The sequence below is a fragment of the Krasilnikovia sp. M28-CT-15 genome (genome assembly GCF_047159595.1).
Classification (GTDB): domain Bacteria; phylum Actinomycetota; class Actinomycetes; order Mycobacteriales; family Micromonosporaceae; genus Actinoplanes.
The window spans coordinates 1,982,672-2,438,586 of sequence record NZ_BAAGAK010000001.1; the positions used below are offsets into that span (position 1 = coordinate 1,982,672).

A 455,915-nucleotide genomic window follows, 5' to 3' on the forward strand; every position below is an offset into this window, starting at 1 on the left:
GGTCACCCCGGACTGGCCCGACCCGGCCGGTGGGCGGGCCGTGGTGACCCGCGCGGCCACCGCAGCCCACGCAGCGGTGCAGCCGATCACCCCCGGCTGGTCGTACGCCGCGGGCGACCTGCAGGTGACGGTGCTCGGCCCCGTGGCGCCCCTGCACGGGACGAACTCGGATCCCAACAACAACTCGCTCGTGCTGCTGGCCCGGGTGCGGGGGCACACGGTGCTGCTGCCCGGCGACGCGGAGACCGAGGAACAGGACGCCCTGCTGGCCCGCCTGGGGCCGGGTGCTCTGCAGGCCGACGTACTCAAAGTCGCGCACCATGGCAGCGCCTACCAGGAGCCACGATTCCTGGATGCCGTGAATCCGGCCGTGGCGCTCGTGTCCGTCGGTCCCGACAACGACTACGGCCATCCGAGCGCGCCGCTGCTGGCCCGGCTGACTCGCGCGGGCGCCCGGGTGATGCGCACGGATCTCGACGGCGACGTCGCGGCGGTGGCGAGCGCGACCGGCCTGGCCGTGGCAGCCCGCGGCGGCCCAGCCCGGTGAGCGGCCCAGCCCGGTGAGCGGCACGGCCGGTGAGCGGCACGGCCGGTGAGCGGCACGGCCGGTGAGCGGCACGGTACGTGGGGAATCGCGGCGCGGGGCGTTCCCGGTGCGGATCCGCGACGTGCGGGTGTCCGGCTGTCGCGTCGGTTGTGGGGCGACACGCCCGGCGGCGTGCTCCGGCATGGTTCGACGGCAGACGATCAGTGCGGGCTGTGTGCCAGGTCACGTCCATCGTGCAGCGGTCTCGCCGCGCCTGCTCGGCGGTCGGCGCGGTTGCCGCCGCATGTCCGACAGCCGATATGTCAGCTTTCGCGTTCGGGTGGTCGGCGGCTTGCGCGCGGGTGTGAGGCGGGCGGGCACGGGATGCCAGCGTGCGACGATGTGGGGCGTGAACGCCCCTGCCCCATCTGTCGAACTCCTGCTCGTTCTCGGCGACGAGGAACTGCTGGCCGCCCGCGCGGTCACGGCGGCCGTCGACGCGGCCCGCACCGCCGACCCGGGCGCGGACGTCCGCGAGTACGAGGCGTCCGCACTCGCCGCGGGCGAGGTCGCCGAGATGCTCAGCCCGTCGCTGTTCGGCGGCCGTCGGGTGCTGGTCGTCCGCGGTGGACAGGACGCCCGCAAGGACCTCGTGACCGCACTGCTGGCGTACGCGAAGAACCCCGACCCCGACGTCACGCTGATCGTGACCCACCTCGGCGCCGCCAAGGGCAAGGCGTTCGCGGACGGCCTGCGCGCCGCCGGTGCGACCGTGGTGGCCGCCGCCAGACTCAAGGGTGATCGCGAGCGGATCGCCTTCGTGCGCGACGAGTTCCGCCGCCACGGCGGCCGGTGCGACGAGGCCGCCGCCGCCGCGCTGCTGGCCGCGGTCGGCAACGACCTCCGCGAGATCGCCGCGGCGTGTTCCCAGCTGCTGGCGGACACCGACGGCCGGATCACCGAGGCGGTGGTCGCCCGGTACTACCGGGGCCGGGCGGAGGTCAGCGGCTTCACGGTCGCCGATGCCGCGATGGTGGGTGACGTGCCCGCGGCACTGGAGGCGCTGCGCTGGGCCCTGCACGTCGGCGTCGATCCGGTGCCGATCGCGGACGCGCTGGCGGACGGCGTCCGGACCGTGGCGCGGGTGGCCTCGGCCGGGCGGGGCAACCCGTATCAGCTGGCGAGCACGCTGGGGATGCCGGCCTGGAAGATCCAGAAGGCGCAGGAGCGCAGCCGTGGCTGGACCCCCGAAGGGCTGGTCGACGCGATGCGTGCCGCAGCCGACTGCAACGCCGCGGTCAAGGGCGGCGCAGAGGACCGCGGGTACGCCCTGGAGCAGGCCGTCGTCGCCGTTGCGGCGGCCCGCCGGTCAGGGGGCGGCCGATGACCCGCACGATCCGCTCGCGCCGGGCACCGGCCCGCCAGCAGTCCCCGCTGTACGCCCGCATGCTGCGGCTCAAACACCTCGCGCCCAGCGGATTCCTCTGCTTCCTGTTCCTCGAGGGCTCGGTCGCACTGGCCATCCTGCTGGCGCTGGCCGAACTGGTCAGCTGGTGGGGCGTGCTCGTGCTGCCCGTGGCCGTGGCGGCGATGGTGAAGTTCAACGACCTGATCGCGGGCGCGGTGAGCGACACCGCGACCGCGTTCGAGCCGGTCGGTGGCGCCCGTTCCGCCCGGAGCCGGCAGTCCGCCATCGGTGAACTGCGGGCGGGACCGACGCTGCGGTCGGCGGTAGCGCCGCCGCCCGCCGAGGGTCCGCTGATCTGGACGCCACCGCATGCCGAGATGCGCGCATTCGACGAGGCCGCCCCCGGCTATGACGAGCCCGACCACACGTACGGCGACGCCGGGCACCGGTTCGAGGACGAGGCCGGGTACGACGGTCAGGACCCCGCGCGCACGGAAGCCGGATTCGGGTACGAGCACGCCGAGTCCGGATACGAGGAGGCCGGGTTCACCTACGGCGACCCGGGAACGGGGAGCTACAGCGAGGTCGATCTGAGGGCGCGTGTCGATGCCGCACGTGCGGCGATGCAGGCGGCCCCGTCGCTCGACCCCGCCCCACTCGATGCCGCGCCCCATTTCTCCGGGGCCCCCCACGAGGCGCCGACGACGCGGCTGTGGACCGATCAACTCGAGGCGGAGCAGCGCACCCGGCAGGCGGCGGCCCGCCACTTCGAGTAGACAGCCATACGCGGGGCGCCCATGCCCTCAAGTGGCGCCGGACAGGCGGCCGTCCCGGGTCGTCGCTTCGGCATGACGATCGCCAGGGGAGGGGCCGGCGACGCCTCCGTTCAGGCCGGTGGCGGCGTCCTGGTCAGTGCGGCGTCCCGGCCTTCGGTGACGCAGTGCGTCCTGTTCATCCCGATCGTGCCTCGAACCTCTGGTTCGGGCTGCCCGGCATCGTCCGGGCGCTGGCGGGCACCGAGGTCGTCGTGTTAGTTGCGGTGGCTCGCTGCCCGCTGCGCGATCACCCGCGGCCTCGCCGAAGGGCAGCCCGGAACGCGCCGGACAGATGATCGAGCCGGCCTGACGACGCACCGACGCTGTCCGGGCTCCGGACACGACAACGGGCACCGCCACGGACCTTGCGGTCCCGGGGTGCCCGGAGTTGCCCCGCCGTGTTCAACCGGGCGGGACGCAGGCCGCCGACGGCGGCCCGGATGCCTCAGGCGGAGAGCGAAGCGACCCGCTTGGCGATGGCCGACTTGCGGTTCGCCGCCTGGTTCTTGTGGATGACGCCCTTGCTGACGGCCTTGTCGAGCTGGCGGGAGGCGTCACGCAGCAGCGCGGTCGCCGTCTCGGCGTTGCCGGCCTCGCTCGCCTCGTTCAGCTTGCGGATCACGGTCTTCAGCGACGACTTGACCGACTTGTTGCGCAGCCGGGCCTTCTCGTTCTGCCGGTTGCGCTTGATCTGGGACTTGATGTTCGCCACGCGACAGCCTTGTCCTGACTAGGTTCGGATGATGTCTCATGCGAGTGGTCACAGCAGCCGACAACGGCGCGTCACCACACGCGAGGAACCACGTTACCAGCACCGCCGCGGGGCGCAAAAACGGCCCGGGGTCGCCCGCCGCGGCCGGCCTACGCCCAGCCGCGCCGTGCCGCCAGCCAGGCCAGCGCCTGACCACCGCTGAACCGCTGATGCTGGCGGCTGTGCGGCGACGCGCTGCTGGGTCCGCCGGCCGCCCGGACCAGCCAGTATCCGGCCAGCGCGGCCAGCGCGCCGTCGATCCCGTCCGGGGGCGCTGCCCAGGGCGCCAGCAGGGCGTCCGCGTCGAGCCCGCTGGCGTACGCGCTGACCAGCAACGTCACGGTGTCGAACCACGGCGCGCCCAGGCACGGCCAGGTCCAGTCGCACAGCCACGCGGCCCCCGTACGGTCGATGAGCACGTTGTCGACCCGCAGGTCGCCGTGCACCATGCCGGTGCCCGACGCCAGCGGCGGCAGGGCTGCCTCGAGGGCCGCCAGCTCACCGAGCCGCGCGGGCACCCACGCGGGCACCGGGGGCATCGCCTCGTGTCCGGCGGCGATCGCGCGCCACCAGGAGTACTCCGCGTGCAGGATCCCGGCCAGCGGTGGCAGTCCCACGGCGGTCAGCTCCGCGGCCGGCGCGCGCAACGCCGCCGCCGCGGCAGACCAGGCGTGCAGCGCCGCTGCCAGGTCGGCCGGGTCCCACGGCAGCGTCGGCACGTGCCCGTCGACCGGGTCGAGGCAGAGCACGAACCAGCCGGCCGCGGCGAGGGTCCAGCGCGGGCGTGCGGCCGGTACGCCGGGCGGCAGGGCGGCCGTGATCGCGGCCTCGCGGGCGTACCAGTCGGCGGTGGGGTCGGTCGTGGCAGCGGCCTTGACGAAGCCACGCGCACCGGTCGTGGTGGTGACCACGGCCGCGAACGCGGTGGTGAAGCCGCCACGGGCGGTGACCGCGGTCGCGACCGGGCCGCCGAGGCGTGCGCTGATCGCGTCGCGCACGGCGGGCGGTAGCGCGGACCAGTCCGGGCGGACCGCGGTGGCTCCGTACGGGACGTCAGGTAGCGAGACGGCGCGCATGCGGACCATCCTGCCGTCCCCCGACCCGGCACACACGGACCGACAATGTCGCACCCGGCTGGCAGCATTCCCGGCATGAGAACGGACGACTTCTGGGCGGTCATCGGCCGGGCGACCGCCGACCGGCCGGGCCGGCCCGCGGAGGTGGCCGAGCGTGCCGTGGCCGAGCTGGCCGCTCGAGACCCGCAGGAGATCGTCGCCTGGGCCCGTCACCTCGACAAGGTGATGGCCGCCTCCGCGACGGAGGACCTGTGGGCGGCGGCATATCTGATCAACGGGGGCTGCTCCGACGACGGCTTCGACCACTTCCGCGGCTGGTTGATCGCGCACGGCAGGGACGCGGTGGCCCAGGCCGTCCGCGCACCGGATTCGCTGGCCGAGCTTCCTGCGGTGCGTGCCGCCGTGGACACCGGCGCCGTGTTCGAGGCGGAGGAGGTGCTGGTCGTCGCGGCGCGGGCGTATGAGCGGGCCACCGGCACCGGGTTGCCCCCGTCGCCGCCCCCGGGGCGCCCGGATCCTGACCAGCTGTGGGACTTCGACAACGAGGACGAGATGCGCCGCCGCCTGCCGCGACTGTCCGCCCTGTTCCTGGAGCCGCCCGAATAGGCGGCTACGACGCCAGGGCGCCGGCGTCCCGCCAGCGACGGCGCTTCGGGGCTGCGGCGTTCGGGGCCAGCTGGATCTGGTTCCGGCCACCCCGCTTGGCCCGGTACAGGGCTTCGTCGGCCTCGCCGAGCAGCGTGCGCTGGCTGCTGTCCGGGCCGGCTGTGGACATGCCGATGCTGATGGTGACCGGCAGTTCCCCGGTGATCGGCTGCCACGGGTGCTCGGCGATGGTCCGGCGCAGGTCCTCCAGCCGGGTCACCGCCCGGCTGGGGTCGGTGCCGCGGATCACCAGGAGGAACTCCTCGCCTCCGAGGCGGGCGGCGAAGCCGTCGGCGCCGACCTCGACCGTGTCGAGCAGCCCCGCGACCGCGGTGAGCACCTGATCTCCGGCCTCGTGCGAGAGGGTGTCGTTGATGCGCTTGAAGTGGTCGAGGTCGAGCAGCGCGATGGTGGCGGGGGAGCCGTCGGCGGCGGCGCGGTGCAGCAGAGCGGGCAGGTTCTCGTCGACGTAGCGGCGGTTACGCAGGCCGGTGAGGGCGTCCCGGAGTGCCTGCTCGCGGAACCATTCGGCCTGGCGGCGCGCTTCGGCGACCTCGAACATGACCTGCCGGTTGCGGGCCTGGACGTCACGTTCGGCGCTGCTGAGGCTCTCCTGGGCGGCGTTGAATTCGCTCAGCGCGAGGTACGCCTCCTTGTAGTCCCCGGCGGCGGCGTGGATCTCGGACAGCTCGAACAGGGCCTGGGCGGCGTTGTATGTCAGCGACAGCCGCGCGCTCTCCCGCTGCACCTGGGCGACCGTGCGCAGGGCCGCGTCCAGGTCGCCTTTGCGGCGTTGCACCAGGGCCAGGGTGAGCAGCAGGTCCGTCTCGGCGTCGGCGTCCTGGGTCAGGTCCTCGCTACGCAGGGCGTCGAGCGCGGCCAGCGCGGCCCGCTCCGCGGTGTCGTGGTCGCCGCAGAGCGTCTCCACCCGGGCGACCGTGTCCAGCACCGAGAAGCCCAGCGGTACCCCGTGCGCCTGCGCGACCTCGCGGAGCCGCGCGAGCACGCCCCGGGCCTGCTCTCCGTTGCCCTCCTCGTACTCCGCGTACGCGTAGTTGTTGAGGGCCATGATCCGCTTGTACACGTTGCCGGTGTCGACCGCGAGCCGGTCGGCCTCCTCGTACCGCTCGCGCGCGGCGTCGGGGGATCCGGTCCGGGCGAACGCGTCGCCGAGTTTGATCACGCAGGCAATCCGGATCGACACGGGGACGGTGTCGTCCTGCGCGTTCACGCACTGCAGGCTGTGATCCAGGGAGGCACCCATGTCACCCATCGCGCGGTGCAGCCGGGCCAGGACGCGGTGGGCGCTGGCCTGTACCCGGCGGCGGTCGTTCGCGTCGGCCCAGGCCAGGACGTCGGACAGGATCCGTGCCGACGCGGCGAGGTCGCCACGGTATTCGTGCATGGTCGCGCGCAGCAGCCGGGCGCGCCAGACCAGCTCGGTCTCACCGTACGTCTCGGCGGCGCCTTCGAGTTCGACCGCGATGCGCTCGGTCTCGGCGACGTCGAAGTCGCCCTCGTCCTCGAACCGGTCGAGCATCCGGGCAGCCGCGGCGGCGTCGAACGGCAGGATGGGTTCCGCCTGCGGCGCTGCTGTCATCTCGCCCCCTGTCGAGTCCGGTCACTTTTCCATCGACCGGGGCAAGGTCGACCTTACGAGGTGAGGCCGCGCTACGACGCCAGGCGGGGCGCGTCGCGCCAGCGCCGGCGCTTCGGCCCGGCGACCGCCTGGGCGACGCTGATCCGGTCCCGGCCGTCCCGTTTCGCCGTGTACAGCGCCGCGTCCGCCTCGCCGAGCAGCGTGCTCTGGGTGCTGTCCGCGGTGGCCGCGGCGACACCGATGCTGGTGGTGACCGGCAGGTCCCCGGTGATCGGCTGCCAGGGGTGACCGGCGATGGTGCGGCGCAGCGCCTCCAGCCGGGTCAGCGCCCCGTCCGCGTCCGTGCCGCGCACCACCACCAGGAACTCCTCGCCGCCGAGCCGCGCGGTGAACCCGTCGGGGCCGGTCTCGACCGCGTCGAGCAGACCCGCCACAGCGGTCAGCACCTGGTCGCCGGCCTCGTGGGACAGGGTGTCGTTGACGCGCTTGAAGTGGTCGAGGTCGAGCAGCGCGATCGTCACCCGGGAGCCGTCGGCGGCAGCGCGGCGCAGCAGCGGCGGCAGGTGCTCGTCGACGTAACGGCGGTTGTGCAGGCCGGTGAGTGCGTCGCGGTGCGCCTGCTCGCGGAACCATTCGGCCTGGCGGCGGGCCTCGGCGACCTCGAACATGACCTGCCGGTTGCGGGCCTGGATCTCGTGCTGCGCGGAGCTGAGCTGCTCCTGGGCGGCGTTGAACGCACGTACGGCGCGGTAGGCACGTTCGAAGTCGCCACCGGCGGCGTGGATCTCGGCCAGCTCGGACAGAGCCTGAGCGGCGTTGGTCACCAGCGGCAGCCGCTCGCACATGCCCTGCACCTCGGTGACGGTGCGCAGCGCAGCCGCCAGGTCACCGCCGCGCCGCTGCACCAGGGCGAGCGTGAGCAGCAGGTCCGTCTCGGCGTCCACCTCCCGCACGCGGTTCTCCCGCCGGAACGTGGCGAGCGCGTCGTGGGCCGCCCGCAGCGCCGCGGTGTGGTCGCCGCACAGCGTCTCCACCCGGGCGACCGTGTCCAGCACGTTGGAGTTGAGCGGCTCGCCGTGTGCGTGCGCGACCTCGCGCAGCCGCGCGAGCACCGCCCGGGCGCCGTCCCCGTCACCCGCCTCGTATTCGGTGTAGGCCCAGTTGTTGAGGGCGCCCATCTGCCGGGACACGATCCCGTGCTCGGTGGCCAGCCGCTCGGCCTGCGCGTAGCGTTCCCGCGCTTCCGGGATCGACCCGGTGATGGCGAACGCGTCGGCCAGCGCGATCAGGCAGCCGATCCGGCTGGAGATCGGGGTGGTGTCGTCGAGCGCGCTCACGCACTGCAGCGTGTGATCGAGGGTGGCGGCCAGGTCGCCCATCATCTTGTACAGCCGGGCCAGTACGCGGTGGGCGCGCGCCTGCACCCGGCGACAGTCGTGGATCTTCGCCCAGTCCAGGGCGTCCGAGAGGATGCGCACCGCTTCGGCGGGCTCACCGCGGCATTCCAGCATGTCGGCGCGCAGCAGCCGGGCGCGCCAGAGCAGCTCGGTCTCGCCGTTCGCGGCGGCGGTCACCTCGTACTGGGCCGCGAGCCGCTCGGCCTCGGCCATGTCGAAGTCGGAGCTGTCCTCGTATTCGTCGAATATCCGGTTCGCGGCGTCGCGGTCGAACGGTGCGCCGGTGCCGTCCTCGGGTGCCGGGGCCGCCACGTCCGTGGCCGGGTGCGCCTGTGGCGTGCCGTTCATGTCGCCCCCCGATCTCCGGTCCCGTCGTACCGATCGACCAGGGGCCGGCGGAACTGACCCGAGGATTGCTGACCGGGTGGAACAGGGGTGCTCGCTGGACGGCGGCCGGGCGCAGGGAGCCCGGGCCCGGGTGTGGACCGAGCGCCGACGCAGGCGTGGGACGATAGGTGGCGGTCGGCGTGTGCGCCGGCCGGCCCACACGCATCCAGCGCAGACGCATCCAGCTCGAGAAGAACGGACGATCGTGCCTGCACCGCTCGACCCCGTGAACGTCATCGGAGCGACCGACCCCGGCCGCATCCGTAACTTCTGCATCATCGCGCACATCGACCACGGCAAGTCGACACTGGCCGACCGCATGCTGCAGATCACCGGGGTGGTCGACCCACGCCAGATGCGCGCGCAGTACCTCGACCGGATGGACATCGAGCGCGAGCGCGGCATCACGATCAAGTCGCAGGCCGTGCGCATGCCGTGGGTGGTCCGGGAGGGCGAGCAACAGGGCCAGTCCGCGGTCCTCAACATGATCGACACCCCCGGCCACGTCGACTTCACGTACGAGGTGTCGCGCAGTCTCGCCGCCTGCGAGGGCGCGATCCTGCTGGTCGACGCCGCGCAGGGGATCGAGGCGCAGACGCTGGCCAACCTGTACCTGGCCATGGAGAACGACCTGCACGTCATCCCGGTGCTCAACAAGATCGACCTGCCCGCCGCCCAGCCGGAGAAGTACGCCGAGGAGCTGGCGAAGCTGATCGGCGTCGAGCCGAGCGACGTGCTGCGCGTCTCCGGCAAGACCGGGGTGGGTGTCGACCACCTGCTCGACGAGATCGTGCGCGAGTTCAAGCCCCCGGTGGGCGACGCGGCGGCACCGGCCCGGGCGATGATCTTCGACTCGGTGTACGACGTGTACCGCGGCGTGGTCACCTACGTCCGGGTGATCGACGGCAGGATCGAGGCCCGGGACCGGATCAAGATGATGTCGACGGGCGCGGTGCACGAGCTGCTCGAGATCGGGGTGGTCTCACCCGAGATGGAGAAGGCCGGTGCGCTGGGCGTCGGCGAGGTCGGCTACCTGATCACGGGCGTGAAGGACGTGCGCCAGTCCCGGGTCGGCGACACGGTCACCGGCAACGCGCGCCCGGCCGCCGAGCCGCTGGGCGGCTACAAGGACCCGAAGCCGATGGTGTATTCGGGGCTGTACCCGATCGACGGCTCGGACTACCCGGCGCTGCGCGACGCCCTGGACAAGCTCAAGCTCAACGACGCCGCGCTGACCTACGAGCCGGAGACCAGTGCGGCGCTGGGCTTCGGGTTCCGCTGCGGCTACCTGGGACTGCTGCACCTGGAGATCATCGGGGAACGCCTGGAGCGCGAGTTCAACCTCGACCTCATCTCCACCGCGCCGAACGTGGTGTACCGCGTCTACACCGAGGACGCCGTGGAGCACGTCGTCACGAACCCGAGCGAGTTCCCCGAGGGCAAGATCGCCGAGATCCACGAACCGGTCGTACGCGCGACGGTGCTGGTGCCCAACGAGTACGTCGGCGCGGTGATGGAGCTGTGCCAGAGCCGCCGTGGCCAGATGCTGGGCATGGAGTACCTGTCGTCGGAGCGGGTCGAGCTGCGCTACACGCTGCCGCTCGCGGAGATCATCTTCGACTTCTTCGACCAGCTGAAGAGCAAGACCAAGGGCTACGCGTCGCTGGACTACGAGCCCACGGGGGAGCAGGTCGCCGATCTGGTCAAGGTGGACATCCTGCTGCACGGCGAGCCGGTCGACGCGTTCAGCGCCATCGTGCACAAGGACAAGGCGTACAACTACGGGGTCACCATCGCCGCGAAGCTGCAGAAGCTGATCCCGCGGCAGCAGTTCGAGGTGCCGATCCAGGCGGCCATCGGCAGCCGCATCATCGCCCGCGAGACCATCCGGGCGATCCGCAAGGACGTGCTGGCTAAGTGCTACGGCGGCGACATCAGCCGCAAGCGCAAGCTGCTGGAGAAGCAGAAGGAAGGCAAGAAGCGGATGAAGATGGTCGGCCGCGTCGAGGTGCCCCAGGAAGCCTTCATCGCCGCGCTGTCGACCTCCGACTCGGTCGAGACCAAGGGCACCGGAAAGAAGTAGCCCGGGTTTGACGAGGGCGCGGACGGGAAATTGGAGGGGCCTGAACATAAGACCCCCCAAGGAGGTTTCCCATGACTGTCACCGGCATCCTCAGCGCCATCATCGTCGGCCTGATCATCGGCGCGCTGGGCCGCCTCGTGGTACCTGGTCGCCAGAGCATCCCGATCTGGCTGACCATGGTGATCGGTGTCGTCGCCGCGCTGCTGGGGACGGTGCTGGCCCGGGCGGTGGGCGTCGCGGACACCCAGGGCATGGACTGGACCGAGCTGCTCTTCCAGGTGGTGCTGGCGGCAGTCGGGGTCGCCCTGGTGGTCGGTGCCACCGCCCGCCGCGGCATCACCCGCTGAGCCGGTCGGCCGCCCTGCCCGCGAGTACCGGCGCGGCGCTCAGTACCGGAACTTGTGCTGGGCGCTGCGCCGGTTCACCCGGGCGGGCAGGTCGCCGACGTGGTCGAGCCGGGGGAGCCGTTCCCCCGGCTCATGGCCGTCGGTGACGTCGCGCATCGTCACCACGAAACCCTGAACCAGCCGGTCCTCGCGCAGATCCCGGTACGTGGCCTCGACGAACACCTGGGTGTGGTCGGGCCGCAGCAGCGCACAGAACACCACCCCGTCCCCTTCGGCCCGCAACGCCTGGCGCACCTGCTCCCGGTCGTCCGGGTGCACGAGGTCGTGCAGGGTGGCCAGCGGGGCCAGCTCCGCGACGCCGACGAGCCGGCGTACGGCGGGACTGGCGTAGCGGATGTGCTGGTCGGAGTCGATGACCAGCATGGCGTCGGCGGTGTTGCGGATGACCGCCCGCAGGTACAGGTCGCTGTCGCGGCGGCCCACCGCGTCGACCAGCGAGATGCGGTCCAGTGCGAGGGCCGCCTGCCCCGCCAGCACCTCCAGCGTGTCGCGGGTCGGGCCGAGCAGCTCCCGGGCGCCGGTGAGCACGAGCGCCCCACCGCTGGGCCGGGCCACCGCGAGGGGTTCCAGCCACAATGGGCAGACCAGGGTCGCCTCGCCGTCCGCGGTGGCCGGGTGGGGCAGCCACCAGCTGCGCTCGCGGTGGCCCGGGACGATGGAATCCGGCCGCGGCTCGGTTGCCCCGGGTGCGAACCGGCGGTCGTCCACGACGGGCGGTGCGGCGAGGGCGAGCTGGCGGTCGTCCGTGGCGAAGGTTATCCCGCGTACGCCGTCGGGCAGCAGTTGGTGCACGGCGGCGCGGACCGCCTCGTTCACGGCGGGCAGATCGGCGGCGGCCACCAGGGCCGCGCTGGCCTCACGGAGCCCCCGCTCACGGGTCAGTGCCGCACTGTGCTGGCTGAGTGAGTCGGCCAGCCGGGTGAACGTGAGCACCACAGTGATCATGCTTGCGGCGGCGATCACCACCCCGTCGGTGACCCCGGTGGTGACCGCCTCGACGAGCAGTACCACCGGAGGGGTCGCCACGGACACCGCCAGCAGGGCGGCCCACCGGCTGCGCCACGGGGTCGGGTGCGCCGGGTACGGCGCGGTCAGCCGGGCCATCGACGGGTGCAGCGCGGCGGCGCCCCACGTCACGTACAGGATCGTGTAGCCGGTCTCGGCGAGCGGGCCGGGGGACAGCGGATAGGTCAGGTCGGCGGCCAGCAGGCCGAGCGCGCCCGCGAGCAGCAGCAGCGCGGACCAGTTGCGCCATGCCGTCACGGTCAGGCGGGCCGCCACCGCGATCAGCAGCAGGTCGCCGAGCACGTCGGCGGCGGAGATGGCGCCGATGTCGCCGGTGCCACCCAGCACGAAGACCCAGACGACGAGCAGGACCGAGCAGGCGCAGGCCAGCAGATCGATGAGCCGGGCCCGGTCGACCAGGACGGCGCCGCCGCGGGTGAGCTGCAGCAGGCACAGTGCCAGGAGCGGAAACATGATCGCGTACGAGAGGTCGGCGGAGGTCGTCTCGCCGAGGGCGTAGCACACGTCGCCGACCGCGAGGCTGGTCAGCGCACCGGCCAGGAGCAGCCACGGCCCGACGCGGGCGGGTCTGTTCCGGTGGACGCCCACGAGGACGGCGGTGACGCTCGCGGCTCCGAGCGCGATCCATTCCACAGCCCCTGACACGCCCTTACTAGTACCAGGGCGGTAGCTGTCTGTCCATATCGATATATACGCAGCGCTATGACCTGCGATGATTCGTCACACCACGGAGAGCAATGTGAACGGAGGGCCGAGCCAGCCGGGATTATCCACTCACATCCGTTGATTTCCTGGTCAGTGGAACACTTCGGCCATCACGGCCCGCCCGCCCGCCGCCTCCGACGCGGTTACCGGCTGCCATTTCCCCGCCTCGGCTCGCCACTCAAGGTCAGCAAAACGTACCCGTTCGAGGCCGGTGGTCCGGGCGTGGGCGACCAGCCAGTGGGCATACCGCCAGCCGGTGTCGGCATCCGTCACGGCCAGGGTGAGACCGTTCGCCTGCCGGGCCCGCGCCGGGACCTTCGTGCCCCAGTCCTGGCGCAGCGCCTGGGTGAGCGCGTCGGCCGCCGCGGCCCCGCGCAGCGCGGGCTCACCGGCCATGGTGCAGGCCACCGCGCCGGTGGCGCGTCCCGTCAGCGCCCGGGCCAGCACCGCGGACTCGTCCGCCCACTTCTCGTACGCGTTCGGGAACGCCGAGCGCTGTACCTTCTGCGCGGCGTCGGTGACCCGCATCTTCTCCCACCCCTTGACCTTCTTCAGGGCGGAGTAGAACTTGTCCGCGGCGTACCGCGGGTCCTGGATGTTCTCGGGCGTGCCCCAGCCCTGGCTCGGCCGCTGCTGGAACAGCCCGACGGAGTCGCGGTCGCCGTCGCCGCGGTTCTCCAGTTTCGACTCCTGGAACGCGGTGGCCAGCGCGACGACCACGGCCCGCTCGGGCATCTTGTGGCGCACGCCGACCGCGGTGATCGTGGCGGCGTTGGCCATCTGCACCGCGTCCAGCGCCACCTGGCCGTCGGCCTCGACGATGCAATCCGGGCCGAGGTGGGGCAGCTTGCCACCCATGGAATTGACCGCGGTGACCACGGCCACCGCGGCCACGAGGACGAGCACCGCGATCAGGACGATCGGCCGTCTTCGCACGCGCACCCCCTCTTCGCTGGCACCCCAGCGTAGTCAACGGGTGCGCGTCACTCTCCGATCAGCCGTTCGCCGCGCTGGGTATCCAGGTGGCCGGGCGCTTCTCCCGGAAGGCCGCCACCCCCTCGACGCCCTCGTCCGAGCGGAAGTAGCCCGCCGACTGCTCGGACAGCTCGGCCAGTTCCTCCCGGATCGAGCCGGAGGGCGCCCGGCGCAGCAGTTGCTTCGCGCCCGCCAGGGCGAGCGGCCCGCCCCGCACCAGCGAGTCGCAGTACGCGGCGACCGTCTTGTCCAGCGCCTCGTCCTCGACCGCCCGGGTGACCAGGCCGATCTCGGCCGCCCGCACCCCGTCGAACACGTCGCCGGTGAGGTACAGCTCGGCCGCCGCCCGGGAGGACAGGCGCGGCAGCACCGTGGCGCTGATCACAGCCGGGATCACGCCGAGGCGTACCTCGGAGAACGCGAACGTCGCCGCGCGCGTGCAGACGGCGATGTCGGCGGCCGCGACCAGGCCGAGCCCGCCCGCGCGGGCCGGTCCGGCCAACCGGGCCACCACCGGCTTGGGGAACTCCCACAGCTCGGTCAGCACACCGGCCAGCAGCTCGGCGGGCACCTGGGCGCCCTCCTTCGCCCGCGCGGTCTCCTTCAGGTCGGCGCCCGAGCAGAAGACGGGGCCGGTGTGCGAGAGCACCACGGCCCGCACGGCGGGATCGTTCTGGGCTTCGGTAAGCGCGTCGAGCAGCTCTTCCATCAGGTGGCTGGACAGGGCATTGCGGTTGGCCGGGCTGTCCAGAGTCACGGTGGTGATCCCGGCGGCGGTGGCGGTACGGACCAGATCCATGCGCCCGACCTTATCGGCGGCCGTGCACACTTGAGAGATGCCCGGTCCCCTGCCCGACGGCGAGCCCGTCCCCGATGACGGCTCGCTGCCCGCCGCCGCCCTGACCGAGGTGGGTGCCCGGGGCTTCGGCGTCTACGTGCACGTGCCGTTCTGTGCCAGCCGGTGCGGGTACTGCGACTTCAACACGTACACGGCCAGTGAGCTGGGCGGTGGGGCGAGCCGGGAGGGCTACGCCGACGCGGTGCTGGCCGAGCTGGCCCTGGCCGCCCGGGTGCTGGACAACCCGCCACCGCGGGTGGACACGGTCTTCGTCGGCGGCGGCACCCCGACCCTGCTCGACCCGGACGACCTGGCCCGCATCCTGGAGGGCATCGACGCCGCCTGGGGTCTGGCCGCCGACGCGGAGGTCACCACCGAGGCCAACCCGGAGTCGGTCACCCCGCGCTCGCTGCAGCGGCTGCGCAAGGCCGGGTACACCCGGATCTCGCTGGGCATGCAGTCGGTCGCGCCCGGGGTTCTCCAGGTGCTGGAGCGACGGCACACCGCCGGCCGTGCGCCGCAGGCCGCGACCGAGGCCCGGGAGGCCGGGTTCGACCACGTGAACCTCGACCTGATCTACGGCACTCCGGGGGAGACCGCGGACGACTTCGCCGCGTCGCTGGCCGCCGCGACCGGCGCCGGGGTCGACCACGTCAGCGCGTACGCCCTGATCGTGGAGGACGGCACCCGGATGGCCGCGCGGATGCGCCGGGGCGAGCTGCCGTACCCGGATGACGACGTGGCCGCGGACCGCTACCTGGCCGCGGACGCCGCGCTCGGCGCGGCCGGTCTGTCCTGGTACGAGGTGAGCAACTGGGCGGCCACGCCCGCCGCCCGGTGCCGGCACAACCTGCTGTACTGGACCGGCGGGGACTGGTGGGGCCTGGGGCCCGGGGCGCACAGCCACGTCGGCGGGGTGCGCTGGTGGAACGTCAAGCATCCGACAACGTATGCGGCCCGGCTGGCCGGGGGCGTCTCGCCCGGGCAGGCCCGGGAGCTGCTCACCGACGCCGACCGGCACACCGAGGACGTCATGCTGCGGGTACGCCTGGCCGACGGGCTGCCGCTGGCCGCGCTGGACGCACCCGGGCTGGCCGGTGCCCGGCGGGCGCACGACGACGGACTCCTGGACCCGGCGGCGTACGCGGCCGGGCGGGTGGTGCTGACCCTGCGCGGGCGGCTGCTGGCCGACGCGGTCGTGCGCGACCTGCTGCCGTAGCGGGGTCGGGCGCCGGGGGCGACCCGGCGCCACGACCGGCGGTGCTACTTGATCATCGAGACGGCCATCGGGTACTGGTACGGCTCGTTGTTGTTGGCCTTGACGCCGGCGATGATGCCGAAGACCGTACCCATGATCACCGCGGCGATCAGCGGGAGGAAACCGATCAGGATGCAGGTCAGCGCGTAGCCGACCACCGCGATGATCGTCCACAGCAGCTGGAAGTTGAGCGCCGCCACCGCGTGCTGGCGCACGATCGGGGACTGGTTGCCGCGAGCCAGCAGCGCCACCAGCGGGCCGATCCAGCCCGCCGCGCCACCACCGAAGAACGCGCCCGCCGCGCCGCCGAAGTGGGCGACCAGGATCCAGGTCTTGTCCTCGTCGGTGCCGCCGGAGTTGTAGCCGTACTGCGGCGGGGTGCCCCCGGTCGGGTAGCCGCCGCCGGGCGGAGGCCCGTAGCCACCGGACGGCGGCGGAGCGTAACCGCCCGCGCCGGAGCTGGGCGGCGGGTAACCACCGGCACCGGAGCTGGGCGGCGGGGTGCCGTACGTGGGCGGCTGGGGTGCCCCCGGCGGAGGCGGCGGAGCCGACCCGGAGGTCGGCTCGTTGCCCGTGTATGGGTTGAACGGCGCGGTGGGGTCCGAAGGGTTCCCCTCACCGGGCGGGCGCGGCGGTTCAGTCATGCCAGAGAGGGTAGGGCCGCAGCTCAACACGGTCGAGGTCAACATGCGGACGGCGTCGAAGAATAGACAGTCGGCTAAGGGACCCCGGCCGGGTGGCGCGCGATCATCGCGCCATCGGCCGCGGCGACGTAGACTGGCACTCGCTCAAGCCGAGTGCCAGTCAGGTGCTGTCGACCAGACCGGGGGGAGGGGTCCGATGAGTCTCGATGACCGCAAGCTCGAGGTGCTGCGCGCCATCGTCGAGGACTACGTCGCCACTCAGGAACCCGTGGGCAGCAAAGCCCTGGTCGAGCGGCATCAGCTCGGTGTCTCCCCGGCGACCGTGCGCAACGACATGGCCGTGCTGGAGGAGGAGGGCTACATCCGCCAGCCGCACACCAGCGCGGGGCGGGTGCCGACCGACCTCGGCTACCGGCTGTTCGTCGACCGGCTGTCCCGGGTTAAGCCGCTGAGCCCGGCCGAGCGCCGGGCGATCGAGCGGTTCCTGGTCGGCGCGGTCGACCTCGACGACGTGGTGCACCGTACGGTGCGGCTGCTGGCCCAGCTCACCCGGCACGTCGCGGTGGTGCAGTACCCGAGCCTGTCCCGGTCCGCGGTACGCCATCTGGAACTGGTGCCGATCTCCACCACCCGGCTGCTGCTCGTGATGATCACGGACACCGGCCGGGTCGAGCAGCGCCTGGTCGAGCTGCCCGCCCCGGTGGGCCCCGACGACGTCACGGAGCTGCGCCGCCGGTGCAACGAGAAACTGGCCGGGCAGAAGCTCGCGGACACTCCGCCGCTGGTCCAGGGCCTGGTCGACGAGACCGCACCGGAACGCCGGACCACGATGGCGTGCCTGGCCACGGTGCTGCTGGAGACGCTGGTGGAGCGCGGCGAGGAGCGTGTGGCCCTGGCCGGCACGGCCAACCTGGCGCGCGCCAGCGTGCTGGATTTCCAGGGCACCCTGCGCCCCGTCCTGGAAGCCCTGGAGGAGGAGGTCATCCTCCTCAAGCTGATCGGCGAGGTGGAGCCGAGCACCACCCGGGTCCGCATCGGCGACGAAAACAAGATCGACAATCTGCGGTCGACGTCGGTGGTCAGCACGGGCTACGGCCCGGGTGCCACCATCGTCGGTGGGCTGGGCGTGCTCGGCCCCACCCGCATGGACTACCCCGGCACCATCGCTACCGTGCGTGCCGTGGCACGCTACATGGGCGACCTGCTGGCACAGAACTGACGGATTCGCGACGACGAGTGCCCGCACCGGGCGTAGGCAGACATGAGGACTCGAAACCCAGTGGCCAAGGACTACTACGGAATTCTCGGGATCAACCGGGATGCCACCGACGACGAGATCAAGCGCGCGTACCGCAAGCTCGCTCGCCAGTTCCACCCGGACGTGAACCCCGATCCGGAGGCGCACGAGAAGTTCAAGGACATCAACGCGGCGTACGAGGTCCTCTCCGACGACCAGAAGCGGCAGATCGTCGACCTCGGCGGCGACCCGCTGGCCCCCGGGGGCGGCGGCGGACCGGCCGGGCCCGGCGGCGCGGGGCCGTTCGTCGGCTTCCAGGACATCATGGACGCCTTCTTCGGCACGGCGGCCGGTGGCGGCGCCCGTGGCCCGCGCCCGCGTACCCGTCCGGGCGCCGACGCGATCCTGCGCCTCGAACTCGACCTGGTGGAGACCGCGTTCGGGGTGGAGGCGCCGATCACGGTCGACACCGCGGTGCTGTGCACCCAGTGCACCGGCGCGGGCACCGCACCCGGCACCCACCTGGCCACGTGCGAGACCTGCGGCGGGCGCGGCGAGGTGCAGTCCGTGCAGCGCACGTTCCTGGGCCAGGTGGTCTCGTCCCGGCCCTGCCAGGTCTGCCAGGGCCACGGCACGGTCATCCCGCACCCCTGCCCGACCTGCGCGGGCGACGGCCGCATCCGTACCCGCCGCTCCCTGACCGTCAAGATCCCGGCCGGGGTCGAGGACGGCATGCGGATCCGCCTCGCCCAGCAGGGCGAGGTCGGGCCGGGCGGCGGCACCGCCGGCGACCTGTACGTCGAGATCCACGAACGCCCGCACGACGTCTACTCCCGCAAGGGTGACGACCTGCACTGTCGCGTCACGCTGCCGATGACCGCGGCCGCGCTCGGCACCCGGCTGACCATCAAGACCCTCGACAGCGAGGAGGCGATCGAGGTCAAGCCCGGCACCCAGCCCGCCTCCACGCTGCGCATCCGCGGCAAGGGGGTGCCGCACCTGCGCGGCCAGGGGCGCGGCGACCTCTTCGTCCACCTCGACGTCAAGACCCCCACCAAGATCACCGCTGAGCAGGAGCGCCTGCTGCGGGAGTTCGCCAAGACCCGCGGGGAGGACGTGGCCGAGCTGAGCAAGCAGGGCGGCTTCTTCTCGCGGATGCGCGACGCCTTCAACGGACATTGATCTTCTTTCGATGATTTTTGTCCCAGGCCCGTCGGGGCCTGGGGCCGTCGCTCCCGCGGAGACCGGGCGCGGGCGCCCATTTCGCCTGACGGCTCATGACCGGGCACCCGCACCCTGCCAGGTCCGTGCGATCACAACCGGTACCGTGCGGGCATGTCCGCGCCGCTGTTTCTCGTCGATGAGCTGCCCGCGGGGCAGACCTTCACGCTTGCCGGTCCCGAGGGGCACCATGCTGCCGACGTGCAGCGGTTGCGGGCCGGTCAGGCGCTGATCCTGGCTGACGGGCGGGGCGGCGCGGTGGCCGCCTCGGTGTTGCGCGTCGGGCGCGGCAGCATCGATGTCGCACTCGGCGTGCGGACCGTGACCCCCGCGCCGGACCCGTGCCTGGTGGTGGTGCAGGGGATCGCCAAAGGGGACCGGGGTGAGCTGGCCGTGCAGGCGATGACCGAGGTCGGTGTGGACGAGATCGTTCCGTGGGCCGCCTCCCGGGCCATCGCCCAGTGGCGCGGCGAGCGGGGTGTCCGCGCCCGGGAGAAGTGGGTTTCCACCGCCCGGGAGGCCGCCAAGCAGGCCCGCCGCGCCTGGCTGCCCGCGGTCGGCGGCCAGCCGGACTGCTCCACCCCGCAGGTCGCGGCGCGGATCTCCACAGCGACGGCCGCGTTCGTGCTGCACGAGGAGGCGACCGACCGGCTCAGCGCGGCGAAACTTCCCGACTCCGGCGACATCGTGCTGGTCGTGGGGCCCGAGGGCGGCATCGCCGATACGGAGCTGGGCCGGTTCGTGGCCGCGGGCGCGGTGCCGGTGCGGCTGGGCGACTCCGTGCTGCGTACCTCGACTGCCGGGGTGGCCGCGCTGGCCGTGCTCGCCACCCGCCTGGGCCGCTGGTGAGCCGCGGGTCCCGGTGGCTGCTCAGTCGCCGTCCAGCAGCGCCTGGCCGCGTGGAGACAGCCGGTAGCCGACCTCCAGGCTCTCGGTCAGCCCCAGCTCCTTGAGGCGCCGCACGTCGCGCTTGAACGACGCCAGGTCCGGATAGCCTGCGTCGGCGAACAGGTCCGCGGCGCGGGTCGCCGGGCGCGCCGCGACCAGCTCCAGCACGGTGCGGGTCCACGGGCCGCGGCGGGCGCCGCGGTCCATCCGCTCCAGCGCCGCCGCGACCGCGGCCAGCCCCGACACGTCCGCGCGCAACGCGATCCGCGGATCCGCTCCGGCATACGCCACCTCGATGCGGTACAGCGGGTTCGCGGGATCGCCCGGGATGTCGGCGCGCAACGCGGTCACGTCGGAGTACCCGGCCGGCGCGGTGTCCTGCGGCGGCACGTCGGGCACGCGGGTGACCGCGCGCACCTCGATCAGGCCGATCATCGTGCGCAGCCGGGTGCCGGCGCGCACCCGGGCGGTACGCCAGCGCCGGAACACCACCGACACCCGGCCCGTACGGATGCGCTCGAGCGCGTCCTCGCGGAACAGCACCCGTCCAGCGTAGGGCGGGCCGGGGTTCGCGGTGGCGGCTACACCCGGCGGGCCGTGGCCAGCGCGGTGTGCACGACGAACTCGATCGTTCCGCCGTGGCATCGACCACCTCGACGACCGAGGGGAGGGCGGCGTCCCGCTCGCAGCCAAGCACACGCGAGCCGAACCCACCGGCGGCGCAGCCCCTGGTCTCTGCCGCAACCGGCTGGTCATTTCGGGGCAGTGCCGAGCAGGCGGCCGGGGGCGTCGTACGTGCGCGGCCGGAACACGACGTCCACCAGGCCCGCCCGTCCGAGGGCGGCGACGTACTCCTGCGGGGTGAACAGCTTGAGCACGTGCTCGTCGGAGAAGTGCCGAACGCCGGCGCCGACGTCGCCGACCAGGTAATGCATCGTCATGTGCGAGAAGCCGTCGTGGGCCGCCGAATGGGTGAGGCGTACGACGGTGCGGCCGGGCGACTCCACGACTGTCGGGCGGAGGCGGTCGACAGTCCATTGTTCGGGCGTCAACCACGGCTCGATCAGCAGGACGCCGCCAGGGTTGAGGTGGCCGGCCATGGCGGCGACCGACCGCTCGAGCTCGTCCACGGAGCACACGTACCCGATCACGGAGAACAGACACACGACCGCGTCGAACGTGCGGCCGAGCCCGAGCGTCCGCATGTCCGCCGCATGGATCGTGACGTCCGGCAGCTTGCCTTGCGCGACGTCCCGCATCGCCGGGGACAGCTCCGCGCCCTCGACGTCGCCGAAGCTGTCGCGCAGGTGCCGCAGATGCTCGCCGGTGCCGCAGCCGACGTCCAAGACGCTTGTTGCCGCGGGATTCCGGCGGTGCAGGTCCTCGACCACCTCGCGCGTCTCCGCGGCGTAGTCCTTGTCCTGACCGGCGATGTGCAGGTCGTCGTAGATGGCTGCGGCGTCCTTCTGATAATTCACCTGCGGTCCCCTCTATCCGAGCCAGAGCGCGTTCGTGTATCGCTCACCGTTGACGATCTCTTCGACGCCGTGCAGGATGCCGGCGCCCTCGAAGATCAGGAGTCGACCGGTCGCCGGATCCACCCGCTCGATCCGTTGCGGGATTTCGAGGAACGTCTGGCCACCGGCATAGTCGTCGTTGAGGTACAGGATCGCGGCGAACCTGGTATTCGGGAAGAATCGATCGAGGTGCGCGTCCTGCCGGGTCCCCTCCGGCCAGCTCACGACCTGGCTGGCCTGAATCGACGCGTCCTCGCCCCACTCCCGGGCGATGGAGTCGACCACCAGGCGTCCTATCGCGTTCAACGTAACTTTCGAGTCGGAACCGTCCGGCAGGTCGTGGGAGTTGATCAGCCGGAAGCTCCAGAAGCCGACCTTGTTCTTCCACCCGTACGTCTCGATGTTGCGCCGGTAGAAGTCCACCAGCGCGCCACACGTCGCCGCCGGGACGGCGTCGTCAATCACGGTCCATCGCATCGCGCTCGCCCTCCTACAGGGGTCGGTCAGTAAGTGCCGGTCGCATTCGTGAAGGAAAAGCCGATGCTGTAGCGCACCCCGGCGCGCACGTTGCTGACCGCATGAAACGACGCCGGCCCCATCGCCATCACCGATCCCGAGTTGAAGCTCGGAACGATCGTCCGCACCCGGTCCTCGGGAGCTTCGCCCGCGAAGATGCCCAACAGGCCGCCCGAGCCGGCGTCCACGCCGGGAGACAGGTACGCGATCAGGCGATGGGTGAAGAAGAAAGGGTGGGCGTCGGGGTCGGGGAAGTAGTCGTTGTGAATCTTGATGCCGTGACCCGCCGGGTACCGGTTCGCCGAGACCGAGAACTCCCGTTTGAACCGGGCGCGGAACAGGCCCTCGACGCGCTCCCGCAGCGATAGCATGAGGCCCGGCGTCAGCGTGCCGGCGATGGCGTCGGGCGCGCCGTCCGCATTCCAGTAGAACGCCCGCCGGGGCGGTGCCGCGCGGTCGCACTCCTGCCAGGTTCGCGTCGCGCGGATCCACTCGGCCAGCGACTTCGCCACCTCGGGGCTGAACACATCCTGCACCAGACCGTGCGGGAACGGCTGGTCGAACATCGACACGCACTTCATCGTCCTGCTCCTCCGCTCAGGATTTCCCACCAGTCCGGGCCGTGCATCGTTTCCAGGTCCGCTGTCGCCTCCGCCAGGCCGGCGAGTCGGGAAGCCGCGTGGCGCTCCCATTTCGCGGCCACCACGCGATCGCCGTCGAGCATCTCTGCGTCGCCGCCCACCGGAATGCGCAAGCGCATCGGTCCGGCGTTGCGCAGGTGGAGCTCGATGCGGACGAGACCGTCGTCGTCGCAGTCCGGGTCGTGGCTGACCGTGGCGGCGGACGTGAGCCGGGTGATCTCGGCGGAGCGCCGCAGTGACGCGAACCTCGACTCGAAGCCGTCGACCGGGTGGACGAGGCACACCGACAGCAGGAAGGCGAGCGCGAACCGGGCCTCGTCGACCGTGTCCGGCACACCGGGACGGCAGATCGCCGCCACCGTCCACGGCACGCGCGCGTGCACGGATTCGACCCCGCTCGGCACGCGGCCGCGAAGCCGGTTCGCGAAGCCGAGGACGGTGGTAATCAGGTACCCGCAGATCGCTAGCGGCTTGTGAAAGGTGGCCACGGACTCCACCCGCCACGGCTCGCCGAACGCCGCCGTCTCGCGCACGTCGAGGCACCCGGGCGTCCCATCGAGCACATCCCGGAGCAGGCGGGCGGAACCGGCCACGTCGAGAATCCCGTCGGCGACAGCGATCGCCGCGGAGTGCCCGTTGCGGGCGGCCACCGCGAGTTGAAATGCCTTGGCGGCCGACCCGAAGCTCGCAGCGTGCCCGCCGGTCGCCGTTGCCGCCAAGAACGCCGCTGCGCCCATCCGTTCCGCCGGCAGGCCGAGGATCCGGCCCACGCCGACCGCGACACCGATCGCGCCCAGCAGGCACGTGGGATGCCGGCGCGCGTTGCGCAGTGCCCGCCCGGCCACGTCGCCGAAGACGCACATGGCCTCGTGCCCCACGCCGTACGCGGTGACCAGGTCCGCACCGGAGCACCGGCCCGAGGCGAAGTACGGCAGCAGGGCGGGGAACAGCATGGCGGCGGGATGACCGTGCGACCGGGGGTGCACCGGGTCGAAGTCCCCGGCGTGCGCGCGCAGCGCGTTGTTCAGCGTGGACGTCACCGGGTCGGTCGTCGTCACGTCCCAGATGTCGTCGGGCGATGCCGCGGCGCAGCAGGCCAGTACGTCGAGCAGGCTGCGTTTGCAGTCCTCCCGTACCACCGTCGGGAGGTCCGAATAGCCGGCACCGACGGCGGCGTGGAAGACCGCCGCGACCTCGGGTGCGGAGCTCACGGCACGACCGCGCAGTACAGCGGGATCTCGTCGGTCTCCAACCCGTCGACGAGCCGGCGCGCGTCGATGTCACTGAACCCGCCGACCGCCGCGAACGGAAGGTCGAGTGCGGTGCTGGCCAGGTAGAGGTTCTGCATCACGTGGCCGGCCTCGATGAGCGCGTACCGGTAGCCTCGGTTGCCGTACTTGCAGGTCGTGCGCTTCATAGACGCCGACAGCAGGAGAACCACGCGGGGCGGCTCGTCCACGCCGAACCCGAGCAGCAGCTCGACATCCCGTTCACGTACCGGGTCTCCGAACGTCAGCAGGGCGTTGTCGAACGGTGAGTACACCGCGGCGCTGCGCGCGACGTCCGCGACGTTCAGGGGCAGTACGTGGCAGTCGAGGGGAAATCGTGCCCCGGCGGACGGGTAGTGGCGCCGGGATCCCGGGGGCGCTCCGGGTTGCTCGCGCAGACCGAGGCTCCAGCCGAGCAGGTCGGCGAGTTCCTGCACGGCCACCGGCTCACGGCGCGGCCGGCGGTCCGTACGGCGGCGGGTCAGGGCCTCGGTCAGGCTGATGCTCAGCGGCCGGGGCGGCGGCAGCGGCGTGAGCGGCAGCCGGCCGGGTTCGCGTACCGCGATCGCGGTCCATTCCGCGGGCCACGTGGCGGGATCGGCGAGCCGCAGACGGTCCACCTGCCAGCCTTGCAGGGAGCTGACCGCGTGGAACTCCTCGTACTCGACCATGGTGTGCTCCTAGAGGAAGGGGTGCGGCAGCGGGTTGAGGTCCTGCTCGCCGACCGGCCGGCCGTAGCTCAGCAGCCGGGTTGTCCATCGGCGGTCGGGTTCGCAGAGGTGCATGGGTTGCAGGCCGGGAACCAGAACCTTCACCACGATGGCGCCCATATCCGCGATGTCCGGCGTGGTGACGTCGCAGACCAGGATGTCGCCGCCCGCCTGGGCGATGCTCCGGACCACCACGTCGATGGCTGGCTCGCCGGCGCGGGGCTGGTTGGTCACGGTCTCGGCCTCGTCCAGGTAGCCGAGACGGCCGGCCATCTCCGGCTGGATCCACAGGAACGCCCGCTCCGCACCTGACGCGATCCGGCTCGGATCGTCCAGCAGGCCGGCCGCGACGCGGCGCGCGGTCTTGGCCCGTCCGCGGATCGGTCCGCGGAAAGTGGCCGCCTCCAGCAGCGCACCGACGGCCGCCTCGGCGACGTCGAACGCTGCCTTCGAGCCGAACGTCGCTGCGGGCATCCGGCCGCCGGGATCGCGCACGCGAGCCGCGATCACCGGCACCGGAAGGTCGAGTGCGTAGTCGAACAGCTCAACCTGCAGGTGGTAGCGCTCGCAGTCGGCCACCAGGCGGTCGACCTCGGACGAGCCGAGGCTCGCGGGTGTCAGCCGTCGGGGCGTCAACCCACGGTAGTGACGGATCATCGTGGCGTCGCGCTCGACCACCTCGAGCAGTCCCCGCAGCACCGCCGGGCCCGCCGCGGTTCCGGCCGCGCAGCCCGTGGTCAGCGGATCGCGCAGGACCGGCTCGCCCGGCAGGAACGCGTACGGCAGACGGACCAGCTGCGCCGGCACCAGGCGCGACGTGCCGTCCACCAGCGAACGCGCCGTGGTCCACGCCAGTCGGCTGGTCCGTACGCGAGCGCGGTCGGTGTCTCCCGAGTGATGACTCAGCGAGGCGGGGTCGAGCGCGGGGACGCCAGCCGAGCACAGCTCGTCGTAGCGGGCCACGGTGAGCTGCGCGGCGTCGTAGATGGACAGGCAATAGCGTTCGACCGCTTCGAACAGCGCGGACGCCGCCGCCGTGTCGTGGTCGAGGGACCGGCCGGCCTCCGCCGGGAACGTCCGGTACCCGCCGGAGGAGAACGCCGCGGTCGGCATCAGCTCGGCGCGGTACATGATTGTCTTCGGTTCGTCGTGAGGCCAGTCGTCGCGCTGCCGCACCGTGCGGACGACCCCCACCGCGGGATCGACGAGGGCACGAAAGTACGGAGCCGCCACGGTCACCGGTATCTCCGGGGCGAGCAGGTCCGCCACGGTCACCGGGGCGCTCACCGGGACACCGCGCAGGTCGGGCACGCGGGCACGGAGATCACTCGGTGCTTGACGATCTCCAGTGCACCCAGCTCGAGGCGTACCACCTGCCCGAGGGTGACGGGCGGCGCACCAGCCGCCGCCTTCCCGACTTCGCTCGCCAGCAGAGTCAGGGAGGCCTCAGCGGCGAGTGGCCGGGCGGCGCCCTGCGGGGCCGGTGTCGCCTCAGAGCCGAGGAGCGACTCCGGTGGCCGGGTCTCCCGACCTGCTTGCAGGCGCGCCCAGTAGCACTCGAAGCAGGGCGTGCGGCCGGGAACGGTCCACGGTCCGAGTTCGGCGTTGGCGCCGTAGACCCGTACCGTCAGCGATTGCCGTCGCAGGCTTGCCTGCCTGCGTGCAAACGCGAGCGCACCGGCGATGTCGAGCCGGTCGTCCAGCCGGACCGCAATGTCCGCGACGCTTTCCTCCACCAACTCGACGGTCGGTGTGGACGCCACCAGGGCAGCGAGTCTCGCCGCGTCTGCATCGCTCCCGTCGAGGTGCACGCGCATCCGCTCGGGCGCGGACACCGTGCCGCGTTGCCGCTCCCCCGAGATGAGGATGCCGCGGTTCGTCAGCGCGCTGAGTACGCGCCGCCACGTCTCGGGATCGCCGGACCGCCCGTCCTCGACGGCGTCGCGGACCGTGAAAGCTTCGGCCCCGAAGCGCCGGTAGAGGGACGAGAACATCAAGGCGGGTACGCCGCGGAGCATGCTTCCGCCGCCGAGGTCCGCCAGATAGACGGCGACCTCGCCGTCCCGATCCTCGACGGCGACCCCGTCGCGCAGCCGCAGCAGCGAGGTGGGCGGCGTGTCCTCCGTGGTGGTCATCAGGCGGGCTCCTTCTCGGTTTCCGGATCGGCTTGCGGTGCCGGGACCCGCCGGCCGAATGCCACGAACAGGACCGTGCAGACCGCCAGGAGCAGGCCGCTGAGCCAGAACGCGGAACGGACGCCGAGCGCCTGCGCGACGTAGCTGGCGACAATCGGCCCGGCGGCGCTGCCCAACTGCAGCGCCGTGTTGTTGAGCCCCATGGCCACGCCGCGCTGCTCCTCGGCGGTCAGGGCGATCAGGTACAGCACCAGCAGCGTGCTGATCTCGCACTGCACCGCCGAGTACACGAGGTAGGCGGCGGCGGTCTGCCAGAATCCGCGGGTCACCGCCATGACGGCGAGCAGTCCTGCGCTGGCCGTCAGCACGACCAACAGGATCCCGCGGTAGCCGAACCGGTCGGCGAGCGCGCCCCAGGGCACACCGAGCAGCAGGGCGAGAAGTCCACTGAGACTGGACAGCATACCGACCGAGGCGGCGACGCGTGAGCTGTCGTGGTCGGCCTGGAACAACAGCAGCGGCAGCGCCAGGCCGAGCATCGTCGTCGCCGTGACGGTCAGTACGGTCAGTAGCAGCGGCATGCGCATCGCGCCGGTCATGGGGCTGGGCCCCAGCGCGTGCAGCCGGTTCCGGACGTCGGCGGTGGTGGCCGTCGGCACGAAGTTGCGGACCGGCAGGATGAGCAGGCCTGCCAGCGCCATGCTCCCGGCGGCGGCGAAGAAGGCCGCATCGAAGCCGCCGAATGCCACGAGGAAGCCCCCGAGGGCAGGGCCCAGCAGCGCTCCAGCTGCCCGGCACACCGACAGCGACGACATCGCCTTGCCGAGGTGCGCCTGGGACGCGGTCCGGCTCACCAGCGAGAACGCCGCCGGCACGTAACCGGCCACCAGCCCGTTGAGCAGCCGTACAACGATCAACGCCGTGACGGTGTGTGCGAGCGGGAAGAGGGCGTATACCACCGCGAGCCCGACGGCGGAGCGGAGCATCATCGGCTTCGGGCCGTACCGATCGGCCAGCGCGCCCCAGACCGGGCTGGACACCGCGCTGACGAGGAACGACGTGCCCAGGACCACGCCGGCGGCGCCGATGTTCGCCTCGCCTCCGCTGAGGTGGATGAGGTACAGCGGAAGGATCGGCAGCATCAGGTAGAAGTTGGCCGAGCTGAACAGCACACCCGCCGACACCAGCAGCACACTCCTGGTGTCCCTCATCGCGCACCTCCGCCTGAGGTCTGGAGGAACTCGGTCACCCAGCTGATCAGTGCGGCCTGGCTGGACGCCCTACGGAACTGGTGGCCCTCACCGCGCATGATCTTGAGCTGTACGTCACCTCCGGCCGCCCGGACCAGCTCGGCCATGCGATTGGCCTGCCCGACCGGGACGATGGGGTCGAGCTCTCCATGGACCAGCAGCAACGGGACACGTACGGCGGCGGCGTTGCATGCCGGAGACACGCGTTGCAGGAACTCCCGGTCGTGGGCGAGGGAGCCGTAGGTGAGCTCGCGATGCGGACGCCGGTGCGGGGAAGTGGCTGCCAGGTAGCTGAGTGGATCACTCACTCCGGACACGACGACGGCGGCGGACCACGCGCTGCCGCCGCTGGTCAGGCCGAGTAGAGCCTGGTAGCCGCCGAAGGAGTAGCCCACCAGCGCCGCATTCGCCGGGTCCAGGCCGAGCCGCGCGAGGCTGCCGTGCACCGCGTCGAGGTCGAGCTGGGCGTCGACGTGCCGTACGCCGTCGTCGAGCCCGTAGTAGCGCTTGCCGAACCCGACAGACCCGCGCAGGTCGGGGGTCACCACGGTCACGCCGAGCCGGCGCAGGGCGCTTATCAGAGGATAGTGGTCCCACCGCCACTGCTCCTCCGGCCCGCCGTGCAGGATGACAACGGCGGCCCCGCCATGCGGTTTCCCGGGCCACACCAGCGCGGGAACCCTCACCAGGTCCGGCGCCACGACCGTGCTACGCCAGGGCTTGCCCAACTCTTCGGCGTGCCGTTCGGGCGTCAGCAGTTCCGGCGGCGCGTCCGTGCTCAGCCGCCATACCGCCGCGGGGCTGCGGGGTGAGCTGAACGTGCAGTACAGGCGTCCTTCCCTGTCGATCACCGGGCGGCGTGGTGTACGGACCACACCCTGTTCCGGGAGCCGGTACGCCGCACCGTCGAGGTCGGGACGCGTGATGCGGGACTGACCTTCGACGTTGTGCCACAGTAGAGGCGTGTCGTTCGCGAGCCGCACGTCCATGTCGTGCTCGGCGGCCCACAACTCTTTCCAGATCCCGGTCTGCACGTCCACCGACACGATCCGGGCGAACTCGCGGTCCACGTTGGTGCAGATCAGCAGTGTGCCGCCGTCGGGGCTCCAGCACGGAACGCCCATAGCGGCGGGCGCGGCGTGCGCGATCAGCTCGAGCGGCGCCTCCGGACTGCCGACGGCGCAGACCACTAGTTCGGTGTCGAGCTTGCCGTCGGCGACCCGCAGCAGCGCTGCGTTGGTGCCGTCCGGCGACAGGCTGCCGTTGAAGATCCAACCGCCGCCCCGATACACCTCCGTGCGGTTCGCGCCGTAGGCGTCGAACCGGAACACGTCGACAGCGCCGGCGTTCGTGCTCGCCACCGCGAGCAGGATTCCCGCGTCGATGTCGAGGTCGAGCACCGCGCCGCCGGGCAGCGGAAGGTCGCCGTCGGACCTCCACCACCCCCGATCGTCCCGTACGGCGCGCACCACCCGTTGGCCGCCCTTCGCGTCCTCGACCACCACGAATGCCCGGCCGCGGCGGTGACGCAGGGTGCCACCGCGTACCGTCTCGTCGGCGAAGGTGGCTATGCAGGCCGACCGGCGTCCAGCGCGGACGAACACCTGCGAACCGTTGTCGGCGTGCCGCACCGCCAGCAAAGCCGGCGCCGCACCGTCGGTGTCGGCGTCGAGCAGCTCCCAGCTCGGAGGCAGTACGTCGATCATGTTGGCCTTCCCGTTGCTGACGTCGCGGAGGCCCTGCGGGCGCCGGCCCTTCCCGGGCCGGCACCCGCAGGAGGGGGTCATTCCGTCACCGGGCGACTACTCGGCACCCCAGAAGCTGGCGCCGTTGTCGCTCGAGGGGTTCTCCACCGCATGGCCGGCGAGCGTCTCGCTGGTCGGCTGGGTGGTGATGACGAAGTCGGCGAAGTCCTGCTCGAACTCCGGGGTCTGGTCCTGCATCTCATGCTCCTCACTAGGTGGCCAGGAATGCGGCTCCGGAGACCTCCGAACCGCTGCCTCCCGAACGGATCGCGCGCTCCGCCGATCTGGCCCTTCCACAATCGCCGTTGAGCACCTCGTCGAGCCCTCACTTCCGCCCACCGCCCAAGTCCCGTACCCCTACTGCCATTCGTGCAGGTCACGGCGTTGCCCGAAGCTCGGGCACGGAAGTCGTTCCGGAGCTCCCGCACCGTGCGAGCGAAGATCCCGCACACCTCAGGCGGTTCCGGTAAGGAACGGTCAAATCAGCCTGCCCGGGTCTCAGATACCGTGGCAAGCCGGACAGGACCAGGGAGAGGGGGAGCGAATGTCCAACGTCGACGAGAACGCCATCGGACGCCTCGTTCGCGACCGGCGTCTCTCCCTGGGTCTGAGCCAGCGGGCCCTGGCCGGCGCCACCGGACTGAGCCTCGGCACGGTCCGAGACCTGGAACAGGGCCGGACTCGCCGGCCGTACCCGTCCACGCTCCGCCTGCTGTCCCGGTCCCTCGACCTGGAGTTCCCGCGTACCGCCGAGGCTCCGTCCGGCGATGAAGGTGCGGGTGGCGGCGCGGCGCGGGTGCTGATTCTGGGCACCATGGAACTGCACGTCGACGGAGCTCCGGTGCGGCTCGGCTCCGGCAGGTTGCGTACCCTCATCGCCTGTCTCGCCCTGAACATCGGGGAAGTCGTCAGCCGGGACACCCTGATCGACCTCCTCTGGCGCGAAACGCCCGCGGTCAACGCGGGGGAACGCGTCGCCGAGTACATCCGCAAAGCGCGGGAACTGCTGTCGCCGAAGGCGCCCGCAACCGGCCCCATCGATCGCGTCGGCCGCGGTTATGTACTGAAGCCCGACGGGTGTGACCGTGACGCCGACGACTTTCTGAGGTTGTGCCAGGACGGCCGCGCGGCATTGGCGGCCGGCCGGCACAGCCAGGCCGTCGACCTGATGGCCCGGGCACTGCGGCTGTGGCGCGGCGAGGTGCTGGCCGAGGTCGACGCGGTCAAGGATCGACCGGAGATCGTCATGCTGCGGCGGCGCCGCAGTGGCGCCGTGCACGACATCGCCGACGCCCTCGTCGCGCTGGACCGGCAGGACGAGGCGCTCGCATATCTCGAGGCGGCCACCGCACGTGACGCGTTCGACGAGGCCATGCAGGCCCACCTGTTGCTGACGCTGGCCCGCTGCGGCCGTCAGTCCGAGGCGCTCGTCCGGTACCAGCGCTTCAGCCACCTACTCAGCCGGGAGCTCGGCGTACGGCCGAGCCCGGAACTGGTCGAGGCCCACCGGCGCATACTGCACCAGGATCTGGGGCCTGCTCCCGCCACCCGGGCGCCGTCACTGGTGGCCCCGCGGCAGCTTCCGGCGATCAGCCCGTTCTTCACCGGACGGCACCGCGAACTCGGCACCGTGGTCGAACACGTCGAACACCACACCACCACCGGCCAAGACGTCGGCGCGGTTCCGGTTGTGGCCATCGACGGCATGGCCGGCGTCGGGAAGACCGCGTTCGCCGTACGGGCGGCGCACCACCTGGCCGCTCGGTTCCCCGACGGCCAACTGTTCGTGGACCTGCACGGGTACAGCGCGGACCGTCTTCCTCAGGACCCGTACCAGGTACTCGAGGAGTTCCTGCACGCGCTCGGCGTCGCCCGGTCGCTGATTCCGGCGGACGCCCAGGCCCGAACTTCCCTCTACCGCGACCGGCTCGCGGGCACCCGTACGCTGCTGGTCCTCGACAACGTCTCAGCGGTCGAGCAGATCCGCCCGCTGCTGCCGGGCGCCTCCGGCAGCCTGGTGCTGGTGACGAGCCGCCGACGGCTCACCTCCCTGGACGACGCGTTCCCGCTCACCCTGGACGCGCTCCCCGACGAGGAGGCCATTCGCCTGCTGGGCGAGATGGCGCCCCAGCGTCCGGACGGCGGCACGCACGACCTGGTGCACATCTGCGGCGGGCTGCCGCTGGCGTTGCGCATCGTCGGTGCGCTGCTGCGTCAACGGCAGTGGCTGACGCCGGACGAGGTGGCCGACCGCCTCCGCCGCAGCCTCGCGGGGCCGGATCCGCTGTCCGTCTTCGACGACGGCGACCGCAACCTGCGGTCCGTCTTCGAACTCTCGGTCGAGGCGTTGGGCGAACGGGAGCAGAACATGCTCGGTGCCCTGGCGCGCATACCCGGGCCCGACATCGACGCCCACGCGGCCGCGGCGTTGGCGGACACCGACGTACGCTCGGCGGAGAACCTGCTCGCCGCGCTTGTCGATCACAGCCTGCTGGTGGAGAACGCGCCCGGGCGCTTCACCCTGCACGACCTCATCCGCCTCTACGCGGCCGGGCCGGCCGCCGACGACGGCGCGACAGCTCGGCTGCTGGCGTACTTCGACGACGCCGCTCGGCGTGCGCATTGCGTCCTGACGCAGGCCACCGCGGCCGCCGAACCTCGGGATCGCGCCCGGTCCTGGATGAAACGGGAGGCCGCCAACCTCCTGGCGGTCACCCGGCTGGCCGCCACCGTGGGCGATCACCGCCGGGTCACGTCGCTGGCCGACTCCTGCTACGAGTTCCTGCGCGTACACGGCCCGTGGTCGGACGCCCTGGCAGTGCTCTCGGCGGCCGTCGACGCCGCCGACGAGCGCGGTGACCCGGTCACCGGCGCGGTCGCCCGGATCCGGCTTGGCGTCATCAAGCGGCTCGTCGGTGACTGGCCGGGTGCCGTGGCGGATCTGCGTGACGCGACGCGACGCCTGACGAGGATCGGCGATCCGCCGGAGCTCGTGACCGCGCTGCAGGAACTCGGGGAGACCTACCGGCTGCAGGGTGACTTCACGCGCTCCGAGCAGGCGCTGCGCGCGGCGCTCGCGCTGCCCGCGCCGGCCGGCGATCGGCTGGGCCGGGGCAGGACACTCACCAGTCTGGGATCGCTCGCGCTGACCTGCGACAGCGACCCGTACGCCGCGATCGGGCTCCTGGAGGAAGCCATCGACATCTATCGGGCAGGCGCCCATCTCGAGGACATGATCAATGCCTCGTGCTACCTCGGTGACCTGCACCGCGCACTGGGCAACTACGCCCAGGCCGAGCGGATCCTGGAATCGGCAATGGCCGACGCACGCGGCATCGACGACCACCTCGTCCAGGCCAACGTGCTCGTCCGGCTGGGCTACCTGCGCCACCTGCTCGCCGAGCCAGCCGCGGCCGATGCCACATTCCGGGAGGCACTCGATCTGTACCTGCTCCGCGGAAGCCGGGTCGGCGAGGCGAACACTCTGGTCTACATCGGCGTGAGCCAGGCGGCCAGAGGCGAACATGCCGACGCCGTGGAGATCCTGCGCCGGGCGTACGAGATCTACCGAGCTCTCGGCAACGACCGTGGCAAGGCGATAGCGCTGATGTACACGGCGCAGTCGACGCGTGAGGAAGGCGATCCGGCCGAGGCCGCAACCACCCTCGCCACCGCCATCGACCTGTTCCACAGGGCCGGCGACACCATCAACGAGGCGTATGCCCGCAGCATCGAAGGGTCATTCGCCCTCGCAGACGGCGAACTGGACGCAGCCCTGGTCAGCTACGGCCGAGCCCGGGAGCTGGCACACCGCAACGGCAGACGCGTACTGGAAGCGGCCGCCCTGCACCGGATGGGCAAGGCCGTGGCGGCGAAGGGGGACACCGCCGAAAGCGCCGCCTTACTAGAGTCCGCGCTCGTCATCTACCGAGAACTGAACTCCCCGGCCGTCAGCGCGGTCGAGGAGGATCTCAACCCGCGTTCAAGCCGGTTGATACCTCGACCATCGAAGGAGCTCACGGAGGCAAGCGTCGGCACCCGGCAGGCACCTCCAGTGCCGCACGTCGCGTCAGCGGCTCTTTGATCTGGATGGCCAATTCGTCAGTGTGAACGCGCTCAGGCCCGGGACCCCGCCGGTACCAGCGTAAGAGTGGCCGTCAGCCGTGGATCGTCCAGTGCGCGCGCGACGGTGACGTCGTAGTCGCCGAAGACGGTGCGCCAGCCGGACTCCCAGACCTGCCAGGTGCGTTCCGGCAGCGGGATGTGCACCGTGACCCGCTCGCCCGGGTGGGCGGCCACCGAGGCGAATCCGGCCAGCCAGCGCCGGGGGCGCTGCGGGTCGGGCTCGGTGGGCCCCGCGTACACCTGGACGACCTCCCGGCCGTACCGGGCGCCAGCGTTGAGCACGGTCACCACGGCCTCGTCCGGACCCACCTCCAGCGACTCGTACACCCAGGTGGTGTAGCCGAGGCCGTGCCCGAACGCGTACCGCGGGCGGCGGCCCGCGCGTAGCCAGCCCCGGTAGCCGACGAACACGCCCTCGTCGTACCAGACCACCCCGCCGGAGGTGTCGACGGCCAGCACGGGGCAGTCCTGCGCGCGGCGCGGCCAGGTCGTCGGCAGCCGCCCGCCGGGCTCGGCGACGCCGAGCAGCACGTCCGCCAGGGCCGCGCCCGCCGCCTGCCCGGGGAACCAGGTGAGCAGCACCGCGGCCACCTCGTCGGCCCACGGCAGCAGCACCGGCGCGCCCGCGTTGACCACCACGACCGTCCGCGGATTGGCCGCCGCGACCTGCGTCACCAGCTCGTCCTGCCGGCCGGGCAGCACCAGCGACGGACGGTCGAAGCCCTCCGACTCGACCTGCTCGGTGGTGCCGACCACGACCACGGCCACGTCCGACTCCGCCGCGATCTTCACCGCTTCAGCGATCATGCCGTCGTCGTCCGGGCCGGGGGGCCGGTGCCCGAGGGTGGTGGCGACCGTGTGCGCCAGTCCGGGCGCGATGCTCTGCCGCAACACCACGTCGACCGGCACCCCCGCCGCCAGCCGTACCGCGACCCGGTACTCGCGCGGCGACAGCAGCAGCTCGGCGCGGCCGGCCCCGGCCGGATGCAGGGTGCCGGCGAACCGGGACTGTCCGCCGACGGACAACTCGAACGTGCCGAAGCCGGAGACCGCGAACGTGTGCTCGCCGTCGTCGTCCGGGGTGAAGATGGCCCGCAGTTCCAGCGCGGTGACCTCGGCCGGGGCCAGCCCACCGGGAAGGTCGCCGATCCACCGCAGGGCCGCGCTGGGCAAGGCGAACACGTGCGCCCGGGAGCCGGTCAGGGTCACCGTGAACCCGTCGCCCCACTCCCTGCCGCGCGCGGCGGGCAGGAACGGGCGGGGGTCCGCCCCGACCGCGTACGCGACGTCCACTCCGGACAGTGCCCGGCCCAGCCCCTCCAGCGGCGACACCACGTGCGGGGGAGTCACCTGGGCGCTGCCGCCGCCGAGCACCCGGGCGTCCAGGGCGAGGGCGCCGATCACCGCCACGCGGGTCAGTGCGGCCGGTTCCAGGGGCAGGGTGAAGTTCTCGTTGCGCACCAGCACGAACGACCGCGTCGCGACCTCGTGGGCGACCGCGTCACCGTCCAGTTCCGCCGGTGGGGCGGAAACGGCGGGCGGCACTCCGTCCAGGATGCCGACGCGGGCGGCGAGGCGCAGCACCCGCCGTACCTTGTCGTCGATGACGTCCTCGGGCACGTGCCCGGCGCGGACCGCCGCGACCAGCCGCTCGCCCCACGGGTTCTCCATCGCGGGCATGGCGACGTCGAGGCCGCCGAGCGCGGCATCGACCGTGGACCGGGCGGCCCGCCAGTCCGAGACCACCACCCCGTCGAAGCCCCACTCCCGTTTCAGCACCTCGTCCTGTAGCGGCCCGTTGCTGGCCATGGGCACCCCGTTGACCGCGTTGTACGCGCTCATCACACCCCAGGAGCCCGCCGCCACCGCCCGCTCGAACGGCGCCAGATACAGCTCGCGCAGCGCCCGCTCGCCGATGCGCACATCCACGGTCATCCGGTCGGTCTCGAAGTCGTTGCCCACCAGGTGTTTGACCGTGGTGCCGACCCCGTGCGCCTGGACCCCGGCCACGAACCCCGCCCCGATCTCGCCACTGAGCAGCGGATCCTCCGAGTAGCACTCGAAGTGCCTGCCGCCCAGGGGAGTGCGTTGCAGGTTGACCGTCGGGCCGAGCAGCAGGTGTACGCCCTTGCGCCGCGACTCCTGGCCCAGCACCAGCCCGGCGGTGCGGGCCAGCTCCGGATCCCAGGTGGCCGCGAGCGCGGTGGGACTGGGCAGGGTGATCGACGGGTCGTCCGGGGCCCAGCCGGTGCCCCGGACCCCGACCGGACCGTCCGACATGATCAGCGGACGCAGGCCGATGCGGGGCAGGCCGGGCACCGACCAGAAATCCGCGCCGGTCAGCAGGGAGACCTTCTCGGACAGGTCCAGCTGGGCGAGCAGGGGCTCGATCACCTCGTCGTACTGGGCCATGAGAGCGCTCCCTCGATCGTCTCGGTCCACTCTAGTCAGCGGCGCGGACACCTCGCGTGGCGCGCGGGCCGACCGGTGTGCGGAACACCCGGCGCCGACCGGCAGGTTGCAGCCGACCTTCCGACATACCTAGACCCTAGGATCCTTGCGTGGACACCGACTGCCTGTTCTGCCGCATCGTCGCGGGCGAGATCCCCGCGACGGTCGTGCACGAGACCGACACCACCCTCGCCTTCCGCGACATCGGGCCCAAGGCCCCCGTGCACGTGCTGGTGATCCCCAAGGACCACCACCCCGACATCGCGGCGCTCGCCCTGGCCGACCCGGGCGTCGCCGCCGACGTGCTGGCCGCGGCAGCCGCCGTCGCCGAGGCCGAAGGGCTGCGCACGGAGGGCTTCCGGCTGATCGTCAACAACGGTCCGCACGCCGGACAGGAAGTCGCGCACGTGCACGTCCACGTGCTCGGCGGCGCCCCCCTCGGCCCGATGGTGTGCCGGTGAGCGCAGCCGAACGCCTCGAACGCGCCGTCCGCAAGGTCCAGGCCGACGGCCGCATCCCCGCACTCTCGGTCGCCCTGCACCGCGCCGACCGTGACCCGTGGAGCTTCGCCGTCGGCACCAGCGGCAACCCGGCGCACCCGCTGGACGCCGGCACCCGGTTCCGGATCGGCTCGGTCACCAAGACCTTCACCGCGGCGCTCGTGCTCCAGGCCCGCGACGACGGGCTGCTGGACCTCGACGACCCCGTCTCGGCCCACCTCGACGTCCCCGCCCACGGCGACGCCACCATCCGGCGGCTGCTGTCGCACACCGCCGGATATCAGCGTGAGCCGCACGGCGACGTCTGGGACACCCTGGTCGCGCCGGACGCCGCCGGGCTGGTGGCCGAGCTGGACCGCGCCGAGCGGGTGCTGCCCACCGGCCGCCGGTTCCACTACTCCAACCTCGGCCTGGCGGTGCTCGGCCAGCTCGTCGCCCGGCTGCGCGGCGGCACCTGGGAGTCGGTGCTCACCGAGCGCATCCTCACCCCCCTCGGGCTCACCTCGACCACGGTGGCGCCCACCGCCGAGGCGGCGCTCGGCTACCTCGTCGACGCGTACTCCGACGCGGCCCGGCCCGAGCCGCGGCTGGAGCTGGGCGGCGTGAGCCCGGCCGCGCAGCTGTGGAGCACCGCCGCCGACATGGCTCGCTGGGCGGCGTTCCTGACCAGCCCCGACATCGTCGACCCGGGCGGCGAGATCCTCGCCGCGGCCACCGTCGAGGAGATGCGCTGGCCGCTCACCACCACCGACGAGGCCCAGTGGGCGGCCGGGTTCGGCCTCGGCCTGCTGCTGGTGCCGCAGGGCAAGCGGGTCGTGCACGTCGGCCACGACGGTGCCATGCCAGGCTTCCTGGCCAGCGTGTACGGCCGCCGCGGCGGCGAGGGCAACCCGGGTGCGCTCGGCGCCGCCGTGCTGGCCTCCTCCGGCACGGGGATCGCGATGTTCGACCTCGTGCACGAGATGCTGGCGATCGCGGTCGAGGCGGACCCCGCCGAGATCCGGCCCTGGGCGCCGGGGGAGCCGGCGCCACCGGCGTACCGTTCCGTGCTCGGCCCGTGGTGGGGTGAGGGTTTCCCGCAGGTCTTCAGCTGGCATGACGGCACCCTGCAGGCGCGCGCCGCGGATGCTCCCGCGGGGTCCCCGCCCGCGGTGTTCCGCCCGTTGCCGGACAATCCGGACGTCCTGCGGACGGTCTCCGGACGCGAGGTCGGCGAGTTGCTCCGGCTGACCCGCGACGAGCGGGGCACCGTCGTCCGGCTGCACTGGGCGACCTACCGGTTCACCCGCGGCCTGGAGACCTTCGACGGGCACTCACCCGGCGACGGCTGAGCGCCCGCCCCGGGCGGCGGTGGCTGGGTGCCCCCCGGCCTGGGTGGCCGCTGGGGGCGCGGCCTGGGCAGCGGCGAGCCGCGAAGAATGGGATCGGCGACGGGCGGGCCGAGCGGATACGATGGCACGATCCACCGGAGGGCGCCGTCGGCCAGCGACGGCGACGAGAACGAAAGCAGGTGGCGTAGGCCGTACGGCCGCCCCCTATGACCGGCACCGAACACAGCAGCGCCGCCGCTCGGGTGCAGACCCGGATCGAGGTCTCCGACCCGAAGATCATGGTGAATCTGCTGGGCCCCAAGGACGAGATCCTCAAGCTCATCGAGCGGACGGTCGTCAGCGACGTCCACGTCCGCGGCAACGAGATCACCGTGACCGGCTCCCCGGCCGACAACGCCACCGCGGAGCGCCTCTTCTCCGAGCTCATCGAGCTGATCGAGAAGGGCGAGACGCTGACGGTCGACGCCGTGCGCAGGACGGCCGCGATGCTCGCGCAGAACATCGGCGAGCGCCCCGCCGACGTGCTCACCCTCAACATCCTCTCCCGGCGCGGGCGCACCATCCGCCCCAAGACGTTCGGGCAGAAGCGCTACGTCGACGCCATCGACTCCCACACGATCGTCTTCGGCATCGGGCCCGCGGGCACCGGCAAGACGTACCTGGCGATGGCCAAGGCCGTGCAGTCGTTGCAGGCCAAGCAGGTCAACCGGATCATCCTGACCCGGCCCGCGGTCGAGGCGGGGGAGCGGCTCGGCTTCCTGCCCGGCACCCTCAACGAGAAGATCGACCCCTACCTGCGGCCGCTGTACGACGCGCTGCACGACATGCTGGAGCCGGACTCGATCCCGCGGCTCATGCAGGCGGGCACGATCGAGGTCGCGCCCCTGGCGTACATGCGGGGAAGAACGCTCAACGACGCGTTCATCATTCTGGACGAGGCGCAGAACACCACGCCCGAGCAGATGAAGATGTTCCTCACCCGGCTCGGCTTCAGCTCCAAGATCGTGGTGACCGGCGACGTCACACAGGTGGACCTGCCCAACAGCACGGTCAGCGGCCTGCAGGTCGTCCGGCAGATCCTCGACGGCGTCGAGGACGTCCACTTCTCGGAGCTGAGCAGCAACGACGTCGTCCGGCACCGGCTGGTGTCCGAGATTGTCGACGCGTACGCGCGCTACGACGCCGACCAGGAGTCCACGCAATCCGTCCATGCCGTGCCCGGACGTACCGCCAGTGGCGGCCGCACCGGGCGGCGGCGCTGATCACGGGGGTAACCGCACCTGATGTCCATCGAGATCGCCAACGAGTCGGGAGTCGAGGTCGACACCGACGCGATCCTCGCGGTGGCCCGGCATGCCCTCGACGAGATGGGGGTCAACCCGCTCGCCGAGCTGTCGATCCTGCTCGTCGACATCGACTACATGGCGGAGCTGAACCATCGCTGGATGGGCAGCGACGGCCCCACCGACGTGCTCGCCTTCCCGATGGACGAGGGCAGCGTCGACCACGGTCCCGGTGAGGCGGGCACGGGTGAGCCGGCGCTGCTCGGTGACATCGTGCTGGCCCCCGAGGTGGCCGCCAAGCAAGCGGTCGCGGCGGGGCACACCGCGGCCGACGAACTGCACCTGCTGACCGTCCACGGCGCGCTGCACCTGCTGGGCTACGACCACGCCGAGCCGGACGAGGAGCGCGAGATGTTCGCGCTGCAGAACCGGCTCCTGCAGAGCTGGCACGCCGGGCGGGCCGGCTGACGCCGTGGACACGCCGCTGCTCGCCGCGGACGCCACGGGCGGCCTGCCGGACATCCAACTGCTCAGCTACGCGCTCGTGCTGGTGCTTCTCGCCGGCCTGGCCTCGATGACCGATGCCGCCCTGACCACGGTCTCCCCGGCTCGCGCCGCCGAGATGGCCCGCGAGGATCAGCGCGGCGCGGCGGCACTGGCCGCGGTGGCGAGCGACGTGGTGCGCCACGTCAACCTGCTGCTCCTGCTGCGGCTGCTGTGCGAGCTGACCGCGACCACGCTGGTCGCGCTGGTCGCGGTCGACACGTACGGGGCCGGGTGGCAGGCGGCGCTGATCACCGCGGGCGCGATGACCGTGGTCAGCTTCGTGGTGGTCGGGGTGGCGCCGCGCACGATCGGGCGCCAGCACGCGTACGCGATCGGCCGGGCCGCGGGGCCGCTCGTCCGCGGCCTGGGCCGGGTGCTGAACCCGCTGGCCTCGCTGCTGATCCTCATCGGTAACGCCGTGACCCCGGGCAAGGGCTTCCCGGAGGGTCCGTTCGGCAGCCAGGTGGAGCTGCGGGAGCTGGTCGACCTGGCCGAGCAGCGCGGAGTGGTGGAGCACGGCGAGCGCCAGATGATCCACTCGGTGTTCGCGCTCGGTGACACGATCGCCCGCGAGGTGATGGTGCCGCGTACCGAGATGGTGTGGATCGAGGCGCCCAAGACCCTGCAGCAGGCGCTCGTGCTGTTCCTGCGCTCGGGCTTCTCCCGGATCCCGGTGATCGGTGACAGCGTCGACGACGTGCTCGGCGTGCTGTACCTGAAGGACGTGGTGCGGCGCACCCAGAGCGGTGACCCGGCGGCCGGGGCTGAGCCGGTGGCCGAGGTCATGCGGGACGCGACGTTCGTGCCCGAGTCCAAGCCGGTCGACGACCTGCTCTCGGAGATGCAGGCCGCCCGCACCCACCTGGTCATCGTGGTGGACGAGTACGGCGGGACCGCCGGGCTGGTCACGATCGAGGACATCCTGGAGGAGATCGTCGGCGAGATCACCGACGAGTACGACGTCGAACGCCCGCCCGTGGATCACCTGGACGACGGCGCGGTGCGGGTCACCGCCCGGCTGCCGATCGAGGACCTGGGCGAGCTGTTCGGGGTCGAACTGCCCGCCGACGAGGTCGAGACGGTCGGCGGCCTGCTGGCCCAGACGCTGGGCCGGGTCCCGATCCCGGGGGCCAGTGTGGACGTGGGCGGGTTGCACCTGATCGCGGAGGGCACCACGGGGCGGCGTAACCGCATCGACTCGGTGCTCGTACGTCGCGTGCCCGCGCCCGCCGGGCACCCCGAATCCAGTCCGGACGCCGAGGAGAGACTGCACGCCGATGCCTGAGCCGACCATCGCCCCCGCCCCCGCTGACGCCGAGCTGAGCGCCGAGGACGCCAAACTCGTCACGCTCGCCCGCAGCGCCCGCGCCCGCGTCGGTGCCGTCGAGGGCGCCGCCGTCCGCGACCAGGACGGCCGTACGTACGCGGCGGCCAGTGTCGCGCTGCCCAGCCTGTCCGTCACGGCGCTGCAGCTGGCGGTGGCGTCCGCGGCCGCGGCGGGTGCCGCAAAGCTGGAGGCCGCCGCCGTGGTGACCGAGGCGTCGACCCTGGACGGCGCCGGTCACGCCGCGGTCCGCGATCTGGCCGCGGACGCACCGATCCACGTCGCGGCGCCCGACGGCACGCTGCTGGGCACGGTCACGGAATGAGTGGGGCACCGCAGCCGTCCTCCGGCCGCAGATCCGGCGACCGGCGCTCGGGCGGCCGGGCGGCCGCGCAGCCCGCGTCAGGCAATGGCGGGTCCGGTTCAGGGCGCGGTGGGTCCGGCTCGCGTGACGGGCGCGGCCGGGATTCGGGGGTGCCCGGCAGCCACCGGCACCGGGCGGCTGCCGCGCCGGCCACGGCTGGTGACGGCTCCTACCGGGCCGGGTTCGCGTGCTTCGTGGGGCGGCCGAACGCGGGCAAGTCCACGCTGACCAACGCGATCATCGGGCAGAAGATCGCGATCACCTCGAACAAGCCGCAGACGACCCGGCACATCATCCGGGGCGTGCTGCACCGCCCGGACGGGCAGCTCGTCCTCGTGGACACCCCGGGCCTGCACCGCCCGCGTACGTTGCTCGGCCAGCGCCTCAACGACCTGGTCCGCGACACGTGGAGCGAGGTCGACGTGATCGGGGTGTGCTTTCCCGCGGACGAGCCGGTCGGCGCCGGGGACCGGTTCATCTCGGCCGAGATCGCGGAGCTGAAGGCCACGGTGATCGCCGTGGTCACGAAGGTCGACCTGGTCGACCCGGCGACCCTGGCACAGCGGCTGATCGCCGTGAGCGAGCTGTACGACTTCGCGGAGATCGTGCCGGTCAGCGCGGTGTCCGGCCATCAGGTCGACACCCTGGTCGAGGTACTGGTCCGGCACCTTCCGGAGTCGCCGCAGCTCTACCCGGACGACGTGCTGACCGAGGAGCCGGAGCAGGTTCTCATCGCCGAGCTGGTGCGCGAGGCGGCGCTGGAGGGGGTGCGCGACGAGCTGCCCCATTCGATCGCCGTGCTGGTCCAGGAGATGCTCGTGGAGGGCAACCTGACCAAGATCTACGCCGATGTGTACGTGGAACGCGACAGCCAGAAGTCGATCGTGATCGGCAGCCGCGGCGCGCGGCTGCGGGACGTCGGCACCCGGGCACGCGCCCAGATCGAGGCGCTCCTGGGCACGAAGGTCTACCTGGATCTGCACGTGCGCGTGGCCAAGGAGTGGCAACGGGACCCGAAGCAGCTGCGCAGGCTGGGCTTCTAGGTAGCGGCGGCGGCCTGGGCGTTCCACATGCTGATGACGACACCCAGGACGAAGATCTGCACCGGCAGGGGTAGCCCCGGCAGGTCGACGGCGACCTCGTCTCCCCACAGGCTGGTACGCCGCACCGAGCCCACCGGGCCGTGTTCGGTGTGCAGCTCCTGGTCGGTGCTCCAGAACGATCTGCGCTGGAACCGGTAGGTCTGTCCGCCTGCCTGCACGGTCCACTGCTTGCGGCCCACCCGGTCCGCGGCGGCGACCGGCGTGCCGTCGGGGCCGGTCAGCGTGAACCGGGTGCCCCACGTGTTGGCGTCCACCTGGAACCGCTGCCCGTCCAGGACGAACTCGCCGCCGGAGGTCCAGAACGCGCCGTCCCACGTGGCGATCGGGTGTCCGTCGGCGCTGACCGTGTAGCGGCTGCGCCACACGCTGGCCCGCTTCGCTAGCAGCACGCGGGCATCCTAGTTCTCCGCCGCCCACGCCCGCACGGCGGTCTCGGCCTGCTCCCGGGTCAGCGGCCCGGCCTGAAGCTCGTACATGTCGTCCCCTGGACGGCGGTCTGCGGCCGACCCTACGTGGCCTGGACCGTGACGTTGCCGTTGTGGGTCTTCGCGGTGATCAGATTCGCCGACTTCGGGTCGTCGTGGATCTCCACCCGGGTGTCGCCGGAGCGGCTGTCGGCCTGGACGTGATAGCTGCCCTCCGGCACCCGTACCAGGACGTCTCCGCTGGTGGCCTCGGCGGTCACCGCGGCGGCGGCGGCCAGCTCGACGGTCACGTCGCCGCTGGTGGACTCGGCCTGAACGGGTCCGCTGACACGGTCGGCCAGCAGGTCGCCGGAGGTCGAGCGCAGCGTCGTCGGGCCCTTGCCGCCCTCGACCGAGATGTTGCCCGAGGTGGTGACCGCCTTCAGCTCGGCGGTCGCGTCGTGCACGAGGATGTCGCCCGAGGTGAGCGACACGTCCGTGGCGCCGACCCCGACGAGGCTGATGTCGCCGGAACGCAGCTCACCGCGGACCGCCACGCCGGTCGGGGCCTCCACGTCGTACGCCACGGTGCAGTCGGGGCCGCAGTTGGTGTCCAGGGTGAGCACGGTGCCGTCGAGGGAGTAGCCGCGGGCCGGGTCGCTGCCGCTGCGCACGATCCGGGTGATCCGCGTCTCGCCGATCGCGGAGGTGTGTACGGCCACGTCACCGACGGATCCGGTCAGCCGGATCTCGGTGACCTTCACCTTCTCGACGTCGTGGAACGTCAGCTGCGCGCCGATCCCACCGCAGCCCGCCAACGTGGCCGCCGCCGCAGCAACCATGGTGAATGCGCCCGCGCGTCGGAACAGGGTGGGATTCATGGTGCAGACGCTAGGACCCGCCGGGCGGCCGGACCATCGGTTCTCCCACCCAGCCGACCCGGATTCGACCCTGAGATGTGCCTCGGGGTTGTCGTACCGGCGCGGGGGCTGTCGTACCGGCGGGGCAGAATGGCCGGGTGCCCGCCGGATACCGCCGACAGCTCTACCGCGACGACGCGGTGGTGCTGCGCGTGCAGAAGCTGGGGGAAAGCGACCGGATCATCACGTTGCTGACCCGCCGGCACGGCCGGCTGCGCGCGGTGGCCCGGGGGGTGCGCCGCACGACGTCGCGGTTCGGTGCCCGGCTGGAGCCGTTCGGCCACGTGGATCTGCAGCTCGCGGGCTCTCCCGAGGGCGTGGGCAGCACGCTGCACTCGGTGAGCCAGGTGGAGGCCGTGACGCTGTACGGCAAGCGGTTCCTCGGCGACTACCCGCGCTACACGGCCGCCAGCGCGATCGCGGAGACCGCGGAGCGGCTCACCCCGGTCGAGCGGGAGCCCGCGCTGCGGTTGTTCCAGCTCACCCTGGGCGCGCTCAAGGCGCTCGCGGTCGGTGAGCACGACGGCAGTCTGGTCCTCGACGCCTACCTGCTGCGTGGCATGTCACTGGCGGGCTGGGCGCCCGCGCTGGCCGAGTGCGCGGTCTGCGGCGCGCCGGGGCGGCACGGGGCGTTCTCCGTACCGGCCGGGGGTTCGGTCTGCCCGGACTGCCGTCCGCCCGGCTCGGCGCATCCCGCGCCGGCCACCCTGGGGCTCATGCTGGCCCTGACCTCCGGCGACTGGGAGGTCGCCGATGCCGCCGAGCCGCCGGTGCGCCGCGAGTGCAGCGGTCTCGTGGCGGCTCACCTGCAGTGGCACATGGAACGCGCGATGCGTTCCCTGCCGCTCGTCGACCGACGGGAGAGCATGTCGTGACGCGTCCGCCCACCCCGCACCCCTCCGGCGCGACCCCGCCCGACCTGCCGCGGGACGCCCTGCCGAAGCACATCGCGATCGTGATGGACGGCAACGGCCGGTGGGCCAAGGAGCGCGGCCTGTCCCGCACCAAGGGCCACGAGCAGGGGGAGTATTCGCTGTTCGACGCGATCGAGGGCGCGATCGAGCTGGGTATTCCGTACCTGTCGTCCTACGCGTTCTCGACGGAGAACTGGAAGCGTTCGCCGGAGGAGGTGCGCTTCCTGATGGGCTTCAACCGTGACGTCATCCGCCGCCGCCGCGACCAGCTGGTCGACCTGGGGGTGCGGGTGGTCTGGTCCGGGCGCGCGGGCCGGTTGTGGAAGAGCGTGATCTCCGAGCTACAGACCGCGGAGGAGATGTCGCGGCACAACAAGACGCTGACGTTGCAGTTCTGCGTGAACTACGGCGGCCAGGCGGAGATCGCCGACGCCACCGCGGCGATCGCCCGGGATGTGGCCGCCGGGCGGCTGAAGGCCGACAAGGTCAACGAGCGCACCATCGCCAAGTACCTGTACCACCCCGAGGTCCCCGACGTGGACCTGTTCCTGCGCCCGTCGGGGGAGCAGCGGACGAGCAACTTCCTGCTCTGGCAGTCCGCGTACGCGGAGCTGGTCTTCCTCGACACCCTGTGGCCGGATTTCGACCGCCGCCACCTCTGGTACGCCTGCCAGCTGTACGCCCAGCGGGACCGCCGCTTCGGCGGGGCTGTCCCCAACCCGGTCGCCCCGAGCTGAGGTCACGGGTCCTGCCGCCCAGGATGGAACGCCCGTTTCCGTTCCGGACGTGGCGTCGCCCCTGCGCCGCCAGGGCGGCGCGACCCGTCAGAATTCCCGGTACATCACGTGCAGTCCGACCCGGCCCAGCGTCGGATGGGCGAATGCGCCGGGCACCGTGCCGATGATCTCGAAACCGTTCCGCAGATACAGCTCGACAGCCGTGCGGTTCGTGTCGACCACCGCGTTGAACTGCATACCGGCGTATCCCGCGCTGGTCGCCCAGTCCACGGCGTAGGTGAACAAGGCGGTCCCGACGCCCTGGCCGCGTGCGCTGGCGGCCACCATGAAGCTGGCCGTCGAGACGTGGGCGCCCGGGCCGGGCTTGTTCGGCCCCATCTTCGCCGTGCCGACGATGCGGCCGTCCTCGACCGCCACGACGGTGCGGCCCGGAGGCGCCTCGACCCACAGCGGGCGCGCCTGCTCCTCGGTCATCTCCGGGTCGTACGTGAAGGTGTCCCGGGCCTGGATGACCTCGCGGATGATGTCCCAGACCTGCGGCCAGTCGGCCTCATCGAACTCGCGTACCTGCACCAGCGCACCGTATCGGGGGCGTGTGGCTGCCCGCGACCGGCCCGGCGAAGCGCGGCCGGAGCTGAGCCTTTCCGTACGGATGTGAGATGTCTTCTTCATCGCCCGGTCCGCAGGCCTTCCGGTGGATCGTCGCCGATCTCGATGGCAGAGACCACTCGACGATGAGGACCCCGATGAGAAGCGCGCTGAAAACCAGGAAGATCACCGTCGGCTTCCGGCTGGGTGGCGCGTTCGCCCTGCTCGGGGTGTTCATCGCGGGGGCGCTCTTCGCCGGTCTTCGGGGTTCGCAGCAGCAGACCATGGCGCAGGCCCGGATCAGTCACCTCACCGCGGTCGCGGACCAGGTGCAACGGGTACGGCTGCTGGCCGCCGACATGGCGACGTACCAGGCCCGGCTCGTGGGCAGCGCCGGTGCGTACGGCAGTGCGGCCGTGGCCGGTGACAGCGCCGCAGCGCCGGACCGCAAGGCCATCCTCGCCGCCGTGGACGCCGTGCCCGCCGGCGTGCTGAGCCCCGCGGAGCAGGCGTCCTGGAAGAGCCTGAAGCCCGCCTGGACCGCGCTGTTCACCCGGATCGACGCGGTCGCCGGGCAGCTGGGCGCGGACGATTCGCCGGCGGCGCGCGCGGCCGCGATGGACAGCATCACCAAGGGCCAGGTCGCGCAGGCCTACGGCGACGTGGTGAAGGTGACCGACAACGTGCTGGCGTCGATCCAGGCCCGCGCGGCGGCGATGACCGCCCAGGCCGCCGCGGATCTGCGGACCAACCAGATCATCCGGCTGGGGGTGACCCTGGGCGTGCTGGTGCTGGCGGTGGTCCTGGCGACCGCGGCCACCCGGTCCGTCACCCGGCCGCTCCGCAAGGTCGGCAAGGCGCTGCAGCAGGCCGCGGACGGTGACCTGACCGTACGGGCCGAGCTGAACCGCTCCGACGAGCTGGGCCAGCTCAGCCGCGCGGTGGATCAGACCGTCGCGTCGTTGCGGCGCCTGGTGCAGCAGGTGGCCGGTGGCGCCGAGTCGATGTCGACCGCATCGGTGCAGCTGTCCGCGACCGCGACCCAGATCGCCTCGAACGCCGAGGAGACCAGCACGCAGGCCGGGCTGGCATCCGACGGCGCGGGCCAGATCTCCGGCAACGTGCAGACGCTGGCGGTCAGCAGCGAGGAGATGGTGGCGTCGATCCGGGAGATCGCCGAGAACGCGGTCCACGCCGTCGGCGTGGCGTCGCAGGCCGTGTCGGTCGCCGAGTCGACCATGTCCACGGTCACCCGCCTCGGTACCTCGTCGCAGGAGGTCGGCGAGGTCGTCAAGACCATCAACATGATCGCCGAGCAGACGAATCTGCTGGCCCTCAACGCCACGATCGAGGCGGCGCGGGCGGGTGACGCGGGCAAGGGCTTCGCGGTCGTCGCCGGTGAGGTCAAGGACCTCGCCCAGGAGACCGCCAAGGCCACCGAGGACATCTCCCGCCGGGTGCTGGCGATCCAGACCGACACCGCGGACGCGGTCGCGGCGATCGATCAGATCGCCTCCATCATCAACCAGGTCAACGACTACCAGACCGTCATCGCGACCGCGGTGGAGGAGCAGACCGCGACCACCGACGACATGACCCGCAACGTCTCCGCGGCAGCCGACGGCAGCACCGCCATCGCCGGCAACATCGCCGGGGTGGCCCACGCCGCCGCCTCGACCGCGGCGGGTGCCACCCAGTCCCAGCACGCCGCCTCGGAACTCGCCCGGATGAGCGCGGAACTGACCACCGCGATCAGCGCGTTCCGCGTCTGAGGCACCGCCGTCCGGCGTGGACCCGGGTCAGCCGGTGATGGCCGCGACCGCGGCGTCCACGTCGGACAGATCGGCCAGGACGACGTCCGCGCCGGCCCGGGCCAGGTCCGCCATGGTCGTGCCGCCGGTCGCCACACCCACGGCCAGGGCGCCGGTGGCGCGCGCCGCCGCCACGTCGTGGACGGTGTCGCCGATGACCACCGGGTGGATCGGGCCGCCGTACTTCGCGTGGGCCGACTCCAGGCAGCGGTGGACGAGCGCGGCACGGGCGAGGTCGTCGGCGCCGTACCCGCCGATCTCCATGTCGAACGCCGACGCCAGGTCGAACGCGCCGACCTTCGCCGCCGCGACAGCCGGGATGTTGCCGGTGACCAGGGTCTGCACGATCCCGGGCCGTCCGGCGAGCGCGTGCAGCACGTCGCGGACGCCGGGCAGCAGGCGGCCCTGCTCGGCGATGAGGTGCCGGGTGGCGTGCACCTCGTCGGCGTACCGGGTGAAGAAGCCGTCGAGGTGCGGCTCGCAGTCGGCGATGCCGTGCGCGGCGAAGATCTCGGCGGAGATGTCCCGGTCGGTGCGTCCGGCGGTGACCGCCATGGCGCGCCACGCGACACCGGTGACCGCGGTGAACGCGGTCGCGTACGCCTGGTGCGTGGCCTTGCCGGCGATCAGCAGCGTCCGGTCGATGTCCCACATGACCAGCCGGGTCACGGCTGAGCCAGCCGCCGTTCGATGTGCTGCACCTTCGCCTCCAGCGCGCCGGTGACACCGGGGCGCACGTCGGCCTTGAGGGTGACGCTGACCCGGGGGGCGTGCGCGGCGACCGCGTCGACCGCCTGCTTGACCACGGCCATCACCTCGTCCCACTCGCCCTCGATCGTGGTGAACATGGCGTCGGTGCGGTTGGGCAGGCCGGAGGCGCGGACCACGCGGACGGCCTCGGCGACCAGGTCGCCCACGGCATCGCCCGCGCCCAGCGGGGTGACGGAGAACGCGACAAGCATGCCCGCCATCATTGCAGCCCGGCGGTCAGCCGATGACCGGCCGGAACACCCCGGTCAGCACGCTGACGGCCAGGATGGCCCCGGCCAGCACGGCCGCGCCGGCCAGCAGCGCGGCGTCCGCGATGCCGAAGACCTGCCGGCGCGCGTACGTGCGGGGCACGCCCGAGTCGAAGCCGCGCGCGTCCATCGCCACGGCCAGCCGGGTGCCGCGCCGGATCGCGCCCACCAGCAGCGCGAACGCCGTCGCGGCGAACAGCCGCAGCCGGGTCACCGGGTTGCGGCCCGCGTCGACGCCGCGCGCCCGCCGGGCCAGCGTCAGCATCTGCCATTCCTGGCCCAGCAGCGGCAGTAGCCGGAACGTGGCCAGCGCGCCGATCGCGAACCGGGGCGATGCCTTCGCGTTCTGCACCAGGGCGTCCGCCAGGTCCGTCGGATCGGTGGTGGCGAACACGATCACCCCCGGCAGCGCCACCGCGAACACCCGCAGCACCAGCGCGAGGGCGGTGCCCAGCACGCCCGTGGTGACCTGGAAGGGGCCCACCGCGAACAGTGGCGTCCCGGCCCGCTCCGCGGCGAACAGCAGCATCGTCACCAGCACCCCGGCACCGGCCAGCGCCAGCGGCCAGGCGCGGCGGGCCAGCACCGGATACCGCATCCCGAACAGCGGCACCGTGGCCAGCTCCACCGTGAGGGCGAGGGCGGGGGTCAGCGGGTCCAGCGTGAGGATCAGCGGCAGGGAGAACGCCAGGGCGGCGCCGAGCTTGGCGACCGGGTTGCGGCGGGCCAGCGGCGCGGCCGGGTCGGCGATCGGGGTGAACGTGAGGCTCACGCGCGGTCCCGCACGGACAGGGCGTGCACCCGGTCGGCCAGGGCCGCGACGAACGCGTCGTCGTGGGTGACCGCCACGATCCCGTGCCCGTCGTCGCGCAACCGGGCCAGCAGGTCGACCAGCTCGATCCAGGTCCGCCGGTCCTGGCCGAACGTGGGCTCGTCCAGCACCAGCAGCCGCGGGGCGGTGGCCAGGGCGGTCGCCACGCTGAGGCGGCGCGCCTCGCCGCCGGAGAGGGTGTGCGGGTTCGCCCCGGCCAGGCGGGTCAGCCGCAGCCGGTCCAGCAGTTCGTCGACCGTGGCCGCCACCGCGGCGGCCGGGCGGCCCAGGCGGCGCGGGCCCAGTGCCAGCTCGTCGCGTACCCGGGACGTCACGAACTGGTGCTCCGGCTGCTGGAACACCGATCCGATCCGCTGGGTCAGCACGGGGGCCCGCCACCGGTGCGGGGGCCGGGGGTCGCCGAACGCCTCGACCGTCCCGGACGTGGGGGCCAGCAGGCCGCCCAGCAGCAGCGCCAGGGTGCTCTTCCCGGCGCCGTTCGGACCGGTCACGGCGAGGACCTCGCCGGCGTGGGCGGACAGGTCGACCCCGGCGAGGCGGCCGGGTACGGCGACCGCGCGTGCCCGTACCAGAGGATCGGCCGGTGGGGCGGCGGCCCGGCGCGGGGCGACCGGATGACCCGGCACCCAGACCCCCTCCTCGGCCAGCCGGTCGGCGTGCGCGGCGAAGACCGCCGCGGGCGGGCCGTCCGCGCGGACCCCGCCGCCCGGCTCCAGCACGACCACCCGGTCGACCAGCGGCAGCGCCTCGGCCACCCGGTGCTCGACCAGGACCAGGGTGGTGTCGGGGTCCCGGGCGCGGGTGATCGCGTCGCGGACCTGGGCGGCACCGGCGGGGTCCAGGTTGGCGGTCGGCTCGTCGAGCAGCAGCAGCCCGGGACGCAACGCCAGCACCCCGGCCAGCGCCAGCCGCTGCTGCTCGCCGCCGGACAGGGCCGCGGTGGGCCGCTCCCGCGGGTACGCGAAGCCGACCCGCGCCAGCGCCGCGTCGACCCGGGGCCAGATGTCTGCGGCCGGGATGCCGCGGTTCTCCAGCCCGAACGCCACATCGTCACCGCTGCGGGCCATGACGAGCTGGGTCTGCGGGTCCTGGAAGACGATGCCGACGCGTTCGCGGGCCTTGCGCGGGTCCAGGCCGTCGATCTCGATCTCGCCCTCGGCCTGCCCGGAGTCCTCCGGCAGCAGGGCGGCCAGCGCCGCCAGCAGGGTGCTCTTGCCCGCCCCGGAGGGGCCGAGCAGGAGCACCCGCTCGCCGTGGGCGATGCGCAGGTCGACACCGCGGACGGCCCAGGCGCGGCGCCCGGCATGGCGCCACCCGAACCCGCGCAGCACGACCTCCGCCATCGTTCAGACCAGGGCGCGGTCGCGGCCCGCACCGAAGCGGTCCAGCACGCCGGTGGGTGCCAGCGCCCGCACCAGCAGCCGGCCACCGGCCCCGGCGATCACCGTGCTGCTGACGACGGTCAGCAGCGCGTACGGGATGCGGTAGCTCCACACGTCCAGCCCGGCGTTCCAGTAGAAGAAGTCGAACAGCGCGGCGCCGACGCCGGTCAGCGCCCCCGCCAGCAGCGCCGCGGGCAGCCGGTACGAGCGGTAGCGCAGCGCCGCGAACGCCACCTCCGCGCCGAGGCCCTGCAGCAGCCCCTGCACGATGACGATGGCGCCCCACTGGTCGCCGAGCAGCGCCGAGATGATCGCGGCGAGCGTCTCGGTGTACAGCGACGCGCCCGGCTTGCGGATGATCAGGCCGCTGAGCACGGCGGGCAGCAGCCAGACCCCGTACAGGATGGTCTGGGCCGGGGGGAAGAACGCGAAGGCGCCCTGGGTGGCGGCCCACAGCAGGTTCCACGCCCAGAAGACGACACCGAACGCGACGGCGATCACCGACGCGATCACGATGTCGACCGTCCGCCAGCCGTTGGTGGTTTTCATGGTGCCTCCCGGGGTTCTATCGCGAACCGAGAGAGGGCGCACGTCAGCGACGCGGCTGGAGAGACCGAACTCCCTGCGCTGGCATTACCCAGATCAGGTTCGAGGGTCTGCGGGCCGGGGTGGCCCGCACTCTCAGCGCTGTGCGCTCCCCTGTCGGATTGCATGTGTTTCGATGACGCTAACACCAGGTCGCAGCGGGGGACAGCGAGGGAGGATCACGCATGGAGATCAAAGCCCGCGGGTTCAGCTTCGACGTGTACGCCGACGGCCCAGCGGACGGCGAGCCGGTGCTGCTGCTGCACGGCTTCCCCCAGGATCACCGCGAGTTCGACCTGATCCTGCCCCGGCTGCACGCGGCCGGGCTGCGCACGTACGCGCTGGATCAGCGCGGTTACAGCGCGGGCGCCCGGCCGGACGCAGTGGCTGCGTACCGCCTGCCCGAGGCGGCCGCGGACGCGGTGGCGGTGCTCGACGCGCTCGGCTGCGAGTCGGCGCACGTGGTGGGCCACGACTGGGGCGCCCAGGTGGGCTGGCTGCTGGCGGCCGGGCATCCGCAGCGGGTCCGCTCGTACACGGCGGTGTCGGTGCCGCATCCGCGGGCGCTGGCGAACGCGCTGCAACGGGAGCTGCGGCAGCGGCTGCGGTTCGCGTACATGGCGGTCTTCCGGGCCGGGTTCGCGGAGAGGCTGTTGCTGGCCCGCGACGGTGCGATGCTGCGCTCGATGCTGAAGCCGGTCGGTGCGCGCGCCGCCGGATACGCCGCGGCGATGCGGGAGCCGGGCCGGCTGACCGGCGCCCTGAACTGGTATCGGGCGCTGACCCGGGGCCAGCTGGCCGGAGTCGGGAAGATCACCGTGCCGACCACGTACGTGTGGGGCGAGGCCGACCCGGTGCTGGGCCGCACGGCGGCGCTGGCCACCGGCGACTGGGTGGAGGCCGACTACCGGCTGGTCGCGATGCGCGACGTCGGCCACTGGGTGCCCGAGGAGGCCCCGGAGACGCTGGCCGAGGCGGTGCTGGCCCGGGTGGGGGTTTGACCGTCCGCCGCGGGGGGAATGCCCCCCGGACCGCTGACCGTGGGGGGAGCCGATGGCCGCCGAGAGACCCGAGCTGCCGGGCGAGAGCGAGCGGCAGCGCTGGAACCGCAACTTCGGCGACCTGCTGCAGGAATTGCGGGTGGCGCAGACCGGGGTGCAGATCCTGTTCGCGTTCCTGTTGACGCTGCCGTTCAGCAATGGCTTCCCACACACGAATCAGTTCCAGCGCGCCGTCTACCTGGTCGCGTTGATCTCCGCGGCGTTCGCCGCCACGCACCTGATCGCGCCGGTGGCGTTCCACCGGGCGCTGTTCCGCCGGGGCCGCAAACCCGAGCTGGTCCGGTACGCGCACCGGATGGCCACCACCGGGCTGGCCTTCATGCTGATCTCGATGGTCAGCAGCGTTCTGCTCATCACCGACTACATGCTGGACCTCTGGGCCTCGTTGAGCCTCACGGTCTTCGTCGGCGCCTGGTTCCTGACGTACTGGGTGGTCGTGCCGTATGTGCGGCGTAGCTGGATCGACGCCGACGACGCGGAGGAGGACCGGGACTACGCCTCGGGCGAAGACCCGGTGGGTGAGGAGCGGTGACGGGGCGAGCCGCACCCCGTCCCGGACAGTCGATCGGCGACGCGGGTCAACTCCGGGCCGGGCGCAGCCCGAGGCTGCGTAGTTCGAGCGCGGCCAGCGCGTCCACCGCCTCGGGGTCACCGTCGCGCCAGGACTGGGCGATGTCCGGGCTCAGCCGGATCAGCTCGTCGAGTGGGCGGCCCGCCAGTGCGCGCAGTGCCAGCAGGTCGCGCCCGGCGGGCTGCTGACGGACCCGGATGGCCAGCCCGGCCCGGCGCATCCAGCGCAGCCGCAGCGGCAGCCAGCCGAACAGCACGAGGGTCAGCGGCAGGGCCACCACGACGAACGCCAGTACCCCGGCCACGGTGCCGACCAGTTCCTGCTGCTGGCGTCCCGCGTCAGCCAGGGTCCGGGCCGCGTCGGCGGCACCGGTGAACGGCCTGGTGAGCTGGTCACCGACCACGGGGACGCCGCCCACCTTGCTGCCCACGTCGGCGAGGTTGTCGGCGATGCTGGTGCCCGCACCCTCCAGCTTCGCGCCGGGGATGCCCAGTTTCAGGACGGTCTCGTGCACCCAGAGCGCGGCGCGGATCCACGCGTAGACCCACAGCGCGACGAGCAGGTCGGTGGCGATCTGGCGGAGGGCGACGGGGAGCCGGTCGGCGTACCACTTCACGCGCCACAGCGTCGCACGGGCGGGCCCGGCGCGCCGGGTGACGCGATCAGGCCCGGGCGCAATCGGGGCAGGTGCCGAAGATCTCGACCGTGTGGGAGACGTCCACGAAGCCGTGCTGGCCCGCGACCCGGTCCGCCCACGCCTCCACGGCCGGGCCCTCGACCTCCACCGCCCGGCCGCAGGAGCGGCACACCAGGTGGTGATGATGCCCCTGGCTGCACCGCCGGTAGAGATACTCGCCGCCGGGCGGGCGCATCACGTCGATCTCACCCGCGTCGGCCAGAACCTGCAACGTCCGGTACACCGTGGTGAGTCCGACCCGTTCCCCGCGGGCCTTCAGCATGGCGTGCAGGTCCTGGGCGCTGTGGAAGCCGTCCGCGGCGGCCAGCACCGCACTGACGGCGCTGCGCTGGCGGGTGTTGCGCACCGCGGTGGCGGTCTGCTCCCCGGTCACGGGGCGCCTTCCTTCGCGTGGCTGACCGCGTCCGCGACGATGTGGGCGACGTGCTCGTCCACAAGCGAGTAGGCGATCTCGCGCCCGCGGCGGGCGCCGCGCACCACCCCGGCCCCGCGCAGCACCCGCAGGTGCTGCGAGACCAGCGGCTGGGGCGCGCCCAGCTTCTCCACCAGCTCGTGCACGCACCGCTCGCCCGCGCCGAGCTCGGCCACGATGGCGACGCGGATCGGCGCGGAGAGCGCCCGCAGCAGCTCCCCGGCCGCCTCGTAGGCTTCGTAGCCGGTCGTCGTCGTCACCGCAGCCACGGTACCGCTCATTCGTGCAGCACCACGTCCGGCGGTTCGGCCACGACCCGCTCCGGCGCGACCGGGGCGGCGCGGCGGCGCAGCGCCCGCCACGTCGCGGCGCCCACGGTGAGCGCGACGAAGGCGGCGATCGCCAGGATCACGATGGTCGCGCCCGGCGCGGTGTCGATCTGCCCGGACAGCCACACCCCGCTGGCGGCGGCACCCATGCCGATGGCCATGGCCAGGATCATGGTGGCGCGGAAGCCGCGGGTGACCTGCTGGGCGGCGGCCACGGGCACCACCATGAGCGCGCTGACCAGCAGCAGTCCCACGGTGCGCATGGCGATCGTGACGGTCACGGCGGTGGTCACCGCCATCAGCAGGTTCAGGGTACGGACGGGCAGGCCGGACACCCGCGCGTACTCCTCGTCGGTGCAGACCGCGAACAGTGCGGGCCGCAACACCACCATGACGATGAGTACGGCCGCGCCGAGCCCCGCGATCACCGCGAGGTCCTGTGGCGAGGTGGTGACCAGCGAGCCGAACAGGTACTGCACCAGGTTGGCGCTGGTGCTGTCCGGCGACAGCCCGACCAGCACCACGCCGCCCGCGATGCCGCCGTAGAACAGCAGGGCCAGGGCCAGGTCACCGGAGGTGCCGCCGCGCTGGCGGACCAGCTCGACGCCGACCGCCCCGACCGCGGCCACCACCACGGCGGTGATCACCGGGGACTGGTGCAGCAGCAGCCCCACGCCGACGCCCGTCAGCGCGACGTGCCCGATGCCGTCGCCGATCAGCGACATCCGCCGCTGCACCAGGTAGACCCCGAGGGCCGGGGCGGCCAGGCCGATGACCAGCGCGGCGATCAGCGCGCGGACCATGAAGTCGTAGGCGTACAGGTCCATCAGTTCGCGGCCATCCGGTCGGTCGGCGCGACGCAGATCCCGCCGCGGGGTTCCTCGGCGTGCGGGTGCACATGATCGTGGCCCGGGTCGGCGTGGTGGCCCGCGGGATCCGGCGGGGCGCCCTCGTGCGCGATCCTGCCCTCGTGCACCACGACGGCCGTGTCGATCAGCGGCTGCAGCGGGCCGAGTTCGTGCGCCACCAGCAGCACCGTGCCGCCGCGCCCGGCGAAGCGGCGCAGGGTCTGCGCGAACGCCTCCTGGCTGGCCGCGTCCACCCCGGCGGTGGCCTCGTCGAGCACGAGCAGGTCGGGTTGCCCGGCCAGGGCCCGGGCGATGAGCACGCGCTGCTGCTGGCCGCCGGAAAGGGTCGTGACCGGGTCGCCGATCCGGTCGGCCAACTCCACGTCGGCCAGGGCGGCGTGCACGGCCTCACGGTCGGCGGCGCGCGGCGGGCGCAGGATGCCCCGGCGGGCCAGCCGCCCCGAGGCGACCACCTCGCCCACGGTGGCGGGGACCCCGCCGGTGACGCCGACCCGCTGGGGCACGTACCCGATCCGGGCCCACTGGCGGAACCGCCGCTGGGACACGCCGAACAGGTCGATCTCCCCGGCGGCCAGCGGCACCAGGCGCAGCACCGTACGGACCAGGGTCGACTTGCCGGAGCCGTTGGCGCCGAGGATGGCGACCACGCTGCCGGGCGCCACGGTCAGCGAGACGTCGCGCAGCACGGTGCGCCCGCCGTACGCGACCGCGGCGTGCCGTACCGAGACCACGGGGGCGCTCACGACGTGCACCCCAGGCCGGTACGCAGGGCGGTGAGGTTGCGGCGCATCACGGAAAAGTAGTCCTCTCCGGGCTCGGTCAGCCCCTCCAGCGGGTCGAGGACGGCGGTCCGGGCGCCGACCTCGCGGGCGACGGTCTCGGCGACCTTGGGGCTGACCAGCGTCTCGAAGAAGATCGTGGTGGTGCCGGTGCGTTCGGCCTCGGCGGCCACGGCGATGAGCCGCCGGGGCGACGGTTCACCCTCGGGGGTGACACCGGTGATGCCGACCTGGGCCAGCCCGTACCGCTGGGCCAGGTAGCCGAACGCGCTGTGGCCGGTCACGATCTCGCGCCGGGCGCAGGTGGCCAGGCGGGCCGCGTACTCGGTGTCGAGCGCGTCCAGTTCGCGGTGCAGCGTCGCGGCGCGCGCGGTGTAGCCGGCCGCGTGCGCCGGGTCGGCCTGGCCGAGCCGGGCGGCCAGCAGGTCGGCGATCGTCGCGAAGCGCCGCGGGTCGAGCCAGACGTGCGGGTCCATGCCCCCGGAGAGCCGGGCGGACTCCTCGCCGCCGGGTTCCGGGTCGGTGTCGCCGAGCGGCAGCAGCGGCACGGCCGTCGCGGCGTCGAAGGCCCGGTCGCGGGCCTCCAGCGCGACGGCCTGGTCGACCGCGGGCTGGAAGCCCTTCAGGTACGCGACCAGGTCGGCGTCGGCGACCCGGGCCACCTGTCGCGGGTTCAGCTCGACATCGTGCGGTTCGGCGCCCGGTTTGGTGAGGTTGGCGACCGTGGGAGCGTCCCCGGCGATCCGCTGGGCGAGGAACTGCAGCGGGTAGAACGCGGTGACGATGCGCAGCCGCCCGTCGGCGGCGCTGTCGGCCCGGGTGGTGCAGCCGGTGGCCGCACCGAGCAGGACGACGGCCGCGGCGGCGAGCAGGAGCCGGAAGCGCGTCACATCGTCAACTGTGGGTGATAATGACAATGATTGTCAAAAGCGCATGAGTGCACCCGTCACAGCGCCTTCGCCAGCGCGGCGACCAGCAGCACGACCAGCAGCAGCAGCCGGACCACCCGGGTCGCCGGGGCCTGCACCGGCCAGGTGGTGAACGTCAGCCCCGCCGCCCCGGCGGCCAGCACGATCAGCAGCGCCGCGCCCACGATGCCGGGCAGGAACAGCCCGGCCAGCAGCAGGACCAGCGCCACGAAGAACGCTGCCGTCGGGTTGACCCCGGCGAGCCGGCGGAGCAGCTTCTCGGACGGTGCCACGGTGACCTCATCTGCAGTGCGTACGCTGACGGCCATGCTGGTGCTCAACCGGTTCCTGATCCCGCCGGACACGCAGGACGCGTTCGTCGAGCGGGCCCACGCCGCCCTCGCGGCGCTGGCCGCCCGCCCCGGATACTCCTCCGGGCGGCTGACCCGCGCCCTGGACGACCCCGCCCACTGGACCTTGGTCACGGAGTGGGAGTCGGTCGGAGCCTACCGGCGCGCTCTGGGCGATTTCGACGTCAAAATGCGGACGATCCCGTTGCTCAGCGAGTCGGTCGACGAACCGTCCGCGTTCGAGACCCTGGCCGACGCCGCCCCCGGCGAGGCGGTGCGGGTCACGCCCAGCGACCGGGCCGCGCAGCCCTGGCGCTGAGCACTAGGCTGGGGCGCATGACCACGGCGCCCGCGGCCTACCCGCCACCACCGGTGGGCCCGCCACCACCGGCGGGCGCCGAGCCGCCGGTCGTGCCGGAGCCCCCGCCCGGCCCGGGGGTCTATCCGCCGTTCCCCGCGCCGCCCGTCGAGGGGCGCGGACGGCGCATCGGGCTCGGCCTGGGCATCGGGGCGGCAGTGGTGGTGCTCGTCTGCGGCGGAGCCTTCGCGGCGGCCGTCGGGCTCGGCGCGGTGATGACCCGGGCGATCAACGAGCAGGCCCACGTCGTCATCGGCAAGTATTTCGACGCGCTCGAACAGGGCAAATACACTGACGCGTACGGAATGCTCTGCGACAGCGAGAAACAACGCCAAACTCAGGCCGAGTTCACCGCGGAGCAGAGCGAGGCCGAGAAATTGACGTCGTACGAGGTGGGCGACGTCGACCTGACCGCGGTGGAGCTCACCGTGCCGGTCGACGCGACCTATCCCGACGGCAGCACGAACCGCCTCGAGGTCTACCTGGACCAGAGCCCCGACACGGGCAAATTCCAGGTCTGCGGGGTGGAGGAGTAATCTCCTGACTCGTCCAATTCACTGATTTCCCCGCCGACAATCCAGCCGGCGTAGGAGGAACATGCCCGCCGACCGTATCGACTCCGTCGTCAGCCTGGCCAAGCGCCGGGGCTTCGTCTTTCCCTCCAGCGAGATCTATGGAGGCACGCGCTCGGCATGGGACTACGGTCCGCTCGGCGTGGAGTTGAAGGAGAACGTCCGCCGGCAGTGGTGGCGCACCATGGTCCAGCAGCGCGACGACATCGTCGGCCTGGACTCCGCGGTCATCCTGTCCCGCGACGTGTGGGCCGCCTCCGGCCACCTCGAGGCGTTCGTCGACCCGCTGACCGAGTGCCAGTCCTGCCACAAGCGGTTCCGCGCGGACCACCTGGAGGAGGCGTACGAGGCCAAGCACGGCAAGGCGCCCGCCTCGCTGGCGGAGCTGAACTGCCCCAACTGCGGCAACAAGGGCACCTTCACCGAGCCGAAGATGTTCAACGGCCTGATGAAGACCTACCTGGGCCCGGTGGAGAGCGACGAGGGCCTGCACTACCTGCGCCCCGAGACCGCCCAGGGCATCTTCGTCAACTACAACAACGTGGCCACGGCCGCCCGCAAGAAGCCGCCGTTCGGCATCGCGCAGGTCGGCAAGAGCTTCCGCAACGAGATCACGCCGGGCAACTTCATCTTCCGTACGCGCGAGTTCGAGCAGATGGAGATGGAGTTCTTCGTCGAGCCCGGCACGGACGAGACGTGGCACGAGTACTGGCTCACCGAGCGCTGGAACTGGTACCGCGACCTCGGCCTGTCCGAGGCCAACATGCGCCTGTTCGAGCACCCCAAGGACAAGCTCTCGCACTACTCGAAGCGCACCGTCGACATCGAGTACAAATTCCAGTTCGGCGGCACCGAGTTCGCCGAGCTGGAAGGCATCGCCAACCGCACCGACTTCGACCTGTCCACGCACTCCAAGCACTCCGGCGTCGACCTGTCGTACTTCGACCAGGACAAGGGCGAGCGCTGGATGCCGTACGTGATCGAGCCCGCGGCGGGCCTGACCCGCGCGGTGCTGGCGTTCCTGCTCGAGGCGTACGACGAGGACGAGGCGCCCAACACCAAGGGCGGCGTCGACAAGCGTACGGTGATGCGCTTCGACCCCCGGCTCGCGCCGATCAAGGTCGCGGTGCTGCCGCTGTCGCGCAACCCGGAGCTGTCGCCGAAGGCCCGCGAGCTGGCCGCCACGCTGCGCAAGCGGTGGGTCGTGGAGTTCGACGACGCGCAGGCCATCGGCCGCCGCTACCGCCGCCAGGACGAGATCGGTACGCCGTTCTGCGTCACGGTCGACTTCGACACGCTCACCGACGACGCGGTGACCGTCCGGGACCGCGACACGATGAAGCAGGAGCGGGTGTCGCTCGACCAGATCGAGCGCTACCTGATCGACCGCCTGCCCGGCTGCTGACCACCGCTCCGGGTGGCCCGGCGAGGGCCGGGTCACCTGGGGCATGCCGGGTGCGGCGACGTTTGGGCGGGCCCGTTACCGTGTCGCCGTGATGATCCGCTCGCCGGGATCCGACCAGGAGTCGGAGGGCAGTCAGGTCCTGGGTGGCCGCTACCGCTTGCTGCGACGGATCGGCAGCGGGGGCATGGGCGTGGTCTGGCTGGCTCGCGACGAGATCCTGCACCGCGAGGTGGCCGTCAAGGAGCTGCACTACCGCGGTGGCATCTCGGACCCGGGCCAGGACGACGGATATCGGCGCAGCCTGCGGGAGGCGCGCGCGGCGGCCGCGCTGAACCACCCCAACATCGTCGCCGTGTACGACATCCTCGAGCACGACGACCGGCCGTGGATCGTCATGGAGTTCGTGTCCGGCCGGTCGCTGAAGGACATCGTGGCGCAGGACGGCCCGTTGCCGGTCGACCGGGCCGCCGACCTCGGCCGGCAACTGCTGTCAGCGCTGCGCAGTGCGCACGCCGCGGGCATCATCCACCGCGACGTGAAGCCGGCCAACGTGCTGGTCGACGACGGCGACGTGGTGCGGCTGACCGACTTCGGCCTGGCCACGATGCCGGACGCGGAGAGCATCACCGAGCCCGGCGCGGTGCTCGGCACGCCCGGATACCTGGCGCCGGAGCAGGTCAACGGGGGCTCCCCGGGGCCGCCGGCGGACGTGTTCGGCGCCGGCGCCACGATCTACCACGCGGTCGAGGGGGTCGGGCCGTTCCACCGCGACGGCCTGTTGCCCATGCTGGCCGCGTACGCCCGGCACGACCTGAGGCCGGCCGGAAACGCCGGTGCGCTGCAACCGGCCCTGCAGCGCATGCTCGCCGCCGACCCGGCCGATCGGCCCACCGCGGCGCAGGCTTGCGAGTTGCTGCAGAACCCGGCGGTGCGGCGGCCGCGGTGGCCGATCTTCACCCGTGCCACCGCGTGGCGTGAGGCGGCGCGGATATTCCAGGTCGCGGGGGCGATGTTCATGCTCGCCCTCGGCGTCCGCCGGATCGCGGGCCTGGGCCCGCTGGAGCTCCTGCTCAACCTGGTGGACCCGGCCGGCGGAATCGTGCTGACCGACCAGCTCGACGTGTTCCGGGCTCTGGGCTGGGCGCTGACGTTCCGGGCGGCGCTGAGCCGGCACCGCCGTACGGCCGCCGCACTCGCCGTGTTCGCCGCGGTCCTCGAACTGGCACGGGCAGCCAGCAGCAGCTATCCGGCGCCGTCGGTCCAGTTCCTGGGTTCCGCCTGGTGCATGACCGTGGCGGTGGTGGTCGCCGCCGTCTCGGTGTGGCTCGTCTCGGAAGATCCCGTCGCCCCCCGGCCCGCTTCGCTGCGGTGGTTCGTCGCAGCGCTGGCCGTCACGTTGGCTGCCGGCGTCTGCGACATCTGGCAGGGCCGCACCGGTCAATGGCTCGCGGCCAGCGTCAACGGCAAGCGCGTCGTCTACCTCGGCGTGCCGTTGTATCTGATCGCCGTGGGGCTCGCCGGGTGGGGAGTGTGGCAGGTGGGCGCTCCGGTCCGGCGTCGGCTCGTCGTGCTGACCGCACCGGCGTGGGGCGTGGGGGCCATGGTGAACTACGGATTCATCGGCGGCCTGGAATCCGTCCTGCAGTATCACCCACCGGCGATGCTCGCGCTGGCGCAGGCGGCGGTCCTCGCGGTGACATCGGTGCTGGCGTTCGTCGTGTCGGCGTTCGCCGTGAACCGCTGGGAACGGTTCCGTTCCGGATCGGCGCTCCTGCCGTTTGCTGCCTCGGAGCCCGGTCAGACCGAGACGACCTGACCGGCCTTCAGAGAGGTGACGTGCCGGATCCTCGGGCGGTTTTCGGGTAGCGTGCCCGGATGCTTGTCGATGAGAGCCTCGCGGCGCTTCGCCGACTCGATTGGCGGATCACGCCGGAGTCACGGGCGGCCCATCGTGCGCTGTTCACGCCCTTGCACGAGACCCACGGATACCGGGCACCGGTCGTGCACCGGGACCTCGCCTACGGCGACGATGCCCGGCAACGGCTCGACGTGCACACCGCCCCGGGCGCCGCGGGCAGGCCGGTGCTGGTCTTCCTCCACGGCGGCGGTTTCACGGCGGGCGACAAGACCTTGCCGGGCACGCCGTTCTACGACAACGTCGGCGGATGGGCCACCGGCAACGACGTGGTCGCGGTGACGATGACCTACCGGTTGGCGCCCGAGCACCCCTGGCCGTCGGGGGCGCAGGATGTCGCGGCCGCGGTGGCCTGGATCCGGGAACACATCGCGGGCCACGGCGGTGACCCGGACCGGATCGTCTTGATGGGGCACTCCGCGGGTGGCACGCACGTCGCCGGGTATCTCGCCGGGCAGGCGGGTACGGCGGCGACCGGTGTGATCGCCGCGGTGCTGCTGTCGGCGTTCTTCGACCCGGCACCGGTCCAGCATCAGGCGCCGATGCGTGCCTACTTCGGCGAGGACCCCGATCGGTACCCGATGCAGTCCGCTGTGGCCGGTCTGGTCGGCAGCGATGTGCCCCTGCTCGTCGCGGTCGCCGAACGGGACCTGCCCGACTGCCACGGGCAGGCCGTCGCGCTGCTCGACGCGATGCTGGCGCACCGGGCGAGTATGCCGCTGTTCGTGACCATTCCCGACCACACGCACCTGTCGGAGATCCAGTCGCTGGGCTTGGACGACGAGGCGTTCGGTGCGGCCCTCGCACGGTTCATCCGCCGCGCGTAGGTTCGTCAGCGCGATCAGGGAAACCGCCGACTCACCGGAACGGCGACCGCACCGTTCGCGTGTCGTGCAGCGCGGCGAGAATGGTGTCCCAGAAGTCGAAGGCCGTCGTGCCGTGTCCGGCTTCCGGGAATGTCACCAGCAACGCGTGGGGGATCCGCTCGGCCAGCCACCGGCCGTGCTCCGGCGGGACGAGCCGGTCCTGATCGCCGTAGTACAGGCGGACGGGACAACCCAGTGCGCTGATGTCGATGTCCCACTCGCCTCCCCAGGCGACGTTGTCGCGGGCGTACCCGTCCATGTTGTGCAGGGCTTCGCGCAGGTCCACCGCCCACAGCAACCGCTTGTGCCGGTCGAGCCACCGCAGGTCGTCCGGTGGCGCGCCATCGAGGTACGTCGCCATCATGGCTTCGTCGTCGAGCGAGAGCAGGTCGCCGGTCTCGGCGGCGAGCTCGGCACGGAAGCCCGCCAGGGCCTCCTCGATCTGTCCGGCGTCGGCGAGGCTGAGGAACTGCCGCTCCGGATCGTTCGGATCATCCGGGTTGATGATTCGCCACGGTCCGATCCCCGCGACGACGGTCACCTGGACCACCCGCTCCGGACCGGCCAGTGCCGTCGCGAGTGCGTACGGGCCGCCGCCGGAGATTCCGGCCGTCGCGAATCGCTCGATGCCGATCGCGTCGGCGATGCGGATCGTGTCGGCCCCGACCGAGGCGAGGCTGGGCGGGTTGGTCGGCACGTCGCCGTAGCCGGGGCGGTTGAAGGAGATCAGACGGATCCCGGCCCGATGTGCGGCCGCGTCGACCAGGGCGGCCGCATGTCGCGAAGCCGGCGTGCCGTGGTGGAACAGGACCGGCAGCCCGCCGAGGTCGCCGCCTTCGCGGACCGGCAGCCGTCGTTCCCCGGCCAACGTCACGATTCGTTCCACTACCCCTGCCCCCATGCGGAGATCGTGGCCCAGAGGCGCGCGGGTCCGCACCCGATTCGGCGACTTGCCGCCGGGCGGCACGGCATCATGACCTCGGCCGCCCGACGTGAACGGCCCGGTGACCTCGGTCACTGGGTCAGTCTTTCGCAGACAACATTCGAAACTCGCGTCCCCGTGATGCGCATGCGTCATCACGGCAGCCACCCTATGTGACGAGCTGACCACGCGCACTCGAAGGCGCCCCCACGAATATGGCGATGGCCGGTAATCTTCCCGGCTCGCGGCGGGAACGTCGTGGCTGTACAGAAATGTATTGACGCTGCAGAGAATGCACGCTGTCGAAGGACGGGGAATCCAATGAGAACAATGGTGGCATTGAGTGCTGCCGCAATGGCGGTCCTGGGCTTGGCCCCGGGAATCGCCAACGCTGCTGAGCCGAAAGGAAAGCCCGAGCCGAAGGTCACTGTCGTGACCAAGTTCGCGCGAGTCGCCGGCGAGAAGGCGACGGGCAAGGTCAAGGAACGAGTCCGCAAGCACGTCAACGACGCCATGCGCCGGTCGCAGCTGGTCGCCGACTCCGACCTGGAAGCGTTCACCGCTGACATTTCCGGCGGGCAGCTCACCGCGGTTGTGCCCAAGGGCGTCGAGCCCAAGAGCGCCGTTGTCGTCACCGAGGAAGGTTCCAACCAGGTTGGGCTGGGTGCGGTGTTCGAGACCCCGGAAGACTCCGCGGCGCCGCAGGCAGCGGGGCATTCGGCCGGCTCGGGCTTGGCGCGAGTGGGGTACAACTGCCGCACGATCTGGTTCGACAACCCCTCGAGGGGCGCCAGCGACGACCAGGTCTACGACTGTTACGAGAAGTTCAAGAAGTCGAGTACCGAGTACATCTACAACCGCTACTCGAAGGTCACGGTCGGCCAGACTTCCGCGGCGATCCGACGCGAGGTTCAGGAGTTCACGGTCCGCTTCCGTGAGGCGAAGGGCTACAACCGGATCACTGGTGGTCCGTACAACTACGGGCCCCGCCCGGGCAGCCTGGAGTGCAACAACGCCAAGTTCTCGTACGGCGGCCTGGACATCCCGCTGGTCTCGTGTGGCGGTATCGAGAACCTGGCTGGAGGTTCCTACTTCCAGACCGGGACGCGGTACACCGGGCACGAGACGAAGCAGAAGTACATCGACTCGTACGCCCGGTACACGTCCAACGGCAGCACGCCGATCTGGTCGGACTACGTCTGGGTGACGATGGGGAGCTGTGGCGACATCCCCTTCGTGCCCTGCGCCAACGGCCTGAACCGGTGGGACGAAACCTGGAACGACGGGCTGTGGTCCCGGTGATTTCCGGCCGGAGCCGCTCCTTCGGGGAGCGGCTCCGGCACCTTCCTCTTCTCGTCGTCGCCCTTGCCGGCGTGACGTTTGGCCTCGCGGGATGCCGCCCGGACACGGGCACGGCACCCGCAGCGGTAGCACCGCCGACCGCCGGGGACTCGCCCACCACAGCCGTTGCATCTCGCACTGCTTGCGGCGAACCGACTACGCGATACGACGAGCTGTGCCGTACGGTCACCGTGTCCGGCAGGACGTTCCGCTACCTGCTGTTCCGAGCTGCGCGTGGGACGTCCAAGACCGTGATCTTCGATGGCGGTGGACCGGGCTTCTCCAATCTCTCGAACATCAGCGTCACCTACGAGCAGGTGGCTGCGGATGCCCAGGCTCGCGGGTTCAACCTGCTTGTCCTGGATGAGCCGTGGGTGGTGGCGCCGGACGATCCGGCCTGCCGGTCGGCCATGGCGTCGTTCTACCGCGAATCCAAGCAGCGGTATCCCCGAGCGGCCACCGGCGGCGCCGTTACCTCGATGCGCCGAGCCTGCCTGTCAGGTGACAGCGCAACCAACACCGCCGACAACTACCGCGACGCGGTGGGCGCGATCGAGCGGACGGAGGGGGTGTCCGTCGTCCGGCTGGAGGGATATTCCTTCGCGTCGGTCCGCGCCGCCTATCTCGGAGCGGTGCGCCCGAACCTGATCGCTGCGGTCAGCTCGCCCTTCCCCGTGGGTGCAAAAGCGGCTGACTTCTTCACTGCGCAGGGAACCGCCGCCCGAACCCTCCGCGGCGCGGTCAAGGGCAGTGGCTGGGTGCCGGACTCGGCGCTGGCCTACTACACGATCACCGGAACGCTTCCGAAGGACATGGACCAGGCCACTGCGGCCCGGGGGTTGTGGCAGGTCGACAGTGCCGGCGACATGTCGTTGTCGCGAGTGGGCTACTACTCGGAAATCTGTGCCGCACTTACCGACTGGGCCGGTCTGGCCGGCGTCGGCCACCAAGCCGGTTCGGCCGTTGCGGCGCTGGCCTCCGTTCATGCGGCCTGCGCCACGGAGAATCAGCCAGCGACACTGAAACTGCCGGCGAAGACCTGCTTCGCCGTCCTGGCGAGCGATCCGAACTCTCCGTGGGTGCCGTCGCTTGTCACGCGCCGGGCTCATATCGAGACCGTCGCCAAAGGCGAACACGGAAAGGTGAAGATTCCCGGATGTCAGTAGATGACAGTAACCAGCGAACGGCCCTGGACCGCCCCCGGCTGTGGTGGCGTCTCGTTGTCGCCTGCACCGCTTTGTACGTGCTGGTGCTGGCCAGCAACTACGTCTTGCTCTGGTTCACGAGCACTGCGCTTGTCTGGGCCGTCGTGGAGGTAATGCTCGTCGCGCTCGCAGGGTTCGCGGCGGCGAAGGACCTTTCCGTAGTTCACCAACGCCACCCGTTGCGACGCATCGAACGCATCGCGTTGATCTCGGCCGCAGTGCTGGTGCTGCTGTGGCTGGTCGTGCTGGTGCTGCTGAATTGGGCCGCACCCGAAGGCGGGGCCGACGTCTTCCATCTGCTGACCGGGCTGATCGTCGCCATCCCCGTGCTTCCCCTGGCCGCATTGGCACTGCCCGGCACCATGGCCTTCCGCCATGCCCGCAAGCCTGAGCGGTCTGCGCTCAAGATCAGCTCTGCCTCCGGGCAAGGGTGATTGCTCCGGGCCAGCGGGTCCGAGACCCGTCTGGTCCGGCGGCGCGGTCGGGCAGCGCGGCGGGTGCGCCGTGCTGCTCCTGGCGGGGCGAGAGCTCGAAGTCTCTCGTTCCAGCCCCATGATCGTCGGTAATCGAGCTGGTCGGGGAGAATGGCGGGGTGACTCTTGCTGTGACATCGCCGCTGGCCCTCGGTCGGCATGAGGTCTGGCCGCCCGTCGTGCTCGCGCCGATGGCCGGCATCACCAATGTCGCGTTTCGCTCGCTCTGCCGCGAGCAGGGCGGCGGCGTCTACGTCTGCGAGATGATCACCACACGGGCGCTGGTCGAGCGCATCCCCAAGACGCTCAAGATGATCGCGTTCGCCCCGGACGAGGACTTCCGCAGCCTCCAGCTCTACGGCGTCGACCCGGAGGTGACCGCCGCCGCCGTGCGGATGGTCGCCGAGGAGGGCCTCGCGGACCACATCGACCTCAACTTCGGCTGCCCGGTTCCCAAGGTCACCCGCCGGGGCGGTGGCTCCGCGCTGCCCTGGCGGCGTCGGCTGTTCGGCCGCATCGTCCGCCAGGCCGTCGCGGCGGCCGCGCCGGCCGGCATCCCGGTCACGGTGAAGATGCGCAAGGGCATCGACGACGACCACCTGACGTACGTCGAGGCCGGGCTGATCGCCCAGGAGGCGGGCGTCGCCGCGGTCGCCCTGCATGCGCGTACGGCGCAGCAGCGCTACTCCGGCACCGCGGACTGGGATTCCATCGCCACCCTCAAGCAGGCGCTCGACGTGCCCGTCCTCGGCAACGGGGACATCTGGGAAGCGTCCGACGCGATGCGGATGGTGGCGCACACCGGGGCGGACGGGGTGGTGGTGGGCCGTGGTTGCCTGGGCCGCCCGTGGCTGTTCGCGGACCTGTCCGCCGCGTTCGCGGGCGCCCCGTCGCAGGCCCTGCCGACCCTCGGCGAGGTCGCCGCGATCATGGTCCGACATGCCCGGCTGCTCGTGCAGGCACTGGAGGACGAACGGCACGGCTGCGCCGACTTCCGCAAGCACATCGCGTGGTATCTGAAGGGCTTCCCGGTCGGCGGTGACCTGCGTCGCAGCCTAGCCATGATCTCGTCGGTGGCCGAACTGGAGGACCTGCTCGGAAAGCTCGATCCGCAGATCCCGTTCCCGCGGGAGTCGCTCGGTCAGCCGCGCGGCCGGATCAACGCCCCCGGCAAGGTGTCCCTGCCGTACGGCTGGCTCGACAGCCGCGACGATGACACCGTGCCCGACGGCGCCGAGCTGGACGACTCCGGCGGCTGACGTTCCGTTGGCGGTCGGGCACCCATTGTCGATCTTCTCCGTCGGTTGTCGTGAGCGGATACAGTTCGACGACTGTGAACGACCGTCACCGCCGTACCGTGGCCGCCCTGATCCTGACCGTGGCGCTCGCCGGCTGTCAGCCCGGCGCGGCGCCGCGGCCCGCTGCCAGCGCTGCGGGCCTGCCCTCGCCGCAGGTGACGGCGAGCGCGGCGCCCCCGCCGGCTGCCGCCGCAGCAGAGGAGATCGGCGTGGCCGACCCGAACGCCGGGCGGGCTGCCGGAGCCGAACTCGGCGAGGCGAGCCCGGTCCCGGGCGCGAGCATCGCCGCACTTCCCGCGCCGGTGGGCCGGGGCGCGGTGCCGCGGGGCACGCGCGGGCCGGTGGTCTTCCACGGGCCGCGCGACCGCAAACGCATCGCGCTCACCTTCGACTCCAACATGACCGACGCGATGCTGCGGCGGCTCGCCGACGGCAAGGTCAAGTCGTACGCCAACACCGCCGTCGTCGACGAGCTGCAACGGACCCGTACGCCCGCGACGTTCTTCCTGGCCGGCAAGTGGATCGAGGCGTACCCGGAGCTGACCCGGCGGATCGCCGCCGATCGGCGTTTCGAGCTGGCCAGCCACTCGTGGGCGCACGAGGGGTTCCGGCCCGGCTGCTACGGCCTCGGCACCATCGACCGCGACGCCATGGCGGCCGATGTGGAGCGTTCGTTCCAGGTGATCGGCCGGTTCACCGACCACCCCAGCAGGTACTTCCGGTTCCCGGGTGGCTGCTACGACAAGGCCGCGCTGACCGCGATCGCTCCGGTGGGCTGCACCGTGGTCGAGTACGACGACGTGTCCGGCGACGCGTTCGGCGCCGACCCGAAACGGATCGCGGCGGACACGGTGGCGCAGGCCCGACCCGGCTCGATCGTCGTGCTGCACATCACCGAGGCCAACGCCCCCAGGACCGCGGTCGCCCTTCCGTCGATCATCAAACAGTTGCGCGACAACGGCTATGAGCTGGTCACCCTCGGCGATCTGCTGGCCTGAGCCGTCCGCTGTGGCCGTATGGTTTCCGTCACGTGCGACGCAGAGACTGCGGCAGATATTCACCTAGGTCCCTTTTGCGCTCCCCGTCGACGGCCCCATGATCGTTATCGTGTCCCGGGCCGTCCTCAACCCCCTGGGAGTTCATCGTGACCTCGCGACTGTTCCTGCGCGCCGGGATCGCCGCCGTCCTCGCCGTGGCCGCTGCGGCGGCACCCGCGGCGGCGGCCGCCGCCGCACCGGTTTCCGACCCGACGACGCTGGTGGCCGTGACCGAGGTGGACGCGGCGACCCACCACAACCAGGTCTACCCGGTGGGGCGCGGCGCGGACGTGCCCGCCGCGCTCGGCGTCGCCAGCACCGGTGACACCGCCGTGCGGGGCCTGGTGCTCCACGTGCGCGCCGTGGACGACTTGGACCTGCCCAAGCGGTACGACAACTGCTGGTACTACGTGGACAGCAACCTCGACGGGGCGTACTGCGAATTCGACGACGAGCTGGCCGCCGGCGCGACCCTGGCGGTGGCCGGCCCGGTCGTGACGACCGCGGCGGACGCCCGGCCGGACAAGGTCAAGGTGATCATCTTCCGCTGGTTCACGAAGGCCGAAGCCGACGCCAAGGGCGGTGCGCAGAAGCTGGCGCAGGCGGAGGCCGACAAGGGTACGACGGTGCAGCGCGGCTCCGGCGCCACGGTGCGGCTCGAGGCGCGGTCGCTGCCGCTGCCCTCGCCCGGGGACCGGTACCGGGTGAACTTCGCGTACCCGAAGCTCGTCCTGCCGGCGACCGAGCCGACCCCGACCGCACGGCCGACCGAATCGGCTCAGGTCAGCGCTCCGTCGTCCACCTCCCCGGCCGCGACGCCGTCGTCCAGTTCCGTGGCCGCGACGCCTGCGACTCCCACCAGCACGTCCGCGGCGCCGGGGGCTGCCGGTGGCGCCGGGGGCGGCGGCTCGCTGCCGCTGACCGGTACCCCGATCGCCGTGATCGGCGTCGCGGGCGCGGTGCTGCTGCTGCTCGGCGGCGCCGGATATCTCGCCGCGCGTCGGCGGCGGACGCGCTTCGTCGCCTAGTTCGTCGCGGGGTCGGTGGCGGAAGCCACCGGCCCCGCGCTGTCCATCCGGGACAGTGCTGTCGGGCGCAGCTGGTGGGTCGGCAGCCATCGGGCTGCCATGAGCGCGGTGCCCAGCAACGGCACCGCGCAGCAGGCGACCAGGACGGGCATCGGTGCGATCGCGCCGCCCGCACCCACCCCGGCGTAGATCAGCACCGCGCACACCTCGGCCGCGAACCCGCTCACCGACAACACCGTCGCCCGCGTCCGGCTGCCGATGACCTCCTGCAGCCGCGTCTCGCTGACCACGATGGCGAACTGCAACGCGCCGAACGCCACCGCGATCGGCACCATGCCCGCCAGGTGACGGCTGAGCGCGCCCGCCGCCAGCAACCCCGCGGCCCCGGCCAGCATCGCCCCCAGGCGGCGCGGCGCGATCGCCGCCCACCGACCGGCCAGCGCGCTGCCCACCGCCATGCCCAGCGCGGGCAGCGCGAACAGCAGCGGCACCAGAGCGGTCGGGGCGCCTGCTGTCCGGGACAGCAGCGGCAGGTACTCGTCGAGCGCGGTGAACCCCGGCACCAGCGCGGCGAGGGCCACGGCGCGGGCGACGAACCGGCTGCCGTTTACCTCGCGCAGGCCCGCGGCCAGCGTGGTGGCGTATCCGCGCAGGCCGCCGAACTCGTCGGACGACTCGCGGTGCGGTGTCTCCGGGAATCCGAGCGCGAGGCATCCGCCCACCACCGGTACGGCGACGCTGAGCGCCCCGATCAGCGGGTAGCCGCCGAGGGCGTACGCCGGGGCGGCCAGGGTGGTGGCCGCGAGCATGGCCAGGATCCCGACCGTGCCGCTGCGCCCCGTGACACGGGCGTACGTGTCGGCGGCGCCGACCGCGGCCAACTCGTCGTAGACCAGCGCCTCCAGGGTGCCGGACTGCATCGCGCCGCCGACTCCCCACAACACGAAGCCCAGCGCGAAGCCGGGGTAGGCGGGCCACAGTATCCAGGTGGCGTACCCGGCGGCGATCAGGAAGGAGCCGAGCGCGTACAGGCGACGGCGCGACCAGGCATCCGCCCACGCGCCGGACGGGACCTCGCAGACGAACGACACGACCGACCAGATCACGAACAGCGACGAGATCTGGGCCGTGGACAGCCCGGCGTCGGCGAACAGCAGCGCGTACAGCGGGTAGAGGAGGATGCCCTCCTCGCATCCGCGGACCGCGTACAGGCGCCGGGTCAGGCGGTGGGCGGTGCGGCCGCCCTCAGGTCAATTCGGGTGTCGCGTGGCATCGGCCATGTCGCGACCATCGCACCGGCCGGGCGGCGCCGTCAACCACCATTTCGCCGGTCAGCGCGGTGTGGCGCGAGCGGGGTGGGCGGGAGTCACCGGTGTCCGCCCACCCCGGCCGGATCGTCGGCTCACACGTCGAGTTCCGCCTCGATGCGCCGGAGCTGGTGGCGGGCCATGGCCAGGTTGGAGCGGTCCCGGCGCAGGGCCACGTACAGGAACAGGCCCTTTCCGCCGGGGGCCGTCAGCGGCCGGATCATGTGGTACTGGGTGTCGAGCGTGATGAGGATGTCCTCGATCTTCTCGGAGAGGTTGAGCATCTCGATCGCGCGCAGCTTCGCGCGCACGACGTCCGTGTCGCCCGCGGCGGCGACCGTCAGGTCGAGATCCGTGCCGCCGCCGAGCGTGCCCAGGGCCATTCCGCTGGTGTGATCCACCAGGGCGACGCCGATGGTGCCGTCGATCTCCATGATCTCTTTGAGTGCGGTGTCCATGTCAGCCACGGGTTACCTCCGTCAGGGATGGAACGGCCCACCGGTCCTGGTGCCGGTGGTGCCCGGGTGGCGCGCGCGTCACCGCAGCGCCCTCAGCGCGCTGCGGATGCGTTTCAGCAGGACCTCGTCGGCGCCGGTGGGCTCCACCGCCGCCCGGCCGCCCAGCTCGGCGGGCAGCCGTGCGCCCGGCTCCCGGCGGGCCAGGCCGGGCGGCGGCAGTCGCGCGCCGTCCTCCGGCGGCGGGATCCCGCGTACGGCGGTGGCCGGGACGTACCCGGTCGGATGGTCGTCCGGTACGGCGGCACCCGATCCGGCCGGCGCGGCGATGACCGGACGGCTGACGTCCACGGCGGCACCACGGACCGGGGGCAGCCGGACGAACTCCGGTCGCCGGGCCGGGCGCTGCTGCGGCTCGGGCACCTCCAGCAGGCCGAGCGCACCGAGCCGGCGCAGCTCCTGGACGGTCGCGTACCCGGCCCGGCCGAGCAGTTGCGCCAGGTCCGCCGGGGTGCGCTGGCCGTCGGCGTGCACGATCAGCTCCCACTGCGGCGCGGTCAGCCAGACGCGTTCGACGCCGAGGCGGGCGGCCGGGATCACCGGGGCCGAGTCCAGCTGCGGGTACGGAAAGATCTCGTCGAGCAGCCGCTGCCGCCGCTGGGATTCGTGCTCCACCGCGCCCACGTCGATCCAGACCACCGCGCCCAGCCAATGTGCCTGCCCGGCCACCAGGTCGGCCCCGTCGGCCACCGGCCCCAGCGCGAAGTACGCGGCGTCGTACGTCGCGCCGTGCACGCACAGCTCCAGCTCGCCGCGGGTGAGATGGCCCTGGTCCAGCAGCAGCTGTCCGACCCGCGCCTGCGCGGCGCCGAGGTCGAGTGCGGCCTGCCAGGTGCGCGCCGCGAGCCGCCCCGACGAGGTCAGCAGCTCACCCACCCCGGGTGCGGCCGGCGACTCGGCGTAGGTGAGGAGCCCGTCGGTGAGGTAGAGGGTGCCGCCGGGGCGGCCCGTGACCACCAGCGCGCCGGTCCACCGCTCGGCGGCGGCCTGCCGCAGCAGCCGTCCGGGCGCTGCGGTCTCGGCCATCACGGTCACTCCTGTCCGGGGTCTCGTCGGGCTTCTCAGGTGCGACTGCCGTCGTCGTCACCGGGCTCAGGTGGCGACCAGGTCGAGCGCGAGCCGTTGCATCCGGTGCCGGGCCACCGCGAGGTTGCCGTGCAAGCGGTCGAGCCACACGTACAGCACCAGCCGGCTGTCGAAGTCGGTCTGCACCGGACGCAGCAGGTGGTATCCCACGGCGGTGGTGATGATCAGGTCCTCCAGCAGGTCGTGCGGTACGGCGGAGACGAACAGCGACCGGCTGTTCGCGGCCTGCAGCACCTCGGCCGTGCCCACCGCCGTGGCGTGATGATCGGAGTTGGGTGCGGCGCCGGTGGTGGCGACCGGAAACCCGGTGGTGTAGTCGACGATGCCGGCGCCGATCGCGCCCGGGATCGCCATGGCCTCCCGCAGACAGTTGTCGACGCCGGGCACATCTCTCCTCTGCGGCTCCCGCCGTTCCCCCTGCTCCGGCCGCCGGCGGGAGGTCCGGGCGTGGATGCGCGCCCTCGGCCGTGCTCCTGCGCGGGCCATCTTCTTGCCCCCCGCGGGCCGCCGGTCGCACTCGCTGTGCGTCACCGGCCGCGGCCGCCCGGACGACCACCGTTGCGACGTCTCCGCGGGCGCCACCGGGCCGTGACGCGTAGCATGATCTCGACCTTCGAGGCGGGAGGAGCCGCATGGCCAGCCGGTGGGAACAGGTCGTCGTGGACTCCGAGGATCCGGCGCGGCTGGCGCGCTGGTGGGCGGAGGCGCTCGGCTTCCAGATCGTCCACGAGGAACCGGACGAGGTGGAGATCCGCCGCACCCCGGACGCGCTGCCCGGCCTGCTGTTCCTCACCGTGCCGGACGCGAAGACGACCAAGAACCGGATCCATCTCGACCTGGTCCCCGACGACCAGGAGGCCGAGGTCGAGCGGCTGGTCGACATGGGTGCCCGCCCGGTCGACGTCGGCCAGGGCGAGGTGGGCTGGGTCGTGCTGGCCGACCCGGAGGGCAACGAGTTCTGCGTCCTGCGCGCCCGCACGCCCTAGTGTCGACGACGTGACCGCGGACGCCGAGCGGTGGGTGCCCGAGCCCGCCAAGGACAGCGGGTACGGGCGTACCCCGTTCGAGCGGGACCGCGCCCGGGTGTTGCACTCCGCCGCGTTCCGCCGGCTGGCCACCAAGACCCAGGTGCACACCGCGGGCTCCGACGACTTTCCGCGTACGCGGCTGACCCACTCGCTGGAGGTCGCCCAGATCTCCCGGGAGATGGGCGCCCGGCTGGGCTGCGACCCGGACGTCGTCGACGTCGCCGGGCTCGCCCACGATCTCGGGCACCCGCCGTTCGGCCACAACGGCGAGCAGGCCCTGGACGCGGTGGCCCAGCCGTGCGGCGGCTTCGAGGGCAACGCCCAGACGCTGCGGGTGCTCACCCGGCTGGAGGCCAAGGTCGTCGGTGCGGGCCTGAACCTCACCCGGGCCTCGCTGGACGCCACCGGCAAGTACCCGTGGCCCCGCAAGCCGGGCACCCGCAAGTTCGGGGTGTACGCCGACGACGCGGAGGTCTTCGCGTGGGTCCGCGCGGGCGCCCCGCCGGGCGAGCGCCGCTGCCTGGAGGCGCAGGTCATGGACTGGGCGGACGACGTCGCGTACTCCGTGCACGACGTGGAGGACGGCGTCCACGGCGGGTACGTGGCGCTGCGCCCGCTGCTGGACGACCCGGACGAGCGCGCCGCGCTGTGTGCGGACGCCGCCGCGGCGTACTCCGACGAGCCGGTGGACGCGCTGGCCGGCGCGCTCGATCAGCTGCTGGCCGACGAGGTGGTCCGCGCGGTTGCCGACTATGACGGCGGTTTCACCGCGCAGATCGCACTCAAGCGGATGACCAGCGTGCTCACCGGCCGGCTCGTGGCCTCCGCGGTCGGCGCCACCACCAGCCGGTACGGCACCGCTCCGGTACGCCGCTACGGCGCCGACCTGATCGTCCCCCGTACGGTGCGTAACCAGTGCGCCCTGCTCAAGGGCATGGCCCTGCGTTACGTGATGCGGGCCCGCGCCGCCGAGCAGTGGTATGCGCGGCAGCGGCAGATCCTGACGGAGCTGGTCGAGGTGCTGACCCGGCAGGCCCCGGACCATCTGGATCCGGTGTTCGCCCCGCTGTGGAAGGCCGCCGCCGACGACGCCGCGCGCCTGCGCGTGGTGATCGACCAGGTCGCGTCATTGACCGATCACGGCGCGGTGGCGTGGCACCGGACCCTCGTGGCGGATGCCGGGTAGCCCAGGGCAGGATGTACCGGTGGCCAGGGTCAAGGATGAGGACATCGCGCTGGTCCGCGACCGTACCTCGATCGCCGAGGTGATCAGTGAGACGGTGACGCTGCGCTCGGCGGGCGGCGGCAACCTCAAGGGCCTGTGCCCGTTCCACGACGAGAAGACCCCGTCGTTCACGGTCTCACCTGCCCGGAATGTCTATTTCTGTCACGGCTGCGGCGCCGGCGGCGACGCGATCAAGTTCCTCATGGACGCCGAGCACCTGACGTTCATCGAGTCGGTCGAACGCCTCGCCGGCAAGGCGGGCCTCCAGCTGCGCTACGAGGAGACCGGCCGTACCCCGGCGGGCCCGCGCCCCGCCGCGGGCCAGAAGCAGCGCCTGGTCGCGGCGCATGCCGCCGCGGCCGACTTCTACCGCGAGCAGCTCAGCACCCCCGCCGCGCGAGCGGCCCGCGAATTCCTCGCCCAGCGCGGCTTCGGCCGCGACGCCGCGCAGAGCTACGGCTGCGGCTTCGCGCCCGAGGGCTGGGACAACTTGACGAAGCACCTGCGCCAGCAGGGCTTCACCGCCGAGGAGCTGACCACCGCGGGGCTGGCCAAACCGGCCCGCTCCGGGTCGCTGATCGACCGGTTCCGGCGCCGCCTGATCTGGCCCATCCGTGATCTGACCAGTGACGTGATCGGCTTCGGCGCCCGCAAGCTGTTCGAGGATGACGACGGCCCGAAATACCTGAACACCCCCGAGACGCCGCTGTACAAGAAGTCCCATGTGCTCTACGGCATCGACCACGCGAAACGGGAGATCGCTCGGCAGGGCCGTGCCGTGATCGTGGAGGGTTACACCGACGTGATGGCCTGCCACGAGGCCGGGGTGCCGACCGCGGTGGCGACCTGCGGCACCGCGTTCGGCGCGGACCACATCGGGGTGCTGCGCCGGCTGCTGATGGACAGCGACAGCTTCGCCGGCGAGATCATCTTCACGTTCGACGGGGACGCGGCCGGGCAGAAGGCGGCGCTGCGGGCGTTCGAGGAGGATCAGCGCTTCGTCGGCCGTACCTTCATCGCCGTCAGCCCGGACAACATGGACCCGTGCGAGCTGCGCCTGGCCAAGGGCGACCTGGCCGTGCGCGACCTGGTCGCGCGCCGCGAGCCGCTGGTGGACTTCGCGCTGCGGCAGGTGCTGTCCCGCTTCGACCTGGACACCGTCGAGGGCCGGGTGGAGGCGATGCGGAAGGCCGCGCCGCTGGTCGCGAAGATCAAAGACCGGGAGAAGCGACCCGAGTACGCCCGCAAGCTCGCCGGCGATCTCGGCATGGACGTCGAGCCGGTGCAGCGGGCCGTGGCCGCCGCGGCCGGTGGCGAGTCGCCCGCCCCGTCGCCCCGGGTCCCGGCGCAGCCCACCGACAGCCCGCAGCGGCTGGTCGAGCGGGAGGCGCTGAAGCTGGCCCTGCAGGTGCCGGTGCTGGCCGGGCCGATGTTCGACGCCCTGGGCCCGGAGACCTACGGGCACCCGGTGTTGCAGGCCGTGCGGATCGCGATCGGGGAAGCGGGCGGCACGGCCGCGGCGACCGGCGGCGCGGTCTGGATCGAGGCGGTCCGGGACGCGTGCGCGGACCTGGGCGGCAAGGCCCTGGTCGGCGAGCTGGCGGTGGAGCCGTTGCACGTGGACGGCGAGCCCGACCCCCGGTACGTGCAGGTCACGCTGGCCCGGCTGCAGGTGGGCGCGGTGACCACCCGGATCCGGGATCTGAAGTCCAAGGTGCAGCGGGTCAACCCGGTGGCGCACAAGGACGAGTACCTGGCGCTGGCCGGGGAACTCTTCTCGCTGGAACAACACGCGCGCGCGCTGCGCGAGCAGGCGGCAGGTGGACTGTGAAGCTGCTACGACGACGTCCGAAGCTGCCCGCGGCTTCCCGGCCGGCCCTGCACCCCGAGGAGCGCGTGCTCGCCTGGGCGTACGTGGGCGAGCCGGGCGGCCCGGTGGTGGTGGCGACGAACCGGGGGCTGTGGCTGCCCGAGCGGGCCCGGATCGGCTGGCACGAGATCCACAAGGCGGCGTGGTCCGGGCGGGAGCTGCGGATCACCCCGGCCGAGGTGGCCGAGCAGCGCGACGGCTACACCGTCCTGGAGGACGGGCCGGTGGTGACGTGCCTGCTGCTGGAGCCGGGGGAGTTGCCCGATCAGGTGCGCGCCCGGGTGACCCGGTCGGTGGCGTACACCACGCATCACACGCTGACGTCCGGCGGGGTGCGGGTGGTGGGCCGTCGGGTCCCGGGCGCCGACGGCCTGAGCTGGGCGGTCCGCTACGACGCCGGAACCGAGGTGGACGCGGAATCGGTGGTGCAGGTGACCGACGAGCTGATCGAGACTGCGCGGGAGGCGATCGCCCCGCCTGCGTGAACCCGGCCCGCGATGTCGGACCCCCTCACTAGGGTGTGCCGGGTGAGCGACCAACCCCTCATCCACGCGCGCGGTCTGGTCAAACGGTTCGGTGATTTCACCGCGGTGGACGGCATCGACGTCGATGTGATGCGCGGGGAGTCGTTCGGCTTCCTCGGGCCCAACGGCGCGGGCAAGAGTTCCACCATGCGCATGATCGGCTGCGTGTCCCCGCCGACCGACGGGGTGCTGCGCATCCTCGGGCGGGATCCGCGCCGCGCCGGCCCGGCGATCCGCGCACGCCTGGGGGTGTGCCCGCAGCTGGACAACCTCGACCCCGAGCTGACCGTCCGGGAAAATCTGACGACCTACGCCCGGTTCTTCGGCATCCCCCGCCGGGTGGCCCGGGCGCGTGCCGCGGAGCTGCTGGAGTTCGTGCAGCTCAGCGAGCGGGCGACCAGCAAGGTGGAGCCGCTGTCCGGCGGCATGAAGCGGCGGCTCACGATCGCTCGCGCCCTGGTCAACGAGCCCGAGCTGATCCTGCTCGACGAGCCCACCACGGGCCTGGATCCGCAGGCCCGGCACCTGGTGTGGGAGCGGCTGTTCCGGCTCAAGCAGCAGGGCGTCACGCTCGTGCTCACCACCCACTACATGGACGAGGCCGAGCAGCTGTGCGACCGCCTCGTGGTGATGGACGGCGGCCGGATCGTCGCCGAGGGCTCGCCCCGGGCGCTGATCGAGCGGCATTCGACGCGCGAGGTGGTGGAGCTGCGGTTCAACGTGGAGTCGCAGGAGGCCTTCGCGGACAAGCTGGACGGTGTGGGGGAGCGGGTCGAGGTGCTGCCCGACCGGATCCTGCTCTACGTGGCGGATGGCGACGAGGCGGTGGCCGAGGTGCACCGGCGGGCGCTCGCCCCGGCCAGCGTGCTGGTGCGCCGCAGCAGCCTCGAGGACGTCTTCCTGCATCTCACCGGCCGGACGTTGGTGGACTGAGATGACCGCGACCCTCTCGGTGCTGGAGTATCACCTGGCCAGCTACCGCCGCATCTGGCGTTCCAGCGTGCTGTCGTCGTTCGTGCTGCCCCTGATGACCATGCTGGGCTTCGGGGTGGGCGTCGGGGCGTACGTCGCCGGTGGCGTCGACGGGGTGCCGTATCTGGACTGGATGGTGCCGGGGCTGATCGCCTCGACCGCCGCGCAGGTGGCGATCGGCGACTCGGCGTGGCCGGTGTTCGGCAACTTCGAGTGGACCAGGACGTATTTCGGTCAGGCCGCCGCCCCGCCGCGGGTCGCGGACATTCTCGCCGGGCACCTGGCGTTCGTCGTGTTCCGCGCGGTGACCGCGACGGGTGCCTTTCTGCTGATCGCCACCGCGTTCGGCACGATGCACTCGTGGTGGGCCCCGGTCACGGTGCTGGTGGGCGCGCTGCTCGGGCTCGCGGTGGCCACCCCGACGTTCGCGTACGCGGCCGCGGTGCGCAGCGACAGTTACCTGGCGATCCTGTTCCGGCTCGGGGTCCTGCCGATGTCGCTGTTCTCCGGGGTGTTCTTCCCGGTCGACTCGCTGCCCGACGTGCTGCGCTGGGTCGCGTACACGCTGCCGCTGTGGCATGCCGTGGATCTGAGCAGGGCCGCCACGCTCGGGGTCGCGCCGATGTGGTCGGTGACCGGGCATCTGGCGTATCTGGCGGTGTGGGCGGGTGCCGGATGGTGGCTGGCGTACCGGCGGTTCCACCGCCGGCTCGTGGTGTGAGGGGACGTGATGGTGACTCTGGTGCTGCCGCGGCTGGTGTCCTTCGAGGGCGCCGGGCGCCGCTCGGCGTCGGTGGTGGAGCGCAACGTCGCCGCGCTGCGCACCGCGTACTGGGTGGTGATGGTCTCCGGATTCCTGGAGCCGGTGCTCTACCTGTTCTCGATCGGGGTCGGCGTGGGCGCCCTGGTCGGCGACCTGACGCTGCCAGACGGCCGGGTGGTCGGATATGCCGCGTTCGTGGCCCCCGCGATGCTGGCGTCGTCGGCGATGAGCGGGGCGCTGTCCGAGACCACCTTCAACTTCTTCGGAAAGATGAAGTACATGCGGCTGTACGACGGGATGCTGGCCACCCCGGTCCGGCCGATCGAGGTGGCCTCCGGCGAGCTGGCCTGGGCCATGATCCGCGGCAACATGTACGCCGCGGCCTTCCTGGTGGTCATGGTGGTCATGGGTCTGACCTCGGCCGGGCTGGCCCCGGTGGCGTTCGCGGCCGCCGCGCTGGTGGGCTTCGCGTTCGGGGCGGCCGGGATGGCGCTGGCCACCTTCATGCGCAGCTGGCAGGACTTCGACCTGATGGTGGCGGTGCAGTTCGCGCTGTTCCTGTTCTCCGGGACGTTCGTGCCCGCGCAGGCGTACCCCGCGGTGCTGCGCTGGCTGGTGGAGGTGACCCCGCTGTACCGCTCGGTGCACCTGCTCCGGGGGATCACCACCGGGGTGTTCGCGCCGAGCCAGCTCGCCGACGTGGCCTACCTGCTGGTGCTGCTGGCGGTCGGGCTGACGGTGGCGGGGCGGCGGATGGAGCGCCTGCTGTGCAAGTGAGCGCAGCCCGCCGGCCCCGGGGCGGCTATCGCGACGGTCGGCGGCGGGATTAGACCCGACTGATGGCGGGAATCAGGGGGGCAGGTCGTACGCCGGTGCGCGGGCACCAGGCCCGGATCGTGCGGCGGCGGCCGGGCAGACGCACAGGTCCGGAGGGAAGCCCCGCCATGAAGCTCTTTCACAAGTCCGACGAGAGAACGGATGACGTGCGGGCCGCCGAGGCCGGCAAGCGCGACACCACCCGCAACGTCACGGGACTCGACCGCACCGATGCGGCGACCGACGACTCGCCGCCCGGCCCCGACGAGGGCCCGCGCGGCCCGTCGGACCTGCCCCGGGACAGCAAGGTGGCCGCCCTCAAGCGGACGTTCCAGCAGTTCTCGCAGGACAACATCTCTGACTGGGCCGCCGCGCTGACGTACTACGGCGTGTTGTCGATCTTCCCCGCGGCCCTGGTCCTGGTGTCGATCGTGGGCATGCTCGGCGCGGACGGCCAGCAGACCGTCCAGAACACGGTCCGGGAGATCGCCCCCAACGATCAGCTGCAGGGCCTCGTGAACACGGTGCTCGGGCAGGTGAAGGGCACGGGCACCGCAGGGCTGGCCGCGGTCATCGGTCTCGTGGTCGCGTTCTGGTCCGCGTCCGGATACATCGCCGCCTTCATGCGCGCCTCGAACGCCATCTACGACGTACCGGAGGGCCGCCCGATCTGGATGACCCTGCCGATCCGGGTCGGGGTCACCGCCGTCATCGGCATCATGCTCATGCTCTCCGCCGTCATCGTGGTCTTCACCGGTGATCTCGCCCGGGTCGTCGGCGACCAGCTGGGGCTGGGCGGCGCCGCCGTCACCACCTGGAACGTAGTCAAGTGGCCCGTGCTGGTGGTCCTGGTCAGCCTGATGTTCGCGATCCTGTACTGGGCCTCCCCGAACGCCAAGACGGGCGGCTTCCGGTGGGTCAGCCCCGGCGGCGTCTTCGCCGTGGTGCTGTGGATCGCCGCCTCGGCGGCGTTCGCGATCTACCTGGGCAACTTCGCCAACTACAACAAGACATACGGCACCCTGGGCGGTGTCATCGCCTTCCTGGTGTGGCTGTGGATCTCGAACATCGCGATCCTGCTCGGCGCCGAGCTGGACGCCGAGCTGGAGCGCGGTCGCGCGATCGCCGCCGGCCATTCGCCCGACGACGAGCCGTTCCTTCAGCTGCGTGACGACCGCAAGCTGAAGAAGGGCAGCGAGAAGGGCCTCAGCACGCGCAGCACCGCGGACGCGGGTACTCGATAGCGCAGGGTGTCTCGTCCGCCATTGACGTGATCGTGTCCGAACGTGCATTTGATGCACGACGGTCGTTGCTCTCCGTGGTGTGCCGACTTGTCCCCACGGCTTTCCTGAGCAGGTCACCGCAGGCAAGCTGACAGACGGGCGGCGATTCATGTCCGTCATCAAGGTCGCGTTCATGCCGGTCGCGGCGCCGTACCCCGCCCGCGCCGGTGATCCGGCGAGCCGTCCACCCGCGTATCCCGGGACGAGCAACCCATGGATGGAGGCGTCATGGCAACGCTGCGGTCCGCCACGCGTGAGTCGGAAGCCCACGATCAACCAGTCCATACTGGATTCCCGAGCGCGAGCCGATGCACGTGCATCTGCATCGGCGAACCCCTGGTTCCGGGAGGACACTGATGCGGTTGCGCCACCGTTCGGGTCGGATCGTCCACCTCGGCTGCGACCTCGACCTCCCGCCCGCCCGCGACCTCGGCACGCTCATCGCCCAGCTCGACACGTACGCGAACGCCGTGCGCGCCCGGCTCGACGTCGCCACCCTCGGCATCGGCCTCTGGCTACCCCCCGCCCTCGCGGCCCTCCTCGCCGGCAACGGCCGAGCCCGCATCCGGCTCCGTGCGGTGCTCGACGCCCACGGACTCGAGGTCGTCACCCTGAACGGCGTACGGTACGACGACAATCCAACTACTCAACGTGATCAGCCCGACTGGAGCGACCCGGCCCGGCTGGAGTACACCCTCGATCTCGCCCGCATCCTCGTCGACCTGCTGCCGGACGACACCGTCCGCGGCGCGGTCAGCACCCTCGGCCTGGGACGCCGCGACCAGTGGGACGCCGACCGGGAAAGATCCTGTGCCCGCATCCTCGGCCGGCTCTCCAGCGGACTCGCCGAGATCGCATGGCAGACCGGCCGCGCCGTCCGGGTCGGATTCCAGCCCGCGGCCGGGCACGTCCTCGACAGCGCCGGACAGACCCCAGCCGCGCTCGCGAACGCCGACAAGGATCGGCTCGGCGTCTGCCTCGACCTCGCCGACCTCGCCTGCAGCTGGCAGGACCCGGCCGATGCCATCACCCGGCTCGCCGATGCCGGACTGTCGGTCGTCCAGGCGAGGATCGCCGCCGCCCTGGAGGCCGCCGACCCCGACACGGCCGCCGACGCACTGTCGGCATACCTCGACGAGGGTCACCCGTACCCGGTCACGACGCCTGACGGCACCTACTTCGACGACCTGCCGCAGGCCCTCGCCGCTGCCCTGCCCGGCCCCTGGCGGATCCGATGTCCCGCACCGTTGCACACCGCGCCCGCGGCCGCGCTGGCCGCCACCACGGAGGTTTGGCGCACCGCGGTGCGCCAGCTGATGGCCGGGGACACCCCCGGCACCGAATTCCTCGACGTGGGCGCCGCCGGCACCTGGCCGCCGGGCCGATCGACCGACGTGACCGTGGACGCCGGCCAGCGGCACGGGTGGCCGACCGATCCGGTCACGCACGCTGACGCCATCGCGGCGGAGTATTCGTACGCCCACGCGGAGCTCACCGGCCGCGGCCTGTCGCCACCCACCACGGCCCGCGCCGCCTGAACCGCCGCGCCCACGCAACGGGGCCGCCCTGACAGGGCGGCCCCGTTCACGTGCGGCGGCTCAGTACGTCTTGCCGGCGCTGTTCGACCCGGACATCGAGTCGCTGGACGCCGTAACCTTCGCGGGGCGCGCGTTCGAGCCTCCTGAAGCCGGGGTCTCCGCCGAGTGCATCATCTCGCCGAGCTTCGACGAGTTGAGCTTGTCCTTGCCCTCGGCGTACAGCTTGTTGGCCTGCGCCTGGGCAACACCGGCGGCCTCCTGCACCGTCGGGTGCTCCCACACCTTCTTGGCGCTGGCCCGGATCTCCTCGTACTTCTCCCGGCCGGCCCGGCTGCCCAGGACGAAGCCCGCCGCGAGACCGCTGATGAACATGAGCTTTCCGCGCATGGCGGCTCCTTCCACTCGTGTGACGCCCGTGCGTCTGCGGTGGTACGTACCCATCCTGCCGGTCGGTCACACCCGCATTCCGCGTTTTGCCCATCCGGCGCGTCCCACCACCCGCCCGGCACAACACCCGCCGCATCCTGTACTGTGTATCGGGTCGCCACGACAACCGGACACCCGGCGCGTCGGCCGCGATCCCCTGTAGCTCAATTGGCAGAGCAGCCGGCTGTTAACCGGCAGGTTATTGGTTCGAGTCCAATCGGGGGAGCTTCTCTCCACGACCCGCCCACCAGGCGGGTTTTTGTTTGTCCTGCCCACGGCGGCACGCGACGTTAGGCTGGGTTCCGCGTCGAATGTCCGTTGGTGAGGTGCCCGTGTCCCAGCCCGCACAGGTCGACGTCGCCATCATCGGCGGCGGACTGGCCGGGCTGGCAGCTGCCCGCCGGCTCGACCGGGTCGGCGTCGACTGGCTGCTCGTCGAAGCGGCCGACCGGCTCGGCGGCCGGGTCGCCACCGACGTCGTGGACGGTTGGCGGCTCGACCGGGGCTTCCAGGTGCTCAACACCGCCTACCCCCGGCTGCCCGCACTGGTCGACCTCGGCGCGCTCGACCTGCGCTACTTCACGCCCGGAGTGCTGGTGCGCCGCGGCGGCACCCTGCACCGTCTCGAGAACCCGCTGCGCGACCCGCTCGCCGCGGCCCAGACGCTCGGCTCCGGCATCGGCAGCCTCGCCGATCGTCTCAAGTTCGCCGCGCTCGCCACCCGGTATGCCACCGCCGACCCGCGCAAGCTGCTCGAAGCGCCGGAGACCACCACCGAGGAGGCGCTGCGCCGCGCCGGACTGTCGTACCGGATCATCGAGGAGGTGCTGCGCCCGTTCCTGTCCGGCGTGTTCGCCGACCGGGCACTGGACACCTCCAGCCACGTCTTCGCCATGGTGCTGCGCTCGCTCGCCCGAGGACGGCTCGGGGTGCCCGCCGCCGGGATGGCGGCCGTGCCCGCGGCGGTCGCCGGGCCGCTGCCGTACCCACAACTGCTCGTCGGTGCCCGTGCGCTGTCGGTCAGCCCCGGCCGGGTGGTCACCGAACGCGGCGAGATCCACGCTCGCGCGATCATCGTCGCCACCGACCCGGTAACCGCGGCCACGCTGCTGCCCGCGCTGCCGCCACCGCGGATGCGCGGCCTGACCACCTACTACTTCGGTACGGCCGACCCGCCCATCGACGAAGCCACCCTCCTGATCGACGGCGACCGGCGCGAGATCATCGCGAACACGGTCGTCGTGAGCAACGCCGCCCCGGAATACGCCGCCGCCGGTCGTAGCCTGATCGCCGCCAGCGTCGTCGGGGTGTCGGCACCATCCGGAGCGTCCGAAGCCGTCGTCCGCACCGAACTGGCGCGGATGTACGGCGCTCCCACCGACGACTGGGAGCTGATCAGCATCGCCGCCGTCCCCGATGCCCTGCCGGTCGCCCCGGTGCCGCAGGGCCACCTGCGCAAGCCCGTCGACCTGGGCGATGGACTGTTCGTCGCGGGCGATCACCGTGACAGCCCTTCCATCCAGGGCGCCCTCGCGGGCGGCTGGCGCACGGCCGGTGCCGTGCTCGCGATGCTGGGGGCCACCCCGGCTGCGGTGTGACCTGCGCAGTCATCCGGACACGTGGGCGGGGGGCGCGTGGCTCGGTGGCCCGGAGTCGGACGTGCGGGATAGGATCGCCGCCGGTATGGGGGCGGTAGCTCAGTGGGTTAGAGCAGGGGACTCATAATCCCTCGGTCGCGGGTTCGAGTCCCGCCCGCCCCACCAGCGAAAGCGCGGTACGAACCCGCCTGATCGAGCGTCACATGACACGGTCCGTGACGCAAGCGGTGCTAGCGTCGGGCTCATGACGCGACAGGCGGCTCCCCGCCAGCGACAGCGCGGCACCATCGACACCCTGCCCAGCGGCGCGTTCCGCGTCCGCGTGTACGCCGGTGTTGATCCGCTGACGAAGCGGCGGCATGACCTCACCGAGGTCATCCCACCTGGCCCGAACGCGGCGCGTGAGGCGGAGAAGGCGCGGACCCGGCTCCTCAGTCAGGTGGACGAGCGGCGTAACCCGCGGACCCGGGCGACCATGAATCAGCTGCTGGATCGATGGCTCGAAGTGCTGCACGTCGAACCGTCCACGAGGCGTGGCTACGTCCTGAAGATCGAGAAGCACATCCGGCCGATGCTCGGCGGTGTCCAGGTGGCCAGGGTGGACGCCGAGCTGTTGGAGACCTTCTATGCCCGGCTGCGCAAGTGCCGGGATCACTGCGACGGGCGTCGGTACATCCAGCACCGGACGCAGCGGCCGCACGAGTGCGATGACCGGTGCCGCCGGCATGCCTGCGACGGGTTGTCCGCGTCCACGATTCGGCAGATCCACTGGATCCTCAGCGGTGCGCTGGATCGGGCGGTGCGGTGGAAGTGGATGGCGCTCAATCCGGCGGATCAGGCGGACAAGCCGGCGTTGCCGCATCCGGATCCGCAGCCGCCCAGCGTGGACGAGGCGGCGCGGATCGTGACCGAGGCGTGGCGGGACCCGGACTGGGGGACGTTCGTGTGGTGCGCCATGACGCTCGGGGCGCGCCGCGGCGAGCTGTGTGCGCTGCGCTGGCAGCACGTCGACCTGGACACCAACGTGGTGACCCTGCGCCGAGCGATCTCCGTGGGTGCCGACGGGGACCTGGTGGAGAAGGGCACGAAGACCCACCAGCAGCGGCGCACCGTCATTGACGTCGACACGGCGGAGGTGCTGGCCGAGCACAGGCGCCGGTGGGACGAACGGCTTCGGGCGCTCGGCCTGGAGTTGTCGCCCGCGGCGTACGTGTTCTCCCCGGCGCCGGACGGGAGTAGCTTCCCGGTGCCGGACACCATGACGCAGCGGTATGACCGGCTGGCCAAGCGCCTGGGGATCGCCAGTCACCTGCATGCGCTACGGCACTACTCGGCGACCGAGCTGATCGCTGCCGGCACCGATATCCGGACGGTGGCGGGCCGCCTGGGGCACGGCGGGGGAGGGGCAACGACGCTGCGCGTGTACGCCGCCTGGCTCAGCGAAGCCGACCAGCGGGCCGCGTCGGCTCTGTCTGGACGGATGCCGGCGCGGCCGACTGCCGACACGGGTGACGGCCCACGCTCGCCCACCTCAGGCTCTCGGCCGCCACGCCGGCCGCCGGCGCCGCGAGCGGCGAAAGAGGCGGCTCATGAGTGGTGGAAGCAGGAGGTAGCGGCTGGGAAGTCCCCGACCGGGGCGGATATTGCTCGCGTCGCCGACGTCGACCCGAGCGTGGGACGGCGCTGGCGCCGAGAGTGGACGTCGGGCGCCTGACCTGCGCGAAGGCGGCTAGCGCACGGCTCCTGCCCTGAACGGGCCGATCGCCACCACCCTCGTGCCCCAGATTGGCAGTCTCGTTGTCGCCAAACCGTCCTTACACTGTGGAAGGACGGCGGCCCGCGACCCGCGAAGTTGATCCCGCCTCCTACTCCCTACCGGGCTGGGCCAGGCCGTCGCCAAGCAAGCTCCACACGCTGGCCGCCAGCACCCCGATCAGGAGGATTGTGTCTGCCATCAGCCCAACCGGATTCACCTGGGACATCGACCCCTACGACTTCACCGACGGCGTGTACTACGTCCCCGCCGGGATGGAGTTGCAACCCCGTGAACCCGGCTGGGGGCATCCCGACCAGCCCGACCTGCGCGAGCGCGTGTCCGACGATCGGCCGCATGGCATTGGCGGCGGGAAACTGCTTTGCCTGCTGTGTATGCGGTTGCACGCCGATCGCGGCCTGCCGCCGACGCCTGTGTGGATGACGTTTGTCGACGGGCGCTACGGGCCGGTGTTCCGCCACGAAAATGGCCGCTCTCCGCGTGCGGAGCACACCCCCGAGAGCGACATCCACAAGGCCCTGAAGGAGCGCGAAGCCGGCACGTGGACTGCGGCCGGCGCGCAGGTCCGTCGCCGAGCAGGTGGTGCTTGCTGCCGGGTTTGCCGCGGTTGACCGGCGACGGGCCTGTCCCGGCGCCCCCCTTTTCGCGTCGATGTGGCTGCCGTCCATCGCCGCCCGCGACCAGTCGATGCGCCCGGCAGCGTTCAGCTCGGCCAGCAACAGCCGATGCAGCTGGTCGAACACGCCGGCGTCGGTCCATCGTTTCAGCCGTCGCCAGCACGTCATCCCGGAGCCGAACCCGAGTTCCTGAGGCAGGCCTTCCCAGCCAATGCCGGTTTAGAGCACGAACAGGATGCCTCGCAGACACAACCGATCCAGCACCGGCCGCGGCCCGGGAGGCTTGTCCGGCCACGCTGGCAGCAACGGCTCGATACGGTCCCACAGCTCGTCCTCGACGACCCACGGCTTGCTCACACCGGGCGAACGAGACTGATCTTCACATCGCCGCGCTGATCAACACCGATTTGTCAGATCGTGTTAGGAGCTCTAGGCAAAATTGCCAGACTCGGTGAAGTCGCCTGTAGCGCTCACGTGGGCAAGCCTCATACCCATCCCAAGCCCCAAATTCCATCGGAGCTCCGGATGGGCGATCGGCTGAGATGGACGATCCGGGTTCGCGGGGCATTCGATGGCTGGAGGAAGTGCATGGATTTCAGCCCTGACGACGACCACGCAGGCCGCGGAGTTGAGGTGCTCTGTGGTGGTTCACGCAGGCACGGAATTCCTTGCGAGCACCGCATCCACAACCCGCCGCACCTCAATGACTTGGTTATGTCATGGGCTGCGCTTCACGGAAGCATCCTGATGAGATCAGGATAGCGAGAGCATCGGGAGAAGTGGTGCTGGACAGCGTGAAATCGATGCCTGCCCGCGGATCTTTTGCCGAGAGTACCCCTTCGTTAAGTTCCTGCCTGAAACGGTCGTCAGTTATCTTCCAGCCGAGGTCCCGCCAGTGCTTCTGTACGAGTTTGAATGCGTTAGGGTGCCTGGCGCCAGGGAGGTCGATGTTGTAGAAGCCTAGAACGTATTTCACCTGGCCCGTTGCGTCGCCAACCCTATTGTCACATTCTGCCGAATGCACGTTCCGCCTTACAAGTTTTCCATTTCCGGCGATGTTAGCGACTGCGCTCGCGAGTTCGTTCACCTCAGCACTCACGCTCATCTCGGTGGCGGATCTCACATTTCCTTGATCTTGGTTAGCGTTTTGGCTGCAGCCACTCATGGCAAGCAGAACGGCCGACAACACTCGGCTGAGGCGCCGCGGTCTGCCGTTCTGACTGCCATGAATCTTCATTGTCTTCCCGTCAGGAGATGTCAGGTGGGGCCTCGCCGTGCACTAGGTCAACGAGGCTGTATTTGCCGGTAACCACTGCAGCCTGGTTATGAAGGCTCCTCGTGCTTTCTTTCCAGTAGGCACTATGCCCACTGGTGTCAACGACGTATTGGTTCGCCCCGAATTCTGGCTCATGTGGGCTGATCTCGTGGCCGTCTACATAGGCGGCGGTGATCCAGGTTCCGACAATCGGCACGAGATCGGCGTAGTCGCCGACAAGCTCGGGATGTGCGACTATATCGTCATCGGCTGCGCCCGCCCAAATATGCCTTGGATCCACCATCAAGTCCCCGATGTTTTCGGTGTCCATGCCAGGGCTGCCAGCCACGAGAAGGTCGTCTGCGTGGAGGTTTCCTGTGAGGGCAGCTTCGCCGACCACGGTTGAGCCGTAGGAATGGGCCGCAGCCGTGAGATGGTACGGGCCAGGGCCGTGGGTGATCCAGAGCGCGTCAACGAACCGGTTCAACGGCCCTGCTCCAGCTTTGGCGCGGTATTCCAGTGCGACGGACAGATCGACTTCCGGTGCATCGTAGCCGAGCCAATATATGGTCGAGACTTCAACCTCTCCATTCACAAGGGCGGATGCCATGCCCTGTAGGTTGTGGACCCGATCGACATTGCTATGGGTGCTGTCCAGTGTAGTGCCGAGGCCAGGAACCCATACTGCAGTGTGGCGCGCTCTGTCCGGGTTGTGGTCGGCGATGATGACCTTGCCGTCCCCAGCGAAGGCCACTCCGACGAGGAAGCCTACGCCGTCACCGAGCTTTTCCTCCAATGCCTTCTCGATCTGGGTGACTCGGTCCTGCTCATTGTCGATGGTCTTGAGTAGCTGCTTAAGGTCGTAGATCCTCGGATTTCCCTCAACAAGGGTGGCGAGTTCGTCCGTGTATTGCTTTTTCCAGCGGGGAAGGTCCTCTTTGCGCGACGCCAGTACCATGCGGTTGGCCTTGTCGCGGTCGGCGATAGGCACGCCGTCGATCCACCCAACGCGCTCAGGATGATCTTGGGTCATGTACTGACGCTGGGTGTCGGTCAGGCTCCGCCACCACCTGTTGCTGTCCTCGGCTGACCCGGAATTGACAGGTGCCTGGGGGCGGATGCGGCGCAGGGTGATGGCGCCGTAATAGTTGTCCAGTGTGTACAGGTCGGAACCGTCGTAGGTAAGGCCGAGAGCCGTGCCGTCCCACGGAAGGGCGAATGTGCCGTCCGTGCTCTCAGTCCAAACCCCGGTTTTGGATCCATCTGCCTTGTTGATGGCAGCAAGTTCCGGGGGCCGGGGGGTGCCGTAAGGCTGAGGTTCCGGCAGGTTGGGCCGGGGTGCCTTGATGTAGAGGTAGTCACCGACAGAGATCATCATTCCGTCGAGGGCGTAGGGAATCTGGGTGGCCACGGTGGTGACCTGACCCGCTGGGCCGTCGATGGGCAGCCCGGGCCGCGGTGATGGTGTGACTTTCAGCAGGGTTTGGTCGGAAGCAACCCAGACATGGGAGTCGTCGGCGGCGATCGCCCGATACGAGCCGGGGGTGATGTTGTCGGCCAGGGTGGTTGTCACGCCGGTTTGCAGGTCGTACTGGGTCAGTTTGTAGCTGTAGAGGGTGTAGAGCTGGTGTCCGGCGATGGCGTACCGGGTGAGGTACGGGTCGCCGGTGGGGGCGTTGATCAGGCGGGTGGTGGCGCCGTTGACCGGGTTGACGGCGCGGACGCGGTCGCAGGTGACGATGTAGACGACGGAGCCGTCGGCGCCGATGACCCGTGGTTCGTTGAACCGCGCTGCCGCGCCGGTGTCGGCGTCGGCGCAGCCGAGGGGGCCGTTGGCGGCGGTGGGGCCAGCCAGGACCGCGCTGTCACCGGTCTGAGTGTTGGTCTTGATGATCTGGTGACCTTCCGCGGCGAACACAAACTGTCCAATCGCGGCGATACCACGTGCGTCGGTGGTGGGGATGGTCGAGATCATGCTGATCGAAGCCGGGTCGATCTTCGGGCCGGTGAACGCGGGTTGCCACGTGCGGGTGGTGGCGGTGATGCGGGTCAGGCCATGGTTGTCGGCGGCGTAGAGGGCGTCGCCGTCGGTGGCTAGGCCGCTGGGTGCGGTCAGCACCAGCTGGTCGGTGCCGGTGTCGCCGGTGATCAGCTGGGTGGCGCCGTCGTCCTTTCTGATCCGCACGATCAGGTTGTCGAACGTGGTGGCGTAAAGGTAGTCACCCGCCGAGGTCATGCGGCCGACCGTGACCACGCCGATGGGCGAGGCAGCCCAGGACTTGGTTGCGAGGTCCAATCGCATGAGGGTGTTTTCGCTGGTTACCCAGACCGCATTGTCATCGGCGCCCATCGCCCTATTGGGGCTGGCGGTGACGTTGTCGGCCAGGGTGGTTGTCACGCCGGTCTGCAGGTCGTACTGGGTCAGTTTGTAGCTGTAGAGGGTGTAGAGCTGGTGTCCGGCGATGGCGTACCGGGTGAGGTACGGGTCGCCGGTGGGGGCGTTGATCAGGCGGGTGGTGGCGCCGTTGACCGGGTTGACGGCGCGGACGCGGTCGCAGGTGACGATGTAGACGACGGAGCCGTCGGCGCCGATGACCCGTGGTTCGTTGAACCGCGCTGCCGCGCCGGTGTCGGCGTCGGCGCAGCCGAGGGGGCCGTTGGCGGCGGTGGGGCCAGCCAGGACCGCGCTGTCACCGGTCTGAGTGTTGGTCTTGATGATCCGGTGATCCGCTGAGGTGAAGACGTAGTCACCGATGACCGCGGCGCCGTGGTGCGTCCCGGTAGGCATGTCTGAGCCCAGCCGTGCACCCTTACCCGCGCTCATCACCGGGCCCGACGCGGGCGCCGCATAGATCTTCCAGTCCAGGCTCTTGGTGTTCTTGCGTCCTGCCGCGTCGGTGACAGTGATGGTGGCGCGGTAGGAGCCGGCGGTCGTGGCGGTGCCGCTGATGGTGCCGGTTTCCGCAGCGATGCCGAGACCAGGTGGTAGGCCGATAGCGGTCCAAGCGTAGGGAGTGGTGCCGTCGGTTGCGATTACGGGCAGATGGTTCGTGCCTCCTTCGTCACCTGCCTGAGGGCTCAGCGCGGCAATGGTCGGCGAAGTCCGCACGTCCCAGACGAAACCGGTGGTCGCGGTGCGACCCTGGGCGTCGGTGGCCCGGACCGTGACCGCCCAAGTGGCGACTGTCGTGGGAGTGCCGGTGATGACACCGGTGCTGCTGTTGATCGTGAACCCGTCAGGCAGGCCGACCGCGGTCCAGGTGTATGGGGCCGTGCCGCCGTCGGCGGCGGCGGTAAGGGAGGCGGGTAGGCCCACGGTCCCGTTCTGATTCGCGATCGCGGCCACCATGATGGAGGCGCTGATGCTCCAGCTGAAGGTAATGGTGGCGGTGCGCTCGGCGGCGTCGGTGACGGTGATGGTCACGGCGAAGTCGCCGGCGGTGGTCGGGATGCCGGTGATTGCGCCGGTCGATGCGTTGATCGAGAGGCCTGTGGGCAGCCCGGTAGCGGTCCACGTATACGGACCGGTGCCGCCGCTTGGGGCGAGGGTGGTCGACACGGAGGTGCCCGCGGCGTCGTTCTGGGTGCCGGGGTTGGTCACGGCGACCGGGTCGGCGACCCTCATTGGGAAGGACACCGTGTTGGCGATCTTGAGATCGTCGGTGACGGTCACCGTGACCGTGGTGGTCGTGAGCATGGTGGGGGTGCCGGAGATGACACCGGTTGAGGTGTTGATTGACAGGCCGGACGGCAGCCAGGCGGCGGCCCAGGTATAGGGGGCTTTGCCGCCGGTGGCGGTGATGGGAAGGGACATGGGCACGCCGATGGTGCCGACCTTGGGGCCGGGGTCGGTCAGCTGTGCGGCGGGACCGATGTTCCAGGTGAAGCCCGTCGCGCCGGAGGTGCCGGCGGTGTCGGTGGCGGTGGCGATGACCGCGTAGGCGCCATCGGCGGTGGGGGTGCCGGCGATGACGCCAGTCGACGGGTTGATGGACAGCCCGGAGGGCAGGCCGGTGGCGGTCCAGGTGTACGAGGCGGTACCGCCCTTCGCCACCAGAGCGAGGTCGGCGATGGCGACGCCGTTGCCGTTGCCGCGGTTGCCGGGGTGCGGCACGATCACACCGGTGGCGAAGCCGAACGACGCGGTGCCGGGGATACCGGCGGCGTCGGTGGCAGTCACCCGCGTCGTGTAGTTGCCCGCCGTGGTTGGCGTTCCGGACAGAACACCCGTCGACGCATTGATCGTGATGCCCGGGGGAAGACCTGTGGCGGACCAGGTGTACGGGGCGGTGCCACCGCTGGCGGTGATGGTCTTCGAGTACGCGATCCCAGTCGGGGCCGCCAGGCCACCCGGGTTAGCCACGGTGACCGACCCGATCTTCCATGTCAGGGACAAGGTTCCGGTGCGTCCGGCGCTGTCGGTGGCGGTCACCGTGACCGCGTCGGTGCCCGTAGTCGTGGGGGTGCCGGTCACCGTACCGGTCGAGGCGTTGATGGACAGGCCGGCGGGCAGGCCGGTGGCGGTCCAGGTGTAGGGGTACTTGCCGCCGCCCGCGCTGAACGTGGTCGAAACCGGTGCACCGACGCCGTCGTTCTGGGTACCGGGATCGACCACCACGACGGCCGGAGCCACGGCGATCTGGAACGACACCGAGGTGGCGATATCGAGGTTGTCGGTAACGGTCACCTTGACCGCAGTCGTCGTCGCCGAGGTCGGCGTGCCGGAGATGACCCCGGTCGACGTGTTGATCGACAGACCTGACGGCAGAAACGAGGCCGCCCACGTGTACGGCGCCTGCCCACCAGACACGGTGATCGGCAGGGACAAGGGCACGCCGATGGTGCCCACCTTGGGGCCGGGGTCGGTCAGCTGCGGGGCGGGGCCGACGTTCCAGGTGAAGCCGGTCGCGCCGGAGACGCCGGCGGTGTCGGTGGCGGTGGCGATGACCGCGTAGGCGCCATCAGCGGTGGGGGTGCCGGAGATGACACCGGTCGAGGCGTTGATGGACAGTCCGGCGGGCAGGCCGGTGGCGGTCCAGGTGTAGGAGGCGGTGCCGCCGTTTGCGACCAGGGCGAGGTCGGGGATGGTGATGCCGTTGGCGTTGCCGCGGTTGCCGGGGTGCGGGACGATCACGCCGGTGGTGATGCTGAACGACGCGCTGCCAGCAACACTGGCGGTGTCGGTGGCGGTCACCGTCGTCGGGTAGGTGCCCTTCGTGGTGGGGGTACCGGAGATGACGCCGGTGGACGCGTTGACCGTCAGGCCGGGGGGCAGGCCGGTGCTCGACCACGTGTACGGGGCGGCGCCGCCCTGCGCGGTGATCGTCTTAGAGAAGGCGACGTTGGTCGGGCCCACCTGGTTGCCCGGGCTGGTCACGACGACGCCGGTGGCCCAGGTGAACGAGGCGTTCGCACTCGCTGTCGTCGCGTCCCGCACGTTCACGGTGACCGGGTAGCTGCCCGCCGTCGACGGCACACCCGAGACGGCGCCGGTGCCGGCGTTGATGGCCAGGCCGGGGGGCAGGCCGGTGGCGGACCACGTGTACGGCGCCGTGCCGCCCGCAGCTGCCATAGGCCGTGACACGGAGATCCCGGTCGGGCTGGATTGGGCTCCGGGGTTAGTCACCGTCAGCGCTGCGGCCCATGCCGGCGGCGAGACGAACCCTGCCAGCAATGCCGCCACACACGTGAACGCCAGCAGCACCATCGCGCGCGAACGCCCGCGGCTCCCACCCAGAGAACCCGGTGCCATACGCAGTCCGTGATCCGTCATGCCCAACCTTCCACGCCCAATGAGACAGAGGAAAGCTAGGGATTCGCGGCCTATGCCTGACACCGGCAACGGTCCAGCCAGGGGCTAACAGACGGTGTCGCACGCCTGCAGCACGGACTCGACTCGATGACCGAACGAACGAGATCCGTTCAGGAAACCCTCAAGATCGCGCATCGGGAAAGTGCAATGAAACCACCGGTCACGCCAGCAACAGCTTGCTGTGAGTTCGTTAGGAAGATCTCATAGAAAGGGCTAAGCCGCCTTAAGCGCATTAGCGCATCCAGACGCTGGTGCCGTGTAGAGGTTTGCCCTCAACACCATCGTCGCGATTCAGATCGACGCCGATCGGCCGGACGAGCTGTGAGCGATCGATGCAAGAGGCGAGCGACGATCGAGGCGGCGCGTCGCTCATGGAGGCATTGACGACGCAGGAATGGCGAGGCCGCGATGCGCATCGAAGTTGCCGCCGAACGCGACGTTGTGTGGCTGGTGCACTACCTGGACGAACACGGCGTGCCCTCGCCGCCTCTCCAGGAACTGACGGTCGCACGGCTGACCATCATCACTGCGCTGTGGACCGTAGTCCTATGATCTGATTCGTCGGTCGGCAACCACCACTGGCCGCGCCATGGCGTGCCGGTGAACGGCGGGGGCCGTGACGCGGTTCGTGACGCGAAACGGTGTCCAATGCTGAGATCGACGTCGTCCGAGGCGGTCGGTGCGCAAACAGAAGCCCAGGTAGATGCTGTGGTCGGTCCGGTCGGGCCGTCTCATAATCCCTCGGTCGCGGGTTCGAGTCCCGCCCGCCCCACCAGCTTGCCTGCTCAATGGCCCAATCTCCATCGTGATCTTGAAGTTGGCGTGCCGGAGAATCTGCATCGCCACCCGGGGGTGCACGTCCAGGTCGGCCAGCAGAGATCCCAGGTGCGCCGCGCGTCGTGCGCCGTGATCCGGCGCAGTCCGGCCAGCTCGCAGCGGCGATCCCAGAACCGAAGGAAGTTGCGCGGCTCGATCGGGGTGCCGAATCTGGTGGTGACCACGAGCCCGTCGTCGTGCCAGGCCGCCCCGGCCTGCTCCTTGGCGGCGATCTGTGCCTCGCGGTGCTCCTTGAGCGCCGTGATACAGATCGGCGGCAGCGGCAAGATCGAATCGGATGAGGCGGTGCAGTGTCCCCTACGGTCCGGCAGTTCGGTCTCAACCCGTCACCGGGCGCAAAGATCGGCGGGCACGGTGACACCGCATGGGCGCTCCACCTTGACAGGCAGGGGCACCCCGAGGGCCTGGCACCGGTGAGGGCGCCGCCCTCCGTCTGAGGCCAGCCCCAACAGCGTGTCGCGGCGCGCAGACCCTGAGCCTGCCCTTATGACTCTTGGCCTCCTTCGGCCGCGCCGCTCGTGGTCACCGGGGGAAGGTCCACCTCGATACGTGTCACCTTGAGGCCCCGGAGCTGATCGGTGGGATCGGGTTCGACCTCGCAGAGGAAGCCGACGCTTCGCCTCTGTTCCGGCGGGCCGACAACGAAGCCGGTGACACGGAAGCGTCCGTCGCCGAGGTCGGTCACCGTGATGTCGCGCTTCTCGGTCGGGTCATCGCCGAATCCGGCCTTCTCCCCGACCGGCAGAGAACACTTGGCAGCCGCAATGGCACTGGCATCAAGCCGGTCCGTGGAGCAGCCGGCGGCGATGCCACCCAAGATCGATACTGCGGCGCAGAGCGTGAGGGCGTTCCAACCCCAGGATCGGCGTAGTCCAGCTTTCACTGCCTCTGCCTCCATCGACGTCACCACCCCTGATCGAGGAGCAGAGGCTACAGAGCGTGATCGGTCTGGGGGAAGCAAAAGCGGAAAGAACCAACCGAAAGGGCAGACCGCCCAACCGGGCGGTAGCTGATCGCCGCGGGTACCGACGTCCGGACGGTGGCGGGCCGTCTCGGGCATGGCGGGGGAGGAGCAACGACGCTTCGGGTGTACGCAGCGTGGCTCAGCGAGGCCGACCAGCGAGCCGCCTCAGCTCTGTCCGGGCGGATGCCGGCGCGGCCGACCGCAGACACGGGCGGCGGCCCTTACTCGTCGCCGTCGCGTGCTCGTCCGCCACGTCGGCCGCCGGCACCGCGAGCGGCGAAAGAGGCGGCTCACGAGTGGTGGGAGCGGGAGGTAGCGGCGGGGAAGTCCCCGACCGGGGCGGACACCGCCCGCGCTGCCGACGTCGACCCGAGCGTTGGACGACGCTGGCGTCGAGAGTGGATCACCGGCAGCTGATTGGGTTGCGCGCCGAGCCACTCTCCGCGTAGACGTGCATGGTCGCTCCTGCAGGTGGGTGCACACATCTGCCGACGTGAGTGCGTTCGGAGGCCGGTACGCCGGTTTGTCAGGGCTTCCGCGAAACCACCTCTGGAGGACGGCCGGATCAACGCGGCTGTCGGTCCGCGCCGCGCATGCTCCGGTACACGGAGGTGATGCCGAGAAACAGTATGCCGATCAGTACGAGCGTGATCGCGGCGTTGATGGCCACCGGCCAGTCCTGCACGAAGTACTGCTTGACGTAGTTCGACCCTACGATGATCACGACGTAGAGCCACCAGGGCGCCCATCGGCCGTCCGGCTGCTTCTTCGTATCCATGCTGTTCGCCTTCGATGTAGGGTCGTGCTCCTTGCCCGTCCTGCCCACATCGTTTCCTGCATCGCCGAGCCTGCCGTCCGCCATCGGAGTGACGACGGCGTCATCAATTAGTCGTACGGCGGTTGGTGTCCTGGCGGTGGGTGAGCCGAGGTTGCCTTCCTGTTGGCGGGCAAGCGGTGGCGCGCGAGATTTCGCTGACCGCTTCGCCGGCGGAATGGGCCGCAGGCATGGCTACCGGAACGCACTGATCTGTCGCGATCCACGCGTCGAAGGCTTTCCGTGTGGTCGGCCGTGGCGCGGCCCGCGCGTTCGGCATTGCTGGCGCTGTCGTTACCGACTGGTCGGCGGTGCGGGTCACCGCGGAGCTGACGCGCCGGGTGGTGGCGTGGGGAGTCGACCACGGTTGGCGGGTGCGGCGTGAGGTGCCCAGCAACCCCCTCCGGCGACGACACCGTCACTCCCGACGAACCCACGCGAAGCGGGCCATTGACTAGCGCTGATGATTGGGGCGGCGAGGGGGTCGGATGCCTGTACCCTCGCGCAATGTCATTTCGTGAGGAGCTTCGGCGCCAGTTCGCGGCGGAGTCGGAGAGTGATGCTGTCGGGCGTATCCGGTTCTACGCCGCTTCACTGAACATCCTGGGTGGCATCTTCGCGTTTGCTCTGATTCTTCTGATGGTGGGCGGGCGCCTGTCGTGGGCGGCCGCGCCTGGATGCGTGCTCCTGATTGCCGGTGGGGCGTGGGGAGTCGTCGTCCAGCTGACCAGGGACGTCTTCGCGGGGCGACGGCGTCTCTGGTGGGCGTGGGGCTGCACCTTTCTGGGCGTTCTGGAAATCGTGGCGGTGGCGAATTTGGCGTCCTGACCAGGGCGTCTATGCAAGTCAGCGGGGAGGCAGCTTGTGACGCTCAGGGCGATCCCGAGGGTCTCGACGGGTACGCGAAACAGGTCGGAAGGGCTGGCGAGGACGCCCGCGCGATCGGCGGTTACCTGCACCGGTACCCGCCGCCGGACGGAACGTGGTCCAGCGGCGGGTCAATGAAACTCATGGGCGAGACCGGCCCTCGCGCGTTCGCCGCGGCGGAAGCGAACCTAGCCACAGCCGGCACATTGCCGGGGCGTCGCGGGTCTGCTGATCGGTGACCTGCGGGTAGATCTCCATTGTGATCTTGATGTTGGCGTGCCGAGGAGGGTGCATCGCCACCCGGGGGTGCACGCCGAGGTCGGCCAGCGAAGATCCGCAGGTGCGCGGGGCGCGGTGGGGGGGCTTCGGGTGTGCCGCCTGGCTCGGTGAGGTTTGTGGTGGCGTCGGCGTATGGCGTCGGGCGGCCCAGGTTGTCGAATGCCCGCACGATCTTGGCGGTGACGGTGCTGGACGAGTCCAGTTGCTCCGTCCGGATCGCACTCCGGTGGCCGGGTCGCAGATGGTGCGGCGGGTCTCCACCGAGGTACCGAGCGACGCGCTAGACAGCGAGAGCCACCGAATGCAAGCCCCGTCTGATCTACCGGTCGCAGGTTCGCATCGCGCGGCCCACCGTCAGAAGGGTGCGGGTCCGCGTCCTGCCAATGACATCAGCACCTGCGTGGCGAGTAGCTTGCGCATGCCTGTGACGGCCACTGTCCCCACCCGATCGTAGGGAAGTTCCAATTGGAGCCCGTCGGCTGCGTTGCGCAGGTCCGTGGTGACCTCGTCCGGACGGAACGTGCCACCCCAGCCGTTCTGCCCTCCGCGCTGGTTGGTACTGAGGGAGGCCATACCGGATATCGATGCGCCGTCCACCAGGATCAGCCTTGCAGGGCCCGAGTAGGTCGTCGTCATAGTCATGCCCTTCGGGGTGTCACGTCGTGTGCCCGCGGTTCCGGCCGTCTGACCGTCGTCAGGAGGACGAGGCATCGAGTCGATCGAGACCTTCACGGTGCGGTGGTTAGCGCGTGAAACGCCGAACGGCGGCCCACTGAACCAGTCGGAGCCGCCGTTCGCAATACGTGGATCAGAGCGGGCGGATGTTCTCCGCCTGCGGGCCCTTCTGGCCCTGAGTGATGTCGAACTCCACCTTCTGGTTCTCGTCGAGGCTGCGGAAGCCGCTCGTCGAGATCGCGGAGAAGTGGGCGAACACGTCGGCGCCGCCACCGTCCGGGGTGATGAAGCCAAAACCCTTGTCGGCGTTGAACCACTTCACGGTACCTGTAGCCATGTCTGCTCCTTCGCAGGCTGTTAAGAGACCGCACTGCGCGGACTCTAACGCTGCCGCGTTGATAACCCGCGCCAAAACGACACGAAAAACGAAAAGCGCCCGTATGGGTTCAGATACCCCATCAGGCGCCGGTAAACGTCTTCGGAAATCAAAACTGCAACCCGATGAGTGTAGCACACGGTCCGCCGCCAGTCCCCACGGCGGCGGCTGATGCCGTATCCCGCCTGCGCCACGCTGCGTGGACGGCACGGCCGACCCGGGGTGGGCTCGAGTCCCGGGTGGCCGAGAAGGAGACGTCAGCCGAGCGTGGCCGCCTTGCGCAGCAGCACTGAGCGTTCGCGCTGGTTGGTGCACAGCCGGGCCGCCAGCTCCAGCTCGGCGCGCGCTTCCGGTCGCCGTCCGAGCCGGGCCAGCAGCTCTCCGCGTACGGTCGGGACCAGGTGTGAACCGGGGAGCCGGTCCGAGGCGACCAGCTCGTCCACGATCGCCAGGGCTCGGGCCGGACCCGAGGCCATGGCGACGGCGACGGCCCGGTTGAGCTCGACCACCGGCGAGGGTGCGACCCGGCCGAGTGCCTCGTAGAGCACCACGATCCGGTCCCAGTCGGTTGCCTCGGCCGAGGGCGCCGATGCGTGCGTGGCGGCGATCGCGGCCTGCAGGCCGTAGGGGCCGAGCCCGCGAGTCGATGCTTTGGCCAGCGCGGCCAGTCCACGGCGGATCGCCGAGACGTCCCATTGCCGTCGATCCTGATCCTCGAGCAGGATCGGCGAACCGTCCGGGGCGGTCCGGGCCGGGAAGCGCGCGGCCGTCAGCTCGCACAACGCGAGCAGGCCGTGCACCTCCGGCTCGGCCGGTTGCAGCGCGGCCAGCGTGCGGGCCAGCCGGATCGCCTCGTACGCGACCTCGGGGCGCAGCAGCCGGTTGCCCGACGTCGCCGTCGAACCTTCAGTGAAGATCACGTAGATGACGCTGAGCACACCGCCGAGCCGGTTCCCGCGCTCGGCGGCCGGCGGCAGCTCGAACGGCACCCCGGCCGCCGCGATCGTCTTCTTGGCGCGGGTGATGCGGGCCTGCACGGTCGGCACGGGTACGAGGAACGCGCGGGCGATCTCCTCGCTCGACAGGCCGCCGACCACGCGCAGGGTCAGCGCTACCCGGGCCTCGGGGGAGAGCACCGGGTGGCAGCTCACGAACATCAGCGCCAGCACGTCGTCATCGATCTTGTCGGGATCGACCTCCCCGGCGCCTGCCGGGTCGGCCGCCAGGTCCGCCGCCAGCAGGGCGTAGCGGTCCTGCAGGGCGGTACGGCGGCGGATCGCGTCGATCGCCCGCCGCCGGGCGGTGGCCATCAGCCAGCCGGCCGGATTCGCCGGAGGGGTGAGCGGCCACGACACCAGTGCCTCGGCCACCGCCTCCTGGGCCGCGTCCTCGGCCAGCCCGAAGTCGCCGGTGAACCGGGTCAGCGCGGCGACGATCCGCGCCGACTCGATCCGCCACACGGCCTCGACATCGGCCGTACCCATCAGATCGGGCCGTTGCTGTCGCGCCCGGTCCGGTCTCTGACGATCATTTGTCGACCTGCGGGACTTCGTCGCTCCCGGGCACCCGCCGGACCTCGATCTTAGACCCGGGGGCCGCGGGCACCCGCTTGGCCCACTCGACCGCCTCCTGTTTCGAGGCGACGTCGAGCAGGAAGAAGCCCCCGAACAGTTCCTTGGTCTCGCCGTACGGCCCGTCCGTGACCACCGGGGCCTCGCCGCTGAAGTCGACGACCACGCCCTTGGCGGGATCGTCCAGCCCTTCGGCTGCGAGGAGAACGCCGGCCTTGATCGTCTCCTCGATGAACTGGCGGGTCGTGGCCATCATCTCGTCGATGTCGGCCATCATGGCCGCGTTGGACTCGTCGGTGCCCCGCATGATCAGCAGGTACTTCGGCATCGCGTTCTCCTCGTCCGGCGGGCCGCCTCTCGGCTCTCGCACCCTCACGTCGAACGAGTGGCCCGCGGATCGACACGGCCCCGGAGAAATCTCTCGCCGCGACGCAGCCGATCCCGCCGACCCGCGTTTCGCCCCTTCACAATAGGCCGCTACCGGTCAGACGAAGTCGGCCACGTGGTCGGCGGCCCACTGGGAGAACGTACGCGCGGGACGTCCCAGTACCGCCGCGACGTCGTCGGTCACCTGCTCGGGCTCGTCCACGAACGCTGCCCAGCCGGCCAATGCCGCGTCGGCGAATGCGGGGCTGCCCATCGCCGCGGCCAGCATCGGGCGTACGGCCTGGGCGGGCACGTCCTGCCACTGCAAATCGCGACCGATCGCCCCGCCGATGATGTGCACCTGCTCGGCCTGGCTGACCGTCTCGGGGCCGCTGAGCACGTACGTCTGCCTGTCGTGTCGGTCGGTGGTCAGCGCCTCGACCGCGACCGCCGCGATGTCGTCCTCGTGGACCACCGAGCGGGCCGCCGCGCCGTACGGCCAGCGCACCACGCCCTCGGCTCGGATCGACGGGGCCCAGCCGAGCGTGTTCGTGGCGATTCCGGTGGGACGCAGCATCGTCCACGGCAGCCCGGACGCGATGACGGCGCGTTCCACCACGGCCCAGAACGAGCCCGGGTCGGCCTCCGCGGAAGCGGCCGACACATACACGACCCGGGGTGAACCAGCCGCAGCGAGCACGTCGGCGACGCGCGGAGCGAGCTGTGACGTGGTGGCGGCGTCAACGAACGGCCAGATCAGGAACACGGCATCCACACCGTGCAGGTGCGGGCGCAGGGTCTCCGGATCGGCCAGGTCGGCGGCCACCACGTCGACCTCCGGCGCAAGGCCCGCGCGAGCGGGGTCGCGGGTGATGGCGCGTACGTCGTGACCCGCGGCGACCAGCCGCTGCACCACCCGCCGCCCGACGTTGCCGGTCGCGCCGGTTACCACGATCATGGTTTCCTCCACGGAGTTCGTGCCTGAGGACCCGACCGTAGAACCTCAATATTTGTTGAGGTCAACGTTTGGCCGCTGCTCCATGTCAACCATCGTCGGCCAGGACGGCGTCGAGGGTGTGTCGCCCGATCGCTGCCATCAGAGGATTGTCGGCGGAGTGACCGAGGAATGCGGCAGACAGCACGAGAGCCCAGCCGCGTGCGCGGATCCGCAGGGCGTCACCGGCCGGATGCCGGCCGGCCGCGGCGTACGTTTCCCAGAATGCGTGCCGGTCGTCGGCCGGCAGCAGCATCCAGGCCACCGACAGGTCGGTGGCCGGATCACCGGCGGTGATGTCGCCGAAGTCGATGACGGCGCTGACCCGGCCTCCGTCGACGAGGACGTTCGCGGGGTGCAGGTCGCCGTGTATCCAGACGGGAGTCCGGTCCCAGACGGTTGATTCGACCGCGGCCCGGAACATGCGCGTCATGGCGGTGGCGTCCACGGTGGTGCCGAGCTGGTCCAGGTTGTCGGCGAGCCGTGCGGCACGGTTCGCCAGGGGAATGCCACGTACGGGGTTTTGCGGCGCCTGCGCCGGCGCCGGGACGTGCATCGCCGCGAGGAACTCGGCCAGAGCGACGGCCGCCTGGCCGTAGTCGCCCGGTGGGGTACGGGCCGCGATGTCGCCGGGCAGATGCGACACCACGCTCCACGGCCACGGATAGCCGCACCCGGGCCGGCCGGCGCGGACCGGCGCGGGGATCGGCAGGGGAAGCCGCGGCGACAGGCGGGGCAGCCAGCGCAGCTCGTTCAGCAGCAGGCCAACGGCGACGGCTCGCCTCGGCAGTCGCGCTATGAGGTCGTCGCCGATCCGCACCATCACGTTGTCCCACCCGTGCGCCAGCATCCGGAGGTGACGGCCGGCCAGATCCGGCATCTGTTCGGCGATGAGCCGACGGACCAGGCCCAGGCTGACATCCACCTCCGCGGGCGGCATCGGGCTGGCGTTCATCGGCTGGTGTGGTCCTCATCTGTGCCGCGGTCGCGATAGGCGCGGCGTCGGGGCTCGGGTGCCGTTCCGGCCACGACCCGGTTGCGTCCGTCGTTCTTTGCCGCGTACAGGTTGCGGTCGGCGGTGGCCAGCGCCGCGGACTGGCTCCGCGGGGAGGTCTCGTTGACTCCGGCGACGCCGATGCTGACCGTGACGGGCAGGCCGTTCGTGGTGTCGTGCCAGGCGAAGTCGCTGATCGCGCGCCGGATCCCGTCGAGGTGCCGGGTCGCCCGGGCGACGGGGGTGGCGGGGAGCACGAGCAGGAACTCCTCGCCGCCGAGCCGGGCGGCGAACCCTTCCGGGGCCACCGTGGCCAGCTCGGTCGCCAGCACCTTGGCGACCTGCACCAGCACCTGGTCCCCGGTGTCGTGGGAGAGCTGGTCGTTGATCCGCTTGAAATGGTCGATGTCGACTATCGCCACAGTGAGGTCGGGATCTGCAGCGATCAGTGCGGTCAACTCTTCGTCGACGTAGCGGCGGTTCCACAGGCCGGTCAGCGGATCGCGGCGGGCCTGCTCCCGGAACTGCTGGGCTTCCTCGCGGGCCTCGGCGGTTTCGAACTGGGTCTGCCGCGTCAGCGCCTTCGCCTGTTCCTGGCGCGCGTGCAGGTTCTCCTTGGCCGCCACGAAAACCTTCTGCGCGGCGAACGCCTCGGCGAACTCCCCGCGGGCGGCGTGCAGTTCCGCCTGTTCCTGGTGCACGCGGACGAGAAGCCCGTGCAGCTCGCGTTCGGTGCACAGCTCGCGGGCGGAGTCCAGGCTCGCCTGGGCCCGATCGGTGGCGCCGGTCCCGCGCTGGGCGCGGGCCAGATTCAGCAGGTACTCGGCCAGATCATCGGCATTGTCGCTCTCCCCGGCGTCGCGCCGGGCGATGCAGACCAGCATCGTCTGCTCGGCCTGGGCGTACTCGCCGTTCTCGATCTGGATGGCGCCGATCGTGTCCAGCTGCGCGGGCTCGAGGTCGAAACCGTGCTCCGCGGCATGGTCCAGCATCCGGCGCGCGACCTCCCGGGCCCGCGGGAAGTCACCGTTCTCGTACTCGGAAACGGTCCAGTTGTTCAGCACCATGGTGAGCTGCTCCCACTGGTGCAACTCCCGGGCCAGCGCCTCCGCCTGGCGGAAACGCGGCCGTGCCGCGACCATGTCCCCGTTGTCGGCCAGCGCATCGGCCAGCGTGCACCGATACCACACCTGCATGTACGGGGTGGCGGTCTCGTCCAACAGTTCGACCGCGCTCAGCGCATGCTCGAGACGCTTGGCCGTGTCGCCGGTCAGCCGCTTGATGTACGCCCAGGACAGATGCGTGCGGGCCTGCAACCGGCGGTCGCCATGCCGCAGAGCCCATTCATGGATCTCGTGGACCTGCCGTGCGGCCTCGGCCACCTCGCCGGTCCGTCTGAGCATGTTGGCGTGCACGAGGCGGGCGCGGGCCATGAGAATCTCGTCGCCGAGCGCGGTGGCGCGCTGCTCGAGCTCGAGCGCGGCGGTGTAGCCGGCCTCCGCCTTCACGGTGACCTGTTCTTCCAGCGCCATCAGGGCGGCGGACAGTTCCTCAGCCTCTGTCGCAGCGCCATTCATCAGTCCACCCCCAGCCCCGTCTATCGCCTCATCGGCCCCGCTCGGCTCCGGCTAAGCATTCAGGGGTGTGGCGCGGGCTCATCATCGTCCGCGGCGCGACGGCCGACGACCGCATGATCCGCGACGGCTGCGCCGCAACGAAACCGCGTAGGGCGACATGGTCGGCACTTAAACGGCCAATCCCTGCTAAATCGCCATCGGCGGCCCGTGGCGGGTGAGGTCGGCCCGGTCCGGGATGTCTCGGCGTTGCGTGACAACCGGTTCAGGTGTGCCCGCGTCCTACTTTGGCCATCGACGCTCGGTGGGACCTGGGGAGGACGTGTGGACAAGGGCCTCGAGGAGGCGTTTCAGGGCTTCGTCGCGGCCCGGTCCGGTGCCCTGCTGCGTACGGCGTACCTGCTGGTGGGCGACCGGCACTGGGCCGAGGACCTGGTGCAGACGGCGTTGGTCAAGACGTTCGTCAAGTTCGCCGGCATCCGTGATCAAGGCGCCCTGGAGGGCTACGTACGACGGACCATGGTGACCACCGCGACGTCATGGTGGCGGGGTCGGCCGTACCGGGAACGGCCGGTGGATCGGTTTCCCGACCGCGCCCGGGACGACGGGCCGGACGGCGGCCCGGACGCCCGGCTCGAACAGGACGCGATGTGGACGCATCTGCAGACGCTGCCGGTCAAACAGCGTGCGGTGCTGGTGCTGCGCTACTACGAGGGTCTGGCGGAGGCCGAGATCGCCGAGGTACTCGGCATCTCCCGCGGCACGGTGAAGAGTCACGCCTCGCGTGGCCTCGCCACGCTGCGTCAGCGACTGGGTGAGGAACACGGCATGGCAGAGGCGGTGTCATCATGACCGACCAGGGGCGACCGATGCGGAACGAGACGGCGGATCCGCTCGCCGAACGGCTGGTGGCGACGCTGGAACGCCGTGCCGGGGCGGTCGACGACGGGCCCCGCTTCGGGGCGGCCGATGTGGTCCGGGCCGGAAACCGCCGGATCCGGCGGCGACGGGCCACGGTGGCCGCGACAGCCGCCGCGGTGGTCGCGGCGACGCTCACCGGGTCGCTGATCGCCCGGCCGTCGGCCTCGCCGCCGAGCCATCCCGCGACCAGCCCGGCGCCCTCGACGTCCGCGGTGCGCATGGACCTGCTGTCTCGCAACACGGTGTTCCGTGCTGATGGCAGCCGGGTCGCGCTCGGGCTGCCCGGCGGCCGGTCCGCGAAGGATGCCGTTCGCGTCCGGGCGGGATGGGTGGTGACGGCGCAGCCGGTGAGCGGCGGGAAGACAGAGGTGTGGTTCGTCCCCGACCACGGCACCGCCCGGTCGGCGGGCACGGTGTTCGGCGGTGTCGCCGTGTCTCCGGACAACCGGGTTCTCGTCGTCGCACACGACGCCTCCCATGTGGGTGCGTACGAGTTGCCGTCGTTGCGCGAGATCAGGCGGCAGACGTTCGAGGAAGGAATGGGGCCGGGCGTGCTGGGGGCCACCGACGACGTGGCTCTGCTCGACGGGGGATCGGGCGACGGCACCCCGATGCGGGGCGCGGTGTGGAACTTCCGGACGGGCTCGTTCACGACCACCCGCGCGGACATTCCGGCCTGGGGGATGTCGGACGACGGCCAGGTGCTGCGCCGGATCGGCGACTGTGTGGACGTCGTCCCGGTCACGGTCACCGTGCCGTCCATGCACCAGGGCTGGTGTCCCACGCACGGGCCGGTGGAAGGCCGGAGCGGGACCATCTCGCCGGACGGGCGCTGGGCGTCGCTCGACGTCAGATCCGCCGACGAACAGGCCGAACCGACGACGGTGCTGCTCCGCACGGCCGACCTGAAGGCCGGACGGTGGCGTCCGGTGCCGACCGGTGGTCCCGCCGACGCGCACCCGATCTGGCTGACCGGCGACGTGTTCGTCCTGGAGATGCCGCAGGGTGGTCGCCTGTGGTGCAGGGCGGGTGACCGTTGTCAGCCGGTGGTCGAGCCGCCCGGGCTTTCCGAGCCGACCCTGGTCATGCTCCGCGGCATCCGGTGAGCACGGATGGTTACTCCGTCGACGGGGGATACCCTCAGCGGTCGGCCTGCACCCGTTCGGCGTGCTTCTGCTGGTACATCCGGCGGTCCACGAGACTCATGGCTTCGCTCAGGTCGCTGGTCTCGTGCGGCAGTACCACCAGACCGTGCGAGGCCGTGACCGGAACGCGGTCGTGGTCTTCGCGTAGCGCCTCGCTCACGAGTGCGATCAGCGCGTCGGGGCTGTCGATGTCCGAGGCGCGGGCCACCACGCAGAACTCGTCCCCGCCGATCCGGTAGGCGCCGCCGCGCCCGTGCACCGCGTCCGACAGCCGCTTCCCGAGGCGGGTGAGCAGGGTGTCCCCGACGGGGTGGCCCAGGGTGTCGTTGTATGCCTTGAAGCCGTTGAGATCGCTGAGGGTGAGATACAGCGGATCGTCCTCGCTGCACCTGGGCAGCAGTACGGCCAGGTCGGCCTCGAGGCGGCGCCGGTTACGCAGGCCGGTGAGCGGGTCGGTGTTGGCCGCGTGGACCAGCGCGGACTGGCTCCTACGGAGCATGATCACCGCGTACACGATGATCAGTGCGGCGGTGAGCACGACGACGCCCTGCAGCACGCCGATCCCGGTGAACGGGCCGGGCGGGACGGGCGCGACGGTGACCACGTACCAGTGGTTGTCGTTGCCGACCTCCGAGGGCACCCGGCGGTAGGCGAGCTGGCGGCCGTCGACCTTCATCAGGCCCGCCTCCCGCCACTGACCCACCAGCGGGGTGAACTGGTGGTTCTCCGGGTCACCCAGCGGCTTGCCGTTCTCCTGCGGGCGGGCGCTGTCGATGACGACCGCGCCGGTGGTCGAGTCGACGACGAGCAGATGGCCATAGCCGCCGTCGAGTTCACGGCGGAAGCCCTCGACGGTGATCTCGAAGTGCACCATCGCGTGCTTGACGTGGTCGGGCATGAGCACCTGGGTGCCGCTGGAGATCACCCAGTCGCCGGCTGTGGGGGAGCGGTACGGCCGGGACTGGCGTACCACGCCGGGGGAGACGCGGAAGACCGGCTTGAAGTACGGCGCGGTCGCGCTGTTCTGCGGCAGCTTGTCCGCGACGACCGGCTCGCCGTGGATGACCGCGGCGTTGGTGACGCCGGTGACGTCGATGAAGGCGGCGGCGCCGATCCGGTCGGCGTACATCCGGCCCAGGTGGGCCAGGTCCTGGTTCACCCGCTCGACGATCTGGTCGGTCGGCTTGGCCTTGAGCGGCAGGTGGCTGCGGTCACCGTAGACGTTGTTGCCGTAGTAGTCGACAAAGGAGTAGTTGCGGCCGCCCAGCTCGATGATCGTGCTGGCGCGCTCGAAGAACTCGCTCATCTTGTGTGAGCCGACGGCGGACCGCTGGGCGAGTTCGGACTGCTCGGTCTTGAGCGCGTTGGCCCGGCCCGAGGCGGCGCTGCCGAGCGCGGCGATCAGGAAGATGAGCGCAGCCGTCAGCATCACGACGGTGGAACGTCTGACTGCACCCACTGCCAACCTCTTCGCGCTGTACCGGAGTCTGTTGGCTCCTGACCTCTCATATCGGTCGTACGTATTCCGATATGAGGGCATCCGGCTCATTCAGTGAGCGTCGGCGGAAAGGGAGCGCAGCGGTGCCCGGCACAATGGCAAAAAGATCGGTCCTTTTCGCGGCGGTCGCCCTGGTGACCCTGGCGGCGGCAGGGTGCGGGCAGGCCACCGCCGCTCAGTCGCCGCAGGCCTCTCCGAAGGCGGTCACCGTCGGCCTCGCCTACGACATCGGCGGACGAGGGGACAAGTCGTTCAACGACGCGGCGGCCGCGGGCCTGGAGCGGGCGAAGACCAGCCTCGACGTCCAGATCAAAGAGCTTGAGGCGCTGCAGGAGGAGAACGACGAGGCCCGGTACGACCGGCTGAAGCTGCTGTGTGACGCCGGCTACCAGGCCGTCGTCGCCGTGGGCTTCGTCTACGCCGGCGACGACCCGTCGGACGGCCCGCTGGCGCGCGCCGCCCGGGACTGCCCGAACACCAAGTTCGCCGCGGTCGACGTCGACACGGTCCGTGCCCCCAACCTCACCAACCTGGTCTTCGCCGACGATCAGGGCTCCTTCCTGATGGGTGCGGTGGCGGCGCTCAAGAGCAAGACGGGCCGGGTCGGGTTCGTCGGGGGCTGTGACCTGCCTCTCATCAGGCGTTTCGAGGTCGGGTACCGGGCCGGGGTGAAGGCCGTGCACGCCGACACCGCCGTGGACGCGCGGTACCTGTCGACTCCGGCGCAGGCATGTTCCGGGTTCATCAATCCCACTGCCGGCCAGGCCGCGGCGGCCCGGATGTACGGCGGTGGCGCCGACGTCGTCTACCACGCCGCCGGTGGATCCGGCCTCGGTGTCTTCAAGGCCGCGAAGGCCAGCGGCACGTGGGCCCTGGGGGTGGACTCCGACCAGTACCAGCTGGTCCCCGCGGAGCTGCGGGACGTGATCCTCACCTCCATGATCAAGCGGGTGGACACGGCGGTGTTCGAGTTCATCAAGTCGGTCAGCGAGGACAAGTTCACCGCCGGGACGGTGACGTTCGGCCTGCAGACCAAGGGCGTCGAGTACGCCACGTCGGGCGGCAAGGTCGACGACATCAAGTCCCAGCTCGAAGGGCTGAAGCAGCAGCTCAGCGAGGGGAAGATCGTGATTCCGGGCGCGGCCGCCAGCTGAGGGTGGCTGCAGTCCACTCGCGACTCCGGAGTGGTCCACTGTGCTCCGGAGTCAGGGAAGGGCTGTGCGCAAGGGAAAGTACTGCGGACGAAACTACTGCGGACACAGGAACGGCCGGGCATCCACGGGGGAAGATGTCCGGCCGCTCCGCTGTCTATGTAACCACGAACCGCGGTGCTCGTGCCACCCCGCTCACACGCGGCATTGCCAGCTCCGTGCGCTGTAGTAGTTGACGAACCGGTCGATCGTGGCCGGCTGCGAGGTCGTCCACCGGCAGACCGCCTGCACGTGGACGTGGAAGTAGGTCGGCCCGGCGCGGCTGTAGGAGACGCACCGCCAGTCGTACGCGGTCGAACCGAGCAGCACCGCCGCGCTGTGCCCGGTGGCGGTGCAGTAGTGCTCGGCCCGGTGGCGGTGCAGTAGTGCTCGAAGTCGGGAGTGGTGACCGTGGCCGCGACGCGCCAGCAGGTGACCGAGGCGGGGTCGCGGAAGTCGCCGACGCGGTCGACGGCGTCGCCCGTCGAGTACATCCAGCGGCAGGCCGCGTCGAAAGTCAGGTTGCCCCGCCGGCCGCCGGTGCCGACGCAGTGCCAGTCGTAGGCGGTGGAGCCGGTCAGGGCGGCGTCGGCGTAGCCGATCGAGCGGCAGTAGGCGCCGAGGTCCAGCCCGCCGAGCTGCTCGGGAGTCGGGGTCGACGCGCTGGCCGGGCCGACCGCCTATGGCGATCTTGCTTCACTGCAATGCTTTGCAACGAGAACGTAATGGCGTTCATTGGTTGAAAGAACTTTCATCGTCCAGGCAGTGGGATGGGCGGGAGTCGGGCCGAGGCTGCCATCACTGGCCTGGCCATATTCGCGGACATCAAGATACTTCAGACCGGTTTGCCACAAACGCCGGAAGGGTACGATTGCCGACGTGGCGAAGCCGGGCAGGAAGCCTTCCTCGGTCGACGCCTCGATCACTCCCGCGGTGCGGGGCGAGGCGTTGGCCGGTCTGAAGATGCATCCCGGCGGTCCGGTACAGACCACGGCCAACCGTCTGGCCGCCCTGACGGCGCGGGCGGCGTCCGCACCCTCGGCGATGATCCACGTGGCCGACGGCGGCTGGATCCGGCTGATGGGCGGCAGGGCGGTGCCCCGGGGATACCCCAGGTCGGAGCCGATACCCGCCTCGCACACCCTGTTCGGCTTGGTGATCCACTACGGATTTCCGCTGGTGATCGAGGATGTGCGCAACGACGCGCGGGTGCCCGCCGAGGCGCCGGCCCGGGTCATGGGCATCCGCGCCTATGCCGGGTTCCCGATCCGCGACCCCCACGGCGAGATCGTCGGCGTGTGCGCCGTGATGGACATGCACCCACGGCACTGGGAGGCCGGGGAACTCGCCGCGGTTGACGACGCCGCCCAGGCATGCACCGCCCTGGTCGGGCAGCGGTACGCGCGCCAGGAAGTCGAAACCCAGCGCATCTTCCTGGGCACGCTGCTCGACAGCCTGGACACCGGCGTGCTGGCCAGCGACGCCAAGGGCCACCTCGTGGTGGTGAACCGGTCGCTGCGCAACAGGCTGGGAATCGAACCGACCGATGACCCGCCCGAGCAATGGCTGCCCACCCTTCCGATCGCCCACCCGGACGGGCAGGCGTTCACCGCCGATCAGGTGCCCCTGCTGCGGGCCCTGCAGGGGCAGCACGTGCACGGAGTCGAGCACGTCGTCACCACCCCGGAAGGGGGGCGGCGGCTGTATTCGGTCAACGCCCACCCGATGACGCGCCCGGACGGCACCCGGCTCGGCGCGGTGTCGGTGTTCCACGACATCACCGACCGGCATCGCGCGGAACGGTTCCGCGGATGTGAATTGGCGGTCACCCTCGCTCTGAACGAGTCCCAGACCGTGGAGCAGGCCGCACCGCGGGTGCTGGCGGCGGTCGCCGGGACGCTCGGCTGGCCGTACGCCGAACTGTGGCTGGTCGAACCCACCCCGAGCGGCGAGGTGCTGCGCCACATCGACCGGTATCGCGCGCCCGGGCTGCCCGGTGACCTGGCCGCTCCGGCGCGGCTGGCGCCCGGTGAGGGACTGGCCGGCGCGGCCTGGCAGCGCGCCGAACCCGTCTGGCACACCGTCGTCGGCGCACCCGACAGTCCGCTGTCCGTCGAGGCCGCCGACCGGCTCGGGCTGCGTACCGCGCTGGCACTGCCGATCTCCTCCGGTGGCCGGACACTCGCGGTGATGACGTTGTTCGCCGACCAGGTCGAGGACCCGCAGGACGCGCTGGTCGCCCTGTTGTCAGGCATCGCCGCGCACCTCGGGCAGTTCATCGAGCGCCGCCGCGCCGAGGAACTCCAGCACGCCCTGACCGCCAGCAAGGACGAGTATCTGCACCTGGTCGGCCACGAGCTGCGTACCCCGTTGACCGTCATCGCCGCGTACATCGAGTTGATCGAGGAGGCCGACCCCGCGACCACCCTGGCCGAGGTCGCGCCGATGACGGCCGCGATCCGGCGCGGCAGCGACCGGTTGCGGCGCCTCGTCGAGTCCCTGCTGGATCTGTCCGAACTGGACTCCGGTCAGGCCGAGATCAAGCGCGCCCCGCTCGACTTCGTGGGCGTGGTCGCCGCCGCCGTCGACCAGGTGCGACCGGCCGCCGAGGCCAGGCGGGTGAGCATCAGCACGTCGCTGCCCGCCGACCTGCCGATCACCGGCGACCGTGACCGGCTCGGGCAGATGGTGACCGAGCTGCTCAACAACGCGATCACCTTCACCCCGGAGGGCGGCCGGATCGAGGTACGGCTTACCCGCGGCGAGGACTGGGCCGACCTGACCGTCGCCGACACCGGCGCCGGCATCCCGGAGGACGAACGGCCGCACGTCTTCCAGCGCTTCTACCGCGGCCAGATCACCACGGAGCAGGCCATCGCCGGTGCGGGCCTGGGCCTGTCCGTGGCGCAGATCATCGCGCAGCGGCACCACGGGGAGATCACGCAGCTGCCGAGCACCACGGGCACGACCATGCGCGTACGCCTGCCCGTGGATCCCGTGGCGGCGACACAACCGCCCCCGGCCCAGGTGGGCCCACCGGCCGCTGAACGCGCTCAGATCGTCGCGGCGCCGGCCGACTTCGAGGGATAACCAGCGGGTTCCGGTGAAGAGGGTCTTGGACGAACGGGTGGCAGACGTGCGGCAGCAGCCACAGGCCGGCGCGGTCAGCGGCCGTGTCCGGGGGCCGGGGGCGCCCGACACTCCACCCCGCGCGGGTGAGACGCAGCCCGTGGCCGGTGACCCCGGGGAACACGACGCGGAGCGGGCGGCGTTCCGGGCCAGCCCGGTCGCGATGGCGATCCTCGACGAGGACGACCGGCTCACCCAGGTCAACTCGGCCTTCTCCCGGCTCCTGGGACGGGACCCGGCGCAACTGCTCGGTCTCGGATGCCGGACCCTGACCCACCCCGACGATCTCGGTACACGGCAGCAGGCCCATGCGGCCGTCGCCGACGACCCCGGGGCCGTGATCAGCTATGAGCAGCGTTTCGTGCGCCCGGACGGCGCCAGCGTGCCATGCAAGATCACACTGGTCCCGATCGAAGGGTCGACGGGGCGGCGACTCAAGCTGGCCCAGGTGGAGGACCTCACCGGCCGCCACCAGGCCGTGGCCCGCGCCACCCGGCACAGCGAGATCCTGCTGGCCACGATCAACGTGCAGCGCGCGGTCACCGCCGCCGCCCACGACCGGGCCCAGGTGCTCGAGGTCGTCGCCGCGCAGGCGGTGCAGGCCTTCCCGGCCGCCGACGGCGCGGTGGTGGAGCTGGTCAACGGCGACAATCTCGACTATGTGGCGGCGGCCGGGACGCTGATCGTGCACCTGGGGATACGGCTGCCGATCGCGGGCTCGCTGTCCGGCGTGGCCATGTCCGAGCGCACCACGGTGCAGTGCCGCGACAGCGAGATCGACCCGCGGGTCAACCGGCAGGCATGCCGCGAGGTGGGGCTGCGCTCGATGTGCGTCGCCCCACTGTTCAGCGCCGACCGGCCGATCGGCGTACTGAAGATCTCCAGTGCCGAGGTGGACGCGTTCGACGAGGGCGATGTCTACCAGCTGGAGCTGCTGGCCGGCAGCCTCAGCGCCGCGTTGCGCCACGCCGAGGACTACCAGCGCAACGCGACTCTGCTCAGCGAGCGCACCGTCGCGCTGACCGCACTGGAGGCCAGCGAGCGGCGCTTCCGGGTGGCCTTCGACAACTCGCCGCTCGGCATGGTGCTGACCAGCCTGCAACCCGACAACCTGGGCGCGTTCCTGCAGGCCAATCCCGCCATGGCCGCGATCACCGGCTATCCAGTCGAGCAGCTTGTCCGGATGCGCGTGTCCGACCTGCAACACCCCGACGACCTCGAGGTGACCATGCGCGTGCTGGCGCGCCTGGCCGCCGGGGAATCCGAGACGGCGAACCTGGAGGTCCGCTACCGCCATGCCGACGGCCATGACCTGTGGGTGCGCATCCGCACCGCGGTCGCCCACGACGAACGGATCCGGCCGCGCTACCTGGTGAGCCAGATCGAGGACGTCACCGCCGCCCGCGCCGCCCAGGCCCAGTTGCACCGGCAGGCCCGCCTGCTCGAGCTGATCCCGGCGGCGGTCATCGTGCGCGACCTGGACGGCACGATCCGGTGGTGGAACGCCGGTGCCGAGGCCACGTACGGCTGGCCGGCCCGGGCCGCCACCGGCAAGATCACCCATCGGTTGCTGGCCACCGCGTTCCCCGACGGCGGCGGTGTGCCGGAGCAGACCGACACCCTGCGCCGCGACCGGGTGTGGAACGGCGAACTCGAGCACCTGTCGGCCGACGGCCGCAAGATCACGGTGCTCAGCCGTCAGGTCCTGCAGGACGCCGTCGACGACGTCGACATCGTGCTGGAGATCAACACCGACATCACCGCGGTACGCGACGCGCAGCGCGCCATGCACCAGAGCGAACAGCGGTTCCGCGCCCAGTTCACGCATTCCGCGGTCGGGCAGATCGTCCGCGCCCTCGACGGCACCCTGCTGGACGTCAATCCCGCCTTCGCCGCCATGCTCGGCCGCACCACCAGCGAGTTGATCGGCAGCCCGACCGACCTGCTGCTGCACCCCGGCACGGCCGCCGACATGCGCCACAAGATCGCGGATCTGTTCGGCGGGGAGCACGACGCCTACAGCCATGAAGGCCGGGTCCGCCACGCCGACGGCAGCTGGGTCGACGTCGAGGCCACCGTCTCCCTGGTCCGGGACACCGACGGCCGCCCGCTGCACCTCATCGGGGTGTTCGTCGACATCTCCACCCGCAAGGCCGCGGAACGTGCCCGCGACGCCGCCTCCGCCGAACTCGCCTGCCGCAACACCGAACTCGAGTCGGCCAACCAGCTCAAACTCGACCTCATCGGCATGCTCGGCCACGAGATCGGTACCCCGCTGACCTCGATCCTCGGCTACTCCGAGGTCGCCACGGAGGGTTGGAGCGACCTGCCCGACGAGCGGAAACACCGACTCGTCGAGAGCATCGACCGCAACGCCCGGCGGCTGCACACCATCGTCCGGGAGGTGCTGGCCCTCGTGACCGTCGAGGCCGGGCGCCTCACCGCCCATCCCACGCGGGTCGACGTCCGCGAGCACCTGCGGGCGGCGATCCTGAACGTCCCCGGCGCCCGGAAGCCGGACATCGACTGCCCGGAGCGGCTCACCGCGACGGTCCAGCCCGGTCACCTCGACCAGATCCTCGCGAACCTGCTCTCCAACGCCGACAAGTACGGCGGCGGCGCCACCCGGATCACCGCCCGGCGGCTCGACGGCCACGTCGAGATCCGGGTCGAGGACCGCGGGCCCGGCGTCCCGGAGCAGTTCCGGCCGCACCTGTTCGACCGCTTCTCGCGCGCCGACACGACCGCGGGCACCATCAAGGGCACCGGCCTCGGCCTGTACATCGTGCGCGAACTCGCCCGGGCCAACGGCGGCGACATCGAGTACGAACCCGGCGCCGACGGCGGGTCGGTCTTCCTCGTCTGCCTACCCGCCGACTCCTGACATCGGTCGCGGATCTATGCCGCCCATCGGATCGCGGCCGCGCCCGCGAAGTCGCCCGCGTGCGCGAAACCGCCGAGCACCACCAGATCCCCGTCGCGCAGCCGGTCCTGCCGGACCACCCGGTCCAGCGTGATGGGGATGGCCGCGCCGAACAGGTTCCCACACTCGTCGAACGTGTCGGGATGGCGTTCGGCGCTCAGCCCGAGCTCCTCGTGCCAGTTGCGCAGGAACAACCGGTTGGGCTGGTTGGTCACCAGCATGTCCACATCGGCCGGTGCCGTACCGAGCCCGGCGCACAGCTGCCGCACCACGTCCGGGACCAGGCGGTTGCCCCGCTCCAGCACCTGAGTCACGCCGTCCTGCGTGAACCCGATGCGGATCTCGGACTCGCCGGGCTGCCAGTACTTGCGGCCGTCGTCGAGGTGGTGGCGCATCTGCCCGCCGTACTCGCCGAGGTGCCGGGTGGCCACGTCCAGCACGGGGCGCGCCGCCGAGGTGGTCAGGTATCCCACGCCGCACCCGTCGCCCGGGATCGCGGCCTGCGCCAGCCGCCGTACCCGCGGCTGGGTGAACCACTGCCCGGCCAGGTTCTGAGCGTTGCAGATCAGGGCGCGGCGGGCCGTCGTGGTGGTGAGGATCTGGCGGGCCACCTTCAGCATGTACACGAACGACGCACAGCCCGCGTTGGCGACGTCGATGAGCCACTCCGGGCGCAGGCCCAGCCGGTGCGCCACCTCCGTACCCGCGCCCACGAACGGCACGTCCGGCAGCTGGCTGTGCACCAGCAGCACATCGACGGCGCGGATCTCGGCGGCGCCGTGGCGCTCGACCAGCGGCTGCACCGCCCGTTCGATCATGTCCACGTTGGATTCGTCGGCGCCCGCGTGATGGCGCCACCGGGGCACGCGGAACATCGCGTTGTTCCGCAGCTTGTCCTCCGCGTCGGGCAGGTCGGTGTAGTACTCGGCGGGCACCGGCGCGCCGGGCAGGTAACCGGCGACGTCCGTCAGGCTGACCGTGCCGGTCACCGCGCCACCACCGCGGCCGGTGCCACCGTGACCGGGCGCCCGCCACGGTGCCGGTGCTCCAGGATCGCCTTGAGGTTGGCCATCTCCACGGTGTGACCCGCGTAGAACAGGTCCCAGAGGCCGCCGACCCACGGCCGTTCCGGCGCGGGCGCCAGCTCGGGGTGCGGGTTGCTGTCGTAGTACGGGTGCCGGCAGTTCGTCCAGGTCACCACGGATCCCGGCCGGTCGAGGACCAGCTCGGCCGGCACCACCCGCATCAGGTAGATCATCCACAGCTTGTCGCCCTGATCCCACGCGCAGTGGTAGTCGACCGTCATGGCCTGCTCGTTCGCCACCACCCGGCAGTAGATGCGGGTGTCCGGCGCCAGCCGGTCGTCACCCATCCAGAGACCGGGCGTCCCGGCCGGGCCGAAATTGCGCAGGCTGTACGTCCACTCCTCCAGATGGTGGCCCTGCCGCAGGTACGCGAAGACCTGCCCGGGAGGGCAGTCGATGTACTGCTCGATGGTGCAGTACCGCCCGTACACCTGCTCGTGCGGGTACGCCGGGCGGGTCAGCGCCGCGCACCGGGCGATCACCTCGTCCCGGTCGGTGTTCTCCACCCGGATCAGGCCCGGGATGTCAGCCAGCGTGGACTCGTTCGTACTCATCGGTGTGCTCCTCGGCGTCGGCCGGATACCGGCCGTCAGCGGTCAGGAAGGGATGGAACGGGGGTACCTCGTGCGGGTCCACGTCCAGGGCCACGAACGCGGGCCCCAGATCGGGATCGTTGCCGTGTCGCAGCGCGGCACGCAGCCCCGCCGCGTCGCCGGGCCGGGCCACCGGCAGGCTCGGGAACGCCGCGGCGACCCCGGCGCCGATGTCGGTCGGCTGGAACAGGTTGAAGCTGTACGTGTCGCCGTAGTACAGCCGCTCCCGGGTCACGCACATGCCGTGCGCGTTGTTGTTGAAGATCACGAAGGTGACGGGCGCGCGGTACTCGATCGCGGTGTGCACCTCCATGCCGTGCATGAAGAACGCCCCGTCGCCCGCCAGCACGTACGTCCGTTGGCCGGTGGCCAGCGCCGCGCCGATACCGGCGCCGAACGCGTACCCCATGCCGCCCATGCCGACCGCGACCACGAAGCGGCCGCGGCGCGGCGCCGGGAGCAGGTGGATCGCCGCCGCGCCGGTGTTGCCCGCGTCCACGAAGACGTGCCCGTGTTCCGGCAGCGCCGAGGCCACGGCCGACACCGCCGCGACCGTCGACAGCCGGTCCGGCGCGGCGTCCTGAACGCCGGCGGTGATCGGCAGCGGGACGGGGCCGTCGTGCGGCGGGCACGGGCGGCTGCCGGCCGGCAGCCGGCCGGTGACGTCGCGCAGCACGGTACGCGGGTCGCCGCGCAGCGCCAGGCCCGACACGTACGGCGGCTCCGGGTCGATGCACACCACGAGCGCGCAGCCCAGCGCCGCGTCGAGCCCGCCGCGTGCCATCACCGGCCACCGCGTGCCGACCAGCAGGCACACCTCGGCCTTCCGCAGGCAGTCCGCCACGTTCTGGTGTCCCATCACCCCGGCCACCCCGGCGAAGCGGGGGTCGGCGTTGTCGAACACGTCCTTGGCATCCGGGGTGACCGCCACCCACGCGCCGAGCCGCCCGGCCAGCTCGGCCAGCTCGGCCCGGGCATGCCCGGCGGCCACCCCCTCCCCGGCGATCACCAGGATCCGCCGGGCGCCGCGCAGCGCCCGCACGGCGCGGTCGCGCACGGCCCGGTCGGCCGCCGGGGCCGGCAACGGCACGGCCGCGGGCGACGGCGCCGCCTGGATCAGGGTCTGCTGCACGTCCTTGGGCAGCAGCAGGACCGCGGGGCCGCGCGGCGGGGACAGCGCCGCCGCGATCGCCTGCGGCAGCAGATCGGACAGCTGCCCGGCGTCGTCGACGCGGGCACACAGCCGGGAGACCGGCGCGAACAGCTGCCGCGCGTCCAGCGAACCGGCCCGGCCGCTGGAGTCCTGGAACGCGCCGCGGCCGTGCTGCGCCCGCGGCGGCTGGCCGACCAGCGCCAGCACCGGCACCCGGGACGCGTACGCCTCGGCCAGGCCCGGCACCAGGTTCATGGCGCCGCCGCCGGAGGTGGCCACGACCACCCCGAGACGGCCGGTCGCCCGGGCGTACCCGTCGGCCATCGTCGCCGCGGAGAACTCGTGCTTGGCGACGACCGCCCGGATTCCGGGGCCGGCGGCGTGCAGGGCGTCGTAGAGGTCCTCGATGTTCGCCCCGCCCACGCCGAAGACGTGGTCGACACCGGATCGGGCGAGTTCGCGGACGAGATGGTCGACAAGACGCATCCGCATGGCCGCCTACCCGGCCGGTGCGGGCTCGGGGACCAGACCGCTGCTCTGGAAGCGGTGCCGGTACTCGCTCGGGGTGACCTCCAGGGCCCGCCCGAACCTGCGGAAGAACGTCTCCGGGGCGGTGAATCCGCAGCGGCGGGCCACCTGCCGGATCGGCAGGTCGGTGGTCTCCAGCAGCTTGCGGGCCTGGGCGATGCGCATGCGTTCGACGTACTGGCCGGGGGTGATCCCCACCTCGCGCCGGAACACCCGGGCGAAGTTGCGGGCGCTCATGTTGGCGTGCTCGGCGATCTGCGACACCGAGACCGGGCGGTCCAGGTTGTCCATGATCCACTCCTGCGCGCCGCGGATCGGGCTGGAGTCGGCGAGCTGGGCGTCCAGGATGGAGCTGACCTGCGACTCGCCGCCGTGACGGCGGAAGAACAACACCAGGAAGCGGGCCAGCTCCAGCGTGAACGCCGCGCCGTGGTCCTCCTCCACCAGGGCCAGCGTCATGTCGATGCCGGTGGACACCCCGGCGGAGGTGACGTACGGGCCGTCCCACACGAAGATCGAGTCGGACTCGACCGTCACCTCGGGATAGCGCCGCGCCAGATCGTCGGTGTACGCCCAGTGCGTCGTCGCCCGGCGGCCGCCGAGCAGACCCGCCTCGGCCAGCAGGAACGAGCCGCCGCACACCGAGGTCACCCGCCTGGAGCGCCCGGCCGCCCGCCCGATCCAGGTCACCAGCCCCCGGTCGGCCAGCGTGTCGTGCAGGCCCCACCCGCCGGGCACCAGCAGGGTGTCGATCGGGCCCAGGCCTGCCTCCAGTGGATCCGCCGCGATGACCACACCGGAGCAGGTCCGCACCAGCGGGGCCGCGGGGGAGACGAACTCGATCTGATATCCGGACTCGGGGTCACCCAGCAGCCGGTTCGCGGTGTCCAGCACCTCGACCGGTCCGGTGACATCGAGTGCCTGGCAGCCCGCATAGGTAACAATCACAACCCGTCGTCGCGTCACGACACCAGCCTGTCGCGCCGGGCGTATCGGCAGCAATGCCAAGGAATTGCCGATTCCTGCCACCGGTCGTGGGCGGGGCCGCGACGAGGGCGGCCCGGCTCGCGCGGGACAGTGATCCGGTCAGGCTCCGCGGTAGCCCGGGATCTGGCGGCGCTGGGTGGCGCTGGCCGCCCAGTGGCTGATGTCCAGCAGGCCGGCGAAGACGACCCAGAACCAGCCCCATCCCGTCAGGCCGACGCCCGGGGTGTACAGCACCACGTAGATCAGGGTGGCGAACGGCAGGAAGACGATCCCGAGCAGCGGGAAGATCCACGTGTCGAACGCGGTGTTGACCAGCACCGGGCGGGCGATCCAGATGATGAACAGGGCCAACCGCGGGAAGATCCCCGCGAACAGCGCGAACAGGCATCCCATGCGCGTCACCTCCGACGGTCCGGATCGCTCCGGCGATCATCACCCTCCGGCGGTGGCCGGGCTTCACCCGCGGCGGATGATTGCGTACGCGCGGCGCGCGCTCGGTGGGGAGTCGCCGTGGTCCCGGAAGGTGCGCTCCGCGGCCACGATCGGGGTGTGGCTCGGCGAATCGAAATACGTGTCCGAGGCCGCCGGTAACGTCGGCTGCCATGACAGCCTTGTCTCGCAACCGCCGGTCGGCCAACGGGCTGACCCTCCTGGTGGCGTTCGGCGCCGCCGCCGTCCTGGGCGTCACCGCCACCCCCGCGGCTGCCGCGGGCCCGCCACCGAGACCCGGCGCGCCCGGCCTCGGCGACCGGTTGTATCCGCTGCTCGGCAACGGCGGCTACGACGTCCGGGACTACGACCTGCGCCTGCGGTATCCGAAGAAGGATCCTCGGCAGACGATCACCGGGGACGTGACCATCACCGCGGTCGCGACCCAGCTCCTGTCCCGGTTCGATCTGGACTTCGGCGGCGGCTCGGTCGCCGGGGTGTCGGTCAACGGGCGCCGGGCCACGTTCACGCGCTCCGGCGACGAGCTGGTCATCACGCCGAAGTCCCCGCTGCCCAAGCGCAAGCCGTTCCGGGTGACGGTCACCGGCTTCACCGCCACCCCCGTGGTGCCGGACGCCGACGCTCCGGTCGGCTTCGTCACCACCCCGGACGGCACCGTGCTGGCCGGTCAGCCCGCCTCGTCGCACCTGCTGTTCCCCAGCAACGACCACCCGCGTGACAAGGCGACGTACACCATCCGGCTGACGGCGCCGACCGGCTGGACCGCTACCGCCAACGGCACCCCGCTCGGCGTCCGGCGGCACACCGGATACGCGGTCTCCACCTTCCGCGAGTCCCGGCCGATGGCCAGCGAGCTGGTGCAGCTCGCGGTCGGCGACTTCCTGGTGCACCAGCGGCCCGCGGTGCATGGCGTGCGGATCCGCGACGTCGTGCCGCGCCGGCTCGCCAGCACCCTGCTGCCGAAGGCGGCGATCGAGCGCGACCAGCTCGCCTGGATGGAGCGTCAGGTCGGGCCGTACCCGTTCGAGAACTACGGCTCGCTGGTCATCGACGGTGACCTCGGCTTCGCCCTGGAGACCCAGACGCTGTCGCTGTACGACACGTCGCTGTTCGGCGCGCCCACGTTCGTGCTCAATCCGGTGATGGCCCACGAGCTGGCCCACCAGTGGTTCGGCGACAGCGTGGCGCCGCGGTCCTGGAGCGACGTCTGGCAGAACGAAGGCCACGCCACCTGGTACGAGCTGCTCTATGCCGAGCAGACCGGGGTCTTCAAGCAGTACACCGACTTCGACAACCGCGAGGCCCTGTTCAAGGCGGTGTACGCGCTCGGCGACCAGTGGCGTGACCGCTACGGCCCGGTGGCCCGGCCCGCGGGCTCGGCGTCGATCTGGGACGTCTTCAACCCCAACGTCTACCACGGCGGGGCGCTGGCCCTGTACGCGCTCGAGCAGAAGATCGGGGCTGACCGGTTCCGGCAGCTCGAGCGGGAGTGGGTGCGGGCGTACCAGGGCAGGTCCGTGTCGACGGACGACTTCATCGCGCTGGCTTCCCGGATCGCCCACCGCGACCTGAGCACGTTCCTGATCGCCTGGCTGTACGGGTCGAAGACGCCACCGATGCCGGGGCACCCGGACTGGGTGGTCAAGCCCGTGCCCGCCGCCGCCCAGGAACGCGCCGCCGCCCGTGCCCAGGTCGGCACGGACGCGGTGACCCGCCGTCTGCGGGGTCTGATACACACGGGCCGCTGACCCGGGCCGCCTGGACATGGGCCGCCCTGGACGGGCAACACGCGGCCCCGGTAAGTGCGAACGCCCGCTGCGGCGCGGGTGACGTCCGGTCCGGCCCGCCCGGCACAACGCCGGGCGGGCCGGTACCGGCGGGTCAGTAGCGGAACACCGAGGCGAGGTCGTGCAGCCGCCCGGCCGTGCCGGTCAGGCTCTCCGCGGCCCGCCGCGTCTCGTCCGCCGCGCCGTGCACCTCCGTGGCCGCGGAGCTGACCATGCTGATCGCCCGGCTGATCTGCTCCGCCCCGGCGCTCACCGTGGCGGCACCGTCCACCATCGAGCCGGTCGTGGCGGTCTGCTCCTCGACCGCCGCCGCGATGGTGACCTGGTGCTGCGCGATGGAGCCGATGACGCCGGTGAACTCGCCGACCGCGGTGACGGCCTCGCCGGTGTCGCGCTGGATCTCCTCGATCCGGCGGGCGATCTCCTCGGTGGCGCCCGCGGTGGCCTGCGCCAGCTCCTTCACCTCGCCCGCGACGATGGCGAATCCGCGGCCCGCCTCGCCGGCCCGGGCCGCCTCGATCGTGGCGTTCAGGGCGAGCAGGTTGGTCTGCGCGGCGATCGCGCTGATCGTCTGCAGCACATCACTGATCTGCTGGCTGGACTCGTGCAGCTTGGTGACGTTGCCGGTCGCCCGGGCGGCCCCCGCGACCGCCTCGTCGGCCGTCCGGGAGACCTCGCTGGCGTTGCTGCTGATCTCCGCGATGGCCTGGCGCATCTGCTGGGTGCCGTCCGCGATCGCCTCGACCTCGGTACTGGTCCGGCGGGCCGAGTACGCGACCGTCTCGAGCTCGTTGGCCGTGGCCGCGGCGGCCTCGGTCATCGTGATGCTGGTCTGCTCCAGGGATCCGGCCGACGTGGTGACCTCCGCGACGGCCTGCCGGATGCCGTCCACGGTCGCCTGGAACCGGTCCATCATCGCGTTGAACGCGACGGCCATCTGGCCCATCTCGTCCTTGCCGACGATCGGCATCCGGGGGCTGAGGTCGCCCTCGGCGGCGATCCTGATGATCTGCGCGTCGTGCTTCAACACGCGGACGATCTTGGTCCAGGTGGCCGCCAGGAAGAACAGGCCGATCGGGGCGATGATCAGGGGAGTCCACAGCATGACGTCGGCGAGGTCCTGCAGTTGTTGCTGTCCGGCGGAGTTCGGGGGCAGCTTCGCCGCGACCGTGGAGAGAACCGAACGGGTGTAGAAACTCAGTCCGAACATTCCGCCGATGAGGAAGAGCATCGAGAGGCTGGCCCGGGCTTTCGCGGGCAGCTTGTCGAACAGCGACTGCATGGAACCTCCAGGGGGACTCGTCCCTGTGATCGGCAGCACGGCCAGAAGTCTGAGGATTGGCGCCTCAGGAGAACGAGCTTTGTGCCGATGAGATAGACATTTGCCCTCCAGGCCCGGCGGCCACGGCCAGCCCGCGGCCGAACAGAATTTTGCGGGAACTTCCGACGAAGCCAAGAATTGGCCCCGCGACGACCGATCTGGCGTAGCGATAGCGGGATTCTTCTCGGCACAGTAAGGCAACGCGCCGCCTCGTCGACGGGAGACCCGCCATGACACTGCGCCTGGCCCCGGGCACCGCCTGGGCCGACGTCCTGTCCCGGGCCATCGCCGTCACTCCCGAGGTCTTCGCCGCCGGCCGGCTGCGCAGCCTGTTCTCCGGCGCCTGGCAGGACGCGGGGCAGCCGGTCACCCTGCACAGCCCGATCGACGGCAGCCGCCTGGCCACGAGGTCCCGGCTCGATGCGCGGACCGCCGCACTGGCCGTACGCGACGCCGCGGACCAGCACCAGCAGTGGTCCGCGACCTGGCTGCCGGAGCGCCGGGCCCGGGTGCTGGCGGCGCTGGAGGAGCTGAGCACCCAGCGTGACCTGCTCGCCCTCCTGCAGGTGTGGGAGATCGGGGTGCCCTGGCCACAGGCCTGCGCCGACGTGGACCGGGCGCTGGACGCGGTGCGCTGGTCCGTCGATCAGGTCGAACGCCAGCTCGGCGACCGTGATCCGCTGCCCGGCCCGGTCAGCAACCTGGCCTCCTGGCACCACCCGATGAGCGTGCTCGTGCACGCCGAACTCGTGCAGTTGCTGGCCGGAAACGCGGTCATCGCGAAGATCCCGTCGCAGGGCGGGGCGGTCGGCCTCACGATCGCGCACGCCATCATGGCCCGTGCCGGGCTGCCGGTCACCCTGCTGTCCGGCTGCGGCACGGAGCTGTCCCCGGTGCTCGTCCGCTCCCGCGAGATCGGGGCGGTCACCTCCGTCGGCGCCCGCTCCGACGGCGGGGACCTCGCGGCCGCGCTGGTCGACTCCGGCCGGCGGCACATCATCGAGCAGGACAGCGGCAACGCGTGGGGGATCTGGGAGTTCTCCCAGTGGGACCGGCTCGTCGGCCACCTGCGCACCGGCTTCGAGTACGGCAAGCAGCACGGCACCGCGTACCGGCGCTTCGTCGTGCAGCGCAAACTGGTCGACCGGTTCCTCGGCGCGTATCTGCCGGTCCTCAAAGCGGTCCGGTTCGGCCACCCGCTGGCCGTCGCCGCGGCCGGCGACTCGCTACCCGACCTGGACTACGGTCCGCTGATCAGCGCGGCCACGGCCGCCGAGCTGCGGCGCGAGGTCGACGAGGCGATCAACGGCGGCGCCGTGCCGCTGCACCGGGGCTCGCCCGAGGCGGGCCGGTTCCTCGACGGGCAGGACACCAGCGCGTACGTGGCCCCGACCGCGCTGCTTGTCCGGCCGGGTCGGGCCGGACGGCGCCGGCCCGCCGGGCCGTTCGGCCCGGTCGACACCATCGTCGTGGCCGACACCGAGGACGAGTTGCTGTCCGAGATGAACGCCTCGGACGGCGCGCCGGTGGCCAGCCTCGCGGTCGACGACGAGGACCTGGCCGCCAAGCTCGCCCGGGATGTGCGGGCGTTCCGGGTCGGCATCAACCACCCCCGCTCCCGCGGCGAGCGAGCGGAACAGCCCGTCGGCCGGGACGCGTCGTGGATCGGCGCGCTGGCGGGCGGCGACCACCTGGTGCGGGCGGTCACGGTCGGGCCCGGCGACCGCCTGAACGGCAACATCCCGGGCGGCGACCGCGATCCGGGCCATCCCTGAACCCGGCGGCCGGCGCAGCGTGTGGTCCGTGTCCCCCTGCACGCTGCGCTCGGTCGCCGTCTACGTTCTCGCCGCCGTCCCGCCCGTTTCCGCCGGGTCGCCGGCCAGCAGGCCGGGATCGAAGTAGTCCCGCAGGCTCGCGATCCGGCCGTCGCGTACCCGCAGGATCTGCACGAGCGAGATGGTCAGGTCGGGGCCCTCGCCGGTCATCACGGTGTCGACCTCCGCGATGAACACGTCGGGGTCGTCGGTGGTGTGCCAGACGAACCGGGAGCGCTGCGGGTCCGCCCGCCGTTCCCCGGCGGCCAGCCGGTGGTACGCGGCGAGCCCGGGGCCCAGCTCGTCGTGGCCCTGCATGCGCCGGGGCGCCGGGGAGTCGGCCGGCAGCAGGGGCGCCTCGAAGACACCGTCCGGGGTGAACAGGGCCGCCTGCGCCTGCGCGTCGCGGGACATTCCGGTCCACACGTACCGTTCATAGAGTTCTTTCGGGGTGTAGGTCACTTTTTCCAGCCTACTGGGCGGTTCGGTGGGGCGGCCACCACGACCGGTCAGGACGGAAAGCGGGTGACGAAGCGGCGCTGCCAGGGGGTCTCCACCGCCCGATGGTCGTATCCCGCCCGCACGTAGGCGACCGCGTCCGTGGCCGGAACGCCGTCGAGCACCGCCAGGCAGGCCAGCGCCGTCCCGGTCCGGCCGCGCCCGCCCGCGCAGGCCACCTCGATCCGCTGATCCGCCGCCCGAGCCCACGCGTCCCGCAGCACGCGCGCGGCCAGCGCCCGGTCGGTGGGCAGCCGGAAGTCCGGCCACGGCACCCAGCAACTGGCCCACGGCACCGGCGGCGGTGACGTGCCCAGCAGGTAGACCGCGTACTGCGGGGCGGGGCCCGGCGGTAGCGGGCGGCGCAGCGCCCGGCCTCGGATCAGCCGCCCGGACGGCAGCGCCAGCACCCCAGGGGCATCCCGCTCCCACCCGGCGCTCTCCATCGGAACCTCACGCATCACCCCATCCTGGTGCACCACGGCCAGTCGTGCGCCGCGCGTTTCAGGGACCCCGGCGGACCGCCGCAGCCGCTAGCATGGTCGCTATGCACAGCAGCTGCGTCCGTCGCGCGCGACGCCGGGTCCGCCCCGTCCGCCAGCGCTGACGCATGTCTTCCGCCGGCGGGTCGACCCGCCGGCGTCACTGTCTGTGGCACGGATCGGCCCGCCCTCCCTGCGTACCGTCAAAGGGGTCTGCCGATGAATCTCGAAGCTCTGCTCTCCGACCGGCTCGCCGCCGCTTTCGCCGCCGTCGCCGGTGGTGACGTGGATCCGGCCGTGCGGCGTTCCCAGCACGCCGACTTCCAGTCCGGGGCGGCGTTGCCGCTGGCCCGGCGCCTGGGCCGGGCCCCGCGGGAGATCGCGGCCGAGGTGGTGGCCCGCGCCGACCTGGCAGGGGTCGCGGTCGCGGAGGTGTCCGGTCCCGGCTTCGTGAATCTGGCGGTCACCGACGAGCTGATCGCGGATCTGGCGAACACGGTCGCGGCCGACCCGCGGCTCGGCGTGCCGGTCACCGGCAAGCCGGAGACGGTCGTCGTGGACTACTCCGCGCCCAACGTGGCCAAGGAGATGCACGTCGGCCATCTCCGTTCGACGGTCATCGGGGACGCCGCCGCGCGGCTGCTCGAATGGCTGGGCCACACCGTGATCCGGGCCAACCACCTCGGCGACTGGGGGACGCCGTTCGGAATGCTGATCGAGCATCTGGTCGATCTCGGCGACGCGGGGGAGGGGTCGGTAGCCGACCTGACCGCGTTCTACCAGGCGGCACGGCTGAAGTTCGACGCCGACCCGGAGTTCAAGCGGCGGGCCCAGTTGCGGGTGGTGGCCCTGCAGAGCGGCGATGAGGAGACGCTGGGGCTGTGGCGGCGGCTGGTGGCGGTGTCCGAGCGGTACTTCCTCGCGGTCTACGACCTGCTCGGCGTGAGCCTGACCGCGGCCGACTTCGCGGGCGAGAGCAGCTATCACGACCAGCTCGACTCCGTCGTGGCCGAACTGGACGGCAAGGGCCTGCTGCGGGTCAGCGACGGCGCGCTGTGCGCCTTCCCGGCCGGCTTCACCGGCCGCGACGGCGAGCCGCTCCCGCTGATCGTCCGCAAGGGCGACGGCGGCTACGGGTACGCGGCGACCGACCTCGCCGCCCTGCGCCACCGGGTACGGACCCTCGGCGCGACCCGGCTGCTGTACCTGGTCGGTTCACCGCAGCGCACCCATTTCCAGCTGGTGTTCGCGGTGGCCCGGGAAGCGGGCTGGCTGCCCGGCGGGGTGTCCGCCGAGCATGTCGAGTTCGGTTCGATCCTCGGCGCGGACGGCCGGATGCTGAAGACCCGGGCGGGAGGGACGGTGAAACTGGCCGAGCTGCTCGACGAGGCGGTCCAGCGGGCCTCGGCGCTCGCCGCGGCGAAGACACCGGAGCTGGACCCGGCCGCGCTGGACCGGGTCGGCAGGCTGGTCGGCACGGGAGCGATCAAGTACGCCGACCTGTCCACCGATCGGCGCTCGGACTACGTGTTCGACTGGGACCGGATGCTGGCCCTGACCGGCAACACCGGCCCCTACCTGCAATATGCGTACGCCCGGATCAGCTCGATCTTCCGGAAGGCCGGCGACGCCGCACCGGGACCGGTGCTGGTGACCGAGGCACCCGAGCGGGCGCTGGCGCTGGAGCTGATCGGCTTCGCGCCCGTGCTGGACGAGGCTGGCCGCTCGCTCGACTTCCATCGGCTCACCGGCTACCTGTACGGGCTGGCCACCGCGTTCAGCGCGTTCTACGAGCGGTGTCCCGTGCTGACGGCGCCGCCGGAGGTGCGGGCCAGCCGGCTGGCGCTGTGCGACCTGACCGCCCGGACGTTGCGGCAGGGCCTGGAACTGCTCGGCATCGCCACCCCGGACCGTCTGTGACAGTACGGCGAGCTGCCGATGGTTCGGTACAGGAGCTGCTAGCGGTCAAGTAGTTCGGCTGCTGATGGGATGTAGCGGCCGTTTCTGCAGGTCAGCCGCCATGCCCGTGGGAACGGCAAGGCGGCGCCGATCCAGGGCAGTCGGCCGTCGTCAATACCATCAGGATTCGTGTCATTCCGGTGGCATGGCTCACGGCGGCCACAGCGTCCTCGATCGAGGGATGGTCCGCCGTCCCGACGTCGGGCATGTGGAGGAGCCAGCCGTCCCGGTGCCGGTGTGCTGTGGCGATGAGCCGTCCGGCCAGGGCGCGGGGTTCGTCGGCGTTGCGGAAGGTCACGATCGCGTGGACTCGTCCGTCCACAGTGCCTTGATGTCCGGCACACCCCCGGGCGGCCTGGCCAGGTGCCAGGAGCTGTCGGTGGACCGCCGTGGGGGTGTTCCATTCGGGACGGCGGTCGCGGGCCATGCGAAGAATGCGTTGCCTGGCGGCGACTCGTTCTGCTTCCTCAGCGGCAGCTGCCGGCTCGATCGCTCGGGTCCGCCGTTTCCAGCGTGGCCAAGGGCGCATGCGTGACCTCCGATCGGTTGCGTTCCGCGTCTTGGACACCAGCTTCTGGCGGTACCGTTGCCGGAGGAACGGGTTGCGGGTTGCTCGGTGGGTTCGGCAACCCCGCAACGGGTGCGCAGGTACTGGTCATGTCAGCGGCCGGACGAGGCCGCGTCGGGGAGGTCGCCATGGCGGCATTCGGGCAACGGGTCCGCGCGTTGCGGAACGAACGCGGGTTGTCCTTGGCCGAGCTGGCGGCCGCCATCCCCTGCGACAAGGGCCACCTGTCGCGTATCGAGAACGGCGCACGGCGACCAACGGCGGAGTTGGCGCACCGGATCGATGATGTGCTGGGTGCGCGTGGCGACGTGGTTGCTGCGTCTCATCTGGACGTCGTGGCCGCGAACGACGTGCGCCCGTGGGAGACGGCCGAGTTGTTGTCCCGGCTGCGGGCGAATGACGCGGCGCCGCCAAGCATCGAGGCGCTGCAGGCCACGGTCCTCGACCTGTGCTGCAGATACGCCACCCGGCCGGCCGCCGACCTACGGGTGGAGGCGCACGTGTGGTTGCGCGAGGTGGCACGCCTGCTACGCCGGCCGACGGGCCTGACTGCGCATCGGGAGCTGCTCGTCGCGGCAGGCTGGCTGGCCTTGCTGGTGGGATGCGTCGAGTACGACATGGGGATGCGTGCCGGCGCCGAGGCCACCCGAGTGGCGGCTCGGCAGTTGGGCGATGAGGCCGGGCATCCGGAGATCGTGGCGTGGTCGCATGAGATGGCCGCCTGGTTCGCGTTGACGCATTCTCAGTTTCGGTCGGTGCTGTCTGCCTCCCGTGCCGGGCAGTCGGTGGCGCCTGCGGGGTCGGCGGCGGTCCAGCTGGCGGGGCAGGAGGCCAAGGCGTTCGCGCGTCTCGGCGACCTGGACGCGGTGCGCGATGCATTGGGTCGGGGCCGGGCGCTGCTCGACGGGTTGGGGACGCCGGATCGGCCGGACAACCACTTCGCGGTTGACCCCGACAAATGGGACTTCTACGCCATGGACGCCTACCGGCTGGCCGGGGATGACGAGTTGGCGGCCCACCACGCCCGTACGGTGTTGAGGTTGGGCGCGGGACCGGCCGGGGAGAAGGCGCCGATGCGCATGGCGGAAGCCCGGTTGACCCTGGCCGCCGTGGCCGCCCGCGCGGGCGATCTCGAACAGGCGGTGACGACCGGCGTGGCGGCATTGGGTGGTGGACGAAAGTCTCTGCCGTCTCTGCTGATGGTGGCCGGGGAACTGGACGTCGAGTTGCACCGGCGATTCCCGAACGAATCGGCGGCCAACGACTTCCGGGAGGCGCTGCACGGGCTCGGTTGAGGGCCGCCGCCAAGCCACTCTCGCTCGTCGATGTCTGGGCCGTTAGGGTGCGGGAGGCGCTCACGAGGCGCCGTACCGATCCCCCCGAAAGGCCCACGATGACCCTCCCCTCCCGTGTGTCGCGGCGCAGCATCCTCGCCGCCGCGGCCGCCTCCGTCGCCGCCCCGGTCGCGGCTGCCGGCAGCGCTCAGGCCGCGCCGCCCCGCCCGGCCGCGAAGACCTACGACCTCACCGTGCTCGGCACCTCCGACACCCACGGCAACGTCTACAACTGGGACTACTACTCCGACCGGGAATTCGACGACAAGGCGCACAACGACGTCGGCGTGGCCAAGCTCGCCGCCCTGGTGAACCAGATCCGGGAGCAGCGCTGCGGCAAGGCCACGCTGGTGCTCGACGCGGGCGACACGATCCAGGGCACCCCACTGGCCACGTACTACGCCAAGCAGGAGCCGATCACCTCGACCGGTGAGAAGCACCCGATGTCGCGGGCGATGAACGTGCTGCGCTACGACGCGGTGACGCTGGGGAACCACGAGTTCAACTACGGGTTGCCGCTGCTGAATCTGTGGATCCGCCAGCTCGGCTTCCCGGCCCTGGCCGCGAACGCGGTGCACGCGGGCACGGACCGGCCGGCCTTCACCCCGTACGTGATCAAGAAGGTGTCGCTGGGCCACGGCGCGCCGGTGCTGCGCGTGGGCATCCTCGGGCTGACCAACCCCGGCGTCGCCATCTGGGACCGCGGCAACGTGGCAGGCAAGCTGGAGTTCCGCGACATGGTGGCCACGGCCGCGCACTGGGTGCCGATCATCCGCGCCCGCGGGGCCGACCTGGTGCTGGTCAGCGCGCACGGCGGCGACAGCGGCACGTCCAGCTACGGGCCGGAACTGCCGAACGAGAACCCGTGTGCGCTGATCGCGCAGCAGGTGCCGGGCATCGACGCGATCCTGTTCGGGCACGCCCACGCGGAGGTTCCGCAGCGGTTCGTCACCAACGACGCCACCGGCGCTCAGGTACTGCTGTCGGAGCCGTCGAAGTGGGGCCAGCGGCTGACCCGGATGGATTTCACGCTGACCCGCGAGCAGGGCCGCTGGGTCGTCACCGACAAGAAGGCGGCCACCCTCAACACCAACGCCGTGGCCGAGGACCCGGACGTGCTCGCGGCGGTGCGGGCCCAGCACGCCAAGACGGTCGCGTATGTGAACCAGGTCGTCGCCACGTCCACGCAGGAGCTGTCGGCCGCGGAGTCGCGCCTGCGGGACACGCCGATCCTGGACTTCATCAACAAGGTGCAGACCGACACGGTCGCCGCGGCGCTGGCCGGCACGGAACACGCGGGGCTGCCGGTGCTGTCGATCGCGGCGCCGTTCAGCCGGACCGCGGTCTTCCCGCAGGGCGAGGTGAAGATCAAGGACGTTGCCGGGCTGTACATCTACGACAACACGCTCGAGGCGGTGGTGCTCACCGGTGCGGAGGTGAAGGCGTACCTGGAGTATTCGGCGAAGTACTTCGTGACGCTGGACCCGCAGGCGCCGGTGGATCCGGCGACGATGAGCGACCCGGCGGTCCCGGACTACAACTACGACATCCTGTCCGGCGTGGACTACGACATCGACATCAGCCGGCCGGTGGGGGAGCGGATCAGCGGGTTGCGCTCCGGTGGTGCCGACGTGGCGGCCGACGCCCGCTTCGTCGTCGCGGTGAACAACTACCGCCGCAGCGGCGGGGGCAACTTCCCCGGCATCGTGAAGCCGCAGGTCTACAACGCCCAGCAGGAGATCCGTCAGCTGCTCATCGACTGGGCGCAGGCCAAAGGCCGGATCGATCCCGCGGACTTCTTCGTCGCCAACTGGCGGCTGACGCGCGGGGGAGTGCCCGTCTTCTGACTCCTCCGGTGGGCGTGTCCGTGCGAGGCACGCCCACCCGGCATCAGTGGCGCTTCACGAGCGTCCAGTCGCCGTGCGAGTCCGCGGTCACCCGCACCGTGCGCGCGCGCCCGTCGGCCAGCGTGAGCGCGCACTCGTAGTTGCGCAGGCCGTCATCGCCGCGCTCGTCGAGCGGCTGACAGGTCGCCGTGGTCGCGGTCATCTTCGCCGCATTCGGCAGCTCGCCGTCGGCGACGATGTTCTCCTGAAGCTGCTTGAGCACCGCGCCCTCGCGCAGCTCGAGGTACTCGGGCAGGACGAGCGTCTGGCCCACGCCCGCCGTGATGAGGGCACCCAGCGCCAGCGAAACGCCGAAGACGATCCAGTACGGCGCCGCCGACGCCCGGATACGCCGTGCCTTCGCGGCGCGGCGGCGCGCGGGGATGGCACCGAAGACGCCGAACAGCAGCGTCCACACCGCTACGGGCCACGCCGCGGGCGGCCGGGGCTGGGCCGCCAGCCGCAGCTCCTCCGGGTAACGGACCAGTACCTGTCCGTGACGCAGGTGCGGGGCGTCCAGGTCGTACGCGCTGGGCGGGGCCGTCGGCGGCGGTGCCCACGGCGGCGCGGTCGGGTACTGCGGCTGCGGCAGCAGGGGCGCCGAGGAGTACGGGTCGGACGGTCGCGGGTAACCCGCGAAGTCCTGGCCGTACGAAGCCTGAGTCGTCATGTGGGGGGCCCTTCCAACGGCGGCCCGGTTGCACCAACCGCGCCAGTTCCCGCCCCATCGGCGCGACCCCGGCGGACTTGATCGCCGCCGTGTTCAAGTCTCGCTCTGGTTCACCTCAGTGCCGGATTGACCTTCGGCGCCCCAGGTCAGGGAGTGGTGGCAGCCTTCTCCGCCGAGCCCTTTTCCACCGAGCCCTTTTCCGCCGGGCCCTTTTCCACCGGACCGGCCTCCGCGCCCGGGCCGGTGCCGTCGCCTCCGCCGGTCGTCGGGGTGGTGGCCGGTGTCGTCGTGGTGGTCTGCGTCGGGGTGGTGGTCGTCGCCTGCGTCGGCGGGGTCGTCGTGGGCGTCTCCGTCGGCGGGGTGGTGGTCGACGGGGGCGCGGACGGCGGGGTCGACGGGATGGCCGACGCGGAGGAGTTCTGGTGCTGGGGGGTGCTGACCGGCTTGTTGGGCGCCTTGGTCGGCCCCACCGTGCGGATGGGCTCCACCGGGTCGTCCGTGATCCCGGCGTCCGTGCTGACCTCGGCCGAGGGCGGGTTCTGGGTGCGGTCGTTGGACTTGCCGTCGCCGCTGCCCATCGAGGCGAAGGCGATGGCGAAGCCGCCGACGACCGCGCACAGCCCCAGGAGGATCAGCAGTCCCGCCAGCCGGCTGCGCTGACCGAGGCTGCGCGGGGGCGGGTCGGCGACCGGGGCACGGGGGACCGGCACCGTCCGCGGTGGGGCGGTGAGCTGGGTGCCGGTCAGCCGGGCACCGGCCGGGCTGGCCAGGCGGGTCCCGGTCAGGTGGGCTGTGGTCATGCCGGTGGCCGTGAGGGATCGCCAGTCCATCGGACCGGCCGCCGCCAGCGCCGCATCCGCGAACTCGGCCGCGCTGGCGAAGCGCTCGTCCGGTGCCTTCGCCATGGCTCGGCTGATCAGCTCGCGGATCGGCTGGGGCACGTCGTCGGGCAGCGGTTCGGGCTCATCCTCCAGGTGGCGCAGCGCCACCTGCAGCGCGTTGTCCCCGTCGAACGGCGGATGGCCGGCCAGGCAGTGGTAGGCCACCGCACCGAGCGCGTAGATGTCCGTGGCCGGGGTGACATTGCCCTTGGCCACCTGCTCGGGGGCCATGTACAGGGCGGTGCCGACGATCGCGTTGAGGCCGGTGACGCTGGTGACCGCGTTCGAGCGGGCGACGCCGAAGTCGACCAGGATCACGGTGCCGTTCGGCTTCACGATGAGGTTGCCGGGCTTGACGTCGCGGTGCACCGTGCCGTTGAGGTGGGCGGCGTGCAGCGCGTCCGCGGCCTGGGCGACGATCGACATCGTCTCGGCGACCTCGAGGTGGCCCTGCTCCTTGAGCCGGGTGGACAGCGGCTCCCCGTCGACATACGCCATCACCAGGTATGCGCACTGGGTCTCGTCGGCGGGGTCACCGGCGCTGGCGTAGTCGTACACCTCGACCACGCCCGGGTGGCGGAACGCCGCCATCATCCGGGCCTCACCGTAGAAGCGCGCGGCGAACTCCGGGTCGGAGATCATGTTCTGCCGCAACACCTTCACGGCGACGGTGCGGCCGAGCACGATGTCCGTGCCGCGCCACACATCGCCCATGCCACCCGTGGCGATGCGCTCGTCCAACCGGTAGCGGTTGTCCAGAAGGTGTCCCGAACTGAGCACCAGCGGACCTTATCTAATCGAGGCGGGCAAGGGGTCCGACGTTGAGCCGGAGTAAGTCGCGCCCAACTGTACCGAGCGAGGTCCACGGGCCGCTGTCCCGCAGCCGACGGTGTGGCGTGGCGCGCGTTCGGGAGGCGGCCCGCAACTGCAGCGCCCGGCCGTCCGGATGGGTCAGCGCGAGCCGGGCGCCGATGATGCGGTAGGACAGTGATTGTCGAATCGCTGTGGGTGACGGAACCCGTCGAGTGGCGTGCAGCCCGGCCGAGCCGGTGACCCGCCCGGCCTCGAAGACCCGGTACGCCTCGGCGCCGGCCGGGACGGAGGCCGCCGTGTCGCGCTCCACCAGTGTCGCCACCGACCACCGCGGACCGGCCAGGGGACGGTCGGGCTCGGCGGCGTCACCGTGGCCGCATCCTGCGATCGACATGATTCTCACCGCCGTGAGAAATCGCCACCATCCGGTCGTCATACCGGCTGGGAGGTCGCACCACGACGAAGGCCCGGCGCCATTGCCGGGACTCCGCCGTTCATCGGACGCGGATCACGCCGGTGACATCCTTCGGCGTAGTCGTAGAGGCTCTTGATGTCGTTGTCGAAGTGCGGCCGGTCCATGTGGTCGGGGTTGTCGTGGCGGTGACTCACGACGCTGTCGGGGGTGGTTTTCCTGTTGCACCAGGCCCGGACCTGCTGGTTGTGGCCGTTCCAGGTGGTGCCCTGGCAGAAGTCCTGGACGTCACCCGGGAAGCCGCCACCCGCGGGATAGCCGAGAATGGTCACCGCGACCTGGTAGCCCCGGTTCCATCGCAGACCCTTGCCGCCGACCGTGGCGTCGTAGATTCCGCCGTTGGTCATGATCGCGATGGCCGTGTCTTCATCGTTGTTGCTGTTGTTGACCCACGCCGTACGGGCGGTCACACGAAACCTCCCACCGGCGAACCCCGGCACGAAGATGAAGTCCGAGTACCGGCCGCCGCCCGCCCCGGCGTGCACGCAGTGGCCAGCGGTCCGGACGAGACGACACTTTGCGCTGCTCAGCGCACTTGCCGAGCACTGGCCCGGGTCGTCGGGCACGGTCACGTACACCTTGCCGACGATATGGACTGATTCAGCGCGCACATGCCCCTCGGGGCTGGACGGGTGCGATGCTGCCGGGCTCGCCCTGCGGGGTGCGGGTACTCGGCCCGGTGGTGTCCGGCACCGTCAGGTCCAGATCCACGGCGGCGGCCATGCGTGGGGGTCCAGCACGCTCCAGCGCCGCGACGGCGGCCGGGCTGGTGACGGCCTGGCCGTCGGCCGTGCGGGGCGACCGTACTCACGTCGCCGGACGCCGCGGTGGACGGCTGCGCCCCCGGGCCACCGCGCCCCCGCTCGGCGTCAACGTCAGGGCGATCGCCGGTGACGGACCTGATTGATCTCTACGGAACCCCCTTTCCGTAGACGACATTCGATTACGAATCAAATTGATTATTCTCAATTGCTCATGCCGGGCCGGCGATTCGGCGTGCGGGTGGCTCATGCATTTGTTCACAGGATTCGACCCGCCGGCAGATCTGTACGGCAAATGTGAACGCCGGGAGTGGCAAAGTCGATGCGGTCCGCGCTAGGGAAGAAATGCACAAGTCTCGACATCAGGGGTGGACATGAACGGAACTTCTCGGCGTGCGCGGCTCCGGCTGGAAGGGCGCCGCGTACCAGACGGCCACCTGTTCGAGTGCCGTTACAGTCGGTTGTGACTCAAATCACCCTGGGTAATTGAGTGGACGTTGCTCGATAAGCTGGGCTTGTTTCATATGGGGCGCACAGCCGCCTGTCAGGTTCGCGGACTAGCCTTTCGGGCAGTTTCACCAGAGCCCAGCGGGGGACGATGTGTGCGCCCCCCGGCGACGGGTCGCCGTAGGCGGGGCAATACGCTGCGTCGCGGCCCGCGCACAGAGGAGACGCCCGGGGCATCCCGGGCGGGTGGAGGTAGTGCCGTGACGCTGTCGATACTGACGTCGACGCTGGCCGCAGGCGCGGTGGAGATCTCGCCGGTCGGCGAGATCGACGTCGAGAACGCCTACGAGATCCGGGAAGCAGTCGCCGCCCAGCTCGACGCGGCCAAGCCGGCCCGGATCGAACTCAACATGCAAGCTGTCACGTTCATCGACTCCACCGGGATCAGCGCCCTCGTGGCGGCCTTCCAGCTGGCCCGCATCGGCGGCACCCAGCTCGTGGTGACCCAGCCGAGCCGGTTCGCGCACCGCCAGTTGTGGGTGGCCGGGCTGCTGGGCCTGTTCGGCACGCCCGCACCGCACGACGGCCCTGACCAGTCAGCCGAGCAACCCGCGGTGTCCGGCGCCTGAGCGCCGTGCCTGCCTGAGCGCCGTAGGCCCACCGAGCGGCGCGCCCAGCTGGGCGCCGTCCCCTGGCCTGTGCGCCGTGCCCTAGCTGTGTGCGGGGACGGCGAAATGGACGCCCTCCAGCTGGAGCCGGACGTCCAGGGCCTCGCCGGGGGAGCGCAGCGGCGTCACCACCGCGTACGCGTCGGCGAGGGCCGCCAGATCGGTGCCCTCCTCCAGCGGCTCGTCGGCCGCCTGCACGGCCGTACGGATGTAGCCCTCGCCCGCCTCGGCGATGCTCATCTGGACCTGGCCGAACCGGGCCAGCCCGGCACGGCGCAGTCCCCGGATGCCGTCGGGATGCAGGTCCGGCACGTTGAGGTTGAGCACCGTGCCCGGCGGGGTGTGCACGAGAGTGGGCAGCAGCTGCACGGCCAGGTCGGCCGCGGTGCTCCAGTGGCGGCGCTCGTCGTCGCCGCGGTCCATTGCCGCGCCTCCGCTGATCGTGGTGGCGGCAGCCGGGGTCAGGACGTCCAGGGACACCGCGAGACCGTGGAGCCCGGCGTGGGAGGCGGTCAGGGTCGCCCCCACCGTGCCGGAGTGGATGACGGCCGTGCCCGCGTTGGCGCCGCGGTTGATGCCGGACAACACGATGGCGGGGGCCGGGCCGAACGCCTCCCGCAGCGCCAGCAGCACGATGAACGCGGGCGAGGCGGCCACCGCGTACGCGGTCACGTTGGTGGTCCCGGGCAGCTCGCGGGGCTGCACCACGATCTTGCCGTCCTGCTCGACGGCCGTCACGGCGGCGCTGCTGCCGCTGGCCTCGGTGAGCGGGGCGGCCACGACCACGTCGTGCCCGGCGCCGGCGACCGCCCGGGCAAGCCAGCGCAGGCCGGGTGCGTCGATGCCGTCATCGTTGGTGATGAGAATTCTGGGCTTGGTCATGCGGGCGCCTGCGTGGGATGGGGCACGGGCGCATTCATGCCCCCAAGTGTCACCGATGTGCCGGATACGCGTGGCGGGATCGGCGAAGTTGACCTCAGTGCGGCTCGGCGCTGAGATCCAGGACCGCACCGGCCAGTTCGGGGTGCGTACGCAGCAGGTCTTCCAGCCGTACCCGCCACCGGCCCAACTCGATGTCCGCCGCCCGGCGGTCGCCACCGGTCGCGGCGGCGGCGGTCAGCAGGCGTTCGCGGGTGTCGGCCAGTTCGCCGTAGAGGTCGGCGCCGAGACGGCTGACCACCCGGCCGGCGAACGCGGTGTACTCAGGCCCTTCCGCGGCGCGGACGAACGCCTGCGCGCCCTGCCATGCGACGCGGGGTTGATGGATCACTGTCCCAGCCATGGTTTCCCTCCGCTTTTGCCCATGGTTTCCCTCCGTTTTTGCATAGCCACGAAGTGTAGGGAGGCCGGGGTTCGCGATCCGGCCGTCGGCCCAGTCCGTGACGGTTGTGACGATCGTGCCCGGTGAGCTGTGATGATCGCCATAGTTGTTCACCAATCGGCGGGGGCGCAGGTGCCGCCGCCGGTCGCGGGCTCGACCTGTAGCGTCGCGTGCTCGATCGCGAAGTCCTCGTGCAGGGCGTGCCGGGCCGTGGCCAGCACCGCCCCGAGTTCGGCGGACGGCTCGAGCTGCAGGTGGGCGGAGGCCACCTCCATGCCCGAGGTCAAGGTCCACAGGTGCAGGTCGTGCACCCCGCAGACCCCTGGTACGGCCGCCAGCCGATCGCGTACCAGCGCCACGTCCAGGTGCGCGGGCGCGGCCTGCACGAGGATGCGGATCGCGGAGCGGGCCAGGCCGAACGTGCGCGGCAGGATCATCAGGGCCACCACGACCGCGACGATGGGGTCCGCGTACGACCAGCCGGTGAGCGCGATGATCGCGGCGGCGACGATCACCCCGGCGGAGCCGATCAGGTCGCCGATCACTTCCAGGTACGCCCCGCGTACGTTGATGCTCTCCCGGGCCCCGGCCCGCAGCAGCGCGAACGCGACCAGGTTGACCACCAGCCCGGCGGTGGCCACCACCAGCATCGGCGCGGCGGGCACGGGCGGCGGCTCGGTGAACCGGCGGACCCCTTCGATCAGCACATAGATGGCGACGCCGGTGAGCAGCACCGCGTTGGCCAGCGCGGCCAGCACCTCGAGCCGGTACAGGCCGAACGTGCGCTGCGAATGGGTGCCCGCCCGGGCGGCGGCGGTGATCGCGGCCAGCGCCATGGCGATGCCGAGCACATCGGTGAACATGTGTCCGGCATCGGAGAGCAGTGCCAGCGAGCCGGTGCCGATGGCGACCGCGGCCTCCACGATCAGGAACGCGGCCAGCAGGGCGGCGGCCCACCACAGCCGGGCGCGGTGGCGCGCACCGGCGCGCAGTGCCTGACCTCCGTGGTCGTGCCCGGCTCCCATCTGCCCCACCTTTCCGGCGCGGCGCGGCGCCGCGGTCAATGTATGTTCACATCGCTATGTATGCAAGTTGCGGTTCGGTGGCTGACTGGGGTATCAGCGAGAGGAATGTTCCATTTGTCGGGAAGGAAGCTTCGTGTCCGGACGTACTCTCGCGATTGTCGCGCTCGCCGTGGCGGGCGTCACCGCCCTCACCCCGCCCGCCTCGGCCCATCCCGCACCCGCCCCCGACCGGGCGGCCGCCCTGCCCGCCGTGCGCCCCACGCCCCTCGAGCAGCCGTCCGGACCGACGTTTGCCGGGCCCGCGGTGCTGCGGCTGCCGGACGGCTTCGCGCCCGAGGGCATCGCCATCGGCGCCACCGCCTACGCGTACTTCGGGTCCCGCGTCGACGGTGACATCTACCGGGTGAACCTGCGCACGGGGCGCGGGCGGACCATCAGCCAGGGCCCCGGCACCGGGTCACTCGGCATGAAGCTCGACGCGCGGGGGCGCCTGTTCGTCGCCGGGGGCAGCGGCGGCGACGCCCGGGTGCTCGACGCCGCGACCGGCCGGGTCCTGCGGTCATACCGGCTGCAGCACGTCCCGGCGTTCATCAACGACGTCGTGCTCGCGGGCGGGTCCGCATGGTTCACCGACTCGGTCAACCCGGTGCTGTTCCGGCTGCCGCTCGGCGCCTACGGAGAACTGCCCACGGCCGCGACCGCTGTGCCGCTGAGCGGGGACATCAGGTGGGACCCGGCGAGCTTCAACGCCAACGGGATCACGGCCACCCCGGACGGCCGCGGGTTGATCATCGTGCAGTCCGGCACGGGACTGCTCTTCCGGGTGAACCACGACGGGGTGACGCGGCGGATCGACCTCGGCGGCGAGAGCGTGCCCAACGGCGACGGGATGTGGCTGCGCGGCCGCACCCTCTACGTCGTACAGAACCGGCTGAACCGGATCGCCAAGATCAAGCTGGATCGCCGGGCCACCCGGGGAACCGTGCTGTCGCGCACCAGCGACCCGCGGTTCGACGTGCCCACCACCATCGCCGAATTCGGCGACCGGTTCTACCTGCCCAACGCCCGGTTCACCACGCCGCAGCTGCCGGACACGTCGTACACCGCCGTGGCGGTGCCCCGGCCCTGATCAGGGATGCCAGGCCAGGTCGGTGCCGACCGTGGTCAGGCGCTGGGTGGCCCGGGACAACGCCACGTACAGGGTGCGGACCCCGGCGCGGTCCACCGCGATCTCGCCGGGCTCCACCAGCACGACCGCGTCGTACTCCATGCCCTTGGCCTCCAGCGCGGTGACCACCTGGACCCGCTCCGGCAACCCGGACACCCACCCGGCCACCTCGTCGTGGCGCGGCACCGGGGTGATCACCCCGACCGTGCCCTCCACCTCGGCGAGCTGCTTCTCCGCGGCCTCGCGCACCGCCGCGGGCAGCACGCGAGCGTTCACCACGACGTCGACCGGCTCGACCCCGGTGCTGCGCACCGCCGACGGCAGCGGCATGTCCGGCATGATCGAACGGATCACCGACGCGGCGACCGCGAAGATCTCGGACGAGTTGCGGTAGTTGGTGGTCAGCGCGTACGTGCGGCGGGCCCGGGAACCCAGCGCCCGGTCGCGGGCCCGGTCCAGCTCCGCGGGGTCACCCGCCCAGGCGGTCTGGGCCGGGTCCCCGACGATGGTCCAGGATGCGTACTGGCCGCGGCGGCCGATCATCCGCCACTGCATCGGCGACACGTCCTGCGACTCGTCCACCACCACGTGGGCGTAGTCGCGGTAGTCGTCGTCGCGGCGGATCCGCCGGGCCCGGGCCGCCGCCTGCCGGTCGGCGTACGTGCTGACCTCACGCACCCCGTCCCGGACGTGGAATGGGTCCCGGCTGCGCCGCTGTGGCTGCCGGGGGCGACCCATCAGCTCGTCCAGCTCGTCCAGCAACGCCACGTCCGCGATCGTCGGGCCCTGCTCGGCGAGCGCGTCGAACGCGCCCTGCATCAGCCGGATCTCCGCCTGCGACAGCACCCCCTCGCCGTACGCGCGCAGCCGGTCCGGGTCGGCCAGCCAGCGCAGCACCCGCATCGGGGTGAACCGGGGCCACCATGCCTTCAGGAACTCGCGGAAGTCCTGGCGGTCCGCCAGCTCCGCCTCGAAGTCCGCACGCTCCGGCAGGGTGCGCAGGTGGGCCCGGGCCTGGGTCCACAGCGCCGCGAACACCCCGTCGAAGCCCACGCCCCGGACCTCGTTGCGGCGCGCGCCCTTGGGCAGCGCCCGGCGCCGGATCCGGTCCAGCTCGGCGGCGTCCAGGCGCAGCAGGGTGCCCCGGTACAGCAGCCGCAGCTCGGTGGGCCCGCCCGGCACCGCGTCGTGCGACGCGCGTTCCAGCACCGTACGCATCTTCAGCGAGCCCTTCACCGCGGCCACCGTGGTCGAGTCGACCCGGCTCGCGTCGTAGCCCACCATCATCGAACCCAGCGAGCGCAGCGTCGCGGTGTCCTCGCCCAGCGACGGCAGGACGGTCGCGATGTAGTCCACGAAGACCCCGGACGGCCCGACCACCAGGATGCCGCCGCCCGCGAAGCGGTTGCGGTCGGAATACAACAGGTACGCCGCCCGGTGCAGCGCCACCGCGGTCTTGCCGGTGCCCGGGCCGCCGGTGACCACGGTGACCCCGGCGGCGGGCGAGCGGATCGCCTCGTCCTGCTCGCGCTGGATCGTCGCGACGATGTCGCGCATCCCCCGCCCGGTGGCCCGGGACAGGCTGGCCAGCAGCGCGCCGTCGCCGACCACCCGCATGTCGGGCGGGGCCGCCTCGGGGTCCAGCAGGTCGTCCTCGATGCCGGTGACCCGCTCACCCCGGGACTGGATCATCCGCCGCCGCACCACCCCGAGCGGCTCGGCGGCCGTGGCCCGGTAGAACGCGGCCGCCGCCGGGGCCCGCCAGTCGACGACCAGCGGGCGCGACTGCTCATCGCGGATACCCATCCGGCCGACGTGGTGCACCGCGCCGGTGGCCAGGTCGAGCCGGCCGAAGACCAGGCCCTCGTACTCCGTGTCGAGGGCATGGCGGCGCCGGGCCGCGTGGAAGACCATCGCGTCGCGTTCGACGAGTGCCCCGAACGTGCCCACGCCGGCGAGCTGGTATCCCTCCTTCTCGGCGCGGGAGGCATCCCGGCGCAACTCGACGAGCCGGGCGTACACCCGGTCGACGTGCTGCTGCTCGGCGGCGATCTCCTGTTGCAGGACGGTGGCGTCGGTCAAGGTGGTCAGGCTCCTGGAAGAACGCGGTCGGCGACACGGGTGCCACCTGTACGGCGCCAGGGGGCAATCGAACCTACTCCTGTCGGGGGGCTCGCGTCGATGTCGGCACGCCCCCGGGTGACTGCACCGTGTCGCCCTCAGCAAACGTTCCGTTAGATCTTGGCAGCTCGGGCTCGTCGGTGCCGCCGGATCCGCAGGACCATCAGCCCGGCATGGCGCCGCCGCGGGTGATCCGGACGCCCGGCACTCGGCCAGGGTCCGGTTTCAGGCGGCCCGGTCGTATCCGCCGCGCCGCCGGTGTGCCCGGGCGCGGCGGCGGGCCCGCTCGGCGGGGGTGCTGCGGGCCGCGAGATCGGTGACCGCGAGTAGCGCCGCGGACACCTCGTCCGGCCGCTCCACGATCAGCATGTGCCCGGCTCCCGGGCAGACGGTCAGCTCCGTGCCGGGCAGGGCCTGGGCGATCGACGCCGCACACGGCGGCGGGGTCAGCCGGTCCCGCTCGCCGACCAGCACCGCGGCCGGTACGTCGCCCAGCTCCGCGAGCGTGTGCAGCCGCTGCTGGGTGCCGATCGAGGCGCGGAAGCCGCCGATCGAGCGCAGCGACGCGCGGGCCACCGCGCGCATCGTCACCTCTACCGCGTCCTCGCCGTGGCCGTCACCGAACAGCAGCCAGCGGATCCCGGGACGCAGCGCAGGGAGCACCGCCCGGTGCGGGCGCCACGCCCCGCAGCGGGCCAGCACCCCGGCGCCGGTCGTCTCGGCGGCTCGCAACAGCATCGCCAGCTGGGGGGAGAGGCCGTACCGGGTGTGGGTCGTGCCCTCGGCGGTGGTGGAGGCGAAGAGGAGCCCGGCGACGCGGGAGGCGAAGTCCTCGGGGTGGCGATCCGCGTACTCCATGATGGTCATGCCGCCCATGGAGTGGCCGGCCAGCACCACCGGACCGCGCGGCGCGTACGCGCGCAGCACCTCGGCCAGGTCGTCGCCGAGTTGCCCCAGCGTCGCGGAGAGCCGGCGGGTGGGGGTCGAGCGCCCGTGCCCCCGGGCGTCGTACGCGACCACCCGGACGTTGTCCTGCGCGGTCAGCGCGCGGATCTGGTGGTGCCACGTGCGGCGGTCCAGGCACCAGCCGTGCAGCAGCACGACGGTCACGGGGGCCTTGGCCGGGCCGCTGGTCTGCACGTGCAGCTGAACGCCGTCCGGCAGCGTCAGCTCGGAGTGGTCTGGCATGGGCACCTCCGCATGTCGCACGGCCCCGTTGTACCCACGGGTAATAAGCATCACGCGGCAGAGCGAGAATTGCCACAGCTGAGTCTGATCTTCATCGGCGATCTGTCCGATGTCTGGTCCGGTGCCCGATACCCGATGCGAGTCCGTACCGGCGGCTTCCACGCAACGTGACGTGATCTAGCTCGCAGTAGCTGACCCGGGCCGGTCGCTCGACGACAATCAGGGCTTATGACGGCCACCTCACCTGCCGCCCAGCCCGGATCTCCCAGCAACGCCGGACCAGCGCCCGCCGCGTCGATCACCCGCCCGGGTGACGCGCTGGCCGCGCTCATCGCAGGCAACCGGCGCTTCGTCGCCGGGCGGCCCGAGCACGGTCACGACGTCGCCGCCGCAGCCGCCACGTCGGGCGGCCAGCAGCCGCACGCCGTGGTGCTCGGCTGCATCGACTCGCGGGTGCCCCTCGAAGCGATCTTCGACCAGACCTTCGGGTCGATCTGCGTGATCCGTTCCGGTGGTCAGGTCGTCGATCGCGCCGTGCTGGGATCGGTCGGTTTCGCGGTGTCGGCGCTCGGCGTCCCGCTGATCATGGTGCTTGGGCACGCCCGGTGCGGCGCGGTGGCCGCCACCGTGGAGGCGGTGCGGACGGGCCAGCGCCCGGACGGCGACGTGGGTTATCTGGTGGACGAACTCACCCCCGCGGTGCAGGCGGTCGGCCCGGACGATCCGGACGCGGCGGAGAAGGCGATGCGCGTGCACGTGACCCGTACGGTGCGGCGGCTGCGCGACATTCCCGGCGTGGCGCAGGCCGTCGCGGACGGCCGGGTCGACGTGGTCGGCGCGGTGTACGACCTCGACACCGGCTGGGTCGAGCAGCTTCCCTGACCCGCCGACTTCCCAGACCCGCCGACTTCCCTGACCCGCCGACTTCCCTGACCCGCCGCCCGGTCCGCGGGGTCGTCGCACGGCGACGGGGTGCCCGCGAAGGCGGCGGACAGGTCCGCGAACAGCCACCTTGTCCCCGGGTTCGGTGCACAGCGCGAAACGCCCTCCCAGCGCGGGCCGGGAGGGCGTTGGCGTTGCGGTGCGACGTGCCGGGGCTCAGCCCTCGAAGACTCCGGCGTCCACGAGGCGCTTCTCGGTGTCGGCCCAGCCGTCGTTCGGGTGCGCCTCGCTGAGGGCGCCCAGCTCGGCCCGGATCTTGGCGCCGTGCCCGGCGGCGGACAGGACCCGGATCTCCTCGACGAACGCCTCGGAGTCGGTCTTGAGGTGGTTGGTCTTGCCGTTGGTCAGGTTGCGCACGTACGCGAAGCGGCCGTTGGCCAGCGGGATGAGGTACTTGAACTCACCGAGCACGCTGAGGGCGCCGCTCTGACCAGCCTGGCCGGCGCGGACTGATGCGCGGGCGGTCTTGGAGGTGTTGCTCGCCACGGCGGTACTCCTTGAGAAGCTGGGTGTCTGGACGGCGCGGACTGCGGGAAACGCACGGTGCAAGCAGCAGGGTGGTCGCAGAAAACGCCGCGGCAATCTTACACGCTCCGGCGATTGCCGTGCCGCCGGACCGGGTCCGGACGTTGAGCAGGGTGTGCCACTACGGCCAGTCTCATTGTCGATATTGCGGTTTCTCTGGCGCACCATCCGTACCACCCGGCATCATGGGACACGATCAACCGCGGTCGAGGTCGTAGGGGAAGACGCACCTCGGTCCCCGGGAGGTCACCGTGCCAACGTGTGGCGTCGTTTACGTCCACTCGACCCCGCTCGCCGTGTGTCAGCACGTCGAATGGGCGATCGCGCGCGTCCTGACCGCGCCGGTCAACCTGCATTGGACGGCTCAGCCGGTCGATCCCGGCATGCGCCGGGCCGAGTGCAGTTGGACCGGGCGCCCGGGGACCGGCGCGGAGCTGGCTGCTGCCCTCCGGCAGTGGCCCATGGTCCGTTTCGAGGTGACCGAGGAGCCCAGCCCCGGCTGCGACGGCGAGCGTTTCATGCACGTGCCCGGCCGCGGACTGTTCCGCGGCACCACGGGCGCTTCCGGCGACATCCAGATCGGCGAGGACCGGCTGCGGTCGATCATGGCGTCGGTCCGGGCGCCGGAAGCGCTGCCCCACGCCCTGGAGAAGGCCCTCGGCACCGCGTGGGACGCCGAGCTCGAGCCGTACCGCTACGCGGGCGACGGCGCACCCGTGACGCTGCTGACCCGGGTCGGGTGAACGGGTCACCCGTACACCGGATTGCGCCGGTGTTGCAGGGACCTGTTCCAATGACGCCCGTGAGAAAGGTGTTCCGGATCGCGTCGGCCTTACCTCTCGTCCTGCTGCCCGCGGCATGCGGCGACGATCCCGCCCCGCCGCCCGGCGCGCCCCGCCCCACGCCGTCCGCCGCCGCCCCGCAGCCGGTGCAGACCCCGGCCGGTGACCCGGCCGCGCGGGCGGCCGCGGTCGTCGCCAAGCTCGCGGACGAGGACCTCGCCGGGCAGGTGCTCATGCCGTACGCGTACGGAAACGCGGCGACCGAGGTCGACAAGGTCTCGGCCGCGGGTAACCGGGGGATCGGTGGCGTCGACACTCCCGCCGAACTGGTGGCGAAGTTCCGCCTCGGCGGGCTGATCCTGGTGAGCTTCACGGCCGGCGACCCCACCGCCGACACCAACCCCGCCACGAACGTGGAGAACCCGCAGCAGGTCCGGACGTTCACCACCGGGCTGCAGAGCGCCGCCGCCCGGTTGCCCGCACAGGCCCCGCTGCTCATCGGCACGGACCAGGAGTACGGCGTGGTCACCCGGGTCAAGGAGGGGGTGACCATGCTGCCCTCGGCGATGGGATTCGGGGCGGCCCGGCAGCCCCGGCTCACCGAGGACGCGTGGCGTGCCGCCGGCACGGAACTGGCCGCCATGGGGATCACGGTGGACTTCGCCCCGGTCGCCGACACCCTCGGATCGCAGGGCAGTTCGGTGATCGGCTCCCGCTCGTACGGTGACGATCCGAAGGCCAATGCCGCACAGGTCGCCGCGGCCGTGCGTGGCGTGCAGGATGCGGGGGTGGCCGCCGCGCTCAAGCATTTCCCCGGGCACGGGCACACCACCGGGGACAGCCACGACGAGCTGCCCGTGGTGGCGCAGAGCCGGGAGGCCCTGCAACGGAAGGACTGGCCGCCGTTCGCCGCGGGCATCGACGCCGGGGCTGCGGTGGTGATGTCCGGCCACCTCGACCTCACCGCGATCGACCCGGGAGTACCCGCCACCTTCTCCCACAAGATCATGACGGACGTGCTGCGCGGCCAGCTGAAGTTCACCGGCGTCGCTGTCACGGACGCGATGAACATGGCTCCGGCGAAGAAGTGGCCCGCCGGAGAGGCGGCCGTCCGCGCGCTCAACGCCGGTAACGACGTGCTGCTCATGCCGCCGGACCTCGCCGCCGCCCGGGACGGCATCCTGGCCGGGCTCAAGGACGGCAGCCTGCCGCGCCCGCGCCTCGTGGAGGCGGTCACCCGGATCCTGACCCTCAAGTTCCGCACCGCGGGCCAGCCCCAGCCGGAGTTGTCCGTGCTCGGCTCGGCCGACCACCAGCGGGCGGTGCTGGCCGCCGACGCCGCCTCGATCACCGTGCTGCGGGGCCGCTGCTCCGGCCCGCTGGTCAGCGGCCCGGTCACGGTCACCGCGTCCGGCGGGCGCGAGGCCGCCCGCAACAACCTGGTCGAGGCGCTGAAGGAGGCCGGCGTGGCGGTGCAGCCGTCGGGCGGCACGGTGATCCATCTCGTCGGGTTCGGGGACCGCGGCGCCGACCTGAGCGCCGACGCCGCGGTCACGGTCGGGATGGACGCGCCGTACCTGCTGTCGGCGGCGCGCTCGGCCACGCTCGTGGCGACGTACTCGTCCAGCAAGCTGTCGCTGACCGCGCTGGCCGCCGTGATCGCGGGCAAGGCGAAGGCGCCCGGTCGTTCCCCGGTCGCGATCCCGGGGCTGCCGCGCAGCGCCTGCGCGGGCTGACGCCGCAGCGCTCGCAGATGCTTGGTCGGATCTGGCTCGGATCTGGCCACGAGATGCTTCAAGATCTGGCCGACACGGCACGAAGCGCCCGGCCGGAGGAGCCGGCCGGGCGCTTCGGGACATGTGTTAGAGCGGGATGTTTCCGTGTGCCCCCCGCGCCGCCGGGGCGGCGGCCAGCGCCTCGGCGATGCGCCGCCGCGTCTCCTGCGGCTCGATCACGGCGTCCACCACGCCGATCTCCAGGGCGCGGTTGACCCCACCGGCGACCTTGGTCTGCTCCTCGATCAGCTCGGCGCGCAGCGCCTCGCGCTCCTCGTGCGGGGCCGCGGCGAGCCTCTTGCGGTGCAGGATGTTGACCGCCGCGCTGGCGCCCATCACCGCGACCTCCGCGGTCGGCCAGGCGAACACCGCGGTGGCGCCCAGCGAGCGGGAGTTCATCGCGATGTACGCGCCGCCGTACGCCTTGCGGGTCACCAGCGTCACCCGCGGCACCACCGCCTCGGCGAACGCGTGCAGCAGCTTCGCCCCACGGCGCACCACGCCGTCCCACTCCTGGCCGAGGCCGGGCAGGTAGCCGGGCACGTCCACGAGCACGATCAGCGGCACCCCGAGCGAGTCGCACATCCGCACGAACCGGGCGGCCTTCTCGGCGCTGGACGCGTCGAGGCAGCCGCCGAGGCGCAGCGGGTTGTTCGCGATCACCCCGACCGTACGGCCCGCGAAGCGGCCCAGGGTGGTCACGACGTTCGGGGCCCATTTGGCGTGCAGCTCCACGCCCGGCTCGTCGAGCAGCGCCTTGACCACCGGCTTGACGTCGTACGCCCGGTTGGCCTCGGCGGGCATGGCCGCGCCGAGGTCGTGCCCGGCCGTGGGCTCGGCCACGTCGGGTGGGCTCAGCCGTCCCTGGCGGCCCAGCAGCACGGTGAGCTGGCGGGCCTGCAGGATCGCGGTCTCGTCGTCCTTGGTGGTCACATGCACGACGCCGGAGCGCCGCCCATGCGGTTCGGGGCCGCCCAGGCGTTCCATGTCGACCTGCTCGCCGGTGACGCTGCGGACCACCTCGGGGCCGGTCACGAAGATCCGGCCGCCCTTGCTCATGATGACGATGTCGGTGAGCGCGGGCCCGTACGCGGCGCCGCCGGCCGCCGGGCCGAACACCACCGAGATCTGCGGCACCCGGCCGGAGGCCCGCACCATGGCGGCGAACACCTGGCCGACGGCGTCGAGGGCGACGACACCCTCGGCGAGGCGGGCCCCGCCGGAGTGCCAGAGCCCCAGCACCGGGACCCGCTCGCGGATCGCGGTGTCGATCGCGTCGACGATGTGCTGGCAGCCCTCGAGGCCCATGGCCCCGCCCATGCGGGTGCCGTCGGTGGCGTACGCGACGGCCGGGGTCCCGTCCACCTCGCCGCGCGCCCACAGCACGCCGGAGTCGTCGCGGGGGGCGAGCAGGCGCAGGGTTCCGGTGTCGAACAGCGACCGCAGCCGCAGTTCGGGGTCGCGTTGGTCGACTGTGGACGGTTCGGTGACGGGAATCGTGGCTGTCACGGTGCGGTCTCCAAGTCGGGGGGCGAGGGGTCAGACGCGGGTGAAGATCAGCGCCACGTTGTGGCCACCGAAGCCGAACGAGTTGTTCAGTGCCGCCGGAATCTCCAACTGCCGGGCCTTGAGCGCGGCCACGTCGAGGGTGAGCGCGTCGTCGGGGTCGTCCAGGTTGATCGTCGGGGGTACGACGCTGTCCCGGATGGCCAGGATGGTGGCGATGGACTCCAACGCCCCGGCGGCACCGAGCAGGTGTCCCGACATCGACTTGGTGGAGGTGAGCACCGGGTGCTGACCGATCGCGGTACGCACCCCGTTGATCTCGGCCATGTCACCGACCGGGGTGGCGGTGGCGTGGGCGTTGACGTGCACCACGTCGGTGGGGGAGATGCCCGCGTCCTGGATGGCCTTCTGCATCGCCCGGATACCGCCCAGGCCCTCCGGGTGCGGCTGGACGATGTCGTAGCCGTCGGAGGTCATGCCCGCACCGGCCAGGCGGGCGTACACCGTGGCGCCGCGGGCGGCCGCGTGGTCGGCCCGCTCCAGCACGATCGCACCGGCACCCTCGCCGAGCACGAACCCGTCGCGGGCCTTGTCCCAGGGCCGGGACGCCTTCTCGGGCTCGTCGTTGCGGGTGGACATGGCGCGCATGGCGGCGAAACCCGCGATGGGCAGCGGGTGGATGACCGCCTCCGAGCCGCCCGCCACGACCACGTCGGCCCGGCCGGAGCGGATGATGTCCAGGCCCCACGCCAGCGCCTCGGCGCCGGTGGCGCACGCGCTGGCCATCGAGTGCACCCCGGCCTGCGCGCCCAGTTCCAGGCCGATCCAGGCCGCGGGGCCGTTCGGCATGAGCATGGGCACGGTGTGCGGGCTGACCCGGCGCGGGCCGGACGCCTCCAGGATGTCGTCCTGGTGCAGCAGGGTCTGCGCCCCGCCGATGCCGGTGCCGAAGCTGACCGCGAGCCGTTCGGGGTCGAGGCCGGAGTCGGCCAGTCCCGCGTCGGCCCAGGCCTCCTGCGCGGCGATCAGCGCGATCGCCTCGGCGCGGTCGAGCCGCCGCAGCTTGACCCGGTCGATCACCTCGGAGGGCTCGACCGCGAGCTGCGCGGCGATGCGTACGGGCAGTTGGGCGGCCCACTCCTGGGTGAGCGGACTCACCCCGGAGCGGCCGGCCAGCATAGCGTCCCAGGTGGACGCGACGTCCCCGCCCAACGGGGTGGTCGCGCCGAGCCCGGTGACGACGACGTCGGTGGTGCTCATGTCAGTGGTTCGCCTCGATGTAGGAGACGGCGTCGCCCACGGTCTTGAGGTTCTGCACCTCGTTGTCGGGGATCTTGACGCCGAACTTCTCCTCGGCGGCCACCACCACCTCGACCATGGACAGCGAGTCGACGTCCAGGTCGTCGGTGAAGGACTTCTCCTCGGCGACGTCGTCCGGGTTCACCCCGGCGACCTCCTCCAGGATCTCGGCGAGGCCGGACGTGATCTCAGCGCGGGTTGCCATTGTCGGTTGGTTTCCTCTCGATGGTGGGACTTGCCTTGCGGCCGGGCCGGGCTGCTCAGGGACAGCGGACGACCTGGCCGGCGTATGTGAGGCCGCCGCCGAAGCCGAACAGCAGGACCGGGGCGCCCGAGGGCACCTCGCGGCGCTCGATCAGCTTGGACAGTGCCAGTGGCATGCTCGCGGCGGAGGTGTTGCCGGACTCGACGATGTCCTTGGCGACGACCACGTCGGGGCCGAGGCCCAACCGCTTGACGATGCCGTCGATGATGCGGGTGTTGGCCTGGTGCGGGACGAACGCGGCCAGTTCCTCCGGCGTCACCCCGGCCTTCTCGCAGGTCTGGCGCGCGAACGCCGGAAGCGCCGTGGTCGCCCAGCGGAAGACGATCTGGCCCTCCTGCTGGATGTACGGCCGCCAGCCCTCGATGCGCAGCACGTCGCCCTTGTCGGGCACCGAGCCCCACAGCACCGGCCCGATGCCGGGCTGCTCGCCGTCGGGCACCGCGCTGACCACGGCCGCGCCCGCGCCGTCGCCGAACAGCACCGCGGTGGTGCGGTCGGTCCAGTCGGTGACGTCGGACAACTTCTCCGCGCCGATGACCAGCGCGTTGCGGGCCGCGCCCGCGCGGATGGCGTGGTCGGCGGTGCCCAGCGCGTACGAGAAGCCGGAGCACGCGGTGTTCAGGTCGTATGCGGCCGGAGCGGTGATGCCCAGCCGGGCCGCGACCCGGGTGGCGACGTTCGGGCATCGGTCGATCGAGGAGCAGGTGGCCACCGTGACCAGGTCGATGTCGGCCGCGGTCAGCCCGGAGTTGGCCAGGGCCTTCTCCGCGGCGGCCGTGGCCATGTCCGCCACCGTCTCGGAGTCGGCCACGCGCCGCTCGGCGATGCCGACCCGGTCGCGGATCCACTCGTCGTTGGTGTCGATGATCTTGGCGAGGTCGTCGTTGGTGACGACGCGCGAGGGCTGGTAGTGGCCCATCGCGACGATGCGGGAACCCGCCGTCATGCTCCTGCTCCTTCTGTCGCGATCCCTCGGGTCACTGGTGCCCGCCGATACGGGCGACCGGCTGGCCGGGCGCCACGGGGTCGTCGTGATGGGCGAGCCACTCGGTGAGTACCCCGGCGGCGTGTGCCGCCACATCCACGTTGCCCTGCCGGGTGACGACCTGTCCGACGGTCTGGCCAGCCTGTACGTCCTGGCCCTCGGCGAGGCCCTCGGCGGGCTGGAACGTGCCCGCGTTCGCGGCGACCACGACGTGGAACAGCGGGGTCGGCTCGAGGCTGGGCGCCACGCCGTGCCGGGCGATCAGGTCGCGCGCGGCCGGCAGATCGGCGGGGGAGTTGAGCGTGACGATCTCGGGGACGCCGTGCGCCTTGAGCTCGCGCTTGATCAGTCCGGCCAGGGTGCCCGCGGGCGGCAGCTCGATGACCCCGGTGACCCCCAGGTCGCGCAGCGTACGCATGCACAGGTCCCAGCGCACCGGCGCGGTCACCTGGCGCACCAGGCGCTGCAGCGCCTCGCGGCCGTGTACGACCGCGGCGCCGTCGAGGTTGGAGAGCAGGATGCGGGCCGGGTCACTCACGGTCACTCCACCGGCCAGCGCGGCGAGTGCCTGCTCGGCCGGTGCCATGTACGGGGTGTGGAACGCGCCCGCGACCGGTAGCGCGATGACCCGGGTCAGCTCCGGCCGCTCGGCGGCGAACTTCTCGAGCGCCTCGGTCGCGCCGGCGGCCACGATCTGCCCGGCGCCGTTGCGGTTGGCCGAGTACAGGCCGGCCGCCTCGATCGCGGCCAGCACCGCGGCCTCGTCGCCGCCCAGGACCGCGGACATGCCGGTCGGTTCGAGGGCGCACGCGGCGGCCATCTCGCGGCCACGGACCCCGGCGAGCGTGACGGCCGCCTCGGCGGGCAGCACCCCGGCGAGGGCGGCGGCGCTGAGCTCGCCGACGCTGTGCCCGGCGACCAGGCCGACGTCGTACAGGGGCAGGTGCTCGGCGGCCAGCAGGGCGGCCGCCACCAGCAGCGGCTGGGTGCGGGCGGTGTCCTTGATCTCGTCGGCGCCGGCCTCGGTGCCGAGGTGGATCAGATCGACGCCGGAGAGGGCCGACCACCACCGCAGCCGGGCTTCGGCGCCGGGCAGTTCCAGCCAGGGGGCGAGGAAGCCGGGCTTCTGGGCGCCCTGTCCGGGCGAGAGTACGGCGAGCACGCCTTGACTCTTCCGGATGTCCGGCCGCGGCGCGGTAGCCGCCGGGCACGAAACCGTACTACCAGCGTTGTGGTATTCCTACAAAAGCACGGACGGTATCCGAATTTTGTACGGAATTGTCAGCCCGCGGGGTCGAGGCGACCGATCGCCAGCGCCATCCGCAACGCGAACGCGTCCCGGCCGTCCAGCGGCGACAGCCCGGTGACCTCGGCGATCCGCTTCAGCCGGTAGCGCACCGTGTTCGGGTGCACGTACAGCTCGCGGGCCGCGCTCTCCAGCACAGCCCCGGTCGAGAAGAAGGCGTCCAGCGTCTCCAGCAGGCCGCCGCCGGCCCGCAGCACCGCCCCGTACGCGTCGTGCCGCAGCGCCCGCCGCGCCTCCAGGTCCCCCGCCAGGGCCCGCTCGGGCAGCAGCGCGTCCGCGGCGACCGGGACCGGCGCGCCCGGCCACGCCGGGGCGGCCCGGAATCCGGCGAGGGCGGCCCGGGCCGACTCCGTGGCCTGATCCAGGGACGGCACCGCCGGTCCGACCACGATCGGGCCGTCGCCGAAGCTCACGGCCAGCTGCTCGGCGGTGGCCAGCGGGTCCAGCGCCCCGCCCATGACCACGACGAGGCGGTCGCCGTGCACCCCGCCGATCACCTCGATCCTCGCGCGGCGTGCCGCCCGGTAGACGGTGTGCAGCACCGCGGTGATGTCTCCGCCCGGGGAGCGGCCGACCACGACCGCCACCGGTGGGGCGTCCGCCCAGCCCAGCGCCGCGGCGCGGCTGGCCAGGACGTCCGGCGAGTCGCCGCGCAACAGCGCGTCCACCAGCAGGGCCTGCAGCCGGGCGTCCCAGGTGCCCCGGGACTCGGCGGCGCGGGCGTACACCCGGGCGGCCGAGAACGCGATCTCCCGGGAGAACTTGAGGATGGCCGTGGTGAGCGCTTCCTCCTCACCGGCGGCGGCCAGCACGCGCACCTGGGACTCGGCCACGTCGATCGTGACCTTGATCAGCTGGACCGTCTGGGTCAGCGTGATCGACCGGGCGAGGGCCCGGGGGGCCGCGGCGAACACCTCGTCGGAGATCTCCTGCGGGCTGCTGGCCGCGGCACCGCCCGAACGCAGCCACTCCACCAGCGAGCGCACGCCCGCCTGGGCCACGAGCATGACCCAGGAGCGCTGGTCCGCGGGCAGCGCCCGGAACCACGGCAGGGTCTCGTCCATCCGGCTGACGCTCGCGGTGGCCAGCGCCCCGGCCCGCTGCTCGATGCGGCGCAGTGTGGCGGCCAGCGGCGGCTTGTCCGCCGCCGCCCCCGGCGTCACCTTCTGTGCCACACGGTCCAGCCTGTCACGTCCCGGCGCCCCGCTCCGCGCGGCCACGGGATTTTCCGCGCCGGGCCGAGTTGCGAGAAATTTTTCCGGCCAAGTGCCCCGGCTTGGGGCCGGGTGTCCGAAATCGCGGTCCGACCCGGGTACGACTTCGGTCGGTGACCTGGCATGGTTTCGCCTAGCATTGCCGGCCACGGTGCGGTCGGGGGTTAACCCGGGCCGCTCGGTGCCGATGAAAGGCGTGCACGCGACACCACTCGCAGCAGCGAGGGCCGCACACACGCGCGGCGGACCGAGGGGAGGCGAGATGACGGAGCAATCAGGCAGCCAGGTGCACGCCGACGACGATCCGTTCGCCGCCGACGAGCCGCAGTCCGCCGCGATCGTCCCGGTCCCCGCCGACGAGCCGGTCGGCGACGTGCCGTCCCGCGGCGCCTGCCGGACCACCCTGCACGGCTGGGCCGGCGCCCACCTGCACGGCGCGGTGCGTCCGCGCCGTCGCGCGACCGGCCGTGGCCGCCCGCCCGGCAGGTGGTGCTAGCCCACCCGGCTCACCCGCTCGGGTGGTTGGTGAAGCGGGACCGGGCGCGTCCGGCGGCGCGCAGGCGCTCGCCCGGACACCGTGACCTGGTGGACGACAAACGGCGGCTCATCCTCGACCAGGCACTTGCTCTCGTCGACGAGCAGGGCCTGGGCGCGATGTCGATGCGGGCCGTCGCGGAGCGCGTCGGGCTGACCTCGATGGCGCTCTATCCGTACGTCGGGGGCAAGGACGCCCTGCTCGACGGGCTGGTCGACCTGCTGCACAGCGAACTCGGGACCGCGTACGGGTCGGAGCTGTCCGAGATCGACTGGCGCGACCGGCTGCGCGCCCTGGGCCGGGCGGTACGGGGCCTCGCCCGCAAGCATCCCGCCGCGTACCCGTTGTTGCTGAACCGCCCCGCGGCCGGTGCTTCCGCGTCCTGGCTGACCGCGGCGCTGCGCGGCACCCTGCACGACGCGGGGGTGCCGGCGCCGGCCGTGCCGCGGCTGACGCGGATGATCTGTGCCTTCCTGCTGGGCTACACCACCGGGGAAGTCACCGGTGGGCTGCCCCCGGGCGACGACCAGGCGCAGGCGGACGCGGACGCGGAGTTCGACGCGGACCTGGAGGACCTGGTCCGGCTCGTCGAGGTGGCCGCCGAGCAGCGGTGAGCCGCGCGGAGACCGCCGTCAGACCTTGCGGCGGATCAGGAACGCGATGCTGCCGAGCCCGACCAGGATGACCACCACGATCGCGCCGTTGAGCATCATCAGCTCGCGCATCTCGGTCAACAGGGTGTTGACCCCCTCGGCCGGGTCCAGCTCCTCGACCTCGACCTGATGGCCGATCCCGCCGCCGATCCCGCCGCTGAGCACGTCCGGCTTCGGCTCCAGCGGCACCCCGCTGACCCGCAGCGACTCGTGCATGCTCAGCCGCCCGTAGAACCAGGCGTCCGAGCTCTTGCCCTCCGGCTGCCGGCCGGGCCGGTGTGCGCGCGGGCCGCCCTTGGCGAGCGGGAACAGCTCGAACACCCGGAAGGGCTCGTTCTGGACCAGGACGGTGACCGTGTACTTGGGGCCGAGCCGGCTCGCCGACGGCGCGACGGTCTGCGACCGCGCGCCGGAGAGCCAGCTCACCTCGCTGAGCATCCGGTCGAAGAGCTGCTTCTGCACGGCCGCGTCGAGGACGAGCTTGTCCTCGAGCTCCTTGCCGGTGATCTCCAGGGAGGTCGGCCCCGGGGGTGCCTTGGGCCCCGTGAGTGGTCCGGCCGCGCCCGGCGCCTCGGCCGCCACCTCGGTGGCGGTGAGTGTTCGGGTGCTCGCGGACGGTTGCGACGCGGCTTGTGCCGAGGGCGCGAGTCCGAACACGAGGGTGACCGCGGCCACGGTCGCCCCGGTCGCTGACCAGAACCGTGCAAAAGCCCTTCGTACCATCGTCCGGCCTCCCCGCCCCGTGGACATGGCTTTGTGTAGAGCTGGTCGCGCCACGGCGGACAGGTTGGGGGTCCGGCGTCGGCACGGCGCGGTACTGCCAGCCTTTCCCGGACGGTGGTCGGCGCGCATCTGCCGATAGGCCGAACTGCGGCTAACTGGGAAGGGCTGAGCGGCGACGACATCCGTTGATCAGCGGCCGAATAGTACCCACCGGGAGCAAGATGGTGGGGGCATGGTCACCCGTGAAGCTGACCCTCGCGAGCAGCTGATTGTCACCCGGATGCGACTGTCCGCCACAGAAAACGGGCCATTGGGGAAATCCGGCCCGCCGAGCGCGTCGATCGCGGTCGGCGGGCGGTGCCGAGTGGATGGACCGGTGTCTGAGATCACCCCGCGAGGCGGGCCCGGGCCGCGGCGAGCCGGGCCAGCACACGCTCTCGGCCGAGCACCTCGAGCGATTCGAACAGCGGCAGGCCCACCGTGCGCCCGGTCACCGCGACCCGGATCGGCGCCTGTGTCTTGCCCAGCTTCAGCCCCCGCTGCTCGCCGACGTGTTCCAGGGCGGCCTTGAGCGGCTCGGCGGCCCAGGTGCCGAGCGCGGCGAACTCCGCTGCGGCGGCGTCGAGGATGTCCGCTGCGCCCTCCTTCATGGCCTTTGCCCAGGAGGCGTCGTCGGCCGGCGGCTCGTCGAGGAACAAGAAGTCGACGTACTCGACGATCTCGCTGAGCACCGCGATCCGGGTCTGCGCCAGCGGGGCCACCGCGGCGAACAGGGTCGCGTCGAACGCCTCCGGCCGCCACGGCGGCGCGGGGATGGTCTCCGTGCCCTGCAGCCACGGCGCGCACACCGCGGCGAATTCCTGCCCGGACAGCGCCCGGATGTACTCGCCGTTGAACGCCCGCAGCTTCTTGACGTCGAAGAACGCGGGGGAGTGGTTCACGTCCTCGAGCCGGAACTCCTGCTCGACCACGGACCACGGCACGATCTCCCGGTCGCCCGAGGGCGCCCAGCCCAGCAGCATGAGGTAGTTGCGCATCGCGGCGGCGAGGTAGCCCTCGTCCCGGTACGCCTCCAGCGCGACCTTGTCCCGGCGCTTGGACAGCTTCTGCCGCTTCTCGTTGACGATGACCGGCACGTGCGCCCACACCGGCGGCTTGACCCCCAGCGCCTCCCACAGCAGCTGCTGCTTCGGGGTGTTGGGCAGGTGCTCCTCGGCGCGGATCACGTGGGTGATGCCCATCGACATGTCGTCCACCACGTTGGCCAGCAGGAACACCGCCGAGCCGTCGCTGCGGGCGATGACGAAGTCCTCGAGCAGCCGGTTCTCGAACGTGGGCTCGCCGCGGACCAGGTCGACCACCACGGTCTCGCCCTCGTCCGGCGTACGGAAGCGCAGCGCCCGGCCCTCACCCGGGCCGAGCCCGCGGTCGCGGCAGAAGCCGTCGTAGCCGGTGTGCTTGTTGCCCGTGCGCGCGACGGCGTCCTCGCGGGTGCAGTCGCAGTAGTACGCCCGGCCCTCGGCGTACAGGCGGGTGGCGGCGGCGGTGTGGTCGGCCGCGTACGACGACTGGAAGTGCGGGCCCTCGTACGTGCCGCGTTCGATGCCGATCCAGTCCAGCGCGGAGAGGATGCCCTCGGTCCACTCGGGACGGTTGCGGGCGGCGTCGGTGTCCTCGATCCGCAGGACGAACACGCCCCCGGTCTGCTGGGCGACGATCCAGTTCTGCAGGGCGGAGCGGGCACCGCCGACGTGGAACATTCCGGTCGGCGACGGGGCGAAACGTACGCGTACTGTCACGCGCCCCAGCCTACCTAGGCGACCGAACGGATTTTCACCACCATGACCGACCCGAGCAACGTCACCCCCGCGGTCACCGCGTACAGGGTGGGATAGCCACCGAGGTGGGTGACCACGGGGGCCGCCAGCGCCGGGCCGAGCACCTGCGGCGCCGCCGTGGCAATGTTGATCACCCCGAGGTCCTTCCCCCGGTCGGTGGCCGCGGGAAGCACCTGGGTGATCAACGCGGTGTCGACTGCCAGGTAAACCCCGTATCCGGCGCCCAGCAGCACCGACCCGACCAGCGCCGCGGGCCAGGTGGGCCAGAGCGCCAGCAGCAGCGCGGCGACCGCGATCACCACGCCGGACAAGACCACGAACGGCTTGCGCCGCCCCAGCCGGTCGGAGAGCCGCCCGCCGACGACCGCGGTGGCGACCATGCCCACGGTGTACAGCAGGATCATGATCAGCAGCCCGGTCTCGGGGTCGGCCAGGCGGACCTGGTCGGTGAGGAAGTACAGCAGGTACAGGGTGCCGAGCGCGTTGCCGAGCTGCACCAGGAAGCGGGTGCCCCAGGCCCAGGTGAAGTCCGGGTGGTCCCGGAACACCGCCCACCACGGCGGGGTCCGGCCCCGCTGGACCGCCGCCTCATGGGGCAGCGGGTCGTCCGGAGTGCGCAGCGCGAACGGGACCACCAGCACCACCAGCAGCGCGGTCATCGCCAGGTAGCCGCCGGCCACCCCGGTCACCACGGCGGCGCACAGCACGGCGCCCAGCACCAGGCCCAGCGCCTGCGGCATGCCGACCCAGCCGGAGACCAGGCCGCGCTGGTGGATCGGCACCCGGTCGGGTACGGCGGCGGACAGGCTGGCCAGCATCACGTTGAGCCCGACCTGGGCACCGGCCCAGCCCGCGGCCACCCCGACGACTGAGCCCTGCCGGGTCAGCAGGACCAGCGACAGCGCGGAGACCAGCGCGCCGCCGAGGGTCCAGACGTGCCGCCGCCCGTACGCGCGCCCACCGATCCGCAGCCGGGTCCGGTCGGACAGCGCCCCCGCGAGGGGGTTGACCACGATGGCCACCAGTGCCCCGACGCCGGTGACCCAGCCGAGTGCCGCCTCCTTGCCGGTCACCCCGAGTGCCGCGATCTGCTCCGGGAGCAGGATCTGGACCGGGGTGAAGAAGGCCATCCACAGGCCCAGGTTGGCGGCGAACAGCAGCCCGATCCACGAGCGCCGCACCGGAGTGACCGGCTCGGCCAGCGCCGCCGGCGCGCCCTGGGTGACGCTCATGGCACCTCCCCGAGAACGCGAAAGTTGCTCGGAGATTAGTGGATGCTGGTGCGCGCCGGAAGGGCGCGCGGCGCACGGCGACCCGATGGCTACCGCACCGCCGGGTCGACGCGGCCGAACCGGCTCGCAGGGACCGCGACGACGCGGGGCCCGCCGCTACCGCGACGGGCCCCGACGTGCGAGACGGATCAGCTGTCCCCGCCGGTCTCCCCGACCGGAGCGGCGTTCACGTCGTCGATCGCGTACTTCTTGGCGGCCTCCGCCGGGACGTGCGGCGGCACCTCGCCGCGCAATGCCAGCTGGCGCAACGTCGCCACCGTGACCGACTCCGCGTCCACGTGGAAGTGGCGGCGCAGCGCGTGCCGGGTGTCGCTCATGCCGAAACCGTCCGTGCCCAGCGACGTCCAGTCGTTCGGCACCCACCGGGACACCAGGTCCGGCACGGCCCGCATCCAGTCGCTGACCGCCACCGCCGGGCCGCGGCTGCCCTCCAGCTTGCGCTGGATGAACGGCTTACGCGGCTCGTCGCCGGGGTGCAGCAGGTTGTGCTCCTCGGCCTCGATCGCGTCGCGGCGCAGCTCCGTCCACGAGGTCACCGACCACACGTCCGCGGCCACCCCCCAGTCCTGGGCCAGCAGCGCCTGCGCCTTCAGCGCCCACTGCATGCCGGTACCGGAGGCCAGCAACTGCGCGCCCGGGCCGTTGGTCTGCGGGGCCGCCGCGTACCGGTAGATGCCCTTGAGCAGACCCTCGACGTCCACACCCTCCGGCTCGGCGGGCTGCACGATCGGCTCGTTGTAGACCGTCAGGTAGTAGAAGACGTTCTCCTGCTGCTCGCCGTACATGCGGTGCAGGCCGTTCTCCATGATGTGTGCGATCTCGAACGCGAACGCCGGGTCGTACGCCACCACGGCCGGGTTGGTCGCCGCGATCAGCATCGAGTGTCCGTCCTCGTGCTGCAGGCCCTCACCGTTGAGCGTGGTCCGCCCCGCGGTCGCGCCCAGCAGGAAGCCGCGGGTCATCTGGTCGGCGGCCGCCCACAGCTCGTCCGCGGTGCGCTGGAAACCGAACATCGAATAGAAGATGTACAGCGGGATCATCGGCTCGCCGTGCGTGGCGTACGACGTGCCCGCCGCGGTGAAGCTGGCGCACGAACCGGCCTCGTTGATCCCCTCGTGCAGGATCTGGCCGTTGGTGGCCTCCTTGTAGGACAGGAACAGCTCCCGGTCCACCGAGGTGTACGTCTGGCCGTGCGGCGAGTAGATCTTCCGCGTCGGGAACAACGAGTCCATGCCGAACGTACGGGCCTCGTCCGGGATGATCGGCACCCAGCGGGCCCCGAACTCCTTGTCCTTCATGATGTCCTTGAGCAGGCGGACGAACGCCATCGTGGTGGCGACCTTCTGCTTGCCCGAGCCCCGCTTGACGTCGCCGAAGCGCTCCGAGGGCGGGATCGCCAACGGGATCGTGGTGGTCCGCCGCGACGGCAGGTAGCCGCCGAGCTCCCGGCGCCGCTCCTGCAGGTACTGCACCTCCTCGGACTTCTCGCCCGGGTGGATGTACGGCGGCAGGTACGGGTTCTCCTCCAGCTGCTTGTCGCTGATGTCGAGGTAGAGCCGGTCCCGGAAGTTCTTCAGGTCGTCCAGGGTCAGCTTCTTCATCTGGTGCGTGGCGTTGCGCGCCTCGAAGTGCGAGCCCAGCGTCCAGCCCTTGATGGTCTTGGCCAGGATCACGGTCGGCTGTCCGGTGTGGTTCACCGCCGCCTGGTACGCCGCGTACAGCTTGCGGTAGTCGTGGCCGCCGCGCTTGAGACCCCAGATCTCGTCGTCGGACATGGCTTCGACCATCTTGCGGGTGCGCGGGTCGCGGCCGAAGAAGTGCTCCCGGACGTACGCGCCGGACTCGCCCTTGTAGGTCTGGTAGTCGCCGTCCGGGGTGACGTTCATGAGGTTGACCAGGGCGCCGTCGCCGTCCGCGGCCAGCAGCGGGTCCCACTCCCGGCCCCAGATGACCTTGATGACGTTCCACCCGGCGCCGCGGAAGAACGACTCCAGCTCCTGGATGACCTTGCCGTTGCCGCGGACCGGGCCGTCGAGGCGCTGCAGGTTGCAGTTGATGACGAAGGTGAGGTTGTCCAGCTCCTCGCGGGCGGCCACGCCGATCGCGCCGAGCGACTCCACCTCGTCCATTTCGCCGTCACCCAGGTACGCCCACACCCGCTGGCCGCTGGTGTCCTTGATCCCGCGGTTGTGCAGGTAGCGGTTGAACCGGGCCTGGTAGATCGCGTTCAGCGGGCCCAGGCCCATGCTGACCGTCGGGAACTCCCAGAAGTTCGGCATCAGCCGCGGATGCGGGTACGACGGCAGGCCGCCACCCGGGTGCGACAGCTCCTGACGGAACCCGTCGAGCTGGTCCGTGCTCAGCCGTCCCTCCAGGAACGCGCGGGCGTACATGCCCGGCGACGCGTGGCCCTGGAAGAAGATGTGGTCGCCGCCGCCCGGGTGGTCCTTGCCGCGGAAGAAGTGGTTCATGCCGACCTCGTAGAGGCTGGCGCTCGACGCGTACGTCGAGATGTGGCCGCCCACGCCGATCTCCGGGCGCTGCGCGCGGTGCACCAGCATCGCGGCGTTCCACCGGGTCAGCCGACGGATCCGGCGCTCCAGGCTCTCGTCACCCGGGAACCACGGCTCCGCCTCCGGCGGGATCGTGTTGATGTAGTCGGTGGCGGTCAGCGGCGGGACGCCGATGTGTCGCTCCCGGGCGCGCTCCAGCAGGCGCAGCATGACGTACCGGGCTCGTTTGGCACCGCGGTCGTCGATGACACCGTCGAGCGACTCGACCCACTCCGAGGTTTCCTCGGGGTCGATGTCCGGAAGCTGGCTCGGCAGGCCATCGCTGATCACCGGGCGCTTGCGCTCCGTGGCCACAGGCATTCCTCTGGGTTCGTATCGGACCACGCGCCCCATCGTGTGTCCGGCGCGCGGGAATGCCTCCATCCTGCCCCCTGACGGTGGCTGGCGTCACGCCTACCGTCCCCCTACGCGACGCTCGACACAGGTACTGACCAGTAACTTCTCATCCCTCCAGGAAGGAGAGGCGGACCTGCCGGCTCGGATTGTCGCCGTTCGGGTCCACGAGGCAGATCGACTGCCAGGTGCCGAGCGCGATCCGGCCGCCGATCACGGGCAGTGTCGCGTACGGGGCGATCCACGCGGGCAGCACGTGGTCACGGCCGTGCCCCGCCGAGCCGTGCCGGTGCCGCCACCGGTCGTCGGCGGGCAGCAGCTCGCCGATCGCGGTCAGCAGGTCGTCGTCCGAACCGGCCCCGGTCTCGATGATCGCCACCCCGGCCGTCGCGTGCGGCACGAACACGTGCAGCAGGCCGTCACCGCGGCCCGTCACGAACGCTTCCGCCTCCCGGGTGATGTCGACGACGGTCGGACGGTCGCCGGTCCGGATGGTGATCACTTCAGTGCGCACGGGCCGAGTCTGTCACGGTCAGTGGCACACGCCCGAACCCGCGTCGGTGAAGCGCGAGCCCGGCAGCGGCAGGAACTGCCACCGGTACGCGCCGGACGACAGCGTCAGCTTCAGCACCCCGTACGTCCGGTCGTTGCGGACCTGGCTGTGCGCCGCCCGCCGCCCGAACGTGTGCAACGGGGCACCCCCGGTGCCCACCACGAACGCCCGGATGCCGCGCCCCGGATCGGCCCGGCCGTCGGCGTCCTGCGGCGCGAACCGCTCGTACGTGTGGTTGTGCCCGGTCAGCAGCACTTCCACCCCGGCCGCGTGCAACGTGCGCACCAGCGGCCGGGTCCCGGTGGCCGGGGAGTGCCGGGCGACGGAGGTGAACAGCGGGTGGTGCGCCACGGCCACAGTGCACCGGGCCCCGGAGGCGGCCAGATCCGTACGCAGCCACCGCTGTTGCGCCGAGCCGGACCGGCAGGAGACCACGCCGCAGTTCGTGTTGAGCACCACGACGTGCCAGGCGCCCACGTTGAAGGAGTAGTAGCCGCGGCCGCGCGGCCCCGCCGCCGTACCGAAGTAGTCGAAGTAGGGCCGGGCCCCCACGACGTGGTACTCGTGATTGCCCAGGGCGGGCCGGGTGCGCCCGCGCAGACGGCCCCAGCTCAGCCCGTAGCAGCGCTGGAAGTCCGCAGCGGTGCCGTCGGGGTAGGCGTTGTCGCCCAGCGTGAACACCGTTCCCGGCTGCGCCGCCAGCAGTGCGGCCGTCCGGTCGTCCGCGGTGCCCTCGCAGGTGGCGATGTCCCCGGCGCCGATCAGCACGGCGCTCGCCGCCGCGGTCTGCCCCGCGGCGCTGCCCTGCGCCTCCCCGGTTACGGCGGGGGCCGTCCCGTTCGGGGTCGTCTCGTCCGGCCGGGAGGTCGCGCCGTTCGTCGGCGGGCTCGCCCTCCGGTCAGCCGGCGCGGTGGCCGGGCTCGTGCCCCGCGGACCGTCGTCCGAGCAGGCGGCGGGCGTGGCCAGCAGGAGCGCGGCCGTTGCCGCGAGACCGATCCGCCCGAACCCCGGCCTGCCCCACATCCCGCGCCGCCGCCCGTCGTCTCACGTGTACAGGTCGATGACCAGGAAGGTAAGGGCAACGGCCGCGAACCACACCGCCCCCAGCGCCAGCCGCACGACGACCGACCGCAAGATCATGTACCGAGTACAGCACCGGCCGCCGGTCCGCCGCAGCACTTCGCCGGAATCCACGGGGCATGCGGGCGGCCGGGTGTCCCCACCGCGCGGAAGCGGCCGGGATGTTGTCAAGGCGGACTTCTGACATGGCACCACTCGCGCGGGTCGGCAATGCTGGGTCGCGTGACCACCCCGCAGAACCTCGACGAGCGGTTCCGCGACGCGGTGACGGCGCTGTCGCGCCCGTCCTCGCGCCGAACGCCCGACGAGCCGGTCCGCGACGGCGCCGACCTCACCGGCGCGCAGGCCCGCCAGCTCTTCGACGCCCAGCTCACCAGCCGCCATCTCGACCTCGCCGCCCGTTGGCTGCGCAGCTTCAACGAGGGTTTCCACCCGGTCGGCGCCGCCGGGCGCGAGGGCAGTGCCGCCGTGGCCGCCGCGCTGCGGGCCGATGACCCGGCCCTGCTGCACGAGCGCTCGGTGGGGTTCTACTGTGCTCGCGCCGCGGCCGCCGCCCGGACCAGCCCGGCGACCGTACCGACCGGCGTCGCACCGGCGCCCGCCACCGGCGCGGCCGCCGACGAAACCGACGACCAGCCCAGGGACCCGTTCGTCGAAGCCGCACGCGACGTGCTGCGCAGCGTGGTGGCCTCGGCCAGCGAAGCCATGTCCGGTGGCCGCCACCAGGCCCTCGGCCGCGCCGACCTGCACATCGTGCCGACCACGTCGGCGGCGGCCGGGCATCTGCCCCGCGCGGTCGGCCTCGCCTTCGGCCTCACCCGCTCGGACGAACTCGACGGCGTCGACTGCCCGTGGCCCACCGACGCCATCGTGGTCGCCTCGGTCCGCGCCGCGGCCATCGACCACGCCGACGCCGTGGCCGCGCTCAACACCGCCGGACAGCACGACCACGCCGGACAGCGCCTGCCGCTGCTCGTCGTCTGCGAGGACGACGGGCCCGGCCGCGCGGCCGGAAAGCCCACCGGCTGGATCGCGGACATGCTGCGCTCGCGGCCGGGCCTGCGGTACACGGCCGCGGACGGATGCGATCTGGTCGCCACGTACGAGGCCGCCGCCGAGGCCGCCGCCTGGGTGCGCGAGCACCGGCGCCCCGCCGTGCTGCACCTGTCCATGGTCGCGTTGCTGCGCCGGGCCGGGGCGGAACCCGGGCGCGCCGCCAACGGCATCCCTGCCGCCCGTACCCCCGCCGACCGGCTCGCCGAGGACCTCGCCCGGGACCCCCTCGTCGACACCGCCCGGCTGCTCGTCGAGGCCGGCCTGGCCGGCCCGGACGAACTCGTCGCCCGCTACGACGAGGTGGGCTGGCAGGTCCGCAAGGTCGCCGAGGAGGTGCTCGGCGAGCCGAAGCTCACCACCGCGGCCGAGGTCGTCGCCCCGCTGGCGCCCCGCCGGCCCGTCCGGGTCGCCCGTACGGTCGCCGATGCCGCCGCCCGCGCCGCCGGTGCCGGTGCCGCCGCCCGGGCCGCCGCGTTCGGCGGCCGCGTCCCGGAGCAGGCCGGGCCGCTGACCCTGGCCCAGACCGTCAGTGCCGCGCTCACCGATGCCCTGCTGGCCGCGCCGGGTGCCCTGGTGTTCGGCGACGCCGTGACCGCGCGCGGCGGGTACGGGATCACCGGGAACCTGCGCGAACGGTTCGGCCCGGCGCGGGTCTTCGACACCCCCGGCGACGAGACCTCCGTGCTCGGCCTCGGCCTGGGCGCCGGTCTGGCCGGGCTGCTGCCCATCCCGCAGATCCGGCACCTGGCGCACCTGCACCACGCCGCGAGCCAGCTGCGCGGCGAGGCCGCCACGCTGCCGTTCCTCAGCGCCGGAGGGCTACGCAACCCGCTGGTGGTCCGGGTCGCCGGATTCGCCCACGGGCAGCCCAGCGGCGAGCACGTCACCGACGACCAGGCCGTCGCCGCCCTGCGCGACGTACCCGGCCTCGTGGTGGCGGTGCCGGTCCGCCCGGCCGACGCCGCGCCCATGCTGCGCTCGTGCCTGGCCGCGGCCGCGGTCGACGGCTCCGTCTGTGTGTACCTGGAGCCCATCGGGCTCTACCACACCCGTGACCTGCACCAGCCGGGCGACAACGAGTGGTTGTCGCCGTACGCGCCGCCCCGGGACTGGGCCGCCGGGCACGTGCCGATCGGCCGCGCCCGGACCTACCTGGTCGGCGCCGGCGAGGATCTGACCATGCTCACGTTCGGCAACGGCGTACGCATGTCCCTGCGGGTTGCCGCCCGCCTGGCCGAGGAGGGCTACGGGGCCCGGGTGGTCGACCTGCGCTGGCTCAACCCCCTGCCCATCGCCGACCTGGTCCGCGAGGCCAAGGCCACCGGCCGGGTGCTGATCGTCGACGAGACCCGGCGCTCCGGCGGCGTGGGCGAGGGCGTGCTCGCGGCGCTGGTGGACGGCGGGTTCGAGGGCGCCGCCCGGCGGATCGCCGCAGCCGATTCGTTCATTCCGCTCGGTCCGGCGGCGCAACACGTCCTCATCGGGGAAGATGCCATCACACAGGGTGCCCACGACCTGCTGGCACGGTAGATTGCCTCACACTCGGTGTGCCACTTGCGCCCGGGCCGGCAAGTGTGTGGACTACCCCCAAACAAGGTCGGCACCTGTGACCGGCCGCAGCGCAAGAGGTGAGGAGGCATTCGACAGTGAGCGCGACCGCTGGTCAGGCCGCCGACGGCGTACGTAGCCTGGCGGACCGGTTCGGCCTGGAGCCGAACATGGTGGTCATGGAGATGGGCTACGACGACGACGTCGACCAGGATCTCCGCGAGGCCCTGACCGAACGCGTGGGAGACTTGGTCGACGAGGACACCGACGAGGTGGTCGACGCGGTGCTGCTCTGGTATCGCGACGGCGACGGTGACCTGTTCGAGCTGCTCACCGACGCCCTCGGCCCCCTCGCCGACAACGGCGTCGTGTGGCTGCTGACCCCCAAGGCGGGCCGCGAGGGCCACGTCGAGCCCAGCGAGATCAGCGAGTCCGCGCCCACCGCGGGCCTGCAGCAGACCTCCACCGTCAACGCGGGCAAGGACTGGACCGCGCACCGGCTCGTCTCGCCCCGGGGCGCGAAGAAGAAGTAGCCGCCGCGATGCCCGTCGAGATCGGTGCCCCGGCGCCGGACTTCGCCCTCAGGGACCAGAACAACCAGGAGATCCGGCTCGCCGACTTCCGGGGCCGCAAGGCTGTGCTGCTGGTCTTCTACCCGCTCGCGTTCACCGGCGTCTGCCAGGGGGAGCTCGGCGAGATCCAGGAGCGCCTGCCCGAGTACGCCAACCCGGCCGTCCAGGTGCTCACCGTCAGTGTCGACTCGCCGTACAGCCACAAGGTGTGGGCCGAGCGGGAAGGCTGGGAATTCCCGCTGCTGGCCGACTTCTGGCCGCACGGGGCGGTGGCCCAGGCGTACGGGGTCCTCGACGCCGACCGCGGCCACGCCGAACGTGCCACCTTCCTGATCGACGCCGCCGGGGTGGTGCGCTACGCCGAGGTAGGCGCTCCGGGGCAGGCCCGCGATCAGCGCGCCTGGCGGCAGGCCGTCGCGGACCTTGAGGCGGACATCAGGGTACGATGACGGCTCCGGTTCGCCGCGCGACCCGGGCGCGTAGCTCAGTGGGAGAGCACTCGCCTTACAAGCGAGGGGTCGTTGGTTCGAAACCAACCGTGCCCACCGTTCCGAACAGCGGAAATACGCTGCCGATCCGCCCCTCGGCAGCGTTGGGGACCCGCTGACATCCGTTTCTGACATCAATCGGTCGCCCGAAGACCTCGCCGAGCCGACGCACCGTGACCGCTCGTGCGCGGCCTACTGGCGTCCTCGGCCGGCCGCGGCGGTCCGCGCCAGCCGGTCGGATGACCTTGCGGGGGCGGACTTCGAGCTGTGACGATGTGCCGACCGTTCCGAAGGAGCCATCCATGCAGCCACCGCCGCTTCATCCGGTCAATTGACCGGTCCTCCAACCGCTGACGTAAGAACGAGTAACGAACGCAGATGGTCGGCAGGTGGATCATTCATCGCGCGGGAACCGATGTCGGTCCGCACACGTGATGACGCATCTGCCGAAGATCCGGCTCCGAGGGCGAGGGCGAACTCGTGGTGTCAGCCGACGAAGCGATACAAGTCGCATGGCGCGTGGCGCGCGACCATAGGCTCCCGACGGAGGAGATGGAGGCGAAGGTCTACGGCCAGGCCGGTGACACCTTCGACGTGTCGATCTACCGCCCCGGCTACCGCGGCGGCGCAATCACTGTGTTCATCGACAAGGAGACGGGGAATATCGTTCGAACGCAGTTCGAGCGTTGATCCGTCAACGGATTCGCCGACTCGGCTCCATCCTCGAAACACCGCTGTCAACTCCGTGATGGACAACGGCTGGGATCAGTCCTGCTGCCGTGCGCTGGACGGCGGCGGTGCCGGGCCGACCAGCGCGAGGATGACGAGATCGAGGGCGGCCTCGAAGGAGGCGTCGACCGGGTCGGCCGGCCCGAAGGCGCCACCGAGCTCGAGGTCTGCGAAGCCGTGCAGGACCGCGCGCAGGGTGTGGATCAGGTGGATGTTCCGGTCCGGGTCGATGCCGATGTCGGCGAGGACGGTCGTCATCACCTCCACGGGTGCAGCTGCCTTGGCGGCCCATTCGGGATCGGTTTCCGTGCGGGGCACCGGCAGCAACGCCGCGTAGAGGCCGGGATGGGCGCGTGCGAACGCCCGGTACGCCTGTGCGATCGCCCGGATCGACGCGACCGGGCTGGGTTCACCCTCGGCGGCAGCGGCGAGGTACACGGCGAGGCGCTCACTGGCGCGGTGGGAAACGTCCCGCCGGAGCCCGGTGAGTCCGTCCACGTGCGCGTAGAGCGAGGGGGTGCGTACGCCGAGGGCCGCCGCGACCGTGGACAGGCTGACCTCGGCCAGCCCCCGTTTGTCGGCGACATCGGCCGCGGCGGCGACGACCTGGGCCCGGGTGAGCCCTACCTTGCGTCCCATCCGGCTGGTGCCGTCAGGCCGCGCGCTGGACGAGCACCCGGTGGGCGAGGGCGTCGTTCATCGCCTCGAAACCTGTCCGGGTGGACGTTTCCAGTGAGCGGCGCAATGGACGGACGAGCACGCCGTAGAACGTTCCGCTGTGCGACAACTGGCAGCCGGTGGTGGTGGCAGTCAGCTCGAAACGGTGACGTCCGGAGAACAGGCCCGGCACGCCGAGGTGGCTCAGCCACTCGAACAGCTGGCCGGGGTCGGCGGCGGTGATGGTGGGACGCAGTGTGGTGGCGCGGTCACCCGCCCGTACGTGGAGGGTGAGCTGTTCGCCGACGGCGACCGTCCCGGCGGCTTCAGTGATGAACGGGTTCCACGTGCGGTAGGCCGCCAGGTCGACCAGGTGGCGCCAGACGGCTTCCGGCGGTGCCGGGATATTGATCTTGGTGTGCAGGACGTGTCGCATGCGGACTCCCATCTATCTAATGGCATTAGACAGCCTACCTAAGCCGATTAGACAGGTCCAGGCGGCCCACGTCTTCCTCGAGATGTTTCCTGGCTCCGCCGACGGTCCCAGGGCGGCCGCCAGCCGGACCTCCGCCCGGGGTGTCGACGCGGACAGGTCGGCGAGCGCGCCGATCGGGTCGATGGCAGGATCATCGACCGTTTTCGCCGTCGTCGCCCGCATCGCCACCCCCGGCTGCCGCCCGCGATCGTCCTGGACCGGCACAGGGGATTCGCCGGGTCCCGGCGAGCCGAGATCAGGCCCGGCGGGTTGCGGCGGGCGCGCCTTCGGGTTGTCGCGCGGGTCTTGCTCGGGCCGCAGGGGTGGGCACGGCCCGCTAGATTCAGCCGATGAGCATCGATCGAGCTGCCACCGCCGTCCGCGGCGTCCCACCGGAACGCCGCGGACGATTCGTGTCCGGCCTGGGGCAGGCGTTGGCCGTGTGGCTGGTGATGGTGCCCATCGTGCTGTTCGTACCCAACGTGGCCGTCGCCTGGACGTTGTTCGTGGCGGGTCTGCTGGCGTGCGTGGTGCTCGGGAAACGGCACCGGTGGCAGGGGCGTGCCGACAGCGCGATCGGTGCCTTCACCGGCGCCGTCCTGTGGCCGCTGATCATCGGTGCCGCCGTCATCGCGATCGACATCGTCAGCGAATACGGTTCCCCGTACGAGTAGGACTCAGGCGAAGTCGCGGTGCTTCAGCTTGGCCCGGCGGCCGTCCGGGTGGTGCCAGACGATGCCCTCGTACCGGGGGTGGGCCAGCAGCCAGGAGCGCAGGCCCACCAGGTCGCGCGGCACATCCAGCCGTTCGGCCTCGGCGTGCGGGACGAGTTCGTGGCCCGCCACGCCCTCCGGGTTCCCGTTGATCTTCGGGCCGATCAGCTCGTACGTGCCGGGGCGGCGCGGCTCCGGCGCGGTGGTCAGCGCCTCGGCGTGGTATTTCGCGTACGCCGACTGCCCGATCGGCTCCCAGCCCACGGTCTTGCCGGTGACCTCGTCCGTCATCACGGGCAGGTAGCCGGGCGGCCGGGTCCGGCCGGGCCGTACCTCCCGGCGCGCCCACCAGACGCCGTGCTCGTCGAGCATCACGCAGGTGCCGTCGTACTTGCGGGTCGGGGTGCCCTCGCCGTCGAGGACCCACTGGCAGACCGGGTTGGCCTCGGGAAGGACGCGCTTACGGTCATCCGGGTCGCGGGCGAACACCGTGGGGATCTTCTTCATGCCGGCATGATCGCATCGAGGTGAAACGGATTTCCTGGTCGCGACGGGCCGCATGCGGTCCGTCATCCGGTCATGTGTCGGCCCGGCACGCGGGGTCGCCCGGTGAGATCGGCAACAGAGGTGCCATGGCTGCCGGGCCAGGCGGGTTATCCTGGGAAGGATGCCGCAGATGCGGACATCCCGGACGAGGACGTGTCGTACCCGGCCAGCGAAGACGACCGTGTCGAAGGTGGCGTGGTCAGCATGGCGTGGCTCGTTCTCATTCTGTCGGGATTGCTGGAGTCGGTGTGGGCCGTCGCGCTCAGCCGCACCGGCGGTTTCACCCGCCCCGCTCCCGTACTGATCTTCGTGGGCGCTCTCGCCCTGAGCATGACCGGACTGGGCTACGCGCTGCGCACCATCCCGGTCGGCACCGGATACGCGGTATGGGTCGGCATCGGTGCGGCGGGCACCGCGGCGGCGGGCATGCTCGTCCTCGGTGAGTCGGCGAGCCCGCTGCGCCTGCTGTCCCTGTTCCTGATCGTCGCCGGGGTGGTCGGTCTCAAGCTGTTCCACTGAGGCTGCCTCCGCGGGCCCACGACGGGGACCGCTGAGCCGTCACGGCCGGAATCGGTAGCCCATGCCGGGTTCGGTCAGCAGATGCCGGGGACGGGCGGGGTCGGCCTCCAGCTTGCGGCGCAGCCGCGCCATGTACTGGCGCAGATAGTTCGTCTCCGAGTGGTACTGCGGGCCCCACACGTCCTGCAGCAGCGCCCGCTGGCTGACCAGCTTCCCCGGATTGCGCAGCAGGTGCTCGAGCAGCTGCCATTCGGTGGGGGTGAGCCGGACCTCGACGTCGCCACCGGTGATGCCACGGCCGGCCAGATCCACGGCGTACACGCCGAGCATCACCACTGCGGTGCCGTCGTCCGCGGGCTGGACGCGCCGGGTGACGGCCCGGATGCGGGCCAGCAGCTCGTCGACCCCGAACGGCTTGGTGACGTAGTCGTCGGCGCCGGCGTCCAGGGCGGCCACCTTGTCCGTGCTGTCGGCACGTCCGGACAGCACGATGATCGGTACGCTCGTCCAGCCGCGCAGACCGCGGATGACCTCCGCACCGTCCATGTCGGGCAGACCGAGGTCGAGGATCACCAGGTCCGGCGGGTGGTGGGTGGCGGTGCGCAGGGCGGCGCCACCGTCGGCCGCGGTGTCGACGTCGTACTGACGGGCGCGCAGGTTGATGCGCAGCGCCCGGACGATCTGCGGATCGTCGTCGACCACCAGCACCCGGGTCATGCGTGACCGCCCACGGGCAGGGTGAGGATCATGGTGAGGCCGCCGCCCGGTGTCTGTTCCGGAGTCAGGGTTCCGCCCATCGCCTCGGCGAGGCCGCGCGACAGTGCCAGCCCGAGGCCGACCCCGGTCTCGTTGTCGCGGTCGCCGAGGCGCTGGAACGGCAGGAACACATCCGCCCAGCGGTCCTGCGGGATGCCCGGGCCGTGGTCGATGATGCGCAGCTGGATGGTGTCGCCGCGGGCGCTGACCGTGACGACGGGCGGCCGGTCCCGGGGGCTGTACCGCAGCGCGTTGGTGATCAGATTGGCCAGCACCCGTTCCACCAGTCCCGGGTCGGCGTGCACCGGGGGGAGATCGTCCGGGATGTGCACCGTGACGTCTCGCCCGGACGGTCCCAGGTCGTCCAGGGCACGCGGTACGACCTCCTCCGCCCCGACGTCGATGGCGGTGAAGCCCAGCGCCCCGGCCTGCAGGCGGCTCATGTCGAGCAGGTTCGCCACCAGCCGGTCCAGGCGTGCCAGCGATTCGTCGGCGGTCTCCAGCAGCTCCGCGCGGTCCTGGTCGTCGAAGTGGATCTCCGAGCTGCGCAGGCTGTCCACGGCCGCCTTGGCGGAGGCCAGCGGCGTACGCAGATCGTGGCTGACCGCGGCCAGCAGCGCCGAGCGCATCCGGTCCGCCTCGGCCAGCGGCTTGGCGGCGGCCGCCTCGGCGGCCAGCCGTTCCTGGCGCAGGGCGACCGCGGCCTGCGCGGCGAACGCCGCCACGATGCGCCGCGCCGGGGCCTCCAAGGCCCGCCCGCGCAGCACCATCACCAGCCGCTGCTCGGCCCGCACAGCGATCTCGGCCTGGTCCGGTCCGGGGTGCGGCCGGCCGACGGCGGCCACCACCTCGCCGTCCTCGAGCAGGGTCACCGAGTGCAGCTCGAACGTCTCGCGCAGCCGTTCCAGCAGCGCTATCAGGGGCCGCGTCCCGCGCAGCACGCTGCCCGCCACCATGGCCAGGGTCTGTGCCTCCGCCGACGCCTGCGCGGCCTGCCGGGTACGGCGGGCTGCGGTGTCGACCACCCAGCTCACCGCGAGGGTGATCACGACGAAGGCGGCGAGCGCGATCAGGTTGTCGCGCCCGGCGACGGTCAGCCGCCCGACCGGCGGGGTGAAGAACCAGTTGAGCAGCAGGAACGAGGCGCCGGCGGCCAGCAGTGCGGGCCAGAGCCCGCCGACCATCGCGACCGCGACGACCGCGGCCAGGTACAACAGGATGTCCGTGGTCAGCGACAGCGGCGGGCCCAGGTGCACGAGCACGGTCAGGGCGGGCAGGCCGAGCACGGCGGTGGCGAACCCGGCCAGCCGCCGTTCCCGTGACAACGCGGTCGGCGGCTCCACCAGCAGCTGACGCACCAGCTCGGCCGGGTCGGACCCGGGAAACGTCCGCGGCTCTCCGGTCATCGCGTCACCCCCTTCCCTGCCCCCCGCAAATCCTGCCCCAGCCGTCCGGGGACGGCCCGGGCGCCGGGCGCGCGACACGGGGACCAGCGGTTTCTTGACGCTTTGTTAACGCCGCTGCGCCCGGCGCCGAGGTGGTCGTGGTGCCACGATGGGTCGGGCGATCTACGGGGAGGATTCGATCGATGGCCGTTGCCGAGAAGGCGGCGGGGGCGGGCGCCCCCCGGTTCCGGACCTGGCTGATGTCGGGGCTGACCGACCGTTCCCAACAGCATCAGGGCCCGCACAGCCAGCCGGGCGAGCAACCGCACGCCTGGTGGAAGGTCATGTGCCTGACCGGCGTGGACTACTTCTCCACCCTCGGCTACCAGCCGGGCATCGCGGCGCTCGCCGCCGGGGTGCTGTCCCCGGTCGCCACGCTGGTGCTGGTGCTGGTCACCCTGCTCGGGGCGCTGCCGGTGTACCGCCGGGTGGCCGCGGACAGCCCCCACGGCGAGGGCTCCATCGCGATGCTGGTCAAGCTGCTCTCGTTCTGGAAGGGCAAGCTGTTCGTCCTCGTGCTGCTGGGATTCGCCGCGACGGACTTCATCATCACGATCACCCTGTCCGCTGCGGACGCGACCGCGCACGTCGACGAGAACCCGTTCTGGCCCGACAGCCTGCGCGGCCACGAGGTCATCGTGACGCTGGTGCTGGTGGCCCTGCTCGGCGCGGTCTTCCTCAAGGGCTTCACGGAGGCCATCGGCATCGCGGTAGCGATGGTGGGGGTGTATCTCGCGCTGAATCTGGTCGTCGTGGCCGACGGCCTGTGGCAGGTACTGACCCACCCCACGCTCGTGGCGGACTGGGGAAGCGCCCTGACCACCCAGCACGGCAATCCGGCGCTCATCGTCGGCATCGCCCTGCTCGTCTTCCCGAAGCTGGCGCTGGGCCTGTCCGGGTTCGAGACCGGGGTGGCGGTGATGCCGCACATCAAGGGCGACGCCGGTGACATGCCAGCCCACCCCCGAGGCCGGATCCAGGGCGCGAAGAAGCTGCTCACCGTCGCCGCGGGCATCATGAGCGTCTTCCTCATCACCAGCAGCATCGTGACGACGGTGCTGATCCCGCAGGAGGCATTCCAGAGTGGGGGGCCCGCCAACGGCCGCGCCCTGGCGTACCTGGCGCACGAGAATCTGGGCACCGTCTTCGGCACCGTCTACGACCTCTCGACGATCGCGATCCTGTGGTTCGCGGGCGCCTCCGCGATGGCCGGGCTGCTCAACCTGGTGCCCCGCTACCTGCCCCGGTACGGCATGGCCCCGTCCTGGGCCCGGGCGGTGCGCCCGCTGGTGCTGGTGTTCACGGCGACCGCGTTCCTCATCACCTGGATCTTTGACGCGGACGTGGACGCCCAGGGCGGCGCGTACGCCACCGGCGTGCTGGTGCTGATCACCTCCGCGGCCACCGCGGTGACGCTGTCCGCGCATCGCCGGGGGCAGCGGGGGCTGACCGTCGCGTTCGGGATCATCGCGGTCATCTTCGTGTACACGACGATCGCGAACGTGGTCGAGCGGCCCGACGGCGTCAAGATCGCCGGGTGTTTCATCGCGGGCATCCTCGCGGTCTCGCTGATCTCCCGGATCTACCGGGCCTTCGAGCTGCGGGTCACGCACATCGAAACGGACGAGGTCACGGACCGGTTCCTGCGCGAGTGCGGGCGCCGCCAGATCCGGCTGGTCGCCAACGAGCCGGACAGCCGCGACGCCGCCGAGTACAGCGAGAAGATCGCGCAGATCCTCGCGGACAACGACATGGCCGACGACCGGGACATCGTCTTCGTCGAGGTCACCGTGGTCGACGCCTCCGACTTCGAGACCGAACTGCACGTACGCGGTGAAGTGCTGCACCACCGGTACCGGGTGATCACGCTGGCGAGTTCGTCCGTGCCCAGCGCGCTGGCGGCCCTGCTGCTGCACGTCCGCGACGTCACCAACCGGCGCCCGCACATCTACTTCGAATGGACCGAGGGCAATCCGGCGGTGAACTTCATCCGCTACCTGATCTTCGGCCAGGGCGAGGTCGCCCCGGTCACCCGGGAGATGCTGCGCCAGGCCGAGCCCGATCGCCACCGGCGCCCGCACGTCCACGTCGGCTGATCGCGGGCGGCGTTCCACACGAGAGCCGCAGATATTCCGGGAACCGGGTCGGCCGTCAAGTCACAAACCAGGACTCCTTCGGGTGATTCCGCCGGAGGCCTCTGATTCATCAAAATGTGTGCATACACCGTGGGCGACGGCCTCGAGGAGGAACGGTGCGTGCACGGCAGGTCCACATTCTCGAGGGCAGCACGTTCGTCGTCAGCGACCCGGCCGGCGACATCGATGCCCGCCCCGACGAACCGGCGGGCCTGTTCTACCGGGACATGCGCCACCTGTCCCGCTGGCAGGTCCGGCTCAACGGGCGCGAGCTGGAGGCGCTGTCGGGCGACGCCGTCGAATACGACGAGGCGCTGTTCTTCCTCGTGGCGCCCACCGGCTCGCCGTACCGGAACTCGTCGGTGGTGTTGATCCGCCGCCGCCACGTCGGCGACGGGATGCAGGAACACCTGCAGCTCGACAACCACGGCACGGCGGCGCTGCGGGCGGAGATCAGCGTGCTGTTCGCGGCGGACTTCGCGGACGTCTTCGAGATCAAGGACCACCTGGCGAAGGTGGGCCGCTTCTACCACCGGCTGGAACAGGACCGGGTGGTGCTCGGGTACGAGCGGGCCGACCTGCGCCGGGAGACCACGATCGAGGCACCGGGCGCGTTCTTCACCGAGTCGTCGCTGGCATACCGGGTGGAGCTGCAACCCGGCGAGACGTGGCGTACGGACATCGAGATCTCCGTCGCGACCGAACATCTGCGCCCGGTGCCGAAGCTGTCCCACCAGCCCAACATCCCCGGCACCCTGGACGGCTGGCTGGCCACCGCCCCGCACCTGGAGACGGACTGGCAGGACCTGCACCGCGTCTACCGGCGCAGCCTGGTCGACCTGGCCGCGCTGCGGTTCTTCCCGGAGACCGTCCCGAACTCGTCGCTGCCCGCGGCCGGGCTGCCCTGGTTCATGGCGCTGTTCGGCCGCGACAGCCTGATCGCCAGCTACCAGGCGCTGCCGTTCGCCCCCGAGCTGTGCCGCACCACGCTGCGGGCGCTGGCCGCGCAGCAGGCCGCCGAGTTCGACGACTTCCGCGACGCGGAACCGGGCAAGATCCTGCACGAGCTGCGGCACGGGGAGCTGACCCACTTCGCCGAACGGCCGCACTCGCCGTACTACGGTTCGGCCGACAGTACGCCGCTGTTCCTGGTCGTCCTCGACGAGTACGAGCGCTGGACCGGCGACCGGGCCACCGTGCGGGAGCTGGAACCGGCCGCGCGGGCGGCCATGACCTGGATCGAGCGGCACGGCGACCTCGACGGCGACGGATACCTGGAGTACCGCACCCGCAATCCGCATACCGGCCTGGTGAACCAGTGCTGGAAGGACTCCTGGAATTCGATCGTCCACCCCGACGGCACGCTCGCGGCCGGACCGCCCGCGGTCTGCGAGATCCAGGGGTACGCGTACGACGCGCGCCGCCGCACGGCCCGGCTGGCCCGCGAGGTGTGGCACGACCCGGCGTGGGGCCGTCGCCTCGACGCCGACGCGGACGCGCTGGCGGAACGGTTCCACCGCGACTTCTGGCTCGACGAGATCGGCTGCTACGCCCTGGCGCTCGACGGCGCGAAGGCACCCGTGCCCACGCTCACCTCGAACGTCGGGCACCTGCTGTGGAGCGGCATCGTCCCCGACCACGCCGCCGAACGGGTCGTCGCGCACCTCACCGGAGACCGGCTGTTCTCCGGCTGGGGCGTCCGCACCCTGGCCAGCGGGCAGCTCGCCTACAACCCCGTCGAGTACCACAACGGCACGGTGTGGCCGCACGACACCGCGCTGATCGCGGCGGGCCTGGCCCGGTACGGATACCGCGAACAGGCCAGCCGGCTGGCCGTGGCCACGCTGGAGGCGGCCCGCTACTTCGACGACCGGTTGCCGGAGGTCTTCGTCGGCTACGACCGGCACGTCACCCGGATGCCCGTGGAATACCCGACCGCCTGCTCCCCGCAGGCATGGGCCACCGGCACCCCGCTGCTGCTCGTCCGGGTCCTGCTCGGCCTGGATCCGACACCGGAACGGCTGCTCAGCAAACCGCACCTGGTCGCGCCGATCGGCTCGCTGGCGCTGCGCCGCCTGCCCGGCCGCTGGGGCCGCGACGAGGTGTACGGCACCCCGTGACTAGTGGGTCGCGTTCAGCACCGCGAGGTATCCCTCGTCGGAGCCCTGCGTGTCGCCACCCACGACGTAGACGTCGCGCCCGTCCGGGCTGATCGTCAGGGCATTGGCGAATTTCAGGGCACTGCCGGCGGCGCAGCCCTCGCTGCCCACGTTCGAGATGCAGCCCGACGTTCCGGTGATCTGGGTGAGCACCCCGGTGGTGTTGTTGTGCCGGAACGCGGCCACCGCGTAGCTGCTGGCCGCCGACACGAACGCGAACAGGCCGTCGTCGCTGAACGTGACCCAGGTCGGCCCGTTGATGCCCCGGGCGCTGCTGCCGCACCCGGGCGGGGCGGAGCCGCCGGACAGGTGCAGGCAGGCGTTCGGGCTCGCCAGCTGGGTCAGTACGCCGGTGCTCGTGTTGCGGGTGAACTGGGCGATCGTGTCGCCGCTCTTGCCCGTCACGTAGGCCGTCCTGCCGTTGGGCGCGATCGCCACGTAGTACGCGCCGGAGATGCCCGTGGCGGCCTTGCAGCCGTTGATGCCGGCGACGGCGGTGTCGTACAGGCAGGCGTTCGGGTCGGCCGCCTGGGTGAGGACGCCCGTGGTCGGGTTGCGCTGGAAGACCGCGACGGTGCTGCTCTTGTTCGAGGTCACGTACAGGCTGGTGCCGTCGGGGGACATGCGGACGAAGTCGGGCATGTTCAACCCGACCCCGAGAGCGCAGTTGCTGACGGAGGTGTTGGTGATGCACCCGGCCGTGCCGGCCAGCTGAGTCAGGGCGCCGGTGGTGGCATCGCGGGCGTAGACGGTCAGCGAATCGGAGTTGTACGAGGTCACGTAGACGAATGCGCCGTCCGGGCTCACCACGACACCGTCGGCACCGTCGATGTGGCGGGCCGCCGGGTTGCAGTTGGCCGGAGGGCTCGACTGGGTGCTGTCGTACAGGCACTTGTTCACCCCGGCGATCGGCGTGAGGGCGCCGGTGCTCGCGTTGCGGCTGAACGAGACGATCGTGTCGCTGGCGAAGCCGGTGGCGTACACGTGCTTGCCGTCCGGGCTGATGGCCAGGTCGTAGACGTAGTAGAGCGCGCCCGGGAAGGGGGTGCAGCCGGTGACGGTGCCGTTGCTGGCGCACTTGTCATTGCCGCCCAGCTGGGTGAGGGCGCCGGTCGTCGCATTGCGGGAGAACTCGGCGACGCCGCTGTTCGTGCTGCTGCCGACGCTGCCCACGTACACGTTCTTGCCGTCCGGGCTGATCACGACGGACTCGCCCTGGATGATGCCGGTCGCCGCGGCGCACCCGCCCGAACCGTTGTCGTTCAGGCATGGCGGTGTCGCGGTCTGGGTCAGGCCGAAGGTGGCGCGGGCCGTGAACGAGGACGCCGGGCCGGACGTGGTGGCCGAGAAGGCGGCCAGGCTCGTGGGCAGCAGGCCCAGCCCGGCCAGGCACAGCGCCACCAGCAGGACGAGCCCGGCCCGCAGGCCGCGACGGGTACGGCCGGGTCGCGCCACCGGGCGCCGTCCCCGGCGAGCCCACGATGCGCCGCCAGCCATCCGTCCTCCCTCCGGGTCTACGTCGGCCGGGATGCGCCGGACATGAGAGTTCTCGATCAGTTCACGCGCGGGCCGGACGCTTCCGGCGCGGCCGGGAATTGCGGGGATGCTTGCGCCGCGGCCGGGCTTTGCCGGAACGCTTCGGCCGGGCTGGGAGGGAGGCTCCCGCCTTCACCGCGCGATGCTCGGACGTCCCGGCGCCAGCCGTGCCCTGCTCGGATGTCTCCGCGTCCGCCGTGGCCTGCTCGGATGTCTCCGCGTCCGCCGTGCCCTGCCCGGATTCCTGCGCGGCACCCGCGCCGTCGGCGGACGCGTCCGCGTCGGCCGGACCGTGGCCGGACACTTCCGCCTCGGCCGGACCCTGCTGGGACGCCTCTGCCTCGGCCTGGTCGTGCGGGGTGGCGGGCAGCCGCAGCACGAGCCCGAGCGCGACGAGCACCACCAGGCTCTGCGTCACGAACAGCCCCGGGTGGCCTTCGCGCAGCAGCAGCGTGGCCAGCCCGATCCGGGGCACCAGCAGCCGCCCGATGCCCTGCACCTGGTCCCGGTCCGTAAGGAACGGGTCGTCGCTGCCGTTCGCGTCGCCCCGCGTCATCAGCCGGCCCTGCTCGTCGAACCCGACGATGCGGTGCGTGAGAGTGTGGCCGGGATGCACCTGGTCCGGGACGGTGACCACCTGGCCCATCGCGGGCTGCCAGCCCGGTGCCGGCGGGGAGCTGATCACCACGTCGCCGCGGTGCACCCGCGGGCTCATCGACCCGCTGACGATCACCGCGGACTGCCAGCCCCAGGCCAGCGGCAACAGCGTCCATGCGAGGACCGCCGCCCCGGCCGCCAGCAGGCCGATCGCCACCAGCCGTACCACCGGCAACGACCAGCGCAGCGTCAGCCCGTGCCGCGGCTCGGAGACCAGGCGGTCCCCGGCTGCGGAGGGCAGCTCCGCCACGCTCGCGGCGTCCAGGTGGCCCCGGGTTGCGGAGTCGGGGCCACCCGGAAGCTTCGCCGACGAGGCGGGCAGCTGCGCGGTCGCGGTGGTCATCGTCAGCTCGCCGCCTGCCAGTTGAACGTGGCGCTCGCCGTGGCACCCTGCGCGCTGTCCGGCGTCGAGGCGTTCACGGTGTAGCTGATGTGGTACGTACGGGTCGCCCCGGCGCCGCCCGGCGCGAAGGTGCCGACACCCGACACGAAGGTCTTCTTGGTCGCGCCGAAGTCGGCGAGCGTGCCGGTGTAGGTCGGGCCACCAGCGGCGGCGAACCCGCTGCAGTTGCCGAAGTTGCCGCCCGTGCCCTCCTCGATCACGAGGTCCACGTACGGGGCCAGCGAGCCGGAGACCGCCGTGCTGTACAGCTTGACCGTGCTGGAGAGGCTGCCGTTGTAGGTCAGCTTGATGCACTTCTCACCGGTCGAGCCGGGACGCAGGCCGCTCGCGTTGAACATCGCCGCGCTGTTGTCGTCGTCGACCAGGTCGACCGTACCGGCGCTCCAGTTGTTGGCGGCGTTGTCGGTCGACGCCGTGAAGGCGGCGCTCGACGCCTGCCACATCACGCCCGTGCTGAGCGCGATACCACCGACCACCGTCGCGGCCGCCGCGATCATGCTCATTCCGCCACGCTGCATCAGAAGTTCCTTCCCTCGACCGGAAGCTCTGAGTGCCCACCGGTGCCGTCGACATCTAAGGTCGCCGACCAGGGTCAACTCAGCCTCAATCGGTCTTCAAGGAACCAGCAAGTCTCCGGCGCTGCTCTCCGGGCCCGGGCGGAACCGGTTCAGCCCAGGTCGTGGGCGCAGTCGTAGCCGTAGTCGCCGCCGGTGTCCGTGACATGCATGTCCGCGGGCACCCGCAGTGGCGGCGGCGCGGCCGGGGGCTGCCCGGCGCGGCCGTCGGCGTCGTGCGCCTCGTCGTACTCGTACTCGTCGCAGTCGGGCTGCGGGACGGTCTGGACCTCAGTCATGACGACCTCCGCGGGACTCGTCGTGTCCCCTTCATGCTGCCCACCCGGCACCCCCGGCGCCAGGGATTCGGGACGCCGGGCCTACCCGCGCGGCGGCGGTGCGCCGCGGTGGGCGGCCAGCGTGGCCCACACGGTCTTGCCGGCGGGGTGGCGGGGCAGCGACCCCCAGCCGGTCGACACCCGCTCGATGATCACCAGTCCACGGCCGCGGTCGCGCAACGGATGCCGGCCGGGGTCGGACTCGCGTGGGGCGGGCGGTGCCGGGTTCTCGTCGCGTACCGCGATGGTCAGCGTCGTGTCGCGCAGGTCGACCGAGACGATCACGTCACCGCGGCCGTGCTCGACCGCGTTCGCGGTCAGCTCGCTGACCACCAGCTGGGCGTCGTCCATGACGTCGAGCACGTCCCACTGGTGGCAGGCCCGGACCACCAGCCGCCGGCTGGCGGCCGTCGCCTCCGGGGCGGCTGGATACCGTTCGCACACCCACGGTGGGGTCACCATGCCGCCCGGGTTGCGCAGGGCGTACGCGACCGCCTCGTCGACGCTGCGGAACAGCGACCGCGACTGCATCAGCCACCCGAGCCGCAGCGCCAGCGCCGGGCCGGGACCGGCCCACAGCAGCAGTACGCCCGGCCGGCGGCCCGCACCCGAGTGCAGCTCGGCGAGCACGGCACCGTCGATCTCCCCGGCGATCTCCAGGCGGGCCAGGTCGACGACGACCGCGCGGGGCTGTTCGTTGAACGCGTGATTCAGGGCCTGTGCGACCTCGATCCGGCTGCGGGCGGTCCAGAGGCCCGCCGGGCACAGCACGATCACTCCCCGGGCCATGTCGGCCTGGGATCGCACGGTGATGTCGGCAGGCTGCGTGGTCATCGCGCGACGGGCACCAGGCCGAGAGCGGGCTGCATGGTGGCCCCAGTATGCCCGACACCGGCACGCCGACCACGCTGGGTGGTGCCGCGGCGCACAAATGGGTGGTCCGCTGCCCGGGCCGCTGGCACCATCGCCACATGACGCGCCATGCCGAGCTGATGATGGGCCCCCACCGGGGGCTTTGCGGCGTGCGCTGACTTCACCGCAGACGACCAGGCCCCTGCCGCGCGGGGCCGGTGTGCGGGGCCCGCCCGCGGCCGGGCGGAGGAGTGATCATGACCTGCTACATCACCACTGCCATCCCGTACGTCAACGCGGCCCCGCATCTCGGGCACGCGCTGGAACTGGTGCAGGCGGACGTGCTGGCCCGGCACCGGCGCCTGCGCGGCGTGCCGGTGCGCTTCCTCACCGGCACGGACGACAACGCGCTCAAGAACGTGACCGCCGCCCGTGCCGCCGGGCTCGACGTGCGATCCTTCGTCGACGGCAACGCGGCCCGTTTCGCCGCGCTGCGGGAGCCGCTGGCGCTGTCGTTTGACGACTTCATCCGTACCAGCGCCGATCCGCGGCACGCGCCGGGGGTGACGCGGCTGTGGCGCCGCTGCGCCGCCGCGGGCGACTTCTACCGGCACACGTACGAAGGGTTGTACTGCGCCGGTTGCGAGCAGTTCTACTCCCCGGCGGAGCTGACCGACGGGCGGTGCCCGGAGCACGGGGTGGTGCCCGAGGCGGTCGCCGAGCGCAACTGGTTCTTCCGGCTGTCCCGCTACGGCGACCGGTTGCGCGAGCTGCTGGAGTCCGGCGAGGTCCGGGTCGAGCCGGCCGCCCGGCGCAACGAAGTGCTGGCGTTCGTCCGGGCCGGGCTCGCCGACTTCAGCGTGTCGCGGCCCGCCGCCCGGGCGGGCGGCTGGGGCATCGGGGTGCCCGACGACCCAGACCAGGTCATCTACGTGTGGTGGGAAGCGCTGGCCAACTACGTCACCGCCCTGGGTTACGCCGGCGACGACCCGGCGTACGAGCGGTGGTGGGCCGGGCCGGGGGAGCGGATCCACGTGATCGGCAAGGGCATCGTTCGCTTCCACGCCGTGCACTGGCTGGCCCTGCTGCTCTCCGCCGGTCTGCCGCTGCCCACCACGATCCTGGTGCACGACTACCTGACCACCGACGGCGCGAAGCTGTCCAAGAGCGCCGGGAACGCGGTCGACCCGGTGGCGCTCGCGGACCGGTACGGCACCGACGCGCTGCGCTGGTGGCTGCTGCGCGAGGTGGCCCCGGCCGGTGACACCGACTTCACAGTGGACCGGCTGGTGCGCCGCGCCGACCAGGACCTGGCGCACGGGATCGGCAACCTGGTCAACCGCACCCTCACGCTCGTCCACCGCTACCGCGACGGCCACGTCCGCGCCACCCCCGGCGCTGGGCTGCCGGAGGTGGGGCTGCCCGAGGCGCAGGCACTGCCGGGGCGGATCGACGAGGCGCTGGGTGCCGGGGACTTCCGGGCGGCCACCGGGGCGGTGTGCGCCGTGGTCGACGCGGGCAACCGGCTGCTCGACGCGGAGCGGCCGTGGGAGCTGGCCCGCGACGGTGCGGACGCCCGCCTCGACGCCGTGCTGGCGACGCTGGTCGCGGCGTGCCGGGTCCTCGCCGCCGAGGTGCGCCCGTTCCTGCCCGGGGGTGCCGCCCGGCTGGCCGGCCAGCTCGGCCACGGCGCCCGCGTGGGTACGCCGGAACCGGCGTTCCGCCGGCTGGCCGAGAAGCGTCAGCCGTAGAGACGCTCGGCGTACGCGGGGCCGTAGTAGCGCTCCAGCTCGGCCAGCTCGTCCTCGGGCCGCTCGACCACCTGGGCGATCCGGGGACGGCTCGGCACCTGCTCGGGGCGCCACGTCTCCGGGCGCCACAGCGCCGACCGCAGGAACGCCTTCGAACAGTGGTAGAAGACCTCCTCGATCTCCACCAGCAGGGCGAGCACCGGCCGGTGTCCCTTGACCACCATCCGGTCGAAGAAGTCGGCGTCCCGGATCAGCCGGGCCCGCCCGTTGATCCGCAGGGTGTCGCCCCGCCCGGGGACGAAGAAGTTCAGCCCGACGTGCGGGTTGTCGATGACGTTGTGGAAGCCGTCGGCGCGACGGTTGCCGGGCCGTTCCGGCAGCGCGATCGTGGTGTCGTCCAGGACCAGCGCGAAACCGGCCGGGTCGCCCTTGGGGGAGACGTCGCAGCGCCCCTGGGCATCCGACGTTGCCACCAGGCAGAACGGTGAGTTGGCCAGCCACTGCCGGTCGTACTCGTGCAGCCGGGGCCGTTCCTTGTGCGCCACCCGGGCGATCGGAGCGCCCAGCAGTTCCCGGATCTCGTCGTGCGTGGTGACCTCCTGCATGGCGCCGACTCTAACCGCCGGGCCGGACCCCCGTCCCGTCGAATTTCGTGCGCTGGCCGGATCCCCGCGCCGGGGGCGACGGCGCGGCTGGCCAGCATTCCGGTCAACGCGCTGCCGTATCGCCGCCGTGCATCTTGCACGCCGCCGTGAGCATGGACAACCGGAGATCCATCACTTAACGTCGATGCGTGCTTGACCCCGTGTGCGGGGCGCCGGGAGAGTCGAGACATGACGGACGCACCGCAGAATCTGTGGCGCAACCGGGAATTCACCCTTCTCTGGGTCAGTCAGTCGTTATCGGACCTGGGCTCCGCGACCTCCGCCCTCGCCGTACCGTTGCTGGTCCTGTCCCTGACCCACTCACCGGTCCAGGCCGGGCTGGTCGGCACGATCGGCCTGGTCGCCGCGCTGGCCTGCCGCCTACCCGCCGGGGTACTGGTCGACCGCATCGACCGCCGCCGCGCGATGCTGGTCTGCGACGCCGTCAGCGTGCTGGCCTTCCTCATCCTCGGCATCGCCGTGCTGCGCGGCGCCACACCGCTCGCCCTGGTCGTGATCGTCGCCGTGATCGGCACCACCAGCTCATCGATCTTCCGCACCGCCGAACAGTCCGCACTGCGCAACCTCGTACCCGCCACCCAACTGCCCGCCGCGATCGCCCGCAACGAAGCCCGCACCTACGCCACCTCACTGGCCGGGCCACCACTGGGCGGCCTGCTGTTCGGCATCGGCCGCGCCCTGCCGTTCCTCTGCAACACCCTCGCCCACCTCGCCTCCCTCGGCGGAGTCCTGCTACTACGCAAACCACTCCAGGAAGCCCGCGACCCCACCCGCGGCGGCCACGCCGCCGCCATGGCCGAAGGACTACGGTTCGTCTACGCCAACCCGTTCCTGCGCGCCATCCTGCTCATCGCCGCCCCACTCAACCTCGCCATCGACGCGATCATCTTCACCATCATCGTCACCCTGCAACGCCACGGAGTCGCACCCGCACTGATCGGCTCAGTCCAAACCGTCGTCGCCGTGGGCGGCCTCCTCGGCGCGTTCGCCGCACCGGCCCTGCAACGACGCATGCGGCTACCCGTACTGATCCGCGGCATCTGCTGGTTCGCCGCCGCCCTGATGTCCACCTGCGCCCTACTGACCACCAGCGTCGCCGCCGCCATCCCGGTCGCACTCGCCGTCTTCCTCGGCCCCGCCTGCAACGCCGCGCTCTTCGGCCACCAAGCCGCCATCACCCCAGACCGCCTCCAAGGCCGCGTGATCAGCGTGATCTTCTTCGCCACCAGCTTCGCGTCCGCGGCGGCACCACTGCTGGCGGGGGTGCTGATCGCGGGCTGGGGCAGCGTGGTCGCCGTCATCGTGTTCTCGCTGACGGTCGCGGGGGCCGCGGTCGCCGCCACGGTCAGCCGCGGCATCCGGGCCATGCAGCCCGTACCGGAGCGGACAGTCTGAGGCGATGACGTGAGACTCCGGGTCAGCTCCACACCGGAACTCGGCATGATCCGCCGGTGCTGCGGGTCAGACGCGGCTGAGCCACTCGCGGTAATGAATGGCGAACGGTTCCGTCCCGGCGGTGATCTCGCGGTGCAGCCGGTGGGCGGCGTCGACCGCCCCGGCGACCACCTCCGGCGGATAGCCGTACCGGTCGCGGTGCACCGCGAACTCGTCCTCGTCCAGGAGGTCGACGCGGCCGTCGCGCCACTTCAGGACGTCGAGGTCCAGGTCGACGAACGTCACCGCCGCGGTACCGGTCCACTGCGCGGGCGTGGCGACGTCGACGTAGAGCTCGTGAGGTCGCGGCTCGGGAAAGAACACTGCCGTCCACCACTGGTCGCGGGGGATGAGCCGGACCGTCGGCGTCGTGGCGGGCACGGCATCACCCGAGTTGAGGTAGTGCACCAGCCCGCCCGCCGGCTTGCCGAGCCAGTGGCCGTACTCGTCCTCGCCGAGTAGGCGCTCGACCGTCCGCCGGTGCGGGCGGCCGTCGTACTTGTGGAAGCAGACTTCGACCTCGGTCACAGCTTGCCCAGCCAGGCCTGATAGTCCGTGCCGAAGGGTTCCGTCCCGTCGGTCAGGTCGGCCTGCAGCCTGGTCGCGGCCGCCTGCGCCTGCGCCACCACCTCGGCGGGGTAGCCGAACGCGGCGGCGTTCGTGACGAACTCGTCCGCGTCGTCCAGTTCGACCGTGCCGTCGCGGTACCGGACGAGATCCAGGTCCAGGTCGATGAGGGTCACCTCGGACGGGCCGTTCCAGCGCGCCGGGGCGGTGATGTCGCAGTACACGTCGCGGCGGCTGGGCGCCGCGAAGAACACCGCACACCACCACCGGTCGTGCGGGACGAGCCGGACGGCGTGCTGCTGGGTCGGGGCCGGTGCCTTGTCGCCGTAGCTGTAGTGCACGATCGTGCCGGCCCGGGTGCCCAGCCAGGTGCCGTGCCGGTCCTCGCCCAGGTGGATCGTGGTGACCCGCCGGTGCGGGCGGCCGTCGTATTTGCGCAGCACCACATCCACCCCGTCCATGCGGGCAGCCTAGCGGCCGGAGTCGATGCGAGCCGGGGGCCGGCGAGGCTCGCACCCGGGATGCACCCCGGCCGGGCCTCAGATGGTCACCCGCGTTCCCGATTCGTCTGGTGCCAGCGGTGCGAGCCGCAGGCGGGCGGGCCCGGTCGTACCCCCTCGGCGTCCGGGTCCGCCCAAGGTCAAGAGGGGGCCACACGTGAGCGCTCAGGTTGCCGCGGAGTTGCACATCGGGATAGACGCCGAGAAGGTCGTCGTGTCGCCGCAGCGGCTGCGCATGCGCACCGGCCGGGCCCACCGTACCCAGCACGGATCGGTGAGCGAGGTCGTGCCGGCGGCGCCGAGCGGCCGCAGCCGGGAGAGCCGCGTCGCGGTCCTCTGGCAGCTCGGGCTCGCTCTGCTGGTCGTCTGTGTCGTCCTCAACGCGGTCGGGATCGCCTGGCAGTTGCCCGCCCTCGGCGCGCTCGCGCTGCTGGTGTCGGTCGGCTGGGTACAGGCCCGGGCCGCCCGTCCCGGCGTGCTCGCGACGCCCCGGGGAGAGCACGCCCACGTGCTGCAGGCGCGGGAGGAGCGGATCGCGTTCGAGCGGGCCGTCGCCGTGTCGCACCGGATCCGGCGGACCTGGCCCGAACTGCGCGAACTGATCGACCCGGTGGAGGCCGACCGCACGCTCGCTCGGGGCCTCGAACAGCTGGCCGCCCTGCTGGCGCGCCGCCAGCAGATCCGGGCCCTGCGCGACGAACTCATCGAGGCCGCGCGTACGGAGTTGCCGCACGGCAGCCCGGCCGCGGAGGCGCTGGCCGCGCAGCGGGCCCGGGTGGAGCAGCTGTGGCAGGAGACCGGGCTGACCGCCAACCGGATGCTGCGCAGCATCGCCGCCGCCGCGCACACGGGGGAGACCCTGCTGGACGAGCAGCGGGTCGGGCGGACCGCCCGCGACGCCGAGGCGGCGATCAGCCGGTTGGCCGCGGTGGGCGGCGCGACCGGGCCGTCCGAGGCCGGGCCGGAGCTGGCCGAGCGTACGGCGGCGGTCGTCGAGGCGTACCGCGAGCTGGCCACCTGGGTCTGATCCCGGGCCGCATCAAGAACACCCGACAGCGCCACGCGCCACTGTCCAATTCGGTGAAGTTGTTTCATTCCATCGAGTGACTCGACCCTGCTCGGGGATGTCGCTACGTTGAGTTCGTCATGTGTGCCCCCGCTCATGCCCGCGCACCGTCCGCCGTCCACCCAGGCGACCGGGTGGGCAGCGGGCCGCGCAGGAGTGCGCGGGAGTGGTCATCCCGCCCGGCGCGACGTGGACAACTGCCGCGGCACGGTCAGGATCTGCCCGGATCCGTGCGCCGGACGCGCCGGGTCGGCCCGGCGCCTGAGTGCCGTCAGCGCGTCGCACAGCATGGTCTGCACGGCGCCCGCGGCGGGCAGTCGCCAGTGGACCTCGTCGGGGGTGACCGCCCAGTGGACGGCGCCCTCCGGTGTCCGGCTCGGCGCCGCGGGCACCCACGACCCCCGGCCGTGGCGCACGATGTCGAGGCAGGCGTCCAGTTCCGGGCGCAGCGGGGTGCCCGGCCGGACGAAGAACATCCAGCGGCCCGCCGGGGTGACCGCGACCGGGCCGCGACCGTCGGCGTGGTCGAGGCCGAGCACGCCCGCGTGCAGCCGTGCCGCGCCGAGCGCGCGCAGCCCGAGAGCCGCGGGCACATCGACGACGTCGAAGCTCACGCCGGTCGCCAGCAGCACGGTGTACGGCCGGTGTCGCCACCAGTCGCTCACCCGCGCCCGGTCCGTGCTGGCGTCGTCCTCCCAGGACTCCAGCGCGGGATGGCATCCCATGATCGGGCAGCCCGCCCGGCCGCAGGAGTAGCGGTCGCCGGTCAGGCAGGCGCCGGGCGTCACCGCCCAGCCGTGTGCGGCGTAGCGCCGGGCGGCGCGCCGCAGCCGCAGACGTTCCACGCCGAGTCGCTCGGCGAGGCGTACCGGGACGACTGGGTGCCGCGTTTTCCACTGCATGGTTCGAAAACCCCGATTCTCCGACTCGCCGCCGCTATAGCAGGCGGAGGGCCCGTCACCAAGCGCGACACGCATCGTTGGTTCGAGCAGATTCACCCATTGCAAGTTGCATGAGAAACTACGAGCAGCGGTGGGCAGGCGATCACACACCCTGTGCGACCAGCACGGGGGCACGGGATTAAGACTGCAGACGACACACCGGTTGCTCACCGGCAGGGGTCGCCGGATGAGTTGGGGAGGCACCGTGGACGAGCTGCCGATCGGCCGCCGCGTCGCCTATTGGCGCGGCCGACGCAAGATGTCCCAGCAGGTCTTCGCGGACCGGTTGGGCAAGTCCAAGAGCTGGGTCGACAAGGTGGAGCGGGGGGTCCGCCGACTCGACAAGTTCTCGGTCGTATATGAGATCGCCGACGTGCTCCAAGTGGACGTTCAGCTGTTGCTGGGCAAGGACGTGGAGCGGCGTCCCGAGACACAGAACTGCATCGACCAGGTCGAGGTCGAACAGATCCGCGCGGCGCTGGAGCGCTACGACCAGATGAGCGCGTTCTTCCAGGCGGTGCCGCATTCGCCGCCGTTGTCGGAGATGCGCAAGGCGGTCAGCCACGCCTGGCTGACCTACCAGCACGCCAAGTACGGGGTGCTGGCCCGCAAGCTGCCGCAGCTGCTGCGCGACGCGCAGGCCGCGGACAGCGCGTACGCGACCGGGCCGGACGCCCGCGACGCCGCGCACCTGCTCGGGCAGGTGTACCAGATCGCGTCGTCCGCGCTGCGCAAGGTCGGCGAGCACGAACTGTCCTGGCTGGCCGCGGACCGCTCCATCGCGGTCTCGCAGCGCGCCGGTGACCAGTTGCTGGCGGGCATGGCCAGCCACCGGGTCGGGATGGCGTTGCTGTCGCTGGGCCGGGTGCGTTCCGCGCTGGAGGTGAACGTCAACATCGCCAACCGGCTGGCGCCCACGCCGGAGACGTCGACCCCGGAACGCCTGTCGGTGTACGGGTTGCTGCTGCTCACCGGCGCGATGGCCGCCGCCCGGATCGGTGACCACGCCACCGTCCGTGACCTGGTCAGCGGCGCGGAGGCGGCGGCGAACAAGCTCGGCGGCGACTACAACCACTACTGGACGTGCTTCGGCCCGACCAATGTGGAGTTGCACCGGGCCGCGGCCGCGGTGGAGCTGGGCGAGGGCGGCAAGGCCGTCGAGACGCACGAGCGGCTCGACATGGAGTCGTTCGCCGCGATGCTGCCGGAGCGGCGGGCGCATCACTACCTCGACATCGCCCGCGGCTACACGCAGATCGGCGACGTCGAGAAGGCCAGTGAGATGTTGCTGGAGGGGGACCGCCTGGCGCCGTCCGAGATCCGGTGCCGTCCGCTGGCGCACGAGGTTCTTTCGGACGTGCTCCGGCGCACCCGGGGCACCCCGCCGGCATCCATCGCGGAGCTGGCCGAACAGATGGGAGTCGGCGTATGAGGTGGGTCTCTCGGTGATCGGGGAATCCTCGTCCGGGGTGCTGTACGTGCTGGTGTGCGGCTCACCCATCGCCCGCGACGTGGGCGTCCTCGTCGACCTCGCCCAGCGTGACGGCTGGGAGGTGTGTGTGATCACCACGCCCGACGGGCGCAAGTTCGTCGACGTGGGAGCACTGCAGGCGCAGACCGGACATCCGGTACGTACCTACTACAAGAACCCCGGAGACCACGACGTGCTCCCGCCCGCGGACGCCATGATCGTCGCACCGGCGACCGTCAACACGGTCAACAAGTGGGCGGCCGGCATCACGGACACCCTGGTGCTGGGCCTGCTCGTGGAGGGCTACGGCTTCGGCGTGCCCACCGTCGTGGTGCCGTACACGAACAAGGTCATGGCCCTGCACCCGGCGCTGCACGAGAGCCTCGCCAAGCTGCGTGACTGGGGTGTCCGCGTGCTGTACGGCGACGACGTGATGCGCCTGGGCGGCCCGGGCCAGACCGACCGGTTCCGCGGCCAGTTCCCGTGGCGGCGCGCGTTGCAGGCGGTCAGCAACCCGTTCGCCAGCGACAGCCGAGTCGAACCGGGGGCGCTGTCGTAGCCAGATAGAGTTAGCGCCCGTGACGACCGACCCTGTACCCACCGTCCGGGAGGTGGTGGCCGCCCTCGACGGGCGGTACCCGCGTGCCTGGGCCGAGCAGTGGGACCGGGTCGGGCTCGTGCTGGGCGAGTTCGACGCCCCGGTGCGCCGGGTGCTGTGCGTGGTCGACTGCGTACCCGAGACGGTCGAGCAGGCCGTCGACGCGGGGGCCGACCTGATCGTGGCGCACCACCCGTTGCTGCTGCGGGGTGTGTCCTCGGTCGCCCCGGACACGTACAAGGGCCGCATCGTGCACCGGCTGATCAAGGCCGATGTGGCCCTGTACGTGGCGCACACCAACGCCGATGTGGCGAATCCGGGCGTCTCGGACGCCCTGGCCGCCCGGCTCGACCTGACCACGCTGCGCCCGCTGGTGCCTGCCGAGGGTGCCGCCGCGGGTGCGGGCCGGGGCATCGGCCGGGTGGGCGAGCTGGCCGAGCCGGTCACCCTCGGGCGCTTCGCGGACCTCGCGGCGCGCCGCCTGCCGCCGACCGCCGCCGGGGTCCGCGCCGCCGGAGACCCGGAGCGCCTGATCCGTACGGTCGCGGTGTGTGGCGGGGCGGGCGACGGGTTCCTGGGCGCCGCCACCGCCGCGGGCGTCGACGCGTACCTCTGCGCCGACCTGCGCCACCATCCCGCCAGCGAGCACCTCGCCGAGGGCGGGCCCGCACTGCTCGACGTCGCCCACTGGGCGAGCGAACGGCCGTGGCTCGACGAGCTGGCCGCCTGGCTGCGCACCGACCTCGGCGTCGACACCCTCGTGTCCGACCTCGACACCGACCCCTGGACCGTCCACGCGGTCAGCCGAACGTTGAAGGAGTCCCGTACGTGAAGGCCGCCCCGGAAGCCCAGCGCCGTCTGCTCGACCTGCAAGCCATCGACACGTCCCTGGCCCAACTCGCCCACCGCAAGCGGACGCTGCCGGAGCTGGCCGAGATCGACACGGTCGCCCGGGAGTTGTCCGCGCTGGAGGACGAGCGGGTCCGCGCCCAGGTCGCGGTCGATGACCTGGACCGCGACATCTCCCGGTACGAGAAGGACATCGAGCAGGTCCGGGTGCGCAAGGACCGGGACCAGCAGCGGCTCGACGCGGGCGCGGCGATGCGCGAGATCGAGGGCCTGCAGCACGAGCTGGCCACGCTCAACCGGCGCCAGTCCGAGCTGGAGGACGCCGAGCTGGAGCTGATGGAGCAGCGCGAGGCCGCCGAGCAGACCCTGAACGGGGTGCTGCAGCGGCTGGCCGAGGCCGGGCAGCGCCGGGGCGCCGCCGAACGGCGCCGTGACGAGGCGTACGCGGATATCGCCAAGGAGCAGGAGTTCAAGTCGTCGGCCCGCGGTCCGCTGGCGGCCGACCTGCCCCCGGACCTGCTGTCGCTGTACGACAAGATCCGCGAGGACTCCGGCCTGGGCGCCGCGCTCTTCCGGTCCGGCCGGTGCGGCGGCTGCCGCATCGAGCTGTACGGCGCCGACCTGGCCCGGGTGAAGGCCGCCCCCGCCGACGAGGTGGTGCGGTGCGAGGAATGCCGACGCATCATGGTCCGCACCGCGGAGTCCGGCCTGTGACGGTGACGCGGGAGCTGCGGGTCGTCGTCGAGGCGGACGGCGGCGCGCGGGGCAATCCCGGCCCGGCCGGGTTCGGCGCCGTGGTACGCGAGACCGCCACCGACGAGATCCTGCTGGAGCGCTCCGGTGCGCTGGGCATCGCCACGAACAACGTGGCCGAATACTCCGGTCTGATCGCCGGGCTGCGCGCCGCCGCTGAGCTGGGCGCCACGCACGTCGCCGTACGGATGGACTCGAAGCTGGTCGTCGAGCAGATGTCCGGGCGGTGGCAGATCAAGAACCCGGGTCTGCGCCCGCTGGCCGCCGAGGCGGCCGGGCTGGTGAGCCGGTTCGCCGAGGTCAGCTTCGAGTGGATTCCGCGCGAGCGCAACCGCGCCGCGGACGCGCTGGCCAACCGGGCCATGGACGAGGCGGCGGGCAAGCCGGTCCCCGACGTCGGGTCGGTCCGCGAGGTCGGGTCGGTGTCCGATCGCGAGGGGGAGGGCACCGTCGCGACCGCGTCGTGGGCGCCGCCGTCGCTGGAGGACGCGACCCGGCTGATCCTGGTGCGCCACGGCGAGACCCCGCTGACCGCCCAGGGCAAGTACTCGGGCCGGGGCGACGTGCCGTTGACCGACGAGGGCGAGGCCCAGGCCATGGCCGCGGGCGCCCGGGTGGCGGGCATCGCCCGGGACGTGACCGCGGTCGTCTGTTCGCCGCTGGCCCGGTGTGTGCGCACCGCGGAGCTGATCGCCGCCGAGCTGGGCGGGGTCACCGTGAACGCGCTGCCGGAGCTGATCGAGTGTGACTTCGGGCAGTGGGAGGGGCTGACCTTCGCCGAGGTGCAGCAGCGCTGGCCGGGTGAGCTGGCGGCCTGGCTGAAGTCGACGAGCGTCGCCCCGCCGGGCGGGGAGTCGTTCCAGGCGGTGGCCAAGCGGGTACGCGGGGCGGTGGCGACGCTGCTGCAGACGTACCCGTCGGCGACGGTCGTGGTGGTCTCGCACGTCTCGCCGATCAAGCTGATCCTGCGTGACGCGCTGGCCGCGGGCGACGCGTTCCTGCACCGCCTGTTCCTGGACCCGGCCGGGGTCTCCGTCGTGGACACCTGGCCCGACGGCGGCATCGCGGTACGGTCGGTCAACGAGACCGCTCACCTGCGCTGACGTGTATTGACTGGCGGGCCGGCAACTCCTGGCTCTTCGACGGCACCACCTTCTGGACGTACGACGACCCTGCTCAGGTCCTGCAGAAGACCGCGTACATCCGGGGCGCAGGGCTCGGCGGCGCGATGATGTGGTCGCTCGACGGCGACGACGCCCACGCGTCGCTGACCAGGACCGTAGCGGCCGGGCTCGGGTGGCCGGGGCGGTCCTGACCGGACGATCCACGGCCGGCGTGGGGTGCCGCTCGGCGCACCACGCCGGCCGTTTGGCGCACGGTGATCGGGCTGCGCACCGCCGATCGTTAACCTCCTGAGTGGAGACCGTGACGTGCGGTCACCCCGCACTCCGATGAGGAGGTACGGCTCATGGCCGAGCCCGCTGAGCCCGCACCCGCCGCCGAGGCGGGGCCCGCCCGGCGCACCGATCACAGCCCGTGGAACTGGCTGCTGCTCATCCCGATCGTGCTGCCCCTGATCACCGCGCTGTACAACCGGGACGCGCCCCGCCTGTGGGGCTTCCCGGCGTTCTACTGGATACAGCTCTCCTTCATCCTCGTCGGCGTCGCGACCACCACGGTCGTGTACCAGATGACGAAGCGGAAGTGACGGCATGCACGACCACATCACCGAGATCGTGATCTTCACGGTCCTGTTCCTGCTCGTCAGCGGCATGGGGTTCGTGGCGGCGCGGTGGCGGGCGCCGCAGGACATGCTGCACCTCGACGAGTGGGGACTGGGCGGGCGCAGCTTCGGCGCCTGGATCACCTGGTTCCTCATCGGCGGCGACCTGTACACCGCGTACACGTTCGTGGCGGTGCCGGCGCTGATCTTCGGCGCGGGGGCCGCGGGCTTCTTCGCCGTGCCGTACACGGTGATCATCTACCCGATGGTCTTCCTGGTGCTGATCCGGCTCTGGTCGGTGTCGCACCGGCACGGGTTCGTCACCCCGGCCGACTTCGTCCGCACCCGGTTCGGCTCGCCGACCCTCGCCCTGCTCGTGGCGATCACCGGGATCGTCGCCACGATGCCGTACATCGCGTTGCAGCTCGTCGGCATCGAGGCGGTGCTCAAGGCCATGGGGGTGACCGGTGAGGGGTGGCTCGCCCGGCACGCGCCGATCATCGTGGCGTTCGCGATCCTGGCCGCGTACACGTACCAGTCCGGGCTGCGCGCGCCCGCGCTGATCGCGTTCGTCAAGGACACGCTGATCTACATCGTGATCCTGGTGGCGGTGCTGTACCTGCCGTACAAGCTCGGCGGGTGGGGGCACATCTTCGACGCGGCCGACGCCAAGTTCACCGCATCCCCGGCGCCGAACGACGGCATCCTGCTCAACGCCAACAACCAGCTTCAGTACGTGACCCTGGCGCTGGGCTCCGCGCTCGCGCTGTTCCTCTACCCGCACAGCATCACCGGCGTACTGGCCAGCCGCAACCGCACCGTCATCAAGCGCAACATGTCCGCGCTGCCCGCGTACAGCCTGCTGTTGGGGCTGATCGCGCTGCTCGGCTACATGGCCATCTCCGCCGGGGTGAAACCGCTGCCCGGCTCCCGGGCGGGCACGGTGGACAGCAACACCGTCGTGCCGCTGCTGTTCGACCAGCAGTTCCCGGCGTGGTTCGCCGGGGTCGCGTTCGCCGCCATCGGCATCGGCGCGCTCGTGCCCGCCGCGATCATGTCCATCGCCGCGGCGAACCTGTTCACCCGCAACATCTACAAGGAGTATCTGCGCCCCGACGCCACCCCGGCGCAGGAGGCGCACGTCTCGAAGATCACCTCGCTGGTGGTGAAGATCGGCGCGGTCGCGTTCATCCTCTTCCTCGACCCGCAGTTCTCCATCGACCTGCAGCTCATCGGCGGCGTCATCATCCTGCAGACCTTGCCGGCGGTCGCGCTCGGCCTCTACACCCGGTGGTTCCACCGCGGCGGCCTGATCGCCGGCTGGGTCACCGGCATGGGCCTGGGCATGTGGATGCTGTACCAGATCCCGAACGCCGCCACCGGCCGCCGGCACTTCGGCGGCTCCGCGTTCCCCCTGTCCGAGTTCGGCTTCGACACCAAGCGGACGATCTACGTCGGACTCGTGGCGGTGCTCGTCAACCTGCTCGTCGCGGTCGTGGCCACGCTGATCCTGCGGGCCACCAACACACCGGACGGGGCGGACGGCACCGTCGCCGACGACTACTTCGCCGACGAGGGAGATCCTCGCCTCGAGAAGACCCGGGTCACACCGGAGGCCGTTGGCTCATCGACCTGACCCGTTCCCTGGCGAGCGCCGCGACCACGGGGGCGCGGCGCTCGCCCCTGTCTGCGCTATTACGCTGCTGCTAGTTCGCGAACGCCCGGACCAGCAGGTACAGGCCGATCGCGGTACCGAACGACACGATCACGACCCGGAGCACCGCGGCCGGGAGGCGGCGGGCGAGCCGGGCACCCGCGTACCCGCCGATGATCGTGGCGGGCGCGACCGTGAGCGCCGCACCCCAGTGCACCGGGCCGAAGATCGCGAAGACCACGATCGTGACCAGGCCGATCGAGGCCGACAGCACGTTCTTGAGCGCGTTGATCCGGTTCAGGGTTTCGTCCAGCACCAGGGCCAGCGCCGCCACCAGCATCACCCCCAGCGCGGCACCGAAGTAGCCGCCGTACACCGAACCGGCGAACACGACCACCTGCAACGTGACCGCCCGGCGGCGCCGCGACAGCGCCCGCGGGTGCCCCACCAGCGCCCGCAGCCGAGACTGGAAGGCCAGGGTCGCGGCCGCGCCCAGCACCAGGAACGGCACCACCAGCTCGAACGCCCGCGCCGGGGTCGCCAGCAGCAGCGCGCACCCGGCCGCCGCGCCGAGCAGGCAGGTCGGCACCAGCACCCGCAGCCGGTGCCCCTGACCGGCCAGGTCAGCGCGGCTGCCCACCACGCTGGAGACGTACCCCGGGCAGACGGCGACCGAGTTCGTCACGTTGGCCGCCACCGGCGGCAGGCCCGCCGCCAGCAGGCTCGGGAAGGTGATCAGCGAACCGCCCCCGGCGATCGCGTTCACCATTCCCGCGGCCAGGCCGGCAATGATGAGCAGGAGAACATGTGCGAGATCCATGACCCGTCCGAATGTACGGGCCACCGCCCGCGCCCGGATCGCGGCCCGGCTACCATGGCCGGGCGACGGACGAGTCGGCTGGGCGGTCGCGTCGGTGCTCTCACGGGTGCCGCCGAGGAACGTCCGGACTCCGCAGAGCAGGGTGGTTGTTAACGGCAACCCGGGGTGACCCGCGGGACAGTGCCACAGAAAACAGACCGCCGGCCGTGCTGCGGCACGCGCTGGTAAGGGTGAAACGGTGGGGTAAGAGCCCACCAGCACCCCGGGTGACCGGGGTGGCTCGGTAAACCCCACCCGGAGCAAGGCCAAGCAAGGCCATGGCCGCGAGGCGGTGGCCGGCGCAGGCGTTCGAGGGCTGCTCGCCCGAGCCTGCGGGTAGGCCGCATGAGCCTGTCGGCAACGGCAGGCCGAGATGGATGACCGCCGCCGGTGACCGCGAGGTCACCGGAGACAGAATCCGGCGTACAGGCCGACTCGTCCGTCGCCCATGCTCTGACCTGCGGAAACGCTAGATCAACCGGGTGTCAGTCTGGACCGAATATTGGGCGGTGCGCGGCCTAACAGGAGACGTAGTACGTGGCGGTCTTCCGGACCAAGCTCTTGCCATCGAAGATGATCTGGCAGGTGACCCGGTCGTCAACGTCGTCCGAGGTCACATCCAAGCCGACGTACTCGATCCGCTGCTTCTTCGTCTTGAGCTTCTTGTGCCACAACCGGCTCTCGGTGCCGGACTCGAACTTGCGCTCCTTGCCACCCTTTGCCTGGTAGCCGTACTCCACCTCGATCGACGTGCCCGTCATGCTGTGGCTGACCTTGTACGTGATCGTGTGCCTCTTGAGCGTCTGCTTCGACTTCGGGACCTCGGTGCAGCCGGTGAGTGCCACCAACGGGGCGAGTAACAGCGCGACGATGATCGGCTTACGTGTCTTCATGGGGGAGGTTCCTGTCCGTGCAAGCCCGGCGACCGTCGCTCGGCTTTCCTCACGATCGGCAGGCGTCGGGGTGTGGCGATGGCTCGGACGGCGAACGGGCCGGTGGGCACTGTGACTGCCGCCAGAAGTCCCGGCGATGCCTGCCAGAGGTCCCACGCACTGGTGACCACGATTGATCGTACGGTCCAGCTGATGAGTGATGACCGTAGCGCCGCCGCCGCGCTGTGGGAGGCGCACAGACAGGCCGCTTTCCCTCCTCGGCTGCGGGGTAGGTGGCGGGGGCGCTCAGTGAGAGCGTGGATTGCGGCAGGTTGGTGCCATCCACACGGGGCCGGGGCGCCGACGTGCAAACATCAACTTTGGTTGTGGTCAAGGTGCGTTGTCACGACGCCTGCATGGACGGCGCTCATCGGCACTTCAGAATGCCGACCGGCGCGTGCGGCCGATGACCGAAGGGACGGCGGTCGTCGCCTTCCAGGGTTTCCCCTGGCCGCCACCGGATGCGATTCCCCTACCGGGCATGACATCTGCACCCACGAGAGTCAGATGGCCGCTGTAACGCTGCCGGGGGTCGGCGGCGGTGGTGGGCACCCTTACGGCCGCGGCCACGTGGGCATTGCGAAGGCCATGGTGGATCGTCGGGATGGCAGCGGGCTATCTCATCGATGCTGTTCGGTCCCCGGCGGCTGCTTCGGCGGTCCTTCGACGTATTGGAAGATCGTCCAGTAGAGGATGCCGATCATGACGCCGCCGCCGACGATGTTTCCCAGGGTGACCGGTGCCAGGTTGTCCAGCAGGAAGTTGGGCCAGCTCAGGTCCGCGTAGTCCGCCCGGTTGAGCCCGGCCTCGTGCCAGAAGTCGGCACCCGCCGTGTCCTTGATCAGCAGGGCGAGGGGCACCATGAACATGTTGGCCACGGAGTGCTCGAAGCCCGCGGCCACGAAGAGGGCGATGGGCATCGTGACGGCGAGGATCTTGTCGGTGGTGGTGCGGCCGGAGTAGGCGGCCCAGACGGCGAGGCATACCAGGAGGTTGCACAGCACGCCGAGGGTGAAGGCCTGAAGGAAGCCGTGCTGGAGCTTGGCCAGCGCGGTGTTGAGCACCACCGCGCCCCAGCCGCCGTGCGCGTTGTGCCAGGTGCCGGCGAGGTAGACGAGGGCGACCATGGTCAGCGCGCCGAGGAAGTTCGCGACGTACACGACGCCCCAGTTGCCGAGCAGCTGGCCCCAGGTGATGCGTCCGCTGGCCCGCGCGGTCAGCGTCAGCGTCGAGGACGTGAACAACTCCGCGCCGGTCAGCACGACGAGCACCAGTCCGGTGGCGAACACGATGCCGCCCAGGATGCGGGCTCCGCCCGACCAGGCCAGGCTGGACGCCCCGACCTGGCTGGTAACGAAGAAGACGAATCCCAGCGCGATGTACCCCCCGGCGGTGAGGCCGAGCAGGAAGGATTTCACCGGCTTGCCGGTCGCCTTGGCGTAGGCGGCGTCCTCGGCTGCCTTGGCCATTTGCGCAGGGCTGAGCATGAATGGCTCTGATCTGGCGGGCCCGGGCACGTTCGTAGGTTAGGGCGTGCCGGGAGCCTCGCGGGCCGGATTGGCTGACTCGCGGGGATCGGTTCCAGCCTGACCCTCTGCGGACTCGCCGGCGCTGCCGAACAGCGCCTCGTACTGCTCCGGAGACAGGAACTGGTACTCCGATATGGAGGTCCGGTGAGGTTGGCCGCCGTGAACACCGGACCGGCTTCCCGCCACGCACGGATTGGTGACCCGGTGGACAGCTGATCGGTCGGGGGGTGCCACACCGGCACCTTACCGAGTCGGCACGCGGGCCTCCGAGCGCTCCACGCTCCCCAGGTCCCGTCATGTCGATTACCAGCGAGGTCAGCCGAATGTCCGTCAGTTTCAACCACACCATCATCGCCGCCAAGGACCGCAACGAGTCGGCCCGGTTCTACCGTGAGCTGCTCGAGGTGCCGGAAGCGCCGTCGTGGGGCGTGTTCACCAACATCCAGCTCACCGACGGGGTGCTGCTCCAGTTCGCCGAGCCGCCGGTGGACATCCAGATGCAGCATTACGCGTTCCTCCTCGACGACCACCTGTTCGACAGGGCGTACGCGCGACTGCGCGAACGCGGCATCGAACACTGGGCCGATCCGCAGATGAGCCGCCCAGGCGAGATCAACAACGAGCACGGGGGCCGTGGCGTGTACTTCAAGGACCCCGCGGGTCACGCGATCGAACTGATCACCCGCCCGTACCTGTAGCAGATGTCTCTGGCCGGGCAACCGCACCGCGGCGCCCGGTCAGAGGCACCCATCAGGTGAGGGCCTCGGTGCGGGAGCGGCGGCGTTTCTTGGCCTCGTACATCGCGCCGTCGGCGCGGTTGATCAGCGACTCCGCATCGTCGCCGGGCTCGGCGGTGGCGGCTCCGATGCTGGTGCCCACCCGTACCCACTCGCCCGCGACCGTCATGGGTCCGGCGACCTCGTCGGTGATGCGGGGAATGGCCGACATGACGTCCAGGCCGCCGCGGCAGAGTACGACGAATTCGTCCCCGCCGAATCGGCTCACCAGGTCGGTGTCACGGACGGCCCGCTGGAGCCGGGCGGCGACCTCGACGAGGAGCCGGTCGCCCGCGGCGTGCCCGAGCCGGTCGTTGACGGCCTTGAACCCGTCGAGGTCGCAGAAGAGCACGGTGGGCCGTCCGGGGGCGCGGTCGGCGAGGGCCGCGGTCAGTCGGGTGACGAACTCGACACGGTTCGGCAGGCCGGTGAGCGCGTCGTGGGTGGCCTGGTGCAGCAGCGCCCGCTCGGCGCGGGCGCGTTGCGCGGACAGCCGGCCGACGCGCAGCATCACCAGCGGAACGACGGCCGCGCCCCCGACGGCCATCAGGAGCCCGTCGACCTGTTGGTCGACGAGCTGGTGGAGGCCGCCCACGACCGGGATGGAGGCGAGTGCCAGGCCGAGGAACGCGAGTCGGCCCGAGGTCAGGTCGTCCCGGGGTGCCGGGCCGGGTTGGACCACCAGATCGGACGAGGGGGTCAGGCCGACCCCGCCGACGGCGGCGAACGCGGCCATGAACATCATGTCGGTCCACGGCGGGCGGGGGCCGGTCGCCGGATGGAGAACATCTCGGCGCCGACCGTGGCGGTCAGGACGGAGGCGATGCCAGTGGTCAGCAGCCACAGCGCCGGGTTGCGTCGGCCGCCGGTCTGGAGCAGGCGGATGAGGGCGCCGAGCACGCCGGTCAGCACGAACACCGACACGCACATGGGGCCCATGGCGTCGAGGCCCTGGCCGGTGGCCCGCATGTGGGGCAGGAGCATCCAGGTCCACAGCAGCATGCCGACGGTCATCGAGATGATGGTGGTGTCGATGACTCCGCCGACGTCGTTGCGCCCGCGGCGCGCGACGACGTTGACCGCTGCGGCGAGCATGAGGATCTTTCCCAGCACCCCGATGAGGTGCGATACGGCGAGGTACGTCGCGCCGTCCACGGGGCCGTGCCCGCTCAGGAACCAGGTGACGTTCATGACGACGTAGAGGCTGAAGGCGCAGGTCAGGAGCCACCACGGACCGCGGTTGCCGCCCCGGGCCCGCCGGAGGCCCCAGATCACCGGCGGGAGGGCGACCAGCGACACCAGGACATAGTCCAGGTCCTGCTCGAGCACCGGCAGCGCGGGATACGTCGCGATCAGGACAACGACGATCGCGACGTATCCCCGGCCGATGAGGGATCGGGCGGGAGTGGGCAGCACGGGTGTTCCTTCGGCGCCCGGGCGTTATGTCTGAGGTTTTCGGATCGTTGCCGCAGGCACTCTCGGTGGACCGGCTCCGGGTGGCGGCGGACGCGCACTGCGTGGGTGCGGGAGGGCAATCAATATGATCGCGTTCTCGTGAAAACGCTCTCTCGTGATCGTTGGATGGGTGTCAAGAGAACCCGGACTCCGATCGACGCGGCACCGGCCGTATCGCGGCCCCGGAGCTGAACGGAAGGTGACGAGGGGAGATGGATGCGCCCGCGCTCGATGTGCGCACGGAATCCGATGGGACGGTCATCATCCGGCCGCTGGGCCGGCTGGAGTCGGCCGATGCCGTGCGACTCCAGCAGGTACTCGTGCACACCATCCGGAAGGTCCGGCCGTCCCGGCTCGTCTTCGACCTGGCCGCGGTGTCGCGTCTCGACCCGATCGCCGCAGGCACCGTGTCCGCCGCCTGCGGTCTCGGCGACGACCACCACGTCTGCGTGGTCATCCACAACCCGTCGGGCCGGATCGCCGAGCAGCTCACCGCGGCCGGTGTCCCACCCCATCGGCTACGCAGGACGGACGCCCGGGTTCGATGACAGTGTGAGGATCCCGAACAGCCACGGCCGGGCGTCGCGATAGGTAAGGTCGTACGGGTGCCGTCGGCGGAAGGCGACCAGGAACGTCTCCGAGACCACCTCGCCGGCCCATTCCGGGCCCCCCGCCGGGCGGCGTAGCGGAACACCTATGTCTCCGCGCCAGCCCGCCAAAGGTTCTCGCGCGGGTCAACCGAGGATGCGTGGCCATGTCCAGTGAGGTTGTCGAGCTGTTCGACCGGGTCGCCGATCGCTATGACGAGGTGCTGCCGTTCTTCGCGGCGTTCGGGCGGCTCTGCGTGGACCGGCTGCCCGCGCCCGGCCCCGGCGACCGGCTGCTGGACGTCGGCGCCGGACGCGGTGCCATCGCTGTCGGGGCGCGGGCCAGAGGGTTCACGGTGACCGCGACCGACGCCTCGCCCGGCATGGTCCGGCGGCTGAAGCAGGAGCATCCCGACCTCGATGCCCGGGTGATGGATGCGGGGAAGCTCGACTTCGAAGACGACACGTTCGACGTGGCGACCGCCGGTTTCGTCATGCACCTGCTCGACGACCCGCCGGCCGGGGTACGGGAGGTCAAGCGCGTCCTGAAGCCGGGCGGGCTGTTCGCATTCACCGGCCCCGGCCGGGTGCCGGACGGATTCGAGTTCGCCGACGGCGCGGATGCACTGTTCGCGGAGTTCGCCCAATACCTGCCGCCGCGCGGCGGCATGGGTGAACCCTTCGAAGAGATGGACGAGCTGGCCGCCGCGGGCTTCACCGGCATCGACGAGACGGATCTGCGCATCGAGCTGGCCGTCCCGGACGCGGAGACGTTCTGGCAGTGGTTGCAGACGCACGGCACCCGCAAGTTCGTCGACGACCTCCCCGCCGAGCGCCGGGCGGAGTTCCGCGCCCGGCTGATCGCGGACCTCGAGGCGCGCGAGCACATCGTCCTGCGCAAGTACGCCTGGCTGTACCGCGGCTGGGCCTGACGCCACTGCGAGGGGCTCAGAGCACGCGGGTGGCGCCTTCCGCGGCGATCCGGGCGTCGAGAGCGGTGCGGTCGAGGTTGGCGCAGATGACGATCGACGCCCCGGCGATCATCGGGGCCAGCAGCCAGGCGACCGGCTGTTCGTGCGCGCTCGCGTCGACCAGCAGCCGGTCCCCGGGCCGCAGGTCCAGCGACGCGGCGATGCCCTGGGCCACGGTCTCCCACTGGCGGAACGTGGTGCCGTCGGGGCTGGCCGCGTCGGTGCCCAGGATCGACCCGTACGGGGGCGTGCAGTCCGAGTAGCGGGCGACCTCGGTGAGGTAGTCCCGGTAGCCGGCCGGCGTCTCGGCCGTCGGGGCGGTGCGTGTGTCCAGCCCGAGCACGAACCGGTGCCGCGCCTCGGGCACCACCTCCAGCCAGCTGCCCAGCCGCTGGCGGGACACGAACACGGCCTCCACCGGCTCGTCGGCGTCGGCCGTGGGCAGCCCGGCGGTCGCCCACGGCCGGAACGACACGGCGATCCCCACCGACCAGGCACCGAGCAGCACCGCGGCGGTCTGCCAGTGCGGCGGCAACAGCACCGCGGCGCGGTCGCCGACGCCCAGGCCGCAGCCGTCGTACAGCATCCCGGCGGTCCGCGCGGCCCAGCTGCCCAGGGCGTCGGCGGTCAGGTCGATGCGTTCACCGCTGGCGTCGTCGCAGTAGGTGAGCAGGGGATGGCCCGGCCGGACCGGTACCGCGCGGCCGTGCAGGGTGGTCCCGGCGGAGGCGTTCGGCTGCATCGGCAGCTCCCAGCGGACGTGATCGACGGTGCGAGCAGACCCTACCGCCTGCCCGGCGCTGCCCGGCCCGGATCAGGTCACGGGTACCCGTCCGCGTGCGTCCGGCCGCCCCACTTCATCCGGTGCGGGGGATCTCGCCGGCTGCCGGGCGGGCGACGCTGGGACGGCTGGACGCCACGGGACCACGATCAGGGAGGCTTTCCATGAACGGCTGGCTGATGTGGGGCCTCTTCCTGCCCATCCTGCTCGTCATCGCCGGCATCATCACGCTGCGCCGCAAGAACGGCCGCTGATCAGCCATCCTGGGGTGGTCCGCGCCCGATACGGTGCGTACCCATGACTCGTCGGATCCTCATCACCGGAGCCACCGGCCACCTGGGGCGGCGCACCGCGGCCCGCGCCGCGGAGGCCGGTTGGACGGTCGTCGGCACGTACTTCACCGCCCCGGGCCCGGCGGCCGGTGAGCGGCTCGATGTGCGCGATCCGGCCGCGGTCCGTGAGCTGGTCCAGCGGGTACGCCCGGACGTGGTGCTGCACGCCGCGGCGGGCCGCGACGACTGGCGGGTCATCGCCGACGGCGCCGCGCACGTGGCGTCGGCGGCCGTGGCCGGGGGAGCCCGGCTGGTGCACGTGTCCAGCGACGCGGTGTTCACCGGCCGGGAGGTCCACTACGACGAGTCGGCGCTGCCGGACCCGGTGTCCCGGTACGGCGCGGCGAAGGCTGCCGCGGAGACCGCGGTCCGCGCGATCGACCCCGGTGCCGCGGTGGTCCGGACCTCGCTGATTCTCGGCGACGGGACCGGTGCCCACGAGATCCTGACCCACGACCTGATCGCGGGCCGGGTCGACGGGATGCTGTTCACGGATCAGATCCGCAAGCCGGTGCACACCGACGACCTCGCCGACGCCCTGCTGGAACTCGCCACCAACGGCTACCGGGGCATCCTCAACGTGGCCGGTGCGGACGTGGTCAACCGCTACGACCTGGGTGTACTGGTCGCCCGGCGCGACGGTCTCGACCCCGCGCTCATCCCGGCGGGCGCGATCGCCGACCGTGGCCTGCGGTTGCCCACCGACGTACGGCTGGCGACCGAGCGGGCCGCGGCGCTGCTGCGTACCCGGTTGCGCGGCGCCCACGAGTTCCTGGCCGCGCCGCCGGCCGCGTGAGGCAGCGCCGCGCGATGTCGTGGCGAGCCGGTGCGCGGGCTGGCAGAGTGGCCGTGTGGATCTCGAAACCGGCGCCGGTCTGCTGCACCGGCTGACGTCCTACTCACCCGACCGCGAGTGGGACGAACCCGCGGACGACCCGCGGGTGCGTCACGACATCACCACCAACGATCCCGACACGATGCCGCCCCCGGTCAAGACTTTTCCGGACGGCCTGCCCGTCCTGGATCTGCCGCGTGAGCTGCCCGATCCCGGGGTCCCGGCGACCGCGGTGCTGGCCGGGCGGCCCTGCCCGGCGCTGCCGCTGGACGCGGCCCAGCTCGGCCGCGTCCTGTTCCTGGGCGCCGGGGTCGTGCGCACGGCCGAGCGCCGCGGCCGCAGGCACCTGTTCCGCGCCTCGGGCTCGGCCGGCGGGCGTTTCCCGCTGGAGGTGTACGCGTCGACCCGCGGCGTCGCCGGGGTGCCCGACGGAGTCCACTGGTACGACCCGGTGCGGCACGCGCTCCTGCAAGTGGGCCCGCCCGCATCGGGCGAGACGACCACGCTGGTGGTGACCGGGGTGCCGTGGCGCACCGGCTGGCGGTACGCCGAGCGCGGCTTCCGGCATCTGTACTGGGACGCGGGAACGCTGCTGGCGCAGCTGCACGCGGCGGCCGGCGCGGCGGGGCTGGGCCCGCGGCTGCGCACGCATTTCCCGGACGCGGCCGTGCGCACGCTGGTCGGCGCGGACGGCGTGCACGAGTACCCGCTGGCGCTGCTGTCGCTGGGTGACGGCGCGCCCGCGATCGCGGCGGGTGGCCCGGCGGCGGCCGGGGAGCTGCCCGCGGTGGAGTTTCCGCTGTGCACCGCGGCGCAGCGGGCGGGGGAGCGTGACGATCTCGGGGAGCCCTGGCCCGACGGGGCGCCGCTGGCCGACGCGCCGCCGTCCGCCTCGCTCGACGCGGTCGCGCTGCAGCGCGGCTCGCAGCGCCGGATGGACCGCTCCCGTACGGTGCCCCGGCCGGTCCTGGAATGGTCGATGGCGGCGGCCCTGCGCGGCATCGACGTGCCGCACTGGCTGGCGGTGCACGGGGTGGACGGGGTAGCCCCCGGCCTCTACCGCTGGCCGGACCTGGACAGCCCGCTCAAAGAGGGCGACCTGCGGGCCGAGCTGGAGTGGCTGTGCGTCGGCCAGACGCTGGGCGCGGAGGCGGCGTACGTGGCGATGGGGGCCGCGCCCGGCGCGGCGCTCGACGACCACGGATACCGGGCTGCGCAGCTCGCGGCCGGGCTGGTCGAGGGCCGCCTGCATCTTGCGGCGTACGCGCTGGGGGCCAGTGCCACCGGGATGACCTTCATCGACTCCGCGGTGCCGGGGCTGCTGGGCGAGCCGGACGATCTGGTGTCGCTGCTGTTCACCTGCGTGGGGGTGCCCGAGTATGCGGGGCGGGCGGGCGGTGGGCCGGGCGCCCCGGTGGAGGTGCGCCTGATCTCCTCGCGGCTGGCCGAGGACGCCCAGTGAGGGGGCGGGCGGGACCGAGCTGCCAGGGCTGAGCGGTGCCGCGGCGGCGCACGGGGCGCGGGCGCAACGGCGCGGTGACCGAAAACCGGCTCCCTGGCTCGGTCACCGGCCGTCCATAGAGGATCATAGTTGCGCCCCGGCGTGGCGGCCGCCGCGGCGCTCAGGGATGATCTCCTGCGGTGTCGCATCGTCAGATGCGGTGTGACACCGGGGCGCGACCACCGTCCACGTTGCAGCGTTCGGCATCTGAGCAGCGGGTTCATGTCCACACGCGATCTACCGGAAGGGTAGCCGGGGCGGGCGCGTTGACGTGCAACTTGCGTACTCATAGTGTCTGACGAGTGACGTCCTGTTGAACCTGGTAGTGATACCGATACGGTCGCGCAATGAGGAGCACCCTGCGGCCGTGAGGAGTCTTGGTGACTGTCGCGATTGGCATCAACGGGTTCGGGCGGATCGGCCGCAGCCTCATGCGGATCGTCGGTGCGGGACCGGAGACGGGGCTGACCGTGGTGGCGATCAACGACGTGGCCCCGGTCGAGCGGCTGGCATACGCGTTGCGACGCGACAGCCTGCGCGGTGGCTTCCCCGGCAAGGTCGCCGCCAGGCCGGACTACCTGGTCGTCAACGGGCGCCCGATCCGCGCGTTCAACGAGAGCAGCCCGCGCCAGATCCCCTGGTCGGCGGTCGGCGCGGACGTCGTCATCGAGGCCACGGGCCAGTTCCGCAGCGGCGATCTGGCCCGGATGCACATCACCCACGGCGGTGCCCGCAAGGTGGTGGTCAGCGCGTCCGCCACCGACCCGGACGCCTTCCTGGTGTACGGGGCCAACCAGCACACGTACGACCCGGCGCGCCACGACGTCGTCTCGCCCGCCTCGTGCGGCGTCAACGCCCTGACCGTGATGGCGAAGGTGCTGCTGGACCGGTTCGGCCTGCGCCAGGTCAGCACGTCGGTGGTGCTCTCGGCCCAGGGCTGGCAGCGGGTGCACGACGCCACCTCGGGCACCTCGCGCGACGATCCCCGGCTGGGCCGGGCCACGAACGAGAGCATCGTGCCGCACGACCACGTGGTCGGCGACCTCGTCCGGGTGGTGCTGCCCCGGCTCGGCGAGATCCGGTACAGCTACTACTGCGTGCCCACCCCGATCGGGTCGCTGGCCGAGCTGTCCGGGCAGGCGGAACGCCCGCTCACCGTCGAGGAGATCAACAGCGCGATGGCCGAGGCCGCGGCGGGGTCGTTGCTGGGTGTGCTGGCGTACGACCCCGACCCGACCGTCTCGATCGACGTCAAGGGCAACCCCGCCTCGTGCCTGTTCGACCCGTCCGGCACGCAGGCCACGGCGGACGGGGGGCTGAAGGTCCGGGGCTGGTTCGACAACGAGTGGGGCTTCTCACACCGGCTGCTCGACCTGGCCAGGTTGGTCGGGGGCGAGCATCCGGCCCTGCCGCTGGCCCGGCACGCCTGGAGCGTCGTGTAGAACTGGGCCGGTGACGACCAGCGACGACGTGCACGCGGCGGCCGAGCGGATCGCGGGGCGGGTGCGGCGGACCCCGGTCCTGCGCGACGGGGCCACGCTGTTCAAGCTCGAATACCTGCAGCACACCGGGTCCTTCAAGGCCCGGGGGATGCTCAACCGGGTCCTCGCCGCCGCGCACCGCGGCGAGCTGCCCGCGGCCGGGGTCATCGCGGCCTCCGGCGGCAACGCGGGCCTGGCCGCCGCGTACGCGGCCCGCGAGGTCGGCGTCCCCGCCGAGGTGTACGTGCCGGTGACCGCGCCCCCGGTCAAGGTCGCCAAGCTCGGCAAGCTGGGCGCCCGGGTGGTGCAGACCGGCAACGAGTACGCGGAGGCCTATGCCGCCGCCATGGTGCAGGCCGAGGCCACCGGCGCGCTGTACTGCCACGCCTACGACGACGCCGACATGATCGCGGGCAACGGCACGGCCGGGCTGGAGCTGCTCGACGAGCTGCCAGGCGGCTTCGACACCGTGCTGGTGGCGGTGGGCGGCGGCGGTCTGGCCGCCGGGGTGGCGGCCGCGCTGCACGGGCAGGCCCGGGTGGTGGCCGTCGAGCCGCGCGGCTGCGCGTCGCTGGCCGCGGCCCTGGCGGCGGGGGAGCCGGTGGACGTGCCGGTGTCCGGGGTGGCGTCCGACTCGCTGGGTGCCCGCCGGATCGGGACGCTCGGCTACGAGGCGGCGGTGCGCACGGAGATGATCTCGGTGCTGGTCGACGACCAGGCGGTCGTCGACGCGCGCCGCCGGCTGTGGGAGGACTACCGCATCGTGGTGGAGCACGGCGCCGCGACCGCGCACGCCGCGCTGACCAGCGGGGCGTACGTGCCCGCGACCGGGGAACGGGTGGTCGTGCTGCTGTGCGGGGCCAACACCAACCCGGCCGACCTGGGCTAAGGCGCGCCTTCCCGGAGTCGATGTGACCTTCGGCTCGTGGCCTCGGCTGTCGCGGGAGCGTATGGTCGATGGGCACTTGAAGCGTCAAGTGCAGGAGAGAGGGCCGTCATGTCTGAGGTTCGGACCCGGGTCACGGTGCCGCTGAAGTTCGCCGACGGATACACGACGACCGCCGAGGTGGTCACGTTCACCGGGCTGACCGACGGGCGGGAGCACCTCGCCCTCGCCCTCGGTGACGTCGCGAACGCCGACGTGCCGCTCGTGCGGCCGCACTCCGAGTGCCTGACCGGCGACGTCCTCGGCTCCCAGCGCTGCGACTGCGGCCCGCAGTTGCGCGAGGCCGTCGAGCGCATCGCCACCGTCGGCGGCTACCTGCTCTACCTGCGCCAGGAGGGCCGCGGCATCGGCCTGTACGCCAAGCTCGACGCGTATGCCCTGCAGGACGACGGCCTGGACACCTACGAGGCGAACCGGGCGCTCGGTCGCGACGACGACGAGCGCGACTACACCGCCGCCGCCCAGATGCTCACCGCCCTCGGCGTCGGCCCGGTCGACCTGCTCACCAACAACCCGGACAAGCCGGCCCAGCTGCGCGCGCTCGGGGTCGACGTGCGCGACGTGGTGCCCACCGGGGTGCACGCCTCCGCCGCCAACGTGCGGTATCTGGCGGCCAAGGTGGCGCACACCGCGCACACCATCACGCTGCCGCTGGCGGTCTGACCCGGGTCCGCGCGCCCGCGCGGGAATCCCTCAGATTTTCCGGCCCCCGCCGAACGTGTCGGCGTGGGAATCGAAGCAGTGAACTCGCGCATCGCCGACATCCAGAGCCGGATCATCGGGCTGCAGACCGGGCCCGCCGCTGTCGCCAGCACCAGGGCCACCCAGGGCACCGCAGCCGCCGGCGGCACCGCAGCCGCCAGCGGCACCGCCTTCGCCGCTCGGCTCGCCGATGCGGTATCGGCCCAGTCGGCGTCCACGGCCTCCGGCAGGACGTACTCGCTCAACGCCAAGGGCATCCCGACGGACCTGGCCGCGTACGGCAACGGCAAGATCCCGGCGAGCGCCCTGGGCCAGGTGGGTGACACCCGGCACCGGCTGTGGGCGCCCGCCGCCGAGTCGCTGACCAAGCTGATCGCCGACGCCAAGCGCGACGGTGTGACGATCGGCATCACAGACTCGTACCGGCCCTACGACGAGCAGGTGGACCTGGTCCGGCGCAAGGGCCTGTACTCGCAGGGCGGCCTGGCCGCCAAGCCGGGCACCAGCGAGCACGGCTGGGGCATGGCCACCGACCTCGACCTCGACGCCAAGGCGCTGGACTGGATGCGGACCCACGCCGCCCAGTACGGCTTCGACGAGAACACGCCGCGCGAGACCTGGCACTGGGCGTACAAGCCGAACGGGGTCTGACGCCCCGCGCTGCCGGTCAGACGCGGCAGATCAGCTCGCCGTGCAGCAGGGACAGCCAGCCGTCGGGGTCGGCGGCCCAGCGCCGCCACCCGTCCGCGATGCGTTCCAGGTCCGTGGCCGTGGCCGCGCCGCCGGCCACGGCGAGGCGGGCGAAGTCCGAGTGCCGGATCCGGTCTGCCCACAGGCCGCCCCACCACGCGCGATCCGTCTCGTCCGCGAAGCACCACGTGCTCGACGTCGCCGTCACATCGGTGAAGCCGGCCGCGTGCGCCCAGGACAGCAGGCGGCGTCCGGCGTCCGGCTCGCCGCCGTTGGCGCGGGCGACCCGCTGGTACAGCGCCAGCCACTCGTCCAGCTCGGGCACCCGGGGAAACCAGGTGAACGCGGCGTAGTCGCTGTCGCGGACCGCGACCAGGCCGCCGGGCCGGGTGACCCGGCGCATCTCGCGCAGCGCGGCGACCGGATCGCCGAGATGTTGCAGCACCTGGTGGGCGTGCACCACGTCGAAGCTGGCGTCCGGGAAGGCCAGGGCGTGCGCGTCGCCGACCGCGAAGTCGACCGTCGCGATGCCGCGCGCACGCACCTCGGTGCGGGCCAGCTCGAGCGCCTCCTCGGTGACCTCCAGGGCGGTGATCCGGCCCGGAGTGACGCGCGTCGCGAGATCGGCGGTGATCGTCCCCGGCCCGCAGCCGACGTCCAGCACGGTCATGCCGGAAGAAAGCCGAGGAAGTAGGTACGCGGCGGAATTCTCTGCGGTGCGCCAGCGGTGTGAGCGCAGCACCGACTCGTGATGTCCGTGGGTGTAGACGGCAGCCATGCCCTCAGGATTACTCCTGTGTCCCGTGATTCGGGAAGGAAATCCTGAAATATGGAACAGGGATGGATCGTCTCCGTCGTCGGGCGCTCACCGAGTGGGATACCGAGTTCGGCGCGTGGCAAGCAGGCCGTACTTTGATGCCATGAGGATCGGCATCATGGGCGCTACGGGACAGGTCGGCGGAGTCATGCGCCGCATCCTCGCCGAGCGCCAGTTTCCCGTTGACCAGCTTCGGCTCTTCGCCTCCGCCCGCTCCGCCGGGCGCACCCTGCCCTGGCAGGACTCCGAGGTGACCGTGGAGGACGCCGCGACGGCCGACTACCGCGGCCTCGACCTCGTCCTGTTCTCCGCAGGCAAGGGCAGCTCCAAGGAGTACGGCCCCCGCGTCGCCGAGGCCGGCGCCGTGGTCGTCGACAACTCCTCCGCCTGGCGGATGGACCCGGACGTCCCGCTCGTGGTCGCCGAGGTCAACCCGGAGGCGGCCCGGCAGCGCCCGCGCGGCATCATCGCCAACCCCAACTGCACCACCATGGCCGCGATGCCGGTGCTGCGCCCGCTGCACGCCGAGGCCGGACTCGTGGCCATGGTCGCCACCACCTACCAGGCGGTGTCCGGCGCCGGACTGGCCGGTGTCGCCGAGCTGGACGAGCAGGTGAAGAAGGTCGCCGACCGGGCCGCCGAGCTGACCCACGACGGGTCCGCCGTCGAGTTCCCGGCGCCCCGGTCGTTCGCCCGCCCCATCGCGTACAACGTCCTGCCGCTGGCCGGGTCGATCGTCGACGACGGCAGCGACGAGACCGACGAGGAACAGAAGCTGCGCAACGAGAGCCGCAAAATCCTCGGCATCCCGGACCTCAAGGTGTCCGGCACCTGCGTCCGGGTGCCGGTGTTCACCGGGCATTCGCTCCAGGTCAACGCCCGCTTCGCGCGGTCCGTCAGCCCCGCCCGCGCCCGGGAGCTGCTGGCCGGGGCGCCCGGTGTCGAGTTGTCCGACATACCGACTCCGCTGCAGGCCGCGGGCCGGGACCCGTCGTACGTGGGCCGGATCCGCGCTGACGAGACCGTCGACAACGGCCTGGCGCTGTTCATCTCCAATGACAACCTGCGCAAGGGCGCGGCGCTCAACGCCGTCCAGATCGCCGAGCTGGTCGCCGCCGAACTCGGCTGAAACCGCCCGTCTGTCCCTTTCCGACGCCCGTCCCGCCGCCCGGCGGGGCGGGCGTCGTCGTCTGGCGGGGGCCACGGATCTACGATCCACAATGGAAGAGCTGGGCTTTTTGCCGGAATCGGTAGCGCTTGGCCGGTTCCGGGTGCACAGTGATGGCATGAACGACAGTGGGCCGGGTGAAGGCGCCTATTTCTGGTGCCTGCGCCACGACCGCGTCGAGACCGGGGACGACAAGTGTCCTGCCCAGTATCGGCTCGGTCCGTTCCCCTCCGCCGACGACGCCACGCATGCACTCGAGACGGTCGCGAAGCGCAACGCGGCGTGGGACGCCGAGGACGCCCGCTGGACAGGGGAGCAGAGCTAGGCCGGCGCCGACGTCCTGTGTCCAAGCCGGAACCTTCGCAGTCGCCAGGCCCAGACGAGCCCGCAGTCATCGCAAGGAGGAACAATCCCTATGGCCGAAGTCAAGAAGGCCGCGAGAACGGCCGCCGCCCGCACGGGCGCGGGCCGGGCGTCGCCGACGGCCGCGAAACGCACCGCCGCGAAGAAGGCCACCGCCAAGAAGACCGCGGCGAGGCCGGTCACGAAGCGGACCGTGGCGAAGAAGGCCACCGCGAAGAAGGCCACCGCGAAGAAGACCACCGCGAAGAAGACCACCGCGAAGCGGACCACCGCGAGGCCCGCGGCCACGAAGTCGACCGCGACCACGAGGCCCGCCACGAAGCGGACCACCACGAAGACCACCGGCACGAAGGCCATCGGCAAGAAGACCACAGGTACGAAGGCCGCCGCCAAGAAGACCGCCGCCAAGAAGGCCGCCGGTGCCCGGACCGCCGTGACCAAGTCGGCCGCTGCGGCGAAGAAGACCACCACCAGGGCCGCCGGTACCGCGAAGCGGACCGCGACGAAGGCCGCCGGGACCAGGAAGGCCACCGGAGCCGCGAAGAAGACCGCCGCGCGGGCGACCGGAACCGCCCGGCCCACCGCGGCCAAGTCGGCAGCGGCGAAGCGGGTCGCCGCGAAGAAGGCGCCCGCCCGCGCGACCAAGGCCGTGAAGAAGACGACGGCGAAGGCAACCGGTACGGCCCGCAGGACCGCGGCGAAGGCCACCGGAACCGCGCGCAAGTCGGCGGCGAAGGCCACCGGAACCGCGCGCAAGACCGCGGCGAAGGCCACCGGTACCGCGCGCAAGTCGACGGCGAAGGCCACCGGTACCGCGCGCAAGTCGGCGGCGAAGGCCACCGGAACCGCGCGCAAGACCGCGACGAAGGCGACCGCGAGGTCCACGACCACCCGGACGGCGGCGAAGACGGCCACCAGGTCCGGGGTGAGGAAGGCGGCCACCCGCAGCACGGCCAACGCCGGGGCGGCGAAGATCCGGCCCGTCGGTACGGGCAAGGCGGCGAACGTGGCCAAGCCGGGCCGTACGACGAAGACGTCGGCCACCAACGCCGGTCGCGTCCGGGCACCCGCCTCGGCGTCCGCCGCCCGCAAGGCCGCGGCCGCCAACAGCCGCCGCTTGGCCGGGGCCGGCGCCGCCCGCAAGGCGGTCGTCAGGGCCTGACCGCACACCGCCGCGAACCGCTGTGCGGCTGATTCCGCCTCGGCGGTTTCGGCCGCACCACGATCGTGGGAGGTCGAGGACGCGCACCTGCTGGTAGTAATGGGGCGTGCCGATCAACCGGGTGGTGCGGGCGCCCCGCATCGACTTCTCCGTGCTGCGCCGCGAACTCCGGCTGCCCGAGGAGTTCCCTTCCTCCGCCCTGCAGGAGGCGACGGAGGTGGCGGCACGTACCCCCACCGGGACCGACCGTACGGACATCCCGCTGGTCACGGTCGATCCGCCGACGTCGCGCGACCTCGACCAGGCACTGTGCCTGACCCGCCGCTCCGGCGGCGGGTACCGGGTGCACTACGCGATCGCCGACGTCGCCGCGTGCGTGCGGCCCGGCGGCCCGCTGGAGGCCGAGACGTGGCTCCGCGGCCAGACCGTCTACCTGCCCGACGGCAAGGTGCCGCTTCATCCGCCGATCCTCAGCGAGGGCGCCGCCAGCCTGCTCCCGGACGCCGACCGCGCCGCCGTGCTGTGGACCATCGACCTCGACGCCGACGGTGACATCGCCGCGGTGGGCCTGGAGCGGGCCCGGGTACGCAGCCGGGCCAAGCTGGACTACGCGGGGGTGCAGGCGGCCGTGGACGCGGGCCGGGCCCCGGAGCCGGTGGCGCTGCTGCCCGAGATCGGCGCGCTGCTGGCGCGCCGGGCGGCCCGGCGCGGCGCGATCAACCTGCCGATCCCGGAGCAGGAGATCGAGCCCACCGGCGACGACGGCTGGCGGCTGGTGCTGCGGGCCCCGCTGCCGGTCGAGGAGCACAACGCGCAGATCTCGCTGCTCACCGGCATGGCCGCGGCGTCGCTCATGCTGGCCGGTGGGGTGGGGCTGCTGCGCACGATGCCGGCCCCGCAGCCCGACGCGGTCGCCCGGTTGCGCGCCGCCGCCGGGTCGCTGGGCGTGGCCTGGCCGCCGGGCGCACCCGTGGGCGATGTCGTGGCCGGGGTCGACGCGGGCAGCCCGCGCGGGGCGGCGTTCGTGGACCAGGCCGCCGAGCTGCTGCGCGGGGCGTCGTACACCGCGTTCGAGGGACAGCCGCCCGCGCAGACCGGGCACGGCGGGGTCGGCGCACCGTACGCGCATGTCACGGCGCCGCTGCGCCGCCTGGCCGACCGGTACGCGACCGAGGCATGCCTGGCCCTGCACGAGGGCAGGCCGGTGCCGGACTGGGTACGGGACGCGCTGGTGCGCCTGCCCGCCTGCATGTCGGCCAGCGACCGGCTGGCCTCCGCGGCGTACCGGGGCGCGATCGACCTGGCCGAGGCGGTGCTGCTGGCGGACCAGGTGGGTGCGACGTTCGACGCCGGGGTGCTGGACGTGGACGAGCCGCGTAACGGTGCCGCGAACCGTCGCCCGCCCGGCGGGACGATCGCGATCGACACCCCGGCGGTGCGGGCCCGCTGCACCGGCGAACTGCCGTTGGGCGAGCGCATCCGGGTGCGGCTGACCACCGCCGACCCGCAGACCCGTACGGTGCTGTTCGCGCGCGAGTGACCCCCCGGCGGGTCAGGGCAGGCGCGGGATCCCGGCCTCGTCGAGCGGCCAGCCCGGGTTGTGGGTGACCTCCCACAGGTGCCCGTCCGGGTCGGTGAAGTAGCCGAGGTAGCCGCCCCAGTCGGCGGCGCTGCCCGCCTTCACCAGCGCAGCCCCGGCCTGGACGGCCGCGCGCAGCGCCTCGTCCACCGCCGTGCGGCTCTCCACGTTGATCGCCAGCATGGTGCCGCGGAAATCCGTCGCCGGGTTGGCGGGCGGAATGCGCGCCGGCAGGCCCGCATCGGCCGCCAGGTCGTCCGTGGTGATCAGGCTGAGCAGGCCGCCCGCGGTGTGGAAGAAGCTGACCACCCCGGGGACCGAGGCGGGCGAGAGTCGCCAGCCGAGCGACGAGTAGAACGCGGTCGCGCGCGCGACGTCGCCGACGCCGAGGGTGGCGAGGCTGACCCGGGCGGGTACGGACACGTGGCACCTCCGATCACGGAGTCTGCCATCGGCCCGCCCGGGCAGCCGCGCCGCCGCGCCTAGCTGAATGTGTGCTCCGAGGCCGGGAACTCGCCGCCGCGGACCTCGTCGGCGAACCGCCGGGTCGCCTCGGTCAGCACCCCGGCCAGGTCGGCGTAGTGCTTCACGAAGCGCGGCGCCTTGCCCGTGCGCAGCCCGGCCATGTCCTGCCAGACCAGCACCTGCGCGTCGGTGTCCGGGCCGGCCCCGATGCCGACCGTCGGGATGCTCAGTTCTTTGGTGATCTGGGCGGCCACCTCGCCGGGGACCATTTCCAGCACCACCGCGAACGCGCCCGCCTCGGCGACCGCGCGGGCATCCGCGACCAGCTCCTCGGCGGCCCGGTCGCCGCGGCCCTGCACCCGGTACCCGCCGAACACGTGCTCACTCTGCGGGGTGAAGCCGATGTGCGCCATCACCGGGATCCCGGCGCCGGTCAGCGCCGCGATCTGCGCGGACACCCGGCGGCCGCCCTCGAGCTTGACCGCGTGGCAGCCGCCCTCCTTCATGAACCGCACCGCCGTACGCAGGGCCTGGGTGGGGCCCTCCTCGTACGAGCCGAACGGCAGGTCGCCGACGATCAGCGCGGTCTTCGTGGCGCGCACCACCGCGCGTACCAGGGGAAGCAGGTCGTCGGTGGTGACCGGGACGGTCGTCTCGTAGCCGAACACGTTGTTGGCCGCGGAGTCGCCGACCAGCAGCACCGGGATGCCGGCGGCGTCGAAGATGCCGGCGGTGTACTGGTCGTACGAGGTGAGCATGGCCCAGCGGTCGCCGCGTTCCTTGGCGGCGATCAGGTCGCGGGTGCGGACCCGGCGGGTCGGTGGGCCGCCGTAGAGGGTGGGCACCTCGGTTTCAGACATCGTCGTCTCCTTCCCTCGAGGCCGCGCGGTGCGGTCCCCGGGTTGTGCCCTCGATCGTCGCACCGCCGGGCCGTCCCCGGTCAGGGTTGAGTGCAGGTCGTCACACGCCCTCGCGGAATCTGTTCGTGATGGGCAGGCGCCGGTCCCGGCCGAACGCCTTGATCGAGATCTTCGTGCCGGGCGCGGCCTGGCGGCGCTTGTACTCCGCGCCGTCGACCATCCGCAGCACCCGGTCCACCAGGGCCGGGTCGTACCCGGCCGCGATGAGGTCGTCGCGGCCCGCGTCGTTGTCGATGTACCCGGTCAGCACCGCGTCCAGCAGGTCGTAGTCGGGCAGCGAGTCCGCGTCGACCTGGCCGGGGCGCAGCTCGGCGCTGGGCGGCTTGGTGATCGAGTTCTCCGGGATGGGCGGCTGGTCGCCGCAGGCCGCGGCCTCCGCGTTGCGCCAGTTCGCCAGCTTCCAGACCATCGTCTTCGGGACGTCCTTGAGCGGGTTGAACCCGCCGACCGAGTCGCCGTACAGGGTGGAGTAGCCGACCGCCAGCTCGCTCTTGTTGCCCGTGGTGAGCACGAGGTGGCCCTCCTGGTTCGACAGCGCCATGAGGACGACGCCGCGCACCCGGGCCTGCAGATTCTCCACGGCCAGCCCGGACAGCGACAGGTTCGCCAGGAACGCGTCGACCATCGGCTGGATCGGCTCGACCCGGTAGTCCAGCCCGGTGCGCTTGGCCAGGTCGGCGGCGTCGTCGCGGGAGTGGCCGGAGGAGAACGCGCTGGGCATCGAGACGCCGAAGACCCGGTCGGGGCCGATCGCGTCGACCGCGATCGCGGCGACCACGGCCGAGTCGATGCCGCCGGAGAGCCCGAGGACTACCGAGCGGAAGCCGTTCTTCTCGACGTAGTCGTGCAGCCCCAGGACCAGCGCGGACCAGATCTCCGCCTCGTCGCCGATGCGCTCGGCGACACCACCGACCACCCGGTCGCCGGTGACCGGGCGCGGCACGCCGGTCAGGGTGATCCGTTCGATCGCCATGTCGTCGTCGCGGGCCTGTTCGCCGTGCAGCGACTCGCCGGAGCGGCGGGTCAGCTCCGGGCCGGAACCCTCGACGTTGGGGGTCTCGTCGGCCGCGGGCAGCTCCAGGTCGTGCACCAGCAGGTCCTCGACGAACTGCGGGGACCGGGCCAGCAACTCGCCGGTCGCGCCGACGATGATCGAGTCGCCGTCGAAGACCAGCTCGTCCTGGCCGCCGACCATGTTCACGTACGCGACCGTGGCCCCCGCCTCGGCCGCGCGGCGCTGCACCAGCGGCAGCCGCACATCATCCTTGTTCAGCTCGTACGGTGAGGCGTTGATGTTGACGACCAGGCCGACCCCGGCCCGGCGCGCCGCCGCGAACGGGCCGCCCGCCTGCCACACGTCCTCGCAGACCGTGAGCGCGATGTCGACCCCGCCGAAGCGCACCACGGTCAGGGCCGAGCCGGGCTCGAAGTAGCGGTCCTCGTCGAACACCCCGTAGTTGGGCAGGTGGTGCTTGAAGTACGTGGCCGCGACCGCGCCGCCGTACAGCAGGGCGGAGGCGTCCCGGCGGCCGCTGCCGGGGGCGGCGTCGGCGCTGGTCGGGGCGGGGCCGTCGGCGTCCACGTAGCCCACCACCACGGCCAGCTCGCCCAGGCCGTCGGCGGCCAGGTCGGCGGCGAGGGTACGCAGCGCCGACCGCGAGGCGCGCACGAACGAGTCCCGGAACACCAGGTCCTCGATGGGGTAGCCGGTCAGCATCATCTCCGGGAACGCGACCAGCTGGGCTCCGGAATCCATGGCCGTCCGCGACCAGCGCCGGATCGCGGCCGCGTTTCCGGCGATGTCGCCGACCGTCGAATTCACCTGGGCCAGAGCGATGCGCATCGAGGGCATGCCCTCATTCTTCCCCAGCCTGGCCACGTCACCCGGCGCGGCCTGTTCTACCGTTTGCTGATCACCGTGGGACTCACCCGCAACATCCGCGAACGGCACGGTCAGCGTAACCTCGGCGTAACGGGGCCGGGAGACACTGACCGCCGAGCGGGCGGGCCGGTCCCAGCCGCTGGCGTACGAGGGGTTGACGTGGACCGACAGCAGGAGTTCGTGCTTCGCACACTCGAAGAGCGCGACATCCGTTTTGTCCGGCTCTGGTTCACCGACGTGCTCGGCACCCTGAAGAGCGTGTCCGTCGCGCCCGCCGAGCTGGAGAGCGCCTTCGAAGAGGGCATGGGCATCGACGGGTCGGCCATCGAGGGCTTCGCCCGGGTCTACGAGTCCGACATGATCGCCATGCCGGACCCGACCACCTTCCAGGTCTTCCCGTTCGAGGGCGGCTCCAGCGGGGAGAGCGCCCGGATGTTCTGCGACGTGCTGCTGCCCGACGGCAGCGCCGCCTGGGCCGACCCGCGCCACGTGCTGCGCCGCATGCTCTCCAAGGCCGCCGAGAAGGGTTTCACCTTCTACACCCATCCGGAAATAGAGTTCTTCCTCATCCAGGACGCCCCGGCGGACGGCTCCGTGCCCGCGCCGGTCGACAACGGCGGCTACTTCGACCACACCACCCATGCCGTGGCCCGCGACTTCCGCCGCCAGGCCGTGCTCGCGCTGGAACGCATCGGCATCTCGGTGGAGTTCAGCCACCACGAGGTCGCCCCCGGCCAGCAGGAGATCGACCTGCGCTACGCCGACGCGCTCACCACGGCCGACAACATCATGACGTTCCGGCACGTGGTCAAGGAGGTGGCGCTGACCCAAGGGGTGCGCGCCACGTTCATGCCCAAGCCGTTCACCGACCAGCCCGGCAGCGGCATGCACACCCACCTGTCGCTGTTCGAGGGCGAGCGCAACGCGTTCTTCGACGGCGACGACCCGCAGAAGCTGTCCAAGACCGCGCGGGCGTTCATCGCCGGGCTGCTTGTGCACGCCCGCGAGTACACCGCGGTCACCAACCAGTGGGTCAACTCGTACAAGCGGCTGTTCCCGCTGCAGTTGCCCGACCGGATCACCGAGTCGCCCGCGTTCGTCAGCTGGGGCCACCTCAACCGCTCCGCGCTGGTCCGGGTGCCCGCGTTCGGCAAGCCGAACTCGGCGCGGGTCGAGGTCCGCTCGCTCGACTCGGCCACCAACCCGTACCTGGCCTTCGCGGTCATGCTCGGCGCCGGGCTCAAGGGCATCGAGGAGGGGTACGAGCTGCCCCCGGGTGCCGAGGACGACGTCTGGTCGCTGTCGGCGGCCGAGCGCAAGGCGATGGGGTACGACTCCCTGCCGGAGAACCTGTCCGAGGCGATCGACGTGATGGAGAAGTCCGAACTCGTGCCCGAGGTGCTCGGCGAGCACGTCTTCGACTTCTTCCTGCGCAACAAGCGCGCCGAGTGGGAGCAGTACCGCCGCGAGGTCACCCCGTACGAGCGGCAGCGCTATCTCGCACTGTGACACGCGCAAGTCTGTGGGCCGTCGGAGCGTAGAACTGCCCTGTGCCCCGGGTACGTGCTCAATGCCTCGAACACCTCCAGGCTGATCGTCAGGAAGGGATCACACCGAGTCCGCTCAACTCCCGCGCCCCGGCGTCGATGGACAGTGACAGAGGCGTCGGGAGGAAACGTGCGCGAGCTGCGGAACCGGATCATGACTCCGGTCGGCGCCGTGCTGCTGGCGGGAGTCGTGCTCCAGCTGACGCTGCCGCTGCTCCCCACCCGGCTGGGCCTCGTGATCGCAGACGTGCCGATCACGGTCGGCGTGCTCTGCGCACCGGCCGGCTTCCTCCGGCGGGCCCGCGCACACACCGGACGGGAACGAGCCGGCTGGGCGCTGGGCATTGCCGCGGCCTGCCTGGTCGGGACCGCATACATCCTCTACACCGGGTACGCCGTGCTCGGCCTCGAGCCGGGCAAGCCCGGTCCTGCCGACCTGCTCTCGGTGGCCGGCGGCGTGGTGACCCTGGCCGGCATCACGCTGATCGCCCCGCGGCCACCCGGTGCGAGGGCGGGAATCACCCACGTGATCGACGTAGCCATCGTCACCGGCTCTCTGTTTGCCCTGGTCTGGCAGTTCGTCATCGCGCCGGCCACGGCCACACTGTCCCCGGGCACCCGGACGACCTTCGTTGTGATCATGCTGCCCGAGATCATCTCGGCCGCAGTGGCCCTCACCCTGATGTCGCGTACCCGGGCCAGCCAGCAAGGGCGCGCGCTGCATCTGCTCGCTGCCGCGATGGCTCTCTTCGCCGTGGCAGCGGTGGTCGGCACCCACAACGCGACCGCGGCGAAACCCTGGTACGCCACCGGTGCCGGCGCGCTGTACCTCATCGCCGGGTTGCTCATCTTCCTGTCCAGCCGTAGCACCGTCGGCGCGGCGGACGTCTCCGGCCGGCGGGCGCTGGCCGGTTTCTGGTCCGTTCTGCCGTACGTGCCCGTGGCGCTCGCCATCTGCGCCATCAGCGGCATTTACGTGCGCTCCGGCACGCTCAGCCCGGTGCTGTTCTGGGCGCTGGTGAGCTGTACCGCGCTGGCCCTGCTGCGGCAGTTCCTCAACCTGCTCACGATCAAGCGGCTCTTGCGGGACCTCGACGACCAGCAGGAGCGGCTGCGCCATGCCGCGCACCACGACCCACTCACCCTGCTGCCGAACCGGACCGCGTTTCATGCCAGCGCGGTCAAGGCGCTCGCCGCGGCGGGCCCGGACGTGCACACCGGCGTGCTGCTGCTCGACCTGGACGGATTCAAGCCGATCAACGACGGGTTCGGGCATGCCGCGGGCGACGCCGTCCTGGTCGCCGTAGGCCAGCACCTGCGCGGCGCACTACGCGACACCGACACCCCTGCCCGCCTCGGCGGAGACGAGTTCGCCGTCGTGCTGCCCGGCCTGGATGATCCGGCCGATGCCGAGACGGTCGCCGCCCGGATCCTCGCCCACATCGTCACGCCAGTGCCGACCGCCGGCACCCAGGTACAGGTGGGTGCCAGCATCGGGATCACCACCGCGTGTGGCCCCGGACACGACATCGACCGGCTGCTGCGGGAGGCCGACCATGCCTTGTACGCCGCGAAAGCGGCGGGCAAGGGAGTCGCACGCCGGTACACCGCAGCCGCAGTCACACCACACCCGGAACCGGCCCGGCCACGCGAGGTCACCCCGTACGAGCGGAAGCGCTACCTCGCACTGTGACACGCGAACTTTAGGCCCGGCGGTGGATCACCGTCGGGCCGCGGTCCGCTACGGTGCCTCCGGCGGAACAAGAATGAGGAGACACCGTGCTGCAAGACCTACTTGAGGGCGCCGGACGCAGCGTCGTGTTCGGATTGGTCGGCATCGGGCTGATGGCGCTCGGCTACCTGCTCGTGGACGTACTGACCCCGGGCAAACTGAAGGACCTCATCTTCGTCGAGCGCAACCACAACGCCGGGTTGCTACTGGTTGCCAACCAGCTCGGCATCGCGCTGATCGTCTTCACCGCGATCTTCACCACCTACGACGACTTCGCCAAGGGGCTGGCCTCGACGCTGATCTTCGGGCTGATCGGCATCGGCGTCATGGGCTTCGCCTTCCTCGTCCTGGACTGGCTGACCCCGGGCAAACTGGGCGAGGTGATCTGCACGCCGGACCGGCACCCGGGCGCCATGGTCAGCGCCGCCTCCCATTTCGGCGCCGCGCTCATCGTCTGCGCCTGCATCGCCTGACCGCGCGCCGCTGATCGGACGGCGCCGCTCAGGCCGCGCCCAGATGGGAGGCGAGGGCCTGCGCCTCGGCGCGCAGTCGCTGTGCCTGCTCGGGGCGCTCCAGGCGGGCGTACTCGTCGGCGGCGGCCAGCCGTTCGGCGATCTCCGCCCGGACGATCCGTTCGACCTCGGTGTCGTCCTGCGCCCGCCGGGCCACCTCGCTGACCCCCAGCCCGGCCGTGGACTTCGCGAAGGCGCCGCCGCCGTGCACCGGCGGCTCCGCGGCGTCGCCGGCGGCGGCGGGTGACGCGACCGCGGCCGCGTTCTCGATGGCGGCCAGCGCCGACCGGAGCGCCGTCACCGCGGACGTGTCACGCGCCTTCATCGCCGGGACCAGAGCGGCCTGCAACCGCTTCCGCAGCATCGACATGTGGTCATACCCGTCTCACGTAGGTGGCATGACCGTACCGGGCTGAGGGTGGCGATGACCGCGATTTCCGGTGCGCAAGGCGGTCCCCGCGGCGCCGGACTTCGCCCGGTTCCCCACCCGCCGGGCGATCGGCCGTGGCGACCCCCGCGATCCGGCCATGGCGGGAGGAGGGTCATTCGTTAGCCTCGGGGGGTGGGTACTGCGCTGGTGGTGGAGAACGACCCGACGGACGATCTGCGCCGGCTCGGTGACTGGTTCGCCGAGGCCGGTCTGGCGGTGAGCGTGGTGCGCCCGCACCTGGGCGAGCCGCTGCCGGAAAGCCTGGACGATCACATCGCCCTCGTGGTGCTGGGCGGCGAGCAGCAGGCGTACCCGAATGCCGCGGGGGAGCCCGGCGCGCCCTGGTTCCCGGCGGTGGAGGCGCTGCTGCGCAAGGCCGTTCGGCACCGGGTGCCGACGCTGGGCGTCTGCCTCGGCGGTCAGCTCCTGGCGGCCGCGCACGGCGGCCAGGTGGAACGCAGCACGGCCGGGCCGGAGATCGGGCCCGCCCTGATCGGGCGGCGCGACGCCGCGGACACCGACCCCCTTTTCCGGTACGTGCCGCTGCTGCCCGACGTGATCCAGTGGCACAGCGACGAGATCACCGAGCTGCCCGCGGGCGCGGTGCTGCTGGCCGCGTCGACCCGGTACCCGCACCAGGCGTTCCGGCTCGGCGACCGGGCCTGGGGGGTGCAGTTCCACATCGAGTGCGACGCCGCGATGATCGCCGACTGGGCGACCGACTCGACCCTGCTGGCGGAGCTGGGATACGACCCGGAGGTGGTGGTGGCCGCCACCGCCGAGGTGCTGCCCGATGTGGAGGAAGTGTGGCAGCCGTTCGCGGCCCGGTTCGCCGCGCTGGCCCAGGGCACCCTTCCGGACGCGGACATCGCGAGCCCGGGCACCGGCCCCACCCTGCCGTTGCTGGGCCGATGACCGCCGCGCCGCCGCCGCGCCGCCCGGACATCCGTGCGCTTGCGCCTTCCGGCGGCGAGCGTGCGGGTGCTGCGCGGGGGCGGCGATGACCCGGCTCAGCCGCCTCGCCCGCTACGGCTTCGACGACGGAGCCCGCGCTGCCGAGCTGCTCGGTGAGTCCGGGCTGCGGCTGTGGGACCCGGCCGCGCAGGAACCCCTCGACGACTCCGGGGGCGAGCTGCTGCACGCCCTGTCCCGCGCCGCCGACCCCAACCTGGCGCTGCTGCAGCTGCACCGCATGGTCGAGTCCGTGGGACGCGCCGCGATCCGCGGCAACGGCGGCTCGGTCGCCGGGTCCCGGGGGCCGATCGCGGACAACCCGGCCGCGGCGGCCGTCCTGACCGCGCTGGGTGGCGACGTCGGCCTGCGGCGGCGCCTGCTGGCCGTGCTCGGCGCCTCTGCTGCGCTGGGCGATCACCTCGTCGCCAACCCGGACGAGTGGCGGGTGCTGGCCACGGGTAAGACGGGGCTGCCGCCCAACGCCGAGGGTCATCTCGAGTTCGGCGATTCGGCGGGGGAGGGGCCGCCGACCGTGCCCGCGTTGCGCCGGGCGTACCGGATCTCGCTGTTGCGGATCGCGGCCGCCGACCTGACCGGGGGCCGCGGCCTGGAGCCGACGATGGCCGCCCTGTCCCGCCTCGCCGACGAGACCCTCGCCGCGGCGTACACGATCGCGGTGGGTGAGCTGGCGGCGCCCGCGCCCGGGCTGGCGGTCGTCGCGATGGGCAAGTGCGGCGGCGTCGAGCTCAACTACGTGTCCGATGTGGACGTCATCTTCGTCGCGCGCGCCGACGAGGATCTGGCCGCGGGCACGACGGTGGCGGCGCGGCTGATCGAGATCTGCGGGCAGGTCGCCTGGCCGGTGGACGCCGCCCTGCGGCCCGAGGGCAGCCGTGGCCCGCTGGTGCGGACCCTGGCCAGCCACGACGCCTACTACCGGCGGTGGGCGCGGACCTGGGAGTTCCAGGCCCTGCTCAAGGCCCGGCCCGCGGCCGGGGATCTCGCTTTGGCGCAGGAGTGGATCGACAACCTGGCGCCGCTGGTGTGGCATGCGGCGGAGCGGCCCGAGGCGGTCGACGACGTTCGCGACATGCGCCGCAAAATCATCGAGAATGTCCCGCCCAAGGAGCTGGCCCGGGAGATCAAGCGAGGGCCGGGCGGGCTGCGCGACATCGAGTTCGCGGTGCAGCTGCTGCAGCTCGTGCACGGCCGCATCGACGAGACACTGCACGAGCCCGGCACGCTGCCCGCGCTGCGCGCGCTGGTCGCGGGCGGCTACGTGGGCCGGGAGGACGGCGAGACGCTGCTGCGCGGCTACCGCTTCCTGCGTTCCGTCGAGCACCGGCTGCAACTGCAACACCTGCGCCGCACCCACACCGTGCCCGACGACCCCGCGGCGCTGCGGTGGCTGGCCGCCGCCCTCGGGTACACCGCGGTGCCCGGCCGCGACGCGGTCGAGGAGTTCCGCGCCGACTGGGTGGGCCACGCCGCGCAGGTCCGCCGCCTGCACGTGAAGCTGCTGTACCGGCCGCTGCTGGAGGCGGTGGCCCGGGTGCCCGCCGAGGCGCTGCGGATGACACCCGAGTCCGCGGGCCGCCGGCTGGAGATCCTCGGCTTCGCCGACCCGGGCGCGGCCCTGCGGCACCTGCAGGCGCTGACCGGCGGGGTCACCCGTACCTCCGCGATCCAGCGCACGCTGCTGCCGATGCTGCTACAGGAGTTCGCGGACGCGCCCGAGCCGGACCGGGGCCTGCTCAACTACCGGCACGTCTCCGACAAGCTGGGCAGTACCCCCTGGTATCTGCGGCTGCTGCGCGACGGCGGCCCGGTGGCCCGCCGCCTGGCCCGGGTGCTCAGCCTGTCCCGGTACGCGACGGACCTGCTCACCCGCGACCCGGAGGCGCTGCGCCTGCTGGCCGACGACGCCGAGCTGCAGCCGCGACCGGCCGACGTGCTGCGCCACGGCTTCCAGGCCGCCGCCGAACGGTACGCCGACCCGCAGAAGGCGATCGAGGCGGTCCGCGCACTGCGCCGCCGGGAGCTGTTCCGCGTCGCCTGCGCGGACATCCTCAGCCGCGCCGGGGACCTGGCCCCCGAACACCCGCTCGACGTCGATGCGATCGGCATCGCGCTCTCCGACGTCACGGACGCCACCCTGAGCGCCGCGCTCGGCGCCGCCCGGCGGGCCCGGCCCGGCCCGGATGGCCTGCGTTTCGCGGTGATCGGCATGGGCCGCCTCGGCGGGTACGAGATGAGTTACCCCTCCGACGCCGACGTCCTGTTCGTCTACGACGCCCCGGCGGCCACCCCGGAAAGCGAGGCGTCCGCCGCCGCGCACGCGATCGCCGAGGAGCTGCGCCGCCTGCTGTCCGCGCCCGCCCCCGACCCGCCGCTGGGCGTCGACGCCGACCTGCGCCCCGAAGGCCGCCAGGGTCCGCTCGTGCGCAGCCTCGCCGCGTACGCGCAGTACTACGCCCGCTGGTCACGGGTATGGGAGTCGCAGGCGTTGCTGCGTGCCCGGTTCGTCTGCGGGGACGCCGGACTGGGGGCCGAATTCGAGCAGCTCGCCGACGGCATGCGCTACCCCGGTGGCGGGCTCACCCGGGAGCAGGTCGTGGAGATCCGCCGGATCAAGGCCCGGGTGGAACGCGAGCGGATGCCCCGCAACGCCGACCCGCACACGCACACGAAGCTGGGCCGGGGCGGGCTGGCCGACGTCGAGTGGGCGGTCCAGCTGCTCCAGCTGCGGCACGCGTACGACCTGCCGGAGCTGCGGCTCACCCGGACCCTGGAGGCGCTGGCCGCCGCCCGCGACGGCGGGCTCGTCGACCGGTCCGACGCGGCCGCGCTGGCCGCGGGCTGGACCCTGGCGGCCCGGGTGCGTAACGCGCTCACCCTGGTCCGTGGCCGCCCCACCGACCAGCTGCCGCAGCACGGGGTCGAGCTGGCCGGGGCGGTGCAACTGCTCGGCGGGGGCGATCCGGGCGAGTTCGTGGACCGCTACCTGCGCGTGACCCGCCATTCCCGCGCCGCCATGGAACGCGTCCTCGACTCCTGATGCCGGCCCCCTACCAACCGGCCCGCTACGAACCGGCCCGCTACTAAGAGGTCAGGGTGTACCGGCCCGCGGTGGGGACCCGGACCACGGTCCAGTCCCCGTCGGCTGCCACGGTCGCGCCGCCGTTCGCGCGCAGCCAGCGGGAGTACCGGACCCGCACCCGCACGTCACCGGCGGCCGGAGCGTCGAACGTGACCGCCGCCGCCGTGTGCCTCACCTGCTGGGCCGGGGCCGCGACGATCGGCGCCGGATCGGTCACCGCGTACAGCTGCCAGCGGGCGTCGGACCACACCGGCGTCAGGTACGGCAGGCCGCCCGCGATCAGCGCCGCCTCCGCACGGCCCACCCAGGACAGTTCTGCCTTCGGGACGGCCACGTACTGCACCGCCTCCCGGGTCAGCCAGTCCCGGTAGGTGTCCGCGGTCAGCGCCACGCCGGTGCCGGATGCGCCGGGCACGGTGGTGAAGAACAGCGGGTTGCGGTCGATGTCGGCCTGCCGCAGCCAGCCCCGGGCCAGCGGCACGTCGCCGAGGTATGCCGCCTCCCAGTAGTCGCGGGTCGGCGGGATCTCCACGCGTCCGGTCAGGGGTTCGCCCGCCAGCCGGGCGCGCAGCGGCGCGAAGAACCCCGGATCGGCCGTGGGATTGCCGATGTCGCGGACATCGGCCATCACGACCGGCGGCTGCCACCAGCACACCGCCACCAGCATCGCGCCCAGCGCCCACGGCCGCCACCGGGCGGAACCCCGGCCACCCGGACGGGCCGTCCGCTCGCCGGACCGGGCGGGCGGGTCACCGGGCCGGGCCGTCTGCTCGGCGGATCGGGAGGTCAGGGCGGTGGGCAGCCAGACGGGCGGGTGGGCGCAGGCGGCCAGCACGGGCAGCCCGAACATGACCGCCAGCCGGGTCGCGTTCAGGCCGACCGGGGTGTGCACGAGAGCGGCCGCGACCACCCCGGCCGCGGACAGCAGTGCGCCGTAGCGGACCGGGCGGTGCGGCACCAGCGCGGCCACCAGCAGGCTCACCCCGACCGCCTTGACCGCGTCCGCGTGGCTGATGTTCATCCACCCGCCGTCGCCGAACAGCCCGGCGCTCACCGCGAGCGGCACCGCCGCGGGGACGGCCACCAGCAGCCCGTCGCCCCACCGGCGAGCCGCCATCAGAGCGACCCCGGCCAGCCCGAGGAACACCCCGGCCACCGGGCTGGTCGCGGACGCCAGCAGCGCGGCGGCCACGGCAGCCGCGCGCAGCCGGGGGTACGTGAGAGCCAGCAGCGCCGCCAGCCCGAACGCGACGCCGAGCGCGTACGTGACCCGGCCCGACAGCAGGTTCCCGGTCAGGCACACCGCGCCGACCAGGGCGCCCGGCAGCGGCCGGGCGACCCGGGTGCGGCGCAGCAGCGCGGCGAACGTCACCGCGGACACCACGAGGGCCAGCACCCCGGTGAGGCGGACGCCCAGCAGGGCCATCACGGGCTGCGACACCAGGCTGTAGCCGAGCTGGTTCACCCCCGCGTACCAGCGCTGGTCGACGACCGTCCAGCCGTGGGTGGCGAAGAATCCGGCGCGGGCCACCTGGGCGGACAGATCCGAGCCGGGCCGGGGCAGTAGCAGGTACACGACGCCGAGGGCCGCCGCCAGTCCGGCGGTGACCGCTTCGGTTCGCCACCGGGCCCACACGGCCACCGACAGTACCCGGCGCCACGCGCGGCCGAGGGCACCGCGCGTGGGCGACCGCAGGTCCCGGCGCTACCGACGGCGCCGAGTGCAGCGGCCCGCGTGGGGCCTCGGCGGACGCCACGGGCACGCGTGGACGCGGGGCACCGCCGGTTGCGGTGCGTCACGGTAGGGTGGCCGCCATGCTCCGCGCCCGCCTGGTCCGCTACGGGGGCCTGGCGGGCAGCCTGCTGCTGGCACTGGCCGCCCAGCTGGGTGGTGCCACCCGGCCGTGGCATCCCACGATGACCCCGCGCACCGTGTTCTCCGGTACTGACGGTGTCCTCCTGCCGTTGAGCTGGCTGCTCGGCACCAGCCTGCTGATCGGGGCGTGGTGGCTGGGCCGTACGGCGGTGCCGTCGCTGCGATGGGCATACGTGACGGCCGCGGTGTGGGCCGTACCGCTGCTGCCGGTGCTCCCGCTGGGCAGTTACGACGTCTACTCGTACGCCTGCCAGGGGTATGCGCTGGCGGCCGGGCACGACCCGTACGCGGCGGGGGTCAGCGTGCTGGGCTGCCCGTGGGCGGATGCGGTGGCACCGACGTGGCGTGCCGCGCCCGCCCCGTACGGTCCGGTGTTTCTGCTGCTGGCGGCGGGGGCGGCGAAGTTGGGTGGTGGTCTGGCCGGGACGGTCGCGGTGCTGCGCGCGCTGGCCGTGCTCGGTGTGGTGCTGGTCGGCGCGTGCCTGCCGGTGCTGGCCCGGCGTCACGGGGTGCCGCCGGAACGGGCGGCGTGGCTGGTGCTGGCCTGTCCGCTGGTGGCCGTGCACCTGGTGGCGGGCGCGCACAATGACGCCGTGATGGTGGGCCTGCTGGTCGCGGGCCTGGCCGTCGCCACTGCCGTGGGCGCGGCGCCGCCGGGGTCACGGCTCGACCGCCCGGCTGTCCGGCTCGCTCTGCTGGCCGGTGCCGGGGTGCTGCTGGGGCTGGCGGTCGGGGTGAAGGTCACTGCGGTGGTGGTGTTGCCGTTCGCGGTCCTCCTGAGCGCTGGCACCGAGCAGCCTGCGACGGTCGTGGCGCGGCGGGAACGTCAAGATCGACAGGGGTCCGGCCCCGTCCCGTTGCGGGCGCTGCTGCGCCCCGGTGCCGTGCTGGCGGCCGGGGCGGCGGGTGCGCTGGGGGCGGTGTCGCTGGCCGCCGGGCTCGGGTTCGGCTGGATTCGCAACCTGGCCGACAGCGGGGTCTCCGTACAGTGGACGTCGCCGCCCACCGCGGTCGGCCTCAGCGTGTCCGCCCTGGCCAGGGTGTTCGGCGCCGACATCGACGCGGTGCCGGTGGCGCGGTTGGCGGGCGTCGTGGCGCTCGCGGCCGTGCTGGTGGCGCTCTGGTGGCGGGCCCGCGGCGGTGGGGCGCTGCTCGGCGCGGGACTGGCGCTCGCCGCCACGGTTGCGCTGGCCCCGGTGTTCCACCCCTGGTATCTGACCTGGCCGCTGGCGGTGCTGGCGGCGACGTCCGTCGGTGCGCGCCGGTGGCTGGCCGCGGCGTGCGCGGTGGCGGCGGCGTTGTGCCTGCCCGACGGCTACAACCTCGCGCTGGCGACCCGGGTCCAGGGCGCGTTCGCGGTCACCGCGCTACTGGTCGTGATGCTGGTGGTACCGCTGGTGCGGGCGCGGCGGCGGGTGCCGGGGCGGACCGGATCTTAATCACTGTCCGCGACATGCGGTGTGGGCCGTCTCGTATCCTGACGCGCATGTTCACCCCCCGCTCGGTTCGCTACCTCGGCATGGTCGGCAGCCTGCTGACCGCGCTCTGCGCCTACCTGGGGGGTGCGGAACTCCTGCGCGGCAACGCCTACAACGTGGTGGACATGCTGCGCGGCGACCTCGGTGTGCTGCTCCCGGTGTGCTGGGCGACGGGCACGGCGCTGCTCATCACCGCCTGGTGGCACGGGCGGCGGGTGGTCCCGTCCACCCGGTGGGCGCTGGTCACGGCCGGGTTGTGGGCGTTGCCGCTGCTGCCGTTCCTGCCGCTGGGCAGCGAGGACGTCTACTCGTACGCCTGCCAGGGCTATGTCCAGGCGGCCGGCGGCGACCCGTACGCGACCAACGCCCTGGCGTTCGGTTGTCCCTGGCTCGGCTCCGTCTCGGAGGCGTGGCGCGATTCCCCCGCCCCGTACGGTCCGTTGTTCCTGCTGTTGTCCGCGGCCGCGGTGCGTGTCGGCGGCACCCTGGTCGGGACGGTCGCGGTCTTCCGCCTGATCGCGGTGGCCGGGGTGGCGCTGATCGCGGTGGGGGTGCCCGCGCTGGCCCGCCGGGCCGGGGTGGCGCCGGTGAAGGCCACGTGGACCGTGCTGGCCTGCCCGCTCGTGCTGATTCACCTGGTCTCCGGCGCGCACAACGACGCCGTGATGATCGGCCTGCTGGTGGCCGGTCTCGCCCTGGTGGCCGGCCTGCGCCCGGCCGCGACCGAGCCGGGTGCGCCGTTGCTGCCCCGGACGGCGGTGCTGGCGCTGGGCGGCGCGCTGCTCGGCCTCGCGGTCGGGGTCAAGGCGACCGCGGTGGTGGTGCTGCCGTTCGCGGTGCTGGCGGCCGTGCCGCGCGGGACGTCGCTGCGCGCGCTGTGGCGGCCCGGCGCGGCGGTCGGCGGCGGCGCCGTCGGTGCCCTGGCCGTCCTGTCCCTGCTGTCCGGGCGCGGGGTGGGCTGGGCGTACGGGCTGCTGCGCAGCGGGGACACCATCGAGTGGACCTCGCCGTCGACCGCGATCGGGTTGACCGTGGGCAGGCTCCTGTCGGTGTTCGGCCTCCATGTGGACGCGCTGCCGGCGGTCCGGCTGATCGCCACGGTGCTGCTTGTCCCGGCGCTGGTGGCGTTGTGGTGGTGGGCCCGCCGGGGCGACGCGCTGCTGGGGGCGGGGCTGGCACTGGCGCTGACCGTGGTGCTGGCCCCGGTCTTCCACCCGTGGTACGCGCTCTGGCCCCTGGCGGTGCTCGCCGCGACCTGGACGCGGTCCGAGACGATCTTCACCCGCTGGATGCTGGTGCCGTGCGCTTTCGCGGCGACGTTGACGATTCCCGACGGGCACAACTGGGCGCTGGCCACCAAGACGCAGGGTTCGCTGGCGATGACGGCGGGGCTGGTCGCGCTCGCGGTCTGGCTGGTGCGCCGCAACCGCGCGGAGCGGCGTGACGCAGGGGAATCGTCGTTGCTCGCGCCGGAGCGCGCCGACCTGCGCTGAGGCGCGAACCCGAGCCCGGGCCGCCGTGCCGGGGAAGGGTTCAGCGCTGCGTAGCCGGGTCGGGGTCGTCGGCGTACTCGCGGGTGAGTGCGACCAGGGCGTCCGGCTCGTCGGCGTAGAGCCGGATCTCGCCGACGTTCTCGGTGCGCCCGGCGGGCAGATCGATCGCCAGCGGTCGCCGCAACACGACGTCGACGCTGGTCTGGCGGCCGGCGCCGACGCTCAGTACGGTGCCGGAGTCCGCCTGCTCCAGGTGGACCGTGCGGTTGGAGTCCAGCGACCGGTAGCGCGCCCGGACGGATTCGACCGCGTCCCACGGAACGAGGAACTCGAGGGTGGCGCCGTTGCGGACGCGTAGCCCCGCGGGCCCGGCGACGTGCGGGTGGATGCGCAGCATCGCCATCAGGCCGATCATCCACAGCAGGCCGTAGACGCCGAGGACCAGGACGGTACGGCGCAGCCCTTCCCAGGGCAGGACGTGCTGCAGGATGAGGTCGAAGATCGGGATCTCGACGGCGGACAGCACGATGAACGCCCACAGGATGGGTTTGACCACGCCGATGTAGCTGAAGACCCGGGCGCCCGGCTCGAGGCGCAGCGGTTTGCGGAAGATCCAGCGGTAGAGGCTGTGCCACATGGCCACCTCGTACGCGACCAGCTTGCGCAGCATCGGTACGGCGCGCGACATGGGCATCCTCCTTTTGCGTTGCAGTCGCAATCTTAAAGTGCCCCCTGGTCGGAGTCAATGCGACTGCAATGTGAAAGCATGGGCGCATGCCGAAGAAGGTCGACCACCAGGCGCGCCGGACCTTGATCGCCGACGCGCTGATGCGGGTCGCCGCCACCAGTGGGCTGGAGGCGGTCAGCCTGCGCCATGTGGCTGCCGAGGCGGGAGTGACCTCGGGCATGGTGCAGCACTACTTCGCCACCAAGGACGAGATGATGACCTTCGCCCTGGCGGTGATCCGCGAACGCAACGAGGCCCGGGTGGCCCGGGCGGTCGCCGCCCTCGGCCAGCCGTTGACCCCGGGTGCGCTGGTCCGCACGATCCTGGTCGAGTTGCTGCCGCTCGACGACCAGCGGCGGGCCGACGGCCGCGTCGCCCTGGCATTCCTCGCCTACACCGCGGTCCGCCCCGCCGCGGCGACCCGGATGCGGGAGGACACCGACCAGATGGTCGCCTTCATCGCCGACCAGATCCGCGCCGCGCGGGCCACCGGGGACAGCCCGGCCACCCTGAACGCCGAACACGCCGCGGCCGGCCTGCTGGCCGCCATGGAGGGGCTCGGGGTCTATCTGCTCGGCGGCCAGTACGACGCGCAGACCGCGGTGTCCGCACTCGACGATCATCTGTCCCTGATCTTCACCTAGGACGGCGCGGTCCGGCATCGTCGTTCACCGTGACGCGACGGCGACGAATCCAGGAAAAAGCGGATTCATCCCTACCCTGGTGCCTTGTGAAGAAGCCAGAAGCAGGGCGAACCGCCGTCCTCGCGGCCGCCGTCGTTGTCGCCACCGGGCTGGTCGCGCCCCCGTCGGCCTGGGGTGCCCGGCAGCGCCCCGCGGTCGGCGCGACCGCGACCGCGTGGGCTCAGGACGGCTTCGACCCGGCGAACACCAGCTACAACGCCCATGAGTCGAGCATCAACGCGTCGACGATCGCGAAGGTCAAGCGTCGCTGGCGGATCGCGGTGCCCGCCTTCCCGACGGACTGCCCCACGGCCCAGGCGCCGGTCGTCGCGGGCAGCCGGGTGTTCCTCACCGACGACGCCGGGGTGGCCGCGTTCCGGATCAGCGACGGCCGTCTGCTGTGGCGGTGGAACCGCCCGCTCGCCGAGACCCAGGGTTCGGCGCATGTCGCCGTGGTGGGCGGCACGCTCGTCGTCGGCTTCGCCCACTGCGGCAGTGTCAGCGCGCCGACCGGCAGCCTGTACGCCTTCGGCGTCGCCACCGGGGCGGTGCGGTGGAGCAAGGTCCGTTCCGTGGCGGTGGCCAGCATGGTGGCCGACCGGGGCCTGATCGTCGTCTCGGGCGCCTCCGAGGACCCGGAAGGGATCGTGCTGGTCTACCGGCCCAGCGACGGCGCCGAGGTGTGGTCGCGGCACGGCGTCACGAACCGCAGCAACGTGTCCTCTCAGGGCCGTCTGCTCCTGTCGGTGTACGGCGGCGGCACGGTGTGCGTCTCCACCGCCACCGGCGCGGAGCTGTGGCGACGCGCGCAACCCTATGAAGGGGTGCTGACCGCGAGCCCCGCCGGTGACCGGTACTTCGTGATCGACTTCGACCACGTCCTACGCGCCGTGGACGCCGCCACCGGAGCGACCGTGTGGAGCCGTCCCGGGGTGGAGATCTTTTCCGGGAACAACACCGTGGCCACCGACGGCCGCCGGCTGTTCGTCGCGGTCGGCCGGACGCTTACTGCGTTCCGGGCCGACAGCGGGGCGGTCAGCTGGACCAGGACCCTCTCCGGTGGCGTGGGCCCTCCGGTCCGCGCCGGTGGCCTGGTCTACACGGTCGTGAGCACCGACATGGGTTCGTCGCTGGCGATCCTCCAGGCCGCCACCGGTGCCTCCGCGGCCAACGGCAGCGCCTTCCGCGGCGCGGAGGGCCACGCGGTGGTCGTCAACGGGCGCCTCTACCTCAGACAGTCCGCCGCGTTGAGCCTCTACCGGCCCTAGCGCGGCTCGCGGCCCTCACCGGCCGAGGCCGACCGGGTCCGGCTGCCGCCGGCGCCGACGACGGCTCGGGGCGGCGAGCCACAGCAGGACCACGCCGACGGCGGCGAGGACGACACCGGTCATGACCTGGCGGGTGAGCTGGCCGCCGTCGGTGCCGGTGACCGGCAGCCCGTTGCCCGTCTCCCCGTTGCCCGTCTCGCCGCTGCCCTGCCCGCCGCCGCCCGGCCCGCCACCCGGGCCCGCGCCTTGTCCGCCGCCGGACAGCGGGGTCACGCGTACGGTGAAGCCGGTCAGCGTGCCCGAGGTCACGCCCGCGGCGGTGAGGTTCAGCACCCCGCCCTGCACGAGGTCGGTGACCGACGCCGGGACCGTGAAGACGAAGTCCCCGTTGGAGTCGGCGGTGGTGGCGCCGATCAGGGTCCCGGGCGCGGGCAGCCGGCGCAACGGCGCCACGAACGCGACCGGGACCGGGCCGCCGGACCGCTCGGCCGCGGACAGCTCGTGGGCGACCAGGGTGGTGTTCACCGAGGCCAGGAAGATCTGGACCGTCTCGAAGGGGATGTACCCGCTGCCCCGGATGACGATGGGAGACCCCGCCGGCACGGACGCGGGCGCGGCCACGGTGGGCTCCTCGCCCGGCACGTACGGATCGGCCGACGCCGCGGTCGGTCCGGCGAGCACCACGCCGATCACCACGGCGAGCGGCAGGAGTAGGCGGAGTCGGCGCACGGTAACCTCACCCAAGTTCGTCCTGATTAGTCCACTAAGAGGGAACCTAGCAAGGTTCAGATCGATTGATCCGAAGATTTCCGGTTGTCACCCCGGGCGTGCTCCGGAGCTGGGCGGGTGACCACGCGCCGGTGGGCGGCATGACCGCGGTGAGCAGGCGGAATTCGAGCGTCTGCCGGGCCCCGGGCCGCAGGTCGACGGTCACCTTCGCCACCACCCGCTCGCGCTCGGCGCCGATCGACCAGGAGGTGGGCCGCCCGTCCCGGGCCGCGTCGACGATGTCGCCACCCGTCGGGCTGAAGACCATGACATGGGTACGGATCGTGTACGGGTCACCCGCGAGGCCCATCCCGAGAACCGCACTCGTCAGGCCGTGCGACGGGGCCGTCGACGCCAGGGTGATCCGTACGCGCAACGCCCGCCTGCCCCCGACCGCGCACGTCTCACTCAGCTCCGCCGCATGCCGCAGGTAGAAGCCGAGCTTGGCGCCGCTGCCGTCGTTGAGGAAGACACCGACGGTCGGGGCGCCGCCGTCCCGTGCCGGCAATGTTCCCGCCAGCACCGTGGCAGCGACGAGCCGCTGTTCCGTGGGATGCGCGCTCCACAGCAGCACGCGCCGCTCCCCGGCGGCGCGTGACATCGCGGCGAGCGCGGGCCGGGGCGCGATGCGTCCGCGCAGCAGCGTCGCGAACACCGCGTTCGCGGCGTCGAGGAAGAACCGGTCCTGGGCGGACGGTGACGTGAGGCGCTGATAGGTGTCCGAGAGCAGGACGCGCACCGCGTTGGCCGCGGTGAGCGTCCAGCCGCCCGGGACCGCGATCGGCCCGGTGGCCTGAAGGACCAGCGACAACGCCACCGGATCCACCGCGATGACACCGTCGACGAGGCGGCCGGTGCGCTGGCGGTACATCTCCCGGAACAGCTTCGCCGCCGTGGGGAAGTCCGGGGTGAGATTGACGTCCGCTGGGTAGACGGCGGGCAGGTCACCGTACAGTCGGTGCTGGTCACGGCCCAGGCGGGCCACCGGCGGGTCGAAGCGTCGCAGGTCGCCCGTCGCCGTGCCGGTCTCGACGACCCGCACGGCGCCGTGTGTGGCGCGGACCATGGCGAATGCGCCGGGCATCCCGCCGGTGGCGCGGATCTCCGCCAGATTCTGGAACAGGATCAGATAGGTACGCGACCCGCCGTACCCGAGCATCGGCGGCAGCAGACGGATCGCGCGGGCGGCGGTGGCGGTGTCCGCGGCGGCGCGCTCCAGGCCGGTGCGCAGGCCGTCGATCGCGGCCGCCAGTTGCGGTACGAGCCGGCGGGTGGGTACGCCCGCTAGTTCCTCGAGGGCCGCCCGGATGGCCCGGTCGGCGGCATCGACCTGAACGGTCAGCCGGGCCAGCCCGGCCAGCCGGACGGTGCCGTCCCGTGGCGCCAGGCGCGCGGGGTCGACCGCGCCCGCGAGGTCGACCAGCTCGGGCATGCCCCGCCCGGCCAGATCGTCCACGACCTTGGCCACCGTCGATACCGCGGCCAGGTTGGCGCCGGCCTTCGGCAGGCGGGAGCCGAGTCGCCACAACGGGCCCTCGGTGTGCAGCCGGGCGGCGCGGGCATGGGCCTGCAGAACGGCCAGGGTCAGCCGGGCCGCCCGCGGGTCGCCGCGATCCAGTTCCTGGCGGAGCTGCTGTGCCAGCCGGGCGACCACCATGAGGTCGTCGCGGGTCCGGCCACCCATGGAGTGGAGCCGGTCGGCGGTGACACCAGCGGCGACGAGCGCCAGCACCGCCAGGCCGATCGCGACCCAGCGAACCGCACGCCGGATGGATGTCCGCCCCCGCCCGCCGCAGACCTCCTTTTTGTCCATTTGGTCACTAAATCACGGGTCCAACGGCGGGGTGTCGCATGCACGGGCGCCTCCTGCCCTGGCTGTACACGGGCTGCCCGCCAGCGCCGGCTGCCCGGCCCGCCCCGCGTCCTTGCGGACGGATGTGCAAAAGAGCCGGGTGTGGCCCAAGATTCAATCCATTGAACAGGTCATCGATGCCTCTGTAGCATGGCGGCCCGATGTCGCAGACGCGTGAAGGGCCAAGCATGACTGTTCCGGGCGAATCGTTCGGCCTGGCGATCCCGCCCTCCCCGGAGCACGGTCAAGCCCCAGCCGGAATCGCGGGGAAGACCGCGTCGAAGGCTTCCGGCGCAGAGCCCGGCGACAGCCCCGACACGACTGCTGCGGTCTCTGGGGAGTCCGCTGCCGCGAGCACCGCGGCCCCAGTGGAGTCCGCGGCTGCGAACACCGCGGCCCCAGTGGAGTCCGCTGCGGCGCCTGCCGCTGCCCTCGAGGAGTTCGCGGACGCTCCGTCGGCTCAGCCGGATGACCCGGAGGGCGAAGCGCCGGACCGCACCGGTTCCGGTCCGGACGCGACGCCCGCCGAAACACCGCCGATGCCGGGGCCGGCGTCGTCGGCCGAGAAGCCGGTCCGGTACGCGCCGGGCCGGGCCGAGGCGGCCACGCCCGTTGTCGTGATGCCGGTAGCGCACCACCCCACCGACACCAAGGCGGATGGCTTTCCCGTCCCACCGACCCAGGTGTCGAACGACCACCACTACGGCGAGCCGGTGGACCCGTGGGCCACTGCCGAGTCGCGAGCGCTGGCCATGGGTCAGACGCTGTACGTGGGTGGGCCGGAGATCTCCGATCCCGGTGCCGTCGCTGCCCGCAGACCGCGCCGGAAGTGGCTGCACGCCCTGATCGCGGTGGGTGTGACAAGCGTTCTCGCGCTGAGCGCGGCGGCCGTGATCGTCTACCTGCTGCCCAGGTACCCCGCGCTTGCATTCCATCGGCTCGGTGCAGAAACGCACTTCCCGCCCACCGTCCCGGTCAGCTCGTCATGGTCGGACGGCACCGCGACCAAGGACCGGTTCTACTTCGCCAGCTCCAACAAGACCGGGGCGGTCGGGGTGACCGCCGTCGACGCCACCGGCACGACGTCGATCTGGAGCACCACCGTGGCGGGCACCGCTGCCGGGTGGTCAGGTCTGATGGCGCTGCCGAACGGGGTACTGCTCCAGTCCGCCCCCGATCCCAGGACCAAGAAGTCCCGGCTCGTGGTTCTCGGTCCGGACCACGGCGAGCTGCTGTGGGAACACCTGCTCAGCGACGGCGACGACATGATCTTCGGCAAGACGGTCGCCGTGCACGTGGACCGCGCCGGGCACCAGTTGATGGGCCTGGACGTCACCACCGGACGCGAGCGTTGGCGGCTGATGGACCCGAAGGGCGCGAGCACCACCACCGTGCCCACCACGACACCCAATGACGTCTCCGGTGCGGCCAGCGCGCATGGCCGCCCGTTCGCGCCTGTCCTCGACGACGACCAGCGGATCGTGCAGATCACCGCCGACCACGCGGCGCGCGTCGTCGACCTGACCTCCGGCACCGTCGGCAAGTTGTGGCAGACCGACGCGGCCACCAACGACGAGGTCGTCGCACACAACGGTCGGCTGATCATCCGCGAGTCCAGCAACGTCGAGCGCATCGTCTCGTACGACCTCGGGTCGGGTAAGGCGACGTTGCTGTACACCGCCCAGCAGGACGTCAGGATCACCAAGCTGTCGGTGTGCGGCAACGACTGGATCTGTTTCGTCATGACGACCGATGGGGACGCCAAGCAGCAGCACGTGGTCAAGCTGCCCGTGGTCGGCGACGATCCGCCGTGGGAGAGCGGTCCGCTGGCCGGCATCGAACGGCTGACTCCGGTGGGCGACTCGCTGATCGTCAAGGTGTCGGGGTTTACGGCGATGCTCGACCCGAGCGGCCGGACGGCGTGGACCAATCCCGGCGCCGTGGTCCGGCTGGACTCCGGCAACGTGCTGCGTTTCGGGCACCCGTTGTCCAGCTCGGCGATCGACGACTCGCTGTCCGCGACACACCTCGGCGACGAGCCGGTGGAGCTCGGCCCGATCTACGACGTCCGTACGGACACCTGCGCCTGGAATACGACGACGCTCGCCTGCGTGACCGAGAAGGACTTCATGACGCAGCGCTTCGCCGCCGGAGACTGATCGGCCGGGTCCTGTCCGGCCATCGGCTGAGCGGGCCCGGCGCCGTTCCTGACCGCCATTTCCTGCCCGGCCGAGCTTGTGAGCCGTGCGCGCGGCATGATCAGGTATTCGGCCGGGGCGGAACGACCACCGCTTCGAGCTTGCTCAACGCGTTGAACAGGAACACGCCGGTGGCTGCGGTGAGGAGCATCCTGCACAGGTTGAGGATGTTCCATTGCCAGGCCAGCCGCGTCAGCTTCATCGTGTCGCCCAGGTTGTGCGGGTCGAACAGGTTCGTCACCACCATGGTCACGATGACACCGTTCAACACGGTGGCCAGCAGCGCGAACAGACCCGCGCGGCGGTAGTCGGCCCGCGCGGCGCCAACCTTGTTGACGGCCAGCAAGACCCAGACCAGGATCGGCGCCAGCATGGCCAGCGGAACGAAGTACATCGTCGGACCGGTGTTGACGAAGAACCCCTCGAGTCGCGTCATCTGCGCTGAGCTGTCCACGATCCAATTGGGTGAGAACACCACGGCCTCGTAGAGATTGCCGAAGAACCAGTGGGACATGCCCAGCAGAGCCACGACGGTCCACCACCACTGCGCTGTGCGCCTCATCATCGACCCCCAACCATCAGGTCCCTGACGCTACCATCAGGCTCCTGATGGTGAAAGGATCGGTGAGTGGCAGCCTCCTTCACACCGATGGATCCCGACGCGCAGCTCGGCTACCTTCTGGTCGTCTGCGCGGAGCAGATGTCGCGGGCGTGGCATCGAGCCCTGCGCCAGGCGGGGATCAACCCACGCCAGTTCAGCATGCTGGCCGTACTCGCCCACGAACCCGGCATCAGCCAGGCTGAACTCGCCAGGCGCGTGCTGATCACGCCGCAGAGCGTGAGCGAGTCGCTCAACCGGCTCATCGACATCGACCTCGTCACGCGCGGCGTCGCCGAACCAGGCAAGCCCGCCCAGCTCATGCTGACCCACGCCGGCCGCGCGGTGCTCGCCGACGCCTACCCTGTCGTCGAGACGTTCAACCGTGCCAGCTTCTCCGCCCTGACCGGCCAGGAGCGCAGCGTCATGGCACGACTGCTCCAGAAGCTGATCGCACCCTGACCAACGTGGCCGCGCCGGGGTGCCACAGAGGTGGCCTTCAATGACGACGACAGGGTGCTGCGCCTCGCGACGTACTCGTTGGTCTCGCGTTCGTTCTGGTACCGCTGGCTGAGCGCTGTGGACAGATCCCGAGTGACCATGGTCAGTGGTGGCAGCGGCCTTCGCTCCGCTTGAAGTGCTTGCCGTCCGAGGGCGACACGCGGGACACGCGAAATTCCCCTAAGCGGTCGACGAAGCCTACGTGTCGTATTCGCCGTTCCAGGGCGCGTGGAAACCCAAGCGGGCGGGGTGCAGCTCGGCCCAGTCGCTACTCCCATGGTCGCCGGACTCATCGACGAGTCCAAAGACCACACCATCGAAGTCCACACGGAACGGCTTGATGGCGATATCGCCAAACTGCCGGCCCGGCAGCACGTCGAGAAGGGTCCTGAGCGGCCCGGGGTCAAGCCGCACCTCATTGAACTGTCCGGTGCCAAGAAGGCGGATCTCCGAGGATTCATGGTTGCCGTCGTGGTCGAAGAGATGCATGACCGCATACCAGCGCATATTTTCACGGTGGGGTTCGTCTTCATCACGGTGCGCACCCGTAACCATGGCGAGGAACTGGCCACCGTCGTAGACGCCGATGGTGTCGGTCCGGTAACCAGGCTCATGCGCAATCGGGATCACCTCAGGCAGCGACATGAGGTTCACGGTAGATCGTCGAGCGAGACCACTTCCTCGGCCACTACCACACCGACGACCCCTTCATCCCGAATTAGGCCCGAGAGTCGATCATGGCTGCGTCGATGGCTGTTCTTGCCGGTAGCGACGTTGGGCCGTATAGGGATAGCCGGGGCCCTGCGGGGCAGAAACGCAAGATCCACCCCCGGTTCACTCCCCATGATCGACCTCGCATGGCTGGGTCTACGTCCTGCCGCGGCATCCCGTCGCGCAAGCTTCGCTCGTCCGGGCCGTGCCTGCCTGGGCCAGGTGGAGCGCCCCGCCGGACGAACGACTGGCGCAGGCAGGCACGGTCTGGTTGCCTCCGGTGCGCGATGGGGTGCCGGCCGGGCCTGCCATCCCGGAGCCGCCCGGGTCCAAGGATGGGCCCTGGCCGCCGGAGGCGTCACTTGTGGAAACCCTCGTGGGAGGCGGCAATCTAGTCCGGCAAGTCCGGTGTTCTGACGGAGCTGGGTGGTGGCGCGGGTGGTTCGAAGGCAACCCGCGCCCGCACCTGCCGGAACCCGGTCCGTTCCAGTTCCGCCACGACGGCCACTCGGTGGGCATCGACATCGGCGACCACCTCACGGGCGCCGTCCGAAGCGAGCACTCGGACCGCGTCGGCCAGCAGGTCGCTGCGGGCGGCCTGATCGAGCAGTCCGAGGTATGCCAGCAGCGGGTAGCAGGCTTGTCCGGCGGTGCCGGCCAGGCCGACCGGCTCTCCTGCGTCGAGAGCGATGCGCCAGTGTTCGGGTGGGCCGGTCAGCCAGGCGAGCGGATCGGTGGCCAGATCCACTCCGGCGACGGTCCGGGCTGTCTCCTGGCCGGTCAGGACCTCTGGTTCGGCGATTCGGGCGACCAGGAGGTTGATCTCTGCGGCGTCGACTGCCGGGCGGAAGCTGTAGCGGCCGGAGGCCGCGGGCAGAGGAGTACCCGTCCAGGTGCAGCGGAGCCGCTCTCCACGTTCGTCCAGCCCGGCGAGCCGGGCCGCTGCCATCGGCGCCGTGACCGCCGAGAGCACGTCGGGCCGGCGCCGCCAGTGTGCCGGCACCGCGGCGTAGTACACGGTGGGGCCGCCGAGTGCTTCGTGGGCGGCGTGGAGAAGCTTGGCGCCGACCTCGGGTTCGGCATCCAGGTCGAATCTGTCCAGCCACGGTGCGCCGACCGCACCCGGCGGGAGGGCCCACGCTGCCCGGCCGACGACCTGGCCGGCCTGGAGCGCGATCCAGGTGCGCTCGGGGCGGTAGCCGCCGGCGGCGATTCCGTCGGCGTAGCTGACTTGGCGAAGCTGCGGGAGCGGGTCGGGCATGGAGTCGAACAGTTGTTCCTCGCCCGCGACGAGCGGACGGATGACCGGATCGGTCATGGGTTGATCCTCCGGAAGACGATCGCCCCGGGTCAGATCCGCGTGTACGCCGGCACGCGGAGGGGGCGCAGAACATCGGACATTGTTCTGACCTCCTCTCGGCTCGACGGCGTGCCGGAGAAATTACGCGATGCCCGTGGCGGCCGCAACTGCGCGTCGGCGTCCGGTGTGGAACCGTGAGGCCCGGGTAGCTGCTCCATAAGTCCCACCCCGACTGTCGAAGCCCAGCGTCGGCCATGAGCCGGTTCGCGCTGGGCTTCGTATCGAGTACGTGCACGAGCGGCCGGACGTGCTTGACCGCACGCGGTCGCTGGTCGACAACGCGCTCGGCAGGACGCAAGCGGCGGCCACCCTGGCTGGGAGCCAGCAGTGACCGCCGCTTGGCGCGTTGTCGCCGCGATCTAGGTCGAGACCAAGATCAGGCCTGGGCTTGTGGGCGTATCTGCTGGTCAGGGCGTTGGCCACCGTTGGTCTGGTGGAGTGCGTTCGGGCGCGTTTCGCTAGATCATCTCCCAGATTTCTCCCAAAGATCTGGCAGTACGGACAGGCCGTCGCGCGGGTTGCGGCCGGCCGGGTCGCGTTCGCCTGCTTCGGCCGTCTCGCTTGTTGGGTTGACTTGCCCGCCCCGGCTTCAATCGATCATGATGACCGGCGTCTGCAAGGAGCTGATAGTGATCGTGCACCCATACGAGCGGTCGGGACCGCTTCAGGCCGTCATGGCCGTCAGCCTCATCATGGCGGTCATCTTCCTCACCAATGCCGCTTTCTGGGCCGAGGCACGCCTGGCGGCCGTGATGTCGTTCGCCTTGTTCTTGGTCAGTTTCACGCTGTACTTCGTGACTTGGCTCCTGCATGGACATGCAGCCTGGCTGAGGAGTCGCGACAGCGCGGAGGTAGTAGACGACGCCCGATAGCCGTCCCGCTGAAGGCCTCGCGGTCTGGTTGCCTCTGGTGCGCGATGGGAGGCGGCGAGCGGCCGGGCATCCCGGAGTCGCCGGGGTCTCGGGGCGGAGCCCCGGCCGCCGGAGGCGTCTGTCGTCCGTCAACCGGGGTAAGGCGGCTGGGTCTACGACCCCTGGCGCTCTGCGTCAACCTGCTCGACGAGCTCGGCATAAGTGCCTTCGCCCAGCTCAGGTTCCCGTACAAGTGCGCCGGACCATGGAATCGGGCAGGGCGGCTCGTGCTGCGGATCGGGGTACAGGAGCCGGGTAATCTGCTGGACGAGCTCGTCGGCCTGGCGCTCAGTCGCGTAGATGCCCAGCCGTATTTCCCAATGCCCAGTCTCGGCCGATGTTGGTGTGACGCCTCTCCTAGACCTCGAAGCCGGCTGCGGCGAGCAATTCGGTCTGCGCCTGCGCTGGGTGGAAGGCGGACCACAGCGTGGAGATGGCATGCCAGCGTTCGATTCATGCGGCCCATGATCGAGCTCGGCACCTGCGACGTCCTGTCGACGGTTTCCGGCGTACTCGGGCCCGTGCCTGCACGCCTGGATTCCCTCACGGTGCCGGTGCTGCTGCTGGGCTTGGCGCCTCGGTGTTGGCCGGGTCGGAGCTGAGTGGCTCGCGGCAGATCCAGAGATGTGCGGGTGGCACGTTGCTCCAGACGGTCGGGCTGCGCGTCACGTCGCCGAACGTCGCGGTAAGACGGCGGCGGAGCTGCCGTGCGGCCGGCAGCGGCCGGACCGGGACGGTGATGATCGTGGCGAAGGTGCCGTGCGGGTGCAGGACGTGGGCGATCCCGCTGAGGATCTGCTCCTGGGCTGGCGGTGGTATCAGTGACCAGGGCAGAGCGCTGATGATCAGGTCGACGGGTCCGATGGCGGCGTTGTGGAGCAAGCGGGGCAGGTCGGCGGCGTCACCGTGGATGACGTTCAGCGCGGGCCACGCCTGGGTCAGGTAGGCCGCCATCGCGGTGTTGCGTTCGACCGTGCAGAACGTGCTGTCGGGAGGCAACCGGGACTGTATGGCGCGGGTGATGGTGCCGCTGCCGGGGCCGAGTTCGACGACGGTGCGTGGTGCGCGGGCGGTGTCGATCAGGTCGGCGGCCTGTGCCGCCAGGGCCCGGCCGGTCGGGGCGATGGCGCCGATCTCGCGGGGCCTGCGCAGCGCAGCCAGGAGGAACCAAGTCGTGCCATGCGACTGAGCAGCTCTGGTCTGGATGCCCTGGGGGCTGGGTTGATGCTGGGCCGCGGTCATGGTGATGCCCTTCTGTCGATCTCGGACGCGGTGGTCAGCGATAGATCACTGCCGTGACTGCCGGCCGCGCGGGCCGGCGCCTGCGGCCGGCCGGTGAGGTGCAGCAGCGTGACACCGCCGATGATGAGGAGGATCGCGGCGATCTTGCGGGCGTTCATCGCCTCGCCGAACAGGGCTGCGCCGATGATGGCCAGCGCTGCCGTACCGACTCCCGACCAGATGGCGTAGGCGACGCCGACCTCGATGCCGGCCTTGAGGGCGCGGGCGAAGCAGACGTAGCTGACGACGTAGAGGGCGGCCGTCACGAGGGTCAGGATTCGGCTGCTCAGACCGTTGGAGGCGGTGAGTGTCGCTGTTGCGATCACCTCGGACACGATCGCCGCGCTGAGCAGCAGCCACGCCGTCATGGCTGCTTCTGCAGGGTCTCCCGGCAGACCTCGCGCCCGGCGGCGTGATTACGCGCGGCAACTGCACGCAGTGCTCGCCGCAGCGGGTGGTCGATGCGGCGCTCGGATGGCCTGTCGGCTCGTTGCGGGACCGTGCTCAGGGTGGCCGCCGGCGAGGACCGTGATGTCGGCTCAGCGGCCAGCCGGCGGCGCATCATGTCGTAGCCGTGCAGCAGGAGCCCGAGATCGTTCGCGTGAATCATCGCGGGTTGGCGATGACGGACAGCGACGGCGTACGCCTCGTGCGCGCGACGCATGAGGCCGGCGGACTGCTCCATGTCCAAGGCGAACACGTGGTTATCCTCGCCACCGTCAATGTGCAATTTGCACATCCTTTACACGTACTTAGAGCCCCTAACAAGATCTGCTGAATCGATGTTGATCAGCGCCATCGTGTCGAGATCCACCTCGTCGAGGGCGTGGGAAAGCCGTGGGTCATCGAGGACGAGCTGTGGGACCCGGATCGAGCCCCTCCAGGCTTGTGCCAGCTGGACAAGCAAGGAGTGACGGGCGATGCTGTCCATCGCCATCTCCGCACAACTCGACATCTCCGCTGGCGCGGTGGGGCCACTGCGTCGAGCTGAGAAATTCAGTGAAGAGACAGCACGGCGTACAGGAGCGAGTCGCGCCATGCGCCGTTGGTGAACACGTGGTCGCGGATGCGGCCCTCATATTGCATGCCGAGCCTCTCGGCAACGGCGATTGAGGCGGCGTTGTCGGGGCCGATTGCCGCGGATATGCGGTGCAGCCGTAGTTCCTTGAAGCCGAACTCGATCATCAGTCGGGCGGCGTCGTGGCGTAGCCCTTGCCCCAGCGGTCGACGCGGATGGCGTAGCCGAGCTTCGCGGCATTTACCCCGGCGAACGCGAGGCGGACGAAGCCGACCAGATCCTCCTGGGGAAGCCGAAGACCAAGACGAGCGTGCGGACGGTAGAGCTGCCCGCGGTGGTGGCGGTGGCGTTGCGGGCGCACCTGGAGCGGGACTATCCGCCGGTGGCGGTGGACGACGACACCGATCCGCGTCGTCCGACCCGGCGGCCCGCGTCGCTGGTGTTCCGCGGGCCAACGGCGAGCCGGTGATCGCGTCGACGTTCTCGCGAACCTGGACACCGGTCCGGGCGAAGGTCGCCTGCGGGCGCGGTGGGGCTTCCACGGGTTGCGCCACTACTACGCCACGCTGCTGATCCACGATGGCGCGAGCGTCAAGACGGTGCAGCTGGCCCTCGGCCACTCGACTCCGACGATCACGCTCAACGAGTATGTGCATGAGTGGCCCGATGCGGTGGACCGCACCCGGTCGTTGGTCGACAACGCGCTGGGCGCACGCGAAACGGCGGCCACGTCGGCTGGGAGCCGGTCGTGACCGCCGTTGCGCGGTTTGGGCCGAACCTGGGCCCAAGATCAGATCAGCGGGCGTTTCCGCTGGTCAGAGACCCGAGATGGGTCAGACGTTGTAGTACATCTCGAACTCGTGCGGGGTCGGGCGCAGGCGCACCGGGTCGATCTCGTTGGCCCGCTTCCAGTCGATCCAGGTGGAGATCAGGTCGTCGGTGAACACGCCACCCGCGGTGAGGAACTCGTGGTCGCCCTCGAGCGAGTCGAGCACCGCGTCCAGCGAGCCCGGCACCTGCTTGACGCTGCCCCACTCCTCCGGCGGCAGGTCGTACAGGTCCTTGTCGATCGGGGCCGGCGGCTCGATCTTGTTCTTGATGCCGTCCAGGCCGGCCATCATCTGGGCCGCGAAGGACAGGTACGGGTTGCCCGACGGGTCCGGCACCCGGAACTCGACGCGCTTGGCCTTCGGGTTGCTGCCGGTCACCGGGATCCGGGTGCAGGCGGAGCGGTTGCGCTGCGAGTACACCAGGTTGACCGGGGCCTCGTAGCCGGGCACGAGACGCCGGTACGAGTTGACGGTCGGGTTGGTGAAGGCCAGCAGCGACGGGGCATGCTGCAGCAGGCCGCCGATGTACCAGCGGGCGGTGTCGGACAGACCCGCGTAGCCGGTCTCGTCGTAGAACAGCGGCTCGCCGCCCAGCCAGAGGCTCTGGTGGGTGTGCATGCCGGAGCCGTTGTCACCGAACAGCGGCTTGGGCATGAAGGTCGCGGTCTTGCCGTGCTCCCAGGCGGTGTTCTTGATGATGTACTTGAACAGCTGCATCTGGTCGCCGGCGTGCAGCAGCGTGGAGAACTTGTAGTTGATCTCGGCCTGGCCGGCGGTGCCCACCTCGTGGTGCGAACGCTCGACCGTAAAGCCGACGTCCAGCAGCCGCCGGACCATGGAGTCGCGCAGGTCCGAGTAGTGGTCCACCGGCGACACCGGGAAGTAGCCACCCTTGTACGCGGTCTTGTAGCCGCGGTTGCCGCCCGCTTCCTCGCGGCCGGAGTTCCAGGCGCCCTCGATCGAGTCGATGTAGTAGAACGCCTGGTGCGCAGAGGTCTCGTGGCGGATCGAGTCGAAGATGTAGAACTCCGCCTCGGCGCCGAAGTACGCGGTGTCCGCGATGCCGCTGGAGGCCAGGTAGGTCTCCGCCTTCTTGGCGACGTTGCGCGGGTCGCGGGAGTAGGCCTCGCGGGTGAAGGGGTCGTGGATGAAGAAGTTCAGTGCCAGGGTCTTCTGCGCCCGGAACGGGTCGATGAAGGCAGTGCTGACGTCCGGCAGGAGCATCATGTCGGACTCGTGGATGGCCTGGAACCCGCGGATCGAGGATCCGTCGAAGGCGAGGCCGTCGGTGACGACACTGTCGTCGAACGATTCCACCGGCATGTTGAAGTGCTGCATCACACCGGGCAGGTCACAGAACCGTACGTCGACGAACTTGACGTCCTCGTCTTTGAGGTATCGCAGGAGTTCCTCGGGATTGGCGAACACACGTCCTCCTGGCACGGGTTATCTCAAACCGGGGCGCGGCGTCACCGCCACGTCGCTAGACTCGTCGCGACGCTATGGGCACACAGTTGCTCAGGCGTGTCCCTATTGTTTCCTTCGTGTTACGGCCACGTTGGGCCTGGTCGCGACCCCCGGAGGCTAGCGTGGCCGGGCGGCGTGGCGCCGGTGGTCGCCGCTGAGATCACCCCACCCAGGTACACCCGTTACGCTCACCGTTTGTGGCAACGCGCGCGAACGACACCCCGCCCACCGGCGCCTACGACCTGACGGTGGTCGAGCTGGCGCCGTTCGGCCGCCGCCTCGGCGCGCTCATGATCGACTGGGCGATCTGCCTGATGACCGCCGCGTTCTATGCCGACCCTCGGATCGTCGCGTGGCCGCCCGTACTCGTGCTGATCGTGCTGAACGCGGTCGGCATCGGCCTGTTCGGACAGACGCCGGGCATGGCCCTGGCGGGTCTGCGCTGCGTCGCCGTCCGTGACGGCGGAGCGATCGGCCCGGTCCAGGGGCTCGCGCGGGCGGTTCTGCTGGCACTGCTCGTCCCGGCGGTCTTCATGGACGCCGACCGGCGTGGCCTGCACGACAGGGCCGCCGGATCGGTCGTGATCCGCAAGCCCCGATAAGGTCAGCGGGGGCGCTGCTGGCGGAAGGCGCCCTTGCTGGGGCGCATGTTCTTCGGGATGGCGCCCTTGGGCATCTGCGGCCGGGCCATCAGTGCGCCGAGCCGCTTGTCCAGCGCGTTGACGTCCTTGCCGCTGAGGTTGCGCGGCAGCTTCATCACGGTGGTGCGCAGCTTGCGGATCGACAGCTGGCCCTCCTCCGTGCCGATCACGAAGTCGTACAGCGGGGCGTTGCCGATCACCTTGGCGAGGCGGCGCTTCTCCTGACCCATGAGGTTGCGCACCCGCTGCGGCTGGCCCTCGCCCAGCAGGATCACCCCGGGACGGCCGATGACCACGTGCACCATGTCGAACTGGGTGGTCGAGCTGGCCGCGGGGCGCACCCGCCAGTCGCCGCGCATGTTCTCCAGGATCGAGGCCGCCGCGCCGGGCTGGCCCTCGGCCGCGTTCATCATCGCGGCGTTCGACCGCAGGTTGAGCACGATCAGCGCGCCCAGCAGGGCGATCATGATCCCGATCGGGATCCACACCAGGCCGCCACCCAGGAGTACGACCAGCACGGTCAGCGCCAGCGGGATCAGCACCGCCGCGGCGACCAGCGGGACGAACCACTTGTCCTGCTTCGCCGTGAACCCGACGACCTGCCCGATCTGCTTCAGGCGCGTGCCGAACGACACCTTCTCCTGGGGTTTTGCCATACCCGGGAGTGTAGTGGTGGCGTACCCGGGCGCCGCGCGGTGGATCGACTGAGTGCCTTACCCCGCGCAGCGGCCCCGGCAGGGCCGGGTAAGGCACCTGAGGCGGCCGAGATGAGGCAGCGTCCCCATGTGCCGGGACCCCCTTCGCGCGAAGAGTCGAGGTCAGCACCGATCGCGAAGGAGAATCCGATGTTCCTGATCAACGACCCCGGCCTGCGGCTCGACATGTACCACCACCACGCCGCGGAACTGCACCGGTCCGCCGAGGCGCACCGGCTGGCCGCGCGGGTTCGGGCCGACGCCTCCCGCGGGCTGCGGTTGCGCTGGCCGGGCCACGGCCGCACGATGCGACCGGTACGCACCCCGGTGGCGCCGTGACCGTCGCGCAGGCCGCGGTCCTGTCGTACCGCCGTGGCATGCTCGATTTCGTGGCGGCACATCCACGTACGTGCAGCAGCAAGGTCATGGTCGGCCGGGAGGCCGACCTGGCCGCGCTGCGCGCTGCGCTGAAGGCCGCCAGCAACGGCGAGCCGTCCGCCGTCCTGCTCGGTGGCGAGGCCGGGATCGGCAAGACCCGCCTCGTCGAGGAGTTCTGCCGCGCGGCCGAGGCCGACGGCGCCCAGTTGCTCACCGGCCAGTGCCTGGAGCTGGGGGAGGAAGGCCTGCCGTATGCGCCGTTCGCGGCCGCGCTGCGCCAGCTCGTGCACCGCGACGGGCCCGCGGTGTTGGACGGCCGCGAGGCGGACTTCGCCCGCCTGATGCCCGAGCTGGGAGTGCCCGGCGCGGACCGGCGAGGGCACCTGTTCGAGCTGGTGGGGACGCTGTTCGCGCGCCTCGCCGAGCAGCGCCCGCTGGTGCTGATCATCGAGGATCTGCACTGGGCCGACCGCTCGACCCGCGACCTGATCGCCTTCCTGGCCCGCTCGGCCCGGCTGCCCCGGGTGCTGATCATCGCGACCTACCGGACGGACGAGCTGCACCGCGGGCACCCGCTGCGGCCGTTCCTGGGCGAACTCGAGCGGGTCCGCGGCGTGCACCGGCTGGAGCTGGACCGGCTCGACCGCGACGGCACCGCCCGGCTGCTGGCGGAGTTGGCCGATGCCGAGCCCGAGCCGCAGACGGTCGACAACATCCACACGCGGGCCCAGGGCAACCCGTTCTTCGTCGAGCAGTTGGCCGCCAACGCCGCGCAGGGCTGCAGCGACATCCCGGACACCCTGCGCGACCTGCTGCTGGCCCGGGTCGACCAGCTGCCCGAGGCGGCCCAGCAGGTGCTGCGGATCGCCGCGGTGGGCGGCACCCGGTTCGGCCACGAGCTGCTCAGCCGCGTGGTGGGCGGATCCGAGGCCGAGCTGGAGTCGGCGCTGCGGGCCGTCGTCGTGGCCCAGCTCATCGTCGTGGACGGTGCGGGTGGTTACGAGTTCCGCCACGCGCTGGTCCGCGAGGCGGTGCACGACGACCTGCTGCCCGGCGAGCATGCCCGGCTGCACGCCCGCTACGCCCAGGCCGTGGAGGCGGAGCCGGAGCTGGTCGGGCTGGGCCGCGCCCCGGCCGAGATCGCCCACCACTGGCACGCGGCGCACGACCACCCGCGCGCCCTGGTCACCGCGAAGCAGGCCGCCGACGAGGCCGGGCGCCGCTTCGCGTACGCGGAGCAGGCCCGCCTGCTGGATCGGGTGCTGGAGCTGTGGGAGCAGGTCGGCGACCCCGCGCAGCTGCTCGGCGAGAGCCACCTCGACCTGCTGGAGGAGGCCGCCCTGGTGGCCATCGAGGCGGGTGAGCTGATGCGCGCGCTGAAGCTGACCCGGGCCGCGCTCGGTGACCTCGACGCCGCGGCCGAGCCGGTGCGTGCCGCCCGGCTGCTGGTGCGTCGCGGCAAGCTACTGCACATCGCGGGCACCAGCGACGGCGCCGCCGAGTCGCGGGAGGCGTACCGGCTGCTGCGCGGGGCCGCGCCCTCCGAGGAGCGGGCGATGCTGCTGGCCGACGTCGCGAACGCGCTGGCCCCGGTCGACAACGAGGAAGGCGGCCGGATCGCGCGGGAGGCGATGACCGCCGCCGGCGAGCGGGGTGACATCGGGGCCGAGGTGTCCGCGACGGTCACCTTCGGGCAGCTGTGCGCGGGATCCGTGTCGCCCGAGGACGGCCTCGCCACGATGCGGGCGGCCGAGAAACAGGCCCGCGTCGCCGGGCACCTGCCCACCCTGACCCGCGCCCTGGTCAACATCTCCGACACCCTGTTCACGCTGGGCCGCTACGAGGAGTCGGCGGAAGCCGCCGACGAGGGTGTGCCGTACGCGGACCGGGTCGGGGTGGGTCGCACGACGGGAGTGTTCCTGCTGGCCAACCACGCCGAGGCGCTGCTGGCACTGGGCCGCTGGGACGAGGCGGACGCACGCCTCGCGCAGTCGGCCCGGCTCGACCCACCCGGCACCCTCGCGCTGCCGTGGCTCGGCCTGCGCGCCCGACTGCGGCTGGCCCGCGGCCATGAGGGCGCCGAGCCGCTGGTGACCCGCGCGGTCGGCTTCCTCACCCGGCCGTTCCTGCACGCCGACAACCGGCTCTCCCTGCTGAATCTGCGCATCGAGGGCGCCCTGCACGCGGGCGACACCGCGGCCGCGCTGGCCGCCGCCCGCGCCGCCATGGCCGAGCCGGCGATCGTGACCCGCCCCCGCTACAGCTGGCCGCTGCTGGCCTCGGCGGCAACCGCCGTCGAGCGCGCGGCCGCCGCGGGCGATTCAGTGGACCGCGGGGCCGTCCGGGGCGCGGCACTCAAGGATGCGGCCGGGGACGGCAGCCCAGCGGGACCGGCTGACCTGAACGATCTGGGGGAGCGGATCCGGGCGCTGGCCGCCGCCACTCCGCAGCGGCAGGGCGCCGACCGGGCGTACGCGGTGCAGGTCGCGGCGCTGCTCGACGGTGGCCAGCAGCGGTGGACGGCGGCGGTCGAGGCCTGGCGGGCGGACGGACGGCGCCACCCGCTGGCCGTGGCGCTGCTCGGGTTGGCCGGTGCCGCCGCGGGCGCGGGTGACCGGGCGGTCGCGGCCGACGCCGTCGAGGAGGCCGTCGCGGTGGCCGCGGCCCTGGGCGCCCGGCCGCTGTGCCAGGACGCGGACACCCTGGCCCGCCGCATCGGAGTGCGCTCCCCGGGACAGCCCGCCCCGACCGGCACCGACGTGCTCACCTCGCGTGAGCGTGAGGTGCTGCGCCTGGTCGCCGAGGGGCACAGCAACGGGCGCATCGCCGAGCGGCTCTACATCTCACCCAAGACGGCCAGCGTGCACGTGTCCCGGATCATCGCGAAGCTCGACGTCGCGAACAGGGTGGAGGCCGCCGCGGTCGCCCACCGCCTCGGCCTGCTCGACGAGCGGTAACCCGGCGGGCGGCGAGAGCTTGCTCGAGGGATCGGTAAGCCGGGGTCACCCGCGGGCGGCGCGAGCCCGCTCGAGGGATCGGTAAGCCGGGGTCAGCCGCGGGCGGCGAGGGCCTGCTGATACAGCCGGCCGGCGCGGTAGGACGAGCGCACCAGCGGGCCGCTCATCACCCCGGCGAAGCCGATCTGCTCGGCCTCCTGGCCCAGCTCCACGAACTCCTCCGGCTTCACCCAGCGCTCGACCGGGTGGTGCCGCGGGGTGGGCCGCAGATACTGCGTGATGGTGATCAGTTCGCAGCCCGCGCCGTGCAGGTCGCGCAGGGCCTGCGAGACCTCCGCCCGCTCCTCGCCCATGCCGAGGATCAGGTTGCTCTTGGTGACCAGCCCGGCGGAGCGGGCCCGGGTGATGACCTCCAGCGAGCGTTCGTACCGGAACGCGGGGCGGATCCGCTTGAAGATCCGGGGCACGGTCTCGACGTTGTGGGCCAGCACCTCGGGGGCCGCGCCGAACACCTCGGCGAGCTGCTCGGGCTCGGCGTTGAAGTCGGGGATGAGCAGTTCGACACCGCATCCGGGCTGCAGCTTGTGGATCTGGCGGACCGTCTCGGCGTACAGCCAGGCGCCGCCGTCGGGCAGGTCGTCGCGGGCGACACCGGTGACGGTCGCGTACCTCAGGCCCATCGTGGCGACGGACTCGCCGACGCGGCGGGGCTCGTCGGCGTCGAACTCGGCGGGCTTGCCCGTGTCGATCTGGCAGAAGTCGCAACGGCGGGTGCACTGGTCACCGCCGATGAGGAACGTCGCCTCCCGGTCCTCCCAACATTCGTAGATGTTGGGGCAGCCGGCCTCCTGGCAGACGGTGTGCAGGCCCTCCTTCTGCACCAGCCCGCGCAGTTGCGTGTACTCGGGGCCCATCTTCGCCTTGACCTTGATCCACGGCGGCTTGCGCTCGATCGGAGTCTCGGCGTTGCGCGCTTCGATGCGCAGCATGCGGCGGCCCTCGGGAGCAACTGTCACAACGACGAGGTTACGCCCGCGGCAAGATCATGCGGGCGATGGGCGACGAGGCTCACGTCCCCGGTTCTGTGACCGCCCTCACCGCCGTACAGGGAAAACGCTTTCACTTGCCGTCACCGCGCTGTTAGCTTGCGGCCACGGCGACGACGGAACCGAGTAACGCCCCGATCCCGCCGGCTCAGAGAGCCACCGGCAGCTGTGAAGGTGGCCCGGCGCCGGGGCGTGAAGACACTCCCGAGCCGAGCACGACAAGAGGCGCCGCACAGCGGCGTGAAGGTGTGGTGGCACCGCGAGGATCCCGCTCGCCCACACCTGTCTGGGGCCGCGTTGCGACACCAGAGGAGGTACCCGCCATGCAACGCATCCTCTCCACCCAACTGGCCGCCCACGTCGGCGAGACCGTCACGGTCGCCGGCTGGGTGCACCGCCGACGCCTGCTCAAGTCGGTGGCATTCCTGATCCTGCGCGACGCCGCCGGGCTCACCCAGGTCGTCGCGGCCTCGGCCGAGGCCCGCACCCGGGTCGAGGCGCTGACCGAGGAGAGCGTCGTCGAGGTCACCGGCACGGTCACCGCGAACGCCGCGGCGCCCGCCGGGGTCGAGCTGAGCACCCCGACGGTACGGGTGCACAGCGCGGTCGCCGTACCGTTGCCGGTCGAACTGCACCGGCCCGCGCCGACCGGGACCCTGCCCACCCAGCTCGACCATGCCGCCCTGGCCCTGCGCCACCCGGCCCGGGCCGCCGCGCTGCGGGTGGCCGCCGCGGCCACCGCCGGGTTCCGCGCGGCGCTGGAGGCCCGCCGGTTCGTCGAGATCCACACGCCGAAGATCGTCGCGTCGGCGACGGAATCGGGGGCTGACGTGTTCCAGCTCGACTACTTCGGCCGCCCCGGCTATCTGGCCCAGTCGCCGCAGTTCTACAAGCAGCTGATGGTCGGGGTCTTCGAGCGGGTGTACGAGGTCGGGCCGGTGTTCCGGGCCGAGCCGCACGACACCGCGCGGCACCTGGCCCAGTACACCTCACTCGACGCCGAGCTGGGCTTCATCACCGACCACCGGGACGTGATGGTGGTGCTGCGCGACGTCGTGGCGACCATGCTCGACACCGTCGCCGAACGGACCGGCACACCGGTGCCGGGTGTGCCGGAACACATCCCGGCGGTGCACTTCGCCGAAGCGCTGCGGATCGCCGGGGCGCCCGCCGACGAGCCGGACCTGGCCCCGGCGCACGAGCGGGCGCTGGGGGCGTGGGCCGCCCGCGAGCACGGCAGCGACTTCGTGTTCGTCACCGGCTACCCGATGCGCAAGCGGCCGTTCTACACCCACCCGCAGCCGTCGAACCCCACCTGGTCCAACAGCTTCGACCTGCTGTTCCGCGGGGTCGAGCTGGTCACCGGCGGCCAGCGGCTGCACCGGTACTCCGACTACGTCGCAGCGCTGGCAGCCCGGGGCGAAGGGGTCGAGGGCTACGAGGGTTACCTGGACGCCTTCCGGTACGGGATGCCCGCGCACGGCGGCTTCGCGATCGGGCTGGAACGCTTCGTCGCGCGGCTGCTCGGCGCGGCCAACGTCCGCGAGGTCGCGGCGTTTCCCCGCGACCTGCACCGCCTCACACCCTGACACCGCCTCACACCCTGACGGTGGCCGTGCCCGTGGCGCCAGCTACGGGCACGGTCAGGCCAGCAGCGTCGGGAGGTGGCGTTCGACGACCGGGAGGACCTCGGCGACCGGCACCGGGCGGCCCAGCTCGACGCTCAGCGAGGTGACCCCGGCGTCGCGGATGCCGCACGGCACGAACCGGCCGAAGTTCGACAGGTCGCAGTCGCAGTTGAGGGCGAATCCGTGCTGCGTGACCCCGCGCGAGACCCGGATGCCGATGGCCGCGATCTTGCGGTCCGGGCCGCGCTCGTCGGCCCGCACCCACGCTCCGCTGCGGCCCTCGACCCGCTCCACGACGACCCCGAACTCGGCGCACACGTCGATGAGCATCTGCTCCGTGCGCCGCACGTACGCCACCACGTCGACCGGGTCCGGCAGCTTCACGATCGGGTAGCCGACCAGCTGGCCCGGGCCGTGCCAGGTGAGCTTGCCGCCGCGGTCGACGTCCACCACGGGGGTGCCGTCGAGCGGGCGGTCGTGCGGCTCGGTGCGCTTGCCGGCCGTGAAAACGCTCGGGTGCTCCAGCAACAGGATGGTGTCCGGGCGGGCACCGGCCACCACGTCGTCGTGCAGGCGGCGCTGCTCGTCCCAGGCCACCTGGTAGTCGACCAGGCCGGGACGCAGGACGGTGAGCGTAGAAGTCGTCACCGTTGCAGCGTAGTCTCCGCGCGCGGGCGGCTGCGTCAGCCGCCGGGCGTGACCGGGTCCAACCCGGGACGGATGCGCCACACCAGCACGTCGTCGACCCGTTCCGGCTGCCCCAGCAGCGCGGTCGTGGTCTGCTCCAGCGTCGCGTGGAACAGCAGCCCCTGCGACCCGATGACCCGGTCGGGGAGGAACACCGCCTTGATGTTCCAGTACGCGAAGTCGCGCCGGGCCTGCTCCCGTTCCACGTCGGTGATCGGCGCCAGATAGCCGTAGTGCGCGGCCTGCTGCAGCCGCACGTCCGTGGGCAGCAGCGGGGTGCCGATCTGGCCCTTGCCGTCCGGGCCGCCGGGCCCCAGGAAGTAGCCGCCCGGAATCCGGAACACCGGCCCACCACGGGCCAGGGTGTACGCCTGCCAGCGCTGCGCGTCCGGGCCCGGGTTCGTGGCGAACGGCAGCGCGCTGAGCACCCCGCCGTCGGGCACGTACTTCCGCCAGGTGCCGTCGGCGATGAACCGCGGTTCCGGCGCCCGCTCCGCGGTGAGCACCGGCAGGGGCATCAGCGGCAGCAGCGCGAACGTGTACGCGGCCGCCCAGGCGGCGCGGTGGTGCGGCCCGGCCGTGCTGAGCACCCAGTCCACGCCCAGGGCCAGCAGGATGCCCAGGACCCCCACGACGACCAGGGCGTACCGGGTGGGCAGCGCCGAGTTGAACAGCGGCAGCCGGGCCAGCGCCGCGTACGGCAGCGGGAGGTGCGTCTCGTGGTCGAGGACCCGCAGCCGCGGCCCCCACGACAGCACGGTGAACACCGCGCCGACCATCAGCAGGGCGCGCAGGGTGGCCCGGCGTCCCGCGTTCGCGTGGCGCCAGAGGGCGGCGGTCGCGAAACCGGCCAGCACGACCAGCGGCAGCCCGAAGAACGAGGCCTGCTCGGTCGGATTCGACGCCAGGTCGGCGCGGTCCAGCCCCGCCCAGCCCGCCACCGACCGGCTGGGGTAGCTGAGGTACGCGGCGGCGTCCTCGGAGAACTCGCGCTGGCTGAAGCCCGTGCCGGAGAACGTCTGCGGCCCGGCGAAATGCATGTACAGCGGGTACGCCAGCAGAATGCCCGCCACCCCGGCGGTCACCCCCAGGGCGGCCAGCACGGTGGGTGCGGCGGCCCGGGCCTGCGCCCGGGTGGCCGGTGCGGCGGCCCAGGCTCCGATGAACACCCCGCTGGCCAGGGCGGTGAAGAACAGTCCCTCCGCGGCGATGGAGAAGCAGAGCGCCAGCACCACGCCGAGGATGGCGCCGTTGCGCAGCCACCGGCCCGGTTCGCGCAATGTCAGCACCCGCCACAGCACCAGCGGGGCGATCCAGCCGGCGGTCCAGTTCAGATGGCCGTTGGCGTGCGAGACGAAACCCGGCGCGAAGCCGCAGAACAGCCCGCCCAGGGCCGCGGCGGCCCGGTGCCGCACCAGGTGCCGGTGCAGGAACAGATACCACGCGAACGCGGAGCCCGCGAGGTTGAGCGTCAGGATGGTCACGTAGCTGACCTGAGGCCCGGCCAGCTTGGTGAGCGGCGCGAACAGCAGGATGTACGCGGTGATGGAGGTGTTCGCCGCCAGGTTCACCCCGAGCGGGGCGTTCAGCAGGTCGGTGAAGAACGGGTCGCCGCCGTGCCGCAGCAGGTGCACCCCGTACCCGAGAAGTCCTTCGAAGAAGGCCTGATCTCCGGGGTTTGCGGCGATGGCCCGGGTGGTGGGGGAGACCCAGAGGCCGCCGGTCACCCAGACCCCGAGGAGCAGGGCGGTCGAGGCCACCAGCAGGTGGGCGACCCAGGCCCGTCCGCCCCGGGGCACGCCGGGCCGCGCGACCGGTGGGTCGGCGGGGGCTGTGGCGACGGTCACGAGCCGCACGGTAGCAAGCGGAAGCCGCCGCGGCCCGCAGCCGCCGTGAAATGCCGCCCGGACAGGGCGTGAATCAGGCCGCAGCGGCCGGGGCCAGCGCGGCCTGCAGGGCGGACTCGATGGTGGGGTGCTGCCAGGTGAAGCCGGCCCGGCGCAGCACCGCGGGCAGGACCCGCTGACTGCGCAGCGCCTCATCGGCGAGCCCGCCGAGCGCCAGGCGCAACGCCGCGCCCGGGATCTGCATGAGCGTCGGCCGGTGCAGCACCCGGCCGAACGCGGCGGTGAAGGCGGCGTTGGTCACCGGCTCGGGGCCGACGACGTTGACCGGTCCGGCGATGTCGGCGCGTTCCAGCAGCATCTCGATCGCGTCCAGCCAGTCGGCCAGAGCGATCCACGGCACCCATTGCCCGCCCCCGCCCAGCTTGCCCCCGATCCCCAGCCGGAACGGCAGGAGCTGCGGCTTGAGCAGGCCGCCGTGGGCGTCCAGCGGCATGCCGGTGCGCAGCAGCACCACCCGGGTGCCGGCGTCCTCGGCCGGGCGGGCCGCGGCCTCCCACACCCGGCACACGTCGGCGAGGAAGCCGGTGCCGGCGGGTGCCTCCTCGGTGACCTCGCGGTCGCCGGTGTCGCCGTACCAGCCGACCGCGGAACCCTGCAGCAGCACGCGGGGACGGTCGGCGGCGGGCAGCTGGCTGATCACCCGGGCGAGAGTGCCGGCGGTGTCCACCCGGCTGGAACGGATCACGTTCCGGTAGCCCGCGGTCCAGCGCTTGTCGCCCACCCCCGCCCCGGCCAGGTTGATCACCGCGTCGGTGCCGGCGACCTGCGCGGGGTCGAGCTGCCCCGCGGACGGCTCCCAGAACGCCTCGCCGGGCTGCTGAGGCTCGCGCCGGACCAGTCGGGTGATGTCATGGCCGGCGGCAGGCAGCCGCTCGGCCAGGGCGGTGCCGAGGAAGCCGGACGCACCGGCCATGAGGATCCGCATGGCCCCATCATTGCCCGCCACGCAGCGTGCGCGCACACGTGTCCCCGGGTCGGGTGCATCGGCGGGCCGGCACGGGCGGGGGAAACGGACGAGGGCGCCCCGGCCGGTGCCGGGACGCCCTCGTCAGGTGTACGTGGGTCAGCTCAGCCCGAGGTCGCCCTCGAACTGCCCGGCCTCCAGCCGGTCCTTGAGGGTGACCAGGAACCGGGCGGCGTCGGCACCGTCGACGAGCCGGTGGTCGTACGACAGGGCCAGGTACACCATCGAGCGCGGCACGATCACCTCGCCGAGGTCCGGGTCGTCGAGCACCACGGCCCGCTTGACCACCGCGCCCGTGCCCAGGATTCCCACCTGCGGCTGGTTGATGATCGGCGTGTCGAACAGGGCGCCGCGGCTGCCGGTGTTGGTCAGCGTGAAGGTGCCGCCGGACAGCTCGTCCGGGCTGATCTTGTTGGCCCGGGTGCGCTCGGCCACGTCGGCGATCCGCCGGGCCAGCCCGCCCAGGTTGAGGTCGCCCGCGTCGCGGATGACCGGGACCACCAGGCCCTTCTCCGTGTCCACCGCGATGGCCAGGTGCTCGCCGTCGTGGTAGGTGACCGTGCCCGCCTCCTGGTCGATCGACGCGTTGACGACCGGGTGGGCGCGCAGCGCCTCGACCGCCGCCAGGGCGAAGAACGGCATGAAGGACAGCTTCACGCCGTGCTTGGCGAAGAAGTCGTTCTTCGCGCGGGCGCGCAGCTGGGCGATCTTCGTGACGTCGACCTCGACGACCGTGGTGAGCTGCGCCGAGACCTGCAGGGACTCCACCATGCGCCGGGCGATGGTGGCGCGGATGCGGGTCAGCTTCTCGGTGCGGCCACGCAGCGGGCTCGGGGCCGGCTTCGGCGTGGGAGCGGCGGCGGGCCGGGACGCCTGGGCCGGGGCCGTCGTGGCGGCTGCCTTCTCGGCGGCCTCCAGGACGTCCTGCTTGCGGATGCGCCCGCCGACCCCGGTGCCCGTGAGGGTGGCCAGGTCGACGCCCTTCTCGGCGGCCAGCTTGCGGACCAGCGGGGTCACGTACCCGGCGTCACCGGCACCGTTCGCCTTGACGGCCTCGGTGGCCGGGGCGGCGGTCCGAGCCGCCGGGGCCGACTCGGCGGGTCGCGCGGCCGGGGCCGGAGCTGGCGCCGGGGCGGACTCGACCAGGGGCGGCTCGGGCTGCGCCGGAGCGGCCGGGCGGGCCGGAGCCGGGGCGGCGGCCTGCGGCGCCGGGGCGGGTGCGGCCGGAGCCGCCGGGGCGCTGCCCGGGGTGCCCACCACGGCCAGCACCGCGCCGACGTCGGCGGTCTCGTCCTCGGGCACCTTGATCTCCAGCAGGGTGCCGGCGACCGGCGACGGGATCTCGGTGTCCACCTTGTCCGTGGAGACCTCCAGCAGCGGCTCGTCCACCTCGACGGCGTCGCCGACCTGCTTGAGCCAGCGGGTGACCGTACCCTCGGTGACGCTCTCGCCCAGGGCGGGCATCTTCACCGCGGTGCCGTCGCCGCCGGCCGGTGCCGCGGCCTGCGGCGCCGGGGCCTCCTGACCCACCGGCGTCTCGGTGGACGGGGTGGTCGGCGCGGCCGGCTCCGGCTCGGCCTGCGGGGCCTGCTGGGCAGGCTCCTGCTGGGCCGGGGCCTGCTGGGCCGGGGCCGCGGCGGGTGCCTCGCCGTCGCCCGCGATCACCGCCAGCTCGCTGCCCACCTCGGCGGTCTCGTCCTCGCCGACGACGATGCGCGACAGGACGCCCGCGGCGGGCGACGGGATCTCGGTGTCGACCTTGTCGGTGGAGACCTCCAGCAGCGGCTCGTCCGCCTCGACCCGCTCGCCCTCCTGCTTGAGCCAGCGGGTGACGGTGCCCTCGGTGACACTCTCACCCAGCCGCGGCATGGTGACCGATACCGGCATCTCTTCGAACTCCTTAGGGCCTGCGGTAGTGGATGGGCGGGGCTCAGGCGTGCGCGTGCAGCGGCTTGCCCGCCAGCGCGAGGTGGGCCTCGCCGAGCGCCTCGTTCTGCGTGGGGTGGGCGTGCACGAGCTGGGCCACCTCGTCCGGGTACGCCTCCCAGTTGAAGATCAGCTGCGCCTCGCCGATGAGTTCGCCGACCCGTGCACCGACCATGTGGACGCCCACGACGGGGCCGTCGTTGACCCGGACCAGCTTGATGAAGCCCGCGGTCTTGAGGATCTGGCTCTTGCCGTTGCCGCCCAGGTTGTAGTTGTACGTCGAGACCTTGTCCGCGCCGTACTGCTCCTTGGCCTTGGCCTCGGTGATGCCGACCGACGCCACCTCAGGGTCGGAGTACGTGACGCGGGGGATGCCGTTCTCGTCGATGACCGCCGGGTTCTTACCCGCGATCTCCTCGGCGACGAAGATGCCCTGCTGGAAGCCGCGGTGTGCGAGCTGCAGGCCGGGGACGATGTCGCCGACCGCGTAGATGTTGCCCACGCCGGTGTGCAGCCGCTCGTTGGTGATGACGAAGCCGCGGTCCAGGGTGATGCCCTGCTGCTCGTACCCGAGGTCCTGGGTCGTGGGGCCGCGGCCGACCGCGACCAGCAGCAGCTCGGCCTCGATGGTCTCGCCGCCCGCGATCGTGGCGCGCACGCCGTTCTCGGTGTGTTCGACCTTCTCGAACGGCTTGCCGGTCTTGAATGCGATGCCGCGCTTGCGGAACGCCCGCTCGACCTGCTTGGAGATCTCCTCGTCCTCGGCGGCGACCAGGCGGGGCAGGGCCTCCACAATGGTCACGTCCACGCCGAAGGACTTCCAGGCGCTGGCGAACTCGCAGCCGATCACGCCGCCGCCCAGCACGATCGCCGAGGCGGGCACGTGGTCCAGGCGCAGCGCGTGCTCGCTGGCGATCACCCGGCGGCCGTCGATCTCCAGGCCGGGCAGGGAGCGTGAGTACGACCCGGTGGCCAGCACGATGTTGCGGCCGGTGTACCGCTTCCCGTCGACCTCGACGGTGTCCTTCGCGACCAGCTTGCCGGAGCCCGCGACGTGCGTGATGCTCGGCTGCTTGAGCAGGCCCTGCAGGCCCTTGTACAGCCGCGCGACGACGCCGTCCTTGTACGCGTTCACCCCGGCCATGTCGATGCCGACCAGGTCGGCCTTGACCCCGAACTGCTCGCTCTCGCGGGTCTGGTCCGCGACCTCGCCCGCGTGCAGCAGCGCCTTCGTCGGGATGCAGCCGCGGTGCAGGCAGGTGCCGCCGACCTCGGCCTTCTCGATGAGGGCGACCGTCAGGCCGAGCTGGGCGGCGCGCAGCGCACACGCATAACCACCGCTGCCGGCGCCGAGGATCACGATGTCGAAGGTGTTCGGCTGGCTCACGTCAACTCCAAGGTCGCGTCGTCACCACGTGGATCTCACTATGGAAACGGTCACAAGTCGTCCTGGTCATCTTGTCACTTGCGGGCCCGATCGATGCAGCCAGGTGCCCAACGACACCCGGCGGCGACGTACCCTTTCCGCAATCGACCATGAGGAGTGCTCCGTGGCCTGGTTTCGGCGGCGCAGAGAGCCCGCGCAGCGGTTCGGACGTCCGGTGGATCGTGCCGATCTGGAGTATCTTGCGGAGTTTGTCCGGTCCCGTCGGGGCGTGGAGGCGTTCATCGAACCCCGCACCACCGTGACCGAGACCACGGTGTTGCTCGTGGCACACGACGGCGAATGGACCCGCCGGCGCATCGAATCCCCCGAGATCGCCCGCCGCTTCGCGCACCAGCTCGCACTGCCCATCTACGACGTCCGGCTGCTCGGCTACCCCCAGCGGATGCGCGACTACAACAGCCGCCAGAAGCGCCGCCCCGCGTAGGGCGGCGCTTCCCGGAGCGGGTCAGCCGTTGGCGGCGATGTCGTCCACCAGGGCCAGCAGGGTGCGCACGGGGACGCCGGTGCCGCCCTTGGTCCAGTAGCCGGTCGCCTCGCCGGTGTGGAACGACGGGCCCGCGATGTCGAGGTGCGCCCACGGCACCCCGTCGGCCACGAACTCGCGCAGGAACACCCCGCCCTGCAGCATGTGCCCGGCCCGGTCCATGGCCGCGTTGGTCTGGCAGATGTCGGCCACATCCGACTCCATGCCCTTGCGGACGTCGTCCGGCAGCGGCATCGGCCAGGCCGGCTCGCCCACCGCCGCGCCCGCCGCCTTGACCCGCTCGCAGGTGTCCGCGTCACCCATCACGCCCGAGATCTTCTTGCCCAGCGACACCACCTGGCCGCCGGTCAGCGTCGACGTCTCGAACAGATAGTCCGTGCCGTCCGCGCAGGCGCGGGCGATCGCGTCGGCCAGCACCATCCGGCCCTCGGCGTCGGTGTTGAGCACCTCGACCCGCTTGCCGTTGAACATCGTGATGACGTCGCCCGGCCGGTACGCCGTACCCGAAGGCATGTTCTCCGCGATCGCCAGGTAGCCGGTGACCGCGACCTGCGGCTTGAGCGCGGCCACCGCCAGCAGGACCGCGCCGACCGCGGCGGCGCCCGCCATGTCGGACTTCATCTCCCACATGCCCGCGGCCGGCTTGATGCTGATTCCGCCCGTGTCGAACGTGATGCCCTTGCCGACCAGCGCCACCCGCTTCGGGTCCGCCACCCCCTCGGGGGTGTAGCTCAGCTTCACCAGCCGTGGCGGCGCCTCCGAGCCCTGGCCGACCGCGACGATGCCGCCGTAGCCACCGGCCTTGAGCGCCTCGAAGTCCAGCACCTCCACCGACAGGCCGGTGCCCTTCGCGGCCGCGGCCACGGCGTCCGCGAACTGCGGCGGGCGCAGCTCGTTCGGGGCCTGGTTCACCCAGTCGCGGGTCAGGCGCACCGCGCGCGCCACGATCGCGGCACGCTCCACCTCGGCCTTGGCGGCGGCGTCCGCGGCGTCCGGCACGTACACCTGCAAAGCCGCCACCGGGTCGCGGCGGCCCGGCTGAGGCTTGGTCTTGTAGCCCGCGAAGCGGTACCCGCCCAGCAGCGCACCCTCCAGGATGGCCCGCAGCACGCCCGGCGCGTCCGCGTCGTCCGGCAGGGGCAGTGCCAGCGCGACCGTGGCGCTGCCCGCGAGGGCGCGCACCGCGGCGCCCGTGCCCCGGCGCAGCGTCTCGGCGTCGGGTGCCGCGCCGGACGGCTCGTCGCCGAGGCCGACCGCGACCAGCAGCGGCGCCGCCACCGTGCCCAAGGTGGCCAGCTTGGTGACCTCACCCGGCGCGCCGGTCGCGCCGAGCAGCGACAGGGTGGCGGTCAGCTTGCCGTCGAACGCCGCGGCGATGCTCTCCGCACCGGCGGCGGGCAGCACGGCACCGCCCTCGTCGGGCTGGCTGTGCAGGCCGATGACGATCGCATCGACGGCCAGCTCGGCGGGGTCGGTGTCGACCAGGCTGAGAGAGGGGGCGGGCTGGGTCACTCGAGATCTCCGCGGAGGTCCGGGGCCGGAGCACGCCTCCTGGGCGCCTTCGGCAGCATGGCCCGACCGGCGCGGGTCGCGCCGCTCGGCGGTGGTGTCTCGCCGACTCTAACGACAGATGCCGTCCTGTCACGCGAACGGGCGGGATCGCGTCGGTCGGGGTGGCGCCGGGCGCGGTAAGTTGACCCCCATGTCCACCGAGGTCGCTGGCACGCTGCTGCGTTCGCCCCTGCACGAGCGCCACGTAGCGCTCGGCGCCAAGTTCGCCGCCTTCGGCGGTTGGGAGATGCCCCTGGAGTACGCGGGCGGCGGGGTGATCAAGGAGCACACCGCGGTGCGTACCGGGGCCGGGGTCTTCGACGTGTCGCACCTGGGCAAGGCCGCGGTGCTGGGCGCCGGCGCGGCGGACTTCGTCAACACCTGCCTCACCAACGACCTCGGCCGCATCGCCGCCGGCAAGGCGCAGTACACGATGTGCTGCGACGACACGGGCGGCGTCGTCGACGACCTGATCGCGTACCTGTTCGGCCCGGACGACGTCTTCCTGGTGCCCAACGCCGCCAACACCGCCGAGGTGGTGCGCCGCCTCGCCGCGGCGGCACCGGCCGGGATCACGGTCACCGACGAGCACCGCAAATACGCGATCCTCGCCGTCCAGGGACCGGGATCGGTGGACGTGCTGACCAAACTCGGCCTGCCCACGGAGCTGGAGTACATGTCGTTCCAGGCGTCGCCGGAGGTGGTGGTGTGCCGCACCGGCTACACCGGCGAACACGGCTACGAGCTGGTGATCCCGTGGGACAAGGCGGGCGCGACCTGGGACGCCCTGATCGACGCGGGCGTGCAGCCGTGCGGGCTTGGCGCCCGCGACACGTTGCGCACGGAGATGGGCTACCCGCTGCACGGCCAGGACCTGTCCCTGGAGATCACCCCGGTGCAGGCCCGGGCCGGGTGGGCGGTCGGCTGGTCGAAGCCCGCCTTCTGGGGCCGCGACGCGCTGCTGGCGGAGAAGGCCGAAGGCCCGCGCCGCAGCCTGCGCGGCCTGGAACTGACCGGCCGCGGCATCCCCCGCGGCCACATGCAGGTGTACGCCGGGGAGCGGCTGGTCGGCGAGACCACCAGCGGCACGTTCTCGCCCACGAAGAAGGTCGGCGTCGCGCTGGCCCTGCTGGACACGGCCGCCGGGCTGACCGACGGCGACGTCGTCGAGGTGGACATCCGGGGGCGGCGGACCGAGGCCCGCATCGTGAAACCGCCGTTCGTGCAGACGTCGGTGCGCTGATGGCGGTCACCTACGCGCAGGTGCGCGAGTGGGTGCTGGCGCTGCCGGGCACCCGCGAGGTGATGGTCGAGCAGTGGGGCCATCCGACCCTGCGGGTCGGGGACAAGATGATCGCCGGTGGCGCGCCGGACTCGCCCACCATGTCGGTCAAGGCGACCCGCGAGGAGCAGGCGGAGCTGATCGCGGGTGCGCCGCAGACGTACGCGGTGGCCGAGTACGTCGGGCGCTACGGCTGGGTCCGGGTCGACCTGGCCACCGCCGACCCCGAGGAACTGCACCAGGTCGTCGTCGAGGCGTGGCGGCGCACCGCACCCAAGCGCCTCGTGAAGGAGTACGACTCGGCCGGGGGCTGACGTAGGCTGATCGTCCCCTGTACGACCCCTAGCCTGCGGATCCCATCGCAAGCCCGATCAGGGCCACGGTCGTGGCGAGCTCCACCGCCGCGCCGATGACGTCGCCGGTCACCCCGCCCAAGCGGCGTACCGCGTGATGGACCAGCAGTAGCGCGGCCAGGGTCGCGGCGGCGACCGCGGCCGGGCCCTGCCACGGGCGGCCGGGCACCGCCCAGATCGACGCGGCCGCCACCAGCGCCACCGCGACGGCCGCGACAGGCGTCGGCACCGTACCGGCGACCAGCGCGCCCAGCCCCTCGGGCCGGGCCGCCGGGACCCCGCGACGGCAGGCCAGCGGCACCCCGAGGCGACCCGCGGCCCACGCCGCGACCACCGCCCCGCCGCCCAGCCCGGTCAGCGCCCCGGCCTGCACCAGCAGGGTCGCCGCGATCGCCGCCACCCCGAACGGACCGATGTCCGGCTTCTTCATGATTTCCAGCGCGCCGTCGGCGGACCGGTACGAGCCCAGCGCGTCCACCGTGTCGGCCAGCCCGTCCAGGTGCAACCCGCGGGTGAGCACGGCCCCGGCGGCCACCGCCAGCGCGGCGGCCAGCCCGGTGGGAGCCCCCGCCGCCGAGAAGCCGGTCAGCACCGCCGCGACGGCCAGGCCCACCAGCGCACCCACCGCCGGGGCGGCCGTCATCGCCACCGCCGCCACGGCACGGTCCACGCGGCCGGCACGCAGCGGGAGGACGGTCAGCGTGGTGACCGCCAGCCGCAGGCCCGCCGCGAGGTCACGCACCGGGGGCGCGGGCGGGGCCCGGACCGTCCGGTTCCGGCTCGACGAAGTCGGCGTCGTCCCAGCCGGGCTCGCCGGGCGAGTCGAGCAGGGCCGGGTGCACACCGAGGGACTCGGTGAGGGCGATCGCGCTGCGCAGCAGCGGCAGCGCGGCCAGCGCGTTGGCGCCCTCGCCCAGGTCCAGGCCCAGCTGCAGCACCGGGGTCAGGCCCAGCACGTCGGCGCCCTGCTTCACCAGCGCCAGCGTGCCCGCCTCGGGCAGCAGGCACCAGTGCCGGATCTGCGCCGCCAGATCGCGTGCCACCAGCCCGGCTGCGATGCCGACCGGGCCGTCCAGCAGCACGGGCAGGCGGCGGGCCGCCGCGCCGAGCAGCACCCCGGTCGCCACGGCCACGTCGGCGCCGCCGAGCTGCGACAGGATGTCGCGGGCTCCGCGCGGCTCCCGGCGGATCCGGTGCAGCGCGTCGCGGATCGCGGCGCAGCGCCGCATCCAGGCGTCGTCGTCGTACCGGCCGCCCGGCAACAGGACCCGGGGCAGCACGGCGACCGGCTCGGCGCCGGTGCTGGCCGCCATCACGGCGGCCGCGACGGCTTCCGTACCGGTGCCGCACGCGCCGAGCACCACCGCCTCGCGGCCGTCGTCCGCGGCCTGCCCGGCCAGCGCCCAGCCCCGCTGGAGCGCGGCCTCCACGCCGTCCGCGTCGAGCACCGGCCCGTCCTCCATGGCGCCCGCGGCTGCCACCCGGACGAGCTGGATGTCCGCACCCGCCTCGGCGGCCAGCCTGGCCAGCGGCCCGGAACCGTCGGTCGCCGCGGCGACCCGGCGTTCCGCGTCGGCCGGGTCCGCCCCGGCCGCGGCGCCGCCGGTGTGCTCGCCCGCCAGTAGCAGCAGACGTACCGGTCCCCAGGGTCGCGGCACGGTGGTGCCCTGGGCACCCGCGGCGAACTCCACCGCTTCGCCGAGCGCGCCCAGGCCCGCCCCGGGCAGGTCCAGGGTCTCCAGGCGATCGCGGGCGTCCGGGCCCGCGTCGGCGTCGGGCAGGGGCAGATCCATGCCGGGCTCGATGACCGGCGCCGCTCCGGACGCCACCTCGGCGGCCACCACGCCGACGGCGACCGGCGCGATGGCCGGCGCGGGAGCGGGCAACCGGTCGCTGGTCGGCGCAGCGGCAGGGGTCGTGGTGTCGCCCGCATCCGGTGGGGTGCCCGCGGCGGTGGCCGGGCCGGGGGCGGTGGGCACGGTTGCGGTCGGGTCCGGGGTGGTGCCTGCGGCAAGGCCGGTGCTTGCGGCCGGGACCGCCGACAGCGCGATCAGCTCCGTGCCGGTCGGCTTCAGCCAGGTCGGCTGGCCCGCGATCACGAGGACCACGGCGTCGCAGGCCGACGCGACGGCCTGGTTCGCGGCGCCGAGGGTATCCGTGAAGGCGCGGCCGAGCGGTGTCGTCGGCACCAGCGACAACCCCACCTCGGGGCTCACGAACACCACCCGGGCGACGCACCCGCGGACCGCGTCGGCCAGCGCGGCGATCGCCTCGTCGGTGACCGACGGGACCGCGGTGCCGCCGGATGCCTCGGCCGCTGTGCTGGTCGCCGGTGAGGGGTCCGCGTGCTGGGGCCCGGCCGCGTCGGACCGTGGGGACGGGTCCGGCTGGCCGGCCGGGGCGAGCAGTGCGGTGACCCAGCCGCCCAGATCGTCGACGAGCAGCATGTCGCCGGGCTTCGCGTCCGCCAGCAACCTGGCCAGCCGGGCAGGGTCGGCGCCGGTCTCCTCGGTGTGCCAGGAATCCGGCCGGCGATGCCGGTGCGCCTCGATCCGGGCGTTCCATTCGGGATCATCCAGGCCCCGGGCGGCCGTGGCGACATAGCGGACCGACTCGGCGTCCGCGACCAGCGACTCGGCGAACGCGGACTTGCCGGAGCGGATCCCGCCGAGCACCAGGACGGTGTTCCACCGATCAACGGACATGCCCCGTACCTTAAGGCCGCGGCCGGTCGGGGTGCGGGCGGCCCCGAACGCCGCCCGTGAGGCCGTAGGGTGGACGGGGGTTGGCAACCTGATCGACACGAGCTGACAGACACGAGGAGGCCGCGGCATGCCGTGGAGTTGGCGGTACGAGGGCGCCGACGGGCAGGCGATCGCCGGCCCGGTGGAGACGTTCAGCAGCCAGGCGGACGCCGAGTCGTGGATCGGCCAGGCGTGGCGTGAGCTGGCCGGTGCCGGAATCACCGCCGTCACCCTGGTCGAGGACGACCGGGAGGACTACAAGATGAGTCTGCTGCCGGCCGAGTGAACGTCCCTAGCTCGGTGGGCCCGCGCAACGCGTTCGTGCCCAGTCCGGTCTTCGTCGGCATCGTGGCCCTGACCGCGGTCAGCGGCTGGATGGCGTGGACCAGCTTCGGCAACGTCCGGGTCGACGTGTTCCTGTTCATCGTCTGCGGCTGGCTGCTCTCGCTCTGCCTGCACGAGTACGCGCACGCCGCGGTCGCCTACGCGTGCGGTGACCGCGGTGTGGCCGAGCGCGGCTACCTGCGGCTCAACCCGCTGAAGTACACCAGCCCGCTGCTGTCCATCGTGCTGCCGATCATCGCGGTGGTGCTCGGCGGCATCGGCCTGCCCGGCGGTGCGGTGTGGATCGACCACTCGCTGGTCCGCACCCGGGCCCGGGAATCGTTGATCAGCCTCGCCGGTCCGGCCACGAACGTGGTGTTCGCGCTGCTCATCGCGGTGCCGTTCGCCTTCGGTGCGGGGGAGGACCTGGCCTTCGGCGGCGGGGAGCTGATCGGCGCGCACGCCAACTTCTGGATCGCCCTGGCCGCGCTGGGTTTCCTGCAGGTGACGGCGAGCGTGCTCAACTTCCTGCCCGTGCCGGGCCTGGACGGCGGCAACATCGTCCGGCCCTGGCTGAGCCGCGAATACCAGCGGGCCTATGACCTGTTCGCACCGTACGGATTCATGTTGCTGTTCGTGCTGCTGTGGCAGTCGAAGGTCAACGTGTGGTTCTTCTCGTTCGTCGGCGTCCTGTGCGACGCCGTCGGCATTCCGGATCTCGCCGGGCGCCTGGGCCTGGAGTGGATGCGGTTCTGGGCCGAGTTCTGAGCCCGCCCCAGAACCGCGCCACATCGGGTCAGGGCCGCCGTGCCGGGCTGGCCGTATGGGCCGGGTCGCGCTCGGCGATCGGATCGACGATCTCGTCGATCGCCTTGAGCAGGTCCGCGTCGAGCTTCACCCCGGACGCCTTCGCGTTGTCGTAGACCTGCTCCGGGCGGGAGGCGCCGACGATGGCGGCCGAGACGTTCGGGTTGTGCAGCACCCAGGCCACCGCCAGCTGCGCCATCGACAACCCGGCCTGCTCGGCCAGCGGACGCAGCTTCTGTACGGTCGTCAGCACCTCGTCGGCCATCAGCCGCTGGATGAACCCGGCGCCGGACTCGTCCGTGGCCCGGGAGCCCGCCGGTGGCGGCTGGCCCGGCTGGTACTTGCCGGTCAGGACGCCCTGCGCGATCGGGGAGAAGACCACCTGGCCCAGGCCCAGCTCCTCGCAGGTGGGCACCACCTCCGACTCGATGACCCGCCACAGCATCGAGTACTGCGGCTGGTTCGAGACCAGCTGGAACTTCAGTTCCTTCGCCAGCTCGACGCCGGCGCGGATCTCCTCGGCCTTCCACTCCGAGACACCGATGTAGAGGGCCTTGCCGGAGTGCACGATGTCGGCGAACGCCTGCATCGTCTCCTCCAGCGGAGTCGAGTAGTCGTAGCGGTGCGCCTGGTAGACGTCGACGTAGTCGGTCCGCAGGCGGCGCAGCGAACCGGCGATCGACTCCATGATGTGCTTGCGGGACAGGCCGCGGTCGTTCGGGCCCGGGCCGGTCGGCCAGTAGACCTTGGTGAGGATCTCCAGACCCTCCCGGCGCTGGCCGTGCAGTGCGCGGCCGAGCACCTCCTCCGCGCGGGTGCCCGCGTACACGTCGGCGGTGTCGAAAGTGGTGATGCCCACGTCGAGAGCAGCCCGCACGCACGCGGCGGCGGCCTCCTCCTCGACCTGGGAGCCGTGTGTGATCCAGTTCCCGTATGCGATCTCGCTGATCATGAGGCCGGAACGGCCGAGGTGACGGAACTCCATGCCTGCGACCCTACCCGCCCCTTACAGGACGGGCCGGGTGTCCGCCTGCCGCAGGGCCACCTCGTCCAGCGCTGCCGCCGGGTTCGGATGCGTCAACTCGACCAGCGGCTCGCCCTGCCGGTCCAGCGCGCCCCACCGGCCGTCGCGGTCACCGACCACGAACGCCGTCGGGTGGATCAGCAGGCTGGTGTGCACCGCCGGCACGACCTCCCGCCCGGAGCGGTCCACGACACCCTTGCGGTTGCCCGCGTCCACCACCGCCAGGCCCTCGTCGGTGAAGCCGTCCACCTGCCGCCCGCCCGCCAGCGCGGTCGCGAACCCCAGGTACTTCGGCTGCACCACCAGCCGCCCGTCGCGGTCCACCGCACCCCAGCCGACGCCGCGACGCACCGGGGCCAGCCCGTTGCGGAACGCGCGGACGTCGTCGAAGCCGCCTTCCATCACCACCCGGTTGCCCGAATCGATGGCGAACCAGCCGCCGGTACCGTCCCGGGTCACCCACGCCAGCCCGTCGCCGAACGGGCCTACCCCGCGGTACCCGGCCGACTCGTCGATCACCGTCGCGCCCGCGGCGTCGATCAGCTCCCACGCGCGCCCGGAGGGGCGGCGCACCCACGCCAGACCCTCGTGGAACGGCGCCACATCCGCGTAACACTGCGGCACCACCAGCGCGCCGTCGGGATCCGCATACCCCCACAGACCCGACTCGTGGTCCTGTGCCGGCTGCGGCCGCGGCGGCTGCTGGCGGATCTGCTCGGCCGTGCGAGCGTACGGGCCCCAACCGGTCTCCCGGACCCGCGTGTGCACCACGTCCAGGGCCAGCTCGACGCGCGCGACCAGCTCGGGGTCCTCGGCACGGCGCAGATCCAGCGCCCGCTCGAACAGCGTGCACGCCTCCAGGTGGCGGCCCTGCTCGAAGCGGCACCGGGCGGCCAGCTCGGCGATGGCTGCGCGCAGCACGTCCGGCAGCTCGGCGGAGTCGGCCTCGGCGTACCGGCGGTCGGCCTCGGCGTACTCGCCGCGCCACTGCAACACCCCGGCCAGGCGGGTCCGGACCAGCGCGGTGAGGCGAAGCTCGGTGGTCGCCTCGGCGTGGTCCAGTGCCTCCCGGGCATCCGCGAGCGCCGGATCCAGCTCGCCCAGGGCGCGGAAGGCCACCGCGCGCAGGCTCAGCAGGCGGGCGCGCACGGCGGCGCGCTCCGCGTACTCAAGCTTGTCGGTCAGCCGGTCCCGCACGGCCAGCAGCGGATCCGGGTCGTCGGCCAACTCGCGCAGCGTCTTCGGACACAACCGCCACGGGTACGCGGACAGCACGTCCTCGGGTTCGGTCCGGTTACGCGCCGGCTCGGCGGGAGTCGCGGTGGTGACCGGCGGGCGGGCGGTCATCTCCGGTGCCGGCACCGTGCGCTCTGCTCCCCACGGGGCAACCGTGGGCACGGGTTCAGGTTCGGCGCGGTCCGGGGTGGCGGCGTGCGATGCCTCCGGGTCGCCGTCGCCGGCCGCAGCCGACCGGGTCTCCGCGTCCGAGCCCGGGACTGCTTGCCCGTCGGCGTCCGGCTCGCTGAGCCGGGCCGGGGAGGGTCCGGACTCGTCGTTCGCGGACGGTGTGGCCGCTTGACCCGTCGTCTCAGCGCGGACGTCGTCGGCCGTCGGCTCGTCCGCGGGCGCACTGTCCTGCGTGGCGCCCTCCGCCTCCGCCACGTCGGTGGTCTCGGCGTCTTCGGTGGTCTCGGCGTCGGCGTCGGCGGCGTCCTCGGTGGTCTCGGCGTCTTTGGCCGCCGCGTCCTCGGTGGTCTCGGCCGCAGCGGTGGTCTCGCCGTGAGTCCCGGTTTCTGTTGCGGCGTCGGTGGTCTCGGCGTCGGTGTCGGGTGCCGTTGTGGATCCGGGTTCGGCTTCGGTTGGCGTGTCCGTGAAGTCGTCGATGACGGTGGTGCCGGGCACCGGCGGCGCGTGCGTCAGGGCCGGTTCGGCGTCGGAGCCTGCGGTCGCCAGGGACGGCGAGCGGCGCGGATCCGCCATGTCTGAACTGGACGAATCCGGGTCGGATCGCGTCTCGCTCACCTCGAGCGGGGTGCTTTCCGGCGCTGCTGGGGTGTCTGCCGGGTCGCTTGTGGTGCTCGCCGGCTCCGCCCTCACGGGCGGCTCGCTTGCCGGGCTCGTGCCGGCTGCCGAGACGGTCCCGTCGGGTGTCGGGACGGGCTGCTCGGTCGGGACCTCCGAGGCGGACTCGTCGGGCGTTGGGACGGGCTGCTCGGTCGGGACCTCCGAGGCGGACTCGTCGGATGCGGGGAGGGTCTGCTCGGTCGAGGCCTCGATCTGCCGGGCGCCCCCGGCCGGGTCGACGGCGTTCGGCTCCGTCCCGGCGGGGTCCAGGGCTTGCAGACCAGCCGCCGTCGAGCCAGGGGCGTCCGGCTCTGCCGCAATGGGGTGCTGGGCTTCCGGGCCGACAACGGTCGGGACATGGGCGTCCGGCGCTGCCGCGACCGGGTGCGGGGCCTGCGAACCAGCCGCGGCCGAGCCAGGGGAGTCCGGGGCAGGTGCGGTGGGGCGTTCGGTGTCTGGTGCAGTCGGAGGGCTGACCGGGACCGGTGCCGAGGCCGTTACGTACCTCGGGTCGTCGTGAGTGGACTCCGGCGTCGACCGGATGGTCGCCGGTGGGCCGAGAGACGGCGCCCCCAGCCCGTTGAGCTGCAGGAGCCAGCCGAGACCGCGCGGTTCGCCGTCCGAGTCGCCAGGGTCGCTGTCAACGTTGTCGGCGGCTGACGCGGCGGCCCGCTCGGAGGCGCTGGCGGACGGATCGACGTCCGTCGCGGCCGGGCCCGCCGGGCGGCGGTCCATTCCGGCCTCGTCTGGGGAGAAGGGCACACCGCTCGCGTCGGTCGCGCCGTCCGCCGGCACGCTTCCGGCGTGGCGCAGAGACGGGTCGGTGCCGGAGGAACCCGCGAGCTTCGGTGAGGTGCTGTCACCTCGTACTCCTCCACCGTCCGGTGCGTTGCTGCCGTCGTGCTCCGGCGTCGACCCGGACCGGAGCCGGTCCACCTGCGGCGGCGTGAGCAGAGGCGCGAACCAGCCGTCGGGCGAGACCGGTGCGGCCGATCCGGCGGGCGCCGTGGAGTGCGGCGCAGTGGAGTGCGGCGCAGTGGCGGGCGGTGGCGTGGGTGGTCCCGTGACGGGCGCGGCAGGCGGTGCCGTCACCGGTACGGCGGCTGAGGCGACCGCTGGTGGGGCAGACGTGGGCGGCGCCCAGGACGGTGACGGCGCAGCGGACGCGGGCGGCGCGGGCGGTTCGCCGACACTGTGCGGCGCCGGCCGGGGCTGTGGCGGGTAGGGGGCCTGCGGCACCGGCCGGTACTGCATCGGCGGGCCGGTCTCCGGGACCAGGCGGGGCGGCGCGGGCCGCGAACCAGCCGGGTGCGGTGGCTGCTCCGGCCGCGCGTACGGCGCCGGGCCGGGCTGAGGCCCGCCGGGCATTCCGGCCGCGGGCTGGTGCCCGGCAGGGATTCCCGCCGCCGGGTTCGGCAGGGTCGGTACGCCGTACGGCGGGGTGTCGTCGAAGGCCCGGGACCGGCCGTCGTACGCCTGTGCGGCGTGGTGGCGCGCCGGGGCGTCCGGCGCCGGACCGTGCGGCGCGGTCGGCGGCTGAGCAGCGCGCGGCGGCGCGGAGGTGGGCCGGGTCGTCGGCAGCGGTACACCGGACCGTGGCCCGCGCGGCCCCGTCTCGGACAGGGGAGCGTCCGGCCCGGGCCACCCCTGCGGACGTGCGTGCTCATCGGGCCGGACGTGCGCCGGACGCTGCCCGGTCGCCTCGTCCCGGCGCGCGCTGGGCGCGGGCCCGGCGTCGCGGTGCGGTGCGCCGTGCGGCTGTGCCGGACCGGGACGGAGGACAGCCCCCGACGGCCGTCCGTCCTGGTACGGCACCCCCGACGGTGGCCGGGTGTCCTGGTACGGGACGCCGGATTGCGGCAGGGTGCCCTGGTACGGGACGCCGGAGTGCGGCGGGACGCCCTGGTGCGGCACCCCCGACTGCGGCCGGGTGTCCTGGTACGGGACGCCGGAGTGTGGCGGGGCGCTCTGATGCGGGGCGCCCGACTGCAGCGGGGCGCTCTGATACGGGGCGCCCGACTGCGGCCGGGTGTCGTGGTAGGGCGGCTGGGATCGGCCGCCGGGGTAGGGGACGCCCGGGCGGGCATCCGGGTGCGGACCGGTGGGCCGCGCGTCGCGTGAGCCTCCGGGCTGGCCGGATGGATCGGACCGCCCCTGCCGGTGGCCGGGCGGTCCATCGGCATGGCGGCCGTCCGGTCCCGCATCGCGGTACTGCGGGTCGCGGTACTGCGGGTCGCGGTACTGCGGGTCGCGGTACTGCGGGTCGCGGTACTGCGGGTCGCGGTACTGCGGGTCGCGGTACTGCGGGTGGTGGGCCCGTTCGCCGCCGGGCGCGGCCCCTCCCGGTCGGGCCTCCGGGGGCTCGGCGACACCGGGCCGCCCGCTCGCCTGCGGCATGGCGTACCCGCCGTGTGCGGGCGGCATATCGCCCGGGCGGAATGCGGGATGCCCCTCGCCGGGCCGCCCCGGCATCGGGGCATCGCCCGGCCGGAACGGTGGCTGTGGCACACGAGCTCCGGCACCAGGCCGGGGCTGCTGCTGCGCTGGGCCAGGCTGGGGCTGCTGCGCCGAGCCGGGCCGGGGTGAGGGCTGCGCGGGCCCGGGCCGGTGCGCGGACGGTGGTGCCCCGGCGCGCCCGGGGTACGGCGCGGGCGCCGGCCCCGCCTGGCCACGGCCTGCCGGGGAAGTCGGCCGTGGCCCGTCGGACGGTCCACCGATGTACGGAGTCGGATGGGCGGAACCCGGACGCGACGCCGGCGGCGACGACGGGGCCGGTGGCCGGGGGCCGCGTTCGGCCATCCGGGGACGGTAGTAGTTGGCCAGCGCCTCCTGCAGGTTCGGCTGCGCGTCCCGGAACGGGGTACGGCTGTCGACCGGCCGGATGTGCTCGGGGTGCGGCACCGGGCGGTTCCAGGCGGGCTGCTCATGACCCGCAGGGGCGCGACGGCCCGCCGCGCCGTCCGGGTCGCGGGTGTCCGCGCCGTCGGTCCAGGACGGCGGGTCGGCGGGCGGCGGATCGACCGTGGGGTCGAACACCGGGGTGTGTACCGCGCGTAGGCGTCCCTGGTCACCCGGGTAGCGCTGGCCCGGCACGGGCTCCCACTCCCAGGTGATCTCATACAGCCAGCCGGGTTCGTCGTCCCAGTCACCGGCACCCGCGTGGGAGCTCCAGCCGTTCATCGGGCACCCGGCAGGGTGGCTGATGCTTGGCGACGCTCCGTCACGACGAGATCCACCTTGTCGGGAAATTTGGGATGTGGCAGAGGTGCACACCGGGTACATTCGCCCGGCTCCGCTGCTGGGGTATCGGGGAGGAGATTAACGGCGTGGACGGGCAGGACGCCAGGGTGCCGACGATCTCTCCGAGTCGTCCGTTCCGCGGGGTGGCCACGACGTTCGGTGCGCTCGTCTGGGCGGGTTTCCGCCGATGGGCGTCCTACCGGCAGGCGACGATGGCCGGATCGTTCACGAACATCGTCTTCGGGTTCCTCCGTTGTTACGTCCTGTTGGCCGTCGCGGCGGCCACCGTTAACGGTCGCCCGGCCGGATACGACGAAACTCAGCTCGTCACGTACGTCTGGGTGGGCCAAGGGCTACTCACCGTAGTCGCCCTGTTGGGGTGGTCGGAGCTGTCCGATCGCATCCGGTCGGGTGAGGTGACCGTGGACCTGCTGCGGCCCGTTCATCCGGTGGTGTCGTATCTCGCCCCGGACCTCGGGCGCGCGCTGCACCGGATGATGACCCGCTTCGTGCCGCCGGTGCTCGTCGGGGCGCTCGTCTTCGACTTCTACGTGCCGGGGCGCTGGTGGACCGTGCCGCTGTTCGCGGTGTCCGTCGTGCTGGCCGTGGTGATCAGCTTCGGGTGCCGGTTCCTGGTCAACGCGACCGCGTTCTGGCTGCACGACGCGCGGGGTCCGGTGATGCTGTGGACCCTCGCCGGTGGGGCGCTGGCGGGGTTGTACTTCCCGCTGCGCCTGCTGCCGCACGGGCTCGCGGTGCTGCTGTGGGTCGCCACGCCGTTCCCGGGAATGCTGCAGACCCCGTTGGACGTGCTGACCGAGCGCGACCCCCCGGCCCTGCAAGCGGGCCTGGTCGGGCTGCAGGTGGTGTGGGCCGCGGCGGTGCTGGCCGCGTGCGCCGCGGTGCAGCGCCGGGCGGAACGCAGGCTGGTGGCCCAGGGTGGGTGAGGGCCGGGACCGGGCCTTCCGTGCGTACGCGGCGCTGCTCGGTGCCCAGTTCCGCTCGGCCGCGTCGTACCGGGGGTCGTTCGCGGTGGAGCTGGTCACCAACCTCGGCGCCACGGCGATGGACGTGCTGACGGTGATCGTGCTGTTCCGGCCCGCGCCGCAGGTGGGCGGGTTCTCGCTGGCCCAGGCGCTGCTCATGGTGAGCCTGGCGTCGTGCGCGTTCGTGGTGGCCGACATCGGCGTGGGCAACATCGACCGGCTGCAGGGCTACGTGCGGGCGGGCACGCTGGACGCGGTGCTGATCCGCCCGCTCGGGGTGCTCGCTCAGCTGATGCTCATGGACCTGCCGTTGCGCAAGGCGCTGCGGCTGGTGCTGGCGCTGGTGGTGCTCGGGATCGCGCTGCACGCCAACCCGATCGTCTGGACTCCGGCGCGGCTGGCGCTGCTGGTCCTCGCCCCGCTGTTCGGCGCGGTCTTCTTCGGCGCGATCTTCGTGCTGAGCGCCGCCCTGGCGTTCTGGTGGGTGGACTCGGGCGAAATCGGTAGCGCGTTCACGTACGGCGGGCGTGACTTCGCCTCGTACCCGGTCACGATGTTCGAGGGCTGGTTCCGGGCGCTGTTCGCGTACGGTCTGGGCTTCGCGTTCGTGGCCTACCAGCCCGCGCTGGCCATTCTGGGCATCGCCGACCCGCTGGGCCTGCCGCCCTGGGCCGGATATGCCTCCCCGCTGGTCGCGCTGATCGCGGCCGGCGTGGCCGCGCTCGCGTGGCGGGCGGGCATCAGGCAGTACCGCAGCACCGGGTCATGACCGACTGCACCGAGCGGAGCGAGGGCCGGGAGGGCATGACGAAGAAGACAGGGTCATGACCGACTGCACCGAGCGGAGCGAGGGCCAATGACGATGAAGCGGCACGGGGGTGGGCGATGGGCGCGGTGATCGAGGCACGGGGGTTGCGCAAGGACTTCACGGTCCGGGTACGCGCCGGCCGGATGCGCCGCACGAAACGGACCGTGCCGGCCGTGGCCGGGGTGGACCTGAGCGTCGCGCCGGGCGAGATGCTCGGCTACATCGGCCCGAACGGTGCGGGCAAGTCGACGACGCTGAAGATGCTGACCGGCGTGCTGACCCCGTCGGCCGGGGAGGTGTCGGTGTGCGGGCTGGCCCCGGTGCCGCAGCGGACCCGGCTGGCGCTGCGCATCGGGGTGGTCTTCGGCCAGCGGTCCCAGCTGTGGTGGGATCTGCCGCTGCGCGAGTCGTTCGCGCTGCTGCGGCACGTCTACCGGGTGCCGGTCGCCGACCACGCCGCCCGGCTGCGCCGCTGCCGGGCGCTGCTCGACCTGGACGAATTCCTCGACACCCCGGTCCGGCAGCTGTCGCTGGGGCAGCGGATGCGTGGCGAACTGACCGCGGCGCTGCTGCACGGCCCGGAGGTGCTGTTCCTGGACGAGCCGACGATCGGCCTGGACGTGACGAGCAAGCAGGCGGTGCGCTCATTCCTGGCGGAGCTGGGCGCGGGTGGCGACGTGACGCTCGTGCTCACCACGCACGACCTGGCCGACATCGAACGGCTGTGCCACCGGCTGGTGGTGATCGACCACGGCCGCGTGGTGCACGACGGCACGATCGAGGCGCTGCACACCCGGTACGGCTCGCGCCGTCGCCTCGTCGCCGACCTCGACGCCCCGCTGCCGCCGGGGTTCACCGTGGACGGAGCGGTGCTGGCCGCGGTCGAGGCCGACGGGCACCGGGTGAGCTTCGAGCTGGAGTCGGCGTCCGCGGGGGCGGTTGTCGCCGCGCTGACCTCGTTGGCCACGCTGCGCGACCTGTCGCTGGTGGAGCCGGACATCGAGGACGTGGTGGCCCGGCTCTACCGGGACCGGCCCCCGGACCCGGTCGCGGGGTAGCCGCTCAGCGGACGACCGCGGGCGACCAGGCGTGGGGAATGAACAGTTGCGGGGTGCCGCCGCCGTCCGCGTCGGCCATCCACACGTCCGTGGTCCGGGTCGCCATCGGGCCGCTCTGCAGGCCGTACAGCACGTGCCGGTCGTCGAGCCACTCCGGCTGGTCGTCGACGCTGCGGGTCTCGGCCAGCGTGGTCTGCCGCCCGGTCGCGAGGTCCAGCACGGTCAGGCGCCACTCGCCGTCGGGCAGATCGCCGTGCTTCTTGTACGCGATCCGGGTGCCGTCGGGGGACAGCGACGGGCATTCCACGTCCTCGTACAGGGCGGTGAGCCGCCGGTCCGCGAGGCTGCCCCGCACCAGCCAGGTCTTCCCGCCGACCAGGGCGGTGGCGTAGAAGCGGTCACCGTCGGCGAACGTGACGCCCCAGAAGTTGCGGTCCCGGTCGCGCCGCACCTTCCCGTCCACCACCAGCGTGAACTTCTCCAGGTCGGACGGCTGCCCGCCGCCGGCCGGGTTGATCGTGGTGCGGGTGGAGAACGCGCCGGGGCTGGTGTACGAGTCGCCGTACACGAACGCCGTGACCGCGGCGAGGCCGCCGTCCGGGCTGAGCCGGGTGCGGCTGTACAGCCCGGTCAGCCGGCCCAGGTCCCGCTCGGTGGTCCAGTCGGGCCGCAGCAGCCGCACCTGGTAGCTGCGGGTGGTCAGGACGGTGCGCGCGGACAGGCACACCGCCCGTACCCGGGTGGCGTAGACGCGGTCGCAGCTGGCCGGGGTGATTGCGCGTGGCCCGGACGGCGCGGTCAGCGGCACGACGGCGACGCGGCCCTGGTCGGCTCCGGCGCCGGTGTTGCGGAACACCACATGCGGTCCCGCCGATACGGACGCCCAGTCGCCGCCGGTGGCGGCGTGCGGCGCGCGTTCGGTCGCGCGCAGGGATTCCCGCCGGGCGTGCACCACGTACGCGGCCGCGCCGAGTACGGCCAGCACCGTGACGACGAGGACGGCCAGCAGCCGGGCGCGGCCCCGTCCGCCGTCGGCGGGCCCGGCTTCGCCCAGCTCGCCCGCCTCGCCCTCGCTCATCGGCCTCCATTCGGGCCCGCCGCCGTCCCGTCCCGGCGCCAGGTGCGGGGCCTGCGGCCGGGCCGTCGCGGGATCCGCCGCCGGGCCGTCGTTCACCGGCTGCCGGTCGGTTCGGCCGCCGCGTCGCCATCCGTCCCGGCGTGCTCGGCGTCGTCGCCGGGGGTCCCGGACGTGCGGCCGGCACCGCGCAGCAGCACCGCGGCCACCGGCAGTGCCGAGGCCAGCAGCATCCCGAACGCCAGCAGCCCCGGACGTGCCCCGACGGCCGACCATAGTGCACCGAACGCGACTGACGAGGCGAAACGGGTGACAACCGTGACGGTCTGGGCGGCGGCGATCCCGCTGGTGCGGGTCTCGGTGGCGACCAGGCGGCTCACCAGGGCCGGCAGCACGCCGTCGGTGGCCGCGTAGAACGTACCCAGCAGTGCCAGCACGGCCACGATCGCGACCGGGCCGCGCACCGGGCCTGCGGCCACCAGGTAGACGGCCAGCAGTGCGACATGGCCCGCCACCAGGACCCGGGCCCGGCCGACCCGGTCCGCCAGGCGGCCCAGCGGCAGGGCCAGCAGCAGGTACGCCACATTCGTGCCGACGTACATCAGCGGGAACCACCGCAGGTCCAGGCGGTCCTGCTGCTGCAGGACGAGGTAGAGGAAGCCGTCGCCGACCGTGACCGCGCCCAGCAGGGCGCAGGCCAGCAACGGGCGGCGCAGCCGCGGCCCGGTCACCTCGCGCAGCACGTCGCCCAGCCGCACCCGGGTGCCCCGGTTGGTGCGCCGGTCCGGCACCAGCAGGACCAGCACGGCCAGGCCGACCGCGGCGACCGCGAACGACACCACGAACACCGCGTTGTAGCCCTGGGGTATGGCGGCCAGCAGCAGGAACGCGACGAGCGGCCCGAGCGCGGCGCCGATCGTGTCCAGCATCCGGTGCACCCCGAACGCGCGCCCGAGCGCGTGCGGTGGGGAGGCGGCGGCGATCAGCGCGTCGCGCGGCGCGGTCCGCAGCCCCTTGCCGAGCCGGTCCGCCGTGATCACCGCGGTGATGGCGGCCAGGCCGTGGGCGGGCAGCAGGGCGATCCGGCTGAGCGCGGACACGCCGTACCCGATCACCGCGATCCACTTGGCCCGGTCGCTGCGGTCGCCCGCGTACCCGCCGACCATCCGAACCAGTGCGCTGACCCCTTGGTACGCGCCGTCGACCAGGCCGTACCCGAGGTAGCCCAGCCCGGCCTGCGCGGTGAGGTACAGCGGCAGGACCGCGGCGACCATCTCCGAGGAGACGTCGGTGAGCAGGCTGACGACGCCGAGCAGGAGTACCGTGGTCGCGACCCGGCCTGCCGCGCCACCCGTCTTCGCTGCCGGGCGGTCGCGCACCGTTACGTACACCTGTCTGCCTTCCCGGTCATCGGTCTCGGTGGCCGGCGCGGGAGAGACCCCGCTTCCGACCCCGCCAGCGTGGCCGCGTCGCGGAGCCGATCGGTGCACCCCGGGGTGCGGGTGTGGTGCGGCGAGCGGTCGCACCGTTGTCACACCCGGTCCGCAACCGGCCTGCTCCCGTCAGCCGCCACCGTGGCCGCATGAACCACCTGAGGCTGCGTCGCCGGGGCGGGCGAACCACCGTGCTCGCCGCGCTCGCGGCGATCGTCCTCGTGCCCACCATGGCCTCGGCCGCCGTGGTGACGGTGCGCGCCGCCGCGCCCGGCCGTACGGCCGCGGCGCAGCAGCTGCCGACCTCGGAGGGCCAGCTCATCGCGGTCGTCGGCGATATCTCGTGCGCGCCCACGAACCCGGTCTACCGGGGCGGGGAGGGCAGCCCTGCCGGCTGCCGGCAGGACTCCGTCGCCGCGCAGCTCGCCGGGCAGCGCCTGGCCGCGTTCCTGCCGCTGGGTGACCTGCAGTACGAGGACGGCAGGCTGGACGAGTTCGTCAACGTGTACGACCAGTTCTTCGGCCCGTACAAGGCGATCAGCCGGCCGATCCCGGGCAACCACGAGTACAAGACCGCGGACGGTCAGGGGTACTACGAGTACTTCGGTGCCGCCGCGCACAAGGACAACCCGTACGGGGTGCCGGGCAGCTACAGCTACGACGTCGGCAGCTGGCATCTGATCGCCATCAACTCGATCATGTGCGCCCCCATCACCCCCTGCACCCCCACCAGCAACATGATCAAGTGGCTGAAGGCCGACCTCGCCGCTCACCCCAACCGGTGCACGCTGGCCTACTGGCACCATCCGCTGTACTCGCTGGGCCACCACGGCGCGTACGCCCCGATGACCCCGGTCTGGAACACCCTGTACGACGCCGGGGTGGACGTCATCCTCACCGCGCACGACCACAACTACCAGCGCTTCATGCCCCTCGGGCGGGCCACCGCGATCGACGACACCACGATGGCGCCACCGGCGGAGATGCCGGAGTCGCAGGGCATGCGCACCTGGATCGTCGGCACGGGCGGTGCCAACAACTACGGCCTCGCGGACGACCACCCGGACGTCGAGCAGGTCACCGAGGCCAAGTACGCCGGCAGTTCGGCCGCGCTGTTCGGCGTGCTGTTCATGCGCCTGCGCGACGGCGGCTACGACTGGGACTTCCAGCAGGCGCAGCCCGCCAACATCCCCTTCTCCGATTCAGGTGTGGGAACGTGCCGCTGATCCGGATCCATCCTCGCCGCCTGCTGCTCGTCGCGCTGGCGTGCGTCGTCATGCTGCTCACCACCGGCGTCGCCGCGGTCGCCGCGAGCACCCCGGCGAAGCCCACCGCGTTCACGGCGACCGGCGGGGTGGGCAAGGTCAGCCTGTCGTGGCACCTGCCCAAGGGCGTCGTGGCCGTCGACGTGAAGCGCAACGGCGTGATCGTGGTGAAGAACCTGCACGCCTCGAAGTGGTCCAGCACCAGCGTGCGCAACGACGTCACCTACAAGTACGCGATCCGCGGCGTCAACTCGCGCGGCAAGAAGTCCGCGTGGACCACGGCGAAGGCCGTGACCCCGCTGGCGGCGCCGCCCGCCCCGACCGGGGTGGTGCTGCGCAATCAGGACAGCCAGGTCATGCTCACCTGGAACAAGCCGACGTCGGCGCTGGCCAGCACGGTGCGGGTGCTGCGCAACGGCTACCGGGTCGCCACCGTGCCCGCGTCGGTGGGCACCGCGGTGGTCGCCAACCTCGTCAACGAGCGCTCGTACCTGCTGACGGTGCAGACGGTGAACCGCAACGGCTCGACGTCGAAATCCGTGTACCTGACGGCCGTGCCGACCGCGGCGCAGCAGCGCAGCCCGTTCGGGCTCACGGTCGCGGGCGGCAATGCCCGGGTCGATCTGGACTGGCTGCCGACCGTGGGCGCGCAGCGCTACCTGCTCTACCGCAACGGCAAGTACCTGCGTACGGTCAACGCGCCGACGACCAGCAGCGCCGACACCGGCCTGGACAACGGGGTCACCTTCCAGTACCAGGTGCAGGTGGTGGTGGCCGGGCAGTCCTCGGCCCTGTCGCCGATGCGGGCGGCGACGCCGCTGGCCCCGCCGGCCTCGCCGGAGTCGCTGGCGGCCAGCGCCCGGGACAGTGCCGCCGCGCTGACCTGGCAGACCCCGGCCGGCTCGGTGGCGGCGTACGAGCTGCGCCGGGACGGCGTCGCGGTCGCCGACCTGCCCGGCACGGCGACGTCGTACACCGACACCGGTCTGCGCAACGGAACGACGTACCAGTACACGCTCATCGCCATCAACGCCAACCAGGCCGCCGGACCGGCCAGCTCGCCCGCGGCCGTCGTACCGGCTCCCGCCCCGCCCGCGCCGTCCGTCCTCGCCGCGGCCGTCGGCGACAGCCAGGTCACGCTGTCCTGGACGGCCACGAACGGCATCACCCGCTGGCAGCTGCTGCGCGACGGGCTGCCGCTGGGCGGCGTCCTGACCGACACCCGGTTCGTCGACACCTCGGCGCTCAACGACGTCACGTACTCGTATGCCCTGGTGGCGGTCGGCGCCGACGACCAGCAGTCGACGCCGTCGCCGACGGTGTCGGCGACCCCTCGGGCGATCCCGCCCGCGGTCCCGGCCGGGGTGTCCACGGACACCGGCGACAGCGAGGTCACCGTGTCCTGGGACATGCCGGTGCCCGCACCGGCCCGGTTCCGGGTGTACCGCGACGGCGCGCTGGTCGCCGAGACGACGTCGTCGCCGGTGCGCGACGGCGCGCTGGACAACGGCACCGCCTACCACTACACCGTCACCGCCCTCGACGGGCGCGGCGTGGAGTCCGGCCCGTCGCAGGCGGTGACCGCCACCCCGGCGTCGCCCGGCGCGGACGCGCCCGGCCTGCGGGTGGTCAGCGGCCACGAGGAGGCGGTGCTCAGCTTCACCGAGGCGGCCGGTCATCCGGCCACCGGATGGCGGGTGCTGCGCGACGGCGTCGAGGTGCGGTCCGGTACGGGCGCCGAGATGACCGTCCGCGAACTCACCGACGGGCGGGCGTACCGCTTCCAGGTGCAGGCCATGTACGGGGACGGCTCGGGGTCCGCGCTGTCGGCGGTGTCCGTGGCGGTGCCCAAGGCGCCGTGGCGTGGGCTCGCGGTGGGTGCGGGATTCGCCTGCGGTGTCCACGTCGACGGCGGCGTGCGCTGCTGGGGCGCGAACGACGGCCGCCAGCTCGGCGACGGTTCCACCGTCGCGTTCGCCAGCGGTCCCGTGGTGGTGACCGGCCCCGCCGGCGTCACCCGGGTGGCCGCGGGTGACCGGCACGCCTGCGCCGCGACCGGCAACGGCGCGGTGTGGTGCTGGGGCGCGGCGCCGGGGTCGCCCGCGGTCGCTCCGGCCGTGGTGCCGACGCTTTCCGGGGTCACCGCGCTCGCGGCCGGTGGCGCGACGACGTGCGCCGTGGCCGCGGGTTCGGTGTGGTGTTTCGGTGACGGCTCCTCCGGCCAGCTCGGCGGGCCCGCGTCCAGCGCCACGCCCGTCAAGGTGACGCTGCCCGCCGCCGCGGTCGACGTCGCGGTGGGCCGCAAGCACGCCTGTGCGGTGCTGGCGGACGCGACGCTGGCCTGCTGGGGCGCGGACGACAAGGGGCAGCGGTCCGGCAGTGTTTCGGCGGTGCGCACCGTGGCCCGGGTCGCGGGCCTGACCGGGGTCTCCGCGGTCAGCGCCGGAGCCGACCACACGTGCGTGCTGTCCGGTGCCGCGGTGTCGTGTTTCGGGGCGGGCGACGCCGGGCAGCTGGGCCGCCCGGCGACGTCACCCGCGCCGGCGGCGGTCGACGTTCCCAACGCGGTCGCGGTCAGCGCGGGCAACCGCTACACCTGCGTCACGCTGCTGTCCGGGCAGGCCCGGTGCTTCGGCGCGGGCGGCTCCGGCCAGCTGGGCGACGGCGCCGGCCGGGACCGCTCGAGCCCGGTGTCCGTGCTCAACCTGGACAGCGCCACCTCGGTGGTCGCCGGGGCCGGCGACACCAGCTGCACGCTGACCCGCGACGGCTCCGTGTGGTGCTTCGGCGCGAACGGCTCGGGCCAGGTCGGCTCGGGCACGACCCAGTCGCAGTCGCAGCCCAGCGAGTCGATCGTCGGGCTCGACGGTGCCACGCGCATCGCCATGGGTGCCGACGCGAGCTGCATGGTCCGCGACTCGGGTGTGTGGTGCTGGGGGCCGAACCGGCTCGGCGCCGCGGGTGTCGCGGCCGGAGTGCCGGTTCCCGTTCCCACGCGGGTCGCGCTGCCCGCCGGTGCGGTCGCCCGGTCGGTGGCCGTCGGCGGCGCGACGGCCTGCGCGAACACCATCGTCAACGAGCTGTACTGCTGGGGCGCCAACGGCTCGGGTCAGGCCGGGCAGCCGGTCGCGGCCACGGTCGGCGTCGGCAAGGTCGCCCTCACCTCGGTTTCCGACGTCGTGGTGGGGCCGGACGTGACCTGCGCCCGCAAGGGCGGCGGCACCCTGTGGTGCTTCGGTGTTTCCGGGCTGCTCGGCGCCGGTTTGACCGGTACCCAACCGCATCCCGACCCGGCCCAGGTGCTCACCGCCCCGGGCGTCGGGCTGACCGGGATCGCCCTGATCGCGGCCGGCGACCGGCACGTGTGCGCGGTGAACCAGTACTCCGTCGCCGTGCCCCAGTCCGGCGCGGTGTGGTGCTTCGGCGATCCGTCGGGTTCCCGGCTCGGCGCACCCGGGTCGGGTGCGCTGGCCACGCAGGTGCCCGGGCTGGCCGCGGTGACCAGCGTCGGGGCGGGGCGGGCGCACACCTGCGCGGTGTCCTTGGCGCCGTCCCGGGCGCTGTGGTGCTTCGGCGCCAACGGCGCGGGCCAGTTGGGGCTGGGTGACACCACGGACCGGTCCGCTCCGGCCGCTGTGCCGAACATGACCCCGTCGAAGGTGGTCGCCGGTGGCGACGTGACCTGCGTGAAGAGCCCGAACGCGCAGGGCTGGTGCTTCGGCGCGAGCGCCGCCGGCCAGACCGGCAACGGGCTGCTGCGTGCCGCCGAGCCGGTCCCGCAGGTGGTGTACAACAGCGACGGCATCCTGCCGGCCGCCGCGTTCGCCACCAACGGCGCCACGTCGTGCGCGCAGCTGGCGACCGGCGCGGTGAGCTGCTGGGGCGCGCGCCTGGCCACGTCGTACGGCGAGGGCGTGGCCTTCGGCTACCCCGCGGTCCCGGTGCTCGACTGACCCACGCTCCCCGGCCCGAAAGGCATCGGGAAGGCGGAGATCTGCTTGAGGTCCCGTTGATTCAGGTCCGGCATTGTTTCCCGTGTCAGCAATACGGGGCGTTGGAGGGAACTGAATCATGAAGCTGTCGAGCCTGATCGCCACCGCGGGTGTGGCCCTGGCCGGCGCTCTCCTGGCCGCTCCGCAGGCGGCTTCGGCGGCCGCGGCGCAGGTGCCGGGCGTCCCGATGGGTGTGCAGCAGGTCCGGTCGGCGGTCAATGAGGCGCAGACGGTGGTGTCGTGGAGGCCGACGACGTTCGCCGCGCGTTATCGGGTGAAGGTTCTCGACGGGTCTGCGACGGTGGCTTCGTATGTGGTGCCGGCGTCGCAGGCGCTGGTGGGTGGTCGTTTCCAGGTGGTGGTGTCGACGCCGAACAAGTGCTCGACGTACCGGATCTCGGTGCGGGCGGAGGACGCGTTGGGTCAGGGTGCGCAGGTGGCGGTGACGGAGAAGTCGCTGGTGCCGTCGGTGGTGACCAAGGCGCGGGGGTTCCGGGGTTCGGACAAGACGCGGGCGACGTTTGAGATGTCGGCGCCGCAGTGGCGGGGTTACCTGGTGGCGTCCGGTGGTGGTGCGAAGGCGGACAATCTGGCGGCGCCGTCGATCGAGGTGACGACGCAGTTGCAGTTGGTCCGGATCGCGGACGGCAGGGTGATCACGTCGGTGAGCACGACGCAGGCGGGGTGGACCACCGCGAAGGTGTCGAAGATTTTCACTGGTCTGGACGCTAAGCGGGCGTACGTGTTGAAGGTGAGCACGTCGAACGAGTGGGGCAGCTGCGCGAAGCAGGACGGCAAGATCCTGCTCCCGGCCGCCGCCTGACGGCACCGACGACAACGGCCCGGCGCATCAGCGCCGGGCCGTTCCGGTGTACCGCGGTCGTCAGATTGTGGCGCCGATCTCGATCTGCGGCTTCGGGACCCGCATCTTGCGGAACGTCAGCCCGCGCATGATGCCGTACAGGTACAGCGAGCCCATCTTCTGCGTGGTCTTCGGGAACCGCTCGCCGATCAGCCGCTTGACCCGGCGGGCGATCAGCACGCTGTCCACGATCACGCCCAGGGCCAGCAGCAGCCACAGCACGTTCGCACCCAGCTGCACCGCGGTCGGCATCCGCCCCGACGAGCCGATCAGGACGATCAGCGCCCCGGCGAAGAACCAGGTGCCGACCGTACGCCGGGAGTCGACGATGTTGCGGACCAGCGCCCGCTCCGGGCCGCGGTCGCGGGCCAGCAGATACCGCTCGTCGCCCTGGCGCATCCCCTCGGCGGCGTCGGCCCGATCCTGGCGCTGGCGCTCGCGCATCTGCTTGTACGCCTCGCGCCGGTTGGCCGGCGGCGTGGCCTCGGCCATCCGGCGGCCGGTGGCGGCGCGCTTCGGGGTGGCCTGGCCCAGTTCTTTCTTGCTGGGCGTGTAGTTCTTCGGCCGGGCGGGCTCAGCAGCCTCCGGCGTCACGGAATCGATGGCGTCGGCGACGACGTCGGCGGACTTGCGGCGAAACAGCGAGGGCACCCGCAAAGCCTAGCTGCCCGCGTGACCCTCGCTGTGCACCGCCGTCGGCATGCCCGAGCGCACCGAGCGGAGCGAGGGCCACGAGGGCATGCCCAGCGGTGGGGCATGCCCGAGCGCACCGAGCGGAGCGAGGGCCACGAGGGCATGCCCAGCCCGCGCAGTCCGCCGGTCAGAGGCGCTCGACGCGGGCGCCGAGCGCCGCCAGCTTGCCCTCGAAATCCTCGTAGCCGCGGTTGATCAGATCCACGCCGTACACCCGGGAGGTGCCCTCGGCGGACAGCGCCGCGATCAGGTGGCTGAACCCGGCCCGCAGGTCCGGGATGACCAGGTCGGCGGCGTGCAGCTTGGCCGGGCCGGCGATGACCGCGGAGTGCTTGAAGTTGCGGCGGCCGAACCGGCACGGGGTGCCGCCGAGGCAGTCCCGGTACACCTGGATGGTGGCGCCCATCTTGCCCAGCGCCTCGGTGTAGCCCAGGCGCTGCTCGTACACGGTCTCGTGCACGATCGACAGGCCGCGGGCCTGGGTCAGCGCGACCACCAGGGGCTGCTGCCAGTCGGTCATGAGGCCCGGGTGGACGTCGGTCTCCAGCGCCACGGCCTGCAGCTCGCCGCCGGGGTGCCAGAACCGGATGCCGCCCTCGGTGCCGGGCACCCCGGGACGCGTGGCGCGGGCGTCGGTGACCTCGAACTGCCCGCCCACGGAGCGGAACACGTTCAGGAACGTCATCATGTCGGCCTGCTGCGCGCCCAGCACCTCGATCTCGCCGCGGGTGGCCAGCGCCGCGGCGGCCCAGCTGGCGGCCTCGATCCGGTCCGGGATGGGCTTGTGCCGGTAGCCGTGCAGGCGGGGCACGCCCTTGATCTCGATGACCCGGTCGGTGTGCACCGTGATGATCGCGCCCATCTTCTGCAGGACGCAGATCAGGTCGATGATCTCCGGCTCGACCGCGGCGTTGCGCAGCTCCGTGACGCCCTCGGCCCGGACGGCCGTGAGCAGCACCTGCTCCGTGGCGCCGACGCTGGGGTACGGCAGCTCCAGCTTCGTGCCGTGCAGGCCGTTCGGCGCGGTCAGGTGCATGCCCTCGGGCGTCTTGTCGACGATCGCGCCGAACTGCCGCAGCGCCTGGATGTGGAAGTCGATCGGGCGCGGGCCGATGTGGCAGCCGCCGAGGTCCGGGATGAACGCCCGGCCCAGGCGGTGCAGCAGCGGGCCGCAGAACAGGATCGGGATCCGGCTGGACCCCGCGTGCACGTTGATCTCGTCGGCGCTGGCGCTCTCCACGTTCGTGGGGTCCATGACGAGCTCGCCGTCGTCCGCACCCTTGCTGACCTTGACGCCGTGCAGCTCGAGCAGCCCGCTGACGACCTCGACGTCGCGGATCGCCGGCACGTCGTACAGGTGGCTGGGGGTTTCGCCCAGCAGCGCGGCCACCATGGCCTTGGAGACCAGGTTCTTGGCCCCACGGACGCGGATCTGTCCGTGCAGCGGCGAGCCGCCGTGTACGACCAGGACGTCGTTGGTCAACGCAACCTCCAGCTGGGGCGTCAGCGCCCGTAGGAACGGGGGTGGGGCGTGCGGGTCGGGGGGTGACCCGCGGTAGCGCCGCCCGGGCACTATAGCGCTGAGTGACGATTGCAGAAACCGCCAGAATGCTCAGGATGGCACGAATAGCTGATCTCAAGCATGGCTCAAGATTTCACGGGGCGCATTCGGGTGACCCAAGGTAACGCTGTGTGACGTTCCGTTACGGCAGGGCGAGCATTTGGTCCAGAGCCACCCGGGCGTGATGCGCCGTGTCCGGATCGACCGTGATCTGGTTCGGCACCCGGCCGGCGACCAGTTCCTCCAGCGCCCACACCAGATGGGGCAGATCGATCCGGTTCATGGTGGAGCAGTAGCAGACCGTCCGGTCCAGAAACATGATCTGTTTGTCCGGGTGGGCCAGCGCGAGCCGCCGGACCAGGTTCAGCTCCGTGCCCACCGCCCACGCGGAACCGGCCGGTGCGGCCTCCAGCGCCTTGATGATGTACTCCGTCGAGCCGACCTGGTCGGCGGCGCGGACCACGTCGTGGCGGCACTCCGGGTGCACGAGCACGTTGACGCCGGGCACCCGCTCCCGGACCTCCCGGACGCTGTCCAGGGTGAAGCGGCCGTGCACGGAGCAGTGCCCGCGCCACAGGATCATCTTGGCGTCGCGCAGCTGCTCGGGGGTGAGGCCGCCGTGCGGTTTGTGCGGGTCGTACAGCACGCAGTCGTCGAGGTCGAAGCCCATCTCCAGGACGGCGGTGTTGCGGCCCAGGTGCTGGTCGGGCAGGAAGAACACCTTCTCGCCCCGCTCGAACGCCCAGGTCAGCGCGCGCTTGGCGTTGGACGAGGTGCAGACCACCCCGGAGTTGCGGCCCACGAAGCCCTTGATGTCGGCCGACGAGTTCATGTACGTCACGGGCACCACCGAGTCGGCGATGCCCAGGTCGGTGAAGAGCTCCCAGGCGGTCTCCACCTGGCCCAGCACCGCCATGTCGGCCATCGAGCACCCGGCCGCCAGATCGGGCAGCACCACCCGCTGGTGGTCGCCGGTGAGGATGTCCGCGCTCTCGGCCATGAAGTGCACGCCGCAGAACACGATGAACTCCGCGTCCGGCCGCGCCGCCGCCTCCCGGGCCAGCTTGAACGAGTCGCCGGTCACGTCCGCGAACCGGATGACCTCGTCGCGCTGGTAGTGGTGGCCGAGCACGAAGACCCGCTCACCCAGCGCCGCCTTGGCCGCCTCGGCGCGGGCCACCAGGCCGGGGTCGCTGGGGGCGGGCAGGTCGCCGGGGCAGTCCACCCCGCGCTCGCTGGCCGGGTCGGAGCCGTGGCCGAGCAGCAGCAGCGCGGTCGCGGTAGGGGAGGGTTCGGTCCAGGTCGACGTCACGAGCACCATGTTTCCATAGCGTCACACGCGAGAAATCGTGTCCTATCCCACGCTGGTGGCGCCTCGGCCGTCGCGATTGCGTTCGCCGTCCGCGACGGCTCTCCACCCAGGCACCCACGGAGAACGCGCCGGGCGACCGCCCGGCGGGACGCGGCCCGCCCGGCCCGGGTGACCGGTCGCCGGTCCCGGTAGGTTCCGGGGGTGCGCGTCCTGATCTGCCCGGACAAGTTCGCGGGCACGCTGCCCGCCCCCGCGGTGGCCGCCGCGCTGGCCGACGGCTGGCGCGAGGTGGCACCCGGCGACGACCTCATCCGGCGGCCGCTGTCCGACGGCGGCCCCGGCTTCGTCGAGGTCCTCGCGCAGGCGCTGCCCGGGCGCCGGCTGCCGGTCCGTACGGTCGACCCGCTGGGCCGCCCCGTGCCGGGGGAGCTGCTGCTGGTCGGCGGCACCGCGTACGTGGAGAGCGCCCAGGCGTGCGGCCTGCACCTGCTGGCCGCCGCGGAGCGCGACCCGAACCTCACCACCTCCTACGGCCTGGGCCTGCTGCTGGCCGCCGCGGTCGAGGCCGGCGCCGCCGAGGTCGTGGTCGGCCTCGGCGGCTCGGCGGTCAACGACGGCGGCGCCGGGATGCTGGCCGCGCTCGGCGCGAGCCCGGTCGACGCGGCCGGCTACGCCCTGCCGTACGGCGGCGCCGCCCTCACCGCCGCGGCCGGGCTGGCCGGCGTGCCGCAGCTCCGGCAGGTGGCCCTGGTCGCCGCCACGGACGTCGACAATCCGCTGACCGGCCTGTACGGCGCCAGCAGCGTGTACGGCCCGCAGAAGGGCGCGAGCCGGGCGGACGTGCTGCGCCTGGACGCCGCCCTGGAGCACTTCGCGGGAGTCCTGGAACAGAGCTTCGGCCGCACCGGCCTGGCCGCGCGCCCCGGCGCCGGTGCGGCGGGCGGGGTCGGCGCCGCCCTGCTGGCCCTCGGCGGCCGTACGGTGTCCGGAATCGCCCTGGTCATGAACCTCATCGGCCTGGACGCCGAGCTGGATTTGGCCGACGTCGTGCTCACCGGGGAGGGGGCGTTCGACCACCAGTCACTGCGCGGCAAGGTGTGCGCCGGGATCGCGGGCGGCGCACGCGACCGGGGCCTGCCCTGCGTGGTGGTGGCCGGACGGGTCGAAACCGGGCACCGGGAGGCGGCGAACGCCGGGGTCAGCGAGCTGCACTCGCTGGTCGAGCATTTCGGCGACGAACGCACCGCACTGGCGGAGCCGGACCGCGGGCTGCGCGAGATCGCCAACCGGCTGGCCCGGCAATGGAGCCATTGACCTGGTGGCGTTCATCTCGGCCCCACGAATTGGGAATGCCCCGGATGCGGGATAGCGTTGGTTGACTACGGCAGTATCTCTTCCACCGCACCATCCGCCATCGCAGGGAGAACCGCACGTGACCACTGAAGCGCACACCGAGTCGACCGAGGCCCCGGCCGCCGCGCCGACCGGCGTCATCCTGACCGACGTCGCGGCTGTGAAGGTCAAGGCCCTGATCGAGCAGGAGGGCCGGGACGACCTGCGGCTGCGGATCGCCGTGCAGCCCGGGGGCTGCTCGGGCCTGCGGTACCAGCTCTTCTTCGACGAGCGTTCGCTCGACGGCGACGTGGTCGCCGACTTCGACGGGGTCGAGGTCGTCGTCGACCGGATGAGCGCGCCGTACCTGGCCGGTGCCACGATCGACTTCGCCGACCGTATCGACGCCCAGGGCTTCACCATCGACAACCCGAACGCGCAGAACTCCTGCGCCTGCGGCGACTCGTTCCACTGAGCCGCACCGCACTCTCGCACGACACGGCCGTCCCCGGGGTGACCCGGGGGCGGCCGTGCTGTGTCCGCCCGGCGGCGTAAGAGTGTCCCGCTGGGGTCGGACCGGTAGGCTCACCCGGTAATCCCCGCCGACCCACCACGAGGGTTCATATGAAGATCGCCGTCACCGGCTCGATCGCCACCGATCACCTGATGCATTTCCCCGGCAGGTTCGCCGATCAGCTCATCGCCGACCAGCTGCACAAGGTGTCGCTGTCCTTCCTCGTCGACGACCTGGTCGTGCGCCGCGGCGGGGTCGCGTCGAACATCGCGTTCGGGATGGGCCAGCTCGGTCTGAGCCCGATCCTGCTGGGCGCGGTCGGTGCCGACTTCGCCGACTACCGCTCGTGGCTTGAGCGGCACGGCGTGGACTGCGACTCGGTGCACGTCAGCGAGGTCGCCCACACCGCGCGGTTCGTCTGCACCACCGACGACGACCTCAACCAGATCGCCTCGTTCTACGCGGGCGCCATGTCGGAGGCCCGCAACATCGAGCTGACCCCGGTCGCGCAGCGCGCGGGCGGCCTCGACCTCGTGCTGATCAGCGCCAACGACCCGGCCGCGATGATCCGCCACTCGCAGGAGTGCCGGGCCCGGGGTTACGCGTTCGCGGCGGACCCGTCGCAGCAGCTCGCGCGCATGGCCGGCGGCGACGTGCTGACCCTGATCGACGGCGCGGACTACCTGCTCACCAACGAGTACGAGAAGTCGCTGCTGGAGACGAAGGCGGAGCTGACCGACGCGCAGGTGCTCGAGCACGTCAAGATCCGCGTCACCACGCTGGGCAAGGACGGCGTGGAGATCACCGGCAAGGGCCTGGAGCGCATCCACGTGCCGGTCGCCCGCGACGTCGTGGTCGGCGACCCCACCGGCGTCGGCGACGGCTTCCGGGCGGGCTTCTTCGCCGCCGTGAGCTGGGGGCTGGGGCTGGAGCGGGCCGCGCAGGTCGGCTCGCTGCTGGCCGCGCTGGTGCTGGAGACGGTCGGCCCGCAGGAGTACGACGTCCGCAGCGACTTCTTCGCCAAGCGCCTGGCCGACTCGTACGGCGACGAGGCCGCCGCCGAGGTCATTCCGCACCTGCCCGCCTGAGCCGGGCATGGTCCTGGCCGTCTTCGCCGGCCTGCCGGGGGTGGGCAAGAGCACGCTTGCCCGGCAGGTCGGCGCGGCGCTGCCCGCCGCCGTGCTGGCGGTCGACGCGGTCGACTTCACGTTGCGGGAGTACGACGTCACCGAACCGCGCCCCGGCTTCGCCGCGTACGCCGTGGTGGCCGCGCTGGCCGAGACGCAACTCACCATGGGCCACAGTGTGATCATCGACGCGGTGAACCCGGTGCGCGCCGCCCGGCAGATGTGGGTGGAGCTGGCGGAGCGGATGGACGTGCCGCTGCGCGTGGTGGAGGTGATCTGCGGCGACGACGCGGAGCACCGCCGCCGGGTCGAGGCCCGGTACGCCGCCCGCGACCACGACGGCATCCCCGACTGGGTGCGGGTGCTCGAACGCGGCGCGGAGTACGAGCCGTACCTGGGACCACGCCTGGTGGTGGACACCCACCTGGCCAAGGACCCCGTGCCCTCGGTGGTCGGGTACCTCAGCTGACCCGGCGCACGTCGTAGCCGGGGCCGTCGGCCGCGCCGACGTACTGCTGGCCCTTGAGGCGGCACCACGCCGGGATGTCGTTGGCCGCGGCCGGGTCGTCGGCCAGCACCCGGACCACCTCGCCGACCGGCACCTGCGGCAGCCGCCGGGCCAGCGCGATCACCGGCAGCGGGCAGCGCTGGCCCAGGCAGTCCAGGACGATCACAGCCCGCTCACCCCGGCGGCCGCGCGCAGCTCGCCCACGATCCCGGGCAGCACGTCCAGGAACCGTTCCACCTCGGCCTCGGTGGTGCCGCGGTGCAGGGAGACCCGCACATTGCCGTGGCTGAGCACGCCCATCGCCTCCAGCACGTGGCTGGGCCGCAGCGTGGAGGCCGTGCACGACGAGCCGGACGAGACCGCGAACCCGGCGGCGTCCAGCGCGTGCAGCAGCGCCTCGCCGTCCACGTACAGGCAGGAGAACGTGACCAGGTGCGGCAGCCGCTGCACCGGGTCGCCGACCACCTCGACGTCGGGCACGCTCGCCGCGACCCGGCTCCGGACGCGCTCGACCAGGGCGGACAGCCGGGCCGCCTCGGCGGCCGCCGAGGCGGCCACGGCCCGCAGCGACGCCGCGGCCGCGACCACCGCGGGCAGGTCCAGCGCGCCCACCGGGCGCGGCCGGTGACGATCATCACCGGGGTACGGCGCCAGCCACCGCACCCCCTTACGCACGACCAGCAGCCCCACCCCGGGCGGCCCGCCCCACTTGCGGGCGCTGCCGGTCAGCAACGACCAGCCCGCCGGCACGCCGGTGTGCCCGAGCGACTGGGCCGCGTCGACCATGAGCGGCACCCCGGCGTCCGCGCACGCCCGCGCCGCCTCGGCCACCGGCTGCACCGTGCCCACCTCGTGGCTCGCGCTGATCAGGGCGGCGAGGGCGACCTCGGGGGCGGCGACCGCGGCCCGCCAGGCGTCCAGATCCAGGCGGCCGAGCCGGTCCACGCCGACCTCGGCGGCGTCGCCGTGCAGCGCGGCCGCGTGCAGCACCGCCGAGTGCTCGATCGCGGAGTGGACCAGCCGGGTGCCCGCGCGGCGCCGGCCGGCCAGGCCGCCGAGGATCGCGCTGTGCACCGCGGCGGTGCCGCTGGGCGTGAAGGTCACCTCGTCCGGGCGTACACCGAGGACCTCGGCGACTGCGCCGTGCGCGGCGTCCAGTAGCTGCCGGGCGCGGCGGGCGCCCGCGTACAGGCGGTCGGGGTCGGCCCAGCCGTCCTCCAGCGCCGCCAGCAGCGCCTGCCGGGCCACCGGATGCAGCGGGGCGGCGGTGGCCGCGTCCAGGTAGGTCGCGGCGCGGTCCCGATCGGACGTGTATTCCACCCCCGGAACGGTATCGTCCAGCTTGTCGGTGCAACGCCTGGGTGAGCCGAAGATCGGACCCCCGCAACGGGACGGTAGGGCCTGGTCGAGTAATGTGCGACCGTCGGTGACGCCTTGCCGCCGGTGTCCGGATCCGCGCTGATCAAGCGCTCATGAGGGCTCCGCGCCAGGCGGCGCTCATGAGGGGCTCGGCGCCAGGGGGCGCTGCATAGGAGGCAGGAGCAGGTGGGCGTAAAGAGTTCGGCCGCACGGCCACGAGCAGTCCGGCTCGCCGGGCTCGGCGTCGGTGGGGCGTTGCTGCTGACCCTGCTCGCGGGCTGTTCCGCGGACAGTATCGGTGCCAAGTTCGGCAACTTCGGATGGCCTGGCCCGGGCGTGAGCCTGCAGGCACACAAGATGTACGACCTGTGGATCGCCTCGGTGATCGCGGCGCTCGTGGTCGGCTTCTTCGTGTGGGGTCTGATCTTCTGGTGTGTGATCCGGTATCGCAAGCGCGGTGACGAGCTGCCCGTGCAGACCCGGTTCAACATGCCGATGGAGGTGCTGTACACGGTCACCCCGGTGCTCGTGGTCGCGATCCTCTTCTACTACACCGCGATCGTGCAGACCAGTGTCGACAAGCTGTCCAAGAACCCGGACCAGGTCGTCGAGATCGTCGCGTTCAAGTGGAACTGGCAGTTCAACTACCGCGACGGGGTGGGGTCCACCGCGTCGACGACGGCCTCGACCGTGGGCTCGTCCGACGTCGTTCCGCTGCTGGTGCTGCCGACCGGTAAGAAGATCCGCTTCGAGGAGACCAGCAAGGACGTCATCCACTCGTTCTGGGTGCCGGAGTTGCTGTTCAAGCGCGACGTCTTCCCGGGTAACACCCGCAACGTGTTCGAGGTGACCCTCGACAAGGAGGGTCGCTACGTCGGCCGGTGCGCGGAGCTGTGCGGCACGTACCACGCGTTCATGCAGTTCGAGCTGGTCGTGGTGTCGCCGCAGCGGTTCGACCAGTTCATCGCGGCGAAGAAGGCCGGTGCCTCCACGCCGGAGGCGATGGCCGCCATCGGCTTCACCGGTGACCAGGCGTTCGCCGTGAAGACCAAGCCGCTCGACACGCGCCGGCAGGGGCAGAGCTGGTACCAGCCGCAGACGACGGCCATCGGGAAGTAGGGGACCAGATGAAGACCGAATACAAGATCTTCGCCGGGGTCGCCGTCTTCCTGTTCGGCGCCGCCGCGGTCTACGCGACGTGGACGCACCTCGCGAACGAGCACACCGAGTGGGTCGGCACCGTGGCGCTGATCCTGTCCGGACTGCTCTGCGCGATGTGCGGCGGGTTCTTCTGGTTCGTGGCGCGCCGCATCGACCTGCGCCCGGAGGACCGGCCGGACGGCGAGATCGTCGAGGGGGCTGGGGAGATCGGCTTCTTCAGCCCGGGCAGCTACTGGCCCTTCGGGCTGGCGCTGGCCGCGGCCATCGCCGCGGTCGGCCTGGTGTTCGTGATGTGGTGGCTCGTCGCGGCCGGGCTCATCGCGGTCATCTTCGCGGCCTGCGGCCTGCTCTTCGAGTACTACTCCGGTACCCGGCACCCCGCCGAGCACTGATCCGTACCAACGGCACGGCCCGCGCCCCGTCTGGGACGCGGGCCGTCGTCGTCGGTCAGGCGGCGCGGCGCTGCTGCGGCGCCACCCGGCGACCCCGCGTGTCGGAGGGCTGGATCCACACCCGCAGGGTGGCCGGGATCAGCACCTCGGCCGTACCGCAGCCGGTGCAGATCAGCTCGGGGCAGTCCTCGGCATCCTCGCCCGTCGCCATCTCGAACAACATGTCGCGCTGGCAGGTCACGCAGTGCATCTCGCGTTCTCGCACGGGTGTCTCCTCTTCACGGGAAGGTGGAATTACCCGGAATCCTGGAGAAACGCTGTCATGCGATCGGGGCACAGCGGTGGACGCTGACCGGCGTGTCGCGCGTGCAGCTCACGCCGTACCGTAGATGATCTTTTCCACAGCCCGGCCGGGCGTGATCATCGCCTCAGGCGGGCTCCGCGGCCTTCGCCGCGCGGGCCGCCGCCACCCAGCGCTCTAGCAGGGCCGTCGCCGCGCCGGAGTCGACGGTCGCCGCCGCCCGCTCGATGCCCGCCCGCAGGGCGTCCGGGAAGCCGCCCGGGAAGCCCGCCTGCGCGGTCAGCGCCGCGGCCGCGTTGAGCAGCACCGCGTCGCGGACCGGTCCGGTCTCGCCACCGAACACCCGCACCGCCACATCCGCGTTGAACGCCGCGTCGCCGCCGCGCAGATCCCCGGGGGCGCTGCGGGGCAGGCCGAGGTCCGTGGCGTCCACCAGGGCCTCCTCGACCGCGCCGGCACGGGCGATCCACACCCGGGTGGGCGCGGCCGTGGTGAACTCGTCCAGGCCGTCCTCGCCACGCATCACCAGGGCCGAATCGCCACGGCGGGCGAAGACCTGGGCCATCACCGGGGCCATCCGCAGGTCGAAGCAGCCCACCGCCGCCGAGCGGGGCCGGGCGGGGTTGGTCAGCGGGCCCAGCATGTTGAAGAAGGTCGGCACGGCCAGCTCCCGGCGGGTGACCGCGGCGTGCCGCATGCCGGGGTGGTAGCGGGCGGCGAAGCAGAAGCCGATCCCCGCCTCGGCCACCGTGCGGGCAACGCCCTGCGGGCCCAGGTCGAGCGGGATACCGAAGTACTCCAGCAGGTCCGCCGTGCCGCACGCGGAGGAGGCGGCCCGGTTGCCGTGCTTGACCACCCGCACCCCGCTGGCGGCCACCACCACCGCCGCCATAGTGGAGATGTTCACTGTGTGGGCCCGGTCACCGCCGGTGCCGACCACGTCCACGGCGTTGGTGCGCACCTCGTCGGGCAGCGGGACCAGGGTGGCGTTGCCCAGCATCGCCTCGACCAGCCCGGCCAGCTCGGCCGGGGTCTCGCCCTTGGCGCGCAGCGCTATCGCGAATCCCGCGACCTGGACCGGGGTGGCATTTCCGGTCATGATCTCGTCCATCGCCCAGGCGGTGTCCTGGGTCGACAGCTCCTCGCCGCGCAGCAGCGCGCTCAGCAGGTTCGGCCAGGTGGGTGCGCCCATGGCGGGGCCTCCGTCCGGGGGGTACGGCGGGTGGTGGACGATCAGCCGATCTGGCCCAGCGGCACGGCGCCGGCCCGGCGGGCACGCAGCATGCCGGCGACCGTCTGGCCGGTGACGACCGGGTCCAGCGGGTACACGAGGGTCGCGTCGACCTGCGCGAACGCGGCCAGCCAGCGGTCGGCCGCGCGGGCGATGACGACGCAGGTGGGCGGCGGCACCTGGTATTCGTCCTTCACCTGGCGGGCGATGCCGAGCCCACCGGCCGGGGCGGCCTCGCCGTCGAGGACCATCAGGTCGATCTCGTAGTCGTCCAGCAGCTCACGGCACTGCTCCCAGGTGGCCGCGTCGACGAACTCGACCGCCAGGTCGGCGGCGGGTCGTTGACCGATCGCCAGCCGGATGCGGTCGCGCACCGCGGGATCGTCGCTGTACAGCAGGATGGTGTACTGCTCCGGCTCGGTCCGCTGGGTGGATGCGTCCCGGTGGCTGTGTGCGTCGCTCATCTCGTGCCCGGCTCCCACGCTCGTAGCTGCCCGCTGATCGTAGCGAACCGGTTATCCGGAGTCCGGTTGCGGGCGCGTCCGCGTCCCGGCGAGCCGGGCCTGCTGCGCCGCCTGCTCGGCGCCCGGCGGGCCGTCCGGCTCGGCGGCCTGCTGTTCCTCCTGCTCGGCGGCCTGCTGTTCCTCCTGCTCGGCGGCCTGCCGGTCGTCCTGGTCCGGGGCCCGTTCGAGGGTGCGATCCGCGGCGTCCCGGCGGTCCAGGGAGGCGCGTTCCGCGGCTTCCTGGCGGTCCAGGGCGCGGTCGATGCGGCGGGCCTCCCGCTCGGACTGGCGGATCCACTGCACGACCAGGATGCCGAGCATCGTGACGCTGACGATCTCGCCGCCCGCCCACAGCACGCCACCGGCCACCACCTGGTCGTTCTGCGGGTCCGCCCAGCCCAGGTGCAGCGACGGGTACCAGTCGCCGCCGAGCAGGGTCCGGCTCTGCATGATGGTCAGGCCCAAGACGGTGTGGAACGGCACGGACAGCACCATCAGCAGCGCCCGCGCCGGGTACGGCCAGCGGTTCGGCAGCGGGTCCAGGCCCAGCAGCGGCCAGAAGAACAGGCAGCCCGTGACGATGAAGTGGGCGTGGATGAACTCGTGCGCCCACGGGTGCGCGAGGGTGTAGCGGTAGAGGTCAGTGAAATACAGCACGAACGGGTTGGCCACGAACAGGCCGAAGGCGACCAGGGGGTAGGTCAGTACCCCGACCACCCGGCTGTGCAGCACCGCCAGCAACCTCTTGCGCGCGGCCGGGGCCAGCGTACGCAGGGCCAGGGTGACCGGCGCCCCGAGCGCCAGGAAGATCGGGCCGACCATGGACAGCATCATGTGCTGCACCATGTGCACCGACAGCAGCGTGGTGTCGTACGCCTCCAGCCCGCTGACCGTGACCGCGGCGATCGAGCCCAGCCCGCCGAGCAGGAAGGCGACCGACCGTCCGGTCGCCCAGGCGTCCCCGCGCCGCCGCAGCCGGTGCACCCCGTACGCGTAGAGCGCCGCGGCGACCAGCAGGCCCAGCGCGATCAGGCTGTCCAGCCTGACCTGGGTGAAGATCTCCGTCGCCGTGAACGGCGGGGGGACAGTGTCCCCCGCCGCGCCCGCGAGGGTGGGAGTTTCGACGAGCTGCACCACCTGAGGCTAGGACTTCGGCGGGGTGGCCCGGTCACCGGGCGTCGACACGTACCGGATTGGGCCCCCCGCGACACGTTGCGGTGATCGCGGGGCAATAATGAGCCCGTGACAGCGGCCCCAGCCATCGACAAGAGCCGGATCCACTCGCTGACGCGCCCCAACATGGTGAGCGTCGGGACGATCGTGTGGCTCTCCAGCGAACTCATGTTCTTCGCGGCGTTGTTCGCGATGTACTTCGCCATCCGTGCTGCCGACTACAAGATGTGGGAAGAGCACACCCCGCACCTGAACATCCCGTACGCGACGACGTTCACGGTGATCCTGGTTCTCTCGTCGGTCACCTGCCAGCTCGGCGTGTTCGCGGCGGAGAAGGGTGACGTGTTCGCGCTGCGGCGCTGGTTCGCCATCACCTTCGTCATGGGCCTGATCTTCGTGCTCGGCCAGGCGAACGAGTACCGCCACCTCGTGCCCGAGGGCATCGCGCTGAACCACGACGGGTACGGCTCGATGTTCTACCTGACGACCGGCTTCCACGGCCTGCACGTCACCGGCGGTCTGATCGCCTTCATCGTCTACATGATCCGCACCACGATGGGGCGGTTCACCCCGGCGCAGGCGACGTCGGCGATCGTCGTGTCGTACTACTGGCACTTCGTCGACATCGTGTGGATCGCGCTGTTCGCCATGATCTATTGGCTGCAGTAGCCGTCGCTCGTCCCCACCAGGTCGAAACTCAAGAGGACACAGGCCCATGACTTCTGACACCCCCGCCGGTCGGCGCTTCCGGGTGTTCCGCCGACGGCGGTCGGCACCCAGCCGGGCGCGCCGCCGCCTCGGCGCCGCGGTCCGCATGATCGCCGCGCTCGCGCTGGCCGGTGGCGTCTACACCGCCTTCGCCCCGGGCGCGTTCGCGCAGGACAACACCCAGCTCTCCGCGGCCGCTCAGGAGGGCAAGGCGCTGTTCGACAACAGCTGCATCAGCTGCCACGGGCGTGACGCCCGGGGTGTCGAGGGCCGCGGGCCCAGCCTGATCGGCGTCGGCTCGGCCTCGGTGGAGTTCCAGGTGGGCACGGGCCGGATGCCGATGGTCCGGCAGGAGGCCCAGGCCGAGCAGAAGGCGCCACACTTCAAGGCCGAGGAGGTCAAGCAGCTCGGCCAGTACATCCAGGAGCTGGGCGGCGGGCCGCAGCTGCCGACCGGGCCGCTGACGGTCGACCCCGAGGCCGACCCCGGTGCGCTGTCCCGCGGCGGTGAGCTGTTCCGGCAGAACTGCACCTCCTGCCACAGTTTCGGCGGAGCCGGTGGCGCGCTGTCCTCGGGCAAGTTCGCCCCGAGCCTGGGCGACGCGACCCCGGAAGAGATCTACGCCGCGATGCTGACCGGCCCGCAGAACATGCCGGTGTTCGGCGACAACGAGATCACCCCGGACCAGAAGCGGGAGATCATCACCTACATCACGGTCCAGCTCCAGCAGGACAAGGACCCGGGCGGCCTGTTCAACCTGGGCCGGTACGGACCGGTCACCGAGGGTCTGGCGATCTTCCTGGTCGGCATCACCATCCTGGTTTTCACGACCCTGTGGATCGCGGGTAAGTCATGACCGAGCGCAGCGAGAGCAGGACAAGAAAGGCACGGCCATGACCGTTACGAAGGACGAGGGGCAGACCGGCGGCACCCAGCCGGTCGACCTCAGCGACCCGCGGTTGTCGCGCTTCGAGATCGTCCGTGAGGGGGCGCGGCGCGACGACATCGAGATCGTCACGTACGAGTCGCAGTTCCCCACGCCGGGCTCGAAGGCGGAGAAGAGGGTCGAGCGGGCCATCGCCCTGCTGTTCGTGATCGCCGGAATCATGGCGCTCGCGTTCGTGGTCGCCTACATCTGGTGGCCGTGGGAGTTCAAGCTCGGCGACACGCTCAGTGACTACTACACCCCGATCCTGGGGATCTCGCTGGGCATCGCGCTGCTCTGCATCGGCCTGGCGATCCTCGCCTGGGCCAAGAAGCTGCTGCCGCACGAGGTCTCGATCCAGGACCGGCACGAGGGCGCGTCGAGCGCCGAGGATCAGCAGATCACCGGTCAGACGATGCTGTTCACGGTCGACGAGCTGGGCATCCAGCGGCGGCCGCTGCTCAAGGGCGCGGTGGCGCTGGGCCTGGCGCCGATCGGGCTGGTCGCGGCCGCGCCGCTGATCGGCGGGATGATCAAGAACCCGCACAAGCCCGACCGTGGCCAGGACCCGCCGCTGTTCCGCACCGGCTTCACCCCGCAGAACGGCCAGAAGATCCGGCTCACCCGCGAGGACGGCAGCGCGATCCGGCCCGAGGACGTCAGCGTCGGCGGCCAGATCACGGTCTTCCCGGGCGTCCCGGGTGGGGCCACCAACGAGTACGCTGACTCGCCGACCCTGCTCATCCACCTGCGGGTAGACGACGCGGAGAAGACGCGGGCCAACGCGGCGCCGATCAACAAGGGCGCGATGTGGGGCAACTACGTCGCGTACTCGAAGATCTGCACCCACGCCGGCTGCCCCGCCAGCCTGTACGAGCAGATGACCAACCGGTTGCTCTGCCCGTGCCACCAGTCGCAGTTCCTCATCACCGACAACGCCCGGCCGATCTTCGGGCCCGCCAGCCGGAGACTGCCGCAGCTGCCCATCACGGTGGACGCGGAGGGATACTTCGTGGCGAGCGAGGACTACCGCGAGACCGTGGGCCCTGACTTCTGGGAGCGGCCATGAAGCGCCGAAAGCTCGACATCGGTGCGATGCCCGGCGCTGCCGCGGCCGGCATCGACGAACGTTTCCAGGTCGCTACGCCGCTGCGTCGCCTGCTGAACAAGGTCTTCCCGGACCACTGGTCGTTCCTGCTGGGCGAGATCGCGCTGTTCTCGTTCATCATCCTGCTGCTCAGCGGCACGTTCCTGACCCTGTTCTTCGACCCGTCGATGCAGGACGTGACGTACGACGGCGCCTACCTGGCGCTGCGCGGCCAGGAGATGTCGGCGGCGTACGCGTCGTCGCTGCACCTGTCGTTCGAGGTGCGCGGTGGCCTGTTCATGCGCCAGCTGCACCACTGGGCGGCGCTGCTGTTCATGGCCTCGATCATCGTGCACATGGCGCGCGTCTTCTTCACCGGCGCGTTCCGCAAGCCGCGTGAGGCGAACTGGGCGATCGGCCTGATCCTGTTCCTGCTCGGCTTCCTGGAGGGCTTCACCGGCTACTCGCTGCCGGACGACGGCCTGTCCGGCACGGGTCTGCGCATCGCCTCCGCGATCATGCTGTCCATCCCGGTGATCGGCACCTGGCTGTCGGCGTCGGTCTTCGGCGGCGAGTTCCCCGGCCACCTGATCATCGGCCGGTTCTACATCGCGCACGTGCTGCTGATCCCGGGTGGCCTGCTCGGCCTGATCAGCGTCCACCTGGCGCTGGTGTTCAAGCAGAAGCACACCCAGTGGCCCGGCCCGATGCGGACCAACTCGAACGTCGTCGGCGAGCGCATGTTCCCGCGGTACGCGCTCAAACAGGGCGGCTTCTTCATGACCGTCTTCGGCGTCGTGGCGCTGCTGGCGGGCCTGTTCCAGATCAACCCGATCTGGCTGTTCGGCCCGTACCGGGCGTACGAGGTGTCCTCGGCCAGCCAGCCCGACTGGTACGTCATGTTCATGGACGGGCTGGTCCGGCTCATGCCGGCGTGGCAGATCACGCTGCCGTTCGGCGATGGCTACAGCATTCCGCCGCTCTTCTGGCCCGCGGTGGTGGGGCTGGGGGCGCTGACCACGGTGCCGATGTTCTATCCGTTCATCGAGGCGCGGCGGCTGAAGGACAAGCAGACGCACCACCTGCTCCAGCGGCCCCGTGACGCGCCCGAGCGGACCGGGGTGGGCGCCATGGCGTTCACGTTCTTCATCGTCGCCACGCTGTCGGGTGGCAACGACGTCATCGCGGACAAGTTCCACATCAGCCTGAACGCGATGACCTGGGCGGGGCGTATCGGCCTGATCATCCTGCCGCCGCTGGCGTACTTCATCGCCTACCGGATCTGCCTCGGCCTGCAGCAGCACGACCGTGAGGTGCTGGCCCACGGCGTGGAGACCGGCATCATCAAGCGGCTGCCGGACGGGCGCTTCGTGGAGGTGCACCAGCCGCTCGGCCCGGTGGACGACCACGGCCACCCGCTGCCGCTGGATTACGCCGGCTGGGTCGTACCGAAGAAGATGAACCGGGTCGGGGCGCTCGGGCCCGCGATCAAGGGCTTCTTCTTCCCGGTCGAGAAGCCGGCGGAGGCCCCGGTGTCGCCCGCCGTGCCGCCGGTGACCCGCGAGGAGCGCGAGGAGATCACCTCCGGCCGCTGATTCATCCGCACGACGAAGGGGCCAGCCGAACGGCTGGCCCCTTCGCTGTGCCTGCGGTCAGTCCGCGTCGGGCAGGCCGATCGCGAACGCGTCCTCCAGGTCGTGCCGGGAGTAGGCCCGGAACGCGATGTGCGACTCGGTGTTCAGCACCCCGGGGGTCTTCGAGATACGCCCCGCGATGACCTCGGCGATGTCGTCGAAGTGCGGCACCCGGACGATCGCGATGAGGTCGACGTTGCCGGCGACCGAGTACACCTCGCTGACGCCGGGCAGTTCTGCGAGCGCCTGGGCGACCTCGGGGATCGAATCGGTGGCGCAGTCGATGTGCACGATCGCGGTGTTCACCTGCGGGCTCCTCGCTCCAGGGCCGGTCGGACGGATGGGCCAATGCTATCGGCGTGGGCGACCGCGCCAAGCCGCACGCGGCAGCTCATGCCGGTACGGTCACGCCCACGCCCGTACGGACGACCTTGAACAGGCGCTCGGCCGCCGACACCGTCGCGCCTGGCCACACCACGCACCGCTCCACGTCCCCGCGCACGACCGCCCCTGCTCCGACCACGGAGCGGGTACAGCTGCCGGTGACCGTCGCCGTCGGATCGATGAGGCTGCCGTCGCCCGCCGCGTGCAGGTTGGCCGCCAGGTAGTCGGCCGGGGTGCCGGTGTCCAGGTACAGACCGTCGAAGTCCACCAGTTCGAGGGCGCCGTCCGCCTCGGCGGGCCGCCACACCGTCCGCACCAGGTTGCTCGGCTGCGCCGCCAGGTCCCGGACCCGCCGCCACGGCAGCAGGGAGAAACCGGCGAACCGGCGCCCGCTGAATTCGCCGGTCGCGCCCGGCTCCGGGGGACGGGTGAGCATGCGTACGGTCTCACCGTCCCAGCCGTCCAGCAGCGCCGCGATGTCCTTGCCGGGCTCACGCCGGGGATCCGCCAGGTACGCGTCCGCGTTGCCCACCAGCACCCCGCGCCCGTCGATCCAGCCGCGCAGGCGCCCGATGCCGCCGGAGGTGCCCAGCGGGCCGTCCGGCTCCACGGACAGGTGCGCGCGCCCGCCGACGTGGCTCACCACCTGCTCGGCCAGATACGCGGCGTTGACCGCGGTGGTGTCCGGCCCGGCCAGTCCCAGCCCGGCCAGCCGGTGCAGCGCACGATCGAGGAGTGCCACGTTGCCGACCGGGCACAGCGCCTTGGGCAGCCGTTCGGTCAGCGGTCGCAGCCGCTGGCCCTCCCCGGCGGCCAGGACGACAGCGCAGACTCCGATCACGACGTACCGCCGTCGGCGGGCGGTGGTGGCGCCGACGGTGACTCTGGCGAGCCGGCGGCCGGACCGATGCCGTAGAGGCCCAGCAGGAGTTCCGTGTTCGGGGTCAGCAGCGGCAGGTCGTCCAGCGGGAACCAGCGGGCCTCCAGCACCTCGCCACCGTCCACGACCAGTTGCGTACGGGAGGCCGGCACGCTCGCCGTGAACACGGTGTCCACCCAGCCCTTGGCGTGCACGATGGCGTTGGGCACGGCCGGCGTCAGCGCCGCGGCATCGAGGTCCACGCCGGTCTCCTCGAACAGCTCCCGTGCGGCGCCCTCCACGGGCGGCTCGCGCCGCTTGAGCAGGCCCGCGGGCAGTCCCCAGCCTCGGCCCGGCGGCTGGCGCAGCAGGAGCAGCCGCCCGGGCGCCGGTGCTTCCGCATCGTGGAGCAGGGTCACCGCCCCGACGAGGTACTTCGGCGAGACGACGCGGACGAGGCGGCGACGCGCGCGGTGCGGCAACCGGTACAGGATCTGGTACGCGTAGCCACGCAATCGCCGGTGGAGATTCACCCCATCAGGCTATCGGGGCACAACTATGGGCCGCCGCCCTGTCAGTCCGGGTGGTCGACCAGCGCGATGAGTTGCTCGACGACGTTGTCCGGCTCCAGGCTGCGTTCGGTGACCGCGACCAGCATGGTTTCCAGGTCGGGGTAGCCGAGCTCCTCGGCGAGGCGGCGCAGCGGGACCTCGCTGGCCAGGCCCCGGTCGTGCTTGCGCAGCGTCAGCCCGATCGTGGCACGGCCGAGGCGGACCTTGTCCGCGATGCTGATGCCCGGGGCGTCCGCCTCGGCGAAGTAGCGGTTGATCTGCATCTGGGCGTGGGGCGACTTGACGAAGCCCAGCCACTCCTTGCGCGGGCCGCGCGGGGCGTCCAGCTCCGTTTCGACGTGGCCGTCCGTCTCGGTGAAGATCTCCACGACGTCGCCGTCGCGCAGCGGGGAGCTGAGCGGGGCGAGCCGGCCGTTGATCGTGGCGGCGAGACACTGGTCGCCCTTGTCAGGGCTCAGCTCGTACGCCAGATCGACCGGGGTGGAACCGGCGGGCAGTTCGACCGTGGTGCCGTCGGCGAACACCTGGATCTGCGCCTCGGCCAGGTCGCACCGCAGCGAGGCGAGGAACTGGCCGGCGTCCGTGGTCTCCTGCTCCCAGTCGAGCACCCGGCGCAGCCAGGTGAGCTGGTCGGAGCCGGGGGTCTCGGCCCATTCGGTCTTCGGGTAGCGAAAGCCGGTGGCGACGCCGTACTCGGCGCAGCGGTGCATCGACTCGGTACGGATCAGCACCTCGACGAGCCGGCCGTCGGGCCCGGTCACCGTGGTGTGCAGGGAGCGGTACAGGTTGTTCTTCGGCGAGGCGATGAAGTCCTTGAACCGGCCCGCGACCGGGCGCCACCGGCCGTGGATCGCACCGAGCGCGGCATAGCAGTCCGTGTCCGGGCCGTCGATCACCACCGCGATACGGGGCAGGTCGAACGGCACCGGATACCCGCCGGCGACCGTGTCCTTCCAGATCGAGTAGTAGTGCCGGGGCCGTGGGGTTACCTTGGCGTCCACCCGGGACCGACGCAGCGCGGTGAGCGTCTTGTTGGTGACGTCGGCCAGGTACTGCGCCCAGCCGGGGCGGTTCTTCACGTGCTCCTCGATGCGGGAGTACGCCTCCGGGTGCAGGTGGTACAGCACGACGTCGTCGAGGTCACGCTTGAGGGCCTGGATGCCGAGCCGGTCGCAGAGTGGCACGAGCACGTCCAGGGTGGCCGTGGCGATGCGGGCCCGTGAGGCGGGGGAGCGGGCGTCCAGCGTGCGCATGTTGTGCAGGCGGTCGGCGAGCTTGATGACCAGCACCCGGACGTCCTTGCCAGCCGCCACGATCATCTTGCGGATCGTCTCGGCCTCGGCCACCTTGCCGTAGAACGCCTTGTCGAACTTGGTCACGCCGTCGACCAGGTGGGTCACCTCGGGGCCGAAGTCGCCGTGCAAGGCTTCGAGGGTGTAGCTGGTGTCCTCGACCGTGTCGTGCAGCAGCGCGGCCACCAGGGTGGTGGTGTCCATCCCCAGCTCGGCGCAGATCTGGGCGACCGCGAGCGGGTGGGTGATGTACGGGTCGCCGCTCTTGCGTTTCTGCCCCTCGTGCATCGCCGCGGCGATCGAGTAGCTGCGCCGCAGCATGCCCACGTCCGCCGACGGGTGCACGGCCTTGTGTGTCTTGGTCAGCGTGGCGACGGGATCGTCGTCGCCGCTCTGGAAGCTCAGCAGGGAGCGCAGTCGCTGGGTGAGCGTGGTCTCGGAGGGAGCCGTCGACAGGGCGCGGCCAAACGCGGCGCCGTGACCGGCGTCGACATCCACCCCGGACACCCCCTCACCGATCTGTCACGCGCACGCACAGAACAACCTCGGGGCTTGGCCGGCACACCGGAAACGGATGGCTTGCCGAGTGTGTCGGCAGGCGCGCTGCCGACCGCCGATACAACGGCTCGCCGAACCCTCCGACGCGCCGGTAACCCCGCGTGCCCTACAGCCTATGCGAGCGACGGTCATCCGAACGGTCAGTTACCGATGAGCAAACGGCCGAGTCCCGGCCCGAGGCCGCGGCTTCCGCCCTGCTGAGCAGGCTACTGAACCGCGCGGCGCCACGGGCCGGTGACACCCAGTCACCAGAAGTTTCCACCAAGCGGGTGTCGGGACGGTCGAGCCACGCCAGGATCCGCTCCGTCTCCTCGGCGGACGCGGCCGGCACCGGGCCCGGCCCCGGCCGTACGGTCTCGGCGGTCGCCCGGGCGGCGTCCAGGGTCGGGCGCGGGTGCTCCCGCGGTGGGGAGGTGGCCGCGGCGGCCAGCCGGCCGTGCCGGACCACGATGATCTCCCAGCCGCCGACCGCGTCCCGGCGGGCCGCGACCAGCTCGGGCAGTCTGGTCAGCGCGCCCAGGCGCTGCATCCGCACCGTGGCCCGCAGCAGGGCGATCAGCCGCGACCGGACCACCGCCGCCTCCTCGTAGCGCTGCCGGTCGCTGAGCGAGGCGATGCGGGCCAGCAGGGCGTCCACGATCGGCTCGGGATCGCCGTGGGTGGCCGTGCGGAACGGCAGCGCGGCGCGGCGCGCGTACTCCTCGGTGGTGATCTGGTGCTCGCAGGGGGCCGGGCAGCGGCCCAGCTCGGCCAGCGCGCACGCCGGGGTGGGGGTGCGCACGGACAGCCGGTGGGTGCACTGCCGCAGCGGCACGGCGTCATACACCCCGGCGGCGGCCAGCTCCGCGGTGCGCCGGGAGGAGAACGGCCCCAGGTAGGTCGCGTCGTCGTCGGCGAGCTGACGCACCACGGACAGGCGTGGATACGCCTCCGTGGTCAGCTTGAGCCACACCACCCGCTCCGGGTATTTCGACCGTCGGTTGTACGGCGGTGCGTGTGCCGCGATCAGCCGCAGTTCGCGCACCTCGGCCTCCAGTGCGTGCGCGCACTCCACCGCCTCCACCCGGGTCGCCGCGGTCAGCATCTCGGAGATCCGGGCCCGCTTCTCGCTGGCGGTGAAGTACGTGCGCACCCGGGTGGCGATGTCCTTCGACGTGCCGACGTAGAGCGCGCGCTCGTCCGCGCCCCGGAACACGTAGACCCCGGGGGCGTGCGGCAGCCCGTCGGCCAGATGGCGTTTGCGGCGCTGGGCCGGGGTGACCGCCTTGGCGAACTCGATCGCCTCGCCCAGGGTGTGCACCCGGTGACCACCGAGCCGCTCGATGAGGCCGTGCAGGACGTCGACCGTGGCGCGGGCGTCGTCCAGCGCCCGGTGGGTGGGCTCGACCGCGGCGCGGAAGAACCGGGCCAGCGTGCTGAGCTTGCGGTTGGGCACCTCGTCGCGGGTCAGGACCCGGCGGGCCAGCGCGGCGGTGTCGACGACCCGCGGCTGGGGCCACGGGTAGCCGTGGCGCGCGCAGGCGGCCTTGAGGAAGCCCACGTCGTAGGGCGCGTTGTGGGCCACCAGGACCGCGCCGCGCAGGAACTCCAGCAGGCTGGGCAGCACCACCTCGATCGGCGGCGCCGGGGCCAGCATCGCCTCGGTGATGCCGGTCAGCACGGTGATGAACGGCGGCAGCCGCTCACCCGGGTTGACCAGGGTGGCGAACACCCCGAGCTGCTCGCCGCCGCACACCTTCACCGCGCCGATCTCGGTGATCCCGGCGCCGTCGGGGGCGCCGCCCGTGGTCTCCAGATCCAGCACCACGAACGTCGTGTCCCGCAGGGACAGCGCCGCCGGTGCGACGGAGCCGTCGGCGCTCAGGAGGGTGTCCAGAGTGCCCTGCACGTATGCCGGTTGTGCCACGGCGCGCACATTAGGGCCGGGGTACGACAATCGGCCGGGGCCGCGGCGAAAGTGATCGCCTCTGCCCTGGGCGGTCGGGTCGGGCGCGGTGGGAGACTGGTGGCATGTCCGCGGTCCCATCCTTCGACGACCGCCTCCCTGAGGAGGCGGTCGTCGACGTGTCCGGGGCCGAGCCGGTGCTGCCGGAGCCGGTCCGCGCCCGGGTCACCGCGCTGGTCGCCGCGGCCCTGCCCGCCCTGGCCGCGGACGAGGTGCCGGTGGCGCTGCGGCGGGTCGTCCGGTTCGCGCCGAACCGACGGGCCAAGCTCGGCGGCGCGGCGATCGCCGCCCAGCTCACCGCGGATCCGCTGTTCCGGCAGCGGGTCGGCGCCCGGATCGTCGGGGACGCGGGTGATCTTGGTGCCGCGATCACCGGCGGGGTCGCCCCGGCCGCCGCCGACCCGGTGGAGGTGGCCGCGCTGGCGTTTCTGGCCCGTCCCGAGGGCTGGCGTGCGCTGGTCGAGGCCGCGGGCGACGCGGTGCGCGCCGAGGCGGACACCGCCGCCGTGGCGGGCCTGGTCCGCGACGCGGAGCAGCGGGCCACGCGCGCCGAGCACGACCGCGCGGTCGCCAAGGTGGAAGCGGACAAGCTGCGCGACGAGCTGGCCCGGGTCCGCGAGGAGCTGGGTCAGGTGCGCGAGGAGGCCCGCTCCACCGGGCGCGCCCTGCGCGAGGCGCAGGCCGCGCAGAAGCGGGCCAGCGACCTGCTGGCCACGGAGAAGGGCCGCGCGGCCCGGGCCACGGCGGATCACGAGGCCGAGGTACGCCGGCTGCGCGCGAAACTCGCCGAGGCGGAGGCGGCCGCCGCGAGCGGGCGGCAGAACGCCCGGGACGCCCGCGCCGCGGACGAGGCGCGGCTGTGGCTGCTGATCGAGACGATCGGGCAGGCCGCCTCCGGGTTGCGCCGGGAGCTGGCGCTCGGGCCGTCCGACCGGCTGCCCGCGGACTTCGTCGCCGACGCGGCGGCCGACCGCCCCGGCCAGCAGGAGCGGTCCCGGCCGCGGGCCCAGGACACCGACGACCCGGCGCGGCTCGACCAGTTGCTGGCGCTGCCCCGCGCGCATCTCATCGTGGACGGCTACAACGTCACCAAGCGCGGCTTCGCGGAGATCTCGCTGGAGAATCAGCGCAAGCGGCTGATCACGGGGCTCGGCGGGATCGCCGCACAGACCGGCGACGAGGTGACGGTGGTGTTCGACGGCGCGGAGCGGGTGCACGGGCTGCCACCGGCGCCGCGCGGCGTCCGGGTGCTGTTCTCCCGCAAGGGCGACACCGCGGACGAGCTGATCCGCCAGCTGGTCCGGGCGGAACCGGCGGGGCGGCCGATCGTGGTGGTCTCCTCCGACCGGGAGGTGGCCGACGGAGTCCGGCGCCATGGGGCGTACCCCATGGGTGCGGATTCACTGCTGCGGCGGCTCGCACGCTCCTGAGCCCTCGCGGGGCCGTCGTGCCGTTCTTGTCGTACCCCTCGCATAGCGTGACGGTCACCGATGGTGGTCGGTCCGCGACACCTTCCCCCGTCGACCTCCCGGGTCGACATCGCGGCCGGTCACCGTCGCGGAGGGAGAAGAGATGATCATCGATTGCGGGCGGTGCGCCGAGCGGACCGAGCAGTGCCACGGCTGCCTGGTCAGCACGCTGTACGACACCCCCGACGGCATCGCCGATCTGACCCCCGGCGAGCTGCGCGCCGTCGAGACCTTCGAGCTGGCGGGGTTCGAGGTCGAGCTGCTGGCGACCCCGCCCCCGCCGGTCGTGGTGCCCCTGCGCCGGCCCCGTCGGGTGGCCTGAGCACACGATGGGTGATCATCAGAGCCGTTCTCTACGATGGGCGGCCATGAGCCAGCGAGCTGACGGATGACCCCCCGCACATGGGCGGCCTGCGCCCTCGCCGTCCTGGTCGTAGCCCTGGTCGTGGCGGTGGTCGTGACCGTGCCGTGGCATCGTCCGCCCGCTCCGCGCGCCGACCAGCTGGCCGCGCTGCGCGAGTTCCCGTCCGCGCAGGTGGCCCGGGCCCGCGCCTTCCACGCCGACCTGCGCCCGGCGACGTACGGTGCGCTCGTGCTGGGGCTGGTCGCGGCGCTCGTGCTCGGGCTGACCCCGCTGGGGGCGCGGGTGGTGGAGCTGGCCGGGCGGCCCTTCGGCGGCCACTGGGCGGCGCAGGCCGTGCTCGGCGGGCTCGCCGTGGTCTTCCTGCTCGAGGTGCTCACGCTGCCGTTCGCCGCGTGGCGCCACACCATCGCGGTCCGGTACGGCATCTCCACCCAGTCCTGGGGCGGCTGGAGGGTCGACCTGCTCAAGGGCTACGCGGTCGGCGCGGTGATCGGCGGGATAGTCCTGTTCGGTTTCTTCGCGGTGGTGCGGCTGGCGCCGCGCTGGTGGTGGGCGTTCGGGGCGGCCGGGGCCGCCGCGCTCGTGGTGCTGCTGTCGTTCGTGCTGCCCGTGGTCGTCGAGCCGGTCTTCAACCGGTTCACCCCGATGGCCGACGGGCCGCTGCGCACCGAGCTGCTGGCGCTGGCCGCCCGCGACGGGGTGCCGGTGCGCGACGTGCTCGTGGCGGACGCGTCCCGGCGCACCCGGGCGGTCAACGCGTACGTGTCGGGGTTCGGGCCGACCCGGCGCATCGTCGTGTACGACACGATGCTGGCCGAGGCCGACCCCGCCGAGGTGGTCTCCGTGACCGCGCACGAGCTGGGTCACGCCAAGGAGCAGGACGTGCTCACCGGCACCCTGATCGGCGCGCTCGGCGCCGCGACCGCGGTGGTGGCCCTGTTCCTGCTCGGCGGCTGGAGCCCGCTGCTGCGGTGGGCCGGGGTGGGCGCCATCGGCGAGCCCCGGGCGATGGCCCTGCTCCTCGCGGTGAGCACGGTCGCCGGGCTGGTGGCGGGTCCAGCCCAGGCGTTGCTCACCCGCCGGATCGAGGCGCGGGCGGACGCGCACGCGCTCGCGCTGACCGGTGACCCGGCCACCTTCGAGTCCATGCAGCGCCGCCTGGGCACGGTCAACCTCGCCGACCCGGACCCGCCGACCTGGGAGTACGTCATGTCCGCCTCGCATCCGTCCACCGTGGAGCGGATGGCCGCCGCCCGCGCGTACGCCCGGGGGGAACGCTGATGGGGCGCACCCTGCTGATCACGAATGACTTCCCGCCCCGGCCCGGCGGCATCCAGCAGTTCGTGCACAACCTGGCCGTACGCCAGCCCGCCGGTTCCGTGGTGGTCTACGCCTCCACCTGGCGGGGGGCGGAGAAGTTCGACGCCGAGCAGCCGTTCGAGGTGGTCCGCGAGAACACCGGGGTGCTGCTACCCACCCCGGCGGTGGCCCGGCGTGCGGCCGATCTGGCCCGCGCCCACGACTGCGACACGGTCTGGTTCGGTGCGGCGGCGCCGCTGGGACTGCTGGCCGACGGGTTGCGCCGCCGGACCGGGGTGCGCCGGGCGGTCGGGGTGACCCACGGCCACGAGATCGGCTGGGCGGCGCTGCCCGGCGCCCGGCAGCTGCTGCGCCGCATCGCGCACGGCAACGACGTGCTGACCTACCTGGGGGAGTATCAGCGGGTCCGGCTCGCCCGGGCGCTGGGGGAGCGCACCGAGCTGCACCGGCTGGCGCCCGGGGTGGACGTCGACGCGTTCCACCCCGATGTGGACGGTGCCGCCGTGCGCGCCCGCTACGGCCTGTCCGACCGGCCGGTGATCGTGTGCGTGTCCCGGCTGGTGCCGCGCAAGGGCCAGGACACACTGATCCGCGCGCTGCCCGAGGTGCGCCGCCGGGTGCCCGGGGCGGCGCTGCTGCTGGGCAGCGGCGGGCCGTACCGGAAGACGCTGGAACGGCTGGCCCGCGAGCACGACGTCGAGTCCGATGTGGTCTTCACCGGCTCGGTGCCGTGGGCCGAGCTGCCCACCCTGTTCGCGGCCGGCGACGTGTACGCGATGCCCTGCCGCACCCGCGCGGCCGGGCTGGACGTGGAGGGACTCGGCATCGTCTACCTGGAGGCGTCCGCCACCGGCCTGCCGGTCGTCGGCGGCGATTCCGGCGGCGCCCCGGACGCGGTCCGCGACGGCGAGACGGGGTATGTGGTGGGCGGGCGGGATCTCGCCGCGCTCACCGAGCGACTGGTGCAGCTGCTCTCCGACCCGGCCAAGGCGCGGGCGATGGGTGCGGCGGGCCGGGAGTGGGTCGAGCGGGAATGGCGCTGGGAGCAACAGGCGGACCGGATGGCGGCGCTGCTCCACGGCTGACCGCTCGCTGCGGCGGGTGCACGGTGGGGCCGGACAACGTGCGCGGTGCGGCCGACAACGTGCACGGTGGGGCCGAAGGGCTGCGCGGGTCAGACTCCGGCGGTGGCCATGACCGGTGGCTCAGCCGCCGCCGGGGCGCGGGTGAGCCTGCGCGAGGCGGGCACCAGCAGCGGTGCCGCCGCCGCCAGCGCGAACACCACGGAGCACACCACCAGCACGCGATCCATGCCGTACGCCTCGGACAGCGGCCCGGCCAGTGCGCTGCCCACCGGCATCGCCACGAACGACGTCAGCATGTCCCACGAGTGCACCCGCCCGAGCGCGGCGTGCGGCACGTGGTCCTGCAACGCGGTCTCCCAGGCCACGGAGAAGAACGAGAGTCCGGCATACCCGGCCACCGCGCCGGCCATCACGGGCAGCAGCACGCCCGGCCACACGTACGCGAGCGCCCACAGCGGCATCAGGAACAGCGCGAACCATCCGGCGCGTAGCAGGCGGGCCGGGCGCAGCCGCAGCGCGACCGCCGCCCCGACGACGCCGCCGAGTCCCTCCGCCGAGGCGACGAAACCGGCGGCGCTCGCCCCGCCGAGGCGTTCGACCGCGAGCACCTGGACGAGGACGAACACGACACCGTTCGCGATGTGGTACACGGTGGCGGACAGGACGCCGGCCAGTAGCCAGTCCCGGGTGCGGATCTCGCGCCATCCGGCGCCGAGGTCCTGCCACATCCTCCCCCGCGGGGCCCGTGGCGCGTGGGCGCGGATGAGCGCCGCCGCGGCGGTGGAGGCGAGGAAGCTCGCCGCGTTGACCGCGAAGCCGGTGCTGGCGCCGAACCGGGCGACTGTCAGGCCGCCGAGGGCGGGGCCGAGCACGGCACAGCAGGTCTGGACGAGGCTGAGGGTGGCGTTGGTGGACTGGCGGCGGGCGGGCGTGACGAGCAGCGGCTTGAGCGCCATGAGGGCGGGGGAGAAGAACGCGCCCGCGCCGGACGAGACGGCGGCCAGCGCACACAGCGCCGGAAGGTGGTAGCCGCCGGAGCCGAACATGACTGCAATGGCGCCCGTGGTGGCGAACCGGACCAGATCGGCGCCGATCATGACGCGTTGCGGCTGCAGGCGGTCGGCCCACACGCCGCCGAACAGGGTGCAGGCCAGCATTGCCACCACGGAGCAGGCCATGACCAGCCCGAGGTCGCGCGCGCCACCGGTCGGGGCGACCGCCACCGCGAGCGCGACGGTCTGGAAGCCGTTGCCGAGCCACGACAGGGCCATGCCGGTGACCAGGAGCCGGAAGTCCGAGGGGAGACGCACGCCGGCAATAGTAGTTCACCGTCTAACTATTTATTAGTTGACTATCAAACGCTTGTCAGGGCTGGCAGGATGGCAGCATGAGCGAGCAGCCCCGCGACGCGGTGGACCAGCACGTCGCACGGTGGGCCGAATTCTGGAAGAGCGATCCCGTGTTCGCTCCGGAGGTCGAGGGCGCGCTGGTGCGGATGGACCACATCCTGCGCCGGATGCGCCGCGAGGACGCCGCGGCCTTCGCCGACCGCGACTTCACCCTGGAGGACTACAAGACACTGCACGCGCTGATGGTGCAGCCCTACCCGACCGAGGCCACTCCGGCCCAACTCGCCGAGGCCACCGGCGTCACCCGGGCCGCCATGACCAGTCGCCTGGACCGGCTCGCGGCGGCGGACCTCATCACCCGGGAGGTCGGCGCCGCCGACCGCCGCCGCGTGGTGGTGCGGCCGACCGCGACCGGGCGGGCGGTGTGGAACCAGCACATCTTCGAGGGCATGGCGCGCGAGCAGCGGCTGCTTCAGGCACTCGACGTGAACGAGTTACAGCAACTCAACGCGTTGCTGCGCAAGGTGATCCGGTCGCTCGACGAGTGAACGGCGCGACCGGGCCGGGGCCACCGTCCACGCGGGAAGACCGGTCCGCCCGGCGCATGCCGGGCGGACCAGAGGATGGTGCGGTCAGAACTTCGGGGCGTCCGGCGCCTCGAGCAGCCCCAGCCGCAGCGCGGTCATCAGGGCCTGGGCGCGGTTGGCCGCGCCGAGCTTCTCGTACAGTTTGGAGATGTGGGTCTTCGCCGTGGACTCGCTGACGAACAGCTGCTTGGCGATGCCCGCCACGCTCATGCCGTCGGCCAGCAGGCGCAGCACCTGACCCTCGCGCGGCGACAGCTGCGGACCGGACGGGGCGAGTCGCCGCTTCATGGCCTCGGCCAGGTCGGCGGCCGTGAACGCGCTGGGCGCGCTGGCGGCGTGCCGGGCAGCCGCGACCACCTCGTCCGCCGGTGCGGTCTTGGGCACGAAAGCGCTGGCTCCGGCCTCCAGAGCACCGAAGAGCTGGTCGTCACCCGCGTACATGGTCAACACGACGATGCCCATGTTGGCGTTGTTCTTGCGCAGCGCCCGGGTGGCCTCCAGGCCACTGCCGTCCGGTAGGCGCAGGTCCATGATGACGACGTCGGGCTGCAGGGCACCGGCCTGCCGGACCGCCTCCGCGGCCGTGGCCGCCTCACCGACGACCTCGAACTGCCGGTCCCGCTCGAATGCGTGCCGCAGCCCCTTACGGATCAGATCATGATCGTCGACAAGCAGCACCTTGGTGCGGGTCGTCGGCAACGGACTGGTCGACATGCTCGGGTTACTCTCCTTCTGGTGCAGAAACGCTATCCCGCACGCTATCGCGCCGAGTCGAAGTTCCAAGCTTTACCGCAACGGTTGTCCCGCTGGGGTGTCGCGGTCTGATCTCCAGACGGCCCCGGATACGTTCCGCTCTCTCGGCCATGATCGCAAGGCCGTACCTCCCGTCGGGGCGGTCGTCGGCGAAGCCCTTGCCGTCGTCAGTGACCTCGATTTCCGCGTACGGCGGGTCCACCGTGCAGGTGACCCACAGATTAGACGCCCCGGCGTGCTTACGCGCGTTGGTGATCGCCTCCTGGGCGATGCGCAGCAGTTCCGCCTCCGTGGCGGCGGGCAGCCGGGCGGTGGACTCGTCGAACGTGAAGTGCACCCGCAGGCCCGCCGAGGTGCCCAGCGTGCGGGCGTACTCCGCGATCGCCGCGGCCAGGCCGCCGTTACGGTCCACCTCCGAGCGCAGCTCGAACAGGCTCAGCCGCAACTCCGTGATCACCCGGGTCACCTCGCCCCGCAGGATGCGCAGCTCCTCGGCCGCCTCCTCGGCTCCCTCGGGGAGGGTGGCCTGCGCGTTGTCGATCCCGTAGCCGACCATGACCAGTTCCTGGGCCACTCCGTCGTGGATCTCCCGCGCGAGTCGCTGGCGCTCCTCGTTGGTCGCCAGCGACCGGACATCGTCGAACAGCAGGGCCGCCTCCAGCCGCAGCGCCGCCGGGCCGGTCACCTCCAGCACCCCGGACACCACGCCCGGCGGGTACGCCTGCGGCACGTCGGACTCCAGGATCACCAATCCGATCGTGCGTACGCCCGCCACCAGCGGCACGACCAGCGAGGACACCTCCGCGCCGGCATGCGTACGGGCCTGGGAGCGGCTGGCCACCTGCGGCTGCTGGGAGGCCCACGCGTCCGCGATGGCGGAGTCCGCGTCGAGCGTGACCTCCCAGTCGACGCGCTCGGCGCCGGTCTGGGCGAGCACCACCAGCCGGCCGCCCCCGCTGGCCGACAGCACGGCCGCGCGGTTGCCCGGGGCGGTCGCCCGCAGCTCCTCCAGCAGGTGCTCCGAGATGCCGCCCGGGTCCAGCGTGGCGCCGGGCAGGGACCGGGCGACGCTGCGCAGCTGGGTGAGCAGCCGGGTGGCCTCCGCGTACGGCTGGGGCTGCTGTTCGGCGGGCTGCATGAGCTGGCGCATGGTGTCGGCGGCGAACGTGACGATCGCGCCGAGCACCAGCCACTGGCCGCAGGCGGCCAGGTATCCCGGCTGGGTGATCGGCGGGACGCCGCCGCCCATCAGCCCGCCCGCGACCATCGAGACCGCGGCGACGCCCAGCAGCGCGGCGCCCTCGGTCGGGCGGCGCCGCAGCGCCGCGGTGAGCAGCGGCACCGCCAGGTACGGCAGCACCGCCTCGGCGCCGAAACCCGCGTCGACCGTGCCGGTCAGATCGGCGGCGGCGGCCACCGACCCGGCCGCCAGGCCGGTGATGGTGACCTCCGCGAACCGGCCCAGCGGCGCCGCGATCCGGTGGTCCGGGGTGAGCAGGGCGGGCAGCGCGGCGATCGCCAGCAGGGCGATCCAGCGCAGCTCGGCCAGATCCTGGGTGGCGATCAGGGTCAGGGCGCCGACCAGGGCGAGCATGACGATGCGGGCGGCCACCGCGAGCGGTTGGACCCGCGCGGGGGTGCTGGCTGAGGTTGGCACGTGACGGATGGTAGCCCTGCCGTGGCCGCGGCCCACGAGGTGCGCCGCCGGGCCCGGTGGCCGGGATCCGGGCCGCGACGCGGTAGCCTCCGAGCATGGCGGACACCTCGACGCAGTCCATCCAGGTTCATGCACCCCTCGACCGGGTGGCCGCGGTGATCTGTGACTTCCCGGCGTACCCGGAGTGGGCGGACGCGATGAAGGAAGTCGAGGTCATCGAGGAGTATGAGGACGGCTACGCCAGCCAGGTCCGTTACGTCATCGACGCGGGCGTGATGGCCGACGAGTACACGTTGCAGTACGAGTACGCCGAGGATCTGTCGCGCGTCGAGTGGCACCTGGTCGCCCCGTCGAAGACGCAGAAGTCCCAGCGTGGCTCGTACGACCTGGCCGACAACGGCGACGGCACCACCACTGTCACGTACACCCTCGAGGTGGAACTCGCGATCGGCATGCTCGGCATGTTCCGCCGCAAGGCCGAGAAGATGATCATGGATACGGCGCTGAAGCAGCTCAAGCGCCGCGTCGAGAGCCTCGCCGGGGCCTGAGCGGCCGGCAGGCAGGCAGGAGCACGAAGATGCCAGGCACCACCGGGTCGGCGCGGCAGGAGGCCGAGCGACTCGTCGCCACGGTGCTCGCCATGGCCGGGCAGCATGGTTTCCCCTCCGCCGGCGACAGCCGCGACGACACCCATTCGGGTACGGCCGCCCGGGTCGCCGACGGGCTCGGCCTGCTCGGCGACACGGTCGCGGGCCTGCTGGGCCAGTTCTCGGGTGCCCACCCGAGACCCGGTACCGCGGAGTCCCAGCCCCGCGGCGCGCAATCCGCGGCACCGGAGCCGGGTGCCCCGTCGCCCGGCTCCACCCGGCAGACCGACGATCAGCCCGGTCCCGCCCAGCCCGGTCCCGTCCATCAGGCAGGGGGCTGGGCCACCGGCAGCGCCGAGTGCTGTGTGTGCCCCATCTGCCGGGTGATCACCAACCTGCGCGACCCCAGCCCCGACATGTCCGAGCGGCTCGCCACCGGGGCGGGAGACTTCGCCACGGGCGTCGCCAGCCTGCTGCGGGCGTTCTCCGCGATGGCCGCCCAGCGTCCACCGGCCCCGCGTACTGCCACGTCCGAAACCTCCGGGCCGGTGCCGCGCCCCGCGACCGACCCCGACACCACCTGGTCCGCCGCCACCCGCGCCGAGGCGGAGCCGCCCCCGTCAGCCGGGCGGCCGGACGCGACCGGCCAGAAGGCACCCGGTGTCCGTCGCGGGGCGGGCCGGGGGACGGTCCGCACCGGTTCCGCGGTGCCGCGCCCCGCTGGACCCCGCCCCCGCCCGTACGAAGACCCGTGGGCCGCCGCGACCGCCGACGCCGAGCGTGGCGATCCCGACATGGCGCCGTCGCCCACCGTCGATCATGATGTTCCCGGCCGTGCGGCCCAGCCCGAACGGGCCGGGGCCGGGACCACGCCGGTCGCAGCAGCGGCCGAGGACCGCGCCGCGGGCACGGGCGACGACGCCCCAGCCGGCGCCGCGGGGTGAATCAACAGAGGGGACGGGCAGCGTGACGCTGACCATCGGAGTCGACGTCGGCGGAACCAAGGTTGCCGGTGGGGTGGTCGACGAACAGGGCAACGTGCTGGCGCACGTGCGCCGGGACACGCCCGCCAAGGACCAGGCCGGTACCCGGGACACGATCGTGGCCGTGGCCGCCGAGCTGGCCACGGCGTACCCGTCCGCCATGGCGATCGGGATCGGTGCCGCGGCGTGGATCGACGCCACCGGCTCGACCGTGCTGTTCGCGCCGAACCTGGCGTGGCACGACGAGCCGTTACGCGACTACGTGGCCAAGGCCGTCGGCCTGCCCACCGTGCTCGAGAACGACGCGAACGTCGCCGCCTGGGCCGAGTTCCGCTTCGGGGCGGCCCGGCAGGCCGAGGACTCGATGGTCATGATCACCGTCGGCACGGGCATCGGCGGCGGGGTGGTGCTCAACGGCTCGCTGTGGCGCGGGGCGAACGGCATCGCCGGGGAGTTGGGCCACATCCAGTCCGTGCCCGACGGCCACCCGTGCGGGTGCGGCCGGCTGGGCTGCATCGAGCAGTACGCCAGCGGAAACGCCCTGGTCCGCTTCGCGCGGGCGGGGTCGATGCGCGACCCCGAGCGGGGCGCCGGCCTGCTCGTGCTGGCCGACGGCGACCCGCACCGGATCAGCGGCCGCATGGTCACCGAGGCCGCTCAGGAAGGCGACGAGGTGGCTCGGGACGCGTTCGCGCAGGTCGGCTACTGGCTCGGGGTGGCGCTGGCCGACCTGGCGCAGGTGTTCGACCCGCAGGTGCTCGTGGTCGGCGGCGGCGTGGTCGAAGCCGGCGAGCTGCTGCTGGCCCCGACCGAACGCGCGTACCGGGATCAGCTGGCCCAGCGGCGCCGCTTCCCGGTGGCCGAGATCAGGCCCGCCGAAGCGGGCAACGCGGCCGGGGTGGTGGGCGCCGCCGACCTCGCCCGGCGGATCTGAGCGTCGTGATCGACTGCACCGAGTGAGCGAGGGCCGGGAGAGCACGACCGGCTGACAGGAGGGGGCGGGGTGGCCGGGGTTCCGCTGCGGGTGCTGAGCTACAACGTCCACGGCCTGCGCGACGACCGGGCGGCCCTGGTCGGCCTGGTCCGTGACCTCGCCCCCGACCTGATGATCGTGCAGGAGGCGCCGCGCCGGTTCCGCTGGCGGCACAAGTGTGCCGCCCTCGCGGACGACGTCGGCCTGGTCGTCGCGGCCGGCGGGCTGCCCTCGCTGGGCAACCTGCTGCTGGTGAACCTGCGGGTCAAGGTGCACGAGACGTGGTGCCTGCGTTATCCGCTGACCCCCGGGCGGCACCTGCGCGGCGCGGCGTTCGCGCGCTGCTCGGTCAAGGGCGCCCGGTTCACCGTGACCGGCTCGCACCTGGCCACCGATCCGGCGGAGCGGCCGGGTCAGGCCGAGCGGTGGAAAGCCGCCGTCGCGGGGGTGGACGACCCGCTGGTGGTGGGCGCCGACCTGAACGAGGGGCCGGGCGGCGGCGCCTGGCGTACGGTCGCCGACGGCCTCACCGACACGGTGGCCGACGGCGGCGGCACCCCGACCTTCCCCGCGACCCTGCCGCGGCACCGCCTCGACGCGCTGTTCGTCTCGCCCGATGTCGTGGTGGCCGCGCACGAGGTGGTGGACACCGAACGGGCCCGGCGGGCCAGTGACCACCTCCCCGTCCTGGCGGATCTGCTGCTGCCTTCCTCCTAGCCCCGCATTCTGCAAAGATCGCCGGGTGCACGACACCGGAGAGGTCGCGGACCGCCGCGCAGCGGTGTGCGTGATCGGCGCGGGCGCCAGCGGCCTCGTGGCGGTCAAGAACCTGCGCGAGCACGGCTTCGCCGTCGACTGCTACGAACGCGAGACGTCCGTCGGCGGTGCCTGGAACTGGCGCCACCACCGCAGCCCGGTGTTCGCGGGCACCCGGCTGGTCACCTCCCGCGCCCGCACCGAGTTTCCGGACTTCCCCATGCCGGACACCTGGCCGGACTACCCCGACCACGCCCGCCTGCTGTCCTATCTGGAGCGGTACTGCGAACACTTCGGCCTGGCCGAGCACATCTGGTTCGGCACCGAGGTGGTCTCCGTGGTGCCGGTCGGCGACGGCAGCTGGGATGTGACCACGCAGAGCCCGGGCGGTGGTGCCTCGCACGTCCAGCGGTACGCCGCCGTGGTCGTCGCCAACGGCCACAACTGGGCGCCGCACCTGCCCGAGTTCCCCGGCGCGGACGAGTACCGGGGGCGGCTGATCCACGCGGCGATGTGCAAGGACCCGGCCCAGTTGCGTGGGCGCCGCGTGCTGATCGTCGGCGGCGGCAACACCGGCTGCGACCTCGCGGTCGCCGCCGCCCAGCACGCCGCCGAGGTGTGGCATTCCACCCGGCGCGGCTACCGGTACGGCCCCCGCTACCTCGCCGGGCGCCCGGTCGACCAGGTGCAGGCGCGGCTGGTGCACCGCCGGGTGCCGCCGCTGCTGCGCCGGTGGCTGTACCGCTGGATGCTGCGCCTGGTCGTGGGTGACCTGACGCGTCACGGCGTGCCGCGGCCGCCGCACCGCCCGGACGTGGGTCACCCGGTCCGCAACGGTCAGCTGGCGGAGTACCTGCACGACGGCCGGATCGTCGCCGTGCCGGACATCGCCCGATTCGACGCGCGCGGCGTCACGCTGGCCGACGGCCGGGACATCGAGCCGGACCTGGTCGTCGCGGCGACCGGCTACCGGCCGCAGTTCGAGTTCCTCGCCCCCGAACTGCTCGACACCGACGCCGAAGGGCGGCCCGATCTGCATCTGCACGCGTTCGCCCGGCAGCATCCCACGCTCGCGGTGGTCGGCCTGCTGGAGCCGGACGCGGGGCTGTTGCCGCTGGCGCACTGGCAGAGCGTCGCGGTCGCCCGCTGGCTGCGGCTGTACGCCACGGACCGGGCCCGGGCCGCGCAGGTGCAGCGCCGCGAGTCCACCCGGGCGCCGCGCAGCTGGTCGGGCCGCCGGGCCGGGGCAACGCCGCGGGACTGGTTCGCGGTGGAGTCCACCCGCTACCTGCGGGCCCTGGAGGACCTGCTGACCCGCCTGGAGCCGGCGTGAGATCCGACCTGCTGCGGTACGCCGACTGGAGTTCCCCGGTGCGCCCGGTCGCCCGGGAGCTGAGCAGTGTCCTGCCGGACCGCGACGAGGGCCGCCCGCCGCTGCTGTTCGTGCCGGGGCTCGGCCACGGCCCGTGGGCGTTCGCCGAGCACTGGCTGGGCCATGCCGCCCGGCGCGGCTTCCCGGCCCACGCGGTGGGCCTGCGCGAGCGCGGCGACCTGCGGGCGTACGCGCACGACGTGGTCCAGACGGCCGCGAGCCTGCCCCGCCAGGCCGTCCTCATCGGGCACGGCGCCGGGGCGCTGGTGGTGTCCCGGGCCCTGGCCCGCTACCCGGGCCGCGCCGGGGTGCTGGTCGCGCCGGTGCTGGACGGCTGGGCGGGGCTGGGGGCCGCGCTGCGCGCCAACCCGCTGGGCACCCTGCCCGCGGTGGCCGGCGGCGCGCTGCGGCTGAGCCGTCGCCAGCTGTTCAGCCCGGACCTGCCCGCCGAGCAGGCGGACGCGTACCGGGGGCGGCTGGTCGGAGCGGGGGCCCGCGCGCAGTGGCAGCTGCTGGTGCACCGGGCCGCGTCCCGGCCGGTCGGCTCCCCGCCGGTACTCGTGGTCGGCAGTCCCGACGACCGGGTGGTGCCGCGCGCCGCGCTGGACCGCGCGGCCGGCCGCTTCGGCGGGGCACCGCTGCTGTTCCCCGGCATGGGCCATGACCTCATGCTGGACGCGGGCTGGGCCGGGCCGATCGACGCCATCCTCGACTGGCTCGGCAAGGAACTCGCACCGCGGTAACTCGTCAGGCCGGGGGGCGGCGGCGGGCCACGGACCGCGACCGGGGGATGATCGCCCGGGCCTTCGCCGCGGCGCCGCGCGGCTTCGGGCCGCCGGCCGGGGGCAGCTGGTTCGCCAGCCGCCCGCTGTGGTCCAGGGCGCTCAGGTACGCCCGGGCCCACGCGATGATGTCGTGGCCGCGCAGGTGCTCGCGCATGGCGCCCATCCGGGCGCGCAGGTCGGCGGGTTCGGCCCGCATCGCCCGCAGCAGGGTGTCCTTGAGCCCGTCCACATCGTGCGGGTTGACCAGGAAGGCGTGCTGCAGTTCGTCGGCGGACCCGGCGAACTCGCTGAGCACGAGCGCGCCCGCGCCGTCCTCGCGGGCCGCCACGAACTCCTTGGCGACCAGGTTCATGCCGTCGCGCAGCGGGGTCACCACCATGACGTCCGCGGTCCGGTACAGGGCCGCCAGTTCGGCACGGTCGAACGGCTGGTTGAGGTAGTGGATGGCGGCCTCGCCGACGCGGCCGTACTCGCCGTTGATCCGCCCGACCTCGCCCTCGATCCGGTCGCGCAGCGCCCGGTAGCTGTCCACCCGTTCCCGGCTGGGCACCGCCACCTGCAACATGCAGGTGTCGCGTACCTTGATCCGGCCGTCGCGCAGCAGCTCGCTGTACGCGGTGAGCCGGTGCTCGATGCCCTTGGTGTAGTCGAGCCGGTCGACACTGAGTAGTACCCGCCGCGGCTCACCGAGGTCGTGGCGCAGCTGGCGGGCCCGGGTGACCACGGCCGGGCGGCGGGCCAGCGACTGCATCTCGGCCACGTCGATGGAGACGGGGAACGCTCCGGTGCGTACCACCCGGCCGTCGGCCAGCGTGATCTGGTCGTCGGTGGCCTGCGCGGCCAGCAGTTTCGCGGCGAGCTGGGCGACGTTGTGCGCCGCCTGCGGCCGCTGGAATCCGACGAGGTCGGCGCCGACCATGCCGCTCAGCAGTTCGACCCGGCGGGGCAGCTGCATGAACAGCTCGGGGGGCGGGAACGGCACGTGCAGGAAGAATCCGATGAGCAGGTCGGGACGCAGTTCCCGCAGATACCGCGGCACCAGGCTCAGGTGGTAGTCCTGGACCCACACCGCGGCGCCGCGCTCGGCCACCTCGGCCGTGGCCTGCGCGAACCGGAGGTTGACCGCCTGGTACGTCTCCCACCAGTCGCGGTCGAACACCGGGGGCTCGACCGCGTCGTGGTACAGCGGCCACAGCGTGGAGTTGGCGAATCCCTCGTAGTAGCCGCGCAGTTCCGCCTCGCTCAGCGCCACCGGCCGGATGCGCAGGCTGCCGATGTCCGGCAGCGCCGGGGCGGGGCCGAGGCCCCCGGCCCAGCCGACCCAGGTGGCCGGGGTCTGTTCGAGGATGGTGTGCAGGGCGCTCGTGAGGCCGCCGGGGCTGCGGCGCCACTCGCAGGCGCCGTCGGGCGCGGCGTTGTCATCGAGGGGCAGGCGGTTGGCGACGACCACGAGTGAGCTCTGGCGCACCACGAAAGGTTACGTCACGGCTACGTACAGATACAGTAGTGAACGTCGATGAATTGTTCAGACGACCGCGCCGTCGTCGAAGTCGTCCTCATCGTCCTCACCGGACCGCAGCCGCCAGACCAGCGTCACCGCGCCCGCGATGACCGCGGTGAAGCCCGCCAGGGTGACCAGGTTGCGGTCGATCGGCAGCAGGCCCGGGCGCAGGAACAGCAGGAAGCCGATCACCACGCCGAGCACCCCGGCGACGGTGTACTTAGAGACGTGCGGCAGCGGGGGCGGTGGCGGAGGGGTGTACCGCTCGTCGTCGTCGCTGCCGGGAACCTCGGTGCCGAAGCTGTCGAGGCCGTCGAGCAGCGACGGTTCCGGCGGCGGCTTGGGGTCGGTGCGCCGGCGGTTGAGCGAGATCCCGGAGAAGTCGGCGGCCGACGGCAGCGTGCCCGACGGCGGCCGTGCCCGGTCGGTGGGCTGGGCCGTCGGGTCGGCGGGCGGCTCGGGCGGGGCGGTCGGGTCCAGGTCCTCGGCGGCGGGCCACGGGGCGGCGGTGGGGTCGACCGCCGCGTGATACCCGGAAATGATCTTCGCCCACTCGGCGTCGATCTCGCGCTGGCTGCCACCCGGGCCCGACCCGGCTTCGTGCCGCTGGGCCGGCGCCGTGGTGGGGGCGCCGCCGGTGAGCCGGTGGAGATGCCCGCGCGCCACCTCGAGGTGCAGGCGGTCGACGTACAGGCGGTCGGTCGGGCGGGCGGGCAGGGTGGTGGTGCGCAGGATGGGATTGAGATCGGCGGACGGCTGAAGGTACGCCGCTATGCCGCCGGCCGCCAGCACGTCGAGCAGATGCTCGCCGATGCGCGGATCGACGTCGCCCGCGACCGCGTAGTCAGCCGCGTCGAGCCCGTTGTCCCGCCGCCCGCGACGGGCGCCGCCCGCAGTCAACCCCACACCTCCTCGCCCCAGCCGTGTCTTGAATGGTGACACGACAGGCACCGGTTGCGGGAGTGCGTTGTGGCGTGCCGCTCCCGCTTCGTACGCTTCCTGTGCCCCCGCGATCACCGCGTGCGCGCAGGAAAGGACATCAGTGTTCTACTGGCTGCTCAAGTTCGTGGTCTTGGGGCCTCTGCTCAAGCTCATTTTCCGGCCCGACGTCACCGGCCTGCACCACGTGCCGTCGTCCGGGCCGGTGATTCTTGCCTGCAACCACCTATCGTTCTCCGACTCGATCTTCACACCGCTCGTGGTGCGCCGAAAGGTGACCTTCGTCGCGAAGGCCGAGTACTTCACCGGTAAGGGGATCAAGGGCTGGCTCATGCGCCAGTTCTTCGTCAGCACGGGGACCATCCCGGTGGACCGTTCCGGTGGCAAGGCGGCCCAGGCGGCCCTGGACACCCAGTTGCGGGTGCTGCGGGGCGGCAACATCGCGGGCATCTACCCCGAGGGCACTCGTTCGCCGGACGGGCGGCTGTACCGCGGCAAGACCGGGGTCGCCCGGCTGGCCCTGGAGAGCGGTGCCCCGGTGGTCCCGGTGGCCCTGATCAACACCGACGAGATCCAGCCGACCGGCACCCTGATTCCCAAGATCCACCGGGTCCGGATCCGCTTCGGCGCACCCCTGGACTTCTCCCGGTACGCGCAGGCGCGCGGCGACCGCTTCGTCGAGCGCGCCATCACCGACGAGATCATGTACGAGCTGATGACGCTCTCCGGCCGCGAGTACGTCGACGTCTACGCCGCCAGCCTCAAGAACGCCGCGGTCCCGGCGCCCACCGGCGGGTGAGCGGGGCCGCCCCCGTCAGGCGGCGGTCATCCCGGCCCGCCGGCGCAGCGCGGAGACGTCCGTGACCACGATGCGCCGCCCCTCGGTACGCAGCCAGCCCCGGCTGGCGAACGACCCGATGGCCTGGTTGACGCTCTGCCGGGAGCCGCCTGCCATCTCGGCCAGCTGGCTCTGATTCAGCTCGATGGTGATCATCGGCGCCTGGCTCTCCCCGGCGAGCCGGACCAGGGTCTTGGCCACCCGGCCGGGCAGGTCCAGGAAGACGTGGTCCGCGTTCTGCTCGGTGAGCCGGCGGATGAGGGCTCCCACGGAGCGCATGACCGCGTCCAGAATGCGCGGGTTGGAGTGCACCAGCTCCATGAACGCGGCCCGGGACAGCGCGAGCGCCTGGCAGTCCTCGATCGCCTCGGCGGAGGCGGACCGGGTGGACGCGTCGAGCAGCGAGACCTCGCCGAGCACGTCCGGCGGGCGGGCCACGGTCAGCACGGCGCGCTCGCCCGTGGGTGCGGTGCGGAACACCGCCACGGACCCCCGCTTGAGAATGATCAACGATTCGCCGGGGTCGCCCTCGACGAACAGGATCTGGCCCTTGCGGTACGTGCGCGGCACGGCTGCTGCGAGGACACGCTGCCGGACGTCAGGCTCCAGACCGGCGAACATGTCCACGCCCGTGAGCGCGTCGCCGGTATCCATCGGGCGATGATCCACGCTCAATCCCTCCCCGGTCGGGACCACGGTCGCGCCGGGCGGAGCGCCAGGCCCCACGACGCGAACGATCACTCTTAGCATGAAGAGCACCGCGGGCGCCATTTGATACGTCTCCGTCACAACAGGCGCACACCCGATCATGTCTCGTCGCTCGCTGTCTGTACACCCCCCGAGCGCATTGCGTGACCGTCGCCCCGGCTGTCCGTCGGCCGTCGCGCCTGCGGCGCGACGATAACCGCCGTGCCGGACCACGACCTGCTCCGCGCCGCGCTGCGCGAGAACTGGCACCTCGTGCCGACCGCGATCACCAACCGTCGCGGCGGGATCCTCTCGCGGTCCTGGGACGTGACGGTCGGCCAGATGCGCTACGTCGCCCGTCTCGTCCGGCCGGCCGAACGCCAGGCACTCGAGGCCGGGCTGGGCGCCGCCGGGCGCCTGCGCGCCTGCGGCATCGCGGCGGGCGAATCGGTGCGCACCCTCAGCGGCGCCCTCACCGTCGGCATCCCGGTGGGCGCCCTCGCGGTGCTGCGCCGCGCCCCGGGCCGTGCCCTGGCCGGCGGCGACCCGGTCGACCAGCAGTGGTGGGGGGACCGGCTGGGCGCCGTGCACCGCGCCCTGCAGGGGTACGTCCACCCGGGCCTGTGCCGGTGGAACATGCTCGACGCCGATGCCGCGCACCTGTCCGGTGAGCCGTGGCTGCGGCTGGCGGTCACCGAGGCGGTGACGGCCGCGACCCGCCTGACGGTGACCGACCGGCTCACGTACGGGGTGCTGCACCGCGACCCGGCGCCGGAGGAGTTCGTGGTCGACCCGGACACCGGCCGGGCCGGGGTGCTGGACGGCGGTGCGTCGGGCACCGGTCCGCTGGTCTACGACGTGGCTGCCGCGGTCGCGTACGCGGGCGGCCCGGACGCCGCGGTCGAGCTGGTCGACGGCTACCTGGCGGCCGCCCCGGTGCACTCCGACGAGATGGACGCGACGCTGCCGGTGCTGCTGCGCTTCCGCTGGGCGGCGCAGGCCGACTGGTCGGCGCGCCGCCTGGCGGAGTGCGCGCAGGCCCCGGCGGCGGCAGGCTGCCGGGCCGGGGCGGGGGAGGCGCTGGACCGCGCCCGCGCCGCCCTGCGCTCCCTGGGCGGATGACGGCGGCCGGCGCCCGCGGGCGCCAGAGGACCGCTGTCGACGCGCGCGGATGACGGCCCTGCCCGGCGCGGGGTGGCGGGCGTGGGCGAGGATGGACCGCGATGGTCTACCGCTATTTCTACGACTGTGAGTTCATCGAGGACGGCCGCGTCGTCGACCTCGTGTCGATCGGCGTCGTCGACGAGTTCGGCCGCGAGTTCTACGCCGTGTCGACCGAGTTCGACGACACCCGCGCGGTGCCCTGGGTGCGCCGCAACGTGCTCGACAAACTGCCCTCACCCGCCGACCCCGCGTGGCGCTCCCGCGAACGCATCCGTGACGACCTGCATGCGTTCCTGACCGAGCCGATCCAGGGCCGCGACGAGCAGATGGAGCTGTGGGCCTGGTTCGCGGCCTACGACCACGTGGCCCTGGCCCAGTTGTGGGGGGCGATGCCCGCCCTGCCGCGGGAGATTCCCCGCTTCACCAAGGACCTGCGCCAGCGCTGGGACGAGGTGGGCCGCCCCGCGCTGCCGGGCGCCACGGGCCGGCATGACGCGCTGGTGGACGCCCGGCACAACCTGGCCCGCTGGCGGGCCATGGGCGGCTGAAGCCCCCGCGCGGGTGGTTTCGGGGTACGTCACCGCGGGGCGTAGCGAAACTGTCAGACTGTAGCGGGGCGCTTTGGCCCGGTGAGTCACCGGCGACTACAGTGCGTTTCTGCGGCCCGCCCCGGGCCGGCAACGCTGCCGACGGCTTCCTGGGGCTCGCTTGGGCTATCTACATCTCGCGACCGACCCAATCTGGGAGGACGAGTAATCATGCGCATCGGCGTGCTCACCGGCGGCGGCGACTGCCCCGGTCTCAACGCGGTGATCCGGGCAGTGGTCCGTAAGGGTGTCGCCGTCTACGGCCACGAGTTCGTGGGCTTCCGGGACGGCTGGAGGGGCCCGCTGGAGGGCGTCACGAAGCCGCTCGGCATCGCCGAGGTGCGCGGCATCCTGCCGCGCGGCGGCACCATCCTGGGCTCGTCCCGGACCAACCCGTTCAAGATTGAGAACGGCGTGGAGCGGATCAAGGCCAACCTGGCCGAGCAGGGCGTCGACGCGCTGGTCGCGATCGGCGGCGAGGACACCCTCGGCGTGGCCACCAAGCTCACCGACCTCGGCGTCAAGGTCGTCGGCGTGCCCAAGACGATCGACAACGACCTCAACGCCACGGACTACACGTTCGGCTTCGACACCGCGGTCAACATCGCGATGGAGGCCATCGACCGGCTGCACACCACCGCCGAGTCGCACCACCGCACGCTGGTCGTCGAGGTCATGGGCCGGCACGCGGGCTGGATCGCCCTGCACGCGGGCCTGGCCGGCGGCGCGAACGTCATCCTGCTGCCGGAGCGGGAGTTCGACGTGGAGCAGGTCGCCACGTACGTGACCAAGCGCTTCCAGGTCGAGTACGCCCCGATCGTCGTGGTGGCCGAGGGTGCCCAGCCGCTGGCGGGCCAGATGGTCCTGCACAACCAGGAGCTGGACGCGTTCGGGCACGTCCGCCTCGGCGGCATCGGCCAGTGGCTGGCCGAGCAGCTGGAGGAGAAGACCGGCAAGGAGGCCCGCACCGTGGTGCTGGGCCACATCCAGCGCGGTGGCACCCCGACCGCGTTCGACCGGGTGCTGGCGACCCGCTTCGGCCTGCAGGCCATCGACGCGGTCCACGAGGGCGACTTCGGCAAGATGATGGCGCTGCGCGGCACGGACATCGTGCGGGTGCCGCTGGCCGAGGGCACCGGCGAGCTCAAGACCGTACCGATCGAGCGGTACGACGAGGCCGAAGTCTTCTTCGGTAGCTGAGCAGTCGTTCGAGGAGGGCGGGCCTGCGGCCCGCCCTCCGAGCATTTTGGAGGACGCATGCACACCATCGCCGTGATCGGCGCCGGCAAGATCGGTGAGCTGGTGCTGTCCGGTCTGCTGCGCTCCGGCTGGCCCGCCGAGAAACTGCTGGTCACCGCCCGCCGTCCGGAACGCGCCGCGGAGCTGACCGAGCGCTACGGGATCCGGGTGGTGGACAACCTGACCGCGGTCGGCGAGGCCGACGTGTTGGCCGTCGCGGTCAAGCCGCAGGACGCGGGCGTGCTGCTGGACGAGATCGGCACGAAGGTACCCACGGACAAGCTGGTCGTGTCGCTGTGCGCCGGGCTGCCCACGTCGTTCTTCGCGCAGCGGCTGCCCGAGGGCATCCCGGTGGTGCGGGTCATGACGAACACCCCGGCCGTCGTCGATGAGGCGATGACCGCGATCTCGGCGGGTCCGCACGCGACCGGCGCGCATCTGGCCATCGTGGAGGAGATGTTCACGCCGCTGGGCGCGACCATCCGGGTGCCGGAGTCGCAGCAGGACGCGGTGACCGCGCTGTCGGGCTCCGGGCCGGCGTACTTCTATCTGCTGGTCGAGGCGATGATCGACGCTGGCATCCTGCTCGGACTGCCGCGCCAGGTGGCGCACGAACTGATCGTGCAGACCGCGATCGGGTCGGCCGTGATGCTGCGCGATTCCGGGGAGCACCCGGTGAAGCTGCGCGAGCAGGTCACCTCACCCGCCGGCACGACGATCTCCGCGATCCGGGAGCTGGAAAACCATGGGGTACGCGCGGCACTGTTGGCCGCCCTGGAGGCCGCCCGTGACCGAGCCCGCGAGATAGCGTCCCAAAGTAGCTAGTACCAGATCGCGATCTTGGTGCCGTCGGCTTCCTCGGGGGGGTCGGGGTGGCTCTGGGCGGCGCCGGTGGCCATCCGGTGGGCGGTCCAGGCCACCGCGGCCGCGTCGAGGATGTCGTCGGGCGGGGCCTGTCCGGCCGGGCCGAGGCTGTCCGGCAGCACGATGCCCTGCTTGGCCAGCAGCTCGCGGCGCTGCGCCTGGCCGGACCAGGTCTTCTTGGCGTACTGCAGCGGGGCGTCGGCCATGGTCCGGAAGGACACCTCGGGATGCGCCTCGAACAGCAGCCCGGGGTGGCGCTCCCAGATGGCGTTGGCCTCGAGCAGCTTGGGGCGCAGCGCCCACGACTGGCGGCTGATGCCGGTGCCGGTGAGCTGCTTGCAGACCCTGTTCGCCGCGGCGAAGTCGGGCTCCTGCCACACCGGGCGCGGCGGCACCCGGAAGACGCTGCTGCGGCGCGGCCCGAGCTGATCGGCCGCGACGGCGTCGGCGGCCCGCCAGCGGTCCGGCAACATGCCCAGCGGGACGTCGACGCCGATCACGGCCGCGCCGGAGCTGCCGGCCACGATCTCGTACAGCGTGGAGGCCAGCATGGCGCGGCCGAACGCGCCGTCGCGCAGTTCGACGCCGACCCAGCCGAGGGCGTACGCGTCGACGCCGATGACGTGGATGGTCATCGGTAGCGGTCCACATCGGCCGTTGTGCCGACGGCTCCCACGGTGGCGACGTCGAAGTTGGTCATGAGCGCAGACTACGCGCCGTGGTGGATCGCTGGCACGCCGTCGCGCCGACTCCCGGAAAGTTATGGAGCCGGTTAATCCCGGGGTCACATCTTGACGCAACTTCATCGATGTGACTACCGTCTCTTCACATCCTTTTGGAAAGTTTCCTAATTATTTCTGGAGACGCCGTGAAGCGATCCGCCCGCCGCGCCCTGTGCGCCGCCGTCATCACCACGGCGGCCGTCGTCCTGGTCCCCGTCGTCCAGGCGTCCGCGTCCGCCGCCACCGCCTGCGCTGCGGCGTGGGACTCCACCAAGGTCTACGTCAAGGACAACAGCGCCTCCCAGAACGGCCATAACTACACCGCGAAGTGGTGGACCCAGAACGAGAGCCCGGCCACGCACAGCGCCCAGTGGGACGTCTGGATCGACAACGGCACCTGCGACGGCGGCACGCCGCCGACCACGCCGCCTACGACCGGGCCCACCACGACCCCGCCGACCACGACCCCGCCGACCACGACCCCCACCACGTCACCGACGACGAACCCGCCGAGCGGCAAGAACCTCGTCGGCTACTTCGCCGAGTGGGGGATCTACGGCCGCAACTACCACGTCAAGAACATCGTGAGCAGCGGCTCGGCGGCCAAACTGACCCACATCCTGTACGCGTTCGGCAACACCACCGGCGGCCAGTGCTCCATCGGTGACTCGTACGCCGACTACGACAAGGCGTACACCGCGGCGGACAGCGTCGACGGGGTGGCCGACACGTGGGACGCGGGCGCGCTGCGCGGCAACTTCGGCCAGCTGCGGCGGCTGAAGAAGCAGTACCCGAACATCAAGGTGATCTGGTCGTTCGGCGGCTGGACCTGGTCCGGCGGCTTCACCCAGGCCGCGGCGAACCCGACCGGCTTCGCCGACTCCTGCTACAACCTGGTCAAGGACTCCCGCTGGGCGGACGTCTTCGACGGCATCGACATCGACTGGGAGTACCCCAACGCCTGCGGCCTGTCCTGCGACACCAGCGGTCCGGGTGCCTACGACAAGGTGATCAGCGCGCTGCGTAACAAGTTCGGCAACAACTTCCTGATCACCTCGGCGATCTCGGCGGACGGCAGCAACGGCGGCAAGCTCGACGTGGCCGACTACAAGTCGGGCATCGACAAGCTGAACCTGGTCTTCCCGATGACCTACGACTACTTCGGCGCGTTCAGCCCGCAGGGCCCGACCGCTCCGCACTCGCCGCTCACCTCGTACGCCGGCATCCCGCAGCAGGGGTTCTGGTCCGACGCGGCGATCCAGAAGCTGAAGAGCAAGGGCGTGCCGTCGAACAAGATGCTGCTCGGCATCGGCTTCTACGGCCGCGGCTGGACCGGGGTCACCCAGTCCGCCCCGGGCGGCACCGCGACCGGCGCGGCCCCGGGCACGTACGAGGCGGGCATCGAGGACTACAAGGTGCTCAAGGGCTCCTGCCCGGCCACCGGCACCATCGGCGGCACCGCGTACGCCAAGTGCGGCAGCAACTGGTGGGGCTACGACACCCCGGCCACCGTCGGCGGCAAGATGGACTACGTCAAGCAGCAGGGTCTCGGCGGCGCGTTCTTCTGGGAGTTCTCCGGCGACACCAGCAACGGTGAGCTGATCTCCGCGATGCGCAACGGCCTCGGCTGAGCCGGGCCGGTTAGGAAACAGTCCTAGAAAGTGGGGCGCCGGGAACCTCCCGGCGCCCCGTTTTCGTCCCCGCCGTACGCTGCTGACATGCGCCGTGAGTGGCATCAGCTCAGTCATCCCGGGGTGGGCAACCCGGCCCTGCAGACGTCCCGCCCGTCCACCGACTCCGCCGAGGACGAGGCCCTCGGCCTCGACCGGTGGCGCGAGCTGCCCCGGGTGCAGATGCCGCCCTGGCCGGACTCCGCCGAGGTCGCCGAGGTCTGCCAGGTCCTCGACAACGTGCCCTCGATCGTCGCGCCGTACGAGGTCGACCAGCTGCGCGCCAAGCTCGCCGACGTGTGCGAGGGCCGGGCGTTCCTGCTGCAGGGCGGCGACTGCGCCGAGACGTTCGCGGACAACACCGAGAGCCACCTGCTGGCCAACGCCCGCACTCTGCTGCAGATGGCGGTCGTGCTGACGTACGGGGCGTCGATGCCGGTGGTGAAGGTGGCCCGGGTCGCCGGGCAGTACACCAAGCCGCGCTCCGCGCCCACCGACGCGCTCGGGCTGCCCGCGTACCGCGGGGATCTGATCAACTCGCTGGACGCCACCGAGCAGGCGCGGGTCGCCGACCCGCAACGCATGATCCGCGCGTACGCGAACTCGGCCGCGGCCATGAACATGCTGCGCGCGTACCTCTCCGGCGGGCTGGCCGACCTGCACGGCCTGCACGACTGGAACAAGGACTTCGTGCGCGCCTCCCCGGCGGGCGAGCGGTACGAGGCGATCGCCCGGGAGATCGACCGGGCCCTCGACTTCATCCGCGCCTGCGGCATGACCGAGAACGAGGCCCTGCGTACGGTCAGCCTGTACTGCTCCCACGAGGCCCTCGCGCTGGAGTACGACCGGGCCCTCACCCGGGTCTCCGACCGCAGGGCGTACGGATTGAGCGGGCACTTCCTGTGGGTGGGTGAGCGGACCCGGCAGCTCGACCACGCCCACATCGACTTCGTCAGCCGCATCGCCAACCCGATCGGGGTCAAGCTCGGCCCGGGCACCTCCCCGGAGACCGCCATCGAGCTGTGCGAGAAGCTCAACCCGGACAACGTGCCCGGCCGCCTCACCCTGATCAGCCGGATGGGCAACGGCAAGGTCCGCGAAGCGCTGGCCCCGATCGTCGAGAAGGTCACCTCCACCGGTGCGAAGGTCGTGTGGCAGTGCGACCCGATGCACGGCAACACCCACGAGTCCAGCAACGGCTACAAGACCCGCCACTTCGACCGGATCGTCGACGAGGTGCTCGGCTACTTCGAGGTGCACCGCGGGCTGGGCACCCATCCCGGCGGCATCCACGTCGAACTGACCGGCGAGGACGTCACGGAATGCCTCGGGGGCGCGCAGGGCATCGAGGACCTGGACCTGCCGGACCGGTACGAGACCGCCTGCGATCCCCGGCTCAACACCCAGCAGTCGCTGGAGCTGGCGTTCCTGGTCGCGGAGATGCTGCGTGGTTGAGCTCCCGCGCACCGCACACCGCGGGCCGGTCGTGGACCTGCGGTCCGACACGGTCTCCCGGCCCACCGCCGCGATGCGCGCGGCGATGGCCGCCGCCGAGGTCGGCGACGACGTCTTCGGCGACGACCCCACGGTCATCGCGCTCGAAACCGAGGTCGCGGCGCTGTTCGGGCACGAGGCGGCGCTGTTCGCGCCGTCCGGCACGATGACCAACCAGATCGCGCTGCAACTGGTCGTGCCGCGCGGCGGGGAACTGCTCACCGGCGCGGACGGGCACGTCGTCACGTACGAGCTGGGCGGGGCCGCGACGCTCGGCGGCATCTCCACCCGGACCTGGCCCGCAGCCGGCGCCGACCTGGACATCGCGCTGATCGCCGACATGATCCGCCCCGCGGGTTTCCCGTCGCTGCCGACCTCCGCCATCGCGATCGAGCAGACCCACAACCTCGGCGGCGGGGGCGTGGTCAGCCTGGACGCCCTGCGCGGGCTGCGGGCCGCCGCGGACGACGCCGGGATCGCCCTGCACTGCGACGGGGCCCGGATCTGGCACGCGCACGTCGCGGACGGGGTCGGGCTCGCCACGTACGGGTCGCTGTTCGACACGCTCTCGGTGTGCCTGTCCAAGGGCCTGGGCGCGCCGATCGGCTCGCTGGTCATCGGCAGCGCCGAACGCATCGCGCAGGCCCGGGCCATCCGCAAGCGGATGGGTGGCGGCATGCGGCAGGTCGGTATCCTCGCCGCCGCCGGTCTGCACGCGTTGCGCCACCACGTCGCGCGGCTGGCCGAGGACCACGCCCGGGCGCAGCGGCTGGCGGTGGCGCTGGAGCCGCTCGGGGTGGTGGACCCGGCGGCGGTGCGTACCAATCTCGTCCCGCTGGATCTGAGCGAGGCCGCGCTGGACGCGCCCGCGCTGGCCGCCGCGGCGGCCGAGCAGGGGGTGCTGCTGGCGGCGATGCTGCCGCGCAAGGCCCGGCTGGTCACCCACCTCGACGTCGACGACGCCGGGATCGACCGGGCGATCGACGTGCTGACCCGGATTCTGCGCGTCGCCGGTACCTGACCCGCGGGATCTGGTTGTATCGGCCCATCGCCGTCGACCGCGAGGGAGTCGTGATGGGGCGCCGCGCCACCGGTACGTTCACCGCCGTGCAGGATTCGGTGCACCTCGACGACGAGGTGGTCAGCCTGACCCGGATCGACAAGGTGATCGAGGGCCTGCGCGGCACCTTCCACATTGACAACTCGGCCGGCGAGCACCGGTACGTCTTCGAGTACGACATCCACCCGGACTAGCCGGGCCGCCCGCCTCCGGCGCGCAGGCCCTTGAGCAGGGCGATGTCCGCCGCATGACCGGCGTGGCCGACGGTCGGGGTCTCCACGACCACGGGTACGCCCGCGACCGCCGGGTGGGCCAGCAGCTCCGCGAACGCGTCCGCGCCGATACGGCCCTGGCCGATGGTCTCGTGCCGGTCGCGGGTGGAGCCGCAGTCGTCCTTGGAATCGTTGGCGTGCACCAGCTGCAGCCGCCGCGGGCCGATCGTGGCGACCAGCTCGTCCAGCGTGGCGGTCATCCCGCCCGGGCTGGCCAGGTCGTGCCCGGCCGCCCAGGCGTGGCAGGTGTCGAAGCATACGCCGAGCCACGGGTGGTCCTGCGCCGCCCCCAGGTACGGCCCGAGATCGCTCATCTTCGAGGCCAGGCTGCGCCCGCCCCCGGCGCTGGGCTCCACCAGCAGCCGGGGCAGTCCCTCGGCCGCGGCCCGGTCGAGCAGCGGCAGCAGGGCCTCGCCGACCTGGTGCAGGGCCTTGTCGTCGTGCGCGGGATCGACCGAGCTGCCCGCGTGGAAGACCACCGCGGTGGCGCCGATCGCCGCGCCGCGCAGGAGCGCGTGTTCCAGGGTCTGCACCGAGCGCTGCACGGTCAGCTCGGTAGGGGAGCCCAGGTTCACCAGCAGCGACGCGTGGATGTACGCGGGCAGTCCCCGCTCGCCGCAGCCGTCGCGGAACAGCGCGTCCTGCACCGGGTCGCCGGGCGGCAGCGCCCAGCCCCGGGAATTGGACACGTAGACCTGAACCACCTCGGAGGCGGCCGCGTCCGCGTACGGCAGGGCGGCCTTGGCCAGGCCGCCCGAGGACTTGGTGTGCGAACCGATTCTGCTCAGAAGCACTGGATCGCGACCCCGCTCCGCGGTGCGATCTGGGTGTTCTCGGGCGGGTTCTGGATGCGTACGGTGCCGTTGGGGTTGATACCGCCGACCTGTGGCTGCAGGCCGAGGTCCTGCAGTTGCTGCTGCGCCTGAGTACAGGGCAGGTCCACGACCCGGGGCACGGTGACCAGCGGGGGACCCTTGCTGACGTCGAGCTTGATCTCGTCGTCCTTCTGCGCGCCCGCGCCGGCCTTGAGGGACTGTCCGATGACGTTGTCCGCCGGCTCGTTGCTGTCCTTGTACTCCTCCACCACCGTGAGGCCGAGCCTCTGCAACTGGTCCCGGGCAGCGTTGATGTTGCTGCCGACCACGTTCGGCACGGTGATGGGGGCCTTGCCCTTGCTGACCGAGACCGTCACGGTGTCACCGGGCTTGAGCGAGGTGCCCGCCTTCGGGTCGGTGGCGACCACCGCCCCCTGCGGGACGGTGTCGCTGAACTGCCCGTCGTCCTCCTTGACCTTGAGCTTCACGGCCTCCAGCTCGCCCTTCGCGGCGGCCAGCTCCGTGCCGATCACATCGGGCACGGGGTAGCGCTCCGGGCCCAGCGACAGCGACAGGGTGATCTCGCCACCCCGGATCACGCGTTCCGTGGCGGCCGGGCGCTGGCTGAGCACGACGTCCTTGCCCACCGTCTCGCTGTACGCCCCGTCGCCGTAGCTCACGGTGAGGCCCTCCCGCTGGGCGTACGCCTCGGCCTGCGCCTTGGTCATGCTGACCAGCTGCGGTGCGTCGACGTACCGGCCCAGGGTGACCCACCAGGTGCTGCCCAGCACCGTGAACACCATCAGCGCCACGGCGGCCATGAGCGCGATCCGGCGCCGGTCACCGAAGCGCCCCGGGCTGGACGGGCCGAAGGCCGCGGGGCCGTACGGTCCGGGCGCGGCGGGGCCGTACGGTCCGGGCGCGGCGGGGGCGCGGCGGCGCTGGGCGCGGGCGCTCGGCTGGGGCAGCCGTGCCCAGGCCGGACGGTCCTGCACCGCGGGCATGGCCGTGGTGATCGCGGGGACCAGTGCGGTGGCGTCGGCCTCCCGGGGCCGGGCCGGGACCTGGCGCAGCAGGGCGGTCTCGACGTTCGCGGCGCCGAGGTCGTCGCGGACCACCTGCACCTCGGCCAGCATCGCGCCCGCGTCCGTGGGGCGGCCCCCCGGATCCCGGCGGGTGGCCCGGGCGATCAGGTCGTCCAGCGTGCCCGGCAGGCCCTTGACGAGGGTCGACGGCGCGGGCACGTCGTTGTCCACGTGCTGCCAGGCCACCTCGACCGGCTCGGCGCCGTCGAACGGCACCCGGCCGGTGAGCATCTCGAACAGCACGATGCCCGCGGAGTAGACGTCGGTACGGGCGTCGGCGTGCCCGTCGGTGACCAGTTCGGGTGCCACGTACGCGACCGTGGCCATGAGCTGGCTGGAGTCCTCGGTCGCGCTGGCCTCGACCGCGCGGGCCAGCCCGAAGTCGGCGACCTTCACCACGCTGTCGACCAGGTTGGCGATGCCGCCCGAGGGCGCTTCCGCGACCAGCACGTTCTCCGGTTTGACGTCGCGGTGCACCAGGCCGGCGCGGTGTGCGGCGGCGATCGCGGCGAGCATCTGCTCGAGGATCGCGCACGCTTCGACCGGGTTGAGCCGGCGCCGCTGGGTGAGCAGGTCGCGCAGCGTGCGGCCCTGCACGTACTCCATCACCAGGTACGGCAGCCCCTGGTGGCGGCCCTGGTCGTAGACCGCCACGACGTTGGGGTGGGTGAGCCGCGCGATGGTCTTGGCCTCGTCGGTGAACCGGTCGACGAAATGAACGTTGGTCGCCTGCGACGGGTGGATGATCTTCAGCGCGACGGTGCGCTCGAGGCGCTCGTCCGTCGCGGTGTACACGGTCGCCATGCCACCACGGGCGACTCGACCGGTGATCCGGTAGCGCCCGTCGATCGTCGTGCCGATCAACGTGTCGGCGACTGTGGTGTCCATCGGCGTGAAGTGTATGTGCCCTTCGGGTGGCGGCAGCTCAGCATGGCACAGCTGCGGCGGTACAGGCATGCCCACACGCCCGTACCAGGGCATATCGGACTAAATTGGATCAGATCGCCCAGGTGTCAGCGTGTCGGGTGCGGGCCGGGGTTTCCGCAGCTCATCCGGGACCGGTCGGACCCGGCCGGGGTGGTCAGCGGCGCGGACGGCGCGGCCGCGTCGGCTTCCCGCTCGGCGGCTGCCCGGCCACCGACCCGCTCGGCTGCACCGACGGCGGCCAGGTGGTGTAGTAGCTGGTCACCGGCCACGACGGGGACGTCGGCGTACCGGCCGGGCTGCTCGGTCGAGGGCTGTGCGCCGACGGCGGGACGGGGATCGGCGCGGGCGGGACCCCGCCGGTCGTCTGTGGCGGCGCGACCGGGCGGTCCCGGCGCGGTGGGCCGGACCGCCCCGGGGCGGTCGCCGGGGCGGCTCCCGCCCCGGCGCCGGTTCCGGCCAGGGGCGTCGGGCTGGGTTGCGGCGCGGGCGAGCCGGAACGCCGGCCCAGGCGCGCGGACTCCGCCGCGCGCACCCCGTCCGGCTCCGGGCCGCCCGCCTGAGCGCCACCGCCGGTCGGGCCGTCGGCCGTCAGCGGATTCGGCGGTGCCCCGGTCGGCGGTGCCGACGGCGTCGCGCCGGTGCCCAGCGCGAGGTATCCGCCCCCGGCACCCACGACGATCGCCAAGCCGAACGCCGACACCACCACCAGCCGGCGGCGCGTGACGGGGCCACCCGCCCGGTGCGCGCCGCCGCCGCGCCCCGGTGTCCCGGGACGCTGGCCGGTGATCCACCGGCGCAGGTCGTATCCGACCGAGCGCCAGGCGCCGGCCAGCTCGACGCGAATCCTCCGCCACGGGTTCATCGGGCCACCTCTGCTGAGTTCTGATCGGGCCGGGGTTGTCGCGGTGCTGCGTCGTCCGGATCCGCGTGGTGCGGCCCGGACGGGTTCTGGCAGGCTGTGCACGTGAGCGATTCCGCAGTGACCGTGGGTGCGGCGGCCGGACCGCCGACCGGACCCGCCACCTGGCTGCCCCTGCCCGACGTGGCGGAGCGCCTCGACATCTCGATCAGCAAGGTGCACCAGATGATCCGCGACGGCGCGCTGCTCGCGGTGCGGCGCGACGGCATCCGGGTGGTTCCCGAGGACCTGGTGGCCAACAGCACCGTGCTCAAGCACCTCCCCGGCGTCCTCACACTCCTGCACGACGCCGGGTACAACGATGAAGAGGCACTCCGGTGGCTCTACCAGCCCGATGAGGGGCTCGACGGCAACGCCGCCCGGGGCCTCGGCGGGCCACGCGCCCGCGAGGTCAAGCGGCGCGCGCAGGCAGTCGGCTTCTGAGCCACCCGTGCGACACCTCACGTACGTGGCGGTGCTGGCCGGATGCCTGGCCGCCGCCGGGTGGCTGGAGCCGGTGCTGAAGGTCAACGTGCTGCGCCGGTGGCGCCGCCTGCTGCTGTCGGTGCTGCCCGTCGCGGCCGTGTTCGCGCTCTGGGACATGGCGGCCATCGCGGCCGGGCACTGGACGTTCGACCCCGCCCAGACGACCGGGGTGGTGCTGCCCGGCGGCCTGCCGCTCGACGAGGCGCTGTTCTTCCTCGTGGTGCCGTGCTGCGCGGTGCTGGGCTTCGAGGCGGTCCGGGCGATGCTGCGCCGCCCGGCCGGCGACGAATGACCGGCCCGGGGCCGGCGTCCGCCCGGCGACGAATGACGGGCGGCCGATGACCTACACGGCGGCGGCGCTGCTGGGTGTGGCCGGTGCCCTCGCCGTCGACCTGGCCGGGCTGCGGACCCGGCTGGTGCGGCGGGCGGTCTTCTGGGCGACGTACCCCATCGTGCTCGTCTTCCAGCTGCTGTCCAACGGCATCCTCACCGGCCGCCGGATCGTGCGCTACGACCCGGCGGCGATCGTGGGCTGGCGCATCGCGTACGCGCCCGTGGAGGACCTGCTGTTCGGCTTCGCGATGGTGCTGCTCACCCTGTCGGTGTGGGTGTGGCTGGGCCGCCGCGGGGTCCAGCCCACACCGCGCGCCGGTGACGGCGCCCGCTTCCCGCGCCGGCGTCCGCCGGACCGCTGACTCGCCGCCGCGCGGCGCTGCGAGTGCGGTCGTCCGCGGGAGGGCGGGCGGGTCAGCCCGTGCGCCGGGTGGCGGCGTCCGCCAGTTCGCGCAGGACCGTCCGGGCCTCCGGCTCCACGTCCGCGGCGGCCAGTTCCGCCAGCGCCTGGCCGGTGAGCGCCGCGATGCGCTCCTCGGTCCGGGCGAGCGCCCCGCTGCCGGAGATCAGCGCGCGCAGCCGGTCGACCCCCGCGGCGTCGAGGGCCGGGTCGCCCAGCCCGGCCTCCAGCGCGGCCCGCCCCGCCTCGTCCAGCGCGGCGAACGCGGCCGCCACCAGATACGTACGTTTGCCCTCGCGCAGGTCGTCACCGGCGGGCTTGCCGGTCTGCGCCGGGTCCCCGAACACCCCGAGCACGTCGTCGCGCAGCTGGAACGCCTCGCCGAGGGCCAGCCCGAACGCCGAGTACGCCGCGGACAGCTGCGGCGGTGCCCCGGCCAGCGCGGCACCGAGCAGCAACGGCCGCTCGACCGTGTACGAGGCCGACTTGTACCGGGCCACCTTCGCGGCCCGCTCCACCGACGTGTCCCCGGTGGCCTGGGTGTGCACGTCCAGGTACTGCCCGACGGTGACCTCGGTGCGCATCTCGTCGAAGACCACCCGGGCCCGGGCCAGGTCGGCCAGGTCGAGGCCGCAGGAGTGCAGCATCTCGTCGGACCAGACCAGCGCCAGGTCGCCGAGGATCACCGCCGCGCTGTCGCCGAACGCCGTGGCCCCGCCACGCCAGCCGAGCGCCGTGTGCCGGGTGGCGAAGCGGCGGTGCACCGCGGGCTCGCCGCGCCGGGTGTCCGAGCGGTCCATCAGGTCGTCGTGGATCAGGGCGCTGGCCTGCACCAGCTCCAGCGCGGAGACCGCCGCGACCACCTGGTCGGAGTCGAAGCCGCCCGCGCCCCGGAACCCCCAGTACGCGAACGCGGGCCGCAGCCGCTTGCCGCCGCCCAGCACGAACGCCTCCATCGCGTCCGCGACCTCGCCCAGGGCCGGGTCGATCGCGAGCAGCCGGGTCCGCTGGGTGGCCAGGAACGCAGCGAGGGCCTTGTCGACGCGGGGCCGCAGGCCCGCCCGTTCGAGCGGCGAGGTGGACGTCACGCGGCCAAACTAGCCGGTCACGCGTGGACCGGCATGTCGGGCCCAGCCGGTACAGTCACAGGGTGTCTCTCGGTCTTCCGTCCCGGCTGCCCGCGTCACCGGCGATCGGTGACCTCATCCGGGAGTACGCGCCCACGTTCAGCTTCGAGTTCTTCCCGCCCAAGACGCGGGAGGGGGAGCGCCTGCTCTGGCAGGCGATCCGCGAGCTGGAGTCGTTGCAGCCCAGCTTCGTGTCGATCACGTACGGCGCGGGCGGCACCACCCGTGACACCACGGTCGCGGTGACCGAGCGGGTGGCGACGGAGACCACGCTGCTGCCGATGGCGCACCTGACCGCGGTCAACCACTCCGTCGCCGAGCTGCGCAACGTGATCGGGCGGCTGGCCGGGGCGGGCATCCGCAACGTGCTGGCGGTCCGCGGTGACCCGCCCGGCGACCCGATGGGCGAGTGGGTGCGCCACCCCGAGGGCGTGCGGTACGCGGAGGATCTCGTGCGCCTGCTGCGCGAGTCCGGGGATTTCAGCGTCGGCGTGGCCGCGTTCCCGTACAAACATCCCCGCTCGCCCGACATCGACAGCGACACCCGGCAGTTCGTCCGCAAGTGCCAAGCCGGGGCCGACTTCGCGATCACCCAGATGTTCTTCGACGCGGACGAGTATCTGCGCCTGCGGGACCGGGTCGCGGCCGCGGGCTGTGACACGCCCATCCTGCCGGGCGTGATGCCGGTCACACGGATGGCGACGATCGAGCGGTCGGAGCAGCTGTCCGGGGCGCCGTTCCCGCCCGCGCTGCTGCGCCGCTTCGAGCGGATCGCCGACGACGAGGCGGCCGTGCGGGCGCTCGGCATCGAGCAGTGCAGCCAGATGTGCGCCCGGCTGCTCGACGAGGGCGTGCCCGGCATCCACTTCATCACGCTGAACCGTTCGACGGCGACCCGCGAGGTGTGGCAGCAGCTCGCCGCCCGGGTGCCCGCCTGACCGGGCCCCAACGTACTCACGTGGCCGGGCGCTGGCGGCAGCGTCTGGCCCGGCTTCGGCCGCGCCAGGGGCGTAACGCCGCACGCGACGGCGCGGATCCGGCCGGGTTCACCTGGGAGCAGTACACCGCGGCCTGGTCGCAGCTGCACGGCGGCTTCGACCCCGCCCTGGCCGCGCCGGTGGCGCGTGGCTGGATCCGCCTGGCGTATGCGGGTGGCCGCCTTCTCGGCGGTCTCGGAGTCGCCCCGGCCGTGGTCACCGCGGCCGGTCTGCTCCTGTGCGCGGCCGTACCGGCGGCGGCGGTCCTAGGGCCGGTCGGTCTGCTGGCCGGCGCCGTCCTGGTGGTGCTGGCCGCGGTGGCCGACAGCCTCGACGGCGCGGTCGCGGTGGTGACCGGCCGGGCCACCCGGCTCGGCTTCGTGGCCGACTCCGTCGCCGACCGGCTCGGCGAACTGGCCTGGCTGGCCGCGTTCGCTCTCGCCGGGGCGCCGGGCTGGCTGGTCGCTGCGGCGCTGGCCGCGAGCTGGCTGCACGAGTACGTGCGGGCCCGGGCGGCCGTGGCCGGGATGCCCGACATCGGGGTGGTCACGGTGGGGGAGCGGCCCACCCGCGTGGTGGTGGCCGTCGGCGGGCTGCTCTGCGGCGGTGTCGCGGGCCTGGCGCATCCCGGCTGGGACGGGCGGGTGCTCACCGCAGCCGCCGCCGTCTGGCTGGTGCTGGCCGTCGCGGGGCTCGGCCGGCTCGTGGCCGCGGTCCGCCGCGAACTGCGGTGACCGCGCCAAAATTCGGTTGTCCGCAATGGATAGTCGTTCTACGGTCGGGACCCGGCAGGCTACTTCCCCGGGCTGTTGCCCACCTGGCCGGCGGCGGTCGGCGGGTGTGACGGGGGCGCTTCGCCGGCCGCTGAGCCGACGTGGTTTCCGGGACGGTGCGGTCGGAGCGCCGGTCAGAACAGCCGGCCGACCACACCGGACTGGGCCAGGATGACCCCGCCGATCGCGATGAAGACCAGCGGAACCAGCCAGTGGCCGTACCGCCCGACCAGCGCCACGACGCGCCGGTGCCCGCCCAGCCAGGCCGCCGCCGCGCACCACACCGCCACGAGCGCCGCGAACACCGCCACCACGAGCGCGCTGTCGGCGGCGCCGAGCGTACGGAAAACGGGTGTGTAGACCGCGATGTTGTCCGCGCCGTTCGCGATCGTCACCCCGGCGACCGACAGCACCCCGGCGGCCGCGACCGGCGGGCCGCCGGAGTCGGCGCCGTCCCGGATCGCCCCGACCAGGCCGCGGACGCCGAGCGCGATCGGCACCAGCCCCAGCCAGCCGACATGCCGGTCGGGCACCAGTGCGAGCCCGAGCGCGGCCAGGACGGAGACGCACACCAGGACACCGATGCCGAGGTACTGCCCGGCCCAGATCCGCCACGGCGCGGGCCGTCCGGCGGCGCGCGCCGCCAGGAACAACACGGTGAGTACGACGAGGTCGTCGACGTTCGTGCCGGCGAAGACGCCGACCGCGGTGGCGGTGGTGGCCGGCAGGCCGGACACGCTCACCCCACCTCCGCCACGTCGCCGATCCTAGGTCTCGCCACGGGCCGGATGCGCGCCGTGCCGGCCGGGGGGCTGTGGTGTTCCACTGCTGGAGCGCCGCAGTGGAACACCACAGCCGGGCGTGTTCACCGCTTGCGGAGGGCCTTGCGGTAGTCGCTGTTCAGGCGGCCGATCAGGGTCAGCGGGATGCCCTTCGGGCACACCGTGGTGCACTCGCCCGCGTTGGTGCAGCCGCCGAAGCCCGCCTCGTCCTGCGCCGCGACCATGTCGATGACCCGGCTGTCCCTTTCGGGCTGCCCCTGCGGCATCAGGCCCAGGTGCGCGACCTTGGCCGCGGTGAACAGCATGGCCGAGCCGTTCGGGCAGGCCGCGACGCAGGCGCCGCAGCCGATGCAGGTGGCCGCCTCGAACGCGGCGTCCGCGTCGGCCTTCGGCACGGGGGCGGCGTGCGCGTCCGGCGCCGTACCGGTCGGGGCGGTGATGTAGCCACCCGCCTGGATGATCCGGTCGAACGCGCTGCGGTCCACGACCAGGTCCTTGATGACCGGGAACGCCGCCGCCCGCCACGGCTCGACGTCGATCGTGTCGCCGTCGGCGAAGTGGCGCATGTGCAGCTGGCAGGTGGTGGTGGCCTTCTCCGGGCCGTGCGCCACGCCGTCGATCACCATGCTGCACGCGCCACAGATGCCCTCACGGCAGTCGTGATCGAACGCCACCGGGTCGTCGCCGTCGAGGATCAGCTTCTCGTTGAGGACGTCGAGCATCTCCAGGAAGCTGGCGTCCGGGGAGATGTCCTTGACGTCGTAGGTGACCATGCGGCCCTGGTCGTCGGGGCCCTGCTGGCGCCACACCCGTACCTGGATGTCCATTACTTGTAGCTCCGCGTGCTCGGGTGGACGTATTCGAAGTCGAGCTGTTCCTTGTGCAGGGTGGGCGTCTCGCCGCCGTACTCCCAGGCCGCGACGTAGCTGAACTGGTCGTCGTGGCGCAGGGCCTCGCCGTCCGGCGTCTGGCTCTCGGCACGGAAGTGACCACCGGCCGACTCGGCGCGGTGCAGCGCGTCGATGCACATCAGCTCGCCCAGCTCCAGGAAGTCGGCGACCCGGCCGGCCTTCTCCAGGTTCTGGTTGAGCTGCTCGCCGGTGCCGGGCACCTTGACCCGGGTCCAGAACTCGTCGCGCAGGCCCCGGATCAGCCCGATGGCCTTGGTCAGGCCCTCCTCGGTGCGCTCCATGCCGCAGTACTCCCACATGATGTGGCCGAGCTCGCGGTGGAACGAGTCGACGGTACGGTCGCCGTTGACCGCCAGCAGCTTGGTGAGGCGCTCCTCGACCTGGGTACGGGCCGCCACGACCTCCTCGTGACCCTCGTCGATCTTTTCGAACGGCCCGGCCGCGAGGTAGTTGTTGATCGTGTTGGGCAGCACGAAGTAGCCGTCCGCCAGGCCCTGCATCAGCGCGGACGCGCCGAGCCGGTTGGCGCCGTGGTCGGAGAAGTTCGCCTCACCGATCACGAACAGGCCGGGGATCGTGGACTGCAGGTCGTAGTCGACCCAGAGGCCGCCCATCGTGTAGTGCACGGCGGGGTAGATGCGCATCGGCACCTCGTACGGGTCCTCGCCGGTGATGCGCTGGTACATCTCGAAGAGGTTGCCGTACTTGGCCTCGACGGCCTTGCGGCCCAGCCGGCTGATGGCGTCCGCGAAGTCCAGGTAGACGCCGAGGCCGCCGGGGCCGACGCCGCGGCCCTCGTCGCAGACGTTCTTCGCGGCCCGCGACGCGATGTCGCGGGGCACCAGGTTGCCGAACGACGGGTAGATTCGCTCCAGGTAGTAGTCGCGGTCCTCCTCGGCGATGTCGGCGGCCGCCTTGCCGCAGTCCTCCCGCCGCTTCGGCACCCAGACCCGGCCGTCGTTGCGCAGGCTCTCGCTCATCAGGGTGAGCTTGCTCTGGTGGCTGCCGGACTCGGGGATGCAGGTCGGGTGGATCTGCGTGTAGCAGGGGTTCGCGAACAGCGCGCCCTTGCGGTGCGCCCGCCAGCTCGCCGTGACGTTGCAGCCCTTGGCGTTGGTGGACAGGAAGAACACGTTGCCGTACCCGCCGGAGGCCAGCACCACGGCGTCCGCGATCTCGGTGGTGATCTCACCGGTCACCATGTCCCGGACCACGATGCCCCGGGCCTTGCCGTCGATGATGATCAGCTCGAGCATCTCGTGCCGGGCGTTCATCTCGACGTTGCCGAGGCTGATCTGCCGCTCCAGGGCCTGGTAGGCGCCGAGCAGCAGCTGCTGACCCGTCTGGCCCCGGGCGTAGAAGGTCCGGGACACCTGGGTGCCACCGAACGAGCGGTTGTCCAGCAGACCGCCGTACTCGCGGGCGAACGGGACGCCCTGCGCCACGGCCTGGTCGATGATGTTCACCGACTCCTGGGCCAGCCGGTACACGTTGGACTCGCGGGCGCGGAAGTCGCCGCCCTTGACCGTGTCGTAGAACAGCCGGTAGACGGAGTCGCCGTCGTTCCGGTAGTTCTTCGCCGCGTTGATGCCCCCCTGCGCGGCGATCGAGTGCGCGCGTCGCGGGCTGTCCTGGTAGCAGTAGGACTTGACGTGGTAGCCCTGCTCGGCCAGCGTCGCGGCCGCGGAGCCGCCGGCCAGGCCGGTGCCGACCACGATGATCGTCAGCTTCCGGCGGTTCGCCGGGTTGACCAGCTTGGCGGCGAACTTGCGGCGCTCCCAGCGGGTCTCGATCGGCCCGTCCGGGGCGGCCTTGTCGGCGATCGGGTCGCCCTCGTTCCAGAACTCCATGGTCACTTCACCAATCCGGTCAGGACCGCGAACGGCACCGACAGGTAGCCGGCCACCAGGACGACGGACAGGACGAGTGCGATCGCACGGGCGCGCCGCTCACCGCGGGCGGTGCGCTGGCCCAGCGTGCGGGCGGCGCTGAAGATGCCGTGCCGCAGGTGGAAGCCGATGGAAACGACCGCGAGGGCGTAGAACAGCGTCACGTACCAGCGGCCGGGCGCGAAGTCGGCCACCACGTTCGCGTGCGGGTGCTCAGCGTCCCCGACCGGGTTCAGGTGTCCCGTGGTCAGGTCGAGGATGTGGTAGATCACGAAGAGCAGGATGATCACGCCGCCCCAGCGCATCGTGCGGGCCGCGTAGCTGCCCTGCACCTTGGGGCGGTGGGCGTAGCGGACCGGGCGGGCCTTGCGCGCCCGGCGGGCCAGGATGGTCGCCGCGGCGATGTGCCCGAGCACCGCGAAGGTCAGCGCGGTGCGCTGGATCCACAGGAACCACTGTTCCGGCAGCAGCGGCGTACCGAGGCTGCGCAGCCAGTGGGCGTAATGGTCGAACGCCTCGGCGCCCACGAAGATCTTGAGGTTCCCGGCCATGTGGGCGAACAGGAACAGCACCAGCAGGATGCCGGTCACGGCCATGAGGAGTTTGAGCGCCACGGAGGAGCGGGCGCCGCGCCGGACCGGCTTAGCCGGACGCGCGGGGGCCGCCGCCTTGGTGGGACGCGTTCTGGTGTCTACCGCCACGCACGGAACGGTAGGAAGACCCTGGACCATTCGTCCAATGCATGATCGACACAGTAACGATAGACGTAAGCTATAGACATGCAGCTGCAACAGCTCAGATACTTCACAGCGGTGGCGCAAAGTCGGCATTTCACGCAGGCCGCGGAATCCCTCGGTGTGAGCCAACCGACACTGAGTAAGCAGATTCACACCCTTGAAGACACGCTCGGTGCCCCGCTGTTCGAGCGCATCCGTGGCGCGGTCACCCTCACCGAGGTCGGGGAGGCGTTGCTGCCGCTGGCCCTGCGGATCCTCGCGGATGCCGACGCGGCCCGCGACGCGGTCGCGGAGATCGTCGGGTTGCGCCGCGGCGAGGTCCGGCTCGGTGCCACCCCCAGCCTCTGTTCGTCCCTGGTCCCGGCCGTGCTGCGCGGCTTTCGCGCCGCCCACCCCGACATCACGCTGCACGTCACCGAGGGCAGCTCCCAGGACCTCAGCGCCGACCTGCTGGCGCACCGGCTCGACCTCGCCCTCATCGTCCAGCCCGAGCAGGGCGTCGACCCGGCCCTGGAGGCCACCGAGATCCTGCGCGAGAGCATCGTCGTCGCGTCCGTCTCGGACCGCCGCCCGCCCACGGTGGACGATCAGGTCGCCCTCGCCGACCTGCGCGACACCCCGCTGGTGATGTTCCGGCCCGGCTACGACATCCGCGACGTCACGCTGCAGGCGTGCCGGCGGGCCGGGTTCACCCCGCGCTTCGCGGTCGAGGGCGGCGAGATGGACGCGGTGCTGGCGTTCGTCGAGGCCGGGCTCGGAGTGGCCCTGGTACCCAGCATGGTGCTGGTCAACCGGCCGCTGCTGCGGGCCACCCCGCTCGCCCCGCCCGGGATGCGCCGCACCATCGCCCTGGCGCACCGCCGGCGCGCGGTGCTGCCGCACGCCGCCGCGGCCCTGCGCACCTCCCTGCTGGAACACATCGGCACGGGCGGCGCCCTGCCCCTCGGCGTGCAAGCACTCTGACCTCCGGCAGTGACGATCGTCCCGCTCCCGCCCGCCGCTGCCGGCGGTCAGCTCACCACTGCCGAGCCGACCCCGCCAGCCTCACAGTCAGGTCGGGTCAGGTCCGACCAGGTCGGCGACGATGCGGGCGGACAGGGCCACCATCGGCAGCCCGCCGCCGGGGTGTGCCGAGCCCCCGACCAGGTACAAACCCTCCACCGGCCCCCGGTTGCGCGGCCGCAGGAGGGAGCCCGCCGTACCGTAGATGGCTCCGCCCGGGGTGCCGGTCGCGGCGGCCAGGTCGGCCGGGGTGCGCACCTGCATGAACCGCAACCGGTCCCGCACGTCCAGGCCGCGGCGGGCCAGCACCATCAGCACATGCTCGGCGTACGCCTGCGCCAGCCCCGGCCGCCGCCAGTCCACCGCCGCCCACCCGGTGCCGTGCGGTGGGGCGTTGACCAGCACGAACCACGCCTCGTCCCCGTCCGGGTGGGTCGCCGGATCGTTCGCCCTGGTCACGAACACCGCCGGGTTCGACGCGGGCCGGGCGGGCCGACCGGCCCCCGGGTCGCCGAAGACCGCGTCGAACTCGGCGTCGTAGTAGGACGGGAAGAAGACCGTGTGGTGCGCCAGCGCCGGGGTGCGTCCGCGCACCCCGAGCAGCAGCACGAAACCGGCGAGGCTGCGGTCGGCCAGCCCGGCCAGGCGTCCCGGGTCGGGCAGCAGGTCCCGGTACACGCTCAGCGCGTCCGCGTTCGCCACCACGATGTCCGCCGGTGCCACCCCGCCGTCCGCCAGGTCCACCCCGGACACCCGGCCGTGCACTGTCCGGATGGCGGTCACCGGCGAGGACGGCACCACGGTCACGCCCAGCGCACGGCACCGGGCCAGCAGCGCGTCCGCCAGGGTGTGCAGGCCACCGGGCAGATACCAGCCGCCGAACGCCAGCTCCGCGTACGGGATGGCGGCCAGCGCGGCCGGGGCGCGGCGGGGGTCCGCCCCGGCGTACGTGGCGTACCGGTCCAGCAGCATCCGCAGCCGCGGATCGCGCAGGTGCCGGTAGCCCAGCGCGCGCAGCGACCGGCCGGGGGCCACCGCGCGCAGGTCGGCCAGCCGCCAGGACAGCGCCGCCAGCGACGCGGGGGACACCGGGCGCCGCAGCACGGAACGCCACGACGCCGTCCAGATCCGCCGTGCCCGCCGCCACAACCGGTCCCAGTCCGCGGCGGCCCCGGCGCCCATCGCCGCGGCGATCCGCTCCCGGAACACCGCCGGATCCGACGCCGAATCCAGCACCGTGCCGTCGGCGAAGACGTGCCGCACCACCGGGTCCAGCGCCACCGGGTTCAGGCCCAGCTCCAGATCAGCGAAGACCTGCGGCAGGGTGAGCAGGCTCGGCCCGGTGTCGAAGACGAAGCCGTCCCGCTCGTACCGGCCCAGCTTGCCGCCGACCACCTCGGCCCGTTCGTGCACCACCACCTCGTGCCCGCCCGCGGCGAGCCGCGCCGCCACGGCCAGACCGCCGACCCCCGCCCCGACCACGACGACCCGGCTACCGGACATGGGAATGGCCTTCCATCAGGGGCCGGCCACGCCAGCTCAGCAGCCCGCGGCGGCGGCGGGTGAAGGAGCGCCCCACCAGCGCCGCGAAGACCACGATGGACAGGGGATGGGCCAACGGGTCCGGCCAGCTCCGCCCGCCGGTCGCGGCGGCGGACACCACCCGGCCGACCACCCCCAGCACGTACGCGCACCCGCACCACAGCGCGGCCCGTGGCCGGCCTGCCACCAGGAACCCTGCCGCGGCCACCGGCGGCGCCACGTACAGCATGGTCAGCAGCAGTACGGCCGCCGCGGCCCCGGCCGGGGAGCCGAACGACGCCCACAGCGACTTCGCGTAGCCGTCGGACAGCTCGCGCCACGAGTCGTACATCCGGCAGTCGGCGAGGCGGGAGCCGTCGGCCAGGGCGATCCGGCCGCCCGCCCGCTTCACCGCCCGCGCCAGCGCGATGTCCTCCAGCACCTCGCCGCGTACCGCCGCGTGTCCGCCCGCCCGCCGGTAGGCCGCCCGGTCCGCGACCAGCCACTGACCCCCGGCCGCGGCCAGCGACGGCCGCGGCGAGCGTTCCATCGCCCGCAGCGGCAGGAAGGTCAGCCACGACCACTGCAGCAGTGGCTGCACCAGCCGCCCCGCGCCACTGATCCGCGGATACGGGGACAGCAGCTGCGCCCGGGCCGCGCGCAACGCGGTGACCGCACCGGCCACCGCGTCGGGTGCCAGCACCACGTCCGCGTCCACGAACACCAGCACGTCCGCGTCGCCTGCGGCGTCGGCCAGCTGCGCGCACGCGTACGGCTTGCCCAGCCATCCCGGCGGCGGCTCGGCCCCGGCGAGCAGCCGTACCCGATCCCCGGCGACCGCGCGCACCACCTCGGCCGTTCCGTCGCTGGACCCGTCGTCGAGCACGATCACCTCCAGCCGCGCCGTCCCGGCCTGGGCCAGCAGCGCCCGCAGGCACGGGGTGACCCGGTGGGCCTCGTCGCGCAGGGGCAGCAGCACCGCCACCCGCTCGGCGGTCGTCGCGTCCCGGGGCGGGCGGCGCAACAGCGCGGCGTTGACCGCGGTGTGTGCGGCCAGCGCCAGCCACGGCAGCAGCGCCACCGGGCCGATCATGCGGGCCTGCCCGGTCGCTGCCGCACCGGGCCGGTCATGCGGGACTCCGGCGTCGCAGCCGCACCGCCAGCGGCACGACCACCACGCCCATGAGGACCCCGCCCCAGAGCGCGGACGCGGGCAGGTTCAGGAAGACGGCGTGCGCGAGCACGCTCGAAGCGTACGTCCAGAGCCAGAGCGCGATCATCGGACCGTCGCGGAAATCCGGGGTGGCCGCGGCGGGTCCCGCCGCGGCCGCCAGCGCCGTCATGAGCAGCAGCGCGAAGCCGATCCAGCCCAGGTAGTTGCCGACCGGGACACCCGCGACGCCGGGCAGCGCGGGGGTGGGGGAGTGCCACGCCCAGTAGCCCTCGGCGACCATCTGCGGATCCAGGAACAGGTCCCACGCGGCCAGGCCCACCGCGGCCAGGGCGATCCGCGCCGCCCGGTGGTGGGCCAGCCGCAGCGCGGCCAGCCATGCGGGCCACGCCATCCACGTCCACGCCAGCGGGATCACCAGCGGCACGCCGAGCAGCCGCGGCCCGAGCCGCCCGGAGTAGTCGTACGTCCCGAACGGGAACCCGGTGGCCACCCCCACCGCCTCGACCGCGAACCCGCCCAGGGCGGCCGTGGCGACCAGCGCGGCGGCGGCCCGCGCCCCGCGGGTGAGCAGCGCATGCGTCACCGACAGCAGGCAGCCCAGCAGTACGGTGCCGACGGTGAGCCCGGCCCGGGTGGCGCCGCCGGTCAGCGGATAGCAGATCTGCGCCAGCACCAGCGCGCCGAGCAGCACCCACGGCAGCGCGCGCGCCCGCCCCGGCCGGGTATCCGGCTTTGTCACGGCCTCAGATGCCGACGATGCCCGGGGCGTCCTCGGGCGCGGCCCGCTCCGCCAGCGGCAGGTCCCGGCCCAGGATCGCGAACCCGCGCTCGTCGCCAGGGAAGTAGAAGTCGCGCAGCACGTCGACGAAGCCGAACCGGCGGTACAGCCGCCAGGCCCGCGAGGTCTGCTCGTCGGCCTCGGGCGTGCTCAGCAGCACGGTCGCCCCGGCCGCCATGGCCAGCAGGGCGCGCAGCTGGCGGGCGCCCACCCCGTGCCCCTGCGCGCTCGGGCGTACGTGCAGCTCCACCACCTCGAAGCAGTCGGTGAGCCAGCGGCGGCGATCCGGCTCGTCCAACGCGGTACGCACCTGGTCGTGCCACCACTGGCCGGGGCCGGAGAGGTAGCCGTACCCGAATCCGGCCAGCCGTCCCTCCGTGGTCAGCGTGGCGACCGCCCGGAAGCCGGGGCGGCGGGCGTGCGCGCCGATGTAGCCGCGCCGGGTCTGCAACAGCTCGGCGCGGTAGCCCATCGCCTCGCCGTACACGCTCACCACGTCGTCGAGCCGCCGGAGCAGATCGTCCGGCTGCCACGGCACCAGCCTCATCGCTGCGACCGCCCTTCCTCGCGCCACCCCAGGACGGCCCGGTCGCCGTCGATCCCGCGTACCGCGAACCTGGCGAACAGGTCCTCCGCATACCACCGGTCTGTCGGGGTCCGCGCGATCACCGCGCGGTGCTGCGGCGTACGGTACGCGAACCCGGCGAGATCTGCCGGGCTGCGCCACACGGTGACCGTGCCTTGCCAGCCGATCGGCGCCTCACCGATGCCGAACCGGGCGAGCAACCCGGGCGCCCGGTGCAGCGCGGCCACCACCGGCGGCACCGCCCGCCAGAAGGTCACCGCCCGGGTGGGCCGCAACCGCGCCCGGGTCAGCGCCAGCACGGCCCCCTCCTCCCCGGTGTCGTCTTGCCCGGCTGGTCTGGACTCGGGGGGCTCCGGCGTGCCGAACGGCGCCACCCCGGACCAGAGCCCGCGGCTGGACCGGGGCGTCAGGTCCAGCCGCGCCGATCCGGCGGCCACGGCCGCCCACCCGGCGTCGACCGCGCGCACCGCGGCTGGTCCGGGGACCTCGGCCCAGGTGACCAGGGCCGCGTACCGGGTGAGGTCGGCGTCCGCCGGGCCGAATCCGGTGCCGGTGCCCGTGCCGAGCAGCTTGGCGAACCGCACCCCGGGCAGCGCCCGCAGCCGTCGCGGCTCGCGGGCCATCCGCAGCAGCGCGGCGCCGAGGGCACGCCGCGGCACCCGCCACACATGCAGCGTGACCAGCGCGGGTACGGCATTCACAGGTGCACGCTACGTGGTGACGCACCGCCGGGCCACCGCCGCCGAACCGCCCGCGTTGCCGTCAGGCCCGGTATATCGGGTGCCTCAGGCATGGTGCGATGCGAGCCTTGGCGCGTGGAGATTTCAGTGACGACCGCGGACGGGACCCGATTGACGGCGCGCCGCACGGGGCATGGCGTGCCGGTGGTGCTGGTGCACGGCTCGGCGGGCGGTCTCGACTCGTGGGATCCGGTCACGTCGCTGATGGGTGACGCGTTCGAGCTGTGGGTATACGCGCGCCGCGGGTACGCGCCGAGTGACGGTTGCCGCCGCCCGAAAACGTACGCGGACGATGTCGCTGATCTCCGCGCGGTCCTTGCCGCGGCCGGTGGCCCGGCCCACGTGGTAGGGGGGTCCTACGGCGGCACGGTCGCTCTGCACGCGGCGAGTGCGGGTGGGGTTCCGATCCGTTCGGTGGCGCTGTTCGAACCCCCGTTGTTCGCCTCCGGCGCCGCGGCGGCGGCCGCGCTCGACGGCTTCCGGAGCCTGCTCGAGGCCGGTGACGTCGCCGCCGCGGCGCGTTTGTTCGCCGCGGATGTCGCCCGCGTCCCTGAGCAGATCATCGCCGCGCTCACCGAAGCCGGTGCCGGCCCACCGGACCCGGCTCAGGACGCCGCGGCGGCCGCGGAAGCCGTCGGATGCCTGCATGACCTCGAGGCGATGGCCGCGGACACGGATGAGGTCCGCCGCTGGTCGGCCCTGGACGTGCCCGTTCTGCTGATGCAGGGCGGTCAGACGTGGGCGCCGATGCCGGCCACCATGGACGCGCTCGCGGATGCCCTGCCCGGGGCGGCCCGGACGGTCCTGCCCGGACAGTCACACTTCGCGCCGCACACCGCGCCGGAGATGTTCGCGGAAGCGCTCTGCCGGTTCCTGCGTGAGCAGCAGTGACGGCGGATCCGTACGGCTGCGACGCGCGGCAGGGGAATACGACCAGCCGTACGACACCTTCGAGCTGCTCGACCGCCTCGTCGGCTGACCGGCGTCTATTCGCCGACCGGGCCGCCCGCGAGCTCGGCGACGATGTCGAGGTGCCCGAGATGACGGGCGTACTCCTGCAGCAGATGGAACAGCACCCGTTCCAGCGAAGCGGGTGGCGCGCCGTCCCACCGCGGGCCGGGAGCACCCACCGCCGCGAGGTCGTGACGTTCGACCACGACCCGGGTGTGCTCACCCTGGGTGCGTAGCGCCGTCACCAGAGCATCGCACGTCTCGTCGGGGGCGACGTACCACCGGTCGTCGCGCCGGTCGCCCCACGGTTCCTCGACCGGCTGCCCTTGAAAACCCCACTCGATCCAGCGCAGCTCGACATAGCGCAGGTGCTTGAGCAGTTCCAGCGGAGTCCATCCCGATGGCAGCCGGCTCCGGCGAAGCTCGTCGGAGGGTAGGGCGGACACCTTCGACACCACCGACTCCCGGAAGAAGTCGAGGTAGCGCAGGAACACCTCGGTGCGGCCCGCCGCCGGGTCCGTCGGCGAGGGGAAGGGCATCGTCATCCCGCCATTATTCCGGTCGGCCGTGACCGGCCGCGGTCACCAGGCGACGACGCCCTGCGTACTGGGCTGCAGTGTGCCGATGGTCAGCGACTTCATCGTGATGCCGCTCTGCTCCGGAGACGGGAACCCGTCGAGCTTCGCGCCGGGTCCGTCGGTGCTCGCCTCCAGGTTGAAACGCATCGCATTGCCGACGCCGCAGTTGGTGTCGGCCTTGTCGCACAGGGTCCACTTGATGCCCTCGAAAGCGGTGCGGCCGGGCTTCAGCGTGATCGGGGCCGCCGCGCCGGGCTCGTCGACCTCTTTGACGGGTACGTCGACGACATCGCCGGCTGCGTTGACCAGCGAGATCGACGCGCGGCCCGCCACCTTGCACGCCCGGTCCGAGCTGTTCGTCAACGCCACCAGGCCCATGCGGGTGGACCCGCTGACCCGCTGGGGCTGGTAGGTGACCTCGACCGTCACATCCTTCGACCGGCAGAGCGCCACTGTGCTGCCGCCCTGGCCGGAGCCGCCGTTCCTGGTGGTGCCCGGCTGGCCGGTCCTGCCGCCGCTGCGCACCGGGCCGCTTGCCGAGGGGGAAGGCGCCTCGGAGCCACCCACCGCCGGGGCGACGGCCGAGGGCTCGGAGGCGATGGTGACTCCGCCCGCGCATGCCTGCTGGGTCAGGGCAAGGCCCAGGCTCACCACGGCCAGGGCAGCGACGCGGACAGTGCGGGACGTCATCGGGGACTCCTTCGGGATCGGTGGCACGCGCTCATCCTGACCACTCGATCCCCGCCGTACGCGTCCCGTTCCCCACCTGGCACGAACCCGGGAGCCCCACCCGGCGTCCGCGCGGACCAGGCTCAGCTGACGCGTTCGGCCAGCGAGACGACGATCCCTTCCGGTCCGCGAACGTAGGCCATCCGCCACGTGCCCTCGTACTCGCCGATGCCACCGACCAGCCCGTAGCCCTCGGCAGCGGCCCAATCGACCGCCGCCCGCAGGTCGTCGACCTCGAAGGCCACATTGCGCAGTCCCAGCTCGTTGGCCATGGCGGCCGGTGAGCCCGGCACGGAGTCGGGCCGCACGAACCTGGCGAGCTCCAGGCGGGTGCCGTCGTTGGGAGGCTTCAGCATGACGATCTCGGTGCGGGAGCCGGGAATGCCGCAGACCGTGTCCAGGAACTCGCCCTCGACGAACGTCCTGCCCTCGACCTCCAGGCCCAGCGCCACGAAGAAGGCGGTCACCACGTCGAGATCCGCGACCGTGAGGCCGACGTGGTCGAAGCGTCGTACGTGTGGCACAGCCAGCGCTCCCGTCGTCGTATCGACCGTGCACCGCCACGGTAGCGTTCTCCGTACTATCGGTGGTGGACCTCCGCAAGCGCACCCGATCAGCGGCAGATCAGTATCGCCCATTTCAGGTACCCATACCGGAGGGCATGCGTCTCGTGACGCTCTGGTGGTGGGGCTGACGTGGTGCGTTCCTCGTGTCCCGGACGGGCGCCCAGCACGGCCCGAATGGGCAGGGTCGACGACCGTCGAGGCTGCCCGACGAGGATGGTTCTGGATCCGCGAGCACCCCTACCGTGCTCGGGGTGAAGAAGATCCTCGTGGCCGCTGCTGCGGCACTCGCGATGTTGACCGTAACGGGGTGCGACGACGCCTCCACCGACGCGCCCCCCGCCGCGGCCGACGGCGGAGCCCACCAGGGTGGCGACGACAACGCGCCATGTGACCTGGTCGAGGCTGCGGAGGTGGCAGCGATCCTCGGCGAGACGCCGAAGCCTCAGCGCAACGGGGCCAACCCGGGCGGCCGGCTGTGCCTGTGGGACCGCGCCGATGACAAGCAGAGCCTGTGGTTGCAGCAGCTGGCGCCCCGGTCGAACCCGGCGCAGCACCTCAACGGCTACGGCTGGACCGAAGAGGCGTTCACCCGGTGGGCCGACAGCGAGGCGGAGCCGGTCGACGGCCTCGGGGACAAGGCGGTGTACGAGACGAAGGACCAGATGGGCGGCGGCGGCAAGGAGTTCTCCCTCGCCGTGCTGCACCACGGCGAGCGGGTGTTCGTGCTCGAAGTCCACGCGAAGGGCTCCAACGGCTCGGAGGCCGACGCCGTCCTCGACAAGCTCCGTCCGGTCGCCGCGAAGATCGTCGAACGGCACTGAGTGTGCGGATAGTCGCCGGCGGCGGCGACCCCAGGGGTTGCGCGCCGCCGGTAGATCGCGGTGCAGGCGCCGCTTCCGCCACCGCCGCCCGCCGTGGTGGTCACCGACCTTTCGGTGGACGTGGGTGAGCGGTTCCCGGCGGCATCGCGCGCCTGCACCGAGAACGTGTACGTGGTGGACGCCGTCAGCCCGGTCGCCTGATACGTGGTGCCGCTGACGGTCGCGCCGGCCGTCGGCTGGCCCGGTGTACTCGGTGCGGTGGTGTCCGCGTCAGCACGTTCGGGTCGATCGCGAGGATACGACGTATCGCGGGCATGAGACGCCGCCCTCAGCCCTTGGCGCAGGTGGCGCCGTTGAGTGTGAACGCCGCCGGGGTGGCGAAGGCACCGGCGTAGGTGCCCTGGAACCCGAACGACTGGCTGCCGCCGGCGGAGATACTGCCGTTGTAGGACAGGTTGCGTGCGGTGACCGCCCCGCTGGTGGGGGACAGGGTCGCGTTCCATGCCTGGGTGACGGCCTGTCCGGCGGGCAGGCTGAAGCCCAGCGACCAGCCGTCGATCGCGCTGGCCCCGGTGTTGGTCACGGTGACGTCCGCGGTGAATCCGCCCGGCCAGTCGTTCGTCCGGTAGGCGACGGTGCAGCCCGGCCCGCCGGTGGGTGGCGTGGTGGGGGCGCTGGTGGGCGGGGTGGTGGGTGGTGTGGTGCCGCCACCGTTCACTGTGGCCGAGAAGGACTTGACCGCGAGCCCGGCGCCGCCGATCCACGGTTCGAACCCGGCCTGGATGCTGGTCAGGTACCAGGCGCTGGTGATGGCGCCACGGTTGCGTACGTCGGTGATGAAGTCCAGCACGCTGAATCCCAGGGTGGTGATCGGGGCCGGGGCGACGTAGCTCATGACCTCGTTCTGGCCGTTGTTGCCGCGCCAGACCTCCCACTTGCGGCCGCCGATCGTGGCGTTGCCGACGACGGATCCGATCGGCTGGATGGCGCCCTGGCGGTTGAACCAGATCATGATCTCCTGCTGGTTCACGCCGTCGGTCTTCGGCGCCGGATCGAGCCAGATGTCGTACGCGGCGTCGTACGTGGCGCCGCCGACGAAGCCGTACTCGATGGTGCTGGTCGCGCTGGTGATCTGGTCGACCCGCAGCGGCAGGTTCGTGCCCGGCGAGCAGTTGGTGTAGTGGCAGCCGTAGTAGACCGCCGGGTACGACACCGGGGCGCCGCTGGTGTTGCCGACCCCCTGCTGGCTGGCGATGGCGAAGCCGGTCGCGGTGACGGTGATGCACTGCTCGGGCCGAGGTGCCCCAGCGGTTGTTCATCACGACGTATCGGCCGCCGATGCTCGTCGAGCCGAACTGCTCGCAGATCCGGGTGTCGGCCTGTGCCGGCAGGGCGAGTGCGATCGCGGTCAGCGAACCGGCGGTGAGCAGACAGGCGGTGAGGGCGGCGCGGAGGGCGTGTCTCATGACGCTCCTAGCGGTTGGGGGGGGGCTCCCTGAGACAAGGGGGATGGGAGCGCTCCCAATGACGCTAGCGCAGATCGAAGAATGTGAAAAGAGTGTTGCCTACTGGTTTCCGGCACGGGACCCGGTTTGACAGAGTGGCTACCCGTGCCTGACGCGATCTTTGCCCACGCCCGCCTCGCGCCGATCTACGACGCGTTCGACGGCGACCGTGATGACCTGACCGCCTATCTCGGGATCGCCGACGAACTCGGCGCAGACAGGGTGCTGGACGTCGGGTGCGGGACCGGATCGCTCGCCGTCCTGCTCGCCGCCACCGGTCGCACCGTCGTCGGCGTCGACCCCGCTGAGGCATCACTCGACGTCGCCCGGGGAAAGGACCCGGCAGCGCGGGTCACGTGGGTCCACGGCGAGGTGGGGTCGGTGACGGCGCCCCGGGTTGAACTGGCCTTGATGACGGGAAACGTGGCGCAGGTCTTCCTCGCCGACGAGGACTGGGGCCGGACGCTCACGGGTGTTCGCACCGCGCTGCGCCCGGGCGGCCACCTGGTGTTCGAGACCAGGAGGCCCGAGCGTCGAGCATGGGAGGACTGGCAGACCGACGACGCGCACACGGTTCTGGACATCCCCGGCGTCGGACGCGTGGAGCAACGCCGCGAGGTCACGGACATCCGGCTTCCGTACGTCTCCTTCCGCCACACCTATCGCTTCATGACCGACGGGGCGGTCGTCACCTCTGACTCCACCTTGCGGTTCCGCGACCGCGACGAGGTGGAAGACAGCCTGGCCGCACACGGATTCCAGGTCCACGAGGTACGGGAAGCGCCCGACCGGCCGGGCCGCGAGTACGTCTTCATCGCGCAACGGACCGGCTGACCCGCTACGCGACGTCTGCGGCCGTCCCGGCGGTGACGCGCAGCAGTTCCGCGTACGTGGTGGGGAAGACCGCGCGCGGCACCCCGCCCGCGGCCCAGATCACCGGGTACTGCGCGAGGGCCGTGTCGACCAGGGTGCGCACCGGTTTCGGGTGCCCCACCGGAGCGACGCCGCCGATCGCCTGCCCGGTGCGTTCCCGGACGAATTCCGGTGTGGCCCGGCGCAGCCTGGCGATCCCCAGCCCGGCTGCGACCTTCGCCGTGTCGACCCGGTGCGCCCCCGAGGTGAGCACGAGCAGCGGCTCGCCGTCCGCGTCGAAGATCAGCGAGTTGGCGATCTGTCCGATCTCGACACCCAGCGCCGCGGCGGCTGCTGCCGCGGTGTGCACGGCCTCATCGAGGACGACCACGTCGGGGATCTCGCCGTCTGCGGTGCGTGCGTCCGCGGCTTGCAGCGCATCCCGCACGGCCTGCACGTTCGGATGGTTTTCCACCGGGCCATTCTGCCGTGCGATGCGGTCATCGGCGGTCTGATTTCACCCGGCTGTCCGCTGCTCGGCAAGGATGTGGACGCCGTCGTGCAAGCGGATAGCCGGTTCGCATCAAGGTCAGGCTTCGCCGGGTCGGGCCGCGGTCGCCAGCGGTTCGGGGGAGAGCGGCTCGGACTCGGGGGTGATCCGGGCGGTCTCGGCCAGCGTGACCCCGGCCAGCACCAGGGTGCCGCCCGCGAGCTGGGCCGCGTTCAACGCCTCCCCGCTGCCCAGCGCCAGCCACGCGACCGCCGCGGCGATCACCGGCTCCACCATGCCGAGGATGCCGACGCTGGTCGCGGGCAGGTGCCGCAGGGCACCCGCCACCAGCATGTACGGCACGATCGAGCCGAACAGCACCACGGAGCAGCAGAGCAGCGCCACCGGGATGCCCGCCTCGGTGCGCGACAGCGCGCTCCAGTCGGCCGTGCCGGGCCGGACCGCCTGGATCAGCAGGCCCGCCGCGGCCGCCGCGGCGAACGCCCAGGTGGTCAGCGACAGCGTGTCGCGCTGCTGCACGCCGCGGGCGCCCAGGACGTAGTAGAACGCCAGCAGCACCGCCGCGCCCGTCCCGGCGGCCACCCCCAGCCCGTCGAGGCTCAGGTCGCCCCAGACCTCGGCGACACAGCCCAGCCCGGCGAGGCTGAGCACCAGCCCGGCCCACAGGCGCGGGCGCACCGGCTGGTGCTGGCCGAAGCGCGCCCACAGCGCCACGAGCAGCGGGGCCATGTATTCGAACAGCAGGGCGATGCCGACCGGCATCCGGCTGATCGCGACGAAATACAACATGGGTACGAGGCAGAAGCCGCTCACGCCGTACACGAGAAGCAGGGGGATCTCGTGGCGGCGCAGCGTGAGCCGCCGCGGGCCGGGCGGGATCAGCAGGCTCAGGACCAGCAGGCCGGCGAACGCGCCCGCGGCGCGCAGCAGGGTCAGCTGCGGTGCGGGCACCCCAGCACGCAGGACGAGCTTGGACACGGTCCCGTTGACCGCGAACAACGCCCCGGAGGCGAGCACCATCGCGACGCCGAGCGCCGGCCTACGTCCTGTCACGGGTCGAGGGTACCGGGACTCCTTACAAGCCGACGGCCTTCGCGCTGGTCTCCCACAGTCTGGCGGCCACCGCCGGGTCCGCGGCCTTACCCTTCGGGCGGGCGGTCCGGTGCCCCACGTAGTAGGCGCCGTCGGTCAGGCCGTCCTCGGTGGCCAGCCACACCAGCAGCGCCCCGGCCTTCTCGGGCGTGGTCAGGAACGGCGCATAGCGGTAGAACAGGCGGAACATCGGACCGTCGCCGAAGTTGCTGCGCACCACGCCGGGATGGAACGACACCGAGACGATGTCCGGCCAGCGCCGGGCGGCCTCCGCGGCGAACGCGATGTTGGCGGCCTTGCTGCTGCCGTACGCCTGCCACATCCGGAACCGCTCCGGCGACGAGACGAAGTCCTCGGGGTCCAGGTCGCCGCGGGAGTGCGCGTCCGAGGCGGTATTCACCACCCGGCCGTCCCGCAGATGCTCCCGCAGCAGGCTGGTCAGCAGGAACGCCGCCAGATGGTTGGCCTGGATCGTCGACTCGTAGCCGTCCACGGTGCGGCGGTAGGTGGCGGTCATGCCGCCCGCGTTGTTGGCCAGCACGTCGACCTTCGGGTACGCGCCGAGCACGTGGTCGGCCAGCCGGCGTACGTCGTCGAGGACCGCGAAGTCGGCCCGCATCGCGTCCGGCTCGCGGCCGCCGCCGGCCTCGCGGACCTGCCCGACCGCGTCGGCCAGCCGCTGCGGATCGCGGCCCACCATGACCACCTGGTCACCACGCTGGGCGAACAGCTTGGCCGCGGCCAGCCCCACCCCGGAACTCGCGCCCGTGACCACGACGGTGCGTGTCATCCGTACCCTCCCCTGGGTCTTGGGGGTTGAAGTCGCCCCCATGGTGCATCCTGATACCCGATGAGCACCGATATCCATGTCCCAGCCTGTGTAGATCGTGCGGATGCCGTGCCGCCGCCCAAGCATGCGGTGGGCCGGTGGCTGCTGCAGCACCGCGTTCAGCCGACCGGGCCCGAGTCGGAGGAGGGGCACGGCCAGCCGCAGGCGTGGTGGAAGGTGATGTGTCTCACCGGCGTGGACTACTTCTCCACGCTGTCCTACCTGCCGGCCATCGCCGCGCTGGCGGCGGGCGCGCTGTCGCCGCTGGCCACGCTGCTCATCGTGGCGCTGACCCTGTTCGGCATGCTGCCCATGTACCGGCGGGTGGCGCGGGAGAGCCCGCACGGGCAGGGCTCGGTGGCCATGCTGGAGCACCTGCTGCCGTTCTGGCGCGGCAAGCTGTTCGTGCTGGTGCTGCTGGGCTTCGTCGCCACGTCGTGGATCATCACGATCACGCTGTCCGCCGCGGACGCCACCGTGCACATGGTGGAGAATCCGGTCTTTCCGGACTTCCTGCACGGGCGCAACGTGCTCATCACGGTCGTGCTGCTGCTCGTCCTCGGCTTCGTGTTCCTGCTGGGCTTCAACGAGGCGGTCGGCCTGGCCATCCCGCTGGTCGCGGTCTTCCTCGCCCTCAACGCGGTGGTCACGGTGGCCGGCATCGGCGAGGTGATCAGTACGCCCGGAGCCTTCTCGGCGTGGACGCACGCGCTGACCGAGCACGGCACCGGGTTCTTCGCCATCCTCGGCCCGTCGATCCTCGCCTTCCCGGCGCTCGTGCTCGGCCTGTCCGGCTTCGAGACCGGGGTCAGCATGATGCCGCTCATCGCCACCGAGGGAAAGACCCCCGAGCAGCGGCTCGACCGGCGGATCCGCAACACCCGCAAGCTGCTCACCGTGGCCGCGCTGATCATGAGCGTCTACCTGATCGCCACCAGCTTCGTCACCACCGTGCTGATCCCGCACAAAGCGTTCGAGGAGGGCGGCCCCGCGTACGGGCGGGCGCTGGCATACCTGGCGCACGAGCTGCTCGGCGAGGCGTTCGGCACGGTGTACGACATCAGCAGCGTCCTGATCCTGTGGTTCGCCGGTGCCTCCGCCATGGCGGGCCTGATCAACATCGTGCCGCGCTACCTGCCCGGCTACGGCATGGCCCCCGAGTGGGGCCGCGCCGTACGCCCGGTGGTGCTGGTCTACACGGCCGTCAGCATCGGCATCACGCTGCTGTTCCGCGCGGACGTCAACGCGCAGGCGGGGGCGTACGCCACCGGCATCCTGGCGATGATGGTCTCCGGCGCGGTGGCCGTGACGATCTCCGCCGCGCGGGCCCGGCAGCGCCGCGCCACGGTCGGCTTCACGATCCTCACCCTGGTCCTGCTGTACGCGCTGGGCGACAACATCATCGAGAAGCCGGACGGCATCGCCATCTCGGCCGTGTTCGTGGCCGCCATCATCGTCATCTCGCTGATCTCGCGGGTCACCCGGACCACCGAGCTGCGCGCGGAGCGGATCGAGTTCGACGACGACGCCCGGCGCTTCATCGCCGACTCCATCGCCCACGACGGCGAGCTCAACATCGTCGCCAACCGCCGCCAGGCCGGCGACCTCGCCGAGTACGACGCCAAGGAACGCGAGCAGCGCGGCATGAACCCGGTGCCCCGCGCCGCCGACGTGCTGTTCCTGGAGATCGACGTGATCGACCCGTCGGCGTTCAGCAACGCGCTCAAGGTGCACGGCGTCGAGGTGGAGGGCCACCGCATCCTGCGCGCCCAGAGCCCGGCCGCCCCGAACGCGATCGCGGCCGTCCTGCTGGCGCTGCGCGACGCGACCGGCGTGCGGCCGCACTGCTACTTCGAGTGGGCGGAGGGCCGCCCGCTGGTCCACCTGCTCCGGTATCTGCTGCTCGGCCGCGGGGACACCGCCCCGGTGGTACGCGAGATCATCCGGGCCAGCGAGCCGGACCCGGGCCAGCGCCCCGGCATCCACGTCGGCGGCTGACGCCGAGTCACCCTCGCGCCCTTCCCGGTCTCGGGCCGCTTCGCCGGTTGCGCCGTGTTTTCCCAGGCGGCGGGGTGCTTTTGCCCCGGCGCCGGGCCCGTGCGGGAGTCGCCGACGGGCCCGGCCCTGGCCGGGCCCGTCGATGTTGCGTTTTTGTCGGAGGGGGGTGTTACTCTCTCCCTAAGTTAGAACGGGTGTTCGATTGGTTCGAACGTTCGTCCTAGCGGCGCGGGAGCGGTGATTCGCGGCTCGGCTCCCGAAGTGCGGCACCCGCGAAGTGCCGCACGCGAGGTCCGGGCATTCGCGGGTCCGGCCCTCACCAGGCAGGATCGTCGTCCGCCGCCCTCGACCCCCGGGCGGCGGGCGGCGAACCCGCCGGCTCGTCCGGCCGGGTGTGGTGTGGGGAAGCATCCACATCCGGCCGGCGCGCCCTGGACCGCTGTGTCTTCCTCCGCAGCGATCGGTTCGACCAGCACGTCGGATGCGACATACGCGAGGAGAGATCATGGTGAGCCACTCGGCGTCGAGTGTCATGCAGACGCCCGCGCCGGCACACGCGCCGACGGCGGGGCTCGAGGCGCCCACCGTCCCGGCGCACATGCTGCCGCATCGCACACCCCCTCAGCTACTGGCCATCGCCCGGCAGGGCCTGGCCGAGGCGGCGCAGACCCGTCCCGACGGCCTGCGCTACGCCGCCGCGCACCTGGCCGCCCTGCGCGCGGCCGCCGCGGTGCTGGCCGCCCGCGCCCGCCCCGCCGCGCCGAGCCGGCGCAGCCGGGTCACCAGTGTCTGGTCCCTGCTCGTGCTCGTCGCCCCCGACTTCGGCGAGTGGGCCGGCTACTTCGCCCTCGGTGCCGGGAAACGGGCGGCCGCCGAGGCCGGCATTCCCCGCGTCGTCACCGCACGCGAGGCCGACGACCTGCTCCGCGCGGCCGAGCAGTTCGTCGCGGTGGTCGAGTCCTCTCTGGGCCTGAGCTACCAGCCACCCTTGGCGGCCTGACCAGCTTTCCCGGTCCGGCCTTCCCCGGCCCGGGCGGCCCCGGGCAGGCGGCTTGCGCCCCGATGCGCTCCCCGGCTCACACGTCACAGATGTCAGTCCAGATCCTGTGCCGCTGACCTCGGACTCCCGAGGTGGTCGCACACGATCGTCGAGAGTTTTGAGCGGGGCAGCATGGCGGGGCGCATGATCAATGGTGCGGCCGCCCTGGCTGAGCTGGTACGGGCAGCCAGCGACGCCGACGAGCCGGGCGTGCACCGGGTACTGCCGGTACTGCCGGAGCTGAGCGGCCTGCTCCCCGGCCGGGGACTGCGCCGGGGCAGCACCGTCGCCGTCGCCGGGGGCCGCCCCATGACCGGCTGCGGCAGCACCTCCCTGCTGCTGGCGCTGTTGTCCGCGGCCTCGCGCTCCGGATCCTGGTGCGCGGTGGTCGGCGTGCCCGCGCTGGGGGCGCTTGCGGCGGCCGAGAGCGGAATCATCCTGGACCGGCTCGCGCTCGTGCCCAATCCCGGTCCTGAGTGGCCCACCGTGGTCGCCGCCCTCATCGACGGCGTGGACGTGGTCGCCGTCGCCGTACCCGGCCCGGTGTCCGGGTCCATCGCCAACCGGCTGGCCGCCCGGGCCCGCCAGCGCGGCTGCGTCCTCGTGCCGTACGGCCGCTGGGACGGCGCGGACGTCACCCTGCAGGTCCGGGACGGGCGCTGGGAGGGCCTCGGCGCCGGGCGGGGACGGCTGCGCCGCCGCGAGGTCACCATCACGGCGCAGGGGCGGGGCGCCGCCGCCCGTCCCAAACGGATGACGATGTGGCTGCCGGGCGTCGGCGTGGTGTCATCTCCCGATGCCGCGCCGGGTCCGCAGGACGGCGGGCGGCCGGCGCTGGCGGTGGTGCACTCATGAGCGACCCGGCCGCCCGGTCCGGCGGGAGGGGCGCCCGGCTGGTCGATACCGGCGATCGGGGCGGTGCGGCCGGTCCGCGGACGCTGCTCGTGTGGTGCCCGGACTGGCCGGTCATCGCCGCCGAGATCGTGGACGGGGTGCCCGCCGCCGAACCGGTGGCGGTACTGCGCGCCAACCGGGTGCTGGCGTGTTCCGAGTCCGCCCGCGCGGACGGGGTCCGGCGCGGGCTGCGCCGCCGCGAGGCGCAGAGCCGGTGCCCGCACCTGACCGTCGTCGAACACGACCCGGGGCGCGACGCGCGCGCGTTCGAGCCGGTCGTGGCCGCGGTCGAGGAGGTCGCGGTGGGGGTGGAGGTGATCCGGCCGGGCGCCTGTGCGCTGGCCGCGCGCGGGCCCGCCCGGTACTTCGGTGGCGAGCAGGCGGCCGCCGAGCGGATCGTCGAACACGTCGCCCAGGAGTGCGCGGTGGAGAGTCAGATCGGCATCGCGGACGGGATGTTCGCGGCCGGGCTCGCCGCCCGTACCGGGCAGGTCGTGGCGCCGGGCGGCACCCGTGCGTTCCTGGCGGGTGTGCCGGTCGAGGCGCTGGAGCGGCCGGAGCTGGCCGACCTGCTGCGCCGGCTGGGGGTCGGGACGCTCGGCGACTTCGCGGCCCTGCCGGCCGGGGACGTGCTGACCCGGTTCGGCTTCGACGGGGCGCTCGCGCACCGGTGGGCGGCGGGCTTCGACCACCGGCCGCTGGCGGTCCGTAAGCCGCCGCCGGACCTGGACGTCACCCAGGAGTACGACGAACCGCTGGAACGCGTCGACGTGGCCGCGTTCGCCGGTCGCGCCCTCGCCGAGCGGCTGCACGAGCGGCTCGCCGCGTACGGGCTGGCCTGCACCAGGCTCGGCATCGAGGCGATCACCGCCGACGGGCAGGAACTGCACCGGGTGTGGCGCCACGACGGCATGCTCACCGCGGCCGCCATCGCCGAACGGGTGCGCTGGCAGCTCGACGGCTGGCTCACCGGGGCCCGCCGCGGCGGCCCGGCCCGGCCCACCGCCGGCCTGATCCGGCTGCGGCTGATCCCCGACGGCGTGCTCGTCCACCTCGGACTACAGCCCGGCCTGTGGGGTGACACCGGCGCCGACCGGGAACGGGCACACCGCGCGCTCAGCCGCATCCAGGGCCTGCTCGGCCCCGAAGCGGTGGTGACCCCGGTGCTGGGCGGCGGCCGGTCCGCCGACGACCAGGTGCGCATGGTCCCGTGGGGGGACGAGCGGGTGCCCACCCGCCCCGGCACCGAGCCCGCCGACCCGTTCCCGTTCGTCGATCCCGCCGTGGGGAGAGCGGGACCGTCCCCGGCGCCCCCGCCCGCCCCCGCCCGCCCTTGTCCGCCACAGCTCACCACCGCTTCTCAGCGCGGTGCTGCTTCCCGGCGCAGCACCGCCCAGCGGCGGGTCGACGCGGAGTCCCGGCGTCTGGCCACGCTCCCGCCGTGGCCGGGTCGACTGCCCAAGCCGGCTCCCGCCCTGGTGCTGCCCCAGCCGCTGCCCGCCGTGCTCCTCGACGCCGACGGCGAGCCGGTCCGGGTGAGCGCCCGCCTGGAGCTCTCCGGCATGCCCGCGCGCCTTCTCATCGGCACCACCCCCGCAGGCGGCGGGACCGGCCGCACCGGAGGCGCTGGCGGCACCGGAGGCGCTGGCGGCACTGGCCGCACCGGAGGCGCCGGCGGCGTCGAGATTGTCGGCTGGGCGGGGCCGTGGCCGGTGGATGAACGCTGGTGGGCCCCCGCCGAAGCGCGCCGCCGGGCCCGGTTCCAGATCGGCCTCGCGGACGGCCGGGCCCTGCTCCTCGCCCTGACGGGCGGTCACTGGGCGATCGAGGCGATCTATGACTAGTGCGGTGACCACCAAGGTTGACCGGGTTCCGGCCAGCGCGGGCCAGCTTCACGACGGTATCGACCAGACGCCCGCTTCCCGCCGACCGGACCTTGGAGAGTTCCGGTTAGGAGCTGACCCGAATTCAACAAGATCGGTATTGAACCCATGGGCGACCGGCTCGAGGGGTGGGCGGTGAGCTTCCACAATCCGCGGATGCCGTGGTCGGAGCTGGAGGGCAGGCTCAGCGGCCGGACGGTCGGCAAGCGCCGCACCGACCGGCCGGACGCCCCGGCGCCGCAACGCCACCTGTACGCGGTCGACCCGCTCGCCGTGGACGCCGACGGCGGCGACTCACCCGCGTGGAGCCGTAAGCGCCAGCCGTACACCGCCGCGCCGGCGCTGGTGCGCGGCGACGACCCGGTTCCGTACGCGGAACTGCACTGCCACACGAACTTCAGCTTCCTGGACGGGGCCAGCCATCCGGAGGAGCTGGCCGAGGAGGCGACCCGGCTCGGCCTGCGCGGGCTGGCGGTCACCGACCACGACGGTTTCCAAGGTGTGGTGCGGTTCTCCGGGGCGGCCCGGGAGCTGGGCCTGCCCACGATCTTCGGGGCGGAGCTGTCCCTGGACCTGTCCAAGCCGCAGAACGGCGAGCCCGATCCGGAGGGCCGTCATCTGCTGGCGCTCGCCCACGGGCCGGAGGGCTACGCGCGGCTGGCCAGCACGATCTCGCGCGCCCAGCTGGCCGGCAAGGAGAAGGGCAAACCACGGTACGGGGACTTGGAGCAGATCGCCGAGGTGCTGCGCGACCACGTGCTGGTGCTCACCGGGTGCCGCAAGGGCAGCGTCCCGCGGGCGCTGGCCACCGGTGGCACGGTCGCAGCGGCCCGCGAACTGGACCGGCTCGTCACCCTGTTCGGGGTGGACAACGTGGCGGTGGAGCTGACCAGCCACGGCGACCCGTACGACGACGACCGCAACGACGCGTTGGCCGGGCTGGCGGCGGCCCGGCGCCTGCCGGTGGTGGCGACGAACAACGTGCACTACGCGACGCCGGGGCGGCGGAGGCTGGCCACCGCGCTGGCGGCGGTGCGGGCGCGGCGCAGCCTCGACGAGATCGACGGGTGGCTGCCCGCCGCGGGCGCCGCGCACCTGCGCAGCGGCGCGGAGATGGCCCGGCGCTTCGCGGCGTACCCGGACGCGGTGCCGAATGCGGCCATGTTCGGCGAGGATCTCGCGTTCGACCTGAACCTGGTGGCGCCGAAGCTGCCGGACTTCCCGATCCCGGAGCCGGGACACACCGAGATGAGCTGGCTGCGCGAGCTGACCATGCGTGGCGCCCGGGAACGCTACGGGCCGCCGCAGGCGCACCCGAAGGCGTATGCGCAGCTGGAGCACGAGCTCAAGATGATCGAGGAGCTGGAGTTCCCGGGCTACTTCCTGGTGGTGTACGACATCGTCCGGTTCTGCCGGGAGAAGAACATCTACTGCCAGGGCCGGGGTTCGGCGGCCAACTCGGCGGTCTGCTACGCGCTGCGCATCACCAACGTGGACGCGGTCGAGTACGACCTGCTCTTCGAACGTTTCCTCGCCCCGGAACGGGACGGCCCGCCGGACATCGACGTGGACATCGAGTCGGACCGCCGCGAGGAGGTCATCCAGTACGTCTACGAGCGGCACGGCCGCGAGCACACCGCCCAGGTCGCCAACGTGATCACCTACCGGCCCCGGTCGGCGGTACGGGACATGGCGAAGGCGTTCGGTTTCTCGCCCGGCCAGCAGGACGCGTGGAGCAAGCAGATCGACCGGTGGGGCAGCGTCGCCGCGGTCGACGTCGACGACATCCCGGAGCAGGTGGTCGAGTTCGCCAACGAGGTGCAGAACTTCCCCCGGCACCTGGGCATCCATTCCGGCGGCATGGTGATCTGCGACCGTCCGATCATCGAGGTGTGCCCGGTGGAGTGGGGCCGCATGCCCGGGCGGACCGTGCTGCAGTGGGACAAGGACGACTGCGCGGCCATCGACCTGGTGAAGTTCGACCTGCTGGGGCTGGGCATGCTGTCGGCGCTGCACTACGCGTACGACATGATCGAGTCCGATCTGGACATCGGCACGATGCGCCTGGACGACCCCGAGGTGTACGAGATGCTGTGCCGGGCCGACTCGGTCGGGGTGTTCCAGGTGGAGAGCCGCGCGCAGATGGCCACGCTGCCCCGGCTGAAGCCGAGGGAGTTCTACGACCTGGTGGTCGAGGTGGCGCTGATCCGGCCCGGGCCGATCCAGGGCGGCTCGGTGCACCCGTACATCCGGCGCAAGAACAAGAAAGAAGAGGTCACCTACCCGCATCCGCTGATGCGCAACGCGCTGGAGAAGACGCTGGGGGTGCCGCTGTTCCAGGAGCAGCTCATGCAGCTGGCCATCGACGTGGCCGGGTTCAACCCGGCCGAGGCCGACCAGTTGCGCCGCGCGATGGGCTCGAAACGCTCCGCGGAGAAGATGGACCAGATCAAGGAGCGACTGTACGCGGGGATGGCCGCGCGCGGCATCACCGGCGAGCTCGCCGACGACCTGTTCGTCAAGCTGTCCGCGTTCGCCAGCTACGGCTTCCCGGAGAGCCACGCGATGAGCTTCGCCTACCTCGTGTACGCCAGCGCCTGGCTCAAGCGCTACCACCCGGCACCGTTCTGCGCGGCGCTGCTCAACGCGCAGCCGATGGGCTTCTACTCGCCGCAGTCGCTGGTGGACGACGCCCGCCGGCACGGCGTCGAGGTGCGCCGCCCGGACATCAACCTCAGCGACGCGGCCGCGACGCTGGAGTCGACCCCGCAGACCCGGTGGGGTTCGGCGCCGGGGGAGCCGCCGCACGCGTGGGGGCTGGGCGGCCCGGCCGTCCGCATGGGGCTGTCCAGCGTCCGTACCGTCGGCGAGGAGCTGGCCGAGACGATCGAGCGCGAGCGGGCGAACGGCCCGTACCGGAACATGGCGGATCTCGCCCGGCGGACCGGATGCTCGGCCGCCCACCTGGAGGCCCTCGCCACCGCGGACGCCTTCGCGGGTTTCGGCCTGTCCCGGCGCGAGGCGCTGTGGGCGGCGGGCGCGGCCGCCCAGGACAAGCCGGACCGGCTGCCGGGCACGGTCACCGGCACGGACGCCCCGATGCTGCCCGGGATGTCCGAGATGGACCGTCTGGTCGCGGACGTCTGGGCGACCGGGCTGTCCCCCGAGACCCACCCCGCGCAGTTCCTGCGCGCCCAGCTGGACGCCGCGGGCGCGCTGCCGGTGGCCCGGCTGGGCCGCGTGGAGGCGGGCACCCGGATCCGGGTCGGCGGGATCGTCACGCACCGGCAGCGGCCCGCCACCGCGGGCGGGGTCACGTTCGTCAACCTGGAGGATGAGACCGGCATGCTCAACGTCACCTGCTCGCCCGGCCTGTGGCAGCGCTACCGGCGGGTGGCCCGCACCAGCGCCGCGCTGCTGGTACGCGGGCGGCTGGAGAAGAGCGAGGGGGTGCTCAACCTGGTGGCCGACCGCCTCGACGTGCTCACCCCGCCGGTCACCCCGGCATCCCGCGACTTCCGCTGACCTGACCGCCGGTCGCCTCGGCATCCCCCGACTTCGTTGACCGCACCGGCGACGGCTCGCGGCGACACCAGGCCCGCGACCCGGGCGGGGGCTGCCCGCGGCCGATACGCTGCCCGGGTGGACAGCACATCGACGCGCCCGGCCCGGCCCCTCGTCACCGCCCGCACCGCGGCGGTCTGGCAGGTGCTGCGGCGCGAGCAGGAGCGCCAGGACGGCCGCGAGCTGACCGTGCTCGACGTCGGCGGCGGCACCGGTGGCTTCGCGGTGCCCCTGGCCGAGGCCGGGCACCGGGTCACGGTCGTCGACGCCAGCCCGGACGCGCTCGCCGCGCTCGACCGCCGCGCCGCCGACGCGGGCGTGGCCGACCGGGTGCGGGCGGTGCAGGGCGACGGCGACGCGCTCGGCGGCCTGGTCGCGCCGGGCAGCGTCGACCTGATCCTCTGCCACGCCGTCCTCGAGGTGGTCGACGAGCCCACCGAGGTGGTCGCCGCGATCACGGCCGCGCTGCGGCCCGGCGGCGCGCTCAGCCTGCTCGTCGCCGGCCGCGCCGCGGCGGTGCTGGGCCGGGCCGTCAACGGCCACCTGTCGGCGGCGGCCGCCCTGGTCGACGACCCCGAGGGCCGCGCCGGGCCGCGCGACACACTGCGCCGCCGCTACGACGCCACCAGCGCGACGGCGCTGCTCACGGCCGCGGGCCTGACGGTCGAGGAAATTCACGGGGTACGCGTGCTGGCCGATCTGCTGCCCGCGGCGGTCGTCGAGTCGGATCCGCAGTTGCTGCTGGACCTGGAGCTGTCCCTGGCCACCCAGCCGCCGTTCCGCGACATCGCCGCCCAGCTGCACCTGTTCGCGCGGCGCCCGTGACCGTGCCCGCAGACCAGGCATCCGGGGCATCGCCTGCCGATCCGGCGCCCCTCGTCGTCCCCGCGGATCACCTGCCGGTCGACGCCCTCGCCCCGATCCGTCCCGCGTACGGCACGGGCAGCCTGGCCGACCTGCTGCCCGGTGTCTGCGCGGTGCTCGGCGTGCCGGGCGCGGCGGACGTGCTCGGCATCGGCGAGCACCTGGCCGGTATCGAACGCGTCGCGGTGCTGCTCGTCGACGGCCTCGGCACGTACCAGTTGCCGGTGGCCGCGCCGCACGCTCCCGTACTGGCCGGGCTGGTCGCGGGTGGTCCCGGCCGGGTCCGGACCCTGACCACCGGGTTCCCGTCCACCACGCCGGTCAGCCTGGTCAGCCTCGGCGCAGGCGTGCCGCCAGGGGCGCACGGGATCCTCGGCTTCACCGTCCGCAAGCCGGACGGCGGCATCCTCAACCACATCCACTGGGACGACGACCCGGACCCGCGCGTCTGGCAGCCCGTGCCGACCCGGCTGGAGGCCGCCGCGGCGGCGGGGGTCGCGGTCACCGCCGTGACCCGCCCCGAGTACGAAGGCAGCGGGCTCACCGTGTCCGCGAACCGGGGCGGGGTGTTCGCCGGGGCCTCCGACCACGGCGCGCTGGCCGACCGGATGCTGGCCGCGTTGCGGGCCGGGGACGGCCCCGCGCTGGTCTACGGCTACCACCCCGACCTGGACCGCACCGGCCACGAGGACGGGGTGGACTCGGCCGCCTGGCGGACCGCGGCGCGTGGGGTCGACGAGCTGCTGGACCGGCTGGTCACCGGCCTGCCGTCGGGCGCGGCGCTGCTCGTCACGGCCGACCACGGCCAGCTCAACGTGCCCGCGGACGCCCGCCTGGACATGGCGGACGACCCGGCGCTGTCCGTCGGCGTGACCGCCGTGGCCGGGGAGCCACGGGTGCGTTACCTGTACACCGCGGACGGTGCCCGCGACGACGTGGCCGCCGCCTGGCGCGAGCGGCTGGGCGAACGGGCCTGGGTGCTCACCCGCGACGAGGCGATCGCGCAGGGCTGGTTCGGTCCGGTGCCGCCCGGGCACGCGGGTCGCATCGGCGACGTCGTGGTGATCTGCCTGGACCGTACGGTGGTGCTGGCCTCCGAGTGGGAGCCGCCGATCCTGGGGCGGCTCGTCGCGTACCACGGGTCGGTGACCGCCGCCGAGATGACCGTGCCGCTGCTGACCGTCCGCTGATCGGGTTTCTGTCGTACCCGGCGGTTAGGTTCGCGGGCGTGGGACGCAGCCAGGCGATGCGCAGCGGCGGGCGCGACCCGCGTTTCGGCCCCGCGGCCGACGACGCGGGCTGCCCGGTGCTGCACGTCGACATGGATGCGTTCTTCGCCTCGGTCGAGGTCCGCCGCCGCCCCGAGCTGCGCGGCAGGCCGGTGGTGGTCGGCGGGGTCGGCCCGCGCGGGGTGGTCAGTTCGGCCAGCTACGAGGCCCGCAGGTTCGGGGTGCGCAGCGCCATGCCCGCCGCGCGGGCCCGCGCGCTCTGCCCGCACGCGGTCTTCCTGCCACCGGATTTCCCGGCGTATGCGGCGGCCTCCGAGGCCGTGATGGCCGTCTTCCGCGACGTCACGCCGCTGGTGGAGCCGCTCTCGCTGGACGAGGCGTTCCTCGACGTGGCCGGCGCGCGGCGGCTGCTGGGCAGGCCCGCCGCCATCGCCCGCCTGATCCGCGAGCGTGTCCTCGAGGAGCAGCGGCTCACCTGTTCGGTCGGGGTCGCGCCGAGCAAGTTCGTCGCGAAGCTGGGCTCCACCCGGGCCAAGCCGGACGGGATGATCGTCGTCCCGCAGCCGCTGGTGCTGGATTTCCTGCATCCGCTGCCGGTCGACGCGCTCTGGGGGGTGGGTGAGCGCGCGGCCGAGACGTTGCGACGGCTGGGCCTGGCCACGGTCGGCGATCTCGCCCGGGCGCCGATCGGCATGCTGCGCCGCGCGGTGGGCGAGGCCGCCTCGGCACATCTGCACGAGCTGTCGTGGGGCCGGGATCCGCGCCGGGTCGAGCCTGAGCACGTGGAGAAGTCGGTGGGCGCCGAGCTGACCTACGACACGGACGTGTCCGACCCGGCGGTGATCCGGCGCAGCCTGCTGGCGCTGGCCGAGAAGGTGGCGGTCCGGCTGCGCGCGGGCGGCCTGGTCGGGCACACCGTGTCGATCAAGATCCGGCTGGCCGACTTCCGGACGGTGAGCCGGTCCCGCACAATGCCATCCGCCACGGATGTGGCGCGAGAGATTTTCGCGATCGCAGTGGCGCTGTTCGATGCTTATGGTGCCACCGAGCACATCCGCCTCATCGGGGTCCGGATGACCGGTCTGGCGTCCGCCGCGACCGCGTCCCGGCAGCTCACGCTGGGTGAGCCGGAGCGCGGCTGGCGTGAAGCCGAGGCCGCCTCGGACGCCGCAGCGGCCCGCTTCGGGGCCGGAATCGTCGGTCCAGCCAGTCTTTTGGGACGAACCGATCTTCGGAGGACCGAAAATCACCCCTACTCGGCGGTCGTCCCGCTTTCCGACCCGCCAACCCCCTCGTAGACTCGAAGGAAGGCAGCCGAACGGCTGTCTTGAGTCATCGGTCACACTCAGTTGTCCGGCGCACCTCGCCTGCCGGTCATACTGCAGTACCCGACCCCGCCTGGGGGCCGGACATGCGCCCGGGGAGGAATGCCGTGCCGCTCTCGGAGCACGAGCAGCGGCTGTTCGATCAGATCGAGCGGTCGCTTGCCGAGGACCCCAAATTCGCCTCGGCTGTGCGGGCCAGTGACCCGCGGTTCCACGCACGGCGCCGGATCCTGGTCGCCGCCTTCGTGATGATCGCTGGCCTGGCGCTGCTGGTATACGGCGCGGTGAGCAGCAATACGCCGCTCGGCGTGGCCGGATTCGTCGTCATGCTCGGCGCGGCCGCCTTCGCGATGCAGTCACGCCGTCGCGCGCAGGCCCCCGACCTGCACGCCGTCGGCGGCACCGCCAGCCGCCGCACCCGGCAGGCCCGCAAGGCGGGTCTCCTGGACCGCCTCGAGGATCGGTGGCGCCAGCGGCCGGATGGTCAACGCTGACGCGCTGACCATCGCTCGGCGACGACTGGCGGCCAGAACGGCCGCCATTCGCCTTTCTACGCGTGAAGTGGCCCATAGGGCGCGACGTGCCCGGGGGTGTGCGGAAGCCCGGACGGGGCCGCTTGCCGGCGCGAGCCTGGTTGACTGTTCAGACGTCGGCGAGCTTGAACCTGCCCGGATAGCTGCGCTCTCCGAACGCTGCGGCACCGGTTCGTCGTTCTGCCGCTAGTCGATGATCACGTCGCGTAGGACGGCTTCCAGGCCGGTCGGGGCCTCGAACTGAGAGGTCGCCAGCCAGGACAGCGACGGGAACTCTGCGCAGGTGGCGACGAACTCATGGTCCTCGGCCGACCACCGTACGCGGTACGTGTCATGCGACACGTTGGGGGCGCCGGCAGTCTCCGTCACGGGGTCTCCTCCTTCGTCTCCAGCTTGTCGATCGCCTTGGGCACCTGGCGTGCCTGCTACGGCAGTACCAAATCGGGGAGAGCTCGGCGAGGGGCCCGGGTCAGCGGGCCCGGCCGGGGAGGAGGCGGCGGGGGCTGAAGCGGGCCATCACGTCGCGGCCCCGCCCGAGCGCGCCGATCCAGCGGGTCGAGCGGTCCGCCATCCCCAGCCGCCAGCGCAGCAGGACCGACGGCGGCAGCAGCACCGCGGCGATCCTGGTGCGCCGCCGCGCCGTCCGGGCCAGGCCCTTGCGGACGTGGCCGAGCGCGTCGGTCAGCTCCCCGCCCTGCAGGGGCGCCCGCGCGTACCGGGCGCGTTCCTCGGCCCGCCCGAGCAGGGTGGCCGAATCGGCGGGGGTGCCGGTGAGGGAGGCGTCGCGGACCAGACGGCCCGCGGTGACCCGCGGGGTTTCCGTGGGGTCCACCGGCACCCGATAGTCGATCATCGTGTCGACCAGCTCGTCCCAGGCGGCGTGGGCGTCCTCGCGGGCCCGTACCGTCTCGGTGGTGACCGTGACCTCGGGCGAGCCCGGCGGCCCGGCGCCGGCCGCGACCGCCGGCTCCCGGGGAATGGTGGCGTGGTGGCGCCGCCGGCGCCGCAGGGCCCGCAGGGTGGCCGGGACCAGCAGCATCGCGACCAGCAGGGCGCCGATCGCAACCGACCACAGCGGGGTCGAGGAGCCCGCGTCCGGTGCGGTCGTGCCGGCCGCGCCGAGGTCGCGGTCGATCTGGCTGCGGCCACGGCGGTCGACGTCCTCGGTGCCGCTGGACGGGTTCACCCCGGGGGCGAGGGCGGTGCTCGACGTGGAGGCGGAGGGGGTGGGGCGGTCGACGTCGGGCGCCCAGTCGGTCCGGCTGGACCCCTGCACTCCGGCGGCGGGGGTGGCGTCGAACGGCACCCAGCCGAAGCCCTTGAGGTACACCTCGGTCCAGGCGTGCAGGTTGCGGTTGGTGAGCACGTACGTGTCGCCGTCGCGGTTGCTGCCGCGGGTGAAGCCGAACGCCACCCGCGCCGGGATCCCGGCCTGCCGGACCATCCACGCCATCGCGGCCGCGTACTGCTGGCAGAAGCCGATCTTGTTCTTGAGGAAGGTGGCGATGTCGGAGCCGGAGGTCCCGGACTGGGTCTGCAGGCTGTAGACGAAGCCGTTCTCCCGGGAGAAGTGCTTGTAGATCGCCATGATCTTGTCGTAGTCGGTGCGCTGACCCTTGATCAGCTTGCCGACCAGCTTGGCCACCTGGTCGTCGCGGGGCACCGCGGTGAACTCCGTGCGCAGCGGATTGTCCCGGCCCAGCGGTTCGGCGTCGCGCAGGGCCGCCGGGGTGAACCGGGCCCGCACGTAGTCGAACGAGTACTTCTTGCCCTTGGTGGTCGTGCGGTTGGAGTAGAAGACCTGCATGGTCGGGTCGTATGACCAGCCGCCGTCGAGCTTGTCGGTGCCGACGACGGTCGAGTAGACCGGCGCCAGCGGCATGTTGAGGCTGTTCGTGACCTGGACGGTGGCGTGGTAGCGCTGGTACGCCGGTACGTCGGTGTCGGCGACCGTACGCGGGTCCGGCAGCCCCTTGCCCACCGGCCTGCCGTTGGGGGCGCGGTTGGTGAAGCCCTGGTCGGTCACCACGTCGGCGACCCCGAAGCGCAGGTAGAAGGGGTCCGTTTCGGTGGTGGTGACCCGGACCATCTCGGTGGTGCCGGACTGGGCGAGCTGCCCGCTCAGCGACGCGAACAGGTTGACCCGGCCGTTTCCGCCGTTGCCGAACCCGCCCGGGCCGGCGCCCGCCCCCGCCTGGGTCAGGCTCGACAGCAGCCCGTTGGTCAGTCCGGGCACGGCCAGCGGCAGCAGGACGGCCACGGCCACGCCGATCACGGCGAGGCGGCGGCCCGCGGCGGCCAGCGGCGAGGGCTCCCACACGTCGACGTCGCGCCCGTCGCCGGTGAATCGGCGCCCGAAGCGGCGTACCCGGTCGACGTTGTCGGCGACCAGCAGCCACAGGAACCCGGCCGCGCCGATGATGAACGGCAGCACCGGCACGCTGTCGACGTACACCGCCACGGGCACGGAGTAGATGGCCAGCATGGGGAGCCCGGCCAGGGCGGGGCGGCGCAGCACGACCGTGATGAGGTCGACTGCGATGGCCACCGCGCCGATGCCCAGGACCGCGACGAACAACAGGCCGTCGAGATCGGGCACGGGTACGGCGTACGCGCGGGTGTCGGTGCCGGCTTCGGCGAAGAGCTTGCCGAAATGTTCCAGGGTGTCCGGTGTCGGCACCATCGACAGCAGTTCGTCACCGCTGGGGAACATCCAGGTGAGCACGAACAGCAGCACCGTGACCATGCTCAGCGCCTGCGCCCAGGTGGGGAACCGCAGCGTACGGGCCAGCACGGCGGCGCCCGCGATGAGCGCGACCAGGAGGACGCACTGCATGAGCCAGGTCCACGAGCTGAAGATCGCCGACAGCGGCGCGGCGGCCAGCAGGGTGGCCGTGGCCGCGACGATGCCCAGCCGGCGGCGCCCGGTCATCGCACGCCCCCGGCCACGGTCTCGGCCATCGCGGCGCGCCACGCGAAGCCCTGCGAGCCACGGGCGGCGGCCGGCCACAGCGCGGGCAGCGCGTCGCCGTGCGCCACGGGCACGGAACGCCAGCCGCTGCGCACCAGCGCCAGCGTGGCCGCGCCGTGCGCCTTGTCGGCTTCGGCGCGGTCCTGCTCGCTCATGGTCGCCCAGGTGGTGCTGTCGATCGGGAACCCGATGCAGGTGGCGCCGTTGCCGCGCAGGCCGCTGAGCACCTCCGCCTCGGGCACGGTCAGCGATCCGAACAGGCCGATCACGAGGCCGCCGTCGGAGCGCCGGCGCACCTGCTCGACCAGGGTCGAGATGTCACCGGCCTGCGTGAGCGCGACGTCGGCCAGCGTGTCGAGGATGATCCCCTCGCCGTCGGTCGCGTCGATGTCGACGCCGGAGCCGGTGACCAGGCGCAGCTTGTACCCGGACTGGCGCAGGTGTACCGCGATGCTGGCGGCCGCGGAGACGGCCCATTCGAAGCTGGCGGTCGGCCCCTCGCCGCGGTGGGCGTAGAGGCGGGTGTCCAGCACGACCGTGGCGCGGCTCTCCCAGGGCTGCTCCTCGCGGCGCACCATCAGCTCGCCCGTACGGGCGGTGGAGCGCCAGTGCACCCGGCGCAGGTCGTCGCCGCGCCGGTACTCACGGGTGGCGGCGTCGTCCTCGCCGTGCACCGCCACGGAGCGGGCCCGGCTCTCCCCGGTGCCGTTGTACTCGCCCGCCAGCCGCACCGAGGGCAGCGCCACCACCTGCGGGATCACGGTGAGCTTGTCGACGCTGGGGAAGGAGCGGTTCAGCTCGCACAGCCCGAACGGGTCGGTCAGCCGGATCACCAGTGGCCCGATCGCGTACCGGCCGCGCACGTCGGCGCGCACCGTGTACGCCACCGAACTGGCCTGGTGGGCGCCGAGGCGTTCCAGCACGACGCGGGGGCGGCTGCCCAGCGCGTACGGCAGCCGGTCCTCCAGCATCAGGGTGCCGGTGGGCAGCCGGGACATGTTCTGCAGGCGCAGGATGACCCGGGCGCTGGTGCCGACCGGGGTGCGGCCGGGGTCCAGCGAGCGGGTGCAGGCGAGCTTGTACCGGCTGCGCCCGACGTACGCGGCGGCCAGCAGCGGCAGCGCCGCCAGCAGCACCGCCACCCGCAGCAGGTCCCGTTCGCCCAGCACGAACGCGGAGACCGCCGCGGCCGCCGCGGCGGCCAGGAACGAACGGCCTCTGGTCGTCAAGCCCCGGAGGGCTTCCCGCATGCTCATCGCCCCCGGGAGTCGAAATGTGCCCGCCCGTCACCGGCGGTGCGGGTGTCGTACGGCGAGCGGGCCCGGTCGTGCGGCAGCGGCAGCCGGTGCACGATCTCGGCGACGATGGCGTCCGTGGTGCGCCGGTTCAGCTGCGCGTCCGCGGTGGGGATGATGCGGTGCGCCAGCACCGGGACGGCCAGCGCCTGCAGGTCGTCGGGCAGCACATAGTCGCGGCCCTCCAGGGCGGCGACCGCCTTGGCGGTGCGCAGCAGCTGCAGGGTGCACCGGGGCGAGGCGCCCAGGCGGATCTCGGGGGCCTCCCGGGTCGCGGTGACCAGGGCGATCGCGTACTGCTGGACCGCGTCGGCGGCGTGCACGTCGCGCACCGTGGCGATCAGGCGGCGCACCAGGGCGGCGTCGGCGACCGCGCGCAGGGCGTTCAGCGGGTCCACGGCGCCGTGGCCGTTGAGCATGGCCAGCTCGGCGCGCGGGTCCGGATAGCCCATGGCGATACGGGCGGTGAACCGGTCGCGCTGCGCCTCGGGCAGCGGGTACGTGCCCTCCATCTCCATCGGGTTCTGGGTGGCGATGACCATGAACGGCGACTGCAGCTCGTACGTGGTGCCGTCGACCGTGACCTGCCGCTCCTCCATGCACTCCAGCAGCGCGGACTGGGTCTTGGGCGAAGCACGGTTGATCTCGTCGCCGACCACCAGGTTGGCGAAGACGGCGCCCGGTTTGAACTCGAAGTCCCGAGTTTCCTGGTTGTAGACGCTGACGCCCGTGACGTCACTGGGCAACAGGTCCGGGGTGAACTGGATGCGGCGCACGGAGCAGTCGATGGAGCGGGCGAGCGCCTTGGCGAGCTTCGTCTTGCCGACGCCGGGCACGTCCTCGATCAGCAGGTGGCCCTCCGCCAGAAGCACGGCGAGCGCCAGCCGGACCGTCGCACTTTTGCCCTCGATGACCTGTTCGATATTGGCCATGATGGCTTCGCTGGCGGCGCGGAACTCGTCGCTCGTCAGCGGGCCGCCGGGCTGGTCCCAGGATGGCGTTGTCAACGGGCCTCCTCCAAGTACGTTCATGGCCTCCCCGTGCTTTACGCAGAGAAGGACCCGAAGGTTCGCGGGCGGCCGGCGGTCCGTGGGCCTCCGGCGCTCGCCGCCCGTTCTCACAGGTTATCCCGGCCGCGACACCCCGCCGAGCCGGTCGAACGGGCCCCTTACGGACAGCGATTACACGGACACGCATATCGACTGGATAAAGAAGCGGACATCGGTCTAGTTATATTTGCCGATCTCCATGATCGTCCCATCCACGGGCCACAAGACGTGGGGTGGGATCCGGCGCGGGGGTTATGGGACTCGGCGGGCGGCACCACCTGAGCCCGTTCGAGAGGGGCCTTAATGAGACCGTTGTCAGCACCGTCGCTGAACCGGCGGTGGTGGGCAGCAACCGCCGGTGTCGTCCTGCTCGCGGGGCTACTCCCCGCCCAGGCGCACGCCGCGCCGCAAGCCCGGGGCGCCGTCGGCGCCGCCGACCAGAACGCCGCAGGCGAGGAACTCGCCAACTACGATTCCCGGACCGCGCTGACCGCGCCGGCCCGGCCCACCGTCTCCAGCAAGGCCGCGGGCCTCGCCGCGCAGCGGATGGCCGCCGCGGCCAAGCCCGGCAGCCCGGCGCGCACGCTGCGCGACCAGCTCGGCCTGCTGGGCATCGTCGACCTGGACAACGCCACGGGTACGCCGCGGCGGGTCGCCAAGCTCGACGGTTTCCTGACCGGCACCAGCCGGAAGAAGCCGGAGGCGGTCGCGCTCGACTACGTCAAGGCGCACGGCGACGTCTTCGGCCTCGGCGCCGCCGCGGTCGAGCAGTTGAAGCTGCGTAAGGACTACGTCGATGTCGCGGGCACCCACCACCTGAGCTTCATCCAGAGCGTGGACGGCGTGCCGGTGTTCGGTAACGGGCTCAAGGCGCACGTCGCGAAGGACGGCCGCCTGATCCAGGTCGACGGCTCCCCGCTGGCCACCCTGCCGGGCAGCACCGGCAGCAGCAAGCTCACCGCGGCCAAGGCCCGCGAGGCGGCGGTGCAGAACGTCCTCGGCGACTCCACCGCCAAGGTCACCACCGCGGCGGCCGGGCCGACCAAGGCCACCGGGTTCGCCGACGGCGGCAACGCCCAGCTGGTGATGTTCCAGACCGCGACCGGCCCGCACCTGGCGTGGCGGGTCGTCACGCTTGACGAGGGCTACGTCCACGTCGTCGACGCGGCCGACGGCACCGTGCTGTACCGGCAGAACACCGTGCAGCGCGACAGCGGCTCGGCGTTCCCGAACTACCCGGGCGCGCCCGCGGGCGGCAAGCAGATCAGCGTCGACCTCGGCAAGTGGCTGCCGAACAACTCGCCGCGCCTGGCCGGCAACGTCGCGCACGTCTGGTCCGATGTCGACGACAACAACAAGGCGAGCGCGAACGAAGAGGTCGCCCCGGCCGCCAAGCGCAGCTGGAAGTTCCCGTTCACCGACTTCAGCGCCGCGGCCGCGGAGACGGGCTGCGCCGCCGCGTTCCCGTGCTCGTGGGATCCGAAGACGCCGGACTCGTGGCAGAAGAACCGGGCGCAGAACGCCGTCCAGCTCTACTACTTCCTCGGCCTGTGGCACGACCACCTGAAGGCCGCCCCGATCGGCTTCACCCGGTCCGCGGGCAACTTCGAGGCCGTCGATGACGACGCGGTGCAGGGCCAGGCCATGGACGGTGCCAACACCGCCAACGGGCTGCCCGACCCGAGGCACGTCAACAACGCGAACATGAACACCCCGCCGGACGGCACTGCGCCGACCATGCAGATGTACCTGTTCCAGCCGGTCGACGGCGGCCCGTTCATCGCGGGCAACTCGGGCGACGACGCGGACATCGTGTTCCACGAGTACACCCACGGCCTGTCCAACCGTCTGGTGGTCGACGCGAACGGCGTCTCGACGCTCGGCTCGATCCAGGCCGGTTCGATGGGCGAGGCGTGGAGCGACTGGTACGCCCTGGACTACCTGGTGGGCAAGGGCCTGGAGAAGGACACCGCCAAGGTCGGCGACCTGCGCATCGGCCGTTACGTCGGCAAGGACCAGAACCTGATCCGTACCGAGCCGGTGGACTGCCCCGTGGGCGCCACCTCCGCGGACTGCGCCGGCACCCCGGGCGCCGGTCCGGGCGGTTACACGTACGGCGACTTCGGCCGGGTCGCGGGTCGGCCGGAGGTGCACGCGGACGGCGAGATCTGGGCGCAGACCCTGTGGGACCTGCGTACCGCGATCGGCAGCAAGAAGGCGCTGCAGCTGGTGACCCGGGCGATGGAGCTGTCCCCGGCCAACCCGTCCTACCTGGACGAGCGCAACTCGATCCTGCAGGCCGACACGGTCGTCAACGGCGGCAGGCTGAGCGCCAAGATCTGGAACGTGTTCGCCAAGCGCGGCATGGGCTACTTCGCCGGCGCGATCGACGGCGACGACGCCCAGCCGGTCGAGGACTTCTCCCTGCCGCCGGCGCCGGGCACCCCGCGCGGGACGCTGACCGGCAAGGTGACCGACGCGGACACCAAGGCCCCGCTGGCCGGTGCGGTCGTGGGCTTCGGCGGGCACGCGTCCGGCTTCGCCGGTGACTACGTGGCTACCGCCGCGGCGGACGGCACGTACACGATCACCGACATCCTGCCGGGCACCTACCCGAAGGTGTTCGTGCGGGCCCCGGGCTACGACACGCAGTCGCGGACCGTGTCGGTGGCCGCGCGGGCCAACGTCGCCGACTGGTCGGTGCGCCGCAACTGGGCGTCGACCGGCGGAGGCAGCAAGGTCAGCTCGTTCACCGGCGTCGACTACACCGAGTACGGGTGTGGCCCGGCCGCACTGTTCGACCAGTCCCAGGGTTCCGGCTGGGTCTCCGACGCCAAGCTCACCCAGACGCCTGGCACCGCGATCGAGCCGCGCACGGTCGTGCTGGAGCTGCCGAAGGCCGTCGACGTCGCGGCGCTGACGATCAACCCGACGGCTGCCTGCGGCGACGGCGGCAGCGCCTCCACCGGCGACTACCGGCTGGAGACGTCGACCGACGGCGTCACCTGGACCGTGGGCTCGCAGGGCCACTTCACCCCCGCCGACCGCAAGGTCAACACGGTGGCGCTGGCGGCCGGCAGCGGCACCGGCGTGAAGTTCCTGCGCTACACGATGCTCAGCACCCAGGTCGCCGACCTCCAGGGCACCTGCCCGGGCAACTTCAGCGGGTGTGAGGACGTGGACTCCACCGAGATCGGGGTGTACGGAAACCCCGCGAGCTGAGTCTGGCCGAGGCGCTCCGGTCGTCCGTCTCCTTCGGACGGCCGGAGCGCTTTGCCGTTGCTGGGCGTGAATGCGCACGTGCGGAGCGTTTCCACCTGTTACCAGACGTCATGTCATGGTCACGAATATCGAACAGGTAACGAACTCGATAACGGTCTAGTTATCTCCGCGCATGGAGATGAACATCACCCATCGACTGGCCACAACGTGAGGTGGTTCCGGCGCGGGGGCGTGATGCTCGGCGGGCGGTGCCACCTGAGCCCGGCCGAGAGGGGCCTTTGTATGAAACCGTTGTCAGCACCGTCGCTGAACCGGCGGTGGGGGGCAGCAGCCGCCGGCGTCGTCCTGCTCGCGGGGTTACTCCCCGCCCAGGCTGACGCCGCACCCAAACCCAGGAGCGCCGCGGGTTCCGCGGACAAGCCGGGCAACGGCGAGGCGCTCGCGAACTACGACTCGCGGGACTACCTGAACCCGCCCGCCGCCAAGCCCGCGGTCACCACGAAGGCCGCCGGGGTGGCCGCACAGCGGCTGGCCGCCGCGGCCAAGCCCGGCAGCCCGGCCCGCAAGCTGCGTCACAAGCTCGGCGTCCAGGGCATCGTCGACCTCGACCGGGCCACGGGTACGCCGCGCCGCGTCACCAAGCTCGACGACTTCCTGACCGCGCCCAGCCGCAAGAAGCCCGAAGCCGTCGCCCGCGCCTACGTGAAGGCGAACGCGGATGTCTTCGGCCTCAGCGCGGCGGCCGTCGACGGTCTCAAGCTGCGCCGGGACTACGTCGACATCGAGGGCACCCACCACCTCAGCTTCATCCAGAGCGTGGACGGCGTGCCGGTGTTCGGCAACGGCATCAAGGCACACGTCGCCAAGGACGGCCGCCTGGTCCAGGTCGACGGCTCCCCGCTGGCCGCGCTGCCCGGCGCCCCCGGTGCGGCCACGCTGACCGCCGAGAAGGCCCGCGCCACGGCGGTGGACAACGTGTTCGGCAAGTCGAACGCCACGGTCGTCACCCGCGGTTCCGGCGCCACGAAGGCCACCACGTTCTCGGACCAGGGCACCGCGAAGCTGGTCATGTTCCAGACCGCGGCCGGGCCCCGCCTGGCGTGGCAGACCGTCGCGCTGGACACCGGCTTCATCCACGTGATCGACGCCCAGGACGGCACGGTCCTGTTCCGGCAGAGCACGGTCGCCAAGGACAACGGCCTGGCATGGCCCAACTACCCGGGCGCGCCGTCGGGCGGCAGGCAGGTCAGCGTCGACCTGAGCAAGTGGCTGCCGAACAACTCGCCGAAGCTGGCCGGCAACATCGCGCACGTCTACACCGACGTCAACGACGACAACAAGGCCAACCCCAGCGAAGAGGTCAAGCCGGCCGCCAAGCGCAGCTGGGCGTACCCGTTCACGAACTTCACCGCGCAGGTCGGCGGCGGGTGCACCGCGGCGTTCCAGTGCTCCTGGGACCCGAAGGTGCCGTACTCGTGGCAGAAGAACCGCGGCCAGAACGCGGTGCAGATGTACTACTTCCTCGGCACCTGGCACGACCACCTCAACGCCGCGCCGATCGGCTTCACCCGCGCCGCGGGCAACTTCGAGGCGGTCGACGACGACGCCGTGCAGGGCCAGGCCCTCGACGGCGCCGACACCGCGAACGGCCTGCCGGACGCCGACCACGTCGACAACGCCAACATGAACACCCCGCCGGACGGCACCCCGCCGGTCATGCAGATGTACCTGTTCCCGGACCCGAAGGACGCGACGGACCCGTTCATCGCCAGCAACTCGGGCGACGAGGCCGACATCGTCTACCACGAGTACACCCACGGCCTGTCGAACCGCCTCGTGGTCGACGCGAACGGCGTCTCGACGCTGGGCACGGTGCAGGCGGGCTCCATGGGTGAGGCCTGGAGCGACTGGTACGCCACGGACTACCTGGTGGCCAAGGGCCTCGAGAAGGACACCGCCAAGGACGGCGACCTGCAGATCGGCAAGTACGTCGCCGGTGGCGGCCCGTTCCGCAGCGAGGCGCTGGACTGCTCGGTGGGCAGCACCTCGGCGGCCTGCCCCGGCACCGACGGTGCCGGTCCGGGCGGCTACACGTACGGCGACTTCGGCAAGGTTTCCGACGGGCCGGAGGTGCACGCCGACGGTGAGATCTGGGCCCAGACCCTGTGGGACCTGCGCAAGGCGATCGGCAGCAGCACCGCTCAGTCCCTGGTGACCCGCGCGATGGAGCTGTCGCCGTCCAACCCGTCCTTCCTGGACGAGCGCAACTCGATCCTGCAGGCCGACCTCGTGGTCAACGGCGGACGGCTGCAGAAGACGATCTGGAAGGTGTTCGCGCACCGTGGCATGGGCTTCTTCGCCGGTGCCGTGGACGGCGACGACGCCGCAGTGGTCGAGGACTTCTCGCTGCCGCCGGCGGCCAACACCCCGCGCGGCTCGGTGACCGGCAAGGTCACCGACACGGACACCGGTGCTGCGGTGGCCGGGGCGACCGTCGGGTTCGGCGGGCACACCTCGGGCTTCGCGAACGACTACGTGGCCACCTCGGCGGCCGACGGGTCGTACACGATCAGCGACATCCTGCCGGGCACCTACCCCAAGGTGTTCGCCAAGGGCGCCGGGTTCGACTCCGTGGTCAAGACGGTCTCCGTCGGCGCCCGGGTCAACGCGGTCGACTGGAAGCTGCGTCGCGACTGGGCCGCCACCGCCGGCGGCAGCAGCGTGGTCGACTTCACCGGCCCGGACTACACCGACTTCGGCTGTGGCCCGAAGCACCTGTTCGACCAGTCGTACGGCTCCGGCTGGGGCTCCGACGTGACGGGTCCGGACGGCTTCCACGTGGTGCTGAAGCTGCCGCGGGCGGTCGACATCGCCGAGCTGACCCTCGACGCGACCGCGACCTGCGGTGACGCCGGGAGCGCCTCGACCGGGAAGTTCCGGATCGAGACGTCGGCCGACGGCACGGCCTGGACCGTCGCCGCGACCGGGCAGTTCACCGCGGCCAACCGCGGCCTGGCCAACCAGGTGCCGCTGACCGCGGGCAAGACCGGGGTGCAGTTCCTGCGGTACACGATGCTCTCGACCCAGGCGCAGGACCTGGGCGTGTGCACCGACCCGGACGCGCCGTACAGCGGTTGCAAGTTCATGGACTCGACGGAGCTGGCCGTGTACGGCACCCCCTCCGCCTGATCCTCTGGAGACCACCGGCCCGTCCCGTGCTCACGGGGCGGGCCGGTGGCGTTCTCACGGAGGGTGAGAAGGTGGACACGAACGTCTCGACTCCATAAAGAAGCATGTAACTGTCTGGATCTTTGGCTCCCGGGCAATGATCATCACCGATCGACGGGCCACAAGACGTGGGGTGGAATCGGCGCGGGCACCAGGCTTGGCGAGGGTTCCATCTGAGCCCGGCCGAGAGGGGCCTTAATGAGACCGTTGTCAACACCGTCGCTGAACCGGCGGTGGTGGGCAGCAACCGCCGGTGTCGTCCTGCTCGCGGGGCTACTCCCCGCCCAGGCGTACGCCGCACCGAAGCCGAAGGGCGCTGTGGGCGCCCCGGGCGCGACCGGCGAGGAACTCGCCAACTACGACTCGCGCGAAGCACTGAACCTCAACCGTGCCAAGCCCGAGGCCACGACCAAGGCCGCGGGCGTCGCCGGGCAGCGCGTGGCTGCCGCGGCCAAGCCCGGCAGCCCGGTCCGCAAGCTGCGCGACCAGCTTGGTGTGCAGGGCATCGTCGACCTGGACAACGCCACGGGTACGCCGCGGCGGGTCGCCAAGCTCGACGGTTTCCTGACCGGCACCAGCCGGAAGAAGCCGGAGGCGGTCGCGCTCGACTACGTCAAGGCGCACGGCGACGTCTTCGGCCTCGGCGCCGCCGCGGTCGAGCAGTTGAAGCTGCGTAAGGACTACGTCGATGTCGCGGGCACCCACCACCTGAGCTTCATCCAGAGCGTGGACGGCGTGCCGGTGTTCGGTAACGGGCTCAAGGCGCACGTCGCGAAGGACGGCCGCCTGATCCAGGTCGACGGCTCCCCGCTGGCCGCGCTGCCCGGCGCCCCGGGCAAGGCCACGCTGACCGCGGAGAAGGCCCGGGCCGCCGCGGTCGGGAACGTCTTCGGCGACTCCCGCGCGACGGTCGTGGCACCCGGCGCGGGCGCGACCCAGGCCACCACGTTCTCGGACAAGGGTTCGGCGAAGCTGGTCATGTTCCAGACCGCGGCCGGTCCGCGCCTGGCATGGCAGGTCCTCACGATGGACTCCGGCTGGATCCACGTCGTCGACGCCCAGGACGGCACGATCCTGTTCCGGCAGAGCATCGTCGCCCACCGCGACAACGGCCTGGCCTGGCCCAACTACCCCGGCTCGAAGTTCGGCGGCAAGCAGGTCGGCGTCAACCTGAACAAGTGGCTGCCGAAGGACTCGCCGAAGCTGGCGGGCAACGTCGCGCACGTCTACGCGGACGTCAACGACGACAACAAGGCCAACCCGGACGAGGAGATCGCCCCGGCCGGCAAGAACAACTGGAAGTTCCCGTTCACGGACTTCAGCGCGCAGGCCGGCGGCAAATGCTCCGCGCAGTTCCAGTGCTCCTGGAACCCCGCCGTGCCGTACTCGTGGCAGAAGAACCGCAGCCAGGACGCGGTGCAGATGTACTACTTCATCGGCAAGTTCCACGACCACCTGGCCGGCGCGCCGATCGGCTTCGGTCGCACCGCGGGCAACTTCGAGGCGGTCGACGGCGACGCGGTGCAGGGCCAGTCCCACGACGGCGCCGACACGGCGAACGGCCTGCCCGACCAGGCCCACCTCAACAACGCCAACATGAGCACCCCGCCGGACGGCACCCCGCCGACCATGCAGATGTACCTGTACTCGGACCCGAACGACCCCAACGTGCCGTACATCGCCGCCAACTCCGGCGACGAGGCCGAGACGGTGTACCACGAGTACGCCCACGGCCTGTCCAACCGGCTCGTGGTCGACGCGGGCGGTGTCTCGACGCTGGGCGCGGTGCAGGCCGGTTCCATGGGTGAGGCCTGGAGCGACTGGTACGCGTTCGACCTGCTGGTCGGCGAGGGCCACATGAGCGACACCAGGGCCGAGGGCGACGTGATCGTCGGCAAGTACGTCGCCGCGGGCCTCAACCGGGTGCGCAGCGAGGGGCTGGACTGCAAGGTCGGCAGCACCTCGGCGGCCTGCCCCGGCACCGAGGGTGGCGGCCCGGGCGGCTACACGTACGGCGACTTCGGCAAGATCGAGGGGCGGCCGGAGGTGCACGCCGACGGCGAGATCTGGTCGCAGACCCTGTGGGACCTGCGGGACGCGATCGGCAGCGCCAAGGCCCGCTCGCTGGTGACCCGGGCGATGGAGCTGTCCCCGGCGAACCCGTCGTACCTCGACGAGCGCAACTCGATCCTGCAGGCGGACCTCGTGGTCAACCGTGGCCGCCTGCAGAGCAGGATCTGGCAGGTCTTCGCGCACCGCGGCATGGGCTACTTCGCCGGTGCCGTGGACGGCGACGACGCCGCAGTGGTCGAGGACTTCTCGATGCCGCCCGCGGCCAACACCCCGCGCGGCTCGGTGACCGGCAAGGCCACCGACGTCCAGACCGGCGCGGCCCTGGCCGGGGTGACGGTCGGCTTCGGTGGGCACACCTCCGGGTTCGCCGGCGACTACGTGGCCACCACGGCGGCTGACGGCTCGTACACGATCACCGACGTGCTGCCGGGCACCTACCCCAAGGTGTACGCCAAGGGTGCCGGGTACGACTCCGCGTTCAAGACGCTGTCCGTCGGCGCCCGGGCGAACGCGGTCGACTGGCCGCTGCGCCGTGACTGGGCGTCGACCAGTGGTGGCAGCAGCGTCGTGAGCGCCACCGGCCCGGACTACACCGAGTACGGCTGCGGCCCGAAGAACCTGTTCGACCTGTCGTACGGATCGGGCTGGGGTTCGGACGTGGTCAAGGACGGCTCCGGGCACGAGGTGGTGCTCAAGCTGCCCCGGGCGCTGGACATCGCGGATCTGACCCTCGACTCGTCCGCGACGTGCGGCGACGCCGGCAGCGCCTCGACCGGCAAGTTCCGGATCGAGACGTCGGCCGACGGCACGGCCTGGACCGTGGCGGCCGAGGGGCAGTTCACCGCGTCGAACCGGAACCAGGCCAACCAGGTGCCGCTGACCGCGGGCAAGACCGGGGTCCAGTTCCTGCGGTACACGATGCTCTCCACCCAGGCGCAGGACCTGGGCCAGTGCACCGACCCGGACGCGCCGTACAGCGGCTGCAAGTACATGGACTCGACGGAGCTGGCCGTGTACGGCGCCCCCTCCGCCTGATCCCGGCACCGGCCCGCCCCTCCCGCGAGGGGCGGGCCGGTGGCATACCGGTTACCCCGCCGTCACCGCACCCGGTACCATGCACACATGGCCCGGTCGTTTCTGCTCCTTAGCCGGCCGTGCTGACCCGTCGCTAGACGACAGCACGGCGCCCCCTCCTGCGTGAGGGGCTTTTTTGTGCCCTGAAGCAGGCCGACCCCGTCCACGACTTCCGCGAACGAGATGATGACGATGAGCGAGTCCGACACCACGGCGGACGTCCCGCCGTTCCGGTACACCGCGGCGCTGGCCGGGGAGATCGAAGAGCGCTGGCAGGCGTACTGGGCCGAGCACGGCACGTTCCACGCGCCCAACCCGGTGGGAGAGCTGGCGGACCCTGCGCACCCGCGGGCCGGGGCGCCGAAGCTGCACGTGCAGGACATGTTCCCGTACCCGTCGGGGGCCGGGCTGCACGTCGGGCACCCGCTGGGCTACATCGGCACCGACTGTTACACCCGCTACCAGCGGATGGCGGGATACAACGTGCTGCACCCGATGGGCTTCGACGCGTTCGGTCTGCCCGCCGAGCAGTACGCGGTGCAGACCGGCACCCACCCGCGCACCACCACCGAGGCCAACATCGAGCGGTACAAGGGGCAGCTGCGCCGGCTGGGGCTGGCGTACGACGAGCGCCGCAGCTTCTCGACCACGGACCCCGGGTACTACCGGTGGACCCAGTGGATCTTCCTGCAGATCTTCAACTCCTGGTACGACCCGGCCGCCCGCAAGGCCCGGCCGATCGACGACCTGATCGCCGAGTTCGCGGCGGGCACCCGGCCGACCCCGGACGGACGGCCGTGGGCCGAGCTGAGCGGTGTCGAGCGGCGCGAGGTCGTCAACGGCTTCCGGCTGGCGTACGTCAGTGAGGCACCGGTCAACTGGTGCCCCGGCCTGGGCACGGTGCTGGCCAACGAGGAGGTCACCCCGGACGGGCGCAGCGAGCGCGGCAACTACCCGGTCTTCCAGCGCAGCCTGAAGCAGTGGATGATGCGGATCACCGCGTACGGTGACCGCCTGGTCGAGGACCTGGACACGCTGGACTGGCCCGAGCCGGTCAAGCTGATGCAGCGCAACTGGATCGGCCGCTCCACGGGTGCCCACGTCGACTTCCCGCTGGAGGGCGACGGGGTCGTGACGGTGTTCACCACCCGGCCGGACACCCTGTTCGGCGCCACCTACATGGTGCTGGCGCCCGAGCACGAGCTGGTCGCGTCGATCGTGCCCGCCACGTGGCCGGAGGGCACCCATGCCGCGTGGACCGGCGGGCACGCCACCCCGGGAGAGGCCGTCGCCGCGTACCGGGCCGCGGCCGCCGCGAAGTCCGAGCAGGAGCGCACCGCCGACGCCAAGGTCAAGACCGGCGTGTTCACCGGCGGCTACGCGGTCAACCCGGTCAACGGCGCGCGCATCCCCGTGTTCATCGCCGACTACGTGCTGGCCGGCTACGGCACCGGCGCGATCATGGCGGTGCCCGGCCAGGACGAGCGCGACTGGGCGTTCGCCGAGGTCTTCGACCTGCCGATCATCCGTACGGTCGAGGCTCCCGAGGGCTTCGAGGGTGCGTACACCGGTGACGGGCCCGCGATCAACAGCGAGTTCCTGAACGGCCTGGGAATTCCGGAGGCCAAGGCCGCGATGATCGGCTGGCTGGAGGAGCACGGCCACGGCCGGGGTGCCACCACCTACCGGCTGCGCGACTGGCTGTTCAGCCGCCAGCGCTACTGGGGCGAGCCCTTCCCGATCGTGTACGACGAGACCGGCCTGCCGATCGCCCTGCCCGAGTCGATGCTGCCGGTCGAACTGCCCGATGTGGACGACTTCTCGCCGCGCACCTTCGACCCGGACGACGCGGCCAGCGAGCCGGAGACCCCGCTGTCGCGCGCCAAGGAGTGGGTCGAGGTCGAACTGGACCTGGGCGACGGGCCGAAGCGCTACACCCGCGAGACCAACACGATGCCCCAGTGGGCGGGCTCGTGCTGGTACGAGCTGCGCTACCTGGACCCGCACAACGAGAAGGTCTTCGTCGACCCGGAGAACGAGGCCTACTGGATGGGCCCGAAGAAGCCGGGCGACTGCGGCGGCGTCGACCTGTACGTCGGCGGCGTCGAGCACGCCGTGCTGCACCTGCTGTACGCCCGCTTCTGGCACAAGGTGCTGCACGACCTGGGCCACATCTCGTCGTTCGAGCCGTTCCGCAAGCTGTTCAACCAGGGCTACATCCAGGCGTACGCGTTCCGCGACGCGCGCGGCGTGATCGTGCCCGCCGAGGAGGTCGTCGAGCGCGACGGCACCTTCTACTACGAGGACCAAGAGGTCTTCCGCGAGTACGGCAAGATGGGCAAGTCGCTGAAGAACGTGGTCACTCCGGACGAGATGTGCGCCGCGTACGGCGCCGACACGTTCCGGGTGTACGAGATGGCGATGGGCCCGCTGGACGTCTCGCGGCCGTGGGAGACCCGGGCGGTGGTCGGCTCGCAGCGCTTCCTGCAGCGGGCGTGGCGCCTGGTCGTCGACGAGGAGACCGGCGCGGTCCGGGTCAGCGACGACCCACTGGACACCAAGACCCGGCGGCTGCTGCACCGGATCATCGACGGGGTCCGGGGTGATCTGGACGAGCTGCGGTTCAACACCGCGATCGCCAAGCTGATCGAGCTGACCAACGGGCTGACCCCGCTGCCGGTGGCGTCGCGGGAGGCGGTGGAGCCGCTGGTGCTGATGCTGTCCCCGTTCGCCCCGCACCTGGCCGAGGAGCTGTGGCGCAAGCTGGGCCACGACGGCAGCCTGGCGTACGCCGACTTCCCGCAGGCCGACCCGGCCCAGCTGGTGGCCGAGTCGATCACCTATCCGGTGCAGGTCAACGGCAAGGTCCGTGGCCGGGTCGAGGTCGCCCCGGACACCCCGGAGGCCGACGTACGGACAGCGGCGCTGGCCGCCGTCGCCGAGGCGGTGGCGGGCCGCGAGCCGAAGAAGGTCATCGTGGTGCCGGGCCGCCTGGTCAGCGTCGTGATCTGACCCGCAGGACGCAGACGGCCCGCCGCGACGTGCGCGGCGGGCCGTTGCGTATGTGCTCGTCAGGCCGGGCGTCTCACCGGCGGCGAGGCGGGGCGGTCAGGCCGGGGTGGCGCTTGCCGGGCCGGGGGCGGCGGCTGCGGCTGCGGCCTGGCGGCGGTTGGCCAGGCGCCAGCGGAGCACGATCACCCCGGTGAGGGCGAAACCGAGCACCGCGGGTACCAGCGTCAGCGCGTTCATCTTGCCGGGGGCCGTGACGGCCGCACCGAGCACCGCGTACGAGATCGTGGACGGGACCGCGGCCAGCGTCGTGCCGAGCAGGTAGCGCTTGCGGCACACCGACGTCGTGCCGTAGGCGTAGCCGACCAGGCCGTACGGAGCCAGCGGCAGGAAGCGAACCAGCAGCACCGCGGAGAGCCCGCGCCGGTTCAGCCAGCCGTCGAGCTGGGCCATCCGGCTGCCCGCCCGCGCGCCGAGGATCCCGCGTCCGGCCCAGCGGCCGAGGTAGTAGGTGGCGACCGCCGCGAGGACGGCCGCGGCGAGCGCGGTGACCGAGCCGGTCGCCGGGCCCAGCAGGGCGCCGCACGCCATGGTGATCGCGGTGCGGGGGACCAGGGCGGAGAGCAGGAAGCCGCCGAGGATCGCGATGGCGACCGCCGCGATCGGGCCGAGCGCCATGACGGAATGGGCGATCGCCTGCAACGGCAGCAGCGCGGCGGCGGCGGCGCAGGCCGCGACCGCGACCGCGAGGACAGCGAAGCGCACCACGCGGTGACGGCGGCTGGGGCTGGGCTCGGGGCGCGCCGCGAGGGTCGGCTGAGTGGCCTGAGGGTCCGCGGGATCGACGCCCCGCGGGGCGATCAGGATGTCAGTCATGCAGCGTGCCGCTCCAGTCTCGTTGCCGGTCGAGGACTAGGTGGTGCTGGTGCTGGTCAAGCGCCCGCCGCGGCGAGCCGTTCGCTCCGGAGCCGGTCGGCCCAGGTGTCATCCAGGGGCATGAGACTATCGGCGCCGATCGCCCATCTCAGGAGCAGATCGGCTACCGCTGGGTTGCGGGCCAACGCGGGGCCGTGGGCGTACGTGCCGAGGATCTTGCCGTGCCACGCGCCCTCGGTCTGCCCGTCGTTGCCGATCCCGGCGGTGACCCGGGCCAGTGGGGCGACCCCGGGCCCGAGGTGGGTACGGCCGCCGTGGTTCTCGAAGCCGGTCAACGGCGGCAGGCCCAGCCGCGGGTCGATGTCCCCGCGGACCTCGCCGACGGCGCGGGTGTCGCCGCGGTCCGAGGTGATGTCGAGCAGCCCGAGCCCGGCGCACCGGGCGCCCTTCGCGAAGAAGGACTCGCCGAACAGCTGGTAACCGGCGCAGACGGCGAGCACCGCGGCGCCCTGGCCGACCGCGCGGTGCAGCCCGCCGTCCGCGATGAGCCGTTGCGCCGCGAGGGCCTGCGGGCCGTCCTCGCCGCCGCCGATGAGATAGATGTCCGCGCTGGCGGGCATGGGCTGGTCCGAGCGGACCTCGTAGGTCTCGACCCCGATGCCGCGCAGGGCGGCGCGCCGGGCCAGGATCAGCAGGTTGCCCCGGTCACCGTACGTCGACAGCAGGTCGGGGTAGATCCACACGATCCGCAGCGTGCTCTCAGTCGACACGGTCCAACTCCGCTCGCACATCCTGGAACGCGGTGTAGTTCGCGATCACTTCGAGGCGGCCGGGCGGGGTCGCGCGGATCGCCTCGTCAAACGTCTTAACGTGGCGGAACGCCACGTCGTTCACCTCGAGCCGCACCGCGAGGTCGTACGCGCGGTCGCCGGTGATCAGCACGGGCCGTCCGCGCAGCGGGGAGAAGTCCACGTCATACAACCACGACGTGTCGAGGCCGTCGGGGTCGCGGGCGTTGACGGCCAGCAGGGTGGGCGCGTCCTGCGCCATGTCGAACGCCTCCAGCCAGCTGGCCGGGTTCTTGGCCAGCAGCAGCCGTACGGTGCGTCCATCCCGCTCCACCTGGGCGTACCGTCCGGCGACGGAGGTGACCGAGGCGAGCCGGGGGGCCGCCTCGATCGGCCGTACCCCGAACGCGGCGGCCACGGCCAGCGCGGTGGCCGCGTTGCCCAGGTTGACGTGGCCGGGCAGTTGCAGCTTGACCAGGTGCCAGTCGCCGTGGGGGTCCACCACGCCGTCGTCCTCGACGTGCCACTGCGCCTGGGGGCGGCGCAGCCCGCAGCCGGTGCAGAACCAGTCGCCCCCCTCGCGGTGGATCGCGGAGCCGCACTCGGGGCAGACCCAGGAGTCGTCGTGCCAGCGCTGCCCGGCGCTGAACCAGGTGACGTGGGGGGAGCCGATCGCGGCCCAGACGACCATGGGGTCGTCGGCGTTGGCGACCACGTGGGTGTCCGGGTGGGCGGCGAGGGTGGTGCGCCACAGCTGCGCCATCATCGCCACCTCCTTGGCCCGGTCCAGCTGGTCGCGGGAGAGGTTCAGCAGGGCGACCACCCGGGGTGAGGTCGCCTCGATGACCTTGGGCAGATAGTGCTCGTCGACCTCCAGCACCGCGAACGGCGTGGCGCCGGCCTTGGCGAGGGCGGAGGTGTGCCCGGTCGGCATGTTGGCGCCGAACGAGTTGGTCGCGACCGGCCCGAGCACCCCGAGCGCCGCTGCGGCGAGACGGGTGGTGGTGGTCTTGCCGTTGGTGCCGGACACGAGCGCGATGGCCCGCCCCGCGGCGAGGTGGGCCAGCAGGTCAGGATCGATTTTGAGGCCGATCCAGCCGCCGATCACCGATCCGTCGCCGCGTCCCGCAGCCCGCGACAGCGCTGCCGCGGTGCGCGAGACCGAACTCGCGACCTTGGCCCGCAGGGGCATCTTCCCGTCTGTCACGGCAGCGAGGGTACCGGAACCGGACACTACGTCGAGTGGTCGGACGGCCTGTCCGTACCGTGACGGACCTCGGTCCTTCGGCCGACCCGCCGGTCGCCCGGCCGGCGTCCGGGATATGCTATTTGGGAGATACGTACGCCGATCGGCCGAGTCCACATAGGTGCATGATCGACCGTGGTGGGGATATTTGTGTGTCGTGATTCACCCGTAACCATCGCCTGCGGGTAAGCGGGGGACCACGGAGCGTGGCGGCATTTGTCGCGCCGTGGCCACAAACCGGACATGCCCCAAAGTGCCAATATCTTTTGTTAACGATCTTGATCCAGCGTTGAACTTCGAATTCAGGTACGAAGGATCTCTGGCGGTGAGCGATCGCTCGCCGCTCGTGTCGATCTGGGTCACGCCGAGCCCTGCCCCGGCCCGGGCGACACGACCACGCACCGCACGACCAACACGAGGCAACAGGGGGCAGGGACGGGGGACCCACTACCGGTCCGCTCAGTACACCCGCCGGTTCGGCGGATGTGCTGGACCTCGGGGTGAAGCCGCCTTGGCGGCCGGGCAACCTTCCCGCCCGAACCCGACAGCTAACCTCGCAGGCGTGCCGGAGGGAATTCTCTACCGTGCACGAACGTCGTTCGAGCCGGAGCCGCCGCACGTCCGTCGGCACCGGCACCCTCGCACTGTCCCTGGGTCTCTGTCTCTGCGCCGGCCAGCTCGTGGCCACGCCAGCGGTAGCGGCCACCGCCACCGGAGTCACCGACGGGGCGGCTCAGACAGTGGTGACGCCCAGGCTCACCGAGAGGGTCAACAAGCGCACGATCAAGTGGGGCCAGGCCGTCTCCGTGACGGCGCGGGTGCTCGACCCCCGTACCGGCAGGGCCGTGACTACGGGCTCGGTTCGCCTGCAGGCCAAGCGCAACGGCAAGTGGAAGACCCTGGCGATCCATCGCCTGAACTCCCAGGGGTCCTCTACGTTCCGCACCACTCCGACCACGACCAGCTGGTTCCGCACCCAGTTCACGGGCGCGGGCAGCTACCGCAGCACCACCACCCGGGCCGTCAAGATCAACGTGACCGCCAGCGGCGCGAAGATCCTCTCCGAGGCCAAGCGGCACCGCGGCGCGCTATACAAGTTCGGCGCCTCGGGTCCCAGGCGCTTCGACTGCTCGGGCTACACCCAGTACGTGTTCCGCAAGGCGGCGGGCAAGAAGCTGCCGCACCGGGCCAACGACCAGCAGCGGTACGGCAAGAAGATCAGCCAGTCGAAGAAGCAGGCTGGCGACCTGATCGTCTTCCGGTCCGGTTCGCACGGTTACCACGCGGCCATCTACGCCGGCGGCGGGTACATGTGGGACTCCCCGCACTCCGGCGCCCGGGTGGGCAAGCACAAGATCTGGAGCAAGAACTACGTCGTGCGGCGCATCTCCGTATGACGTAGCGGTGCCGTCGGCACCACGACATCAGTGGGGCGTGACCCGGTTCGGGTCACGCCCCACTGTCGTGTTCAGCCCTCCACTTTCCTCCCCGAGTGGCGCAAGTGGGCGTTTCGCACCCTCCGAAGGGTCTGATTCGAGGGGATTTCGTGCCCGACTGGGCCGCATGTCGGAAACTTGATCCAGCCGATCGGCTGTTCCGCCCTCCACCACACGTCCATGGCTCTGACGTGCGGATTCGTCTGCGAACCGGGCTCGCGAAACGCGGCATTCCGGTTGCGGGTGGAGGGAAGTGGAGTAAGGTGGAGCGCAGTGGCAGGGCCGAGGAGGGACCGGCCCCAGGTGGACATGACACCCCCGGGTGAATTGACACCGGGCGGGACGAATCCCCGGAGGGCTTGCCGGCCCGAGCGAAACGGCGGACCGCGAACCGCCTGGGGGCAGGGGGTAAGGGCCGATGTTCCTCGGCACGCACACCCCGCGCCTCGACGACAAGGGCCGGCTGATCCTCCCGGCCAAGTTCCGGGACGAGCTGGCGGGAGGTGTCGTGATCACCAAGGGGCAGGAGCGCTGTCTCTACGTCTTCCCGATGCCCGAATTCCAGCGGATCGCGGGGCAACTGCGCGAGCAGCCGGTGACACACAAGGCCGCCCGGGCGTACAGCCGGGTGTTCTTCGCCAGCGCGCACGACGAGGTTCCCGACAAACAGGGGCGGGTCACCATCCCCGCCCACCTGCGGGAGTATGCGGGGCTTGCCCGCGAGCTCGTCGTGATCGGGGCGAGCACCCGGGTGGAGATCTGGGACAAGCAGTCCTGGGAGCAGTACCTCTCGGCGAGTGAGGACGAATTCGCCGACAGCGAGGAGGGGGTGCTGCCCGGCGGACTGTAGGGCGCCACCGGGTGCGGGCCGTACAGGCTCGGACGTCGCTGCCGCCGTACTGCGAGATCTCCAGCCGCTCCCGCTCCTGGCGCCTCTTCCCCGGCGCCAGGCGCGTGTCCGGGGTCGGGCGCGCCCAACGTCAGGGCACGAGCGGATGGGGATCTGGCGGTACGGAAGACGACCGGGCGACCGGGTGGACGTGGGAAAGAGCAGGGCAATGGGGGTCGACATGGGGGAGCTTCGGGGCACGCACGTGCCCGTGCTGCTCGAGCGGTGCCTCGAGTTGCTCGCCCCCGCCCTCGATCGTCCACAGGCCACCCACGTCGACTTCACGCTGGGCCTGGGCGGGCACGCCGAGGCGGTGCTCGAGCGGTTTCCGCAGGCGGTCCTCATCGGACTGGACCGCGACCCGGAGGCGCTCGCGCATGCCCGGCACCGGCTGGCCCGCTTCGCCGACCGTACGCATCTGATCCACGCCGTGTACGACGAGCTGCCGGGCGTGCTGGCGGACCTCGATCTGCCGGTGTTCCACAGTGGGCTGTTCGACCTGGGCGTCTCCTCGCTCCAGCTCGACGAGCCCGACCGCGGGTTCGCCTACGCCCGGGACGCTCCGCTGGACATGCGGATGGACCAGAGCAGCGGCATCACGGCCGAGGAGGTCGTGAACGGGTACCAGCCCGGCGAGCTGGTCCGGATCCTGCGGGAGTACGGCGAGGAGAAGTTCGCCTCGCGAATCGTCTCGGCGATCGTCCGGGAGCGGGGCAAGGACCGGATCACCTCGTCGGCACGCCTCGCCGAGCTCGTCCGGGACGCCATCCCGGCCGCCGCGCGGCGTACAGGGGGCAACCCCGCGAAGAGAACGTTTCAAGCGCTACGGATCGAGGTAAACGGCGAACTCGTCGCGCTGGAGGCGGCCGTACCGGCCGCATTGGACTTGCTGGCGCCCAAGGGGCGCCTGGTGGTGATGTCGTATCAGTCGTTGGAGGACCGGATCGTCAAACGCGCCATCGCCGCGCGGACACGCAGCACCGGGCCGATCGACCTGCCGGTCGAACTGCCGGGAACGGGACCGACGCTGCGGTCGCTGACCCGCGGGTCGGAGCCGCCGAGCGAGGCGGAGGTGGCGGAGAACCCCCGCGCCGCATCGGTGAAGTTGCGCGCGGTGGAACGGATCGACGAGCAGAGCCAGGCATCGGGTGCCGCCCGCGAACGGCCCCGGATGTCGGCAACGCACGGGGGGCTGGGCCGGTTGCGCCCGCGCAGACAGCAGGAGGGGGAGGGAACATGAGCGAGCGCATGACGCCGCGGTCGGGGGGCCGGACCGCGGGGCGCATCGGGACGCAGCGCACCGGCGCTGATCGTCGTACGCCCGCGACCGCGTTCGACGGCGCCCGCGGCGGTCGCGGTGCCCGGGGGGAGCGCCGCCAGCCGGCGCCCGGCTCGACCCGCGGCGCGGCCGGGGGCCCGACCCGGGACACGGCGCAGGCCGCCCGGGGCAAGGGCGTGCGCGGCACGGTGCCGACCCAGGGCACGGCCGCGCTCAAGCTCGACGGCGCGCAGCCGGTACGGGCCACCGAGGTCGCGGCCGCGCCGCGGCTGCGGGTGGCCCCGCCGGCGCCGATCCGCGCGCCGCGCGCGCCGTTCGCGGTCGTGGTCATCGCGCTGGTGGTCGCCGGTGTGCTCGGCATCCTGCTGATCAACACCAAGACGAACGAGAACACGTTCCGGATCAGCCGCCTGCAGGACCAGCAGGCGCGGATGGACGCACACCAGCAGCAGCTGGAGAACCAGATCGCGGGATACGAGAGCACCGGCAACCTGGACGCCGCGGCCCGCCGGCTCGGGCTGGTCAAGGCGGACACGCCCGCGTACATCCGGCTTCCCGACGGCAAGATCATCGGGGTGCCGAAGCCGGGCAACGGCGCGCCCGCGGTCACCGCCCAGGATCCGGGCAAGGCGGACCCCGCCGGCAGCAAGGCGCGGACCGGCACGTCCACCGGGGGCACCCGCCAGGGTGGCAGCACGGGCCCGGCCGGCGTGCCGCAGGGCAACGCGGGGACCGTGCCGCAGGGCACCGCGGGGGCCGTGCCGCAGGGTGACGCGGGGGCCGCGGCGGTGCCGCAGGGCGACGCGGCGGGCACCGGCGTGCCGCGGGGTGGCGGGACGAACATCGCGCCGGGCGCCGGGCGGTAGCCGGATGCCACCACGTGCCGACGAACCGCCGCGCCGGGGTCCACAGCCCCGGCGCGGCGCTTCTCGTGAGCAGCCGGCGGGCGGCCACGAGACCGATCCCGGGTTCACCGGCATCGGCGACGCCCGCGCCTACACGCCCCGGGGACGTACGGTCCGCGAGAGCGACCAGCGCACCCGCAGCCCCCGCTCCGGGCGCACGACGGATCCGTTCCGCCCCGCGCTGCAGGTGCTCGACGACGGCCAGCCGGCCCCGCGCCGGCGCGGCGACGACGGTGCGGCCCGGCGGCAGCCGCGCGATCGGGGCGACGACGGTGCCGCCGGTCGCGAGCGCGATCGCGACGACGGTGGTGCCGCGCGCCGTCAGCGCGAAGGGGGCCGTCAGCGCGGAGGAGACGACGGTGGTGCCGCCCGCCGGCAGCGCGATCGCGGCGACGAGCGTCCCGTCCGGCGGCAGCCGCGCGACCGCGCCGCCGAACCAGCCGAGCCCGCCCCACGCTCCACCAACGGCCGCGCCGCGAAGACCCGCAGCACGGCGGGCGGGGAGCGGCAGCGGGCGACGGCCCGGCGTACCGGAGGCAACGACCGGGAGCGCGCCGTCGCGCCCGCGCCGCGACGGACCGCGCGCGGGCGGCCCGCCAACGCCGCGCGGTACGCGCCCAAGCGTCCGGTGGCCCTCGCGCCGCCCGCGCCGCCGAAGCTGGCCAACAGCACCCGGCGGCTGCGCCTGGGCACCGTGCTGGCCCTGGCCCTGTTCGTGACCATCGGCGTGCGGCTGGTCACCATGCAGGTCATGGAGTCGCCCGCCGACGCCCGCAAACTGCTCGAGCAGCGCAACAACCGGCTGGCCGAGGTCGTGCTGCCCGCGCCGCGCGGCAGCATCCTGGACCGCTCCGGCGCGGTGCTGGCGCACAGCGTCGAGGCGCGCTACATCTACGCCGACCCGATGCTGGTCAAGAACCCCGCGGACGCCGCCGCCCGGCTCTCGCCGCTGCTCGGCATCGCCCCGTCGAAGCTGATGCAGCTCATGGCGCGCAAGAAGAGCCCGTTCGGTGGCCAGTCGCGCTTCCAGTACCTGGCCCGCGGCGTGGACATCGCGGTCGCGGACCGGATCGACGCCATGAAGCTGCCCGGCATCAACTCCGACCGTGACGAGCGGCGCGACCTGCCCGGTGCCGACCTGGCCGCGAACCTCATCGGCTTCACCGGCGAGGACCACACCGGCCTGGAAGGACTCGAGGCCCGCTACGACGAGCTGCTGCGCGGCACCGACGGCGAGCGGGTCTTCGAACGCGGTAACCCGCGGGTGGACGCCGGGCAGCTGGCCAAGGAGATCCCGGGCGGCTACCACCGCGAGACCGCGGCGCAGCCCGGCACTTCGCTGCAGCTGACCATCGACCGTGACCTGCAGTTCGAGGTGCAGCGCTTCCTCAGCGACGACATGCGGCGGGTCAACGCCACCATCGGCGCCGCCGTGGTGCTCGACGTGCGTACCGGTGAGGTGCTGGCCCAGGCGAGTTATCCGTCGTACAACGCGGCGAAGCCGTTCGACGCCAAGCCCGCCGACCGCGACGACGTGGCCAGCAGCGTGGTGGCCGACCCCGGTTCCACGCACAAGGTGTTCACCCTGGGGGCGGCGCTGCAGGAGGGTGCCATCACCCCGGACTCGGCCATCACGGTCGGGCCCGCCCTGATGCGCGGCGGGGCCCGCTTCCCGGACACCCATCCGCAGGCGCGGGGCACGAAACTGACCGTGCCGGGGGTGCTGGCGTACTCGTCGAACGTCGGCACGATCCTCATCGCCGACCGGATCGGCAAGCAGAAGTTGTACGAGTACCAGCAGAAGTTCGGTCTCGGCCAGGCCACCGGAGAGGGCACCCCCGGCGAGGCCACCGGGCGGCTGCTGGCCCCCGACCAGTGGAGCGGCTCCGCCTCCGGCTCCGTACCGATCGGCATGAGCGTCGATGCCACGCTCGTCCAGATGGTCGCCGGGTACGCGGCGATCGCCAACGACGGCCTGTACGTGCAGCCGCACCTCATCAAGGACACCATCTCCGGCACGACCGGCGCGGTCACCCCGGCCGCGGCGCCGCAGACCCGCCGGGTGCTCAGCCCGGAGAACGCCCGCGCGCTGCGCACGATGATGGAGGCCGTGGTGGACGTCAAAGGTGCCACCGGCACCCGGGCGGCGGTCGACGGCTATCGGGTGGCGGGCAAGACCGGCACCGGCAAGATGCTGGTCGACGGGCGCTACACCAGCCACAACGCCGGGTCCTTCATCGGCATGGCGCCCGCGGACAAGCCCCGGTTCGTCATCGGGGTCTTCGCCGACGTGCCCAACGGCACCGGTGGCGAGGTGGCCGCCCCGGCGTTCCAGAAGATGATGTCGTTCGCGCTGGCCCACTACCGGGTGCCGCCGTCGGGTTCGAAGGCACCGAAGTTCAAGATCTATCCGTAGTGGCTGTGGCGTTGGTGGCGAGGTGCCGGGCACGGGGTAGGGTCTGACGCCGTGTCCGGCATTCCCCGCCCCCAGGGCTTACCCCCGTACCGGCTGGCCGATCTTGCCGCGGCGCTGCCCGCGACGCTGACCGGCGCGGACACGGCCGTGACCGGGGTGACACACGCCAGTGGCGAGGTGCGCCCCGGCGATCTCTACGCCGCGCTTCCGGGCGCCCGCCGGCACGGCGCCGAGTTCGTCGCCGCGGCCGCCGCAGCCGGGGCGGTGGCGGTGCTGACCGATCCCGCGGGGCGGGCCGCCGCGGTCGCTGCCGGCCTGCCGGTGCTGGTCACCGATGATCCCCGCGCGGTGCTCGGCGCCGCCGCGTCCGCGATCTACGGCGAGCCCACCGCCGCGCTGACCGTGATCGGGATCACCGGCACCGCGGGCAAGACCTCGACGGCGTATCTGGTGGAGTCGGGCTTGCGCGCCGCCGGGTTCGGCACCGCACTGATCGGCACGGTGGAGACCCGCCTCGGCGACCTCGTGATCGACAGCGAACGCACCACCCCGGAGGCCACCGACCTGCACGCGCTGCTGGCCGTGGCGGTGCAGCGGGGGCTCTCGGCCGTGGTGATGGAGGTGTCCAGCCACGCGCTGAGCCTCGGCCGGGTCGGCGGGGTCCGCTTCGCGGTCGGCGGGTACACCAACTTCGGGCAGGACCACCTGGACTTCCACGCCGACTCCGCCGACTACTTCGCCGCGAAGGCGAAACTGTTCGACGGCCGGTGCCGGGCCGAGGTGCTCAACCTCGACGACCCGGCCCTGGCGCCGCTGTTCAAGCCCGCCACGATCAGCTACTCGGCGGCGGGGGACCCCGCCGCCACCTGGTACGCCACGGACGTGCGCGAGTCGGCGTTCGGGCAGGAATGCACCGTGCACGGCCCGGGCCGTGACATCCCGGGCGGGGTGGCGCTGCCCGGCCGGCACAACATCGCGAACGCCCTGCTGGCCATCGCCGCGCTGACCGCGGTCGGTGTCGAGCCCGCCGTGGCCGCCCGCGGGGTCGCCGCCTGCCCCGGGGTGCCGGGCCGCCTGGAACGGGTCGAGGCCCCCGGCGACCTGCTCGGCGTCGTCGACTACGCGCACAAGCCGGACGCCATCGTCGCCGCGCTGGCCGCCCTGCGCGAGCTGGCCACCGCCCGGGGCGGGCGGCTGGTCGCCGTGCTCGGCGCGGGCGGCGACCGTGACCGCGGCAAGCGGCCCCTGATGGGCGCCGCGGCGGCCCGTGGCGCGGACATTCTCGTGGTCACCGACGACAACCCGCGTACCGAGGACCCGGCCGCGGTGCGCGCGGCCGTCCGGCAGGGCGCGGAGCAGGCCGGCACCCACGCGAAGATCCTTGAGGTGCCAGGCCGTCGCGCCGCGATCGACGAGGCGGTACGGTACGCCGGCCCGGGCGACGTCGTCGCCGTGCTGGGCAAGGGACACGAGCGAGGCCAGGAGGTGGGCGGCGAGGTGCTGCCGTTCGACGACCGGATCGAGCTCGCCGCCGCGCTGACCGCGCGCGCGGACGCGGGCGGCGCCCCGTGATCGCCATGACCCTCGACGAGATCGCGGCCGTGACGGGCGGGCGCGTGGTCGGCGAGCCCGGGGTGCGCGTCACCGGCCCGGTCGAGTTCGACTCCCGCAAACTCGCCCCGGGTGGGCTGTTCGTGGCGTTCGACGGGGAGAAGGTGGACGGCCACGAGTTCGCCGGGACCGCCATGGCGGCGGGCGCGGCCGGGGTGCTGGGCACCCGGCAGACCGAGGCGCCCGGGGTCGTGGTGACCGACCAGCTCGTGGCGCTGGCCCGGCTCGCCCGCGTGGTGGTGGACCGCCTCGACGGGCTGACCGTGGTGGGGCTCACCGGTTCGTCCGGCAAGACCACGACCAAGGACTTCATCGGGCAGCTGCTGGCCCGGCTCGGGCCCACCGTGGCTCCGCCCGGGTCGCTGAACAACGAGCTGGGGCACCCGTACACGGTGTTGAAGGCGGGCCCGGACACCCGCTTCCTGGTGCTGGAGATGGGCGCCCGGGGGGTCGGCCACATCCGGCACCTGGCGCAGATCGCGCCGCCGCGGATCGGCGTGGTGCTCAACATCGGCGCCGCGCACCTCGGCGAGTTCGGTTCGGTGCAGGGCACGGCCGCGGCCAAGGGTGAACTGGTCGAGGCGCTGCCCGCCGACGGGGTCGCGGTGCTCAACGCGGACGACCCGCTGGTGGCCGCGATGGCGGGCCGCACCCGGGCCCGGATCGTGCGGTTCGGCGAGGCGGCGCAGGCGGAGGTGCGGGCGGTCGGCGTGACGCTGGACGCGCGCGGGCGGGCCTCGTACACCCTGGTTTCGGACGGAAAGCAGGCCCCGGTGCGGCTCGCGGTCACGGGCCGCCACCAGGTCGGCAACACCCTGGCCGCCGCCGCGGTCGCGCTGACCGCGGGGATGCCGCTGGAGCAGGTCGCGGAGGCGCTCGGCGAGGTCGGCATCGCGTCGGTGCGGCGGATGGACGTCTTCGACCGGCCCGACGGCGTGACGGTCATCGACGACTCTTACAACGCCAACCCGTCGTCCACTGAGGCCGCGCTGCGCGCGCTCGCGGCGCTGGGCGCGGGGCGGCGCACGGTTGCCGTGCTGGGCTACATGGCCGAGCTGGGCGAGTACGAGCGCTCCGGGCACGAGCAGGTCGGGCGGCTGGCCGCCGAGCTGGGCGTGGACCGGCTGATCGCGGTGGCCGAGGCCGCCCCGATCCTGGCCGGGGCCGCCACGGTCGGCTCCTGGACCGGCCAGGGGTTGCACGCCGCCGACCAGGCGGCCGCCATTGCGGAGCTCGACCTGCGCCCCGGCGATGTGGTGCTGGTCAAGGGTTCCCGATATCGCACGTGGGAGGTCGCGGACAGCCTGCGGCCCGAGGGGGTACGCCCGTGAGGGCAGTCATCGTCGCGGCCGCGGTCGCCTTCATCATCTCGCTGTTCGGCACCCCGGTCGCGATCCGGGTGTTCACCGCGCTCAAGGCGGGCCAGCCGATCCGGTCCCTGGGGCCGGCCACGCACCAGGGCAAGAAGGGCACGCCGACGATGGGCGGCGTGGCCTTCATCGTGGCCACGGTGCTGGCGTACGTGGCCGGGCACGTCGCGCTGACCACCCTGCCCAAGCAGCAGATCGCACAGGTCGCGCCGTCCATGACCGCGCTGGTGCTGCTGGGCCTGTTCGTGTTCTGCGGCGCGGTCGGCTTCCTCGACGACTTCCTCAAGGTGCGCAGGCGGCACTCCGGCGGGCTCAGCGCCAAGGGCAAGCTCCTGGGCCAGCTCCTGGTCGGCGCGGGCTTCGGCATCGCCGCCCTGTACGTGCCCAGCACCAACGGGCAGACCGTGGCCAGCGAGCACATCTCGTTCATCCGCGACATCAGTTTCCTGGACGTCGGCAAGGTCGGCTCGGTGCTGATCTTCGTCTTCGTGATCATGTCGATGTCGAACGGCGTTAACCTCACCGACGGCCTCGACGGCCTGGCCACCGGCGCGACGATCCTGGTGCTCGGGGCGTACACCCTGATCGGGTTCTGGCAGTACCGGCACTGGTGCGGCGACACGACGTACGTGAAGGGCGCGGCGTACTGCTACGAGGTGCGCGACCCGCTGGAGATCGCGATGATCGCCGCCGCGGCGGCCGGGGCGTGCGTGGGCTTCCTGTGGTGGAACACCTCACCGGCGCGGATCTTCATGGGTGACACGGGCGCGCTCGGCCTGGGCGGGCTCGTCGGCGGGCTGGCCATGGCGACCCGCACGACCCTGCTGTCGATCATCATCGGCGGCCTGTTCGTGATCATCACGATGTCCGTGGTCATCCAGATCATCTCGTTCAAGACGACCGGCAAGCGGGTGTTCCGCATGTCGCCGCTGCAGCACCACTTCGAGCTGGCGGGCTGGAGCGAGGTCAACATCGTGGTGCGGTTCTGGATCGTCGCGGGCATCTGCGTGGCCATCGGCCTCGGCCTCTTCTACAGCGACTTCCTCGCGGTCATGGGATAGCTCTCACAATTCCCGGCGACACGCGCCCTCGGTGTGCGGGTCCGCCGGGCCTGCGCCGCGATGATGATCCCATGGCGGAGGACCAGCGGACACGACCGTCGCTGAGCCGGCAGCTGCTGCCGGCGGTGCACGGGCTGCTGGCCCGGCCGCTCAGCTCGTACTACCTGCTCATCGCGAGTTCGGGGCTGCTGCTGCTGGTCGGTCTGACCATGGTCTTCTCGGCCACCAGCGTCAAGGCGTACGCGCAGCACGGCAGCGCGTTCTCCATGATCGGCAAGCAGGCGGTGTACGCGCTGCTCGGCCTGCTCGGGTTCTGGGTCTGCCAGCGGCTGCCCGCGCGCACCCTGCGCACCCTCGGCACGTACATCCTCGCCACGGCCGTGGTGCTGCTCGTGGTGCTCGACGCGCTGATGGCGCTGAAGAAGATCGACCTGCTGAAGGCCCCGCGGATCGGCCCGGTGCACGCCGAGCTGCTGTGGCTCTACCTGGGCCCGGTCGGGGTGCAACCGTCGGAGCTGGCGAAGCTCGGCGTGGTGCTGTGGGGCGCGGACCTGGTGGCCCGCAAGGGTCCCGCGCTCGGCCACTGGCGCGAGCTGGCCACCCCGCTGTTCCCGGTGATCGGGCTGCTGTTCGTGCTGGTCGGCTACAACGACCTGGGCACCATGCTGGTGCTGCTGGCGCTGATCGTCGGTCTGTTGTGGGCCGCCGGGGTGCGGCTGCGGGTCTTCGCCGCGCTGGCGGTGCTCGGCACGGCCGGCATCGGGCTGCTCATCGCGGCCGCCTCGCGCGGCGCCGGATCGGGCAAGGTGGGGGAGCCGAACTACCGGTTCGCCCGGATCGCCAACTGGCTGCAGCCGCCGGAGAACTGCTCCATCGGCGCCTGCTACCAGCTCCTGCAGGGTCGTTCGGCGATCTACGAGGGCGGCTGGTTCGGCGTGGGGCTGGGCAAGAGCGCGCTCAAGTGGGACTGGCTGCCCCAGGCCGACAACGACTTCATCTTCGCGATCCTGGCCGAGGAGCTCGGCGTGGTCGGCTGCGCCGTGGTGCTGGCGCTGTTCTCCGTGCTGGCGTACACCGGGTTCCGGATCGCCCGGCGGGTCCAGGACCCGTTCCGCCGCCTCGCCGCGACCGCGGTCACCACGTGGCTGGTCGCCCAGGCCGTGATCAACATCGGTGGGGTGGTGGGCCTGCTGCCGATCACCGGCCTGCCGCTTCCGTTCATCTCGGCGGGTGGTAGCGCCCTGGTCGTGACGCTGGCCGCGATCGGCATCCTGGCCTCGTTCGCCCGGGCCGAGCCGGACGCGGCACGGGCGTTGCACGCCCGTCCGCCCGCGCGATGGGTACGGCTACTCTGGGCCCCGCTGCCGCCGCTGCCCGCGCCGCGGCGGCCGGGGCCGTCGCGTCCGGGCGCCGCGAAACCGGCGGGCCGGGCGCCCGCGAGCGCCGGGAAGGGCCGCCCTTAGCCGGGGCGGGTGGCGAAGGACCGTCTTCAGCGCGGCGGTCGGATGGGAAGAGGAGACGTGATGGGTGTGCTGCGGTCGGTCGTGCTCGCCGGGGGAGGTACCGGCGGCCACATCTACCCACTGCTCGCCTTCGCCGACTGCCTGCAACGGCACTTCCCCGAGGTCCGGGTCACCACCCTGGGCAGCCCCAAGGGCATGGAGAACGAACTGATCCCGCCCGCCGGCTACGACCTGCGGGTGATCCCGGCCTACCAGCTGCCCCGCTCGTTCAACCTCGACCTGCTGCGTACCCCGGACCGGATGTACAAGTCGGCGCACGCGGCCGGCAAGGTGATCGACGAGGTCGAGGCCGACGTGGTGCTCGGCTTCGGCGGGTACGTCTCCGTGCCCGCGTATCTGGCGGCATGGCGGCGGGAACTGCCCATCGTCGTGCACGAGGTGAACGTGCCGCCCGGGGTGGCGAACCGGGTGGGCATGAAGTTCACCAAGCACGTCGCGGTCGGGTTCCCGCACCAGCCGCAGCAGGCGGAGTCGCTGCGCAACGCCCGGGTGGTCGGGGTGCCGCTGCGCACCGGCATCACCCAGCTCGACCGCGATGCCCTGCGCCCGCAGGCCCTCGCGCATTTCGGGTTGCGCCCGGATCTGCCGGTGCTGTTCGTCTCGGGCGGTTCCTCCGGGGCGCGGACGATCAACCTGGCGGTCGCCGGTGCGGCGAAGAAACTGGCGCACGCGGGCGTGCAGGTGCTGCACGTGCAGGGCGGCCGTAACGAGCCGTTCGACGTGCCCAGCGACCTGCCGGTGCCGTACGTGGTGGTGCCGTACCTGTCCGACATGCAGCTCGGGTACGCCGCGGCCGACCTCATGCTGTGCCGCGGTGGCGCGATCACGGTCGCTGAGACCACCGCGCTCGGGCTGCCCGCCATCTACGTTCCGTATCCGTACAGCAACCAGGAGCAGCGGCGCAACGCCGGGCCGGTGGTCGAGTCCGGTGGCGGGCTGCTGGTGGACAACTCGGAGCTGAGCCCCGACTGGGTGGAGCGTACGGTGATCCCGCTGGCCCGCGACCCGCAGCGGCTCGCCGCGATGGGGACGGCGGCGAGCGCGTACGGGCGCCGCGACGGCGACGAGGCGCTGCTGGACTTCGTCTGCCAGGCGGTGGCCGGGCGATGAGCGACCTGGGACCTTGGGGAGTGGGGCTGTGAACGTCGAGCAGATGACACCGGCCGGCGAGTTGACCGCCGAGCAGCTCGGCACGGTGCACCTGATCGGCATCGGTGGGGTGGGCATGGGCGGGCTGGCCCGGCTGCTGCTCACCCGCGGGGTGCCGGTCTCGGGCAGCGAGCTGCGCGAGTGGCCCGCGCTGGCCGCCCTGCGCGCCCTGGGCGGCAAGGTCCACATGACCCACGAGGCGTCCAACCTGGACGGCGTGGACACGGTCGTCTACTCCACCGCGATCCCGCAGGACCATCTGGAACTGGTCGAGGCGCGCCGCCGCGGGCTGCGGGTACTGCACCGCTCGGAGGCCCTCGCCGCGGCGATGACCAATCGCCGGACGATCGCGGTGGCCGGTACCCACGGCAAGACCACCACCACGTCGATCATGACGGTGATCCTCCAGCACGCCGGGCAGGACCCGTCGTTCGTCATCGGCGGGGAGATCTCCGAGGCCGGCTCCAACGGCCATCACGGCACCGGGCCGCACTTCGTGGCCGAGGCCGACGAGAGCGACAAGTCGTTCCTCATCTACCGCCCGCACGTCGCCATCGTCACGAACATCGAGGCGGACCACCTCAACAACTGGGGCGACCTGGACGGGCTCAAGGCGGGCTTCCTGCAGTTCGCGGAGCTGACCGACGCCGACGGGTTCGTGGTGACCTGCGCCGACGACCCCGGGACGGCCGGGCTGATCGCGGCGCTGCGCGAGCGCGGTCGCACGGTCTACACGTACGGGGAGTCCGCCGACGCGACGCTGCGCATCGCGGAGGTGACCTCGACCGTGCAGGGGGTGCGCTACGAGGCGTTCCTGGAGGGCAAGCCGCTGGGTGAGCTGCACCTGGCCCTGCCCGGCCTGCACATGGGCCTGAACAGCGCCGCGGCGGTGCTCACGGCGCTGAAGCTGGGCATCGGCTTCGGCTCGGTCGCCGAGGCGCTGGCCTCCTTCCCGGGGGTGCGGCGGCGCTTCGAGCGCAAGGGCATCGCGGCCGGGGTACGGGTGTACGACGAGTACGCGTACCACCCGACGTCGGTGACGGCGGCGCTGACCACGCTGCGGGAGGTCGCGGGCGACGGGCGGCTGGTCGTGGTGTTCCAGCCGTACCGGGTGTACCGCACCCGGGATCTGCAGGCCGAGCTGGCCGAGGGCCTGGCCCTGGCCGACGAGGTCGTGGTGATGGAGGTGTTCGGCCCGGGCGAGGTGCGCGGGCCGGGCGAGGGCGGGGTGGCGCTGACCGCGGCGATCGACCTGCCCGACGACCGCAAGGTGTTCGTGCCGTCCTGGTCGGACGTGCCCGCCGAGGTGGTGCGGCGCAGCCGCCCGGGCGATGTGGTGGTCACCATGGGTGCGCCGCCGATCTCCCTGATGGGCGACGAGCTGCTGGCGGCGCTGGCCGAGGCCGACGGGCGGTAGCCGGTGCCCGGCGCCCGCTCCTCCAAGATCAAAGGCAAGAACAGCGCCGGAGAGGGCCGCAACTGGCGGCTCGTGCGGGCGGACACGGACGCCGTGCCGTCGTCGGTGCGACGGTTCATGGCGCGGGCGCGGCGCCGCCGCCTGCGCGCGGCGCTGCCCTGGGCGGTGGGCGCCGGGGTCGTCGCGGTGCTCGGCGTTCTGGTCTGGATGGTGTACGGGACCTCCCTGCTGGGCGTGCGCGAGGTGCGGGTGGTGGGCACCGAGAACCTGACGTACGCGCAGGTGGAGCAGGCCGCGGCGGTGCCGATGCGCACTCCGCTGATCCGGGTCGATCTGGACGCGGTACGCGACCGGGTGCAGGCCCTGGCCCCGGTGGACCGGGTGGTGGTGTCGCGGTCCTGGCCCGCCACGATCGAGATCGAGGTGGTGGAGCGGCGGCCGGTGGCGGCGGTGCCGTCGGGCCGGGACCGGTTCGCCCTGATCGACGGCGCGGGGGTGGCGTTCCGGTCGGTGTCGGCGCCGCCGCCGGGGCTGCCGCTGGCCCGGCTCGCCGCGCCCGGGCCGCAGGACGTGAACACCCGGTCGGCGCTGACCGTGCTGGCCGCGCTCACCGACGAGTTGCGCGAGCAGCTGGTGGAGATCTCCGTACGGGCACCGGCGCAGATCCGGCTGGAGCTGCGCGGGCACCGCACGATCATCTGGGGCGACGAGACGCAGAGTGCGACCAAGGCCACCGTGTCGACCGCTTTGCTCAAGCGTCCCGAGAACACGATCGATGTGAGCGCGCCCGAGGTCGTGACGCTGCGCTGACCATCGATCGGGCAGGGTCGACCGATCGGACATTAAGCCCTAAACGCCGCATTGCTTGCGAGGTTACGGGTGAGTCGGATACTCATCACGCAAGGGGACGCCGACACGCCGGGGCGGTTCTTGGATCGGGACTGACGTCCGAATACGTTGCGTCGAGAGGTTGAGAGGTTGACATAACCCTAAGCCTCGAGTAGAGGGTGAGGGTTTCCTCGCCCTCCCTTGTACGGAGCGGACACGAGGCGGTCTGGCCGACCGCGGGGCCTTCGTGTCCGCCAACCCTGGAAGGGATGGCTGAGCCCGATGACACCTCCACACAACTACCTTGCGGTGATCAAGGTCGTCGGCATCGGCGGCGGCGGCGTCAACGCCGTGAACCGCATGATCGAGGTCGGGCTCAAGGGCGTCGAGTTCATCGCGATCAACACGGACGCCCAGGCGCTGCTCATGAGCGACGCCGACGTCAAGCTGGACGTCGGGCGGGAGCTGACCCGCGGGCTCGGCGCGGGGGCCCAGCCCGAGGTCGGCAAGAACGCCGCCGAGGACCACCGCGACGAGATCGAAGAGGTGCTCAAGGGCGCCGACATGGTCTTCGTGACGTGCGGCGAGGGCGGCGGCACCGGCACCGGCGGCGCGCCGGTCGTGGCCAACATCGCCCGCAAGCTCGGCGCGCTCACCATCGGCGTGGTCACCCGGCCGTTCTCCTTCGAGGGCAAGCGCCGCCAGGTGCAGGCCGAGTCCGGCATCGACGAGCTGCGCAACCAGTGCGACACCCTGATCGTCATCCCGAACGACCGACTGCTGGCGCTCGGCGACCGCGGCATCAGCATGATGGACGCGTTCCGCCAGGCCGACCAGGTGCTGCTCTCCGGCGTTCAGGGCATCACCGACCTGATCACCACCCCGGGTCTGATCAACCTGGACTTCGCCGACGTCAAGAGCGTCATGAGCGGGGCGGGCAGCGCCCTGATGGGCATCGGCAGCGCGCGTGGGGACAACCGCGCGGTGGAGGCCGCCGAGAAGGCCATCTCCAGCCCGCTGCTGGAGCAGAGCATGGACGGCGCCCGCGGCGTCCTGCTGTCCATCGCGGGCGGGTCCGACCTGGGCCTGTTCGAGATCAACGACGCGGCGCAGCTGGTCACGGACGCGGCCCACCCGGACGCCAACATCATCTTCGGTGCGGTCATCGACGACGCCCTGGGTGACGAGGTGCGGGTCACGGTCATCGCGGCGGGCTTCGACGGGGGCACCCCGTCGTACAAGCCGGCCGAGCCGGCGCGCAAGGCACAGCCGGCCGCCACGCCGCCGGCCGCCGCTCCGACCTCGCCGGTGCCGGTGAACACTCCGCCGCAGGCGGCCACCACCCCGCCGCCGCGCCGGGTGCTCTTCGACGATGTGGACGTCCCGGACTTCCTCAAGAACGGTTCCTGAGGGCGGCGTGGCCGCCCCTGACCGGCGTACCCAACTCGCCACGGCCAGGCAGGAGGTGCAGGAGCGGATCGCCCGGGCATGCGCGGCGGCCGGGCGCGATCCCGCCGAGGTGACCCTGGTCGCCATCACCAAGACGTACCCGGCCTCGGATGTCCTGCTGCTGGCCGAGCTGGGAATCACCGACGTGGGGGAGAACCGGGACCAGGAGGCCGCGCCGAAGGCCGCCGCGCTCGCCGCGGCCGGTGCGCAGGTGCGCTGGCACTTCGTGGGTCAGTTGCAGCGCAACAAGGCGCGTTCGGTCGCCCGCTACGCCGACGTGGTCGAGTCGGTCGACTCGGTCCGGCTGGCCACCGCGCTGGACCGGGCCGCGGCCGAGTCCCGGACTGCTCCGCTGGATGTCCTGGTGCAGATCAGCGTCGACGGCGACGCGGAGCGCGGCGGAGCGGTGGCCGATGCCGCCGAGCCGGACCGTGACGTGTGGCGCGTCGCCGACGCGGTCGCTGCCGCCGACGGGCTGCGCCTGGCCGGGGTGATGGCGGTGGCGCCGCTGGACTGGGAGCCGGACCGGGCGTTCGCGACGCTGTCCGCGCTGGTGAGCCGGCTGGCCGAGCGGCACCCCGGCGCCACTGTGGTCTCCGCGGGCATGAGCGGAGACCTGGAGGCGGCCGTCCGGCACGGAGCGACACACGTCCGGATCGGTAGTTCTTTGCTCGGGATGCGCAACACGCTGCGGTAGCCTTGCGGCGGGCAGCAAACTACATACGTGTTGTTTCGCGCGACGTGCCTCCACGGTGGCCGCGGCGCCCGACGACGGCACAGCGTCGCAGCGGGACCCGTATCGGGCCCTGTGGGCAAGCGCGGCGCGGCACGCCGAGGGGGAGCGGGCCGCACCACGGATGGAGGTTTTGGGGGCATGGGTACGAGGTTCGCCGTATCGGGACGAGGTGGGGGCATGAGCGAGGGCCGCGAGCGCGCGTGGAAGGCGGGCTCGGCATGAGCGCGCTGCGGAAGGCCGGCGTCTGGCTCGGCCTCGTCGAGGAGGATGACGAGCGCTACGACGACCGCGGATACCGCGAGAGCGGTTACCGCGACCGGGACCGGGACCGCGACCGCGATGCCGGCTACCGGTACGCGGACGAGTTCGCCGACGAGGACGACGACGTCGACGACGCCCCGGCGCTGCCCCGGGCCCGCAACTTCGAGCGCTCCCGGCCGACCGAGCGGATGTCCCGGATGGACCTCGACCGCGACGAGGCGCGGTCCGAGCGGGCCAGCGTACGGTCGATCACCCGGCCGTCGTCCACGACGTCGGGTGAGGCTGGCGGTACGCTGAGCTACCAGACTCGCGACAACCTCGCCCTGGCCCCGCAGACCCAGGTGCACCCGCGCCCGGTCGAGGAGGAGCAGCGCTACCAGATCACGACGCTGCACCCGACGACCTACCGGGAGGCACGCACGATTGGGGAGCACTTCCGGGATGGGGTGCCGGTCATCATCAACCTCACCGAGATGGACGAGGGGGATGCACGCCGCCTGGTCGACTTCGCCGCCGGCCTGGCTTTCGGGCTGCGCGGTACGATCGAGCGCGTGACCAACCGGGTTTTCCTGCTCTCACCGGCGAATGTCCAGGTCACCGCGGAGGACAAGGCCAAGATCGCTGAGGGCGGCTTCTTCAACCAGAGTTGACCCTAACGAGGGATCCGCCTGTCGTGCTGTCGATCGTCTTTCAAGTCCTCTTCCTGTTGGTCTACGTCTTCTTCCTGACGCTGCTGGCAAGGTTTGTCCTGGGTGCGGTGCTGCAGTACGGCCGCAGGTGGCAGCCGGGGCGGGGGGCGTCCGCGGCACTGGAGCTGGTGTGGAGCGTCACTGATCCACCCTTGAGGGCGTTGAGGCGTGTGATCCCACCGCTTCGAATTGGTACCGTGAGCTTGGACCTAGCGTCCCTGGTCCTGCTGGTTATCCTGTTCGTGCTTTTGTACTTCGTGTTAGCGAACCTGATCCTCAGCTTCAGCTGAAGATGAGGTGCGCCCCACGCGGCCGCGACTGACCCGAGGAGTTTCGATGCCGCTGACCCCGGCCGACGTGCACAACGTCGCCTTCAAAAAGCCCCCGATCGGCAAGCGGGGGTATGACGAGGAGGAGGTCGACGCCTTCCTAGACGAGGTCGAGCGCGAACTCGCCCGTCTCATCGAGGAGAACAACGAGCTGCGCGCGCAGGTCGAGCGCGGCGGCGGGCGGGGCGGCGCGCCAGCCGTCTCGGGCGCCGACCCCCGGCTGGCCGCGGAGCTCAACGACATGAAGGCCCAGCTCGACCGGGTGCAGCGCGACAAGGCAGCCGCCGAGCAGGCAGCGCGGCAGATGCAGGCCGAGCTCGAGCAGGTTCGCGCCCAGGGCCCCGTCGGCGCCGGTTCCACCCCTCCCGGCGGCGACGGCGAGCAGCAGGCGCTGCGGGTGCTCATGATGGCCCAGCGCACCGCGGACGACCACGTGGCGGACGCGCGCCGCGAGGCCGACAAGCTGCTCTCCGACGCCCGCTCCAAGGCGGAGGAGGTCACCCGCGAGGCCCGCGCCAAGGCGGACGCCCTCGAGCGGGACGCGCGCCAGCGCCACCAGGAGGCCATGGGTGGCCTGGACGCCAAGCGCTCCGCCCTGCAGAAGCACATCGAGGAGCTCAAGCAGTTCGAGCGTGAGTACCGCACGCGGCTCAAGGCCTACCTGGAGAGCCAGCTGCGCGACCTCGACGGTCGCGGCCAGGGCCTGGAGGCCGAGATGGCGCGTGCAGACGCGAACCGCTCGGTGGGCGGCTCGGGTGGTCTGGCCGCGGCGGGCCTGGCCGGCTCGTACGGCGGCGGCCGCGCCAACTCCATCGAGACCGGCCGCTGACCCTCAAACCTCACCAATCGTGATGGACCGACTGCGGCGGGGATGAGCCCATGATCGTTGCCAGTCTGCTGCTCATCCTCGTCGCGGTGACGCTGCTTGTTTTCGGCGTCGCCGGCGGGTCGAGCATGCTGCTCATCAGTTCCATCGTGGCCAGCCTGCTGGCCGCGATCGCGCTGGTCGCGGGTGCCCGCAGGGCGTCCGCACGCCGGGCTGCGGCCCGCGACGTCGGCGGTGGCCTCCGCGCGGCCTCCGGGTCGACGGGTCGCACCGGCGCACGCGGGCGCGGCGCGACCGACGCCGGTGGCGGGTCGCCACATGCCGAGTCCGCGGCGTTCGCGGACCGGATGGCCCCCGCCGCGGCCGGCTCGGTGGCCTACGCGGGCGAGTCCGGTGCCCCGGGCCCGGCCGGCTCGGTGACCTACGCGGACGAGCCCGGTGACTCGGACCCGGCCGGTTCCGCGACCTATCCGGACGAATCCGGCGGCTCCACCGCATCCGGCTCGACGACGTTCCCGGACGAACCCGGTGCCCCGGGCGACGACGAGTACGCGGCCGCCGGGGCGGTCAGCGGGAGCTACCCCGAGGCCGCCCACGACGAACTGCCGGGCTCCGACCATCCGGCCGACCAGGCGGACGCCGACCTGCTCGACACCGGCGCGGACGCTGATTACCCGCCGCTCACCGGCGTGGACGCCGACTATCCGCCGCATTCCGGCGGGGACGCCGACTATCCGCCGCATACCGGCGTGGACGCCGACTATCCGCCACATACCGGCGTGGACGCCGACTACTCGCCGCTCGCCGGGGTGGACGATGTCCCGGCGTCGGGATTCGCCGACGACCTCGACGTGCCCGGCAGCTCCGGGACAGAGCCGGAGAGCGACCACACCGGCCACCGCGACTACGACCACGCCTCCTCCGTCATCGACGCGGCCCGTACCCAGGACCCCGACGAGTCCTGGCGACGGGAGCCCGACGCGGTGGAGCACTCCGACACCGGTGCGGAGCGCGCCGACAGCCCGGCGTTCACCGTCGGGGCGGCGTTCGACGAGCCGGTCGAGGAGTTCGGCGAGCCTGACCCCGACGATCCGGCCGACGAGCCGCTGCCGCAGGCCGAGCGGGCCGCGGACGCGGTACGCATCGCCCGGATGGACGCCGAGGTCCTGGTCGTCGACGGTCGGCCGCGTTACCACGTCGCGGACTGCCCGCATCTGGTCGGACGGCTCACCGAGCCGCTGCCGGTGGCCGAGGCGGTCGAGCTGGGCTTCACCCCGTGCGGCCTGTGCCGCCCGGTCGACCGCCTGCTGGCCGCCGCAGCCCGCCGCTGATCCGCCGCAGCCCTCCGCTGATCCGCCGCAGCCCTCCGCCGATCCGCCGCACCGGTCCGGTTCGCGCGCGAACCCAGCCCCTGCCGCGCTGACGCGAACAGCGGCCCCCGCCGTACCGCCGCGGCGGAGATCGGCACAATGAGGCGTGACCAACCGGCGCGTGCCCTCATCGGGACCAGGAGACCTCTCCGTCCCGGTCCGGGTGCGGCCGGGCGCGGGTCGTACCCGGGTGGGCGGCCGGTACGACGGGCCGCACGGTCCCGCGCTGATCATCGCGGTCGGTGCCCCGGCGGTGGACGGCAAGGCCACCGAGGCGGTGCGTCGCGCCCTGGCTGACGCACTCGACGTCCGCCCGTCCGCGGTGACGCTGCGGCTGGGTGCCACCAGCCGCGACAAGGTCTTCACGGTCGCCGCGGACCCCGTCTTCCTCGCGCCACGGTTGGCCGTCCTGCGCGACGGGGCCACCGGCGCCGGGCCGGTGTGACCGGGCACCTGGACGTCGCCCTGCTGGTCGGGGCTGCCGTCCTCCTGATCGCCGTGGCGGCGGTGCGTCTGTCCACCCGCCTCGGCCTGCCCAGTCTGCTGGTCTACCTGCTCATCGGGATCCTGCTCGGCGAGGCGGGGCTGGGCATCCGGTTCGACGACGCGGAGCTCACCCGTACGCTCGGCTTCTGCGCCCTGATCGTGATCATCGCGGAGGGCGGCCTGACCGCCCGGTGGAGCACGCTGCGCCCGGTGCTGGGACTCTCCGCCACGCTCGCCACCCTGGGCGTGGCGGTCAGCATCGTGGTGGTCGGGGTGGTCGTGCACCTGCTGCTCGGCCTCGACTGGCGGATGGCCCTGCTGTACGGCGCGGTGCTGTCCTCGACGGACGCCGCCGCCGTGTTCGCCACGCTGCGCCGGCTGCGGCTGCCGCCCCGGCTGGTGGCGACGCTGGAGGCGGAATCCGGCATGAACGACGCGCCGGTGGTCCTGGTGGTGGTGCTGCTGGCCAGCCCGGCCGCGGCGTCGCTGTCCTGGCATGAGCTGCTGCTCTTCTACGAGCTGGCTGCGGGCGCCGCGATCGGCCTGCTGGTCGGGGCGGCCGGGCGCTGGCTGCTGCGCCGGGCCGCACTGCCCTCGGCCGGGCTGTACCCGATCGCCGCGGTGGGGCTCACCGTGCTGGCGTATGCCGCGGGTGCGGTCGCCCACGCCTCAGGGTTCCTTGCGGTCTATGTCGCGGGGGTCGTGCTGGGCAACGCCCGCCTGCCGCACCGCCGCGCCATCCTCGGCTTCGCCGACGGGCTCGCCTGGGTGGCGCAGATCGGCCTGTTCGTGCTGCTGGGCCTGCTGGTCTCGCCGGGCCGCCTGCCGGGCGCCCTGGTCGCGGCGCTGGTCGTCGGCGGCGCCCTGGTGCTGCTGGCGCGCCCCTTGTCCGTGGCCGTCTCGGCGCTGGTGGCGCGGGGGGCGCCGGGCTGGCGGGGGCAGGCGTTCCTGTCCTGGGCGGGGCTGCGCGGCGCGGTACCGATCGTGCTGGCCACGATCCCGCTGTCAGTGGGCACCCCGGGCGCCGAGAAGCTGTTCGACGCGGTGTTCGTACTCGTGATCATCTTTACCCTGGTGCAGGCCGGGACCATCGCGCCCGTGGCCCGGTGGCTGGGGGTCACCGCGCCCGCCGAGGCGGCGGAGGTGCAGGTCGAGTCAGCACCGCTGGAGAACATGCATGCCGACCTGCTGCAGATCGGGGTGGATCCGGGTTCCCGGCTGGCTGGGGTGCACATCGATGAGTTGCGGCTGCCCGTCGGGGCCGTGGTGACGCTCGTCGTGCGCGACGGGGCCGGATTCGTCCCCGCGCCGGACACCCGGTTGCGCACCGGCGACTGTTTGCTCATCGTGGCGACCGCGGACGTGCGCGACGCGGCTGAACGGCGACTGCGCGCGGTCAGCCGCCGAGGGCGGCTGGCCCGCTGGTTCGGGGAGGATGGCCGGGAGGAGCACTGAGCGTGGCGTGTCGGCTGTCCGACCAATCGTCTGGGTATTTTTCGCCCCGGTTCGGGGTATCCCGGCCGGTGCGCCAGGTTGTCGTGGACCTGCACGTTCCGTATCCTTGCGAGCCTCCGGTGTGCGCGGCGGCTTCGTGCGCGCCGTTTGTGCACGTGAGGGATCATGGTGCACGCCATTTATGCACGTGAGGGATCATGGCGGCGGCCGGCCCACCGGCCGCGCCGGCTGGGCGCACGGGGGTGCGTCCGGTCCGAAAGGGGACAGGTGGGCACGGGCGGTGACGACGCCCGACACAGGTCCCGCAACCGCCGATGCCGCGCTCGTCGCGGCGAGGGAGCGACGATGGCCAAGGCAACCGACACCAGGCCCGCCTCGACCGCCAAGGCCGGGACGAGGCGGTCCCGCAGTGCCGCGGAGACTGAGAAGATTCGCATGGCGCTGGTCGAACGCCGGGACGAGCTTCAGGGCGAGTATGACCAGACCCTCAGCGAGATCGCCGAGCTGCAGCGGGAGCGGCTGACCGACTCCGCGGGTGACGACCAGGCGGACACCGGCACGAAGACCTTCGAGCGCGAGCAGGAGATCACGCTCGCCAACAACCTGCTCGAGCGGATCAACCAGGTGGAACGCGCCATCGACCGGCTCGGTGAGGGCAACTACGGTTGGTGCGAGCGGTGCGGCAACGCCATCCCGGTGGAGCGGCTGGCCGCGTTCCCGTCCGCGACCCTGTGCGTGTCCTGCAAGCAGCTGGAGGAACGACGCTGAACGCCGATGAGGCAGCGGGCGGCACCGCGGTGAGCCCTCCCGGGCCTCAGACTCCGCCCGGCCCCGCACCCCGGGCCGTGGCGGTGCTCGCGGGCACCGCCGTGCTGGCCGTCGTGACGGACCAGATCGTCAAGGAGCTGTCCGTCCAGCACCTCGACCCGGCCGAGCCGGTCCGCATCCTGGGCGGGCTGGTCTACCTGTCGCTGCTGCGCAACAGCGGCGCAGCGTTCAGCCTGGGCAGCGGGCACACCTGGGTGTTCCCGCTGATCACGCTCGCGGTGATCGGGTGGATCGCCTGGATGACCCGGCGGCTGCGTTCGGTGCCGTGGGCGATCAGCCTCGGGCTGGTGCTGGGGGGCGCCCTCGGCAACCTGGGTGACCGGCTGTTCCGGGCGCCCGGGCCGTTCCGGGGTCACGTGGTCGACATGATCAGCGCGTTCGCCCCGTACGGTGAGCGATTTGCGGTGTTCAACATCGCCGACAGTTGCCTGACCATCGGGGTCTGCCTCGCGATCGTGCTGGAGCTGACCGGCCGCCAGCGCGACGGGGTCCGGGCCCGGCGCGCTCCCGATCCGGGGCCGGGCGACGGTCAGCCCACCGGGGAGGTACATCCGTGACAACACCCGGTCTGCGTCCAGCGGGGGACCGGCGCTCGCTGCCCGTGCCCGACGGACTCGACGGCATGCGCCTGGACCAGGCGGTGTCGCGGCTGTTCGGGCTGTCCCGGACGGCCGCCGCGAGTCTGGTGGAGGCCGGCGACGCCCTGGTAGACGGCTTCCCCCGCCCCAAGAGCGACAAGGTGAGCGCCGGGGCGTGGCTCGAGGTGACCCTCCCCGCGCCCGCCACCGCGCCCGCCGTGGTGGCTGAGCCGGTGCACGGCCTGCGGATCGTCTACGACGATGACGACATCGTGGTGGTCGACAAGCCGGTCGGGGTCGCCGCGCACCCGAGCCCGGGCTGGACCGGGCCCACGGTGGTGGGTGGGCTGGCCGCCATGGGCCAGCGCGTGGCCACCAGCGGTGCCGCCGAGCGGCAGGGCGTCGTCCACCGGCTCGACGTCGGCACCACCGGCCTGATGGTGGTGGCCAAGAGCGAGCAGGCGTACAGCGTGCTGAAGCGGGCGTTCAAGGACCGCGAGGTCGAGAAGCGGTACCACGCCGTGGTGCAGGGCCATCTGGACCCGCTGCGCGGCACGATCGACGCGCCGATCGACCGGCATCCGAGCGCGGACTACAAGTTCGCGGTGATGTCCGGCGGCAAGCCCAGCGTCACCCACTACGACACCCTGGAGGCGTTCCGCGCCGCCAGCCTCGTGGACGTGCGGCTGGAGACCGGCCGCACCCACCAGATCCGGGTGCATTTCGCGGCGCTGCGCCATCCATGCGTGGGCGATCTCACGTACGGGGCGGATCCCACGCTGGCGACCCGGCTGCGGCTCGACCGGCAGTGGCTGCATGCCCGGGAGCTGGCCTTCCTGCACCCCCGTACGCTCGATGAGGTGCGGTTCGTCAGCGACTACCCGCAGGACCTGGGCCACGCGCTCGACGTGCTGCGCGACGCGAGCTGACCCGTGGCCACGGTTGCCCCGCCGGCCGGTGCGCCGCTACCCTCGTCGTCCGGGCCCGCTGTGACTTATGCCTCACCCGCTGATCCCCGCAGGGGGTGCGGGCCGTCCTTCCCGGTAACGGAGAAAAGCACCGCCGGAGCGTTGCCCCGGCCCGGCCGGCCACCGATGTGCCGTCCGCGGCGGCGGGGAGCATCCCGAGGCCCGCACGGGCGTTAGACCCACGTCGGTGCCCCAGCCGGGTGCGCCGGCCGTACGGACGGGTGGACGCGCAGCAATGGATCTGCCGCCGGCGATCGCCACCGGCGGAAGGCATTCGGGAGTGGCCTGAATAGGGTTGGCCTCCGTAGCCTGTCTAGGGCGGTGACGCCCGTCCGGGACACCGAGTCGGCGCAGGGAGGACGGCCGTGGATGGGACCGAGACCGGCTGGGGCCGGCCTGCGGAACCAGCCCCGCGATGGCGGGCGCTACTCGATCGTGCGCGCCACGCGTCCCGGACCGCCGAGGAAACCCATGGCGCGGACCGCGACGAGCACGATGAGCCGCAGCGTCCGACGTCCGGCGCCGCACCGCTGCCCGGCCGGCCGGTGAGTCCGCCGGACCGGCGCCCGTTGCCTCCGCTCGACCCGCGCCACCCCCTCGACCAGCGGCAGTCCGAGCCGCCCCGGCCCGGTCCGGAGCCGCGCCCGGTGAATCCGTTCGACCGCCGCCCGGTCAACCCCCTGGACCGGCGGGTCGGGCGGACCGTGGACCCGCGCCCGGTCAGCCCGGCCGAGCCGCGTCCGATGAACCCGCTGGACTCCCGGCGGCAGGCGCTGCGCGCCGAGGGCTTCCCGGGCCGCCAGGACGGCTTCGGTGCCCGCGGCGACGGTGCGCCGGGCCAGATCGACCGGCCCGGCGGCACCAACGGTTTTCCCGGGCGTGCGCCCGGCCATCCCCCGCGGCCCGACAGCCCTCCGCGCCCCGACGGCCCTGTGCGCCCCGACGGTCCCGCGCGCCCCGACGGCCCTGTGCGCCCCGACGGCCCGGCGCCGCGCCCCGGCGGTTTCGCGGCCCAGCCCGACCCCGTGGCGGGCCGGTCCGCGGGGTTCGCGGGACGCGCCGACGGGCTCCGGGGGCGGGTGGACGGCCTCCCGGGCCGGGCCGAGTCCGAGCAGCCGCACAGCTTCTTCAATCCCGCGACCCGCGCCGTGCCGCCCCCGATCGCCCGGGTGACCCCGGAGAACGGCTACCCCGCGGCGCGTGCGGCCGCCGCGGTCGGCCCGGCGTCGGTCCTGCCGCCGCCCGCTCCCGCCGCCGCGCCGCCCGCCGCCGCGCCGCCCGCCGCCGCGCCGCCCGCCGCCGCGCCGCCCGCCGCCGCGCCGCCCGCCCCGGCGGCGCCCACCTCACCGGCCCCGGCCCGCATCGAGTGGCGGCAGGCCCGCTCCGATCAGGACCTGGACCGGGCCGTCGCGGTGATGCGGCGCAAGCTGGGCACCCCCCGGGTGCTGGCGTTCGCCAACCCCAAGGGCGGGGTGCACAAGACCACCGCCACGGTGCTGGCCGCGGCCACCATCGGCAGCGTCCGCGGCCGTGGCGTCCTGGCCTGGGACGACAACGAGCTGCGCGGCACCCTGGGCCTGCGGGCGGGCAGCGCCCGGCACGCCCGGACGATCCGGCACCTGGTCGCCGACCTGCTGCGGATCGAGAACATGCACGGCGACGAACTGCTCGGCGAGCTGGACGACTACCTGCGGCACGCCTCCGACGGCTCGTACGACGTGCTGGCCGGTGAGGAGAATCCGCGGTTCGCGCAGCGGCTCGACCAGCACACGGTGCGCCGGGTGATGGATCTGCTGCGCCGAACCCATGATGTGATCTGTGTGGACACCGGCAACAACGTGGAGAGCGTCAACTGGCAGACCGTGATGAAGGCCGCGGATCAGCTGGTCATCACCACGGTGCCGCGCGAGGATGCCGCGTTCACCGCCGACTGGATGCTGGACCTGCTGGACGACACCGGCATGGGCGACATCGTGGCCAACGCGGTGACTCTCATCTCCTGCCCGTCACCGGGCAAACTGCCGCTGCTCGACGACCTGACCAAGCACTTCGCGACCCGGACCCGCGCGGTGGCGGTGGTGCCCTACGACCCGGCCCTGGAGGTCGGCTCCTCGATCGAGTACGCCGACCTGCAGCCGGAGACGCGGGCGGCGTGGCTGCGCGCCGCCTCGGTGATGATCGAACCGTTCGCACAGTGACCCGGGTGTCCCCCGTGCCGGATGTCGGAGGTCGGGACTAGGCTTCCGTCGTCGGTTGTCGGCGGGGCGAAAAGGGGGCTGCCGGGTGTCTGACTCGTTCGTGCACCTGCATGTGCACACCGAGTATTCGATGCTCGACGGAGCCGCCCGGCTCAAGGATCTGTTCGCCGAGGCCAATCGCCTCGGCATGCCGGCCGTGGCGATCACCGACCACGGCAACATGCACGGGGCGTACGACTTCTACAAGCAGGCCACCGCCGCGGGGGTCACCCCGATCCTCGGCGTCGAGGCGTATGTGGCCCCCGAGTCGCGCTTCCACAAGCAGCGGGTGAAGTGGGGCCGGCCGGAGCAGAAGAGCGACGACATCTCCGGTAACGGCGCGATCACCCACATGACGATGTGGGCGCGCAACGCCGTCGGTCTGAAGAACCTGTTCCGGCTGAACTCGCGTGCCTCGATGGAGGGCCACTACGTCAAGTGGCCCCGGATGGACCTGGAGCTGATCGGCGAGCACGCCGAGGGCATCATGGCCACCACCGGCTGCCCCTCCGGCGCGGTGCAGACCCGGCTGCGGCTGGGGCAGTTCGACGAGGCGCTGCGCACCGCCGCGGCGTACCAGGAGGTGTTCGGCAGGGAGCACTTCTACCTGGAGCTGATGGACCACGGTCTGGACATCGAGCGGCGGGTCCGCGACGGCCTGCTGGAGATCGGCCGCAAGCTGGGCATCCCGCCGCTGGTGACCAACGACTCGCACTACACCCACGAGGCCCAGGCCGAGGCGCACGACGTGCTGCTGTGCGTGCAGACCGGCAGCAACGTCGCCGACCCCAACCGGTTCCGCTTCGACGGCGCGGGCTACTTCGTCAAGAACGCCGACCAGATGCGCGCGGTGGACAGCTCCGAGGCGTGGCTGGAGGGTTGCCGCAACACCCTGCTGGTGGCGGAGAAGGTCGACACCACCGGCATGTTCACCTTCAAGAACCTGATGCCCCGCTTCCCGGTGCCCGACGGGGAGACCGAGGAGAGCTGGTTCCGCAAGGTGGCCTTCGAGGGCCTGGCCCGCCGGTTCCCGGGCGGCATTCCCGAGACCCACGTCAAGCAGGCCGAGTACGAGCTGGGCGTCATCATCCAGATGGGCTTCCCGTCGTACTTCCTCGTGGTCGCCGACTTCATCCAGTGGTCGAAGCAGCAGGGCATCGCGGTGGGCCCGGGCCGTGGCTCGGCCGCGGGCTCGCTGGTCGCGTACGCGATGGGGATCACGGACCTGGACCCGCTGCCGCATGGGCTGATCTTCGAGCGGTTCCTCAACCCCGAGCGCGTCTCGATGCCGGATGTCGACATCGACTTCGACGAGCGCCGCCGCGGCGAGGTCATCCGGTACGTGACCGAGCGCTGGGGCGACGACAAGGTCGCCCAGATCGCGACGTTCGGCACGATCAAGGCCAAGGCCGCGATCAAGGACTCGGCCCGGGTCCTCGGTTATCCGTACGCGGTGGGCGACCGGATCACCAAGGCGATGCCTCCCGCCGTGATGGGCAAGGACATCCCGCTGACGGGCATCTTCGACCCGGAGCACAAGCGGTACTCCGAGGCGGGCGAGATCCGCACGCTGTACGAGACCGACCCGGACGTGAAGAAGGTCATCGACACCGCCCGCGGCATCGAGGGCCTGATCCGGCAGACCGGTGTGCACGCGGCCGGGGTCATCATGAGCGCCGAGCCGATCATCGACCACATCCCGCTGATGCGCCGCGACGCGGACGGGGCGATCATCACGCAGTTCGACTACCCGACCTGCGAGACGCTCGGCCTGCTCAAGATGGACTTCCTGGGCCTGCGCAACCTGACGATCATCGACGACGCGGTCCGCAACATCGAGCTCAACCACGGCACGAAGCTGGACCTGCTGGCGCTGAAGCTGGACGACAAGGCGACGTACGAGCTGCTGGCCCGCGGCGACACGCTCGGGGTGTTCCAGCTCGACGGCGGCCCGATGCGTTCGCTGCTGCGGCTGATGAAGCCGGACAACTTCGAGGACATCTCCGCGGTCCTCGCGCTGTACCGGCCCGGCCCGATGGGCGCGAATTCGCACACCAACTACGCGCTGCGCAAGAACGGCCAGCAGGAGATCACGCCGATCCATCCGGAGCTGGAGGAGCCGCTCAAGGAGATCCTCGGCCCCACCTACGGCCTGATCGTCTACCAGGAGCAGGTGCAGCGCGCCGCGCAGATCCTGGCCGGGTATTCGCTCGGCAAGGCCGACCTGCTGCGCCGGGCGATGGGCAAGAAGAAGAAGGAGGTCCTGGACAAGGAGTTCATCCCGTTCCGCGACGGCATGCGCGCCAACGGGTACTCCGATGCGGCCATCCAGGCGATCTGGGACATCCTCGTGCCGTTCGCCGACTACGCGTTCAACAAGGCGCACACCGCCGGGTACGGCCTGGTGTCCTACTGGACCGGCTACCTGAAGGCGAACTACCCGGCCGAGTACATGGCCGGGCTGCTGACCAGCGTCGGCGACGACAAGGACAAGATGGCGATGTACCTGGCCGAGTGCCGGCGCATGGGCATCCAGGTACTGCCGCCGGACGTCAACCAGTCCGCGGGCCCGTTCACCCCGGTCGGCACCGACATCCGCTTCGGCCTGGCCGCGGTTCGCAACGTGGGCCACAACGTGGTCGAGGCGATCGCCCGCTGCCGCAAGGAAAAAGGCGAGTACGCGGATTTCTACGACTTCCTGTCCAAGGTGGACGCGGTCGCCTGCAACAAGAAGACCGTGGAATCGCTGATCAAGGCCGGGGCCTTCGACTCCATGGGCCATACCCGCAAGGGCCTGCTGGCGGTGCATGCGGAGGCCATCGACGCGTACGCCGACGTCAAACGCAACGAGGCCGCGGGCCAGTTCGACCTGTTCGGGGCGTTCGGCGACGACGCCGGGGCGGGTTCGGCCACGGTGGCGATGCCCGTGATCGGCGACAGCGAGTGGGACAAACGCGACAAACTGGCCTTCGAGCGGGAGATGCTCGGCCTTTACGTCTCCGACCATCCCCTCGCCGGGCTGGAGCAGATCCTCGCCGGTGCCGCGGACACCACGATCGCCGCCCTCAACGAGGAAGGCTCGATCCCCGACGGGCAGGTCGTCACGCTCGCGGGCATCCTCACGGGCGTCCAGCGCAGGATCACCAAGCAGGGCCGGGCCTGGGCGTCCGCCACCCTGGAGGACCTGGCCGGCGGGGTGGAGACCCTGTTCTTCCCCAACACGTACGAGGTGATCGGCCAGTACATCGCCGAGGACGCGATCGTGGTGGTCAAGGGCCGGGTGGACCGGCGCGACGACACTCCGCGGATCATGGCGATGGACATGTCGATGCCGGACGTCTCGCACTCGTCCGACACCAAACCGATCACCCTGACCATGCCGATCACCCGGTGCACCCCGCCGCTGGTCGACCAGCTCAAGGAGATCCTGGTCAGCCACCCCGGCGACGCCGAGGTGCACGTGCACCTGCAGAACGGCGCCCGCACCACCGTGATGCGGCTGGGCGGCGTCCGGGTGGCGCCCACCACCGCGCTGAGGGCCGACCTGAAGACGATCCTCGGCCCGGCCAGCGTGAGCTGACCGGACCCGTCCGCTGCCGACCGGGCTCTGGGCGTGCACCGCCTGCCAGGCACGGGGACGTGCGCTGCTGAACAGGCACAAGCCGTGGGCCGGGGTCGGCACAGGCAGCATCCAGCCGGACCTGGCAGGATCGGGGGGTGACCCCCAGCCAGGAGCCGGTGTCCCCGCACGGCGCGGAGCCGTCGTACCCGGCCGCGCCACGCGGAGTGGAGCCGTCGTATCCGGCCGCGCCGCAGGGCCCGGAGCCGTCGTACCCGCCCCCGCCACCGCGCGCGGAGCCGTCGTACCTGATCCCGCCGCTGGATGCGGCCCTGCAGGTCGGCGGCTGGGAGCCGCCGCCCCCGCCGCCGCAGCCCGAGGTGCGGCCGTGGCGCCGCACCGTCTCGGTGGGTGCCCTGACCGTGCTCGTGATCGCCCTGGCCGGGGTGCCGCTGGGCCTGATCTGGACCTGGCTGGCCCCGTCCGTTCCGGTGCTCAACGCCGGGGCGAACGGCATCGTGGTCAACGACCCCTCGCCGGAGGAGTACATCGCGGCGGACGGCTGGTTCGCCATCCTCGGGTGCGCGTTCGGCCTCATCGTGGCGATCACCGCCTGGCTGGTGCTGCGCCGGCATCGCGGGCCGGTGTTGCTGCTGGGGGTGGTGGTGGGGGCGCTCGGCGCGGCCGCGACCGCGTGGGGAGTCGGCCGGGAGGTCGGGCTGCACGCCTACGAGCAGTGGCAGCAGTCGTCGTCGCCCGGTGCCACCTATTCCGCTCCGCCGGACCTGCACGCGTACGGCACGCTGCTGGTGCCCGCGTTCGTCGCGGTCATCGTGCTGACCCTGATGGCAGGCTGGTCCAGCGATCCGGACCTGAAGCGTCCCGGTGCCCGCCCCGGTCCGGGCCGCGGCGCCGAGCCGCAGCCGTCCCCGCCGGAAGAGGGTCAGTCCGCACCGCAGGTGGGCCAGCCGGGCGTGCTGCCGCCCGCCGCGGGGTAGCCGGAGTCAGTTGGGGCTGGCGGGGCGGGCGAGGTCGGACAGCGGCACCGGGACCGCGCGGACCCGGGCCAGCAGCCCGGCCTCCCGGTTGAGCAGCCGCAACTCGGCACGCAGCCGGGTGGTCGTGTCCGGTGCCGCCAGCAGCTCCTGCCGTTCGTCCAGGGTCAACTGGGCGGTCGCCGCGACCAGGTGCGACAGCACGGTCGGGTCGTCCGGGACCTGCTCCAGCACCTCCGACTCGGGCCGCAACAGGTCCAGGTATGTCCGCAGGGCGGCCAGCACGCGGGGAGCGAGGGCGTCCGCCACCGCGTCGGCCTGTTCCTCGTCGGGCAGCCACTCCACCTCGGCGGTGAGGTACGGATGCGTGTCGGCCTCGACGCTGAGCACCCGGAACCGCCGGCGGCCCACGGTCACGATGTCGAACCGGCCGTCCGGCAGCTCCGTGACCTGCCGCAACTCGGCGGTGCAGCCGACGCCGAACAGCTGGGACGCGGTGACCGGCTCCTCGTCCACGAAGGGCTCGTCATCGTCCTCGGCGGACGCCTGCGGGGTCTCCCAGCCACGGCGCAGCGTCACCACACCGAACTCCTGCGGACCGTCGCCGGTGGCCGCCACCAGCTCGCGGACCAGCACCCGATACCGCTCCTCGAAGATGTGCAGCGGCAGCACGAGGCCGGGGAAAAGCACCGTGCCCAGCGGAAAGACCGGCAGAATCGTGCCCACGGTGCGAGCGTATCGGGCCGGTGCGGCGACACGCGCGGCCCGGGGTGGTGATCTTCGCGGGTTGCCGACGCAAAAGCCGCGAAGCGGCGGGGTTGCGGGCGGCTGAGCCTCCAGCGCCGGCGACGGTGACCACGACGGCGACGGCGGGTGCCGGGCGCCGGTCGCGGCCCGCCGGTGGCAGAGCGGTCCCACGCCCTGGAATGCGGCCGGTCCGGTGTCCGGCCCCCGTCCTAGACTGGGTCCGTGTTGAACCGGATTGACCTGCGCGGCTCCCGGCGGGACCCGCGCGGCCTGCTGCCCCGAGCCCAGCTCGACGTCTCCGTCGCGGTGGAGAAGATCCGCCCGGTCGTCGAGGCGGTCCGCGAGCATGGGTTCCCGGCGATCCGGGAGGCCACGAAGCGCTTCGACGGCGTACGTCTGGAACGGTTGCGGGTGCCCGCGGAGGCGATCGCCGCAGCCGCGGACGGCCTGGACCCGGACGTGCGCGCGGCCCTGCAGGAGGTCATCGTCCGCGCCCGCCGGGTGCACACCGACCAGCGCCGCACGGATGTCACCACCCAGGTGGTGCCCGGCGGCACGGTGACCGAACGCTGGGTGCCGGTGTCGCGGGTCGGCCTGTACGTGCCCGGCGGCCTGGCGGTCTACCCCTCGACCGTGGTGATGAACGTCGTTCCCGCCCAGGAGGCGGGCGTCGAGAGCCTGGTGGTGGCGAGCCCGCCGCAGCCGGACAACGGCGGTCTGCCCGACGCCCGGGTGCTGGCGGCCTGCGCGTTGCTCGGCGTCGACGAGGTGTATGCGGTCGGCGGCGCCCAGGCGGTCGCGATGCTCGGCTACGGCTGCGACGGCGCCGACGAGTCGGACCGGTGCGCGCCGGTGGACGTCATCACGGGGCCGGGCAACATCTGGGTGACCGCGGCGAAGCGGCTGTTGCGCGGCGTCGTGGGCATCGACGCCGAGGCGGGCCCGACCGAGATCGCGATCCTGGCCGACGACACGGCCGACCCGGCACACGTCGCCGCCGACCTGATCAGCCAGGCGGAGCACGACCCGCTCGCGGCCAGCGTCCTGGTCACCGCGTCGACCGCCCTGCTCGACGCGGTCGAGGCCGAGCTGGCCCGCCAGGTCGCGACCACCAAGCACGAGGCCCGGGTACGCGAGGCGCTCACCGGCGTGCAGTCCGGTGTGGTGCTGGTCGACGACGTGGAGCAGGGCCTGCGCGTGGTGGACGCGTACGCGGCGGAGCACCTGGAGATCCAGACCGCCGACGCCCGCGCGCTCGCGATGCGGGTCCGCAACGCCGGTGCGGTCTTCGTGGGGGCGTTCTCGCCCGTGTCGCTGGGCGACTACGCGGCCGGATCCAACCATGTACTGCCCACCGGCGGCTGCGCCCGGCACTCCTCGGGCCTGTCGGTGCAGTCGTTCCTGCGCGGCATCCACGTCGTCGAGTACGACGAGGCGGCGCTGCGCGACGTCGCGGGGCACGTGGTGGCGCTGGCCAACGCCGAGGACCTGCCCGCGCACGGCGATGCTGTGGCGGTGAGGTTCCGCCCGTGACGACGATCGATGATCTGCCGATCCGCGACGACCTGCGCGGCCGCAGCCCCTACGGCGCACCCCAGCTCGACGTCGCGGTGCGGCTGAACACGAACGAGAACTCGTACCCGGTGCCGGACGCGGTGGTGGACGCCATCGCCAAGGCGGTGCAGGCGGAGCTGCGCGACCTCAACCGCTACCCGGACCGCGACGCGGTCGCGTTGCGCACCGACCTGGCCGCATATCTGGGCCACGGGCTGACTGCGGCCCACGTGTGGGCGGCCAACGGTTCCAACGAGGTCCAGCAGCAGCTGCTGCAGGCGTTCGCCGGGCCGGGGCGCACCGCGCTGGGCTTCGGGCCGTCGTACTCGATGCACCCGCTGCTGGCCGCGGGCACCGGCACCCGCTGGGTAGGTGCGCTGCGCGACCCCGATTTCGGGCTCACGCCGGAGTCGGCCGTGGCCCAGGTCGCCGAGCACGACCCCGACCTGGTGTTCCTGTGCTCGCCGAACAACCCCACCGGCACGGCTCTCGACCCGGCCGTGCTCGACGCGGTGCTGGCGGCGGCCCGCGGCATGGTGGTGGTCGACGAGGCGTACGCGGAGTTCGCCCGCCCCGGCACCCCCAGCGCCCTGGCCCTGCTGCCCGGGCACCCGCGCCTGGTGGTCACCCGCACCATGAGCAAGGCGTTCGGGTTCGCCGGTGGCCGGCTCGGCTACCTGGCCGCCGACCCGGCCGTGGTCGACGCGGTGCAGCTGGTGCGCCTGCCGTACCACCTCTCCGCGCTCACCCAGGCCGCCGCCCGGGCCGCGCTGGCGCACCGGGCGGTGCTGCTCGACACGGTCGACGCGATCAAGCAGCAGCGCGACCGGATCGTGGCCACGCTGCGCGGGCGCGGGGTGCGGGTCGCCGACAGCGACGCGAACTTCGTGCTGTTCGAGGTCGGCGGCGACCAGCAGGTGGCATGGCAGCGCCTGCTGGAGCGGGGCGTACTGGTCCGCGACGTCGGCCTGCCCGGCTGGCTGCGGGTCACCGCGGGCACCGAGTCCGAGACCGAAGCGTTCCTGTCCGCGATGGACACGGCTGTGATGGAGACCGAGGCATGAGCCGCACCGCCCGCATCGACCGGGTCACCAAGGAGACCAAGGTGCTCGTCGAGATCGACCTCGACGGCACCGGTCAGGGGGACCTGAACACCGGCGTCGGCTTCTACGACCACATGCTCAACCAGCTGGCCAAGCACGGCGGCTTCGACCTGACCGTACGCACCGAGGGCGACCTGGAGATCGACGCCCATCACACCATGGAGGACACGGCGATCGCCCTGGGCGAGGCGTTCGCCAAGGCGCTCGGCGACAAGGCGGGGATCCGGCGGTACGGCTCGGCGACCATTCCCATGGACGAGGTGCTGTGCCGCGCCGCGGTCGACCTGTCCGGGCGGCCGTACGTGGTGCACGAGGAGCCGATGCTCGCGCCGTACATCGGGCCGGTGTACCCGACGAGCATGACCCGGCACATCTTCGAGTCGTTCGGGCATGCCGCCAAGGTGACCCTGCACGTGAGCGTGCTGCGGGCCGCCCGCGAGGGCGGCCACCCGGACGCCCACCACGTGGTGGAGGCGCAGTTCAAGGCGTTCTCCCGGGCGCTGCGCGAGGCGGTCGAGATCGACCCGCGCAACGCCGGGGCGCTGCCGTCCACCAAGGGCGTGCTGTGATGGCGATCGCGCTGTTCGCCCTCGCGGGCATCCTCGTCGGGGGCGTCGTCTCGCTGGTACGCCAGGGCGCCACGAAGTTCAGCATCGCCGTGGTGGCCGTGCTGGCGGCGCTGGCCGCCGCGGGCGGTGTCGCGTGGCTGATCCCGGGGGAGAGCTGATGGCCTCCGTGGTGGTGCTCGACTACGGCTCGGGCAACCTGCGCTCCGCCGAGCGGGCGCTGGCCCGTACCGGGGCCGACGTGACGGTCACGGCCGACCTGGCCGCCGCCGCGGCCGCGGACGGGCTGGTCGTGCCGGGGGTCGGCGCGTACGCGGCGTGCATGGCGGGCATCGAGGCGCTGGCCGCCGGGCCGGTCATCGCGGAGCGGGTCGCCGCCGGGCGCCCGGTGCTGGGCATCTGCGTGGGCATGCAGATCCTGTTCGACTCCGGGGTCGAGCACGGGGTGGAGACCAAGGGGCTGGGGCTGCTGCCTGGCGCGGTGACCCGGCTGGCCGCGCGGCGGATCCCGCACATGGGCTGGAACACGGTCGCCGCCGCGCCGGGTTCCCGGCTGCTGGCGGGTGCCGGGCCGGACACCCGGTTCTATTTCGTCCATTCGTACGCGGCGGGGAGTCTGGACGCGCTGCGCGACGCGGGTGCGCTGGTCACCACGGCCGTGCACGACGCGCCGTTCGCGGCGGTCGTCGAGCACGGCGCCCTGTCCGCGGCCCAGTTCCACCCGGAGAAGTCCGCGGACGCGGGGTTCGCCCTGCTGCGCAACTGGGTGTCCACCCTGTCCTCGCCCGGTGACCGCGGCCGGTGAGCAAGGAGCGGGCCCGGCGGCGGGCCGCCCGGCTCGCCGTCGCCGAGAAGCAGAAGGCCAGCCGGGCGCGCCGGGTGGTCCGCCGGCAGCGGTGGCGGGCGGCGCAGCGCACCCTCACCCCGCGCCGGCGCAGCGCCGGACGGCTGCACCGGCGCAGCCGCGCCGAACGCACCGGAATCCTGCTGGTGCCCGTGGTCGCCGTGGCCGCGGTCTGGGTCCTGGTGCCCGAGACCGCGCTCCGGCTGGCCCTGACCGCCATGATCGTCCTCGTCCTGCCCGCCCTCGTGGTCCTCGTACTCGGGCGCCGTTCCTAGGAGACATCACCGTGACCCTGACCCTGCTGCCCGCCGTCGACGTCGCCGACGGCCAGGCCGTCCGCCTCGTGCAGGGCGCCGCCGGTTCCGAGACCAGCTACGGCGATCCGCTGGAGGCCGCGCTGGCCTGGCAGAACGACGGCGCGACCTGGGTGCACCTGGTCGACCTGGACGCCGCGTTCGGCCGTGGTTCCAACGCCGAGCTGCTGGCCGACGTGGTCGGCCGCCTCGACGTGAACGTCGAGCTGTCCGGCGGCATCCGCGACGACGAGTCGCTGCGCCGGGCGCTGGCCACGGGCGCCGCCCGGGTCAACATCGGCACGGCCGCCCTGGAGGACCCCGAGTGGTGCGACCGGATCTGCGGCGAGTACGGCGACCGCGTCGCGATCGGCCTGGACGTGCGCGGACGTACGCTGTCCGCCCGGGGCTGGACCCGCGACGGCGGTGAGCTGTTCGAGGTGCTGGAGCGGCTCGACAAGGCCGGGGCGGCCCGCTACGTCGTCACGGACATCACCAAGGACGGCACGATGCGCGGGCCGAACCTCGACCTGCTGCGCGAGGTGTGCGACCGCACGACGGCGCCGGTCATCGCCAGCGGCGGGGTGTCCACCCTCGACGACCTGCGAGCCCTGGCCACCCTGGAGCCCGCGGGGGTGGAGGGCGTGATCGCCGGCAAGGCCCTGTACGCGGGAGCGTTCACGGTCCGCGAGGCCCTGGCCACCCTCTCCGCCGCATGATCGCCCGGTACGGCTCCGGCGGCCGGTGGGAGAAGAACTACGGGTACTCCCGCGCGGTGCGCGCCGGGGACCGGGTGGTCACCGCGGGCTGCACCGCCACGGTGGGCGGTGTGGTGCAGTGGGTCGGCGACCCGGGCGCGCAGGCGCACACCGCGTTCCGGATCGCGCTGGATGCGCTGGCGGAGGCGGGCGCGTCGATCGACGACGTGGTCCGTACCCGGATGTACATCACGGACCGCGCGTACGCCGAGCCGGTCGGGCTTGCGCACGGCGAGTTGTTCGCCGAGGTCCGGCCCGCCGCGACCCTCGTGGTGGTGGCGGGGCTGCTGCACCCGGACATGCTCGTCGAGGTGGAGCTGGAGGCGCTGGCCGGCGCGGGAGGGGTGCAGCCGTGACGGTGTCGGTACGCGTGATCCCCTGCCTCGACGTGGACGCGGGCCGGGTGGTCAAGGGCGTGAACTTCGTGGACCTGCGGGACGCGGGTGACCCGGTGGAGCTGGCCGCCGCGTACGACGCGCAGGGCGCGGACGAGCTGACCTTCCTCGACGTGACCGCCTCCTCGGACGAGCGGGCCACGATGCTCGACGTGGTCCGCCGTACCGCCGAGTCGGTGTTCATCCCGCTGACGGTCGGCGGCGGGGTGCGCTCCGCGGACAACGTCGACACCCTGCTGCGCGCGGGCGCGGACAAGGTGGGGGTCAACACCGCGGCCATCACCCGGCCGGAGCTGATCGCCGAGATCGCGGACCGGTTCGGCAACCAGGTGCTGGTGCTCTCCCTGGACGTGCGGCGCGCGCCGGGCACTGACAGCGGCTGGGAGGTCACCACGCACGGCGGGCGCCGCAGCGCGGGCCTGGACGCGGTGTGGTGGGCGCACCGGGTGGCTCAGCTGGGTGCGGGGGAGATCCTGCTCAACTCGATGGACTCCGACGGCACCAAGGCCGGGTTCGACCTGGAGCTGATCTCGGCGGTCCGCGCGGTGGTCGACATTCCGGTGATCGCCAGCGGTGGGGCGGGCGCTGCGGCGCACTTCCCTCCGGCGGTCGCGGCGGGGGCCGACGCGGTGCTGGCGGCCAGCGTGTTCCACTTCGGAGAGCTGACCATCGGCGAGGTCAAGGACAGCCTGCGGGCCGCGGGCAACCCGGTCCGCTAGCCCCCGGGCCGCCCGCGACACCTCGCCGCCCGCGACGACAGCCTGCCGCCCGCGACGACGGCCGGGCCGCGACGGCAGCCCGCCGCGCCCGCGGCAGGACGCACCCGGGCTCAATGCCGCCCGGGTGCCGCGCCGTGGTTGCGGGGCAGCCACCCGGCGATGACCGCGCCGACGGCGACGATGGCGGCTCCCACGAGCACCGCGGGGACGAGGCCGTCCACGAAGGACTGCCGGGTGGCGTAGCCGCCGTATGAGCTGAACACCGAGGCCAGCGCCGCGACCCCGGCGGCCACGCCCAGCTCGCGGATCGTGTTGTTGGCGCCGGAGGCGACGCCTCTGCGCTGCTCAGTGACGCTGGCCAGGGCCATCGTGCTGATCGGGGCGAAGGTCAGGCCCATACCGACGCCGGCCATGGCGAACGCGGCCACCAGGTCGCCGTAGGTGACGGTGGGGGTGGAGGCCAGCCCGATCCAGAGGATGGCCCCGGCCAGCAGGATCTGGCCGGCGACGATGAGGTTCCGCTGGCCGATGCGGTCACCGAAGATGCCCGCCAGCGGCGCCACCACCATGGGCGCCATGGTCCACGGGAGGGTGCGCACGCCCGATTCCAGCGGGCTCAGGCCCTGCACCACCTGGAAGAACTGGGCCAGCAGGAACACCGCGCCGAAGGCACCGGCCGAGAAGGTCAGCGTGACGATGTTGACCAGCGTGAAGCCCCGGGAGCGGAACAGGCTGAGCGGCAGCATGGGGGTGCGGTTGCGTGCCTGCCAGGCGATGAACAGCCCGATCAGGGTCGCGCCGCCGATCAGCATGGTGAGCACGCGGGCGGAGGTCCAGCCGCGGTCCGGGCCGTCGACGACCCCCCAGATGAGCAGCAGCATGCCGCTGGCGGAGAGGAGCAGGCCCAGCGGGTCGAGCCGGCGGGCGCCGCCGCGGGACTCGTCGAGGACGGCGACCGCCAGGATCACGGCCACGACGCCGACGGGGACGTTGAGCCAGAAGATCCAGTGCCAGTCGAGTCCTTCGACCACGGCGCCGCCGACCACGGGGCCGACCGCGACGCCGAGGCCGCTGATGCCGCCCCACACACCGACCGCGGCGGTGCGCAGGCGATCGGGCACGGCCTGCGCCAGCAGCGTCAGCGACAACGGTGCCACGGCGGCCGCGCCGAGGCCCTGCACCGCCCGGGCCGCGGTCAGCTGCCACGGTGCGGTGGCCAGGGCCGCGGCGGCCGACGCCAGGGTGAAGACGGCGATGCCCGCCAGGAACATCCGGCGGCGGCCGATGCGGTCGCCGAGGGCGGCCGCGGTGAGCAGGAACGCGGCGAACGGCAGCGTGTACGCGTTCACGAACCACTGCAGGTCGGCGATGGACGCGCCCAGCTCGGTGCGGATGACCGGGAGCGCCGTGCTCACGACGAGGTTGTCCAGCGTGACCATGAAGGTGGGAATGCCCACGGCGGCCAGCACGGCGGCCAGCGGGCGGGTGGTGCGGCGTGGCGTGGGCGGGGCGGCGGAGGGGCGTTCCGCGGTGGTGGTCATGAAGTGCCTCCGAAAGTTGTTATCCACTGATAACTACAGGAGGGCACGTTAGTTATTCACTGATAACCTGTCAACATGGCCCGCACCCGCCTCTCCGCCGAGCAGCGCCACGAGCAGTTCGTGGCGGCCGCCGTCACCGCGTTCAGCCACGCCGGCTACGCCGGCACGACCACGGACCAGGTGGCCCGCCTGGCCGGCGTCTCGCAGCCGTACGTGATTCGGCACTTCCGCACGAAGCAGGAGCTTTTCCTCACCGCGGTCAACCACGCCAGCAGCCGCATCGAGGCGAAGTTCCGCGAGGCGGCCCAGCGCGAGCCGACTCTGGCCAGCCTCGGGCAGGCGTACGACGAACTGCTGGCCGAGCGGGAGTTGATCACTCTGCTGCTGCACGGCTTCACCGCCAGCGCCGACCCCGCCATCGGCGAGCCGGTGCGGGCCTGCTTCGGCCGCCTCTACGAGACGGTGCGCGAGCTGACCGGCGCGACCGCCGAGGAACTACGCGACTTCTTCGCGAAAGGGATGCTGCTCACCTGCCTGGGCGCGATGCGTGTGGTCGGTCCCGACCCGGTGCCCCGTCAGCCCTGGATGGACAGCCTGCTGACCACGTTCGACCACTAGCGCGCCCGCGGGCTCAGCGGCCGTCGGCCAGGCGCAGCGCGTACTCGCGGACGGCGGCCTGGTAGGTGGCCTCGCGCAGGGTCCATCCGCCGTCGCCGTCGCCGGGGCGGCTGGCGCGGTTCAGCTGGGTCTGCATGGTCAGCACCGCCGACGACAGGCCGCTGAACGGCCGGGTGCGCCACAGCTGCTCACCCGCCGGGGCCACCTCGACCAGGTCGTCGTCCACAGTGATCAGGCCCGCCCCGGCCAGCCGGCACACGGATTCCTCCAGCTCGGCCCGGCTCGGCACGCTGTGGTGCAGGAAGTCCGCCGCGGCCAGCACGTCCGCCAGGCTGGCGCCGGTCACGGGCAGCGCCGCGTGCAACGCGCGGTCGCGTTCCAGCCTCGCGGCGATGACCACGGCGACGAAGATCCACGCGTCGTTCCAGCGCCATCCGCCAGGCCCCATGCCGCAATGATGCCGTGTGCGTGCCGCGCCGGGAAGCGGATGTGGTTGGGTGATCAGATGCTCGTCCCGGCCGCCCGTCACGCCGCCCGGTCCGCCGGGCGGTTCGTCCTCACCGAAACCACCCCGATCGATGCCCCGCCCGCGGTCGCGGACCTGCTGCGTGAGCTGCTTGCGCAGCCCACGGGCCTGCCGTTGCCACCCGGCGCGGGTGGGCTGAGCTTCCGGCTGACCGACGACGCCGAGTTGGGCGCCGAGGGGTACCGGATGAGTGTCACTCCGCAGGGGGTCACCGTCCGGGCGCACACCGAGGCGGGGCTGCGCTGGGCGGTGCAGACGCTGCGCCAGCTGCTGCCCGCCGAGGCGTACGCGGGCGCACCGGTGCCCGGAGTGGTCTGGGCGCTGCCCGTCGCCGACATCGTCGACGGGCCCGCGTATCCGTGGCGGGGTGCCCTGCTGGACGTGGCCCGGTGGGCGCATCCGATGCCGTTCGTGCGGCGCTTCGTCGACCTGATGGCCGCGCACAAGCTCAACGTGCTGCACCTGCACCTCACGGACGACCAGGGCTGGCGCTTCGAGGTACGGCGCTACCCGCGGCTGACCGAGGTGGGCGGCGTCCGCGCGCAGAGCCCGGCCGGGCACTCCCGGGAGCGGCGCTTCGACGGTGTCCCGCACGGCGGCTGGTACACCCAGCGGGAGCTGCGCGACCTCGTCGGGTACGCGGCCCGGCGCGGGGTGCGGATCGTGCCCGAGGTGGATCTGCCCGGTCACGTCCAGGCCGCCCTGGCCGCGTACCCGCAGCTGGGCAACGACCCCGGGCGGCGCCTGCCGGTACGCACCGCGTGGGGCATCTCGTCGCATGTGCTCAACCCGTCCGGGGCCACCCTGGACGTGGTCACCGACATCCTCGACGAGCTGGTCGACGTGTTCCCGTCGGACATCGTGCACATCGGCGGGGACGAGTGCCCGACGGACGAATGGCAGGCCAGCCCGGCGGCGCTGGCCCGGGTCGCGGAGCTGGGCCTGGCCGGAGTGGGCGACCTGCAACGCTGGTACGCCGCCGAGCTGGCCACCCACCTGGCCCGGCACGGCCGCCGGGTGGGGGTGTGGGACGAGCTGCTGGAGTCCGGCGCCCCGGCGGACGCGGTGGTGTTCGGCTGGCGCAGCCCGGAGCGCGTCACCGCGGCGCTGGCGGCAGGGCACGAGGTGGTCGCCTGCCCGCACACCCACACGTACCTGGACTATGCCGAGACGGACGACCCGGACGCGCCCGGTGAGCCGGTCGCGGCCCGGCTCGGCACCCCGCTGCGCAAGGTGTACGGGTACCGCCCGCCGGAGTCCGGCCCGGGGCGGCTGCTGGGTGTGCAGGCGCAACTGTGGAGCGAGTACCTGCCGACGCCGGAGCTGGTGGAGTACCGCGCGTTCCCGCGCCTCGCGGCGCTGGCCGAGCTGGGGTGGAGCGGCTTGCGTGGAGAGTTCCCCGAGTTCCGGCGGCGTCTCACCCCGCACCTGCGCCGCCTCGACCACGCCGGGGTCGGCTACCGGCCGCCGGACTGACCTCAGCCGGTGAAATCGCGGTGGGTCACCTCGTACGGGAAGTGCAGCCGCACCGAGGTGGTGCCGGCGCCGGTATGGGTGGTGACGACGTCGGCGAGTTGCCGGGCCAGCCACATGCCCCGGCCCGCGTCGCGGTCCTCGTCCGGATGGAGGTATCCGGCGGTGGGCGGCAGCGGCCGTCCCCCGGCGTCGTCGACCTGGACGACGAGGGTGTCCGCGTGCGGCCAGGCCCGCAGCCGTACGGGCGCGTCCCCGTGCACCAGCCCGTTGGTGGCCACCTCGGCGACCGCGATGACCACGTCCGTGGCGGCGATCGTGGCGAAGGACTTCTGCCGGGCCCAGGACCACACGGCGGTGCGCGCGAACGCGAGCTCGCCGAGCTGCACCAGGGCGATGTCCAGATCGGTCACGATCGGCGGTGGCGTCAGCGGGATCTCGTTGCGGTGGGTGAGGTAGTCGCGGGCCGGGATGTGCTGCACCTCGACGAGGTCGCCGCCGTCGATGACCTCATGGTTGTGCAGCAGGCGGACGTTCTCGATGATCAGGGTCGAGTGGCAGCGGCTGTCCCAGATGCAGGTGACCGGGCAGCCGTACCCGGCGTACGCCTCGTTGCACACCACCTCGTAGGACAGGTACGCGGCGGCACGGTCGACCGGACTGCTCGGATCGATCCCGGTGGCGATGTCCGGCTCGGCGATGACGTGTACCTGCCGGCCCTGGGCGTGCTGCTCGGCCAGGTACCGCCGGAACTCCGCGTGCGCGAAGCCCAGCCGCTGGTAGAACGAGCCCCGTTCGCTCCATTGCAGCCGGTCGCCGAGCGCACCCAGCTCCGTGCGGACGAGCAGTTCCACCTTGGCGCTGACCACCATCAGCACCGGAATGCCGCGGGCGAGGCAGTCGAGCAGGATCGGCATGAGCCGGGCGCGCAGGGCGTCGTCGGAGTCGATGATCAGAGCGGCGTGGACGAACCCGGACTCCGGCGGCGCGGCGATCTCCCTGTCCGGCATCTCCGACCCCATGGTCACGCCCAGGCCGCCGGCCATTGCTGCCCGTCGGCTCCCGGCGTGACGACCAGCCCGGTCAGGGTCAGCAGGCCGCAGATCCGCATCGCGTGCAACACCATCGGTGCGCAGCTCACGTGGAGCGTGCGACCGGGTGGCAAGTCGTCGCGGGCGTACATCAGTGCGCGGATGCCGGCCGCGCCGAAGAAGCTCACCTGCGTCAGGTCAAGGTGGACCAGCCCGGTGCGGACCTCGGCGGCGACGCGGTCGGCCAGGTCGATCCAGTTGCCCTGGTCGATGTCGCCGGTCACGCGCAGTACCGGACCGTCCCGTTGGGCCACACACGACTCGGCGCTCTCGGCGCGAAACGGCTCCGCCACGACATCCACCTCTCGGACGCCGCCCGCGGGGGTAGCGTCGTGTCTTCGGGGAAGGTCAGCCTTACTCAACGTACGCCGTCGAGCACCGCATCCCTACCCCCGGTGGGGGGATAAGACAGATGCCGCGATTGGCCGATGCTGGACATTGCTCTCAGGCAGGCGTTGCGGCCACCGCCGGGCGGCCGGGCTCACGCACGGCGAACATCGGGATGAACGCCTGGGCGAGCGGCCCGATGGCCACCGCGTACGCCAGGGTGCCGAGGCCGACCGTGCCGCCCAGCAGGAAGCCGGTGGCCAGCACGAGCACCTCGATGGTGGTGCGTACGAGGCGGATCGACAGGCGGGGGAAGCGGCCGGCGATGCCGGTCATCAGCCCGTCGCGCGGGCCGGGTCCCAGCCGTGCACCGATGTACATCCCGGTGGCGAGCCCGTTGAGCAGGATGCCCGCGACCAGGTAGGCGACGCGTGCGGGCAGGGTGGCGACGGTCGGCAGCACCGCGAGGACTCCGTCGACGACGAGCCCGATGACGACCAGGTTGGCGATCGTGCCGATGCCGGGGCGCTGTCGCAGCGGGATCCACAGCAGCAGGAGCGGAATGCCGGTGATGATCACCACGGTGCCGATGCTGATCCCGGTGGCCTGCGACACCCCCTGGTGGAACACGTCCCACGGGGTGAGGCCGAGGCCGGACACCACCATGAGGGCCATGCTGACGGCGTACAGGGTCAGGCCGACCGTGAGCTGGGCCAGCCGGCGGCCCGGGCGGAAGCGGATAGTGAGGTGATTGATGTTGCCAGTCGCAGGCATAACTGCCACTCTGAGGGCCAATTGCTCGGCCCGAAAGGGCCAATCTGGCGGAGGTGGCGGTGACGACGTCGGTACGCGGCGGCCAATTGGCCCGGTTGCTGGGGCAGTGGCATTCCCTGCCGGGTCGCCACAAGCGGCCCGACTACGCCGCGCTGGCGGGCGCGGTCCGCGGCCTGCTGGCGGACAGCCGGCTGCCCCTCGGGGTACGCCTGCCCGCTGAACGGGAACTCGCCGAGTCCCTCGGGATCAGCCGCACCACGGTCTCGGCGGCGTACCGGTCGCTGCGCGAGACCGGGCACCTGACCAGCCGCCGCGGCGCGGGCAGCTGGACCACCCTGCCGACCGGTCACCGGGTCGGCAGCTCGGGCCTGTGGGCGCCGGACGACGACCTCGACATGATCGACATGGGGGTGGCCGCGTCGGCGGGGCCGGTCGAACTGGTGGCCGCGGCCCGCGCCGCCGCCGACGACCTGCCCCGCTACCTGGGCAGCGCCGGATACCACCCGACCGGGCTGTCCGAGCTGCGGGCGGCCGTCGCGGACGGCTACGCCGCGCGGGGCGTGCCCACCAGCGCCGAGCAGATCCTCATCACCAGCGGCACGCAGCAGGCCCTCGACCTGGTGCTGCGGCTGTCCGTCCCGGCCGGGGCGCCGGTGCTGGTGGAATCCCCGACGTACCCGAACGCGCTGGCCGCGCTGTCCGCCCGGCGGGCCCGGATCAGCACGCACGGCCTCGACCCACGCACCGGCTGGGACGCCGAACTGCTGCTCGGGGCGCTGCGGCAGACCCGGCCCCGACTGGCGTACCTGATCCCGGAGTTCCAGAATCCGACCGGTCACCTCATGCCCGCCAGCCTGCGCGAGCGGCTGGTCGGCGCGGCCCACGCGACCGGCACCGAGCTGGTCATCGACGAGTCGTTCGTGGACCTGCCGCTCGACGGCTCGCCGATGCCCCCGCCGGTCGCGGTGTTCGACCGGCACTCGCGCGTGGTCTCCATCGGCGGGATGAGCAAGGCGTACTGGGGTGGGCTGCGGATCGGCTGGGTCCGCGCCTCGGCGCCCCTGGTGCAGCGCCTCGCCGCCCTGCGGGTCGGGGTGGACATGTCCAGCCCGGTGCTCGAACAGCTCGTCGCGGTGCGGCTGCTGGCCCAGGAGGAGTCCATCGTGGCGGCGCGCCGGGCGCAGCTCGGGTTCCGGCGCGACGCGCTGGTCGCGGCGCTCACGGAGCTGCTGCCCGAATGGCGGGTGTGCGTGCCGGGCGGTGGCGTCACCCTCTGGGCCGAGTTGGACGGGCCCATCTCCAGCGCGCTGGCCCGCGCCGCCGAGGACGTGGGGGTACGGCTGGCGCCCGGGCCGCGGTTCGGCCTGGACGGCACGCTGGAACGCTTCGTCCGGCTGCCGTTCACCCTCGCCGCCGACGACCTGACCGAGGCGGTACGCCGGATCGCCAGCGTGCGGCACGATCTCGACCGGGCCAGCCGCCCCGCGTGGGGCACTCCCGCGGTCATCGCCTGACGCCTGGATACCGGACCGGGCGCGGATCCGGCGAACCGGCTCCGCGCCCGGGGGAGAATCAGGCGGGTCAGATCTGGGCGAGCGAGCCCGCGTACATCTTGTCGATCTCGGCGGCGAAGTTCGTCTCGACGCTGCGCCGCTTGATCTTCATCGACGGGGTGATCTCGCCCTGCTCGATGCTGAGGTCGCGGGGCAGGATCGTGAACTTCTTGACCGTCTCCCAGCGGTTCAGCTTGCCGTTCAGCTGCTCGACGAAGCCCGCGATCAGCGTCTCGGTCTCGGGCGCCGCGACGATCTCGGCGTAGCTGCGCCCGGCCAGCGGCCCACCCTCGGCCCAGCCCGCGATGGCGTCCTCGTCCAGCGAGATGAGCATCGTCACGAAGTTGCGCGCCTGGCCCACCACCACGGCCTGCGACGTGTACGGGCACACCGCCTTGAACATGCCCTCGATGCTCGACGGCGCGATGTACTTGCCGCCGGACGTCTTGACCAGGTCCTTCTTGCGGTCGGTGATGGACAGGTTGCCCTCGGCGTCCAGCTGGCCGATGTCACCCGTCCGGAAGAAGCCGTCCTCGGTGAACGCCTCCGCGGTCTCCGTCGGCAGGTTGTGGTAGCCGCGCATGACCGGGGCGCCGCGCAGCAGGATCTCGCCGTCGGTGTCGATGCGGACCTCCAGGTCGCCGAGCGGCTTGCCCACCGTGCCGATCTTGAGGTGGCCCACCCGGTTGACGAAGTTCGCGGCGCTGCTCTCGGTGAGCCCGTAGCCTTCCGAGATCGGCAGGTTGGCGGCGGCGAAGAACTCCGCGATGTCGCGGCTCAGCGGCGCCGACCCGGAGACCAGCACGCGCAGCCGGCCGCCGAGGCGCTGCTGCAGCTTGCTGAAGACGAGCTTCTCCGCGATCGCGTACTCCGTGCGCAGCCACCGGTCGACCGGCTTTCCGGCCTGCTCCAGGCGTACCCTGCGCTTGCCGGTGGTCATCGCCCAGCTGAAGATCTTCGCCTTGAGGCCGCCCTCGCCGAGCGCCGTCGTGACCGTCTTGTTGTAGATCTTCTCGAAGATGCGCGGGGCCGCGGCCATCAGGGTCGGCCGGACCACGGCGAGCTTTTCCACGAGCTTGTCCACCCGGCCGTCCACATAGGTCGGCACGCCCACGTGGATGACGCCGCACAGAATGGTCTTGCCGAACGAGTGCGACAGCGGCAGCCAGAGATACTGCAGGTCGTTGGGGTCGTACAGGCCGAGGTCCTCCTGGGCGACGCCCTCCCAGACCCAGCCGCGGTGCAGCAGCTCGACGCCCTTGGGGTGCCCCGTCGTGCCGGAGGTGTAGATGAGGGTCGCGACGTGCTCGGGACGGATGGCCTCGATCGCGCGGTCGATCAGGCCGGGGTTGGCGACCAGCGCCGCTCGGCCGCGTTCCTCCAGGTCGGCGAGCGTGAGCTGGGGCGGTTCGGCCTCGGCGTCGGCGAGGCCGTCGATGAGTACGACGTGGGTGACCGACGTGGTCGCCCCGGAGATCTTCAGGGCCTGCTTCGGGTTTTCCGCCACCAGAACCTTGGAACCCGAGTCGGCGATGATGAACGTCGCGTCCTCGGGCTCCGTGGTGGGGTAGACGGTCGTCGTCGCCCCGCCGGCGCAGTTGATGGCGAGGTCCGCCAGGATCCATTCGAGACGGGTGTTGGACAGGATCGACACCCGGTCCTCCAGACCCACACCGAGTTCGGCGAGCCCGGCGGCCAGCGCGAAGGCCTTGTCCTTGACCTGCGCCCAGGTCAGCCATGCCATGCCGGTGTCATCCGCGTTCGGGCTGGCGAACGCCTGCTTGTCCGGGGTGGTCGCCACCCGCTGCAGGAACATGTCCGGGATCGACCGGTAGGGAACGTCGAGAGCCATCGGGCGCCGCCTTCGTGCCGGTATGAGATGAAACGGTTGCAACGTAACAGCCGTGTTACCCGAGAGTATTGCGGGTGTGGCCCGAGGGCCATAGGGCCGACGCAGTCCGTTGATCCTAACCAGCACCGGCCGTTCGGCCGAGGTGCAGCGCCGGGCCCGAGGGACGATCCCGGCGGTATATCCCAATCGGGATGGAGCGTCAGTCGTCGATGCGATTTAACCTGTCGTCAACAAACCGACCACCGTCCATATCTGCGGGTCACGAGCACGCGGACGGGTCGGCCGGCAGGCGCGAGAGAGGAACGACATGGCGATTCGACGCCCCCTCGGCGGCCAGGCCCTGGCCGTCAGTCTGCTCGTTGTGGCGACGGCCACGCCCGCGACGGCAACCCCGGCCGCGGCTGCGACAACGGCACCGACCGGGCAGGTCAGACTCGCGGGCACCGCGGACGCGATTCCCGGCAGCTACCTCGTCGTGCTCAAGAACGGCACCCTCGGCGTCCGGCCCGGCGGCGGGGCGGTCGCCGCGACCGCTCGGGGGGTCGCGGCCGGCTACGGGGCCCAGGTCCACCGTACGTACTCCGCCGCGCTCACCGGCTTCGAGGCCAGCATGAGTGAGGCCGCCGCCGGGCGGATGGCAGCCGACCCGCGCGTCGCGTACGTCGAGCAGAATCAGAAGGTCTCGCTGCTCGCCACGCAGACCGGCGCCACCTGGGGCCTGGACCGCATCGACCAGCGGGCCCGGCCGCTGAGTACGACCTACACGTATCCGGCCACAGCGGACACCGTTACCGCGTACGTCATCGACACCGGGGTGCTCTACGGCCACGCCGACTTCGGCGGCCGGGCCAGCTTCGGCTTCGATTCGGTCGGCACCGACGGGGTCGACTGCCACGGCCACGGCACGCACGTCTCCGGCACGATCGGCGGCGCCACGTACGGCGTGGCCAAGCAGGCCCGGATCGTCGGGGTGCGGGTGCTCAACTGCTCCGGCAGCGGCACCACCGCGGGGGTCGTCGCGGGCGTCGACTGGGTCACCGCGCACGCCAGCAAGCCCGCCGTGGCGAACATGAGCCTGGGCGGCGGCGCCAGCAGCGCCCTCGACGACGCGGTCACCGCGTCGATCGGCTCCGGGGTCACGTACGCGCTGGCGGCCGGCAACTCCAACGCCGACGCCTGCAGCACCTCACCCGCCCGGGTCGGACCGGCGATCACGGTCGGTGCGACCACGAACACGGACGCCCGCGCGTCGTACTCGAACTACGGCACCTGCCTGGACATCTTCGCGCCCGGCTCGTCGATCACCTCGGACTGGAACTCCAGCAGTACGGCGACGAACACCATCAGCGGCACCTCGATGGCCTCGCCGCACGTGGCCGGGGCGGCGGCCCTGGTGCTGTCGCGCAACCCGTCGTACACCCCGGCGCAGGTTCGCGACGCCCTGGTCGCGGACGCCACCCCGGACGCGGTGACCAGCGCCGGCAGTGGCTCGCCGAACCGCCTGCTGTTCGTCTCCCAGTAGCCCGCGCGCACGAACGAGGCCCCGTGGCAAGCCACGGGGCCTCTACCTGGTTCGCCGACGGATCAGTCGTCGGAGCCGTGCCGGCCGCGGCCGTGGTCGTCGCCACCGTTGTCGTCGCCACCGTGGTCGTCGCCGGCGGTGTCGTCCGCGCCCCGGCCGTGGTCGTCCGCCGCGGTGTCGTCGGTGCCCCGGCCACCCCGGTCGTCGGCGGCGGTGTCGTCGGTGCCGCGCCCGCCCCGGTCGTCGGCGGCGGTGTCGTCGGTGCCCCGGCCGCGGCCACCGCGGTCGTCGGCGGCGGTGTCGTCCGAGCCCCGGCCGCGCCCGCCGCGGTCGTCGCTGGTCGTGGTCGCGCCGGACGAGCCCTTGACGCGGTGCCGCAGCACCGCGCCGGTGGCCCGGTCCACGTCGATGTCGTGGCGGACCCCGCCGGCGACGACGTCGACGTCCCAGACCGCGCGGCCGTGCTCCGTCTCGGCCTCGATGCTGGTGACCCGGCCGCCGCCCGTGGCGCGCAGCGCGATCGTGCGGGCCGCGTCGATGCTCACCGCACCCGCCGCGGTGGGCGCCGGGGCCGGCGCGGAGGTCGGCGCCGAGGTCGGGTCGTCCGACCCGGACCGCACCGGGTCGCCGTTGGGCAGCATCGGCACGGCCCGGCCGCCGTGGTCGTCGGCCGCCTGGTGCGCGGCCGAGTCGTCGGCGCCGGCCGAGGCGAGCGCGGTGCCGCCCAGCGCGAGCGCGGCGGCCACCCCGGCGGCAAGAGTGCCAGCGGTACGAATCCTGATCATTGTCGGTTCCTCCGGTGCTGATGACGGCGCTGATGACCGTCGGACAGCAAGCACCGTCGTGCACGGGGGGCTATCGGCGCGCTGTGTGATCGTTAAGCGCACGCTAAGCCGTCACGCATCCGGGGTCGAACGTCCACGAATCGGGCAGGCTGCATTCCTGAGACTGGGCAAAACGTGGCTTGAGGTGACCTTGACCAGGGGTGGGCAAGGTTGCCCCGGTAAGCGCACGCTCCCGGAAGGAACCACCGTGAAGATCACGTTCCCGCGCCTTGCGACCATCGTCGCCACGACCGTCGCGGTCGGCACGACCGCCGCGATCGGAGCGCCGGGCACGGCCGCCGCCGCGGCCTCGGACATCCCGGCCGCGCCGAAGGGCGTGGTGGTCACCCACGAGGGGTGGGACGCCTACATCCAGCGGCAGTGGGTCTCCGGCCTCGACCACTACGACGTGACCGTCAGCGGTGCCGGCAAGGTCCAGACGTACCAGCTGCCGGCCAACCCCGCCGTCCCGGGTCAGGCGCCGCCCACCCCCAAGGTCAGGCTCGACCCGTGCGTGAACTACATCGTGTCGCTGGGCGCGCGGAACGCGGCCGGCCAGGGCGGCACGACCCGCGTCTCGGCGCCGTCCCACTTCCCGGGCGGGATTCTCGCCGCGTCCGCACGTCGGGTCGACGCCACCACCGCCACGTTCTCCTGGAACCCGCCGCAGATCCGCGGCACGAAGTACCCGACCTATTCGACCGAGGTGACGAAGCTCGGCTACATCCTGAACCTCGTCCGGATGCGGGACAACAAGGTCATCACCTCGTTGCGGCCGAACTGGGACTGGGAGACCGCCCGCCAGAACTACACGTTCTACAACCTGGAGAAGGGCGCGTACGTACTGAAGGTCGAGACCTACAACTTCTACGGCTCCTGCGCCGGCAAGACCGGTCGCATCCTGCTCAAGGCGACCAAGTAGGCACTGTGGAAAGACGCGCCTGGCCGGTGGGCCAGGCGCGTCTTTTGGTTTCAGCGGCGTACCGGCCGCCGTGAGACACCTGGCCGGTCCACGGGGGACCGGCCAGGTGTGGTCTGTGCGGCACCCGGACCGGCGGTCGTCAGACGACCGCGCCCGCCTCCACCGCCACGGCGTCGGTGCTCGCCTCGGCAGAGGCCGCGGGCTGTTCCTTGGCGAAGCCGCGCAGCGGTACGTGGCGGATGGCCAAGGCGACCAGCAGACCCACGGCGGCCACGATGGCTCCCCAGGTGAAGACGGCGCTGACGCCGTCGGTGACGGCCTGCTGGAACAGGTGCCGGGCGGCTTCGGGCATGCTGCGCAGCAGCTCGGGGGTCATCCGCGACACGGGAGCGTTGCCGGCACCGGCGGCCGCGCCGGCGTGTTCGGTGATGGAGTCGGTGAGGGCGTGGGTGTACACCGAGCCCAGCATGGAGACGCCCAGCGAGCCGCCCATGTTACGCAGGAAGGTCGCGGCGCCGGTGGCTGCGCCGACGTCGCGCAGCGGCGCGCTGCTCTGGGCGATGAGCATCGTGGTCTGCATGAGGCAACCCATGCCCAGGCCGAGCACGACCATGTAGAGCGACGTGGTCGTCTTGGTGGTGTCGGTGTCCATGGAGGCGAACAGGGCCAGCCCGGCGGCCATGAGGATGGTGCCGGCGATCGGCAGCGCGCGGTAGCGGCCGGTCCGGCTGATCACCGCGCCGCCGGCCAGGGAGGTCACCATCATGGCGATCATCATCGGCATCAGCAGCAGACCACTGTTGGTGGCCGACGCACCCTGCACGAACTGCTGGAACTGGGGCAGGAAGGTCATCCCGCCGAACATCGCGAACCCGACGATGAAGCTGAGGGTGCCCGCGAGGCTGAAGTTGCGGTTGCGGAACACCGCCAGCGGCATGATCGGCTCGGTGGCGCGGCGCTCGACGATCACGAACGCGGCGAAGGCCAGTACGGTCACCGCGGCCAGGCCGAGGATCTGCGGGGAACTCCAGTCGTACTCGGTGCCGCCCCAGCTGGTGATCAGGACCAGCGCGGTGATCCAGGTGGTGAGCAGTGCCGACCCGGTCCAGTCGATGCGGACCCGGCCGGTGCCGCGGGGCAGCTTGGCCAGGGTGAACCAGCACACCGCCAGGGCGATCACGCCGAGCGGCAGGTTGACGTAGAAGGCCCAGCGCCAGCTCAGGTGGTCGGTGATGAAACCGCCGACAAGCGGGCCGCCGATCATGGCGGCGGGCATGACGGCCATCATCACGCCCTGGTACTTGCCCCGGTCGCGGGGTGGCACGATCTCGGCGAGGACCGCCATGACGCCGACCATGAGGCCGCCGGCGCCCAGGCCCTGCAGCGCGCGGAACCCGACCAGCTCGGCCATGTTCTGCGACATGCCGCACAGCACGGAGCCGATCAGGAAGATCGCGATGGAGGCGATGAAGGTCGAGCGGCGGCCGAGCAGGTCGCCGAGCTTGCCCCAGATCGGGGTGGCCACGGTCGAGGCGAGGATGTAGCCGGTGGTCACCCAGGCCAGGTGGTTGAGGCCGCCCAGCTCGCCGAGGATCGTGGGCAGGGCCGGCGCCACGATCATGTTGTCGAGCATGGCCAGCAACATGGCGATGGCCAGCCCGGCCACGGTCGCCAGGATCTCGCGGTGGCTGAACCTCGGTGGAGCCACCGGGGCGGTGTCCGCTGCGTTGGACTTCAAAAGCTTGCCTTCCTTCGACATCACGTTGCTGGCCGGCGGCATTTCTCGGCGAGCCGGGTGCTCACCCTGCTCGTTTACTTGCCGACCGGTAAGTTGTACCTTACCGGTCGGCAAGTCAGCAACTAAGATGAGCGCAACCGGGCGGGTACGGTCAGTGCATCGCGCAGGCGCAGGGAGATGACAGGCATGGCAGGACGGCACGGTGACACCAGGGCCGAGATCCGCCGGGTGGCGCTGGAGTTGTTCACCGAGCGGGGCTACGAGGCCACCTCGCTGCGGGAGATCGCCGAGCGCCTCGGAGTCACCAAGGCCGCCCTGTACTACCACTTCCACAGCAAGGAGGACATCGTCCGGTCGCTGTTCGGCGACTACCTGGCCGCCCTGGACGACCTGGTCGCCTGGGCGACGGCACAGCCCCCCGGGCCGCACCTGCGCACCGAGGTCATCGACCGGATGCTGCAACTGAGCGCCGAGCACGGCCGCCAGGCCATGCAGTTCGCCCTCGCCAACCAGCACGTCGTCCGCGACCTGCACCCCGGCAAGGAGAACGCGTTCGAGCGGCTGCGCACCCTGTTCGACGTCCTCACCGGCCCGGACGCCACCGTCGAGGAGGCCCTGCGCATCCGGGTCGCGCTGCTCAGCATCAACACCACCGTGTTCGCCGCCCAGGGGCTCGACGCCACCGACGAGCAGGTCACCGCGGTCGCCCGCGAGATCGCCCACCGGCTGGCGTGACCTCGGCCGGCGGCGCGGAGATTCAGGCCCGCCGCGACATGATCACCGTGCCCGCGCGGATCGGTCACGAATTCGACGCGCTGCTGCGCCGGCGTGTCCTGCTGGCCGCGGCCTGACGCCCGGGTGACGACATCCACGTCAGGCGAGCCACCGCACCGGAGTCACCCGACGTAGGTGCACGAGCACGTCGAACGCCGCGGAGAGGCGGTCGACGATGAGATGTTCCGCGGCATCCCGGGCGGGGTCGTAGACCCCGCTGACGACGCGGACCGTCGCGGGTCCGTCCCATCGCCGGCGGACGTCGTCGGCGCGCAGGTCCAGCCATGCGGCGGGCCGGCCGGTCGCGGCGAGCCGGGCATCGAGCCAGTCCGGGGCCGGCGCGGGAACCACGGCGATGCCCAGGTCGCCGTGGTGGAAGCCGATCGCCACGGACACGTACCCGGCGCCTTGGTGATCGCGCAGCACGCTGCCGACGGTGGGCTGGGCGTCCCGCACCGGGGCGAGGCCCAGGGTCGCCGGCGTCGCCGCGGTGTGCGCGATGCCGTCCCAGTAGGCCACCGGCCGCCCGGTCCGGCGCTGACCGGTCATGATCGTTTCGGCCCACGCCCGGGCGTCGCCCGCGTAGCTGTCCCGTCCGGCGACGCTGCGTTCGTGGAAGTCCACGATCCGGCGCATCGGGGCCAGGACCGCATCGTCGGGCAGCCGCTCGACGATGGCAAGCGCGTCGCGGGCATGGTCGGCGAAGGGCCGGCCGGGGTGCCGGCCGCGCGCGCGTTGGACGTGCTCGTCGGTCTGGTGCGCGGTACGGATGGGTGCCAAATGCGCCTGGAGCTCGACCAGTCGGCCCGGCGCCGCCACGCGGACGTGGTCGAGTACGGCCTCGTAGTCGGCGGGTCGCGCCTGCCCGGGCTTGACCCCGAAGATGCGGACGGGATCGTGCGGATGGTCCTGATTGAAGGAGCGGATCCAATCCAGCGCCGCCGCCGTCTCGGCGGTACGCCACGGGCGCCACGCCCCGTCCAGTGCCGACGCCACGGACCCGGCACCGCCGGTGACGTAGGCGTCGAGCCTCGCCCCGACGCTGGCGTCGTCCTGCAGCGCCAGCGCCCGGAAGCCGTGTCGCCGGACCAGGCGGCGGAACACCCGGTCGCGTACGTCGAAGGTCTCGTGGGCGAATCTCGTGGACTCGCCGAGCCCGACGATCGTCGCGCCGGTGGCGATCGCGTCCGCCAGTTCGTCGAGCACGGCGGGTGGGACCGGTCCGGCCGGGGCGGCGATCACGCCACGGCTCCTGTTCGGACCTGCGCCAGCGCTCGGGACCACACGACGACGTCCGCCAGCGTGGCGGTGAGTGCCTGGTGCGCCTGCGGGCCGGGAGTGACCTCGCCCGGCTCGGTGGGCGCGGCGAACGTGAAGTCGTGGTGCAGCGTCAGCGCCGCCTGGCTGCGGACGGTGGCGACCTTGAGTTCGGCCAGGATCAACCGTAGGTGCTCGACCGCGCGGATACCGCCGTGCAGGCCGTAGCCGACGAAGCCGGCCGCCTTGTCGTTCCATTCTGCGTAGGCGAAGTCCATGGCGTTCTTCAACGCGCCGGGGAGCGAACGGTTGTACTCCGGCGTGACGAAGACGTATCCGTCGTAGCGGGCGACGGCCTCGGCCCAGCGGACGGTGTGGGCATGGGCGTACCGACCGAACAGCGCGGGCTGCTCCTCGTCGAGGAGCGGCAGGTCGAAGTCGGCGAGGTCCACGATGTCGAAGTCGGCCGACGGCTGTTGCCGGGCCGCCGTCGCGGCGACCCACTCGGCGACGATACGGCCTCGGCGGCCGGGTCGCGTGCTGCCCACGATGATCCCGATCCTGGTCACTTCTCCTCCTTGATTCCGAAGTCTTGCACCGATCGGTGTAGAACCTACGCCGATCGGTGTACCTAATGCAACGCCCTATGCATTTGGGTAGGGTCGGTGATCGTGACGGAGAGAAGGCGGCCCGCCGGTCAGCCGGACAAGCGCCGGGCCATCGTGGCCGGGGCGCTGGCCCTGTTCGCCCGCGACGGCTACACCCGCGCCGGCCTGGATGCGATCGCCGCCGAGGCCGGCGTCTCGAACCGCACCATCTACAACCACTTCACCGACAAGGCCGAGTTGTTCCAGACGGTGATCCGGGAGAGCACGCAGCGGGTCGCCGACACGATGGTCGACATCATCGACCGTCATCTCAGCAAGATCGTCGATCTGGAGTCGGACCTGATCGACTTCGGGCTGGCCTGGCTTGGCGTACTGACCTCCGAGCTGGCCCCGCACTTCGCGCTCATC

413 protein-coding genes, 3 tRNA genes, 1 other RNA gene, 7 pseudogenes and 2 riboswitches (2 of these 426 running past the window's edge) are annotated in these 455,915 nt (G+C 72.2%); of the genes and pseudogenes, 226 read left to right on the forward strand and 198 right to left on the reverse strand.

Going from position 1 to position 455,915, the window contains the following annotated elements; genetic code table 11:
* From ACMCNO_RS09450 to ACMCNO_RS09460, 3 genes are all read left to right on the forward strand, one after another.
* Positions 1-547, forward strand: partial view of a ComEC/Rec2 family competence protein gene (locus ACMCNO_RS09450; protein WP_412749024.1) — the end only. Its footprint begins 2,036 nt before the window's first position; only the last 547 of its 2,583 coding nucleotides appear in the window; its start codon lies off the left edge, out of view; the stop codon is at positions 545-547.
* Positions 548-926: 379 nt separating this feature from the next.
* Entirely contained in the window at positions 927-1,913 is a 987-nt protein-coding gene (gene holA, locus ACMCNO_RS09455; protein WP_412749025.1) for a DNA polymerase III subunit delta, read from the forward strand.
* The gene (locus tag ACMCNO_RS09460; protein ID WP_412749026.1) at positions 1,910-2,710 is read left to right on the forward strand and encodes a hypothetical protein; all 801 of its coding nucleotides are present in this window, start codon (positions 1,910-1,912) and stop codon (positions 2,708-2,710) included. The genes holA and ACMCNO_RS09460 overlap by 4 nt, the downstream gene beginning before the upstream one ends.
* Positions 2,711-3,194: 484 nt before the next feature.
* Here the strand turns inward: ACMCNO_RS09460 and rpsT are convergent, their stop codons facing one another.
* Together rpsT and ACMCNO_RS09470 are read right to left on the reverse strand one after the other, a co-directional pair.
* Entirely contained in the window at positions 3,195-3,461 is a 267-nt protein-coding gene (gene rpsT, locus ACMCNO_RS09465; protein WP_130511184.1) for a 30S ribosomal protein S20, read from the reverse strand.
* Positions 3,462-3,610: 149 nt separating this feature from the next.
* Positions 3,611-4,576: a phosphotransferase gene (locus tag ACMCNO_RS09470; RefSeq protein WP_412749027.1), complete on the reverse strand. Its 966-nt coding sequence runs from the start codon at positions 4,574-4,576 to the stop codon at positions 3,611-3,613.
* 75 nt (positions 4,577-4,651) lie between these two features.
* Here ACMCNO_RS09470 and ACMCNO_RS09475 point away from each other — a divergent pair, with 75 nt between their 5' ends.
* Complete coding sequence (locus tag ACMCNO_RS09475; RefSeq protein ID WP_412749028.1) at positions 4,652-5,182, forward strand: DUF4240 domain-containing protein; 531 nt, start codon at positions 4,652-4,654, stop codon at positions 5,180-5,182.
* Positions 5,183-5,186: 4 nt separating this feature from the next.
* Here ACMCNO_RS09475 and ACMCNO_RS09480 read toward each other — a convergent pair whose 3' ends face one another.
* Entirely contained in the window at positions 5,187-6,821 is a 1,635-nt protein-coding gene (locus ACMCNO_RS09480; protein ID WP_412749029.1) for a diguanylate cyclase, read from the reverse strand.
* A gap of 71 nt (positions 6,822-6,892) precedes the next feature.
* On the reverse strand, positions 6,893-8,566 hold the full coding sequence (locus ACMCNO_RS09485) for a diguanylate cyclase (RefSeq protein ID WP_412749030.1): 1,674 nt from the start codon (positions 8,564-8,566) through the stop codon (positions 6,893-6,895).
* A gap of 244 nt (positions 8,567-8,810) precedes the next feature.
* Here ACMCNO_RS09485 and lepA point away from each other — a divergent pair, with 244 nt between their 5' ends.
* Positions 8,811-10,688, forward strand: a complete 1,878-nt coding sequence (gene lepA, locus ACMCNO_RS09490) for a translation elongation factor 4 (RefSeq protein WP_412749031.1) — start codon at positions 8,811-8,813, stop codon at positions 10,686-10,688.
* 71 nt (positions 10,689-10,759) lie between these two features.
* The gene (locus ACMCNO_RS09495) at positions 10,760-11,035 is read left to right on the forward strand and encodes a GlsB/YeaQ/YmgE family stress response membrane protein (RefSeq protein ID WP_412749032.1); all 276 of its coding nucleotides are present in this window, start codon (positions 10,760-10,762) and stop codon (positions 11,033-11,035) included.
* 39 nt (positions 11,036-11,074) lie between these two features.
* Here the strand turns inward: ACMCNO_RS09495 and ACMCNO_RS09500 are convergent, their stop codons facing one another.
* From ACMCNO_RS09500 to ACMCNO_RS09510, 3 genes are all read right to left on the reverse strand, one after another.
* The gene (locus tag ACMCNO_RS09500; protein ID WP_412749033.1) at positions 11,075-12,766 is read right to left on the reverse strand and encodes a PAS domain-containing protein; all 1,692 of its coding nucleotides are present in this window, start codon (positions 12,764-12,766) and stop codon (positions 11,075-11,077) included.
* A gap of 150 nt (positions 12,767-12,916) precedes the next feature.
* The gene (locus ACMCNO_RS09505; protein ID WP_412749034.1) at positions 12,917-13,768 is read right to left on the reverse strand and encodes a hypothetical protein; all 852 of its coding nucleotides are present in this window, start codon (positions 13,766-13,768) and stop codon (positions 12,917-12,919) included.
* Between the two features lie 52 nt (positions 13,769-13,820).
* A complete protein-coding gene (locus ACMCNO_RS09510; RefSeq protein WP_412749035.1) occupies positions 13,821-14,600 on the reverse strand; it encodes an enoyl-CoA hydratase-related protein in 780 nt (259 codons plus the stop codon).
* Positions 14,601-14,637: 37 nt separating this feature from the next.
* Between ACMCNO_RS09510 and hemW the strand changes: the two genes are divergently transcribed.
* On the forward strand, positions 14,638-15,858 hold the full coding sequence (gene hemW, locus ACMCNO_RS09515) for a radical SAM family heme chaperone HemW (RefSeq protein WP_412749036.1): 1,221 nt from the start codon (positions 14,638-14,640) through the stop codon (positions 15,856-15,858).
* A 44-nt stretch (positions 15,859-15,902) separates the two neighbouring features.
* On the opposite strand, the gene ACMCNO_RS09520 is transcribed toward hemW, so the two are convergent.
* Positions 15,903-16,541, reverse strand: coding sequence for a DUF4870 domain-containing protein (locus ACMCNO_RS09520; protein ID WP_412749037.1), 639 nt, complete (start codon positions 16,539-16,541; stop codon positions 15,903-15,905).
* 196 nt (positions 16,542-16,737) lie between these two features.
* On the opposite strand from ACMCNO_RS09520, the gene hrcA reads away from it, so the two are divergent.
* The 3 genes from hrcA (at position 16,738) to ACMCNO_RS09535 (ending at position 19,848) form a co-directional block, all read left to right on the forward strand.
* Positions 16,738-17,760, forward strand: coding sequence for a heat-inducible transcriptional repressor HrcA (hrcA, locus tag ACMCNO_RS09525; RefSeq protein ID WP_412749038.1), 1,023 nt, complete (start codon positions 16,738-16,740; stop codon positions 17,758-17,760).
* 60 nt (positions 17,761-17,820) lie between these two features.
* Positions 17,821-18,960, forward strand: a complete 1,140-nt coding sequence (gene dnaJ / locus ACMCNO_RS09530; RefSeq protein ID WP_412753659.1) for a molecular chaperone DnaJ — start codon at positions 17,821-17,823, stop codon at positions 18,958-18,960.
* Between the two features lie 153 nt (positions 18,961-19,113).
* Entirely contained in the window at positions 19,114-19,848 is a 735-nt protein-coding gene (locus tag ACMCNO_RS09535) for a 16S rRNA (uracil(1498)-N(3))-methyltransferase (protein ID WP_412749039.1), read from the forward strand.
* A gap of 21 nt (positions 19,849-19,869) precedes the next feature.
* Here ACMCNO_RS09535 and ACMCNO_RS09540 read toward each other — a convergent pair whose 3' ends face one another.
* The 11 genes from ACMCNO_RS09540 to ACMCNO_RS09590 form a co-directional block, all read right to left on the reverse strand.
* The gene (locus ACMCNO_RS09540; protein ID WP_412749040.1) at positions 19,870-20,430 is read right to left on the reverse strand and encodes a hypothetical protein; all 561 of its coding nucleotides are present in this window, start codon (positions 20,428-20,430) and stop codon (positions 19,870-19,872) included.
* A 209-nt stretch (positions 20,431-20,639) separates the two neighbouring features.
* A complete protein-coding gene (locus tag ACMCNO_RS09545; RefSeq protein WP_412749041.1) occupies positions 20,640-21,365 on the reverse strand; it encodes a class I SAM-dependent methyltransferase in 726 nt (241 codons plus the stop codon).
* Positions 21,366-21,377: 12 nt separating this feature from the next.
* Positions 21,378-21,881 carry a 2OG-Fe(II) oxygenase gene (locus ACMCNO_RS09550; protein ID WP_412749042.1) on the reverse strand — a complete coding sequence of 168 codons (504 nt, stop codon included), beginning with the start codon at positions 21,879-21,881 and terminating at the stop codon, positions 21,378-21,380.
* Positions 21,882-21,907: 26 nt separating this feature from the next.
* Positions 21,908-22,492, reverse strand: coding sequence for a 2OG-Fe(II) oxygenase (locus ACMCNO_RS09555; protein WP_412749043.1), 585 nt, complete (start codon positions 22,490-22,492; stop codon positions 21,908-21,910).
* Positions 22,493-22,497: 5 nt separating this feature from the next.
* Positions 22,498-23,772 (reverse strand): MmgE/PrpD family protein, encoded by a 1,275-nt coding sequence (locus ACMCNO_RS09560; RefSeq protein ID WP_412749044.1) that lies wholly within the window; start codon positions 23,770-23,772, stop codon positions 22,498-22,500.
* Positions 23,769-24,500: a SagB family peptide dehydrogenase gene (locus ACMCNO_RS09565; protein ID WP_412749045.1), complete on the reverse strand. Its 732-nt coding sequence runs from the start codon at positions 24,498-24,500 to the stop codon at positions 23,769-23,771. Before ACMCNO_RS09565 ends, ACMCNO_RS09560 begins: the two co-directional genes overlap by 4 nt.
* A 9-nt stretch (positions 24,501-24,509) precedes the next feature.
* Positions 24,510-25,826, reverse strand: coding sequence for a YcaO-like family protein (locus ACMCNO_RS09570; RefSeq protein ID WP_412749046.1), 1,317 nt, complete (start codon positions 25,824-25,826; stop codon positions 24,510-24,512).
* On the reverse strand, positions 25,823-26,674 hold the full coding sequence (locus ACMCNO_RS09575) for a TOMM precursor leader peptide-binding protein (RefSeq protein WP_412749047.1): 852 nt from the start codon (positions 26,672-26,674) through the stop codon (positions 25,823-25,825). The genes ACMCNO_RS09570 and ACMCNO_RS09575 overlap by 4 nt, the downstream gene beginning before the upstream one ends.
* Positions 26,674-27,885, reverse strand: coding sequence for an MFS transporter (locus ACMCNO_RS09580; RefSeq protein ID WP_412749048.1), 1,212 nt, complete (start codon positions 27,883-27,885; stop codon positions 26,674-26,676). The genes ACMCNO_RS09575 and ACMCNO_RS09580 overlap by 1 nt, the downstream gene beginning before the upstream one ends.
* Positions 27,882-29,630 carry an alpha/beta fold hydrolase gene (locus ACMCNO_RS09585; RefSeq protein ID WP_412749049.1) on the reverse strand — a complete coding sequence of 583 codons (1,749 nt, stop codon included), beginning with the start codon at positions 29,628-29,630 and terminating at the stop codon, positions 27,882-27,884. Before ACMCNO_RS09585 ends, ACMCNO_RS09580 begins: the two co-directional genes overlap by 4 nt.
* 96 nt (positions 29,631-29,726) lie before the next feature.
* Positions 29,727-29,867, reverse strand: a complete 141-nt coding sequence (locus ACMCNO_RS09590) for a hypothetical protein (RefSeq protein WP_412749050.1) — start codon at positions 29,865-29,867, stop codon at positions 29,727-29,729.
* A 346-nt stretch (positions 29,868-30,213) separates the two neighbouring features.
* Here ACMCNO_RS09590 and ACMCNO_RS09595 point away from each other — a divergent pair, with 346 nt between their 5' ends.
* Positions 30,214-33,753: a tetratricopeptide repeat protein gene (locus tag ACMCNO_RS09595; RefSeq protein WP_412749051.1), complete on the forward strand. Its 3,540-nt coding sequence runs from the start codon at positions 30,214-30,216 to the stop codon at positions 33,751-33,753.
* 32 nt (positions 33,754-33,785) lie between these two features.
* On the opposite strand, the gene ACMCNO_RS09600 is transcribed toward ACMCNO_RS09595, so the two are convergent.
* Positions 33,786-36,206: a beta-glucosidase family protein gene (locus ACMCNO_RS09600; RefSeq protein ID WP_412749052.1), complete on the reverse strand. Its 2,421-nt coding sequence runs from the start codon at positions 36,204-36,206 to the stop codon at positions 33,786-33,788.
* A gap of 149 nt (positions 36,207-36,355) precedes the next feature.
* Between ACMCNO_RS09600 and ACMCNO_RS09605 the strand changes: the two genes are divergently transcribed.
* The 7 genes from ACMCNO_RS09605 (at position 36,356) to era (ending at position 42,636) form a co-directional block, all read left to right on the forward strand.
* Positions 36,356-36,706 (forward strand): HIT domain-containing protein, encoded by a 351-nt coding sequence (locus ACMCNO_RS09605; protein ID WP_412749053.1) that lies wholly within the window; start codon positions 36,356-36,358, stop codon positions 36,704-36,706.
* On the forward strand, positions 36,703-38,076 hold the full coding sequence (locus ACMCNO_RS09610; RefSeq protein ID WP_412749054.1) for a serine hydrolase domain-containing protein: 1,374 nt from the start codon (positions 36,703-36,705) through the stop codon (positions 38,074-38,076). The genes ACMCNO_RS09605 and ACMCNO_RS09610 overlap by 4 nt, the downstream gene beginning before the upstream one ends.
* A 206-nt stretch (positions 38,077-38,282) precedes the next feature.
* The gene (locus ACMCNO_RS09615; RefSeq protein ID WP_412749055.1) at positions 38,283-39,338 is read left to right on the forward strand and encodes a PhoH family protein; all 1,056 of its coding nucleotides are present in this window, start codon (positions 38,283-38,285) and stop codon (positions 39,336-39,338) included.
* 21 nt (positions 39,339-39,359) lie between these two features.
* Positions 39,360-39,827 carry an rRNA maturation RNase YbeY gene (ybeY, locus tag ACMCNO_RS09620; RefSeq protein ID WP_412749056.1) on the forward strand — a complete coding sequence of 156 codons (468 nt, stop codon included), beginning with the start codon at positions 39,360-39,362 and terminating at the stop codon, positions 39,825-39,827.
* A gap of 4 nt (positions 39,828-39,831) precedes the next feature.
* A complete protein-coding gene (locus ACMCNO_RS09625; RefSeq protein WP_412749057.1) occupies positions 39,832-41,190 on the forward strand; it encodes a hemolysin family protein in 1,359 nt (452 codons plus the stop codon).
* Positions 41,183-41,554, forward strand: coding sequence for a cytidine deaminase (locus tag ACMCNO_RS09630; RefSeq protein WP_412749058.1), 372 nt, complete (start codon positions 41,183-41,185; stop codon positions 41,552-41,554). The genes ACMCNO_RS09625 and ACMCNO_RS09630 overlap by 8 nt, the downstream gene beginning before the upstream one ends.
* Before the next feature lie 149 nt (positions 41,555-41,703).
* Positions 41,704-42,636: a GTPase Era gene (gene era, locus ACMCNO_RS09635; RefSeq protein WP_412749059.1), complete on the forward strand. Its 933-nt coding sequence runs from the start codon at positions 41,704-41,706 to the stop codon at positions 42,634-42,636.
* On the opposite strand, the gene ACMCNO_RS09640 is transcribed toward era, so the two are convergent.
* Positions 42,633-43,085 (reverse strand): hypothetical protein, encoded by a 453-nt coding sequence (locus ACMCNO_RS09640; protein ID WP_412749060.1) that lies wholly within the window; start codon positions 43,083-43,085, stop codon positions 42,633-42,635. The two genes, era and ACMCNO_RS09640, sit on opposite strands and share 4 nt — an antisense overlap.
* Before the next feature lie 119 nt (positions 43,086-43,204).
* Positions 43,205-43,981 carry a DUF4097 family beta strand repeat-containing protein gene (locus tag ACMCNO_RS09645; RefSeq protein ID WP_412749061.1) on the reverse strand — a complete coding sequence of 259 codons (777 nt, stop codon included), beginning with the start codon at positions 43,979-43,981 and terminating at the stop codon, positions 43,205-43,207.
* A 137-nt stretch (positions 43,982-44,118) separates the two neighbouring features.
* Between ACMCNO_RS09645 and recO the strand changes: the two genes are divergently transcribed.
* Both recO and ACMCNO_RS09655 read left to right on the forward strand, forming a co-directional pair.
* On the forward strand, positions 44,119-44,895 hold the full coding sequence (gene recO, locus ACMCNO_RS09650; protein ID WP_412749062.1) for a DNA repair protein RecO: 777 nt from the start codon (positions 44,119-44,121) through the stop codon (positions 44,893-44,895).
* On the forward strand, positions 44,892-45,671 hold the full coding sequence (locus ACMCNO_RS09655) for an isoprenyl transferase (RefSeq protein ID WP_412749063.1): 780 nt from the start codon (positions 44,892-44,894) through the stop codon (positions 45,669-45,671). The genes recO and ACMCNO_RS09655 overlap by 4 nt, the downstream gene beginning before the upstream one ends.
* An 87-nt stretch (positions 45,672-45,758) precedes the next feature.
* Here the strand turns inward: ACMCNO_RS09655 and ACMCNO_RS09660 are convergent, their stop codons facing one another.
* Positions 45,759-46,244: an N-acetyltransferase family protein gene (locus ACMCNO_RS09660; RefSeq protein ID WP_412749064.1), complete on the reverse strand. Its 486-nt coding sequence runs from the start codon at positions 46,242-46,244 to the stop codon at positions 45,759-45,761.
* A 173-nt stretch (positions 46,245-46,417) separates the two neighbouring features.
* On the opposite strand from ACMCNO_RS09660, the gene ACMCNO_RS09665 reads away from it, so the two are divergent.
* Positions 46,418-48,031: a methyl-accepting chemotaxis protein gene (locus ACMCNO_RS09665; protein WP_412749065.1), complete on the forward strand. Its 1,614-nt coding sequence runs from the start codon at positions 46,418-46,420 to the stop codon at positions 48,029-48,031.
* 27 nt (positions 48,032-48,058) lie between these two features.
* Here the strand turns inward: ACMCNO_RS09665 and ACMCNO_RS09670 are convergent, their stop codons facing one another.
* From ACMCNO_RS09670 to ACMCNO_RS09690, 5 genes are read right to left on the reverse strand one after another with little or no spacing between them, the layout of a single operon-like run.
* Positions 48,059-48,739, reverse strand: coding sequence for an HAD family hydrolase (locus ACMCNO_RS09670; protein ID WP_412749066.1), 681 nt, complete (start codon positions 48,737-48,739; stop codon positions 48,059-48,061).
* Positions 48,736-49,032: an MTH1187 family thiamine-binding protein gene (locus ACMCNO_RS09675; RefSeq protein ID WP_412749067.1), complete on the reverse strand. Its 297-nt coding sequence runs from the start codon at positions 49,030-49,032 to the stop codon at positions 48,736-48,738. The genes ACMCNO_RS09670 and ACMCNO_RS09675 overlap by 4 nt, the downstream gene beginning before the upstream one ends.
* A gap of 25 nt (positions 49,033-49,057) precedes the next feature.
* Positions 49,058-49,861 (reverse strand): energy-coupling factor transporter transmembrane component T family protein, encoded by an 804-nt coding sequence (locus tag ACMCNO_RS09680; RefSeq protein WP_412749068.1) that lies wholly within the window; start codon positions 49,859-49,861, stop codon positions 49,058-49,060.
* Positions 49,858-51,264, reverse strand: a complete 1,407-nt coding sequence (locus ACMCNO_RS09685; protein WP_412749069.1) for an ABC transporter ATP-binding protein — start codon at positions 51,262-51,264, stop codon at positions 49,858-49,860. The genes ACMCNO_RS09680 and ACMCNO_RS09685 overlap by 4 nt, the downstream gene beginning before the upstream one ends.
* Positions 51,265-51,267: 3 nt before the next feature.
* The gene (locus ACMCNO_RS09690) at positions 51,268-51,852 is read right to left on the reverse strand and encodes an ECF transporter S component (protein WP_412749070.1); all 585 of its coding nucleotides are present in this window, start codon (positions 51,850-51,852) and stop codon (positions 51,268-51,270) included.
* 52 nt (positions 51,853-51,904) lie between these two features.
* Positions 51,905-52,014, reverse strand: a riboswitch (TPP riboswitch).
* A gap of 59 nt (positions 52,015-52,073) precedes the next feature.
* Between ACMCNO_RS09690 and ACMCNO_RS09695 the strand changes: the two genes are divergently transcribed.
* Entirely contained in the window at positions 52,074-52,889 is an 816-nt protein-coding gene (locus ACMCNO_RS09695; RefSeq protein ID WP_412749071.1) for an alpha/beta fold hydrolase, read from the forward strand.
* A 52-nt stretch (positions 52,890-52,941) separates the two neighbouring features.
* Positions 52,942-53,481 carry a DUF6328 family protein gene (locus ACMCNO_RS09700; protein WP_412749072.1) on the forward strand — a complete coding sequence of 180 codons (540 nt, stop codon included), beginning with the start codon at positions 52,942-52,944 and terminating at the stop codon, positions 53,479-53,481.
* 46 nt (positions 53,482-53,527) lie between these two features.
* Here the strand turns inward: ACMCNO_RS09700 and ACMCNO_RS09705 are convergent, their stop codons facing one another.
* The 7 genes from ACMCNO_RS09705 to ACMCNO_RS09735 are packed head-to-tail and all read right to left on the reverse strand — an operon-like array spanning position 53,528 to position 57,807.
* Positions 53,528-54,136, reverse strand: a complete 609-nt coding sequence (locus ACMCNO_RS09705; protein WP_412749073.1) for a hypothetical protein — start codon at positions 54,134-54,136, stop codon at positions 53,528-53,530.
* Positions 54,137-54,182: 46 nt separating this feature from the next.
* On the reverse strand, positions 54,183-54,590 hold the full coding sequence (locus ACMCNO_RS09710) for a Fur family transcriptional regulator (protein WP_412749074.1): 408 nt from the start codon (positions 54,588-54,590) through the stop codon (positions 54,183-54,185).
* On the reverse strand, positions 54,587-54,889 hold the full coding sequence (locus tag ACMCNO_RS09715; protein WP_130511222.1) for an ArsR/SmtB family transcription factor: 303 nt from the start codon (positions 54,887-54,889) through the stop codon (positions 54,587-54,589). Before ACMCNO_RS09715 ends, ACMCNO_RS09710 begins: the two co-directional genes overlap by 4 nt.
* 17 nt (positions 54,890-54,906) lie before the next feature.
* Positions 54,907-55,785, reverse strand: coding sequence for a metal ABC transporter permease (locus tag ACMCNO_RS09720; RefSeq protein WP_412749075.1), 879 nt, complete (start codon positions 55,783-55,785; stop codon positions 54,907-54,909).
* Positions 55,785-56,570 (reverse strand): metal ABC transporter ATP-binding protein, encoded by a 786-nt coding sequence (locus ACMCNO_RS09725; protein WP_412749076.1) that lies wholly within the window; start codon positions 56,568-56,570, stop codon positions 55,785-55,787. Before ACMCNO_RS09725 ends, ACMCNO_RS09720 begins: the two co-directional genes overlap by 1 nt.
* Positions 56,567-57,496 carry a metal ABC transporter substrate-binding protein gene (locus ACMCNO_RS09730; RefSeq protein ID WP_412749077.1) on the reverse strand — a complete coding sequence of 310 codons (930 nt, stop codon included), beginning with the start codon at positions 57,494-57,496 and terminating at the stop codon, positions 56,567-56,569. The genes ACMCNO_RS09725 and ACMCNO_RS09730 overlap by 4 nt, the downstream gene beginning before the upstream one ends.
* A 56-nt stretch (positions 57,497-57,552) precedes the next feature.
* On the reverse strand, positions 57,553-57,807 hold the full coding sequence (locus tag ACMCNO_RS09735) for a DUF6703 family protein (RefSeq protein WP_412749078.1): 255 nt from the start codon (positions 57,805-57,807) through the stop codon (positions 57,553-57,555).
* 34 nt (positions 57,808-57,841) lie between these two features.
* Between ACMCNO_RS09735 and ACMCNO_RS09740 the strand changes: the two genes are divergently transcribed.
* The 5 genes from ACMCNO_RS09740 to ACMCNO_RS09760 all read left to right on the forward strand — a co-directional run bounded on the left by ACMCNO_RS09740 (position 57,842) and on the right by ACMCNO_RS09760 (position 62,941).
* A complete protein-coding gene (locus tag ACMCNO_RS09740; RefSeq protein ID WP_412753660.1) occupies positions 57,842-58,183 on the forward strand; it encodes an antibiotic biosynthesis monooxygenase family protein in 342 nt (113 codons plus the stop codon).
* Between the two features lie 17 nt (positions 58,184-58,200).
* Entirely contained in the window at positions 58,201-58,758 is a 558-nt protein-coding gene (locus ACMCNO_RS09745; RefSeq protein WP_412749079.1) for a hypothetical protein, read from the forward strand.
* Positions 58,759-58,819: 61 nt separating this feature from the next.
* Positions 58,820-60,199, forward strand: a complete 1,380-nt coding sequence (locus ACMCNO_RS09750; RefSeq protein WP_412749080.1) for a glycine--tRNA ligase — start codon at positions 58,820-58,822, stop codon at positions 60,197-60,199.
* 91 nt (positions 60,200-60,290) lie between these two features.
* Positions 60,291-62,015, forward strand: a complete 1,725-nt coding sequence (locus ACMCNO_RS09755; RefSeq protein WP_412753661.1) for a serine/threonine-protein kinase — start codon at positions 60,291-60,293, stop codon at positions 62,013-62,015.
* A 59-nt stretch (positions 62,016-62,074) separates the two neighbouring features.
* Positions 62,075-62,941 (forward strand): alpha/beta hydrolase, encoded by an 867-nt coding sequence (locus tag ACMCNO_RS09760; protein ID WP_412749081.1) that lies wholly within the window; start codon positions 62,075-62,077, stop codon positions 62,939-62,941.
* Between the two features lie 31 nt (positions 62,942-62,972).
* Here the strand turns inward: ACMCNO_RS09760 and ACMCNO_RS09765 are convergent, their stop codons facing one another.
* Positions 62,973-63,881 carry an alpha/beta fold hydrolase gene (locus ACMCNO_RS09765; protein WP_412749082.1) on the reverse strand — a complete coding sequence of 303 codons (909 nt, stop codon included), beginning with the start codon at positions 63,879-63,881 and terminating at the stop codon, positions 62,973-62,975.
* A gap of 453 nt (positions 63,882-64,334) precedes the next feature.
* On the opposite strand from ACMCNO_RS09765, the gene ACMCNO_RS09770 reads away from it, so the two are divergent.
* The 6 genes from ACMCNO_RS09770 (at position 64,335) to ACMCNO_RS09795 (ending at position 70,284) form a co-directional block, all read left to right on the forward strand.
* Complete coding sequence (locus ACMCNO_RS09770) at positions 64,335-65,204, forward strand: hypothetical protein (RefSeq protein WP_412749083.1); 870 nt, start codon at positions 64,335-64,337, stop codon at positions 65,202-65,204.
* Positions 65,205-65,434: 230 nt separating this feature from the next.
* Positions 65,435-66,409, forward strand: coding sequence for a hypothetical protein (locus ACMCNO_RS09775; RefSeq protein ID WP_412749084.1), 975 nt, complete (start codon positions 65,435-65,437; stop codon positions 66,407-66,409).
* Positions 66,410-66,486: 77 nt separating this feature from the next.
* Complete coding sequence (locus ACMCNO_RS09780) at positions 66,487-66,882, forward strand: hypothetical protein (RefSeq protein ID WP_412749085.1); 396 nt, start codon at positions 66,487-66,489, stop codon at positions 66,880-66,882.
* A gap of 158 nt (positions 66,883-67,040) precedes the next feature.
* Positions 67,041-68,180 carry a tRNA dihydrouridine synthase DusB gene (gene dusB, locus ACMCNO_RS09785; RefSeq protein ID WP_412749086.1) on the forward strand — a complete coding sequence of 380 codons (1,140 nt, stop codon included), beginning with the start codon at positions 67,041-67,043 and terminating at the stop codon, positions 68,178-68,180.
* 74 nt (positions 68,181-68,254) lie between these two features.
* The gene (locus ACMCNO_RS09790; RefSeq protein WP_412749087.1) at positions 68,255-69,217 is read left to right on the forward strand and encodes a polysaccharide deacetylase family protein; all 963 of its coding nucleotides are present in this window, start codon (positions 68,255-68,257) and stop codon (positions 69,215-69,217) included.
* 146 nt (positions 69,218-69,363) lie between these two features.
* Entirely contained in the window at positions 69,364-70,284 is a 921-nt protein-coding gene (locus tag ACMCNO_RS09795) for an LPXTG cell wall anchor domain-containing protein (protein WP_412749088.1), read from the forward strand.
* Here ACMCNO_RS09795 and ACMCNO_RS09800 read toward each other — a convergent pair.
* From ACMCNO_RS09800 to ACMCNO_RS09815, 4 genes are all read right to left on the reverse strand, one after another.
* On the reverse strand, positions 70,281-71,507 hold the full coding sequence (locus ACMCNO_RS09800; RefSeq protein ID WP_412753662.1) for an MFS transporter: 1,227 nt from the start codon (positions 71,505-71,507) through the stop codon (positions 70,281-70,283). The two genes, ACMCNO_RS09795 and ACMCNO_RS09800, sit on opposite strands and share 4 nt — an antisense overlap.
* A 179-nt stretch (positions 71,508-71,686) precedes the next feature.
* A complete protein-coding gene (locus ACMCNO_RS09805) occupies positions 71,687-72,058 on the reverse strand; it encodes a hypothetical protein (RefSeq protein WP_412749089.1) in 372 nt (123 codons plus the stop codon).
* A gap of 69 nt (positions 72,059-72,127) precedes the next feature.
* Positions 72,128-73,132 carry a DUF4388 domain-containing protein gene (locus ACMCNO_RS09810; RefSeq protein WP_412749090.1) on the reverse strand — a complete coding sequence of 335 codons (1,005 nt, stop codon included), beginning with the start codon at positions 73,130-73,132 and terminating at the stop codon, positions 72,128-72,130.
* Positions 73,133-73,198: 66 nt separating this feature from the next.
* Positions 73,199-73,579, reverse strand: a complete 381-nt coding sequence (locus ACMCNO_RS09815) for a hypothetical protein (RefSeq protein WP_412749091.1) — start codon at positions 73,577-73,579, stop codon at positions 73,199-73,201.
* A gap of 245 nt (positions 73,580-73,824) precedes the next feature.
* On the opposite strand from ACMCNO_RS09815, the gene ACMCNO_RS09820 reads away from it, so the two are divergent.
* The 9 genes from ACMCNO_RS09820 to ACMCNO_RS09860 all read left to right on the forward strand — a co-directional run bounded on the left by ACMCNO_RS09820 (position 73,825) and on the right by ACMCNO_RS09860 (position 83,211).
* Positions 73,825-74,178 (forward strand): VOC family protein, encoded by a 354-nt coding sequence (locus tag ACMCNO_RS09820; RefSeq protein ID WP_412749092.1) that lies wholly within the window; start codon positions 73,825-73,827, stop codon positions 74,176-74,178.
* Between the two features lie 10 nt (positions 74,179-74,188).
* Entirely contained in the window at positions 74,189-75,406 is a 1,218-nt protein-coding gene (locus tag ACMCNO_RS09825; protein ID WP_412749093.1) for a deoxyguanosinetriphosphate triphosphohydrolase, read from the forward strand.
* A gap of 19 nt (positions 75,407-75,425) precedes the next feature.
* The gene (gene dnaG, locus ACMCNO_RS09830) at positions 75,426-77,276 is read left to right on the forward strand and encodes a DNA primase (RefSeq protein WP_412749094.1); all 1,851 of its coding nucleotides are present in this window, start codon (positions 75,426-75,428) and stop codon (positions 77,274-77,276) included.
* On the forward strand, positions 77,273-77,800 hold the full coding sequence (locus ACMCNO_RS09835; protein ID WP_412749095.1) for a hypothetical protein: 528 nt from the start codon (positions 77,273-77,275) through the stop codon (positions 77,798-77,800). The genes dnaG and ACMCNO_RS09835 overlap by 4 nt, the downstream gene beginning before the upstream one ends.
* 12 nt (positions 77,801-77,812) lie before the next feature.
* Positions 77,813-78,772, forward strand: a complete 960-nt coding sequence (locus ACMCNO_RS09840; RefSeq protein WP_412749096.1) for an ABC transporter ATP-binding protein — start codon at positions 77,813-77,815, stop codon at positions 78,770-78,772.
* A gap of 1 nt (position 78,773) precedes the next feature.
* A complete protein-coding gene (locus tag ACMCNO_RS09845) occupies positions 78,774-79,532 on the forward strand; it encodes an ABC transporter permease (RefSeq protein WP_412749097.1) in 759 nt (252 codons plus the stop codon).
* 9 nt (positions 79,533-79,541) lie between these two features.
* The gene (locus ACMCNO_RS09850) at positions 79,542-80,351 is read left to right on the forward strand and encodes an ABC transporter permease (protein WP_412749098.1); all 810 of its coding nucleotides are present in this window, start codon (positions 79,542-79,544) and stop codon (positions 80,349-80,351) included.
* 167 nt (positions 80,352-80,518) lie between these two features.
* Entirely contained in the window at positions 80,519-81,634 is a 1,116-nt protein-coding gene (locus tag ACMCNO_RS09855) for a YihY/virulence factor BrkB family protein (RefSeq protein WP_412749099.1), read from the forward strand.
* Positions 81,635-82,029: 395 nt separating this feature from the next.
* Entirely contained in the window at positions 82,030-83,211 is a 1,182-nt protein-coding gene (locus tag ACMCNO_RS09860; RefSeq protein ID WP_412749100.1) for a sugar phosphate isomerase/epimerase family protein, read from the forward strand.
* Positions 83,212-83,271: 60 nt separating this feature from the next.
* On the opposite strand, the gene ACMCNO_RS09865 is transcribed toward ACMCNO_RS09860, so the two are convergent.
* On the reverse strand, positions 83,272-83,598 hold the full coding sequence (locus ACMCNO_RS09865) for a hypothetical protein (RefSeq protein WP_412749101.1): 327 nt from the start codon (positions 83,596-83,598) through the stop codon (positions 83,272-83,274).
* 192 nt (positions 83,599-83,790) lie between these two features.
* Between ACMCNO_RS09865 and ACMCNO_RS09870 the strand changes: the two genes are divergently transcribed.
* The 5 genes from ACMCNO_RS09870 to ACMCNO_RS09890 all read left to right on the forward strand — a co-directional run bounded on the left by ACMCNO_RS09870 (position 83,791) and on the right by ACMCNO_RS09890 (position 87,620).
* Positions 83,791-83,863, forward strand: a tRNA-Asn gene (locus ACMCNO_RS09870).
* A 106-nt stretch (positions 83,864-83,969) separates the two neighbouring features.
* On the forward strand, positions 83,970-85,235 hold the full coding sequence (locus tag ACMCNO_RS09875) for an FAD-dependent oxidoreductase (protein ID WP_412749102.1): 1,266 nt from the start codon (positions 83,970-83,972) through the stop codon (positions 85,233-85,235).
* Between the two features lie 88 nt (positions 85,236-85,323).
* Positions 85,324-85,400: transfer RNA gene (locus tag ACMCNO_RS09880), tRNA-Ile, on the forward strand.
* A 79-nt stretch (positions 85,401-85,479) separates the two neighbouring features.
* Positions 85,480-86,949: a tyrosine-type recombinase/integrase gene (locus ACMCNO_RS09885; RefSeq protein WP_412749103.1), complete on the forward strand. Its 1,470-nt coding sequence runs from the start codon at positions 85,480-85,482 to the stop codon at positions 86,947-86,949.
* A gap of 230 nt (positions 86,950-87,179) precedes the next feature.
* Complete coding sequence (locus ACMCNO_RS09890) at positions 87,180-87,620, forward strand: hypothetical protein (RefSeq protein ID WP_412753919.1); 441 nt, start codon at positions 87,180-87,182, stop codon at positions 87,618-87,620.
* Here the strand turns inward: ACMCNO_RS09890 and ACMCNO_RS09895 are convergent.
* The 3 genes and pseudogenes from ACMCNO_RS09895 to ACMCNO_RS09905 form a co-directional block, all read right to left on the reverse strand.
* A pseudogene (locus ACMCNO_RS09895) lies at positions 87,577-87,983 on the reverse strand (transposase); the annotation flags it as partial. The gene ACMCNO_RS09890 and the pseudogene ACMCNO_RS09895 sit on opposite strands and share 44 nt — an antisense overlap.
* A 355-nt stretch (positions 87,984-88,338) precedes the next feature.
* Positions 88,339-88,725, reverse strand: a complete 387-nt coding sequence (locus tag ACMCNO_RS09900) for a hypothetical protein (protein WP_412749104.1) — start codon at positions 88,723-88,725, stop codon at positions 88,339-88,341.
* 148 nt (positions 88,726-88,873) lie between these two features.
* Complete coding sequence (locus ACMCNO_RS09905; RefSeq protein ID WP_412749105.1) at positions 88,874-94,588, reverse strand: putative Ig domain-containing protein; 5,715 nt, start codon at positions 94,586-94,588, stop codon at positions 88,874-88,876.
* A 513-nt stretch (positions 94,589-95,101) separates the two neighbouring features.
* Between ACMCNO_RS09905 and ACMCNO_RS09910 the strand changes: the two genes are divergently transcribed.
* Entirely contained in the window at positions 95,102-95,245 is a 144-nt protein-coding gene (locus tag ACMCNO_RS09910; RefSeq protein ID WP_412749106.1) for a hypothetical protein, read from the forward strand.
* A gap of 243 nt (positions 95,246-95,488) precedes the next feature.
* On the opposite strand, the pseudogene ACMCNO_RS09915 reads toward ACMCNO_RS09910, so the two are convergent.
* Positions 95,489-95,817: pseudogene (locus tag ACMCNO_RS09915) on the reverse strand (tyrosine-type recombinase/integrase); the annotation flags it as partial.
* Positions 95,818-96,014: 197 nt separating this feature from the next.
* Positions 96,015-96,347, reverse strand: a complete 333-nt coding sequence (locus ACMCNO_RS09920; RefSeq protein ID WP_412749107.1) for a hypothetical protein — start codon at positions 96,345-96,347, stop codon at positions 96,015-96,017.
* 192 nt (positions 96,348-96,539) lie between these two features.
* Here ACMCNO_RS09920 and ACMCNO_RS09925 point away from each other — a divergent pair.
* Positions 96,540-96,911, forward strand: a pseudogene (locus ACMCNO_RS09925) (site-specific integrase); the annotation flags it as partial.
* Between the two features lie 148 nt (positions 96,912-97,059).
* Here ACMCNO_RS09925 and ACMCNO_RS09930 read toward each other — a convergent pair.
* Positions 97,060-97,356, reverse strand: coding sequence for a hypothetical protein (locus tag ACMCNO_RS09930; RefSeq protein WP_412749108.1), 297 nt, complete (start codon positions 97,354-97,356; stop codon positions 97,060-97,062).
* A 459-nt stretch (positions 97,357-97,815) separates the two neighbouring features.
* Here ACMCNO_RS09930 and ACMCNO_RS09935 point away from each other — a divergent pair, with 459 nt between their 5' ends.
* Entirely contained in the window at positions 97,816-98,136 is a 321-nt protein-coding gene (locus tag ACMCNO_RS09935) for a hypothetical protein (protein ID WP_412749109.1), read from the forward strand.
* A gap of 672 nt (positions 98,137-98,808) precedes the next feature.
* On the opposite strand, the gene ACMCNO_RS09940 is transcribed toward ACMCNO_RS09935, so the two are convergent.
* The 7 genes from ACMCNO_RS09940 to ACMCNO_RS09970 form a co-directional block, all read right to left on the reverse strand.
* Positions 98,809-99,090 carry a hypothetical protein gene (locus ACMCNO_RS09940; protein WP_412749110.1) on the reverse strand — a complete coding sequence of 94 codons (282 nt, stop codon included), beginning with the start codon at positions 99,088-99,090 and terminating at the stop codon, positions 98,809-98,811.
* A 172-nt stretch (positions 99,091-99,262) separates the two neighbouring features.
* Positions 99,263-99,466 carry a cold-shock protein gene (locus tag ACMCNO_RS09945; RefSeq protein ID WP_412749111.1) on the reverse strand — a complete coding sequence of 68 codons (204 nt, stop codon included), beginning with the start codon at positions 99,464-99,466 and terminating at the stop codon, positions 99,263-99,265.
* 296 nt (positions 99,467-99,762) lie between these two features.
* Positions 99,763-100,989, reverse strand: coding sequence for an RNA polymerase sigma factor (locus tag ACMCNO_RS09950; protein WP_412749112.1), 1,227 nt, complete (start codon positions 100,987-100,989; stop codon positions 99,763-99,765).
* Positions 100,990-101,032: 43 nt separating this feature from the next.
* Positions 101,033-101,404: a YciI family protein gene (locus ACMCNO_RS09955; RefSeq protein WP_412749113.1), complete on the reverse strand. Its 372-nt coding sequence runs from the start codon at positions 101,402-101,404 to the stop codon at positions 101,033-101,035.
* A 156-nt stretch (positions 101,405-101,560) separates the two neighbouring features.
* Positions 101,561-102,400: an SDR family oxidoreductase gene (locus ACMCNO_RS09960; RefSeq protein WP_412749114.1), complete on the reverse strand. Its 840-nt coding sequence runs from the start codon at positions 102,398-102,400 to the stop codon at positions 101,561-101,563.
* Positions 102,401-102,485: 85 nt separating this feature from the next.
* A complete protein-coding gene (locus ACMCNO_RS09965) occupies positions 102,486-103,391 on the reverse strand; it encodes an aminoglycoside phosphotransferase family protein (protein WP_412749115.1) in 906 nt (301 codons plus the stop codon).
* The gene (locus ACMCNO_RS09970) at positions 103,388-105,007 is read right to left on the reverse strand and encodes a diguanylate cyclase (RefSeq protein ID WP_412749116.1); all 1,620 of its coding nucleotides are present in this window, start codon (positions 105,005-105,007) and stop codon (positions 103,388-103,390) included. The genes ACMCNO_RS09965 and ACMCNO_RS09970 overlap by 4 nt, the downstream gene beginning before the upstream one ends.
* A 321-nt stretch (positions 105,008-105,328) precedes the next feature.
* Here ACMCNO_RS09970 and ACMCNO_RS09975 point away from each other — a divergent pair, with 321 nt between their 5' ends.
* Positions 105,329-105,856, forward strand: coding sequence for a SigE family RNA polymerase sigma factor (locus ACMCNO_RS09975; RefSeq protein WP_412749117.1), 528 nt, complete (start codon positions 105,329-105,331; stop codon positions 105,854-105,856).
* A gap of 17 nt (positions 105,857-105,873) precedes the next feature.
* Positions 105,874-107,031 carry a hypothetical protein gene (locus tag ACMCNO_RS09980; protein ID WP_412749118.1) on the forward strand — a complete coding sequence of 386 codons (1,158 nt, stop codon included), beginning with the start codon at positions 105,874-105,876 and terminating at the stop codon, positions 107,029-107,031.
* Positions 107,032-107,065: 34 nt separating this feature from the next.
* Here ACMCNO_RS09980 and ACMCNO_RS09985 read toward each other — a convergent pair whose 3' ends face one another.
* Positions 107,066-108,499: a GGDEF domain-containing protein gene (locus ACMCNO_RS09985; RefSeq protein WP_412749119.1), complete on the reverse strand. Its 1,434-nt coding sequence runs from the start codon at positions 108,497-108,499 to the stop codon at positions 107,066-107,068.
* Between the two features lie 164 nt (positions 108,500-108,663).
* On the opposite strand from ACMCNO_RS09985, the gene ACMCNO_RS09990 reads away from it, so the two are divergent.
* Positions 108,664-109,722 (forward strand): BMP family lipoprotein, encoded by a 1,059-nt coding sequence (locus ACMCNO_RS09990; protein WP_412749120.1) that lies wholly within the window; start codon positions 108,664-108,666, stop codon positions 109,720-109,722.
* A gap of 192 nt (positions 109,723-109,914) precedes the next feature.
* Here the strand turns inward: ACMCNO_RS09990 and ACMCNO_RS09995 are convergent, their stop codons facing one another.
* Positions 109,915-110,088 (reverse strand): hypothetical protein, encoded by a 174-nt coding sequence (locus ACMCNO_RS09995; RefSeq protein ID WP_412749121.1) that lies wholly within the window; start codon positions 110,086-110,088, stop codon positions 109,915-109,917.
* 549 nt (positions 110,089-110,637) lie between these two features.
* On the opposite strand from ACMCNO_RS09995, the gene ACMCNO_RS10000 reads away from it, so the two are divergent.
* Complete coding sequence (locus ACMCNO_RS10000) at positions 110,638-112,848, forward strand: ATP-binding protein (RefSeq protein ID WP_412749122.1); 2,211 nt, start codon at positions 110,638-110,640, stop codon at positions 112,846-112,848.
* Between the two features lie 46 nt (positions 112,849-112,894).
* Positions 112,895-115,771, forward strand: coding sequence for a PAS domain S-box protein (locus ACMCNO_RS10005; protein ID WP_412749123.1), 2,877 nt, complete (start codon positions 112,895-112,897; stop codon positions 115,769-115,771).
* Positions 115,772-115,785: 14 nt separating this feature from the next.
* Here ACMCNO_RS10005 and ACMCNO_RS10010 read toward each other — a convergent pair whose 3' ends face one another.
* The 5 genes from ACMCNO_RS10010 to ACMCNO_RS10030 form a co-directional block, all read right to left on the reverse strand.
* Positions 115,786-116,799: a 3-oxoacyl-ACP synthase III family protein gene (locus ACMCNO_RS10010; protein WP_412749124.1), complete on the reverse strand. Its 1,014-nt coding sequence runs from the start codon at positions 116,797-116,799 to the stop codon at positions 115,786-115,788.
* A complete protein-coding gene (locus ACMCNO_RS10015) occupies positions 116,796-117,449 on the reverse strand; it encodes an SRPBCC family protein (RefSeq protein WP_412749125.1) in 654 nt (217 codons plus the stop codon). Before ACMCNO_RS10015 ends, ACMCNO_RS10010 begins: the two co-directional genes overlap by 4 nt.
* Complete coding sequence (locus ACMCNO_RS10020) at positions 117,421-119,133, reverse strand: thiamine pyrophosphate-binding protein (protein ID WP_412749126.1); 1,713 nt, start codon at positions 119,131-119,133, stop codon at positions 117,421-117,423. Before ACMCNO_RS10020 ends, ACMCNO_RS10015 begins: the two co-directional genes overlap by 29 nt.
* A gap of 6 nt (positions 119,134-119,139) precedes the next feature.
* The gene (locus ACMCNO_RS10025) at positions 119,140-120,117 is read right to left on the reverse strand and encodes a GlxA family transcriptional regulator (protein WP_412749127.1); all 978 of its coding nucleotides are present in this window, start codon (positions 120,115-120,117) and stop codon (positions 119,140-119,142) included.
* A gap of 138 nt (positions 120,118-120,255) precedes the next feature.
* A complete protein-coding gene (locus ACMCNO_RS10030; protein WP_412749128.1) occupies positions 120,256-120,549 on the reverse strand; it encodes a hypothetical protein in 294 nt (97 codons plus the stop codon).
* A 209-nt stretch (positions 120,550-120,758) separates the two neighbouring features.
* Between ACMCNO_RS10030 and ACMCNO_RS10035 the strand changes: the two genes are divergently transcribed.
* Positions 120,759-122,354 carry a M1 family metallopeptidase gene (locus ACMCNO_RS10035; protein WP_412749129.1) on the forward strand — a complete coding sequence of 532 codons (1,596 nt, stop codon included), beginning with the start codon at positions 120,759-120,761 and terminating at the stop codon, positions 122,352-122,354.
* A gap of 133 nt (positions 122,355-122,487) precedes the next feature.
* Here the strand turns inward: ACMCNO_RS10035 and ACMCNO_RS10040 are convergent, their stop codons facing one another.
* Complete coding sequence (locus ACMCNO_RS10040; RefSeq protein ID WP_412749130.1) at positions 122,488-123,675, reverse strand: methyl-accepting chemotaxis protein; 1,188 nt, start codon at positions 123,673-123,675, stop codon at positions 122,488-122,490.
* A 269-nt stretch (positions 123,676-123,944) separates the two neighbouring features.
* Here ACMCNO_RS10040 and ACMCNO_RS10045 point away from each other — a divergent pair, with 269 nt between their 5' ends.
* Positions 123,945-125,489: an aldehyde dehydrogenase family protein gene (locus ACMCNO_RS10045; RefSeq protein WP_412749131.1), complete on the forward strand. Its 1,545-nt coding sequence runs from the start codon at positions 123,945-123,947 to the stop codon at positions 125,487-125,489.
* Positions 125,490-125,549: 60 nt separating this feature from the next.
* On the opposite strand, the gene ACMCNO_RS10050 is transcribed toward ACMCNO_RS10045, so the two are convergent.
* Positions 125,550-125,990: a nuclear transport factor 2 family protein gene (locus tag ACMCNO_RS10050; RefSeq protein ID WP_412749132.1), complete on the reverse strand. Its 441-nt coding sequence runs from the start codon at positions 125,988-125,990 to the stop codon at positions 125,550-125,552.
* 47 nt (positions 125,991-126,037) lie between these two features.
* Positions 126,038-126,487, reverse strand: a complete 450-nt coding sequence (locus ACMCNO_RS10055) for a protein phosphatase (protein ID WP_412749133.1) — start codon at positions 126,485-126,487, stop codon at positions 126,038-126,040.
* 240 nt (positions 126,488-126,727) lie between these two features.
* Here ACMCNO_RS10055 and argS point away from each other — a divergent pair, with 240 nt between their 5' ends.
* The 3 genes from argS (at position 126,728) to ACMCNO_RS10070 (ending at position 132,216) form a co-directional block, all read left to right on the forward strand.
* Entirely contained in the window at positions 126,728-128,428 is a 1,701-nt protein-coding gene (gene argS / locus ACMCNO_RS10060; RefSeq protein WP_412749134.1) for an arginine--tRNA ligase, read from the forward strand.
* A gap of 735 nt (positions 128,429-129,163) precedes the next feature.
* Positions 129,164-130,330 (forward strand): helix-turn-helix domain-containing protein, encoded by a 1,167-nt coding sequence (locus ACMCNO_RS10065; protein WP_412749135.1) that lies wholly within the window; start codon positions 129,164-129,166, stop codon positions 130,328-130,330.
* A 98-nt stretch (positions 130,331-130,428) separates the two neighbouring features.
* Entirely contained in the window at positions 130,429-132,216 is a 1,788-nt protein-coding gene (locus ACMCNO_RS10070) for a bifunctional metallophosphatase/5'-nucleotidase (protein ID WP_412749136.1), read from the forward strand.
* Between the two features lie 43 nt (positions 132,217-132,259).
* On the opposite strand, the gene ACMCNO_RS10075 is transcribed toward ACMCNO_RS10070, so the two are convergent.
* The 4 genes from ACMCNO_RS10075 to ACMCNO_RS10090 form a co-directional block, all read right to left on the reverse strand.
* Complete coding sequence (locus ACMCNO_RS10075) at positions 132,260-132,925, reverse strand: hypothetical protein (RefSeq protein ID WP_412749137.1); 666 nt, start codon at positions 132,923-132,925, stop codon at positions 132,260-132,262.
* A 146-nt stretch (positions 132,926-133,071) separates the two neighbouring features.
* Positions 133,072-134,586, reverse strand: coding sequence for a serine/threonine-protein kinase (locus ACMCNO_RS10080; RefSeq protein ID WP_412749138.1), 1,515 nt, complete (start codon positions 134,584-134,586; stop codon positions 133,072-133,074).
* A 13-nt stretch (positions 134,587-134,599) separates the two neighbouring features.
* Positions 134,600-135,013, reverse strand: a complete 414-nt coding sequence (locus tag ACMCNO_RS10085) for a hypothetical protein (RefSeq protein WP_412749139.1) — start codon at positions 135,011-135,013, stop codon at positions 134,600-134,602.
* A gap of 38 nt (positions 135,014-135,051) precedes the next feature.
* Positions 135,052-135,669 (reverse strand): trypsin-like serine peptidase, encoded by a 618-nt coding sequence (locus tag ACMCNO_RS10090; protein ID WP_412749140.1) that lies wholly within the window; start codon positions 135,667-135,669, stop codon positions 135,052-135,054.
* Between the two features lie 890 nt (positions 135,670-136,559).
* Between ACMCNO_RS10090 and ACMCNO_RS10095 the strand changes: the two genes are divergently transcribed.
* Positions 136,560-136,928 (forward strand): STAS domain-containing protein, encoded by a 369-nt coding sequence (locus tag ACMCNO_RS10095; protein ID WP_412749141.1) that lies wholly within the window; start codon positions 136,560-136,562, stop codon positions 136,926-136,928.
* Positions 136,929-137,009: 81 nt separating this feature from the next.
* On the opposite strand, the gene surE is transcribed toward ACMCNO_RS10095, so the two are convergent.
* The 3 genes from surE to ACMCNO_RS10110 form a co-directional block, all read right to left on the reverse strand.
* On the reverse strand, positions 137,010-137,849 hold the full coding sequence (surE, locus tag ACMCNO_RS10100; RefSeq protein ID WP_412749142.1) for a 5'/3'-nucleotidase SurE: 840 nt from the start codon (positions 137,847-137,849) through the stop codon (positions 137,010-137,012).
* A gap of 94 nt (positions 137,850-137,943) precedes the next feature.
* Positions 137,944-138,249, reverse strand: coding sequence for a hypothetical protein (locus ACMCNO_RS10105; RefSeq protein ID WP_412749143.1), 306 nt, complete (start codon positions 138,247-138,249; stop codon positions 137,944-137,946).
* A gap of 149 nt (positions 138,250-138,398) precedes the next feature.
* Complete coding sequence (locus tag ACMCNO_RS10110) at positions 138,399-139,313, reverse strand: cation diffusion facilitator family transporter (RefSeq protein ID WP_412749144.1); 915 nt, start codon at positions 139,311-139,313, stop codon at positions 138,399-138,401.
* A gap of 133 nt (positions 139,314-139,446) precedes the next feature.
* Here ACMCNO_RS10110 and ACMCNO_RS10115 point away from each other — a divergent pair, with 133 nt between their 5' ends.
* Positions 139,447-140,442, forward strand: coding sequence for an SMP-30/gluconolactonase/LRE family protein (locus ACMCNO_RS10115; RefSeq protein WP_412749145.1), 996 nt, complete (start codon positions 139,447-139,449; stop codon positions 140,440-140,442).
* Here the strand turns inward: ACMCNO_RS10115 and ACMCNO_RS10120 are convergent, their stop codons facing one another.
* Together ACMCNO_RS10120 and ACMCNO_RS10125 are read right to left on the reverse strand one after the other, a co-directional pair.
* Complete coding sequence (locus tag ACMCNO_RS10120; protein WP_412749146.1) at positions 140,443-142,563, reverse strand: HelD family protein; 2,121 nt, start codon at positions 142,561-142,563, stop codon at positions 140,443-140,445.
* Between the two features lie 264 nt (positions 142,564-142,827).
* Positions 142,828-143,790 (reverse strand): alpha/beta fold hydrolase, encoded by a 963-nt coding sequence (locus ACMCNO_RS10125; protein WP_412749147.1) that lies wholly within the window; start codon positions 143,788-143,790, stop codon positions 142,828-142,830.
* 228 nt (positions 143,791-144,018) lie between these two features.
* On the opposite strand from ACMCNO_RS10125, the gene ACMCNO_RS10130 reads away from it, so the two are divergent.
* A complete protein-coding gene (locus ACMCNO_RS10130; RefSeq protein ID WP_412749148.1) occupies positions 144,019-144,672 on the forward strand; it encodes a carbonic anhydrase in 654 nt (217 codons plus the stop codon).
* 216 nt (positions 144,673-144,888) lie between these two features.
* Here ACMCNO_RS10130 and ACMCNO_RS10135 read toward each other — a convergent pair whose 3' ends face one another.
* Positions 144,889-145,218 carry a hypothetical protein gene (locus ACMCNO_RS10135; RefSeq protein ID WP_130511313.1) on the reverse strand — a complete coding sequence of 110 codons (330 nt, stop codon included), beginning with the start codon at positions 145,216-145,218 and terminating at the stop codon, positions 144,889-144,891.
* Between the two features lie 290 nt (positions 145,219-145,508).
* Here ACMCNO_RS10135 and ACMCNO_RS10140 point away from each other — a divergent pair, with 290 nt between their 5' ends.
* Positions 145,509-146,000 (forward strand): DUF3145 domain-containing protein, encoded by a 492-nt coding sequence (locus ACMCNO_RS10140; RefSeq protein ID WP_412749149.1) that lies wholly within the window; start codon positions 145,509-145,511, stop codon positions 145,998-146,000.
* Positions 146,001-146,050: 50 nt separating this feature from the next.
* Positions 146,051-147,775: a glycoside hydrolase family 3 protein gene (locus ACMCNO_RS10145; RefSeq protein WP_412749150.1), complete on the forward strand. Its 1,725-nt coding sequence runs from the start codon at positions 146,051-146,053 to the stop codon at positions 147,773-147,775.
* 126 nt (positions 147,776-147,901) lie between these two features.
* Here the strand turns inward: ACMCNO_RS10145 and ACMCNO_RS10150 are convergent, their stop codons facing one another.
* From ACMCNO_RS10150 to ACMCNO_RS10175, 6 genes are all read right to left on the reverse strand, one after another.
* A complete protein-coding gene (locus ACMCNO_RS10150; RefSeq protein WP_412749151.1) occupies positions 147,902-149,323 on the reverse strand; it encodes an acyl-CoA carboxylase subunit beta in 1,422 nt (473 codons plus the stop codon).
* Positions 149,324-149,353: 30 nt separating this feature from the next.
* A complete protein-coding gene (gene fabF, locus ACMCNO_RS10155) occupies positions 149,354-150,580 on the reverse strand; it encodes a beta-ketoacyl-ACP synthase II (protein ID WP_412749152.1) in 1,227 nt (408 codons plus the stop codon).
* Position 150,581: 1 nt separating this feature from the next.
* On the reverse strand, positions 150,582-150,824 hold the full coding sequence (locus ACMCNO_RS10160) for an acyl carrier protein (protein WP_130511318.1): 243 nt from the start codon (positions 150,822-150,824) through the stop codon (positions 150,582-150,584).
* Positions 150,825-150,879: 55 nt separating this feature from the next.
* Entirely contained in the window at positions 150,880-151,830 is a 951-nt protein-coding gene (locus tag ACMCNO_RS10165) for a beta-ketoacyl-ACP synthase III (protein WP_412749153.1), read from the reverse strand.
* A 31-nt stretch (positions 151,831-151,861) separates the two neighbouring features.
* Positions 151,862-153,031 carry an acyltransferase domain-containing protein gene (locus ACMCNO_RS10170; RefSeq protein WP_412749154.1) on the reverse strand — a complete coding sequence of 390 codons (1,170 nt, stop codon included), beginning with the start codon at positions 153,029-153,031 and terminating at the stop codon, positions 151,862-151,864.
* A gap of 119 nt (positions 153,032-153,150) precedes the next feature.
* Positions 153,151-154,350 carry a PucR family transcriptional regulator gene (locus ACMCNO_RS10175; protein ID WP_412749155.1) on the reverse strand — a complete coding sequence of 400 codons (1,200 nt, stop codon included), beginning with the start codon at positions 154,348-154,350 and terminating at the stop codon, positions 153,151-153,153.
* Positions 154,351-154,651: 301 nt separating this feature from the next.
* Between ACMCNO_RS10175 and ACMCNO_RS10180 the strand changes: the two genes are divergently transcribed.
* On the forward strand, positions 154,652-154,885 hold the full coding sequence (locus tag ACMCNO_RS10180; protein ID WP_412749156.1) for a hypothetical protein: 234 nt from the start codon (positions 154,652-154,654) through the stop codon (positions 154,883-154,885).
* Between the two features lie 89 nt (positions 154,886-154,974).
* Positions 154,975-155,538, forward strand: coding sequence for a TetR/AcrR family transcriptional regulator (locus ACMCNO_RS10185; RefSeq protein WP_412749157.1), 564 nt, complete (start codon positions 154,975-154,977; stop codon positions 155,536-155,538).
* Between the two features lie 18 nt (positions 155,539-155,556).
* On the opposite strand, the gene ACMCNO_RS10190 is transcribed toward ACMCNO_RS10185, so the two are convergent.
* The 6 genes from ACMCNO_RS10190 to ACMCNO_RS10215 form a co-directional block, all read right to left on the reverse strand.
* Positions 155,557-156,252, reverse strand: a complete 696-nt coding sequence (locus ACMCNO_RS10190) for a hypothetical protein (protein WP_412749158.1) — start codon at positions 156,250-156,252, stop codon at positions 155,557-155,559.
* A 434-nt stretch (positions 156,253-156,686) separates the two neighbouring features.
* Complete coding sequence (gltX, locus tag ACMCNO_RS10195; RefSeq protein ID WP_412749159.1) at positions 156,687-158,099, reverse strand: glutamate--tRNA ligase; 1,413 nt, start codon at positions 158,097-158,099, stop codon at positions 156,687-156,689.
* A gap of 14 nt (positions 158,100-158,113) precedes the next feature.
* A complete protein-coding gene (locus tag ACMCNO_RS10200; RefSeq protein WP_412749160.1) occupies positions 158,114-159,370 on the reverse strand; it encodes an MFS transporter in 1,257 nt (418 codons plus the stop codon).
* Positions 159,371-159,558: 188 nt separating this feature from the next.
* Positions 159,559-162,297: a pyruvate dehydrogenase (acetyl-transferring), homodimeric type gene (gene aceE, locus ACMCNO_RS10205; RefSeq protein WP_412749161.1), complete on the reverse strand. Its 2,739-nt coding sequence runs from the start codon at positions 162,295-162,297 to the stop codon at positions 159,559-159,561.
* Between the two features lie 148 nt (positions 162,298-162,445).
* On the reverse strand, positions 162,446-162,850 hold the full coding sequence (locus ACMCNO_RS10210) for a YjbQ family protein (protein ID WP_412749162.1): 405 nt from the start codon (positions 162,848-162,850) through the stop codon (positions 162,446-162,448).
* An 18-nt stretch (positions 162,851-162,868) separates the two neighbouring features.
* The gene (locus ACMCNO_RS10215) at positions 162,869-163,912 is read right to left on the reverse strand and encodes a metallophosphoesterase family protein (RefSeq protein WP_412749163.1); all 1,044 of its coding nucleotides are present in this window, start codon (positions 163,910-163,912) and stop codon (positions 162,869-162,871) included.
* 267 nt (positions 163,913-164,179) lie between these two features.
* Here ACMCNO_RS10215 and ACMCNO_RS10220 point away from each other — a divergent pair, with 267 nt between their 5' ends.
* The 5 genes from ACMCNO_RS10220 to ACMCNO_RS10240 all read left to right on the forward strand — a co-directional run bounded on the left by ACMCNO_RS10220 (position 164,180) and on the right by ACMCNO_RS10240 (position 168,323).
* Entirely contained in the window at positions 164,180-166,555 is a 2,376-nt protein-coding gene (locus ACMCNO_RS10220) for a transketolase C-terminal domain-containing protein (RefSeq protein ID WP_412749164.1), read from the forward strand.
* A 116-nt stretch (positions 166,556-166,671) separates the two neighbouring features.
* On the forward strand, positions 166,672-167,106 hold the full coding sequence (locus ACMCNO_RS10225; RefSeq protein WP_412749165.1) for a DUF3052 domain-containing protein: 435 nt from the start codon (positions 166,672-166,674) through the stop codon (positions 167,104-167,106).
* Between the two features lie 8 nt (positions 167,107-167,114).
* Entirely contained in the window at positions 167,115-167,594 is a 480-nt protein-coding gene (locus ACMCNO_RS10230) for a peroxiredoxin (protein WP_412749166.1), read from the forward strand.
* A 24-nt stretch (positions 167,595-167,618) separates the two neighbouring features.
* Positions 167,619-167,690: transfer RNA gene (locus ACMCNO_RS10235), tRNA-Val, on the forward strand.
* Between the two features lie 495 nt (positions 167,691-168,185).
* Positions 168,186-168,323, forward strand: coding sequence for a hypothetical protein (locus ACMCNO_RS10240; protein ID WP_412749167.1), 138 nt, complete (start codon positions 168,186-168,188; stop codon positions 168,321-168,323).
* A 75-nt stretch (positions 168,324-168,398) separates the two neighbouring features.
* Here ACMCNO_RS10240 and ACMCNO_RS10245 read toward each other — a convergent pair whose 3' ends face one another.
* Together ACMCNO_RS10245 and ACMCNO_RS10250 are read right to left on the reverse strand one after the other, a co-directional pair.
* Positions 168,399-169,001 (reverse strand): TetR/AcrR family transcriptional regulator, encoded by a 603-nt coding sequence (locus ACMCNO_RS10245; RefSeq protein ID WP_412749168.1) that lies wholly within the window; start codon positions 168,999-169,001, stop codon positions 168,399-168,401.
* A 13-nt stretch (positions 169,002-169,014) separates the two neighbouring features.
* Positions 169,015-169,455 carry an SRPBCC family protein gene (locus ACMCNO_RS10250; protein ID WP_412749169.1) on the reverse strand — a complete coding sequence of 147 codons (441 nt, stop codon included), beginning with the start codon at positions 169,453-169,455 and terminating at the stop codon, positions 169,015-169,017.
* Between the two features lie 389 nt (positions 169,456-169,844).
* On the opposite strand from ACMCNO_RS10250, the gene ACMCNO_RS10255 reads away from it, so the two are divergent.
* Positions 169,845-170,168 carry a hypothetical protein gene (locus ACMCNO_RS10255; RefSeq protein WP_412749170.1) on the forward strand — a complete coding sequence of 108 codons (324 nt, stop codon included), beginning with the start codon at positions 169,845-169,847 and terminating at the stop codon, positions 170,166-170,168.
* A 3-nt stretch (positions 170,169-170,171) separates the two neighbouring features.
* Here ACMCNO_RS10255 and ACMCNO_RS10260 read toward each other — a convergent pair whose 3' ends face one another.
* Positions 170,172-170,714 (reverse strand): DUF5565 family protein, encoded by a 543-nt coding sequence (locus ACMCNO_RS10260; protein ID WP_412749171.1) that lies wholly within the window; start codon positions 170,712-170,714, stop codon positions 170,172-170,174.
* A gap of 243 nt (positions 170,715-170,957) precedes the next feature.
* On the opposite strand from ACMCNO_RS10260, the gene ACMCNO_RS10265 reads away from it, so the two are divergent.
* Positions 170,958-171,272, forward strand: coding sequence for an SMR family transporter (locus tag ACMCNO_RS10265; protein WP_412749172.1), 315 nt, complete (start codon positions 170,958-170,960; stop codon positions 171,270-171,272).
* Between the two features lie 39 nt (positions 171,273-171,311).
* Here ACMCNO_RS10265 and ACMCNO_RS10270 read toward each other — a convergent pair whose 3' ends face one another.
* Together ACMCNO_RS10270 and ACMCNO_RS10275 are read right to left on the reverse strand one after the other, a co-directional pair.
* Positions 171,312-171,989, reverse strand: coding sequence for a response regulator (locus ACMCNO_RS10270; RefSeq protein ID WP_412749173.1), 678 nt, complete (start codon positions 171,987-171,989; stop codon positions 171,312-171,314).
* A pseudogene (locus tag ACMCNO_RS10275) lies at positions 171,986-173,362 on the reverse strand (DUF4118 domain-containing protein); the annotation flags it as partial. The pseudogene ACMCNO_RS10275 and the gene ACMCNO_RS10270, both read right to left, overlap by 4 nt.
* Before the next feature lie 254 nt (positions 173,363-173,616).
* On the opposite strand from ACMCNO_RS10275, the gene ACMCNO_RS10280 reads away from it, so the two are divergent.
* Both ACMCNO_RS10280 and ACMCNO_RS10285 read left to right on the forward strand, forming a co-directional pair.
* Positions 173,617-175,569 carry an amino acid transporter gene (locus ACMCNO_RS10280; protein WP_412749174.1) on the forward strand — a complete coding sequence of 651 codons (1,953 nt, stop codon included), beginning with the start codon at positions 173,617-173,619 and terminating at the stop codon, positions 175,567-175,569.
* A 155-nt stretch (positions 175,570-175,724) separates the two neighbouring features.
* The gene (locus ACMCNO_RS10285) at positions 175,725-177,728 is read left to right on the forward strand and encodes a glycogen debranching N-terminal domain-containing protein (protein ID WP_412749175.1); all 2,004 of its coding nucleotides are present in this window, start codon (positions 175,725-175,727) and stop codon (positions 177,726-177,728) included.
* On the opposite strand, the gene ACMCNO_RS10290 is transcribed toward ACMCNO_RS10285, so the two are convergent.
* The 5 genes from ACMCNO_RS10290 to ACMCNO_RS10310 form a co-directional block, all read right to left on the reverse strand.
* Positions 177,729-179,264: a lactonase family protein gene (locus tag ACMCNO_RS10290; RefSeq protein WP_412749176.1), complete on the reverse strand. Its 1,536-nt coding sequence runs from the start codon at positions 179,262-179,264 to the stop codon at positions 177,729-177,731.
* A 61-nt stretch (positions 179,265-179,325) separates the two neighbouring features.
* On the reverse strand, positions 179,326-180,303 hold the full coding sequence (locus ACMCNO_RS10295; protein WP_412749177.1) for a S26 family signal peptidase: 978 nt from the start codon (positions 180,301-180,303) through the stop codon (positions 179,326-179,328).
* 2 nt (positions 180,304-180,305) lie between these two features.
* Positions 180,306-180,866, reverse strand: coding sequence for a hypothetical protein (locus tag ACMCNO_RS10300; RefSeq protein ID WP_412749178.1), 561 nt, complete (start codon positions 180,864-180,866; stop codon positions 180,306-180,308).
* Between the two features lie 164 nt (positions 180,867-181,030).
* Positions 181,031-181,216 (reverse strand): hypothetical protein, encoded by a 186-nt coding sequence (locus tag ACMCNO_RS10305; protein ID WP_412749179.1) that lies wholly within the window; start codon positions 181,214-181,216, stop codon positions 181,031-181,033.
* A gap of 81 nt (positions 181,217-181,297) precedes the next feature.
* Positions 181,298-182,089 carry an ATP-binding protein gene (locus ACMCNO_RS10310; RefSeq protein WP_412749180.1) on the reverse strand — a complete coding sequence of 264 codons (792 nt, stop codon included), beginning with the start codon at positions 182,087-182,089 and terminating at the stop codon, positions 181,298-181,300.
* 275 nt (positions 182,090-182,364) lie between these two features.
* Between ACMCNO_RS10310 and ACMCNO_RS10315 the strand changes: the two genes are divergently transcribed.
* Complete coding sequence (locus ACMCNO_RS10315; protein WP_412749181.1) at positions 182,365-183,858, forward strand: methionine--tRNA ligase; 1,494 nt, start codon at positions 182,365-182,367, stop codon at positions 183,856-183,858.
* Here the strand turns inward: ACMCNO_RS10315 and ACMCNO_RS10320 are convergent.
* Positions 183,849-184,463 (reverse strand): pyridoxamine 5'-phosphate oxidase family protein, encoded by a 615-nt coding sequence (locus ACMCNO_RS10320; protein ID WP_412749182.1) that lies wholly within the window; start codon positions 184,461-184,463, stop codon positions 183,849-183,851. The genes ACMCNO_RS10315 and ACMCNO_RS10320 overlap by 10 nt on opposite strands.
* A gap of 228 nt (positions 184,464-184,691) precedes the next feature.
* Between ACMCNO_RS10320 and ACMCNO_RS10325 the strand changes: the two genes are divergently transcribed.
* Entirely contained in the window at positions 184,692-185,918 is a 1,227-nt protein-coding gene (locus ACMCNO_RS10325; RefSeq protein ID WP_412749183.1) for an MFS transporter, read from the forward strand.
* A 66-nt stretch (positions 185,919-185,984) separates the two neighbouring features.
* Here the strand turns inward: ACMCNO_RS10325 and ACMCNO_RS10330 are convergent, their stop codons facing one another.
* Positions 185,985-186,485, reverse strand: coding sequence for a DUF402 domain-containing protein (locus ACMCNO_RS10330; RefSeq protein ID WP_412749184.1), 501 nt, complete (start codon positions 186,483-186,485; stop codon positions 185,985-185,987).
* Positions 186,482-186,985 carry a DUF402 domain-containing protein gene (locus tag ACMCNO_RS10335; RefSeq protein ID WP_412749185.1) on the reverse strand — a complete coding sequence of 168 codons (504 nt, stop codon included), beginning with the start codon at positions 186,983-186,985 and terminating at the stop codon, positions 186,482-186,484. The genes ACMCNO_RS10330 and ACMCNO_RS10335 overlap by 4 nt, the downstream gene beginning before the upstream one ends.
* A 196-nt stretch (positions 186,986-187,181) precedes the next feature.
* Between ACMCNO_RS10335 and ACMCNO_RS10340 the strand changes: the two genes are divergently transcribed.
* Complete coding sequence (locus tag ACMCNO_RS10340) at positions 187,182-188,051, forward strand: hypothetical protein (RefSeq protein WP_412749186.1); 870 nt, start codon at positions 187,182-187,184, stop codon at positions 188,049-188,051.
* A gap of 209 nt (positions 188,052-188,260) precedes the next feature.
* On the opposite strand, the gene ACMCNO_RS10345 is transcribed toward ACMCNO_RS10340, so the two are convergent.
* Positions 188,261-188,992, reverse strand: a complete 732-nt coding sequence (locus ACMCNO_RS10345; RefSeq protein WP_412749187.1) for a bifunctional DNA primase/polymerase — start codon at positions 188,990-188,992, stop codon at positions 188,261-188,263.
* A gap of 244 nt (positions 188,993-189,236) precedes the next feature.
* On the opposite strand from ACMCNO_RS10345, the gene ACMCNO_RS10350 reads away from it, so the two are divergent.
* The 8 genes from ACMCNO_RS10350 (at position 189,237) to mctP (ending at position 196,061) form a co-directional block, all read left to right on the forward strand.
* Positions 189,237-190,463 (forward strand): helix-turn-helix domain-containing protein, encoded by a 1,227-nt coding sequence (locus ACMCNO_RS10350; RefSeq protein WP_412749188.1) that lies wholly within the window; start codon positions 189,237-189,239, stop codon positions 190,461-190,463.
* A 13-nt stretch (positions 190,464-190,476) separates the two neighbouring features.
* On the forward strand, positions 190,477-191,061 hold the full coding sequence (locus tag ACMCNO_RS10355; protein ID WP_412749189.1) for a flavoprotein: 585 nt from the start codon (positions 190,477-190,479) through the stop codon (positions 191,059-191,061).
* Between the two features lie 19 nt (positions 191,062-191,080).
* Entirely contained in the window at positions 191,081-191,932 is an 852-nt protein-coding gene (locus tag ACMCNO_RS10360) for a Nif3-like dinuclear metal center hexameric protein (RefSeq protein WP_412749190.1), read from the forward strand.
* Positions 191,929-192,663 carry a zinc ribbon domain-containing protein gene (locus tag ACMCNO_RS10365; RefSeq protein WP_412749191.1) on the forward strand — a complete coding sequence of 245 codons (735 nt, stop codon included), beginning with the start codon at positions 191,929-191,931 and terminating at the stop codon, positions 192,661-192,663. The genes ACMCNO_RS10360 and ACMCNO_RS10365 overlap by 4 nt, the downstream gene beginning before the upstream one ends.
* 2 nt (positions 192,664-192,665) lie before the next feature.
* Positions 192,666-193,805 (forward strand): bifunctional RNase H/acid phosphatase, encoded by a 1,140-nt coding sequence (locus ACMCNO_RS10370; RefSeq protein ID WP_412753663.1) that lies wholly within the window; start codon positions 192,666-192,668, stop codon positions 193,803-193,805.
* A 5-nt stretch (positions 193,806-193,810) separates the two neighbouring features.
* Positions 193,811-194,017 (forward strand): glycosyl hydrolase family 18 protein, encoded by a 207-nt coding sequence (locus ACMCNO_RS10375; protein WP_412753664.1) that lies wholly within the window; start codon positions 193,811-193,813, stop codon positions 194,015-194,017.
* A gap of 153 nt (positions 194,018-194,170) precedes the next feature.
* Positions 194,171-194,410, forward strand: a complete 240-nt coding sequence (locus ACMCNO_RS10380; RefSeq protein ID WP_412749192.1) for a DUF3311 domain-containing protein — start codon at positions 194,171-194,173, stop codon at positions 194,408-194,410.
* 4 nt (positions 194,411-194,414) lie between these two features.
* Positions 194,415-196,061 (forward strand): monocarboxylate uptake permease MctP, encoded by a 1,647-nt coding sequence (gene mctP / locus ACMCNO_RS10385; protein WP_412749193.1) that lies wholly within the window; start codon positions 194,415-194,417, stop codon positions 196,059-196,061.
* Positions 196,062-196,131: 70 nt separating this feature from the next.
* Here mctP and ACMCNO_RS10390 read toward each other — a convergent pair whose 3' ends face one another.
* Positions 196,132-196,899, reverse strand: coding sequence for a sulfite exporter TauE/SafE family protein (locus tag ACMCNO_RS10390; RefSeq protein WP_412749194.1), 768 nt, complete (start codon positions 196,897-196,899; stop codon positions 196,132-196,134).
* Between the two features lie 70 nt (positions 196,900-196,969).
* Here ACMCNO_RS10390 and rnpB point away from each other — a divergent pair.
* Positions 196,970-197,380: RNase P RNA component class A (gene rnpB / locus ACMCNO_RS10395), an RNA gene on the forward strand.
* A 76-nt stretch (positions 197,381-197,456) separates the two neighbouring features.
* On the opposite strand, the gene ACMCNO_RS10400 is transcribed toward rnpB, so the two are convergent.
* Together ACMCNO_RS10400 and focA are read right to left on the reverse strand one after the other, a co-directional pair.
* Positions 197,457-197,831 (reverse strand): hypothetical protein, encoded by a 375-nt coding sequence (locus ACMCNO_RS10400; RefSeq protein ID WP_412749195.1) that lies wholly within the window; start codon positions 197,829-197,831, stop codon positions 197,457-197,459.
* Positions 197,832-198,490: 659 nt separating this feature from the next.
* Positions 198,491-199,339 carry a formate transporter FocA gene (gene focA / locus ACMCNO_RS10405; RefSeq protein WP_412749196.1) on the reverse strand — a complete coding sequence of 283 codons (849 nt, stop codon included), beginning with the start codon at positions 199,337-199,339 and terminating at the stop codon, positions 198,491-198,493.
* 383 nt (positions 199,340-199,722) lie between these two features.
* On the opposite strand from focA, the gene ACMCNO_RS10410 reads away from it, so the two are divergent.
* Positions 199,723-200,097: a VOC family protein gene (locus tag ACMCNO_RS10410; RefSeq protein WP_412749197.1), complete on the forward strand. Its 375-nt coding sequence runs from the start codon at positions 199,723-199,725 to the stop codon at positions 200,095-200,097.
* A 52-nt stretch (positions 200,098-200,149) separates the two neighbouring features.
* Here ACMCNO_RS10410 and ACMCNO_RS10415 read toward each other — a convergent pair whose 3' ends face one another.
* Both ACMCNO_RS10415 and ACMCNO_RS10420 read right to left on the reverse strand, forming a co-directional pair.
* Positions 200,150-200,911: a diguanylate cyclase domain-containing protein gene (locus ACMCNO_RS10415; protein ID WP_412749198.1), complete on the reverse strand. Its 762-nt coding sequence runs from the start codon at positions 200,909-200,911 to the stop codon at positions 200,150-200,152.
* Between the two features lie 5 nt (positions 200,912-200,916).
* Positions 200,917-201,591, reverse strand: coding sequence for a hypothetical protein (locus ACMCNO_RS10420; RefSeq protein WP_412749199.1), 675 nt, complete (start codon positions 201,589-201,591; stop codon positions 200,917-200,919).
* Between the two features lie 251 nt (positions 201,592-201,842).
* Between ACMCNO_RS10420 and ACMCNO_RS10425 the strand changes: the two genes are divergently transcribed.
* Both ACMCNO_RS10425 and ACMCNO_RS10430 read left to right on the forward strand, forming a co-directional pair.
* Entirely contained in the window at positions 201,843-202,178 is a 336-nt protein-coding gene (locus ACMCNO_RS10425; protein WP_412749200.1) for an STAS domain-containing protein, read from the forward strand.
* Positions 202,179-202,384: 206 nt separating this feature from the next.
* Complete coding sequence (locus ACMCNO_RS10430) at positions 202,385-203,149, forward strand: class I SAM-dependent methyltransferase (protein WP_412749201.1); 765 nt, start codon at positions 202,385-202,387, stop codon at positions 203,147-203,149.
* Between the two features lie 16 nt (positions 203,150-203,165).
* On the opposite strand, the gene ACMCNO_RS10435 is transcribed toward ACMCNO_RS10430, so the two are convergent.
* Positions 203,166-203,930, reverse strand: a complete 765-nt coding sequence (locus ACMCNO_RS10435; RefSeq protein WP_412749202.1) for a TIGR03089 family protein — start codon at positions 203,928-203,930, stop codon at positions 203,166-203,168.
* Between the two features lie 336 nt (positions 203,931-204,266).
* Here ACMCNO_RS10435 and ACMCNO_RS10440 point away from each other — a divergent pair, with 336 nt between their 5' ends.
* From ACMCNO_RS10440 to ACMCNO_RS10465, 6 genes are all read left to right on the forward strand, one after another.
* Positions 204,267-205,097 carry an SDR family oxidoreductase gene (locus ACMCNO_RS10440; protein WP_412749203.1) on the forward strand — a complete coding sequence of 277 codons (831 nt, stop codon included), beginning with the start codon at positions 204,267-204,269 and terminating at the stop codon, positions 205,095-205,097.
* Positions 205,098-205,152: 55 nt separating this feature from the next.
* Entirely contained in the window at positions 205,153-206,598 is a 1,446-nt protein-coding gene (locus tag ACMCNO_RS10445) for a hypothetical protein (RefSeq protein WP_412749204.1), read from the forward strand.
* A 419-nt stretch (positions 206,599-207,017) separates the two neighbouring features.
* Entirely contained in the window at positions 207,018-208,079 is a 1,062-nt protein-coding gene (locus tag ACMCNO_RS10450) for a type I glyceraldehyde-3-phosphate dehydrogenase (RefSeq protein WP_412749205.1), read from the forward strand.
* Between the two features lie 10 nt (positions 208,080-208,089).
* Positions 208,090-209,007 (forward strand): serine/threonine dehydratase, encoded by a 918-nt coding sequence (locus ACMCNO_RS10455; RefSeq protein WP_412749206.1) that lies wholly within the window; start codon positions 208,090-208,092, stop codon positions 209,005-209,007.
* A 108-nt stretch (positions 209,008-209,115) separates the two neighbouring features.
* Positions 209,116-209,727 (forward strand): GTP cyclohydrolase II, encoded by a 612-nt coding sequence (locus tag ACMCNO_RS10460; protein WP_412749207.1) that lies wholly within the window; start codon positions 209,116-209,118, stop codon positions 209,725-209,727.
* 63 nt (positions 209,728-209,790) lie between these two features.
* A complete protein-coding gene (locus ACMCNO_RS10465; RefSeq protein ID WP_412749208.1) occupies positions 209,791-210,417 on the forward strand; it encodes a D-alanyl-D-alanine carboxypeptidase family protein in 627 nt (208 codons plus the stop codon).
* Between the two features lie 16 nt (positions 210,418-210,433).
* On the opposite strand, the gene ACMCNO_RS10470 is transcribed toward ACMCNO_RS10465, so the two are convergent.
* The gene (locus tag ACMCNO_RS10470; RefSeq protein ID WP_412749209.1) at positions 210,434-211,234 is read right to left on the reverse strand and encodes a class I SAM-dependent methyltransferase; all 801 of its coding nucleotides are present in this window, start codon (positions 211,232-211,234) and stop codon (positions 210,434-210,436) included.
* Between the two features lie 142 nt (positions 211,235-211,376).
* Between ACMCNO_RS10470 and ACMCNO_RS10475 the strand changes: the two genes are divergently transcribed.
* The gene (locus ACMCNO_RS10475) at positions 211,377-212,402 is read left to right on the forward strand and encodes an aspartate-semialdehyde dehydrogenase (RefSeq protein WP_412749210.1); all 1,026 of its coding nucleotides are present in this window, start codon (positions 211,377-211,379) and stop codon (positions 212,400-212,402) included.
* A 91-nt stretch (positions 212,403-212,493) separates the two neighbouring features.
* Positions 212,494-212,766, forward strand: a complete 273-nt coding sequence (locus ACMCNO_RS10480) for a hypothetical protein (protein ID WP_412742389.1) — start codon at positions 212,494-212,496, stop codon at positions 212,764-212,766.
* Here the strand turns inward: ACMCNO_RS10480 and ACMCNO_RS10485 are convergent.
* Entirely contained in the window at positions 212,763-213,746 is a 984-nt protein-coding gene (locus ACMCNO_RS10485) for a hypothetical protein (RefSeq protein WP_412749211.1), read from the reverse strand. The genes ACMCNO_RS10480 and ACMCNO_RS10485 overlap by 4 nt on opposite strands.
* Between ACMCNO_RS10485 and ACMCNO_RS10490 the strand changes: the two genes are divergently transcribed.
* Together ACMCNO_RS10490 and ACMCNO_RS10495 are read left to right on the forward strand one after the other, a co-directional pair.
* Positions 213,730-213,966, forward strand: coding sequence for a hypothetical protein (locus ACMCNO_RS10490; protein ID WP_412749212.1), 237 nt, complete (start codon positions 213,730-213,732; stop codon positions 213,964-213,966). The two genes, ACMCNO_RS10485 and ACMCNO_RS10490, sit on opposite strands and share 17 nt — an antisense overlap.
* 106 nt (positions 213,967-214,072) lie before the next feature.
* The gene (locus tag ACMCNO_RS10495) at positions 214,073-215,506 is read left to right on the forward strand and encodes an RNB domain-containing ribonuclease (RefSeq protein WP_412749213.1); all 1,434 of its coding nucleotides are present in this window, start codon (positions 214,073-214,075) and stop codon (positions 215,504-215,506) included.
* Between the two features lie 12 nt (positions 215,507-215,518).
* Here ACMCNO_RS10495 and ACMCNO_RS10500 read toward each other — a convergent pair whose 3' ends face one another.
* From ACMCNO_RS10500 to ACMCNO_RS10510, 3 genes are all read right to left on the reverse strand, one after another.
* Complete coding sequence (locus ACMCNO_RS10500) at positions 215,519-215,968, reverse strand: VOC family protein (RefSeq protein ID WP_412749214.1); 450 nt, start codon at positions 215,966-215,968, stop codon at positions 215,519-215,521.
* 59 nt (positions 215,969-216,027) lie between these two features.
* Positions 216,028-216,870, reverse strand: coding sequence for a 3-methyl-2-oxobutanoate hydroxymethyltransferase (panB, locus tag ACMCNO_RS10505; protein WP_412749215.1), 843 nt, complete (start codon positions 216,868-216,870; stop codon positions 216,028-216,030).
* A 100-nt stretch (positions 216,871-216,970) separates the two neighbouring features.
* Positions 216,971-218,782: an NAD+ synthase gene (locus ACMCNO_RS10510; protein ID WP_412749216.1), complete on the reverse strand. Its 1,812-nt coding sequence runs from the start codon at positions 218,780-218,782 to the stop codon at positions 216,971-216,973.
* A gap of 189 nt (positions 218,783-218,971) precedes the next feature.
* On the opposite strand from ACMCNO_RS10510, the gene glnA (ACMCNO_RS10515) reads away from it, so the two are divergent.
* The 3 genes from glnA (ACMCNO_RS10515) (at position 218,972) to ACMCNO_RS10525 (ending at position 222,564) form a co-directional block, all read left to right on the forward strand.
* Entirely contained in the window at positions 218,972-220,321 is a 1,350-nt protein-coding gene (glnA, locus tag ACMCNO_RS10515; protein WP_412749217.1) for a type I glutamate--ammonia ligase, read from the forward strand.
* Between the two features lie 168 nt (positions 220,322-220,489).
* Positions 220,490-222,052 carry a diguanylate cyclase domain-containing protein gene (locus ACMCNO_RS10520; protein WP_412749218.1) on the forward strand — a complete coding sequence of 521 codons (1,563 nt, stop codon included), beginning with the start codon at positions 220,490-220,492 and terminating at the stop codon, positions 222,050-222,052.
* Between the two features lie 86 nt (positions 222,053-222,138).
* Positions 222,139-222,564: a DUF350 domain-containing protein gene (locus ACMCNO_RS10525; RefSeq protein ID WP_412742382.1), complete on the forward strand. Its 426-nt coding sequence runs from the start codon at positions 222,139-222,141 to the stop codon at positions 222,562-222,564.
* 28 nt (positions 222,565-222,592) lie between these two features.
* On the opposite strand, the gene ACMCNO_RS10530 is transcribed toward ACMCNO_RS10525, so the two are convergent.
* Complete coding sequence (locus tag ACMCNO_RS10530; RefSeq protein WP_412749219.1) at positions 222,593-222,973, reverse strand: hypothetical protein; 381 nt, start codon at positions 222,971-222,973, stop codon at positions 222,593-222,595.
* A gap of 192 nt (positions 222,974-223,165) precedes the next feature.
* On the opposite strand from ACMCNO_RS10530, the gene ACMCNO_RS10535 reads away from it, so the two are divergent.
* Complete coding sequence (locus ACMCNO_RS10535) at positions 223,166-223,948, forward strand: type 1 glutamine amidotransferase (protein ID WP_412749220.1); 783 nt, start codon at positions 223,166-223,168, stop codon at positions 223,946-223,948.
* Between the two features lie 85 nt (positions 223,949-224,033).
* Entirely contained in the window at positions 224,034-227,045 is a 3,012-nt protein-coding gene (locus tag ACMCNO_RS10540) for a bifunctional [glutamine synthetase] adenylyltransferase/[glutamine synthetase]-adenylyl-L-tyrosine phosphorylase (protein WP_412749221.1), read from the forward strand.
* A 43-nt stretch (positions 227,046-227,088) separates the two neighbouring features.
* Here the strand turns inward: ACMCNO_RS10540 and ACMCNO_RS10545 are convergent, their stop codons facing one another.
* Positions 227,089-228,723, reverse strand: coding sequence for a hypothetical protein (locus ACMCNO_RS10545; RefSeq protein WP_412753665.1), 1,635 nt, complete (start codon positions 228,721-228,723; stop codon positions 227,089-227,091).
* 179 nt (positions 228,724-228,902) lie between these two features.
* On the opposite strand from ACMCNO_RS10545, the gene mptB (ACMCNO_RS10550) reads away from it, so the two are divergent.
* Together mptB (ACMCNO_RS10550) and mptB (ACMCNO_RS10555) are read left to right on the forward strand one after the other, a co-directional pair.
* On the forward strand, positions 228,903-230,402 hold the full coding sequence (gene mptB / locus ACMCNO_RS10550; protein WP_412749222.1) for a polyprenol phosphomannose-dependent alpha 1,6 mannosyltransferase MptB: 1,500 nt from the start codon (positions 228,903-228,905) through the stop codon (positions 230,400-230,402).
* A 47-nt stretch (positions 230,403-230,449) separates the two neighbouring features.
* Positions 230,450-231,934: a polyprenol phosphomannose-dependent alpha 1,6 mannosyltransferase MptB gene (gene mptB / locus ACMCNO_RS10555; protein ID WP_412749223.1), complete on the forward strand. Its 1,485-nt coding sequence runs from the start codon at positions 230,450-230,452 to the stop codon at positions 231,932-231,934.
* Between the two features lie 40 nt (positions 231,935-231,974).
* Here mptB (ACMCNO_RS10555) and ACMCNO_RS10560 read toward each other — a convergent pair whose 3' ends face one another.
* Positions 231,975-232,622, reverse strand: coding sequence for a hypothetical protein (locus ACMCNO_RS10560; protein WP_412749224.1), 648 nt, complete (start codon positions 232,620-232,622; stop codon positions 231,975-231,977).
* A gap of 86 nt (positions 232,623-232,708) precedes the next feature.
* Between ACMCNO_RS10560 and ACMCNO_RS10565 the strand changes: the two genes are divergently transcribed.
* Complete coding sequence (locus ACMCNO_RS10565) at positions 232,709-233,305, forward strand: TetR/AcrR family transcriptional regulator (RefSeq protein WP_412749225.1); 597 nt, start codon at positions 232,709-232,711, stop codon at positions 233,303-233,305.
* An 86-nt stretch (positions 233,306-233,391) separates the two neighbouring features.
* The gene (locus ACMCNO_RS10570) at positions 233,392-234,612 is read left to right on the forward strand and encodes a PQQ-binding-like beta-propeller repeat protein (protein ID WP_412749226.1); all 1,221 of its coding nucleotides are present in this window, start codon (positions 233,392-233,394) and stop codon (positions 234,610-234,612) included.
* A gap of 15 nt (positions 234,613-234,627) precedes the next feature.
* On the opposite strand, the gene ACMCNO_RS10575 is transcribed toward ACMCNO_RS10570, so the two are convergent.
* Both ACMCNO_RS10575 and ACMCNO_RS10580 read right to left on the reverse strand, forming a co-directional pair.
* Positions 234,628-235,341, reverse strand: coding sequence for a hypothetical protein (locus tag ACMCNO_RS10575; RefSeq protein WP_412749227.1), 714 nt, complete (start codon positions 235,339-235,341; stop codon positions 234,628-234,630).
* Between the two features lie 46 nt (positions 235,342-235,387).
* Positions 235,388-237,193, reverse strand: a complete 1,806-nt coding sequence (locus ACMCNO_RS10580; protein ID WP_412749228.1) for a DUF4012 domain-containing protein — start codon at positions 237,191-237,193, stop codon at positions 235,388-235,390.
* 440 nt (positions 237,194-237,633) lie between these two features.
* On the opposite strand from ACMCNO_RS10580, the gene ACMCNO_RS10585 reads away from it, so the two are divergent.
* Entirely contained in the window at positions 237,634-239,391 is a 1,758-nt protein-coding gene (locus tag ACMCNO_RS10585) for a PQQ-binding-like beta-propeller repeat protein (protein ID WP_412749229.1), read from the forward strand.
* 100 nt (positions 239,392-239,491) lie between these two features.
* Here the strand turns inward: ACMCNO_RS10585 and ACMCNO_RS10590 are convergent, their stop codons facing one another.
* Positions 239,492-239,959 carry a hypothetical protein gene (locus ACMCNO_RS10590; protein WP_412749230.1) on the reverse strand — a complete coding sequence of 156 codons (468 nt, stop codon included), beginning with the start codon at positions 239,957-239,959 and terminating at the stop codon, positions 239,492-239,494.
* Positions 239,960-240,058: 99 nt separating this feature from the next.
* Here ACMCNO_RS10590 and ACMCNO_RS10595 point away from each other — a divergent pair, with 99 nt between their 5' ends.
* On the forward strand, positions 240,059-240,490 hold the full coding sequence (locus tag ACMCNO_RS10595) for a MarR family winged helix-turn-helix transcriptional regulator (RefSeq protein WP_412749231.1): 432 nt from the start codon (positions 240,059-240,061) through the stop codon (positions 240,488-240,490).
* Positions 240,491-240,727: 237 nt separating this feature from the next.
* Here the strand turns inward: ACMCNO_RS10595 and ACMCNO_RS10600 are convergent, their stop codons facing one another.
* The gene (locus ACMCNO_RS10600; protein ID WP_412749232.1) at positions 240,728-241,174 is read right to left on the reverse strand and encodes a hypothetical protein; all 447 of its coding nucleotides are present in this window, start codon (positions 241,172-241,174) and stop codon (positions 240,728-240,730) included.
* A 457-nt stretch (positions 241,175-241,631) separates the two neighbouring features.
* On the reverse strand, positions 241,632-242,558 hold the full coding sequence (locus ACMCNO_RS10605; RefSeq protein WP_412749233.1) for an acetyltransferase: 927 nt from the start codon (positions 242,556-242,558) through the stop codon (positions 241,632-241,634).
* 671 nt (positions 242,559-243,229) lie between these two features.
* Between ACMCNO_RS10605 and ACMCNO_RS10610 the strand changes: the two genes are divergently transcribed.
* Entirely contained in the window at positions 243,230-243,472 is a 243-nt protein-coding gene (locus tag ACMCNO_RS10610) for a hypothetical protein (protein WP_412749234.1), read from the forward strand.
* 582 nt (positions 243,473-244,054) lie between these two features.
* On the opposite strand, the gene ACMCNO_RS10615 is transcribed toward ACMCNO_RS10610, so the two are convergent.
* The 5 genes from ACMCNO_RS10615 to ACMCNO_RS10635 form a co-directional block, all read right to left on the reverse strand.
* Positions 244,055-244,753 carry a class I SAM-dependent methyltransferase gene (locus tag ACMCNO_RS10615; RefSeq protein WP_412749235.1) on the reverse strand — a complete coding sequence of 233 codons (699 nt, stop codon included), beginning with the start codon at positions 244,751-244,753 and terminating at the stop codon, positions 244,055-244,057.
* Positions 244,750-245,160 carry a DMT family transporter gene (locus ACMCNO_RS10620; RefSeq protein ID WP_412749236.1) on the reverse strand — a complete coding sequence of 137 codons (411 nt, stop codon included), beginning with the start codon at positions 245,158-245,160 and terminating at the stop codon, positions 244,750-244,752. Before ACMCNO_RS10620 ends, ACMCNO_RS10615 begins: the two co-directional genes overlap by 4 nt.
* Positions 245,157-245,531, reverse strand: a complete 375-nt coding sequence (locus ACMCNO_RS10625) for a hypothetical protein (RefSeq protein ID WP_412749237.1) — start codon at positions 245,529-245,531, stop codon at positions 245,157-245,159. The genes ACMCNO_RS10620 and ACMCNO_RS10625 overlap by 4 nt, the downstream gene beginning before the upstream one ends.
* Before the next feature lie 3 nt (positions 245,532-245,534).
* On the reverse strand, positions 245,535-245,723 hold the full coding sequence (locus ACMCNO_RS10630; RefSeq protein WP_412749238.1) for a hypothetical protein: 189 nt from the start codon (positions 245,721-245,723) through the stop codon (positions 245,535-245,537).
* A 65-nt stretch (positions 245,724-245,788) separates the two neighbouring features.
* Entirely contained in the window at positions 245,789-245,977 is a 189-nt protein-coding gene (locus ACMCNO_RS10635; protein ID WP_412749239.1) for a GNAT family N-acetyltransferase, read from the reverse strand.
* Positions 245,978-246,120: 143 nt separating this feature from the next.
* Here ACMCNO_RS10635 and ACMCNO_RS10640 point away from each other — a divergent pair, with 143 nt between their 5' ends.
* Both ACMCNO_RS10640 and ACMCNO_RS10645 read left to right on the forward strand, forming a co-directional pair.
* Positions 246,121-246,279, forward strand: coding sequence for a hypothetical protein (locus ACMCNO_RS10640; RefSeq protein ID WP_412749240.1), 159 nt, complete (start codon positions 246,121-246,123; stop codon positions 246,277-246,279).
* A gap of 76 nt (positions 246,280-246,355) precedes the next feature.
* On the forward strand, positions 246,356-246,562 hold the full coding sequence (locus tag ACMCNO_RS10645) for a tyrosine-type recombinase/integrase (protein ID WP_412749241.1): 207 nt from the start codon (positions 246,356-246,358) through the stop codon (positions 246,560-246,562).
* 81 nt (positions 246,563-246,643) lie between these two features.
* Here the strand turns inward: ACMCNO_RS10645 and glnA (ACMCNO_RS10650) are convergent, their stop codons facing one another.
* Positions 246,644-248,068, reverse strand: a complete 1,425-nt coding sequence (gene glnA, locus ACMCNO_RS10650; RefSeq protein WP_412749242.1) for a type I glutamate--ammonia ligase — start codon at positions 248,066-248,068, stop codon at positions 246,644-246,646.
* A gap of 236 nt (positions 248,069-248,304) precedes the next feature.
* On the opposite strand from glnA (ACMCNO_RS10650), the gene ACMCNO_RS10655 reads away from it, so the two are divergent.
* A complete protein-coding gene (locus ACMCNO_RS10655) occupies positions 248,305-248,709 on the forward strand; it encodes an RDD family protein (RefSeq protein WP_412749243.1) in 405 nt (134 codons plus the stop codon).
* A 2-nt stretch (positions 248,710-248,711) separates the two neighbouring features.
* Here ACMCNO_RS10655 and ACMCNO_RS10660 read toward each other — a convergent pair whose 3' ends face one another.
* Positions 248,712-249,404 (reverse strand): DUF4191 domain-containing protein, encoded by a 693-nt coding sequence (locus ACMCNO_RS10660; RefSeq protein ID WP_412749244.1) that lies wholly within the window; start codon positions 249,402-249,404, stop codon positions 248,712-248,714.
* 189 nt (positions 249,405-249,593) lie between these two features.
* Between ACMCNO_RS10660 and ACMCNO_RS10665 the strand changes: the two genes are divergently transcribed.
* Both ACMCNO_RS10665 and ACMCNO_RS10670 read left to right on the forward strand, forming a co-directional pair.
* Positions 249,594-249,782: a hypothetical protein gene (locus ACMCNO_RS10665; RefSeq protein WP_412749245.1), complete on the forward strand. Its 189-nt coding sequence runs from the start codon at positions 249,594-249,596 to the stop codon at positions 249,780-249,782.
* Positions 249,779-252,778 carry a helix-turn-helix transcriptional regulator gene (locus tag ACMCNO_RS10670; protein WP_412749246.1) on the forward strand — a complete coding sequence of 1,000 codons (3,000 nt, stop codon included), beginning with the start codon at positions 249,779-249,781 and terminating at the stop codon, positions 252,776-252,778. The genes ACMCNO_RS10665 and ACMCNO_RS10670 overlap by 4 nt, the downstream gene beginning before the upstream one ends.
* Positions 252,779-252,870: 92 nt before the next feature.
* Here ACMCNO_RS10670 and lipA read toward each other — a convergent pair whose 3' ends face one another.
* Positions 252,871-253,767: a lipoyl synthase gene (gene lipA, locus ACMCNO_RS10675; protein ID WP_412753666.1), complete on the reverse strand. Its 897-nt coding sequence runs from the start codon at positions 253,765-253,767 to the stop codon at positions 252,871-252,873.
* A gap of 380 nt (positions 253,768-254,147) precedes the next feature.
* Here lipA and aspS point away from each other — a divergent pair, with 380 nt between their 5' ends.
* Positions 254,148-255,413: an aspartate--tRNA(Asn) ligase gene (aspS, locus tag ACMCNO_RS10680; RefSeq protein WP_412749247.1), complete on the forward strand. Its 1,266-nt coding sequence runs from the start codon at positions 254,148-254,150 to the stop codon at positions 255,411-255,413.
* 54 nt (positions 255,414-255,467) lie between these two features.
* On the opposite strand, the gene lipB is transcribed toward aspS, so the two are convergent.
* From lipB to lpdA, 5 genes are all read right to left on the reverse strand, one after another.
* The gene (gene lipB, locus ACMCNO_RS10685; protein WP_412749248.1) at positions 255,468-256,100 is read right to left on the reverse strand and encodes a lipoyl(octanoyl) transferase LipB; all 633 of its coding nucleotides are present in this window, start codon (positions 256,098-256,100) and stop codon (positions 255,468-255,470) included.
* Between the two features lie 35 nt (positions 256,101-256,135).
* Positions 256,136-257,986: a DUF2079 domain-containing protein gene (locus tag ACMCNO_RS10690; protein WP_412749249.1), complete on the reverse strand. Its 1,851-nt coding sequence runs from the start codon at positions 257,984-257,986 to the stop codon at positions 256,136-256,138.
* A gap of 73 nt (positions 257,987-258,059) precedes the next feature.
* Positions 258,060-258,971, reverse strand: coding sequence for a TIGR01777 family oxidoreductase (locus ACMCNO_RS10695; protein ID WP_412749250.1), 912 nt, complete (start codon positions 258,969-258,971; stop codon positions 258,060-258,062).
* A 138-nt stretch (positions 258,972-259,109) separates the two neighbouring features.
* Positions 259,110-260,897, reverse strand: coding sequence for a 2-oxoglutarate dehydrogenase, E2 component, dihydrolipoamide succinyltransferase (sucB, locus tag ACMCNO_RS10700; protein WP_412749251.1), 1,788 nt, complete (start codon positions 260,895-260,897; stop codon positions 259,110-259,112).
* A 43-nt stretch (positions 260,898-260,940) separates the two neighbouring features.
* Entirely contained in the window at positions 260,941-262,323 is a 1,383-nt protein-coding gene (gene lpdA / locus ACMCNO_RS10705; RefSeq protein WP_412749252.1) for a dihydrolipoyl dehydrogenase, read from the reverse strand.
* Between the two features lie 163 nt (positions 262,324-262,486).
* Here lpdA and ACMCNO_RS10710 point away from each other — a divergent pair, with 163 nt between their 5' ends.
* Positions 262,487-262,807 (forward strand): hypothetical protein, encoded by a 321-nt coding sequence (locus tag ACMCNO_RS10710; protein WP_412749253.1) that lies wholly within the window; start codon positions 262,487-262,489, stop codon positions 262,805-262,807.
* A gap of 21 nt (positions 262,808-262,828) precedes the next feature.
* On the opposite strand, the gene ACMCNO_RS10715 is transcribed toward ACMCNO_RS10710, so the two are convergent.
* Complete coding sequence (locus ACMCNO_RS10715; protein WP_412749254.1) at positions 262,829-264,379, reverse strand: leucyl aminopeptidase; 1,551 nt, start codon at positions 264,377-264,379, stop codon at positions 262,829-262,831.
* A 190-nt stretch (positions 264,380-264,569) separates the two neighbouring features.
* On the opposite strand from ACMCNO_RS10715, the gene gcvT reads away from it, so the two are divergent.
* A complete protein-coding gene (gcvT, locus tag ACMCNO_RS10720; RefSeq protein ID WP_412749255.1) occupies positions 264,570-265,661 on the forward strand; it encodes a glycine cleavage system aminomethyltransferase GcvT in 1,092 nt (363 codons plus the stop codon).
* The gene (locus ACMCNO_RS10725) at positions 265,661-266,014 is read left to right on the forward strand and encodes an MmcQ/YjbR family DNA-binding protein (protein WP_412749256.1); all 354 of its coding nucleotides are present in this window, start codon (positions 265,661-265,663) and stop codon (positions 266,012-266,014) included. Before gcvT ends, ACMCNO_RS10725 begins: the two co-directional genes overlap by 1 nt.
* Before the next feature lie 28 nt (positions 266,015-266,042).
* On the opposite strand, the gene ACMCNO_RS10730 is transcribed toward ACMCNO_RS10725, so the two are convergent.
* Together ACMCNO_RS10730 and ACMCNO_RS10735 are read right to left on the reverse strand one after the other, a co-directional pair.
* A complete protein-coding gene (locus tag ACMCNO_RS10730; RefSeq protein WP_412749257.1) occupies positions 266,043-266,795 on the reverse strand; it encodes an adenosylcobinamide-GDP ribazoletransferase in 753 nt (250 codons plus the stop codon).
* Positions 266,788-268,758, reverse strand: a complete 1,971-nt coding sequence (locus tag ACMCNO_RS10735) for a bifunctional adenosylcobinamide kinase/adenosylcobinamide-phosphate guanylyltransferase (protein WP_412749258.1) — start codon at positions 268,756-268,758, stop codon at positions 266,788-266,790. Before ACMCNO_RS10735 ends, ACMCNO_RS10730 begins: the two co-directional genes overlap by 8 nt.
* Before the next feature lie 127 nt (positions 268,759-268,885).
* Between ACMCNO_RS10735 and ACMCNO_RS10740 the strand changes: the two genes are divergently transcribed.
* Together ACMCNO_RS10740 and ACMCNO_RS10745 are read left to right on the forward strand one after the other, a co-directional pair.
* Positions 268,886-269,083, forward strand: a complete 198-nt coding sequence (locus tag ACMCNO_RS10740) for a hypothetical protein (protein ID WP_130511407.1) — start codon at positions 268,886-268,888, stop codon at positions 269,081-269,083.
* Complete coding sequence (locus ACMCNO_RS10745) at positions 269,080-269,889, forward strand: site-2 protease family protein (protein ID WP_412749259.1); 810 nt, start codon at positions 269,080-269,082, stop codon at positions 269,887-269,889. The genes ACMCNO_RS10740 and ACMCNO_RS10745 overlap by 4 nt, the downstream gene beginning before the upstream one ends.
* A 28-nt stretch (positions 269,890-269,917) precedes the next feature.
* On the opposite strand, the gene ACMCNO_RS10750 is transcribed toward ACMCNO_RS10745, so the two are convergent.
* Positions 269,918-270,913: an aldo/keto reductase family protein gene (locus ACMCNO_RS10750; protein ID WP_412749260.1), complete on the reverse strand. Its 996-nt coding sequence runs from the start codon at positions 270,911-270,913 to the stop codon at positions 269,918-269,920.
* Positions 270,914-270,934: 21 nt separating this feature from the next.
* Positions 270,935-276,196, reverse strand: coding sequence for a WG repeat-containing protein (locus ACMCNO_RS10755; RefSeq protein WP_412749261.1), 5,262 nt, complete (start codon positions 276,194-276,196; stop codon positions 270,935-270,937).
* Between the two features lie 146 nt (positions 276,197-276,342).
* On the opposite strand from ACMCNO_RS10755, the gene ACMCNO_RS10760 reads away from it, so the two are divergent.
* From ACMCNO_RS10760 to ACMCNO_RS10770, 3 genes are all read left to right on the forward strand, one after another.
* Complete coding sequence (locus tag ACMCNO_RS10760) at positions 276,343-277,203, forward strand: ABC transporter permease (protein ID WP_412749262.1); 861 nt, start codon at positions 276,343-276,345, stop codon at positions 277,201-277,203.
* Complete coding sequence (locus ACMCNO_RS10765; RefSeq protein ID WP_412749263.1) at positions 277,196-278,011, forward strand: ABC transporter permease; 816 nt, start codon at positions 277,196-277,198, stop codon at positions 278,009-278,011. The genes ACMCNO_RS10760 and ACMCNO_RS10765 overlap by 8 nt, the downstream gene beginning before the upstream one ends.
* A 116-nt stretch (positions 278,012-278,127) precedes the next feature.
* Positions 278,128-279,108 (forward strand): ATP-binding cassette domain-containing protein, encoded by a 981-nt coding sequence (locus ACMCNO_RS10770; RefSeq protein ID WP_412749264.1) that lies wholly within the window; start codon positions 278,128-278,130, stop codon positions 279,106-279,108.
* A gap of 4 nt (positions 279,109-279,112) precedes the next feature.
* Here ACMCNO_RS10770 and ACMCNO_RS10775 read toward each other — a convergent pair whose 3' ends face one another.
* Both ACMCNO_RS10775 and ACMCNO_RS10780 read right to left on the reverse strand, forming a co-directional pair.
* Positions 279,113-280,186 carry a TolB family protein gene (locus tag ACMCNO_RS10775; protein ID WP_412749265.1) on the reverse strand — a complete coding sequence of 358 codons (1,074 nt, stop codon included), beginning with the start codon at positions 280,184-280,186 and terminating at the stop codon, positions 279,113-279,115.
* 92 nt (positions 280,187-280,278) lie between these two features.
* A complete protein-coding gene (locus tag ACMCNO_RS10780) occupies positions 280,279-281,574 on the reverse strand; it encodes an MFS transporter (RefSeq protein WP_412749266.1) in 1,296 nt (431 codons plus the stop codon).
* A gap of 191 nt (positions 281,575-281,765) precedes the next feature.
* Between ACMCNO_RS10780 and ACMCNO_RS10785 the strand changes: the two genes are divergently transcribed.
* From ACMCNO_RS10785 to ACMCNO_RS10795, 3 genes are all read left to right on the forward strand, one after another.
* Positions 281,766-282,842: a metallophosphoesterase family protein gene (locus ACMCNO_RS10785; protein WP_412749267.1), complete on the forward strand. Its 1,077-nt coding sequence runs from the start codon at positions 281,766-281,768 to the stop codon at positions 282,840-282,842.
* Positions 282,833-286,834: a fibronectin type III domain-containing protein gene (locus ACMCNO_RS10790; RefSeq protein ID WP_412749268.1), complete on the forward strand. Its 4,002-nt coding sequence runs from the start codon at positions 282,833-282,835 to the stop codon at positions 286,832-286,834. Before ACMCNO_RS10785 ends, ACMCNO_RS10790 begins: the two co-directional genes overlap by 10 nt.
* A 118-nt stretch (positions 286,835-286,952) precedes the next feature.
* A complete protein-coding gene (locus ACMCNO_RS10795) occupies positions 286,953-287,696 on the forward strand; it encodes a hypothetical protein (RefSeq protein ID WP_412749269.1) in 744 nt (247 codons plus the stop codon).
* Between the two features lie 60 nt (positions 287,697-287,756).
* Here ACMCNO_RS10795 and ACMCNO_RS10800 read toward each other — a convergent pair whose 3' ends face one another.
* The 3 genes from ACMCNO_RS10800 to nadA all read right to left on the reverse strand — a co-directional run bounded on the left by ACMCNO_RS10800 (position 287,757) and on the right by nadA (position 291,301).
* Positions 287,757-288,386 (reverse strand): DUF3043 domain-containing protein, encoded by a 630-nt coding sequence (locus ACMCNO_RS10800; protein ID WP_412749270.1) that lies wholly within the window; start codon positions 288,384-288,386, stop codon positions 287,757-287,759.
* Between the two features lie 169 nt (positions 288,387-288,555).
* The gene (gene murA, locus ACMCNO_RS10805) at positions 288,556-289,911 is read right to left on the reverse strand and encodes a UDP-N-acetylglucosamine 1-carboxyvinyltransferase (RefSeq protein WP_412749271.1); all 1,356 of its coding nucleotides are present in this window, start codon (positions 289,909-289,911) and stop codon (positions 288,556-288,558) included.
* Between the two features lie 220 nt (positions 289,912-290,131).
* On the reverse strand, positions 290,132-291,301 hold the full coding sequence (gene nadA, locus ACMCNO_RS10810) for a quinolinate synthase NadA (RefSeq protein ID WP_412753667.1): 1,170 nt from the start codon (positions 291,299-291,301) through the stop codon (positions 290,132-290,134).
* Between the two features lie 201 nt (positions 291,302-291,502).
* Between nadA and ACMCNO_RS10815 the strand changes: the two genes are divergently transcribed.
* The 4 genes from ACMCNO_RS10815 to ACMCNO_RS10830 all read left to right on the forward strand — a co-directional run bounded on the left by ACMCNO_RS10815 (position 291,503) and on the right by ACMCNO_RS10830 (position 294,743).
* Positions 291,503-292,615, forward strand: coding sequence for a glycerate kinase (locus tag ACMCNO_RS10815; protein ID WP_412749272.1), 1,113 nt, complete (start codon positions 291,503-291,505; stop codon positions 292,613-292,615).
* A 118-nt stretch (positions 292,616-292,733) separates the two neighbouring features.
* Entirely contained in the window at positions 292,734-293,108 is a 375-nt protein-coding gene (erpA, locus tag ACMCNO_RS10820) for an iron-sulfur cluster insertion protein ErpA (protein ID WP_412739977.1), read from the forward strand.
* Between the two features lie 149 nt (positions 293,109-293,257).
* Positions 293,258-294,235, forward strand: coding sequence for a carbohydrate kinase family protein (locus ACMCNO_RS10825; protein ID WP_412749273.1), 978 nt, complete (start codon positions 293,258-293,260; stop codon positions 294,233-294,235).
* Positions 294,236-294,242: 7 nt separating this feature from the next.
* Complete coding sequence (locus ACMCNO_RS10830; RefSeq protein WP_412749274.1) at positions 294,243-294,743, forward strand: AAA family ATPase; 501 nt, start codon at positions 294,243-294,245, stop codon at positions 294,741-294,743.
* Here ACMCNO_RS10830 and ACMCNO_RS10835 read toward each other — a convergent pair.
* A complete protein-coding gene (locus ACMCNO_RS10835; protein ID WP_130511425.1) occupies positions 294,736-294,948 on the reverse strand; it encodes a sulfurtransferase TusA family protein in 213 nt (70 codons plus the stop codon). The genes ACMCNO_RS10830 and ACMCNO_RS10835 overlap by 8 nt on opposite strands.
* Positions 294,945-296,102 carry a cysteine desulfurase family protein gene (locus tag ACMCNO_RS10840; protein WP_412749275.1) on the reverse strand — a complete coding sequence of 386 codons (1,158 nt, stop codon included), beginning with the start codon at positions 296,100-296,102 and terminating at the stop codon, positions 294,945-294,947. Before ACMCNO_RS10840 ends, ACMCNO_RS10835 begins: the two co-directional genes overlap by 4 nt.
* 225 nt (positions 296,103-296,327) lie before the next feature.
* Here ACMCNO_RS10840 and coxB point away from each other — a divergent pair, with 225 nt between their 5' ends.
* Together coxB and ACMCNO_RS10850 are read left to right on the forward strand one after the other, a co-directional pair.
* A complete protein-coding gene (coxB, locus tag ACMCNO_RS10845) occupies positions 296,328-297,260 on the forward strand; it encodes a cytochrome c oxidase subunit II (RefSeq protein ID WP_412749276.1) in 933 nt (310 codons plus the stop codon).
* A gap of 8 nt (positions 297,261-297,268) precedes the next feature.
* Positions 297,269-297,694 carry a cytochrome c oxidase subunit 4 gene (locus ACMCNO_RS10850; protein ID WP_412749277.1) on the forward strand — a complete coding sequence of 142 codons (426 nt, stop codon included), beginning with the start codon at positions 297,269-297,271 and terminating at the stop codon, positions 297,692-297,694.
* A gap of 55 nt (positions 297,695-297,749) precedes the next feature.
* Here ACMCNO_RS10850 and ACMCNO_RS10855 read toward each other — a convergent pair whose 3' ends face one another.
* The 4 genes and pseudogenes from ACMCNO_RS10855 to ACMCNO_RS10870 all read right to left on the reverse strand — a co-directional run.
* Positions 297,750-297,959: a hypothetical protein gene (locus ACMCNO_RS10855; RefSeq protein ID WP_412749278.1), complete on the reverse strand. Its 210-nt coding sequence runs from the start codon at positions 297,957-297,959 to the stop codon at positions 297,750-297,752.
* Positions 297,960-298,122: 163 nt separating this feature from the next.
* Positions 298,123-299,187 (reverse strand): anthranilate phosphoribosyltransferase, encoded by a 1,065-nt coding sequence (trpD, locus tag ACMCNO_RS10860; protein ID WP_412749279.1) that lies wholly within the window; start codon positions 299,185-299,187, stop codon positions 298,123-298,125.
* 41 nt (positions 299,188-299,228) lie between these two features.
* Positions 299,229-299,690 (reverse strand): hypothetical protein, encoded by a 462-nt coding sequence (locus ACMCNO_RS10865; RefSeq protein WP_412749280.1) that lies wholly within the window; start codon positions 299,688-299,690, stop codon positions 299,229-299,231.
* Between the two features lie 258 nt (positions 299,691-299,948).
* Positions 299,949-300,863 (reverse strand): annotated as a pseudogene (locus ACMCNO_RS10870) (cytochrome c oxidase assembly protein); the annotation flags it as partial.
* Positions 300,864-300,971: 108 nt separating this feature from the next.
* On the opposite strand from ACMCNO_RS10870, the gene ACMCNO_RS10875 reads away from it, so the two are divergent.
* The 4 genes from ACMCNO_RS10875 to ACMCNO_RS10890 are packed head-to-tail and all read left to right on the forward strand — an operon-like array spanning position 300,972 to position 305,217.
* The gene (locus tag ACMCNO_RS10875; RefSeq protein ID WP_412749281.1) at positions 300,972-301,571 is read left to right on the forward strand and encodes a heme-copper oxidase subunit III; all 600 of its coding nucleotides are present in this window, start codon (positions 300,972-300,974) and stop codon (positions 301,569-301,571) included.
* A 46-nt stretch (positions 301,572-301,617) separates the two neighbouring features.
* Complete coding sequence (locus tag ACMCNO_RS10880; protein ID WP_412749282.1) at positions 301,618-302,466, forward strand: c-type cytochrome; 849 nt, start codon at positions 301,618-301,620, stop codon at positions 302,464-302,466.
* A 37-nt stretch (positions 302,467-302,503) separates the two neighbouring features.
* Positions 302,504-303,604: a ubiquinol-cytochrome c reductase iron-sulfur subunit gene (locus tag ACMCNO_RS10885; RefSeq protein ID WP_412749283.1), complete on the forward strand. Its 1,101-nt coding sequence runs from the start codon at positions 302,504-302,506 to the stop codon at positions 303,602-303,604.
* Positions 303,601-305,217, forward strand: a complete 1,617-nt coding sequence (locus ACMCNO_RS10890) for a cytochrome b (protein WP_412749284.1) — start codon at positions 303,601-303,603, stop codon at positions 305,215-305,217. Before ACMCNO_RS10885 ends, ACMCNO_RS10890 begins: the two co-directional genes overlap by 4 nt.
* Positions 305,218-305,274: 57 nt before the next feature.
* Here the strand turns inward: ACMCNO_RS10890 and ACMCNO_RS10895 are convergent, their stop codons facing one another.
* From ACMCNO_RS10895 to ACMCNO_RS10915, 5 genes are all read right to left on the reverse strand, one after another.
* The gene (locus ACMCNO_RS10895) at positions 305,275-305,562 is read right to left on the reverse strand and encodes an Lrp/AsnC family transcriptional regulator (protein ID WP_130511436.1); all 288 of its coding nucleotides are present in this window, start codon (positions 305,560-305,562) and stop codon (positions 305,275-305,277) included.
* A gap of 85 nt (positions 305,563-305,647) precedes the next feature.
* Entirely contained in the window at positions 305,648-306,481 is an 834-nt protein-coding gene (locus ACMCNO_RS10900) for a sugar phosphate nucleotidyltransferase (protein WP_412749285.1), read from the reverse strand.
* Positions 306,478-307,032, reverse strand: a complete 555-nt coding sequence (locus tag ACMCNO_RS10905; RefSeq protein WP_412749286.1) for an NUDIX hydrolase — start codon at positions 307,030-307,032, stop codon at positions 306,478-306,480. The genes ACMCNO_RS10900 and ACMCNO_RS10905 overlap by 4 nt, the downstream gene beginning before the upstream one ends.
* 41 nt (positions 307,033-307,073) lie before the next feature.
* Positions 307,074-308,861: a RelA/SpoT family protein gene (locus ACMCNO_RS10910; RefSeq protein WP_412749287.1), complete on the reverse strand. Its 1,788-nt coding sequence runs from the start codon at positions 308,859-308,861 to the stop codon at positions 307,074-307,076.
* 166 nt (positions 308,862-309,027) lie between these two features.
* Positions 309,028-310,827 carry a DEDD exonuclease domain-containing protein gene (locus ACMCNO_RS10915; RefSeq protein ID WP_412749288.1) on the reverse strand — a complete coding sequence of 600 codons (1,800 nt, stop codon included), beginning with the start codon at positions 310,825-310,827 and terminating at the stop codon, positions 309,028-309,030.
* Positions 310,828-310,931: 104 nt separating this feature from the next.
* Between ACMCNO_RS10915 and ACMCNO_RS10920 the strand changes: the two genes are divergently transcribed.
* From ACMCNO_RS10920 to ACMCNO_RS10935, 4 genes are all read left to right on the forward strand, one after another.
* On the forward strand, positions 310,932-312,296 hold the full coding sequence (locus ACMCNO_RS10920; RefSeq protein WP_412749289.1) for an NYN domain-containing protein: 1,365 nt from the start codon (positions 310,932-310,934) through the stop codon (positions 312,294-312,296).
* 142 nt (positions 312,297-312,438) lie between these two features.
* Positions 312,439-312,657, forward strand: coding sequence for a hypothetical protein (locus ACMCNO_RS10925; RefSeq protein ID WP_412749290.1), 219 nt, complete (start codon positions 312,439-312,441; stop codon positions 312,655-312,657).
* A 66-nt stretch (positions 312,658-312,723) separates the two neighbouring features.
* Complete coding sequence (locus ACMCNO_RS10930) at positions 312,724-313,980, forward strand: M48 family metallopeptidase (protein WP_412749291.1); 1,257 nt, start codon at positions 312,724-312,726, stop codon at positions 313,978-313,980.
* Positions 313,980-315,104: a glycosyltransferase family 4 protein gene (locus ACMCNO_RS10935; RefSeq protein WP_412749292.1), complete on the forward strand. Its 1,125-nt coding sequence runs from the start codon at positions 313,980-313,982 to the stop codon at positions 315,102-315,104. Before ACMCNO_RS10930 ends, ACMCNO_RS10935 begins: the two co-directional genes overlap by 1 nt.
* A gap of 89 nt (positions 315,105-315,193) precedes the next feature.
* On the opposite strand, the gene ACMCNO_RS10940 is transcribed toward ACMCNO_RS10935, so the two are convergent.
* Positions 315,194-316,414, reverse strand: coding sequence for an MFS transporter (locus tag ACMCNO_RS10940; RefSeq protein ID WP_412749293.1), 1,221 nt, complete (start codon positions 316,412-316,414; stop codon positions 315,194-315,196).
* Between the two features lie 77 nt (positions 316,415-316,491).
* On the opposite strand from ACMCNO_RS10940, the gene ACMCNO_RS10945 reads away from it, so the two are divergent.
* Positions 316,492-317,001 carry a MarR family winged helix-turn-helix transcriptional regulator gene (locus ACMCNO_RS10945; RefSeq protein ID WP_412749294.1) on the forward strand — a complete coding sequence of 170 codons (510 nt, stop codon included), beginning with the start codon at positions 316,492-316,494 and terminating at the stop codon, positions 316,999-317,001.
* An 84-nt stretch (positions 317,002-317,085) separates the two neighbouring features.
* On the opposite strand, the gene ACMCNO_RS10950 is transcribed toward ACMCNO_RS10945, so the two are convergent.
* The gene (locus ACMCNO_RS10950; protein WP_130511446.1) at positions 317,086-317,754 is read right to left on the reverse strand and encodes a response regulator; all 669 of its coding nucleotides are present in this window, start codon (positions 317,752-317,754) and stop codon (positions 317,086-317,088) included.
* A gap of 7 nt (positions 317,755-317,761) precedes the next feature.
* Positions 317,762-319,450, reverse strand: a complete 1,689-nt coding sequence (locus tag ACMCNO_RS10955; RefSeq protein ID WP_412749295.1) for a GAF domain-containing sensor histidine kinase — start codon at positions 319,448-319,450, stop codon at positions 317,762-317,764.
* 95 nt (positions 319,451-319,545) lie between these two features.
* On the opposite strand from ACMCNO_RS10955, the gene ACMCNO_RS10960 reads away from it, so the two are divergent.
* The 6 genes from ACMCNO_RS10960 (at position 319,546) to ACMCNO_RS10985 (ending at position 324,864) form a co-directional block, all read left to right on the forward strand.
* The gene (locus ACMCNO_RS10960) at positions 319,546-319,998 is read left to right on the forward strand and encodes an SRPBCC family protein (protein WP_412749296.1); all 453 of its coding nucleotides are present in this window, start codon (positions 319,546-319,548) and stop codon (positions 319,996-319,998) included.
* A gap of 29 nt (positions 319,999-320,027) precedes the next feature.
* Positions 320,028-320,981 carry a hypothetical protein gene (locus ACMCNO_RS10965; RefSeq protein WP_412749297.1) on the forward strand — a complete coding sequence of 318 codons (954 nt, stop codon included), beginning with the start codon at positions 320,028-320,030 and terminating at the stop codon, positions 320,979-320,981.
* Positions 320,982-321,003: 22 nt separating this feature from the next.
* Positions 321,004-321,954, forward strand: a complete 951-nt coding sequence (locus ACMCNO_RS10970; protein ID WP_412749298.1) for an ROK family glucokinase — start codon at positions 321,004-321,006, stop codon at positions 321,952-321,954.
* Between the two features lie 69 nt (positions 321,955-322,023).
* Positions 322,024-322,710, forward strand: coding sequence for an endonuclease/exonuclease/phosphatase family protein (locus ACMCNO_RS10975; RefSeq protein ID WP_412749299.1), 687 nt, complete (start codon positions 322,024-322,026; stop codon positions 322,708-322,710).
* Positions 322,711-322,735: 25 nt separating this feature from the next.
* Positions 322,736-324,082, forward strand: coding sequence for a flavin-containing monooxygenase (locus tag ACMCNO_RS10980; RefSeq protein WP_412749300.1), 1,347 nt, complete (start codon positions 322,736-322,738; stop codon positions 324,080-324,082).
* Positions 324,079-324,864: an alpha/beta hydrolase gene (locus tag ACMCNO_RS10985; RefSeq protein WP_412749301.1), complete on the forward strand. Its 786-nt coding sequence runs from the start codon at positions 324,079-324,081 to the stop codon at positions 324,862-324,864. The genes ACMCNO_RS10980 and ACMCNO_RS10985 overlap by 4 nt, the downstream gene beginning before the upstream one ends.
* 4 nt (positions 324,865-324,868) lie before the next feature.
* Here the strand turns inward: ACMCNO_RS10985 and ACMCNO_RS10990 are convergent, their stop codons facing one another.
* Both ACMCNO_RS10990 and ACMCNO_RS10995 read right to left on the reverse strand, forming a co-directional pair.
* Positions 324,869-326,374 (reverse strand): alpha,alpha-trehalose-phosphate synthase (UDP-forming), encoded by a 1,506-nt coding sequence (locus ACMCNO_RS10990; protein WP_412749302.1) that lies wholly within the window; start codon positions 326,372-326,374, stop codon positions 324,869-324,871.
* 57 nt (positions 326,375-326,431) lie between these two features.
* On the reverse strand, positions 326,432-327,307 hold the full coding sequence (locus tag ACMCNO_RS10995; protein WP_412749303.1) for a DUF308 domain-containing protein: 876 nt from the start codon (positions 327,305-327,307) through the stop codon (positions 326,432-326,434).
* 142 nt (positions 327,308-327,449) lie between these two features.
* Between ACMCNO_RS10995 and ACMCNO_RS11000 the strand changes: the two genes are divergently transcribed.
* A complete protein-coding gene (locus tag ACMCNO_RS11000; protein ID WP_412749304.1) occupies positions 327,450-328,145 on the forward strand; it encodes a lysophospholipid acyltransferase family protein in 696 nt (231 codons plus the stop codon).
* 15 nt (positions 328,146-328,160) lie between these two features.
* Here the strand turns inward: ACMCNO_RS11000 and ACMCNO_RS11005 are convergent, their stop codons facing one another.
* Positions 328,161-328,838 carry a Crp/Fnr family transcriptional regulator gene (locus ACMCNO_RS11005; protein ID WP_412749305.1) on the reverse strand — a complete coding sequence of 226 codons (678 nt, stop codon included), beginning with the start codon at positions 328,836-328,838 and terminating at the stop codon, positions 328,161-328,163.
* A 255-nt stretch (positions 328,839-329,093) separates the two neighbouring features.
* On the opposite strand from ACMCNO_RS11005, the gene ACMCNO_RS11010 reads away from it, so the two are divergent.
* The 4 genes from ACMCNO_RS11010 (at position 329,094) to proC (ending at position 332,686) form a co-directional block, all read left to right on the forward strand.
* Entirely contained in the window at positions 329,094-329,993 is a 900-nt protein-coding gene (locus tag ACMCNO_RS11010) for a phosphotransferase enzyme family protein (protein ID WP_412749306.1), read from the forward strand.
* 101 nt (positions 329,994-330,094) lie between these two features.
* Entirely contained in the window at positions 330,095-330,583 is a 489-nt protein-coding gene (locus tag ACMCNO_RS11015) for a polyadenylate-specific 3'-exoribonuclease AS (RefSeq protein ID WP_412749307.1), read from the forward strand.
* 210 nt (positions 330,584-330,793) lie between these two features.
* Positions 330,794-331,822, forward strand: a complete 1,029-nt coding sequence (locus tag ACMCNO_RS11020; protein WP_412749308.1) for a 6-phosphofructokinase — start codon at positions 330,794-330,796, stop codon at positions 331,820-331,822.
* Positions 331,823-331,879: 57 nt separating this feature from the next.
* On the forward strand, positions 331,880-332,686 hold the full coding sequence (gene proC / locus ACMCNO_RS11025; protein ID WP_412749309.1) for a pyrroline-5-carboxylate reductase: 807 nt from the start codon (positions 331,880-331,882) through the stop codon (positions 332,684-332,686).
* On the opposite strand, the gene ACMCNO_RS11030 is transcribed toward proC, so the two are convergent.
* Entirely contained in the window at positions 332,683-333,360 is a 678-nt protein-coding gene (locus tag ACMCNO_RS11030; RefSeq protein WP_412749310.1) for a DUF429 domain-containing protein, read from the reverse strand. The genes proC and ACMCNO_RS11030 overlap by 4 nt on opposite strands.
* 233 nt (positions 333,361-333,593) lie before the next feature.
* On the opposite strand from ACMCNO_RS11030, the gene ACMCNO_RS11035 reads away from it, so the two are divergent.
* The 4 genes from ACMCNO_RS11035 (at position 333,594) to ACMCNO_RS11050 (ending at position 337,865) form a co-directional block, all read left to right on the forward strand.
* Positions 333,594-335,078 carry a glycosyl hydrolase family 18 protein gene (locus ACMCNO_RS11035; protein WP_412749311.1) on the forward strand — a complete coding sequence of 495 codons (1,485 nt, stop codon included), beginning with the start codon at positions 333,594-333,596 and terminating at the stop codon, positions 335,076-335,078.
* 87 nt (positions 335,079-335,165) lie between these two features.
* Positions 335,166-336,572 (forward strand): class II 3-deoxy-7-phosphoheptulonate synthase, encoded by a 1,407-nt coding sequence (locus ACMCNO_RS11040; RefSeq protein ID WP_412749312.1) that lies wholly within the window; start codon positions 335,166-335,168, stop codon positions 336,570-336,572.
* Positions 336,565-337,632 (forward strand): threonine aldolase family protein, encoded by a 1,068-nt coding sequence (locus ACMCNO_RS11045; RefSeq protein ID WP_412749313.1) that lies wholly within the window; start codon positions 336,565-336,567, stop codon positions 337,630-337,632. The genes ACMCNO_RS11040 and ACMCNO_RS11045 overlap by 8 nt, the downstream gene beginning before the upstream one ends.
* Before the next feature lie 53 nt (positions 337,633-337,685).
* Complete coding sequence (locus ACMCNO_RS11050) at positions 337,686-337,865, forward strand: hypothetical protein (RefSeq protein ID WP_412749314.1); 180 nt, start codon at positions 337,686-337,688, stop codon at positions 337,863-337,865.
* On the opposite strand, the gene ACMCNO_RS11055 is transcribed toward ACMCNO_RS11050, so the two are convergent.
* From ACMCNO_RS11055 to ACMCNO_RS11065, 3 genes are all read right to left on the reverse strand, one after another.
* The gene (locus ACMCNO_RS11055) at positions 337,862-338,737 is read right to left on the reverse strand and encodes a deoxyribonuclease IV (protein ID WP_412749315.1); all 876 of its coding nucleotides are present in this window, start codon (positions 338,735-338,737) and stop codon (positions 337,862-337,864) included. The genes ACMCNO_RS11050 and ACMCNO_RS11055 overlap by 4 nt on opposite strands.
* Positions 338,728-340,731, reverse strand: a complete 2,004-nt coding sequence (gene pknB, locus ACMCNO_RS11060; protein ID WP_412749316.1) for a Stk1 family PASTA domain-containing Ser/Thr kinase — start codon at positions 340,729-340,731, stop codon at positions 338,728-338,730. Before pknB ends, ACMCNO_RS11055 begins: the two co-directional genes overlap by 10 nt.
* Positions 340,732-340,924: 193 nt before the next feature.
* Positions 340,925-341,632: a hypothetical protein gene (locus ACMCNO_RS11065; protein WP_412749317.1), complete on the reverse strand. Its 708-nt coding sequence runs from the start codon at positions 341,630-341,632 to the stop codon at positions 340,925-340,927.
* 102 nt (positions 341,633-341,734) lie between these two features.
* On the opposite strand from ACMCNO_RS11065, the gene ACMCNO_RS11070 reads away from it, so the two are divergent.
* The 3 genes from ACMCNO_RS11070 to ACMCNO_RS11080 are packed head-to-tail and all read left to right on the forward strand — an operon-like array spanning position 341,735 to position 342,849.
* A complete protein-coding gene (locus ACMCNO_RS11070; protein WP_412749318.1) occupies positions 341,735-342,112 on the forward strand; it encodes an Rv2175c family DNA-binding protein in 378 nt (125 codons plus the stop codon).
* Positions 342,113-342,119: 7 nt separating this feature from the next.
* Positions 342,120-342,446 (forward strand): lycopene cyclase domain-containing protein, encoded by a 327-nt coding sequence (locus ACMCNO_RS11075; protein WP_412749319.1) that lies wholly within the window; start codon positions 342,120-342,122, stop codon positions 342,444-342,446.
* A gap of 46 nt (positions 342,447-342,492) precedes the next feature.
* Complete coding sequence (locus ACMCNO_RS11080; protein ID WP_412749320.1) at positions 342,493-342,849, forward strand: lycopene cyclase domain-containing protein; 357 nt, start codon at positions 342,493-342,495, stop codon at positions 342,847-342,849.
* Positions 342,850-342,901: 52 nt separating this feature from the next.
* On the opposite strand, the gene ACMCNO_RS11085 is transcribed toward ACMCNO_RS11080, so the two are convergent.
* Positions 342,902-343,975, reverse strand: coding sequence for a polyprenyl synthetase family protein (locus tag ACMCNO_RS11085; protein WP_412749321.1), 1,074 nt, complete (start codon positions 343,973-343,975; stop codon positions 342,902-342,904).
* A gap of 62 nt (positions 343,976-344,037) precedes the next feature.
* Here ACMCNO_RS11085 and metF point away from each other — a divergent pair, with 62 nt between their 5' ends.
* Positions 344,038-344,952 carry a methylenetetrahydrofolate reductase [NAD(P)H] gene (metF, locus tag ACMCNO_RS11090; protein ID WP_412749322.1) on the forward strand — a complete coding sequence of 305 codons (915 nt, stop codon included), beginning with the start codon at positions 344,038-344,040 and terminating at the stop codon, positions 344,950-344,952.
* A gap of 143 nt (positions 344,953-345,095) precedes the next feature.
* Positions 345,096-345,725 (forward strand): CDP-alcohol phosphatidyltransferase family protein, encoded by a 630-nt coding sequence (locus ACMCNO_RS11095; protein ID WP_412753668.1) that lies wholly within the window; start codon positions 345,096-345,098, stop codon positions 345,723-345,725.
* A 173-nt stretch (positions 345,726-345,898) separates the two neighbouring features.
* Here ACMCNO_RS11095 and ACMCNO_RS11100 read toward each other — a convergent pair whose 3' ends face one another.
* The 4 genes from ACMCNO_RS11100 to ACMCNO_RS11115 all read right to left on the reverse strand — a co-directional run bounded on the left by ACMCNO_RS11100 (position 345,899) and on the right by ACMCNO_RS11115 (position 349,960).
* Complete coding sequence (locus ACMCNO_RS11100; protein ID WP_412749323.1) at positions 345,899-346,501, reverse strand: cadmium resistance transporter; 603 nt, start codon at positions 346,499-346,501, stop codon at positions 345,899-345,901.
* Between the two features lie 128 nt (positions 346,502-346,629).
* Positions 346,630-347,373, reverse strand: a complete 744-nt coding sequence (locus ACMCNO_RS11105; protein WP_412749324.1) for a succinate dehydrogenase/fumarate reductase iron-sulfur subunit — start codon at positions 347,371-347,373, stop codon at positions 346,630-346,632.
* Positions 347,373-349,307, reverse strand: coding sequence for a fumarate reductase/succinate dehydrogenase flavoprotein subunit (locus ACMCNO_RS11110; RefSeq protein WP_412749325.1), 1,935 nt, complete (start codon positions 349,305-349,307; stop codon positions 347,373-347,375). The genes ACMCNO_RS11105 and ACMCNO_RS11110 overlap by 1 nt, the downstream gene beginning before the upstream one ends.
* A 2-nt stretch (positions 349,308-349,309) precedes the next feature.
* Positions 349,310-349,960 carry a succinate dehydrogenase cytochrome b subunit gene (locus ACMCNO_RS11115; RefSeq protein WP_412753669.1) on the reverse strand — a complete coding sequence of 217 codons (651 nt, stop codon included), beginning with the start codon at positions 349,958-349,960 and terminating at the stop codon, positions 349,310-349,312.
* A gap of 165 nt (positions 349,961-350,125) precedes the next feature.
* On the opposite strand from ACMCNO_RS11115, the gene ACMCNO_RS11120 reads away from it, so the two are divergent.
* Positions 350,126-351,046, forward strand: a complete 921-nt coding sequence (locus ACMCNO_RS11120) for a LysR family transcriptional regulator (protein WP_412749326.1) — start codon at positions 350,126-350,128, stop codon at positions 351,044-351,046.
* Positions 351,047-351,133: 87 nt separating this feature from the next.
* Here ACMCNO_RS11120 and ACMCNO_RS11125 read toward each other — a convergent pair whose 3' ends face one another.
* From ACMCNO_RS11125 to ACMCNO_RS11145, 5 genes are read right to left on the reverse strand one after another with little or no spacing between them, the layout of a single operon-like run.
* Positions 351,134-352,588, reverse strand: a complete 1,455-nt coding sequence (locus ACMCNO_RS11125) for a phytoene desaturase family protein (RefSeq protein WP_412749327.1) — start codon at positions 352,586-352,588, stop codon at positions 351,134-351,136.
* Positions 352,578-353,699, reverse strand: a complete 1,122-nt coding sequence (locus tag ACMCNO_RS11130; protein ID WP_412749328.1) for a glycosyltransferase — start codon at positions 353,697-353,699, stop codon at positions 352,578-352,580. The genes ACMCNO_RS11125 and ACMCNO_RS11130 overlap by 11 nt, the downstream gene beginning before the upstream one ends.
* Before the next feature lie 34 nt (positions 353,700-353,733).
* On the reverse strand, positions 353,734-354,519 hold the full coding sequence (locus ACMCNO_RS11135; protein ID WP_412749329.1) for a carotenoid biosynthesis protein: 786 nt from the start codon (positions 354,517-354,519) through the stop codon (positions 353,734-353,736).
* A 4-nt stretch (positions 354,520-354,523) separates the two neighbouring features.
* The gene (locus ACMCNO_RS11140; RefSeq protein WP_412749330.1) at positions 354,524-355,105 is read right to left on the reverse strand and encodes a GNAT family N-acetyltransferase; all 582 of its coding nucleotides are present in this window, start codon (positions 355,103-355,105) and stop codon (positions 354,524-354,526) included.
* Positions 355,102-355,845 carry a monooxygenase gene (locus ACMCNO_RS11145; protein ID WP_412749331.1) on the reverse strand — a complete coding sequence of 248 codons (744 nt, stop codon included), beginning with the start codon at positions 355,843-355,845 and terminating at the stop codon, positions 355,102-355,104. The genes ACMCNO_RS11140 and ACMCNO_RS11145 overlap by 4 nt, the downstream gene beginning before the upstream one ends.
* Positions 355,846-355,959: 114 nt before the next feature.
* On the opposite strand from ACMCNO_RS11145, the gene ACMCNO_RS11150 reads away from it, so the two are divergent.
* Entirely contained in the window at positions 355,960-356,775 is an 816-nt protein-coding gene (locus ACMCNO_RS11150; RefSeq protein WP_412749332.1) for an alpha/beta fold hydrolase, read from the forward strand.
* Positions 356,776-356,870: 95 nt separating this feature from the next.
* On the opposite strand, the gene ACMCNO_RS11155 is transcribed toward ACMCNO_RS11150, so the two are convergent.
* From ACMCNO_RS11155 to ACMCNO_RS11165, 3 genes are all read right to left on the reverse strand, one after another.
* On the reverse strand, positions 356,871-357,380 hold the full coding sequence (locus ACMCNO_RS11155) for a DUF664 domain-containing protein (RefSeq protein ID WP_412749333.1): 510 nt from the start codon (positions 357,378-357,380) through the stop codon (positions 356,871-356,873).
* Positions 357,381-357,416: 36 nt separating this feature from the next.
* The gene (locus ACMCNO_RS11160; protein WP_412749334.1) at positions 357,417-358,103 is read right to left on the reverse strand and encodes a DUF4232 domain-containing protein; all 687 of its coding nucleotides are present in this window, start codon (positions 358,101-358,103) and stop codon (positions 357,417-357,419) included.
* 122 nt (positions 358,104-358,225) lie between these two features.
* Positions 358,226-358,666 (reverse strand): VOC family protein, encoded by a 441-nt coding sequence (locus ACMCNO_RS11165; RefSeq protein ID WP_412749335.1) that lies wholly within the window; start codon positions 358,664-358,666, stop codon positions 358,226-358,228.
* Between the two features lie 293 nt (positions 358,667-358,959).
* Here ACMCNO_RS11165 and ACMCNO_RS11170 point away from each other — a divergent pair, with 293 nt between their 5' ends.
* Both ACMCNO_RS11170 and ACMCNO_RS11175 read left to right on the forward strand, forming a co-directional pair.
* Positions 358,960-359,529: a hypothetical protein gene (locus ACMCNO_RS11170; protein WP_412749336.1), complete on the forward strand. Its 570-nt coding sequence runs from the start codon at positions 358,960-358,962 to the stop codon at positions 359,527-359,529.
* 60 nt (positions 359,530-359,589) lie between these two features.
* Positions 359,590-359,730, forward strand: coding sequence for a hypothetical protein (locus ACMCNO_RS11175; protein WP_412749337.1), 141 nt, complete (start codon positions 359,590-359,592; stop codon positions 359,728-359,730).
* A gap of 127 nt (positions 359,731-359,857) precedes the next feature.
* On the opposite strand, the pseudogene ACMCNO_RS11180 reads toward ACMCNO_RS11175, so the two are convergent.
* Positions 359,858-360,995 (reverse strand): annotated as a pseudogene (locus tag ACMCNO_RS11180) (GH12 family glycosyl hydrolase domain-containing protein).
* Between the two features lie 144 nt (positions 360,996-361,139).
* Between ACMCNO_RS11180 and ACMCNO_RS11185 the strand changes: the two are divergent.
* Positions 361,140-361,868, forward strand: a complete 729-nt coding sequence (locus ACMCNO_RS11185) for a class I SAM-dependent methyltransferase (protein WP_412749338.1) — start codon at positions 361,140-361,142, stop codon at positions 361,866-361,868.
* A 4-nt stretch (positions 361,869-361,872) separates the two neighbouring features.
* On the opposite strand, the gene ACMCNO_RS11190 is transcribed toward ACMCNO_RS11185, so the two are convergent.
* The 3 genes from ACMCNO_RS11190 to ACMCNO_RS11200 all read right to left on the reverse strand — a co-directional run bounded on the left by ACMCNO_RS11190 (position 361,873) and on the right by ACMCNO_RS11200 (position 364,279).
* On the reverse strand, positions 361,873-362,361 hold the full coding sequence (locus ACMCNO_RS11190) for a YbaK/EbsC family protein (protein ID WP_412749339.1): 489 nt from the start codon (positions 362,359-362,361) through the stop codon (positions 361,873-361,875).
* 114 nt (positions 362,362-362,475) lie between these two features.
* Positions 362,476-363,450 carry an EamA family transporter gene (locus tag ACMCNO_RS11195; RefSeq protein WP_412749340.1) on the reverse strand — a complete coding sequence of 325 codons (975 nt, stop codon included), beginning with the start codon at positions 363,448-363,450 and terminating at the stop codon, positions 362,476-362,478.
* Between the two features lie 22 nt (positions 363,451-363,472).
* On the reverse strand, positions 363,473-364,279 hold the full coding sequence (locus ACMCNO_RS11200; RefSeq protein ID WP_412749341.1) for an SDR family NAD(P)-dependent oxidoreductase: 807 nt from the start codon (positions 364,277-364,279) through the stop codon (positions 363,473-363,475).
* Between the two features lie 60 nt (positions 364,280-364,339).
* Here ACMCNO_RS11200 and ACMCNO_RS11205 point away from each other — a divergent pair, with 60 nt between their 5' ends.
* From ACMCNO_RS11205 to ACMCNO_RS11245, 9 genes are all read left to right on the forward strand, one after another.
* Positions 364,340-366,316 carry an amino acid transporter gene (locus ACMCNO_RS11205; protein WP_412749342.1) on the forward strand — a complete coding sequence of 659 codons (1,977 nt, stop codon included), beginning with the start codon at positions 364,340-364,342 and terminating at the stop codon, positions 366,314-366,316.
* Positions 366,317-366,821: 505 nt separating this feature from the next.
* On the forward strand, positions 366,822-367,316 hold the full coding sequence (locus ACMCNO_RS11210) for an SAV_6107 family HEPN domain-containing protein (protein ID WP_412749343.1): 495 nt from the start codon (positions 366,822-366,824) through the stop codon (positions 367,314-367,316).
* Between the two features lie 171 nt (positions 367,317-367,487).
* Positions 367,488-368,210, forward strand: a complete 723-nt coding sequence (locus tag ACMCNO_RS11215; protein WP_412749344.1) for a hypothetical protein — start codon at positions 367,488-367,490, stop codon at positions 368,208-368,210.
* The gene (locus tag ACMCNO_RS11220) at positions 368,207-370,093 is read left to right on the forward strand and encodes a DNA polymerase Y family protein (RefSeq protein WP_412749345.1); all 1,887 of its coding nucleotides are present in this window, start codon (positions 368,207-368,209) and stop codon (positions 370,091-370,093) included. Before ACMCNO_RS11215 ends, ACMCNO_RS11220 begins: the two co-directional genes overlap by 4 nt.
* Positions 370,094-370,267: 174 nt before the next feature.
* The gene (locus ACMCNO_RS11225; protein WP_412753670.1) at positions 370,268-373,657 is read left to right on the forward strand and encodes an error-prone DNA polymerase; all 3,390 of its coding nucleotides are present in this window, start codon (positions 370,268-370,270) and stop codon (positions 373,655-373,657) included.
* 117 nt (positions 373,658-373,774) lie between these two features.
* Positions 373,775-374,521 carry a methyltransferase domain-containing protein gene (locus tag ACMCNO_RS11230; RefSeq protein ID WP_412749346.1) on the forward strand — a complete coding sequence of 249 codons (747 nt, stop codon included), beginning with the start codon at positions 373,775-373,777 and terminating at the stop codon, positions 374,519-374,521.
* Positions 374,518-375,750 (forward strand): alkaline phosphatase family protein, encoded by a 1,233-nt coding sequence (locus ACMCNO_RS11235; protein WP_412749347.1) that lies wholly within the window; start codon positions 374,518-374,520, stop codon positions 375,748-375,750. Before ACMCNO_RS11230 ends, ACMCNO_RS11235 begins: the two co-directional genes overlap by 4 nt.
* Positions 375,751-375,788: 38 nt before the next feature.
* On the forward strand, positions 375,789-377,087 hold the full coding sequence (locus tag ACMCNO_RS11240; RefSeq protein WP_412749348.1) for a DNA polymerase IV: 1,299 nt from the start codon (positions 375,789-375,791) through the stop codon (positions 377,085-377,087).
* A gap of 134 nt (positions 377,088-377,221) precedes the next feature.
* The gene (locus ACMCNO_RS11245) at positions 377,222-377,608 is read left to right on the forward strand and encodes a DUF3040 domain-containing protein (protein ID WP_412749349.1); all 387 of its coding nucleotides are present in this window, start codon (positions 377,222-377,224) and stop codon (positions 377,606-377,608) included.
* Between the two features lie 225 nt (positions 377,609-377,833).
* On the opposite strand, the gene ACMCNO_RS11250 is transcribed toward ACMCNO_RS11245, so the two are convergent.
* The 4 genes from ACMCNO_RS11250 to ACMCNO_RS11265 form a co-directional block, all read right to left on the reverse strand.
* Positions 377,834-378,016 carry a hypothetical protein gene (locus ACMCNO_RS11250; protein ID WP_412749350.1) on the reverse strand — a complete coding sequence of 61 codons (183 nt, stop codon included), beginning with the start codon at positions 378,014-378,016 and terminating at the stop codon, positions 377,834-377,836.
* A 100-nt stretch (positions 378,017-378,116) separates the two neighbouring features.
* Positions 378,117-380,579 (reverse strand): DUF3488 and DUF4129 domain-containing transglutaminase family protein, encoded by a 2,463-nt coding sequence (locus tag ACMCNO_RS11255; RefSeq protein WP_412749351.1) that lies wholly within the window; start codon positions 380,577-380,579, stop codon positions 378,117-378,119.
* Complete coding sequence (locus ACMCNO_RS11260) at positions 380,576-381,868, reverse strand: DUF58 domain-containing protein (RefSeq protein ID WP_412749352.1); 1,293 nt, start codon at positions 381,866-381,868, stop codon at positions 380,576-380,578. Before ACMCNO_RS11260 ends, ACMCNO_RS11255 begins: the two co-directional genes overlap by 4 nt.
* A gap of 2 nt (positions 381,869-381,870) precedes the next feature.
* Positions 381,871-382,845 (reverse strand): AAA family ATPase, encoded by a 975-nt coding sequence (locus ACMCNO_RS11265; RefSeq protein ID WP_412753671.1) that lies wholly within the window; start codon positions 382,843-382,845, stop codon positions 381,871-381,873.
* A 420-nt stretch (positions 382,846-383,265) separates the two neighbouring features.
* On the opposite strand from ACMCNO_RS11265, the gene ACMCNO_RS11270 reads away from it, so the two are divergent.
* The 4 genes from ACMCNO_RS11270 (at position 383,266) to leuS (ending at position 395,571) form a co-directional block, all read left to right on the forward strand.
* On the forward strand, positions 383,266-386,184 hold the full coding sequence (locus tag ACMCNO_RS11270; RefSeq protein WP_412749353.1) for a M36 family metallopeptidase: 2,919 nt from the start codon (positions 383,266-383,268) through the stop codon (positions 386,182-386,184).
* A gap of 282 nt (positions 386,185-386,466) precedes the next feature.
* Positions 386,467-389,373 (forward strand): M36 family metallopeptidase, encoded by a 2,907-nt coding sequence (locus ACMCNO_RS11275; RefSeq protein WP_412749354.1) that lies wholly within the window; start codon positions 386,467-386,469, stop codon positions 389,371-389,373.
* A 237-nt stretch (positions 389,374-389,610) separates the two neighbouring features.
* The gene (locus ACMCNO_RS11280) at positions 389,611-392,520 is read left to right on the forward strand and encodes a M36 family metallopeptidase (protein WP_412749355.1); all 2,910 of its coding nucleotides are present in this window, start codon (positions 389,611-389,613) and stop codon (positions 392,518-392,520) included.
* 231 nt (positions 392,521-392,751) lie between these two features.
* The gene (gene leuS / locus ACMCNO_RS11285; protein ID WP_412749356.1) at positions 392,752-395,571 is read left to right on the forward strand and encodes a leucine--tRNA ligase; all 2,820 of its coding nucleotides are present in this window, start codon (positions 392,752-392,754) and stop codon (positions 395,569-395,571) included.
* A gap of 96 nt (positions 395,572-395,667) precedes the next feature.
* Here leuS and ACMCNO_RS11290 read toward each other — a convergent pair whose 3' ends face one another.
* The 3 genes from ACMCNO_RS11290 to ACMCNO_RS11300 are packed head-to-tail and all read right to left on the reverse strand — an operon-like array spanning position 395,668 to position 398,424.
* Positions 395,668-396,444, reverse strand: coding sequence for a TVP38/TMEM64 family protein (locus ACMCNO_RS11290; protein WP_412749357.1), 777 nt, complete (start codon positions 396,442-396,444; stop codon positions 395,668-395,670).
* A gap of 56 nt (positions 396,445-396,500) precedes the next feature.
* A complete protein-coding gene (locus ACMCNO_RS11295; RefSeq protein ID WP_412749358.1) occupies positions 396,501-397,214 on the reverse strand; it encodes a type 1 glutamine amidotransferase in 714 nt (237 codons plus the stop codon).
* Positions 397,204-398,424 carry a MurT ligase domain-containing protein gene (locus ACMCNO_RS11300; protein ID WP_412753672.1) on the reverse strand — a complete coding sequence of 407 codons (1,221 nt, stop codon included), beginning with the start codon at positions 398,422-398,424 and terminating at the stop codon, positions 397,204-397,206. The genes ACMCNO_RS11295 and ACMCNO_RS11300 overlap by 11 nt, the downstream gene beginning before the upstream one ends.
* A 500-nt stretch (positions 398,425-398,924) precedes the next feature.
* Positions 398,925-399,056, forward strand: a riboswitch (cyclic di-AMP (ydaO/yuaA leader).
* A gap of 6 nt (positions 399,057-399,062) precedes the next feature.
* On the opposite strand from ACMCNO_RS11300, the gene ACMCNO_RS11305 reads away from it, so the two are divergent.
* The 26 genes and pseudogenes from ACMCNO_RS11305 to ACMCNO_RS11430 all read left to right on the forward strand — a co-directional run bounded on the left by ACMCNO_RS11305 (position 399,063) and on the right by ACMCNO_RS11430 (position 431,131).
* On the forward strand, positions 399,063-399,875 hold the full coding sequence (locus ACMCNO_RS11305) for a C40 family peptidase (RefSeq protein ID WP_412749359.1): 813 nt from the start codon (positions 399,063-399,065) through the stop codon (positions 399,873-399,875).
* Between the two features lie 457 nt (positions 399,876-400,332).
* Positions 400,333-400,764, forward strand: a complete 432-nt coding sequence (mraZ, locus tag ACMCNO_RS11310; RefSeq protein WP_412749360.1) for a division/cell wall cluster transcriptional repressor MraZ — start codon at positions 400,333-400,335, stop codon at positions 400,762-400,764.
* A 208-nt stretch (positions 400,765-400,972) separates the two neighbouring features.
* Positions 400,973-402,043 carry a 16S rRNA (cytosine(1402)-N(4))-methyltransferase RsmH gene (gene rsmH, locus ACMCNO_RS11315; protein ID WP_412749361.1) on the forward strand — a complete coding sequence of 357 codons (1,071 nt, stop codon included), beginning with the start codon at positions 400,973-400,975 and terminating at the stop codon, positions 402,041-402,043.
* An 8-nt stretch (positions 402,044-402,051) separates the two neighbouring features.
* A pseudogene (locus ACMCNO_RS11320) lies at positions 402,052-402,696 on the forward strand (hypothetical protein); the annotation flags it as partial.
* 256 nt (positions 402,697-402,952) lie between these two features.
* Positions 402,953-405,403: a penicillin-binding transpeptidase domain-containing protein gene (locus ACMCNO_RS11325; RefSeq protein ID WP_412749362.1), complete on the forward strand. Its 2,451-nt coding sequence runs from the start codon at positions 402,953-402,955 to the stop codon at positions 405,401-405,403.
* 51 nt (positions 405,404-405,454) lie between these two features.
* Positions 405,455-406,975, forward strand: coding sequence for a UDP-N-acetylmuramoyl-L-alanyl-D-glutamate--2,6-diaminopimelate ligase (locus ACMCNO_RS11330; protein WP_412749363.1), 1,521 nt, complete (start codon positions 405,455-405,457; stop codon positions 406,973-406,975).
* On the forward strand, positions 406,972-408,345 hold the full coding sequence (locus tag ACMCNO_RS11335) for a UDP-N-acetylmuramoyl-tripeptide--D-alanyl-D-alanine ligase (protein WP_412749364.1): 1,374 nt from the start codon (positions 406,972-406,974) through the stop codon (positions 408,343-408,345). The genes ACMCNO_RS11330 and ACMCNO_RS11335 overlap by 4 nt, the downstream gene beginning before the upstream one ends.
* Positions 408,342-409,445, forward strand: a complete 1,104-nt coding sequence (gene mraY, locus ACMCNO_RS11340; RefSeq protein ID WP_412749365.1) for a phospho-N-acetylmuramoyl-pentapeptide-transferase — start codon at positions 408,342-408,344, stop codon at positions 409,443-409,445. The genes ACMCNO_RS11335 and mraY overlap by 4 nt, the downstream gene beginning before the upstream one ends.
* Positions 409,446-409,516: 71 nt before the next feature.
* A complete protein-coding gene (locus ACMCNO_RS11345) occupies positions 409,517-410,908 on the forward strand; it encodes an FtsW/RodA/SpoVE family cell cycle protein (RefSeq protein WP_412749366.1) in 1,392 nt (463 codons plus the stop codon).
* Between the two features lie 60 nt (positions 410,909-410,968).
* Positions 410,969-412,078: an undecaprenyldiphospho-muramoylpentapeptide beta-N-acetylglucosaminyltransferase gene (gene murG / locus ACMCNO_RS11350; protein ID WP_412749367.1), complete on the forward strand. Its 1,110-nt coding sequence runs from the start codon at positions 410,969-410,971 to the stop codon at positions 412,076-412,078.
* A 43-nt stretch (positions 412,079-412,121) separates the two neighbouring features.
* Positions 412,122-413,534, forward strand: coding sequence for a UDP-N-acetylmuramate--L-alanine ligase (murC, locus tag ACMCNO_RS11355; RefSeq protein ID WP_412753673.1), 1,413 nt, complete (start codon positions 412,122-412,124; stop codon positions 413,532-413,534).
* A gap of 3 nt (positions 413,535-413,537) precedes the next feature.
* Positions 413,538-414,344 (forward strand): cell division protein FtsQ/DivIB, encoded by an 807-nt coding sequence (locus ACMCNO_RS11360; RefSeq protein WP_412749368.1) that lies wholly within the window; start codon positions 413,538-413,540, stop codon positions 414,342-414,344.
* Between the two features lie 300 nt (positions 414,345-414,644).
* A complete protein-coding gene (ftsZ, locus tag ACMCNO_RS11365) occupies positions 414,645-415,772 on the forward strand; it encodes a cell division protein FtsZ (protein WP_412749369.1) in 1,128 nt (375 codons plus the stop codon).
* A 7-nt stretch (positions 415,773-415,779) separates the two neighbouring features.
* A complete protein-coding gene (locus tag ACMCNO_RS11370; RefSeq protein WP_412749370.1) occupies positions 415,780-416,508 on the forward strand; it encodes a YggS family pyridoxal phosphate-dependent enzyme in 729 nt (242 codons plus the stop codon).
* A gap of 257 nt (positions 416,509-416,765) precedes the next feature.
* Positions 416,766-417,458: a cell division protein SepF gene (locus tag ACMCNO_RS11375; RefSeq protein WP_412749371.1), complete on the forward strand. Its 693-nt coding sequence runs from the start codon at positions 416,766-416,768 to the stop codon at positions 417,456-417,458.
* 23 nt (positions 417,459-417,481) lie between these two features.
* Positions 417,482-417,787, forward strand: a complete 306-nt coding sequence (locus ACMCNO_RS11380) for a YggT family protein (protein ID WP_412749372.1) — start codon at positions 417,482-417,484, stop codon at positions 417,785-417,787.
* A gap of 46 nt (positions 417,788-417,833) precedes the next feature.
* A complete protein-coding gene (locus ACMCNO_RS11385; protein WP_412742225.1) occupies positions 417,834-418,655 on the forward strand; it encodes a DivIVA domain-containing protein in 822 nt (273 codons plus the stop codon).
* 50 nt (positions 418,656-418,705) lie between these two features.
* Positions 418,706-419,983: a hypothetical protein gene (locus ACMCNO_RS11390; RefSeq protein ID WP_412753920.1), complete on the forward strand. Its 1,278-nt coding sequence runs from the start codon at positions 418,706-418,708 to the stop codon at positions 419,981-419,983.
* A 145-nt stretch (positions 419,984-420,128) separates the two neighbouring features.
* Positions 420,129-420,467, forward strand: a complete 339-nt coding sequence (locus tag ACMCNO_RS11395) for a DUF167 domain-containing protein (protein ID WP_412749373.1) — start codon at positions 420,129-420,131, stop codon at positions 420,465-420,467.
* Positions 420,464-421,963 (forward strand): potassium/proton antiporter, encoded by a 1,500-nt coding sequence (locus ACMCNO_RS11400; protein ID WP_412749374.1) that lies wholly within the window; start codon positions 420,464-420,466, stop codon positions 421,961-421,963. Before ACMCNO_RS11395 ends, ACMCNO_RS11400 begins: the two co-directional genes overlap by 4 nt.
* A 345-nt stretch (positions 421,964-422,308) precedes the next feature.
* Positions 422,309-422,731 carry a TraR/DksA family transcriptional regulator gene (locus ACMCNO_RS11405; RefSeq protein ID WP_412749375.1) on the forward strand — a complete coding sequence of 141 codons (423 nt, stop codon included), beginning with the start codon at positions 422,309-422,311 and terminating at the stop codon, positions 422,729-422,731.
* Positions 422,704-423,348 carry a signal peptidase II gene (gene lspA, locus ACMCNO_RS11410; RefSeq protein WP_412753674.1) on the forward strand — a complete coding sequence of 215 codons (645 nt, stop codon included), beginning with the start codon at positions 422,704-422,706 and terminating at the stop codon, positions 423,346-423,348. The genes ACMCNO_RS11405 and lspA overlap by 28 nt, the downstream gene beginning before the upstream one ends.
* 65 nt (positions 423,349-423,413) lie before the next feature.
* Positions 423,414-424,298, forward strand: a complete 885-nt coding sequence (locus ACMCNO_RS11415) for an RluA family pseudouridine synthase (protein ID WP_412753675.1) — start codon at positions 423,414-423,416, stop codon at positions 424,296-424,298.
* A gap of 404 nt (positions 424,299-424,702) precedes the next feature.
* Positions 424,703-426,535, forward strand: coding sequence for a MinD/ParA family protein (locus tag ACMCNO_RS11420; protein ID WP_412749376.1), 1,833 nt, complete (start codon positions 424,703-424,705; stop codon positions 426,533-426,535).
* A gap of 85 nt (positions 426,536-426,620) precedes the next feature.
* Complete coding sequence (gene dnaE / locus ACMCNO_RS11425; protein ID WP_412749377.1) at positions 426,621-430,154, forward strand: DNA polymerase III subunit alpha; 3,534 nt, start codon at positions 426,621-426,623, stop codon at positions 430,152-430,154.
* Positions 430,155-430,291: 137 nt separating this feature from the next.
* Positions 430,292-431,131 carry a DUF2567 domain-containing protein gene (locus ACMCNO_RS11430; protein WP_412749378.1) on the forward strand — a complete coding sequence of 280 codons (840 nt, stop codon included), beginning with the start codon at positions 430,292-430,294 and terminating at the stop codon, positions 431,129-431,131.
* Between the two features lie 6 nt (positions 431,132-431,137).
* Here ACMCNO_RS11430 and ACMCNO_RS11435 read toward each other — a convergent pair whose 3' ends face one another.
* Positions 431,138-431,854, reverse strand: a complete 717-nt coding sequence (locus ACMCNO_RS11435) for an LON peptidase substrate-binding domain-containing protein (protein WP_412749379.1) — start codon at positions 431,852-431,854, stop codon at positions 431,138-431,140.
* A gap of 243 nt (positions 431,855-432,097) precedes the next feature.
* On the opposite strand from ACMCNO_RS11435, the gene hisD reads away from it, so the two are divergent.
* Genes hisD through hisF form a run of 9 tightly spaced genes read left to right on the forward strand, consistent with a single transcriptional unit; the run spans position 432,098 to position 438,107 of the window.
* Positions 432,098-433,408 (forward strand): histidinol dehydrogenase, encoded by a 1,311-nt coding sequence (gene hisD / locus ACMCNO_RS11440; RefSeq protein WP_412749380.1) that lies wholly within the window; start codon positions 432,098-432,100, stop codon positions 433,406-433,408.
* Positions 433,405-434,493, forward strand: a complete 1,089-nt coding sequence (locus tag ACMCNO_RS11445) for a histidinol-phosphate transaminase (RefSeq protein ID WP_412749381.1) — start codon at positions 433,405-433,407, stop codon at positions 434,491-434,493. Before hisD ends, ACMCNO_RS11445 begins: the two co-directional genes overlap by 4 nt.
* Complete coding sequence (gene hisB / locus ACMCNO_RS11450) at positions 434,490-435,101, forward strand: imidazoleglycerol-phosphate dehydratase HisB (RefSeq protein ID WP_412749382.1); 612 nt, start codon at positions 434,490-434,492, stop codon at positions 435,099-435,101. Before ACMCNO_RS11445 ends, hisB begins: the two co-directional genes overlap by 4 nt.
* Complete coding sequence (locus ACMCNO_RS11455) at positions 435,101-435,259, forward strand: hypothetical protein (protein ID WP_412749383.1); 159 nt, start codon at positions 435,101-435,103, stop codon at positions 435,257-435,259. The genes hisB and ACMCNO_RS11455 overlap by 1 nt, the downstream gene beginning before the upstream one ends.
* A complete protein-coding gene (gene hisH, locus ACMCNO_RS11460; RefSeq protein ID WP_412749384.1) occupies positions 435,259-435,903 on the forward strand; it encodes an imidazole glycerol phosphate synthase subunit HisH in 645 nt (214 codons plus the stop codon). Before ACMCNO_RS11455 ends, hisH begins: the two co-directional genes overlap by 1 nt.
* On the forward strand, positions 435,900-436,217 hold the full coding sequence (locus ACMCNO_RS11465) for a hypothetical protein (RefSeq protein WP_412749385.1): 318 nt from the start codon (positions 435,900-435,902) through the stop codon (positions 436,215-436,217). The genes hisH and ACMCNO_RS11465 overlap by 4 nt, the downstream gene beginning before the upstream one ends.
* 11 nt (positions 436,218-436,228) lie before the next feature.
* Positions 436,229-436,954 carry a bifunctional 1-(5-phosphoribosyl)-5-((5-phosphoribosylamino)methylideneamino)imidazole-4-carboxamide isomerase/phosphoribosylanthranilate isomerase PriA gene (gene priA / locus ACMCNO_RS11470; RefSeq protein ID WP_412749386.1) on the forward strand — a complete coding sequence of 242 codons (726 nt, stop codon included), beginning with the start codon at positions 436,229-436,231 and terminating at the stop codon, positions 436,952-436,954.
* Positions 436,951-437,349 (forward strand): RidA family protein, encoded by a 399-nt coding sequence (locus ACMCNO_RS11475; protein ID WP_412749387.1) that lies wholly within the window; start codon positions 436,951-436,953, stop codon positions 437,347-437,349. The genes priA and ACMCNO_RS11475 overlap by 4 nt, the downstream gene beginning before the upstream one ends.
* Positions 437,346-438,107: an imidazole glycerol phosphate synthase subunit HisF gene (gene hisF / locus ACMCNO_RS11480; RefSeq protein ID WP_412749388.1), complete on the forward strand. Its 762-nt coding sequence runs from the start codon at positions 437,346-437,348 to the stop codon at positions 438,105-438,107. Before ACMCNO_RS11475 ends, hisF begins: the two co-directional genes overlap by 4 nt.
* 110 nt (positions 438,108-438,217) lie before the next feature.
* On the opposite strand, the gene ACMCNO_RS11485 is transcribed toward hisF, so the two are convergent.
* On the reverse strand, positions 438,218-439,648 hold the full coding sequence (locus ACMCNO_RS11485) for a DHA2 family efflux MFS transporter permease subunit (RefSeq protein WP_412749389.1): 1,431 nt from the start codon (positions 439,646-439,648) through the stop codon (positions 438,218-438,220).
* 75 nt (positions 439,649-439,723) lie between these two features.
* Here ACMCNO_RS11485 and ACMCNO_RS11490 point away from each other — a divergent pair, with 75 nt between their 5' ends.
* Positions 439,724-440,266 carry a TetR/AcrR family transcriptional regulator gene (locus ACMCNO_RS11490; RefSeq protein ID WP_412749390.1) on the forward strand — a complete coding sequence of 181 codons (543 nt, stop codon included), beginning with the start codon at positions 439,724-439,726 and terminating at the stop codon, positions 440,264-440,266.
* 13 nt (positions 440,267-440,279) lie between these two features.
* Here the strand turns inward: ACMCNO_RS11490 and ACMCNO_RS11495 are convergent, their stop codons facing one another.
* Positions 440,280-440,714: a hypothetical protein gene (locus ACMCNO_RS11495; protein WP_412749391.1), complete on the reverse strand. Its 435-nt coding sequence runs from the start codon at positions 440,712-440,714 to the stop codon at positions 440,280-440,282.
* Positions 440,715-440,771: 57 nt separating this feature from the next.
* Between ACMCNO_RS11495 and ACMCNO_RS11500 the strand changes: the two genes are divergently transcribed.
* The gene (locus ACMCNO_RS11500; RefSeq protein WP_412749392.1) at positions 440,772-442,268 is read left to right on the forward strand and encodes a beta-N-acetylhexosaminidase; all 1,497 of its coding nucleotides are present in this window, start codon (positions 440,772-440,774) and stop codon (positions 442,266-442,268) included.
* Between the two features lie 2 nt (positions 442,269-442,270).
* On the opposite strand, the gene ACMCNO_RS11505 is transcribed toward ACMCNO_RS11500, so the two are convergent.
* From ACMCNO_RS11505 to ACMCNO_RS11515, 3 genes are all read right to left on the reverse strand, one after another.
* Positions 442,271-443,275, reverse strand: coding sequence for an ATP-binding protein (locus tag ACMCNO_RS11505; RefSeq protein ID WP_412749393.1), 1,005 nt, complete (start codon positions 443,273-443,275; stop codon positions 442,271-442,273).
* 14 nt (positions 443,276-443,289) lie between these two features.
* Complete coding sequence (locus ACMCNO_RS11510) at positions 443,290-443,658, reverse strand: STAS domain-containing protein (RefSeq protein ID WP_412749394.1); 369 nt, start codon at positions 443,656-443,658, stop codon at positions 443,290-443,292.
* Between the two features lie 142 nt (positions 443,659-443,800).
* On the reverse strand, positions 443,801-444,457 hold the full coding sequence (locus tag ACMCNO_RS11515) for a YczE/YyaS/YitT family protein (RefSeq protein ID WP_412749395.1): 657 nt from the start codon (positions 444,455-444,457) through the stop codon (positions 443,801-443,803).
* Positions 444,458-444,516: 59 nt separating this feature from the next.
* Between ACMCNO_RS11515 and ACMCNO_RS11520 the strand changes: the two genes are divergently transcribed.
* Entirely contained in the window at positions 444,517-445,971 is a 1,455-nt protein-coding gene (locus tag ACMCNO_RS11520) for a PLP-dependent aminotransferase family protein (protein ID WP_412749396.1), read from the forward strand.
* A gap of 67 nt (positions 445,972-446,038) precedes the next feature.
* Here the strand turns inward: ACMCNO_RS11520 and ACMCNO_RS11525 are convergent, their stop codons facing one another.
* Entirely contained in the window at positions 446,039-447,862 is a 1,824-nt protein-coding gene (locus ACMCNO_RS11525) for an AMP-dependent synthetase/ligase (protein ID WP_412749397.1), read from the reverse strand.
* A gap of 307 nt (positions 447,863-448,169) precedes the next feature.
* Here ACMCNO_RS11525 and ACMCNO_RS11530 point away from each other — a divergent pair, with 307 nt between their 5' ends.
* Positions 448,170-449,384, forward strand: coding sequence for a S8 family serine peptidase (locus ACMCNO_RS11530; protein ID WP_412749398.1), 1,215 nt, complete (start codon positions 448,170-448,172; stop codon positions 449,382-449,384).
* Between the two features lie 62 nt (positions 449,385-449,446).
* Here ACMCNO_RS11530 and ACMCNO_RS11535 read toward each other — a convergent pair whose 3' ends face one another.
* Complete coding sequence (locus tag ACMCNO_RS11535; RefSeq protein WP_412749399.1) at positions 449,447-450,169, reverse strand: PepSY domain-containing protein; 723 nt, start codon at positions 450,167-450,169, stop codon at positions 449,447-449,449.
* 247 nt (positions 450,170-450,416) lie between these two features.
* On the opposite strand from ACMCNO_RS11535, the gene ACMCNO_RS11540 reads away from it, so the two are divergent.
* Positions 450,417-451,130 (forward strand): hypothetical protein, encoded by a 714-nt coding sequence (locus tag ACMCNO_RS11540; protein ID WP_412749400.1) that lies wholly within the window; start codon positions 450,417-450,419, stop codon positions 451,128-451,130.
* Positions 451,131-451,269: 139 nt separating this feature from the next.
* On the opposite strand, the gene ACMCNO_RS11545 is transcribed toward ACMCNO_RS11540, so the two are convergent.
* Positions 451,270-452,889, reverse strand: a complete 1,620-nt coding sequence (locus ACMCNO_RS11545; RefSeq protein ID WP_412749401.1) for an MDR family MFS transporter — start codon at positions 452,887-452,889, stop codon at positions 451,270-451,272.
* A 165-nt stretch (positions 452,890-453,054) separates the two neighbouring features.
* On the opposite strand from ACMCNO_RS11545, the gene ACMCNO_RS11550 reads away from it, so the two are divergent.
* Entirely contained in the window at positions 453,055-453,603 is a 549-nt protein-coding gene (locus tag ACMCNO_RS11550; RefSeq protein ID WP_412749402.1) for a TetR/AcrR family transcriptional regulator, read from the forward strand.
* A 138-nt stretch (positions 453,604-453,741) separates the two neighbouring features.
* On the opposite strand, the gene ACMCNO_RS11555 is transcribed toward ACMCNO_RS11550, so the two are convergent.
* Both ACMCNO_RS11555 and ACMCNO_RS11560 read right to left on the reverse strand, forming a co-directional pair.
* Complete coding sequence (locus ACMCNO_RS11555) at positions 453,742-454,884, reverse strand: erythromycin esterase family protein (RefSeq protein WP_412749403.1); 1,143 nt, start codon at positions 454,882-454,884, stop codon at positions 453,742-453,744.
* Positions 454,881-455,468, reverse strand: a complete 588-nt coding sequence (locus ACMCNO_RS11560) for an NADPH-dependent FMN reductase (protein WP_412749404.1) — start codon at positions 455,466-455,468, stop codon at positions 454,881-454,883. Before ACMCNO_RS11560 ends, ACMCNO_RS11555 begins: the two co-directional genes overlap by 4 nt.
* A gap of 102 nt (positions 455,469-455,570) precedes the next feature.
* On the opposite strand from ACMCNO_RS11560, the gene ACMCNO_RS11565 reads away from it, so the two are divergent.
* Positions 455,571-455,915, forward strand: the 5' portion of a protein-coding gene (locus tag ACMCNO_RS11565) for a TetR/AcrR family transcriptional regulator (protein ID WP_412749405.1). 291 nt of this gene lie beyond the right edge of the window; the window shows 345 of its 636 coding nt (coding positions 1-345); it begins with the start codon at positions 455,571-455,573; the stop codon falls past the right edge of the window.

Excerpts from the sequence above, each read along its gene's own strand:
- holA (WP_412749025.1), top strand. The coding sequence starts at position 927 with ATGTGGGGCGTGAACGCCCCTGCCCCATCTGTCGAACTCCTGCTCGTT.
- ACMCNO_RS09460 (WP_412749026.1), top strand. The coding sequence starts at position 1,910 with ATGACCCGCACGATCCGCTCGCGCCGGGCACCGGCCCGCCAGCAGTCC.
- ACMCNO_RS09470 (WP_412749027.1), bottom strand. The coding sequence starts at position 4,576 with ATGCGCGCCGTCTCGCTACCTGACGTCCCGTACGGAGCCACCGCGGTC.
- ACMCNO_RS09475 (WP_412749028.1), top strand. The coding sequence starts at position 4,652 with ATGAGAACGGACGACTTCTGGGCGGTCATCGGCCGGGCGACCGCCGAC.
- ACMCNO_RS09480 (WP_412749029.1), bottom strand. The coding sequence starts at position 6,821 with ATGACAGCAGCGCCGCAGGCGGAACCCATCCTGCCGTTCGACGCCGCC.
- ACMCNO_RS09485 (WP_412749030.1), bottom strand. The coding sequence starts at position 8,566 with ATGAACGGCACGCCACAGGCGCACCCGGCCACGGACGTGGCGGCCCCG.
- ACMCNO_RS09495 (WP_412749032.1), top strand. The coding sequence starts at position 10,760 with ATGACTGTCACCGGCATCCTCAGCGCCATCATCGTCGGCCTGATCATC.
- ACMCNO_RS09510 (WP_412749035.1), bottom strand. The coding sequence starts at position 14,600 with ATGGATCTGGTCCGTACCGCCACCGCCGCCGGGATCACCACCGTGACT.
- hemW (WP_412749036.1), top strand. The coding sequence starts at position 14,638 with ATGCCCGGTCCCCTGCCCGACGGCGAGCCCGTCCCCGATGACGGCTCG.
- ACMCNO_RS09520 (WP_412749037.1), bottom strand. The coding sequence starts at position 16,541 with ATGACTGAACCGCCGCGCCCGCCCGGTGAGGGGAACCCTTCGGACCCC.
- hrcA (WP_412749038.1), top strand. The coding sequence starts at position 16,738 with ATGAGTCTCGATGACCGCAAGCTCGAGGTGCTGCGCGCCATCGTCGAG.
- ACMCNO_RS09535 (WP_412749039.1), top strand. The coding sequence starts at position 19,114 with ATGTCCGCGCCGCTGTTTCTCGTCGATGAGCTGCCCGCGGGGCAGACC.
- ACMCNO_RS09550 (WP_412749042.1), bottom strand. The coding sequence starts at position 21,881 with ATGCGATGGACCGTGATTGACGACGCCGTCCCGGCGGCGACGTGTGGC.
- ACMCNO_RS09565 (WP_412749045.1), bottom strand. The coding sequence starts at position 24,500 with ATGGTCGAGTACGAGGAGTTCCACGCGGTCAGCTCCCTGCAAGGCTGG.
- ACMCNO_RS09575 (WP_412749047.1), bottom strand. The coding sequence starts at position 26,674 with ATGACCACCACGGAGGACACGCCGCCCACCTCGCTGCTGCGGCTGCGC.
- ACMCNO_RS09580 (WP_412749048.1), bottom strand. The coding sequence starts at position 27,885 with ATGAGGGACACCAGGAGTGTGCTGCTGGTGTCGGCGGGTGTGCTGTTC.
- ACMCNO_RS09585 (WP_412749049.1), bottom strand. The coding sequence starts at position 29,630 with ATGATCGACGTACTGCCTCCGAGCTGGGAGCTGCTCGACGCCGACACC.
- ACMCNO_RS09590 (WP_412749050.1), bottom strand. The coding sequence starts at position 29,867 with ATGCAGGACCAGACCCCGGAGTTCGAGCAGGACTTCGCCGACTTCGTC.
- ACMCNO_RS09595 (WP_412749051.1), top strand. The coding sequence starts at position 30,214 with ATGTCCAACGTCGACGAGAACGCCATCGGACGCCTCGTTCGCGACCGG.
- ACMCNO_RS09600 (WP_412749052.1), bottom strand. The coding sequence starts at position 36,206 with ATGGCCCAGTACGACGAGGTGATCGAGCCCCTGCTCGCCCAGCTGGAC.
- ACMCNO_RS09615 (WP_412749055.1), top strand. The coding sequence starts at position 38,283 with ATGACCGGCACCGAACACAGCAGCGCCGCCGCTCGGGTGCAGACCCGG.
- ybeY (WP_412749056.1), top strand. The coding sequence starts at position 39,360 with ATGTCCATCGAGATCGCCAACGAGTCGGGAGTCGAGGTCGACACCGAC.
- ACMCNO_RS09630 (WP_412749058.1), top strand. The coding sequence starts at position 41,183 with ATGCCTGAGCCGACCATCGCCCCCGCCCCCGCTGACGCCGAGCTGAGC.
- ACMCNO_RS09645 (WP_412749061.1), bottom strand. The coding sequence starts at position 43,981 with ATGAATCCCACCCTGTTCCGACGCGCGGGCGCATTCACCATGGTTGCT.
- ACMCNO_RS09665 (WP_412749065.1), top strand. The coding sequence starts at position 46,418 with ATGAGAAGCGCGCTGAAAACCAGGAAGATCACCGTCGGCTTCCGGCTG.
- ACMCNO_RS09675 (WP_412749067.1), bottom strand. The coding sequence starts at position 49,032 with ATGCTTGTCGCGTTCTCCGTCACCCCGCTGGGCGCGGGCGATGCCGTG.
- ACMCNO_RS09685 (WP_412749069.1), bottom strand. The coding sequence starts at position 51,264 with ATGGCGGAGGTCGTGCTGCGCGGGTTCGGGTGGCGCCATGCCGGGCGC.
- ACMCNO_RS09690 (WP_412749070.1), bottom strand. The coding sequence starts at position 51,852 with ATGAAAACCACCAACGGCTGGCGGACGGTCGACATCGTGATCGCGTCG.
- ACMCNO_RS09695 (WP_412749071.1), top strand. The coding sequence starts at position 52,074 with ATGGAGATCAAAGCCCGCGGGTTCAGCTTCGACGTGTACGCCGACGGC.
- ACMCNO_RS09700 (WP_412749072.1), top strand. The coding sequence starts at position 52,942 with ATGGCCGCCGAGAGACCCGAGCTGCCGGGCGAGAGCGAGCGGCAGCGC.
- ACMCNO_RS09720 (WP_412749075.1), bottom strand. The coding sequence starts at position 55,785 with ATGGACCTGTACGCCTACGACTTCATGGTCCGCGCGCTGATCGCCGCG.
- ACMCNO_RS09740 (WP_412753660.1), top strand. The coding sequence starts at position 57,842 with ATGCTGGTGCTCAACCGGTTCCTGATCCCGCCGGACACGCAGGACGCG.
- ACMCNO_RS09745 (WP_412749079.1), top strand. The coding sequence starts at position 58,201 with ATGACCACGGCGCCCGCGGCCTACCCGCCACCACCGGTGGGCCCGCCA.
- ACMCNO_RS09750 (WP_412749080.1), top strand. The coding sequence starts at position 58,820 with ATGCCCGCCGACCGTATCGACTCCGTCGTCAGCCTGGCCAAGCGCCGG.
- ACMCNO_RS09755 (WP_412753661.1), top strand. The coding sequence starts at position 60,291 with ATGATCCGCTCGCCGGGATCCGACCAGGAGTCGGAGGGCAGTCAGGTC.
- ACMCNO_RS09760 (WP_412749081.1), top strand. The coding sequence starts at position 62,075 with ATGCTTGTCGATGAGAGCCTCGCGGCGCTTCGCCGACTCGATTGGCGG.
- ACMCNO_RS09765 (WP_412749082.1), bottom strand. The coding sequence starts at position 63,881 with ATGGGGGCAGGGGTAGTGGAACGAATCGTGACGTTGGCCGGGGAACGA.
- ACMCNO_RS09810 (WP_412749090.1), bottom strand. The coding sequence starts at position 73,132 with ATGGCCGAGACCGCAGCGCCCGGACGGCTGCTGCGGCAGGCCGCCGCC.
- ACMCNO_RS09820 (WP_412749092.1), top strand. The coding sequence starts at position 73,825 with ATGGCCAGCCGGTGGGAACAGGTCGTCGTGGACTCCGAGGATCCGGCG.
- ACMCNO_RS09840 (WP_412749096.1), top strand. The coding sequence starts at position 77,813 with ATGTCGGACCCCCTCACTAGGGTGTGCCGGGTGAGCGACCAACCCCTC.
- ACMCNO_RS09845 (WP_412749097.1), top strand. The coding sequence starts at position 78,774 with ATGACCGCGACCCTCTCGGTGCTGGAGTATCACCTGGCCAGCTACCGC.
- ACMCNO_RS09850 (WP_412749098.1), top strand. The coding sequence starts at position 79,542 with ATGGTGACTCTGGTGCTGCCGCGGCTGGTGTCCTTCGAGGGCGCCGGG.
- ACMCNO_RS09855 (WP_412749099.1), top strand. The coding sequence starts at position 80,519 with ATGAAGCTCTTTCACAAGTCCGACGAGAGAACGGATGACGTGCGGGCC.
- ACMCNO_RS09860 (WP_412749100.1), top strand. The coding sequence starts at position 82,030 with ATGCGGTTGCGCCACCGTTCGGGTCGGATCGTCCACCTCGGCTGCGAC.
- ACMCNO_RS09865 (WP_412749101.1), bottom strand. The coding sequence starts at position 83,598 with ATGCGCGGAAAGCTCATGTTCATCAGCGGTCTCGCGGCGGGCTTCGTC.
- ACMCNO_RS09885 (WP_412749103.1), top strand. The coding sequence starts at position 85,480 with ATGACGCGACAGGCGGCTCCCCGCCAGCGACAGCGCGGCACCATCGAC.
- ACMCNO_RS09905 (WP_412749105.1), bottom strand. The coding sequence starts at position 94,588 with ATGGTGCTGCTGGCGTTCACGTGTGTGGCGGCATTGCTGGCAGGGTTC.
- ACMCNO_RS09910 (WP_412749106.1), top strand. The coding sequence starts at position 95,102 with ATGCGCATCGAAGTTGCCGCCGAACGCGACGTTGTGTGGCTGGTGCAC.
- ACMCNO_RS09930 (WP_412749108.1), bottom strand. The coding sequence starts at position 97,356 with ATGGCGGACGGCAGGCTCGGCGATGCAGGAAACGATGTGGGCAGGACG.
- ACMCNO_RS09935 (WP_412749109.1), top strand. The coding sequence starts at position 97,816 with ATGTCATTTCGTGAGGAGCTTCGGCGCCAGTTCGCGGCGGAGTCGGAG.
- ACMCNO_RS09940 (WP_412749110.1), bottom strand. The coding sequence starts at position 99,090 with ATGACGACGACCTACTCGGGCCCTGCAAGGCTGATCCTGGTGGACGGC.
- ACMCNO_RS09945 (WP_412749111.1), bottom strand. The coding sequence starts at position 99,466 with ATGGCTACAGGTACCGTGAAGTGGTTCAACGCCGACAAGGGTTTTGGC.
- ACMCNO_RS09950 (WP_412749112.1), bottom strand. The coding sequence starts at position 100,989 with ATGGGTACGGCCGATGTCGAGGCCGTGTGGCGGATCGAGTCGGCGCGG.
- ACMCNO_RS09955 (WP_412749113.1), bottom strand. The coding sequence starts at position 101,404 with ATGCCGAAGTACCTGCTGATCATGCGGGGCACCGACGAGTCCAACGCG.
- ACMCNO_RS09960 (WP_412749114.1), bottom strand. The coding sequence starts at position 102,400 with ATGATCGTGGTAACCGGCGCGACCGGCAACGTCGGGCGGCGGGTGGTG.
- ACMCNO_RS09965 (WP_412749115.1), bottom strand. The coding sequence starts at position 103,391 with ATGAACGCCAGCCCGATGCCGCCCGCGGAGGTGGATGTCAGCCTGGGC.
- ACMCNO_RS09970 (WP_412749116.1), bottom strand. The coding sequence starts at position 105,007 with ATGAATGGCGCTGCGACAGAGGCTGAGGAACTGTCCGCCGCCCTGATG.
- ACMCNO_RS09980 (WP_412749118.1), top strand. The coding sequence starts at position 105,874 with ATGCGGAACGAGACGGCGGATCCGCTCGCCGAACGGCTGGTGGCGACG.
- ACMCNO_RS09985 (WP_412749119.1), bottom strand. The coding sequence starts at position 108,499 with ATGCTGACGGCTGCGCTCATCTTCCTGATCGCCGCGCTCGGCAGCGCC.
- ACMCNO_RS09990 (WP_412749120.1), top strand. The coding sequence starts at position 108,664 with ATGGCAAAAAGATCGGTCCTTTTCGCGGCGGTCGCCCTGGTGACCCTG.
- ACMCNO_RS10015 (WP_412749125.1), bottom strand. The coding sequence starts at position 117,449 with ATGAGTACGAACGAGTCCACGCTGGCTGACATCCCGGGCCTGATCCGG.
- ACMCNO_RS10020 (WP_412749126.1), bottom strand. The coding sequence starts at position 119,133 with ATGCGGATGCGTCTTGTCGACCATCTCGTCCGCGAACTCGCCCGATCC.
- ACMCNO_RS10030 (WP_412749128.1), bottom strand. The coding sequence starts at position 120,549 with ATGGGATGCCTGTTCGCGCTGTTCGCGGGGATCTTCCCGCGGTTGGCC.
- ACMCNO_RS10035 (WP_412749129.1), top strand. The coding sequence starts at position 120,759 with ATGACAGCCTTGTCTCGCAACCGCCGGTCGGCCAACGGGCTGACCCTC.
- ACMCNO_RS10040 (WP_412749130.1), bottom strand. The coding sequence starts at position 123,675 with ATGCAGTCGCTGTTCGACAAGCTGCCCGCGAAAGCCCGGGCCAGCCTC.
- ACMCNO_RS10045 (WP_412749131.1), top strand. The coding sequence starts at position 123,945 with ATGACACTGCGCCTGGCCCCGGGCACCGCCTGGGCCGACGTCCTGTCC.
- ACMCNO_RS10055 (WP_412749133.1), bottom strand. The coding sequence starts at position 126,487 with ATGCGTGAGGTTCCGATGGAGAGCGCCGGGTGGGAGCGGGATGCCCCT.
- argS (WP_412749134.1), top strand. The coding sequence starts at position 126,728 with ATGAATCTCGAAGCTCTGCTCTCCGACCGGCTCGCCGCCGCTTTCGCC.
- ACMCNO_RS10065 (WP_412749135.1), top strand. The coding sequence starts at position 129,164 with ATGGCGGCATTCGGGCAACGGGTCCGCGCGTTGCGGAACGAACGCGGG.
- ACMCNO_RS10070 (WP_412749136.1), top strand. The coding sequence starts at position 130,429 with ATGACCCTCCCCTCCCGTGTGTCGCGGCGCAGCATCCTCGCCGCCGCG.
- ACMCNO_RS10075 (WP_412749137.1), bottom strand. The coding sequence starts at position 132,925 with ATGACGACTCAGGCTTCGTACGGCCAGGACTTCGCGGGTTACCCGCGA.
- ACMCNO_RS10085 (WP_412749139.1), bottom strand. The coding sequence starts at position 135,013 with ATGTCGATCGCAGGATGCGGCCACGGTGACGCCGCCGAGCCCGACCGT.
- surE (WP_412749142.1), bottom strand. The coding sequence starts at position 137,849 with ATGACCAAGCCCAGAATTCTCATCACCAACGATGACGGCATCGACGCA.
- ACMCNO_RS10105 (WP_412749143.1), bottom strand. The coding sequence starts at position 138,249 with ATGGCTGGGACAGTGATCCATCAACCCCGCGTCGCATGGCAGGGCGCG.
- ACMCNO_RS10110 (WP_412749144.1), bottom strand. The coding sequence starts at position 139,313 with ATGGGAGCCGGGCACGACCACGGAGGTCAGGCACTGCGCGCCGGTGCG.
- ACMCNO_RS10125 (WP_412749147.1), bottom strand. The coding sequence starts at position 143,790 with ATGCCAGACCACTCCGAGCTGACGCTGCCGGACGGCGTTCAGCTGCAC.
- ACMCNO_RS10130 (WP_412749148.1), top strand. The coding sequence starts at position 144,019 with ATGACGGCCACCTCACCTGCCGCCCAGCCCGGATCTCCCAGCAACGCC.
- ACMCNO_RS10145 (WP_412749150.1), top strand. The coding sequence starts at position 146,051 with ATGACGCCCGTGAGAAAGGTGTTCCGGATCGCGTCGGCCTTACCTCTC.
- fabF (WP_412749152.1), bottom strand. The coding sequence starts at position 150,580 with ATGAGCACCACCGACGTCGTCGTCACCGGGCTCGGCGCGACCACCCCG.
- ACMCNO_RS10160 (WP_130511318.1), bottom strand. The coding sequence starts at position 150,824 with ATGGCAACCCGCGCTGAGATCACGTCCGGCCTCGCCGAGATCCTGGAG.
- ACMCNO_RS10165 (WP_412749153.1), bottom strand. The coding sequence starts at position 151,830 with ATGACGGCGGGTTCCCGCATCGTCGCGATGGGCCACTACCAGCCCTCG.
- ACMCNO_RS10180 (WP_412749156.1), top strand. The coding sequence starts at position 154,652 with ATGACGGAGCAATCAGGCAGCCAGGTGCACGCCGACGACGATCCGTTC.
- ACMCNO_RS10200 (WP_412749160.1), bottom strand. The coding sequence starts at position 159,370 with ATGAGCGTCACCCAGGGCGCGCCGGCGGCGCTGGCCGAGCCGGTCACT.
- ACMCNO_RS10215 (WP_412749163.1), bottom strand. The coding sequence starts at position 163,912 with ATGTGGGGCAGGCCGGGGTTCGGGCGGATCGGTCTCGCGGCAACGGCC.
- ACMCNO_RS10220 (WP_412749164.1), top strand. The coding sequence starts at position 164,180 with ATGCTGGGTCGCGTGACCACCCCGCAGAACCTCGACGAGCGGTTCCGC.
- ACMCNO_RS10230 (WP_412749166.1), top strand. The coding sequence starts at position 167,115 with ATGCCCGTCGAGATCGGTGCCCCGGCGCCGGACTTCGCCCTCAGGGAC.
- ACMCNO_RS10240 (WP_412749167.1), top strand. The coding sequence starts at position 168,186 with ATGGAGGCGAAGGTCTACGGCCAGGCCGGTGACACCTTCGACGTGTCG.
- ACMCNO_RS10245 (WP_412749168.1), bottom strand. The coding sequence starts at position 169,001 with ATGGGACGCAAGGTAGGGCTCACCCGGGCCCAGGTCGTCGCCGCCGCG.
- ACMCNO_RS10250 (WP_412749169.1), bottom strand. The coding sequence starts at position 169,455 with ATGCGACACGTCCTGCACACCAAGATCAATATCCCGGCACCGCCGGAA.
- ACMCNO_RS10255 (WP_412749170.1), top strand. The coding sequence starts at position 169,845 with ATGAGCATCGATCGAGCTGCCACCGCCGTCCGCGGCGTCCCACCGGAA.
- ACMCNO_RS10260 (WP_412749171.1), bottom strand. The coding sequence starts at position 170,714 with ATGAAGAAGATCCCCACGGTGTTCGCCCGCGACCCGGATGACCGTAAG.
- ACMCNO_RS10265 (WP_412749172.1), top strand. The coding sequence starts at position 170,958 with ATGGCGTGGCTCGTTCTCATTCTGTCGGGATTGCTGGAGTCGGTGTGG.
- ACMCNO_RS10270 (WP_412749173.1), bottom strand. The coding sequence starts at position 171,989 with ATGACCCGGGTGCTGGTGGTCGACGACGATCCGCAGATCGTCCGGGCG.
- ACMCNO_RS10280 (WP_412749174.1), top strand. The coding sequence starts at position 173,617 with ATGGCCGTTGCCGAGAAGGCGGCGGGGGCGGGCGCCCCCCGGTTCCGG.
- ACMCNO_RS10290 (WP_412749176.1), bottom strand. The coding sequence starts at position 179,264 with ATGGCTGGCGGCGCATCGTGGGCTCGCCGGGGACGGCGCCCGGTGGCG.
- ACMCNO_RS10295 (WP_412749177.1), bottom strand. The coding sequence starts at position 180,303 with ATGACCACCGCGACCGCGCAGCTGCCCGCCTCGTCGGCGAAGCTTCCG.
- ACMCNO_RS10300 (WP_412749178.1), bottom strand. The coding sequence starts at position 180,866 with ATGAGCATGATCGCGGCGGCCGCGACGGTGGTCGGTGGTATCGCGCTC.
- ACMCNO_RS10305 (WP_412749179.1), bottom strand. The coding sequence starts at position 181,216 with ATGACTGAGGTCCAGACCGTCCCGCAGCCCGACTGCGACGAGTACGAG.
- ACMCNO_RS10310 (WP_412749180.1), bottom strand. The coding sequence starts at position 182,089 with ATGACCACGCAGCCTGCCGACATCACCGTGCGATCCCAGGCCGACATG.
- ACMCNO_RS10315 (WP_412749181.1), top strand. The coding sequence starts at position 182,365 with ATGACCTGCTACATCACCACTGCCATCCCGTACGTCAACGCGGCCCCG.
- ACMCNO_RS10320 (WP_412749182.1), bottom strand. The coding sequence starts at position 184,463 with ATGCAGGAGGTCACCACGCACGACGAGATCCGGGAACTGCTGGGCGCT.
- ACMCNO_RS10325 (WP_412749183.1), top strand. The coding sequence starts at position 184,692 with ATGACGGACGCACCGCAGAATCTGTGGCGCAACCGGGAATTCACCCTT.
- ACMCNO_RS10335 (WP_412749185.1), bottom strand. The coding sequence starts at position 186,985 with ATGGACGGGGTGGATGTGGTGCTGCGCAAATACGACGGCCGCCCGCAC.
- ACMCNO_RS10345 (WP_412749187.1), bottom strand. The coding sequence starts at position 188,992 with ATGCAGTGGAAAACGCGGCACCCAGTCGTCCCGGTACGCCTCGCCGAG.
- ACMCNO_RS10380 (WP_412749192.1), top strand. The coding sequence starts at position 194,171 with ATGGCCGAGCCCGCTGAGCCCGCACCCGCCGCCGAGGCGGGGCCCGCC.
- mctP (WP_412749193.1), top strand. The coding sequence starts at position 194,415 with ATGCACGACCACATCACCGAGATCGTGATCTTCACGGTCCTGTTCCTG.
- ACMCNO_RS10390 (WP_412749194.1), bottom strand. The coding sequence starts at position 196,899 with ATGGATCTCGCACATGTTCTCCTGCTCATCATTGCCGGCCTGGCCGCG.
- ACMCNO_RS10400 (WP_412749195.1), bottom strand. The coding sequence starts at position 197,831 with ATGAAGACACGTAAGCCGATCATCGTCGCGCTGTTACTCGCCCCGTTG.
- focA (WP_412749196.1), bottom strand. The coding sequence starts at position 199,339 with ATGGCCAAGGCAGCCGAGGACGCCGCCTACGCCAAGGCGACCGGCAAG.
- ACMCNO_RS10410 (WP_412749197.1), top strand. The coding sequence starts at position 199,723 with ATGTCCGTCAGTTTCAACCACACCATCATCGCCGCCAAGGACCGCAAC.
- ACMCNO_RS10415 (WP_412749198.1), bottom strand. The coding sequence starts at position 200,911 with ATGGCCGCGTTCGCCGCCGTCGGCGGGGTCGGCCTGACCCCCTCGTCC.
- ACMCNO_RS10425 (WP_412749200.1), top strand. The coding sequence starts at position 201,843 with ATGGATGCGCCCGCGCTCGATGTGCGCACGGAATCCGATGGGACGGTC.
- ACMCNO_RS10430 (WP_412749201.1), top strand. The coding sequence starts at position 202,385 with ATGTCCAGTGAGGTTGTCGAGCTGTTCGACCGGGTCGCCGATCGCTAT.
- ACMCNO_RS10435 (WP_412749202.1), bottom strand. The coding sequence starts at position 203,930 with ATGCAGCCGAACGCCTCCGCCGGGACCACCCTGCACGGCCGCGCGGTA.
- ACMCNO_RS10440 (WP_412749203.1), top strand. The coding sequence starts at position 204,267 with ATGACTCGTCGGATCCTCATCACCGGAGCCACCGGCCACCTGGGGCGG.
- ACMCNO_RS10460 (WP_412749207.1), top strand. The coding sequence starts at position 209,116 with ATGTCTGAGGTTCGGACCCGGGTCACGGTGCCGCTGAAGTTCGCCGAC.
- ACMCNO_RS10470 (WP_412749209.1), bottom strand. The coding sequence starts at position 211,234 with ATGGCTGCCGTCTACACCCACGGACATCACGAGTCGGTGCTGCGCTCA.
- ACMCNO_RS10475 (WP_412749210.1), top strand. The coding sequence starts at position 211,377 with ATGAGGATCGGCATCATGGGCGCTACGGGACAGGTCGGCGGAGTCATG.
- ACMCNO_RS10480 (WP_412742389.1), top strand. The coding sequence starts at position 212,494 with ATGGAAGAGCTGGGCTTTTTGCCGGAATCGGTAGCGCTTGGCCGGTTC.
- panB (WP_412749215.1), bottom strand. The coding sequence starts at position 216,870 with ATGTCTGAAACCGAGGTGCCCACCCTCTACGGCGGCCCACCGACCCGC.
- ACMCNO_RS10510 (WP_412749216.1), bottom strand. The coding sequence starts at position 218,782 with ATGCCCTCGATGCGCATCGCTCTGGCCCAGGTGAATTCGACGGTCGGC.
- ACMCNO_RS10530 (WP_412749219.1), bottom strand. The coding sequence starts at position 222,973 with ATGTCGATGCTGCGGAAGCGGTTGCAGGCCGCTCTGGTCCCGGCGATG.
- ACMCNO_RS10540 (WP_412749221.1), top strand. The coding sequence starts at position 224,034 with ATGACCCGGCTCAGCCGCCTCGCCCGCTACGGCTTCGACGACGGAGCC.
- mptB (WP_412749222.1), top strand. The coding sequence starts at position 228,903 with ATGCTCCGCGCCCGCCTGGTCCGCTACGGGGGCCTGGCGGGCAGCCTG.
- mptB (WP_412749223.1), top strand. The coding sequence starts at position 230,450 with ATGTTCACCCCCCGCTCGGTTCGCTACCTCGGCATGGTCGGCAGCCTG.
- ACMCNO_RS10560 (WP_412749224.1), bottom strand. The coding sequence starts at position 232,622 with ATGTCGCGCGCCGTACCGATGCTGCGCAAGCTGGTCGCGTACGAGGTG.
- ACMCNO_RS10565 (WP_412749225.1), top strand. The coding sequence starts at position 232,709 with ATGCCGAAGAAGGTCGACCACCAGGCGCGCCGGACCTTGATCGCCGAC.
- ACMCNO_RS10580 (WP_412749228.1), bottom strand. The coding sequence starts at position 237,193 with ATGGACAAAAAGGAGGTCTGCGGCGGGCGGGGGCGGACATCCATCCGG.
- ACMCNO_RS10600 (WP_412749232.1), bottom strand. The coding sequence starts at position 241,174 with ATGTCGCTGCCTGAGGTGATCCCGATTGCGCATGAGCCTGGTTACCGG.
- ACMCNO_RS10605 (WP_412749233.1), bottom strand. The coding sequence starts at position 242,558 with ATGACCGATCCGGTCATCCGTCCGCTCGTCGCGGGCGAGGAACAACTG.
- ACMCNO_RS10615 (WP_412749235.1), bottom strand. The coding sequence starts at position 244,753 with ATGACCGCGGCCCAGCATCAACCCAGCCCCCAGGGCATCCAGACCAGA.
- ACMCNO_RS10620 (WP_412749236.1), bottom strand. The coding sequence starts at position 245,160 with ATGACGGCGTGGCTGCTGCTCAGCGCGGCGATCGTGTCCGAGGTGATC.
- ACMCNO_RS10625 (WP_412749237.1), bottom strand. The coding sequence starts at position 245,531 with ATGTGCAAATTGCACATTGACGGTGGCGAGGATAACCACGTGTTCGCC.
- ACMCNO_RS10630 (WP_412749238.1), bottom strand. The coding sequence starts at position 245,723 with ATGGACAGCATCGCCCGTCACTCCTTGCTTGTCCAGCTGGCACAAGCC.
- ACMCNO_RS10635 (WP_412749239.1), bottom strand. The coding sequence starts at position 245,977 with ATGATCGAGTTCGGCTTCAAGGAACTACGGCTGCACCGCATATCCGCG.
- ACMCNO_RS10660 (WP_412749244.1), bottom strand. The coding sequence starts at position 249,404 with ATGGCAAAACCCCAGGAGAAGGTGTCGTTCGGCACGCGCCTGAAGCAG.
- ACMCNO_RS10665 (WP_412749245.1), top strand. The coding sequence starts at position 249,594 with ATGTTCCTGATCAACGACCCCGGCCTGCGGCTCGACATGTACCACCAC.
- lipA (WP_412753666.1), bottom strand. The coding sequence starts at position 253,767 with ATGCTGCGCATCGAAGCGCGCAACGCCGAGACTCCGATCGAGCGCAAG.
- aspS (WP_412749247.1), top strand. The coding sequence starts at position 254,148 with ATGCAACGCATCCTCTCCACCCAACTGGCCGCCCACGTCGGCGAGACC.
- ACMCNO_RS10695 (WP_412749250.1), bottom strand. The coding sequence starts at position 258,971 with ATGCGGATCCTCATGGCCGGTGCGTCCGGCTTCCTCGGCACCGCCCTG.
- sucB (WP_412749251.1), bottom strand. The coding sequence starts at position 260,897 with ATGCCGGTATCGGTCACCATGCCGCGGCTGGGTGAGAGTGTCACCGAG.
- gcvT (WP_412749255.1), top strand. The coding sequence starts at position 264,570 with ATGTCCACCGAGGTCGCTGGCACGCTGCTGCGTTCGCCCCTGCACGAG.
- ACMCNO_RS10725 (WP_412749256.1), top strand. The coding sequence starts at position 265,661 with ATGGCGGTCACCTACGCGCAGGTGCGCGAGTGGGTGCTGGCGCTGCCG.
- ACMCNO_RS10735 (WP_412749258.1), bottom strand. The coding sequence starts at position 268,758 with ATGTCCGTTGATCGGTGGAACACCGTCCTGGTGCTCGGCGGGATCCGC.
- ACMCNO_RS10740 (WP_130511407.1), top strand. The coding sequence starts at position 268,886 with ATGCCGTGGAGTTGGCGGTACGAGGGCGCCGACGGGCAGGCGATCGCC.
- ACMCNO_RS10750 (WP_412749260.1), bottom strand. The coding sequence starts at position 270,913 with ATGGAGTTCCGTCACCTCGGCCGTTCCGGCCTCATGATCAGCGAGATC.
- ACMCNO_RS10755 (WP_412749261.1), bottom strand. The coding sequence starts at position 276,196 with ATGAACGGCTGGAGCTCCCACGCGGGTGCCGGTGACTGGGACGACGAA.
- ACMCNO_RS10770 (WP_412749264.1), top strand. The coding sequence starts at position 278,128 with ATGGGCGCGGTGATCGAGGCACGGGGGTTGCGCAAGGACTTCACGGTC.
- ACMCNO_RS10775 (WP_412749265.1), bottom strand. The coding sequence starts at position 280,186 with ATGAGCGAGGGCGAGGCGGGCGAGCTGGGCGAAGCCGGGCCCGCCGAC.
- ACMCNO_RS10785 (WP_412749267.1), top strand. The coding sequence starts at position 281,766 with ATGAACCACCTGAGGCTGCGTCGCCGGGGCGGGCGAACCACCGTGCTC.
- ACMCNO_RS10795 (WP_412749269.1), top strand. The coding sequence starts at position 286,953 with ATGAAGCTGTCGAGCCTGATCGCCACCGCGGGTGTGGCCCTGGCCGGC.
- ACMCNO_RS10825 (WP_412749273.1), top strand. The coding sequence starts at position 293,258 with ATGAAGATCGCCGTCACCGGCTCGATCGCCACCGATCACCTGATGCAT.
- ACMCNO_RS10830 (WP_412749274.1), top strand. The coding sequence starts at position 294,243 with ATGGTCCTGGCCGTCTTCGCCGGCCTGCCGGGGGTGGGCAAGAGCACG.
- ACMCNO_RS10850 (WP_412749277.1), top strand. The coding sequence starts at position 297,269 with ATGAAGACCGAATACAAGATCTTCGCCGGGGTCGCCGTCTTCCTGTTC.
- trpD (WP_412749279.1), bottom strand. The coding sequence starts at position 299,187 with ATGGGCGCACCCACCTGGCCGAACCTGCTGAGCGCGCTGCTGCGCGGC.
- ACMCNO_RS10865 (WP_412749280.1), bottom strand. The coding sequence starts at position 299,690 with ATGAGCGACGCACACAGCCACCGGGACGCATCCACCCAGCGGACCGAG.
- ACMCNO_RS10880 (WP_412749282.1), top strand. The coding sequence starts at position 301,618 with ATGACTTCTGACACCCCCGCCGGTCGGCGCTTCCGGGTGTTCCGCCGA.
- ACMCNO_RS10885 (WP_412749283.1), top strand. The coding sequence starts at position 302,504 with ATGACCGTTACGAAGGACGAGGGGCAGACCGGCGGCACCCAGCCGGTC.
- ACMCNO_RS10890 (WP_412749284.1), top strand. The coding sequence starts at position 303,601 with ATGAAGCGCCGAAAGCTCGACATCGGTGCGATGCCCGGCGCTGCCGCG.
- ACMCNO_RS10920 (WP_412749289.1), top strand. The coding sequence starts at position 310,932 with ATGTCCGCGGTCCCATCCTTCGACGACCGCCTCCCTGAGGAGGCGGTC.
- ACMCNO_RS10925 (WP_412749290.1), top strand. The coding sequence starts at position 312,439 with ATGATCATCGATTGCGGGCGGTGCGCCGAGCGGACCGAGCAGTGCCAC.
- ACMCNO_RS10930 (WP_412749291.1), top strand. The coding sequence starts at position 312,724 with ATGACCCCCCGCACATGGGCGGCCTGCGCCCTCGCCGTCCTGGTCGTA.
- ACMCNO_RS10935 (WP_412749292.1), top strand. The coding sequence starts at position 313,980 with ATGGGGCGCACCCTGCTGATCACGAATGACTTCCCGCCCCGGCCCGGC.
- ACMCNO_RS10945 (WP_412749294.1), top strand. The coding sequence starts at position 316,492 with ATGAGCGAGCAGCCCCGCGACGCGGTGGACCAGCACGTCGCACGGTGG.
- ACMCNO_RS10950 (WP_130511446.1), bottom strand. The coding sequence starts at position 317,754 with ATGTCGACCAGTCCGTTGCCGACGACCCGCACCAAGGTGCTGCTTGTC.
- ACMCNO_RS10960 (WP_412749296.1), top strand. The coding sequence starts at position 319,546 with ATGGCGGACACCTCGACGCAGTCCATCCAGGTTCATGCACCCCTCGAC.
- ACMCNO_RS10965 (WP_412749297.1), top strand. The coding sequence starts at position 320,028 with ATGCCAGGCACCACCGGGTCGGCGCGGCAGGAGGCCGAGCGACTCGTC.
- ACMCNO_RS11005 (WP_412749305.1), bottom strand. The coding sequence starts at position 328,838 with ATGGATACCGGCGACGCGCTCACGGGCGTGGACATGTTCGCCGGTCTG.
- ACMCNO_RS11015 (WP_412749307.1), top strand. The coding sequence starts at position 330,095 with ATGGTCTACCGCTATTTCTACGACTGTGAGTTCATCGAGGACGGCCGC.
- ACMCNO_RS11020 (WP_412749308.1), top strand. The coding sequence starts at position 330,794 with ATGCGCATCGGCGTGCTCACCGGCGGCGGCGACTGCCCCGGTCTCAAC.
- proC (WP_412749309.1), top strand. The coding sequence starts at position 331,880 with ATGCACACCATCGCCGTGATCGGCGCCGGCAAGATCGGTGAGCTGGTG.
- ACMCNO_RS11030 (WP_412749310.1), bottom strand. The coding sequence starts at position 333,360 with ATGACCATCCACGTCATCGGCGTCGACGCGTACGCCCTCGGCTGGGTC.
- ACMCNO_RS11040 (WP_412749312.1), top strand. The coding sequence starts at position 335,166 with ATGCGCCGTGAGTGGCATCAGCTCAGTCATCCCGGGGTGGGCAACCCG.
- ACMCNO_RS11050 (WP_412749314.1), top strand. The coding sequence starts at position 337,686 with ATGGGGCGCCGCGCCACCGGTACGTTCACCGCCGTGCAGGATTCGGTG.
- pknB (WP_412749316.1), bottom strand. The coding sequence starts at position 340,731 with ATGGACACCACAGTCGCCGACACGTTGATCGGCACGACGATCGACGGG.
- ACMCNO_RS11065 (WP_412749317.1), bottom strand. The coding sequence starts at position 341,632 with ATGAACCCGTGGCGGAGGATTCGCGTCGAGCTGGCCGGCGCCTGGCGC.
- ACMCNO_RS11080 (WP_412749320.1), top strand. The coding sequence starts at position 342,493 with ATGACCTACACGGCGGCGGCGCTGCTGGGTGTGGCCGGTGCCCTCGCC.
- ACMCNO_RS11105 (WP_412749324.1), bottom strand. The coding sequence starts at position 347,373 with ATGGACATCCAGGTACGGGTGTGGCGCCAGCAGGGCCCCGACGACCAG.
- ACMCNO_RS11110 (WP_412749325.1), bottom strand. The coding sequence starts at position 349,307 with ATGGAGTTCTGGAACGAGGGCGACCCGATCGCCGACAAGGCCGCCCCG.
- ACMCNO_RS11120 (WP_412749326.1), top strand. The coding sequence starts at position 350,126 with ATGCAGCTGCAACAGCTCAGATACTTCACAGCGGTGGCGCAAAGTCGG.
- ACMCNO_RS11125 (WP_412749327.1), bottom strand. The coding sequence starts at position 352,588 with ATGTCCGGTAGCCGGGTCGTCGTGGTCGGGGCGGGGGTCGGCGGTCTG.
- ACMCNO_RS11130 (WP_412749328.1), bottom strand. The coding sequence starts at position 353,699 with ATGATCGGCCCGGTGGCGCTGCTGCCGTGGCTGGCGCTGGCCGCACAC.
- ACMCNO_RS11140 (WP_412749330.1), bottom strand. The coding sequence starts at position 355,105 with ATGAGGCTGGTGCCGTGGCAGCCGGACGATCTGCTCCGGCGGCTCGAC.
- ACMCNO_RS11155 (WP_412749333.1), bottom strand. The coding sequence starts at position 357,380 with ATGACGATGCCCTTCCCCTCGCCGACGGACCCGGCGGCGGGCCGCACC.
- ACMCNO_RS11160 (WP_412749334.1), bottom strand. The coding sequence starts at position 358,103 with ATGACGTCCCGCACTGTCCGCGTCGCTGCCCTGGCCGTGGTGAGCCTG.
- ACMCNO_RS11200 (WP_412749341.1), bottom strand. The coding sequence starts at position 364,279 with ATGACACGCACCGTCGTGGTCACGGGCGCGAGTTCCGGGGTGGGGCTG.
- ACMCNO_RS11205 (WP_412749342.1), top strand. The coding sequence starts at position 364,340 with ATGAGCACCGATATCCATGTCCCAGCCTGTGTAGATCGTGCGGATGCC.
- ACMCNO_RS11210 (WP_412749343.1), top strand. The coding sequence starts at position 366,822 with ATGGTGAGCCACTCGGCGTCGAGTGTCATGCAGACGCCCGCGCCGGCA.
- ACMCNO_RS11215 (WP_412749344.1), top strand. The coding sequence starts at position 367,488 with ATGGCGGGGCGCATGATCAATGGTGCGGCCGCCCTGGCTGAGCTGGTA.
- ACMCNO_RS11220 (WP_412749345.1), top strand. The coding sequence starts at position 368,207 with ATGAGCGACCCGGCCGCCCGGTCCGGCGGGAGGGGCGCCCGGCTGGTC.
- ACMCNO_RS11255 (WP_412749351.1), bottom strand. The coding sequence starts at position 380,579 with ATGACCGGGCGCCGCCGGCTGGGCATCGTCGCGGCCACGGCCACCCTG.
- ACMCNO_RS11260 (WP_412749352.1), bottom strand. The coding sequence starts at position 381,868 with ATGCGGGAAGCCCTCCGGGGCTTGACGACCAGAGGCCGTTCGTTCCTG.
- ACMCNO_RS11265 (WP_412753671.1), bottom strand. The coding sequence starts at position 382,845 with ATGGCCAATATCGAACAGGTCATCGAGGGCAAAAGTGCGACGGTCCGG.
- ACMCNO_RS11270 (WP_412749353.1), top strand. The coding sequence starts at position 383,266 with ATGAGACCGTTGTCAGCACCGTCGCTGAACCGGCGGTGGTGGGCAGCA.
- ACMCNO_RS11275 (WP_412749354.1), top strand. The coding sequence starts at position 386,467 with ATGAAACCGTTGTCAGCACCGTCGCTGAACCGGCGGTGGGGGGCAGCA.
- ACMCNO_RS11280 (WP_412749355.1), top strand. The coding sequence starts at position 389,611 with ATGAGACCGTTGTCAACACCGTCGCTGAACCGGCGGTGGTGGGCAGCA.
- leuS (WP_412749356.1), top strand. The coding sequence starts at position 392,752 with ATGAGCGAGTCCGACACCACGGCGGACGTCCCGCCGTTCCGGTACACC.
- ACMCNO_RS11290 (WP_412749357.1), bottom strand. The coding sequence starts at position 396,444 with ATGACTGACATCCTGATCGCCCCGCGGGGCGTCGATCCCGCGGACCCT.
- ACMCNO_RS11300 (WP_412753672.1), bottom strand. The coding sequence starts at position 398,424 with ATGCCCCTGCGGGCCAAGGTCGCGAGTTCGGTCTCGCGCACCGCGGCA.
- mraZ (WP_412749360.1), top strand. The coding sequence starts at position 400,333 with ATGTTCCTCGGCACGCACACCCCGCGCCTCGACGACAAGGGCCGGCTG.
- rsmH (WP_412749361.1), top strand. The coding sequence starts at position 400,973 with ATGGGGGTCGACATGGGGGAGCTTCGGGGCACGCACGTGCCCGTGCTG.
- ACMCNO_RS11325 (WP_412749362.1), top strand. The coding sequence starts at position 402,953 with ATGCCACCACGTGCCGACGAACCGCCGCGCCGGGGTCCACAGCCCCGG.
- ACMCNO_RS11345 (WP_412749366.1), top strand. The coding sequence starts at position 409,517 with ATGGCGGAGGACCAGCGGACACGACCGTCGCTGAGCCGGCAGCTGCTG.
- murG (WP_412749367.1), top strand. The coding sequence starts at position 410,969 with ATGGGTGTGCTGCGGTCGGTCGTGCTCGCCGGGGGAGGTACCGGCGGC.
- murC (WP_412753673.1), top strand. The coding sequence starts at position 412,122 with ATGACACCGGCCGGCGAGTTGACCGCCGAGCAGCTCGGCACGGTGCAC.
- ftsZ (WP_412749369.1), top strand. The coding sequence starts at position 414,645 with ATGACACCTCCACACAACTACCTTGCGGTGATCAAGGTCGTCGGCATC.
- ACMCNO_RS11375 (WP_412749371.1), top strand. The coding sequence starts at position 416,766 with ATGAGCGCGCTGCGGAAGGCCGGCGTCTGGCTCGGCCTCGTCGAGGAG.
- ACMCNO_RS11385 (WP_412742225.1), top strand. The coding sequence starts at position 417,834 with ATGCCGCTGACCCCGGCCGACGTGCACAACGTCGCCTTCAAAAAGCCC.
- ACMCNO_RS11390 (WP_412753920.1), top strand. The coding sequence starts at position 418,706 with ATGATCGTTGCCAGTCTGCTGCTCATCCTCGTCGCGGTGACGCTGCTT.
- ACMCNO_RS11405 (WP_412749375.1), top strand. The coding sequence starts at position 422,309 with ATGGCCAAGGCAACCGACACCAGGCCCGCCTCGACCGCCAAGGCCGGG.
- ACMCNO_RS11415 (WP_412753675.1), top strand. The coding sequence starts at position 423,414 with ATGCGCCTGGACCAGGCGGTGTCGCGGCTGTTCGGGCTGTCCCGGACG.
- hisB (WP_412749382.1), top strand. The coding sequence starts at position 434,490 with ATGAGCCGCACCGCCCGCATCGACCGGGTCACCAAGGAGACCAAGGTG.
- ACMCNO_RS11455 (WP_412749383.1), top strand. The coding sequence starts at position 435,101 with ATGGCGATCGCGCTGTTCGCCCTCGCGGGCATCCTCGTCGGGGGCGTC.
- hisH (WP_412749384.1), top strand. The coding sequence starts at position 435,259 with ATGGCCTCCGTGGTGGTGCTCGACTACGGCTCGGGCAACCTGCGCTCC.
- ACMCNO_RS11475 (WP_412749387.1), top strand. The coding sequence starts at position 436,951 with ATGATCGCCCGGTACGGCTCCGGCGGCCGGTGGGAGAAGAACTACGGG.
- ACMCNO_RS11485 (WP_412749389.1), bottom strand. The coding sequence starts at position 439,648 with ATGACCACCACCGCGGAACGCCCCTCCGCCGCCCCGCCCACGCCACGC.
- ACMCNO_RS11490 (WP_412749390.1), top strand. The coding sequence starts at position 439,724 with ATGGCCCGCACCCGCCTCTCCGCCGAGCAGCGCCACGAGCAGTTCGTG.
- ACMCNO_RS11495 (WP_412749391.1), bottom strand. The coding sequence starts at position 440,714 with ATGGGGCCTGGCGGATGGCGCTGGAACGACGCGTGGATCTTCGTCGCC.
- ACMCNO_RS11500 (WP_412749392.1), top strand. The coding sequence starts at position 440,772 with ATGCTCGTCCCGGCCGCCCGTCACGCCGCCCGGTCCGCCGGGCGGTTC.
- ACMCNO_RS11505 (WP_412749393.1), bottom strand. The coding sequence starts at position 443,275 with ATGCCGGACAGGGAGATCGCCGCGCCGCCGGAGTCCGGGTTCGTCCAC.
- ACMCNO_RS11515 (WP_412749395.1), bottom strand. The coding sequence starts at position 444,457 with ATGCCTGCGACTGGCAACATCAATCACCTCACTATCCGCTTCCGCCCG.
- ACMCNO_RS11525 (WP_412749397.1), bottom strand. The coding sequence starts at position 447,862 with ATGGCTCTCGACGTTCCCTACCGGTCGATCCCGGACATGTTCCTGCAG.
- ACMCNO_RS11530 (WP_412749398.1), top strand. The coding sequence starts at position 448,170 with ATGGCGATTCGACGCCCCCTCGGCGGCCAGGCCCTGGCCGTCAGTCTG.
- ACMCNO_RS11535 (WP_412749399.1), bottom strand. The coding sequence starts at position 450,169 with ATGATCAGGATTCGTACCGCTGGCACTCTTGCCGCCGGGGTGGCCGCC.
- ACMCNO_RS11545 (WP_412749401.1), bottom strand. The coding sequence starts at position 452,889 with ATGTCGAAGGAAGGCAAGCTTTTGAAGTCCAACGCAGCGGACACCGCC.
- ACMCNO_RS11550 (WP_412749402.1), top strand. The coding sequence starts at position 453,055 with ATGGCAGGACGGCACGGTGACACCAGGGCCGAGATCCGCCGGGTGGCG.